The 461,373-nt window shown below is 34.2% G+C and carries 336 protein-coding genes, 4 tRNA genes and 1 riboswitch; of the genes, 193 read left to right on the plus strand and 147 right to left on the minus strand.

Features of this window, described 5'->3' with window-relative positions; all coding sequences use genetic code 11:
- Positions 1 to 124: 124 nt before the first annotated feature.
- The 6 genes from tsf to HM982_RS00790 form a co-directional block, all read right to left on the minus strand.
- Complete coding sequence (tsf, locus tag HM982_RS00765; protein ID WP_179351221.1) at positions 125 to 1,099, minus strand: translation elongation factor Ts; 975 nt, start codon at positions 1,097 to 1,099, stop codon at positions 125 to 127.
- An 84-nt stretch (positions 1,100 to 1,183) separates the two neighbouring features.
- Positions 1,184 to 1,975 (minus strand): 30S ribosomal protein S2, encoded by a 792-nt coding sequence (rpsB, locus tag HM982_RS00770; RefSeq protein WP_179351222.1) that lies wholly within the window; start codon positions 1,973 to 1,975, stop codon positions 1,184 to 1,186.
- 182 nt (positions 1,976 to 2,157) lie between these two features.
- The gene (rpsI, locus tag HM982_RS00775) at positions 2,158 to 2,544 is read right to left on the minus strand and encodes a 30S ribosomal protein S9 (RefSeq protein ID WP_157364360.1); all 387 of its coding nucleotides are present in this window, start codon (positions 2,542 to 2,544) and stop codon (positions 2,158 to 2,160) included.
- Entirely contained in the window at positions 2,544 to 2,999 is a 456-nt protein-coding gene (gene rplM, locus HM982_RS00780; protein ID WP_179351223.1) for a 50S ribosomal protein L13, read from the minus strand. Before rplM ends, rpsI begins: the two co-directional genes overlap by 1 nt.
- Before the next feature lie 225 nt (positions 3,000 to 3,224).
- Positions 3,225 to 3,659 carry a universal stress protein gene (locus HM982_RS00785; protein ID WP_179351224.1) on the minus strand — a complete coding sequence of 145 codons (435 nt, stop codon included), beginning with the start codon at positions 3,657 to 3,659 and terminating at the stop codon, positions 3,225 to 3,227.
- An 88-nt stretch (positions 3,660 to 3,747) separates the two neighbouring features.
- A complete protein-coding gene (locus HM982_RS00790; protein ID WP_179351225.1) occupies positions 3,748 to 4,722 on the minus strand; it encodes an L-threonylcarbamoyladenylate synthase in 975 nt (324 codons plus the stop codon).
- Positions 4,723 to 5,088: 366 nt separating this feature from the next.
- Here HM982_RS00790 and HM982_RS00795 point away from each other — a divergent pair, with 366 nt between their 5' ends.
- From HM982_RS00795 to HM982_RS00805, 3 genes are all read left to right on the plus strand, one after another.
- Positions 5,089 to 6,720, plus strand: a complete 1,632-nt coding sequence (locus HM982_RS00795; protein WP_179351226.1) for an ABC-F family ATP-binding cassette domain-containing protein — start codon at positions 5,089 to 5,091, stop codon at positions 6,718 to 6,720.
- 208 nt (positions 6,721 to 6,928) lie between these two features.
- Entirely contained in the window at positions 6,929 to 8,908 is a 1,980-nt protein-coding gene (locus HM982_RS00800) for a YgiQ family radical SAM protein (RefSeq protein ID WP_179351227.1), read from the plus strand.
- A gap of 222 nt (positions 8,909 to 9,130) precedes the next feature.
- Positions 9,131 to 10,060 (plus strand): T9SS type A sorting domain-containing protein, encoded by a 930-nt coding sequence (locus tag HM982_RS00805; protein ID WP_179351228.1) that lies wholly within the window; start codon positions 9,131 to 9,133, stop codon positions 10,058 to 10,060.
- A 394-nt stretch (positions 10,061 to 10,454) separates the two neighbouring features.
- Here the strand turns inward: HM982_RS00805 and HM982_RS00810 are convergent, their stop codons facing one another.
- Together HM982_RS00810 and HM982_RS00815 are read right to left on the minus strand one after the other, a co-directional pair.
- Positions 10,455 to 11,180, minus strand: coding sequence for a hypothetical protein (locus HM982_RS00810; RefSeq protein WP_179351229.1), 726 nt, complete (start codon positions 11,178 to 11,180; stop codon positions 10,455 to 10,457).
- Positions 11,180 to 11,725 carry an RNA polymerase sigma factor gene (locus HM982_RS00815; RefSeq protein WP_179351230.1) on the minus strand — a complete coding sequence of 182 codons (546 nt, stop codon included), beginning with the start codon at positions 11,723 to 11,725 and terminating at the stop codon, positions 11,180 to 11,182. The genes HM982_RS00810 and HM982_RS00815 overlap by 1 nt, the downstream gene beginning before the upstream one ends.
- Before the next feature lie 115 nt (positions 11,726 to 11,840).
- On the opposite strand from HM982_RS00815, the gene HM982_RS00820 reads away from it, so the two are divergent.
- From HM982_RS00820 to HM982_RS00845, 6 genes are all read left to right on the plus strand, one after another.
- Positions 11,841 to 13,259, plus strand: a complete 1,419-nt coding sequence (locus tag HM982_RS00820) for a DUF4412 domain-containing protein (RefSeq protein ID WP_179351231.1) — start codon at positions 11,841 to 11,843, stop codon at positions 13,257 to 13,259.
- Positions 13,260 to 13,282: 23 nt separating this feature from the next.
- The gene (locus HM982_RS00825) at positions 13,283 to 14,821 is read left to right on the plus strand and encodes a T9SS type A sorting domain-containing protein (RefSeq protein WP_179351232.1); all 1,539 of its coding nucleotides are present in this window, start codon (positions 13,283 to 13,285) and stop codon (positions 14,819 to 14,821) included.
- A 15-nt stretch (positions 14,822 to 14,836) separates the two neighbouring features.
- Positions 14,837 to 15,472 (plus strand): hypothetical protein, encoded by a 636-nt coding sequence (locus tag HM982_RS00830; RefSeq protein ID WP_179351233.1) that lies wholly within the window; start codon positions 14,837 to 14,839, stop codon positions 15,470 to 15,472.
- An 8-nt stretch (positions 15,473 to 15,480) separates the two neighbouring features.
- Positions 15,481 to 16,053 carry a hypothetical protein gene (locus HM982_RS00835; RefSeq protein WP_179351234.1) on the plus strand — a complete coding sequence of 191 codons (573 nt, stop codon included), beginning with the start codon at positions 15,481 to 15,483 and terminating at the stop codon, positions 16,051 to 16,053.
- Between the two features lie 130 nt (positions 16,054 to 16,183).
- The gene (locus tag HM982_RS00840; protein ID WP_179351235.1) at positions 16,184 to 19,003 is read left to right on the plus strand and encodes a CHAT domain-containing protein; all 2,820 of its coding nucleotides are present in this window, start codon (positions 16,184 to 16,186) and stop codon (positions 19,001 to 19,003) included.
- A 398-nt stretch (positions 19,004 to 19,401) separates the two neighbouring features.
- The gene (locus HM982_RS00845; protein WP_179351236.1) at positions 19,402 to 19,767 is read left to right on the plus strand and encodes an endonuclease domain-containing protein; all 366 of its coding nucleotides are present in this window, start codon (positions 19,402 to 19,404) and stop codon (positions 19,765 to 19,767) included.
- 173 nt (positions 19,768 to 19,940) lie between these two features.
- Here the strand turns inward: HM982_RS00845 and HM982_RS00850 are convergent, their stop codons facing one another.
- From HM982_RS00850 to HM982_RS00865, 4 genes are all read right to left on the minus strand, one after another.
- Positions 19,941 to 22,238: a DUF2357 domain-containing protein gene (locus tag HM982_RS00850; RefSeq protein WP_179351237.1), complete on the minus strand. Its 2,298-nt coding sequence runs from the start codon at positions 22,236 to 22,238 to the stop codon at positions 19,941 to 19,943.
- Between the two features lie 3 nt (positions 22,239 to 22,241).
- Positions 22,242 to 24,083 (minus strand): McrB family protein, encoded by a 1,842-nt coding sequence (locus HM982_RS00855; protein ID WP_179351238.1) that lies wholly within the window; start codon positions 24,081 to 24,083, stop codon positions 22,242 to 22,244.
- 18 nt (positions 24,084 to 24,101) lie between these two features.
- Entirely contained in the window at positions 24,102 to 26,954 is a 2,853-nt protein-coding gene (gene polA, locus HM982_RS00860) for a DNA polymerase I (protein ID WP_179351239.1), read from the minus strand.
- Between the two features lie 237 nt (positions 26,955 to 27,191).
- A complete protein-coding gene (locus HM982_RS00865) occupies positions 27,192 to 27,452 on the minus strand; it encodes a hypothetical protein (protein WP_179351240.1) in 261 nt (86 codons plus the stop codon).
- A 275-nt stretch (positions 27,453 to 27,727) separates the two neighbouring features.
- Between HM982_RS00865 and HM982_RS00870 the strand changes: the two genes are divergently transcribed.
- The 3 genes from HM982_RS00870 (at position 27,728) to HM982_RS00880 (ending at position 31,333) form a co-directional block, all read left to right on the plus strand.
- Positions 27,728 to 29,140: an aldehyde dehydrogenase family protein gene (locus HM982_RS00870; RefSeq protein WP_179351241.1), complete on the plus strand. Its 1,413-nt coding sequence runs from the start codon at positions 27,728 to 27,730 to the stop codon at positions 29,138 to 29,140.
- A gap of 414 nt (positions 29,141 to 29,554) precedes the next feature.
- Entirely contained in the window at positions 29,555 to 30,784 is a 1,230-nt protein-coding gene (locus tag HM982_RS00875; protein WP_179351242.1) for a metallophosphoesterase, read from the plus strand.
- 252 nt (positions 30,785 to 31,036) lie between these two features.
- Positions 31,037 to 31,333: a thioredoxin family protein gene (locus tag HM982_RS00880; RefSeq protein WP_179351243.1), complete on the plus strand. Its 297-nt coding sequence runs from the start codon at positions 31,037 to 31,039 to the stop codon at positions 31,331 to 31,333.
- A gap of 113 nt (positions 31,334 to 31,446) precedes the next feature.
- Here the strand turns inward: HM982_RS00880 and HM982_RS00885 are convergent, their stop codons facing one another.
- Together HM982_RS00885 and HM982_RS00890 are read right to left on the minus strand one after the other, a co-directional pair.
- Complete coding sequence (locus HM982_RS00885) at positions 31,447 to 32,115, minus strand: polysaccharide deacetylase family protein (RefSeq protein ID WP_179351244.1); 669 nt, start codon at positions 32,113 to 32,115, stop codon at positions 31,447 to 31,449.
- A 6-nt stretch (positions 32,116 to 32,121) separates the two neighbouring features.
- Positions 32,122 to 35,523, minus strand: a complete 3,402-nt coding sequence (locus HM982_RS00890; RefSeq protein ID WP_179351245.1) for a glycosyltransferase family 117 protein — start codon at positions 35,521 to 35,523, stop codon at positions 32,122 to 32,124.
- A 152-nt stretch (positions 35,524 to 35,675) separates the two neighbouring features.
- Between HM982_RS00890 and HM982_RS00895 the strand changes: the two genes are divergently transcribed.
- The 4 genes from HM982_RS00895 to HM982_RS00910 all read left to right on the plus strand — a co-directional run bounded on the left by HM982_RS00895 (position 35,676) and on the right by HM982_RS00910 (position 39,402).
- Positions 35,676 to 35,748 (plus strand) — tRNA-Gln (locus HM982_RS00895).
- 561 nt (positions 35,749 to 36,309) lie between these two features.
- The gene (locus tag HM982_RS00900; RefSeq protein ID WP_179351246.1) at positions 36,310 to 36,486 is read left to right on the plus strand and encodes a hypothetical protein; all 177 of its coding nucleotides are present in this window, start codon (positions 36,310 to 36,312) and stop codon (positions 36,484 to 36,486) included.
- 137 nt (positions 36,487 to 36,623) lie between these two features.
- On the plus strand, positions 36,624 to 38,660 hold the full coding sequence (locus HM982_RS00905) for a tetratricopeptide repeat-containing sensor histidine kinase (protein WP_179351247.1): 2,037 nt from the start codon (positions 36,624 to 36,626) through the stop codon (positions 38,658 to 38,660).
- Positions 38,661 to 38,733: 73 nt separating this feature from the next.
- The gene (locus tag HM982_RS00910; protein ID WP_179351248.1) at positions 38,734 to 39,402 is read left to right on the plus strand and encodes a response regulator; all 669 of its coding nucleotides are present in this window, start codon (positions 38,734 to 38,736) and stop codon (positions 39,400 to 39,402) included.
- Positions 39,403 to 39,662: 260 nt separating this feature from the next.
- On the opposite strand, the gene HM982_RS00915 is transcribed toward HM982_RS00910, so the two are convergent.
- A complete protein-coding gene (locus HM982_RS00915) occupies positions 39,663 to 40,160 on the minus strand; it encodes a DUF456 domain-containing protein (RefSeq protein WP_179351249.1) in 498 nt (165 codons plus the stop codon).
- A 190-nt stretch (positions 40,161 to 40,350) separates the two neighbouring features.
- On the opposite strand from HM982_RS00915, the gene HM982_RS00920 reads away from it, so the two are divergent.
- The 4 genes from HM982_RS00920 (at position 40,351) to HM982_RS00935 (ending at position 44,797) form a co-directional block, all read left to right on the plus strand.
- Complete coding sequence (locus HM982_RS00920) at positions 40,351 to 40,713, plus strand: BlaI/MecI/CopY family transcriptional regulator (protein WP_179351250.1); 363 nt, start codon at positions 40,351 to 40,353, stop codon at positions 40,711 to 40,713.
- Positions 40,714 to 40,880: 167 nt separating this feature from the next.
- A complete protein-coding gene (locus tag HM982_RS00925; RefSeq protein ID WP_246296548.1) occupies positions 40,881 to 43,058 on the plus strand; it encodes an energy transducer TonB in 2,178 nt (725 codons plus the stop codon).
- A gap of 12 nt (positions 43,059 to 43,070) precedes the next feature.
- The gene (locus tag HM982_RS00930; protein ID WP_179351252.1) at positions 43,071 to 44,201 is read left to right on the plus strand and encodes a tetratricopeptide repeat protein; all 1,131 of its coding nucleotides are present in this window, start codon (positions 43,071 to 43,073) and stop codon (positions 44,199 to 44,201) included.
- A 116-nt stretch (positions 44,202 to 44,317) separates the two neighbouring features.
- Positions 44,318 to 44,797, plus strand: a complete 480-nt coding sequence (locus tag HM982_RS00935; RefSeq protein ID WP_179351253.1) for a hypothetical protein — start codon at positions 44,318 to 44,320, stop codon at positions 44,795 to 44,797.
- 112 nt (positions 44,798 to 44,909) lie between these two features.
- Here HM982_RS00935 and HM982_RS00940 read toward each other — a convergent pair whose 3' ends face one another.
- Both HM982_RS00940 and HM982_RS00945 read right to left on the minus strand, forming a co-directional pair.
- Positions 44,910 to 46,046, minus strand: a complete 1,137-nt coding sequence (locus HM982_RS00940) for a glycosyltransferase (RefSeq protein WP_179351254.1) — start codon at positions 46,044 to 46,046, stop codon at positions 44,910 to 44,912.
- On the minus strand, positions 46,040 to 46,960 hold the full coding sequence (locus HM982_RS00945; RefSeq protein WP_246296549.1) for a lysylphosphatidylglycerol synthase domain-containing protein: 921 nt from the start codon (positions 46,958 to 46,960) through the stop codon (positions 46,040 to 46,042). Before HM982_RS00945 ends, HM982_RS00940 begins: the two co-directional genes overlap by 7 nt.
- A 114-nt stretch (positions 46,961 to 47,074) precedes the next feature.
- On the opposite strand from HM982_RS00945, the gene HM982_RS00950 reads away from it, so the two are divergent.
- The 7 genes from HM982_RS00950 to HM982_RS00980 all read left to right on the plus strand — a co-directional run bounded on the left by HM982_RS00950 (position 47,075) and on the right by HM982_RS00980 (position 52,151).
- Positions 47,075 to 47,680: a DUF481 domain-containing protein gene (locus HM982_RS00950; protein ID WP_246296550.1), complete on the plus strand. Its 606-nt coding sequence runs from the start codon at positions 47,075 to 47,077 to the stop codon at positions 47,678 to 47,680.
- Between the two features lie 12 nt (positions 47,681 to 47,692).
- Positions 47,693 to 48,247, plus strand: a complete 555-nt coding sequence (gene ruvC / locus HM982_RS00955) for a crossover junction endodeoxyribonuclease RuvC (protein WP_179351257.1) — start codon at positions 47,693 to 47,695, stop codon at positions 48,245 to 48,247.
- 109 nt (positions 48,248 to 48,356) lie between these two features.
- Complete coding sequence (gene hemW / locus HM982_RS00960; RefSeq protein WP_179351258.1) at positions 48,357 to 49,484, plus strand: radical SAM family heme chaperone HemW; 1,128 nt, start codon at positions 48,357 to 48,359, stop codon at positions 49,482 to 49,484.
- Between the two features lie 156 nt (positions 49,485 to 49,640).
- Positions 49,641 to 50,390, plus strand: a complete 750-nt coding sequence (locus HM982_RS00965; RefSeq protein ID WP_179351259.1) for a cyclase family protein — start codon at positions 49,641 to 49,643, stop codon at positions 50,388 to 50,390.
- A gap of 48 nt (positions 50,391 to 50,438) precedes the next feature.
- Positions 50,439 to 51,050 (plus strand): DUF4230 domain-containing protein, encoded by a 612-nt coding sequence (locus tag HM982_RS00970; protein WP_179351260.1) that lies wholly within the window; start codon positions 50,439 to 50,441, stop codon positions 51,048 to 51,050.
- A 120-nt stretch (positions 51,051 to 51,170) separates the two neighbouring features.
- The gene (locus HM982_RS00975) at positions 51,171 to 51,533 is read left to right on the plus strand and encodes an MmcQ/YjbR family DNA-binding protein (protein WP_179351261.1); all 363 of its coding nucleotides are present in this window, start codon (positions 51,171 to 51,173) and stop codon (positions 51,531 to 51,533) included.
- A gap of 42 nt (positions 51,534 to 51,575) precedes the next feature.
- Positions 51,576 to 52,151 carry a PhnA domain-containing protein gene (locus tag HM982_RS00980; protein ID WP_179351262.1) on the plus strand — a complete coding sequence of 192 codons (576 nt, stop codon included), beginning with the start codon at positions 51,576 to 51,578 and terminating at the stop codon, positions 52,149 to 52,151.
- Here HM982_RS00980 and HM982_RS00985 read toward each other — a convergent pair.
- A complete protein-coding gene (locus HM982_RS00985; RefSeq protein WP_179351263.1) occupies positions 52,148 to 52,288 on the minus strand; it encodes a hypothetical protein in 141 nt (46 codons plus the stop codon). The genes HM982_RS00980 and HM982_RS00985 overlap by 4 nt on opposite strands.
- 423 nt (positions 52,289 to 52,711) lie before the next feature.
- On the opposite strand from HM982_RS00985, the gene HM982_RS00990 reads away from it, so the two are divergent.
- The gene (locus HM982_RS00990; protein ID WP_179351264.1) at positions 52,712 to 53,038 is read left to right on the plus strand and encodes an STAS domain-containing protein; all 327 of its coding nucleotides are present in this window, start codon (positions 52,712 to 52,714) and stop codon (positions 53,036 to 53,038) included.
- 110 nt (positions 53,039 to 53,148) lie between these two features.
- Here HM982_RS00990 and HM982_RS00995 read toward each other — a convergent pair whose 3' ends face one another.
- The 4 genes from HM982_RS00995 to HM982_RS01010 form a co-directional block, all read right to left on the minus strand.
- Positions 53,149 to 53,619 (minus strand): YybH family protein, encoded by a 471-nt coding sequence (locus tag HM982_RS00995; RefSeq protein WP_179351265.1) that lies wholly within the window; start codon positions 53,617 to 53,619, stop codon positions 53,149 to 53,151.
- Between the two features lie 73 nt (positions 53,620 to 53,692).
- Positions 53,693 to 56,647 (minus strand): M56 family metallopeptidase, encoded by a 2,955-nt coding sequence (locus tag HM982_RS01000; RefSeq protein WP_179351266.1) that lies wholly within the window; start codon positions 56,645 to 56,647, stop codon positions 53,693 to 53,695.
- A 1-nt stretch (position 56,648) separates the two neighbouring features.
- Positions 56,649 to 57,014, minus strand: coding sequence for a BlaI/MecI/CopY family transcriptional regulator (locus tag HM982_RS01005; protein WP_179351267.1), 366 nt, complete (start codon positions 57,012 to 57,014; stop codon positions 56,649 to 56,651).
- 193 nt (positions 57,015 to 57,207) lie between these two features.
- Positions 57,208 to 58,596, minus strand: a complete 1,389-nt coding sequence (locus HM982_RS01010; protein ID WP_179351268.1) for a dipeptidase — start codon at positions 58,594 to 58,596, stop codon at positions 57,208 to 57,210.
- Positions 58,597 to 58,847: 251 nt separating this feature from the next.
- On the opposite strand from HM982_RS01010, the gene HM982_RS01015 reads away from it, so the two are divergent.
- The 3 genes from HM982_RS01015 to HM982_RS01025 all read left to right on the plus strand — a co-directional run bounded on the left by HM982_RS01015 (position 58,848) and on the right by HM982_RS01025 (position 63,811).
- Positions 58,848 to 58,929: transfer RNA gene (locus HM982_RS01015), tRNA-Leu, on the plus strand.
- Between the two features lie 299 nt (positions 58,930 to 59,228).
- Positions 59,229 to 63,386, plus strand: coding sequence for a hybrid sensor histidine kinase/response regulator transcription factor (locus tag HM982_RS01020; RefSeq protein ID WP_179351269.1), 4,158 nt, complete (start codon positions 59,229 to 59,231; stop codon positions 63,384 to 63,386).
- A gap of 74 nt (positions 63,387 to 63,460) precedes the next feature.
- The gene (locus HM982_RS01025; RefSeq protein WP_179351270.1) at positions 63,461 to 63,811 is read left to right on the plus strand and encodes a DUF4047 domain-containing protein; all 351 of its coding nucleotides are present in this window, start codon (positions 63,461 to 63,463) and stop codon (positions 63,809 to 63,811) included.
- Between the two features lie 578 nt (positions 63,812 to 64,389).
- On the opposite strand, the gene HM982_RS01030 is transcribed toward HM982_RS01025, so the two are convergent.
- Together HM982_RS01030 and HM982_RS01035 are read right to left on the minus strand one after the other, a co-directional pair.
- Complete coding sequence (locus tag HM982_RS01030) at positions 64,390 to 66,057, minus strand: hypothetical protein (protein WP_179351271.1); 1,668 nt, start codon at positions 66,055 to 66,057, stop codon at positions 64,390 to 64,392.
- Positions 66,058 to 66,112: 55 nt separating this feature from the next.
- Positions 66,113 to 68,029 carry a T9SS type A sorting domain-containing protein gene (locus tag HM982_RS01035; RefSeq protein WP_179351272.1) on the minus strand — a complete coding sequence of 639 codons (1,917 nt, stop codon included), beginning with the start codon at positions 68,027 to 68,029 and terminating at the stop codon, positions 66,113 to 66,115.
- Positions 68,030 to 68,316: 287 nt separating this feature from the next.
- On the opposite strand from HM982_RS01035, the gene HM982_RS01040 reads away from it, so the two are divergent.
- The 4 genes from HM982_RS01040 (at position 68,317) to HM982_RS01055 (ending at position 75,743) form a co-directional block, all read left to right on the plus strand.
- Positions 68,317 to 70,230 carry a sulfatase gene (locus tag HM982_RS01040; protein WP_179351273.1) on the plus strand — a complete coding sequence of 638 codons (1,914 nt, stop codon included), beginning with the start codon at positions 68,317 to 68,319 and terminating at the stop codon, positions 70,228 to 70,230.
- A 180-nt stretch (positions 70,231 to 70,410) separates the two neighbouring features.
- Positions 70,411 to 71,178, plus strand: a complete 768-nt coding sequence (locus HM982_RS01045; RefSeq protein ID WP_179351274.1) for a T9SS type A sorting domain-containing protein — start codon at positions 70,411 to 70,413, stop codon at positions 71,176 to 71,178.
- A 317-nt stretch (positions 71,179 to 71,495) separates the two neighbouring features.
- Positions 71,496 to 72,839, plus strand: coding sequence for a T9SS type A sorting domain-containing protein (locus HM982_RS01050; RefSeq protein ID WP_179351275.1), 1,344 nt, complete (start codon positions 71,496 to 71,498; stop codon positions 72,837 to 72,839).
- Positions 72,840 to 73,034: 195 nt separating this feature from the next.
- The gene (locus tag HM982_RS01055) at positions 73,035 to 75,743 is read left to right on the plus strand and encodes an outer membrane beta-barrel protein (RefSeq protein WP_179351276.1); all 2,709 of its coding nucleotides are present in this window, start codon (positions 73,035 to 73,037) and stop codon (positions 75,741 to 75,743) included.
- A 9-nt stretch (positions 75,744 to 75,752) separates the two neighbouring features.
- Here the strand turns inward: HM982_RS01055 and HM982_RS01060 are convergent, their stop codons facing one another.
- The 5 genes from HM982_RS01060 to HM982_RS01080 form a co-directional block, all read right to left on the minus strand.
- Positions 75,753 to 78,710, minus strand: coding sequence for a sulfatase-like hydrolase/transferase (locus tag HM982_RS01060; protein WP_179351277.1), 2,958 nt, complete (start codon positions 78,708 to 78,710; stop codon positions 75,753 to 75,755).
- Between the two features lie 59 nt (positions 78,711 to 78,769).
- The gene (locus tag HM982_RS01065) at positions 78,770 to 80,716 is read right to left on the minus strand and encodes a T9SS type A sorting domain-containing protein (protein WP_179351278.1); all 1,947 of its coding nucleotides are present in this window, start codon (positions 80,714 to 80,716) and stop codon (positions 78,770 to 78,772) included.
- A gap of 374 nt (positions 80,717 to 81,090) precedes the next feature.
- Entirely contained in the window at positions 81,091 to 82,929 is a 1,839-nt protein-coding gene (locus HM982_RS01070; protein WP_218849744.1) for a sulfatase, read from the minus strand.
- 24 nt (positions 82,930 to 82,953) lie between these two features.
- Entirely contained in the window at positions 82,954 to 84,477 is a 1,524-nt protein-coding gene (locus HM982_RS01075) for a sulfatase-like hydrolase/transferase (protein ID WP_179351279.1), read from the minus strand.
- A 10-nt stretch (positions 84,478 to 84,487) separates the two neighbouring features.
- On the minus strand, positions 84,488 to 86,872 hold the full coding sequence (locus HM982_RS01080) for a glycosyl hydrolase family 95 catalytic domain-containing protein (RefSeq protein ID WP_179351280.1): 2,385 nt from the start codon (positions 86,870 to 86,872) through the stop codon (positions 84,488 to 84,490).
- A gap of 317 nt (positions 86,873 to 87,189) precedes the next feature.
- On the opposite strand from HM982_RS01080, the gene HM982_RS01085 reads away from it, so the two are divergent.
- The 5 genes from HM982_RS01085 (at position 87,190) to HM982_RS01105 (ending at position 97,111) form a co-directional block, all read left to right on the plus strand.
- Positions 87,190 to 88,713: a sulfatase family protein gene (locus tag HM982_RS01085; RefSeq protein ID WP_218849745.1), complete on the plus strand. Its 1,524-nt coding sequence runs from the start codon at positions 87,190 to 87,192 to the stop codon at positions 88,711 to 88,713.
- Between the two features lie 38 nt (positions 88,714 to 88,751).
- The gene (locus HM982_RS01090) at positions 88,752 to 91,304 is read left to right on the plus strand and encodes a right-handed parallel beta-helix repeat-containing protein (RefSeq protein ID WP_179351281.1); all 2,553 of its coding nucleotides are present in this window, start codon (positions 88,752 to 88,754) and stop codon (positions 91,302 to 91,304) included.
- Complete coding sequence (locus HM982_RS01095) at positions 91,294 to 92,922, plus strand: glycoside hydrolase family protein (protein WP_218849746.1); 1,629 nt, start codon at positions 91,294 to 91,296, stop codon at positions 92,920 to 92,922. Before HM982_RS01090 ends, HM982_RS01095 begins: the two co-directional genes overlap by 11 nt.
- A gap of 30 nt (positions 92,923 to 92,952) precedes the next feature.
- Positions 92,953 to 95,769 carry a chitobiase/beta-hexosaminidase C-terminal domain-containing protein gene (locus HM982_RS01100; protein WP_179351282.1) on the plus strand — a complete coding sequence of 939 codons (2,817 nt, stop codon included), beginning with the start codon at positions 92,953 to 92,955 and terminating at the stop codon, positions 95,767 to 95,769.
- 190 nt (positions 95,770 to 95,959) lie between these two features.
- The gene (locus tag HM982_RS01105) at positions 95,960 to 97,111 is read left to right on the plus strand and encodes an adenylyltransferase/cytidyltransferase family protein (RefSeq protein ID WP_179351283.1); all 1,152 of its coding nucleotides are present in this window, start codon (positions 95,960 to 95,962) and stop codon (positions 97,109 to 97,111) included.
- A gap of 76 nt (positions 97,112 to 97,187) precedes the next feature.
- Here the strand turns inward: HM982_RS01105 and HM982_RS01110 are convergent, their stop codons facing one another.
- The 11 genes from HM982_RS01110 to HM982_RS01160 all read right to left on the minus strand — a co-directional run bounded on the left by HM982_RS01110 (position 97,188) and on the right by HM982_RS01160 (position 114,301).
- Positions 97,188 to 98,384: a putative glycoside hydrolase gene (locus HM982_RS01110; protein WP_179351284.1), complete on the minus strand. Its 1,197-nt coding sequence runs from the start codon at positions 98,382 to 98,384 to the stop codon at positions 97,188 to 97,190.
- A gap of 39 nt (positions 98,385 to 98,423) precedes the next feature.
- Positions 98,424 to 99,953 (minus strand): sulfatase family protein, encoded by a 1,530-nt coding sequence (locus tag HM982_RS01115; RefSeq protein ID WP_179351285.1) that lies wholly within the window; start codon positions 99,951 to 99,953, stop codon positions 98,424 to 98,426.
- Positions 99,954 to 100,022: 69 nt separating this feature from the next.
- The gene (locus HM982_RS01120) at positions 100,023 to 101,171 is read right to left on the minus strand and encodes an alpha/beta hydrolase (protein WP_179351286.1); all 1,149 of its coding nucleotides are present in this window, start codon (positions 101,169 to 101,171) and stop codon (positions 100,023 to 100,025) included.
- Between the two features lie 15 nt (positions 101,172 to 101,186).
- Positions 101,187 to 102,683: a sulfatase family protein gene (locus HM982_RS01125; RefSeq protein ID WP_179351287.1), complete on the minus strand. Its 1,497-nt coding sequence runs from the start codon at positions 102,681 to 102,683 to the stop codon at positions 101,187 to 101,189.
- A gap of 32 nt (positions 102,684 to 102,715) precedes the next feature.
- The gene (locus HM982_RS01130; RefSeq protein ID WP_218849747.1) at positions 102,716 to 104,323 is read right to left on the minus strand and encodes a sulfatase family protein; all 1,608 of its coding nucleotides are present in this window, start codon (positions 104,321 to 104,323) and stop codon (positions 102,716 to 102,718) included.
- Between the two features lie 8 nt (positions 104,324 to 104,331).
- Positions 104,332 to 106,107, minus strand: coding sequence for an alpha-L-fucosidase (locus HM982_RS01135; RefSeq protein ID WP_179351288.1), 1,776 nt, complete (start codon positions 106,105 to 106,107; stop codon positions 104,332 to 104,334).
- Positions 106,108 to 106,224: 117 nt separating this feature from the next.
- Positions 106,225 to 107,703 carry an arylsulfatase gene (locus tag HM982_RS01140; RefSeq protein ID WP_218849748.1) on the minus strand — a complete coding sequence of 493 codons (1,479 nt, stop codon included), beginning with the start codon at positions 107,701 to 107,703 and terminating at the stop codon, positions 106,225 to 106,227.
- Between the two features lie 28 nt (positions 107,704 to 107,731).
- Complete coding sequence (locus HM982_RS01145; RefSeq protein ID WP_179351289.1) at positions 107,732 to 109,615, minus strand: sulfatase; 1,884 nt, start codon at positions 109,613 to 109,615, stop codon at positions 107,732 to 107,734.
- 22 nt (positions 109,616 to 109,637) lie between these two features.
- Entirely contained in the window at positions 109,638 to 111,530 is a 1,893-nt protein-coding gene (locus HM982_RS01150) for a sulfatase (protein ID WP_179351290.1), read from the minus strand.
- A gap of 29 nt (positions 111,531 to 111,559) precedes the next feature.
- Complete coding sequence (locus HM982_RS01155; RefSeq protein ID WP_179351291.1) at positions 111,560 to 112,744, minus strand: putative glycoside hydrolase; 1,185 nt, start codon at positions 112,742 to 112,744, stop codon at positions 111,560 to 111,562.
- A 33-nt stretch (positions 112,745 to 112,777) separates the two neighbouring features.
- Positions 112,778 to 114,301 carry an alpha-L-fucosidase gene (locus HM982_RS01160; protein ID WP_179351292.1) on the minus strand — a complete coding sequence of 508 codons (1,524 nt, stop codon included), beginning with the start codon at positions 114,299 to 114,301 and terminating at the stop codon, positions 112,778 to 112,780.
- Positions 114,302 to 114,517: 216 nt separating this feature from the next.
- Between HM982_RS01160 and HM982_RS01165 the strand changes: the two genes are divergently transcribed.
- The 17 genes from HM982_RS01165 to HM982_RS01245 all read left to right on the plus strand — a co-directional run bounded on the left by HM982_RS01165 (position 114,518) and on the right by HM982_RS01245 (position 141,380).
- Entirely contained in the window at positions 114,518 to 117,649 is a 3,132-nt protein-coding gene (locus HM982_RS01165; RefSeq protein WP_179351293.1) for a TonB-dependent receptor, read from the plus strand.
- A gap of 177 nt (positions 117,650 to 117,826) precedes the next feature.
- Complete coding sequence (locus HM982_RS01170) at positions 117,827 to 119,563, plus strand: alpha-L-fucosidase (RefSeq protein WP_218849749.1); 1,737 nt, start codon at positions 117,827 to 117,829, stop codon at positions 119,561 to 119,563.
- Positions 119,564 to 119,573: 10 nt separating this feature from the next.
- A complete protein-coding gene (locus HM982_RS01175; protein WP_179351294.1) occupies positions 119,574 to 120,728 on the plus strand; it encodes a putative glycoside hydrolase in 1,155 nt (384 codons plus the stop codon).
- Between the two features lie 4 nt (positions 120,729 to 120,732).
- A complete protein-coding gene (locus HM982_RS01180; RefSeq protein WP_218849750.1) occupies positions 120,733 to 122,283 on the plus strand; it encodes a sulfatase family protein in 1,551 nt (516 codons plus the stop codon).
- A gap of 7 nt (positions 122,284 to 122,290) precedes the next feature.
- Complete coding sequence (locus HM982_RS01185) at positions 122,291 to 123,694, plus strand: sulfatase family protein (protein ID WP_179351295.1); 1,404 nt, start codon at positions 122,291 to 122,293, stop codon at positions 123,692 to 123,694.
- Between the two features lie 61 nt (positions 123,695 to 123,755).
- A complete protein-coding gene (locus tag HM982_RS01190) occupies positions 123,756 to 125,594 on the plus strand; it encodes an arylsulfatase (protein WP_179351296.1) in 1,839 nt (612 codons plus the stop codon).
- Between the two features lie 80 nt (positions 125,595 to 125,674).
- Positions 125,675 to 126,862, plus strand: coding sequence for a carboxypeptidase-like regulatory domain-containing protein (locus HM982_RS01195; protein WP_179351297.1), 1,188 nt, complete (start codon positions 125,675 to 125,677; stop codon positions 126,860 to 126,862).
- Positions 126,863 to 127,339: 477 nt separating this feature from the next.
- Positions 127,340 to 127,912, plus strand: coding sequence for an RNA polymerase sigma-70 factor (locus HM982_RS01200; protein WP_179351298.1), 573 nt, complete (start codon positions 127,340 to 127,342; stop codon positions 127,910 to 127,912).
- A gap of 99 nt (positions 127,913 to 128,011) precedes the next feature.
- Positions 128,012 to 128,941, plus strand: a complete 930-nt coding sequence (locus HM982_RS01205) for a FecR family protein (RefSeq protein WP_179351299.1) — start codon at positions 128,012 to 128,014, stop codon at positions 128,939 to 128,941.
- A gap of 86 nt (positions 128,942 to 129,027) precedes the next feature.
- Positions 129,028 to 132,528, plus strand: coding sequence for a SusC/RagA family TonB-linked outer membrane protein (locus HM982_RS01210; RefSeq protein ID WP_179351300.1), 3,501 nt, complete (start codon positions 129,028 to 129,030; stop codon positions 132,526 to 132,528).
- Positions 132,529 to 132,545: 17 nt separating this feature from the next.
- Positions 132,546 to 133,979 (plus strand): SusD/RagB family nutrient-binding outer membrane lipoprotein, encoded by a 1,434-nt coding sequence (locus tag HM982_RS01215; RefSeq protein ID WP_179351301.1) that lies wholly within the window; start codon positions 132,546 to 132,548, stop codon positions 133,977 to 133,979.
- A 19-nt stretch (positions 133,980 to 133,998) separates the two neighbouring features.
- The gene (locus HM982_RS01220) at positions 133,999 to 135,573 is read left to right on the plus strand and encodes a calcineurin-like phosphoesterase C-terminal domain-containing protein (protein ID WP_179351302.1); all 1,575 of its coding nucleotides are present in this window, start codon (positions 133,999 to 134,001) and stop codon (positions 135,571 to 135,573) included.
- Between the two features lie 219 nt (positions 135,574 to 135,792).
- A complete protein-coding gene (locus HM982_RS01225; protein ID WP_179351303.1) occupies positions 135,793 to 136,848 on the plus strand; it encodes a Fe(3+) ABC transporter substrate-binding protein in 1,056 nt (351 codons plus the stop codon).
- Positions 136,829 to 138,493 carry an ABC transporter permease gene (locus tag HM982_RS01230; protein WP_179352347.1) on the plus strand — a complete coding sequence of 555 codons (1,665 nt, stop codon included), beginning with the start codon at positions 136,829 to 136,831 and terminating at the stop codon, positions 138,491 to 138,493. The genes HM982_RS01225 and HM982_RS01230 overlap by 20 nt, the downstream gene beginning before the upstream one ends.
- A gap of 2 nt (positions 138,494 to 138,495) precedes the next feature.
- A complete protein-coding gene (locus HM982_RS01235) occupies positions 138,496 to 139,506 on the plus strand; it encodes an ABC transporter ATP-binding protein (protein WP_179351304.1) in 1,011 nt (336 codons plus the stop codon).
- Positions 139,507 to 139,722: 216 nt separating this feature from the next.
- Positions 139,723 to 140,907, plus strand: coding sequence for an MFS transporter (locus HM982_RS01240; RefSeq protein WP_179351305.1), 1,185 nt, complete (start codon positions 139,723 to 139,725; stop codon positions 140,905 to 140,907).
- A 323-nt stretch (positions 140,908 to 141,230) separates the two neighbouring features.
- Entirely contained in the window at positions 141,231 to 141,380 is a 150-nt protein-coding gene (locus tag HM982_RS01245; RefSeq protein ID WP_179351306.1) for a hypothetical protein, read from the plus strand.
- Positions 141,381 to 141,507: 127 nt separating this feature from the next.
- On the opposite strand, the gene HM982_RS01250 is transcribed toward HM982_RS01245, so the two are convergent.
- The 4 genes from HM982_RS01250 to HM982_RS01265 form a co-directional block, all read right to left on the minus strand.
- Positions 141,508 to 144,393, minus strand: a complete 2,886-nt coding sequence (locus HM982_RS01250) for an alpha-amylase family glycosyl hydrolase (protein WP_394354335.1) — start codon at positions 144,391 to 144,393, stop codon at positions 141,508 to 141,510.
- 64 nt (positions 144,394 to 144,457) lie between these two features.
- The gene (locus tag HM982_RS01255) at positions 144,458 to 145,768 is read right to left on the minus strand and encodes a SusE domain-containing protein (protein ID WP_179351308.1); all 1,311 of its coding nucleotides are present in this window, start codon (positions 145,766 to 145,768) and stop codon (positions 144,458 to 144,460) included.
- A gap of 18 nt (positions 145,769 to 145,786) precedes the next feature.
- Complete coding sequence (locus HM982_RS01260; RefSeq protein WP_246296551.1) at positions 145,787 to 147,427, minus strand: RagB/SusD family nutrient uptake outer membrane protein; 1,641 nt, start codon at positions 147,425 to 147,427, stop codon at positions 145,787 to 145,789.
- Between the two features lie 5 nt (positions 147,428 to 147,432).
- Complete coding sequence (locus HM982_RS01265; protein WP_179351309.1) at positions 147,433 to 150,330, minus strand: SusC/RagA family TonB-linked outer membrane protein; 2,898 nt, start codon at positions 150,328 to 150,330, stop codon at positions 147,433 to 147,435.
- A 491-nt stretch (positions 150,331 to 150,821) separates the two neighbouring features.
- On the opposite strand from HM982_RS01265, the gene HM982_RS01270 reads away from it, so the two are divergent.
- From HM982_RS01270 to HM982_RS01345, 16 genes are all read left to right on the plus strand, one after another.
- Complete coding sequence (locus tag HM982_RS01270) at positions 150,822 to 151,868, plus strand: LacI family DNA-binding transcriptional regulator (protein WP_179351310.1); 1,047 nt, start codon at positions 150,822 to 150,824, stop codon at positions 151,866 to 151,868.
- A gap of 138 nt (positions 151,869 to 152,006) precedes the next feature.
- Positions 152,007 to 153,365 carry an MFS transporter gene (locus HM982_RS01275; protein WP_179351311.1) on the plus strand — a complete coding sequence of 453 codons (1,359 nt, stop codon included), beginning with the start codon at positions 152,007 to 152,009 and terminating at the stop codon, positions 153,363 to 153,365.
- Positions 153,366 to 153,369: 4 nt separating this feature from the next.
- Positions 153,370 to 154,026, plus strand: a complete 657-nt coding sequence (gene pgmB / locus HM982_RS01280; protein ID WP_179351312.1) for a beta-phosphoglucomutase — start codon at positions 153,370 to 153,372, stop codon at positions 154,024 to 154,026.
- A gap of 45 nt (positions 154,027 to 154,071) precedes the next feature.
- Complete coding sequence (locus HM982_RS01285; protein WP_179351313.1) at positions 154,072 to 156,378, plus strand: glycoside hydrolase family 65 protein; 2,307 nt, start codon at positions 154,072 to 154,074, stop codon at positions 156,376 to 156,378.
- Positions 156,379 to 156,530: 152 nt separating this feature from the next.
- Positions 156,531 to 158,471: a glycoside hydrolase family 13 protein gene (locus tag HM982_RS01290; protein ID WP_179351314.1), complete on the plus strand. Its 1,941-nt coding sequence runs from the start codon at positions 156,531 to 156,533 to the stop codon at positions 158,469 to 158,471.
- Positions 158,472 to 158,567: 96 nt separating this feature from the next.
- On the plus strand, positions 158,568 to 160,997 hold the full coding sequence (locus HM982_RS01295; protein WP_179351315.1) for a glycoside hydrolase family 31 protein: 2,430 nt from the start codon (positions 158,568 to 158,570) through the stop codon (positions 160,995 to 160,997).
- A 4-nt stretch (positions 160,998 to 161,001) separates the two neighbouring features.
- Positions 161,002 to 162,882, plus strand: coding sequence for an alpha-amylase family glycosyl hydrolase (locus HM982_RS01300; RefSeq protein ID WP_179351316.1), 1,881 nt, complete (start codon positions 161,002 to 161,004; stop codon positions 162,880 to 162,882).
- A 163-nt stretch (positions 162,883 to 163,045) separates the two neighbouring features.
- Positions 163,046 to 164,725, plus strand: coding sequence for an alpha-amylase family glycosyl hydrolase (locus HM982_RS01305; protein WP_179351317.1), 1,680 nt, complete (start codon positions 163,046 to 163,048; stop codon positions 164,723 to 164,725).
- 296 nt (positions 164,726 to 165,021) lie between these two features.
- Positions 165,022 to 167,142, plus strand: a complete 2,121-nt coding sequence (locus HM982_RS01310) for a glycoside hydrolase family 97 protein (RefSeq protein ID WP_179351318.1) — start codon at positions 165,022 to 165,024, stop codon at positions 167,140 to 167,142.
- Positions 167,143 to 167,389: 247 nt separating this feature from the next.
- Positions 167,390 to 168,952, plus strand: a complete 1,563-nt coding sequence (locus tag HM982_RS01315; RefSeq protein ID WP_179351319.1) for a protein adenylyltransferase SelO — start codon at positions 167,390 to 167,392, stop codon at positions 168,950 to 168,952.
- Between the two features lie 24 nt (positions 168,953 to 168,976).
- Positions 168,977 to 169,702, plus strand: coding sequence for a flavodoxin family protein (locus HM982_RS01320; protein ID WP_179351320.1), 726 nt, complete (start codon positions 168,977 to 168,979; stop codon positions 169,700 to 169,702).
- A 61-nt stretch (positions 169,703 to 169,763) separates the two neighbouring features.
- The gene (locus HM982_RS01325) at positions 169,764 to 170,045 is read left to right on the plus strand and encodes a DUF427 domain-containing protein (RefSeq protein ID WP_179351321.1); all 282 of its coding nucleotides are present in this window, start codon (positions 169,764 to 169,766) and stop codon (positions 170,043 to 170,045) included.
- A 9-nt stretch (positions 170,046 to 170,054) separates the two neighbouring features.
- A complete protein-coding gene (locus HM982_RS01330) occupies positions 170,055 to 171,272 on the plus strand; it encodes a bifunctional alpha/beta hydrolase/OsmC family protein (RefSeq protein WP_179351322.1) in 1,218 nt (405 codons plus the stop codon).
- A 16-nt stretch (positions 171,273 to 171,288) separates the two neighbouring features.
- Positions 171,289 to 172,446, plus strand: coding sequence for an ergothioneine biosynthesis protein EgtB (gene egtB, locus HM982_RS01335; RefSeq protein WP_179352349.1), 1,158 nt, complete (start codon positions 171,289 to 171,291; stop codon positions 172,444 to 172,446).
- On the plus strand, positions 172,447 to 173,385 hold the full coding sequence (locus tag HM982_RS01340; RefSeq protein WP_179351323.1) for an L-histidine N(alpha)-methyltransferase: 939 nt from the start codon (positions 172,447 to 172,449) through the stop codon (positions 173,383 to 173,385). It abuts the gene before it with no gap.
- Positions 173,386 to 173,496: 111 nt separating this feature from the next.
- A complete protein-coding gene (locus tag HM982_RS01345; RefSeq protein WP_317167412.1) occupies positions 173,497 to 174,810 on the plus strand; it encodes a DUF2254 domain-containing protein in 1,314 nt (437 codons plus the stop codon).
- A gap of 1 nt (position 174,811) precedes the next feature.
- Here HM982_RS01345 and HM982_RS01350 read toward each other — a convergent pair whose 3' ends face one another.
- On the minus strand, positions 174,812 to 175,621 hold the full coding sequence (locus HM982_RS01350) for a hypothetical protein (RefSeq protein WP_179351324.1): 810 nt from the start codon (positions 175,619 to 175,621) through the stop codon (positions 174,812 to 174,814).
- 84 nt (positions 175,622 to 175,705) lie between these two features.
- Here HM982_RS01350 and HM982_RS01355 point away from each other — a divergent pair, with 84 nt between their 5' ends.
- The gene (locus HM982_RS01355) at positions 175,706 to 176,923 is read left to right on the plus strand and encodes a BaiN/RdsA family NAD(P)/FAD-dependent oxidoreductase (RefSeq protein WP_179351325.1); all 1,218 of its coding nucleotides are present in this window, start codon (positions 175,706 to 175,708) and stop codon (positions 176,921 to 176,923) included.
- Here HM982_RS01355 and HM982_RS01360 read toward each other — a convergent pair.
- Entirely contained in the window at positions 176,890 to 179,169 is a 2,280-nt protein-coding gene (locus HM982_RS01360) for a hybrid sensor histidine kinase/response regulator (protein WP_179351326.1), read from the minus strand. The genes HM982_RS01355 and HM982_RS01360 overlap by 34 nt on opposite strands.
- 188 nt (positions 179,170 to 179,357) lie before the next feature.
- On the opposite strand from HM982_RS01360, the gene HM982_RS01365 reads away from it, so the two are divergent.
- The 4 genes from HM982_RS01365 (at position 179,358) to HM982_RS01380 (ending at position 182,963) form a co-directional block, all read left to right on the plus strand.
- Positions 179,358 to 179,891, plus strand: a complete 534-nt coding sequence (locus HM982_RS01365) for a DUF1697 domain-containing protein (protein ID WP_179351327.1) — start codon at positions 179,358 to 179,360, stop codon at positions 179,889 to 179,891.
- A gap of 6 nt (positions 179,892 to 179,897) precedes the next feature.
- Positions 179,898 to 181,010: a diphosphomevalonate/mevalonate 3,5-bisphosphate decarboxylase family protein gene (locus HM982_RS01370; RefSeq protein WP_179351328.1), complete on the plus strand. Its 1,113-nt coding sequence runs from the start codon at positions 179,898 to 179,900 to the stop codon at positions 181,008 to 181,010.
- A 40-nt stretch (positions 181,011 to 181,050) separates the two neighbouring features.
- Positions 181,051 to 181,980 (plus strand): mevalonate kinase family protein, encoded by a 930-nt coding sequence (locus tag HM982_RS01375; protein WP_179351329.1) that lies wholly within the window; start codon positions 181,051 to 181,053, stop codon positions 181,978 to 181,980.
- 80 nt (positions 181,981 to 182,060) lie between these two features.
- Positions 182,061 to 182,963 (plus strand): geranylgeranylglycerol-phosphate geranylgeranyltransferase, encoded by a 903-nt coding sequence (locus HM982_RS01380; RefSeq protein ID WP_179351330.1) that lies wholly within the window; start codon positions 182,061 to 182,063, stop codon positions 182,961 to 182,963.
- 167 nt (positions 182,964 to 183,130) lie between these two features.
- On the opposite strand, the gene HM982_RS01385 is transcribed toward HM982_RS01380, so the two are convergent.
- Genes HM982_RS01385 through HM982_RS01400 form a run of 4 tightly spaced genes read right to left on the minus strand, consistent with a single transcriptional unit; the run spans position 183,131 to position 187,799 of the window.
- Positions 183,131 to 183,913 carry a hypothetical protein gene (locus tag HM982_RS01385; protein WP_179351331.1) on the minus strand — a complete coding sequence of 261 codons (783 nt, stop codon included), beginning with the start codon at positions 183,911 to 183,913 and terminating at the stop codon, positions 183,131 to 183,133.
- 27 nt (positions 183,914 to 183,940) lie between these two features.
- A complete protein-coding gene (locus tag HM982_RS01390) occupies positions 183,941 to 184,690 on the minus strand; it encodes an MIP/aquaporin family protein (protein WP_179351332.1) in 750 nt (249 codons plus the stop codon).
- 25 nt (positions 184,691 to 184,715) lie between these two features.
- Positions 184,716 to 186,212: a glycerol kinase GlpK gene (gene glpK, locus HM982_RS01395; RefSeq protein ID WP_179351333.1), complete on the minus strand. Its 1,497-nt coding sequence runs from the start codon at positions 186,210 to 186,212 to the stop codon at positions 184,716 to 184,718.
- A gap of 27 nt (positions 186,213 to 186,239) precedes the next feature.
- Positions 186,240 to 187,799 (minus strand): glycerol-3-phosphate dehydrogenase/oxidase, encoded by a 1,560-nt coding sequence (locus tag HM982_RS01400; protein ID WP_179351334.1) that lies wholly within the window; start codon positions 187,797 to 187,799, stop codon positions 186,240 to 186,242.
- A gap of 301 nt (positions 187,800 to 188,100) precedes the next feature.
- Between HM982_RS01400 and HM982_RS01405 the strand changes: the two genes are divergently transcribed.
- Entirely contained in the window at positions 188,101 to 188,868 is a 768-nt protein-coding gene (locus HM982_RS01405) for a DeoR/GlpR family DNA-binding transcription regulator (RefSeq protein WP_179351335.1), read from the plus strand.
- A gap of 243 nt (positions 188,869 to 189,111) precedes the next feature.
- Positions 189,112 to 189,954, plus strand: coding sequence for a pseudouridine synthase (locus HM982_RS01410; protein ID WP_179351336.1), 843 nt, complete (start codon positions 189,112 to 189,114; stop codon positions 189,952 to 189,954).
- A gap of 12 nt (positions 189,955 to 189,966) precedes the next feature.
- On the opposite strand, the gene HM982_RS01415 is transcribed toward HM982_RS01410, so the two are convergent.
- Positions 189,967 to 190,773 (minus strand): AraC family transcriptional regulator, encoded by an 807-nt coding sequence (locus tag HM982_RS01415; RefSeq protein ID WP_179351337.1) that lies wholly within the window; start codon positions 190,771 to 190,773, stop codon positions 189,967 to 189,969.
- Positions 190,774 to 190,973: 200 nt separating this feature from the next.
- Between HM982_RS01415 and HM982_RS01420 the strand changes: the two genes are divergently transcribed.
- Positions 190,974 to 192,479 carry a succinate CoA transferase gene (locus HM982_RS01420; RefSeq protein WP_179351338.1) on the plus strand — a complete coding sequence of 502 codons (1,506 nt, stop codon included), beginning with the start codon at positions 190,974 to 190,976 and terminating at the stop codon, positions 192,477 to 192,479.
- Between the two features lie 114 nt (positions 192,480 to 192,593).
- On the opposite strand, the gene HM982_RS01425 is transcribed toward HM982_RS01420, so the two are convergent.
- Positions 192,594 to 193,304, minus strand: coding sequence for a membrane or secreted protein (locus tag HM982_RS01425; protein WP_179351339.1), 711 nt, complete (start codon positions 193,302 to 193,304; stop codon positions 192,594 to 192,596).
- 129 nt (positions 193,305 to 193,433) lie between these two features.
- Entirely contained in the window at positions 193,434 to 194,201 is a 768-nt protein-coding gene (locus HM982_RS01430) for a T9SS type A sorting domain-containing protein (protein ID WP_179351340.1), read from the minus strand.
- Positions 194,202 to 194,743: 542 nt separating this feature from the next.
- Here HM982_RS01430 and HM982_RS01435 point away from each other — a divergent pair.
- The 5 genes from HM982_RS01435 (at position 194,744) to HM982_RS01455 (ending at position 200,327) form a co-directional block, all read left to right on the plus strand.
- Positions 194,744 to 196,177, plus strand: coding sequence for a type III PLP-dependent enzyme domain-containing protein (locus HM982_RS01435; protein WP_179351341.1), 1,434 nt, complete (start codon positions 194,744 to 194,746; stop codon positions 196,175 to 196,177).
- A 331-nt stretch (positions 196,178 to 196,508) separates the two neighbouring features.
- A complete protein-coding gene (gene speB, locus HM982_RS01440) occupies positions 196,509 to 197,456 on the plus strand; it encodes an agmatinase (protein WP_218849751.1) in 948 nt (315 codons plus the stop codon).
- Positions 197,446 to 198,423, plus strand: coding sequence for a deoxyhypusine synthase family protein (locus tag HM982_RS01445; protein WP_179351342.1), 978 nt, complete (start codon positions 197,446 to 197,448; stop codon positions 198,421 to 198,423). Before speB ends, HM982_RS01445 begins: the two co-directional genes overlap by 11 nt.
- Positions 198,423 to 199,955: a carbon-nitrogen hydrolase family protein gene (locus HM982_RS01450; protein ID WP_179351343.1), complete on the plus strand. Its 1,533-nt coding sequence runs from the start codon at positions 198,423 to 198,425 to the stop codon at positions 199,953 to 199,955. Before HM982_RS01445 ends, HM982_RS01450 begins: the two co-directional genes overlap by 1 nt.
- Positions 199,956 to 200,000: 45 nt before the next feature.
- Entirely contained in the window at positions 200,001 to 200,327 is a 327-nt protein-coding gene (locus HM982_RS01455; protein WP_179351344.1) for a hypothetical protein, read from the plus strand.
- A gap of 101 nt (positions 200,328 to 200,428) precedes the next feature.
- Here the strand turns inward: HM982_RS01455 and HM982_RS01460 are convergent, their stop codons facing one another.
- The 5 genes from HM982_RS01460 to HM982_RS01480 form a co-directional block, all read right to left on the minus strand.
- Positions 200,429 to 201,853, minus strand: a complete 1,425-nt coding sequence (locus HM982_RS01460; RefSeq protein WP_179351345.1) for a mannosyltransferase — start codon at positions 201,851 to 201,853, stop codon at positions 200,429 to 200,431.
- The gene (locus HM982_RS01465) at positions 201,850 to 203,340 is read right to left on the minus strand and encodes a cellulose synthase family protein (RefSeq protein WP_179351346.1); all 1,491 of its coding nucleotides are present in this window, start codon (positions 203,338 to 203,340) and stop codon (positions 201,850 to 201,852) included. The genes HM982_RS01460 and HM982_RS01465 overlap by 4 nt, the downstream gene beginning before the upstream one ends.
- On the minus strand, positions 203,337 to 204,029 hold the full coding sequence (locus HM982_RS01470) for a glycosyltransferase family 2 protein (RefSeq protein WP_179351347.1): 693 nt from the start codon (positions 204,027 to 204,029) through the stop codon (positions 203,337 to 203,339). The genes HM982_RS01465 and HM982_RS01470 overlap by 4 nt, the downstream gene beginning before the upstream one ends.
- Before the next feature lie 197 nt (positions 204,030 to 204,226).
- Positions 204,227 to 205,816: a 4Fe-4S binding protein gene (locus tag HM982_RS01475; RefSeq protein ID WP_179351348.1), complete on the minus strand. Its 1,590-nt coding sequence runs from the start codon at positions 205,814 to 205,816 to the stop codon at positions 204,227 to 204,229.
- Between the two features lie 5 nt (positions 205,817 to 205,821).
- Positions 205,822 to 207,126 carry an NAD(P)/FAD-dependent oxidoreductase gene (locus HM982_RS01480; protein ID WP_179351349.1) on the minus strand — a complete coding sequence of 435 codons (1,305 nt, stop codon included), beginning with the start codon at positions 207,124 to 207,126 and terminating at the stop codon, positions 205,822 to 205,824.
- A gap of 95 nt (positions 207,127 to 207,221) precedes the next feature.
- Here HM982_RS01480 and HM982_RS01485 point away from each other — a divergent pair, with 95 nt between their 5' ends.
- Together HM982_RS01485 and HM982_RS01490 are read left to right on the plus strand one after the other, a co-directional pair.
- Positions 207,222 to 208,229: a glycoside hydrolase family 113 gene (locus tag HM982_RS01485; RefSeq protein WP_179351350.1), complete on the plus strand. Its 1,008-nt coding sequence runs from the start codon at positions 207,222 to 207,224 to the stop codon at positions 208,227 to 208,229.
- Between the two features lie 2 nt (positions 208,230 to 208,231).
- A complete protein-coding gene (locus tag HM982_RS01490; protein WP_179351351.1) occupies positions 208,232 to 208,963 on the plus strand; it encodes a metallophosphoesterase family protein in 732 nt (243 codons plus the stop codon).
- A gap of 123 nt (positions 208,964 to 209,086) precedes the next feature.
- Here HM982_RS01490 and HM982_RS01495 read toward each other — a convergent pair whose 3' ends face one another.
- The 19 genes from HM982_RS01495 to HM982_RS01585 all read right to left on the minus strand — a co-directional run bounded on the left by HM982_RS01495 (position 209,087) and on the right by HM982_RS01585 (position 235,626).
- The gene (locus HM982_RS01495; protein ID WP_179351352.1) at positions 209,087 to 209,950 is read right to left on the minus strand and encodes a TIGR04283 family arsenosugar biosynthesis glycosyltransferase; all 864 of its coding nucleotides are present in this window, start codon (positions 209,948 to 209,950) and stop codon (positions 209,087 to 209,089) included.
- Positions 209,951 to 209,983: 33 nt separating this feature from the next.
- Complete coding sequence (locus HM982_RS01500) at positions 209,984 to 210,772, minus strand: DUF547 domain-containing protein (RefSeq protein WP_179351353.1); 789 nt, start codon at positions 210,770 to 210,772, stop codon at positions 209,984 to 209,986.
- Positions 210,773 to 210,784: 12 nt separating this feature from the next.
- A complete protein-coding gene (locus HM982_RS01505) occupies positions 210,785 to 211,687 on the minus strand; it encodes a sterol desaturase family protein (RefSeq protein ID WP_179351354.1) in 903 nt (300 codons plus the stop codon).
- A gap of 157 nt (positions 211,688 to 211,844) precedes the next feature.
- Positions 211,845 to 212,657: a purine-nucleoside phosphorylase gene (locus HM982_RS01510; RefSeq protein WP_179351355.1), complete on the minus strand. Its 813-nt coding sequence runs from the start codon at positions 212,655 to 212,657 to the stop codon at positions 211,845 to 211,847.
- Entirely contained in the window at positions 212,650 to 213,279 is a 630-nt protein-coding gene (locus HM982_RS01515) for a TIGR04282 family arsenosugar biosynthesis glycosyltransferase (RefSeq protein ID WP_179351356.1), read from the minus strand. The genes HM982_RS01510 and HM982_RS01515 overlap by 8 nt, the downstream gene beginning before the upstream one ends.
- Positions 213,272 to 213,766, minus strand: coding sequence for a rhodanese-like domain-containing protein (locus HM982_RS01520; RefSeq protein WP_179351357.1), 495 nt, complete (start codon positions 213,764 to 213,766; stop codon positions 213,272 to 213,274). The genes HM982_RS01515 and HM982_RS01520 overlap by 8 nt, the downstream gene beginning before the upstream one ends.
- A 30-nt stretch (positions 213,767 to 213,796) precedes the next feature.
- On the minus strand, positions 213,797 to 214,624 hold the full coding sequence (locus HM982_RS01525; protein WP_179351358.1) for a metallophosphoesterase family protein: 828 nt from the start codon (positions 214,622 to 214,624) through the stop codon (positions 213,797 to 213,799).
- A complete protein-coding gene (locus tag HM982_RS01530) occupies positions 214,609 to 215,943 on the minus strand; it encodes a sodium:solute symporter family transporter (RefSeq protein ID WP_179351359.1) in 1,335 nt (444 codons plus the stop codon). The genes HM982_RS01525 and HM982_RS01530 overlap by 16 nt, the downstream gene beginning before the upstream one ends.
- A 6-nt stretch (positions 215,944 to 215,949) precedes the next feature.
- Positions 215,950 to 217,392, minus strand: coding sequence for a SusD/RagB family nutrient-binding outer membrane lipoprotein (locus HM982_RS01535; RefSeq protein WP_179351360.1), 1,443 nt, complete (start codon positions 217,390 to 217,392; stop codon positions 215,950 to 215,952).
- Between the two features lie 82 nt (positions 217,393 to 217,474).
- Positions 217,475 to 220,669 carry a SusC/RagA family TonB-linked outer membrane protein gene (locus HM982_RS01540; RefSeq protein ID WP_179351361.1) on the minus strand — a complete coding sequence of 1,065 codons (3,195 nt, stop codon included), beginning with the start codon at positions 220,667 to 220,669 and terminating at the stop codon, positions 217,475 to 217,477.
- Between the two features lie 88 nt (positions 220,670 to 220,757).
- Positions 220,758 to 221,438: a TIGR04282 family arsenosugar biosynthesis glycosyltransferase gene (locus HM982_RS01545; RefSeq protein WP_179351362.1), complete on the minus strand. Its 681-nt coding sequence runs from the start codon at positions 221,436 to 221,438 to the stop codon at positions 220,758 to 220,760.
- Positions 221,439 to 221,517: 79 nt separating this feature from the next.
- On the minus strand, positions 221,518 to 222,579 hold the full coding sequence (gene arsS, locus HM982_RS01550; RefSeq protein WP_179351363.1) for an arsenosugar biosynthesis radical SAM (seleno)protein ArsS: 1,062 nt from the start codon (positions 222,577 to 222,579) through the stop codon (positions 221,518 to 221,520).
- A gap of 81 nt (positions 222,580 to 222,660) precedes the next feature.
- Entirely contained in the window at positions 222,661 to 222,996 is a 336-nt protein-coding gene (locus tag HM982_RS01555) for an arsenosugar biosynthesis-associated peroxidase-like protein (RefSeq protein WP_179351364.1), read from the minus strand.
- A gap of 90 nt (positions 222,997 to 223,086) precedes the next feature.
- The gene (locus HM982_RS01560) at positions 223,087 to 223,560 is read right to left on the minus strand and encodes a nucleoside deaminase (protein ID WP_179351365.1); all 474 of its coding nucleotides are present in this window, start codon (positions 223,558 to 223,560) and stop codon (positions 223,087 to 223,089) included.
- 77 nt (positions 223,561 to 223,637) lie between these two features.
- Positions 223,638 to 225,926, minus strand: a complete 2,289-nt coding sequence (tamL, locus tag HM982_RS01565) for a translocation and assembly module lipoprotein TamL (protein ID WP_179351366.1) — start codon at positions 225,924 to 225,926, stop codon at positions 223,638 to 223,640.
- Positions 225,927 to 225,928: 2 nt separating this feature from the next.
- Positions 225,929 to 230,920 (minus strand): translocation/assembly module TamB domain-containing protein, encoded by a 4,992-nt coding sequence (locus HM982_RS01570; RefSeq protein ID WP_179351367.1) that lies wholly within the window; start codon positions 230,918 to 230,920, stop codon positions 225,929 to 225,931.
- A gap of 404 nt (positions 230,921 to 231,324) precedes the next feature.
- Positions 231,325 to 232,335 (minus strand): alpha/beta fold hydrolase, encoded by a 1,011-nt coding sequence (locus tag HM982_RS01575; protein WP_179351368.1) that lies wholly within the window; start codon positions 232,333 to 232,335, stop codon positions 231,325 to 231,327.
- Between the two features lie 77 nt (positions 232,336 to 232,412).
- Positions 232,413 to 233,711: an O-acetylhomoserine aminocarboxypropyltransferase/cysteine synthase family protein gene (locus tag HM982_RS01580; protein WP_179351369.1), complete on the minus strand. Its 1,299-nt coding sequence runs from the start codon at positions 233,709 to 233,711 to the stop codon at positions 232,413 to 232,415.
- Between the two features lie 142 nt (positions 233,712 to 233,853).
- A riboswitch (SAM riboswitch) is annotated at positions 233,854 to 233,977 on the minus strand.
- Between the two features lie 104 nt (positions 233,978 to 234,081).
- Positions 234,082 to 235,626 (minus strand): hypothetical protein, encoded by a 1,545-nt coding sequence (locus tag HM982_RS01585; protein ID WP_179352352.1) that lies wholly within the window; start codon positions 235,624 to 235,626, stop codon positions 234,082 to 234,084.
- A 148-nt stretch (positions 235,627 to 235,774) separates the two neighbouring features.
- Between HM982_RS01585 and HM982_RS01590 the strand changes: the two genes are divergently transcribed.
- The 5 genes from HM982_RS01590 (at position 235,775) to HM982_RS01610 (ending at position 242,991) form a co-directional block, all read left to right on the plus strand.
- Entirely contained in the window at positions 235,775 to 236,950 is a 1,176-nt protein-coding gene (locus tag HM982_RS01590; RefSeq protein WP_179351370.1) for a 2-isopropylmalate synthase, read from the plus strand.
- A 2-nt stretch (positions 236,951 to 236,952) separates the two neighbouring features.
- Positions 236,953 to 238,335, plus strand: coding sequence for a 3-isopropylmalate dehydratase large subunit (leuC, locus tag HM982_RS01595; protein WP_179351371.1), 1,383 nt, complete (start codon positions 236,953 to 236,955; stop codon positions 238,333 to 238,335).
- A 157-nt stretch (positions 238,336 to 238,492) separates the two neighbouring features.
- Complete coding sequence (gene leuD / locus HM982_RS01600) at positions 238,493 to 239,083, plus strand: 3-isopropylmalate dehydratase small subunit (RefSeq protein ID WP_179352353.1); 591 nt, start codon at positions 238,493 to 238,495, stop codon at positions 239,081 to 239,083.
- A 201-nt stretch (positions 239,084 to 239,284) separates the two neighbouring features.
- Positions 239,285 to 240,403, plus strand: a complete 1,119-nt coding sequence (gene leuB, locus HM982_RS01605; RefSeq protein ID WP_179351372.1) for a 3-isopropylmalate dehydrogenase — start codon at positions 239,285 to 239,287, stop codon at positions 240,401 to 240,403.
- Positions 240,404 to 240,411: 8 nt separating this feature from the next.
- Positions 240,412 to 242,991 carry a phosphoenolpyruvate carboxylase gene (locus HM982_RS01610; RefSeq protein ID WP_179351373.1) on the plus strand — a complete coding sequence of 860 codons (2,580 nt, stop codon included), beginning with the start codon at positions 240,412 to 240,414 and terminating at the stop codon, positions 242,989 to 242,991.
- 171 nt (positions 242,992 to 243,162) lie between these two features.
- Here the strand turns inward: HM982_RS01610 and HM982_RS01615 are convergent, their stop codons facing one another.
- Both HM982_RS01615 and HM982_RS01620 read right to left on the minus strand, forming a co-directional pair.
- Positions 243,163 to 244,434, minus strand: coding sequence for an ammonium transporter (locus tag HM982_RS01615; RefSeq protein WP_246296552.1), 1,272 nt, complete (start codon positions 244,432 to 244,434; stop codon positions 243,163 to 243,165).
- 61 nt (positions 244,435 to 244,495) lie between these two features.
- Positions 244,496 to 245,527, minus strand: a complete 1,032-nt coding sequence (locus HM982_RS01620; RefSeq protein WP_179351375.1) for an outer membrane beta-barrel protein — start codon at positions 245,525 to 245,527, stop codon at positions 244,496 to 244,498.
- A gap of 445 nt (positions 245,528 to 245,972) precedes the next feature.
- Here HM982_RS01620 and gltB point away from each other — a divergent pair, with 445 nt between their 5' ends.
- Positions 245,973 to 250,487 carry a glutamate synthase large subunit gene (gene gltB, locus HM982_RS01625; protein ID WP_246296553.1) on the plus strand — a complete coding sequence of 1,505 codons (4,515 nt, stop codon included), beginning with the start codon at positions 245,973 to 245,975 and terminating at the stop codon, positions 250,485 to 250,487.
- Between the two features lie 165 nt (positions 250,488 to 250,652).
- Positions 250,653 to 252,116: a glutamate synthase subunit beta gene (locus HM982_RS01630; RefSeq protein ID WP_179351376.1), complete on the plus strand. Its 1,464-nt coding sequence runs from the start codon at positions 250,653 to 250,655 to the stop codon at positions 252,114 to 252,116.
- A gap of 135 nt (positions 252,117 to 252,251) precedes the next feature.
- Here the strand turns inward: HM982_RS01630 and hisIE are convergent, their stop codons facing one another.
- The 24 genes from hisIE to ilvD all read right to left on the minus strand — a co-directional run bounded on the left by hisIE (position 252,252) and on the right by ilvD (position 278,840).
- Positions 252,252 to 252,836, minus strand: coding sequence for a bifunctional phosphoribosyl-AMP cyclohydrolase/phosphoribosyl-ATP diphosphatase HisIE (gene hisIE, locus HM982_RS01635; protein ID WP_179351377.1), 585 nt, complete (start codon positions 252,834 to 252,836; stop codon positions 252,252 to 252,254).
- Positions 252,827 to 253,585, minus strand: a complete 759-nt coding sequence (gene hisF / locus HM982_RS01640) for an imidazole glycerol phosphate synthase subunit HisF (protein WP_179351378.1) — start codon at positions 253,583 to 253,585, stop codon at positions 252,827 to 252,829. The genes hisIE and hisF overlap by 10 nt, the downstream gene beginning before the upstream one ends.
- A complete protein-coding gene (gene hisA, locus HM982_RS01645; RefSeq protein ID WP_179351379.1) occupies positions 253,579 to 254,292 on the minus strand; it encodes a 1-(5-phosphoribosyl)-5-[(5-phosphoribosylamino)methylideneamino]imidazole-4-carboxamide isomerase in 714 nt (237 codons plus the stop codon). Before hisA ends, hisF begins: the two co-directional genes overlap by 7 nt.
- 321 nt (positions 254,293 to 254,613) lie before the next feature.
- Positions 254,614 to 255,192 carry an imidazole glycerol phosphate synthase subunit HisH gene (gene hisH / locus HM982_RS01650; RefSeq protein WP_179351380.1) on the minus strand — a complete coding sequence of 193 codons (579 nt, stop codon included), beginning with the start codon at positions 255,190 to 255,192 and terminating at the stop codon, positions 254,614 to 254,616.
- A 58-nt stretch (positions 255,193 to 255,250) separates the two neighbouring features.
- A complete protein-coding gene (hisB, locus tag HM982_RS01655; RefSeq protein WP_179351381.1) occupies positions 255,251 to 256,342 on the minus strand; it encodes a bifunctional histidinol-phosphatase/imidazoleglycerol-phosphate dehydratase HisB in 1,092 nt (363 codons plus the stop codon).
- 41 nt (positions 256,343 to 256,383) lie between these two features.
- Complete coding sequence (locus HM982_RS01660) at positions 256,384 to 256,671, minus strand: GIY-YIG nuclease family protein (protein WP_179351382.1); 288 nt, start codon at positions 256,669 to 256,671, stop codon at positions 256,384 to 256,386.
- Positions 256,672 to 256,703: 32 nt separating this feature from the next.
- On the minus strand, positions 256,704 to 257,738 hold the full coding sequence (hisC, locus tag HM982_RS01665; protein ID WP_179351383.1) for a histidinol-phosphate transaminase: 1,035 nt from the start codon (positions 257,736 to 257,738) through the stop codon (positions 256,704 to 256,706).
- Between the two features lie 128 nt (positions 257,739 to 257,866).
- Positions 257,867 to 259,147 carry a histidinol dehydrogenase gene (gene hisD / locus HM982_RS01670; RefSeq protein WP_179351384.1) on the minus strand — a complete coding sequence of 427 codons (1,281 nt, stop codon included), beginning with the start codon at positions 259,145 to 259,147 and terminating at the stop codon, positions 257,867 to 257,869.
- A complete protein-coding gene (gene hisG / locus HM982_RS01675; RefSeq protein WP_179351385.1) occupies positions 259,147 to 260,004 on the minus strand; it encodes an ATP phosphoribosyltransferase in 858 nt (285 codons plus the stop codon). The genes hisD and hisG overlap by 1 nt, the downstream gene beginning before the upstream one ends.
- Positions 260,005 to 260,247: 243 nt before the next feature.
- Positions 260,248 to 261,522, minus strand: coding sequence for an argininosuccinate lyase (gene argH, locus HM982_RS01680; RefSeq protein WP_179351386.1), 1,275 nt, complete (start codon positions 261,520 to 261,522; stop codon positions 260,248 to 260,250).
- Positions 261,523 to 261,734: 212 nt separating this feature from the next.
- On the minus strand, positions 261,735 to 262,796 hold the full coding sequence (locus tag HM982_RS01685; RefSeq protein ID WP_179351387.1) for a M20 family metallo-hydrolase: 1,062 nt from the start codon (positions 262,794 to 262,796) through the stop codon (positions 261,735 to 261,737).
- Positions 262,793 to 263,569, minus strand: a complete 777-nt coding sequence (gene argB / locus HM982_RS01690; protein ID WP_179351388.1) for an acetylglutamate kinase — start codon at positions 263,567 to 263,569, stop codon at positions 262,793 to 262,795. Before argB ends, HM982_RS01685 begins: the two co-directional genes overlap by 4 nt.
- A gap of 167 nt (positions 263,570 to 263,736) precedes the next feature.
- Positions 263,737 to 264,672, minus strand: coding sequence for a Rossmann-fold NAD(P)-binding domain-containing protein (locus tag HM982_RS01695; RefSeq protein WP_179351389.1), 936 nt, complete (start codon positions 264,670 to 264,672; stop codon positions 263,737 to 263,739).
- A gap of 50 nt (positions 264,673 to 264,722) precedes the next feature.
- Positions 264,723 to 265,856, minus strand: coding sequence for an aspartate aminotransferase family protein (locus HM982_RS01700; RefSeq protein WP_179351390.1), 1,134 nt, complete (start codon positions 265,854 to 265,856; stop codon positions 264,723 to 264,725).
- Entirely contained in the window at positions 265,853 to 266,653 is an 801-nt protein-coding gene (gene proC, locus HM982_RS01705) for a pyrroline-5-carboxylate reductase (protein ID WP_179351391.1), read from the minus strand. The genes HM982_RS01700 and proC (HM982_RS01705) overlap by 4 nt, the downstream gene beginning before the upstream one ends.
- A gap of 91 nt (positions 266,654 to 266,744) precedes the next feature.
- Positions 266,745 to 267,728 (minus strand): N-acetyl-gamma-glutamyl-phosphate reductase, encoded by a 984-nt coding sequence (argC, locus tag HM982_RS01710; protein ID WP_179351392.1) that lies wholly within the window; start codon positions 267,726 to 267,728, stop codon positions 266,745 to 266,747.
- A 133-nt stretch (positions 267,729 to 267,861) separates the two neighbouring features.
- Positions 267,862 to 269,040: an argininosuccinate synthase gene (locus tag HM982_RS01715; protein WP_179351393.1), complete on the minus strand. Its 1,179-nt coding sequence runs from the start codon at positions 269,038 to 269,040 to the stop codon at positions 267,862 to 267,864.
- Positions 269,041 to 269,045: 5 nt separating this feature from the next.
- Positions 269,046 to 269,675, minus strand: coding sequence for a GNAT family N-acetyltransferase (locus tag HM982_RS01720; RefSeq protein WP_179351394.1), 630 nt, complete (start codon positions 269,673 to 269,675; stop codon positions 269,046 to 269,048).
- A 433-nt stretch (positions 269,676 to 270,108) separates the two neighbouring features.
- Positions 270,109 to 271,701 carry an NADP-dependent glyceraldehyde-3-phosphate dehydrogenase gene (locus HM982_RS01725; protein WP_179351395.1) on the minus strand — a complete coding sequence of 531 codons (1,593 nt, stop codon included), beginning with the start codon at positions 271,699 to 271,701 and terminating at the stop codon, positions 270,109 to 270,111.
- A gap of 68 nt (positions 271,702 to 271,769) precedes the next feature.
- Positions 271,770 to 273,038 (minus strand): threonine ammonia-lyase IlvA, encoded by a 1,269-nt coding sequence (gene ilvA / locus HM982_RS01730; RefSeq protein WP_179351396.1) that lies wholly within the window; start codon positions 273,036 to 273,038, stop codon positions 271,770 to 271,772.
- 81 nt (positions 273,039 to 273,119) lie between these two features.
- Positions 273,120 to 274,625 (minus strand): ketol-acid reductoisomerase, encoded by a 1,506-nt coding sequence (gene ilvC / locus HM982_RS01735; RefSeq protein ID WP_179351397.1) that lies wholly within the window; start codon positions 274,623 to 274,625, stop codon positions 273,120 to 273,122.
- Positions 274,626 to 274,730: 105 nt separating this feature from the next.
- Positions 274,731 to 275,261, minus strand: coding sequence for an acetolactate synthase small subunit (ilvN, locus tag HM982_RS01740; protein WP_179351398.1), 531 nt, complete (start codon positions 275,259 to 275,261; stop codon positions 274,731 to 274,733).
- An 83-nt stretch (positions 275,262 to 275,344) separates the two neighbouring features.
- Positions 275,345 to 277,078 carry a biosynthetic-type acetolactate synthase large subunit gene (gene ilvB / locus HM982_RS01745; protein ID WP_179351399.1) on the minus strand — a complete coding sequence of 578 codons (1,734 nt, stop codon included), beginning with the start codon at positions 277,076 to 277,078 and terminating at the stop codon, positions 275,345 to 275,347.
- A gap of 82 nt (positions 277,079 to 277,160) precedes the next feature.
- Positions 277,161 to 278,840, minus strand: coding sequence for a dihydroxy-acid dehydratase (gene ilvD / locus HM982_RS01750; protein ID WP_179351400.1), 1,680 nt, complete (start codon positions 278,838 to 278,840; stop codon positions 277,161 to 277,163).
- Between the two features lie 629 nt (positions 278,841 to 279,469).
- Here ilvD and HM982_RS01755 point away from each other — a divergent pair.
- From HM982_RS01755 to HM982_RS01820, 14 genes are all read left to right on the plus strand, one after another.
- On the plus strand, positions 279,470 to 282,184 hold the full coding sequence (locus HM982_RS01755) for a helix-turn-helix and ligand-binding sensor domain-containing protein (protein WP_246296554.1): 2,715 nt from the start codon (positions 279,470 to 279,472) through the stop codon (positions 282,182 to 282,184).
- 240 nt (positions 282,185 to 282,424) lie between these two features.
- Complete coding sequence (locus HM982_RS01760; protein WP_179351402.1) at positions 282,425 to 285,457, plus strand: SusC/RagA family TonB-linked outer membrane protein; 3,033 nt, start codon at positions 282,425 to 282,427, stop codon at positions 285,455 to 285,457.
- A gap of 12 nt (positions 285,458 to 285,469) precedes the next feature.
- Positions 285,470 to 287,002: a RagB/SusD family nutrient uptake outer membrane protein gene (locus HM982_RS01765; protein WP_179351403.1), complete on the plus strand. Its 1,533-nt coding sequence runs from the start codon at positions 285,470 to 285,472 to the stop codon at positions 287,000 to 287,002.
- Between the two features lie 18 nt (positions 287,003 to 287,020).
- Positions 287,021 to 288,088, plus strand: a complete 1,068-nt coding sequence (locus tag HM982_RS01770) for a LamG domain-containing protein (RefSeq protein WP_179351404.1) — start codon at positions 287,021 to 287,023, stop codon at positions 288,086 to 288,088.
- Positions 288,089 to 288,216: 128 nt separating this feature from the next.
- Complete coding sequence (locus HM982_RS01775; protein WP_179351405.1) at positions 288,217 to 289,584, plus strand: glucoamylase family protein; 1,368 nt, start codon at positions 288,217 to 288,219, stop codon at positions 289,582 to 289,584.
- Positions 289,585 to 289,600: 16 nt separating this feature from the next.
- Positions 289,601 to 290,410, plus strand: a complete 810-nt coding sequence (locus HM982_RS01780) for a carboxylesterase family protein (protein ID WP_179351406.1) — start codon at positions 289,601 to 289,603, stop codon at positions 290,408 to 290,410.
- A gap of 38 nt (positions 290,411 to 290,448) precedes the next feature.
- A complete protein-coding gene (gene bglX / locus HM982_RS01785) occupies positions 290,449 to 292,770 on the plus strand; it encodes a beta-glucosidase BglX (protein ID WP_179351407.1) in 2,322 nt (773 codons plus the stop codon).
- Positions 292,771 to 292,779: 9 nt separating this feature from the next.
- Positions 292,780 to 295,002 (plus strand): glycoside hydrolase family 3 N-terminal domain-containing protein, encoded by a 2,223-nt coding sequence (locus HM982_RS01790; RefSeq protein WP_218849757.1) that lies wholly within the window; start codon positions 292,780 to 292,782, stop codon positions 295,000 to 295,002.
- A gap of 13 nt (positions 295,003 to 295,015) precedes the next feature.
- Positions 295,016 to 297,607 (plus strand): glycoside hydrolase family 2 protein, encoded by a 2,592-nt coding sequence (locus HM982_RS01795; protein WP_179351408.1) that lies wholly within the window; start codon positions 295,016 to 295,018, stop codon positions 297,605 to 297,607.
- Between the two features lie 48 nt (positions 297,608 to 297,655).
- Complete coding sequence (locus HM982_RS01800; protein ID WP_179351409.1) at positions 297,656 to 298,540, plus strand: alpha/beta hydrolase; 885 nt, start codon at positions 297,656 to 297,658, stop codon at positions 298,538 to 298,540.
- 2 nt (positions 298,541 to 298,542) lie between these two features.
- Positions 298,543 to 300,249 (plus strand): sulfatase family protein, encoded by a 1,707-nt coding sequence (locus HM982_RS01805; RefSeq protein ID WP_179351410.1) that lies wholly within the window; start codon positions 298,543 to 298,545, stop codon positions 300,247 to 300,249.
- A gap of 3 nt (positions 300,250 to 300,252) precedes the next feature.
- The gene (locus HM982_RS01810) at positions 300,253 to 302,100 is read left to right on the plus strand and encodes a family 43 glycosylhydrolase (RefSeq protein WP_179351411.1); all 1,848 of its coding nucleotides are present in this window, start codon (positions 300,253 to 300,255) and stop codon (positions 302,098 to 302,100) included.
- Positions 302,101 to 302,132: 32 nt separating this feature from the next.
- Positions 302,133 to 302,927, plus strand: a complete 795-nt coding sequence (locus tag HM982_RS01815; protein WP_246296555.1) for an endonuclease/exonuclease/phosphatase family protein — start codon at positions 302,133 to 302,135, stop codon at positions 302,925 to 302,927.
- Positions 302,928 to 302,988: 61 nt separating this feature from the next.
- Positions 302,989 to 304,365, plus strand: coding sequence for a sugar porter family MFS transporter (locus HM982_RS01820; RefSeq protein WP_179351413.1), 1,377 nt, complete (start codon positions 302,989 to 302,991; stop codon positions 304,363 to 304,365).
- Positions 304,366 to 304,837: 472 nt separating this feature from the next.
- Here HM982_RS01820 and HM982_RS01825 read toward each other — a convergent pair.
- Positions 304,838 to 304,913: transfer RNA gene (locus HM982_RS01825), tRNA-Phe, on the minus strand.
- 103 nt (positions 304,914 to 305,016) lie between these two features.
- Between HM982_RS01825 and HM982_RS01830 the strand changes: the two genes are divergently transcribed.
- The 7 genes from HM982_RS01830 (at position 305,017) to HM982_RS01860 (ending at position 312,817) form a co-directional block, all read left to right on the plus strand.
- Positions 305,017 to 305,745 carry a type III pantothenate kinase gene (locus HM982_RS01830; RefSeq protein WP_179351414.1) on the plus strand — a complete coding sequence of 243 codons (729 nt, stop codon included), beginning with the start codon at positions 305,017 to 305,019 and terminating at the stop codon, positions 305,743 to 305,745.
- A complete protein-coding gene (locus tag HM982_RS01835; RefSeq protein ID WP_179351415.1) occupies positions 305,745 to 307,067 on the plus strand; it encodes a hypothetical protein in 1,323 nt (440 codons plus the stop codon). Before HM982_RS01830 ends, HM982_RS01835 begins: the two co-directional genes overlap by 1 nt.
- 28 nt (positions 307,068 to 307,095) lie before the next feature.
- Positions 307,096 to 308,490, plus strand: coding sequence for a hypothetical protein (locus HM982_RS01840; RefSeq protein ID WP_179351416.1), 1,395 nt, complete (start codon positions 307,096 to 307,098; stop codon positions 308,488 to 308,490).
- Positions 308,490 to 309,056, plus strand: a complete 567-nt coding sequence (lptC, locus tag HM982_RS01845) for an LPS export ABC transporter periplasmic protein LptC (RefSeq protein WP_179351417.1) — start codon at positions 308,490 to 308,492, stop codon at positions 309,054 to 309,056. Before HM982_RS01840 ends, lptC begins: the two co-directional genes overlap by 1 nt.
- Before the next feature lie 30 nt (positions 309,057 to 309,086).
- The gene (locus HM982_RS01850; protein ID WP_317167413.1) at positions 309,087 to 309,281 is read left to right on the plus strand and encodes a hypothetical protein; all 195 of its coding nucleotides are present in this window, start codon (positions 309,087 to 309,089) and stop codon (positions 309,279 to 309,281) included.
- Positions 309,282 to 309,284: 3 nt separating this feature from the next.
- On the plus strand, positions 309,285 to 310,574 hold the full coding sequence (locus tag HM982_RS01855; protein WP_179351418.1) for a hemolysin family protein: 1,290 nt from the start codon (positions 309,285 to 309,287) through the stop codon (positions 310,572 to 310,574).
- A 95-nt stretch (positions 310,575 to 310,669) separates the two neighbouring features.
- The gene (locus HM982_RS01860) at positions 310,670 to 312,817 is read left to right on the plus strand and encodes a peptidylprolyl isomerase (protein ID WP_179351419.1); all 2,148 of its coding nucleotides are present in this window, start codon (positions 310,670 to 310,672) and stop codon (positions 312,815 to 312,817) included.
- Between the two features lie 147 nt (positions 312,818 to 312,964).
- On the opposite strand, the gene HM982_RS01865 is transcribed toward HM982_RS01860, so the two are convergent.
- Complete coding sequence (locus HM982_RS01865) at positions 312,965 to 313,897, minus strand: GYDIA family GHMP kinase (RefSeq protein ID WP_179351420.1); 933 nt, start codon at positions 313,895 to 313,897, stop codon at positions 312,965 to 312,967.
- Positions 313,898 to 313,966: 69 nt separating this feature from the next.
- On the minus strand, positions 313,967 to 315,283 hold the full coding sequence (locus tag HM982_RS01870) for a hydroxymethylglutaryl-CoA reductase, degradative (protein ID WP_179351421.1): 1,317 nt from the start codon (positions 315,281 to 315,283) through the stop codon (positions 313,967 to 313,969).
- Positions 315,284 to 315,593: 310 nt separating this feature from the next.
- Between HM982_RS01870 and HM982_RS01875 the strand changes: the two genes are divergently transcribed.
- The 4 genes from HM982_RS01875 to HM982_RS01890 all read left to right on the plus strand — a co-directional run bounded on the left by HM982_RS01875 (position 315,594) and on the right by HM982_RS01890 (position 322,544).
- A complete protein-coding gene (locus tag HM982_RS01875) occupies positions 315,594 to 317,789 on the plus strand; it encodes a S9 family peptidase (RefSeq protein ID WP_179351422.1) in 2,196 nt (731 codons plus the stop codon).
- Between the two features lie 141 nt (positions 317,790 to 317,930).
- On the plus strand, positions 317,931 to 319,760 hold the full coding sequence (locus HM982_RS01880) for a peptide MFS transporter (RefSeq protein ID WP_179351423.1): 1,830 nt from the start codon (positions 317,931 to 317,933) through the stop codon (positions 319,758 to 319,760).
- Positions 319,761 to 319,829: 69 nt separating this feature from the next.
- Complete coding sequence (locus HM982_RS01885; protein ID WP_179351424.1) at positions 319,830 to 321,911, plus strand: peptide MFS transporter; 2,082 nt, start codon at positions 319,830 to 319,832, stop codon at positions 321,909 to 321,911.
- An 84-nt stretch (positions 321,912 to 321,995) separates the two neighbouring features.
- On the plus strand, positions 321,996 to 322,544 hold the full coding sequence (locus HM982_RS01890; protein ID WP_179351425.1) for a thioredoxin family protein: 549 nt from the start codon (positions 321,996 to 321,998) through the stop codon (positions 322,542 to 322,544).
- 11 nt (positions 322,545 to 322,555) lie between these two features.
- On the opposite strand, the gene HM982_RS01895 is transcribed toward HM982_RS01890, so the two are convergent.
- The 4 genes from HM982_RS01895 to surE all read right to left on the minus strand — a co-directional run bounded on the left by HM982_RS01895 (position 322,556) and on the right by surE (position 327,269).
- Positions 322,556 to 324,583, minus strand: coding sequence for a ComEC/Rec2 family competence protein (locus tag HM982_RS01895; RefSeq protein WP_179351426.1), 2,028 nt, complete (start codon positions 324,581 to 324,583; stop codon positions 322,556 to 322,558).
- 185 nt (positions 324,584 to 324,768) lie between these two features.
- Positions 324,769 to 325,278, minus strand: coding sequence for a C40 family peptidase (locus HM982_RS01900; protein WP_179351427.1), 510 nt, complete (start codon positions 325,276 to 325,278; stop codon positions 324,769 to 324,771).
- Between the two features lie 42 nt (positions 325,279 to 325,320).
- On the minus strand, positions 325,321 to 326,457 hold the full coding sequence (gene lpxB, locus HM982_RS01905) for a lipid-A-disaccharide synthase (protein WP_179351428.1): 1,137 nt from the start codon (positions 326,455 to 326,457) through the stop codon (positions 325,321 to 325,323).
- A 38-nt stretch (positions 326,458 to 326,495) separates the two neighbouring features.
- Complete coding sequence (gene surE, locus HM982_RS01910) at positions 326,496 to 327,269, minus strand: 5'/3'-nucleotidase SurE (RefSeq protein ID WP_179351429.1); 774 nt, start codon at positions 327,267 to 327,269, stop codon at positions 326,496 to 326,498.
- 432 nt (positions 327,270 to 327,701) lie between these two features.
- Here surE and HM982_RS01915 point away from each other — a divergent pair, with 432 nt between their 5' ends.
- The gene (locus HM982_RS01915; RefSeq protein WP_179351430.1) at positions 327,702 to 329,834 is read left to right on the plus strand and encodes a carboxy terminal-processing peptidase; all 2,133 of its coding nucleotides are present in this window, start codon (positions 327,702 to 327,704) and stop codon (positions 329,832 to 329,834) included.
- Between the two features lie 113 nt (positions 329,835 to 329,947).
- On the plus strand, positions 329,948 to 331,042 hold the full coding sequence (locus HM982_RS01920; protein ID WP_179351431.1) for an ABC transporter permease: 1,095 nt from the start codon (positions 329,948 to 329,950) through the stop codon (positions 331,040 to 331,042).
- On the opposite strand, the gene yihA is transcribed toward HM982_RS01920, so the two are convergent.
- Both yihA and HM982_RS01930 read right to left on the minus strand, forming a co-directional pair.
- Positions 331,039 to 331,653, minus strand: a complete 615-nt coding sequence (gene yihA / locus HM982_RS01925; RefSeq protein ID WP_179351432.1) for a ribosome biogenesis GTP-binding protein YihA/YsxC — start codon at positions 331,651 to 331,653, stop codon at positions 331,039 to 331,041. The genes HM982_RS01920 and yihA overlap by 4 nt on opposite strands.
- 111 nt (positions 331,654 to 331,764) lie before the next feature.
- Entirely contained in the window at positions 331,765 to 332,529 is a 765-nt protein-coding gene (locus tag HM982_RS01930; RefSeq protein WP_179351433.1) for an alpha/beta fold hydrolase, read from the minus strand.
- Between the two features lie 286 nt (positions 332,530 to 332,815).
- On the opposite strand from HM982_RS01930, the gene mraZ reads away from it, so the two are divergent.
- The 15 genes from mraZ (at position 332,816) to HM982_RS02005 (ending at position 349,347) form a co-directional block, all read left to right on the plus strand.
- Entirely contained in the window at positions 332,816 to 333,286 is a 471-nt protein-coding gene (mraZ, locus tag HM982_RS01935; protein WP_179351434.1) for a division/cell wall cluster transcriptional repressor MraZ, read from the plus strand.
- Positions 333,273 to 334,169: a 16S rRNA (cytosine(1402)-N(4))-methyltransferase RsmH gene (gene rsmH / locus HM982_RS01940; RefSeq protein ID WP_179351435.1), complete on the plus strand. Its 897-nt coding sequence runs from the start codon at positions 333,273 to 333,275 to the stop codon at positions 334,167 to 334,169. The genes mraZ and rsmH overlap by 14 nt, the downstream gene beginning before the upstream one ends.
- A gap of 112 nt (positions 334,170 to 334,281) precedes the next feature.
- Entirely contained in the window at positions 334,282 to 334,608 is a 327-nt protein-coding gene (locus HM982_RS01945; protein WP_179351436.1) for an FtsL-like putative cell division protein, read from the plus strand.
- 57 nt (positions 334,609 to 334,665) lie between these two features.
- A complete protein-coding gene (locus tag HM982_RS01950) occupies positions 334,666 to 336,624 on the plus strand; it encodes a penicillin-binding protein (protein ID WP_179352357.1) in 1,959 nt (652 codons plus the stop codon).
- Positions 336,621 to 338,084: a UDP-N-acetylmuramoyl-L-alanyl-D-glutamate--2,6-diaminopimelate ligase gene (locus HM982_RS01955; protein ID WP_179351437.1), complete on the plus strand. Its 1,464-nt coding sequence runs from the start codon at positions 336,621 to 336,623 to the stop codon at positions 338,082 to 338,084. The genes HM982_RS01950 and HM982_RS01955 overlap by 4 nt, the downstream gene beginning before the upstream one ends.
- A 60-nt stretch (positions 338,085 to 338,144) precedes the next feature.
- A complete protein-coding gene (mraY, locus tag HM982_RS01960; protein ID WP_179351438.1) occupies positions 338,145 to 339,386 on the plus strand; it encodes a phospho-N-acetylmuramoyl-pentapeptide-transferase in 1,242 nt (413 codons plus the stop codon).
- A gap of 50 nt (positions 339,387 to 339,436) precedes the next feature.
- Positions 339,437 to 340,774, plus strand: coding sequence for a UDP-N-acetylmuramoyl-L-alanine--D-glutamate ligase (gene murD / locus HM982_RS01965; RefSeq protein WP_179351439.1), 1,338 nt, complete (start codon positions 339,437 to 339,439; stop codon positions 340,772 to 340,774).
- 44 nt (positions 340,775 to 340,818) lie between these two features.
- Entirely contained in the window at positions 340,819 to 342,006 is a 1,188-nt protein-coding gene (locus tag HM982_RS01970; RefSeq protein WP_179351440.1) for an FtsW/RodA/SpoVE family cell cycle protein, read from the plus strand.
- Positions 342,007 to 342,114: 108 nt separating this feature from the next.
- Positions 342,115 to 343,209, plus strand: coding sequence for an undecaprenyldiphospho-muramoylpentapeptide beta-N-acetylglucosaminyltransferase (murG, locus tag HM982_RS01975; RefSeq protein ID WP_179351441.1), 1,095 nt, complete (start codon positions 342,115 to 342,117; stop codon positions 343,207 to 343,209).
- Entirely contained in the window at positions 343,210 to 344,562 is a 1,353-nt protein-coding gene (gene murC, locus HM982_RS01980; protein WP_179351442.1) for a UDP-N-acetylmuramate--L-alanine ligase, read from the plus strand.
- The gene (locus HM982_RS01985) at positions 344,549 to 345,271 is read left to right on the plus strand and encodes a cell division protein FtsQ/DivIB (protein ID WP_179351443.1); all 723 of its coding nucleotides are present in this window, start codon (positions 344,549 to 344,551) and stop codon (positions 345,269 to 345,271) included. The genes murC and HM982_RS01985 overlap by 14 nt, the downstream gene beginning before the upstream one ends.
- A gap of 3 nt (positions 345,272 to 345,274) precedes the next feature.
- Positions 345,275 to 346,603 (plus strand): cell division protein FtsA, encoded by a 1,329-nt coding sequence (gene ftsA / locus HM982_RS01990; protein WP_179351444.1) that lies wholly within the window; start codon positions 345,275 to 345,277, stop codon positions 346,601 to 346,603.
- A 123-nt stretch (positions 346,604 to 346,726) separates the two neighbouring features.
- On the plus strand, positions 346,727 to 348,628 hold the full coding sequence (gene ftsZ / locus HM982_RS01995) for a cell division protein FtsZ (protein ID WP_179351445.1): 1,902 nt from the start codon (positions 346,727 to 346,729) through the stop codon (positions 348,626 to 348,628).
- Between the two features lie 156 nt (positions 348,629 to 348,784).
- Positions 348,785 to 349,234, plus strand: a complete 450-nt coding sequence (locus HM982_RS02000) for a GatB/YqeY domain-containing protein (RefSeq protein WP_179351446.1) — start codon at positions 348,785 to 348,787, stop codon at positions 349,232 to 349,234.
- 39 nt (positions 349,235 to 349,273) lie between these two features.
- Positions 349,274 to 349,347 (plus strand) — tRNA-Arg (locus HM982_RS02005).
- Positions 349,348 to 349,618: 271 nt separating this feature from the next.
- Here HM982_RS02005 and HM982_RS02010 read toward each other — a convergent pair.
- The 4 genes from HM982_RS02010 to HM982_RS02025 all read right to left on the minus strand — a co-directional run bounded on the left by HM982_RS02010 (position 349,619) and on the right by HM982_RS02025 (position 352,988).
- On the minus strand, positions 349,619 to 350,311 hold the full coding sequence (locus HM982_RS02010) for a TVP38/TMEM64 family protein (RefSeq protein ID WP_179351447.1): 693 nt from the start codon (positions 350,309 to 350,311) through the stop codon (positions 349,619 to 349,621).
- A gap of 176 nt (positions 350,312 to 350,487) precedes the next feature.
- Complete coding sequence (locus HM982_RS02015) at positions 350,488 to 350,949, minus strand: PepSY-like domain-containing protein (protein ID WP_179351448.1); 462 nt, start codon at positions 350,947 to 350,949, stop codon at positions 350,488 to 350,490.
- A gap of 102 nt (positions 350,950 to 351,051) precedes the next feature.
- The gene (locus HM982_RS02020) at positions 351,052 to 352,317 is read right to left on the minus strand and encodes a sensor histidine kinase (RefSeq protein ID WP_179351449.1); all 1,266 of its coding nucleotides are present in this window, start codon (positions 352,315 to 352,317) and stop codon (positions 351,052 to 351,054) included.
- A complete protein-coding gene (locus HM982_RS02025; RefSeq protein ID WP_179351450.1) occupies positions 352,314 to 352,988 on the minus strand; it encodes a response regulator transcription factor in 675 nt (224 codons plus the stop codon). The genes HM982_RS02020 and HM982_RS02025 overlap by 4 nt, the downstream gene beginning before the upstream one ends.
- Positions 352,989 to 353,154: 166 nt before the next feature.
- On the opposite strand from HM982_RS02025, the gene HM982_RS02030 reads away from it, so the two are divergent.
- The 3 genes from HM982_RS02030 (at position 353,155) to HM982_RS02040 (ending at position 354,769) form a co-directional block, all read left to right on the plus strand.
- Entirely contained in the window at positions 353,155 to 353,517 is a 363-nt protein-coding gene (locus HM982_RS02030) for a hypothetical protein (protein WP_179351451.1), read from the plus strand.
- Positions 353,518 to 353,705: 188 nt separating this feature from the next.
- Positions 353,706 to 354,242, plus strand: a complete 537-nt coding sequence (locus tag HM982_RS02035) for a hypothetical protein (RefSeq protein WP_179351452.1) — start codon at positions 353,706 to 353,708, stop codon at positions 354,240 to 354,242.
- Positions 354,243 to 354,328: 86 nt separating this feature from the next.
- On the plus strand, positions 354,329 to 354,769 hold the full coding sequence (locus tag HM982_RS02040; RefSeq protein ID WP_179351453.1) for a PepSY-like domain-containing protein: 441 nt from the start codon (positions 354,329 to 354,331) through the stop codon (positions 354,767 to 354,769).
- An 81-nt stretch (positions 354,770 to 354,850) separates the two neighbouring features.
- Here the strand turns inward: HM982_RS02040 and HM982_RS18635 are convergent, their stop codons facing one another.
- On the minus strand, positions 354,851 to 356,911 hold the full coding sequence (locus HM982_RS18635; protein WP_317167414.1) for an FUSC family protein: 2,061 nt from the start codon (positions 356,909 to 356,911) through the stop codon (positions 354,851 to 354,853).
- Positions 356,912 to 357,170: 259 nt separating this feature from the next.
- A complete protein-coding gene (locus tag HM982_RS02050) occupies positions 357,171 to 358,760 on the minus strand; it encodes an FMN-binding glutamate synthase family protein (protein ID WP_179351454.1) in 1,590 nt (529 codons plus the stop codon).
- Between the two features lie 455 nt (positions 358,761 to 359,215).
- On the opposite strand from HM982_RS02050, the gene HM982_RS02055 reads away from it, so the two are divergent.
- From HM982_RS02055 to HM982_RS02125, 15 genes are all read left to right on the plus strand, one after another.
- Positions 359,216 to 360,064: an META domain-containing protein gene (locus HM982_RS02055; RefSeq protein ID WP_179351455.1), complete on the plus strand. Its 849-nt coding sequence runs from the start codon at positions 359,216 to 359,218 to the stop codon at positions 360,062 to 360,064.
- 31 nt (positions 360,065 to 360,095) lie between these two features.
- Entirely contained in the window at positions 360,096 to 360,578 is a 483-nt protein-coding gene (locus HM982_RS02060; RefSeq protein ID WP_179351456.1) for a GNAT family N-acetyltransferase, read from the plus strand.
- A 12-nt stretch (positions 360,579 to 360,590) separates the two neighbouring features.
- A complete protein-coding gene (cls, locus tag HM982_RS02065) occupies positions 360,591 to 362,045 on the plus strand; it encodes a cardiolipin synthase (RefSeq protein ID WP_179351457.1) in 1,455 nt (484 codons plus the stop codon).
- A 272-nt stretch (positions 362,046 to 362,317) separates the two neighbouring features.
- On the plus strand, positions 362,318 to 363,649 hold the full coding sequence (nhaA, locus tag HM982_RS02070; protein ID WP_179351458.1) for a Na+/H+ antiporter NhaA: 1,332 nt from the start codon (positions 362,318 to 362,320) through the stop codon (positions 363,647 to 363,649).
- 264 nt (positions 363,650 to 363,913) lie between these two features.
- The gene (locus HM982_RS02075) at positions 363,914 to 364,405 is read left to right on the plus strand and encodes a GbsR/MarR family transcriptional regulator (protein ID WP_179351459.1); all 492 of its coding nucleotides are present in this window, start codon (positions 363,914 to 363,916) and stop codon (positions 364,403 to 364,405) included.
- An 18-nt stretch (positions 364,406 to 364,423) separates the two neighbouring features.
- A complete protein-coding gene (locus tag HM982_RS02080; RefSeq protein WP_179351460.1) occupies positions 364,424 to 365,557 on the plus strand; it encodes an efflux RND transporter periplasmic adaptor subunit in 1,134 nt (377 codons plus the stop codon).
- Between the two features lie 22 nt (positions 365,558 to 365,579).
- Positions 365,580 to 368,717 carry an efflux RND transporter permease subunit gene (locus HM982_RS02085; protein ID WP_179351461.1) on the plus strand — a complete coding sequence of 1,046 codons (3,138 nt, stop codon included), beginning with the start codon at positions 365,580 to 365,582 and terminating at the stop codon, positions 368,715 to 368,717.
- 4 nt (positions 368,718 to 368,721) lie between these two features.
- A complete protein-coding gene (locus HM982_RS02090) occupies positions 368,722 to 370,137 on the plus strand; it encodes an efflux transporter outer membrane subunit (protein WP_179351462.1) in 1,416 nt (471 codons plus the stop codon).
- A 51-nt stretch (positions 370,138 to 370,188) separates the two neighbouring features.
- Positions 370,189 to 370,773 (plus strand): TetR/AcrR family transcriptional regulator, encoded by a 585-nt coding sequence (locus HM982_RS02095; protein ID WP_179351463.1) that lies wholly within the window; start codon positions 370,189 to 370,191, stop codon positions 370,771 to 370,773.
- A 163-nt stretch (positions 370,774 to 370,936) separates the two neighbouring features.
- Positions 370,937 to 372,040 carry a mechanosensitive ion channel family protein gene (locus tag HM982_RS02100; RefSeq protein WP_179351464.1) on the plus strand — a complete coding sequence of 368 codons (1,104 nt, stop codon included), beginning with the start codon at positions 370,937 to 370,939 and terminating at the stop codon, positions 372,038 to 372,040.
- The gene (locus tag HM982_RS02105; RefSeq protein WP_179351465.1) at positions 372,037 to 373,131 is read left to right on the plus strand and encodes a sensor histidine kinase; all 1,095 of its coding nucleotides are present in this window, start codon (positions 372,037 to 372,039) and stop codon (positions 373,129 to 373,131) included. Before HM982_RS02100 ends, HM982_RS02105 begins: the two co-directional genes overlap by 4 nt.
- Positions 373,132 to 373,140: 9 nt before the next feature.
- Positions 373,141 to 374,469 (plus strand): sigma-54-dependent transcriptional regulator, encoded by a 1,329-nt coding sequence (locus HM982_RS02110; protein WP_179351466.1) that lies wholly within the window; start codon positions 373,141 to 373,143, stop codon positions 374,467 to 374,469.
- A 398-nt stretch (positions 374,470 to 374,867) separates the two neighbouring features.
- Complete coding sequence (locus tag HM982_RS02115; protein WP_179351467.1) at positions 374,868 to 376,169, plus strand: Glu/Leu/Phe/Val family dehydrogenase; 1,302 nt, start codon at positions 374,868 to 374,870, stop codon at positions 376,167 to 376,169.
- Between the two features lie 26 nt (positions 376,170 to 376,195).
- Positions 376,196 to 376,615 (plus strand): GreA/GreB family elongation factor, encoded by a 420-nt coding sequence (locus HM982_RS02120; RefSeq protein ID WP_179351468.1) that lies wholly within the window; start codon positions 376,196 to 376,198, stop codon positions 376,613 to 376,615.
- A gap of 12 nt (positions 376,616 to 376,627) precedes the next feature.
- The gene (locus HM982_RS02125) at positions 376,628 to 377,026 is read left to right on the plus strand and encodes a hypothetical protein (RefSeq protein WP_179351469.1); all 399 of its coding nucleotides are present in this window, start codon (positions 376,628 to 376,630) and stop codon (positions 377,024 to 377,026) included.
- A 126-nt stretch (positions 377,027 to 377,152) separates the two neighbouring features.
- On the opposite strand, the gene HM982_RS02130 is transcribed toward HM982_RS02125, so the two are convergent.
- Both HM982_RS02130 and HM982_RS02135 read right to left on the minus strand, forming a co-directional pair.
- Positions 377,153 to 378,124: a Gfo/Idh/MocA family protein gene (locus HM982_RS02130; RefSeq protein ID WP_179351470.1), complete on the minus strand. Its 972-nt coding sequence runs from the start codon at positions 378,122 to 378,124 to the stop codon at positions 377,153 to 377,155.
- A 21-nt stretch (positions 378,125 to 378,145) separates the two neighbouring features.
- The gene (locus tag HM982_RS02135; protein WP_179351471.1) at positions 378,146 to 379,465 is read right to left on the minus strand and encodes a sugar MFS transporter; all 1,320 of its coding nucleotides are present in this window, start codon (positions 379,463 to 379,465) and stop codon (positions 378,146 to 378,148) included.
- Positions 379,466 to 379,979: 514 nt separating this feature from the next.
- Here HM982_RS02135 and HM982_RS02140 point away from each other — a divergent pair.
- The gene (locus HM982_RS02140) at positions 379,980 to 380,837 is read left to right on the plus strand and encodes a zinc-dependent peptidase (protein ID WP_179351472.1); all 858 of its coding nucleotides are present in this window, start codon (positions 379,980 to 379,982) and stop codon (positions 380,835 to 380,837) included.
- Between the two features lie 71 nt (positions 380,838 to 380,908).
- Here the strand turns inward: HM982_RS02140 and HM982_RS02145 are convergent, their stop codons facing one another.
- The 6 genes from HM982_RS02145 to HM982_RS02170 form a co-directional block, all read right to left on the minus strand.
- Positions 380,909 to 381,484: an outer membrane beta-barrel protein gene (locus HM982_RS02145; RefSeq protein ID WP_179351473.1), complete on the minus strand. Its 576-nt coding sequence runs from the start codon at positions 381,482 to 381,484 to the stop codon at positions 380,909 to 380,911.
- 199 nt (positions 381,485 to 381,683) lie between these two features.
- Positions 381,684 to 382,727, minus strand: coding sequence for a nucleotidyltransferase family protein (locus HM982_RS02150; protein WP_179351474.1), 1,044 nt, complete (start codon positions 382,725 to 382,727; stop codon positions 381,684 to 381,686).
- Between the two features lie 46 nt (positions 382,728 to 382,773).
- Entirely contained in the window at positions 382,774 to 383,901 is a 1,128-nt protein-coding gene (locus HM982_RS02155) for a hypothetical protein (protein WP_179351475.1), read from the minus strand.
- Positions 383,902 to 383,918: 17 nt separating this feature from the next.
- Positions 383,919 to 384,080: a hypothetical protein gene (locus HM982_RS02160; protein WP_179351476.1), complete on the minus strand. Its 162-nt coding sequence runs from the start codon at positions 384,078 to 384,080 to the stop codon at positions 383,919 to 383,921.
- Between the two features lie 254 nt (positions 384,081 to 384,334).
- Positions 384,335 to 389,368: a T9SS-dependent choice-of-anchor J family protein gene (locus HM982_RS02165; protein ID WP_179351477.1), complete on the minus strand. Its 5,034-nt coding sequence runs from the start codon at positions 389,366 to 389,368 to the stop codon at positions 384,335 to 384,337.
- A gap of 425 nt (positions 389,369 to 389,793) precedes the next feature.
- Positions 389,794 to 393,249, minus strand: coding sequence for a T9SS type A sorting domain-containing protein (locus HM982_RS02170; RefSeq protein WP_179351478.1), 3,456 nt, complete (start codon positions 393,247 to 393,249; stop codon positions 389,794 to 389,796).
- A gap of 971 nt (positions 393,250 to 394,220) precedes the next feature.
- On the opposite strand from HM982_RS02170, the gene HM982_RS02175 reads away from it, so the two are divergent.
- From HM982_RS02175 to HM982_RS02315, 29 genes are all read left to right on the plus strand, one after another.
- The gene (locus HM982_RS02175) at positions 394,221 to 394,661 is read left to right on the plus strand and encodes a DUF2061 domain-containing protein (protein WP_179351479.1); all 441 of its coding nucleotides are present in this window, start codon (positions 394,221 to 394,223) and stop codon (positions 394,659 to 394,661) included.
- Positions 394,658 to 395,248, plus strand: coding sequence for an adenylyl-sulfate kinase (gene cysC / locus HM982_RS02180; protein WP_179351480.1), 591 nt, complete (start codon positions 394,658 to 394,660; stop codon positions 395,246 to 395,248). Before HM982_RS02175 ends, cysC begins: the two co-directional genes overlap by 4 nt.
- 5 nt (positions 395,249 to 395,253) lie before the next feature.
- Positions 395,254 to 396,159: a sulfate adenylyltransferase subunit CysD gene (gene cysD, locus HM982_RS02185; protein WP_179351481.1), complete on the plus strand. Its 906-nt coding sequence runs from the start codon at positions 395,254 to 395,256 to the stop codon at positions 396,157 to 396,159.
- 227 nt (positions 396,160 to 396,386) lie between these two features.
- A complete protein-coding gene (locus tag HM982_RS02190) occupies positions 396,387 to 397,643 on the plus strand; it encodes a sulfate adenylyltransferase subunit 1 (RefSeq protein WP_179351482.1) in 1,257 nt (418 codons plus the stop codon).
- Between the two features lie 156 nt (positions 397,644 to 397,799).
- Complete coding sequence (gene cysQ, locus HM982_RS02195) at positions 397,800 to 398,591, plus strand: 3'(2'),5'-bisphosphate nucleotidase CysQ (RefSeq protein WP_179351483.1); 792 nt, start codon at positions 397,800 to 397,802, stop codon at positions 398,589 to 398,591.
- Between the two features lie 127 nt (positions 398,592 to 398,718).
- Positions 398,719 to 399,783 (plus strand): dTDP-glucose 4,6-dehydratase, encoded by a 1,065-nt coding sequence (gene rfbB / locus HM982_RS02200; protein WP_179351484.1) that lies wholly within the window; start codon positions 398,719 to 398,721, stop codon positions 399,781 to 399,783.
- A 20-nt stretch (positions 399,784 to 399,803) separates the two neighbouring features.
- Complete coding sequence (gene rfbA, locus HM982_RS02205; RefSeq protein ID WP_179351485.1) at positions 399,804 to 400,676, plus strand: glucose-1-phosphate thymidylyltransferase RfbA; 873 nt, start codon at positions 399,804 to 399,806, stop codon at positions 400,674 to 400,676.
- 101 nt (positions 400,677 to 400,777) lie between these two features.
- Positions 400,778 to 401,893 (plus strand): GDP-mannose 4,6-dehydratase, encoded by a 1,116-nt coding sequence (gene gmd, locus HM982_RS02210; protein WP_179351486.1) that lies wholly within the window; start codon positions 400,778 to 400,780, stop codon positions 401,891 to 401,893.
- Positions 401,894 to 402,070: 177 nt separating this feature from the next.
- Positions 402,071 to 402,421, plus strand: a complete 351-nt coding sequence (locus HM982_RS02215) for a four helix bundle protein (protein WP_179351487.1) — start codon at positions 402,071 to 402,073, stop codon at positions 402,419 to 402,421.
- Positions 402,422 to 402,486: 65 nt separating this feature from the next.
- Positions 402,487 to 403,455, plus strand: a complete 969-nt coding sequence (locus tag HM982_RS02220; RefSeq protein ID WP_179351488.1) for a GDP-L-fucose synthase family protein — start codon at positions 402,487 to 402,489, stop codon at positions 403,453 to 403,455.
- Positions 403,456 to 403,467: 12 nt separating this feature from the next.
- The gene (wecB, locus tag HM982_RS02225) at positions 403,468 to 404,577 is read left to right on the plus strand and encodes a non-hydrolyzing UDP-N-acetylglucosamine 2-epimerase (protein ID WP_179351489.1); all 1,110 of its coding nucleotides are present in this window, start codon (positions 403,468 to 403,470) and stop codon (positions 404,575 to 404,577) included.
- A 232-nt stretch (positions 404,578 to 404,809) separates the two neighbouring features.
- Positions 404,810 to 406,282, plus strand: coding sequence for an MOP flippase family protein (locus tag HM982_RS02230; protein ID WP_179351490.1), 1,473 nt, complete (start codon positions 404,810 to 404,812; stop codon positions 406,280 to 406,282).
- On the plus strand, positions 406,275 to 407,279 hold the full coding sequence (locus HM982_RS02235) for a sulfotransferase family protein (RefSeq protein ID WP_179351491.1): 1,005 nt from the start codon (positions 406,275 to 406,277) through the stop codon (positions 407,277 to 407,279). Before HM982_RS02230 ends, HM982_RS02235 begins: the two co-directional genes overlap by 8 nt.
- Positions 407,280 to 407,291: 12 nt before the next feature.
- Positions 407,292 to 407,969: a hypothetical protein gene (locus tag HM982_RS02240; RefSeq protein ID WP_179351492.1), complete on the plus strand. Its 678-nt coding sequence runs from the start codon at positions 407,292 to 407,294 to the stop codon at positions 407,967 to 407,969.
- Complete coding sequence (locus tag HM982_RS02245; RefSeq protein WP_179351493.1) at positions 407,969 to 409,150, plus strand: glycosyltransferase; 1,182 nt, start codon at positions 407,969 to 407,971, stop codon at positions 409,148 to 409,150. The genes HM982_RS02240 and HM982_RS02245 overlap by 1 nt, the downstream gene beginning before the upstream one ends.
- Before the next feature lie 193 nt (positions 409,151 to 409,343).
- On the plus strand, positions 409,344 to 410,342 hold the full coding sequence (locus HM982_RS02250) for a glycosyltransferase family 2 protein (RefSeq protein ID WP_179351494.1): 999 nt from the start codon (positions 409,344 to 409,346) through the stop codon (positions 410,340 to 410,342).
- A gap of 11 nt (positions 410,343 to 410,353) precedes the next feature.
- On the plus strand, positions 410,354 to 411,274 hold the full coding sequence (locus HM982_RS02255; RefSeq protein WP_179351495.1) for a glycosyltransferase: 921 nt from the start codon (positions 410,354 to 410,356) through the stop codon (positions 411,272 to 411,274).
- Between the two features lie 7 nt (positions 411,275 to 411,281).
- Positions 411,282 to 412,427, plus strand: coding sequence for a glycosyltransferase family 4 protein (locus HM982_RS02260; protein ID WP_179351496.1), 1,146 nt, complete (start codon positions 411,282 to 411,284; stop codon positions 412,425 to 412,427).
- Positions 412,427 to 413,731, plus strand: coding sequence for an O-antigen ligase family protein (locus HM982_RS18640; RefSeq protein ID WP_179351497.1), 1,305 nt, complete (start codon positions 412,427 to 412,429; stop codon positions 413,729 to 413,731). Before HM982_RS02260 ends, HM982_RS18640 begins: the two co-directional genes overlap by 1 nt.
- Positions 413,728 to 414,765, plus strand: a complete 1,038-nt coding sequence (locus tag HM982_RS02270) for a glycosyltransferase (RefSeq protein ID WP_179351498.1) — start codon at positions 413,728 to 413,730, stop codon at positions 414,763 to 414,765. Before HM982_RS18640 ends, HM982_RS02270 begins: the two co-directional genes overlap by 4 nt.
- A 142-nt stretch (positions 414,766 to 414,907) precedes the next feature.
- Positions 414,908 to 415,930: an acyltransferase family protein gene (locus HM982_RS02275; protein WP_179351499.1), complete on the plus strand. Its 1,023-nt coding sequence runs from the start codon at positions 414,908 to 414,910 to the stop codon at positions 415,928 to 415,930.
- A 1-nt stretch (position 415,931) separates the two neighbouring features.
- The gene (locus tag HM982_RS02280; protein WP_179351500.1) at positions 415,932 to 417,083 is read left to right on the plus strand and encodes a glycosyltransferase; all 1,152 of its coding nucleotides are present in this window, start codon (positions 415,932 to 415,934) and stop codon (positions 417,081 to 417,083) included.
- Positions 417,084 to 417,087: 4 nt separating this feature from the next.
- The gene (locus tag HM982_RS02285) at positions 417,088 to 418,032 is read left to right on the plus strand and encodes a UDP-glucuronic acid decarboxylase family protein (RefSeq protein ID WP_179351501.1); all 945 of its coding nucleotides are present in this window, start codon (positions 417,088 to 417,090) and stop codon (positions 418,030 to 418,032) included.
- 4 nt (positions 418,033 to 418,036) lie between these two features.
- The gene (locus tag HM982_RS02290) at positions 418,037 to 418,588 is read left to right on the plus strand and encodes a WcaF family extracellular polysaccharide biosynthesis acetyltransferase (RefSeq protein ID WP_179351502.1); all 552 of its coding nucleotides are present in this window, start codon (positions 418,037 to 418,039) and stop codon (positions 418,586 to 418,588) included.
- Positions 418,589 to 419,338 (plus strand): glycosyltransferase family 2 protein, encoded by a 750-nt coding sequence (locus HM982_RS02295; RefSeq protein ID WP_179351503.1) that lies wholly within the window; start codon positions 418,589 to 418,591, stop codon positions 419,336 to 419,338.
- Between the two features lie 90 nt (positions 419,339 to 419,428).
- The gene (locus HM982_RS02300; protein WP_179351504.1) at positions 419,429 to 420,529 is read left to right on the plus strand and encodes a glycosyltransferase family 4 protein; all 1,101 of its coding nucleotides are present in this window, start codon (positions 419,429 to 419,431) and stop codon (positions 420,527 to 420,529) included.
- 87 nt (positions 420,530 to 420,616) lie between these two features.
- Complete coding sequence (locus tag HM982_RS02305; protein WP_179351505.1) at positions 420,617 to 421,378, plus strand: polysaccharide biosynthesis/export family protein; 762 nt, start codon at positions 420,617 to 420,619, stop codon at positions 421,376 to 421,378.
- 1 nt (position 421,379) lies between these two features.
- Positions 421,380 to 423,719, plus strand: coding sequence for a GumC family protein (locus HM982_RS02310; protein ID WP_179351506.1), 2,340 nt, complete (start codon positions 421,380 to 421,382; stop codon positions 423,717 to 423,719).
- A gap of 331 nt (positions 423,720 to 424,050) precedes the next feature.
- Positions 424,051 to 424,470 carry a CBS domain-containing protein gene (locus tag HM982_RS02315; RefSeq protein WP_179351507.1) on the plus strand — a complete coding sequence of 140 codons (420 nt, stop codon included), beginning with the start codon at positions 424,051 to 424,053 and terminating at the stop codon, positions 424,468 to 424,470.
- A gap of 567 nt (positions 424,471 to 425,037) precedes the next feature.
- On the opposite strand, the gene rpe is transcribed toward HM982_RS02315, so the two are convergent.
- The 9 genes from rpe to rpsO all read right to left on the minus strand — a co-directional run bounded on the left by rpe (position 425,038) and on the right by rpsO (position 435,658).
- Complete coding sequence (gene rpe / locus HM982_RS02320; RefSeq protein ID WP_179351508.1) at positions 425,038 to 425,700, minus strand: ribulose-phosphate 3-epimerase; 663 nt, start codon at positions 425,698 to 425,700, stop codon at positions 425,038 to 425,040.
- A gap of 293 nt (positions 425,701 to 425,993) precedes the next feature.
- Positions 425,994 to 426,857: a sigma-70 family RNA polymerase sigma factor gene (locus HM982_RS02325; protein ID WP_040247666.1), complete on the minus strand. Its 864-nt coding sequence runs from the start codon at positions 426,855 to 426,857 to the stop codon at positions 425,994 to 425,996.
- A gap of 94 nt (positions 426,858 to 426,951) precedes the next feature.
- Positions 426,952 to 427,326 (minus strand): hypothetical protein, encoded by a 375-nt coding sequence (locus HM982_RS02330; protein WP_179351509.1) that lies wholly within the window; start codon positions 427,324 to 427,326, stop codon positions 426,952 to 426,954.
- Between the two features lie 133 nt (positions 427,327 to 427,459).
- Positions 427,460 to 428,659 (minus strand): glutamate-5-semialdehyde dehydrogenase, encoded by a 1,200-nt coding sequence (locus HM982_RS02335; protein ID WP_179351510.1) that lies wholly within the window; start codon positions 428,657 to 428,659, stop codon positions 427,460 to 427,462.
- Positions 428,660 to 428,672: 13 nt separating this feature from the next.
- The gene (gene proB, locus HM982_RS02340) at positions 428,673 to 429,452 is read right to left on the minus strand and encodes a glutamate 5-kinase (protein WP_179351511.1); all 780 of its coding nucleotides are present in this window, start codon (positions 429,450 to 429,452) and stop codon (positions 428,673 to 428,675) included.
- Between the two features lie 124 nt (positions 429,453 to 429,576).
- Positions 429,577 to 430,383 carry a pyrroline-5-carboxylate reductase gene (gene proC, locus HM982_RS02345; protein WP_179351512.1) on the minus strand — a complete coding sequence of 269 codons (807 nt, stop codon included), beginning with the start codon at positions 430,381 to 430,383 and terminating at the stop codon, positions 429,577 to 429,579.
- Positions 430,384 to 430,663: 280 nt separating this feature from the next.
- Positions 430,664 to 432,088 carry a glycosyltransferase gene (locus tag HM982_RS02350; protein WP_179351513.1) on the minus strand — a complete coding sequence of 475 codons (1,425 nt, stop codon included), beginning with the start codon at positions 432,086 to 432,088 and terminating at the stop codon, positions 430,664 to 430,666.
- Positions 432,089 to 432,884: 796 nt separating this feature from the next.
- Positions 432,885 to 435,137 (minus strand): polyribonucleotide nucleotidyltransferase, encoded by a 2,253-nt coding sequence (locus HM982_RS02355; RefSeq protein WP_179351514.1) that lies wholly within the window; start codon positions 435,135 to 435,137, stop codon positions 432,885 to 432,887.
- A 251-nt stretch (positions 435,138 to 435,388) separates the two neighbouring features.
- On the minus strand, positions 435,389 to 435,658 hold the full coding sequence (gene rpsO, locus HM982_RS02360; protein ID WP_179351515.1) for a 30S ribosomal protein S15: 270 nt from the start codon (positions 435,656 to 435,658) through the stop codon (positions 435,389 to 435,391).
- A 200-nt stretch (positions 435,659 to 435,858) separates the two neighbouring features.
- Here rpsO and HM982_RS02365 point away from each other — a divergent pair, with 200 nt between their 5' ends.
- On the plus strand, positions 435,859 to 436,974 hold the full coding sequence (locus HM982_RS02365) for a sensor histidine kinase (RefSeq protein WP_179351516.1): 1,116 nt from the start codon (positions 435,859 to 435,861) through the stop codon (positions 436,972 to 436,974).
- 67 nt (positions 436,975 to 437,041) lie between these two features.
- On the opposite strand, the gene HM982_RS02370 is transcribed toward HM982_RS02365, so the two are convergent.
- The 4 genes from HM982_RS02370 to tamL (HM982_RS02385) form a co-directional block, all read right to left on the minus strand.
- On the minus strand, positions 437,042 to 437,578 hold the full coding sequence (locus tag HM982_RS02370) for a hypothetical protein (protein ID WP_179351517.1): 537 nt from the start codon (positions 437,576 to 437,578) through the stop codon (positions 437,042 to 437,044).
- Positions 437,579 to 437,733: 155 nt separating this feature from the next.
- Positions 437,734 to 438,591: an acetyl-CoA carboxylase, carboxyltransferase subunit beta gene (gene accD, locus HM982_RS02375; RefSeq protein WP_179351518.1), complete on the minus strand. Its 858-nt coding sequence runs from the start codon at positions 438,589 to 438,591 to the stop codon at positions 437,734 to 437,736.
- Positions 438,592 to 438,843: 252 nt separating this feature from the next.
- Positions 438,844 to 439,911, minus strand: coding sequence for a class II fructose-bisphosphate aldolase (gene fbaA, locus HM982_RS02380; protein WP_179351519.1), 1,068 nt, complete (start codon positions 439,909 to 439,911; stop codon positions 438,844 to 438,846).
- Positions 439,912 to 440,101: 190 nt separating this feature from the next.
- The gene (tamL, locus tag HM982_RS02385) at positions 440,102 to 442,684 is read right to left on the minus strand and encodes a translocation and assembly module lipoprotein TamL (protein WP_246296556.1); all 2,583 of its coding nucleotides are present in this window, start codon (positions 442,682 to 442,684) and stop codon (positions 440,102 to 440,104) included.
- A 328-nt stretch (positions 442,685 to 443,012) separates the two neighbouring features.
- Between tamL (HM982_RS02385) and HM982_RS02390 the strand changes: the two genes are divergently transcribed.
- Positions 443,013 to 443,750: a TrmH family RNA methyltransferase gene (locus HM982_RS02390; protein ID WP_179352360.1), complete on the plus strand. Its 738-nt coding sequence runs from the start codon at positions 443,013 to 443,015 to the stop codon at positions 443,748 to 443,750.
- On the opposite strand, the gene porT is transcribed toward HM982_RS02390, so the two are convergent.
- The gene (gene porT, locus HM982_RS02395) at positions 443,737 to 444,453 is read right to left on the minus strand and encodes a type IX secretion/gliding motility protein PorT/SprT (protein WP_179351520.1); all 717 of its coding nucleotides are present in this window, start codon (positions 444,451 to 444,453) and stop codon (positions 443,737 to 443,739) included. The genes HM982_RS02390 and porT overlap by 14 nt on opposite strands.
- Before the next feature lies 1 nt (position 444,454).
- Positions 444,455 to 445,186, minus strand: a complete 732-nt coding sequence (ubiE, locus tag HM982_RS02400; protein ID WP_179351521.1) for a bifunctional demethylmenaquinone methyltransferase/2-methoxy-6-polyprenyl-1,4-benzoquinol methylase UbiE — start codon at positions 445,184 to 445,186, stop codon at positions 444,455 to 444,457.
- Between the two features lie 403 nt (positions 445,187 to 445,589).
- On the opposite strand from ubiE, the gene trkA reads away from it, so the two are divergent.
- The 3 genes from trkA to HM982_RS02415 all read left to right on the plus strand — a co-directional run bounded on the left by trkA (position 445,590) and on the right by HM982_RS02415 (position 448,894).
- A complete protein-coding gene (gene trkA, locus HM982_RS02405; protein WP_179351522.1) occupies positions 445,590 to 446,939 on the plus strand; it encodes a Trk system potassium transporter TrkA in 1,350 nt (449 codons plus the stop codon).
- Positions 446,940 to 446,944: 5 nt separating this feature from the next.
- On the plus strand, positions 446,945 to 448,447 hold the full coding sequence (locus HM982_RS02410; RefSeq protein WP_179351523.1) for a TrkH family potassium uptake protein: 1,503 nt from the start codon (positions 446,945 to 446,947) through the stop codon (positions 448,445 to 448,447).
- Positions 448,448 to 448,639: 192 nt separating this feature from the next.
- Positions 448,640 to 448,894, plus strand: coding sequence for a hypothetical protein (locus HM982_RS02415; protein WP_179351524.1), 255 nt, complete (start codon positions 448,640 to 448,642; stop codon positions 448,892 to 448,894).
- Between the two features lie 126 nt (positions 448,895 to 449,020).
- Here HM982_RS02415 and HM982_RS02420 read toward each other — a convergent pair whose 3' ends face one another.
- The gene (locus HM982_RS02420; protein ID WP_179351525.1) at positions 449,021 to 450,205 is read right to left on the minus strand and encodes a pyridoxal phosphate-dependent aminotransferase; all 1,185 of its coding nucleotides are present in this window, start codon (positions 450,203 to 450,205) and stop codon (positions 449,021 to 449,023) included.
- A 17-nt stretch (positions 450,206 to 450,222) separates the two neighbouring features.
- Positions 450,223 to 451,323 (minus strand): fatty acid desaturase family protein, encoded by a 1,101-nt coding sequence (locus HM982_RS02425; protein ID WP_179351526.1) that lies wholly within the window; start codon positions 451,321 to 451,323, stop codon positions 450,223 to 450,225.
- 143 nt (positions 451,324 to 451,466) lie between these two features.
- Here HM982_RS02425 and rsmG point away from each other — a divergent pair, with 143 nt between their 5' ends.
- Complete coding sequence (gene rsmG, locus HM982_RS02430; protein WP_179352361.1) at positions 451,467 to 452,096, plus strand: 16S rRNA (guanine(527)-N(7))-methyltransferase RsmG; 630 nt, start codon at positions 451,467 to 451,469, stop codon at positions 452,094 to 452,096.
- 179 nt (positions 452,097 to 452,275) lie between these two features.
- On the plus strand, positions 452,276 to 454,846 hold the full coding sequence (locus HM982_RS02435) for a toxin-antitoxin system YwqK family antitoxin (RefSeq protein ID WP_179351527.1): 2,571 nt from the start codon (positions 452,276 to 452,278) through the stop codon (positions 454,844 to 454,846).
- A gap of 101 nt (positions 454,847 to 454,947) precedes the next feature.
- Here HM982_RS02435 and HM982_RS02440 read toward each other — a convergent pair whose 3' ends face one another.
- The 4 genes from HM982_RS02440 to HM982_RS02455 form a co-directional block, all read right to left on the minus strand.
- Positions 454,948 to 456,873 carry a T9SS-dependent choice-of-anchor J family protein gene (locus HM982_RS02440; RefSeq protein ID WP_179351528.1) on the minus strand — a complete coding sequence of 642 codons (1,926 nt, stop codon included), beginning with the start codon at positions 456,871 to 456,873 and terminating at the stop codon, positions 454,948 to 454,950.
- Positions 456,874 to 457,081: 208 nt separating this feature from the next.
- The gene (locus HM982_RS02445; protein WP_179351529.1) at positions 457,082 to 457,813 is read right to left on the minus strand and encodes a T9SS type A sorting domain-containing protein; all 732 of its coding nucleotides are present in this window, start codon (positions 457,811 to 457,813) and stop codon (positions 457,082 to 457,084) included.
- Between the two features lie 48 nt (positions 457,814 to 457,861).
- A complete protein-coding gene (locus HM982_RS02450) occupies positions 457,862 to 459,511 on the minus strand; it encodes a DUF6029 family protein (protein WP_179351530.1) in 1,650 nt (549 codons plus the stop codon).
- Between the two features lie 44 nt (positions 459,512 to 459,555).
- Positions 459,556 to 460,041 (minus strand): TlpA family protein disulfide reductase, encoded by a 486-nt coding sequence (locus HM982_RS02455; protein WP_179351531.1) that lies wholly within the window; start codon positions 460,039 to 460,041, stop codon positions 459,556 to 459,558.
- A gap of 209 nt (positions 460,042 to 460,250) precedes the next feature.
- On the opposite strand from HM982_RS02455, the gene HM982_RS02460 reads away from it, so the two are divergent.
- Positions 460,251 to 461,306, plus strand: coding sequence for an Omp28-related outer membrane protein (locus HM982_RS02460; protein ID WP_179351532.1), 1,056 nt, complete (start codon positions 460,251 to 460,253; stop codon positions 461,304 to 461,306).
- The last annotated feature ends 67 nt before the right edge of the window (positions 461,307 to 461,373 follow it).

The following is a 461,373-nucleotide window of genomic DNA, read 5'->3' on the forward strand; positions in this document are numbered from 1 at the left end:
ATCAAAAAATTGTATTTATAATTATAAAGTAACCTAATCCGTAGCTTTATAAAATGAAAAAACCACTATTCTTAGAGGAATAGTGGTTTTTAAATATAAGATTTCTGTTTTAACAGGATAAATATTATCCTACAGTAGCACGTTTAAAACCAGTAACAGCAACGTCACCATAAGTTTTAACGTATTCAGCAACAGTTTGCTTTTCGTCTTTAATAAACTTTTGATCTAATAAACATTGTTCTTGATCTAAAGTAGTGTTATCAGAAATAAAACGCTCCATTTTTCCAGGTAAAATACGGTCCCAGATTTTTTCTGGTTTACCTTCAGCTTTTAATTCTGCTTTTGCAGCTTCTTCAGCCTCAGCAAGTACTTCAGGAGTTAATTGAGCCATAGAGATGTACTGTGGTACATTCTTTAAAGTCTTTCCTAAACGTCCTAATTCAATATTATCTTTTTCAATTACAGCGATACGTGCTTCAGTTTCTGAGGCAATAAATGCTGGGTCAAAATCCTTATAAGATAAAGATGTTGCTCCCATTGAAGCTACTTGCATTGCAACGTCTTTCACTAAAGTTTCAACGTTATCAACTTTTGCAGATAAACCTACTAAAGCAGCAATTTTATTGATGTGTACATACTGACCTACGTAAGGAGCATCTAATTTTTCAAAAGCAGTGATGTCTAGTTTTTCACCAATTACACCTGTTTGCTCAGTTAATTTTTCTGCAACAGTCATACCTCCAAAATCAGCAGCTAAAAAGGCTTCTTTTGTGTCATGGTTTAAGGCGATATCAGCTAATTCATTTGCAAGTGCTACGAAGTTTTCGTTTTTACCAACAAAATCAGTTTCACAACCTAATACAATAGCAACACCAGAAGTATTATCGGCATTGATTTTTGCGATTGCAGCTCCTTCAGAAGAATCTCTATCAGCTCTTTTTTCAGCAACTTTTTGACCTTTTTTACGTAAAACTTCAATAGCTTTATCAAAATCACCACCAGCCTCAACTAAAGCTTTTTTACAATCCATCATACCAGCACCAGTTGCTTTTCTAAGCTTGTTTACTTCTGCTGCAGTAACTTTTACAGTATTTTCCATGTTTTTTTAATTTAAAAAAGTCGATTAATTATTTTTCTTGCAAGAAAAGAATTAAACGACTTTTGAATATTTTCTAAATGTTATTTATTCTTCTTCTTCAGATGCAACCGCTTTCTCAGCTTTTTTTGCTGGTTGTGCTTTCTTAGCATCTCCTTTTTGAGATTTTGCGTCTTTGTCTGCACGCTCAGCTTTTCTTTCGTTTAATCCATCTGCGACTGCAGAAGTAACGATAGATAAGATTTTATCTATAGATTTAGAAGCATCATCATTTGCAGGAATTAAATAATCTACTTCGCGTGGGTCAGAGTTAGTATCTACCATTGCAAAGATTGGGATATTTAATTTTTGAGCTTCTTTGATAGCGATATGCTCACGCATAATATCGACAACAAATAAAGCACCTGGTAAACGTGTCATATCAGAAATAGAACCTAAATTCTTTTCTAATTTTGCACGTAAACGATTGACTTGTAAACGTTCTTTTTTAGATAAAGAGTTGAATGTACCATCTTTCTTCATTCTATCAATAGCAGCCATTTTCTTTACTGCTTTTCTAATAGTTACAAAGTTAGTTAACATTCCACCAGGCCAACGTTCTGTAATATATGGTTGGTTTACTGCACCTGCTTTTTCAGCAACGATGTCTTTTGCTTGTTTCTTTGTAGCAACGAATAAGATTTTCTTTCCTGATGCTGCTATTTTAGCTAGAGCTTCAGAAGTTTCTTCAATTTTTGCTGCTGTTTTGTAAAGGTTGATAATATGGATACCATTACGTTCCATATAAATGTAAGGGGCCATGTTTGGGTTCCACTTACGTGTAAGGTGACCGAAGTGTACACCTGCTTCAAGTAATTCTTTTACTTCTACTTTTTCCATTTTGTAATCGTTTACATTCTGTTAAATTAGCAATGTTCCATTTGGCTTTTAGCGTTTTGCTATTTGCTGTTGGCTTCATTTAGATGCTAAACTGAAATCCTGAACTCGTTTCGGGATTTTTTAATAAAAAATAATAATCCAGAATCTGCCGAAACAGATTCTGAATAAAAATTGATTGGATATTAACGTTTCGAGAATTGGAATTTCTTTCGGGCTTTTTTCTGTCCGAATTTCTTTCTTTCTACCATTCTTGGGTCTCTCGTTAATAGACCTTCTGGCTTTAATACTAGTCTGTTTTCAGGATCTAGTTCGCACATAGCACGACTTAATCCTAAACGTATTGCTTCTGCCTGGCCGGTGATACCACCTCCATATACGTTAACAGTAATATCAAAGTTGCCATCATTGTTAGTCAAGGCTAAAGGTTGGTTTACTTTGTATTGCAATGTTGCAGTACTAAAATAATCCGCCATGTCTTTTTTGTTCACTGTGATTTTGCCACTCCCTTGAGCAACATACACACGAGCAACAGCCGTCTTTCTACGGCCAATTTTGTGAATTACTTCCATTAGTTAATTTCGTTTAATTTCATTGTTTTTGGTTTTTGAGCGGCATGCGCATGCTCTGTACCAGAAACAACAGTTAAATTTCTAAAAAGGGCTGCTCCTAATTTGTTTTTAGGCAACATTCCTTTCACTGACTTTTCTACTAATCTGCTTGGGTCTTTCTCAAACAATTCAGTAGCTGTCAGACTTCTTTGTCCACCTGGATAACCTGTGTGACGGATGTAACTTTTTTCCGTCCATTTGTTACCAGTTAAGTTGATTTTTTCCGCATTGATAACAACAACGTTATCACCGCAATCAACGTGTGGCGTAAAATTAGGTTTGTGCTTACCTCTTAAAAGTATTGCTACTCTTGAAGCTAAGCGACCTAAAGTTTGTCCTTCAGCATCAACTAAAACCCACTCCTTATTAACGGTAGCTTTGTTAGCTGAAACTGTTTTGTAGCTTAATGTATCCACACTAATTTGATTTATAATTGTGTCTTAAATAACACAATAGATTAAACATTCCTCTTCAAAAAAGAGTTTGCAAATTTACGATAAACAATTGATTTACCAAACCTTGATGAAGATATTTTTGCATTGAAAATCTATATATTGTCTTTCTGTTAATTTTATTGGAATTAATTAGCAGGATTTCGGATGGTTTTTAGTCGTTTTTTTTAATTTTTTTAGAATTTATTTTTAATCCATAGGAACAATTAAAACGGGAATTTTTGAAGCTTTAATTATTGCATTAGAAACACTTCCATAGAGTGCTTTGTAGAAAAACCCATGGTCTTGATAGCCTGAAATAATGAGGTCAATGTTTAATTTTTTTGCCTCTTCTAATATGGTTTCTATTGTAGCACCCTGTACTAAAAGGCCTTCTGCATCGATTCCTTTTTTTTCTAATGCTTCAGTATAACTTTCAATTCTTCGATGTTCTTCCCGAAGTTCTGATGCACGATTATCCCTTGTGCTTTGAGGACCTGCACTATAACCCACAAAATCGGGGTCTGGTGCAGCGATATGGATTACCCAAACTTTAGATGCAAATTTACGGGCTATTGTTTCGGCTTTTTCTATGAGAGGTTGTTCATTACCTTTAAGGTCTATGGCGACTAATATATTTTTCATGGTCTGGGAAATTTAGGTATAAGATACTAAATAATTGACTATTACACAATACATATAGCTCTGGAAAGTGGAGGAGTGATAATTTGTTTTAAGCGTCAACAGTGGCGCGTTGTAAGCGGTCATTAATAGATTTTCCTAAACCACTATCAGGAAAACGTTCAGCGATGATAATATCTAGTTGGTGTTGGTCTAATTGAAGAAGTGAATCATATAGTTTAGATGCTGCTTCTGCTAAATCACCTGTTTTAGATAAAACGATTTGAGTTTTTAAATTATCATCTTCAATTTCAGTCTTAAAAACTAAAACACCAATCCGCTTACTAGGATAACGTTCTATAGCTTCTAATATATTGTTAGATAAAATCGTTTTTGTACTTGGTGCGTAATGGCGCGCTAACATGCCTGGCGCATTTGGGATGTCTTTAGTCTCACCTTTAACGGTGTTTTTTATTTCAATTTTACCAACGACGGCTTCAATATCTTCTAGTGCTGTAGATCCTAATCTATAAATAATAGGGTCATCATTTTCAAATCCTATAATCGTAGATTCAATACCATTTGTACAAGGACCGCCGTCTAAGACCATTTTAATATCGTCCTTAAAATATGTTTCTACATGTGCTGCTGTGGTTGGACTAATACTACTAAAAGGGTTGGCAGATGGTGCCGCTAACGGAAAATCTAATTGCTTTAATAACTCTAAGGTAGTGGGATGATTTGGTACACGAACCGCAACCGTATCTTTACCGCCTGTAATTAAATCGGGAATTGTATTTTGTTTTTTTAAAACTAGGGTAATTGGTCCTGGCCAAAAAGCTTCAGCTAGTAATTGTGCCTTTTGAGGAATGTGAGCTACAATATTTGGTAACTGCTCTATGGAAGAAATATGAACAATAAGCGGATTAAAAAATGGACGCTTTTTGGTTTCAAAAATAGATGTGATGGCTTTTTCGCTATAAATATTACCCGCCAAACCATAAACGGTTTCTGTAGGTATTGCTACAATGTGCTCGTCATTTAAAAGTTGAACGGCTTTAGCGATGTCTTTTGAAATAATGCTCATAATCTATATAATACGCTGCAAAATTACTTCAAAATCTAATACCACTAGGATTTAAGTCGCTTATTTTTCTTCTCTTGCTTTTGTTGGTAAAGTGCGTAGCCCAATACAGCCATCTCTAGTCCTAATATAGCTATTTTGGCTTTTTTGCTTTTTGTGAATGCGCTTGTTAGTCCTAGGACTTTAGTGATAATCATAATTTTATTTTTTAAGTTAATTTAGAATTAACCTAAAATTAGTACTTAAGGTCTAGTTCGCTTAACGTAAATCCCAATAGAATTAACTGAATTACTTATATTGATTATTTTATGTAGAAAGAATAATAATGAGGCTTCATTTAGTAGTTTTGCAACTTCAAAATTTTAGCATATGATTTCAGTCGATAATTTAGCGGTAGAATTTAGTGGTCACACCCTTTTTAGTGAGGTGTCATTTACGATTAATGAAAATGATAAGATTGCCTTAATGGGTAAGAATGGCGCGGGAAAGTCGACCATGATGAAAATTATCGCTGGCGTACAAAGTGCCACACGCGGAAACGTAAGATGTCCTAAGGATGCGGTGATTGCTTATTTGCCACAGCATTTGTTAACGGAAGATGACACGACTGTTTTTGATGAGGCGTCTAAAGCATTTAAGCATGTGTATGAAATGCGTGATGAAATGGAGGCGCTCAACAAGCAATTGGAAACACGAACCGATTATGAGTCTGACGCGTACATGAAAATCATTGAGCGTGTGTCGGATTTAGGTGAGAAATATTACGCATTAGAAGATGTGAATTATGACGCTGAAGTGGAAAAAGCCTTAAAAGGTTTAGGCTTTAAACAGGAGGATTTTATAAGACAAACTAATGAGTTTTCTGGAGGTTACCGAATGCGAATTGAATTGGCTAAAATTTTATTACAAAAGCCCGATTTAATTTTGTTAGATGAGCCTACTAACCATATTGACATAGAATCGGTGATTTGGTTGGAAGACTTTTTAGTAAATAAAGCCAAAGCGGTTGTGGTAATTTCTCACGATAGGGCCTTTGTAGATAATATTACCAATAGAACCATTGAAGTGACTATGGGGCGTATTTACGATTATAAAGCCAACTATACGCATTACCTTCAGTTACGAGAAGATAGACGTACCCACCAAATTAAAGCCTACCAAGAACAACAGAAATTTATTGCTGATAATAGGGCCTTTATTGAGCGTTTTAAAGGTACCTATTCTAAAACCAATCAAGTGTCTTCTCGTGAGCGTATGCTTGAAAAGTTAGACATTATTGAAGTTGATGACATTGATACATCAGCTTTAAAGTTGCGTTTTCCTGCAACCCAACGTTCAGGGGATTACCCGGTGACGGTTAAGGAGGTCTCTAAATCTTATGATGATCATGTGGTGTTTAAAAACGCTAATATGTCTATTGCTAGAGGAGAAAAGGTTTGTTTTGTGGGTCGAAATGGAGAAGGGAAGTCGACTATGATTAAAGCCATTTTAGGTAAAATTGATGTAGAAGGGACTTGTGGTTTGGGTCATAATGTAAAGGTGGGTTATTTTGCACAGAACCAAGCGGCTTTGTTAGATGAAGATTTAACCATTTTTCAAACCGTTGATGAAGTAGCGCAAGGCGATGTACGAACTCAGATAAAAAGCATTTTGGGTGGTTTTATGTTTAGGGGCGACGATATTGAGAAAAAAGTAAGTGTACTTTCTGGTGGTGAAAAAACGAGATTAGCTATGGTGAAGTTATTATTAGAACCTGTGAATTTATTAATTCTCGATGAGCCTACCAATCACTTAGATTTAAAGTCTAAAGATGTTTTAAAGGAAGCACTTCAGAATTTTGATGGGACCTTAATATTGGTGTCTCACGATCGTGATTTCTTACAGGGCTTGTCTAAAAAAGTGTTTGAATTTAAAGAAAAACGCGTGATTGAGCATTTTGAAACCATTGATGATTTCTTAGCTAGAAACCGTGTGGAAAGTCTAAAAGGGTTAGACTTATAATTGAATTCTAATCTTACACTAAGGCTGGGACACTAGCAAATACGCCCGCGTTAGTGATTGAGGCATTTGTTGAAGCTCTTTTTGTGTTGTTGCGCCTATGCAACACAAAAAAGCGACTGCCGAAAGCACGACCCTTGGGTAACGCCCAAATTATAGACCTTAACTTTTTGTACTGCCTAAGCGGCAATATTTTAACTACTTTTGCAACGTGAAGAACGAATTACAACTTTCGGATTGGTTACCTACCACAAACAAAGAGGTGAAAATACGCGGATGGGAAGCACTCGATGTGATTCTGTTTAGCGGTGATGCCTATGTGGATCATCCAACTTTTGGCCCTGCTGTAATTGGGCGTATGTTAGAGAGTTTTGGACTGCGTGTGGCGATTGTGCCGCAACCGAATGTGAATGATAATCTTCAGGATTTTGTAAAACTGGGGAAACCAAGATTGTTTTTTGGGGTGACTGGAGGTTGTATGGATCCTATGATTAGTAACTATAATGCTAATAAGAAGAAGCGGGATAAGGATGCGTATACACCTAATGGTGATATTGGATTTAGACCCGATTACGCTTCTACAGTTTACAGTAACATCTTAAAAGAAAAGTGGCCCGATACCCCTGTATTGATTGGTGGCATAGAAGGCTCATTACGTCGTGTAACGCATTACGATTATTGGAGCGATCAACTGATGCCGTCTATTTTAGAAACCTCTAAAGCTGATATGTTGGTATACGGGATGGGGGAGCAGCCGTTGCGTGAGGTGATTCGTCTGTTAGAAAAAGGCGTACCGTTTAGTAGTATTAATACGGTAAACCAAACCGCTGTCCTTTTAAGTGAAGGGGATAAGATACCGAAGAATAGTAATTGGGAAGATATTGAGATTGCATCGCATGAGGTGTGTTTAAAAGACAAGAAGAAATACGCCTCTAATTTTAAGGTGATAGAACAAGAATCTAATAAGTTGGCCGCCCGACGAATTTTTCAGAAAATAGGTAATAAGACCTTGATGATTAATCCGCCGTACCCAACGATGACGGAAGCTGAGATTGATGCCTCTTTTGATTTGCCTTACACTCGATTACCACACCCAAAATACAATAAGCGTGGCCCGATTCCGGCGTTTGAAATGATTAAGTTTTCTATCAATATTCACCGTGGGTGTTTTGGTGGTTGTAGCTTTTGTACCATTTCTGCACACCAAGGAAAATTTATTGCCTCTCGTAGTCAAGAGTCTATTTTAAAAGAAGTAGATACGGTGGCGAATATGCCGGATTTTAAAGGCTATTTGTCTGATATTGGTGGGCCAAGTGCCAACATGTATCAAATGAAAGGGAAAGTACAATCTATTTGCGATAAGTGTGTGGCGCCGAGTTGTATTTCGCCCGTAATTTGTAGTAATTTAGATACCTCTCATAAGCCGTTAACGGAATTGTACCAGGCGGTAGATAAGCATCCTAAGGTAAAGAAATCATTTATTGGTTCGGGAATCCGTCACGATATGTTGGTGCCAGAATTTAATAAAAATGCCGATCCTAAAGAGTTAGATGATTATACGGAAGAGGTGATGACGAAGCATGTTTCTGGCCGATTGAAAGTCGCACCAGAACATACTAGTGATCCTGTATTGAAATTGATGCGTAAGCCGTCGTTTAAATACTTCCATAAATTTAAAGAACGTTTTGATAAGATTAATATTAAGAAAGGGTTGAAGTTGCAGTTGATTCCTTATTTTATATCGAATCACCCGGCCTGTGAAGTAGAAGATATGGCTAATTTGGCTGCCGAAACCAAAGATATGGGCTTTCAGTTAGAGCAAGTACAAGGGTTTACCCCTACGCCAATGACGGTGGCTACCGTTATTTATTATTCTGGTTACCATCCCTACACTTTAAAGAAAGTCAATACACCTATTACTAAAAAGGAAAAGGACGAACAACACCGTTTTTTCTTTTGGTATAAGGATGAAAATAAAGCGTGGATTAAAAAGACCTTAAACAAATTAGGTCGTCAAGATTTATTGAGTGTTTTATTGCCGGAGAAAACGGAAAAGTGGCAGAAGAATAAACCTAAAGGCGATGCAAAAAACACGTTTAATGATGCTGTACCTTTTAACCAGAGAAAGCCTGAGGATAAGGTAAGATTTAAAGGGAAGAAGCGTCGGAATAAAAAGAAACATCGTCGGTAAATTGTTGTGATAGTATCATGTGATGCTATCTAACACTTTGATTTAAGTCGCTTTACTTTATATTAAGTTTGCATTTATAGAAACGTTTTCAACTCTAGTGTTAATATAATTTTATAGTAGTCAGAAACTCAATTGTCTACTGGTTTTTGGGTGTTTCCAGATGTTAATTATTTCATGCTTTGGTTGATTTTGTAGTATTTTTAGACCTTTAAAATAATTTTAATGATGATAAAAAACTACACAATTGCCTTCATGTTGTTACTTACAGGAGGACTTTTTAGCCAAGAAACTATTTCTTTTGAAACGAGTGAATCCTACACTTTAGGAACACTGAATGCCCAAAATGGTTGGGAAGTCACAGAAGATAGCGATGGGGTTTTTCTAGAAAACCAAGTGGTGTCTGATGAGGCAGCTTCTGATGGAACATATTCGTTTAAAAATGCTTACGAATCTGGTTTTGATTTTCAATGGCTGCCAATTTTTGGAGCTGTAAAAAACTTTGAGTCTCCAGTGTCTTATGAAGATTTTACGTTTTCATACGATGTTTTGGTTACAGAAACCAATGGCGCAGATTTTGAAATGACACTTTTTGGTATTGATGCCAATGATGATTTTGTTCCTGTAGCAGGGATTGCTATGGAATATCAAGGCTTAATTTATACGATTGATAATATAGATTACGGTGCATTCTATATTGATGATGCCACTTGGACACCAAACACTTGGTTGAATGTTAAGATTGAAGTTACTGCGTCCGAATTAAAATATTACTTAAATGATGTATTAGCACATACGCGTAGCAATTTTACATCAGTAGATATTGTTGGTTTTAATATGTTGCATAACAATTATGGCGGTGATGCTTATTACGATAACTTTAGCTTTGAAAGTGGTACATTAAGTATTGCTGATGTTGCAGAGGTATCAGATTTTAGAATTTATCCAAATCCTGTAGCCGATGAGTTAAAAATTGAAGGTGTTGACTTGGAGCAGATAGCACAATTGGCAGTTTACAATGTTAATGGTCAAAAAATAGTAGAAAGTGATGCTGTTGAAACACTAGATGTTAGTCATTTAGTTACAGGAGTTTACTTTTTAAAAATAAGTACTCAAGATAATAGAATACATACCAATAAGCTATTGAAGAAATAAGGCTTTATTGTTAACTTAAATTGTAAAGAACTGCTTTGGATTGTAAAGATTTAGAGCGGTTTTTTTGTTTTGCGTTGAGGTTGCTCTCCATAAGTTTATCTTATTTAGATGATTCTGTTATTGTTGGTGAAAACACCAACAATGGCGTGAGTTTGAGGAAAAGTATGATTTGAAGGTAGAAGGTTTTATAAGAAAAAAAGAGACGTTAACTTTTAGTTTTTCTGTTTTAATTATTGATAAATTGAATTTGTTTGGCTTGGTGTTACGAGAAATTTAGTCGAAGTTCACACGCTTATGACACGCTTATGACACGCTTATGACACGCTTATGACACGCTTATGATACGGGTGAGCCCTTGATTTGATTTGCTGTTGAGTTGTTGAGTAAAGTGGTTCTAATTCTTTTTGGTGATGACTTCTAAAAGCTCTTTTCGATTTGCAACTTTGAATGTGGATTTTTTATTACCTAGTTTTTTTAAATAGGTTTTAGCGAGTGCATAATCTTCTTTTCTAATATAAATTAAGGCAGTGTACCAGATCGATTCGTCATTATAGTCAAAATCAATTTTATTTAAGATTTGAAATTGTTTTAAAGCCAACTCATATTTTGACTGGTTGAGTAAAGACGCTGCGTAATAATAACGGATATTAGGATTGTTATTTGTTTCTAATAGTGTTTCAAATTCATTTTCAGCCAATTCATAGTTTCCGTTTTCATATGCTATAAAAGCAGTATTATCCTTATCAGAATTATTTGATCGGGTTACGGGTTGATACGTATTTGGTGAAATTTCAAAATGGTCTTCAAATAAATCGTTACCAGATGTTGTGTTGAAGATGTTATAGCTTAGTCCAATAACTAATACACTTGCAATAGCCAAAGCGGCATATTTAACTGTTTTAAAATTCGATTTTTCTTTAGGAAGGGTGTTTTCTAATTGCTGAAAGTGTGATTTTAGATGTTTGGCTTCAGCGATTTTAAAAGCCACAGCCATATCTTTATGAGACTCAAATTCAGCTTTAAATTCTGAATCTGTTTCTAACAAATGCTCAACTTCAGCTCTTTGGTTCGTAGAGAGCCGATTTGCAATATAGTCTTGTATGAGTGTTTCGTTATTCATTAGTGTACTTTAAACAACGTTTTTAGATGCTTTAAGCATCGTGATTTATGACTTCTCACCGTATTTGCATCTTTATAGTGGGTAGCGTCCACAATTTCTTCAATCGTTAAATTTCTGTAATAAAATAGTTGAAGTACTGTTTTACAGGTTTCAGATAGTTCGCTAAGTCGTTTCGCTAAAGCGTGTTGGTTTGCTGTAGGTAATTCTTCTTCTATCTTAATTTCTGTATAGTTGTCGTTTTCAGCGTCTACTCTGATAACACGTTGCTGTGCTTTTAATGTTTTAAATATTTTATTTTTTCCTATGCCAAAGAGGTACGTTTTAATGGTACTGTTCTGCAGCTCTAATTGCGACGTTACAAAATTTTGGTGCATAGCAATAATGGCGTCTTGGTATATGTCTAAGACATCAGAAGTCGCTATGTCGTAGCGCTTGGCATAATTTAAAAACGCTTGCTTATAACTCAGATACACGCTTTCTAGAGCTTTTTTATCATCGGCTCTAAGTTGTCGTTGTAAATCGTTGTCGCTAAGCGTGTTTTTCATTTAGTTATCTCGAAGACTAAAACATTAACAATAAAACAAATATAATTTTTTTTAAATGGTTTGTTAATGTTTCTAAAGTTAGAGGAACTAAAAGTGTAATCAATTCATAAAAACAATGAAAACACTTTTAAAATACGCTATAATATTAATGCTATTTTCTGCTGTTCAGCCAGTAGAAGCACAACTATTTAAAAAGCTGAAAAAGAAAGTTGAAAAGAAATTAGAACAAAAAGCAGAAGCCAAAATTGATAAAACCATAGATAAAACGATTGATGATGTCACGTCTGAAAAGAAAAAGGATACCCCAAAATCTTCCGACGAACCTGAGAAATCATTAGAAATAGCAAGCTCTACTGCGGATTACGGCGATGTTATTCTTACCCATGCCAATACTTTTGGTGCGGTTCAGATTGCTGAAGTCGGAAAAATAAAAGCCACACAAACCAATTCACAATGGCGCTTTACAGGATCGTGGTGGTCTCATGATGCCGATATACATGATGGTTTTGTGCTTACCATCCCTACCGAAGCGAATTTAAGACATGATGCTGAAACCGATACCGACGGCGTAAAGCGCAGTTTTAAAATTCCTGAAGAAGCTACGCTCAAATTATCGTACGATCCTGATTTATTGCATTACGAAGATTCTGGAGACGATTTTAAAAAAGCAGTTTCCGATAATTATCAAAGTTACAATGTCTCAAAAGGACAAGTTACTATCGATGTGCTAACGGAAGGCGCTATTCAAATTTCGTTTGATGGAAAAGTAAGTTTAAAAAAAATACTAAGGCACAGTGCTAACTCTGAAGACTATTCTGAAACCTATTTTGAATCTACCGTAATAGGAGGTATTGATGCTGAAAGTCCAGAATTTTTTAACCAAACCTCAGTGGTTAAAACAGAAGACTCTAATGAAAGCGGATGGAGTGGCTCGGAACAACAAAATACCAATTCAACCGCAGTTGCTGGGGTGTATCAATTTACGTTTGAAACTAAAGTTAAGGTCACCAATATTGATGATGCTAACGAAACCTATAAGATGTCTTATTTGTTAAATCCTAATGAAAATTATATGGGCTTAATGGTTGATATGAGTGACTATTCAGATGAAGAAATGGAAGGTGAATCTGTAATCGTTATGGATGATGGCAATACACACATTTTTGTGGATACTGCTGGTATGAAAATGCAAATGTCCCAAAATATGATGGGCGGACAGCAAATGCAAAACCCTACCGACCAAATGGCGAATTACGACTATTCTAAAATTAAAAAGACAGGAAAAACTAAAACGATACTTGGTGCAACCTGTTATGAATATGTGATGTCCGACAGTGAGGTTAAAATGACACTTTGGGTGGCACCAGAAATTAATTTACCAAATTGGTTTATTCAAAATGACGCGGTTCTTAAGGGCTATATTATGGAATACACTATTCAATCTAAAGATGGTAACATGACAAGTGAAACTATTGCCATAAATGATAACATCGATAAGACAATCAATCCAAAGGATTATAAAAAAATGTTTTAACCCCAATTTTAAAACCAATGATTATGATTAAAAAAATACTACCATTTATCTTATTACTGCCTGTTCTTAGTTTTTCTCAAACCTTCACGGTGCCAGATGCCAATTTTGAACAAGCTTTAATTGACCTTGGAATTGATGCAACATCACCAACCAATGCCATTGATGGAGAAGTAAATCTCTCAGCAGCGGTTACAGGTTCTTCTGTTTTAGATCTTACAGCTAAAAACATATCAGACCTTACAGGAATTGAAAACTTTACGAGTTTAGAAGAGCTTGATTTAAAACATAATTTGCTGACAACAATTGATCTTTCTAATAATCTTCAATTAGAATGGTTGTCTGTTTTTGATAACAATCTAACCACATTAAATGTTAGCGCTCATTCAAACTTAGAACAACTTCATTGTAATTCAAATGCACTTACGGAATTGATTTTACCTGTTATGTCCTCTTTAACATGGCTTGATTGTGGTTCAAATGAATTGAGTACTGTCGATTTTTCAAATTCTAGTGTACTCGACAAATTAGAGTGTCAGTTTAATACTTTTGAAACTTTAGATTTAAATGGTTTAGTGTCATTAACCGATTTAAATGCCCATAATTGCAACATAGAGACCGTTATTTTAGGCACTGCTACTGCGCTAGAGGATATTGATTTAGCATATAATAATTTAACGTTTTTGGATGTTACCAATCAGACTAATCTATCAAAGCTCAGATTAAGATCTAATGATTTGGTCAATTTAAATGCCCAAAATGGCGCGAATACGCTTATGAATAACGGTAGTAAGTTCGATATACAATACAATCCAAATTTAACATGTGTTCAAGTCGATGATGTTGATTTTAGTACTGATACATGGACATGGTTAGATTCTCAAACTTATTTTAGTACAAGCTGCACACCTTATAACAACGATTGTGTAAATGCGGTTTCCATTGGGCTCGCATTAGACACACCAGGAACAACACAAAATGCAACGGAAGACATTAGCAACAATCCTGCTTGTCAAGAATCTGGTATCACAATTTTAGATGTGTGGTATCAATTTATAGCGCCAGATTCAGGAAGTGTAACCATGACCATTTCTGCATCATCGTTAACTGGTAAAATTGCTATTTACGATAATTGCGGCGCAACGAGCCCTTTAGATTGTGCAGCAGATGAGCTGCAAATAAATAACTTAAATGCAGGGCAAACCTATTATTTACAAGTTTGGTTAGAAGCATCAGTTTCGGGTAGATCATCTACGCTAAATCAAGACGGTAATTTTGTGCTTAATGTTCAAGATACATCGGTATTATCTTTAGACACTATAGAACATGAGTCTAATGACATAAAGCTTCATCCCAATCCAGCAAAAGATGAGGTGACTATTAGCTCTAATAAAGTCATTACCAATTATGAAATCTTTGATATGACTGGTAAAATCATCTTGGCGCAATCAGGAATTCAAAACCTTAGTCATTCTATTTCAACCACGTCACTTTCAAAAGGCATTTACTTGATAAAAATTAAAGGCGAACAGCATTCAATCACCAAAAAATTAATCATTCAATAAACGATACTTATGAAAATGAAACTGTTATTAAATTTAAGTCTATTCGCCCTATTGATGTCCTCATGTTTAGGAGATAAAAAAGTGGCGAACGTTGCTGAAATGAACGATACAAGCTTTGTGAATACCAATTTTAAGGGTAATCTCATTAACTATGCTAAGGGTATGAGTGCTTGTAAACATATATCTGCAAGCGCTATTGCCAAGCTTTACGATGTTTCTGCGGACAAGGTACATATGGAAGACCCTACAACCTCTGATAGGTACAAAAAAGATATGGAACCTATGTGCTTATTTTATATTAAAGACGGTGAAAATGATTTTCAGTGGTTAAAGGGCTCGCTGAATGTTCAACGCGAAGTTGGTAAAGAAGAAATGGCTTATGATGTGGCAAAAGCCGTAGGTCATGGTGAAGAATGGGAAGAGGCTTGGGCGCTAAATAAATCGATCTCTAAATCGTCAGAGTGGGTTAGTGGTATGGGGCTTGCATCAGTTTGGAATGATAAGAAGAGCGAACTTAAAATAAAATTTAAAGGTTACACGCTATATGTCTATCCGTTAAAAAATGGATTTAATAAAGCGGAAATTGCTAAAAATAGAGACTATAAAAAAGTGGCCATAGCTATTGCAAAAGCCGCTGGATACATCAATTAAATTTATATATGAAAACGTTTATAAAGAGTACAGTACTGCTAATGAGTTTAGTACTGATAACATCGTGTTTAGGAGAAAAGTCAACTGCTAAAACAGACGATTCAAAAGTAGAAAAAGAAGCTGTTACGGAGCCTAATAAAACCACTAATATTGCTATTAAAGATATAAAAAACAAGCTTTGTATTGACTTTCCAAAAGCACTGGTTTTAGGTTATAATTCAGATGCTAGCCATATTGAAATTGAGCCTATTGATAATGGTTCTGGTGGTATTTTGCATTGTGACGTTAAATTGTTTTATGGTAAAAAAGACTATGAGTATTGGAAAGGCCAAGTGTCTGCAGTTATTAATCAAATGAATGATCCCTTTTGGCAGTACAATCCTGAGCGCAATAGTGCATTGTATCATAAGGTGGATGGTTTTGGTGATAAGGCTGTTTATATAGCAAATGCGCACACTTTGCAAATTTTAAAAGATGGCGTTTTATACTTTATAACTCCTCCCAATAGAGGACGTCATACTAATTCAGGAAAAGAAACTAAGGCTATTGCTTTAGAGATTGCGAAGCATTACGGCCTTTAGAATATATACCTGTTTAAGCCCTTGCTACATATTATCAGCACAAGTTATAGCATAAAAACAATTTTTTTATTATTATTACTTATTCTTAATGGTTTAATTATTAGGGCTTAAACTTTAAAATACTAGGTAATTGTTTGTTCTCAAAATTAGTTGTAAGTCAATTGTAGCATGTTTAATGTTGTTGTGTTCTGGCGTGTATGCTCAAGAGGTTTCTAAATCTCAAGAACTCGATAGTATATACGCACAGCAAGCCCTACTTTATAAAGCCAAAGATTATGCTGAGATTATTGCTTTAAGTGAACAGGCAAAAGCCATCGAACTAAAAAACGCCCAAGACAGTATAACTTTTGCAAGAATTACGGCTTACATTGGTTATGCTAATAATAAATTCGCGAATTACTTTAAATCTATTGAAGGTTTTGAGGCTGCTTTAAATTACATTCCTAGTGAAAAGAGTTCAGCCGTTATCAATACAAATTATAATATTCTTTATGATTTGCTCACCAGATATTATAGTTTACGTCGCTATAAAAAAGCGTTGTCAATAGCAAACAGAGCAGAACGACTCCTTAATGATTACGATTATATAAGAGCTAGCAGACATACGTGGCTCTACCAAAGAAAATTTAGGATTTATTCCGCTTTAGGCTTTTATGATAAAGCTGCGTTAGAGGTTGAAAAAATTAAACAAAAATTAGAGCCTATAACCAATGAAACTGACGAAGCCATGCGTTATGGTTGGATGCGCTACTATAGGTCGAGTTTGCTATTAAGTTATAATGAAGCTCTAAATCTGAAGGAAAAAACAAGTGCTTATGAAAATGAAATTATTCCGTTAAGAAAAAATATAGAACTCAATTTATCTAAGCTAGATTCTGTTTTTGAGACTACAGCATCATTACAAAAGCCAACAATGCGAAGTCAGTTTTCTAACCTATCATTTTATATAGGTGCTTTATATTACGTGGCTGATTTTTATAAGGAATTTGAAGCGTATGACCGTTCTATTAATCTTATAAATAAAGCGATTCGACTTTCAGAGATAGCTAAGGAACCCGATAGAAATGTCACTGAATATCTAAGATTTAAAGCTAATGTTTTAAATGAAATTGGCCATACCCAAGACGCCCTTGTGCTAATTGATAGTATTAAAAACACCTATAAAAGCAACAGCTTCCATCTGAATGACCTTTATGAATTTAAAGGTGATACCTATGCTAAAGCAAATCAGTTAGACTCCGCTTTGCACTATTACTCTGAAACTTTAAAACTGATTCATGGTACTGATGAAGCGCTTCAAGATGATTTTCAAAATTTTTCATCGCGCCATCAATTCCCGAATGATTGTGAGCAAATAGACCGTATGAGTTATATGTTGTTTAAGTATTTTAATCAAGATTCGGTTGCCATGCACAAAGCACGAATTTTAAACGACATTGCTTATAATGAATTTGTTGAAAATCATAAAGATTTAAATTTAAGCATCGGAAATAAGTTACTGTATAATAGGATAATACAGTGTCGATTAGAGCTCAATAAAAATAATTTTAAAGATAAAAATACCTTTATTTCTAATCTTGAAAATATAAGTAACCGTTTAGCGTGGCAAGAATTTAGTCAAAGTAGAGTTGTGGTAAAATTACCGATTATTGATTCTTTAGAACATATAGAATTTCAAATTAGAAAACAAATTGTTCAGGCAAAGCAAGCGCGCAATCAAAAACAAGAAGATTCTTTAAAAGGCGTACTTCAGACTTATAAAGACCATGTTAGTACAGCATATCCAACAATTTCAGATTTTACGCAGAATACCTTTGATGTAACCTCTTTTCAAAAACTATTGGGTGACGATGACATCGTTTTAAAATATTTGTTTTTTTACGATCAGTTTGTCATTTTTCAAATTACGAAAGATGGCATTGAATGGGAATTAAAACCTTGGACAAAGGCTACAAAAGGCTTACTGAATTCCCATTTAGAGTATTTAAAAAACCCGAATAGTAAGTTTGAGTTAAACCCAGAACTTACCAAGCTATTGCTTCCGGAAAAAGCCTTAACCTATAATTCTCTAACTATTGTGCCAGATACGCCTATATATAGTTTGCCGTTTGAGACACTAAGTTATAAATCTAATTATTTAGTAAAGGAAAAAGCTATTCATTATTCGTCGCACTTAAGGTTTGCTTTTTTTGAAAGTGATGTTGACAACAATACTAAAACCAAGGCAACGATTTTTGCACCAGAATATCCTAAAGGCAATACATCTTTAGTAACTAGAAATAGTTCTGTTTTTTTAGAAGGCGCACAAAAGGAAGCTAAGGTTCTTGAAGCCCTTTTTACTTCAGAAGCTTTTATTGGTAAAACAGCCACAAAATCGAATTTTATAAATCATAAGTCTAAAGGCAACATTCTACATCTCGCCATGCATGCGTCTTTAGATGACGATGAGCCTGTATTTAGTTATTTTAATTTTTCAAATGATGAAAAACTTTTTTTAGAAGAACTTTATGGCTTAAACATTCCAGTTGATTTAGCTGTGTTGAGTGCTTGTAATACGGCGGTAGGAAAAGAAGATGGGTCTTTAAGTATGGTATCTCTACAACGTGCCTTCAATTTTTCAGGTACTAAAGCAGCAGTGGCCAGTTTATGGGAAGTGCCCGATGCTACCACAAGCCAAATCATGATATCATTTTATAACTATTTAAAAGACGGGAAAACAAAATCGGTCGCTTTGCAAATGGCCAAAAATGAGTATTTAAATACAGCAGAAACCCCAAAAATGAAACATCCTTATTATTGGGCTGGTTTTATCTTGTATGGTTCTGATACGCCTATAACCCATGTAAATTATAATTGGGTTTGGATCGCTGTAGGGGTTGTTTGTATGGTGCTATTACTGTATGTGTTGTTTAATAAGTTCTGGCAACGAGATACCACGGAAACCGCTTAATAGAGTTACACCGTCTTAGCTATGGCTTTGCTAGAAAAACTTATATTAAAGCAGTTGGAAAAGGGTTGACATAGTACGTTGGTTAAAGACAAAATTTAATCAATTATTTATTTTGAGCATTGATTTACTTCGAATAATCTCGAGGCGAACTTGAATTACACTCGACTTAGATACGGAGTACAAACGGAGGAGATACGGGTGAACCCTTGGTTTGATTTGTGTTAAATTCAGTAGTTTAGTGACACTAACCCTTTAGTAATCTGAACGCTCTTTTTTACTGAAAGTTCCTTAATATGGATTGTCCGTTTGAGGATTACTGAGCTGAAAAGTCTGCTGTCGTATAAAGTTCTTAGTATAGCTTTTTAGGGGTGTAAAAGACGCGTCATAAAGTCTGTAAAATGAAAAACAACATCATTCCATACAACCCAGAATTAAAAGCACTAGCTAGACAACTCCGGAAGCATAGCACTTTGCCTGAAGTCTTGCTATGGCAACATATAAAACAGCGTGCTTATGGTGTTCAGTTTCATAGGCAAGTACCGATGCTAAATTACATTGTAGATTTTTATTGCCATGAAATAGGTTTAGCAATTGAAATTGATGGTGATAGTCATGAGCATCGTTTTTTATATGATACCAAACGAGAAAGTGAATTAGAGGCTTATGATGTTACTTTTTTAAGGTTTTCTAATGAGGCCATTAAAAAGAATATGTTTAGTGTGTTGTTGGTTATTGAGGAGAAGGTTAGGGAATTGGTTGGTTAAGTTTGGAAAACACCCCTAAGGTCCCCTCAAGGGGACAATCCTCACCAAGAAGCATAGGTGTAAAAATTAAATTTATTTTACCATTACCCAATCGATAAACCCTATGAATATTCTATTTTCCTTTATCAAATGTCCCCTTGAGGGGACTTTAGGGGTGTGAAAGAGAATTAGTATTAAAACACTTTTGAATTAATTAACTCGGTTAAAGTTGTTGTAAAAGGTTTTGCAGAAGCATTACCTGAATTGTAGTTTTTTAGTTTTTTGAAATCCCAATTATTATTTCCAAATTCAGATAAATCTACTTTTTCTAATTCAATAACTAAATAATAATCTTGTGAAGGGTTGCTGTATCCTTTTTTTATTAAATTTTCTTTTGAATATACTTTTGGGCCTTTGCTTATAATCTTCCATAAATCACCAGATGATTTTTCTCCATGCGTATGTAATAATAAATACTTAGCAGAAACAGTTTCCTTGTCTAAAATCAGAGAACCATAACCTGAGCCCATTCTAAAATTATATAATCCTTTTTTAGAAATCCAATCATATTGCGATTGGTTGTTATAAAACCCAACTAAAACATACGTTTCATCTGGAATAATTTTTTTGCCATCAACATATTCTGGAATTGGTTCTGAAATCTCGTTAGGATTATCATTTTTGTAGATGTGAAAACTCTTGTTAGCTATATTTTCACGTTGTGACGCAGTGTTTAAGAAGTGTTTTAAAACGTCTTTGATGAAATTTTCTAAATGAATAGTTTCATTTGTATTCTCTGTAGGTTTTATTGGAAAAGCTCCTAAACCAGGAAGAACTTCGTGAAACCCTCGAATAGGTTTATTTGTTTCTCCAGGATATAAAACATAAGCACCACTTGTACGCCTAATCGCATCTTTATAAGCGTGCATTTTTAATAAATCTGCATTTTTATAAATTCCTTTTAAGTTTTGTTTTTTCTCCTCGTTTAAAGAGTTTTCTGTTTGTTCTTCTCCTAATATTTGATTGATATTGGCAACCTTATATTTCGCATCAAAATGAACATGAACAATTTGTTCGGTAGTTTCTGCTTTTGTTTCAGTCAGTTTTGTAGGCCAAATAGATAAGGTGTAATCTGGTCTTAACGTAGTTGTCCAACTTCCAGTTTTTGAAATATCTTGAGTACCTCCATTGAAACTTCTATTATAATTAAACCTTATATTTAAATGTCTATTTGCTTTGGTGTATACACCTTTCAACGCCGTTACTTTTCCTTGTTTAAGTTGTAGGCTTAATTTGTCCTTAGATGGAACAATTAATTGTTCTAGTTCTTTTGTTTCAATTTCAAAAATGTGTTTTAAAACATCTAATAATTTAAAAAACAGCCAATATTCGTATAAGGTAGCAATGTCCTTTTTTCCTCCACTATACACTTCATCACCGCCATTCCATATTAATTTTGCAGCTAAATCAAATTTTAACCACACCTTTAAGACCTCGCGATAGCCTTCCTTTTTTTGAAGCGTTGGACTGTTTAGCTTTAAAGTGGTTGGTCTTGAAACTTGCTTAAATAAGTCATATTGTAAATGTGTTTCTAATTTTTCCGAAACAATATCAGCTTCTTCTTTAAGTCTGGTTCCTGCATTTGGATGGTTAGCGATATCCATACAGAATTTTAAAAACGTTTCTAAAGCATGTTTTATAAAACGGTTCTCAGAAGTATCAACACTTTCAAACTTTCTATAAGATTCTATTTTAGTGGCAACCGACTTAATACCTTTTTTGTATAAAGGATGTGTGTCTTTAAGTTTTAATCGATTATCAGAATTTATCAGCGACCTTAATTCTGAATTTTTGAAACGTTTAATTTTTCTTGCATCAGTTAGTTCTGCTTCCTCTGTCCAGTTTGTAGTCGGACTTGTAACAATACGTTGAATAGCATCTTCAAAATCCTCAGAGTTTATTATGGAGCTCACAAAAGCAAAACGTTGGTATAAGGTTTTATTGTCTGTATTGAAGTCGGTTTCAAAAGAATGAGTTACAGGTGAGTTGGCTTGAATGATTAAATCAGTACATTTTGATGTAATATCATTAAGCATGTATTGATAATCTTTTCTGTAGTTTGTTTTTTTAGATTGTACTTCTAATTGTAAATCCCATTTCTTTCCAGGATTTTCAGTGCTCAAAATCTGTAGCGTTAATGTGCCAACAAAAATGTTTGGCGCTATGACTCCAATATATTCTTTTCTTTTTCTGTTTTTTACAATATTGCTTTGGTCACTACAAAATAGGCGATAGTCTTCTGCAATATTTTCTTTTTTGTGTGAGAATTCAAAATCATAAAAGCAACCTTCTTTTAGTTGATAGGTTGGTTCATGCTCATAAAAATTTGTGGTATCCACTTCTATATCGCCTTTTTTTTGAGCATCGATACATAAGTATAAACCATCTTCTATATAAGATAAATCTATTTCTATGGATTGTTCTTTTTCCATTTACTAAGCTTCTGCATAACTTGCAAAACCATTATCTATGGCACCTTTATACATTCTTGTGATTTTTTCTAAGGATAAAGGATATAAAACGTTTTCATTCTCTCTAAAAACTAAGGTTTCTTTATTGTTTAAAAAGTCTTTTGAAACATCTGTTTTTTCTTCAACGCACAACGATGCTAATACCTCCAGAATAGGACATAATTTACGTCTAGAACCATGCAGTTTTGGTAATAGTTTTTGCATAATCGTAATGTCTATTTTTGTGTCTTCGTGTATAGTATTATCTAAAGTGGTTAACTGATTGAATAATCTGTGTATTTCTGTTGCAGAACGATAACCGAATTCTGCTCCTGTCTTCTTAAGTTCTTCAAAAAACAATACTAAGTTTTTGTTTAACTCAGTTGTATCCGATTTTGGAAAATCTTTATTAGAGGCAATGCTTATAAAATCTTCTCCCATTGCGGCACCTTTGTTACTAAGGTTGCTAAAATCTATGTCGTTAGGTGCTTTTAAAAATTCTGCTATATCATCTCTGTTAACTCTAAACTCAATAACGTTGGCTCTGTCTAATACTTTAGGGCTGAACATATAAGTTGTTTCATCTATATTAACGGTCCCAATTATAAACAAGTTGCTTGGCCAATCTAATTGAGAAGGCACATTACTTTTGTTGTTTTCTGAACTGTGTAGTTTAAGTATGTCTTTAGATTCCATAACACTTAAAAAGTCTGCAAAGTAACGTTCTACATGACTTAGGTTCATTTCGTCTAATATAAGAAAATAGGGCTTGTTTTTGTTTTCTTCTTTGTTGGCTTCTATAAGTAATTTTAAAGCGCCATTTTCAGGTAATATGTATTCATTATCATTCAGCGCATTAACATAACCTAATAAAGGTTCTCTGTTGGTCCAATCTGCTCCAACAGGTACAATGCAGTATTGCGTTTTATCTTCTGCAATCCATTGCGCAAAAGCCTGTGCTAATTTTGTTTTTCCTGAACCTGATAAGCCACTTAATAGTACGAAGGGTTTTGTGGCTAGGGATGCAATATATCTTGTTGTTAATTGTGGGTTGTAGTTTAGACCTGATTCTTTGCAATTGGTTGAGAAACTATTTAAATTAAATAAAATTTCAGGTGTTTTATTTGGGCTAATTTTGATTGATTTTAAGTTTTTATTAAACTTATTTCTAATAAATGTAAGTAGATTTTTTTCACCCAAAAAAGATTTATAGAGCCCATTGCCGTTGTCGGGGAAACCAACGATTTTGTCTAATTCATCGTGTCTTTGAATTAAGTTCTCGTTGGTTTTATTTAAATGTGTTTTTGATGCACTCCAAATATTAAAATCATTGTATTCTCCTGATTTAATTTTATGTATATCTCTAATAAAGGTGATAGTATCTTCATAATTGTCGGAGTTGATTTCTCTTAATTTATTTTCAAAGAATATTCGGTCAATTACTTTAAGGTTTTCTTTGAAATTATGACCTGTAATTAAAGATTTGATTGAATTAGCAGCTTCAATATCACCAGACTTTAATTTAGAAATGAATTCATTTAATATACTATAATCACTCATGACATTTGATTTATTTATTATTTCAAATTTTAATCTTTTAAAAGCTTTAAAACAGGGTGTGTTTTCACCTCCAGAAAAATAATTTCCAATAGGCTTTCCTATGGCGTAATAATTTGCAATAGCCATGATTGGTTTTGGAGGGTATAGTTTATTATCAATCTTTACATCATAATATTTTGAAGTGCTAAATTCTTCAGGAATACCATTTTCGTTCAGATAATCTACTGCGGCCTTTATGTTTTCTGAGGTTACCTTTTCGAATAACATAACTTTAAATCATTTATTTTAATGCGCCTCCAACCAATTCAGCCCCGTATCCACTTCAACATCAAGCGGCACATCCAATTTAAAGGCGCCTTCCATTTCTGTTTTAATTAAGGTGGTGAGTTCTTCTAATTCTGGTTTGTAGATATCAAATACCAATTCATCATGCACTTGTAAGAGCATCTTTGATTTATAATTGCCAGCTTCTAGCTTGTTGTAAATATTAATCATGGCGATTTTAATGATATCGGCAGCGCTTCCTTGTATGGGTGCGTTAACGGCGTTGCGTTCTGCGGCCCCTCGCACCACAGCGTTACGTGAGTTGATGTCTTTTAAATACCGACGACGCCCCAAAACCGTAGAGACATAACCATGATCTCTTGCGAAATCGACTTGCTTACTCATGTAGGCTTTTAATTTTGGATAGGTTTCGTAATAGGTGTCAATAAGTTCTTTGGCTTCACCACGCGATAAATCGGTTTGGTTGCTTAACCCAAAGGCAGACACCCCATAGATGATTCCGAAGTTCACGGTTTTAGCATTGCTACGTTGTGCTCTGGTCACTTCTTCTAGTGGAACACCAAATACTTTGGATGCGGTTGAAGCATGAATATCTTCGCCATTTTTAAAGGCTTCAATCATGGTTTCTTCTTCACTTAAGGCGGCAATGATGCGTAATTCTATTTGCGAATAATCGGCAGCGAGTAAAGTGTAGTCTTCGTTTCTTGGTACAAAGGCTTTTCGTACTTGACGACCACGTTCGGTACGGATGGGGATATTCTGTAAATTAGGATTGTTACTACTTAAACGTCCGGTTGCTGCAACGGTTTGCATGTAATCGGTATGCACTCTGTCTGTAGACGGTTCTACTTGCAACGGTAAGGCATCTACATAAGTGCTCTTTAATTTTGAAAGCCCTCTAAAGTCTAAAATCTTCTGAATAATCTCATGGTCTTTTGCTAAATACGATAAGATATCTTCACCTGTTTTATACTGTCCGGTTTTGGTTTTTTTAGGTTTATCGACCAACTTCATATTTTCAAAAAGAACGATGCCTAATTGCTTTGGTGAGGCAATGTTGAATTCTTCTCCGGCAGCGGCATAGATTTCTTGTTCAAGATTTTTAATGTCATTATTTAAGGCTTCTGAAAGTGAGTTTAAGAAGTCTTTATCGAGGTTAATTCCTTCCAGTTCCATAGCAGCTAAAACACGTAGTAGTGGAATTTCAATTTCATCGAATAATTTTTGGGTATTGGCTTCACCTAGTTCTGTTGTAAAATGCTCTTTAAGTTGTAAGGTAATATCGGCATCTTCTACGGCGTATTCGGTTAGTTTTTCTAAGGGCACATCGCGCATAGACAACTGGTTCTTTCCTTTTTTACCAATGAGTTCTGTGATAGAAATTGGGGTGTAGTTGAGGTAGGTTTCAGCAAGCACATCCATATTGTGGCGCATATCGGCATTAATGAGGTAATGCGCTAACATAGTATCAAAGAGTTTGCCTTTAACCTGAATGTTATATTTGGCTAGTACTTTGATGTCATATTTTAAATTCTGACCGATTTTCTCGATGTTTTCATTTTCAAAGAAAGGTCTAAAGGTTTCTATGAGTTCTTGTGCTTCAGTTTTATCTTCTGGGAAAGGGACGTAAAAGCCTTTGCCAGTTTCCCAAGAAAATGAAATACCTACTAGTTCTGCGGTTAGGGCATCTAAACCTGTGGTTTCGGTATCAAAACATACAGATGTTTGGTTCATTAAATTCTTTACAAAAAGTGTTGTGGCCATACCAGGCGCTACACTTTGGTAAAAATGCGATGTGTTTTCTGATGTTTTACGTGTGAATTCTGTTGTCGTTTCGGTAGCAGAAGATTCGCCGCCTCCAAATAAAGAGAATTGACCGGCACCTGCTGATTTTTCTTCCGTAGGAGTGGTTTTCGGTGCTTCCTTTTTATCTGAAGTTGGAGTAGAAGTTCCGGCAGACTGCATGGCTTCAACAGCAAAGGTTTTATTAAAATTATCGATGAGACGTCTAAATTCTAATTCTTGAAAAATTTCGGTCACTTTAGGAATATCGGGCTCTGACATTTCAAAATCGGTAGCATCAAATTCTACCGGCACATCGAGCATAATGGTGGCCAGTTTTTTAGATAACAAGCCGAGTTCTTGGTTGGCTTCAATCTTTTCTTTCATTTTACCTTTTAACTCGTGTGAATTCGCAAAAAGGTTTTCCATACTCCCATAAGCCGCTATAAATTTTTTAGCGGTTTTATCTCCTACACCTGGTAATCCTGGAATATTATCAGAAGCATCGCCCATCATCCCTAAATAATCAATGACTTGAAGTGGATCCGTGATTTCGAATTTCTTTTGGACTTCTGGGATGCCCCAAGTTTCATAACCACCTCCAAAAACAGGGCGGTACATAAATATGTTTTCTGAAACGAGTTGTGCAAAATCCTTATCTGGAGTGACCATAAAAGTTTGGTAACCTTCCTTTTCTGCTTTTTTAGCAAGCGTTCCAATAACATCATCAGCTTCATAGCCTTCTTTCACCATGATGGGAATATGCATGGCTTTTAAAATCTCATAGATGTATGGTACTGCAGTTTTGATGCCTTCGGGTGTTTCGTCTCTATTGGCTTTGTAGGCTTCAAACATTTCGACACGATCGGCGCTTCCACCTTTATCAAAACACACGGCTAAATAGTTTGGACGTTCGCGTTTAATGACATCTAAAAGGGAGTTCATAAACCCCATAATAGCTGAGGTGTCTTCGCCTTTAGAATTGATTCTTGGGTTTTTTATAAAAGCGTAATAGCCACGAAAAATTAGGGCGTAGGCATCTACGAGGAATAAGCGTTTTTGGTCTGACATTGTAAATGTTTTGAAAGGAGTTCAAAACTACGAAAAAGTTAGCAGACCTATGAGGGTTTTAAGCGCTTCAGCTGTAAAAAAATAAAGCTAGTTTTTATGAGTTAAGTGGTGATATAACTATTAAAAAGGTGCGCTAATTTAAAATTAATAGTATCAGTTGAAACGTTTGGTATAGTGTTAAAAAAAAAGCCGAAACGTGAGTTTCGGCTTTTTTTACAATATATGGTTAATAGCACATTAACAAAGCTTAACAGTCTTTACTTTAATTTGAAGACTTTTTCTGTAAGCTTTAATACTGATAATTTCGTTACTTTTTTTACGATTCATTTTTAAAACCTTAGCTTTTACTTCAGCAGAAATGCTAGCGCTACTCGTTTCAGTTTTTTCAGCTTTAGAAGTTTCAACAACTTCAGTTTCATTGTTAACTATGGTGTCTTGTTGAGCGAAACCTGTAAAAGACATTGTTAAGAATAATAAGATAAATAAACCGTTTTTCATAATCGTAAGAAGCTATATTTGTTTTAACTTCGAGTCAAAGAAACACAACATCCTGAGTGTAACTTGAATTTTTAGATGAAAACAATCGATAAACGGTTAAGTGGGAAATGCTCGCTAAAAACATCGGTGAACTACACAATTTGCGCTTGCAGCCCTTTAAAAACGTTGTGTTTTATGTTGAGTGTATAGATTTTCGGGATGAAATACACTTTAAAATAAATGAGATCGACGAAATGCATAAATTCAGTTTCTAAGACGTATTAAAAAGTATTTATATGGAAGATTTTAATGACAATCCTTATTTTGAATTATTTATAAAACAACGCCAAAATCAGTTTGCTGTAGGTAATACAACTTACAAACAAAGGGTTAGAACGTTAAATAAACTTCAGCATGCGATTGAAACAACTTTTAGAGAGCAAATTCAGCAGGCACTGCAAAACGATTTGGGTAAACCAGTAGTAGAAACGGAGCTTACTGAAATCTATGCCATTGTAGGTGATATAAAACATACGAAGACGCATTTAAAACGTTGGATGAAAAATCAACGTGTAGAAACGCCTATGTCTATGCTAGGTTCTAGTTCTTATATTAAATATGAACCTAAGGGGGTTTGTTTAATTATCTCGCCTTGGAACTTTCCGTTTAATCTCACCTTTGGCCCTTTAGTATCTGCTATTGCTGCTGGAAACACAGCTATTATTAAACCTTCTGAAATGACACCTCATTCTTCAGCGTTAATGGCAAAGATTATTGCAGAGGTGTTTTCTGAAGATGAAGTAGCGCTAGTGCAAGGTGAAGTTGAGGTCTCTACCCAATTATTAAAGTTACCTTTTAATCATATCTTTTTTACGGGGTCTCCGCAGGTGGGTAAAATAGTCATGGAAGCTGCATCTAAACAATTAGCATCTGTAACATTAGAGTTAGGAGGGAAATCGCCAACTATTGTCGATAAAACAGCTAATATAGATAAGGCTGCTAAAAAGATTATGTGGGCAAAATTCTTGAACTGCGGACAAATATGTGTCTCCCCAGATTATGTTTTAATAGACGAAAGCGTAAAAGCTGAATTTATAAGCGCCTGTAAAAAATGGCTTCATTCTTATTACGACAATAATCCTAAAGCATCAGATTCTTATGGGAAAATTGTAACCGATAAACACTTTGAGCGTTTAAGTTCATATCTTGAAAATGCAAAAGCATTAGATGCAAAGTTTGACGTAGGCGGTGAAACGGATCGTACGTCAAGGTATATTGCACCCACCTTAATTTCAGATTTAAAGCCTGAAGCAACTTTGCTAGAGGAAGAAATTTTTGGCCCTATTTTGCCTATAGTTACTTATGAAAGTTTAGATGTGGCAATGGCTTATATCAACTCAAAGGAGAGACCATTAGCACTTTATATCTATAGTAGAAGTAAAGCTAATATTAAGCGAATAATGAATAACACTAGAGCAGGAGGGACTTGTATTAATAACAGTGTGTTGCATTACGCTAATCATAACTTGCCTTTTGGTGGCGTTAACAATAGTGGTATTGGTAAGAGTCATGGCTTTTATGGTTTTAAAGCGTTTAGTAATGAGCGTTCGGTTTTAAAACAACATACGTTTGGTGTAACAGAATTACTATTTCCACCGTATACTAATATGAAAGAGAAGTTGGCACGGTTGACAATTAAGTGGTTTTGATTACAAGTGATTTAGAATTTACTTTTGACCGTGAAGCGCTCTTAGATACGAATATGGTTTTTTAAAAGCTCTATATAAAACAACCATGGTGTTGCTTTGCTATAAACTCCTGATTTAATGTTTATTTATAATTAAATTAATTCTATAAAGTATAAAAATAATCTGATTAAATTTATGTAGTAACACCATCTTAAAACATCGGCATACTAACTTATAGGTGAATGGCATCGTTTTCTGTTTACCTTGTTATAATACTACAACAATCTAAAGTTTTGTTGACTCTATCTTCTGGTGCGTAGCTGTAATCTGATAAATGTTTGTGGCTTTTTATTTTTTTTAGATAAAAATCTTTAACAGTTTGATAAGATGAGTCTGCTCTGCAGATGTTTAACTTTGTAGGCTTAAAACTATTGAATGATTCGCTGGATACTTTTTGCCATTCTATTTATATTATTGACCCTTTATGGTTTTCAAGCTGTGAAAACCGTAACCAAACAAACTTGGGTGTATTATTTGTTTTTTGGTATCGCTATTATTGTTGCTGGTAACTTTATTTTTCAATTTGCATTATCTAGTGAAGGGCGTGTGTTAACACCACGAAAGAGTTATGCGTTTGGCTTCTTACTGACCTTTATGGCATTCAACTTAGTGCTAATCCCTTTTTTAATAGGTGAAGATATTATAAGAGGTGCCATAGGTCTTTATGAAAAAAGATTGTCACCAAAGGAAGTTTTTCATTTGCCATCACGACGAAAATTTATAAGTCAAATTGCCTTAGGGTTAGCAGCTATTCCGTTTTCATCACTTTTATATGGAATGTATAAAGGAAAATACGATTTTAGAGTGCTCAATTATACCTTGCATTTTGAGGATTTACCCGATGCTTTTGACGGTTATAGGATAACACAGATTAGTGATATACATTCGGGTAGTTTTGATGATAAGAATAAGATAGCATATGCCATTGACTTAATTAATGAACAGGCCTCTGATGTGTTATTGTTTACAGGAGATATGGTAAATAATAAAGCATCAGAAATGTTGCCGTGGATGGATACCTTTTCGAAATTGAAAGCTAAAGATGGTAAATTTTCTGTTTTAGGAAATCATGATTATGGTGATTATGTAGATTGGAATACCCATGCTGAAAAATCACAGAATCTTGAAGATTTAAAAACCATTCAAAAAGACATTGGTTTTGATTTGTTGTTAAATGAAAGTCGTTATCTCGAAAAAGACGGTCAGCGATTGGCATTGGTTGGTGTTGAAAATTGGGGGAAAGGTGGTTTTAAAAAAGCAGGTGATTTAGAAAAAGCAGCCTCGAAAATTCAGCCTGATGATTTTAAAATCTTGATGTCCCACGATCCAAGCCATTGGGAAGCGAAAGTGTTAAACGACCCGTATCATTATCACCTCACTTTAAGTGGTCATACCCACGGCATGCAATTTGGCATTGAAATTCCGGGATGGGTTAAATGGAGTCCTGCTAAATGGCGCTACAAACAATGGGCAGGCATCTATACAGAATCTGGTCAACACATTAATGTCAATAGAGGTTTTGGCTTTTTAGGTTTTCCTGGTCGTGTGGGTATTTGGCCAGAAATCACGGTTATTGAACTTAAAAAAGGTTCAAAAGAGGTCTAATACTACATTTAACATGTGGTGATATCTAAGGCTTGACGCTCTTTTTTAGTCGAAAGGCTTGTTGTTAATCAAATATTGATTTTTAATATATTTAAACATATTTCATTTTCTAGAGGGGGCATCTGTATTGAAATTGGTGTAATTGTAAAGAATTGCTTATTTTTATGAAATAAGTACTTACTTAAAATGGCTTAATATTCAATTTTGAGTTAGGTTTTAAAGTACTTATGTATTTGACTAAAACACTAGCGTATGTCAAAATTTGGGGAATTAATAGATGTTGAAATTCCAGTTCTTTTGGACTTCTACACAGAGGCTAATGGTCAATCCTTAGCAATGCATCCTATACTTAAGGATGTTGCGGCTGCTTTAGGCGATAAGGCTAAAGTGATTAAGATTGATGTGGCTAAAAATAAAGAGCTCGCAGAAGCCCTGCGCGTTAAGAGTTTGCCGACTTTAATTATCTATAAAAAAGGTGAAATGAAATGGCGCCATAGCGGTGAACAAGATGCTAATGCATTGATTAATATTATGCAAGAGTACGTTTAATAAAAATCTAAGAGGTTAAAATCTCATTATTAGGAAAATAGACTTATTTGTATTTCGGTGTTTTATTGAATTAAGCCTATAGAATCCTTATTTCGTTAAGATTCAAGTGCTTTTTAGATGCAATTTAAACTCTTAAAACAGAATCCACGTGCACTGAAATATTCTAAAACTTTTGGTAGTACATATTCTAAATTTCTTGATGCTTTTACACTATCATGAAATACAATAATACTGCCTTCTTTGGCCGTAGAAGTTACATTTTTAAGGCATGTTTTTTCGCTCACTCCAGTATCCCAATCATAGGATAGTATATCCCATAAGATAATTTTGTACCCTAACGTTCTAAGCTGTTTACTTTGGCTAGATTTAAATTTACCGTAAGGCGGTCTAAAAAGGTTTACGTTAGATTTGCAATTAGTGATTTCAGGAGCTTTGATATATGAATCTATGGCATTTTGGTTTTTTTCAACATCCAGAAGGTAATCCTCTGTTCTGTGTTTCCAGCCTTTTAAATGATTGTACGTGTGATTGCCTATAGTATGTCCTTCATTTATGGTATGTTGAAAAATTTCAGGGTGCTTTTTAATGTTATTTCCAATACAAAAAAACGTTGCTTTTGCGTTGTACTTTTTTAAAACTGATAACACCCACTCTGTAATTTCAGGTGTTGGGCCATCGTCAAAGGTTAAATAAAGTGCTTTTTTTGAAGTGTCCATATTCCAGGTAAAATTTGGGAACAGTGCTTTTACAAAGTCGGGCGTTTTAACTGGAATAATCTTCATGTTAATTTATGGCTCAGGAATAAATTGATCAATCGTATCTTTAATGGCGTTCTGTATATCGATATCATCAGGAACTTCTGGTAATTCGTCTTCATCACTATAACGATTCATAAGCTCATCAAAAAGACTTAGGTAGCTATTGAATTTTCGTGTTTCATTTAAAGCAAATTCCTCATCATTATAGATAACGAGAATATCAATTAGTGATCGGTAACGTTGAATATCCATATAAATATCTTCGCCTACCACCATTTCTTGGTCATCTAAAGGAAGACTACTGTAATAGGCTAAGTTTTCCTGATATTTTTCTGCAACATCCTTGTAAAGCGCCCGTCCTTTTTCTACGTTTCCTATTTCGTAATAAGCACTAACATAAGGCTCGAGTAAGGAGTAAAAGCCAAACTTATCTACAGGCATTTTTTCCATAGCGATGTCTGCAATTTCTTCAGCTTCGTCTAGTTTGTCTTCATTAATGAGTTCTTCAATTAAACGTGCTAGGTTTCCTCTATAGGTAATACCGTTTCTTCGGGTTTCAATGTCGTAATACATCTCTTCGCCACTGCCGCCCCATTTCCAGTTCTTCACCATATCGTACATCAAATCAGGGTCAACACGGCCCATATCGTAAGGATTAGCTCGGTCTACAGGTGTTTTAATTGGCACGAGTTTATAACACATACCATCGAGCTGTAAGTAATCTTTTAACCATACATAATCTTCGGCTCCAAAAGCACCACCAGTAAAATAGATAGGGCGTTCCCAATTATTGTTAGCCAAGATATCTAACATTAAAAGACGGTTTTTATAGATATAGCTCCCTTCAATTTGCATATAAAGGTTGTCAACTATTTTATCAGCGTCTTTAGGTTTTACGAGTCCTTTTTTAAGCACGACATCTTTGTTAACAGGAATGCTAATATTTCGTGTCGGGAAATAATTAGAGTTAACTAAATGTTTAGGATATAGACTAGGGTCTTCACCTTGTCTTTCTGCTACATACCTAAACTTTGTATTTGGTCGCTCACTAGAGACAAAATCCATAAAATCTTTTATCGGTAAGGTGTCCTTAGTGATTTCTCTTCTAATAATAACATCTCTTGTACCTCCTCGATATTGCTCGTGTGTTAATTGAGACGGAATAGGATCACTATCGTACGCTTTGCGTTTCATTTGGTCAATGTACCAATCGGTTTGAAATAAGCTTGTATTTACGACTCTAACATCGGTACGTACACCTTCAATTTCTTGTAAATACCAAAGAGGAAAGGTATCATTATCTCCAATGGTAAATAAAATGGCATTAGGAGCACAAGACTCTAAATATTTACGAGCCATGGAATTGGTAGTGTATTTACCAGAGCGATCGTGATCGTCCCAGTTATTAGCGGCTAAAATACCAGGTACAATAACAAGGCAAGCTAAGGTAATTGCTGGCGCTAAAAATTTTGTTTTAATACTCGCTTTTAAAAGATCATAGATGGCATAGACACCAAAACCAATCCAAATAGCAAATACATAAAAAGAACCTACAACGGAGTAGTCACGCTCTCTTGGTTCAAATGGTCTTACATTGGTGTAAAATTGAATCGCAATACCTGTAAGTAAAAAGAACACTAATAAGACCCAAAAACGCTTTAAATCATTATACATCAAGAAAAAGAAGCCTATTAAACCGAGTATTAATGGTAAAAAATAATAGGTGTTTCTAGCTTTGTTTTCTAAAACATCGGTAGGTAAATTATCTTGAGATATGCCTACGGTCCAACTGTCTATAAAGTTGATTCCAGAAATCCAATTTCCGTTTTTATGGTTGTAGCGTCCTTGGATATCGTCTTGTCTTCCTGTGAAATTCCACATAAAATAACGCCAGTACATATACCCAAATTGGTATTGAAACATGTACGTAATGTTATCCATAAATGTAGGTTTCTCAATGATTAAGTATTGTTGTCCATAGCGACTTAAAAACTGATTAAAACCTTCATAATCAATTTCACCATTGGCAACACGGGTTCTAAAATCATAAACCAATTGGTCAAATTGTTGTTTTTCTCCCAACGCATATTGTCCTGCTTGTTCTTCCGTTAAGCCCGCATTTAATGCTTCATTGTAAGCCCTTGTTTGTAGATTGGGGTCAACTTTAAAGTCAATTAAACCCGTAAAGATCATATAGTTCTCTGCATGTTCTGAACTCCACATACGAGGTAAAATTGACGCATGTTCATGGTTGTAATTTTGCTTACTTTTCTCCCAATCGTTTATAATAATATACTTCCCCGTTTCCTCATCGCGTTCGTAGTTCTTTTTGTCATCTACAAACGGTTCCTCTTTATCTTGGCCAGAGTATACTTCGGTAAACATTGGGCCATAAAAAAGGTGTGTTTCTGGGTATTGCTCTAAATTGTAATAAGCTAAAAGTTCTCTGGCATCAGAAGGGTTGTTTTCATTAATAACAACATTGGCGTTTGCACGTATAGGAAGCATCATCCAAGAAGAGAATCCGATGAAGATAAACATCAAACAAAGTACAAGTGTATTAGCGTGTTTTAAGTCTTTTTTTCGGGTGTAGTTTAAGCCAAAATAAAATAAAGCAATGACCATTAACCCTGTGATGATGGTCCCTGAGTTGAAGGGTAAACCAACAGAATTTACAAAAAACACCTCTAAGTAACCGAAGAGTTTTAGGGTTGATGGTAGTAATAATTTGAATATAAAAAGTAGAATAGCAGCAGAAGCAATATTTGCAATGATGAAATTCTTAATGGTAATTGTTTTGTAATTTTTAAAATAATAGAGTAATCCAATAGCAGGAATGGTAAGTAATCCCATAAAGTGAACTCCGAAAGATAAGCCGATAACAAAGGCAATTAAAATTAACCAACGGTTACCTCGAGGTTTGTTCATGTCTTGTTCCCAACGTAGTCCTAAGTAAAATAAGATGGCCATTATTAAGGTTGCCATGGCGTAAACTTCGGTTTCTACGGCGTTAAACCAAAACGAATCTGTAAACGTAAATGCTAAACTTCCTACTAAAGCACTTCCTAAAATTGCTAATGCTTTATTTGTGTTTTTATCTTCATTGAATCTCGTAAGTTTAACGAGAAGTAATGTGATGGTCCAAAACATAAAAAGAATGGTAAATGCACTCGCAACACCACTCATCATATTCATTATCATTCCAATTTGCGAAGGTTCTAGAGCAAATAGAGAGAAAAAGGCACCAAACATTTGAAATAAAGGCGCTCCAGGTGGGTGACCTACTTGCAATTTAGAAGAGGTTAGGATGTATTCTCCGGCATCCCAAAAACTAACAGTTGGTTCAATGGTGAGTGCATATACGACGCATGCTACGGCAAAAACAAGCCATCCGAGAATGTTGTTCCACTTTTTAAAGTTAAATTCTGTCATGAAAACCTTTCTTAATAATGAGGGCGAATTTACTAATTATTAGATTAATGCCTACTTTTTTTAAGTTAACCTTAAGTATTTTAAAATATTTTTCATTTTTAGTTTGCCTAAATGAAACTTTGTTTTAAATTTGCATCCTCAAAATGAGATATTGGCCTATGGTGTAACTGGCAACACATTGGTTTTTGGTACCAAAGAGTCTAGGTTCGATCCCTAGTGGGCCAACAAAATCCTAATTCGTTTACGAATTAGGATTTTTCTTTTTTATAGCATATTGTTAAAATTATTTGATTTTTTAGAATCCCCCTTAGCTTCTCAGACGATATAAACATAGATTATTACAATCAATCATCATGTAAAATGAGCTTCTAGCGTCTAGAGCTCATTTTTTTTGCTCTTAACTTTATATTCTGTTGAAAATCATATTTTTGAAAAATTATTTTTTATGTAAACACAAAGTTATCAATAAGTTATGAACAAAAAATGTGTTTTTGGTCGATGATAACGACCGTTTAGTCGAGGATTTTTTTGGCGCTTTCAGAAATACGTTTATATTTGTAATTCTTAATAACCCCTCAGTATATTTATTAAGACCTATTTTAATCCATTTGACTGTTAAGCTATTAGGCATACATCTTGCTTAGAAAAACATCCCTCGTTTTTAATTTCAGTATCATTTTAGGTTTCGCCTAAAAAAGTTAATAATCCATTTATAACCCTTATTGTATCGCTTTGCGCTACACTTATAATTGTTAACTAAATTTTTAACCCTAAAATTATATACTTATGAAAACCCTAAAAATTACTATTGCTTTAATTGCTGTATCATTATTAACTGTTTCAGGTGTGAAATCTGATGCTGTTGCTGCTTCTTCGGATGAGAATCCTACTGTTAAAGAACAAACTAATTATGATTTGTTAGCACATTCAAAAATTAGACTGAAAATTAAAACTCAAGCATAAAACAAATTGTTTTTTATAAAAACAAATAGCCTACTTATTTTAAGTGGGCTTTTGTGTGTTTATAGGTCTTAATCAATTAAAAAGTCTTTTTCCTAATTTAGACTATATTTGATTTTCAAAATCATTATTGGATCTAAATGCGTTACTACTTAAATTTACTATTCCTAATCTTTTTTGGTGTCACATTTTCTCAGCATCAAAATCTAACGCCATTAGATAGTATTATTAAATTACGAGAACTCTCTCAAAATGAAGAATTAGCTAAAGATGTAAGGATAAAATATGCAAAAAGAGCCGTTAGCTTATCTAACGAATTTAATAAAGATACAACTCGATTGGCAAGTGGGAGAAATTTAGGCTTGTTGTATGATAAATTGGAAAAAATAGATTTGTGGCAACAACAAAATTCGAAAAACTTATTGCTAGCAACTAAAGTTTCTGATACCTTAGCTTTAGCTGTCGCCAATTTTAATATAGGTCTCGCGAAGCATTTTTATGAAACGCAATATGATAGCGCCTATTATTATTATAAAGATGCCCTTAAGTATTACATTCATCTCGGTGATTCTGAAATTGTAGGCTCGTTATATCTTTATATTGCTGAAATTCAAAATACAGAAAAAGTATATATCAGTAGTGAAGAAAACGCCATAAATGCTTTAAAAATATTCAATAGCTTACCAGAAACTGAAGCGAGTAAAGATGACATGTGGATTGTTTATAACCTTTTAGGTGTTGTTTCACTTAATTTAGGACATTATAATAAATCTTTGGAATATCATAAAAAAGCATTAGATGTGGCTAGTGATATGGAAGACGGGATGTATAATAAAACCGTATCCTATAACAATCAGGCATACCTATATAATAAACTAGAGAATTATGAAGAGGCCATTCGACTTTATAATGAGTTAATTGATTTACGATCGGTTTACGAAGTTTATGACCCAACATTTTATCCTTTAATCATAGACAATCTTGCGTATACAAAAGTACTTGCTGGTCACACGGATTTTGATAACATTGAAGCAATGTTTTATGAGGCTTATGATATTAGTACGAATTTAAATGATGATATTACCAAACTCGCTATCACCATTGATTTAGCTAAATACTATAATCATCGTAAAATTAATGATTCTACTTTGGTTTATTCACAAAAAGCTTATAAGCTATCTAAAAGGCTTTCTTCAAATGAAATTTTATTAGAATCGATGATTCTACTATCTGAAATAAAAAGTGGCGATGAAGGAAAGAAATATTTAAAAGAGTATATAAAACTTACCGATAGTTTATTATATGTTGAGCGAAATGTGAGAAACAAATTTGCTCGAATTGAACTTGAAACAGACCAATTAGAAGCTAAAAACAAACAGATTTCTAAAGAAAACCTTTACTTGTTAATCTTATCAGCGGGGCTTTTGCTCACTGTGATATTGGTTTACGTAGTTATTTCTCAACGATCAAAAAACAGGAAGTTAAAGTTAGCGCAAGTACAGCAAAGAGCTAATGAGGACATTTACAACCTAATGCTTACTCAGCAAGAAAAAATAGATGAAGCACGCGCTAAGGAGAAAATTAGAGTGTCAAAAGAACTCCATGATGGTGTTTTAGGAAAACTTTTTGGTGTGCGATTAAGCTTAGATAGCATCAATTTTAAAGAAGGAAAAGAAGCGATTTTAGCGCGCGCAAAATATATTGACCAACTTCAGGCTATTGAGCAAGATATTCGTAAAATATCACATGAATTAAATATGGATTTTGTGTCGGGTTCTGGTTATATTGATATTTTAACCGAGTTGATTGAAAACCAGTCTCAGGCTTATAATTTAGGATGCGAATTCAACTCCTCTGATGCTATAAATTGGGATTTGGTGAGTAATAAAATCAAAATTAATATGTATCGGATTATTCAAGAGTCCATGCAAAATATCTACAAACATGCTAAAGCAAATACGATTAAAATTAGTATTTCATTAGAAAAAGACTTAATTTGCTTAGGTATTATTGATGATGGAGAAGGCTTTGATACTTCTAAAAGTAAAAAAGGGATTGGCTTAAAAAACATGACCTCCCGTGTAGCAGATATCTACGGTAATATAAGCTTCAATTCTCAATCTAACAGTGGTACAGAAATAAGTGTTAAGATTCCATATTTAAACCAACCAACATAATTTGGATACTGTATAATTTTATTTTTAAAGTTTATGATGTGTGCCAAATGTGATAAAAAAGAACTATAACCACATGAATCATATCAATATTTTAATGGTCGATGATCACCCCATTATTATCGAAGGCTATCAAAATGTGTTAATGGCGACTAAACAAGATGATCAGGTTTTACATATCGATACTGCTAATAATTGTGATGAAGCTGTTGCGATGATTGAGCGTGCTTCAAAAAAATATCCTTATCACGTTTGTTTTTTTGATATTAGCCTACCACCATCAGAGGATGGTAAGTTTGCTTCTGGTGAGGATCTTGCTCTATTAGCAAAACGCTTAATGCCAAGAGCAAAAATTGTGATTCTTACGATGTTTAATGAAACGTATAGAATTCATAATATAATTAAAGAAATCAGTCCTGATGGTTTTTTAATTAAAAGCGATTTAACATCTATGGAGTTGGCAGATGGTTTTCAGCAAATTTTAAATTCACCACCATATTACAGTACCACGGTAAATAACTATTTAAAGAAAACAATTTCAAGTGATATTTATATCGATGATATTAATCGAAAAATTCTACACTTACTATCTCAAGGAATCAAAACAAGAAGTTTAAATGCCTATATCGATATTTCTACAAGTGCAATTGAAAAACGAAAAAAACAATTGAAACTCTTGTTTTCTGTTGAAGACGGAAAAGATGAATCGTTATTACAAGAAGCGCGCGAAAAAGGGTATTTATAAGAAAAAGGAATAAAAATCAACTTTTTTATAGGTTGAATAGCGGCTCGTAGTTACCGTTAATTATGAGAAGTACGGTTTTTCCACATCAAGTCTACGGTTTTTCCGCAATATAAAATCAAATAGCTTATATATATTTACCACGTCAACAAGAATTAATTTATCCCTTATTAAGTCATTGTTGAATTAATAGCAAGAATATCAAACCTAGTTACAGCTTTGTAGCTAGGTTTTTTAATAGGTAAAAATTAAGGTTAAAAACTCTAATACCAATTTGCATTATGTTCTGCTAATTTTGCAATAAAAAAGCCTAAGTACACTACGGCAACTATAAACTTTAAAAAAGTAGAAGCTATAAAGCCTAAAAAAGACCCAAATGCTGCTTTTGTAGCTTTATTAATGTCATTTCTGTGAATCATTTCGCCTATTAGTGCACCAAAAAAAGGGCCTATAATAATTCCAAAAGGAATAGGAGCAAGCAGTCCAATAATTAAGCCTAAAGTCGTACCAATCATTCCTGCTTTACTGCCGCCAAATCGTTTAGTGCCTATCGCTGGAATGATATAATCTAACACATAGATAACCAAGGCGATTATAAAGGTTATAATTAGAAATGACGAACTTAAATCCACCCCTTCCGTAAAGTGAAGTACTAAAAGTCCTGCCCAGCTTGTCAGTGGCCCTGGAATTACAGGTAAAAAGCTGCCAAGAATCCCTAGTATCATTAATAACAATGCTATAAGTGCTAAGAATATTTCCATGTGATTATGTTTATATTAATAAGACGCATAAAAATGGCTTTAGTTACAATTTTATAACTAAATATTTAGTTTAAACTATAATTTTAGTTATATTAGCGCTATTATTTAAAGAAAATCATAACGTGTTACCTGAATTTGTTTCAGGATATCAGAATAATAGTCAATAAACTCTTAATAAAGTTCAAAATAAATGAAACAGTTAACTAAAGCTGAAGAAGAAATAATGCAAGCCTTATGGCAACTAAAAAAAGCCAACGTAAAAGCGATTATTGAAACCTTGCCTAAGCCAAAACCTGCTTATAATACCGTCTCTACAATAGTAAGAATTTTAGAGACTAAAGGTTTTGTTGACTATGAGAAAAAAGGGAAAGGGCATGTATATTTTCCTATAGTTGAAAAGGCGTCTTATAGTAATCAGTCCATAAATAAATTGGTTGATAATTATTTTCAAGGCTCTTTTAAAAGTATGGTGTCCTTTTTTGTTCAGAAAAATGATGTTGATGTAAGAGATATAGAGACTTTGCTAGACGAAATCAATAAAGACACTAAATAATGTTGTATTCCATTCTTCAAATAATAGCATTTCAGGCGCTGTTTTTACTAGTGTACGACTTGTTTCTAAAGCGTGAAACATTTTTTAATTACAATAGAGCGTATTTAGTAATAACTTCTATTTTAGCCTTGGTGCTCCCATTTATAACGTTTCCAAAACTAAAAAAAATGGCAACTCCAGATATGGTGATTCACTTACCTGAAGTCTTTATAGGTACAAAATCACCAACGGTCTATGAGATGCAGACCGCTGAAATGGCGGGTATTGTTTTAGAACAGCCGCAAACTCCAATATGGCAAATTATAGCACTTGTCGGGATTGGGATTACAACACTTATTTTTCTCATTAAAATAACCAAATTGTATTGGCTAAAATACAAAAACCCTAAGCGCTGGAAAGGAAATGTACTCATCGTTAACTTGATTCAAAGTAGTGCTGCGTTTTCATTTTTCAATACTATATTTTTAGGGGAACGGATTTCAGAAGCCCAAAAACCAACAATTTATAAGCATGAACTGGTGCATATAAAGGAATACCACACCTTAGATTTATTGTTTTTTGAACTGCTCAGAATTGTATTTTGGTTTAATCCGTTAGTCTATATCTATCAAAATAGAATTAAAGAATTACACGAATATATTGCCGATGCCCAAGCCGTTAAACAGAGTGGCAAATCGGAATACTATACCAGTTTACTCAATCAGGTTTTAGATGTTAATCAGCCATCTTTTACCAATACATTTTTTAGTAAGTCATTAATCAAAAAACGAATCGCTATGTTACAGAAATCAAAATCAAAACAGCTCAATCTCGTAAAGTATGGATTGTTGATTCCCTTAGTATTAGGGATGTTAATTTATACGTCAACTGAAGTTAGAGCACAAGAAAAAAGGACGGAACAAGAGCAGTTTGCAGACCAGGAATTAACAGATGCAGAACTTGTAAAAAAGTATCATACGGAGTTGATTGAAATGCATAAAAAAGGAGGAGCATTTGAGGATTTCATGAATTTTGCAAGTTTCGGTGAGAAAAATATAGGGAAATATGTGTTGTCAAGAGAAGAATATCTAAAATCACAGGCACTTAGAATATTTATTACGAATGATACTAGTAGAAGAAAGTCTGAAGAAGGGTCATTGATCCAAGAGGATATCGATTTTTCAGAATTGATGAAAGAAGAAAAGTATCAAAATTATGAAGACTATAGAGCTTATAAAAAAACTAAAGAAGCTAAAGAACATTGGGAATTAAACACACAATACGGAATTTTAAAACTAATTGTTGATGATTTTTCTAATTTAACAGAAGAAGAGCAAAAACGTTATAACGCTGTATTAAAGCAATTAGAAACGGATAAGTTTTTTAAAAAACTAGTGGTTGTTAGTGGCGAAACTTCAACTATAATCATAGATTCACCTCATGCTGAGAATCAAGAAAGTCATATACTTAAAGATGAAGAGGAACATGTTGAAGTCCCATTTTCGGTTGTAGAAGAAACACCTACTACGTTAGATTGCCAAGATTTAGAAAACAATAGCGAACGAAAAAAATGTATGAATAATTTTGTCAATAAACACATTGGCAAAAATTTCAACACAAGTGTAGCTGATAACCTAAGCCCAGGAAGAAAACGAATTTTTGTGCAATTTAAAATTGATACTGATGGAATGGTTAAAGACATTAAAGCAAGAGGACCGAGTCCGGATTTAGAAACAGAAGCCAAACGAGTTATTGCTACACTGCCTCAATTTGTTCCCGGAAAACAAAAAGGAAAATCAGTAGTCGTGCCTTTTTCTGTACCTATTGTGTTTCAGGTGGCGCAAAAAGCAGGGATTGACACAGCCGTCAATGAAAAAGAAAATTTAAAAACCGCTTTAAATAACTCTGCCCGTAAAAGAGATAAAAAGGAACTTGTTAAATATTTAAAAGAGGAAATCAAGCAATTAGAAAAGGATATTGAACGCTCAGAGGCAATTCCATTTAGCGAAGTTGAAGTTTCACCGCTATTTCCAGATTGTAAATCCGTTTCTGATGGCTTATCGCAAAAAAAATGTTTCACCACTGAAATTAGTAGTTCGATAAATAAAAACTTTGATTTCAGCTTAGTCAATTCTTTAGGTTTGTCCGCTGGCAAAAAGCGAATTTTTATTCAAATGATTTTAGATAAATATGGTGCTGTTAAAAATGTTATTGCCAGAGGGCCACATCCTGATTTAGAAGAGGAAGCTGTTAGAGTTGTAAAATTATTACCGCAATTTACACCAGGTCAACACCAAGGTAAAGCTGTGTCTGTAGCCTATTCTTTACCTCTAGTTATTGAAATTAGCGCGACTAATAAAGAGTAATATCACTGTGTTATGAAATTAAATTTATGGCTTTTAGCTGTTGTTTTTACGTTGAGTGTAAACGCACAAGACCAAATAGATAATGCAGATAATTTTTATGCGAATGGTAATTTTTCAAAAGCCATAGAAACTTACAAGTCGCTTGAAAATTTAGATGCCGTTTATCCTAAAATAGCAAAAGCTTATATGGCTATAGGAAATTATGGAGAAGCTTTAAACTATTTTGAAAAAGCCGTTGAGGTCGATGAAGATAATCTGTTGCTGCAATATGAATACGCTAAACTTTTATCTAGAACTAAGAAGTATAAAGAGGCGAATCAGAAGTTTTTAAACCTAATTGGATCTGATAGCTTAAATCCGAATTACCATTATGAGTTAGGTATCGTTTTAGAAAAGCAAAAAGATAGTACCGCTTTGGAGCAATTTACGACGACGTTTGGGTTAGATTTCACCCATCAAAAAGCCATTTTTAAAATCGCGAAACACCACCTTATAAAACATAATTTTGAACTAGCTCATCGGTTTATAGATAAAGGTCTAGAAAGCTATGAAAACAATGTAGAATTGATAAGTCTAAAAGCACAAACCTTTTATTATCAAGAGGAATATGCAAATGCTGTGGTTTGGTTTCAAAAATTGTTAGAGCTAGGTGAAAAGTCTGAATTTATTTACGAAAAATTAAGTTTAAGTTATGCTCAAAACGCCTATTATGAAGAGGCAATTCGCTATAGAAAACAGGCTTTAAAATATAATCCTTATGATGCGAGTGCGATGTATGTTATAGGAACATACTATGAAAGTTTAAGTGATTTTGAAAATGCAGAAAAGTACATCGCGCTGTCTTTAACCCTTCAGGATGTGTCATTATCTCATGAATATCAAAAATTAGGAATGGTATTAAATCGTCAAAAAAAATATGATGAAGCGATAAAAGCCTTTCAAAAATCGTTAAAAGAAGACCCACTTAATTTTATGTCCGAGTTCTATATTCTGAGAACCAAAGATGAATATTATGCCGATTTAGATAGTAAAATAAACATGTACGAAAAGTATGTTGAGAAAAACGAAAAAAGCCCGTTTGTTAGTTATGCTAAATCCCGATTAAAAGAATTGCGAGAAGAAAAATTCTTGGAGGAAGACTAAAACTTAGTCCAAGAAATAGAAATAGTTACATCATCTGGACCATAGCATCTAAAAGCCAACTAGTCTGTTAATTTTTTAAATAAAATATTGTACTTTTCGCTATCAGAACTGTACTAATGAATCGAATTGTTTGTCTTTTAATCTTACTTATTACAGCGACTTCTTGTAATTATTTCGATAAAAAGAAAGTCTACCCTGAAGATTTGCTTGAAGAAGAACTCCAGACGTTTAATTGGAATGAGGTGGATACCTATCCAACTTTTATGGGTTGTGATGCTATGACAACAAAAGAAGATAATAAGATTTGTTTTCAAAATACGTTAATTACTAATGTGAATCAATTTTTAAGAGCGCAAAATCTTGTCGTTGCTAATGATGTTAAAGATACCATTATCTTAAAAATTATAATTGATAAAACGGGGCTTTTAAACGTAGAATCGATTAAGGTACAACCGGAAACAATTCAAGAAATTCCTGAAATAGACAGTCTACTACGCCAAAGTTTAAAAGGGGTTCCTAAAATTTATCCTGCCATTAAAAGGAACCAACCAGTGACCACAGCATTTGAACTACCTGTAATCGTTAAGATTAATTAAGCTATTGTTGCTACTGAAATATAACACTGAGCGTGGCAGAATTACTCATGGTATAAACGAATTATTTATAAATAGGGTTGAGGAATTTTTAAACCATTAATCCGGCATAAAATCATTTCCTGAATTTTCTCCCTTTCCATTCATAAGATGTAAAAACGGCTAATAAAGCAATACTCACGTTAAAAATAGGATATAAGACACTTGCCAATAAATAAGAGCTAAGTTGTTTTTCTTGTTTAAAAAAGCGTGCTGTTTTAAACAGAAGTAAAAAATCAATACTAAATTTAATAATAAATAAAGCAAAGGCTATTTTAATTGAAAATAGATTGAAATAAACTGCCGGAATCAAGCCTAAGCACAACAAATTTCCTAATAATACCATCAGTCCAATAAGCTTAGTGAACCAATTGTTATAATGGCTAGCTTTTGAAGCCCATCGTAAGCGTTGGTGTATTAAATGTTTTAGGTCTTTAGCCGGACTTGTGGTCACCATAGCATGACTAGATTTTAAGTACTGAACTTTAGCTTGATCTAAAGCTAAAAATTTTTCGAGTAAAAACACATCATCGCCACTAGCAATAGCATCATTATCCTTAAAACCGTTAACAGCAACAAAACTTGATTTACGATATGCAAAATTAGCACCATTGCACATTATAGGGTGTTTTATTCCAAAACCACCAATGGTGGCGCCTTGTAAGCTTAGGAAATCTAAAGTTTGAAAACGATTTAAAAATGAGGTTTCACCATGGTAAGTCACAGGTGCTACAATAGAATTTGGGTGTTGTGTTTGGATAAACGCATCAAAAGCATCGAGCCAATAATTTGGTAAAATACAATCGGCATCAGTCGTTATAATCCAGTTGAATTTTGAGGTTTTTACAGCCGAGTTTATCGCATCTTTTTTAGGTGAGTTAGACTGTCTAATATTTGTAATTGTCTGAATATTAATGTTGTTGAAAGATTTTTCTGAAGTTAATTTAGAAATCACAGTAACCGAATCATCATCAGAATCGTCATCAACTAAAATAACTTCAAATAAATGTCTAGGATACTGTAGTTTAGAAATAGAGTTTAATAAATGAGGAAGACTTTTAGCTTCATTCCGAAACGGAATAATTATAGAAAATGATGTTTTAGAAGGTAAATCTTGGAGTTTAAAATCTGAAACTTGGTCAAAACCGTAGGTCAGCCAGCCTATAATTAGAAGGTAGCTAATACTAATGAAAATTACACCTACTGTTAGCATTGTTTTTCGGGTTTTGGGAATTTAAAATTCAATACAAAATAGCTTCCTACGCTACTCGGAAGTACAAAATTAAACAGCCACATTAGTGTGGTGACACTTAAAATACAGATGGTATTTACATGAATATAACCAAACAAAAATACAGCAATGCTACCTTTTATAACGACATCAAAAAAGGAAATCGTTGGCACTATTGAAGCTAGAAAGTATAGGCTTGTTATAATAGCCATAGCGTTGGTGTAATTGATATCTACACCAAAAAGCGTCAGTAAATAATAAAATTGAAATGAAAAAATAAGATATCTAATTACAGATAATACGAGTGTTAAAGCGTGAGTTTTTAAGGGGATTGATGTTATAAAATTAAGGATAGAAGCCAATGAAAACCCTTTAATTTTAAAGCGTTTTTGCTTCAAAACAAACAGGACTAAAAGACCAATAATCAAAACAGTAACACTAAGTTTAAGAAGTAGCATATGGTTAATTGTTACGCCATATTGATTGATAAAAAACATACCTCCAATACCGCCTAAAACTGTGGTGACCAGCATTTGTGTGCTATTGCTAATAAGGTTTAGCCCTACAATTTTAGTCCTAAGTGGTTTTTTGTAATACATGGCTTTTACGCCGTAATCGCCAATTCTATTTGGTGTAATTAAAGAAGCTGTAAGGGCACCTAAAGTTTGTTCTAAAGCTAATTTAAAGGAAATGGGTTTTAGAGACGCCACTAAATAGTACCATTTTAAAATTTCAAAAAACCAGTTAAACGCACTTAAAAAGACTAAAAAAATGATGGTTTTTAGTGAGAATGTGCTGTTTTCTTTTAAAAATGATAAAAATGTATTGAATTCTAAATCGTCATTACCAACAAGTTTAGTATAAATAAAGTAAAACGCAGCAAGTACAATACTCAATTTTATCAGCACAAAGCAGAATTGTTTAGTTTTGTATGGTAGATGAAAATTCACACTACAAATAAAATCAAAAACTTAGAGATGCAGTACAATTTTAAACATTACCTTTTCTTTTTGAGTCTCGTTTTTATAACGTTTAACTGTGAGGCACAATTTAAAGACACCTCCAAATGGAAAGCTCTTTTTGCTCTTGGTATAAATTATCCAACAACGGACGGTTTTGTAAAAGGCTCGTATGCGCAGCCTGTAAATTTTCCGACGGTAAATTTGGGTATTCAACATATGCTAACCTCACATTATGGGGTAAAATTAGATTTTGGTTTTAATCGGTTTAAAAATGCTGATGACACACCAGAATTTAAAATCAATTATTCAAGAATAAATGCTCAGTTTGTATATGATCCTACAGATTATTTAGGCTTTATTCCAACGCGAATGCGACTTATTGCCCACGCAGGACCTGGAGTTGCATTTGTAAAGCCATTAGGAACTTTGGGTGATAATAAACAGACTTTCTTAAATTTAAATGGAGGTTTAGAAGTCCACTATGCTATAAATGAAAAAGTTTCCGTTTTTACAGATGTCGCTTATTTGTACGGTGTAACGTCTTTAGAGGATTATAATCCGGCTTTAACTGGTTTAGGCGCTTTTAATGGTAGTGTTTTTAACCTTACCTTTGGCCTTGCTGTTTCCTTAGATGGTTGCCGTTATTGTAATTAATTGCTGTAGTAAATGAGTAAAGAAAAAATTATTTTAGGCATAGATCCTGGGACAACCATTATGGGCTTTGGACTCATAAAAGTGAAAGGGAAAACCATGGAGTTTTTGCAACTCAACGAGCTAATGCTTAAAAAGTATGATGATCATTATTTAAAACTCAAGCTTATTTTTGAGCGTACGGTAGAACTCATCGATACCTATCATCCCGACGAAATTGCAATTGAAGCCCCATTTTTTGGTAAAAACGTACAAAGTATGCTTAAGTTAGGACGCGCGCAAGGTGTTGCCATGGCGGCCGGTTTATCGCGCGAAGTTCCGATTACAGAGTATGCTCCAAAAAAAATAAAAATGGCCATTACCGGGAATGGTAATGCCAGTAAAGAACAAGTCGCTAAAATGTTACAAGGCATGTTAGGGCTTAAAACGATACCTAAAAACCTAGACTCAATGGATGGTTTGGCAGCAGCCGTTTGTCATTTTTATAACGAAGGTCGTGTTGAGGTTGGTAAGAGTTATTCGGGGTGGTCTGCTTTTGTAAAACAGAATGAAGGACGTATAAAAAAGTAAGCAGTCACAGTCAGTATTTAGTTAAAAACTGTAAATGAGGATGTGTTTAAAGAATAAATAAAAGATGAACGTAAACGACTGCAAACAGCCACCGAAAACTAAAAATTAAATGTCTGGCATCTATATCCACATACCATTTTGTAAGCAAGCGTGTCATTATTGCGATTTTCATTTTTCGACCTCTTTAAAGAAAAAAGACGAACTCATAGAGGCTTTAGTCAAAGAATTAGAATTACGTAAAGATGAATTTAAAAACACCAAAGTAGCCACAATTTACTTTGGCGGCGGTACTCCGAGTTTATTGTCTAATGAAGAATTACAAACCTTAATTGATGCCGTTTATCAATATTATAGCGTGGTAGATGCTCCTGAAATTACCTTAGAAGCCAATCCAGATGATTTATCTAAAGCCCGTATTAAAGAATTTTCTAAAAGTCGTATTAATCGTTTGTCTATAGGCATTCAATCTTTTTTTGAAAGTGATTTAAAGCTGATGAACAGAGCGCATAATGCCGAAGAAGCAAAAGCTTGCTTGGTTGAAGCGACGAAGTATTTCGATAATATTTCACTCGATTTAATCTACGGTATTCCTAAGGCTTCAAACGCACAGTGGCTTTCAAATATAGAAACAGCGTTGAGTTTTAATGTGCCTCATATTTCAAGTTATGCCCTAACCGTTGAACCCAAAACAGCATTGGCATCCTTCATAAAAAAAGGAATTATTGATAATGTAGATGATGAACAAGCACACGAGCAATTTCATATTTTAAAAGATAAATTAGAAGCTTCGGGCTATGTGCATTATGAATTGTCTAATTTTGGAAAAGAAGGTTATTTTAGTGAAAATAATTCAGCCTACTGGCAGGGGAAATCGTATTTGGGTATTGGGCCTTCAGCACATTCATTTAATGGTAAAACGCGTAGTTGGAATGTAAAAAACAATTCAAAATACATACAGGCTATCGCACAAAATGAATTACCAATGGAAACTGAAACCTTAACCCCAACAGATCAGTATAATGAATATGTAATGACGGGCTTGCGAACGATTTGGGGTGTTTCGTTCACTAAAGTAGAACAAGATTTTGGTGCTGATTTTAAGGCGTATTTAATGTCGGAATCCAAAGTTTTTATAAATCAACATTTGTTGTATATTGAAGATGCGCATTTACGCGTGACTAAAAAAGGACAGTTTTTGTGTGATGGTATAGCGTCAGAACTATTTCTCTTAAATTAGTTTAAAAATATAGCTATAGAAGTAAGCGTAAAGCATTAAAAAAATAAATTAACTTCATTGATTAACTTTCTTTTTAAGAAGATTAGATTGATGTAATTTTGAAAAGGGTATTGCACATTATAAGACGTTCAATACAGGAAAAATTTAGTATAAAAAATGATAGCCACAATACAATTAAAATCAAGAAAATTAAAAATAGACCTTACAAAACCCTTAGATATCTCAATTCCATTAAGAGGTGACGCTAGTAATGTGAGTGCTTGGTATCTTAATCCCCCTAAGATTAAACCCGAAATTATAGACGGCGATACGGTGAGTGTTGCTAATGGTGCTGTAATAAATTTTAATACTATTACTTTTAACCCGCATTCGCATGGTACACATACCGAAACTGTTGGTCATATTGTAGAAAAAGTCTATTCTATAAATAAGCATCTAAAACAGTTTTTCTTTTTAGCAGAAGTCGTAACGGTAGCCCCAGAGAAATTGGGGGATGACTACGTGATTTCAAAAAAACAGTTGAAATTTACTTTGGGCAATAAAAAACGTGACGCCATTATTATTAGAACCATGCCAAATACACGTGACAAGCTTTCGAAACAATACTCTAATACAAATCCGACTTATTTGTTAGAAGACGCTGCTGAATATCTTAAAACTAAAGGCATAAAACATTTATTAGTTGATTTGCCAAGTGTAGATAAAGAACAGGATGGTGGCGAATTATTAGCGCATAATGCCTTTTGGAATACCAAAGGAAAATTACGCTTAGATGCTACAATTACTGAGTTTATATATGTGTCTAATAAAATTGAAGATGGTAAGTATATGCTTAACCTGCAGATTGCTCCTTTTGAAAATGATGCCAGCCCAAGTAAACCCATTTTATATAAAATTATAGCGTAATAAAATGTGACAGATTCGTTTATTTAGTGTCATATATTTAAAGAAATTATGGAAACTTTTTTTATCATCATCATTAGTATTTTGGTTACGTTAGGTTTAGTGACCATCTATAAACAATGGAAAACTAAAAAAGTCACCGATGCGCAGTCAATTCTTATATTAGATAAAATAAAACGCGTCTGTAAATTTGTAACGGTAGAAGGTGACTTTGCAGAGATCTATCATTATGAGGACGTCAAATCTAAGTTTTTAAAGCTAATTTCTAGTCGAAAAAAAGCACTAGTGGTTATTAAGGCAAAAGCGCATATTGGTTTTGATTTGGGTAAAGTGCAAATGAGCGCTGATGCTGCTTCTAAAACAGTAACGTTTTCTCATTTTCCACAACCTGAAATTTTATCAATAGAAAGTGATATTAATTATTACGATAAGCGCGATGGTATGTTTAATCGGTTTGAAGCTGCAGATTTAACGGATTTACACACTAAAGCTAAGGCACATATCATGGACAAAGTGCCAGAGAGTGGGCTGTATACTATAGCGAAACAAGAAGCTTTAGAAGCCATTCACCTTATAGAAAATTTGGTAGAAACCATTGGTTGGACCTTAGATTATTCAGCATTAAAAATTGAAGGAGAAGCCGATAAAAAGATGTTAAAATAATCTGGTTTTTTTTAATTGAACTAGGTGATGAGGTTTTAAAATGTTGTCCACATTGTGAAAGATACCAACATAAGTTGTTATTGTAATATTTAAGATTTCTGTATTTACAGTAATAAGAAGATGAATATAGAAGCGTACAGAAATTATTGTCTCAACAAAAAAGGCGTTACGGAACACTTTCCGTTTAATGAGGATACCTTGGTGTTTAAGGTTTTAGGTAAAATGTTTGCGTTAACCTCTTTAAAACGTTGGGAAGAAGGAGATGCATTTATTAACTTAAAATGTGATCCTGAATATGCGCAAGAACTTCGAGCAGATTATAACAGCATTCAACCCGGTTACCATATGCACAAAAAACAATGGAATAGTGTATATATTCAAAAAGGTGAATTGACACCGAAACTAATTACAAATCTAATAGATCACTCCTATAAAATGGTCGTAAAAGGGCTGCCTAAAAAGCTTCAAGAAACGCTCAAATAACTCTATCTTTGCGCTATTACTATAATACTATACTAATTAATTATGTCATTAGAAAGAGAATTACAAAAACGAAGTGGCTCAAAGTGTGAGCTTAGCGGAAGCGAAGAAAACTTAGCGGTATATATCGTTCCAGATGTCAAAGAAAACGGACTAAAAACGGCATTATACGCCTCTAAAACCTGCATAGAACAAATGAATGATGCAGATGCTATAGATCCCAACCATTGGCGATGCCTTAATGATAGTATGTGGAGTGAACACGATGCTGTAAAAATTATGGCGTGGCGAATGTTGCATAGAATTAAGGCCGATTGGACGCAAGACTTATTGGGTATGATGTATATGGAGGATGATGTTTTAGAATTGGCTAAAGCTTCTGGTGATGACGAGGATGAGGCTGATAAACTAATTCATAGAGATGTTAATGGTGTTATTTTAGAACATGGTGACTCTGTTGTTTTAATAAAAGATTTAAAAGTAAAAGGGTCTAGTATGGTCGCTAAGCAAGGAACGGCGGTTAGAAATATTAGATTAGATCACGAAAATGAAACTTATATTGAAGGTCGAGTCGATGGCCAACAAATAGTTATTATAACAGAATACGTCAAGAAAACTTAATCAGAATCCTTTTTATTAAAAAAATCGAAGCTTAGAGGAATTAAAAATACCATAAATAAATACTGCCCTGTTACCAATCCATAAATGGTAATCGCTGCTAATAGTATCATTAATATGACTTTGTATTTATATTTCATGTATTTATAAAAGTTATATTTTATAGGTTTTTCACTACGATTTTAAGTCTTGAAAAACAGTAATGAATGATTATTATGTAAAAGTAAAAATTTTGATTTTTACGAGCAACTAAGCTTCTTTTTCATTTAAATCAATTTATTTCTTTACAGAGTTTGATGAGCGTATTTTTCTATGTGTTAAAACATTGATTTAAAGTGTTTTTAACTTCTATTTTTCTTACAAATCATTTGCTTTATAAGTCGTTGTTTGTCGAAAAAATAAACAGGCCAATACGTATTGTCTAGTCTAAATTACACTTTGTCGATTTTATAAGAAAAACATTGTTATAAGTCCGATATTGAGGTCATCCCTCTAATTAATAGCAAAATAAATTTACTGATTAATAGCCCTGATTAGTATGAACGCTTTTAACATTAATTATTATGGATTTAGAAATCACAAACTACAACAACCGTTTTCAGATTAAAGGAACGTTAAACAAGTTGAACCTTAAAACTTTCGATGCTCATTTTTCTAACATTTTTGATAAGCTAGATGACATACTTCTAGATATTGAACAAGTGAGTAGTATTGATAGAGCGGGTGTAATGGCTTTGGCAAAATTACATAACGAATCTATTAGTAAATCAAAACGATTATCTATTATTGGTTTAGGCTGTAAAGAACTGTATCAGCATTTTAAAGCTGAGGAACCTAAAATTGAAAAAGAAGAAGCTTATATCGCTTCAAATGCTATTGTCGCTGCTTAATTGAGTTACAATAATTTTAAGCAACAAAAAGTGTCTTTAAAATATTAATCATTAGATAGATTTATCTTTTTAGAGACACTTCTTTTTTACTGAATTTTTACAGGTCTATTTTAGCACGACATATCTGCTACAATTTTCCATTGGCCATTTATTTTTTTGAAAATAATTAAGAATGGACCATTGGCATCTCCAACTTCGCGGTTCAAATGATATTCACCCATCACCCAATAATTATCATCTTCAATTTTTGAAATATCATTAATTACAAATTTTAGAGTGCCGCTTTCTGCTTTTGTTGGATAGCCTTTTTTATAATTGGCTAAGGTTTGTTCCCAACCTTTGGTTAGTCCGCTGCTACCATAAAATTTAAGCGCATCACTTTTCCAATAGCCTTGCATAAAGCCTTCCATATCGTGATTGTTCCAGGCGATTTCTTGGTCTGCCATTACTAACCTAATATTAGCTTCAGCAAGTTCCGTCGTCTCTGTTTTTTCAATGGTATCTGTTGTGGTAACATCTGCTTTAATGCTAATACAGCTAAAGCATAAAAAGGCAATGGCAATAGAGAATATGTATTTCATTAGAATGTGAATTTTATTTCAATCTAAAAATAGTAAGTTATTCTTTAAAGTATTACTTTTTGTTAGTTTTATATTATTTGACAATTTCAATAGCAAGAGGTGTAATGTTTGAGTCTTTACCATCTTTAATATTAAAGACGGTGATATAATCCCCTACTTTTGCCGATTGTAGTTTTAGTATTGCTTTTTCTGAAATCGTGTTGCCTTTTATTTGTTCCGTTTTAACACCTGGAATTTTAAACTTAAAAGCTGTTACTTCTGCGCTAGGCAAGGTCAGTTTTAGCTTTTTTAAGTCGTTTAAACTCATTTTTAATTTACCCGTTTCTATTATTTTTCCATTTACTAATGGGAGAATGCTTTCTTGTGGTTTATTGACTTTTGGCGTAGATAAAAGGACCATATATTTTCCGTTCTCATCTAATTTGGTTGTCATTTCTGTGCTTTTGCCTTTGTTCGTTTTAGCGATAGTCTTGGCTTTTTCAGCGGTGATTTCTTTATCCTCTAAATAGAATGTAGCACCTTGGCTTTCCATGTCTTCCATGAACTCTAAGAAGGAAGGGTTTGTAGATTTTTTTTCTTGAGAATCTGGTATATATGTTACTTCAGTTGTTATAGCCCAAGGATTTACTTCTGAAGGATCTTTTTTATAAGCAGCTTTATTTAAACTGTCAATTTGTTTATTTAATAAGTCGTCAGGATTCCCTTTTTGTAATAACTTCATTTTTTGTTGCTTAGCTTCATCAACTGTTAATCCAGCATTATGATTGAAATGTTTAGAAGGTAAACCAGATTTTTTTTGGTTTTCTAGGTAGACAACTGAAGACGCCCAAATATCAGCATTTCTTAATTCCTTCTGTATTTTTAATGCAAAATCATAACTATCATTACGCTCCATTAAAATGGAAGCAAAAACAAAATTTCTACGTTCATTAATAGTTAGATTTTTGTTGATTTTAGAAGCTGTATTGGCTATATCTTTAAACTTAATTGGCTTATTATTTAAAATAACACTATTGTCTTTTTTAATTAATATTTCAATAGGTTTTATAGTGTGAACTTTTCTTTTGTTCTTTTTTTCAAACTCGTCAATAGCATTTTGCATTTTTTGGCGTTCTTCAGGAGTGGCGTTCTCAGGAATTGGTGGTGGAATAGGATAGTTATAAGATTCATTTGTATTTGGGCCACCTTTAGATGTTTTTTGTTTTGCAGGAGGTGGAGGTGGTGCGATTTGAGATATATTTCCTTGAATAACTTTAAAGTTATACAACCTAATTAGAGTCTTAACCTCTTTGAGAACTTTATAAGAATCTTTGGTGTCATCGTATTTAACGTAAACAGATCTAGACTTATCAAATGATTCAGATAAATTGTTTAGACGCGATTCAATACGATTTAAGGTTGTTAATTCATCATTAACTAACAGTTGTCCTTTACTATCTATAAGAATTACCATGATTGGTTTTTCTATACCATTAGAATTGGGATATTGGGCCGGCACAGGTGGAGCCATTAAAATATTATGCTTTTCTAATTCTTCTTTTGTAAAAGAGTTATAAATCTTATCGGCTTGTGCTTTTAAAATTTTAAGTTCAGAATTATCGGTCTGAGGTCCTTTTAGGTATACAGATATCGCATTTGCATAGGTCTCAGTTGCCTTATTATAACGATTTAGTTGAGAATCTTGGTAAGTAGCCTTAAATCCAGATGTAGTGTATAAATGATATTGATTGGGCTGTGGGAAGCTTTTGCTACGCGCATTTTTATGAACTATAGAACCTGAATAATGTACAAAGTCATTAGCTGCATAGTTATTTAAAATAGAATTAGGAACATGTTTACCATCAATCCAAATGGCATATTTTTTAGTGTCTTTAAATGCTTCCAATTGTTCTGAAGTGGGTTTTCTTGGCGTTGTTTTCGAAAGATTTGGTTCTGGAATTAATCGTGCTGGGTATTTTTCGACACTTAAACGTTGCTTGTCAGACATTAATTGGTCATAAATTATAATAGCACGCTCATATTTTTTTCCAATAATAACGTTCGTGTCGTTATAACTCATTATAAAATCTCGGTATTCTTGCATTAATTTTTCCGTTGCGCCTTCTGTTATTGAGCCGTTTTGGATTTTTAAAACTTTAGAAGTTTCTAGGGGTTCTTTTTCAACATATTCTTTTTCAGCAAAACTGTAAAAAAGAACGGCAATAATTGGTAGTATTAATAAGGTACTTAACCAAATTCTGGTTTTGGAGGTTTGTGTTTTCATAACTGTAAATCGTTTTTTGATTGATGAATAATTGATGGCGCTTGCTAATTGATGATTTTGTGTGCTTGATGAAAATTGTAATAATATATTTTGATAGGTTTTAGTGTTCACACCTTGCTTTAAAACGGCTTGGTCTGCTAAAAATTCATGATTAAGTTTTACATGATGCTTCAATATGTAGATTAAAGGATGAAACCAAAATGCAATTTGAAGTAACTCTAAAATAATAATATCTAAACTATGCAATTGCTTGGCATGGGTTTCTTCGTGTAGCATCACTTCTTTCGGAATGTGGTTAGATTCGTACTTCGTTTTATTAAAGAAGATATACCTAAAAAAGGAATGTGGAATGCGGTTCTCTTTTAATAAGACATAAATAAAGGACCGATTTTTTAAGCGTTCATTCTTAGAAATACGATTTCGCATTTGAAACAAGTTGACCAAAAACCGAATAGTGAATACTAATGCGCCAAAGCCATAAATACACCAAAGTGTCGTTTCTAAATCAAATAACTGTGGTTCTTCATTTTGGATTTGAACCAAAATAGGTTCTACATTGATATATGTTGCTGTTGTTTCAAAAGTAGTTACAACGGGTTCTACATATTCTATAATAGTAAGTTTAGGAATTATGAGTGCCAAAGCCAATACACCCAATAAATAAAAACGCTTAAAATGATGCCGATTTTGCCGCTCTAAAAAAGCAATATATAGCAACCAAAATACTAATAGACACGCCGAAAATTTTAAAAGGTAGATTGCCATATTACTTGTTTTTTATTTCGGTATCAATAATCTTTTTCAGTGCTTCTAACTCTTCTTTAGTTAAATCGGATTGACGTGTAAAAAAGGAAGCAAACTGTGAAGCGCTATCATTAAAAAAGTTTTTAATAAGCCCTTTAAATTGTTTAGAGAAATAATCTTCTTTTTTTACCAAAGGAAAATACTCTCTCGACTTGCCGAAGGTTTTATAATCTATAAAGCCTTTGCCGATCATGCGTTTTAGTAAGGTAGCAACGGTTGTAGTAGCGGGTTTTGGTTCTGGGTAACTTTCTAGTAAATCTTTCATAAAAGCTTTATCGAGCTTCCAGAGGTGTTGCATTAATTGTTCTTCGGTTTTTGAAAGTTGCATGCTCTACAGTTTTAGAATTAACTCTACAAATGTAGAATATAATTTTTAATTCTACAAGTGTAGAGTTGAAATTAAGTGTGTGAATAGTTTTGTTAAGTGATTAGTTTTGGGTGATTTAAAATGAAAAAGCCTTATGATTAGCACTAATCATAAGGCTTTTTTAAAATTAAATAAGTGTTTTTAAATCACTTAATTATTTTGATAATTCTGTAAAATACTTATAAAACCAAGGAATAGTTTCAATGCCTTTGAGGTAATTCCATACACCAAAATGCTCATTTGGTGAGTGAATGGCATCGCTATCTAAACCAAAGCCCATTAAAATCGTTTTACTTTTTAATTCCTCTTCAAAAAGCGAAACAATAGGAATACTTCCGCCACTACGTTGTGGAATTGGTGTTTTTCCAAAAGTAGCTTCATAAGCTTTTGAAGCGGCTTTATAGCCTAAACTGTCAATTGGCGTTACGTAACCTTGTCCACCATGATGTGGTGTCACTTTTACTTTAACACCTTTTGGTGCGATATTTTCAAAATGGGTTTTAAAGAGTTGGGTAATTTCTTCCCAGTCTTGGTGAGGCACTAAACGCATGGATATTTTGGCATAGGCTTTACTTGCAATGACTGTTTTTGCACCTTCACCAGTATAACCTCCCCAAATACCGTTAACATCTAACGTTGGTCTAATGGAGTTGCGCTCGTTAGTGGTGTATCCTTCTTCTCCGTAAACCGCATCAATATCTAATGATTTTTTATAAGCGTCAAGTGAAAAAGGCGCTTTTGCCATTTCGGCACGTTCGGTATCCGATAAGTTTTCAACTTTATCATAAAAGCCAGGAATAGTAATATGATTGTTTTCATCGTGAAGCGACGCAATCATCTTCGTTAATACATTTATTGGGTTGGCAACAGCGCCACCGTAAAGTCCTGAATGTAAATCACGATTTGGTCCTGTAACTTCAACTTCAACATAACTCAATCCTCTTAAACCCGTTGTAATTGATGGTACATCTGGTGCAATCATTCCGGTATCTGAAATTAGAATGACATCATTTTTTAGTTTTTCATGATTGTTTTTTACGAATGTCGATAAATTAACACTACCAACTTCCTCTTCACCTTCAATCATGAATTTTACATTACAAGGCAATTCATTATTAGCTGTCATGTATTCCATGGCTTTCACATGCATATACATCTGGCCTTTGTCATCACAGGCACCTCTGGCGAAAATAGCACCTTCAGGATGTAAATCTGTTTTTTGAATAATAGGATCAAAAGGAGGTGAGTTCCATAAATCTAATGGGTCTGGCGGTTGCACATCGTAGTGACCATATACCAGAACTGTTGGTAAATTTTTATCTATAATTTTTTCACCGTAAACAATAGGATAGCCTTCGGTTTCACAAATTTCAACATGGTCGCAACCCGCTTTTTCTAAACTTGCTTTAACGGCATCAGCCGTGGTTAACACATCTTGTTTGTAAGCTGAATCGGCACTAATTGATGGGATTTTTAAGAGCTCAATAAGCTCATCTAAAAAACGTTGTTTATGTTCTGTAATATAAGAATTGATGCTTTGCATAAGTATTTTTTCGTTTGTATCAAAAATAAGAATTATAAGAGGAATATGTTAACCTGTTTTCAACTTTAAGTTTTTATTTTGAAAAATCTTAATAGGTTATGAATTCTAAATTGTTTTAAGACGACTAAGTTTTTACGGATAAAAAACATTGCTTAAAAATTGATAATTATTGAAAATTTAATATTTGTATATTCAAACTATTGTTTATATTTGCATCCCAATTCCGATAACTATCGGATTATTTAAAAAATGCAGGCGTGGTGGAATTGGTAGACACGCTAGACTTAGGATCTAGTGCCGCGAGGTGTGAGAGTTCGAGTCTCTCCGCCTGTACAAAAGCTGAAGAGAAATCTTCAGCTTTTTTTGTTTAAAATTGGTCCCAAAAATCACAAGTACAACATTTTGTTATTTCTCATTACTTTATTAAGAATGATGAGTTTTAAATGAATTTGATGTTAAAAATCATTATTTTTGTTAAATCTATATGATGATTTTAGATTCAAGCACAAAAACTCAAGTTCACAGGTTAGAATCGTTTTATTGTTGAAGTCTTGATAACATAAAAAATCACTTGAATTTATTAGTCAATAAATTATAATACGTATATTCTTGTGTCAAATTAAAAATATAACATGCGTAGAATTATTTGCTTCATTAGTGTTGTAATTACACTATTTTCTCTACAAGCTTATTCTCAAAATTTTGAAAGGATTTCTAATAAAGAAGGTTTTAATCAAAATACGGTTAATGCCATAGAACAAGATAAATATGGGTTTTTATGGTACGCTACTCCTAATGGTTTAATTCGTTATGATGGTTATGAGTTTAAAACATTTAGCACTGAATTTAATAATGAAAATGCTATTTCAAGTAATAATGTCACCTATTTATTTAATGACAAAGATGGTATTCTTTGGATAGGGACTAATGTTGGTGTTAATATCTACGTCCCGTGGTTAGAGCGCTTTTTTACATTACCTCTTAAGTATAATATCGATGTCAATAAAATTGCCGCAAAAAATGATGGCTATGTTTGGATAACATCTTCTAAAAAATTAATACGCTGCCAATTAAAAGATATCAGCAATGGTGTTTTTGATAACCCTGAAACTGTTCTCGATTTTAAAGGAGAATCTATAGGGATAAACACGTTTACATTTGGACTTAATTCCTCGATTATTTTAGGAACAACTGATGGGTTGAAAAAGGTTAATTACCCTTCAGAAACTTCAACATTAAAATCAACAATTCTAGATTCAGTTGATTTTGAATTTTTTAAGAATAAAGATATTACTGAAATTATAAAAGTGGATAATATCTTTTGGGTTGGTACAACACGAGGCTTGTATAGTTCAAATTTAGAGGCGAAATCTGATTATTTGGTTAAGCAAATAATTGTTCCTAATGAAGATTCTACCTTCTATGTCAATAGCTTATTTAATGATAATGAAAATGCCATTTGGATAGGAACCACTAATAATGGACTCTATAAATTCACCCCGATTTTAAATTCTTTCAAACATTTTAATTTTAATCCAAAGAATAAAAACAGCATCAGTAGCCATCAAATTAATGCGGTCTATCAAGATAGTTTTGATGTGCTTTGGTTGGGTACTGCACAAGGAGGAATTAATAAATTAGATCTTTATCAAAAACCATTTTATTCTTATACAAACAACCCCTATGATACGTTTTCTATTGGCGATAATTTAATCACCTCAATTTTAGAGGATAGCAATGGTAAGATTTGGGTTTCTGGATATAATAGAAAATTGTTTAGAAGTTTAGATACAATTAATGATAACAATATAGATAACATTAAGTTCGAAGATTTACAGAATAGATTACCTATTGGGAATAACGATGTTATAAGGTATATCTATGAAGATTATAGAAATTATATTTGGTTTGGGACTGACAAGAAAGTCATTGTTTACAGTCCAATAAATAAAGATTTTAAAACAATTCAGTTTTTGTCAAAAGGGGAAAATATATCCATTTTTTTAACTCGAAAAATTGCACAAATCAATGATACAGATTTTGTTTTGGCTGGAAATAGAATTATTACAATAGAAAATCCTTGGGATGTAATCGAGGATTCTAGTTTACCTAAAATCACCATTAAATCATCCTTAAAAATTGCAGCTACTAAAGTGCAAAGCTTTTTACAGGATAGTAATAATCAGTTGTGGTTTGGTACAGATAATGGTTTATTGCAATGTAAATATTTGAATGGAAAAGTTGAAGTTTTAAGACAGTATAGCGATAATAAAACAGGAAGTAGTAAACTAAGTTACAATAGTATTTTTACGCTTCATGAAGATGATAAAAAGAATATTTGGATTGGCACGTTTGGTGGTGGCTTAAATAAATTGACACTAGATAGTAACAGAAATCCGTTACAAATTGACTGTTTTAGAAAAAATAATATCTTACCAGATGACGTTATTTACGGAATTTTATCGCAAGAAAACAGTGAGAATTTGTGGTTAAGTACAGATATGGGATTGGTAAGGTTTAATGAAGATTCAAACAAAGTAAATGTATTTGATGTAAGTGATGGTTTAATGCAAAATAATTTTAGACAATCAGCATATGCTCTAGGAAAATCTGGCTATATGTATTTTGGAGGTTTAAATGGCTTAACTATTTTCAATCCAAAGAAAATAGCTTTAAATACACAAGCTCCAAGTGTTTTAATCACGTCGTTATTAATTAACAATAAACCTGTAAAAATTGGAGAAAAACTAAATGACATTACGATTCTTGAAAAAGCGATTTCCGAAACCGATACTATAACAGTTTCTAGTAGTCAGCGCATCATTTCGTTTAATTTAGTTGCCGAGCATACGTCTGCACCAGCAAAGAATAAAATAGCTTATAAATTAGATGGTTTTAATAAAGATTGGGTAGAAACAGCTAAAGGAAAATCAACTATTACTTATACTAATTTATCAGCGGGGACTTACACATTAAAAGTGAAATCTGCTAATGGAGATGGTGTATGGAGTAATTCTGCTAAGACATTAACATTAATTGTTTTACCGCTTTGGTATCAGACCTGGTGGAGCTATACGCTATTGGTTATTGTATTGTTATGTATTGGTGTTGGAATTGTTTTCTATTTTGTTCAGCATGAAAAATTAAAACAAAAATTAATCTACGAACAATTAGATAAAGACAGAATCGAAGTTATTAACCAAGGAAAATTTAAATATTTTACAAACTTGTCTCACGAGTTTAGGACACCTTTAACTTTAATTTCTGGCCCCTTAGATAGAGTTATAGACAATAATACAAATCCAGAGAGTGAAAAATTCTTAGCCATTATTAAAAGGAATACACATCGACTTTTAAGTTTAATAGACCAGTTAATAACGTTTAGACAAGCAGAACAAGGGTATTTAAACTTAAATTTCACCAAATCCACTTTAGGTGAATTTCTATATCCAACAACAGAAGCTTTTGAAAATTATGCCTTAGAAAAGAATATAAATTTTCATTATAAAATAAACTCTCCAAATGAAGAGATTGTTATTGATGTAGAAAAATTAGAAAGAATTCTTTTCAATTTATTATCTAATGCTTTTAAAAACACACCCGTTCAAGGAACTATTAGCATTAATGCTTCTATTGTATTTAAAGATGATGTTAAAAATATAAAAATTGATGTTACAGACACTGGTAAAGGTATTCCGAAAGAAAGTTTAAATACCATTTTTGAACGGTTTTATCAATTAGGAAATCAGGATGGCAATGTTAGTGGTGGTGGTATTGGTTTGTCCTTTTGTAAGTCTTTAGTAGAGTTATTTAATGGTCGTATTTCTGTAAAAAGTAAACCAAATAAAGAAACACGTTTTAGGATTATTATTCCTTCTTCAAAAATTGAGGAAGTTAACATTGAAGATAATGACGTTAAAAAGACATTCATAAAAAATTGGGTGCCATTACAAGGTAAAGCTATTGAGGTAGCTAATAGTAAAGCACAAAGTGAAAAACAGCATAATGTTTTAGTTGTTGAAAATGAATCAGATATTCAAGATTTTCTAAAAAGTGCTTTGTCAGACAAATACAATATTACTATAGCAAATAATGGTGTCGAAGCACTAGATGAAATTAAGAAAACAGAGTTCAGTACCATTATCAGTGATGTTATGATGCCAGAGATGGATGGTTTTGAACTATGTAAACGCATAAAAGATAATCCAGTAACTTGCCAACTTCCTGTTTTACTATTAACAGCTTTAGGCGATAATGTAGATTTAATTAAAGGTTTAGAGTTTGGAGCCGACGAATATATTAGTAAACCATTTTCATTAAAGCATCTCGAACTTCGACTGAAAAAACTAATAGAAAATAATGTTAAAATAAAGGCGCATTTTTCAAAGAATAGTTTACCTCCAAAAGACAAAAAGGAATTAGGATTTTCTAAAAGAGATATAGAATTTTTAGATAATATTACAGAAATAATAGAAAAAAACCTATCTAATTCAAATTTTGGTGTAGAAGAATTGTCCACAGAAGCAGGTTTAAGTTCATCGCATTTTTATAGAAAATTAAAACAACTTACAGGACAAGTTCCAAATGCCTATTTACGTAATTTTAGGTTGCAAAGGGCTGCTGAGCTAATAGATAGTAATAGTGGTTTTAATGTTGCAGAAGTAATGTATCAAATAGGAATAGCCTCTAATTCTTACTTTTCTACATCTTTTAAAAAGCTGCATGGGGTATCGCCTTCTGAGTACTCAAAAAATAAAAATGATAGTTTTCAGCAACGAAATGATGAATGATAGAATGCCATTAATATAGATATAGATTAAGTTTGTTATTCAAATAAACAATTAATCTTAAAAATTTTAAAATTATGAAAAAAACAATTCTATTACTCGTATTTAGTATCGCTATATGTAGTTCAGTATTTGCTCAAAAAAATGCAGATAAAAAAATTGACCAAAAAGTTAGTGCCTATGTAGAAGCTGTAGAAAGTAAGTTAACACTAACAAGCGAAGAAAAGGAAACATTAATAGCATTAAAAGAGGCACAGGTGAAGGCTACTTTTGAAATTAATGCTAAGTATGAAAGAGGTTCTGAAGAGATAAAAGAAAAAAGAAAAGAAAGTAATAAAGAATTTTCTAAGTCTCTTAATAAAGCATTTGGAAAAGACAGAGCTAAAGAAATAAAGGCGGCATCAAGAAAGAATAAGAAGAAAAAGTAAATTCTTTTACAAGTGGTAACTCTACATACCTATTTATAAAATAGGTGCAACACTTGCAATGGATTAAAAGCATTCAAGTTTATAGAAGAGTACTCTCTTATTGAAATTGACAAGCATAATATCCTTTAAAAGTATTCATTATCTGAATACTTTTAAAGGATATTTTTTGGTAGCATAGTCTTGTTATAAAGGTTAATAACTACACTAAATATTTCTTTTAGATAAATGCGTTACAGTATTGTTTGTAGGATTAATGACATATAGAATGGTTATAAATGATAATTTAAATGTTAGATTTATAATATTTTGAATTAGTAATTACTTTTTTCTGATGTTTAATTTAATCCATTTACTATAGAAGCATCAACTAATGGTAATATATAACCCACTAAATGAAAGTATTGTAGTTATACGCTATTTTAGGCGTGAGCATTTCAAATTTTATTGGAATCACCTTAGGCTGAAAAATTAATTAAGGTGTAACCCCTATTGGCATTTTAAAATCTCTTTACGGGAGTTGATTTTAGGCATATCATTACAATCTGTTTTATAACTTAGAAAGCTACGTAAACCTATATCTACCAGGTTGCTAAAGCAGTTCTTACCCAAGTATCAGTAGCTGTACATACGTAAATATGTGTCGCAGTCACTCTTATTTCACCTTCAACTCCAGTATCAGTAGCACTAGCAGGTGCTGTATTTAATGCAGATAGTTTATATTGAGTCGCCTCAGTTGTACCTTCAACCTCAAGAGCATGTGCCGTTGCTATTTTGGCAATACCCACTCTATCATTGGTAAAATCTCCATAAATCAATGGAATAGCACTATCTTCATTTTGAATTACTAATGTATTACTAACCGAAGCAAAAGCGGCATCATGACCTGCAGAATCACCAATAAAAACGTTAGAATTTCCAGCTGTAAAACGACCAGTGTCTTTTCCGATAAACACATTATTATTTCCATCTAATTCATAGCCAGCAAACCGACCAATAAGTACATTCTCTGCTCCGGCTAATTCGCTACCAGCTCTTTGTCCAATAATAACATTACCCGCTCCTGAAGACAAAACTCCTGCAAATGAACCGATAGCAGTATTATTACCAGATGTGTTAGTACTAAGTGCTGCATGACCAAATGCAGAACTGTTATTAGAAGTAACAATATCATTAAGTGCATCGTATCCTACAGCTGTATTACGTGCACCAGTTGTATTTGTGAACAAAGCCCTATGACCGAACGCAGAATTGTTACTTCCACTAACGTTCTCATTAAGCGCCTCGTAACCAACTGCTGTATTAGATGTTCCAGCTTCATTTTTAAATAAAGCATGATAGCCAACAGCAGTCAGAGAATCTACTGTGGCTTTAGTTAAAGCTTCTGTACCAACTGCGGTATTTCCAGCTCCAGTTGTGTTATCGCGTAAAGCTAAATTACCTATCGCAACATTATCGTTACCGGTATTAGTATACAAAGCCTGCGTGCCAATTGCCGTATTATTATTTCCAGAGTCATTAGAAAACAAAGAGGATTCACCTACGGCCACATTGCTAGCTCCAGTTGTATTGGTAGTTAATGCTTGTGTTCCCATTGCAGTATTAAAAAATGCAGTCGTATTTCCTTCTAAAGCTCCCCTTCCAAAAGCAGAGTTTCTTCGTCCTGTGGAATTTGTTGTTAGTGCTTTAAATCCGAAAGCAGAGTTATTTATACCTGTACTTAATTTCAAAGCTTCATATCCAAACGCAGAATTAGCATCACCATCTACATTTGTCATTAATGCGTTAAAACCAACGCCAACATTTTGATTGTTATCAGCATCATCATTTAATCCAGCATCTATACCAATAAAAATAGAAGAACCATCATTAGTACCATCTACATCAGATTTTGCATCAGAAAGATCGTTTAGTTTTTCAATACTTGAAAACCGAATCCAACTTGTTGTTGCTTGATCCCAGTAATAAAAACCTTTAGAATTTAAACCAACCGTAGTGGTTAGGTAAACAAGCATTGCATCTTGCGCAGCAGTAGGATTTGTTGCAGGGAAGGTATCAATTCGAGGAATTAAAATGCCATCTACATTTGAAGGTGCTGCTTGATTAGATGCTGTAATATCTAAAGTGGCTTGTGGGTTTGTATTTCCAACACCGACTTGTGCGAATGAATACGATATCATAAATAATAGAATATAAAATACAATATTCTTATGATGCTTGTTTTTTTCTTTATTAGATTTATTTTTCATATTAGTAGAGTGATTTAGTGATTGTTGTTTAGTTATATATTTATGAATGTGGTTTTTATTGTTTTATAAATTTAAAAACCTGAATTTCACTAGTTGCTGTATACGCTTTTATAAAATAAACGCCTTCAACTAGTTTTGATACATCAAAAGAAGCTTGATTACTTTTAAATTTTAATATTTCCTGTCCATTAGCATTGTAAATAACTGCAGAAGAAATTTCTTTTGATAAGCTAAAATTTTGATTTACAGGATTTGGGTATAAAACAAGTTTTTCAAAATAATCATTAGAATCAACACTTAATATTTCGCCTACTAAATAAGCGCCCTCTGGTCTTACGTAGGGGATGTAGTCTGGTTTTGGTGTTTGTACTATTCTATCATTTATAGCTTCCATTATTGCCATTTCATCATCAGTAATAGAACCATCGGTAATGGTTGTGCTATAGGTGATTGCCGCTCCTACATCTGTTAACGTTCTTACAAAACGGTAAGCTTGTTCAGTTTCAAAAACCAAGTCAGCTGAAGCCACACTCCAACGATCTCTAATGGGACAAAAATAATGTTTTATAGCATCCTTATTACCATCAAAAGTACCCCAAGGCGATTCAGCAATTAAAGGAAAAATAAACTCTTCATAGGCCCAAGAATTTGGTGGCGCTCCTTGACCTAGAGGCGTTGGATGACCAGCAGTGAAATCCATATAAGGATCATTGATTACAAAATTTCTAATTCTATAATCTCTTGGGTCTTCGTCATCGGTTGCATCTGTATCTACATATAAAACATCCCCATTTTCATCCGTTAGATACGTTGAGTTACCATTAGTAGCAATGGCTATATTAGGGTCAACTTCTCTAATCATAGCGATAAAATCACTTAGTTCTCCGGGTAGATTCCCTAAATTATCTAACCAATACCCATCTACTAAGCCTTGAAACCGTTCGAGATAGCCCTTAACCAAAGTTCGCCATGCCAAAGCTTCATCGCCAGCAAATTCTGTAGTGTAATAATTTTCCCAAGCTGCTAAAATTTCAAATTCTCTGTCACTATTGCCTTGAAGATGCCCTGGGCCTGCTCCATTTAGATACAAAATAACTTTCTTTCCAGAGTTTTTGAAAACATCAATAACATCAAGAATAATTTGTTCATTTTCAAAAGTAGGCACCATATCAGGGTGAATTTCATTGGCAATATCTACATAAGGATTATCTCTTAAGGTATAATAATAACCATGTGCTGGATGGGTGAAATTTGTTATAACATGACCAACAGCTGGTAAATTATCTACAATGTTTTGTGCGCCAGCAACCCAATCATCATTGCTACTGTTATCTAACCTATAACCGCCATTTAGATTAAATCGCACCCCCCAAGAACCAGATAAAAATAAGGCATTTCTTAAGGGTTGCTCAAAACTTCCCGATATCGTATCTATATAGTAAGTGGATGTTAATCCTGAAGTATCTCCAGAGGCTAGTACAATCATAATTTGATCATAACCTCCTGCTACTAATACATCGGAAGGAATTGTTTCTTGATCAAAATTAAAGGAAAAAGACTCCCAAGTTTCACCTTCAGAAAAATTTGCTTGTATGTATAGGTTGCTCGAACCTCCAATACTTGAGTTTTTTAAAAACAATCGGATTCTACTGTTTGTGGTGTTCAAATCAGAAGTTTGTATGGATGTGTATGCTTTTAACGCTATTGTATTTGAGGTCAAATCTGTTATAGGTACTGATAAATCAAAAATAATTCTTGAATTTTCTTGCCCATCTCTAACAAACTTAGATACGGACGCATTAGTGTTGATGCCTGTTGTTTCTGGATTTGTTTCATCGGTAGTAAATAGGCCTTTTTGCGTGTTAGAAAATCGGATATTATTTGTTTGACTTGAATTTTCGTACCAAACTTGCTGTGCTGCAATAGGAGTTAAGCTAAAAAATAGAATTATTAAAATAATTTTGTTAATCATGCTTTTTATTTTTTAATAAAGATAATAGGGACACTACTATAACGTTTTCTCTAATCCACTCATTTCTTACTGTATTCCGTCTAAAGTATAGTATAACAGCAAACTAAGTGATTGTGTTGGTCCAGTATACCGCCTTAACTATGGTTCTTATATTTATTATTAGCAATAACTTTAATGAATTTTAGAAAAATCATAATTGATTGATTTAAGTAAAATTTAAGGTAATCTTAGACATAGGTTACTCATATAATTTTGTTATTTAGCATTAAAAAAATAATAAAACAGAAATGAAGTATAAGAATTATTTAACATGCCTAATCGTCGCAATTTTATGTTTTAGCTGTAATACACAAAACCCAAAAGTATCTAAACAGAAAACTCAAAGTACTGATAGACCAGAACCAAATGTTCTTCTTTTACTTACAGATGATTTAGGCTGGCAAGATGTTAAGGTGTACGATATAGATGAGCCTTCGCCATACGAAACACCAAACCTAGATACCTTGGCAGAAAAAGGTATACAGTTTTGGCAAGCGTACTCTCCAGCACCTACGTGTGCACCGAGTAGAAGTGCTATAATGAGTGGAAACCATCCCGCAAGAGCCCAAAAAACACATGTTGTTGGTGGTGCACCGCCTATGGTTTATGCAAACAAAGACACGCAACGTATTATAGATCCTTGGTATAGTGGACGAATGCCAGAAAACGAAATGACTCTAGCAAGAGTATTGCAACAAAAAGGTTACACCACAGGACATGCAGGAAAATGGCATATGGCCATTAATCACCACGCCTTTCCGCAACCAGAAGATCAAGGATTTGATGTTACTACTGCTAACCGAGGAGTAACTAGTCCACAAAAACCGCATCGATTAACAGATTTTGCTACAACTGATGCTTCCGATCCTTACCGTTTGGATAAAAATGGTTTTCCTTTTCATCAAAACAATCAAGATGCCTTAAACTTCATAAAAGAAAACAAACAAGATCCGTTTTTCCTGTACTATGCTACGTTTCTTGTGCACGCACCAATTCACACAAGAAGCAAAGCGCTTTTAGAAAAATATTGTGAAAAATTAGGGGTGCCTTTTCCAACAGACCCTGATCATTGGGAATTAGAAGGGCAGAACAATCCGTATTATGCGGCCATGGTAGAAATGTTAGATTATTATGTAGGACAAGTTTTTGATTATTTAGAAACCACTGACGATCCACGCTGGCCAGGTCATAAACTTATTGAAAACACCTATATTATTTTTACATCAGATAATGGAGGAATGGAAGGCCATCCAGGCGAAGTATTTACTGATAATTATCCATTAGACAAAGGGAAAATAAATGCTAAAGAAGGTGGGACAAGAGTACCTTTATTAATTTCAGGCCCAGGTATTAAAAAAGGCGTAGAATCTAATGTTGTTGTAAATGGTCTCGATTTTTATCCTACAATTCTATCTTTATTAGATATAGAAAAGCCTAAAGACAAACATTTAGATGGTGCAGATTTATCGACCTTATTATTAAATGACCCTACCGATTCTAAATTAGTTTTGGATGAAAATGGCAAAGAAAGAACAACGATGATGTGGCATTTTCCACATGCTTCATACCAAAGTACGTTACGTGTAGGTGATTATAAATTCATTAGAAATTATGATTATAAAAATAATCCTAGAAAATCACAATTTGAATTATACAAATTATATACGACCGATAACGGAGTCGCAGAACGTGTAGATATTGAGGAGGTAAATAATTTAGCGATGTCTAATCCTGAGAAAGCAAAGGAAATGAATGCGCAATTGACTTCTATTTTAACAGAAATGAACGCCAGTTATCCGTCTTATAATCCACTTTACAAAAGTGATATGGAGCATAAAGAAACGGTTCCTTCGGTGTTTTTTGCATCAAAAGACTATGACCAAGTTACTTTTAAATACAAAGAAAATGGAGCTGAGGTTGTAAGGGCTGATTTAATTTATACCACCAATGGAGGACACCGTTACGAAGAGTGGTTTAAAACCGATGCTAAGATAAACGCTGATGGCACTATAACGGCTAATTTACCTAAGGACACAACACATTATATTATTAATGTAATTGATGCGAATAATTTCTTAGTAAGTTATCCAGAAATGCCTACAATTAAATCTCTAAAAGAGGAGAAAAAGAAGTATTCGAACTATGCTTTAAGTAGCAAATAATTAAGTTTTATATTAAGTTGATAGCAGTTATTTTTAGCTGGAAATAAAATTATAAACTATTGTTTTTTAAGTGTTTTTAATTTATATACAAGAAATGAGCATATTTTTGGGTTAATTTAGCAAAGAAAAATAGAATAATAGATCTAATTTTGACTAACTAATTTTAAAACCATATATATTATGAAAAAACAATTACTTTTTACAGCAATGTTACTTTTTGCGACATGTATTACATTTGGGCAAGCAACAGTGCTTGATCCATTGGATCCTGAAACACAGCAGATCAGTATAGCAAGTACAGATTATTCTCAAACTGGAGGACCTTTTGCACCAAACGGAAATGGTGCTCATCTTAATGCAACTATACCAGAAGTTCTTAATGGATCTATTAGTTTTGATGTAGTTTCTTCTGGAGCAGATTTTGAAACATCAATTGTTTTTCACGTAAGAAAATTACTTGGTAATTCTGGGAGTGTAACTATGACTGTTGATGGCATAACTGACGCACCGATTAATTTAGCTGCTGACGCTAGTGCAAGCAATCTTAATGCCTATGAGACATTTGATACCTTAACATTTTCGCAAAATGTTACTATTACATCTGTTCCTAAAACGATAACATTGGATATTAATATTTTACAAGACCTTTCTAATAGCGCTAGAATTAGATTCTATTGGCTTAGATTTTCTAATGAAACTTTAGGTGTAGATGATTTTGAAACACAAGAGACAAGTGTTAAAGTTTATCCTAACCCAACAAAAAATAGCTTTCAAATAGATGCTAACAACAGTATTGAGCGTGTAGAACTTTATAATATTACTGGCCAATTATTAAAAACATATAGCGAAGAAGCTAATTATGATATTAGTGATTTAGCAACAGGTATTTATATTGCAAATATTAAGACGGAATTAGGTTCTAAAACAATGAGAATTGTAAAAGAATAAGAATTTCGTATTCAAGTATTTAATGCGACAAACGTTGTTGTTATAAATCGATTAAAAAAAGTTCCTTAGTTAAATTTAACTAAGGAACTTTTTTGTTTTCTCACTACATCACAAAATATTGATATCTCAGTTTTATCAAAAAATAAATTGTCAAATGCCTATGCTTTTAAGACTCATTATGAGAATGCCCTTCATTAGGCAATAAACCCATTATTTAAGTATAATAGTTGTGATAGAAAAGTTTTTGGTTGAAATAAGCAAAGAGAAACCACCTTGTAAAACTAACTTTGATTAACTAAATTTTGAAACTATATATTATGAAAAAACAATTACTATTTATCATGTCCTTTATATTTGCCAGCACGATGGCATTTGCACAAGCTATTATAACAGTGGATACAGCAGATCAAGATTTCACTATGATTTCCCCTTTGGTAACTTCTGTTTCTACTGGAACGGCTGCTACTATTTCAGAAGCACCTGCTACACCAAATCGCACTCAAATAGTGGCTGATGAAGCTGGTTCTAACGATGTTGCTGGTACGTTTGACCTTGTTGCTCAAACGTCATCAGGTACTATCGACGGTACTATATCTTTTGATTTTAGAAAAAAAGAAGGAAATACTTTGGCTATAAAAATTACGGTTGGGACTGAAACACCACAAACATTTACATATAGTGAAACTGATGGAGGTACTGGTACATATCAAGTATTATCTGCTACTTATGCTGGAACTGTTACATTTTCAACTACACCAACGCCTATTACATTTGAAATTACAGATTTAGATTTAGGAACTTCAGGAGGTGTTACTGCAGCAAGATTATATAAATTTAACGTTACTGATAAGAATGTGCCTGAACCACCTTTGGATGCAGAAGCTGTTTTAGCAGCTGGAAATGAGTGGTATCATAACTATAGCCCAGATACATTTAGCGTAACACTTAATGAGGTGCTAGGCGGTGAGTTTTTAGAACAAGGATCAGCAGTAGCGACACCAACTACTACAGGGAACAGCAGTCCATTAGTTGCCAAATTTACAAAAGGAGAAGAAGTACACTCACAATTAAAGTTTCAATTACCGGCTGTAATTACTTCAGCAAATCAATCAGCTGCTATTTTTAAAATAAGAGCTTATGCACCGTCAACGAATGTAGATGGCAGTTCTGGTAGAAGGTTAAGATTGTTTTTGAGAGATGGAATTGAAACAGTAGGACAAAAGAATGTAACAATTGATGTTAATGTTTATGATCAGTGGGAAGAATACACCTTTGATTTTACAGAAGTTACGCTTGTAGATGGTGTATCTTATAGTACTGTAAACCTATTATTTGATCAACCAGATGCTGATTTTCTAGCCACAGGAAATGTATATTATTTAGATGCTTTTCAAGGTCCAGCTGGAGCCACATTATCTACAAATGACTTTGAATTAAATAGTGCTTCTATTAATGTTTACCCTAATCCTGTAACTAACAGTTTTCAAATAGATTCTAATAATAGTATTGAACGTGTAGAACTCTATAATATTACGGGTCAATTATTAAAAACATTTCGCGAAGAAGCTAATTATGATATTAGTGATTTAGCAACAGGGATTTACATTGTAAATATTAAGACGCAGTTTGGTTCTAAGACAATCAGAATTGTAAAGAATTAGAGTGTTCTATTAATAGAAAATTAAATCAAAAAAGAGTTCCTAAGTTGCATTAGCTATGGGACTCTTTTATGTTTTTACAGCGTCTAAAAATAGTCACAACACTTATTTTAACGTTTAATTGGTATTACTAAGAGACTGTGTCTTTTATCATTAAAACAATGCTCTAATTTAAAATTTAAGCGATTTAATTATTTCATGAATCCATCAAGATTTATATTAATAATAGTCTTCCTTACCCTGTCTAATAGTCTATTTAGTCAGTCTGAGCCAACCATTAAAGGTATTGTTTTAGATGAAAGCAATGTACATATAGAAATGGTTTCCGTAGCGCTTCTAAAACAAAAGGATTCTACATTTATCAATTATGCGCTTACTGATGTTAAAGGTGAATTTGCAATTTATGATACTCCAAAGGACTCTTTGTTGCTACAATTTTCATATTTAGGGTATATAACGCATTTTGAGACTATTCATTATAAAAACCAACCTATAGATATTGGTAATGTCATTCTTAAAGAAGATACTTATGAATTAGATGCCGTAACGCTATCTGCAGTAATTCCTATTCAAATTAAAGAAGACACAATTGCTTTTAATGCCAATTCTTTTAAAGTGAACCCAAGTGATAATCTAGAAACGCTTTTAAAAAAATTACCAGGTATAGAGGTTGAATCTAATGGGGAAGTCGTTGCAAAAGGTGAAGAAGTGACCAAAATATTTGTCGATGGTAAAGATTTTTTTGGCGGAGATCCGGCTATTGTATTAAAAAATTTATCGGCAGATGCCATTGCAAAAGTTGAAATTATTGATAAAAAAAGTGATGAAGCAGAACTGACTGGAGTAGATGACGGTAACAAACAGGTTGTGATTAATTTTACATTGAAAAAGACGAAAAAGAATCAAGGTTTCGGAAAAGTATCTGCCGGCATAGGATTAGATAGCCGCTACTTTGGCAATGCTAACTATAATAAATTTTCTCCTAAAACACAGTTGGCAGTTATTAGTAAATACAATAACATCAATATTACAGGCTCTAATATTCAGGGATTCTTAGAAAATGCTGATGGTATTGCTGATGAGTCTGATGACGACAACAGTAATGCTGCTCAATCAAAAAGCCTAAGTGGGTATTTAAAAACAGGTGTTGCTGGTATTAATATAGGTCATGAATTTAAGGAGAAAGAGTTTTTAAATGCGGACTATTTTTATAATCTTTCGGATAATCGTGGCACATCCTTTTCTAAAAGAATTTCTTTTGCCAATACTAATAACTATGATTATGAAGCTGATAATAGGTTTAATAAAGAGTCAAATAATCACAATTTTAATTTTAATTATAAAAACAAATCGAATAGGAGTAACAGCCTTACTATTAAAGGGCGTTTAAATTCGGATGCAGCAACACAGCATTCAATAAGAGATGGGGTTTATTATACTGAAGATGGTGATTTAGTAACTACAAACAAACAAAATTACAGTAACACTACCATTAAAAAGTCACTCGATTTTGACATTAATTTCTATCAAAAATTAGCTAAAATAGGGCGTAGTTTTAGTGTTGGATTTAAAACCAAAATATACGAGCAAAGTAAGAACAATGAACAGGCCACTTTTATAACCAGGAATATTAACACTGATAATCCTTCAAATAGAGACATTTTTGCGCTTAGAGATGAAACGTTTAATAACGGCTTATACAATTTCAATTTTAAATTCACAGAGCCCATAGCTGGAAATCATTATCTAAAGTTTCAATTCTTTTTAAGAGTCTTAAATCAAAATGAAGATATCTATCAATTTAAAACCTTTGTATCAGATGACGATGAGGATGAACTCCTTAGTTATAAATACAACCATAAAGAAAGTAGTTTTCAAAATCGATTTGGCTATAGTTATAGCACTAAAAAATTGAATATATTTTCTGGTATTGAGCTTCAAGAACTCGATCGATCGTTTGGTGTCATTACAGAAGATCATTTTACTAGTAACCAATTTTACGTTAATCCGTTCTCCATACTGCAATACAAACCTAAAAAGGGTGTAAAATATCGTTTGGTCTATAATAGAAAAATACGCAGCCCACGAACTTCGGAAAGCTCAACAGTTATCAATGATTTAAATCCTTTTTATATAAGAAAAGGAAATCCTCATTTAAAAACAGAAAAAACGGACGATATTTCTTTAATTGCTAATATCTTCAACTACAAATCATCATTAAACCTTACAAGTAGAATTAAGTACCAGTTTTCGAAGAATGCTATTATTCAAAACATTGCTATAGATGACGATTTTGTTAAAACGAGAAGCTATATCAATAGTGGAGAGCGACAACGATTGTCCGCTTATTTTAATTTTAGTAAAAAAATAAAAGGCTTAGGAATTCGCTATGCTATAACCAACAGTAGTTTTTATAAAACATCCATGTCATTAATTAACTTACAACTTAACGATGTGGTATCAAAAGATATCTTAATAGGAGTATCTGTTGAAAACGCTAATAAGAATGCTATAGATTTAAAGCTAGGCACCAACTACAGTGTTAATAATACGTCATTTTCCATAGAGCAAAACCTTAATAGAACCTATAGAAAGCAACATTACTATTCCGCTATAGATTATGATTTTACGGAGAAACTAAATTTTAATACCCAATTTGATTATTTCGTTTTTTCAGATAATCAGTTTGCTACAGATTTGCAACTTCCAATATGGAATATGGCTATTTCCTATAGTATTGGAAATAGCCATAATAGTCTTAAACTGGTTTTTATAGATCTTCTTGATAAAAACGTTGATTTCGAAAGACGAAGCACGACTAACTTTTTTGAAGAAACCACCTCAGAAAGTTTAGGACGCTACATAATCTTGAGCTACACTTATAGATTAGGTAACCGAAAACAATAGAAAGCAGTCTTATTCCTTCAATAATTTTAAAGTCGATTTACTACCGTCTTCAAGTATAACTTGTAAAAAGTATAAGCCTGACTTGAGCTCTGAGATATCGATGTCTTGATACTGATTATTAAATTCGTATGCTTTAGCGCCATGTAGACTATACAATACACCTGATGCTACGGATTTTGAAAGACTAAAAGTGCCTTTAACAGGATTAGGAAATAACTTAAGTGCTTCTTTATTATCTATCACCTCATCAACTCCTAAGCTACTTAAATCTAAATGGTATGTAACAGCGTAAACTCTAAATCTTGGTATAGTACCTATAGTAGCATTGGAAAGGTTAGTTACTAAAAACTCCATAGTTTGCGCCGCTTCAGTTATTGTTGTTGGCGTATCAAATTCATAATTTAAATCAGCTGTACTGTTAGTACTCGTGTATTCAAAACTCTGGGTCTCACCACCAATGGTAACATCAAAGTTTGCTGTATCACCTGCAAGTGACCGCACTCTAAATACTATCTTTTCACATAATACAGGTTCAGTAGCTTTTACATTGATATTAAAACCATCGCCTCCGCCTTCTGTTCTCATTTGTACAAATGCACCACCAGTAGTAGTATTTCCTATCAATTCTGCATATACATCTGTACTTTCTGGTTCAAATTGTTGTTCTTCCTCCGTTGTATTAAGTGTTATTTCATTAAGTGGTTGTGTAGCCCCTGAAACATTAAAAAAGAGATCTACAAACCTCACTCTCGGTGTTAACCCATCTGAATTAGAAAGGGAGGTTGTTATAATCTGAATTTCTTTAGATGACTGTGTAAATGTCACCGGAGTATCAAATTCAAATAATTCTGGAGTATTATTATTTGTACTTGTATACGTAAAACTTTGTGTTTCTCCATCAATAATAATATCAACATTTACAGTATCTGCTGATTGAGATATAATTCCTAATGTAATTTTATCACAAGTTATAGTTTCAACATCTGCAGGAGCTTTTACATAAAATTTAGCTCCATCTCCGCCTTCTTCAGTCCTTGCTTGTAAATAAACTGTACCACCTATCGTTGTATTCCCAATTAACTCAGCATATTCATCTACTACTTTAAAAGATTGTTCTCCAACAGAATTAGCAAGTATTATCTTATGAGGGTTAAATATTGATATAGCATCCGATAAGACTACAAAATTATTTTCATCTATTAATGTAAACACAACTCCTGTAGCTACTTCTGGCACATCGGCTGTAATCACGTTACCATTTATGGTTGCAGGGAGTTCAAACCACTCTTCTTCTGGTGTGTCTACTTCTTCTATCCTATAAAGTAAATAAGCCGTTTCAATAATTGCATCTCCAGGATTAGTAGTTAACGTTGCTGTAGCTACACCTGTATTCTCATCATAAACTGTTGAAGTTATAGAAGGAACAATATCTTGATTAACTAAAGGATCACCATTATAATCTGGATTAAAATGTGGTGTTCTTGCATTGTTCTCTTCTAAAAGAGTCTCTAGTTTTAAGATCATTTCATTTTTAAGCGATACAGGCATGGTATCTATAACATCCACCATCTCTTCTATATCACTGTCAGATCCATCATCATTATATAATTGGTAAGCTTTATAATAATCTCCATTATCATAGATTTTATACAATTTATAATTTCCGCTTCTAATAGCTGAAGATGCTCTTTCATCTTGTCCATGTGGGTAATGCCAAAAAAGATCTGTTCTTTCAGTATCGTCACTATTTTTTATTTCTGTTTCAGTGCCACTTAAGAAAGGAAATAAACTTACACCATCTAAATTGTTCAGAACATTTGCATCAAGAAACTCATCTGCTCCAGTAACCTCCATAATTGTAGGATAAAAATCTAAATGTGAAACCATGTTATCATATACTTGATTTTCTACAATACCAGGTCCAGTTATAACAAATGGCGTACGCAATCCGCCTTCTTTGGTGTGTGTTTTCCCTAAATCTAAAGGAAAGTTATCTGTTATAATTTCTGACCCATGATTTTCTGCACCTCCATTATCTGACGCAAATATGATATACGTTGTATCAAATAATTTCATCCCTGGATTTCTTGGGTCATCAGTCTCTTTTAAATAATCTACTACTCTCCCTAAACTCCAATCTAAACTCGAAATCATGGCTCCATAATACGGATTTGTTTGGCCTGGAGTCGTAATATTTGCATCTGTTGTAGGCACAGGAATTCCTAATTTATTACAATAATATTCTAGTAATGCTAAATCTCTTGTTTGTATAGGTGAGTGAACTAACCAGTGAGCCATGTATAGAAAAAAGGGTTCCTCTTTGTTATCATCCATAAAATCCAATGCTAGTTCTGTTACAGCATCATAAGGTCTTCCATCTGCATCTAAACGATAAGGATCATCTTCTGCATCTGTGGCAAAGTCAACTGATCGGTCTCCCATGGATCTCGTAATTCCTCTATCGGTGTCTTGGTAATCAAATCCTTGGTCTACAGCTTCTGGATAAATATTGTGATTAGCTGCCATATGCCATTTGCCAACATGACCAGATACATATCCTAAAGGATTTAATGCTTCAGCTATAGTAACTTCATCGAGTTGTAATCTACCAGGATAATACGATTCTATAGTTTTATTTGAAAGTTTAACTTTAGGTATTTGCCCTCCAGCGACATGAGTCATTTTGGTTTTAAGAGGCATTCTACCACTCATTGTACCTCCTCTAGACGGTGCACAAGTTGGTGCAGAAGCATAGGCTTGTGAAAAATTAGCTCCATCCTCAGCCAATGCTAACATATTAGGTGTTTCCCAAGGAACAACATCTCCAACATCATTCAACTGGGTGTCTTGCCAGCCTAGATCATCTGCATAAATAAAAACAATATTTGGTTTAATTATCTCTTGACCATTTATTTGTGGTAAAAAAAGAATACTGAATAATAAAAGTAGTGTCGTGTTTCTCATCATAAAATTAGTTAATTTAAAAAAGTTTTATCAAAAATTACATTAGTTGCAAATACTTATCTTTACTTGGATACTATTATTTTTCGAGTGATGCTATAATTATTACCATTCGAAAGCTTAATAAGGTAAATTCCTGATTTTAAAGTAGACACATCTAATTGTGTGGTGGTCGTTCCATCAGCCCATGTTTTATTCAGTACTTTAGTTCCTAGTACGTTTAGGACCGTTATGTTATTTATATCTGTAGTTGTTCTAGAAATTGTTAATCGATCAGCTACTGGGTTGGGATACAACTTAACATCTGATTGATTAGTAAATTCATATGAATTTGTGCTTAATGTTTCTCCAACTAAATAAGCCCCTTCTGGTCTTACATATGGTTCAAAATCGGGCACAGGACTAGAAAGAAGTCTATCGTTAATTGCTTTCATAATAAGCATTTCATCAGCCATCATATGACCTTCATCAGCATTAGCATTAGATACCGTATTTGCAAAGGTAACACCAGCTTGAGCATCTATTAAAATTTTAGAAAACCTGTATGCATCTTCTATTCCAAATATTAAATTTGCGGAACTAACATGCCATTTATCTCTAATAGGAAACCAGGCATGCTTTAATACTTGTTTTTTTTCATACATTGACCAAGGATTACCAACCATAGCAGGTAATGTAAACTCTTCGTATCCCCAAGAATTTGGTGGAGCACCACCAGCTAACGCAGAGACATGTCCTCTTGTAAAATCTTGAGAAGTATTGTTGCCTCTAAAGTTTGATACATCATAGTCTCTATCATCTGCATCATCAATTCCATCAGAATCAACGGCAACTAATACGCCATCTATATAATGTTTATGACCAAACTCAGACACTGACATAGCAGCTCCAGGATCGGCATCTTTAAACATTTGAACAAAATCTTCTAAATTTCCATCGTCAAGAAGTGTGTTTGTTGTATCAAACCAATATCCATCAGCATACTCTGCTATCGCAGGAATAAATCCTTGAACTAAATCTCTGTAAGCTAAATATTCATCTCCATCAAAATTAGCTGTGTAATAATCTACCCACGCAGCTTCTGTTTCATCACTTGCTCTATCTAAATAGTTAGAAGATATGTACAAAATAATCTTCTTATCTGCATCTTTAAATGTTTGCAAAACGTCCAACATGATTTGTTGATTCTCTACACTAGGAACCAAACTTTCGTGTATCTCTGTAGCTACATCTACATTAGTATTATCTCTCACCGTAAAATAATGAGAGTGTGCAAAATAACTAAGGTTTGTAATAACATGTCCTGCAGCTGGAAGTTCTGCAACAATCTCTTGTGCACCTCCTAAAGGGTCGTGGCCTGTAGCAACTTCTGTATCTAACCTTTCACCACCAAAAACAGGAAATGTAACTCCCCATGAACCTTGTAACCAAGCCGCTGGATGATTTCCTACGGTAGCGGTTTGATCTGTTGATCCGTATATCTCATCAATATAGTAAGTCATGGTTGGTTCTTCTACACTACCATTAGCAAAACCTATTGTCATAAGGTCATAGCCATCAACATGTGGAACCTCAACATTTTCAAAATGAAACGTAAACGTTTCCCATTCTTGTCCAACTGTAAAGTTCAGTTGTTCAAAAACACCTTGTCCTTCATCAGAACTATCAAAAAACACTCTTAATTTTGAATTGTTTGTAGTTAGCTCATTAGTAGGTATGTCAATATAGGCTTTGAGCGTAACTGTATAATCGGTTAAATCTGTTACGTAATTGAATAAATTAAATTCTAAAAAATCTTCTGTACCTTCAGCTCTATTAAATTTAGAGACAATAGAATTTGTATTAATCCCTGAAGTATTAGGGTTCGTTACATTCTCAGTGTATTCTATATATTCTTCACTAACAAATTCAATTTTTCGTGTATTTGTTTCGTTTTGTAACCATAGAAACTGCGCATTAGAAATCTGTACAAATGATATTGAAAATAAAAAAAAATAGAAAAACTTTGACATAACGGTAATTGCTTAATTTATTTAATAGCCTCCACATGAATCATCATGTTCATATTTTGAAGACCATGTAAAATTAAGCCTAAAGACTTCACTTCATTTTCTCTCATTCACTAAATCATTGCTCTAGACTACCAATTTCACGTTATACAGTGGAATAGTGCTATTATTTCTATATAGTATTTTAATTCAACTCTTTAACCAAAGCGTGACTTAAATCGACCATTTATTTAAAGTAAGCAGATTTGCATAGTGGTTTCAATATCCTCTGAATTGCGTTTTAGTAATGATTTAGTTGAGGCAATATGTATAAATAACAAAAGAAGCACAATAGAATTTAATCCTATTGTGCTTCTTTAAATATGAAATAATTTTAATTATTTGACGGCAATTGCTTTAGTTGCAAATACTTTAGTAGTTTTTTGGTAGCCTCCATCAGGATAACCTATTAAGTAATTGTTTTCGTCAATTAAATTAAATACGTAATGCGTAGTTCCTTTTGGCAATGCTACAGAAACATTATCATTCCTAAGATTCATAGAAACAGGAAACCAAATTTCACCACGTACACCACCATTAGTTGTATAAATTAATTCTGCTTTTACCACCTTAGCTCCATTGTTTTGATATTTTAACCAAACATTTTTTCCATCTATGCCATGCTCAACAACAGTAGGTATTTTAGATTTATTAGGTAACGCAGATTTACTAGTTGGATTTAAATAAGGATATCTCGCATTTAGTTTTTCTAATCGTTCTGTTAAAAGACGATTCATCTCATTTGTTTTCTCTGGCATTTTTTCTGCTAGATTTTGAGATTCTTCAATATCGACACGTTTTGAACCATTTTCGTACAATTGATATAAGGCCAAATCGGTCTTTTTTTCTGTAGCCGTATAGTCACGTACTAGTTTAAAGTCTCCAATTCGTAATGTCGATTGCATAGCGCTGTTTGGAAAGTGCCACATCATCGTATTTCTTGGTTTTCCGGTTTCAGGATCTAAAACTAATTTAGCATCTGTTGGGTCTTTATCTAGTAATGTAGATAAGTCAGCACCATCGAATATTTGATTTGCATCTTTTGGAGTGTTTGTCCAACTTAGTATCGTAGGATAGAAATCCACACCATTTACCATAACATTAGATTCTGTATTTGCAGCAATATTTGGTCCTGTTATGATTAGTGGTACTCTTACACCACCTTCTTTTGCATTTATCTTTCCTTTGTCTAAAGGATAGTTGTCTGTAATAATTTCTTTTGTATGTTGTTCCATACCACCATTATCTGAAGTGAAAATAACATAGGTGTTTTCGATTAACATATGTCCTGGCCATCTTGGATCTTCTGTTTCTTCAAGATATGTAATCAGTTGACCAGTATAATGATCTATCATTTCTACCATGGCAGCATAATAGGCGTTTTTTTGACCTGCTTCGTCCCACATGTCATTCTTTTTAGGATATTCTAATCCTAATTTCTCATAGTATTTACGTAATAAAGCTTCACTACGTGTTTGTATAGGCGTGTGTACTAATCGAGAAGCATAAAACAGAAAAAATGGATCTTTTTTGTTTTGGTCCATAAAGTCAATACCATCTTGTGTGATGTCATCAAACGGAAAACCATCTTCGTCAAGTGTAAATGGATCTAAAGGATCCGTCGTTGCAAATCCTTTTGTACGATCTGTCATTCTTTTATGAGCGCCAAAACCATGTTTTGAAAAATCGAATCCTTGATCTTTAGGTTCAGGATAGTCTGTTACTGCAATACCAACGTGCCATTTTCCTGAGTGTCCTGTTTTATAGCCATTAGATTTAAGTGATTCGGCAATCGTTACTTTAGAAATATCTAATGCACCTCTCATCCAAGGACTAATCAAGGTAGATCCATAATTAAAAGGCAATGGTGGATGACCTCCTCTTACGCTAGTTCGTTCTAAGCGCACAGGGTGTTGGCCAGATAAGATTGCACCTCTAGACGGAGAACACGTCGTTGCAGGAGAATACGCTTGCCAGAATAAAACTCCTTCTTTAGCTAATTTGTCTATGTTTGGAGTTTCGAATGGAGAAGGCTCGTCAATATCATAGCACTTTACGTCTTGCCAACCTAAATCATCGGTTAAAATTAATACTACATTTGGCTTTTTTGGTCTTTCTTGTGCAAAACTGCTTGACATAACTAAACAAGCCATTCCTAATAGAAATACTTTTTTCATGATGATAGTTACTTAATTATAAAACTAATTTAGTTCAGATACAAGGGTTTTACATCTTTGTCTGTACACGTTTAAAATCTCTAAATAGTCTTTATTCCCAACTAAGTTATTCTGTTCTTTTGGGTCGTTTATTATATCAAATAATTCTTCGTAAATCGGTTGTTCATCCGTTTCAATAGATTGATTTGGAACATATTTATTTCGGTCATTTTCTTTACTAAAAGAACGAATATATTTAAACTGTTTACTGCGTACTCCTTCTTGTCTAGGGTAACCTTGATCTGTAAATAAGTTTTCTAAAAAGATGTCTTCTCTCCAATCTGTATTTTCACCGGCAATTAGTGGAAGCATACTTTTACCTTGATAGGATTCTGGTGTTTCTACACCACACATTTCTAAAATAGTTGCAGGAATATCTTGACCAACCACTAATTCATCAACTACTTTGCTTTTTGTTTTATCGTTGAAAAATGGAGAATACACAATCATTGGCACATGTACAGATTCATCATACAAAATGGTTTTTCCGCCTAATCCATGTTCGCCTAAAAACAAACCATTGTCGGAACAAAATATAATAATGGTATTATCCGCTTCTCCAATTTCCTTTAAAAAGGCGCGTAAATTACCTACCATCAAATCGATAGCATAATTAGCGCGATCCATTTTTAGTTTTTCATTTAATAATTTCCCTTTTTTAGAAGTGACATAATATTTCATTAAATCTGAGGTGGCATATACATTTTCAGGTAAACTAATATCTTGAGGATAGCCATCAGGTAATTCCATTTTATGCTTTACATCATCGTATTTTGTTTTATAATATTCTGGATCTGTGTCTTCCGATCCCATACCACCAATGCTAGACGCATGTGGAAGATTTAAATTAATCCATGCCGAAAAAGGCTTATTAGGATCTCTTTTCTTTAATTGATTTTTAATGGAAGGATCCGCATTTTCATAGAAGTAATCGTAATCATCGCCTTGTGACAAATAAGCTTTTGTCGCTTCTAAGAACCCTTCTATTTGTGTTTTGTTTTTAAGGTTAGCAAATTGTTTGTGTCTTTTTGCAGGATAAAACCCCAAATGACCATTACCATAATAAGCAAAGTCAGTACCTTTATTTAACGGTGTATTTCTTTTATCTCCAATTTTGGTATGGTGTTTTCCAATAAAAGCAGTTGAATATCCAGCTTGTTTTAATTGCGACTGCCAACTGTCTTGATATGACTTTTCAGAAATCACATGTTTAGAAACAGAGGTAAACCCAATTTTGTTTTTTCGTTCCCATTGCGCTGTAAAAATATTAGCTCTACTTGGACCGCAAATAGGACTTGTAATGTAGGCATTGTTAAAAAAGACACCTTCTTTTGCTAACTGATCGATATTTGGTGTTTCCGCTATTGGGTCGCCTGTCATGCTCAGAGAATTATACCGTTGGTCATCTGAAAAAATAAAAATGACATTCGGTTTCTTTTGTTGTTCTTGTGCTTTGCATGCTATAAACGAAGCGCATATAAAAATGCTGTATAGAATAGATTTTTTCATGAGTTTATATTTAATAAGAACTGTAGTATTTATGACCAGGTAATCGTTTTGTTTTTTCACCATAACCGAATAGATTTTGCTCTGCTTCCGATTTTGGTAATTCTTGAATACTTAAATCTGTTTTGTTTATTTCTTTGGAAGTAATAATAACCGATTCATTTTGCTTTAAATCAATTTTGTAAGAACCATCTTCGGATTGATTTATAGAAACGGACTTCCCATCGATATAAAATTTAGGATTTTCAAAATCTACATGAACGACACATGTATTTCCTTTTAAACTTTTTATAGATACAAATTCCGTAACTCCTTCTACTTTTTTAGCACTGACCAAAAAGGCACCTTGTGTTCTTAAATCATGAAACGCCACATCTTTCCATTTTTTCGGACTCGCAGGAAATACACGAATTTTTCCGCCCCAACTTTGCAACATCATATCGTGTAAACTTGTGGCAAAAGACAGTGGACTTTCAATAACCGGATTAATTTTTCCTTCGGAATACATCGTAGTAGAAGAAATGTTTTTATGCTTAATTAGAAAATCTAAATAATAATACGCTTTTTCAGCATCGCCTAAATTGGCATACATAGAAGAGGCTCCTGTTGCGGTATATCCTGTAACAGGCATGGCTTTAATCTTTTTGCCACTATTAAACGTCACATCTAACCAATGGTCTAACGACGTGCGCAGTAGTTTTTTATCTTCTTCTTTTTCTGGTGTGATTACCATTAACGGATAAAAGGCTAGTAGATGCGAATAGTGTCTGTGCGGATTGGCAAAAGGTCTATCTTTTCCAACCATAAGACCATTTTCATCAATTTGAAAATCAACCAAATTATCTAATAAATGTTGCCATTCTTTTTTAAGCGGGTCATTTATATGATGCTTTTCATCAATATCGATTAGGGTTTGAGTACTCCAACAAATTAAAGCTAACGTGAAATTAATATCTTGACCGCGACCTGGTTTGTATTCTGGCGACCAACTGTATTTGATATGAATTTTGCCGTCTTCGGCTTCAACAGGATTGTCTTTTATATAATTTAAATAACTATTCACTGTCTTTTTTAAGATTGGAAATAGGTTGTCTCGCATACGAATATCATCGCCTGCAAATTGGCAATGCAACCAATAATCGTTTAACATCCATGCTAACATATCTGGCACTTTTGCTCCGTTGAAAGCGATGAGGTCTTGCGGCATTAAAGCAGCAACGGCAGCACTGTTTTTCCAACTTGCAGGTACATTGTTTTCTAGGTTTTTAGCATATTTATCAATGTTGTTGGGAAGAGATTCTCCAATAGACATTCTATTGGCGGTTAAATGCGTCCAATAAATCAATTGTACATTTAAATCACCCCAAACCATTGGCCAAAACGTTCTGTTGTACCAAGGTCCCATTAAATCTAAAATGGGGCCGTTTCCTCTAGAAGCAGATCCTAGTTTATACATTTGTATCCAATAGAACGATTCTTTTTCCGCATCATTGATGGTTAAAAAACTTAATGGATAATAGTCGTGCCACCATTTTTGATGGGTGGATACAAAGCTGTTGTCTTGAATTAGAACATCAGCCTTCTCTAGATTTTTTGTTACAATTTCTAGTGAATTATGATCAGGAAAACTATGATGCACACTCGCTATTAATTGTTGTTTTCCGGAAGGATTACCTGTTATTTTATAACCTGTAGTAGTTTCTCCTCTATTATCGTATAACGGTTGGTAACAGAATTTGTAACCATTTTTCTCACTGAACGTCGGTTTAGGTGCCATTTCTAAAGTTACAGCCCTCATTTTATCCCAAGTACCACCTTTTGGTCCGCCACCACTTTTTAAAACTTCATAAACTGGTGGAATAGGATCTTCAGCATGCCATGTGATTTCTACGTCTTCATGTTTTGTCTCTGTTTCAAAATAAATGATATCAGTGGTGCTATGCGTCAACCCTTTAATGTTGTAACTTCCTTTAGTCGTTGTGATAGTACCTATTAATTCAGCATTCCATAAATCTAAACGCATATCAATACCAGTAATCTTTCCTTTAGATTTCAGTTTAAAATGACCTAATGGTAAACGGCTTCGTTTAATCCAAAGCATTTCATCAGCCTTTGTTTCGGCTTCTCTATGATCATAATAATCATGTCGACCAATATGCAGCGAAATCACATTGTCGTTTTCTTCCGGACTTTGATACAATAAAAAGCCAACATTTCCATTTCCTGAATAAGGTGCGGTTTGCCATTTATCCGGAACAATATCCCAAAGCAGGTCGTGTTTGGATAAAAAGGATTCGTAATCCACTTTAAAATCGACTTGATTATTCTGAGAAAATAAGATGCTCGAAACAAGAATAAAAAGATAAAGAATACGTATTTCTAATTTTAATCGAAACATGGACTATTATTTGTTTATATAATGAGTAACAAATATATTTTATTAACTAAAGAAAGTTGTTCTCTAATCTTGCAATTACTTTCTTTATTTCAGCATTCGGTAAATATATAGTGCGTAAACCTAATTTCAAATATGGCAACCTTTTGGTTACTAATCCGTATAGGAAAAAAATGAATTGACCGCAAGAACGTCCATGATGACGCGCGATAATTTGCTCAAGTTTAAATTGAGTAAGAAAATGGTCGATAACAGAAAACACATTGTAGCATTAATGCATAGTTTTACATTATTAATTCCAATATCCAATCCAGATCAAAATGTATAAATCTATAATTGCAATTTTTGTATTATGTTTTAGCCAACATATACGTGCACAAGAACAAGTAGATACTAGTCGTCCAAATATCATATTTATTTTTGCCGATGATATGGGAATAGGTGATGTTTCTCACACCACGGGAAAAGCGGCGACACCACACTTAGATCGTTTGGCAGAAGAAGGGATTCGTTTTACAGATGCACATACCTCATCTTCCGTTTGCACTCCGTCTCGCTATTCACTTTTAACGGGTCGTTATAATTGGAGAACAAGTTTATCTAAAGGGGTCATCCATAAACCGACAGCGAAACCGTTGCTTAAAAAAGGTGAAACAACCGTAGCAAGTTTGTTAAAGCAAGCAAATTATCATACAGCAATGATTGGTAAATGGCATTTAGGTATCGGTTGGGAACTGTTACCTAATTATAAGAAAGAAAAATGGCAAATAGGTGGAGGATGGAATATCGATTATACTAAACCTGCTATAACGCCAACAAGTAATGGCTTTGATTACTTTTATGGCATAGCAGCTTCTTTAGATATGCCTCCTTATGTTTATATTGAAAATGAAAAAGTGACAGAACTTCCTTCTGTTATGAATGACCCAAAGATACGTTCTAGAAAAGGGCCTTCTGCTCCAAGTTTTAAATCAGGTGAATGTTTACAAGTTTTTGCAGAAAAATCAGTGGATTATATAAATGAGAGAGCTGAAGAAAAAGAACCGTTCTTTTTATATTTGCCATTAACCTCACCACATACGCCTATTGTTCCTAGTGAAAAATGGAAAGGAAAGTCTGAATTAGGACCTTATGGTGATTTTTTAATGGAAACAGATTGGGTTGTAGGAGAAGTTTTAAAAGCTTTGGATAAACATGATTTATCCGAAAATACCATTGTTATATTTTCTACGGACAATGGGTGTTCGCCTGCTGCAAAAATTCCTGCTTTAAAAAAGAAAGGACACTCACCTAGTGGAAATCTAAGAGGAAATAAAGCCGATATTTACGAAGGTGGACATCGCGTACCTTTTATTGTTCGTTGGCCAGAAGTTATAACAGCAGGAACACAAACAGATAGATTAACATGTATGACTGACTTTATTGCTACTTGTTCTGATATTACAGGTATAAAATTAGATGATACATCTGGTGTAGATGCCATTTCTTTTTTACCAACGTTAAAAGATCCAAAGAAAACAAATAGAGAAGACATTATTAGCCATAGTATTAATGGTTCTTTTTCTATCAGAAAAGGAGATTGGAAACTAGCACTTTGTCCAGGGTCTGGTGGTTGGAGTGCGCCAAGAGCAGGGCAAACTCCAGAAGGATCACCTAGTGTGCAGTTATTCAACCTATCAGACGATATTGCTGAGACAACAAATCTGCAGGATAAATACCCTGAAAAAGTAGAAGAATTAACCCAACTACTTCAATCTTATGTTGACAAAGGAAGAAGTACACCTGGGGAAATTCAAAAAAATGATAGAGACGTCAATATTTATGCAGAAGATAAAGCAAAATAAATTACAGATTAAATAGGAATAAAAAAATATCTAAACGAATGAAAAACTTAATTACCTTATTATTAATCTTATCTATTGTACCAATGTATGCACTAGATATCCATGTCGCTACAAATGGTTCAGATGCTAATGAAGGAACGGCATCTAAGCCTTTGTTAACTATTGAAGCTGCTCAGAAAAAATTAAGAGCTAGTGGACGTTTAGGTAAAGAACCTTGTCAAATCATAATTCATCAAGGCACTTATAGATTAAACACGCCTCTAAGGATTACGACAGAAGATAGTGGTAGTGAGCAATTCCCTGTCATGTATGCTGCAGCTAAAAATGAAGAGGTCGTTGTTACCGGAGCCCAATTAATTTCCTCTAAATGGGAATTATTTAAGGATGGCATCTATAGAACTAACGTTGGTGATTTAAATGCTATCGATCAACTTTTTGTAGATCATACCAGACAACATATGGCTAGGTATCCAAATTTTAACGCTGGATTTATACCTACAGGTGGTGATGATTCTGTACGTGGTAAAAAAGCAGGAACAGTTCCTTTTTCAGGAGCGACGCCAGATGCTTGGGATGCTAAAAAAGCGGCAGAATGGGAAAATCCTGAAGGCGCCATCTTAAATGGAATGCACAGAGGGCTTTGGGGAAGTCAGCATTATTTTGTGACGGGTAAAAACGATAAAGGAGAATTGGTTTACGAAGGTGGTTGGCAAAACAACCGATCTGCTCCGCCTCACAAAGGGTATCGCATGATAGAAAACGTTTTTGAAGAATTAGATGTTCCGGGGGAATGGTATCATAATACTAAGGACGGTTGGTTATATTATATGCCAGAAGCCCATGTAAATCTTAACAATACAAAAATTGAAGCCGTTCTTCAAATTAAACACCTTATTGAGATTTATGGAGAGCATAAACTACCTGTTGCAGAAATGGTTATTCTCAAAAGTGGTAATGCACAAAAAGAAACCGTTGTTAAAAATTACGAAACGACTAAGCCAGTAAAACATATTCAGATTTCTGGTATTCACTTTACGGGAACAAAAAGAACCTTAAAAGAAACCATTGAGCCTTTACTCAGAAGCGATTGGTGTGTATATCGTGGAGGTGCTATTCATATTCGTGGCACGGAGAATATTATTGTTGAAAATTGTTCATTCGAAGAATTGGGAGGAAACGCTGTATTTATTGATAGTTATAATCGTCATATAGAAATTAAAAGCAACTTTTTTCAGAATAATGGTTCTACGGATGTGAACTTGGTTGGTTCCTTTGCTGCGGTTCGTGATCCTTCATTTAGTTTTCAACATCTTCCACCACCAATAGATGAAATAGACACTACAATTGGTCCAAAATCTGAAGAATATCCAGCAGATTGTATAGTTGAAAATAATTTAATGATGCGTTGTGGACGTTTTGAAAAGCAAGCCTCAGGAATTAATATTTCTATGTCATCAAGAATTACAATTGCTCACAATACTATTAGTCATACACCAAGAGCGGCCATTAATATTTGTGATGGAACTTGGGGAGGTCATATTATAGAATGGAATGATTGTTTTGAAACCGTATTAGAGACGCATGATCATGGCGCTTTTAATTCCTGGGGAAGAGATCGTTTTTGGTTTAGAGCTGGCCCATCAGGACCAGATTTAATGGATGAGAATGGAAAGCCTATGATTAGTAATTATATAGAAAAGTATCCGAATATGCCTTTATGGGATGCGTATCAAACAACTACAATTAGAAATAACAGAATGCAATGCGATCATGGTTGGGATATCGATTTAGATGATGGTTCCACTAATTATGAAATCTATAATAATATCAGTCTTTCAGGTGGTATTAAAACACGTGAAGGCTATCATCGTAATGTTACTAATAATGTAATCTTAGGTAGAGGATACACCTGTAATGTACCATACCCTAAACCAACGCACGATATTTTTGAAAGTAACATTTTATGGGGTGGAACAGTATACAAATCTAGTAATCCAACGCTTTGGGGAGGCATACGCAATAAAAATTTCATTCACAATCCAGATGCTAAAGATGTCGTTCCTGCTTATGGAGTACAGCAGCAAACATTGGATGATGCAGAAAGTCTCTATGGAAATGTTCTTTTTGAAGCGCCTCAACATGGCGATTTTACAGTTTCAAATCAATCAGCAGCATTACAACTTGGATTTAAAAACTTTCCGATGACGGGTTTTGGTGTTACTTCAGATAAATTGAAGCGTTTAGCGATGAAACCACAAATACATGCACCAAAAGAGGTAGCATCCAATGTGTATGTGGAGAAAAAGATGAAAGGATTATTTGGAGCTAAGTTTAAAACGCTTGAAACAGAAGCCGAACTTACAGCAACGGGAATGTTTGACACCTATGGTGTTTTATTGGTTTCTGTTCCTAAGGATAGTAAATTGGCTAAAATGGGATTTAAAGTGGATGATGTTGTATTTGAATTAAATTCGGAAAAAATAGCAAATGAACAAGATTTTATTAAAAACATGAAGCAATTAGCGAACCATGAACATACCGTGAAAGTATGGAGACATCAAGAATCAAAAACATTTTCTTTTGAAAAATAAATCATATAATTCATCTAAAAATATCATGAAAACAAACCATAGAACACAAGTAAATAAAGGCTTATTTCTGTCACTTACATTTTTATTATTTACAGCAAGCGGAATGCTACACGCACAAGATACTTGGACCCTTGAGTCTCAAGAAGACTGGCAAGCGAATATAGCTACAAAATCAAATTTGGAAATCACCAATGGAAAAGTAATTCCTACTGAAAAGGAAGCCGTATTCCAAAGCGCCATGAAAAAGTTTACAAAAAAAAGAGCTGCAAAATCCATTACGTTTTCTCAATCAACAGAATGGTTAAATTGGGAACAAATCCCTACTGCAGCACCAGCAAACTTAGGTGATGCTCCTGTCGCATTACAGTTAGGAGATGGAAATTACTGGATGTTTGGTAAATATGATACTCGAAAGAATAATAAACGACCGAATGATTTTAAAAGTAAGGATACCATCTTAAAAGGTTATGATGTGGTACTAAAAACCACACATCTTAAAAATCAATTTGATGCTCCATCAGGATTAAAAAAATCGCTAAAGGGCTATCATGCTTGGCATAGTATCGATATGAAAAACTGGGTGCATTATGGACCTATATCAGACATGTCTTCACGTTGGGTAACTTCTGCAGAATATATTGATGGAAAATTTTATTTTTATTACGATTTTCCAAACGATCAAGATCCGCATTTACTTATTGATGAAAACTTAACTGATGGTCTTGTTGGGAAAAAGATGGGCATGGCTTTTAAGGATCCTTCAGATGGTTCTGATTGTGCAGTCATTAGAGATTTAGATGGTAATTTTCATATTATAGCTGAAGATTGGTCGCCTATTGATGCTTCTACGCATGCTTGGGATTCGCCCTTAGCAACGCATGCTGTAAGTAAAGATGGTTTTAATGATTTTAAAATTTTAAATCCTCCTGTAGATGAACGCACCAAACCAACTGGTAAATTTGCGGAATATGCACATCCACATTGGTTTAAGGAAGATCCTGATAACTATCCTGGAAAAGCGTCACCTGTTGATATTCCGAGACAAAGAATCAAAAAAGGAGACGTCGTTGCTTTTGGTAAATACGAAATCCATGAGCCAGAACAAAATTCTTTTGGAGATTGGGCTTCTATTGCTATTGGTGGTCAATATTATTTATTTGCAGATTATGATCCAGCAGGTAAGACAGGTGGTAAACACATGAGTGTTGCTTGGTTTACGTCTGATGATATTAATAAACAATTTGAATTTTGTGGAAATATAGGTCAAGGCCATCCAGATCCAGATATCATGTTTGCAGAAGGTAAATATTACTTGCTTACGCAAACTAGAAACGATTATGTAAGTACTGGTCCTTGGGTAGAAACCGTAGAAGTGCGCATGGGAGTGGACACTACCAATGACGGACAAATTAATGAGTGGAGTGACTGGCAGGTTGTAAAAGAACAGTATGATTATATAAAAGGTTTTTCTAAGCAGGTTGAAAAAACACCAGCACAGTTGAATTTTTCTGACTTACCTAAAGGATATGGTTTTCAATTTGAGGTTAAAATGACGGATACTACAGAAAATGAATCAAAACCAATTTTAGATAAGGTAGTTGTGTCGTTTAAGAAATAAAAAATTAAAACCGAATTTAAGTTTCATAAGATGATAAAAAATATATTAATAGTTCTTGCCGTATTGTTAATAACAGGAAACACTTTTGCGAAAGATATTTATGTGTCTCCTACAGGAAAAGACACTAATTCCGGAACAAAAAACAGTCCTTTTTTAAGTTTTGAAAAAGCCTTACTAGAGGTGAAAAAATATGCAGGTAACGAAGCCGTTACGGTCTGGTTTACTTCTGGAGAATATTATCTTAATAAAACCATTGAGATAGGTAATGCTTATTCTGGAACGGAAAAATATCCCGTTGTATTTTCAGCTATACCTGGAGCAAAAGTAATTATCAAAGGCTCTCAGCGATTAGAGCATCTAGAATGGAAAACCTATAAAAATGGTATTTATCAAGCGCAAGTTCCTGAAGGCATGTCTATGGATCAATTATTTGTTAATGAAGAACGCCAAGTGAGAGCACGATTCCCTAATTATGATTATGAGAATCCACTTCGTGACGGGAAAGGATACCTTCAAGTCACAGGTGGTACAGATAAGCGTTATGATAAATGGTTTTCCTATGACCCTGAAACTTTTTCATATAAAACATGGGAGCATCCAGAAACAGGAATTGTGCATGGTTTCCAAAGTCATAATTGGGGAAATATGCAGTACAGACTTAAATCAATTAATAAAGAACAAAATAAAATTTTTCTTAACGAAGGTGGTTGGCAACTTCAAAGAACACATGGTATTGGAGGGAAAAAAAGTCATGCGTCTTACTATTTTGTTGAAAATATTTTTGAAGAACTAGATGTTCCTGGGGAATGGTTTTTAAATACAGAAACTAATACGCTTTACTATTATCCGATGCAAGGCGTAAAATTAAGTGACGTTAAAATTGAAGTTCCAGTTATAAAAGATATGATTCAGTTGAAGGGCACTAAAGAAGCTCCTGTAAAACATATTCAGTTTAAAGGATTCAATTTTACACAAACCAACTACACGTTTATGGAGTCTTATGAGCCTGTAGCTCGCGGAGATTGGGCTATTCATAGAGGTGGTGCTATTTTTATGGAAGGTACAGAAAACCTGTTAATTGCAGATTGTAATTTTGAATATGTAGGTGGTAATGGTGTATTTATGAGTGCTTACAATCGTAATAATAAAGTAAGCGGTTGTAGATTTGTACACACCGGAGAAAGTGCGGTTTGCTTTGTTGGTTCGCCGGAAGCTGTTCGGTTTTATCAAACTTGGGATGACAGATTAATGGATGGCAAGAATTGGAATGAAATGCGTGAAAATATGGACTTAGAAGCTGGTCCTAAAACCCCAGATTATCCAAAGAATTGCGTTGTAGAAAATAGTATCATGCACGACTTTGGTGACGTTGGTAAACAAGTGGCAGGCGTTTACATTTCTATGAGTCATAAAATAACAGCGTCTCACAATACCATTTACAATTGTCCACGTGCAGGCATATGTATTAATGATGGTACTTGGGGAGGACACCTTATCGAATTTAATGATATATGGGAAACGGTAAGAGAAACAGGAGAGCATGGCCCTTTTAATTCTTGGGGACGAGAAAGACAATGGAAAGGTGGTAGAGGAACCAATGAGCACTTTATAAAGGAATTAACAAGATTGGATGCTATTGACAACACAATTTTACGAAATAACAAAATAGCCAATTATAGAAAATCTATTAGTGCAGGAAATTGGACGATTGATTTAGATGATGGTTCTAGTTACTATGAGATCTATAACAATTTAAATTTAGGTTCTACCATTAAACTAAGAGATGGCATGGGACGAAAGGTTTTTAACAACATAACCGTAAGTGCGGTTCCTTTAGGTTGGCATGTATGGCCAAAAAATTCCGAAGATGAAATTTTTAACAATATTTTTGTGATTGCTGGAACTTTACCTGGAAAAACGACGCCTACAAATAACTTTATACGTGAAGTTGCTTTACCAACCGATGTTAAATGGAGTACCAATTACGATAAAAACCTGTATTGGAATGTTAATAATCCTGAAGATTTTAATATGACACAAGATATGAATATGGAGGAATGGAATAGGAGAGGGTATGACCTAAGTTCTATTGTGGCCAATCCTAATTTTGTGGATCCAATAAACGGCAATTATCAAGTGCAAGAGAACTCACCAGCGTTAAAATTAGGTTTTAAGAATTTTCCAATGGATGAATTTGGTCATCAGATGACACGTATTTTGCCTTTTGGAGGAGATTTTGAAAATGAGCTTGAAGTTAGTTTAGAAGCAGATATTAGAGCCCCAAAAGGTTCTAAGGTTTATTTTACCACAGATGGTTCAGAACCAAATTTGAATTCAGCAATATATTCATCACCATTTAAAATAAAGAACACTACGGTAATTAAGGCAAGAACTTTTAATGCAAACGGCATTGCAATAGGATTTACTGCAGAAGCCGTCTTTAATAACGTAAAAACAGTTACATATCCAAGTTGGTTAAGCACCTTAATTGCTGGTGAATTTAAGGCAGATAGTAGCAATCAGGATAAAATTACAAAATCTAGAAAAGCACTTGAAAAAGAAATACATGGCGCTTTGTTGATTAATATTGCAGACGATCCAGATTTAATAGATGCCACAGGTGGCTATAATTTTGGCTGTTATATTAAGTCTTTGGATCCTAAAAAAGGACAAATGTGGTTAGATGGTGGACTCGATAAAGATTGGGTGATTCAAAAATTAAACAAGCATAAGGTTTCAAATATTGCACATTTACAAAAGTTCCTTAAAACATATTCGGGCCAAACCGTAACGATTACTGCGGTGAGAGATTATGGTACTAAGGTATTTGAGGTAAGCATTCCTTAAGTGTATATGTATTATTACAAATAATATGTAATAAAAAGACTGCTAAAAGGTGTATCAGAATTCAATAATCAGATTTTTTAAGGATTAATCTTTATTTATCAAAAAATGTATGAAATTTGGAGACTAGTATAGTTAGGTGCTTTAAAACCTATTATTTTCTAGATTCACATCTCATAATATAGATTAAAGAATGACTAAAAAAGTATTTGTTTCAGGATGTTTTGATATGTTGCATAGTGGACATGTTGCCTTTTTTAAAGAAGCGGCAACGTATGGCGATTTATATGTAGGGATAGGTTCAGACGCGACAATAGAAAAATTGAAAGGGCGTAAAACCATTACGTCAGAACAAGAACGACTTTACATGATTGATTCTATAAAGTATGTAAAAGAGGTTTTCGTTAATAGTAGCTCTGGAATTTTAGATTTTAAAGAGGAATTGGAACAATTAAAACCAGATCTCTTTGTGGTGAATGAAGATGGTTTTTCATCTATGAAAGAAGAGCTTTGTAATACTTTAGGGATTGAATTAAAAATTTTAAAACGGGTTCCTGACGCAGATCTACCTCCCCGCTCAACCACTGCCATTAGAACGACAGGGAATTGTTCATTACCATATAGAATAGATTTAGCAGGTACATGGATAGATCAGCCATACGTTTCTAAGTATCACCCTGGATGGGCTATAACCTTATCTTTAGAGCCAATCATCGAATATAATGAACGCTGTGGTATGTCTACATCAACAAGAAATGCGGCAAAAAAAATATGGCCACATTACTTGCCTTTTGATAAACCAGAAAAATTAGCTGAAATACTTTTTAAATTTGAAAATACTCCTGGTTCAGCATTAATTTCAGGCGCGCAAGATGCTATAGGCATATGTATGCCTGGCGTAGTTAGACATCATTACGATAATGGGTATTGGCCAACAAAATTCGAATCCATTCATTCTGAATCTACGCTTTCATGGTTAGAAGATCATCTTTGTATGGTGCTGCTTTGGCCAAGAGCACAAGAGCTAGACCTGTTAAAAGAAACCGATATAAATGAAACCAATGTAAAATCGCTTTCTGATTCTGCAGATAAGGTATGGGACGCCATTAAAAGTGAAGATTTGGAAAAATTTGCTGAAGGATTTTTAGAATCATTTGAAGCACAAACTAAAATGTTTCCTGCAATGGTGGATCCGAAAATAAAGGCAGAGATTGATAAATATAAAGACAAAGCAATGGGATGGAAATTAGCTGGTGCTGGCGGAGGTGGCTATTTAATATTGGTCTCTGAAAAACCAATAGAAGGTACTATGCGCGTTAATATTCGTAGAAAAGAAGTTTTGTAAATAATTTTGACCACATTACTTTTTTATAAAAATAGATACTTACTTCTAAAATTGAAATTCTATTACTATAATTTTTTTAATGCCAAGTTATCTTAGCTTGTCTAGTTTCAGTATTAACCCAAACGGAAGCATGTTCAAACTCGCGGGTAAACTCCCAACCTGTCGTTGAGGTTCTATGGTATGCACCTTTAGGTGCGCCTAATGGTTTTTGCAATTCTGGATAATCCATTAAAGAACCATGAGCCAATTGCCACCCCCAACCATATTGAAAATATGAATATGGCTGTGCACCAATTAAGTAGCAAGCGTGATAAAACTCTAATTTCTCTTTAGAAAGTTTTGAAAAACGTTCATTTCTAAATTTTCCTTTGTAAAATGAAGGGTCTGAAACAGCTACGCTGTCATACTCTACACCAATTCTAAATATGGACATTTTTCCGGCTTTAGAAATTCTAAGCATATCTTCCCAATCCTTCAATAGTTTTTCTTTAGTTAATAAGTCATTTCCATAATGTTCAAACATATTGGCATCTATAGAAGGTAAAACATGTCGTGCCAATTTAGCATTTGCATTATTACCTAATAATATTTTATCAGGACCTAATCTTTCCTTTAAAGCTTTCATCATAGTTCCCATGGCTATTTGAACGTCTTGGGCTTTATCTTGGCGTAACCATGAAAAACCATGCATTTGGTCTATAAAAGCACCATCGGCACCAGAAAACGCAACGCCTTCTGCTACCGTATTTACCCACCATTCTTGAAAATCAGAATTTAAAACATCAAAATAAAAAACGTTTTCTCGCTCCTCTAATGCTTTGGTTTCAGGTTTTTCTATTAAAAACGCCTTAAGCTTTGGATAATTATTAATATTTTCATGCGTAAAATTCTCATTATATGATGTAAATGGCCATGCATAAGCCGAATTAAAATAGAAAAGCACTTTCATATCTGGCTTTAACTTTTTAAAAGCTGCTACCTCATGCTTTGCTCCTAATTCTGCAGCACCTAATTGTCCTTGTCCATGAGATTTTTCAATACAAATAAAATCTGTGCGTTCTGCAATATGGTTGACCTCTTCTGGGTGTAACACTCTTATTGGGTCACCAAACATATAATACATTGGGGTCGTTTTCCAATTAAATTTGGGATAAAATGGTTTTGTTTCAAAAGTACTACCATCACTTATTTTATAAGGAGTTTGAACTGTTGCACATGAACAAAACAATAAAAAGAAGGACAATACGCTGTTGATAACAAAACTGCTTTTCATTAAAAAAATATTTTGTTGTTTATGTAATAATTAAGATTATTAATTTTTTGCTTTCTTTTTATTTTTTGCTTTCTTACTACCATTAACAGCTTTTTTTTTCCATAAAATAATATCATCTATATCATTTTTAGAAAACTCCCCTTTGGTACTTCTTCCTGTTTTTATATCTAATTCCAATTGCTTTAAAAGTTGTTCCGCAATTTCAGGACGTGTTGTATATAAGTTTGTAGTCTCGGCAGGATCATTTTCCATATCATATAATTGCGCAACAGGCATAGTATCTAATGTAGAATCATCTTCTTTAGGAGTACTCCAGCCTCCTGATCCTCTAGCTAATAACAGCTTCCATTTTCCTAATCTATACCCAAAATGACCACTAATAGAATGATGAATAACACCAGCTCTAGTACTATTGATAGCTTCCCCGTATAATGCCGGTAAAAAACTCACACTATCTTCACCACTTTTGCTTGGCATAGCAACATCTGTTATTTCGGAGAACGTAGCGAAAATATCGGTTAAGCAAATTAAATCATTGTTTGTGGTGTTAGGTTCTATGTTATTGGGCCATTTTACAATAAATGGTATGCGATGGCCACCATCCCATAAATCGGATTTTGAACCACGGTAGCCTGCACTTACGAGATGTCCTTTTTTTGCAAGTCCTTTGATATTTGCAGCTTTAGAAGCACCGTTGTCACTAGTAAATATCACCAATGTATTTTCGGTAAATCCATTAGCTTCAAGAGCATCAGTTATAGCGCCTACGGTGGCATCAGTTTGCATTACAAAATCGGCATAATTACCAAGTCCACTTTTTCCTTGCCATTCTTTTGAAGGTACAATTGGTGTATGCGGGGATCCTAAAGGCACATATAAGAAAAAAGGTTTTTCGTCTTTATTTTTTGCTTGATTGTTAATATACTCTACCGATTTAGTTGTTAAACGAGGTAACATATTAATTACATCGTCATGACTAATTACTTTGTCATTTTCTATAACTGCTTTCATACTCCCCGCGTGGTGAAAACCATGATAATAATCAAATCCTCTATGAATTGGTCCATCTGGTATCGTTGCACCTACAGGTGGTAAGTTTCTCCCTTTTTTGCGAATAGTTGTTTGAGTAATAGAATCAATATATTGAAAATTTAAATGCCATTTTCCAATGATAGCTGTATGATACCCTTGGTCTTTAAGAAAGTTTCCTATTGTAGGTCGGTCTTCTTTAATTAAATTGGGTTTAAAACCAGATACAACGCCACGTTGTAATGTTGTTCTCCAACTATAGCGTCCGGTCATAATACCATATCGCGTAGGTGTACAAACAGATGCTCCAGAATGTGCATCCGTAAATGTCATCCCTTCTTGGTTTAATTGATCTATTTGAGGGGTTTTAATTTTACTAGTTTCTGGTGCTAAACTTTGTACATCACCATAGCCTAAATCATCACAGACTATCAGGACAATATTAGGTTTCTTTGCATTTTTTTGGGCATTAGAAGACCAAGTAAAGATGCTTAATAGTAAAACAATTAATCTAAGGCTATTAAGTTTTTGTTTTTTCATGGTTATATTAATTTAGTATTGTTGTGAAATAAAATTTTTTAAAGGAATTTTTATAGTATTGTATTCCGTTTATTTTAAATATGAATTAAAATAGTCTATTGTTGTTTTGATTATCGATTCTCTTGTTGGATTAATGTCAGCTCCAACTTTTCGCCAATTATGACCTGCATTTTTTACAATTAATGTGGTTACAGGTGCGCCAATTTTATTCGCTTTTTCTGCCATATAATAAGCATGCTTTACTGGGATGGTAGTGTCTTGGTTGCCTTGGATCATTAATAACGGAGCGCTGTTTTTATCTAAATAATTAATCGGACTCATTTCCTTATACAGGGCTAATTTATCTTTAGGTTTGGTATCTGGTTTTGTTATTCTAGCACCAAATCGATCTTTAAAATTTGGGCTATCATCATGATTGAATAAACTGATATCTTCAAAATCGCAAGGACCATACCACGAGACTCCAGCGACCATGTTATACCTGTAAGGAGCCAAATCAGGATCGCCTTTAAGAGTTTCTGGAGCACTTAATAATAGCATTTGGGAAATATGACCACCAGCAGAATCTCCAAAGGAGAAAAACCGATTGGCATCAATGCCTAATGTTTCACTGTGTTTAGACAAATAACGCATAGCATCTTTACTGTCTATTACGCAATCTCGCATGGTCGTAGTTCCGTCTTTTTTCCAAAGTCTGTAACTCACGGATACCACACAAAATCCTTTTTCTAAAAGTGCTGTATGCACAGTTTTAAAAGACGCATTTGCTGCGCCGTGTCGGCTACCTGCTGCCCAGCCACCTCCATGTGTGTATATCACTACGGGTAATTTCTCTCCTTCCTTTGACGATTTAGGATAATAAATATCTAAGTATAAATCCTCTTCTTCGGTAACTTTATAAAGCACATTTAACTTTCTTTTTCCTTCTGTTTTCAAGTACGGAACTTGCTTTTTAGCCGAAAATTCTTCATAGCTAATGAGGGCATCTCCGTTACTATCCAATAATTTATTTAAATTTTTCCATAGACGTTTGTTGTCATCCTCTGTAAATTCCCCGTCTTTGTTTTCATCTAATCTTTCCCAAGTTTTGTTAATGTAAACATCGCGATACGCTCCGTTGGATTGATCCTCTGATTGCGCAAATCCATGTAAAAAAGGAAATGTGATACCTAGAATTACTAATGAAACATTAAAATTAAATTTTCTAAATCTTGTCATAACTCTGATGTATTCCTATTTATTACTATACCCTTGACTTTTATAGGTCTCTAAAAGTTGTTCTAATTCTGCTACAACTTCAGGATGTTCGTTATAGAGATTATTCTTTTCTTCAGGATCATTAATCATATCATATAAAGTCCCAGGAGCTTCGTTAGGTTTTGGTTCTATAGACCTTGGCTTTGTAAAACCACCGGAACCTAATTCGGGAGTGTATTTCCATTTGCCTTTTCTAATGGAGAACACACCAAACATTGAATGATGCACAACGGCTACTCTAATTGGTGTCTCTATTTTAGATGTATAAGCAGGCCAAAGATTGTAACTGTCTTCAGCTCCTTTTTCTACGTTAGGTTGATTTAATATACCAGATAAGGTCGCAAACAAATCTGTTGTACACATGAGTTGATTCGATTCCAATCCTGCAGGAATGACACCTGGCCACTGTGCAATGTATGGCACGCGATGACCTCCTTCGTAAATATCGGCTTTTTGACCTTGGTATATATAATTGGCACGATGCGCAAATTTTTCTTTATCTCTTTCGGTCCAATTAGAGCCGTTATCAGAAGTCACAATAATTAAGGTGTTATCTAGTTGTCCAGATTTTTCTAAGGCAGTAACCACTGCACCTACAGCATCATCTACCATGGTTACAAAATCACCATAATCGCCTGCTTCAGATTTACCTACAGCATCACCTATTGGTAACCAAGGTGTATGAGGTGCTGTTAACGCAAAATAAAGGAAGAAAGGTTGGTCTGTATTTTTTTGATCATCAATAAAAGAAACCGATTTTTTTGTAAAATTGTCTAAGACTTGATCAAAAACAAAATTTGGTGCTTTTTCCCCTGGCCTCCAACTAAGACCGCGACCCTTTCTTTTTACGTTTGTATATGCTGTAGGTAATTCAACAGCTTTTCCATTTTCGATATATAAGTAAGGAGGGATGTCTAATGATGCAGGAATGATATATGAATAGTCAAAGCCTAAATAACTAGGGTCTTTTATGGGTTTACTAAAATCGACATTACTAACTCCGTCTTTTGCTTTTATAGTCTTATCTCCTTCTTTTGGTTGCATATCTAAGCCTATGTGCCATTTTCCAATACATGCTGTTGTATAGCCATTATTTTTAAGATAAGAAGCTACTGTTGGCCTGCTTTCTTCTATTAAAGCAGGTTTGTAACCGTTTAAAACCCCTTTTTTTAATGTGCTTCTCCAGGCATAACGTCCTGTAATGATACCATATCGCGTAGGAGTACAGACAGAAGAATTTGTGTGTGCATCTGTAAAATGAACGCCTTCTGATAGCATTTTATCCATGTGTGGCGTTTGAATTCCGGATTCTGGATTTAATGACGACAAGTCGCCATATCCCATATCATCGGCCAAAATATATACAATATTTGGAGTCGTATTTTTAGTCGTAACATCTTGTTTTTCAATAGTGGTTTGGGCCTTACAAGAGGTTATAAAAGCTAAGATGAAAAGGAATCGTAATATGTTCATTCGTTCTTTTAATATAATTATTGTGGCTTAAATTATTTTTTTAAAGCAAACTTTGCTTGAGGCCATTCTCCTGAAATAGCATCGTTTTTTTGAACTTTTCCAGGTGTACTTCTGCCATTTTGTATGTGTTGGATTAGAATTGCTTTTAATTCCTTAACCTTTTCAGGGAATTGATCGGCAACGTTATTTCTCTCTTTAACGTCCTTTTTTAAATTGTATAGAATTTCTTCCGCAGTAACTTCTTTATGTGTTTTTGTTTCTCCAGAGGCCATAATACCTGAGTTTGGAGATACAATTAATTTCCAATCTCCTTTTCTAATCGCAAAAACACCATACTTGTCATGATGAATAGTGGCATCTCTTAAATAATCGCCTTCATTGGTTAATAAAGGCATCATGCTAAAACTATCTTCTGCCTCATTATCCTTAAAATCATAATCGATAATGTCTGCACATGTTGCCATAAAATCTGTAGTACATATGGTGGCTTCTGAAACCGAATTTGGTTTTATTTTTCCTGGCCATTTCACTAAAAATGGGACTCTGTGACCGCCTTCTAAATAACTTCCTTTATAACCACTATAAATATAACTTGGACTGTGTTTTTCCTTTTTTAAAGTTTTTAAATCGTTAGTAGTAGCATAACCGTTATCACTTGTAAAGATGACTAATGTGTTTTCGTCAATGCCTTGTGCTTTTAGTGTTTCAAAAATACGACCCATTAAATCATCTATCATGATTACAAAATCGGCATAAGGACTTTTAATGTCGCTTTGACCTTTCCATGGTGCAATTGGTAACACGGGATTATGTGGAGAAGGCAAAGGAATGTACATAAAAAAAGGTTGGTCTTTATTGGCATTTTCCTTAATGAAAGCAATAGACTTATCTACAACATTTGGTAGTACGTCTTCATGTTTAAAATCATCAGCAATAGCGCCTTTTATCCAACTACTAAAAGGATATTCCTTTCTACTTCGCTCTGTTATTCCTGTTGGTACCATGGTGGCCTTATTATTTTCGATATAAACAAAAGGCGGCATATTTAAAGATGCTGAAATCATATATGAATAATCGAAGCCCATATCATTAGGTCCAAACTTTAAAGGTTGACTATAATCAATAGCCTTAAAATTTAAACGATCTGATGTGTCTGAAAAATGATCAAACTCTTTGCTGTTGTTTTTCATCGTCCAGTTTAAACCCAAATGCCATTTTCCAATACTTGCTGTTTTATAGCCTTTATTTTTTAGCATCTGTGCCACTGTTAATCTGTTTTTCTGAATTAAACTAGGTGAATTTCCCCAAGTCACAAATTCTTTTAAAGGCGTACGCCAATTGTATCTTCCAGTTAAGATGCCGTATCGTGTTGGTGTACATACCGAAGAAGAGGTATGTGCATCTGTAAACTGCATGCCTTCTTTACCCATTTGATCTAAATGAGGGGTTTGAATTTTACTGTTTTCGTTATAAATACTTAAATCACCAATGCCCAAATCATCGGCCAAAATGTATATGATATTTGGCTTTTGGGGTTTTGGTTCTTCTGTAGTTTCATTATTATCAAAACTGGTAAGCATAAAAAGTGATGCCAATAATAAGCTACTAATTATAAGTATTTCAGTTATTTTAGTTTTCATAATTTTATTTAATTATTTTTTAAAGTTACTTCTATAACGTAACCAAGTGCGTCTTTAGGTACTCCTGTTATTGTGGTTTGTAATCCGTTTTTATTCTGATTCCAACTAAGGATCTTATCGCTTCCTAATAGTTTTACCTGTTCAATATCTCCTTCACCTTTTTTTAGTGATTTTATTAAGATATCTCCTTCTGTTTGGGTGAGTGAAATAGCATAAACTTTATGTTCTTTAGCAGTAAACCAAAAATCTTTAGATGTAAAATCTCTTTTGAAACCTTTGGCAGCTCTATGACCTGTACCCTCTAATAATGTTTCTTCTTGTCCTTCGTTTGGTATTTTCCAACGGGTTGTTCCATAGACAGCATCTGCATTTTGATGAATCCATTTTCCCATCTCACGTAGGTTTTCTGCACTAGTTTCTGGCACGTATCCTTTTCCGTCAGGACCAATATTCAATAAATAGTTTCCACCTTTAGATAGAATATCGACAAAGTAGTAGAGTAGTTCTTTTGGACTTTTCCAGTCTTCATCATAGGATTTATAACCCCAAGAATTATTCGTAGTACCACAAGTTTCCCAATACTTTTCTAGGGTTTCTGAAGCCGAAGGAATCTTATTATCTCCTGCATCTAAATAATCACCAAATGCATACCCCACTCTTCGGTTAACTAAAACGTTTGGATTGTTATCATAAACGAGTTTATAAAACTCAAAGGCTTGTGCTTCTGTAGTAAAACCTGTGCCATCAAACCAAATTAAACGCAGTTCAGGTAACATGGTTAGTAATTCTTTTATTTGTGGATAGGCTTTGTTTTCCAGATATGATTCATGTGTGTTTTCACTTGGATCCCATAAATTTTTACCATTTGGGTGTGTATAAATCCCTAAAGAATCGTTTATTTTTTTAATGTTCTTGTAATTCCCATCGGCGCCATCCATCCAATCATTACCATGAGAATAGTAGACTCCGAAATCTATACCTTCTTCTAAACAGGCATTGTAAAGTTCTTTTACGATGTCTGCTTTGTAAGGCGTAGCGTCAACTATATCAAATTCAGAATGTTTAGAATTAAATAAGGCAAAGCCATCATGATGTTTTGAAGTAATGACGATGTATTTCATACCAACATCCTTAGCTAATTTTACTACATTTTGAGCAAAGGATTTATCTGGGTTAAAGGTTTTTGCTAATGCTCTATAGTCTTCTCTAGGAATTTGAAACGCATACATCAACCACTCCGCAACTTTTGGTCCTGGATGCGGTGCGTTGTTAATTTTAGTGCCTTTCCAAATGCCTCCAGCTTGTGAGTATAATCCCCAATGAATAAACATGCCGAGTTTGGCTTCTTTAAACCGTTTTAATGCTTCTTGTTTTTCCTTGGATTGGTGCATGGCTAACCATTCTTGATGATACTTACCAGAACCAATAGGTTTTTTAAAATGCGGAATGAATCTAAGGCTTTTAAAATCGGCATCAGTCGTTATAGAAAGTGTCTGTTTTTCTGTTTTTTTTAATGGGATTATGTTTTTGAATTCTGAAACAATTTCATTTCCATTTATAACATAGTTTTTTGATAAGGATGCTTCAAATTCTTGTCCTTCTAGTTTTACTGTTGCGGTTTTATTATCTGTAAAGGAAGTATCTTTAGTCACTACTTGTAGCACATATTCGGAAGGGTTTTTTACTTCAAAACTCCAAGAAAATGTATGTCCTTCTTTAGTTGCATTTGTTTTATTTAGAACAATCCAATTATTAGTTAGGTTGAATGGTTGTTTAGTTGACATGGTCGTCTCTACCTTTTGTTTACAGGATACGCTAATTAAAAATAGCATGCAGACAAGAGTATAGATTCTAAATTTATTACAATACGAAGGGATTATTATATTCATTTGAGGTAATTTTTAATCTATTTTAGGATTCCATTCTAAAATTCCTTGTGCTTCTAATTGCTCATAATATTTGGTGTGAAGCGGTTGTTGTTTTACGCGCTTTCTATTTTCGTTTATCATAAGTGGCATAGAGGTAGACCACCAGTTGTTATAAGGTTGTTGAAATTTGGCCATCACATCAGGATGTTCTGAAGCCACATTTTCGCGCTCTCCAGGATCCTTACTAATATCGTATAATTCTTCGTTATTGATGAACCGCCATCGCTGACTTCTAACTGCCATTTTAGTGTATTTGGCTTCGTTGACCATTCCAGTTTTCCAGCGCCCACAGTGTGTAAATAGTAAACGGTCTTCCCAAGTTGTTGCTGTATTTTCTAATAAAGGGATTAATGACAAGCCTTCTAAAGGCTGCATTGTTTCTGGTAGCTTAGCTCCAGTTAATTCCGCAAAGGTCGGGTATAAATCTAAGTGTGCTGTAAGCTGGTTTATGTCTTTGCCTTCGGTTAAAACACCTTTCCAATACAAGAAAAGTGGGACGTGATCTCCACCTTCGTAAGGTGAATTTTTTCCACCTTTTAAACCGGCATTAAAATGCCTTACGTTTTCCCCATTTAAAGTGCCTCTTAAATGTGTGGCGCCATTATCTGTGGTAAAAATGACTAGCGTATTGTCTAAGGCATCCCATTCTTTAAGTTTGCGCATCAATCTTCCAAAGTTGTCATCGATGTTTTCAATCATGCCATATCTACTCGCTGTCCCGTCATCATAGCCTAATTCCAAAAAACGTTTTTTGTAGGCTTCAGGTGCAACTAATGGTGCATGAGGTGCGTTAAGAGATAGGTAAGTGAAGTATGGTGTTTCCGTTGTAATCTGTTCTTTCGTCCAGGCTAAAGCAGCATCGAAAAACACATCCGTACAAAAGCCTTTGGTTTTTACAATAGTTTCATTGTGAAGTAAAACATTATTAAAATAAACATTGTCTTTATTCGGTGGGAAATCTCCTAAACTTACTTGGCCAATACCACCACCTCCATGCATTAAAACTTCGTTAAACCCTCTATTCTGTGGTAAATAATCATCAGCATCTCCTAAATGCCATTTCCCAAAAAGTCCGGTTTTGTAGCCTGCAGATTGCAAGGCTTGAGGCAGCGTGTACACATTCAAAGCCATGCGTTCGCGCTCTAGAATGGTATGGGTAACCCCAACTCTAAATTCATGACGCCCACTTAGTATAGCAGCGCGTGTTGGAGCGCAAGTAGGACTTACATGGTATTCTGTAAATCGTGTTGATTTTTCATAGAAAGCATCAATATTTGGCGTCTTTACAACCTCATTTCCCATGCACGACAAATCGCCCATGCCTTGGTCATCCGTCATTACAAAGATGATATTGGGCCTGCTATTTTTTAACGTATTAGTACTTTCTTGGGCATAGCCCATTTGAAAAAAAAATAGGAAACACAAACAAAAGTTGGTAACTGTATTTTTCACGATTCCTATTTTTATCTTCAACATTTAATTACTTAACTTTATGAAATTCACCTTTTACCATAAATCGATTCTCATCGATTAAAATAATACCGTATTCTTTTGCTTCCTTTGGAACTGTAAAGGTGTATTCTAAATTATTGCTTCCAACTGCAACAGGGACTTTGATATACGTAGATTTTACTTTACTTTTCTTACCTTTTTTATTAGCCTTAGCCTTGTCTGAGATTTTTACAAGCGCATAGCTTTCAATCACATTCGATTTTCCTTTTTCTAATTGAATTGCAACTTGATGAGATTTAGCATCAAAAACATCATTCACAATAACCGGAATAGCTGATACTCCATCTTCGGTTTTAAATTTAGAAGGGTCTTTATAAGGCAATTTGGCATCATAGTCTTTCAGATAGTTTTCTAATTTTGAAGCTAAGGCTTTCGTGATTTCTGGCTCTTCTTTGGCAATATCATTCTGTTCTTCTAAATCATAGCGCTTCCCATCTTTATACAAACGATGCAATACATAATTACCAGTGATAAAGTTTTTATATAATTTATAGTCGCCAGATCGTATAGCAGATTGATTTTTAGTCTCGTCGCCGTAAGGGTAATGCCACCATAAATCTTCTCGAGGTTTTCCATTATTATCTTTAACCTCACTTTCATTATTCAATAAGACACCTGAAACATCCAAACCATCTAAATCTGAACGATAGTTAGCAGGAATTTTACTATTGGTAAGGTTTAAAATGGTTGGGAAATAATCTAACTGATTGACTAATACATTTTTCGTTTCGCCTTTAGGAATATTTGGTCCCGATATAAGCATTGGGACTCTAATACCGCCTTCTTCTGAATATTTTTTTCCCTTGTCTAAAGGGGCATTATCCGACATCACTTCTGCTTTACGAGTTTCCGCTCCACCATTATCTGAAGAAAAAATGATGTAGGTGGTCTCGTATAATTTTTTACCTGGATTTCTAGGGTCATCTGTTTTCTTTAATAAATCTATCACACGACCTAAACTCCAATCTAAGGTGGTTACCATAGCCCCAAAATAAGGGTTATTCTGACCTTCTTTAGTCCATTCAGTATCTACTTCAGGAAGTTCTACGCCTAATTTATCACAATAATAGTCTAGTAATTCACGATTTTTTGTGTGAATAGGGTAGTGTACCATCCAATGTGCTAAATATAAAAAGAAAGGTTCTTCTTTATTGTTTTGTATGAATTCTAGTGCATTTTCAGTCACCGGATCTGTTGGATATGAAATGCCTTTAGGCGATTCCTTAGTGAAAGGGAAATACTTTTCTTCACTTAAGCGATAAGCATCATTTTTATCATGAGTTGCAAAAGCTGTTAAGCGAGTATTAGGTTTTTTTGGTCCTTGATGCGCTCCTCTAGACTCATGTGCAAAATCAAAACCTTGATTGGTTGATTTTTGAATTTGAAGCGCTCCGGCATGCCATTTTCCAACATGTCCTGTTTTGTAGCCATTCATTTTTAACGCTTCTGCAATGGTAAAGTTTTCAGGCATTAATCCTTCAGGAAAATAGGGATTCATATATTTTTCATTTCTCTGAGCCTTAGGAATGCCTCCGCCGCTCACATTAGTGATTCCTGTTTTAGCAGGATGTAATCCACTTAAAAGTGCAGATCGCGAAGGCGCACAAGTTGGTGCTGGTGAATACCCATTGGTAAAGTTGATGGCATCTTTTGCTAACGCTGTAATGTTTGGTGTATCCCAAGCACATGGTTCGTCTAAATCGTTTAATTGTACATCTTGCCAACCCAAATCATCAGCATAAAATATGATAACATTAGGTTTTATTAATTTGTCTTTTTCCTGACTAGTTACATCGTTCGAAGAAAAAAATGCTAGTAATACTAGGATTATGAATGTGTTGTTAGTTTTCATTATTTATTTAAAGCTTGAGTTTTTAGTTGATTTTATGAAATTCACCTTGTACCATAAATCGATTTTCATCTATTAAAATAACCCCATATTCTATGACGCCTTCAGGAACAGTAAACGTGTATTCTAAATTGTTTTTACCTGATTCTAAAGGTATTTTTATGTAGGTGGTATCATGTTTCCCATATTTGCCTGTCTTTCCGTTCTTTTTCTTTTTAAGCTTGGTTGCTATTTTTACCAAGGCATAAGGTTCAATCACCTTAGTTTTTCCTTTTTCTAAGGTTATAGATACTTTACGGGAATTCGTGTCAAAGGCATCGCTAACAATTACTGGAATCGATGCTACAGTACCATTATTTCCTTCACTTTTAAATTTTGAAGGGCTTTTGTAAGGATATTGCGCATTGTAATCTTTTAGATATTTTTCTAATTTTGAAGATAAATCTTTTACGACTTCTGGGGATTTGTCTGCAATATCATGCATTTCTTCTAAATCGGCTCGTTTTCCATTGTTATACAAACGGTATAATTCATAATTACCTTCAATATGGTTTTTATATAATTTATAATCTCCACGTCTTATGGCAGATTGCATTTGGTGATCTTGATTATGTGGGAAATGCCACCATAACGCTTCTCTAGTTTCTCCTTTGTTATTTTTCACAACACTTTCATTACTTAACAACACATTTGAGATATCTAATCCATCTAAATTTACGCTGTATTCAGCAGGTATTTTACTATTTGTAAGATTTAAAATGGTTGGAAAAAAGTCTAATTGATTAATCAGTACATCTTTTGTCTTTGCTTTTGGAATATCTGGACCAGAAATAACCATTGGTACTCTAATGCCACCTTCTTGAGCGTATTTTTTCCCTTCATCTAAAGGAAAGTTGTCTGTAACGATATCTCCATTGGCTTTTTCTACACCTCCGTTATCGGAAGAAAAAATAATATAAGTCGTTTCATATAATTTTTTACCAGGATTTCTGGGATCGTCTGTTTTCTTTAATAAATCTACCACACGTCCTAAACTCCAATCTAAAGTCGTTACCATAGAGCCATAAAACGGGTTGGTTTGTCCTTCTGTTCTAATAGGAATATCTTCTTTTGGAAAATCTACACCTAATTTATCACTGTAATATTGTAGTAATTCTTTGTTTTTGGTATGAATAGGAGCATGAACCAACCAATGTGCTAAGTATAAAAAGAAAGGGTCTTCTTTATTAGATTTAATAAACTCCAATGCTTTTTCTGTCACCATATCTTTCGGATAGGAAATGCCATTAGGTGATGCTTTTGTAAAAGGTGGATATTTTTCATCACTCAATTGATATGGATCATTTTTTTGATGCGTTGCAAATTCAGTGAGGCGGTTGTCTGGTTTTTTAGGCCCTTGGTGTGCACCTCTAGATTCGTAAGCAAAATCGAAACCCTGATTTGTTGATTCTTGAATATCAATAGTTCCTACATGCCATTTTCCAACATGCCCCGTTTTATAACCGTTCATTTTTAAAGCTTCTGCAATGGTAAAGTTTTCAGGCATTAATCCTTTCGGAAAAAAGGGAGCCATATAATCTGAACGTCCAGCTGGTGCAGGTATCGCGCCTCCGCTTACATGGGTAACTCCTGTTTTAGTTGGGTGTAAACCAGAAAGCAATGCTGCTCTCGAAGGTGCGCAAGTAGGTGCCGGAGAATATGCATTGGTAAAGGTTATTCCATCTTTTGCTAATTTGGATATGTTAGGCGTTTCCCATGGACTTGGTTCGTCCAAATTGTTTAATTCGGTATCTTGCCAACCTAAATCGTCAACATAAAAAATGATGACATTTGGTTTTATTAAATCCTTTTTTTCTTGACTAATTCCATAATTAGAAAAGAATAATAAAATTGCAAGTGCTGTTAAAAGTGATTTCATTTTTTATTTATAAAAAATTAAGGGTTAGTTTATTTCCAATCCAATTGGGCTGTTTTGTTTTGTATATCTAAGGTTACGTCTAAATATTCAAAAGATCGTGTGTAAATGTAGCCTTCACGTACGGCATAGCCTTTTGGTGCTCCTAGGTTTTTCTCATACTGCGGAAACGTTTTAAGCCAAACCGCAGATTTTTGAATATCATAACCATCATGTGGGTAAACATAACTGTGTTTTTCAGCACAGACTAGAAAAATAGCCAATAGATAATCTAAACGTTTTGTAAAATTTTCATTTATGGTTACTTTTTTTCTAGCATCATCAATACCTGCTTCAGCATTTTCTAATCCTTTACCAATACCAAGAGACATAGCTATAACACTGCCTTCTCTTGCTGATTTTTGAACAGCCTCAATACCTTTTGCTAGATAATCTTCATAAGTCATGCCAAAACTTTCATGTTCAAAGCCTTCTATGTAAGAACCATCAAAGAATTTTAAGTATTCCCTTCCTGAATCTTCAAATTCTGGTCGCACACGAAGAATATTTGCAATTAATAAGTTGTCTTTTCCTATTTGAGCGTCTAAATCTGCCATCATGGATATATAGCCCGTTTTAATTGCTTCTCGTTTTTCTTCTCCAACACGATTGTTAAAAAACATAGGCACTAAAACTTTAATATTGGCATCTAAAAACACCCCATCAATAAATGGGCTTTCGGTAACTTTTTTCACATGGTTTAGCCAATATTCACGAACATCGTCTTCAGAGATATCAAAGAAGCCTGTTCTACCGTTTGGCATCAACGCTTTTTGTCCTTTAGTGTTAACTAATAAAGCTTCGGGATGTTTATATAAAAATTCTTCATCTTCATTATAACCTCCCCAGTTCACAATAACATTTTTGTAATATAATATTTTGGCATCAGGATTTATTTTTTTTACAGCTTTGGCAGCCTTGATTGTGCCTTTTTCCGTGGATCCATACGCTTTACTTCCCGTTGTTTTTTCAAAGGTTGTAAGAGGGAATTTTGAAAGGTAGGTGAGCTCCTCTTTTGTAAATGCTTCAGATTTACGCAGATGCATATACAAGGGCATTTTGTCCCAAGAAAATTCAGGTAATTTTTGTTTTACCAAAGCTGTTTCTTGTTTTTGTACTGAACACGCACATAAAGAAACGGCTAATAAAACTAATACTATGGACGATTTAAAATGCATTGTTACCTCTCGTTAATTTAATTGTATTTTTAGCTATTCTGTAATTATTTTAAAGCAAATAGCCGATTGATTTGGAATGTTTTTAAAATCATATGCAATAGCCAAACCCTCTTTGTTTCGGTTCCAGCTGATGATTTCATCGCTACCTAACAACTGTATCTCTTTTATATTGTTTTGTAAAAGCCCATCTTGCTTTAACATCTTAATCAAAATATCTTCTGTTGGTGGTGCTAGTAGAAAAGCGTAAAGATTTCCATCTTTTGTGGTAAAACGAATGTCTTTTTCTGAGAATGGCTTTAAATTCTCACCAGCGCGTTTTGTCACAATTTCTAAAGGACCTTCCCCAAAAGTTTTCCAAGGTCTAGTATTGTAAATACCGTCTTGATTCATTTTGACAAAGGCACCAAAGTCACTAAGCATTTTTATTTGATTTTCAGGAATCGTACCATCGCCTTTTAACGCCAAATTAATCATTACAATACCATTTTTACTAATGGCATCAATAGCATTACCAATTAAAACATCTAATGACATTTTAGTGAAAGCATCTTTTCTGTAAAACCAGCTTCCAGATAAATCGGTTGCCCATATCCATGGATGCTCTTGTTGTTCCCCAAACATTCCGCGTTCTAAGTTATACGTAAATGCAGCTTTATTCTCTTTAGCATTTTTAAAGGATAAGACAGTGGTTTGTTTGCCGTTATTCTCTTTTAAATCCCTATTTAAATACTCTGAAAATAATTTAACACCCAATCCTTTTCCTGTTTTTATAGTTGGATAAGGCGAGTCGTTATTAAACATATCTGGATCGTATTTCTCTATTAAATCACAAGACCGCTTGTACCAATGTTCGTTCCAACTATCTTGACTCGCGAATTCTTTAGTGTCATAATCCATATTAAAGAATTCCCATTCTGGTGTGCCTTTTTTCTGAAATTTCCGAGCCGTTCTAAAAAAGCGAGGCGACCAATATAAGTGTGTAGATACTCCAAATTTTAAATCATGTTTAAAGGCCGCATCTTTCCATTCTCTAAGGATATCTTTCTTTGGCCCCATTTTAACCGAATTCCAAGGAAAGAAGGAATCATACATGTCAAAATTATCGTGATGTGTGGCCACAGGCATTATAAAACGAGCTCCAGATGCTTTAACGAACTGTACAATCTTATCGGCATCAAAATTTTCAGCTTTAAAGTCTGCTATAAATTTTTCGTAACCAAATTCTGAAGGAGGTCCATAGCGTTCCGTATGCCATTTGGTTAATCTTACGGTTCGCAGTCTGTCTGGTTCATTTCTAGCATCATAATCTTCATCACCATACATTCTTCTTCCGTAGTGCGATCCATCTTCAACTCTGTTTTCGTCTATTGAAGACGGAATTCCCCAGTGCATCCAAACGCCAATTTTACCATCTTGGAACCATTCTGGTACCTGATAATTCTCAGCCATAGATTTCCAATTCGCATCAATCACTTTGTCAGCCGACTTAGTTTGTCCGAAAACAAAACAAGTACTTAATGTAAAAAAGAGGTTGATTATAAGCTTTTCTATAGACATCTGAGTTCATTTATCGTATACATACAAATTAACCATTTACTTATTTAGTAAGGCTTCTCTATTCTGTCATTTTTTTGCTGTAAAAAATCAAATGTATTGACATAGCTGTGTTCTTAGTGGTTGTGGTTGAAATGAGAAAATTTTAAAAGGAACTGAGCAAGCTAATTTATCTTATTTGATACATATTTGTAATCGCACAAACTAACTCATCATGTCATGAAAAAAAATAAAACTAAAAGCTTATTGTTTTTGATTCTGCTCCAATGCTTTATTGGTTTTGCTCAAGAACAAATTATTACAGGTAAAGTTACAGATGAAAATAATATCCCTTTACCAGGAGCAAGTATTATAGAAAAAGGCACTAAAAATGGTGCGACGACTAATATGGAGGGAGAATATACTATCCTACTAAAGAATGTTGATGCTGTATTAGAGTTTTACTATTTAGGTTTTAAGTCTGTAGAATATTCTACAACAGGAAAAACTATTATCAATGTTCAGATGTTAGCTGACGCTGAGTCTTTAAATGAAGTCGTTATTAATATAGGAATACGTGCTTCGCATTTAGCTGAAGTAAGAGCTAAAAGAGATGCTGCTACTGTAATAGAAGCTATTACGCCAGAAGATATTGGGGATTTTTCAGACACCAACGCAGCAGATGCTTTGCAAAGAGTTGCAGGAGTACAAATAGAAAGAGATGTTGATGGGGTGTCTGGAGATAGAGTTTCTATTAGAGGTATAGGGCCACAATTTGTTGGTGTAACAGTGAATGGTCGTACACCTTTATCTGCAGGTAATGAAGGCAAGTCTGATTTTAGAAAGTTTAATTTAAATGTTATCCCTACCGAAATTATTTCAGGAGCAAGAATTCATAAGACAGCTCAGGCTAAAGAAGTTACAACGAATATTGGAGGTTCTGTAGATTTTCAAACTATAAGACCGTTAGACGCAAGATATAGAAAGAAGAATTATTTTGCCAGTATAAATCTAAGAGGCGCATCTAATACACCAATTGATGAACTTGATTTTGGTCAAAGGTTTTCAGGTGTTTATGGAACGAAAATAAATGATAAACTGGGTATTGCTGTATCAGTTATTTATGCTGATGAAGACAATATAAAAGATGAATCCTCATTAAGAGGAATTACACAGGGTATAAATCTTACGGATGAAAATGGGACAGAGTATTCTGATGTAATTGTGGGAAGAACCATTAATAATTCATTGTTAAGAAAAAATGAAGAGCGTTTTGCAACATCTGCAGCTATACAATGGCGACCAATAAAAGAAATAGATATGGTATTAGACTATACCCGAACAACTGTAGAAGCTAATTCGGATAGACAGCAATTTCAGATAGGTTTGGGTAATACAGGAGGTACTCAATTATTAGGAGGAAACCATATTTTTGATGAAGGAGATCTTGATTTCAATGGAAATATATTAACGTATATAAGTCCTTCTTCAGAGGACAATGCTAGGACTACCATCACAAATGCAAATCAATTTTATGATAATCACTCAACCAATAATATAGTTGGTTTAAATACAACATTAAAACCAATAAATAAATTAAAAATCATTTCAGATATTTCGTATTCAGATTTAGATTTTTTTCAAAATTTAACACAAATAACTCATAGAGTTCAAGGACGTAACGGAGGATATGATCAAACAAGTTTGGATATTGATTTGAGAGGGGAACTTCCTGATTTTGGATTACCCGCAGAGGCTTTTGATCCAGCTTCTTTCGACCTTAATAGAGTTTCACGCAGACTTATTAAAACTAAAGGGTATAATTATGCTACAAAATTTGATTTTGAATATGAGTTAGATAAAAAATCAAAAATAACTTTTGGAACTAGGTATGCGGTAACTGATTTTGAAGCTAGACAAACAACTTCCTCACATACTGATAGTGATCAATTAAGTGGTCTGTATGGAGGTATTGTTGCGGAACTAAATGAAAGTGGCGCTTACAGTGATCTTTTAGGGGAGATTACAGGCGTAGGTTTTAATGAAGGCAATGTTGCTGGTTTGGAAAACGGATGGGTTAAAGTCCCTGGGCAAGCAGTACTAGATTTATTACCAGGGTATGCTGACATCGATGGAGGAAGTATTTTTGATTTTGATATAGATTTAAAAGACGTAGAGGCAGAAGAAAATAATTTAGGTTTTGATGCTAGAAGATCTTATGGTGCGAATGAATCTAGTACCGATTTTTATACACAAATGGACGTTAAGACAGCGCTTTTTAAGCTACCTGTAAGTTTTAATTTTGGAGTTAGAGCTGTAAGAACACAAAATAAATCAAGAGGATTTAGTGGAGTAACATTTGAAGATGCAGATACTGGTGATGATATTGAGGAGTTTTCAACAGATAATTTTTACTATGAAGTAGAAACTTCAAGATGGGACGTATTACCTAGTTTTAATGCCAATTTATCATTAAAAAGAAATTTGAAGTTGAGATTAAGTGCTTATAGAGGTGTTTCAAGACCAAAGTTTGTGGATCTAATTCCAAACAATGAGATTACTTTTCTAACCAATATTGATCCTGTAGATGCAGCAGACTTAGCTAATTCGGGATTAAGAGGAACTATTGTTTCTGGTAACCCTGACTTAAAACCTTATACAGCATGGATGTATGATGCTACTTTAGAGTTTTATACTAATAACGGAGGTGCTTTTATTTTTAGTGCTTTTTATAAAGATCTTAAAAATTACATAGTAAAAGCAGTAACACCAGATCAAACATATCCAGGGGAAGAATTATTAGGAATAGCATTACCTGATGGCACAGGTGATACAGATGATTTAACTGGTTTGTTATTTGATATAACCACACCAATAAACATTACTGATGGCCAAATTTATGGTTTTGAAGTGGGTCTTAATCAACACCTTTCTTTTTTACCTGGTTTTGCAAAAGATTTTGGTATTAAAGCTAATTATTCTTACGTAGAGAGTGAATTTGATGGAGATTTAGGGGAGCAAGCTGATGGTTTTCCTGGTACAGCTAAGCATAATGCTAATGGAACTTTGTATTATGAGCGATCTGGTTTTTCTTTAAGGTTTACGGCAGCTTATAGAGGCGATTACCTGAGTAATTTAGGCGCTATCGGTGGAAATACACGTGCAGATGAACCACACTATACTGAAGGAAGCACAACCCTTGGGATTACCCTTAGAAAGAGATTATTAAATAAAAAATTACAACTTAGTGCAGGAGTATCTAACCTTACAGGTGAGGATATTCGCAGGTTTCAAGGAGGTGATACTCGAAATTTTTCAGCTTACTATGGTAGAAATCCTATTTGGAAATTTACGATGAGATATAGGTTTTAATAATAATTATTGAGAATCATTGGGTAGATTACTTCAAATGACTCTCAAGACTATAACGATGCCATAAATATTAAAAGTCTAGAAAAGACTTATAAAAGTTTTACAATTAATAATAGTACGTATATGTTTAAGAATAGATGTTTTATAGTTTCCGTTTTACTAATCTTAATTAGTGTTTTGGACATACATTCTCAAGAGAAGGATAAAAAAGGCATGGAAGAAATGTGGGGTGAAACTAGTGTTACTGGTGATGCCTTAAAAAGTGGAAAAGCAAAGTTGTTTGATGAAGGCAACTACGGGATGTTTATTCACTGGGGATTGTTTTCAAACTTAGGAGGCGTTTGGGAAGATAAAACCTATTACGGTATTGGCGAATGGTTAATGAGCAAACGTGTGGCCGATATTTCTCCAGAAGACTATATGGAAACTGCCAAAACGTTTAATCCAACAGAGTTTGATGCCAAGCAGATTGCACAATTGGCAAAAGATGCTGGTATGAAATATATTATCATTACCAGTAAACATCACGAAGGCTTTGCGATGTTCGACTCTGAAGCGAGCGATTTTAATATTGTAGATGCCACACCATTTGGTAGAGATCCAATGCACGAGTTATCGGCAGCTTGTAAAGAATTAGGGTTGGGATTCGGCTTTTATTATTCGCATAATCAAGATTGGACAGCTCCAGGAGGAACTAGAGGTCCTGAGGTTGATGAGCATGGAAACAAAATGGACTTTAAAGATTACTTCTATAATAAGTGTAAACCTCAGGTCAAAGAAATATGTACCAATTATGGTGATATAGATTTCGTATGGTTTGATACGCCTGGAGACATGCCAAAAGAATACGTCGTAGAACTAGCCGATATGGTAAGAGAATTACAGCCAAACGCGATGATGTGTAGTAGAGTTGGTTATGGTATGGGCGATTATGCGAGCATTGGTGATATGGAAGTGCCAACGAGAAATGTTGAAGGCCTTTGGGAAACTGCTGATACCAATAATGATTCTTGGTCTTACGCTTGGTATGATAACAATTTTAAAAGTCCTAAGAAAATCCTAGGTCGCGTTATTGAAACCGTCGCTAGAGGAGGTACCTATTTATTTAATGTTGGTCCGGATAGTACTGGTGCGATTCCTAGTATTGGTATAGAATTTTTACAAGAGTCTGGACGTTGGATACAAAAATATCCACAGGTTATTTATGATGCAGGGAGTTCGCCTTGGGGTTTTGCATTGCCTTGGGGAGATGTCACTACCAATGATAAATCACTTTATTTATCTGTAAGCGAATGGCCAACTAATGGGAAGTTATACTTACCTGGATTAAAATCAAAAGTAAAAAAAATCTCACTTCTAGATGGCGACAAAAGTAGTCCTCTTAACTATACAAAAGATAACGATTGGTTAGTAATCGAAGTGCCTTATAAAGCACCAGAGGAATTAATATCTGTAATTGAAGTGCAACTTAAAACATCAGAGTCAGTTGTAGAAACAAACATAGGTGTTTACCCCAATGTACCGACCCGATTATTAACCGAATTTGGAGAGGTTGAAGGCGCAGAACAAAAAAATGTGCGTTGGATGGAAAAATTTGGTGAATGGAAACATGCATACCAAGTAAACAATTGGGAAGAAAACGGCACCGTGACTTGGGAAGTAAATGTTCAAGAAGCAGGCTATTATTATTTAGATTTAGAATACAAGGGGGAAGGGCGTTTAGTTTGGAATACCACCACAGATGAAGGTGTTAAGGTACAAAACCAACAAGCTGCAACCGATAAATACGCATATCGCAGAATGGGAATTTTAGAATTTAAAACGGCCGGGAATCATACTATTAAAACGTCATTAGTAGAAGGTGATTCAAAAACATCAAGTTTAAAGTCTATTAAAATTTTGCCAATAAAGTAATTATAGTATCATGAAGTTAGCCCTTTTAAATAAAAGTTTGTTTTTAGTCAGTTTGTTTCTATTACAAGCAGCCTTCTCACAAAGCGATAAGCATTATCCAAAATTTAGTTGGGATAAAGTGCCTGTAGCGTTCCACTTCGGAAAAAAAGGCGACCTTTTAACTAAATCTGAAGCGAAATTTATAGCGTCTCATTCTAACTTCACTGTATTAGAAAAGGCACATGGTTTTCCAAAATATAAATATTCAGAAGAAGCTATTGCAGCTGATGCAAAAGTGCTAAAGGATTTAAATCCCGACATGAAAGTCGTATTCTACTGGAATGCTTTTTTAGATTATAATATGTATAAAGCGCATGAAGATTATCAAACAAAATCAGATTGGTGGCTTAAAACAACAACAGGTGAACTAGATTTAAAAGATGGTAAATTAAAACGCTATGATTTATCTCATCCCGAACTTAGAGATTGGTGGTCTGATATTGCGTTAGACAATTTAAAGAATGAAAACATTGATGGCGTTTTCTTTGATGCCTTAGTTCAGGTTACAAATCCAGGTAATAAACGCTTATGGGGAACTGAAAAATTTGATGCCATTCAGCAAGGGTTAAAAGATTTAATAAAAGAAACTAGAGCTAAAATTGGTGAAGAAAAGTTAATCGTTTATAACGGTATACGTTCAACACCTGTTAGAAATAGTGGTAATGATTTTCCGGATTCTACAGATGCCATTATGATTGAGCATTTTGGATATTTTAATAGCAAAACGAAAGAGAGTATGCTTCAAGATATTCAAGAGATGGAAAAAGCAGGTAAGAGCGGTAAAATTGTAGTGTTTAAGACTTGGCCAGAAAATGCATGGGTAAACAAAGGGTTTATGGCTAAATCTGATAAAGAAAAAGCGGAAATTTCTAAAGAACACTTAACGTTTGCCTTGGCTTCTTTTTTAGCTGGTGCACAAAAACATTCGTATATTATCTATAATTGGGGATATCGCTTAAATATGGGGTCACTTTTATGGTATCCAGAATTTGATAAACCATTAGGAAAGCCTTTAAACGAGATGCAAGTTGATGATTGGATTTTAACCAGAAATTATGAGCATGCCAGTATTTGGGTCGATTTAGAAAACAAGAAAGCTACCATTGATTGGAAAAAACAAAGCTAAAACAATGAAGATTAGCACCTACTTTTATTTTTTAATGTTGGTGTGCTTAACAGCCTGTCAACAACCAACGCAACAAACAAAACCAACGACTAAGGATAATAAACCCAACATCATTATATTCTATGCTGATGATATGGGTTATGGAGATTTGGCGATTCAAAATCCACAATCTAAAATTCCAACACCTAATTTAGACCAACTTGCTAGAGAAGGTCTACTCATGACAGATGCTCATAGTTCTTCTGGTGTTTGTACGCCAAGTCGGTACGCCTTATTATCTGGTCGATACCATTGGAGAGATTTTAATGATATCGTACATGCCATGGGAGAATCTGTGTTTAAAGAAAATCAGGTGACTTTACCTCGAATTCTTAAAAATAACGGTTATCACACAGCAGCCATTGGGAAATGGCATTTGGGTTGGAACTGGGAATCCATCAGAAAAAAAGAGATTACTGAAAAAATAAAAGCGAAACACGGAAAGAGGGACGTCGAAATTTGGCCAGCTCAGGCTTACGATTGGAATCTACCTATTCCTAATGGCCCCTTATCTATAGGCTTTGATTCTTATTTTGGCGATGGCACCATTAATTTTCCACCTTATACTTGGATTGAAAATGATAAGGTTACAGAAGCACCAACAATAACGCTAGAACACCCCAAGAAAGAATTTGCCCTAGAAGGAAACTGGGAGCTAAGACCAGGCCCAGCAGTTAAAGATTGGGATTTTTATAACGTTTTACCAACAGTCACAAGTTCTGCAGTAAACTTTATTAAAAAACAAGAAAACGTAGAAAAACCATTCTTTTTATATCTGCCTTTTCCTTCGCCACATGCACCTATAATTCCAAACGAAGCATTTAGAGGAAAAAGTAAAGCAGGCCCTTATGGCGATTTCGTATATCAAACAGATGATGCTATAGGTCAGGTTTTAGAAGCTTTAAAAGCTATTGATGCAGACGAGAATACCATTGTCATCTTTACTTCAGATAATGGCTCGGAGCGGTATGCTTACGACCGAATTAAAAATTATGATCATGATAGTTCGCGTCCATTTAGAGGCGTAAAAAGAGATATCTACGAAGGTGGACATCATGTGCCGTTTATTGTAAAATGGCCAAATAAAATAAAACCAGGGACTACAAGCTCTCAGTTATTTAGTCAAATTGATATTCTAAATACCTTAGCATCTATTACAAATAGTGATTTACCAAAAGGGTTTCAACATGATAGTTATAATTTTTCTAAGTTGTGGTTGGAAGAAAATAATAAGGTTGTAAGAGCGAATATTATTCATAATACATTTACACCCAAATATGCCGTTAGAAAAGGAGATTGGCTGTATATCAATAACAAAAATGGTTATCACGCTAGAATACCAGAATGGTTTGAAGAAGGAAAACGTTTTGCAACCGCTAAGGATACTGTACAGCTCTTTAATCTTAAAGACGATATTGGTCAAACCACAAATTTAGCAAGTCAATTTCCAGAGAAAGTCAAGGAGTTGGCAATAGAATTGCGTAATCAACAGAAAACAGAAACGTTTAAAAATTAATTCCATAATGAGCATAAATTCATTAAAATACATTGGGTTAGGTGTCGTAGTTATGACGATGCTTTCATGCAACAACACTAAAAAAGAAGTTGTAGCAGCGAAAGAAGATGCCAAAAAAGAAGATTCAAGACCAAACATCATTTTTATTTTTGCAGATGATTGGGGTTATGGCGATTTAGGAGTGTATGGAAACACGGAAGTAGTGACTCCAAACATAGATAAAATGGCAGCTGAAGGGACACGGTATACACAGTTCCATGTGACTAGTGGTGTTTGTTCTCCAAGTCGTACATCAGTTATAACAGGTCATTTTCCTGCAAGGCATCGTGTTCATGCTCATTTTGCAGGAAACGAAGTCAATGCTAAACGTGACATGCCTAATTATTTAAATGATTCCTTACCCGTTTATTTACCTCAAACCATGCAAAAAGCGGGCTATAAAACCGCACATTTTGGAAAATGGCATTTAGGAGGTGGTGGTAAACCGCATGGCGATCCTTCAGCGCCAGAACCTAAAACCTATGGTTATGATGAAGCTAGAGTTTGGAATGGAAACGGACCAACTTGGAAAGGCGATCAAAAATGGCCAACCACACGATTTATGGATACGGATACGTTATGGGTGCAAAGTTCGAGTAAGATTGCAGTTGATGAAACGATTGATTTTATCAAAGAAAATAAGGGTAAACAACCTGTGTTTGTTAACCTCTGGTTAAAAGATCCGCACACCCCATTATGGCCTTCAGATGAGCAACGCAAAGATTTTAAAGGATTATCACCAAGTAAAGAAACCTATTATGCGGTTTTAAAAGATGCAGATTTTCATGTTGGACGTTTATTAGAGTCCATTTCAGACATGGGATTAGATGATAATACTTTAATTATATTTTCAAGCGATAATGGCCCTGCGGGTTGGGGACCTTCTAAAGAAGCTGGTTCTACAGCAGGTCTAAGAGGAAGAAAAGTTGATATTCTTCAAGGTGGCGTTGTGGTGCCTTTTATTGTAAAATGGAAAAATCATGTGGAAGAAAATAAGGTAGATTCGACAAGTGTATTGTCTACAGTAGATTTATTGCCAACTTTTGCAAACTTAGCAGAAGCAGAATTACCAAAAGACTATAGTATTGATGGCGAGAATATAACATCAATCTTAGAGAATAAAAGTTTTGAACGCACCAAACCTTTATTCTGGGAATGGCGTTTTCCAAAGGTAAAAACAGATCACTGGGCACAAGGAGCTGTAAGAAAAGGTGATTGGAAACTCTTGTTTAATGAAGACATTAATAAAGCAGAACTCTACAATATTTCTTTAGATCCGTTTGAGAAAAATAATCTAGTAGAAAATAATGAGCAACTCGTAAGTGAGCTTAAAAGCTTATGGATGGGTTGGAAAAAAGAGTTGCCTAAATAGATTAAAAACGGTTATTGTATAAACGAACAGAGATCATCTACTTTTAAAAAATAGAATTAAAATGAATAGTAAAATAATTGTATTAATGGCACTTATGGGATTGGCTTTGTCATGCACATCCCAATCCCAAAAAACAGCAACAACTAAAAAAGCAAAACAACCTAATGTCATTGTAATTATTACGGACGACCAAGGTTATGGGGATTTAGGAGCTCATGGTAATACCTTAGTAAAAACGCCAACTTTAGATCAGTTTCATGACGAATCTGTACGATTAACAGATTTTCATGTGGGGCCAACCTGTGCACCTTCAAGATCAGGTTTAATGACCGGACGCTATGCGAATAGAGTTGGGGTTTGGCATACCATCGGTGGTGTGTCTATTTTAAGAGAGGATGAAGTTACTATGGCTGATGTGTTTCAAGAAAATGGATACGAAACCGCCATGTTTGGTAAATGGCATTTAGGGGATACTTATCCTTCTAGACCACAAGATAAAGGTTTTAAATACACCATTACGCATGGTGGAGGAGGCGTAGGTCAGACACCAGATTATTGGGATAATGATTATTTTGATGATACCTATTTTAAAAATGGCGTGCCTACAAAGTTTGAGGGCTATTGTACCGATGTTTGGTTTGATGAAGCTATAAAGTATATTGAAGATAAAAAGGATGAACCGTTTTTCGCCTATATTTCTGCAAATGCACCACATTTACCTTATAATGTTCCTGAAGAATATTATAATCAATATAAAGATTTAGACATACCTGAATTTCAAAAGATATTTTACGGAATGATTACCAATGTAGATGACAACATTGCAAAACTTCAAAAGAAACTGGAAGACTTAAATATTGCAGAGAATACGATTGTTATTTTTATGACGGATAACGGAACGGCTTCAGGGTATAAAACAGTAGGAGGTAAACTTTACGGTTTTAATGCAGGAATGAAGGGCACAAAAAACAGTGAATATGAAGGCGGTCACCGTGTACCGTTTTTCATTTCGTACCCTGGAAAGCAGATTGAAGGCGGTAGAGATGTTACCGATTTAACAGCACATTTAGATATTTTGCCAACTTTAGCGACCTTATGTAATTTAGAATTACCTGAAGGACAAAAAGAAATGGATGGTTCAGATATTTCTTCATTGATTTTAGGTGAAGAAGAAACCATTGGTAGAGATTATCTTATTACCGATTCTCAGCGTGTACAAAGTCCTATAAAATGGAGAAAAAGTGCTGTGATGTCAGGTAAGATGCGATTGGTTAATGGTAAAGAGTTGTATGATATTTCTAAAGATCCAGGTCAAGAAAATGACTTAGCTGCTCAGTTTCCTGAAAAAGTAGAACAAATGCGAGGCTATTATAACGAATGGTGGAGTTCTGTTTCAACAGAATTTAACCAGTTTCCTATTATTGTTTTAGGATCAGATCAACAAAATCCTATAGAATTAACCTGTCATGATACACACGTACACGATTCTAAAATTCCATGGAACCAGAATTATATTAGAGAAGCACAAAAGAACCCTGTTGGAGGCGAATTTACCGTAGCCTTTGAACAGTCTGGAACGTATACGATTGAATTAAGCAGATGGCCTTTTGAATCTAATTTAGCCATTAATGCGGCTGTAGAAGGCAAAGAAGGTACCATTTCTACAGAAGCAATTGCAGAAGGTAGAACGATGAACTTTAAATCTGGTGGTGTAAAAATTGGAGCTTGGGAACAAACTAAAGCTGTAGAAAAGGACGCAAAAGTAATAAGCTTTAAAGGTAATTTCTCCAAAGGAAAAACGGATATGAGTGCTTGGTTTACAACTGATGAAAATGAAGATTGGGGCGCTTTTTATATGAGAGTGACTCGAATATCTAAGGCGTTCTCTTTAATAGATTAATAAGCTTAGAGATTGAAAAAATACTTGATTTTATCCTTTTTTGATTTTTGAAAATTGATATGAATTAAGAAAAACATTATATGTATTTATTAAAAAAAACTATTTTATTGTTTATTATAACTTTATCTGTAACCACACTCTATTCGCAAGACATATTGAAAATAGAAGGTGTTGTTTTAGATGAAACTAGTCGTGGCGTTTCCTATGCTGCCATAGGTATTCCATCTAAATGGATTGGAACGTCAAGTAATGAAGATGGGGAGTTTTTATTAGAACTCTCAAAAAAAAACTTATTAGATACTCTAGAGGTTTCAAGCATAGGTTATATAACCTCTAAAATTTTAGTTGAAGACTTTTTGGCATTAAACGAAAAAGTAATAACCTTAAAAGAAGATATTGTATCGCTTGATGAAGTTAACATAATGAACCCATCTCATTATGTGCAGTTGGCCTTTAAAAACTTAAAAAATAATACCGTAAGCTCAACGCACGAATTAAAGGTTTTAAATCGTTTTTTTACTGTTGAAAAAGAAAAGGCTAAATTTCTTATTGAGCATTATATAAAAGTGAAAGATAAAGGTCCAAGTAGTGGTGATGTTAATCGTATAGAAATTGTAGAAGGAAGAAAATCGGTGGATTACAGGTATTTTCCTAATGTCAAATTAAAACGCACGTATCCTATTCATCTTATGACCCAAATGGACCCACTAAGAAATGGTATTCCTTATAAAAATTATAAATGGTCTAAAATAGGTGACACATCATACGATGGTGAAGATATTATTATCATTCAAGGCCAAAAGGATAGCAATAGACGACGTCCTTACCAAGACCCAATTTTATACATTGGGATGAATACTTATAAGGTATATAAAACGACCAACGAATCTGCTACACTTGTGTATCTGTATAAAAAGAACAAGGACGGAAAAATGTATTTAAGCTATCATAATTACTTTACAAGACAGTATCACGAACTAAACAAAGCACAACAGTCAATTTTAAAAACAACAGATGACAAATTTAAAATCTCTGTGAGAAATGAAGTTGTCGTTTTAGGTATAGAAACTGATAAAAAGAAAATTAAGACTAAAAGTTCTAACGTTTACCAAAAAAACATAGAAGATATTAAAGTGGAATACAACTCGATTTTTTGGAAGACCTTCAATTTTCCACCGCCAACAGAATTCTACAAACAAAAGGTTAAAGATTTGGAATCCATTGACGGTGTTCCATTGGAAACTCAATTTAATTTGGCTAATAACTAATTAAAACGACCTGAATTTTGAACATATACTATTCCCAAAATTTTCATTTATAATATAATTTTACGCAAGGGCATTTGTCGATTATTCTATATAAAAAAGCAGCAATATTTAATAAATATTGTTGCTTTTTAAGTTATTTATAGGAAATAAACTAGTTATTCATTAGAAGCTAACATTTGTGGTGTTGCAACGGTTCTAAAGCTCATATGATTGAATCTAGGATCTATTGAAACATCTATTTTGAGGTCAAGATTAAAAAGTTGTGTTTAAGCAAAATAGTAACTCTTGATCATTGTCCAAAAGTCTTTTTTACAGAAATTAGAAGCTTTCTTTATCATCTTACGTATACACATCTTTTAGTAATAGTCCAGGTTTGGGACTTGGACTAATTTAATAATAAGCTAACAAAACCTTAAAATCAAATTAACTAGATTAAGTTATATATAAGTTTTTTTTGTAAAAAGGTAAAGAAGCAAAATGAATCCTGAACTTTCAAAATTAGAGGATATACAATTACTTCAACTTTCCTCTAAAAACAATCAACAAGCTTTTGAGGAAATTTTTAATCGATATTGGAAGCGATTATATACCTACGCTTATAAAATTTATAACAATAATCATGTGTGCGAAGATATTGTGCAAGAGGTTTTTGTAAGTCTTTGGCGTAAAAATGAAACAACGATTGTTCTTAATTTAGAAGGTTATTTATTTAAATCTGTAAAATACAAAATAGCCAATCATATCAGAGACCTTAAGTTTTCTACAAAACAATTAGATTATATAGAATCTATACCTACAGATAGTGTTGAATATCTAGAATATGATGAACTCGAAAAAGAAGTACTGCTTAGTATTGAAAAACTACCCATTAAGTGCAGAGAGGTTTTTAAACTGAGTAGGCTAGAGCAAAAAAGCAATACGGAAATCGCAGAAAAACTTAATCTTTCAATCCGTACTGTAGAAACTCATATTAGCAACGCTTTAAAATCGCTACGAAAAAATGCTAAAATTTTAGAAATTGGTTTGCTTGTATCCGCTATGTTTCTTTAATGTTACCCAAACACCTTTTGCATTACCAATGTGTTAAACCTAATTTTTTACTTACGTGTATATCTAGTTTTATGAGACTTGCTATAAAATACACCTACATTGAAGAAAAAAGAGTTTATAAAATTAGTTGATAAATATGCTGATGGTAACAGTACTCCAAAAGAGACAGAACTTGTTGAATCTTTTTTTGATGAGCAGCAAGTAGAGAATGATATAACCAATATAATTGAACATAGGCAAACTGCTATTTTTGATACTATTCAAAAGCAATTACCTAAAGAAAAACAAACCTCTTCTTTTTCTTCTTCGATTTATTTAAAAGTAGCTGCCGTTGCTGCGGTAGTTGTAATTTGCTTTTTAAGTTTTCAATTCATTAGTCAGCCAACAACAATTTCTCATATAGCAGCCAAGGGAGAAAAGAAAGAAGTAATACTTCATGATGGATCAGTGGTAACCCTTAACGCTAATAGTTCCATAAGTTATTCTAGTGATTTTACTACAAATAGAAACGTAAAATTAAAAGGACAAGCTTTTTTTAAAGTTAAGAGAGATACTCTTTATCCATTTACAGTAAATACAGATCAAATAGGAGTAGAGGTTTTAGGGACTTCTTTCGATGTTAATACCAATTCTTATAGTGTGCCGACAGTAAGTGTGGTTTCAGGAGTCGTAAAAGTAAGCGATAATCAAAACAGTGCTAACAACGTAATAATTCGTAAAAACGAACAAGTTGTCTTTAATGATAACAAGCTAGTTTCTACTAAAACGGATGATGATATTGATGTCGCTTGGACAAAGAATACGATACACCTTCAAAATAGCACGTTAAGGGAGACGAGGAATATTCTTGAGAATTGGTACAACATTAAAATTGATTTTGAAGATAAAGAGCTCGAAGAATTGACAATTTCAGGAAAATATAAAAATGAAAAAATAGAAAATATCATTAAGAGTATAGCCTTACTCAAAGGCTTAGAAATAGATACATTAACTACTAAACATATCCTTATAAGAAAAAATAAAAACTAAATGAACTTAAAAAAATAGCCCACAACTGCTGCAACAGAAATGGGCCTTCACTATTAAGACTATAAAATTAATCATAGCCAATAAAGATGAATACTAAACTACAATTTTTTTTAAATTTTAACTTAAAGAAAGTCCTTTTTTTAGCGTTATTATGCGGAGCTTTTGCCGTACAAGCGACTTCTTTTAAATCCAACTCTAATAAGAGTAATATTAGCTTAAGCTTATCAGAAGTAAATATCACTAAGGTTTTTTCTACTATTGAAGAAAAGACAGATTTTACTTTTGTTTTTGATGAAAACATAACTCAAGATAAAGCGAAGTACAGTTTCCAAGTTCAAAACACAAGCATTACAGAGGTCATAACTATTTTAGAGCAAGAAACCGGGTTTCGTTATGCTTTGCTTAACAATACCATTACTGTAATTTCTAAAAGCTATCAAGAAACTAAAGTGTCTGGTAATGTTACTGATGCTCAAAACGTACCTTTACCAGGTGCGAGTATTATTAAGAAGGGCACGTCTAGCGGAACAACTTCAGATTTCGATGGAAATTTCACACTTCAATTCAATAGCTATCCTATAACTTTAGTTGTTTCTTATATGGGATTTGAAAGTAAAGAAGTTACAATAAACAAACCAGAATTTTTAAACATCAGCCTTCAGGAAAGTGACCATAAGCTAGATGAGGTTGTCATTACTGCTTTAGGTATTGAGCGCGAGGAAAAAAAATTAGGATACGCACAACAAACGGTCTCATCTAAGGAGCTTACAGATGCTAGGCCTAATAACTGGTCCGAGTCCTTACGTGGTAAAGTACCAGGTTTAAGTATTAATGGTTTAGGAGGACCAATAAGTTCGCAACAAATAGTTTTACGAGGTAATGCGTCTTTAGATCCTGGTAATAATGGTGCCTTAATAGTAATTGATGGAATCCCTGTTCAAAACGAATTTCCTGGCTCTGGTGCCTCTAATGGTTATATGGGAGGAGATGCTAATAATGATACACCTGTAGATTTCGGAAATGCCATTTCTGACTTAAATCCAGAAGATATAGAAAGTGTATCAGTTTTAAAAGGTCCTGCGGCATCAGCACTTTATGGGTATCAGGCAGCCAATGGCGCAGTGATTGTGACTACCAAGTCTGGCGATAAAAATAAAGGACTAGGGATAACGTATTCTTCTAATATGAAATTTGATAAAATAACACGCTGGCCAGATTGGCAATATGAATATGGACAAGGTAGTGGTAAAGGCAGTTATTTGAAACCAGATGTAGATGAAAATGGGAATTCAGTAGCATATAACGATCGCCTTTATTATACGTATGGCGCATCTGAAGATGGTAATAGTACAGGAGGAAGTAGTAGTGCTTTTGGGCCAAAATTTGAAGGACAATACTTTTATCAATATAATCCAGAGTTAGAAGGGCAAGGTTTAGAAAGAACATTGTGGCAACCTTATGAGGATAACCGAAAAGATTTCTGGCAAACCGGGAAAACCCTTACGCAAAACTTATCCATACAAGGTAGTAATGATAAAGGAAGTATGCGTAGCTCAATTACACATACCGAAAATGATTGGATTATGCCCAACACCGGATTTGAACAATTATCATTATCGTTCAACGGGAGTCATCAAGTTTCAGACAGAGTGCAATTAAAAGCGGTTGCCAACTATCGCCATAAGACCAGTGATAATTTACCTGGGCAAGGTTATAATAATCACTCAATCGCTTACTTCATGATTTTTCAAAACCCAAATGTAAATTTAGACTGGTACCGCCCAATTTGGAAAGAAGGCCAAGACCAATTAGATATGATTAGACCATATAGTAGTTATATAGATAATCCTTTTGCGATGGCTTATGAAATTCAAAATAAGTTAGATCAGCATGCTGTAACAGGTAATTTAAGTGCCAACATTGAGTTAAATCCTAATTTAAACTTGATGGTGAGAGGGGCTTTAAACATGTATAACAAAAACATGAGACAAGAAAGACCTTATGATATTAACCGCTATTCTAGAGGGTATTACCGTAAAACCAATGTATTTAAGAAAGAAACTAATCTCGATTTTCTTTTAACTTATGCTAATAATTTTGGAGACCTAGAGGTTACAGCTAATCTAGGTGGAAACCGAATGGATTATGGTTATTTAAGACAAGACTCTTGGGCAGATGGCTTAGAAATTCCGGGGCAATACAATTTGGTAAATGGAACAGAAACCTTTACTAGTGAATTTGACGGTTTTAATAAAGTAAATTCCTTGTACAGCTTGGTAAGCTTAGGTTGGAAAGAAATGATTTTCTTAGATATAACAGGACGTAATGACTGGAACAGTATTCTTCCTGCACATAATCAGTCTTACTTTTTCCCATCAGCAAGTGCCGGTTTTATCTTAAGCGAAATGTTCGATATGGCTAAACCCATAAGTTTTATGAAACTTAGAGCTTCACTAGCTCAGGTAGGTGGAGCAGGAAAGTATGGTAACCGATATCGCACAAGAAAATATTATGGAAGAACTGATTTTTCTGGTTCAGCAGTCGCTCCAACTTCGTTATACAATACTGATTTTAAACCAGAAATTACAACGAGTAAAGAGTTTGGTGTTGATGTGAGATTATTTAAAAGTCGCTTAAGACTAGATGCAACAGTATATGAAAACAACACTAAGAATCAAATTTTTTCTACACCATTACCTCAATCATCAGGTTATAGTAGCGTTCTAATTAATGCAGGAGAGGTAAGAAATAGAGGAGTAGAACTGTTGTTAAATGTAAAACCCATACAAGGAAATAATTTCAAGTGGAACACCACATTAACTTGGGCTAAAAATGAAGGTAAAGTGATGTCTCTTCACGAAAATGCAGAAGAAGGAACACTAGAGATGTTGAGTTCTTCGGGAGCTCGCTTAGTGGCAGAAGAAGGCGGTTTACCAGCAGCTTTATACGGGCGTGCTTATTTAAGAAGCCCAAGTGGCGAAGTGCTTTATGACAATAATGGAATACCTCAAATGACTGATGAAATCGTTAAGATAGGAGATACACAGCCCAAATGGGTTGCGGGTTTTATTAACTCTTTTAAATATAAAAACTTACGTTTAAATGTGGTTATTGATGGTAAGTATGGAGGAATGATTTACTCGCACACACATCATAAATTAACCCAACAAGGGAAATTATCCCATACCCTTAAAGGTCGAGAAGAAGGAGAGCTAATCGGTAATGGTGTTGTAGATAATGGAGATGGTACTTACTCTCCAAACACGACTCCTTTAGCAATTGCTGATTATTATAATCTACATTATCCACTGGCAAATACAGAAGCAAATTCATTTGATGCTTCTTTTATCAAATTAAGGGAAGTCACTTTAGAGTATGCTTTCTCACAGAATATTTTAAAACGTACACCTCTAAATGAATTAAGTTTTTCTATTTATGGAAGAAACTTAGCCGTGATTTCAGATTTTCCAATTTATGATCCTGAAGTTGCTGGTTTAGCTGGAGGCACAAATCTACATCCAGGAGTGGAAGTTGGTCAAATGCCAGTGGCTTCAGAATTTGGAATGAATGTTAAAATAGGTTTTTAATTTAAAATAAAGATAAAATGAAAACACTTAAATATAGCTTATTACCAATTTTGACTGTGCTTTTAATGTGGTCTTGCACTGCCGATTTTGAAAAGACAAATACAGACCCTAATAAATTAACAGAAATTACTGCAGGTAGTGCACTTAATCCAATTGTTTATGAAATGGCAAGGCGAAATGCAATACAATTTAGAAGTGTCAATGCACCGGTAACCCAAATGTTTATGCGTACAGATGATTACATCAATGTACCATTCTTATATGATTTTACCGAGAATATTGGAGCTTCTACATGGAACACCTATTATGCGCAATTAAATAACCTAAAAGAAATGGAAGCAGCCGCTTTAAGTAGTGAGCTACCTAATTATGAAGCAATAGCCTTAACCTTAAGGGCTTACGCGCTTTCTATGCTTACCGATTGTTTTGGTGACGTACCTATGGATGATGCTTTGCAAGCGGAAGAGGGAAACTGGTATCCGAAATTTACACCTCAAGAGGAGGTTTATACACAAATTCTTTCAGATTTAGAGTATGCTAATAGTATCTATGATGAAGAGGTAGCGATGCCTTATGTCGAAGATATTTTGTTTCAAAATGATGTCCTTAAATGGAAGAAATTCACCAATTCACTTCACTTAAGACTACTGCTTAGAATATCTAATAGGTCAGAGACCAATGCTTTTGCTCGAATGGTAGATATAATAAATAACCCTACTCAATACCCTGTGTTTACAGGGAGTGATGATGAAGCTGTTTTAAAGATTACTGGTGTTGCTCCATTACTTTCTCCATGGGATAGACCCCAAGATTTTGGAACCTTTAGGTATTATTCTGAGTTTTTTATAGATAAACTAAATGACTTCGAAGATCCAAGACGACCTATCTACGCGGGGACAGCCAATGGATTAAATAATGAAGATTATGGTTATATCGGAGAACCAATAGATTATATCAATGAATCCTTACCAGATAGTATAGCAACGGCCTCAAACGTGCTAAACAGTTTAGCGGAAGCTCCATTAATTATTCCTATGATTAGCTATTCTGAAGTAGAGTTTATAAAAGCAGAAATAGCACAAAGAGGCTACTCTGGTGATGCAGAACAACATTATAATAATGGCGTGCAAGCAGCTATTGAAATGTGGGGTGTAGAATTTCCTACAGATTATTTTGATAATCCGGCAACGGCTTATAATGGTACTTTAGATCGCATAATGTTACAAAAATATTTTGCACTTTTCTTTACAGACTATCAAGCTTGGTTAGAACATCGTAGAACAGATTTGCCTGTTCTGCCAACAACAGCAGCAATGTCTAATAACCAAGAAATGCCTTCTCGCTTGTATTATCCTCTAGATGCTGCAGATAGAAACTATCAAAACTATGAAGAGGCTGTAAATAATATGGGTGGTGATGAGATTAATGTGAAAGTTTGGTGGGATCAATAATTTAATAAAACGATATAAGATGAAAAAACTATTAGTAGCTTGTTGTATTTGTTTTGCTTTTACGCAAAATAGTATAGCACAAGACAGTGTTAAAGGTTATGTTTTTGAAGACATAAACAAAAATGGAACTAAAGAAAGAAAAGAAAAAGGAATTGCTCAAGTTGCAGTAACCAATGGAGAGCAAGTTGTATTAACTGATAAAAAAGGAAAGTATGAATTACCTTTAGGAACAGATCAAATTATCTCAGTTATTAAGCCGAGAGATTATCAAGTTCCTGTAGACGAAAATAATTTACCGCAGTTTTTTTATAATCATAAACCGGAAGGTTCACCTAAAACAAAGTTTGAAGGTGTAAACCCAACAGGGAAACTACCAAAGTCTGTTGATTTTGGTTTGGTGTCTCAGAAAGAAAATGATGAATTTACAGCTTTAATTTTTGGTGATCCGCAGCCGTATACACAACAAGAAGTAGATTATTTCGCACAAGGTATTGTAGCGGAATTAGAGAATACAGAAGGTGTTAATTTCGGATTGAGTTTAGGTGATTTAGTTGGTGATGATTTATCGCTTTTTAACCCTTACATACAAGCGACGAAAGCCGTTGGTATTCCTTGGTATAATTTATTAGGAAACCACGATTTAAACTTTGATGTAGAATTAGATAAATTGTCTGATGAGACTTACGAAGCTCATTTCGGTCCGGCAGATTATGCCTTTAATGTTGGTAAAGTACATTTTATCATTTTAGATAATGTAATTTATCCAGATCCTAGAGATCAAAAAGGATATTGGGGTGGGCTAAGACAAGATCAATTAAATTTTGTTGAAAATGATTTAAAATTTGTACCAAGAGATCATTTGATTGTAGTAGCATTTCATATTCCTATTTCCGAAACAGGCGGAGATACTTTTAGAGATGAAGATAGAAATAGTTTATTCGCCTTACTAAAAGATTATCCTAATACGCTTTCATTATCGGCGCATACCCATATTCAACGACAAGATTTTTTTGGAAAAGAAGAAGGTTGGTTACAAGAAAAACCTCATCATCATTATAATGTAGGGACTACTTCTGGAGATTGGTATTCAGGAAAGTTAGATAATCAAGGTGTGCCATTTGCAACAATGAGAGATGGAACGCCAAAAGGTTATGCCTATATTCATTTTAACGGTAATCAATATAATGTAAATTATAAAGTGGCAGGTAAACCTGAAGATTATCAAATGGAAGTGTTTCATCCAAAAGTTGTCGCTAAAGGTAAGCGAAGTCGTTCGGGAGTATATGTTAACTTCTTTATGGGAAGTGAAAATGATCTTGTAGAGTATCGTGTTGATGAAGGTGAATGGAAGACAATGAGATATACTAAAACACAAGATCCAAGTTATGAGTCTTCTGTTTATGAATGGGATTTAGCTCCTGAATTATTTTCGGGTAGACGAGGCAGTAATGCTGTTGAAAGCACCCATATATGGCGAGGTGGGATTCCTGCAAATTTAGGTGTAGGGCAACATACTATAGAAATTAGAGTCACGGATATGTTTGGTAATATCCATTTAAATAGTAGTAGTTATCTAATTGCTAATCCTAAGTAAAATTAACTGCCCGGCTTTTAAGTCGGGCTTTTTTTTAATGTCATTTAAAGGCAATAAAATTCTACCATGTTTTAACTTAAAATTAAGTTTTTTATTGATGCTCTAGGTTCTATTCCTAAAACCCTTAAATCTTTCTTAATTTATAATATTAGCTGCGACCTTCTTATTTGTATCCATTCTAAATTATTATATTTGTTTTTATTGAAAAACAGAAATATAATGAAGAAACAATTATTTGCTATAGCCACTTTTGCTTTATTAGTTGCTTGTGGAAACGATAATAAGAAAAAAGATGGTTCTGAATTAGATACACCACCTAAAGAACAGGTGGTCAATGTATATACACATCGTCATTATGAACCAGACCAGGATATTTTTAAAATGTTTGAAGATAAGACGGGTATCAAAGTAAAAGTGATAAACGCCAGTGCTGATGAGTTAATCCAGAAAATGAAAATGGAAGGGAAGCAATCGCCTGCCGATGTTTTAATTACGGTTGATGCTGGACGATTAAGTCGGGCGAAAAATCAAGGTTTGTTACAGAGTATTGAATCTGAAATTTTAGAAAACGCCATTCCTGCACATTTACAAGATGCCGATAACCAATGGTTCGGATTAACAAAACGCGCACGAATTATAGCTTACGCAAAAGATAGAGTATCCCCTGAAGATTTATCAACTTATGAAAATTTAGTTGAAGACAAATGGAAAGGGAAAATATTAGTGAGATCATCTTCAAATATTTATAACCAATCATTAATGGCGTCGATTATAGCTAATAATGGTGAGGAAGCTGCTAAAACTTGGGCAGAAGGTGTGGTTGCTAATATGGCACGTTCGCCAAAAGGATCGGATAGAGATCAGGTAAAAGCTGTAGTGGCTGGAGAAGGGGATTTGGCAATTGTAAACTCTTATTATATTGGTAAAATGCTAAATTCACCAGATGAAGAAGAAGTAAAAGTCGCTAACCAAATAGGCTTGTTTTTTCCAAATCAAGAGAACAGAGGAACACACATTAATGTAAGTGGTGCTGGTGTTGCTAAATATGCGCCAAATAAAGCAAATGCCATTCAATTTATTGAATTTCTAATTAGTGAAGAAGCACAACAAGTGTTCACGGAAGCTAATTACGAATATCCAGTTTTAGAAGGTGTTGAGCCTGTTAAAGATATTAAGGATTGGGGTGATTTTAAGGAAGATAATTTAGAACTCAATGCCTTAGGAGAAAATAATAAAAACGCCGTTTTGATTTTTGATGAAACTGGATGGAAATAATAGCAACCCTTTTTCCTTAAAAACAAGGTTACAAAGGTTAAAAAGAGATAGTAACAGATGGTCAGTACTTACACTGGCCATTGTTTTTTTCTTGGCATTACCCATTATATCAATTGGTGTAGAGCTGTTTTCAAGACCTGGAGAAACTTGGAGCCACATTGTGACGTATTTACTGCCAGAATATATCTGGAATTCATTATATCTCGTTCTTTTTTGTAGTATGCTCGTTTTGCTTTTAGGCGTGTCTTCTGCATGGTTGGTGTCACGTTTCGATTTTATGTTTCGCAAACAAATGGAGTGGTTATTAATTTTGCCACTTGCTATTCCTTCTTATATTGTAGGTTATGCTTATGCTGGAATTTTCGATTATGGCGGCAGTCTAGATTTACTATTTCGGCAATTAAATCTCGATTTTATACGAATCGATATTATGAATAGAGCAGGACTCGCTTTTGTATTAAGTATTTCTCTATTCCCATATGTTTATGTTAGCGCAAGAGCTTTTTTTCTTAATCAGGCGAATAACCTTTTGGAGGCGTCAAAAGTGTTGGGTGTTGGTGAACGAAAAACTTTTTTTAGATTGATGCTACCATTAGCGAGGCCAGCGATTGTAGCCGGATTGGTCTTAGTGTTAATGGAAGTGCTAAACGATTATGGTGCCGCGAGTTATTATGGTGTTAATACCTTTACCACCGGAATATTTAGGTCGTGGTTTTCTTTAGAAGAGCCAGAAACTGCCGTGTATTTATCGGCATTATTAATTGTAATTGTTTTTGCTTTAATTCTGTTTGAAAAATGGCAAGTACGAAAAATGAAGTTTACATCGTCAAAAACAAATAGTACGCAACTGCAGAGAAAAATACCAAAGCGTTCGGTACGTTGGATGATTTTTTCAATGGTGTTTTTGCCGGTTCTTCTAGGGTTTATTTTACCAGTAGCTCAGTTAATGTATTGGGCTGTTTTAACGGCATCTACCGTTTTTGATATGCAGTTCCTTATAATCTCATTACAAAGTTTCGGCATCGCCATTTCATCTGCTGTGCTTACTGTTTTCTTTGCGCTTTTGTTGATCTATTTTTCAAAATGGAGCAACATACGTTCTATTAAAAATGTCGCTAGAGTTGGAGTTTTGGGTTATGCGATTCCAGGAGCTGTGATTGCTATTGGAATCATGATTCCCACCCTAGCATTAGACAAATGGTTGATTGAGGTGTTGGGTAACTTCGGAATTGATTCGGGTCTAATTATTAATGGAACATTAATGGCGCTACTTTATGCTTATGCGGTACGCTTTTTGGCCGTAGCTTATAACCCTATTGAATCTACAGCCTTAAAAGTTGATAATTCCATTCCGGATTCATCAAAAGTTTTAGGTGTTGGAAACCTAAAAACCTTTTTTAAAATTGAATTTCCATTGATTAAAACAGGCGTGTTTAGTGCGGTTATTTTAGTGTTTATTGATGTTATGAAAGAGCTGCCATTAACCTTAATTTTAAAACCCTATCATATAGATACCCTCGCTGTAAAAGCATTTGAATATGCCAGTGACGAGATGGTTATGGAAGCTTCTATACCATCACTTTTCATTATCTTTACCGCTATGATTCCGGTGATATTTTTAAATAAATTATTAATTAAAAAATAAGAATGCTAAAGATAGATTCACTTTCTAAAAGCTTTGATAAGGGTAAGAATTACGCTTTAGACAACGTGACTTTTAATTTAAAAGTTGGAGATGTTTGCGCTATTGTTGGTGAAAGTGGTAGTGGAAAAACAACCTTGGTTCGTTTAATCGCTGGACTCGAACGTCCGGATAACGGAAGTATTTTGTTAGCAGATAAAGTGATTGCTTCGGTTAATAAATTTGTTCAACCTGAAAAAAGAAAGATAGGTTTGGTTTTTCAGGAGTATGCGCTTTTTCCGCATTTAACCATTTTGGATAATATTTTATACGGCATTTCAAAATTAAAAAATAAGAAGGTTAGAGCTCAAGAAATGTTAGATTTAGTGGGTTTAAGCGGCATGGAAAAACGTTATCCTCATCAACTTTCTGGTGGACAACAGCAACGTGTAGCTTTAGCAAGAGCCTTGGCACCAAAGCCTTCATTGCTGATTTTGGATGAACCCTTTAGTAATCTCGATGCTATGTTGCGCATGCAACTACGAAATGAGGTTTTCGATATTATAAAAAAAACAGGAGTGACGGTGTTGTTCGTTACCCACGATACCCAAGATGCCCTTTCTGTTGCTGATGAAATTTTGATATTACAAAAAGGTAAAGTGGTTCAAAAAGATGCTGCGGCAAATTTATATGTAAAGCCGAACACTTTATATGTGGCCTCCTTATTTGGAAGCACGGTTCACATTAATAAAAACATTCAGAATGCTTTTCAGTGTCCTTTAAATGAAACCTGTTGCCACGCCATCCGAAATGAAAAAATTAAAGTCAACCCGTCTTCCGAAAATTTTGATTGTGAATATATCACCACAGCCCAAGTGATTAAAAAGATTGAACTTGGCGATTCGGTTCAGTTACTTTTAAAGCTTGAATCTGGCGAGCAATTAACCGTTATGACACAAGCTAAAAATATCGAAGACAGAATTCATATTGGTTTCAATTCAAAAGATATTTTAGAATTTAATCAAGAGCAAGTCTAATCATGCCCTTAAACATCTTTAATGCATAAAATCTAAGGTAACTTGTTGGTGCTTTGTTTTTTATGTTTGTTTTATTTTCTATACTAAATTAACAGCTAAATTTTAGATAAATATTAACAAGGTTAAAAACGTATAGATATGTGATAAGTGACTAGTGGTGAGACTAAGTAATTGTATGGAAATTTGCATACTACTATTCGGAAATTTAAAATTGCTATGAAGAATGAATTTTCCAATAAAAAAGCATTATTATCCTTAGCCATTGGTGGTTTTGGGATAGGGCTTACTGAATTTGTGATTATGGGTATTTTACCTAATGTTGCCAATTCATTAGCAATTTCTATACCTCAAGCAGGTCATTTTATTTCTGCTTACGCCTTAGGAGTTGTGGTTGGTGCGCCATTACTAACAAGCTTTAGTCATAAATTATCACCAAATCGTATGCTTTTATTGCTTATGACTTGGTTTACAATTTTTAATACCCTTTCTGCATTTTCAACCAACTATAATATGCTGTTGGTAATGCGATTTTTATCTGGGCTTCCGCATGGTGCTTTTTTTGGTGTTGGTGCTGTTATAGCTGGTAAATTAGCTAGAAGAGGAAAGTCTGCACAAGCTATAGCTGTAATGTTCTCGGGTTTAACAGTGGCGAATGTTATTGGTGTACCTATAGGAACTTTTTTAGGAAATCAATACCATTGGAGTGCGTCTTTTATTATGGTTGGTGTTGTAGGTGTTTTAACTTTAGTAAGCATTTTTTATTGGATGCCGCAATTTGAAAAAGAAGAAAAACAACCTTTAAGTGATGATCAAAAAGGCCTTAAAAATCCAGAACTCTGGGCATTAATTGCACTAACAACAATTGGTACAGGAGGTTTTTTTGCATGGTATAGTTACATTGCCCCTTTACTTACTGATGTAGCACTTTTTTCTGATAATGTAGTGAGTTATGCGATGATTATTGCTGGTTTAGGAATGTTTGTGGGGAACTTTTTAGGTGCAAAAATGGCTGATGCTTTTACGCCGTTGCGCTCTGTTATGATTAGCCTTTTGGGCATGACTATTATTTTACTTATAAATTCATTTTTTGCATCACATGCTATTTTGGCCTTGGTATTAACATTTTTAATAGGGCTGATTGCGTTTAGTATATCAACACCAATACAAATGGCAATAATTAATACTGCTAAAGGTGCAGAGATGTTAGGTTCTTCAATGAATCAAAGTGCCTTTAACATGGGAAACGCCATGGGCGCTTATTTAGCAGGCTTGCCAATTGCATATGGTTATAGCGTAACTTCGTCGTCATTAGTAGGTGCTTCTTTAGCATTTTCAGGTGCTATAATTGCTATAGCAATATTACTTTACAGACAGAAAAAACTTAAGAAAAACTCTAATTAAAGGAGTTACTTTAATTCATATGGAATTATGAATTACAAAGATTTAGATGTTGCTTTAAAATGTTATAAGGTGTCTCTGTATAATCTATTACTCCTGTTTTTTTAAGTCGTTTTTTTGAAATAAACATAAAACATTAGATTTCTATAAATCGTATTATTTACGGTATTATCAGTTAACTGTTCTATATTGATTTGGTAATCAGCGTGTTGTTAATATAACATACATATTCGATAAACGCGTGATATTTTTATCGATTCTAACTTCCGAATTTTGTACCAGAGAGATTACATATGTAGTTCTAAATGATTAAAAAACAATACGCTATGAAAAATACAGCAATTAACCCAACCGTTTGGCAGCCTTTAAACTATTCGAATTTTAAAAAGGAGAAATCTATCAAGTCGATAGATGCTAATCAGAAAAAATGGAGCTTACCACTAATGATGTTTTTAAAATTAAAATCTCAGAAATAACTGGATTATCGCCAGCAAAAATGTTTGGCTATAGTAAGTCTTCTTTTATATAATTCAACTAATATATAAAAGCAAAAGGTGCCCAATTGGAGCACCTTTTTTAATTTTAAAAACTATCAGCTACTAGTTACATTTTAATCAATTTAGTAGTTAAAGTTTGGTTATTATCATTTTGTACTTTAACCATATACATTCCCGAAATTAATGAAGAAATATCAAAACTGTCTGTTTTTGAATAACTTCCATTGAAAGATCTAACCATTTTACCGCTTAAATCATAAATTTCAACATTTGTAACATTAGCATTAATACTAAATGATGCTTGTGATGGGTTAGGGTAAATACTAAAGCTTGCCCAGACTTGGTCTTCAACACCTAATACATTGGTAGGTTGATTTCCTAAAATTCTAAATTGACCTGCGGGAATTGTAATGCTGCTCGCCGTGTTACTTACTGTGGTGTTTCCTGTGGCATCCATTAAATCATACCAAGTTGAGGTGACACCACTTGGAAAATTAGTAGTAATAGACTGACTAGTAACATCAAAATTAGCAAGGATAATAACATAATTCAATTCAGAATTAGAAATTGAATTATCAAACACCTCAATTCTCGGTGTTAAATCTCCTGAACTTATGGTATAGTCACCTTCAAAAACGGGTTCTTCAATTTTTAATTTATGCAATTTAGACCAATCGTCATAGATTTGTCCTCTAAGAGCATCAGTCAACCAATTGTTGGTCCATTGTGGTTGAGGCTTAGTATCTAATTTACAATCACCACTACCATCTTCATCACCATCAAAATTTGTAGAACCATCATTGCAAGTAAATATAGAATTCTCCATACCAAGTTCGCCAAAGTGCCAAATCATTTTTGGACCAGGAACCATAGTAGATATAGCGCCTAAAGCAGACATTCTAGAAAGTGCAATATTTAAATCTTGAACATTGTGCGATGAGTTACTCGTATTTCCATAGGCTAAATTTTTGAACATTAAACGTTCTTCATCATGGCTTTCAGGATAACCAACTACTCTAGGAGCGTTGAACCCTGTATGCGCATTATGGCCAATTCTATCGATATTTTTATCGCCATCTTGTCCCATAGTAAGCTCATTATAGGGATCTGTCATTTTTCCCCACATCATAACGCCTTTGTCTTCATCGAGACGGTAATTGGCCCATTCCTTTTCTTCGTTATCTGAACCTAAATGCTCAAATATAACATAGTGTGTATCATCTAAAGACCACGAATAATCAGCATATTCCTTTAAAATATCTACACGATCTTGTTGGTAGCCATTAGTACAACTTTCATCACTAGCAGTACAATTTTGAGTAAATCCTTTGGTTAAATCCCATCGAAAGCCATCAATATTAAATGCTTCTACCCAATGTGCTATGGTTCGTTTTACATAGTCTTTTGTTCTTGCATTTGAATGATCAAAATCACTACCCACACTATAGCTATGTCTTGCTGTTTCATTAAAATATGGGTTTTCAGCATTTGGGCTTCCCCAACCATCTTGTTCGGGATCATTCATCCACATTCTAACCATTGGGTTTCTACCATAAGCATGGTTAAGTGCAACGTCTAATATAACAGCGATACCATTTTGATGGCAAACATCTACAAGTTCTCTGAGTTTATCTTCTGTACCGTAAAATTTATCTAATGCCATATGGAAAGATGTGTTATAACCCCAACTTTCATTGCCTTCAAATTCCATTACTGGCATCAGCTGAATAGCATTGATATTGAGGTTTTTGAAATAATCGATACGGTCTATAATATCTTGAAAATTACGATTAGAATCAAAATCTCTTACCAATACTTCATAAATAACTAAGTCTTCCTTTTTTGGCTTTGTAAAATTGGTCACCTGCCAATCGTAGGGTGTCTGACCAGTTTCTAAAACGGTAACTTCACGTTCTTGGCCTTCAGGATATGCTGGTAAGTTAGGGTAGCTTGTTGCCGGAATATAAGGATCGTCATAAGGCGATAAAACCAAAGTAGAGTAGGGGTCTGCTGTTTTGACCATTACAGGTGAATTAGCAGCAGGTGTTTCATCGACTACCCAATATTGATAGGTTTCTATTTGACCAGGTGTTAAGTCCGTTAATTCAATCCAAAATTTACTATTTCTAGTAGGGTCTTTTTTCATAGCATAAGAGACATCGGGTTGCCAGTTATTAAAACTTCCAGCGACATAAACAAAATCCTTACCAGACGCATACAATACTAAAACAGCAGTATTATCATCAATATAAGTAATACCATCTTCATAAGTGGTTGGCATAATACCAATGTTTGAGCCGGGGTCTATAAGGACATTAAATGTTCTTGTAATTGACGTGCCGTTTAGCTCAGCAGTAAGTTCGTAATTTTTGTTTTCAGTTATATTAGTATCTACATAACTGTAATTGCTTGTGGCATTATTGGTGTTAATTACAACCCCATTAGCGCTTAGTGTATAATTTGCATTGCCACCAATATTAGTAGCTGAAATGCTTAGGTCGTCTCCAGAATTAATAATTTCTGTCGTAGTAGAAGGTGCTGTTAAGCTAACTTGAAATGTACCAACATCAAAAATAAAGTCGTTACAACCATTAGCTTTTAATTCTTGACTACCATCAGCATTTCTAAAAACCATACCCATTGCAAGTGCATTGGCGGCCTGAGTTGCGTTTAAGCCATAATAAGTTTCAGGTACAAAAGTGATAGAATATATACCACCACCTTGGTTGGTCATCTCTCCAACACCATCATCTTCTCCCCAGTTTCCTACAACACCAAAACCAAACGCGTCAGTGCTATTTCCAATTCCGGAGTGCATATACACTTTACTCGGGTTGCTAAAGCCATTACAATCGGAAGCTGTACTCGTAATATCAAGCGTAATTGTGATGCTTTCATCTACTTCAAAAGGGTTTGGACTAATAGTAACTTGTGAGAAGGCAAATAACGAAATGCTAAAAGAGAGCATTAATAAGTAAATTTTTTTCATCATTTTATTTTTTAAAAAAAGGGCTGAAGTAAATCAGCCCTTTTAGGTTATAGGGTTTAGGTCCTATTTATTGAATTTTGTTAAGCATATAAGTGCCGTTTGCAACATCCATTTGTACACGGTATAACCCTGCAGTTACAGCAATGTTTTCACCACCAGCATCTAAAGTGCCATCTGCGCCGTTATCACCATAATCAGTATCCCAAGCACTGTTTAATCTAAATTTAATTTCACCATCTACAAATGTAGCAATGTCACCAACGTAAACGTCTGGTTGAATTTGTGTTAGTGAGAAATCTGGAGTTTCACCCCAAGCATTATAACCATCACCAACAATACCCCAAACATCAGATTCTTCAAGGGTGTAAGAATTGTCATTTAAGTTTATTGAGATAGAATAATGACCAGCAGTAACAGGAATGTTGTCTCCTCCAAATTCTACATCCCAACTATTATTAAGTCTAAACTTAACCTCACCATCTAATAATTTTACATCCACTTTAAATGTGTCCGTTGTGTAATCGTAATAAAATTTAGCATCTGGAGTTTCACCCCAATTATTATAGCCATCACCAACAACACCCCAAGAATAGTCTACCATTGTGTATGTATTCTCATTAGTGTTCATTGTAATTTTGTAAGTTCCTGCTGTTACAGGAATATTTGCTCCACCAACTTCTAAGCTGCCTTCAGCTTCACCAGCACCAAGATCACTATCCCAAGCATTGTTTTCTCTAAATTTAATTTCACCATCTATTAAGGTTACGTAAGCTACTAACACACCAGCTTCACTTGTAGTGTAGAACTGTCCATCAGGACCACCATCACCCCAAGCATTATAACCATCACCAACGACACCCCAAGTAGCAGGTTCAATTCCGCTATTACCAGATCCACTTCCTTCTAATAATTCTACATTAATAATTAAAACATTAGAGAATACATCGTCTGCACCACCAGCATCTCCTGCAAGAGCTCTTACTCTTACTGAAAAAGAGCCAGTACTTGGTTCTGGAGAATCAGGGTCATTATCTAAACCTGCTTCAGTTGCAACACTCATCATCTGACCAATAGTCATTGCGATTTCGTTATCTGTTGCTGTATTCACAATAGCAGCATCTGTAAAATCTCCTAATATAGAACTTTGTAATTCATAAGATCCGTTTGTTGGTACACCAAAATCTGCACTAGTCCATGTGAATCTCTCACCTAGGTTGCTTGAAGTACTTGATGTAAGTACATAAGAATCTAATATTGAATTTGTAAATACAAATCCTTCAGGTGCTTGTGTTGTGAAGACAATGTCATCTTCCGTTTCACAACTATTAAAACTTATTAAGGCAAAGATGAAAAGGCCTAAAATTGATAATTTTTTCATATTTATTGTTCGTGTTAATTAGTATCCTGTGTTTTGTTCTAAGTTGGTGTTGATCCCTAAATCTGTTGCTGGTATTGGCATTACATCTCTAAAAGATTCTGTAGTTGTACCTTGTTGTATACCACCTTTCCATTGCCAAATTCCGTTACTAGAAAATTGATTGAATCTGATTAAATCTGTTCTTCTATGAGCTTCCCAGTATAATTCTCTAGAGCGTTCACTAAGAATGAAATCTAAATCTAAGTCTGTAGTTGTTATATTACCACTAGTATCACCATAAGCGCGACCTCTAAGTTCGTTAATATAAGTAACAGCATTACTCATGGTACCTCCACCACCTCTAAGTACAGCTTCAGCATACATTAAATAGACATCACCTAACCTAAACATTGGAAAATCAATATCAGTATGGTCTCCAGAACTGTCTGAACCAGGATTACCGTTAATATCTACGTTTTTGTATTTTGATATAGCGAAACCTTCTGTAAAAGTACTTACGTCTGTAATATCTTTGTTTTGACCATCAGTATAGAATAACGCTCTACCATCATTAGAATTTTCTTCACCAGGAAACTGTTCTACTAATGTAGGAGTTGTTCTAAGACCAGCCCATCCTCCGTTAATTCCAAAATCTGCAGGTGTCATTGATCCACCAACAGCTGCATGTGTTATAAATGTCATTCCTCCAAAAACCTGAGTTCTAAGTCCATCATAAGGAATTGTGAATATAACTTCGTTTTGAGCTCCGTTAGAATCGTTATCTGCTAAAAATGAATAAGCATAAGGAGTGTTTGGAATTGAGTAACCTGCACCGATAATATTGTTAGTATAAGTTATAACATCTGTGTAACGAGGTGTTCCTGTGTATACTTCTGCATTAAGGTAAATTTTAGCAAGTACCATCCATGCAGCAGCTCTATCTGCTCTACCATAATATTCAACAGGATTTGCATTTGGTTCTGGTAAATCATCTAAGATGTCTAACAATTCAGATTCTACATATTCAAATAAATCTGCTCTTTGAATTTGAGGAGGTAAAAATGCACCAATAGGATCGTTTTCAGTTATAAAAGGAGGATTTGCATATAAATCCATAGCGTGCCAATAAGTAAGAGCTCTCATAAAACGAACTTCTGCTCTATAAGTTTGAATCTCTGCTTTTAGTTCGTCGCTAACACCTCTGTCATTTAATTTACCATCTGTAGTTTGACGTAAAAATTCATTTGTTAATGCTACTTGATACATTAAACGACTGTACATAGTTCTGATAAACTCATTACCAGCAGTCCATTGTTGTCCGTGTAAATCTTGAATTGTACCATCGTTCCAAGAAATAAGAGCTTCGTCTGTTGTTAGCTCTTGCATTTTCCAATACAATCTTAAGTAGTTGGAAAACCCTTCGTCTAATCCAGCTAAATCGGCTGAACCTGCAGGACCTTCTTGTCCACTTAATGAAATACCAGCGTAAATTTTCGCTAGAAATTGTTGGTAAGATTCTGGATCTTCAAAAGCTGCTTCTCCAGTAAGACGACTGTCTTCTGGTTGTAAGTCTAGTCGGTCCTCACAAGATTGCACAAAAAGTGCAAGAGTGAAGACAACTAAAATACTTTTAATTGTTCTTAACATCATAGCTTTATTGTTTATATAATTATTTTTCATTTTTTTTAGAAAGAAAAGTTTAAGCCTAGAACAATATCACGTGTTCTCGGGTAAAAATTGTTTTCAATACCACTTGAAATTTCAGGATCTAACCCGTCGTATTCAGTAATCACAAACAGGTTTGTTGCTGTTAATGATGTTCTTAATGTCATTTTTTGGAACGGAATAGTATAACCGATAGAAACATTATCTAATCTTACAAAGTCTGCGCGTTGTATATACAAGTCTGAAAATAAATTTTGACCTGTAAAACCAGTATCAAGTAAACTAGCATGAGCATTACCTTGATAACTTGGTTGATTTACAACAGCATTTAAATTACCACGATCAGAAGCACTATTGTTATAAACATAGTTTCCAAAACTACCTCTAAAAGTGAAGTTTAAATCCAGGTTCTTATATCTAAAGTTATTAGTGAAACCAATAAATGCGTCAGGAGTAGCTTTTTTATATGCTTGTCTATCTGCTTCTGTAATTTGGTTATCTCCGTTAATATCTACGTAAGCACCTTCAATAGGGTTTCCATCACTATCATAAACCTGACGGAAAACAAAAAATGTAGTTGGATCATAACCTGGTTTTAATATTTGAATTTGATTACCTACACCACCACTAATACCACCTGTTGGTATAAAATAATCAGGATCGTCATTTAAACTAAGAGATGTAATTTCTTGTTTTTGAAACGTAATGTTGAAATTAGTATCCCATCCAAAATTTTCTTTTTGGAAAATAATTCCATTGAAAGATAATTCTAAACCTTTACTTGTAACAGCACCAACGTTTGTTAATAGAATATCCGTTAAGTTAGCTCCTGCAGGTACTGGTACACTAGATAGTAAATCTTCAGTTTCTCTGTAGTAACCATCAATAGTACCTGTAAGTCTGTTGTTAAAGAATCCGAAATCTAAAGCTAAATTGTACTGAGTAGTTTCCTCCCATTTTAAGTTTTCATCAAATCCTTCAGGACGTAACGTTGATACAAATATTGGCTCACCTGTTGGTGTGGTTCCAATTTGTATGTTAGCAGCATTATTTCTAGATGGCGTATATACACCTAAGTATCCATAATTACTACCAATTTCCTGCTGACCTGTAACTCCCCAACCAGCTCTTAATTTTAAGTTTGAAAAGAATGAGTCTTCAAGAAAACTTTCATTCATCATTTTCCAACCTAAAGAAACTCCTGGGAAATATCCAATACGGTTATCTTCACTAAAACGTGAAGAACCATCTCTTCTAAAACTAGCAGAAATCAAATATTTATCTGCAATATCAAAACTTGCTCTTGCAAAATAAGATTCTAAAGCGTTTCTATTGATATCTGTTTGTGTTGTATTAGTATTTGTAGTTCTATCAAAAAAGCTTTCAATATAAAATTCTTGAAAGGCATGTCCTGCTGTAAGATCAATTTTTGTATTAATAGATTCGATTTCATTTTTATAGTTTAAATAAAAATCTAAAGATGTATTTCTATTTAAACCATTTGATACTTCCTGAGTACTAAATCCTCCTGAATTATTAGGATTTGCTGCTATAAATTTGTGACCATCATTCTCAGCGTAGTCAATACCTGCATTTAAATTAAAAGATAAACCTTCTAAAAAAGGAAGTTTATAATCGATATTAAAGTTAGCAATAACACGTTGAATAGTTTGTCTGTCTTCATAAGTATCTAATAAAAATAAAGGATTCACTGGTGCTAAGTTAGCAGTGGTACCATATTGTGTGTAATTACCATTATCATCTCTTACAGATTGTGTTGGGTCAAACTGAATTGCAGCACTAATCGCTCCAGAATCAGCATAAGCATATTCATCTTGAATTGCCTTTCCTACAAATGTTAATTTTAAATCGTTATCTAATAATCGTTGAACAAAAGAAGCATTTACACCGTTTCTTTCATAAAGATCATCAAGAGCACCTTCTTGTGATGCATGATTAAAGTTAACACGGAAATTAGAGTGCTCATAACCTTTCGATACCGTCACGTTGTGTATAGCACCTGTACCTGTAGTATAGATTTTGTCTTGCCAGTCTGTGTTTGCGTCTCCTAAAGTAGAAGAATCAAAACTTGGGTTTGAGGCCAAAGCTCTGTATTCTGAAGCTGTTAATACATCAACAGTATTTGTAACACGTCTAGTAGAAACTTGTAAACCATACTCAATTTCAAGAGGTTGATTAGCATTACCTTTTTTAGTTGTAATTAAGATGACACCGTTAGACGCTCTAGAACCATAAATGGCTGTTGCAGAAGCATCCTTTAGAACTACAAAATCTTCAATGTCTGCTGGGTTAATAGCATTCAATGCGTTTCTACTTCCTTGTGCACCACCTCTTTGATCAATAGGTAAACCATCAATTACAATAAGAGGGTCATTTGTAGCAGATAAAGAAGCACCACCACGAATTCTAATCTCTCCACCTTCACCTGCTCCACCACCACTTGATGTCACACGTACACCAGCAGCTTTACCAGAAATAAGTTGTTGAGGAGCTACAATAGCACCACGGTTAAATTCTTCGTCACCTACTTTTTCAACAGCACCTGTTGCATCTTGTTTTGTCGTAGATCCATAACCAATAAGAACAACTTCATCTAATTGAGCTGCATCTTCTTCTATGGCCACATCAATAATAGCTTGACCAACAAATTTAATCTCTTGTGCGGTATAACCAACATAAGAAAAAACAAGGACTTCACCTTCACTTAACTCTATCGAATATTTACCATCAAAATCCGTTGCGGTTCCTCTTGAAGTTCCTTTAATTATAACATTTACGCCAGGTAGAGGCATGGCGTTTGCTTTATCTGTAACTGTACCTGATGCGGTAGTCTGCGCCATCAAGGTTGCCGGTAGCATTACGAGACAGATTAGTAAAGCATTTAAAACTGTTTTCATACAATATATTTAAGTTAATTGCTTAGTTGTTTAGATTTATATTTTCACTTCTCGGGTTAAATCTAGGTAAATTTAATATGATTGGAAGGTTAATTTACATGACGAAAGTCACGAAAACGTTTTCGTGTTAAAAACTTTTCCTAAAATATTAACATTTGCAGAATATTAGCTAAAATTTGAGCATATTTCAATAAATATGTACGATAATTAATAATTCAGAAATTTTAAAGTGATTGTTGAATTGTGTTCGTTTGCTTTTTTCGTTAATTTTTTCAGTAGTTTTAGTATGCATTAGAAAAGATAAATATGACCAAATGGTACCACTGATAAATAAATTTTGATACATTAGTAAATGATAATATGGATGCTCTGTTTTACTGCTGAAAAACAGTAGATATACACTATTAATACGTCCCTAATTAAATTTCGATACCAAAGCGTGATTATATGGATGCACCCAGTGAACGCCAAAAAACAATAGAATTACCCACATGAAACGAAAAATTACCTTAAAACAAATAGCTAGAGAACTTGACGTATCTATTTCTACGGTATCCAAAGCATTACGAAATAGTGCTGAAATAAGTGATGACACCAAACAAAAAGTTCAGGCTTTTGCTAAACTCTATAATTACAAGCCTAATAATATTGCCTTGAGTCTTAAGAATAGACGTACTAATACTATTGGGATTATTATACCAGAAATTGTACATCATTTCTTTTCAAAAGTCATTAGCGGTGTAGAGCTTATTGCGAATCAAAGAGGTTATAATGTAATTATAGGACTGTCGAATGAGTCATTTTCAAAAGAAGTCATAAACATGGAAATGTTAGCCAATGGCAGTATAGATGGGTTTGTATTGTCTATGTCTAAAGAAACTTTAAAGTTGCAAGATTACCATCATTTTAATGAAACCATGACGCAGGGTATGCCTATTGTAATGTTTGATCGTGTGGTTTCAGAAATAAAATGTGATAAAGTTATCGTTGATGATTTTAATGGTGCTAAAACAGCCGTTGAAAAATTAATAGATAACGGATGTAAATCTATTGCCTTAATTACTACCAACGATTATGTAAGTGTGGGTAAATTGAGGACTCAAGGCTATCTTGAAGCTTTAGTGGAACATCAAATGACACCCAAAGCGGAGTTAATTCTTAAAATAGATGATTCATTAGATTATGAAAAACACCTAAACGAGTTAGAAAATGAAATTGAACAACTATTTATAGCTAACAAATCTTTAGATGGTGTATTTGCGGTAAACGAAATTTATGCTTTATTAGCCATGAAAGTGGCTAGAAAACTAGGATTTAGTGTGCCTAATGATGTTCAAGTCATTGGTTTTACTGATGGTGTGCTCTCAAAACATGCAACGCCAAGTCTAACAACTGTAAGCCAACATGCACAACTTATGGGCGAAAAAGCAGCGCATTTGCTGATAAATAAGCTAGAAAGTGAGTTTAATAGTGCTGACGAGGAGTTTCAAACCGTTGTAATTACAACCGATTTAATAGAGCGAGAATCAACCAAATAGAAATTTAACATTGCCGTTTTAAAATCTTTTATATCTTTGTGGCATAAATCAAAACTTATATTTTCACTTCTCACAAGAAAAAGAAAGTTTTGATAAGCTAAGCTTGTCAGAATAGTATTAATATTAATATACTATTTAATGGAAAAGCGTAGATTAAGTTTCTGGCAAATCTGGAACATGAGTTTTGGGTTTCTAGGAATTCAGATGGGTTTCGCCCTTCAAAATGCCAACGCAAGTAGAATACTACAAATTTTTGGAGCAGATGTTCACGAACTCTCATGGTTCTGGATTATTGCACCCCTTATGGGATTAATCGTTCAGCCTATTGTAGGTTATTACAGCGATAGAACCTGGGGAAAACTAGGCCGAAGAAAACCTTATTTTTTAGTTGGTGCTATTTTAGCATCTGTAGGCTTGGTGTTAATGCCACAGGCAGATATGTTTATTGCATTCTTACCAGCTTTATGGGTTGGCGCAGGAATGTTAATGATTATGGATGCCTCTTTTAATATAGCCATGGAACCTTTCAGGGCTTTAGTTGGTGATAATTTAAGAACTGATCAACGTACCGCAGGATTTAGTATTCAAACCGCACTTATAGGTTTTGGAGCTGTTGTTGGTTCTTGGTTACCTTATGCTTTGGCAAACTGGTTTGGTGTTTCAAACGAAACGGTGGCCGGTGTTGTACCGTCAAATTTAATTTGGTCATTTATTATTGGAGCCGTGATTTTAATTGCGTCTATTTTAGTGACTGTCTTTACCACCAAAGAATATTCTCCTGAAGAATTGCACGCGTTTGAAAACGAACATCATAATACTGATAGTGTTGAAATTCTTGAAGAAGAAAAATCAAGCCTGTTAGATATTTTTGAAGACTTTGCCAAAATGCCAGCCACCATGCGCCAATTAAGTTGGGTGCAATTCTTTTCTTGGTTTGGGCTTTTTGGAATGTGGGTATTTGCTACACCAGCAATTGCACAACATATTTATGGTTTACCAATAACAGATAGTAGTAGTTCTACTTATCAAGATGCTGGCGATTGGGTTGGGATTCTCTTTGGTATTTACAACCTTGTCTCTGCGTTCTATGCTTTTGCACTGCCTTATATCGCTAAAAGAATAGGCCGAAAACGCACACATTCTATTTCATTAATTATTGGAGGCCTCGGAATGCTTTCCATTTATATTATGCCAAATGAAGATTGGCTTATTGTTTCTATGATTGGTGTTGGGGTTGCTTGGGCAAGTATTCTAGCTATGCCTTATGCTATTTTAGCAGGATCTATATCACCTAAAAAGATGGGAGTTTATATGGGGATTTTTAATTTCTTCATCGTAATTCCTCAAATCATTAATGCACTCATCGGTGGCCCACTTATAAAGTATGTTTATGGTGATCAAGCCATATTTGCTTTAGTGATGAGTGGGGTTAGTTTTTTAATCGCTGCAGCATTAGTATCAAAAGTAAAAGACGTTGATGACGTCATTCAAAATTAAAAAAATGAGCAAAAAAGGATTCATATTCGATTTAGACGGTGTCATTGTTGATACTGCAAAATATCACTTTTTAGCATGGCAACAGCTCGCTAAAAATTTAGATATCAATTTTACTGAGGAAGAAAACGAACAACTAAAAGGGGTTAGTAGAGTACGTTCTTTAGAAAAAATACTAGCCTGGGGAAATAAAACCATTTCCCAAGACCTGTTTGATAAACTCATGGGCGAAAAAAATGAAGAGTACTTAAGTTATATCGCTGAAATGGATGAAAGCGAAATCTTACCAGATGTACCTAAGGTTTTAAGCTTCTTAAAAGACAACAAACAACCTATTAGTTTAGGTTCGGCCAGTAAAAATGCCAGAACTATTTTAGAACGGGTGAATCTAAAATCAAGTTTCAATGCAATAGTTGATGGCAACGATGTTACTAAAGCAAAACCAGACCCGGAAGTATTCTTAATCGCAGCAAAGCAGATTGATATGAAGCCCGAAGACTGTATTGTTTTTGAAGATTCTGTAGCAGGTGTTGAAGCTGCAAATACAGCGAATATGATTTCGATAGGTATTGGTAGCAAATCGGTTTTAGGTCATGCGGATTATGTATTTAATGATTTTACAGAGATATCAGAAGATTTTATTAAATCTCTAATTGAAAAATAAATTAAGAAAAGTATCTCGTAAAGAGGTTTTAAAAATATTATCACAATGAATCTAGATTATATCATACCAAACAATTGGTCAATCTTAGAAGAAGGATTCGATCCTCAACAAGTAAAAGCATCAGAAAGTTTGTTCAGTATCGGAAATGGTGCTATGGGACAACGTGCCAATTTCGAAGAAAAATACTCAGGCCCCACCTTTCAAGGAAGCTATATTGCAGGCGTTTATTACCCTGATAAAACCAGAGTAGGTTGGTGGAAAAATGGCTATCCAGAGTATTTTGCAAAAGTATTAAATGCACCTAATTGGATTGGAATTAATGTTTCTATTAACGGTGAGGCTTTAGATTTATACACCTGTAAAAACGTAAAAAACTTTCGTCGAGAACTGAACATGAAAGAAGGTTGGCTTTCGCGTAGTTTTGTAGCAACGCTTCAAAATGACATTGAGGTTGAGATTAATGTGAAGCGCTTTTTAAGTTTAGATAAAGACGAATTAGGAGCTATTGATTATTCCGTGAAGCCATTAAATGCTGATGCGACAATCACTTACCAACCTTACTTAGATGGTGGTATTACTAATGAGGATACCAACTGGGATGATAAATTTTGGGATTTATTAAAAGTATCTCAAGATGGTGAAAAAGCCTTTATAGAATCTAAAACCATGAAGACTGAGTTTTACACTTGTACATTTATGGAATCTCAATTGTTTCATAATGGCACCCAAGTTCAAATTCCTTCAGAAAAAGAAGCAACCGAAACAACAATTGTATTTTCTTATTCGCAAAAGGTGGTTAAAGGCGAAACGTTTTCTATTCATAAGTTTGCTGGGTATACCGTAGATCGTAATCACGACAAAAACGAATTAGTTGTTGCTGCAAAATCAGTTTTAGAGCAAGCCACAACTGCAGGTTTTTCAAAATTATTAGACGACCAAAAACAAGCTTGGGCTAATATTTGGGATATGGCAGATATCACCATTGAAGGTGATGTGAAAGCACAACAAGGGATTCGTTTTAATATTTTCCATCTAAACCAAACGTATTTAGGTACTGATGCAACGTTAAATATTGGTCCCAAAGGATTTACAGGCGAAAAATATGGCGGTAGTACTTATTGGGATACGGAAGCTTATTGTATTCCATTTTACATGGCTACTAAAGATCAAGAAGTAGCTAGAAACCTCTTGACTTACCGTTATAATCATCTTGATAAAGCTATTGAAAACGCTGAAAAATTAGGCTTTACTAATGGTGCGGCGTTATATCCTATGGTGACTATGAATGGTGAAGAAAGTCACAACGAATGGGAAATTACCTTCGAAGAAATCCATAGAAATGGGGCTATTGCTTATGCGATTTTTAACTATTACAGGTATACAGGCGACTTTAGTTACATTCCAGAAATGGGACTCGAAGTATTAATTGGTATTGCACGTTTTTGGCATCAAAGAGCAAATTTCTCTACTGATAAAAATAAATATGTCATTCTTGGTGTAACCGGGCCAAATGAATACGAAAACAACATCAATAATAATTGGTACACAAATTATATAGCGAAATGGTGTATTGATTATGCGCTTGAAATGATAGAAAAAGTTAAAGAGGGTTATAATGATGATTACGCTAGAGTTTCAGGTAAAACAAAAATTACACATGAAGAATTAGCACTCTGGAAAAATGTCGCAGATGAGATGTATTTTCCATATTCTGAAGAGCATCAAATTTACCTTCAGCAAGATGGTTTCTTAGATAAAGAATTGATTACAGTTGAAGATTTAGATAAAACCCAACGCCCAATTAACCAAAAATGGTCTTGGGATAGAATTTTACGTTCGCCTTACATTAAACAAGCCGATACGCTTCAAGGATTTTATTTCTTTGAAGATCATTTTTCAACTGAAGAATTAGAACGTCATTTTGATTTTTACGAGCCATTTACCGTTCATGAAAGTTCATTATCGCCCTGTGTACACAGTATACAAGCTGCTAAGTTAGACCGTATGGAACAGGCTTATACCTTCTATTTACGAACATCGCGTTTAGATTTAGATGATTATAATCACGAAGTGCATGAAGGTCTACACATCACCTCAATGGCAGGTACTTGGATGAGTATCGTTGAAGGTTTTGGTGGTATGCGTGTTACAAATGACACCTTATCGTTTGAACCTAAAATCCCAGAACAATGGGAAGGTTATTCTTTTAAAGTGAATTTTAGACACCAAATAATTAAAGTCAGTGTTAACCAAAATGAAACACAATTTAAGCTTGAAGGCGATAAAGATTTACAGATTTTGGTGAATGGAAAACCGGTTACTATTAGTACAAATAATGTTGTAACGGTTTAATTTAAATAAGATCTAGCAGGTTTTTAAAACCTAGCAGGTCTATAATAAAAAATATCCTACAAGGCATGTGCTGAACTTGATTCAGTATCTAACTTGTAGGTATTTGTTTAAGGTTGCAATAACGACTTGTTTCATTTTTAAAATCAATTACAATGAAAACGCTAAAACTAACTCTATTAACGCTACTAGTTGCAATCGTGTTTTCGTGTCAAGAAACCACATCTGAGAAAAAAGTGGTTTCAGAACCTGTAACTAAAATCCAAAACGATATTGAAAAAGTGGAGCCACCTCATTGGTGGATTGGTTTCAAAAATAAAAACGTACAATTATTGGTAAAGCATCCTAATATTGGGAAAGCGACAGCAACAATTAATTATACTGGTGTTAGCTTAGTGGAAACACATAAAGCAGATAGTCCTAATTATCTATTCTTAGATTTAGAGATTTCTGGAACGGCAAAAGCAGGGCAATTCAATATTATATTTCAACTTGGAGACCAATCCGAATTAATTCAAACCTATGAGTTAAAATCAAGAGAAAAAGCAGCAGAAGACTATGTTGGTTTTAATAGTTCCGATGCTACTTACCTTATTACACCAGACCGTTTTGCAAATGCGAATCCTAATAATGATTTCGTGAAGGGTTTATTAGAACAAGGTATAGATAGAACTGAAGATTATGCTCGGCATGGTGGCGATTTACAAGGGATAACTAATCATTTAGATTATATAGAAGACTTAGGATTTACAGCCGTTTGGCCTTGTCCTGTATTAATAAATGATATGCCAAGTGGTTCGTATCATGGTTATGCTATGACCGATTTTTATAAAGTAGACCCAAGATTTGGAACTTTAGAAGACTATAAAAAATTGGCTTCAGATTTAGATTCTAGAGAGATGAAACTCATTATGGACCAAGTAGCGAATCATTGTGGGTTAGAACATTGGTGGATGAAAGATTTACCATTCAAAGATTGGGTGAATTATCAAGGAAATTACGAGAAAAACAGAGATAATTGGAGCAATGAAAAAACTCTAACGTCTAATCACAGACGTACTACTAATCAAGATTTGTACGCTTCAAAAAAAGATAATCAAGGCATGACAGATGGTTGGTTTGTTTCTGGTATGCCAGATTTAAATCAACGGAATCCGTTTATGGCTAACTATATTATTCAGAATAGTATTTGGTGGGTAGAAACTTTAGGTTTAGGAGGCATACGGCAAGATACCTATCCTTATCCAGATAAAGAGTTTATGAGCAATTGGGCAGGTTCAATAATGGAAGAATATCCTAATTTTTCTATTGTAGGCGAAGAGTGGAGTTACAACCCTTTGCTAATTGCTTATTGGCAAGATGGTCATAAAAATGCAGATGGTTACGATTCTAATTTAAAATCAACCATGGATTTTGCCATGCAGAAACATATTGTCGATGCCTTAAACGAAGAGGAGTCATGGGACCTAGGCCTCATAAAAATGTATGAAGGCTTAGCCAACGACTTTGCTTATACGTCACCAAAAGATATTATGGCATTTTTAGATAACCATGATAAAAGTCGTGTGTATACAGAATTTAATGGTGATATCAGAAACACTAAAATGGCTTTAAGTTACCTATTAACAATACCAAGAATTCCTCAAATTTATTACGGAACCGAAATTTTAATGGACGATTTTGATAACCCTGGTGACCACGGATTAATTCGTACCGATTTTCCAGGAGGATGGGCAGGTGATACCGTTAATGCATTTACTGGCGAAGGGCTATCTGATGCGCAAAAAGGCATGCAGGCTTATCTTAAAAAATTGTTGAACTATAGAAAATCAAGTGAAGCAATCCATGATGGAAAAACCATACATTTTGGACCACAAGATGGTGTTTATGTTTTAGCAAGAATGACAGAGAACGAAACCGTAGTGCACATCATTAATAAAAATGAAGACACTCAAGATTTAGATTTATCTCGGTTTGAAGAGTTGGGACTCAATGGTAAAATCTTGAAAAATATAATCACAGAAGAACAGGTTAAATGGAATAATAGTTTGGTGCTAAATCAAAAAGGCAGTTTAATATTGACCACTAAATTTTAAAAAGACCTAGCAGATTTTTAAAATCTAGCAGGTCTTAACATCTAAACAGATACATGTCCTGCAGGTGGAAAAACTGTGTAGGTATAAAAGCTAAATATGAAAAAAATAATTTACTTCGTTATAAGTCTATTTTTTACGATTTCAATTACGGCTCAAAATGTAAAGCGTAAGTTTATAGAGGCTGAAAATATTCACGATGGCGGACAAGTGTCGATTAAAGTGAGTGATGGTTATTATTTAATTAAACCATTGTCTTCTCATAGTGTAGAAACCACCTTTGTTCCAATTGATGAGGAGATAAACCCTATTTCTCATGCGGTTATTGCAAGCCCCAATATTTCAAACTTTGAAGTTTCCGAAAATGAAAAAACCATAGCAATCCGTACAGACGGTATTCATATTGCAATCACTAAAAGTCCGTTTCAAATAGCCTACTATTATAAAGACCAACTTATCACATCCGAAAAACGAGGCTATTTCAAAAGTGAACACCAACCTATGGAAATGGTACAAGGTAACATTGTAGCAAATGCCACCGAAAAAATAGAATTCAACCTTACTAAAGATGAAGTGCTTTACGGAGGAGGAGCTAGAGCTTTGGGTATGAATCGTCGTGGCAACCGTTTGCCGTTGTATAATAGAGCACATTATGGCTACGAAACACATAGTGAGTTAATGAACTATACGATGCCAATAGTCTTGTCGTCTAATAAATACATGATTCACTTCGATAATGCACCAGTTGGCTACCTAGATTTAGACAGTAAAGGCGATAATACTTTAACCTATGAAACCGTATCAGGAAGAAAAACCTATCAACTCATCGTAGGTGATTCTTGGATGGATATGATGGATAATTACACTAATTTAACAGGAAAACAACCCATGTTACCGCGTTGGGCTTTAGGTAATTTTTCAAGTCGTTTTGGCTATCACTCACAAGAAGAAGTAGAAATGACCATCGCTAAATTTAAAGACGAAGAAATTCCTGTGGATGCCATTATTCTCGATTTATATTGGTTCGGAAAAGAGTTAAAAGGCACTATGGGGAATTTGGAAGTCTTCCGTGATTCCTTTCCCGATTTTGAAGGCATGGTAAAACGGCTAAATGATAAAGGTGTAAAAACCATCACCATCACAGAACCGTTTGTTTTAACTACGTCTAAAAAATGGGACGAAGCTGTAGAAAAAGACGTATTAGCTAAGGACTCTATTGGAAATCCAGCCAAATACGATTTCTATTTTGGAAACACGGGACTCATAGATATTTATAAACCTGAAGGCGAACAGTGGTTTTGGAATATTTACAAAGATATCGCCAATATGGGTGTTGCAGGTATGTGGGGCGATTTGGGCGAGCCCGAAGTGCATCCCAATTGGGTACAACATCATACCGGTTCTGCAGATGAAGTCCATAATATCTACGGACACGATTGGGCACGGCTCATCCACGAAGGTTATCAGCGCGATTTTCCAAACACAAGACCCTTCATTTTAATGCGCGCTGGCTATTCGGGTTCGCAACGTTACGGTATGGTTCCATGGTCTGGCGATGTCAATAGAACTTGGGGAGGTTTACAATCTCAACCAGAAATTGCCCTACAAATGGGCATGCAAGGTTTGGCTTATATGCATAGTGATTTAGGCGGATTTGCAGGCGATAATTTAGATGATGAGTTGTATGTGCGTTGGTTGCAATACGGCGTGTTTAATCCTATTTTTAGACCACATGCACAAGAAGATGTGCCTAGTGAACCTGTTTTTAGAAGCGAGAAAGCAAAAGCTTTAGCCAAAGAAGCGATTGAATTACGCTATAAATTATTGCCCTACAATTACAACTTGGTGTATGAAAATAACCAATCTGGTAAACCGTTGATGCGACCGCTATTTTTTGAAGAAGCAGATAATCTTCAGTTATACGATTACTCAAAAACTTATTTATGGGGGAATAATATTTTAGTATCACCAGTTTTGGAAGCTAGCATAACAGAACAAGAGGTTTATTTTCCAAAAGGAAATGCGTGGTGCGATTTTTATACTGATGAAAAGATTGAAGGTGGACAAACAAAAATAGTTCAACTAAACGAAAATACGATTCCAACTTTTGTAAGGGCAGGTGCTATTATTCCGATGGCAAAATCAATACAATCAACAACGGATTATAATAGTGATAATCTTGAATTACACTATTATTTTGATTCCAACACACCAAAAACGACGTACCATTTATATGATGATAATGGTGTTGAAGCTCATGTGCAAAATTATCAATTAATGACTTTTAAAGCCGAATTAAAAGCAACTAATCTGCAATTCAAATTTGAAGTGCGTGCGGATTCAAGTCATGTTTCAAAAGCGAAAGCCATAGACTTGATTATTCATAATATTCAAAAGAAACCAAAACAGGTTAAGGTTGCAGGTAAGAAAGTCGCTGTTAAATATAATGCGGAATTTAATATAATGACGGTTCCTGTAACTTGGGATACTTCAGAAGTAAAAGAAATCAAAATCAAACTAAAAAAATAATAGAATGCACTTAAAAAATATTATCTTAATTGCTTTAGTTTTTACAGTGTTTGTTGGATGTAAAAAAGAAGTAAAAGTAGCGCCAAAATCAAAGGAAATTCAAGCGGAAATGAAGAAAAAAGAAGTCGTTTATCAAGTTTTTACACGTTTGTTCGGGAATACCAGTACTAACAATACACCTTGGGGAACACTCGAAGAAAACGGGGTAGGAAAATTCAATGATTTTACGGATAAGGCATTAGCAGAAATTAAAAACTTAGGTGTTACGCATATTTGGTATACAGGTGTTCCGCATCACGATGTGATTACCGATTATACCGAATTTGGTATTTCTAACGATGACCCTGATATCGTAAAAGGGCGTGCAGGTTCACCATATGCGGTTAAGGATTATTATAATGTAAATCCAGATTTGGCGGTTAACGTAGACAATCGATTAGAAGAGTTTGAAGCCTTAATTGAACGTTCGCATAAAGCAGGGTTAAAAGTGATTATCGATATCGTTCCTAATCACGTTGCTCGTAATTACCATAGTATCACTAATCCGGAAGGAACTACCGATTTTGGTGCCGAAGACGATAAAACAAAAACCTATGACGTTAATAACAATTTTTATTATAATCCAGGTGAAGCTTTTGTAGTGCCGGAATGGAAAAATGGCTACCAACCTTTAGGTGGAGAACAGCATCCTAAGGCCGATAGTAAGTTTGAAGAAATTCCTGCAAAATGGACAGGGAATGGTTCTAGAGCATCGCAACCAGACATGAACGATTGGTACGAAACGGTAAAAGTAAACTACGGGATTTCTCCAGAAGGCAGAAAAGATTTTGACGAATTACCAGATGGTTTCGATAATGAAGATTATAAAAAGCACTTTGAATTCTGGAGAGGTAAAACGGTTCCAAGTTCTTGGATAAAATTCAAGGATATCGCGTTGTACTGGACCGAAAAAGGTGTCGATGGTTTCCGTTATGATATGGCAGAAATGGTACCTGTAGAGTTTTGGAGTTATATGAATTCAGCTATAAAAATGGAAAATCCAGATGCTTTTTTATTAGCAGAGGTTTACAATCCAAGTTTATATAGAGATTACATTCGAAAAGGGAAAATGGACTATTTATATGACAAAGTACAGTTATACGACACCTTAAAACACGTGATGCAAGGGCATGGTAGCACCAATAATGTACCACCAATTTTAGATGATTTACGGGATATTGAGCACAACATGCTTCATTTCTTAGAAAACCACGATGAACAACGTATTGCCAGTCCAGATTTTGCAGGTAATGCAGCAAAAGGGAAACCAGCGATGGTGGTCTCTGCAACCTCGTCAACAGCACCAACCATGATTTATTTCGGTCAGGAATTTGGAGAAGCAGGCGCTGAAGATTTAGGTTTTGGCGACCCAACACGAACCTCAATTTTTGATTATGGCTCAGTACCTAGTCAGGTGCGTTGGGTTAACGATAAAAAGTTCGATGGCGGACAATCTACTAAAGAAGAAAAGGAGCTTCGTGGCTTTTACAAACGTTTATTGAATTTTACGATTAATAGTTCCGCTTTAATGGGAGAGTATCAAGATATTCAGCATTACAATCATCAACATACGGAATGGTATAATGATAAAGTATTATCGTTTGTGCGTTGGAGTGAAGACGAGAAGTTGATTATTATTTCAAATTTTAATGCTGATAACACCTATGGATTTGAGTTGCAACTTCCTGAAGATTTGGTAGAAAAACTAAAACTTGAAGATGGTGAATACAACGTAAAAGATCAATTGTATAATAAGTACACTTCGACGTTAAAAGTTGAAAATGGTAAAGCCGAAGTTAGAATTGATATCCAACCCTTAGAGTCGTTTATTTTAAAAATTAATTAGGAATACGCTTTCCTGCAAGGTTTCAAAAACCTTGTAGGTATTAAAAGTTGATTTAACCAGGTTTCAAAAACCTAGCAGGTCTAAAAAATAATTAATAACCGTCACTTCGAGTGAATTTGTGAAGCATGAACAAATTTGTATCGAGAAGTAATAATAAAAACACATGAAAAAACTAATTCTATTCACCATAATTCTTATCACTTTGAGTTGCAAAAATAAAGACACCCAAAAAGAGACTGCTGTCGTAGAAACAACAGCAGAGGTTATATCAGCACCATTTGTTTGGGAAGGTGCTAACCTTTATTTTTTATTAACAGACCGCTTTAATAACGGAGATACGTCTAATGATGTTAATTTCGATAGAACCAAAGCAACCGCAAAATTAAGAGGTTTTAAAGGAGGCGATATTAAGGGCATCACACAAAAAGTTAAAGAAGGCTATTTTACCGACTTAGGAATTAATGCCATTTGGATGACACCAATTGTAGAGCAAATCCATGGGGGAACAGATGAAGGCACAGGTCTTACCTATGGTTATCATGGGTATTGGACTAAAGACTGGACAAATATGGATCCTAATTTTGGAACCAAAGCAGATTTACATGCATTGGTAAAAGAAGCCCATGCTAAAGGGATAAGAATAGTGTTAGATGCTGTTATTAATCACACTGGTCCGGTGACTGAAAAAGACCCTGTGTGGCCAGAGGATTGGGTACGTACCGATAAACAATGTTCTTATGATAATTTTGAAAATACCGTCAGTTGTACACTTGTGGCTAACTTGCCAGATATTAGAACGGAAAGCAACGAAAATGTAGAACTACCACCGCAATTGGTTGAAAAATGGAAAGCAGAGGGCCGTTATGAGCAAGAGGTAAAAGAGCTCGATGCTTTTTTTGAACGTACCGGTCACCCAAGAGCACCTCGTTTTTATATTATGAAGTGGCTTACAGATTATATTACTGAGTTTGGTATTGATGGCTATAGAGTAGATACTGTAAAACATGTTGAAGAGTATGTTTGGCAAGAATTTAAAGTAGAATGTGATTATGCGTTTGCGGAATTCAAGAAAAATAATCCCGAAAAAGTTATAGATGATAACAACTTTTACCTTGTAGGAGAAGTCTATAATTATGGGGTTAGTACTGGTCAGGAATTTGATTTTGGGGACCGAAAAGTCAATTATTTTAATCCGCCTAGTTTCCAAAGTTTAATAAATTTTGAATTTAAATACAATTCAAAAGACAAAGGATACGAAAACTTATTTAAGCATTACGATGCCATTTTACATGATGAATTAAAAGGTTTCGGAACGCTTAATTATTTAACCTCGCATGATGACGGGATTCCGTTTGATGCATCTAGAGAGAAACCTTTTGAAACGGCCAATAAACTCTTGTTATCACCAGGTACGTCACAAGTTTATTACGGTGATGAATCGTCACGATCACTTATTATTGCAGAAACAGAGGGCGATGCTACTTTGCGTTCATTTATGAATTGGGATTCCATAGCGAACAATCCAAACACGCAAAAAGTCTTAGCACATTGGCAAAAATTAGGACAATTTAGAGCAAAACATCCTGCTGTTGGAGCAGGTAAACATCAAATGATTATAGAAGCACCTTATTATTTTTATAGAACTTACCAAGTTGGGGATTTTAAAGATAAAGTAGTGATTGGTTTAGATCTTAAAAAAGGAGAAAAAGTAATTGATGTTTCTAAAGTTTTTCAAGAAAGAGTAATGCTTCGTGATGCGTATTCAGGGGAAACAGCAACCGTAGAAAATGGAACTGTAACTATAAATACCGATTTTGAAGTTGTTTTATTAGAGAAGCAATAAATTAATTACAGACACTGACCTAGCAGGTTTTGTAAACCAGCAGGTCTTGAAAGTAGAAAAGAATACCCGTAAAGTCCCCTTAAGGGGGCAATGCACTCAGATGAATAGGGGGACTGTCCCCTTGAGGGGACTTTAGGGGTGTAAACTAAACATAAATTGAAGAAATTAAGACCTAGCAGGTTTTTCAAACCTAGCAGGCCTCATAGAAAAGCAAAACAAATAAACTAAAATTAACCTATTCGACTTTGACTACAACTAGTCATCGAAAAATCAAATAGGACTAAAAATATATATACATGAAAATCTACATTTCAATTTTAGCAATGGCATTAACATTAGTCTCATGCAATTCCGAAGAAAATCAAATCACACAAATTGCATCACCAAATGAAAAAGTGATAGTCGATTTTAATGTTAATATTGAAGGACAACCTTATTATCTCGTGAAATTCAATAATAAAACGGTTATAGATACGTCTTATTTAGGTTTTGAATTTAAAGATATACCTGATTTTGGTGCGAATTTTAATATTAAAAATTCCAGTACTTATAGTTTAAATGAGACTTGGCAAATGCCTTGGGGAGAACAATTAGATGTGGTAAATAATTATCACGAATTAAAAGTCGAGCTTCAAGAAAAAGCGAGTCCAGAACGTTTGTTAAATATCGTGTTTAAAGTGTACGATGATGGTCTCGGGTTTCGATACGAATTTCCTGAGCAACCTAACTTAACGGGAGACGTTTTTATAACAGAAGAGCATACCGAATTCAACCTCACAGAAGATTATAAAACCTTTTGGATTCCTGGAGATTGGGATATCTACGAGCATTTATACAACACCACGAAGTTATCTGAAATTGATGCTTTAAAATTAGCAAACCATAAAAACTTGGCTCAAACTTACATTCCTGATAATGCTGTAAATACACCGGTTACTATGGTGGGAAGTGATGGAACACATTTAAGTTTTCATGAAGCGGCCTTAGTAGATTATTCAGGAATGACTTTAAAGGTTGACACCGAAAATTTAAACTTGAAAAGTAATTTAGTCGGTTCAGAAAACACAGATTATAAGGTGAAGAAAACCATGCCGTTTAATACGCCTTGGCGAACCCTTCAGATTACAGATAACGCTCCCGATTTAATTGAATCTAATCTTATTGTTAATCTAAACGAGCCGAATAAACTAGGTGACGTGTCTTGGTTTAAACCGATGAAATATACTGGTGTTTGGTGGGAAATGCACTTAGGGAAATCGTCTTGGGATTACGGAATGACTCAAGATATGAGTACATGGACAGATGGTGGAACATCTAATGGAACTCATGGCGCCAATACCGAAAACGTAAAGCGATTTATAGATTTCTCTGCCAAAAATAATATGGGAGGCGTTTTAGTTGAAGGTTGGAATACTGGTTGGGAACATTGGATTGGTTTTGAAGATAGAGAAGGTGTTTTCGATTTTGTAACACCATATCCAGATTATGATATAGACGAAGTTGTGCGTTACGGCAATAAAAAAGGAGTTCAAATTATAATGCATCATGAAACCTCTGCAGCAACCGAAACCTACGAAAAACAACAAGATACAGCCTATGCTTTAATGCAGAAATACGGCATGCATGCCGTAAAATCTGGTTATGTTGGTAAAATTTTACCAAAAGGTGAATATCACCATGGGCAATACATGGTAAATCAATATAACAATGCAGCCATTAAAGCGGCAAAATATGAAGTTGCTGTGAATGCTCACGAGCCAATAAAAGCGACAGGTTTGCGTAGAACATATCCGAATATAATTTCTAGAGAAGGTCTTCGCGGACAAGAATTTAATGCGTGGGCAACAGATGGCGGAAATCCACCAGAACATTTACCAATTGTAGCCTTTACAAGAATGTTATCAGGACCAATAGATTTTACACCAGGTATTTTTAATATAAAATTTGATGAGTATAAAAAAGACAATCAAGTTAACACCACTATTGCTCAACAATTAGCCTTGTATGTAGTGATTTATAGTCCGGTACAAATGGCTGCCGATTTAGTAGAGCATTACGAAGCCAACCCAGAACCTTTACAATTTATCAAAGATGTTGGTGTCGATTGGGAAACCACTAAAGTTTTAAATGGTGAAGTTGGTGATTATGTGACCATTGCCCGAAAAGAACGTGGTACCGGAAATTGGTTTGTGGGTGGTATTACCGATGAAAACACTAGAACCTTAGAGGTAAACTTTGACTTTTTAGATGACAATCAAGATTATGAAGTGATTATCTATAAAGATGGAGATAAGGCGCATTGGGATAATAATCCGTTAGATATTTCTATTGAAAAAATTGAAGTTAAAAAGGGTTCGACATTAAGCGTACAACTAGCCGAAGGTGGTGGATTTGCAATTAGTCTGAAGAAGAAGTAGTTTATAATCGAAGCTATACTGTTATTCAATCTTTAATCGTTTTGTAGTGTAACTAACGCTCTCATTAGAGGCTTTTTTGCTTCATAATTTTAGAATTTTAACTAAAATATACAGTGCTCAATCCGTTGAAATAGCATATGAGTTAATATGAAATCGTATTTTTATAAATAATTGTAATATTAAATGGTTTATTGCAATGCTAAAATCACGTACCATATTTAAGTCACTCAAATGCTAAATTAGATAGATGAAGTTACACATAAAAGACACCTTTAATAAAGAGTTACCTTCAGATTCTAATACGGATAATAGCAGACGCCAAGTCTCTGAGGCTACACATTCGTTTGTTAACCCTAGAATTCCATCGCAGCCTAAATTAATTCATGCGTCAAAAGAGATGGCAAATGCCATTGGTTTAGAGGAAGAAGATATCAATTCAAAAGACTTTTTAGAGGTTTTTTCGGGCTCTAAAGTTTATCCAAAAACAAAACCTTATGCTATGGCCTATGCTGGTCATCAGTTTGGTAATTGGGCAGGGCAATTGGGAGATGGTAGAGCAATTAATTTGTTTGAAGTAGAACAAGAGAATAAACGTTGGGCTATTCAGCTAAAAGGTTCTGGTGAAACACCCTATTCAAGGCAAGGTGATGGTTTGGCGGTTTTACGTTCTTCCATTCGTGAGTATTTATGCAGCGAAGCCATGTATCATTTGGGTGTGCCCACTACAAGAGCGTTAAGTTTAATGTTGTCTGGAGATGACGTTTTACGCGATATGCTCTATAACGGTAATGTCGATTTCGAAAAAGGCGCTATCGTCGCTAGAGTAGCACCGAGTTTTATTCGCTATGGTAATTTTGAACTATTTGCAGCACGAAATGATATTAAAAACCTCAAAAAACTAACGGACTATACCCTAAAATACTTTTATCCAGAATTGGGTAAACCTTCAAAAGAAACATACATTAAACTTTTTGAAGCCGTGACACAACGCACTTTAGATATGATTATCCATTGGCAACGTGTTGGTTTTGTGCATGGTGTGATGAATACCGATAACATGTCTATTTTGGGCTTAACCATAGACTATGGCCCTTATGGATGGCTCGAAGATTTTGATTTTGGATGGACGCCCAACACTACAGACAAACAGAATAAACGCTACCGTTTTGGTAACCAACCTAATATTGGACTTTGGAATTTGCTGCAACTCGCCAATGCCTTATATCCGTTAATTGAAGAAGCCGAACCGATTGAAGCTATTTTAAATCAGTATCAAGTTGATTTTGAAAAGCAATCCCTTCAAATGATGCGATTTAAATTAGGGTTGCAAGTAGAACTTGAGGACGATGCCAAATTGATACAAGATTTTGAAGATTGTTTATTGTTGTCTGAAACCGATATGACTATAGCATTCCGATTATTAGCGAACTACAAGAAAGATAATCCGGACAATGGCATAGAAATCATAGAAAACGCATTCTATAAACCTGAAGCATTAACCGAAGATAATTTAATGCAATGGAAAGTTTGGTTCAAAGCTTACGACCAACGCTTACAGAAGGAGACAATTACAGATTCAGAACGTCAACAAAACATGAATGCTGTAAACCCAAAATATGTGCTTAGAAATTATATGGCACAATTAGCTATCGATAAAGCGGATGAGGGTGATTATGGTTTGGTAGATGAATTATTTCAACTATTAAAAAGACCATATGATGAGCAACCACAGCACGAAAAATGGTTTGCTAAACGCCCAGAGTGGGCACGACATAAAGTAGGTTGCTCTATGCTGAGTTGCAGCTCTTAATTTTTAATTTAAAAAAACAGAACTATGGATTTTTCACAACTCAAAGTATTATACATCAATTGCACATTAAAGAAATCACCTGCTGAAAGTCATACAGAAACACTGATGGAAGTCTCTCAAAATATTTTAAAAAAGGAGAACGTATCTTTTGAAACGATTCGACTTATAGATTTAGATGTCCCTGCTGGTGTGTATCCAGATATGACAGAACACGGTTGGGAAAAAGACGACTGGCCAAGTATTTACGAAAAAGTGAGTGAAGCCGATGTTTTAATCGTAGGAACACCAATTTGGTTAGGTGAAAAATCTTCTGAAGCGCAAAAGTTAATTGAACGTTTGTATGCTATGAGCGGAGAAACCAACGATAAAGGCCAATATGTGTTTTACGGTAAAGTAGGAGGATGTATGGTAACGGGTAATGAAGATGGCGTAAAACACTGTGCTATGGGAATATTGTATTCGCTGCAGCATGTCGGTTATTCTATTCCACCGCAAGCCGATTGTGGATGGATTGGGGAAGTAGGACCAGGACCAAGTTATGGCGATACCAAATGGAAAGATAAAAGCATTAATCCACCAGTAGGTTTTGATTCTGAATTCACCAATAGAAACACCACATTTATGACTTATAATCTTTTACACTTGGCAAAACTATTGAAAGAAAATAAAGGGTATAGTAATTACGGTAATTCTCGAGAGGCATGGGACAGTGGTACACATTGGTCTTTTGAAAATCCGGAATATAGATAGAAATTAAGTGGCCCTAAATATAGCAAGATTAAAGTTTCTATCTGATATAAAAACAATTAAGATGAAAGCAATTTGGAATAATAAAGTGATAGCAGAAAGTAATGACACGATAGTCATAGAAAGAAATCATTATTTTCCTCACGATAGTATAAAAAAGGAATTTTTTAAACCAAGTGACTTAAACTCTGTATGCCCATGGAAAGGCACAGCGTCGTACTATACGATAGAGGTTGATGGTAAGGAAAACAAAGATGCTGCTTGGTTTTATCCAGAAGTGTCAGAATTGGCAAAGGGGATTAAAAACCATGTCGCTTTTTGGAGAGGTGTAACAATTGAAGATTAAAATTAGGTTATGAAAAGCACAAAACTCAAGATAAAAAATCGAAAAGGAATTACTCTCAATGCTAATTTAGAATTGCCAGCCAATCAAAAACCAAATTACTATGCCATTTTCGCACATTGTTTTACCTGCAGCAGCAGTCTAAGTGCTGTAAGAAATGTGAGTAGAGCATTAACTCAAAACGGATTTGCGGTGTTGCGTTTCGATTTTACAGGTTTAGGTCGAAGTGAAGGCGAATTTGCGGACAGTCATTTTTCTGCAAATGTAGATGACTTATTAGATGTTCATGAATATATGGAACAACACTATCAAGCGCCAAGTTTACTTGTTGGACATTCTTTAGGCGGAGCAGCCGTATTAGTGGCGGCTTCAAAGCTTGAAACAGTAAAAGCAGTTGCTACTGTAGGTGCGCCATCAACAGTAAATCATGTAAAGCATTTATTTTCGCATCAGGTTGAGGACTCTGCAGAAAAAGGAGATGTAGAAGTAAATATTGGTGGTCGTCCATTTGTTATCAACCAAGATTTTGTTGAAGAATTTGATAAAACGGACTTGCCTACCGTAGTTAAAGATTTGCGTAAACCTTTATTGATTATGCATGCGCCTTTCGATAAAATAGTGGGTATTGAAAACGCTGAGCAATTATACAAAAAGGCACACCATCCAAAGAGTTTTGTAACTTTAGATAATGCGGATCATTTATTAACTAAAGAAGAAGATAGCCAATATGTTGGTGAACTTATAGGCACGTGGGCAAAGCGTTATTTTCCTAAGGCTAAAAATAAAATGTTAAGTACCGAAGGTGAGCAACTCGTTGGACACTTAAACATTGTTGAAAATAACTTTACTACCGAAATTCAGACTAAAAATCATGCGTTTATTGCCGATGAACCTGCAAGTGTTGGAGGAAGTGATTTTGGACCTTCACCATATGAATATCTCAATGCCGCATTAGCAGCGTGTACAGTAATGACCTTAAAAATGTATGCCGAACGAAAAAAATGGGATTTAAGAGAGGTCTATGTTTATATATCACACTCTAGAAAACATAGTGATGATTTAAATCTTGTTACAGAGCAGCCAAAATACCTAGACCACATTAGCAAAAAATTAAAATTTGTTGGTGATTTAACAACAGAACAAAAAGACCGTTTAAAAGAAATTTCCTCGCGTTGCCCTGTGCACAAAACCATAGCAAGTGAAGTCATTTTTGAAACTGAAATACTATAGATTAAACGTGGAAACAATAACAAACCATACCATAACTAAAGAACGCTTTTTAGACGTTAGGCATCAAACAGAACTGATTTGTATATCGCTTCAGGCGGAAGATGTATCCATCCAACCCGCAGAATTTGTGTCACCACCCAAATGGCATTTGGCACATACCACTTGGTTTTTTGAGCAATTTATACTTTCTGAATATAAAGCAGATTATATAGTGTTTAACGATGATTTTGCCTATTACTTTAATAGTTATTACAATAACGTTGGTAAACGGGTCATGAGAGCTGAACGTGGCTTAATGACACGGCCAACATTACAGGAAGTTCTCGATTATAGAGCTTATGTAAATGCACAACTTTCAGAATTTATTTCTAATGGAACTTCTGAAGCCGTTTCAAATATTATAGAGATTGGTTTACAGCACGAGCAGCAGCATCAAGAGTTATTAATTTACGATATCAAATATATTTTCGGGAATCAACCTTCATTTCCAGTTTTAGATTATAAAATCCAGTTACAAGCTGACAATGAACCACAAGAATTTCTTCAAATTAAAGAAGGTGTTTATGAAATTGGTCATAAAGGTGAAGGCTTTTGTTTTGATAATGAATTAGGAAGGCACAAAGCGTATCTTCATGATTTTGAAGTCTCAAATCAACTCGTCACCAATTCAGAGTATATTGAATTTATAGCTGCAGGTGGTTATAAAGATTTTAATCATTGGCATGCTGAGGGTTGGGATTATGTTCAAAATAACAATTTAGAAGCACCTTTATATTGGCATCGCGTCGATGGAACATGGATGCAGTACACACTCAATGGTTTTGCTGAGGTTGATGGTGATTTGCCGGTAACTCATATCACATTTTACGAAGCATATGCCTTTGCACAATGGAAAGGCATGCGTTTGCCAACCGAGTTTGAATGGGAAGTGGCATCGCATAAATTTAATTATGGTCAGCTTTGGGAATGGACTAACAGTGCCTATTTGCCGTATCCTAATTATACTAAAGTAGATGGTGCGCTTGGTGAGTATAATGGTAAATTTATGGTGAATCAAATGGTGTTGCGAGGTGGTTCAGTAGCGACTTCAAAAAACCATTGCAGACCAACTTATAGAAACTTTTTTCAGCCAGACATGCGTTGGCTATTTTCAGGAATTAGATTAGCAAGATAAATGACAGATAACTTCGCAAATGATGTGCTTAAGGGCTTAACTGCCAAAAATAAACACTTGCCATCTAAGTATTTTTACGACGATAACGGGAGTCGCATATTTCAAGAAATAATGAATATGCCAGAATATTATCCCACCAATGCTGAGTTTGAGATTTTGTCTATGCAATCCAAACAAATTTTTGAAGCCTTAAAGTTTTCAGGGCCTTTTAATATTGTAGAATTGGGTGCTGGTGATGGTTTTAAAACATTTAAACTTTTAGAATATTTGGTGCAAAATGACGTGGATTTCCATTATGTGCCAATAGATATTTCTCAAGAAGCCATAGATATCCTCACACAGCGGCTCAAAGAAAAATTACCAAGCTTAAAAATACATCCTAAAGTCGGTGATTACTTTGAAATTTTAAAGGAGAATAAGCAAAGTGATTATCCTAGTTTATTATTGTTCTTGGGTGGGAATATTGGAAATTATTTAGAAGAAAGAGCCAAAGAATTGCTGCAGCTTTTTAACGAAAACATGAAAACAGGTGACAAGCTGTTAATTGGTTTTGACTTGAAGAAAAATCCAATTATTATTCATAATGCGTATTATGATAAACATGGTATAACTAAACGGTTTAATCTGAATTTATTAATCAGAATTAACAGAGAATTAGATGCTGATTTTAAAATTGATGATTTTGATTTTTACTGCTATTACAATCCAACCACCGGAAATGTAAAAAGCTACATCGTTAGTCTTAGAAAACAAACGGTGCATCTTAAGGCTATAAACGAGGTTATTCATTTGGATTATGACGAATTAATCTGGACCGAACTGTCTAAAAAATATGCCTTAGAAGAGATTAGCGAGTTAGCAAACCATGCCGAGTTTACTGTAGAAAACAACTTTTTAGATTGTAAACATTACTTCACAGATAGTTTGTGGACAAAATGATACCGATTAAAACCTAATGCGTTTGGGTTAAGTGATTCACTTATAAAGGTGTTTCTTGAGGCTGAATTGAAAAATTTTTTTCAATGATGATTAGTGTTAGAACTCTTAAGCGTGAAGAAGTACATCTACAAAATCCTAAAATCATTAGATAAGTTAGAAAGTAATATTGCTTTTTATCCCTCAATTATTAGTCTTTTTGGGATGCTTTTTGCATTCTTCATGATTTATTTAGAAAGTAAAGGTATCTCTAAATACCTCGTTGAACATGCACCAATTTTAGTGGTTAATAATACGGAAACCGCTAGAAGTTTACTCACCACATTTATTGCAGGCCTAATTTCAATCATGGTGTTTAGTTTTTCAATGGTAATGATTTTATTGAATCAGGCGTCAAGTAACTTTTCACCGCGATTGCTTCCGGGATTAATTTCCAATAGACGGCATCAAATTATTTTAGGGATTTATAATTCCACATTATTGTATTGCATCTTTACCTTGGTGTCCATAACACCTCAAGGTGACAAATACCAATTGCCTGGTTTTTCTGTGTTGCTAAGCATTGTATTTATGACTTTGAGTTTGGGGTCTTTCATTTATTTTATTCACTCTATTTCACAAGAAATTCAAGTAAATACCATAATGGATAAAATCTTTAAGAAAGCTAAGGTTCGATTAGACAAATTGATTGAAGACGAAAAACATAATGACACAGCGTTTGAAGATACTTCAAATTGGAACCATGTTATGGCAGATTCAACGGGTTATATGCAAGATGTAAATTTAAATTCTTTAGCCGATTTAGCAGAAGAGCATCAGTTAAAAATTGAGATTGTGCCTATTAAAGGCGCTTATGTTTTAAAAGGCATCCCGATTCTGAAATATAAAGGTCATAGCGATGATGACTTAGAAAAACAATTAACTAAAACTATAACATTTTCTAATAGTGAACTTATAGAAGATAACTACGTGCTTGCTTTTAAACAAATCACTGAAATTGCTCTAAAAGCCATGTCGCCTGGTATTAACGATCCAGGAACCTGTATTAATTGTATCGATTATCTCACTGAATTATTCGCATTGCGGATGACTAAGAAAGATAAAAGTTATTATTTTAATGAGGATGATACCGCGCTTATATCTATAAAAACGGTAAGTTTTGAGCAGTTGCTTTATAACGTAATGGCATCGCTTAGAACCTATTGTAAGCACGATATTATTATTGTACAGAAGCTTTTTTTAATGCTACAATATTTACTACAAAACAATGATGTGTTAATTGGAAACTACAATGAAATCATTGTTAAGGAAATACAGAATCTCGAAAAAGATGCCTTAGACAATCATAAAAATGAAGCAGATATTGAAGTTATAAATGCTTTTGTTTCAAAGTTACGACAAGTGAATACTTCGGGAAATGAAATATAGGTTAATTCAAATTGAAAGAATAGATATAACCTCCTTCTGAATGTTTTCTTTCATCTGTGATGATAACAGTTGCGTCCGTTTTAAAACAAATGCCTTCTTTTTGAGAGTCGTGGTCAAAGTCTACTTCAGTGATATCTCCAGAGAAAAACGCATCATTTTCAAAATTAGTGATTTTCCACAATTTATCGTGATTGAGAAGAATAACGGTTTCACCATCTTCGCTAATATCAGCTGAGGTAATTTTATTGTTTTTGCCTTTCAATTTATATTCAGAATGTACTTCAGCGACCTGTGTTTCTACGTTATTTTTAACTTTTAAAACAACAAACTTTTTATTCTCTTTACTAAAAATGTAGAAGCAGTTATTGTAAATGAAAAAGGACTCGAAATCTTCAGATTTTTGATTTTTAGGAAGAGAGAATTCAATGACTTCAGCGACAGCAGAACCTGTATTTAAATCGTTGTCATTAACCTTATAGATTTTAAATGTTTTGCGTTTTTTGTTGTTGTTTCCAAAATCACCTATGTAAATATGACCTTGGTTGTCTGACGTTAAATCTTCCCAGTCTTTGTTTTTGGCATTGCTGATATAGATGTTCCTAACGATCTGTCCGTTGTTATCTAATCCTATGAGGTTATTGTCGTTTCCTGCATCTTGAATCACCCAAATGATGTCGGAATCTTTAGCAATTTCAGCAGCAGATACTTCTTTTAATTCCTTAGCAATGCGGTTCTCAATTTTTAGCTGTCCTGTAGATTGACAGGAGCTCACAATAAATAAAAGAAATATTAGTCTTTTGATGTATATCATTGTAATTTTATACTTTCAGTCAAAGTAGTATTTGGTGTTAAATAACACAAATAAATAATCACAAAATCTTCTTAAGATAATAGTTTGAATACACAAAAAGATATTATAATTATTGGTGGTGGAGCTGCCGGTTTTTTTGCTGCCATTAACATCGCAGAACAGCATCCTGAATTATCGGTTGCGATTTTAGAACGCGGCAAAGAAGGATTACAAAAAGTGAAAATTTCTGGTGGTGGACGCTGTAATGTGACACATGCTGAATTTATACCATCAGAGTTAGTATTAAATTATCCAAGAGGAGAAAAAGAACTCTTAGGGCCTTTTCATACGTTTATGACAGGTGATACTATTACGTGGTTTGAAGAACGTGGAGTGGAATTAAAAATAGAAGAGGATGGGAGAATGTTTCCGGTTTCAAATTCATCGCAAACGATTATTGATTGTTTTTTGAATGAAGCAGAAAAACACAAAGTTGAGGTGCTTTATAATCATTCCGTAAAGTCAATTCAGGCCTTAGAAAATAGCTTTACTATTGAAACTTCTCAAGGTGATTTTCAATCCAAAAAATTATTAGTTGCTACAGGTAGTAATCCTAAAATCTGGAATTTATTAGAAGATTTAGGCCATACTATTATTCAACCCGTTCCGTCATTATTTACATTTGATATTAAAGACAAGCGTATTAAAGATATTCCAGGAGTCGTCGCAAAACATGTCGACATAAAAGTTATTGGAACTGATTTAGAATCTAATGGTCCAGTGTTAATTACACACGTGGGCATGAGTGCGCCAGCGATTTTAAAACTATCGGCATTCGGAGCTGTAGAATTGGCGAAATTGAATTATAATTTTAAAATTGAAATTAATTTTATTCAATTAGATTTTGAAACATGTCTAGATCAACTCAAAAATTTCAAACAAGAATTTGCTAAAAAGACGGTGTTTAATTCGGCGCAGTTCGACTTGCCAAAACGCCTTTGGAAATCACTAGTTTCTGCTTCAACTATTAAAGAAACCGAACGTTGGGCAGATATCAATAAACAACAATTAGAAGCCTTAGCAGGTCAACTGACAACAGCTGTTTTTCAAGTCACAGGGAAAAGTACCTTTAAAGATGAGTTTGTTACTGCAGGTGGCGTCGATTTAAAAGAGGTTAACTTTAAAACGTTTGAAAGTAAACGTATTCCTAATCTTTATTTTGCAGGAGAAGTTATGAATGTCGATGCGATTACAGGGGGGTTTAATTTTCAGAATGCTTGGACAGGTGCCTATATTGCTTCTGCATCAATAATGTTAAATTGATTTGGATTAGTGCTATATGAGGTTACAATGGCCTTGAAATCTTCAAAAAGATAAGGTTTTGTAATGATTTGATTAATGCCAGCCGTGTCAGCTTTTGTAGAGATTTCAGAAGAATTTAAGGCTGTGAGGGCTAAGATAGGTATGTTTGGGTTAAACATTCTGATGTGTTTGGTAACTTCATAACCGTCCATATCTGGCATGTTAATATCCATTAAAATCATATCAAAGTCCTTTTCTTTGACAATAGATATTGCTTCTTTGCCATTTGAAATGGTCTGACAACTATACCCTTCTATTTTTTCAATATTTTTTTTAGTAATTAATAAGTTAATTTTGTTGTCGTCCACGACTAAAACATGATGGTCTCTTTGTGGTAAAATTGCGGGTTTTATTTGGTTTTCTGTGGAGATTGAAAGTTGAAATGTAATTTCAAAGAAAAAACAAGTCCCTTTATTAGGTGTAGAAACAAAATCAATATCCGAATTATGACTTTTTAATAGGGTCTTTACAATATATAATCCAAGACCAGAGCCACTACTATTTTTATTTAAAAAAGCTTTGTTTTCAAAGGCACTAAAAACAATAGGTCGATGCTCTTCCTTAATACCAATACCAGTGTCTTTAACTTCAAAACGTAATGTAATCTCATTGCCATTTCTGCTTTTTTCAAATACATTAATCGTAATATGGCCTTCTTTAGTGTATCTAATAGCGTTATAGGCTAAGTTGATTAGGATTTGACTAAATGCAACCTTATCAACTAAGATGCATTCGTTTTCGTCAGAATCATCTATGTGAACATTAACATCCAGGCCTTTATCTCTAGCAGCTATTGTTACTGTATTTATAACATAGTTAACAATTTTCTTAATTTTATCAGGCTTTAATCGTAAGTTTTTGTTTTCAAACTTTAGTCGGTTTGCTTGCAGAATGTTATCTATTAAAATAGATAAATAGTTGCTAGAAGATATTAATGAGTCTAAATAGGATTGTTTTTTATTAGGGTCATTTTCCTGATCAATTAACGTCGCTAAACCACTGATGCCATATATAGGTGTTCGTAATTCATGACTCAGTATAGAGAAGAACTCTAATCGATCTTTATCAATAGAAATAAGTTTAGCGTTAGAGGCTGTTAAAGCATTATTTATTACAGCAACATTTCGCTTTGCTTTAAAATAAAAATAACAAAAACTCAATGTTATTAATAATAAACCGGTCGTAATAATTGTGCTAATCAAGAAAACCTGAGAGCTTTTTGCATCTTTAATCTGTAGTTCTTTTGCAAGTTCTAACTTTTGTTCTGCATTAATAATTTTAAAGACTAAATCACCATTCCTAATGTTTTTATTTTCGATTTGATTTAAAGCATAGTACTTATACTTGTCGGATTTTAAAATATATTTGTTTGCAGAATCTAGATCTTTCTTTGCATCTGTATAATATAAAAACTTGTAATAGTTGAAGGTGGCTAGCTTTCGAGAAGAGTTTATGTTGGTCTGGAATGAAGCTTTTAATTCGTCTTCATTTATAGCAAATAAAAGTTTATAATTATCAGGGTTCGTTTGATTCTGTTTTACATGTGCTATAGCGTTGTAATACTTAAATGATTGTATAAGGTTCTGCTTTAAATTTTTAGGATGATAATCTATAGAATTAGTTAAGCTCTCAAAGTCGGTAGCTTCTATAGCTTTTAATCCATCAGTAGAAATCTCTAATAAACTTTCATTTTTAAAATCGTAATAATCCCTTTTGAGTTTGTTTTCAAGATTAATAAAATAAATTTCACTGTTTAATGCCTTTGATAATTTTTGTGCTTTGGGGTAAATACTATCAAATTTATTGAAATTTTTGTCTTCTGTATAGGTGTGTATTAATCCAGAAAGTGCACGGTCACGTCCTTTGTTATCGTCTAAGGAATCATATATTTTATAAGCTCTAAAATGATAGTTTTCTGCTTGTTTAAAATTGGACATTTTAGCAAAAACATCAGCTAAACCGTTATATGATTTGGCCTCAGCAGATTTTAAATTGTGCTTTTTAGAAAAACTGATAGTTTCATTAAGTAGAATTGTAGCTTGATAAAGGCTATCCTTACTAACTAGTAAATCTAGTTTAGAACTATCAAAGTTAAAAGACGTATTGTTTTCCTTTGTTAGAAGTAATTCCTGGGCGTTTAAATTAAGCCCTGTGATAATTAAACATGCTAACAAAATAATAACAGCGTTCGATTTGGGTAGACACATGAAATTAGAATATTAAAGGGTAAAACTACACTTTTTTCAAAAACAAATGTTGTTTTAACGTATTTATTTGCTTTTTGTAGATGTTTTATTTGCTTTTATGGATTTTCTACGGCTTTTTTTGTGAATAAAGGATTTTCAATCTATCATTGAATTTGAAAATATTAGATTTAAATTTTAAAGTTTTTTTCATGCATATATACATCGCGCTTTTAAGAGGTATTAATGTTGGTGGGCGTAATAAGGTTCCTATGGTGGAGCTAAGGGCCTTATTAACTGAGGCAGGCTTAGATAATGTAACAACCTATATACAAAGCGGAAATGTTTTTTTTCAATCTTTAAATAAAGATACTAAAGCTTTAGAGGAGTTAATTCATAATTCTATTTTAAGTCATTTTGGTCTTAATCTCCCTATTTTAGTTAAAACTAGAAATCAATTATCTAAAATTTTTAATGATTCGCCTTTTGAAGACTATAAGAAGGTAGAAAGTTATTTTGTAATACTTAATAAAGTACCTTGTAAAAAATTAGTTTTAGAAGCGGTTAAAAAAACATACCCTGAGGATGAGTACCATATTATTAATGACTGCATTTATTTATACTGTAAGAAGGGTTATGGCCGTTCAAAATTTAATCTTAGTTATTTTGAAACAAAATTGAAGGTTAATGCAACGGCTAGAAACTATAAAACTATGGTAAAACTATTATCTTTGTCAGATATTTAATAGGCAATGATAGTACAAGACTTTATTCTTAAATCTTATAATTCTAATATACAAAGTGGATCTGTAAAGTGGGAGTCACCAAGCAATATCGCTTTAGTGAAATATTGGGGGAAAAAGGAACATCAAATTCCTGAAAATCCATCCATTAGTTTTACACTTTCAGATTGTAAAACGATTACAGAAATATCATTTATTAAAAAAGACCTTTCCACTGCGCTCAATGAGACACCAGATTTTAGTTTTGATATATATTTTGAAGGTGAAAAAAATGAAGCTTTCAAGCCAAAGATTCAGACTTTTTTTAAGCGCATAGATATCTATATGCCATTTTTAAAAGATTACCATTTTAAAATTGAAACCTCAAATACTTTTCCGCATAGCTCAGGTATTGCGTCTTCTGCATCAGGAATGAGCGCCATTGCGCTGTGTTTAATGAGTATAGAGCAAAAACTCAGAGACGAGCAGAATGATAGTGATGCATTTCAAACATATTTTAGGCAAAAAGCATCTTTTCTAGCAAGATTAGGCTCCGGAAGTGCTTGTAGAAGTGTAGAAGGCGAACTTGTTGTGTGGGGAGAAAATGAAAGTATTTCTGAAAGTTCAGATTTATATGGTGTGAAATTTGAAGGCGAAGTACATTCAAATTTTAAAAATTACCAAGACACTATATTGTTAGTCGATAAAGGTGAAAAACAGGTGAGTAGTACCGTTGGTCATCAATTAATGTATGGTCATCCATTTGCGAAAGAGCGTTTTGTTCAAGCACATGATAATTTAGCAAAATTGAAAGTGATTTTGGCCTCTGGCAATTTAAATGAGTTTATAAAAATTGTTGAAAGTGAAGCTTTAACGCTTCACGCCATGATGATGACGAGCATGCCTTATTTTATTTTGATGAAACCTAATACATTAGAAATTATTAATAAGATTTGGGCATACAGATTAAAAACCAATTCTAAAGTTTGTTTTACCTTAGATGCCGGAGCAAATGTTCATGTCTTGTATCCTGAAAGTGAAAAGGAATCGATTATCGAATTTATTAAGCGTGAATTGGTTAGCTATTGTCAAAACGGGCATTATATTTGTGATCAAATTGGACTCGGTGCCAACCAAATATAATTTTAATACGTATATTTGTTAAAGAAATTGCTTTAATTACATGAAAGGACCATTATTTTATTCTAAGATTCTATTATTTGGGGAGTATGGAATTATTAAAGATTCTAAAGGCTTGTCTATTCCATATAATTTTTATAATGGTGCACTTAAAGTAGATGAAAATCCTGACCAACTGGCTCAAGAATCTAATGCAAGTTTAAAGCGATATGTTACGTATTTAAAAGGTTTAGATAAAGCATTAGTCACTTTTAATATTGATGCTCTACAAAAAAATGTAGATGCAGGCATGTATTTTGACTCTTCTATTCCGCAAGGCTATGGCGTAGGAAGTAGTGGTGCTTTAGTAGCTGCTATTTACGATAAATATGCGATTGATAAAATTACGGTTTTAGAGAATTTAACCCGAGAAAAATTATTAAAGTTAAAAGCAATTTTCTCTGAAATGGAATCGTTTTTCCATGGAAAATCTTCTGGCTTAGACCCTTTAAATAGTTATTTAAGTCTTCCAATTTTAATAAACTCCAAAGATAATATTGAAGCAACAGGTATTCCGTCTCAAAAAACAGAAGGTAAAGGTGCTGTGTTTTTATTAGATAGTGGTATTGTTGGCGAAACGGCACCAATGGTGAGTATTTTTATGGAAAACATGAAAAACGAAGGGTTTCGCAGTATGCTTAAAGACCAATTTATTAAACATACTGATGCTTGTGTTGATGACTTTTTAAAAGGTGATATAAAATCCCTGTTTAAAAACACCAAACAATTATCTAAGATTGTGCTTAATAATTTTAAGCCAATGATTCCTGCTCAATTCCATGACTTATGGAAAAATGGCTTGGAGACTAACGATTACTATCTTAAGCTTTGCGGCTCTGGTGGTGGTGGTTATATTTTAGGTTTTACCGAAAATATTGATCGCGCTAAAGAAGCCTTAAAAGGTCAGAAGTTAGAGGTGGTTTACAGCTTCTAGTTCGTATTACTTAGCTATTTTTTATCCTTATCCTTTTGTTTAACTGGTAATATTTTAGAATTTCACCAAAGTTTAAGCTTATGTTATCAAGACGGCAGAAACACATTCTTCTTAAATTTTTCAGCTTGTTTTCTGTGGTGCGAGGTTATAATATTCTGGTCGTTGTTATTGCGCAATATTTAGCTTCGGTTTATATTTTTGCTCACCACATGCCTGTTAAATCTGTATTGTTAGATCTTAATCTTTTAATGCTTGTATTGGCTTCTTCTGCGACAATTGCATCAGGTTATATTATTAATAACTTCTATGATTCTGAAAAAGATTTAATCAACAAGCCAAGAAAAACAATGTTGGATCGTTTAGTGAGTCAGAATACAAAGCTGTCATTTTATTTTGTACTCAATTTTGTAGCTGTTGTATTTGCTAGCTATGTGTCTTTTAAAGCCGTTATCTTTTTTGCGATTTATATTTTTGCCATTTGGATTTATTCCCATCGTTTAAAGAAGTTACCATTAGTTGGTAATGTAGTTTCAGCGATATTAACGGTTACTCCATTTTTTGTCATTTTTATTTATTATCAAAATTTTGAGAAAGTAGTTTTTGCGCATGGTATATTTTTGTTTTTATTGATTTCTATGCGCGAATTGACAAAGGATTTAGAGAATATAAAAGGCGATTTAGCATTAAACTATAGAACAATTCCTGTGGTTTATGGCGAAAAAATGTCTAAACTAATGTTAGCTATTGTTGTTGTGCTTACGGTGATTTCAGCGCTTGTACTTATCTTCTTTTTTAAGATTGGTCATATGTATTACTTCTTTTATCTCAGTATTTTTCTGCTATTAATTTACCTGATTATCTTATTAAAATCAAATAAGAAAACACATTACCTCATACTTCATAATATTTTAAAATTTATCATTGTTACAGGAGTATTTTCTATTTTGCTAATTGATGTTTCAATAGTTTTAAATAGAATTTAGATCTATGAATTGGGGGTTGATTAAAATGGAATAAGCACCACTAAAAGGTGTTTTTTATTTTGAAGTTAATTTCTAAACGCTTTAAGGTGGATTCAAATAAAATACCCTATGGTTTCAGGAAGCCCGAAACATAGGGTATTATAATCACAAATTATACTGCAATAAGCTTAAAACAAGCTAACCGCTAGTTGTATTCTTGCTATTCTTTGTGAAGGATTCCACATTGTCGTAGCAGCTACAGGGATGCTTAAATCAGAAAATTTAAGCGTTTTTGTAGCGGTTAAACCGACATTTACAAAATCGAAATTTTGTTCACCATCACCATACAAGTGCGTGTCTCCGTTTAATGAAAAAGCAGCACCTGCAAAAGCATTTAAATTAACTTTTGACTCTCTAATAATAGGATAAGATGCTTCCACATAAGTAGAGTAACGTTGTTCTCTATCGCCATCATCATTTAATTGCGAATCGCCACTTCCAAACAATAGTACATCAGCTTCTAATCTTAAAGGGAATTTTTCTGAAAACGTATAAGACGTTCTCAAATCTAGTAAGTGTGTGCTGGTGTTTTTGTCATAATCCCATATATCAGGATTTTCTACGCTTCTAGTATTAAATAAATCCCAAAGTGCAATTGAAAAGCCGTTATCAGCATATTGTACATAGTAATTTATTTCTTTGTAAGAGGTGCCATCGCTATCATTAGAAAACGCCATTCCTCCCCAGAACCCTGTAGTAAAACTGCCTTTTTCATTTAAGTTTAATTTTGAAAAAACAGCTGCCATTGGTTTGTCTGTGATAACCAAACCTCTCCAAAGGTGGTTTGTTTTTAAGTCTAAATTAAAATCAATAGGACTGTCTTTCAATTCAGTTTTTTCTAATTCAGTGTCTTGGGCTTGGCCCATTTGCACTGTAATTAGTGCTACGAATACTATTAATAATTTTTTCATTTTTATTGTTGTTATATGAAGGGAATATTACTTTATAGCCATATATAAAAAGGATGCAATTAAAGCTCCAATGATAGGCCCTACAATTGGAATCCAAGAGTAGCTCCAATCACTTTTACCTTTTACCGGTAGTATGGCATGCATAAGTCTTGGTCCTAAATCCCTTGCAGGATTAATAGCATAACCAGTTGTACCACCTAATGCTAAACCAATAACCCATACCGTAAATGCTACAGGAATTGCACCAATTGAACCTAGACCCATTACAGCTTCAGGATTTGTTTCTACGCCTAAGTCAAGTCCTAAGTCTAAACTAGGTCCAGTGATATAAAATATTACGAATATCAAAACAAAGGTTCCTATAATCTCACTTGTTAAATTTGAGAGCGTATTTCTAATCGCTGGTCCTGTACAGAAGCAAGCTAATTTACCTTCTTCATCATCTGTGATTTTAAAGTGGTCTTTATAAACTAACCATACAAAAAATGCACCTAACATAGCGCCAATCATTTCACCGGCAAGGTATTCAGGGACTACAGCCCATGAAAGGTCGCCTGTTGTAGCTAATGCTACAGTTACGGCCGGATTTAAGTGGGCACCACTATATGGACCTGCTATAATTACGCCGAGAAATACACCTAAGGCCCAACTCGTGGTGATTTCAATCCATCCCGACCCATGACCTTTTGTGCCTTTTAATACGGCATTTGCAACAACACCATTACCACATATAATGAGGATCATGGTGCCTAATATTTCTGCTAATAATATTGACATGATTTTTGGTTTTTATGGTTGTTAGTTATTCTTCAATCCAGTTTTGAGCACACTTAACTGCTTTATGCCAGTAATGCAGCAGGTTGTCTACTTTTTCCTGAGGGGCTTCAGGATAAAACTCTTTGTCAATTACCCATTGTGATTGGATGTCGTCTATACTATCCCAATAACCAACCGCTAAACCGGCTAAATACGCAGCACCCATAACTGTTGTTTCTAAGGTTTTAGGTCTTATGATTTTAAATCCGAATAAATCAGACTGAATCTGCATCAACAAGTCACTTGCTGCTGCACCACCATCAACTCTAAGTTCAACACTTTCATTTCCAGCATCCGCTTCCATAGCTTTAACGATATCGTAAACTTGAAAAGCAATACCTTCTAGTGTTGCACGTGCTATATGTGCATCGGTTGTTCCACGAGTAATTCCTAACATAGCACCACGAGCATATTGGTCCCAATAAGGAGCGCCTAAGCCTGTTAATGCAGGTACAAAGTACACGCCTCCATTATCTTCAGCCATTTCTGCTAAGTGATTAATTCCTGGGGCAGTTCTTACCATTCTCGCACCATCACGTAACCACTGTATTGCAGCTCCTCCAACAAAGACACTACCTTCTAGTGCGTAAGTGGTTTTTCCGTTTATTTTCCAAGCTACAGTAGTTAATAAATTGTTTTTAGAATAAACAGCTTCTTCTCCTGTGTTCATTAATAAGAAACATCCTGTGCCATAAGTATTTTTAACCATTCCTGGTTTTGTACACATCTGCCCAAATAATGCAGCTTGTTGATCACCTGCAATACCTGCAATTGGTATTTTTGTTGAGAATAATGTTGTGGCTGTAGTTCCGTATACTTCACTACTTTCTTTAACCTCAGGAAGCATTGATTTAGGAATATTGAAAAGTTCTAGTAATTCGTCATCCCAGGCCATATCGTGAATGTTATACAGCATAGTTCTGCTGGCATTTGATACGTCTGTAATAAACATTTTTCCTCTAGTAAGTTTCCAGATAAGCCAAGAATCTACTGTACCGAAACATAATTTTCCTGCTTCAGCTTTTTCTCTTGCGCCTTCTACATTGTCTAGAATCCATTTTAATTTAGTTGCTGAGAAATAAGCGTCAATAATTAAACCTGTTTTCTTTTTAATTAAATCAATATGACCTGCGTCTTTTAATTCGTCACAGTATCTTGCTGTTCTTCTATCTTGCCATACGATAGCATTGTGAATAGGTTCGCTAGTTTCACGATCCCATACCACTACGGTTTCTCTTTGGTTTGTAATACCAATAGCAGCAATTGATTCGCCATTGATGCCGTGCTGCGCTATAACTTCGGCAGCTACTGAAATTTGAGATGACCAAATTGCATTTGGGTCATGTTCTACCCATCCTGGTTTAGGGAAAATTTGTTCAAAAGGTTTTTGAGAAACTTTTACGATTTCTCCACTGTGATTAAACAAGATAGCTCGAGATGATGTAGTACCTTGATCTAATGCTAAAATTAGTTTGTCTTTCATTGCAGTCTAGTTATTTAAAGTTGTTGTTTATAATATATAATTAGAGGTAACCTCTTTATATTCTTTTACTTGTTGAGCTTGCCAAGCGTCATCTTTACCTAATTCTTTTGCCATTATTTTAGCAACCTCAGGCGCCATTTCAATACTCTCCTTTGCATTTAATAATTGGCAACGTACTCTTCTGGCTAGGAAATCTTCAATGTTTAGTGCCATTTCATTTCTTACGGCCCACACAACTTGTGCTTGTATAACTCCCATAGAGTCGCTTAGAGATTTGTCCCATCCGTTTTCTTTAGATAATTTTAATACCTTTTCTTCATCGCTACCATAGAAATACAAGGGGTCATTATGGTTAATGTTTTCTTTATAACCGTGTATTTTTAAATGCTTTGTTTTGGTAGCAATATGTTTCCAATCTTGGTTTTTCTCGGCGGTATCTACTAGGTCTTCGCCCATTTTTCTGAAGGTCGTCCATTTGCCACCAACTATTGTTAATAACCCAGAGTCAGCAGTGTAAATTTTGTGGCTTCTTGATATTTCTTTAGTTTTGTTTCCTTTCGCTTTAGGTGCAGCTAAAGGACGTAAACCTGCAAATACACTTAATACATCGCTTCTTTTAGGTTGTTTTGTTAAATAACGGCTTGCCGTACTTAAAATAAATCCAATCTCTTCTTCAAGTGCTACAGGTTCTAAAGATTCTTTTTCTAAAGGTGTGTCAGTTGTTCCTACAATAACGCGGTTGTGCCATGGCACTAAGAATAATACACGTCCATCATCTGTTTTAGGTATGGTAATAGCATCATCTCCAGGTAAAAAGGATTTGTCTAGCATTAAGTGAACACCTTGACTTGGTGCTATTGTTTTGTCGGCTCCAGGTTTGTCCATTCGTAATACATCGTCAGCAAATACACCTGTAGCATTAACTACTTGTTTTCCTTTTATTTCGAAAGTGCTTCCATCTGTTTCGTCAAGAACTTTTACGCCTGTAACTTTTCCTTTTTCGTCTTTAGTTAGGTCTTCAACAGAACAGTAATTAGCAACTAAAGCACCGAGTTCAACAGCGCTCTGAAGTACGTTTATAGCCATACGAGAGTCATCAAATTGACCATCGTAATAAACAACACCAGCAGAAATTTTATCTGGATTAATAAGTGAAATGCGTTTTAAGGTTTTGGATTTAGAAATACGTTTTGAGCGCCCTAAGCTTAGTTTTCCAGCTAATAAATCGTAAAAAGTTAAGCCTACGGTGTAGAGTATTTCGTCGTATAAACCATGTGTGGGTATTATAAAGGATTGTGTTTTAGTAATGTGTGGTGCGTTTTTAAGCATTAAGCCTCGTTCAACCACGGCTTCTCTTACTAGGCCAACATCACCTTGTGCTAGGTACCTAACCCCTCCGTGTAATAATTTTGTTGCTTTACTTGATGTGGACTTTGTAAAATCAGATTTTTCAAGTAGTGCTACTGAGTATCCTCTTGCGGACGCTTCGAGCGCAATGCCAATTCCAGTTGCGCCTCCTCCTATAATTACGAAATCATAAGTTTTTGAATCACTTCTTAACTTATTGATCATTTTGTTTCTGTCCATGATTGTTTGGGTTAATTTGTAGTTATTTTTTTGTTATTTTTCTTTTCGAATATAAAACTACAACAAAACGAAACCAAAAAAAAAGTTTTTTATTGTTATTTTTAGTTTTTTTTGAATTTAAGGTGTCATTTTCGTAATATTCGCTTGATTTAATTCAGTGATTAGGATTTTTTTACGGTTTATTTTTTTAAATAGATAATATTAGGTTTCGTTTTGTTTTTTAAAACGAAGAAATATTTGCTGTTTCAGTGTAAGAATAATGGCTATAATCTTTATTTTTGTGTGAACGGAATATTATAAGATGAATATTGTAGATCGCCATAAACGTATTATTAGGAAATTAAATGCAGATGGATTTGTGACAGTCAGTAATTTAAGTGAAGAATTTAATGTCTCTTTAGTTACAATTAGAAAAGACCTTAAACTTCTTGAAGAAAAAAAGCTATTGTTTCGTTCTCACGGTAAAGCAATTCCTGTAAATCCATATATTACAGAGAACCCTGTAAAAATAAAAGAGAAGATAAATGCGCCCGAAAAGAATAAAATAGCAATAGCAGCTGCTAAAACTTTAGAACCGCATGATAGTATCATAATTGCATCTGGAACATCAGTGATTGAGTTTGCTAGGTGTATAAAACCTGTACAAGGATTGACCGTGTTAACAGCTTCTTTAAATACAGCTATAATTTTAGCTAAAAATAAAGAGATTGATGTAATGCAGTTAGGTGGTATGGTCAGACGAAGTTCGGCCTCTGTTGTTGGGCCAATTGGAGAAAAAATGTTAGCCGAGTTTACGTTTACTAAATTATTTTTAGGCGTCGATGGTATTGATTTAGATTATGGGCTTACAACAACTAATTTAATGGAGGCATCTTTAAATAAAGAGATGATTAATTCTTCGCAAAAGATTATTGTTTTGGCGGATTCTTCAAAATTCAATAAAAAAGGCTTTGGTAGAATTTGCGAGCTAGATAAAGTAGATCAAATTATAACCGATTCTGGTATCGATGAAAAAACGAAAAGTAGATTGTTTGAATTGGGTGTTGAGTTGACGATTGTTGACCTGTAAAATTCAATCATCATTTGGGTTTTATTGGTGTCTTTTGTTTTATTAACTCGTTTACGTCTAAGACGTTCAGTATTCTTTTATACGCATGAAACCATTATAATAGTCAAACAACTTATCTAATTAAGTAAAAGATGCTAAGGATTGTTATACCTTTGTAGCATTATTTATTAAAATAGCTTATATTTTATAAATTAGTGATTATAATAACAATTAAAACGACTCCCTTATTCTCGGGAATATATTATGAGCAGAAATCAAGATAGCAAAGGAAAAGGAAAAACTTCAGGAAGAGGAAATGCTAATAGTAAGACTAAGAGTTTTGCTAGAGGAAACGCTCCTTTTAAAAAGAAAACACAATCAGACAAAAAAGCATCTAAACCAGATGAAATTCGCTTAAATAAATACATCGGGAATTCCGGTGTTTGTTCACGTCGCGAGGCAGATGAAAATATTGCTATAGGTTTGGTTACGGTTAATGGAAAAGTGGTTACCGAAATGGGGTACAAAGTTAAACGTACAGATGAAGTTAAGTTTGATGGTAGACGTATTGCACCAGAGCCTAGTGTTTATGTATTATTAAATAAGCCTAAAGGATTTGCAACAACAACAGCTGAGGGCAAAGGCAGAACGGTTATGGATTTGGTAGCCAATGCCACAAATGCGAGTATAAAACCAATAGGTCGCTTAGGGAGAAATTCTCTAGGTTTATTGTTGTTTACTAATGACGATAAAGTGAGGCAAAAGTTCACCAATTCTAAAAGTGGAGTATCACGATTGTTTCAAGTAGAACTCGATAAGAATCTAAAATTTGAAGATTTAAAAAAGATACAAGACGGATTTAAAGTCGAAGGAAAATTAATTACCGTTGAAGAGATTAGCTATATTCAAGGCGAATCTAAAAATCAAGTTGGAATTAAGATTAAAAATACTGGAAACACGATTCTACGTACCATTTTTGATGAACTTAATTATGATCTTGTAAAAATAGATTGTGTTGCTATTGGGCATTTAACTAAAAAAGATATTCCTCGTGGTCACTGGAAGCATTTAACAGAACAAGAATTGAATACTTTAAAAATGCTTTAGTATTTGTTTGATTTAAGATTTTAAATAAACCCCTTTAGCTTTTCTATAAGCTGAGGGTCGTTTTCCCATAATTTTTCTAAAAGTATCACTAAAGGTTGGTAAACTATTATAGCCCACCCGATTTGCTATTTCCGAAATGTTATAGTCGGAATTCATTAGGTATTCCAAAGATTTAAATATTCTCAATTTAGTGTAATACTTAATAAATGACATACCTACGTCTTTCTTAAATAAACGGTACAATGATTTATCGGTCATACTAAATTTTGATGCTAGTTGCGGTAATAAATGTTCTTGATGAATTTTATTATTAAGATAGTTGATGATAATAATTAGTCGGTTATCCGTAGGATGCGGCAATTCAAAATGTAAAGACTTAGATACGGCTTGTTCTAAAAGCGCCTTAAACGCAAATGCGATAGCGTAATTGTTTGTTTGTAATTTTGTAATATCTCCATTCCAGTTTTTTGTAAATAATAATAATTCCATTAGTAAGTTGTTGATAGGATAAATACCTTCTTTTAGAAAAAAAATTGAAGCATTAGATGGCATAGGGAAGTACAGATTTCTCATTATCACTTTTGGTGAGTTAGGATAAATAGCATGCCTTGTTTTGGGAGGAATCCACATATAATGCCGTGCTGGTAGATAGTAAGTGTTGTTTTTAGTTTTAATATGTACTACGCCGCCTTCAGTATACAAAAACTGACCTTTGTTATGGCTATGTGATTCAATGAATTTTTCACCCATTAAATTGTGGTAACAAAAGATGCTATCTGGAATTTTATCAACCTCCGTTAAATAGTATTTTGTGTCCATAATATTTGCAATTTTAACTCCAATAGTTGCTATTTTATCTTTTGTGTCCTAAATTAATAAATTAATGTCTTATTTAAATAAAAAGACATTAAATAACTTATATAAATTGCTTTTCGCTTTTATTGGAAAATACATTAGAAACTAAACCAGTAATTTAATAGTGATTTTTTTCACTTATAATTTATAAAATAATAAGGACTATGCAGAGAGTTAAGTATTCAGCTTATTTAGATAAAATTCAGAGCCCAGAAAAGGCTGCTTTATTAATTAAAAATCATGATATATTAGGCGTTAGTGGTTTTACTAAAGCGGGAGATAGTAAGGCGGTTTTACCACAAGTAGCCAAACGTGCACTCTTTGAAGATTTAAAAGTTACTGTAATGAGTGGTGCTTCTTTAGGGTATAATACCGATGCTGATTTAGCAAAAAATGGCGCCTTATATAAAAGAATGCCGTTTCAAGCAGACCCGACTTTAAGAAAAAGTATTAATAATCACGAGGTACTCTATGTGGATCAACATTTAGGGCAAACGGCAGATATGTTTCAGAAAATTGATCAATTTAAAATTGATATTGCCATTATTGAAGCGGTATCTATAACGGAAGAAGGCTATATTGTGCCGACAACCTCTATTGGTAATTCGCCTATTTTTGCTGAAAATGCAGATAAAATTATTATCGAAATCAATACGACTTTCCCTGAGAGTCTTAAAGGAATTCACGATGTCAAATTGCTTAAAAAACAACCGAATCGTGAGGTTATTCCGGTGTTAGAGTCAGATACTAGAATTGGTGATCCTTTTATTAAAATTAATCCAGATAAAGTAGCCGCAATTGTTTATACAGAATTGCCTGATAGTCCTGCTGTAATTGCAGCTCCAGACGAAAAAACTAAAGCAATTTCTGAACATATTCTTAAGTTTTTAGAAAAAGAAGTTGAAGAAGGGCGTTTAACAGAATCACTTTTACCTTTACAAGCAGGTATCGGAAAAACAGCGAATGCTATTTTATCTGGTTTTACGAATAGTAAGTTTAAAAATTTAACGATGTACTCAGAGGTACTTCAAGATAGCACTTTTGAGCTCTTTGATTCTGGAAAATTATTATTTGCCTCAGCATCGTCAATGACTGTAACAGAAGGCTGTTCTAAAAAAGTGTTTAGTAATTTTGAAGCCTATAAAGACAAGCTGCTATTAAGACCTCAGAATATTAGTAATGCGGCTGAAGTAATTAGTCGTTTGGGGGTTATAGGAATTAACACTGCCATTGAAGTTGATATTTATGGAAATGTAAACTCCACACATATTGCAGGGACTAAGATGATGAACGGTATTGGTGGTTCTGGTGATTTTGCTAGAAACGGTTACCTGAGTATTTTTGCTTGTCCTTCCATGTCTAAAGAAGGTCGTATTTCGCATGTTGTTCCTATGGTGTCTCATACGGATCACAGTGAACACGATGTAGATATTTTGGTTACGGAACAAGGTTTGGCTGACCTTAGAGGTTTAGCACCTGTAGAAAGGGCTAAGGTTGTTATTGAAAACTGTGCACATCCAGAATATAAAGCGCAACTTTTAGACTATTTTGAAGAGGCTTATAAGTTGGGTGGCCATACACCTCATATTCTCGCAAAAGCCTTTGCTTGGCACATGAAGCTTAAGTCAGATGGTACTATGAAAGAACAGGCACTTGTCTGCAATGAGTAATAATTTGCTTAAATGTTTACTGCAAAATTAGAGTTAGGTGCAACCGAATGATTTTGTTACGCTTTTCCATTTAAGTTAAAGCATAAAATCTAATAGATTGAGGTCTAGTAGACTTTATTTACGAATTTGCCATATTTCATAAATAGGGTCTCCTTTACTAGACAAGCCAGAGTGATGCCACTCGTCATCCATACGCTCATAATTAAAATCTAAGCTTGCTCCGACTCTAGAATCATCTTTTGAAAAGAATTCAATATGCTCTATGTATTCACCATTTAAAGTAGTGTAGGTTCCGCCACCAGTAGCCATAAATTGTTTGGTTTCGGTATTGTAAGCAATCCATTGAAAGCGCGTTCCAGATAAAATTTTCATGGTTTTTCGTGGTCGGTTTGTATCTCGCGATTGAATTTTACCATCACGTTTTCTGCCAGACATTAACCAAGCACCTTGTAGTTCTCCAGGTGTGCCATCATCAATTTTAGTCATTTTTAAATTAGAGTTGGTGATATCAAGTGTTTTTTCAGTCGCAATAATTTGAGAACGTTCTTCAGTGCCTACACGTTCCGAATTCTCAGTGTCAAATTCTACGGTTTGTGTTAATGTGTCCGCTTGTAGTTTCCAAGAACCGCCTTCTGTACTAATAAATTTTCCAGTAGTTGTATTATAAATGCTTACAACTTGGTAACCCTCGGTAAATATAAAGACAGTTCTATGTTTGTCACCAGTTTTAGTAGTCGTATAAGCTTCCCAAGCACCTAAAATACTTTGTGCTTCGGCATCAAAGAACAGGCAGGTAATGATAAATAATGCAAATATCTTTTTCATAATTTTATAAACTTAATGCAGTATTCAATTTCGAGGTCAAAGTAACAATGACCCAAATGACCCAAAAGAGTAAAACATTAAAGTTAGTAAATAAATCACAGATATAAGCTTAACCAACATTTCTGAAACCTATTTTTTAATGAATTTCAAAGTTTGGGTATCCGTTTGAATAAAGTATAATCCTTTAGTAAGGGATTCAATATTAATTAAATTATTTTTTGAAGTTCTGCCGGTCGCTACCTTTTTTCCAACCATATTAAAAATCTCGTAACTTAAATCCTTTGTCAGCCCTAAAATTTGAATGTTGCGCTCTGCAGGATTAGGAAATAGGGTAAATTTATCTTTTGCAAACTGTTCGGTATTCAAGCCATCACTTTCTGTTAATTCTATATTATCAATATAGCCATCGTTATTGCTACCTTGGTTACGCTCAGAGATTAAAGTGATTTTGATTGTCCTAGTGCCTACAGGAGCTAACCGTGTATCAGAAAATAAGACCCATTCATCAGTAGTGGTATTTACGCCAGTGTCATAAGTCTCTAATACGAAACCCTCTGTATCTATATAATCGACTATAACTCTACCTTCATCTGCGGGTGTTTGTGGCCATGAATGCAAATAACAACTAAATGTGTAATATTGATTTCCACCATCGATTGTCGTGCTATTGTAAGAGACATCGATATCCTGAAATAATTCAGCACTACTATTAGCGCCAGCAAAAAAATAGGCTAGCCCATCTTGCGGTAAAGGTGATTCCGTTCGTTGTTGCCAATCACCTGTGATTTGAGTCCATCCGTTTTCAGTAAATGGACTAATTTCTGCATTTCCATTTTCTATCAAATTTTGACTAAAACCAAAAGTAGGAACTAATAAGAAATATAAATAATAAGTCATTTTTTTCATAGTCTGTAATATTGTAAAATATGTAATAAGCTCTAATATATAGTTGTTAGGCTTGCTTTTAATAAAAGGTGTATTGTTGGTGTGTAAATATGTGTAATTGGAATTAAATTCGTGTGCGTTTAATATAATAAATACAGTTTTTATACTTCGTTTTAAGACCTTGGTGAGTTTTATGTTTATGGAAATCAATATATTAAAAATAGCAAAAAAATATTTTTCGTATTAAAAAAAAAGATATATTTACCGCGAAATTGGTGCCTATCTAACAAGATAATAAAACCAATTTTAGCTGAACAATTGAAACATGTTTATATGTTCGGGCGCTTGAAAATTAGGAAGTCATATTCAAGAGCAGCTTATAGATTAAGTAACCGAATTTTAGAGCTAACTTCCGCTTCTGCGATAGCTGCTAGTCAGCACATTTATGGTTTTGTACCTACAACACAAAACCAGATTCAGGTATGATATAACGTAACCTTAACAAAGTTTGCACTTATATTTTTTATTTTATACTTGAATTTTTAATACACAACATGAACAATAAATACATTGATCTCATCGATCAATCCTTTCACTTTCCTCAAAACGAATTTAAACTTGAGGATAAAGCGTTGCATTTTCACGATATCGACTTAATGAAGTTGGTGGAAACCTATGGCGCACCTTTAAAATTTACCTACTTGCCACAAATTTCTAATAATATACAGCGTGCTAAAACGTGGTTTGCTGATGCGTTTAAAAAACACGATTATAAAGGAAAATACAACTATTGCTATTGCACTAAGAGTTCGCATTTTAAGCATGTTTTAGATGAAGCCTTAACGAATGATATTCATATTGAAACCTCTTCAGCTTTCGATATCGATATTGTAAGAGCACTTAAAAAAGAAGGCAAAATAACAAATGACACTTATGTATTAAGTAACGGTTTTAAACGCGAACAATACATTTCTAATATCGCTGATTTAATTAACGATGGTCATAAAAATGCCATTCCAATTATCGATAACTATGAAGAAATCGACTTATTGTCTCAAGAGATAAACGGCAAGTTCCAAGTGGGGATAAGAATTGCTTCTGAAGAAGAACCAAAGTTTGAATTTTATACCTCACGTTTAGGTATAGGGTACAAAAATATTGTACCATTTTATAAAGCTCAAATTCAGGAAAACAAGAATGTTGAACTTAAAATGTTACACTTTTTTATCAATACAGGGATTAGAGATAATGCCTATTATTGGAATGAATTACATAAGTGCTTAAAGGTTTATACAGCTTTAAAGAAAATATGTCCAAGTTTAGATAGTTTAAATATTGGCGGTGGGTTTCCTATAAAGAACTCATTGGCTTTCGATTTTGATTATGCCTATATGGTCGATGAAATTGTAAATCAGATAAAGTTAGTTTGTGAGGAAGAAGCGGTAGATACACCAAATATTTTTACAGAATTCGGAAGTTTTACAGTAGGCGAAAGTGGTGGAGCTATTTACAAGATTCTCTATCAAAAACAACAAAACGATCGTGAAAAATGGAACATGATTAATTCATCATTCATTACAACTTTACCAGATACCTGGGCAATTAATAAGCGTTTTATAATGTTGCCAATTAACCGTTGGCACGATAGCTATGAGCGTGTATTGTTAGGAGGTCTAACTTGTGATAGTGACGATTATTATAACAGCGAGCAACACACTAATGCCATTTATTTGCCAAAATACAACAAGGATAAAGATTTGTACATTGGCTTTTTTAACACGGGCGCTTATCAAGAAACCATAGGTGGTTTTGGTGGCTTGCAACACTGTTTAATTCCAACGCCTAAACACCTTTTAATCCAAAAAGATGCGGATGGAAACCTAAATACTAGAGTTTTTGCAGAGCAACAGAAGAGTGAAAACTTGTTGGGTATTTTAGGGTATGGTTCTAGAGATAAGAAAGAAGAATTAAAAGTTAAAAATGAATAACGATTGTCGGGTTGAGCGCAGTCGAAACCTAGTTAGTAAAGAATTAAATCCTTAAACTGCGCACAAGAAGACAATTAAAAATATTAATGTTTAAAAATTTATAAAAAATTCCCTTACATAGATTCTCCCCTTGAGGATCATTGAAATGAAAATATATTTTCATTGACGATACTGAGCGAAGCTCATTAGGGGTGTTTTAAAACAAAACAAAGTATAACCATTAACAAGATTCCTGCCTTCGCAGGAAGTAAAGATGAAACATCAAACAACAAATTTCAAATTAAAAAAACTGCTTTAAAGATGTTCTATGTGACCTAAACATAAAATAAAAATGACACACATAAAAACAAAAACATACGCTGGAATCCCAGAAGATTTAGCAAAATTAGAAACGGCTAAAATTGTATTAATTCCTGTACCTTATGATGGTACAAGCACTTGGCAAAAAGGCGCTGATAAAGGCCCTGATGCATTTTTAGATGCTTCAGAAAATATGGAGCTTTATGATATTGAAACAGATTCTGAAGTGTACCAACAAGGTGTATTCCTGGCCAATGCTGTAACCGAAAATGCCTCACCAGAAGCGATGGTGGAAGCGGTGCACCAAGCCACTAAAAAATATATAAAAAAGAACAAATTCGTAACCATTTTTGGCGGTGAACATTCGGTATCAATCGGAACCATTAGAGCGTTCAATGAAATGTTTGAAGATTTAACCGTGCTTCACATAGATGCGCATGCCGATTTACGCGAAAGCTACGAAGGATCTACGTGCAACCATGCTTGTGCTGTATATGAAGCGAGTCAAACCACCAACTTAATTCAAGTTGGAATTCGTTCCATGGATAGTATTGAAAAAACCGTTATGGACGAAGATAAAACCTACTTTGCTCACCAAATGGCTATGGATGATAGTTGGATGGATGCAGCAATTGACCAGATGACGGAGAATGTATTTATCACTTTCGATTTAGATGCCTTCGACCCTTCAATTATGCCAAGCACCGGAACACCAGAACCAGGAGGCTTGCTATATTATGAAACTTTGGAATTCTTAAAACAAGTATTCGAAGAAAAGAATGTGGTTGGTTTTGATATTGTAGAATTATGTCCGAATGAAAACGATAAGTCTTCTGATTTCTTAGCAGCCAAATTATATTACAAAATGTTGAGCTATAAATTTCTAAATCAAAATAGTGATGATGATTTTGAAAGTAATTTCTACGACAACACAAAAGGATTAAATAAATTTTCAAAAAATAACGATGATGAGTACTAGTAAAGGAGAAATTTCAAAATTTATAGAAAAATATTATTTACACTTTAATTCCGCAGCTTTAGTAGATGCCGCAAAGGGTTATGAAGCGCAACTTAATTCGGGCGCAAAGATGTTAGTGTCCTTAGCAGGAGCCATGAGTACGGCAGAATTGGGTAAGATTTTTGCTGAAATGATCCGTCAAGATAAGGTGCAAATTGTGTCTTGTACTGGTGCTAATTTAGAAGAAGATATCATGAATTTGGTCGCACATTCGCATTACAAACGTGTACCAAATTATAGAGATTTAACGCCTCAAGACGAATGGGATTTGTTAGAGAAAGGACTTAATCGTGTCACAGATACCTGTATTCCAGAAGAGGAAGCGTTTAGAAGAATCCAAGAACATATCGTTAAAATTTGGAAAGACGCTGAAGCAAAAGGAGAACGCTATTTACCACATGAATACATGTACAAATTATTATTGTCTGGTGTTTTAGAAGCGCATTATGAAATAGATTTAAAGGATTCTTGGATGTATGCGGCGGCCGAAAAAAACCTACCAATTGTTTGCCCAGGTTGGGAAGACAGTACTATGGGGAACATCTTTGCAAGTTACGTGCTTAAAGGGGAGTTAAAAGCAAGTACCATGAAATCTGGGATTGAATACATGACCTTTTTAGCCGATTGGTACACAGATAATTCTGAAAATGGGATTGGATTCTTTCAAATTGGTGGTGGTATTGCTGGTGATTTTCCAATTTGTGTAGTGCCAATGCTATACCAAGATATGGAGCGTCCCGAAACACCATTTTGGAGTTATTTCTGCCAAATTAGTGATAGTACTACAAGTTATGGATCGTACTCAGGCGCAGTGCCAAATGAGAAAATTACTTGGGGAAAGCTTGATATTGACACACCTAAATTCATCATTGAAAGTGATGCGACTATTGTGGCGCCTTTAATATTTGCTTATCTTTTAGATATGTAATGGAAGAGCATAAAATTGAAAATATAGAATTAAGTTATCTAACGGTTGGTGATTTTGAAGAATTAAAATCAGCAACCTTAGAAGCTTATGGTGGTGTTTTAAATTCTTACTGGAAGAAAGACCACATTGCACGTTTAACCTCTATTTTTTCGGAAGGTCAGGTGGTAATTCGTATCGATGGTCAATTGGCGGGTTGTGCGTTATCTTTAATCGTGGATTACGATAAAATTGATGATAACCATACATACGCTGACATTATTGAAGGCGATAAATTTAAAAATCACGATCCAGAAGGCGATGTGTTATATGGTATTGATGTGTTTATTAAACCAGAATTTAGAGGGTTGAGATTAGGGCGTCGTCTATATGATTACCGAAAGGAATTATGTGAAAACCTAAACTTAAAAGGTATTGTTTTTGGTGGTAGAATGCCCAATTATCATAAGTATAAGGATCACTATTCACCAAAAGAATATATTCAGAAAGTAAAGCATAAGGAAATTCATGATCCGGTGTTAAATTTTCAAACCTCGAATGATTTTCATCCGATAAGAATTATCAAAGGTTATTTAGAAGGTGACACAGCCTCTAGTGAATATGCGGTGTTGATGGAGTGGGATAATATTTATTATACCAAACCTAGTAAAAAAGCGAGCAGTGTTAAAACGGTTGTGCGTTTAGGGTTGATTCAGTGGCAAATGCGTCCTTATAACGGTTTAGATGATTTGATGCAGCAGGTAGAATATTTTGTAGATAGCGTCTCAGCTTACCGTTCCGATTTTGCGGTGTTTCCAGAGTTTTTTAACGCCCCATTAATGGCAAAGTACAATCACATGCACGAGCCTCAAGCGATTCGGGAATTGGCTAGTTATACGCAAACCATTGTTGAGAAAATGCAGCAGTTATCTATTTCATACAATATCAATATTATTACTGGAAGCATGCCTGAAGTGGTCGATGATATCTTATATAATGTAGGCTATTTATGCCGAAGAGATGGGAGTTTAGAACGCTACGAGAAAATTCATGTCACCCCAGATGAAGCCAAAGTTTGGGGAATGCAACGTGGTCATCAACTGAAAACTTTTGAAACAGATGCTGGTAAAATAGGAATTTTAATCTGTTACGATTCTGAGTTTCCTGAATTGTCAAGGTTGTTAGCCGATGAAGGCATGGACATATTATTTGTCCCATTTTTAACCGATACGCAGAATGGTTATTCGCGCGTAAGGTTGTGTGCACAGGCGCGTGCCATTGAAAACGAATGTTATGTGGCTATAGCTGGAAGTGTAGGGAATTTACCTAATGTGAATAACATGGACATCCAATATGCGCAGTCAGCAGTCTTTACACCTTGTGATTTTGCCTTTCCAAGTAATGGTATAAAAGCAGAAACCACAGCAAATACAGAAATGATATTAGTGGCCGATGTAGATTTAGGACTGTTGAGAGAACTACATTCCTTTGGTGCGGTAAAAAATTTAAAAGATCGAAGAAAAGATGTTTATGATGTTATTCGAGTAATTAAATAAGCCTTATATTTAAAAAAAATTTAGCTCCAGAAATAATATTAAAGCATGAAACCAAAAGACGCACATTTAAAACGAGTTATAGTTGATTTCAAAAAATTGACACCAGAAATTTTAGCACTTTTAGTAGAAAAATACCCAGATGGCTATGATGACGGCCAAATTGTATCGTTTAAGAATGCTAAAAATGAAATTGTAGAAGCTGTAGAAGTAACGACAGAAGATACCAAGTATTTGGTGAAAGTGAGTACGAAACTAGAGCAAACTATGGAAAATTATGACGAAGAGGATTATGAAGATTTTGAAGATGATGATCCAGATGCAGTTGTTGATCCAGAGTTAGAGCCTGGTGCTGAAGATGAAGATTTCTCTTAAGAACACATCTTCTTAAGGTGTTTTATTGTTACTATTTAGCTATGCTTACCTAATTAATTAGAAAGCTAAATAAAGATAATTTTTATAGAATATATAGACTGCTAGGAAACTGGCAGTCTTTTTTTTAGGATCACTTCCCAAATAAACACAGAAAATACAATAAGGTATTCTACTCCAATAATCCATAGGTTTTCTGAATTAGCCGCGTTAGAATAAGCTAAATAACTCAGAATAATTGCCAATGACCAAATTAGTGGGAATTTGTAATTAGTAAACACGCAAAAAATAACAAGTGTTGCAATGTACCAAGGATGAACTGTTGTGCTTAGAAACAAATAACATGTGAATGCTAATAGCATGGAACCAATTAATTGCGGTAACGTGTTGTTATTTCTAAATAATGAGAAGCTTAGAATGATGATTACGGAAATTAAAGGTAGTATTTTACCAATAATTGCAATTTCATTATAGCCTGTTATACTATAGCCAATAGCTCTTAAGAGATAATAAATACTGGCATTAAACTCAAAATTTCCAAACCAAAGTCCCACCGTTTTTGAATAATTAGTTACAAATTCCATAGAAAAGAACGGGAGGAAGAGTAGGGTAGTTGTTATACCAATTATAGTATAAAACCTAATTAATTTTAATAGGTCAATGCGAGGAACATGTGATGTGGTAATCTTTTCGTTATTAACAGATGCCTTCACTTTGTTTGTAAGGAGGTTTCTATTTTTTCTAAACCAACCAAAAAACAAAGGCAACAACATTAATGGAATTAATTTTACAGAAATAGAACAAGCTAAAACAAGAGCTGCCGATTTCCACTTACCTGAATGTAGTAAATACAAGGACCAGACAAGAAAGAAAATCATGACCCCTTCAAAGTGAAGATTTCCTGTTAATTCTATAATGATAAACGGATTTAGAATGTACCAAAAAATTCTTTTTGAATCTAGGTTTAAACGTTCTAAAAGTTTTTCTCCAAAGTATACAGTACCAAGGTCGGCAGCAATAATGAGTAATCGCATTACAATAACAGAACCTAAAATACTGTGGCGAGAAAATAAAGCGGCAATACTAAATAAAAACTGATTGATTGGAGGGTAATTGGTAAAATGTGAAGCGCTTAAGGGGCCCATACCATCATATAGTTCTTGTGCTTGTGGAACAGGAAATCTGCCACTTTCAATAAAAGAATCTGGAGTGTATAGATAAGGATTAAAACCTTCTAGAATCATACGACCATCCCAAATAAACCGGTAAAAATCTTGCGATAGGTTGGGGGTTGCAAAAAGAAATAATAGTCTAAAAATAATAGAAAAAACCACTAAAAGTTTAAAGCCTGAAGTGTTATTACCAGAAGCATTAATGATTTTATAGACTAAAGCAAATAATAAAATGTAAGATAAAAGGAGTTGGTAGGTATCGGTTCTTTCAATAGCGTAGGCAAACCATACATATAAAACACAGCTAACAATAAAAAATAGAAATGGAACTTTGTGATATTTCCAAAGCGTAATCACACCTTAGAACTTAAAGACTTAAAGAATACATAACCAAAGCCAATAAAAAGCATTAAGTGAAATGGAAATAATCCAAAATCACCACCTTGATCGCCCACTACAAATGCACTGTACATTCCAAATGCAAAATAAAGCATCAATATACCTTCAATAACCACGTGTGGTGATAATTTTTTTCTGAGGTATTTATTGCCTTTCCAAGAATCTCTAATGGTGCTAATATTAAATTTAGGTGTTCTTACAAATTCACTTCGTTTACCAATATGACCTTCAATTACAGCAATAGAATTATGAAGTGAAAAGCCCATAGCTATGGAGAAAAAGGTAAAGAACATACCAATGTAGCCAAAGAATTTTTTAAAACCACTACCGTAAATACTACGGTACATAAACCAATAACAGATAAAGAAAATAATAGTACTCATTACAAAGAAACTCATCACGTAGAAGTAGTTTCTTAGGTGGGCGTATTCGTTCTTTATATACAACATCGGAATACTTAAAATAGCGACAGTAAATATGCTTAAAAACATAGTACTATTCAGTAGGTGAAGTAAACCGTGTACTTTTGTTTTAGTAGAAATGTTATCCGATTTTACAACGCGCCAAAGCATTTTTCGGAAGTTCTCAGCACCACCTTTATTCCAACGGAATTGTTGAGAGCGTGCAGCACTAATAACAACAGGTAATTCAGCAGGAGTTTCAACATCCTCCAAATACTTAAATTCCCAATTTTTTAATTGTGCTCTATAACTTAAATCTAAATCTTCGGTAAGGGTGTCGCCTTCCCAATTTCCAGCATCTAGAATACAGGCTTTTCTCCAAACCCCTGCAGTGCCGTTAAAATTGATAAAGTGCCCTTTGCTATTTCTTCCAACTTGCTCTAAAGTAAAATGTGCATCTAAAGCAAATGCTTGTATTTTGGTAAGTAATGAATAATTTCTGTTGATATGGCCCCAACGTGTTTGAACTACACCAATTTTTTCATTTTTAAAATAAGGGATTGTACGTTTTAACCAATTAGGTTGTGGTAAAAAATCAGCATCAAAAATGACAATAAATTCACCTTTAGCAACTTTTAAGCCTTCTTTAAGTGCACCTGCTTTAAATCCGCTTCGGTCAACTCTAGTGATGTGTTTAATATCTAATCCTGTTTTGTGAAGCTGGTCGATATGTGCTTTAGTTGTAGCAATAGTTTCATCTGTAGAATCATCTAAAACCTGAATTTCTAACTTGCCTTTAGGATACTCTAAAAGCGCAATGTTATCCAACAAGCGCTCCATAACGTACATTTCGTTATAAACTGGTAATTGAATGGTAACTATTGGTATTTCTTCAGGATTTGTGAAATCAAATTTCTCACAATTTTGCCTTTTCTTTTTGGAAGACAAATAGTTGTAAAGAAGATTTAGTTGTGCCAATGCGTACATAAAAATAAGTACGATGGCAATGGTGTAAATGACAATAATTATTGATTCGAGAATCATTTCTTAAAACTATATTTAAAAATCCAACCTAAGATTTTTATGCCTGCAAATATAGCACCTTTTATGGTTCCTGAAACTTTTGAGACACCTATTCTGTTTCTATAATTAACATCTATTTCTCTATAGCTTAACCGCTGTCTCAAAACTTTTAGTTGCATCTCTACAGTCCAACCATAAGTTTTGTCTTCCATGTTTAAGCCCAAAAGTTTATCGTATTTAATGGCTCTAAAAGGCCCTAAATCTGTAAATGTGGATTTAAACAGTAGTCGCATTAGGCTTGTAGCTAGCCAATTACCAAATATTTGAGGGCTTGTCATAGAACCGTCTTCACGTAGTTCTTTAGTCCGTGCGCCAACTACAAAATCAATGTTATCTTCAATAATAGGTTGCACGATTTTAGTTAACTCTTCAGGATAATCACTGTAATCCCCGTCTAAAAAAACAATAATATCCGTTTTGTTTTTTTGTTTAGAAATATAATTCATGCCTTTTAAACAAGCATAACCATACCCTTTTTGCTTTTCAACTAGAACGGTGGCGCCTGCATTTTTAGCATTGATTTCAGTTTGATCGGTTGAATTGTTACTAACAACAATAATTTCATCAACGATTGAAGGAATAGCTTTTATAACCAAGGGAATAGATGCTTCTTCGTTATAAGCAGGAATAATAACTTTTATATTGGGCATTTAGTGCTTTTGAAAGTGCGAAAATACGATTTTGAAAGCGTAAATGTTTACTATTTACGGCAACTTTTTAAGTGCGCTCTATCTGAAAGTACATAACGAAATTCATGCTTTTCTATAATATTCAACTAATTGCTGAAATGATAACCGTTTTTATACTTTTTAGAGTCTGAAACTGAAACTGAAACTGAGACCAATCCCTATTTCTGATTCACGAAATCCATTAAATCCACATCATTTCCTAATAGCACATCATTAGAATTAATACGTCCTTTCATACCATCATTTTCTAATTTTAATACTCCTCTAGGACAAACTGCTGAACATATACCACAGCCCACACAACTAGAACGTACTATGTTTTCGCCTTTTTGGGCATAAGCTCTTACATCAATACCCATTTCGCAATAGGTAGAACAATTACCACAGGAAATACATTGTCCGCCGTTGGTCGTAATTCTGAATTTTGAGAACAAACGTTGCTGAAATCCTAGGATAGCAGCCATAGGACAACCAAAACGACACCAAGAACGGTTTCCTAAAATGGGATAAAATCCTGTGCCTATAACTCCAGAAAAAATGGAGCCAATATAAATACCATATGCAGCTCTTAATGCTCCGGCTTTAATATAAAAAAGGTGATCGGTAGTACTTGTAAAATGCATTATTAATAAAAATGCAATTACAGTAAAGAAGCTAATGGCACCATACTTTGCATCTTTTGCTAATTCTTTGCGTTTAAAAATCATTGTAGCAGCAAATACTAAGGATAATAAACCAATAACCAAACTGATAAAAACACCGCGAGTGAGCCAAAAATCATTTTTATCGTAACCTAAATAGGTATATACAACGGCTGTTGTCATAACTACAGAAAACACAAGTACCACATGGATTAACCAACGTTCTATTTTCCAGGCGTACATTTTTTTAGATGATAATTGTCTAAAAGAGTCGCCAGCTGTTTCTGCTAAGCCTCCACATCCACAAACCCAAGAGCAATACCAACGTTTACCGTATTTGTACGTTAATATAGGTGTAATAACAAAAATAGAAAGTATTCCAAAGATGAGTAGGGCCAAGCCTATATTTCCACTAGATAAAAACCCTTTTACAGACCATTCATCAAAAATGTAGTAGTTAAGCGGCCATATACTTTTTAAATCATAGTATGGTAAATCGTTATTCATCACATACATAAATTCAGGAATCAAAAAGGCAAAACCTAGTTGAAAAAACATAACAGAAACCGTACGTAGTTGTTGGTAGCGATTATGTCTATATTTTAAAATGAACTTATATCCAAAGGCTAAAATCGCTACAGTATATAAGGTGCCGTAAACAAACCATTGACTCGCATTTCTCCCGCTTAATAGTTGACTTAGAGGGTCAAACAAACTAATTAATCCAGTGTTTGCTTCACCATCAGTACCTAGGCCTAAATATTTAGGAAAGAAGTAAAGTACAATGTAAAATGTTGTTAGAATAACACCAACAATCCAACCCCAAACTCCACGTGATGAAATGGATTTAAACCATACACCATCATTTTTTATGCCTTCTAATTTGTTTAAGTAAAACGCTCGAGAATACACAACGATACCACCAATGATTAGGCCTATGGAAAGTGTTAAAAAAGCAGCTTTATTAGGAAAATTGGTGTTGAAAAGCGCTAGGACTAGTATAAATAATCCGATAACACCTACGGCAAGCGCTACTTTTTGTTTATTTGAAATATCTAAGGCATCGGGTTTAGCCAATGACATACTGTGGTTTAATTTATTGCTCATTTTTGTTATGCCGTTTGTAATTGATTAGTGTAGGTTTGTAAAATATCGTTTTCAAATTTTGAATAAAACTCAGGGTCAAAATTAGCTTCAGAGAGATGATGCATAACGTAATCCACATCGCGTTTTTCGGTGAGCCATCGGTCAAAAACTTTGTGACGCATTCTAATTCCAAACGTATTAATGCCTAAGAATTCGTTTGTGTCTTTATGATAGGCAACCGTAATACATTTAGTGTCATCCTTATGTTTCCAATGAAAATGAGTTTCATAATCTGGTCGTCCGCGTTCGCCAAATACCCAACCATAAGTTTGATATTCAATATCTAAAAATTTAGCCGAATTAAACCAATGCCCTGGGTTGTATGCCATCTTGTTTCCACAAATTGTCTGAGCTAAAACTTCGCCCATCATACGGCCTGTGTACCACACGGCTTCAATAGGTCGTCGGTTTCCTATGGCTTCATGTTGTTCGGCACAGTCACCAATAGCATAAACATCTGGAATGTTAGTTTCTAAAAAACGATTTACTTTAACACCACGACCTAATTCAATTTTAGAAGTTTTTAAAAAGTCGATATTCGGAGTTACTCCTGCGGTTAAGCCAACCACATTACAATCAAGTTCTTCGCCAGTTTCTTCAATGATTACAGATTTTACATTACCATTTTCATCCGACTTTATTTCTTTTAGGTTAGTAGACAGTCGTAAATCGATATGATGACTTTTAATATGTCTGTTAATCATTTCACTTTCACCTTCAGGCAACACACCATTCCAAAAGCTCGATTCTCTCACTAAAAATGTCACCGGAATGTTTCGGCTGTTTAGCATTTCAGCAAACTCAATACCTATTAAACCTCCACCAACAATAACAGCACGTTTGCAAACGGTATTATTTGGTGCATGTTTTTCAAGGTTGTCTAAATCTTGTTTATGGTACATGCCCATAACGCCGTTTAAATCTTGTCCTGGCCAACCAAATTTATTAGGTTTACTGCCTGTGGCAATTACTAATTTATCATATTTTAAGCTATCTCCTTCAGCAAAATGAAGAGTTTTCGTTTCTGTTTCAACTTGTTTTACGTAGCCTTTTTTAAGTTCAATTCTGTTTTTTTTCCAAAACCAATTTTCGTAAGGTTGCGTATGTTCAAACTTCATATGTCCCATGTAGATGTACATTAATGCGGTACGAGAGAAGAAATAATCGGTTTCGGCAGAGACGATAGTTATTTTTTTGTCGGATAACTTTCTGATGTGTCTCGCGAGTGTAACTCCAGAAATACCGTTGCCAATAATTACAATATGTTCCATTTAGTAAGGGTTGTTAGTGCGCTATAAGTCGAAGCTTTTGTTAAAACCTTAAACACTTAGGCGATTTTCTTTAAATTTAGGCATAATTTTAAAGTATGCGCTACATTATTTACGGTCTTTTGGTTTTTATATTTGCGGGTTGTGCGGCGATTCCGCATCAATATTCTAAAATTAACGGCGTTAGTTTTGTTGCTTCTAGAGGTGTTGTAGATGCCTCACATGTTAAACCTGTCGTTGCGGTAAATGCCAATGCTGCTGCGGTAATGCCATTTGGTTTTATAAGAGATGTAAGTCATCCTGAAATTAGTTACAACACCAAACGACAATGGTTTGGGGAAACCCGGTCTGGAGCAGGGCAATATATTGAGGCCCTTCATAGGGAAGGTATAAATGTAATGGTAAAACCGCAATTATGGATTTCTCATGGTGAATTTACCGGGTTTTTAAAAGCAACCTCAGAAGCCGATTGGCAATTATTAGAAACGTCATATACCGATTTTATTATTGAGTATGCAGAAATGGCCGAAACGTATAATGTTGAAGTATTTTGTATAGGCACGGAGCTAGAAGCCTTTATAAAAAACAGACCCAACTACTGGCATCAACTCATTAAGGATATAAGAATGGTCTATACTGGTAAATTAACCTACGCTGCGAATTGGGATGAATTTTGGACGACGCCCTTTTGGGAGGAACTAGATTATGTGGGCATTGATGCTTATTTTCCAGTGAGTGCTATGCAAACACCAACCATTGAAGATTGTATAAAGGGTTGGGAAAAGCACAAAATAGGTTTACGTGATTTTTCTAAAAAATTAAATAAACCAATTTTATTCACCGAGTTTGGTTACAGAAGTGTCGATTATACCGGGAAAGAACCTTGGCGTTACGATCGTTCTATGACTTCAGTTAATCTTGAAGCACAAAATAATGCTACACAGGCTTTGTTTGATGCCGTTTGGAAAGAGGAGTGGTTTGCTGGTGGTTATTTATGGAAATGGTTTATCAATCATGATGAAGTTGGTGGTTTAGAGGATAATCAGTTTACACCACAAAATAAGCCTGTGGAAAATATAATTAAAAACTTTTATAAATTAAACTAACTATGCGAACTCTGGTAATTGGCGATATTCATGGCGGCTTAAAAGGCTTAATTGAACTATTAGAAATAGCTAAAGTAAATTCTGATGATCATTTGGTTTTTCTTGGCGATTATGTGGATGGCTGGAGCGAATCGGCTCAGGTAATTCAATATTTAATAGAACTTTCAAAAACAAACGCTTGTGTATTTATTAAAGGAAATCACGATGTTTGGTGCGAACAATGGTTAGCATCTGGAGTCGATAACGATGTGTGGTTAGATCATGGCGGCGCTGGTACTATTGAAAGTTATTCTGGATTTTCTAAAGATGAAAAAGCAGCACATCTCGATTTTTTTGAGGCGATGCCTTTATTTCATATTGATGATAACAAGCGTTTGTTTGTACATGCGGGTTTTACATCGATGCATGGTGCTGAAAAAGAAATTGATGTTAGAAATTTTTATTTTGACCGAACCCTTTGGGAAATGGCCTTAACTATGGATAAACGGATTAAAAAAGATTCTGAAATTTATCCCAATCGTTTAAAGCATTATTCTGAAATTTATATTGGTCATACCCCAACCATTAATTATCATAAAACGAAACCTATGCAAGCCATGAATGTTTGGAATATAGATACAGGCGCAGCATTTACAGGTCCGGTATCTGCGGTAGATATTGATACAAAAGACGTGTATCAAAGTGATAAGCTTATGGATTTATATCCTAATGAAAAAGGTAGAAATAAGAAATAGTTAAATGTAAAAGGTGTTTCAGTTAAACGAGTGCTCTTTGTTGATTTTCCTGATTTGTGTGAAATAATTAAGTTCTTAAAAGTACCTCTATACCTGCAAGGCTTCAAAACCTTACAAGATAATTTAACAGACATTCTTGTTGTAATAAGCCAATAAATCATCTGCAGAAGCACCAAACCATTTTTTTAAATGAATTGTAAAAAAGTAATATTGCACCTTCCAGACACCGTGTTTCCTATACATGCGAGCTGAGGTTTTTAGTTTTTTATTGATAACAACAAATTCTTTACGAGTATAGAGTTCGTTAATTAAAATATTGTCTTCATAGATGGTGTAATTTTCATTATAACCACCAATAGTATCAAAAAGCGTTCGGGTAATAAACTGACTTTGGTCACCGCCTCTAGAAACGCGCCACGAAAATTGCGTAAACCAACTCGCCAGTTGTAACCACCAATGGTTGCTATCAAACTGCAATCTAAAACAACCTGCTTGGTTGCCTTTGTTGACTTCATTTATAATTAGTTGGTCAAAATGTTTTGGTGGAAAAGAATCGGCATGAAGAAAATATAAAATAGCGCCCTTGGCATGCATTGCGCCTCGATTCATTTGTTTTGCTCTGCCTTTTGACGAATTAATCAAAATAATTTTTGGTTGATTCACTGATTCTATTGCGAAAGCTTTCGGAGTTGTTTCAGAATCTTTTACGGCGTTATCTAGTTCGTCAGTTTGAGTAAAATTCCGTTTTTGGAATTTTGTATCGAGAACATCTTTATTAGCTTCTCGATACAATTCTTCAAGTTGTTCAGAATCACTCGAAGTGACGAAATTGCTAACAATGTCCATAGTACCATCCGTACTGCCGCCATCAACCAAAATAATTTCAGTAACAGTAATATTATTCGCATCAGAATGCTCAAGAAGATGCGTTAATAAAGCTTCAATACCATCAGCTTCGTTTAAAACAGGAATGATTATACTTATCATATTATGATATACGGAAATAATAAGAAAAGAGTTTTAATCATTCAAATCCCAATTATAATCCGAGTAACTTTTCTTAGCCGATTCTGAAATGGTAACATCTGAATATTGATTTAGAAAATCAATTAAACTTCCATTTTGCTCAAAATCTTTTTTAAACCATTTAAATATTTTTGAAATTTTTATGCCGTCTTTTGAAAGTTCGTTTTTAGTTGAATCCGCTAAAAATTCTTTTGTGGCTTTGGTTAATTGTGCGTCTAATTTTGAAGCTATAAAAGCTTCATTTTGCAATTTCGGACACGATACAGACGCACAAACAATAGCGAAATGTATTCTAGGTTCATCCATGTTTCTGAGAATTTTATGCTCAATATCGTTAAGATTTTGCCAAGTATCACCCAATTTCCAAAGCCGTTGATTCCAAGGATCTTTGATGTCTTTAATGCTTTTTGTTGGGTAATTTCTAAGGATTAAATCTACGGTAAGCGCGTTATAAGCATTTATCCAATAGGCTAGTTTTTCATTTTTAGACCATGTGTCGTCAGGTTGTGTATCACTTAAATAGTCAATATAAATATCAAATTCAGTCTTGTCATTTTTAATGGCTTTATAATCTACATTCCCATCATCTGATACATGGTTTTGTAAAATCGTATGCCATCGCTTGTGCATTAATTCTTTAAAATTTGCAGACTTTTTCGGTGGTTTTGGTGGAAGCGGAATTTTAGCTTCAATCTCATGGTCTTGATTTGTAATGGGCTTTTGGAAACCGAAACACGACGATATAAATAGTAGCGTAATAATTAGTACTGATATATTTTTCATCTTAAATTGTTCTTATTGGTGAGATTTCCGTTTGCGTTGAAATGCAGGATATGCAGACTGACTCATAAAATCTTTAGGGAAGTTTTCATCATCTTCAAAACCGATTTCAATATCTCTGCCATCGTGTGGAATGTAATCGGTTTTAAATAAATAATCCCAAAGGCTTAAGGTGATTCCGAAATTCACACCAAAACGTTCGCCTTTCGGTAATTCTTTTACGTGATGCCAAATGTGCATTTTCGGATTGTTGAAAACGTATTTTAAAATGCCGTAATCCCAACCCAAATTGGCGTGGTTTAAATGGCCAATAGCAATATTGAAGAAATAGACGATGGCTACATCTTGCGCATCAAATCCACCAATTACAGCAAGCGGAACGTATAAAATAGTTTTATAAACAATAGGTTCCATCCAGTGATAGCGCAAGTGACCTGCAAACCCCATTTCTTTGATGCTGTGATGTACTTTGTGGAAATTCCACAGCCATTCAAAACGGTGTAAAAGCCGATGTGTATTCCATTGTACAAAATCCGACACGATAAAAAGGATAAATAAGCCTAACCATTTAGGTAATGTTTTCACATCAAAAAGTTGAAAACTTGAAAGTGATAAGCCAACAACTCCCAAAATATCATTGAATACTTCCGAAACCGTATTAGACAGCGCAATAAGTATAATGAGATTTAAAAGAAAGAAATTGAAGAACATATAAAAGGTATCTAACCAAAAATCTTTTCTAAAAAGCGCTTGCTCTTTTCGCCATGGAAAGGCAATTTCTAAAATCCAGACTAAAACAGATATTAGAATAAGACCATAGAAGAAATTGTCCCAATGGTTAAGGTCAATGAGCTCATATTTTAAATAATTCCAGTAACTGGAATAGGATTTTGTGAATATGTCTAGGTATTTTTCCATGTAACTTCCTGCGAAAGCAGGAATCTCATTTTTAATCCTGCAAGGTTTCAAAAACCTTGTAGGTATTGATTCTTTATTTTATTAGACCTACAAGGTTTTTGAAACCTTGCAGGTCTTCCTCAAAGGCCTTGTAGGATTATCCGTGTTAAGCCAACTTTTAAAGCGTCTTTATCAACTCCTTAAACAACGTAATCATATGTGGCTCCGCCTTACCTGCCATAGCAATAATTTCAGAAATATCAACAGGTTTTAAGTCATCAGGATTACATTCATCCGTTAAAACAGAAACGGCAGCAGCTTTTAAATTTAAATGATTAGCCACAATAATTTCGGGTACTGTACTCATACCAACGGCATCTGCACCAATCGTTTTTAGCATGCGGTATTCTGCTCGTGTTTCAAGCTGAGGACCAACAACAGACGCATAAACACCCTTATGTAATGTGATGTTATGGTCTTTAGCAATATTCTCAAATTTCGAATTGATGTCTGCATCATAAGGTGCGCTCATATCTGCAAAGCGCTCGCCTAATTCTGAAACGCCTTTAAATGCTAATGGCGAACCACCTTGAAGATTAATATGGTCGTCAATAAGCATTAATTCGCCTTTTTTATAATCGAGATTAATAGCTCCAGAAGCATTAGAAACCAATAAGGTTTTGATGCCTAACTTCTCCATAATCCGCACAGGAAATGTGACGTCTTGAAGTGTATAACCTTCGTAAATGTGAAAACGACCTTGCATTACAACCACCTTTTTACCTTCAAGCATTCCATAAATCAGTTTGCCCTTATGAAATTCTACTGTAGCCGTTGGGAAGTTAGGAATGTGATTGTAACTGGCTTCTGCAATGATGTCTAATTCATCAATCAACTGGCCTAATCCTGTTCCTAAAATGATGCCGATTTCAGGGGTTTCAAAACCTTTGCTTTGTAAATATTCGGTACTTTCTGTTATCTGATTAATCATTGAGTTGCTGTATTTTTTCTTGTAATTTTAAATTCGATTTATAAAAGTCTGAAGCAATTAAATCTTCATATGTATCAATATCATTCAACGTGTCTAAGATACCAACTGAAATTTGATTATTGTGTAACTCTTGTAACGTTTCTGTTAACAAATGGGGTTGACTCCAGGGTTTGTTTGTGAAAATTGAAGTTTCAAGTTGCGACATGCCAACCAAATAATAACCACCATCTTCTGCAGGTCCAAAAACAACTTCATTTTGATCTAAAGCTTTTAATCCATTCAGAATGTGTGAAGCATCAATATCTGGTAAATCAGAACCAATCAAAACAATTTTTTTGTAACCCGCTTCAAAACCGTCTTTAAAAGCAATGGACATACGTTCGCCTAAATCGGCGCCTTCTTGAACAGTTTTAAAATCATGTTCCCATTGTGAATCCACTATAGTATTAGAAAAATAAATGCGTTTGTCTATGTCTAAAGCTTCAGTGGCGTTCTCTGTAATCTTAACCAATTCGGTATATACTTCAAAGGCACCAAAGTCGCCAATAGTTTTAGCGAGACGTGTTTTTACGGTTCCTAATTTTATATTTTTTACAAATACAATTACAAGTGTATCAGTCATATATTTTGTTTCCTTTTAAAAGCCATTGGCTCCATTCTTTTGAAAATGCATGTACATTTTCAGTGGGTTTATTTTCAATATCGTAAACCGTGAAATCTTTGTTCTTCCATTCAAAAATACCACCAAATAAATTATAGACATTGGTGTAGCCTACTTTTTCGAGTTGTTCTGCGATATCTTCAGAGCGAATTCCTAAGGAACAATAAACGACTATTGTAGTCGATTTATCAGTTATGCTCGTGGTAATGTTTTCAATATTAAACTTATCATAACCAACATGAATAGCGTCTTTGAGATGACTCGTTTCATATTCAATGAGCTCTCTTGAATCTAACAAAATAGCGTCTGTTTTTGGCATGGCTAATTCTTGCACAGAGATATACGGAATGCTTTCTTTATTATATGTTTTTAGCAAATTTTCAATCGTTTCTTGGCCATTTAACAAAAAGCTAAAGAGTAAAAATGATAATGTAAAGATTTTATGCATGCCTTTTTAGTGCTATTAATTAAGGTAACCTTACAATTCTATAGGTTGTCCTTGCTGTTTTTTTTCAGTCTCAGGTAAAATTTCCATATTGTCCCAAAGACCAGAAACGATTGTTTTGGCATAAGATTCTGGAAGTAATCCATTTAACATAAGTTGATTTGCTAGTGTATGATTGTAGTCTAACTTACGAAAATTCACCTGTAAGGGTTTTACTGAATCATCTAAAATAGCATACCAAACATTCGGTTTTCCGTCGTTGGCAGGCATGCCAATCACACCAGGATTTACCCAGAGTTTAGCATCGTTCTTATCTTCAAAAGGCAAGCCACAATGTCCAGCAATAATGATGTTGCTTTCTGTAGCTTCAAAATTAGATTGTTTAGTAGCCCAAGCTGTCGATTTAAAAACAAATTCTGAAATATTAAAATAAGAACCATGAACGACAGTCACCTTCTGATTCCCAATGGTGAATTTAATATGGTCTGGAATCGTTTCAAGATAGTTAAGTGAATCTTTAGAGAGTTTACTCTTCGCATAAGGATACCATTGTTGTGAAAAACCATCGCATCGCGACCCTTCTCTAAAATCACAACCGCAATCGTCTTCATCATCACGTAATTGTATTTCAACATTACCAACAATGCTTCTGGTATTCCAGTTTTTGAAGGTCTGAATGGTTTCTTCGGGTTGCGCGCAATAACCAATAATATCGCCAGTGCAGATACAGTTTTCAGGCGGAATGCCTTCAGATTCTGCCACAGCAATTAGTGCTTCAAGGGCTTGAAGGTTGCTGTAAACACCACCAAAGAGTAGTACTTTACCTGATAATTTTCCTATGTCAATTATGTTTTTATCCATTTCGGTATGAAATATAAAATATTACAACTTAAAATTCCCCAAATATTAACCCAAAGTAAATCGGCATACTTGCCTTCTGTAAAAATTAGGGCTTCTGGGAATACCTCAAAAACGAGTAAAAATCCAAATACGAGTCCTGTAATCACACTAAGATAAAAACTCAATTTTGGAACTTTAATATTCCAGAATAAAAAAACCGGTGTTAAACCAATAACCATCGTTCCTGATATGGTGGTTGCTGATAAAATTTCGGCTTCGAGAAAAACAGGTAGTGTGCCCAAAATCGCTATGGCAGCCATAGATGCTCTTCCAAAAGTTAAATCGTTAACCATGCCTAAATCAATCGCTAATAATTTTGAAAAGGACGAAAATGTTGAGTCTAGTGTGGATGCTGCCGAGGTTATCATAATAAAATTAATGACTAATAAAATAACCACACCAAAGGCTTTGCCAACTTCTACGGCGGCTTGACCTTTAAAACCTTGGGTTTGCGCATAGACACCAATGACGCTAAATAGTATAATGCAAATAGCACCTAATAAACTCGCCCATAAAAAACTTTTTCGGGTGACTTTAGGTGAACTGATAAAGGCTCTATCGGTTAAAACCGGATCGTGAAATGGATAACTAAAGGATTGGATAATGGCTGCAAAAAACAAATTTAAGCCCAATTCAAAACTCCAAGTTCCAGAAGTGACGACATCAGTAACGCTAAAAGTGTCTATTGAAAAGATATTCCATAGAATTACCATCAGTAGAATACTAAATAAAACCATCTGAATCACATCAGTAAAAATAGAACTACTCAAACCGCCTTTTATCGCATAAGCTAATGTCAATATGGTGAAAATTATTATGGCTTTGTAGTAGTTAGAACTTCCTGTTTCGCCAAAATAACTACCAATAACCATGGTATTACTCCAGACTTCATTAAACAATCGGATGGCAATTAATATAGAAAATAAAGCCATGGCTCCTTTTCCGAATTTGGTGGTTAAAAATTGATGAATACTTTTAAATCCGCCAACAACGCGCATTTTGTAAATTAGTAAACCAGCGATAGCAAACGATACATAATATCCAGCATAAGCAACGCCTCCAACAATACCAAAGCTTAAACCTAAATTGGCTGCATTGGTAATGCTCTTGGCAAAAATCCAAGAAATGATAAGGCTTCCGGTAAGCACTAAAGCGTTTGGTGCTTTCTTTTTATGAACCGCCTTAAAAAATTCGTCTGTAGTTTTTGCTAATGGCGATAATATAAAGAGTAGTAAACTCGATGCAATTATCAATGTCCATTGCCAGTTAATTATATCCATATGCATTTATTCGTTCCACCAAACTGGCACGTTTATACTATTGTTGTCGGTTGCGTTGGCTGCAACACTGTAATTTTCAAAATTTAAAGCGGCTTCTTCTGCAGGATAAGGCATTCTTATCGGAATTAAATCGTTGTTTAAACTTGCGGAAATAGTTTGTAATTCAGGGAAGCCTGTTCTTCTGTATTCTATCCAGCCTTCGTAACCATTAATAACATTGGCTATCCATTTTTGCGTTAAGATTTGTTCTATTGGGTTTGACCCAAAAGCATTATAAGCTGCAGGACCAGAAAGGTAATCTGTAGGTAGTTCCGTGTGCCAATACTCAAACGCTAACGTAACTCCAGCGGTGTATAGCGTTTGTGCATCTGCATTGATAAAACCTTTGGCAGCCGCTTCGGCTAAGGCGAATTGTACTTCCCAAGCTGTGATAAAATTAGCATCTAAAGTTGAAGTATCTTCTCTGAAAGCTGTGCTTGCTAAAGAATAATCTGCTAAAGCAATAGAGGTAGAGGATGCATCAATACCGTTTAGCAAACCATTAAATTCATTAGTATTTGAATTTGAAAACGGACGAAATAAACTTGAAAGTCTCGTGTCATTCAAGCCAATCAAAATATCTTCCATTGTTTCGGATAAGACAAAATTGTTGAAATCACCAATGCGTAATTGTGCCAATCTAAAACTGTTTGGGTCTGTATTTGTAAAATTGAAAATGGCATTCTCACTGTTGGAAGTGATATAGTTGCCTTCATCAAAAAGCGTTTGTAAATCACTAGAAACATCTACTTTATCTGAAATACGAACCAAATGTTTAATTTTTAAAGCATTCGCAAATTTTATCCAAGCGTTTAAATTGCCATCAAATAAAATATCGCCTTCCAATGGAATCACATCAGTATAGGCTTCAATAGCCGCAATACCTTTATCTAAATTATCTAATATACCGTTTTCATTAAGATAGATATCTTCTTGTGAATCGTATGATGGTGTTACGGTGCCTTCGACACCATTGAACGCTTCAAAATAGGGAACGTCTCCAAATAAATCAGTTAAACCAGCAGCCATATAGGCTTTTAAAATTAATGCAGGACCTTCGTAAACAGAAAAGGTTTCTGTTGTTCTAGCTTGATTTAGGATAATTTCATTATCTCTCAAATTGGTATAAAAAATAGGCCAAGGATTACCTCCTAATTGTGGTGATTTTAAAGCATGTCTATCAAATAAATTGAAATCTAAAGCGGTTCTATGTTGTGCTAATAAATCACCAGCAACAAAGCCTTCGTAACTCATGTTTTCTCCAAAATCGTAAATAACCTGTCTTAGCAACAAACTCGGTTGGACTGAACTTGGTTGGTTTGGATTGGTATTGATGTCTTCAAAATCTTTGGTACAACTCATTGTTGTTGCAATAAATAGAACCGAAAGTATATATGTGAAATTTTTCATTTAAAATTTTATTTTCATTCCCTTGTAAAAGGGAACTTTATTCTTTTATTTTCTCTTCTTGAGATTCTCACTTTCGTGAGAACTAGAAGTTAAATCCGGCTTTAAAACCAATACTTCGTGTTGTAGCATAACTCATGTCTTCAACACCACTTACAAATCCATTGCCTTGAACGGCTAATTGTTCTGGGTCGAAATGCGGATTTTCGGTTATGGCAAATAAGTTGTTTCCAACTAAGGAAAGACTAATGTCAGCACCTTCTTTCAAACCTAAAAATCCATCTTTTATATCAAAAGTATAGCCAATAGCGAATTGGCGTAGCTTCAAAAAGGAAGCGTCATAAACATTATTTTCTTCGTGATTTCTATCATAAAATTGTCGGTAATAACTTTCTGAAGTAATCGCAACGGTATTTGCTTGTCCAGTATTTACATTGACACCTTGTGCAACAATTCCGGCATCTGGTCGGTAACTCGTTTCTGCTAGTTGACCACCAACATTTCCTAAGGCACGTGTTCTAGAAACGATTTCGCCTCCTTGTCGCCAATCGAATAAAAAGCTCATATTCCAATTTTTATAATTGAAATTGTTACTCCATCCTAATGTGAAATCTGGATTATAATTTCCTAATTTCTTTAAGTTGTCATCGGCAATGTAGTTACCATTATCATCAATTAAAAATTTACCATTTTCATTTTTTAGATAACCAGTTCCATAGAAATCTCCAACACGTCCACCTTCTTCCACCTGAAACCAAACCGTTTGGTTGGCGCTATCATAAATCCTGCTGTAAGCAAGTGTTAACCTTCCGTCCGACTGTGGTAAGTTTTTAATAACAGAGCGATTAGTGGCGAAGTTAAACGTGCTATTCCAATTGAAGTTATCCGTTTGAATTGGTGTAATTCCTAAAACTATTTCCACACCTTGTGTATTTACGTTGCCACCATTAACGACTTGTTGACTGTAGCCCGAAGAAATGGCAACTGGTAATGAAATAATCTGGTCTTTTGTATTGGCATTGTAATACGTAAAATCGAATCGTAGTCTATTATCTAAAAATCGTAAATCTGTACCAAACTCATAAGAGGTAGTACTTTCTGGTTTTAAATTGGCATTGGGAATAAAATCTTGGTCGCTAAACGTAGGTTCGCTATTGTATGGTGTTTGTGATACAAAAGCACCAGAAGTTTGGTAAGCACTTGTGTCGTTTCCAACTTGTGCCACACTCGCTCTCAGTTTTGCAAACGATACAGCATTTGGTAATTCTACAACATTAGATAAAATAAAACTTGAAGAGATAGAAGGGTAGAAAAACGAAGTGCCATCTACCGAAAAACGTGTGGCTAATGCACTAGACCAATCATTCCGTCCTGTAATATCTAAGAATAAAAAGTCTTTATAACCCAGTTTTGTAATACCGTAAAATGAGTTGATACGCTTTTCACTTTCAAATTGAAAGACTTCAATAGGTGAAGCTGCATTGTTTAAATTGTAAATTCCAGGTTGTGCCAAACTAACCGTTTGCGATTGTTTAGTGGTTGCGATTTGGTTCAATCTATTCCCACCTAAAAAAACATCCACAGAAATATTATTAAACTGATTTTTATAGTTGATTAAAAAATCGGTATTCACTTCTCTAAACATTACGTCGTGCTCTGCATAAGCACCATTACTAAAACGATTACTGCTGTAGGCTCTTCGTAATTGTCGAGTTTCGGTGCTGTAATCCATTCCTGTTCTAAGAGAAACACTTAAATTTTTAGTTAGGTCTTGAGTAATAGAAATGTTACCAAAAATTCGGTCGCGATTAAAGGAATTGGTGTTCTCATTTAAAATGAAATATGGATTATCAAAAAAGGTATAGTTAAAAGAATATTGTTGTGTACCTTCTAAACCTGGTTGCCAATAAGTTTTTAGATTTTGAATATTTAAAGAACGTGGTCCCCAAGCTACCAAAGAATAATTGGCATTTTCACTTCCATAACCATTAGCAGGTCTATTGTCACTATTCGAATTTATATAACTGAAAGATGAATTGATTTCGGTATTGTCACTTGGTTGAAAGTTTAATTTAGCAGAAATAGTTTGGCGGTCTAAATTAACACCAGGAATAATAGATTCACTTCTCAAATCGGTGAACGATAATCGGTAATTTCCAGAATCGAACCCATTAGAAATTGAAATATTATTAATAGTTGTAACGCCAGTTTCATAAAAATCTTTCAAGTTATTTGGATTCGATTTAAAAGGTGTTGCCGTAATTGCTAAACCGTCATACAAAGAAGTATCGCCTCCACGAACAATAGAACCATTTGGTAATTGCACAGGACTATCAAATTGCGCAATCAACAAACCAGTATCTAAACGAGGCCCCCAAGAATAGGTGATATTATCATTGATGCCGCCTCCAAGACCATCACCATATTCAAACTGACCAGAATTACCTTGACCGTACGAATTTTGAAAATCGGGCAACCTAAAAGCAGTGTCCACAAAAAGCGAGGAATTAAAACTAATACCTAAACCTCTTTTGTTTTTTCCGTTTTTGGTTTCAATAACAATAACACCATTAGATGCTCTTGTGCCATATAATGCAGCAGCACTTGGTCCTTTTAAAACGGTTACAGAGCCAATATCATCAGCATTCACTTCCATACCACCATTTCCAAAATCAATTTCTTGAAATCCGGCTGCAGCTTCATTGGTGAAATTAAAAACCGTTTCGTTGTTAATCGGCACACCATCAACCACAAATAAAGGGTTGTTATTAGAAAAAGACGCTTCGCCTCTAATCGTAATTTTAGAAGAAGATCCAACGCCTGTGGCACCTTGTGTAACCGTTACTCCAGCTAATTTACCTTGTAAGTTGTCTAGGAAGTTTACTGTTTTTACTTCCGTTAATTTTTTAGAGGAAATGGCTTGCACAGCATAACCCAATTCTTTGGTGTCGCGTTCTAAACCTAATGCTGTAATTACGACTTCATCTAAAGCAGCAGAATCTTCTTGTAATTCAATATTGATAATTGTTTGATTTCCAACTTCAATAGTTTGTGATTTATAGCCCAAAGATGAGTAGGTGAGTTTATCTGTAGTTGAATTAACGACTATTGTGTAGGTGCCATCATCACTTGAGGTCGTTCCATTGCCGTTGCTAGATGAAATGTTTACAAAGGGCAAAGGTGTTTTAGAACTGGCTTCCGTAACTGTTCCGGTAATTGTAATTTGGGCATTACTGAAAAAGCAAAAGCATAACAGTAAGCATAGGTAAATGTGCTTCATATGTAGACCACAAGCATGGCTATTTTTTAAAATGTGAGATTATTTAGCTGAAAAAATCTTTAGGTATTAATGACATTAAAACCCAATTTTAAATATGAAGTAAGGCAGGTGAGCCTTTATTGTAGTGTTTGTTGAAAACGGTTCTACCTTGAAAAACAGAAGCGACTGTTGCAATTGTTTTTACTTTTTTTAGAATTTTTAAAAGCAATTTTCTAATATTGAAATCTAAAGATTTAAAACTCTTTAAGACCAATTCTATATCTGAAGTGTCATCAATATCAGTTAGCGTTTCTAAATAAGAAACACTTTCATTTTGCTGTTGTAATTCTTGATGTAAACAACGTCTTAATTTAGATGTTTGCCAAGGTAAATTTTGGATGTCTGTTTTACTGAAATGTGCTTTTTTAAAACCCATTAAATAGAAACCTCCATCGGTTGAAGGTCCTAAAACATAATCTAAATGTTCTAATTTATCTTTAGCTTTTAAAATAAGATGAGCCGTAAGGTTGGGAATGTCATTACCAAGTGTAATCACATTTTGAAACCCTTTATTAAAAACGGTTTCAATAGCGTTGGTAAAACGCTCGCCAAATGAATGTCCTTTTTGTGCTTTCTCAGAAATATGAAAATAAGGTAAACCGGCTTTTTTTACTGTTTTTACAGTATCAGAATCAAGCAAATTAAAAAAGTCCGCAGAAGCAACTGATTTTGACGTCAATTGTTTTTCTGCAGAATTTGCAAAGATTAATATGGCGGTTTTGTTATTCATATGTCATTCCTGCGAAGTCAGGAATCTTATAATTTTAGATTCTCTTATTTTCTAGATTCCTGCTTTCGCAGGAATTTATTTATGCAACAACCCCTTGACAACTACTTCCTGCGCCGGCAGTGCAACCATAGCAGTGTTGAGAAATAACGATGTTACGTCCTTCTAATAACTCTTCGTTAAAATCAGAAACATGTCTCGATTTACTATTTACAGGTAATTCTAGCATTTGGTTAAAATCACAATCAAATAAATAGCCGTCCCAACTAATAGAAATCGTGTTGGTACACATCACATTTTCTACAGCAGCCGGATTATAAGCTTCTACTAAAGAATACATGTAATCTTCGTAATTTTCTGAAGCGATTAAATAATCTAAGAATCGTGCGATAGGTAAATTCGTAATGGCAAATAGGTTATGAAATTCAATACCAAAATCTTCCATTAAGGCCTTTTTGAAATCCTTTTCCATAGCAGCTTGGTCACCTGGTAAAAAAGCGCCTGACGGATTGTACACTAAATCTAATTTTAAATCACTCCCTGGCATGCCGTAACCAACAGCATTCAATTCTTGCAACGCTTTAATCGATTTATCAAAAACACCATCACCACGTTGTTTATCCGTTTTTCCACGTGTCCAGTGTGGCATAGAACTTACCACATGTACATTGTGTTTTTTAAAGAATTCTGGCAAGTCATAATATTTTTTGTTGGCTCTAATAATGGTCAAGTTAGAACGCACAATGAAATCTTTAATGCCAGCTTTAGCAGCTTCTTCTACAAACCATCTAAAATCAGGATTCATTTCAGGTGCGCCACCAGTTAAATCTAGCGTGTGTGCGCCTGAGTTTTTTATCACCTCAAGACATTGTCTCATGGTATCTCTGGTCATTATTTCTTTTCGGTCCGGACCAGCATCTACGTGGCAATGGTCGCAAACTTGGTTACACATGTAGCCCACATTGATTTGTAGGATTTCTAATTTTTTAGCCTTAAGTGGAAATTGACTTGTTTCAGAAATTTTATCCTTGAAAGTTGGTAATTCACCACTTTTAAAGATACCATTTGAAAGTATTTCGAGTTGTCTATTACTTTGCGCTAAGTCGTTGCCTTGTTTTTTTAGTGATTTTGTTGCTGTCGCCATTAATCTATTTCGGGTTTTGAATGCTTGCTCATTAATTGAGTGCTGATTTTTCCCCTATGGGGAAATTAAAAGGGGCTTTTTTTACCCATCTAATTTGTTGACTTTATTCATCATTTGTACACCATGTACTAAAGTGGCACCGCTTTTTATGGCTGCACCAACATGTATGGCTTCCATCATTTGTTCTTTGGTAATCCCACGTTGAAGCGTATCTTTTGTGTAAGCGTCGATACAATAAGGACATTGTTCTGTATGTGCTACTGCTAAGGCGATTAGTGATTTTTCACGAGCAGTAAGGGCGCCTTCTTCAAAAACTTTTCCGTAATAGTCAAAGAATTTGTTTCCTAGTTCTTCACTCCATTCGGTTATTTTTCCAAATTTGCGTAAATCCGCAGCGTCGTAATATGGTTTTGACATAAAATTGTGTTTTGATTAAAAAAATCAATATACAATCTTATGTCGAAGTTGAATTGTAAAGATTACAGAATTTATAAAATTTGGGATAAATTAATATTCTGTTTTATCTACTTTTTTAGACCATTCCTGAAATGGTTCTAATGCAATTTCACGAGCGAGTTGCTCAAAGGGAATACTTCTTTTTTCGTAAGGTAATGGGATTTCTTTGTATATAAATTCATCATCAAAACCAATATTTGCGGCGTCTACTTGGTTACTTCCGTAGAAAACTTTATCTGGTCGCGCCCAATAAATAGCACCTAAACACATAGGGCAAGGTTCGCAAGAGGTATAAATTTCACAACCTTCTAATTGAAAAGAGTCGAGGTTTTTGCAAGCATCTCTGATTGCTGTGACTTCGGCATGGGCAGTAGGATCGTTGGTTGAGGTCACTTTGTTATTACCGCGACCTACAATTTTTCCGTCTTTTACGATAACGCAACCAAATGGACCGCCTTCGTTGTTATTCATGCCTTTTAAAGCAGCATTTACTGCTTCTTTCATGAATTGTTGTTTATCTGTCATATGATATGAAATGTCTTTTTTATTAAAATAAAGGTATTAAATTTTAAAGCGTTGAATGGCTAAATTGAAACATCAACTTAAAATGAATATCCAATCGCAAAGTTAAACACTGGTTCATCAACTTTAAAATCCAAACGTTGGCCTTCTTCTTCGGCTGGATCGTGAAATGGTGCTGCCAAATCAAAGCGTATTACGAATCCTTGTACGTCTACATGCAGGCCGATACCGGCACCCATTCCGAGCTCGTTAATAAAGTTGGAGGTAAACTTGTCTTCTTCATCAGTAAATGTGGGATTAGATTCCGAGTTCCAAACATTTCCTGCGTCAGCAAAAATAGCGCCTTTAAAAAATGAAAATAAAGGAAATCTATATTCTGCATTGGCTTCTAATCTAATATTCCCAGTTTGGTCAAAATAAGTGCCATCGCTATCTGGGTCGTCTTCCGAATTATAGGTTCCTGGACCTAATGAACGAATTCTGAAAGCTCTTACGCTATAAGGGCCACCAGAAAAATATTGTTTTACATATGGAATGACATCAGAATTACCGTAAGGCAATCCATAACCTGCAAATAATCGGGTTGCTAAAGTTTGTGCTTTGTCTTTACCGAAGTTGAGATGAAACCTTAAATCTAAATCTGCTTTAGCGTATTGTGCATATTGCAAACCTAAAAATGTTTTGGGTTCACCAGGCTCACTATCTTTACCTAATAAACTAATAGAATTTCCTGCGACATCTAAAGTGGTATTTAAGTAAAATTGATGCGGATCGTTAGCATCTACCATTTCATTATATGTAAAAGAAAAGGTCAGTCCTGAAATAAATTGTTGGTCAAAACTTTGTTCTAAAAAGGGGTTTTCGTCTAAAATTTCTTGAAATTCAGTTGAGGTTTGCGTCAATTGAGTATAGTTAACCGAAATAGGATTAAACTCATAAGTGATATACCTATTGGCATTCCAAGAATATCCAAAAAGGGCACTTCCTGAGAGTAAGGCGTATAAGCTACTTCGGTTGAGGTAATTGACGCCTAAGCTAGTTTTTGTTTTTGGGATAGAATATTCAAAAAAATCTTCGTTAAAAGTTATAGGGAAAATGACTCGTGGGAAAATAATTTCACCTTTTAACCCAAGTTCTAAACTGCTAAGACCAGAGTTATCGCCACTTAAAAGCTGTGTTTCATAACCCACATTAGTACTAATGTTTAAAGTTTCGCCTCCTTTAAAAAGGTTTCTATTACTATAAGTTAAGGCTAAGTTAGGACCTGTAAAATTATTAGATTTTGTAACCGCTTGTAATTCGGCACGAAGCGCGCGCTTGGTTAATGGTGATAAAAATATATTAGCTTCTAAGATGCCTAAGCTGTCCGATTCTAAACTGTCAATTTCTTCATATTGAATATTGACATACTTGTAAGCGCCAATAGTAGAAAGGCGTCTGGCTGTATTTTTTGATGTAGTTGGGTTGTAATTATCACCTTCTTTAATTGTAATATACTTATCGAGATGTTTGGGCTTTATGAAAAGTGAATCTTGAAAATAATTCTTCTCATTAAACCGTTCCATTTTATTGGTTATAGAATCTTGTAAGTCGTAATTAGGAAAGATGTTAATTTTACTTATTTGGTAAGGGATTGTTGCTTTTTTAGGAACTTCGGCCTTGAGTTTTAAAAATAAATTGAAACGTTTATTATCGTATTGATTGGTGTCTGCTTGAAAAATGAAAAAATCTGGATTAAGATTATAGTACCCTTTTTCTTTTAATTTTGAATCGATACGTTGACGTTCAAGTTTCATGTGTGATAAATCAAAATTAGACCCTTTTTGAAATGGTGATTTTTTAATTTCTTGCTTTATAGCGTCATGAATAGGTGAGGGCATGGAATCGAGTTGGTAGGTTTCCATTTTGTAAGGCTCTGCAATACTTAACTCGTAATTGACAGTAGCTTCAGTTTCTTTTTCTTCAAAAGTTGATGCTGCTGTACTATAAAAAAAGCCTTTGTTTTCTAATCGGTTTCTTAGAATGTCTTCAACTTCAAAAGTTTCAACATCAGATTGGTAAACGGGTTTTTCTCCTATTTTTTTATTTAGCCAGCGGTTAATAAATCCTGGGTTTTCTTTTTGTGCTTTAAAATGGTAGTAAAGCCCCAAATACATGCCTAGAAATTTTGAATTAGGTTTTGGTCTTAAGGTGGCTTCGAGTTCTGTTTTTAAAGCCTCAATATTATCAATTGGTGTTTCTGTCTCAATTTCAATTTCAGCACCACGGTATAATTTTTCATCTTCTGGCAAGTACTTTTTTACACTACAGGAGTGTATAAATAACCCGAAGAGGATGAGGTAAATATTAAATGTTATACTTTTTTTCAAGTCTAATTCTTTTTCTGTTCTATACTTTGATTGGTTTCTTGTTCTTGCTGTTCGTTTTCTTTTTCAGCTTCGGCTTTGGCTTTTTCTCTTTTAGCTTGGCGTTCTTTTTTCTTACGTAAGATAGCATCCCAAAGCTCGTTAAATTGATTAAACTCTTGTGTAAAGATTAAGCCAATGCCACTGACTATGGTTTGTCCGTCAATTACATTTTCAAATTCACTTTTTCTAAAGCCTTTTAAACGGTATCTGCCGTCTTCTGTTACGGTATATTCCAAGCTAACATTACCAATAATTGGTGTTTCTTCGCCTGTGCTACTACTACCTTGTATATCAACTTCGCTACCAACTCTAACGGTTAATCTATCGTTAAATAGTTTTTTTTGTGCGGCAATATCTAGTTGAGTTCGGTCTGTTGGTGCATCACCTTGATAATCGGTGTAACTGTTAAGTCCAAAATCGAGCTCAATACCAGAACCGCCTAAGAGTTTATCTGAAAATGCATTCAGTTGATTTGAAACCGCATCATTTAAATTATCTCTAGCAATAGTTGCAAAACCACCAGAACTACCGTCGCTACCAGCGTCTGGGTAAAAACGATTGAGTACTAATAATGAGAATACTTGGCGGTTAAGTTCGCCTTCTTGTTGGTTAACTTGTTGCACTCTACTATATACTTGCCCTCCAATAGCTCCTTGGTCTTCTTCTGGCATATCTAGAGCAAATGAAATTTTTGGCTGTAATAACTCGCCATCTATGTTAAGATACACATTAAATGGTAAAACTTGCTTGTATTGATTTTGTACCGAGGGTTCTGCGCCAGAAATCTGAGCTGCCATAAGCGCTGAAGCTGAGGTTTCAATATTGTAAATAGCACGGACATCCAATTCAGCATCAAATGGATCTCCAGACCATGTTACACTACTGCCTTCGTCAATTAAAAATCTTCTATTCACCAAATTGTATAGATTAAGCTCGTAGTGGCCATCTATAATTTCATAGCTTCCTGTTAATGTTATACGACCATTTGGTGTCATGTTAAAAATAAAATCGCCTTCGCCAGAAACTTTAAAGTTATCGCCTGTTTCTTCATCTATAATAATGGTAAAGGCTGCATTTTCGTTTATTTTGAGTGCGGTTGAAATGTCAAAGCCTCTAATTGTTGCGGTTTGTTCTTCGGTTTGAGTAAGGATGGCATCAGGATTTTCACGATTAACAAAAACAACAACACCATCTCGTTCTTCAATATTGGCAACTGAAGCCGGCATTACATAGGTGAAATCTGTATCTGAACCTAGGGTTAGTTTGGCATCTAATTTAGGAATTTGTAAATCTCCTGTTAGTTTGGCATCAGCAGTAAAACTAGCCTTTCCATAGAAGGATTCATTATCTTCGTTCGTGGCATTGAGTACTTGAAAATCAGTTGTTTTTACACTTAAGTCAAATGTAGGGTTAACAAAACTTTCTGTACCAACATTTCCAGAGAGTACTAAAGCATTGTCATTCTCATCTCGAATGGTAAAATTGCGCATAGAAAGTCCGGCGTTATTGATATTTAGCGTTTCATTGGCCATACTAAATGGCGCATTGAGTTTAGTAATGTTAAAATTGGCGTTGTTGAATGTTACAGCACCATCATACTGAAGGTCTGCAGTGGTTCCTGTGACTTTAAAAGCACCAGAAAAACTCCCATCAGTATCTTTAATTTCACCTAAAGATAATGTGTTGAGGGCTTTCATTTTAAATTCGTTGATGTCTAAGTCTAAATCTAAATTGGCAATGTTGTTAGTCACCGTGTAATCTCCAGCTAAATCAAAATCAATATCACCACCTTTTAATCCGGCATTAAAGGCATAACTGTTGGTGTTTAGGGAGTTGCCATTAATACTTAAGGTGCCTAGATCGGTTTGAAGTGCGTTAAAATCTTCAATGGTTAAATCGGCAATAATACCAGCATTTACAAAAGGATCTTCGAGAACAAAATTACCATTTAATAGACCTGTTGCTAATTCTGCTTTTGGGCTTAAATAATTAAAAACTTCATTGATGTCAAAATTTTCAAATTCTATAGCAATATGTTGTTTAGGTATGTTATCCAATTTGTCTGTGAGTGCTATAGATTGGTTGTTTTTGGTGATTTTAAAGTCATTAAACTCAAGTTTTTTGTCGGTTATAATCACTTCATTTTCTTGTGGGATACGCCATTTTTCTTTATTCAATATTAAACAGTCCGAGTCTACTGTAAAAGTCAAACGCTCACGATTGCCTGTAATTTTAGTATTAACATTCACCAGCTTTTTATCATTATAATAGCCTAAAAAATCGAGAGCCATTTCATGATCAGACTGCTTTCCTCTTATAATTGTTTTAGGAACATCTAAAGGGCCAGCATTTATATTATTAAAACCTAAATTAAATTTAAAATCATCTTGGTCAGTCGTCATAGAAAAGGCTAGACTATCTAATGTGTTGCCACTATAATTAAGATGAGGTATTGTGACGTTAGCGTCTAATTTTCGGTATTTTTCATTAAAATCTAGGGCAATATCTATAGTGTCTAAATCTTGAACATTGACTAAAAAGACATCGTTAAGCAAAGGAGATTCAGATATTTTACCTTTAAGCTTCAGGTTTACAAAATCTGTTATAGAATCTGCGACGTTTTCATCTCTGTAAAAATAACTTAAAACATGTCTGTTTATCGCAGTGCTAAAGGTTTGTGGGTTGGTGTTAGACTCTAAATTAAGATTTACCATTTTATTTTTTAAGGTCACCGAAGTAGTGTCTTTTTCAACGTGTGCAGATGCATTTATTTCACCAATTAAATAACTTCTATTATCGTAAACTATTACTCCTTTGTCTACTTTTGCATTAGCGTCAAAATTATCACCGTTACCTTTAAAACGGGCATTTATGTCCATGGCTGTTCTAACGTTACGGTCCATTAATCCTAGGGCTTGCAGATTAGCACCAATAACATTTAATTCTATTTCGGCTTCAGGAGCTACGGAATCTAAAACCACAAATGTGTTGAGCTTCGCTTCTAGATTATCGTCTTTATATTGTGATTGAATATTACCAGAACCATCTGTGATTTCGCCATTGATGGTTAAGTCTTTAATTGCATAATTATTGAGTTGAAAGGCTGTAATAGTTGCCTTCAAATCCGCATTAAGTGTATTTATATTACTTCCGCTTCCTTTAGATTTTAGCGAAAGGTTTAAAGCACCAAATTGCGGATTGTTCAGCAATTCATTGATGTTGTAATCGTCAATAGTAATTTCGGCATCGTAAGCAATAGTATTTGTGTTTTTAAAATTACCTTTTACCGTAGCAATACCTTGTGTTGTGGTTAGTTTTGCATCAGCAGAAATGTCGTCTAGATTTCCGGTTAGTTGCGTAGTAAATAAAATATCTTTTGGTAAACTAACACCTAAATCAGCTTCGTTTATAAATTGAACTAAATCGCTTCGTTTTGTTTTTGCCGTAAACTTTGGAATATCAAACTGAAGTGTTTCAGTATTAGTTACATTTTGAAGTGTTCCACGGGTTACAATTTGTGTGAATTCACCCCAATTAACTTCAGCTTTAGTTAAATTGATATTTGCTAAAGTCCCTTGAGCATTTAAAGTTCCTTTTAGTGGTTTTTTACTTAATGCGTCTAAGTAAGTGTTGTTTTTTAAATTGGGTTGAAACTTAAAAACTTCAGCTAATGAAAGCTGAAAAGAGGGGAGGTTTACATTAACTTTTGTAGCTTCAGGCGTGTCTATTAACTCTGAAAGGGAAAGGTAATCTAGATGTGCATAACCTGAAATAGAATTATTATTTAATTTAAAATTTAATCCTTCTAGATTTAGGTTTTGGTCGGTAACTTTCAAATTTACCGCTAATTGATTAAGGTTTAATCCTGAAGCTTCATTAAAATTAAATGTCTCTAAGTTTAAAGTGGCTTCTTTGTCTTTTAGGCTAATATCCTTGGCTTTAAGATTGAATTTTGAAAGCGCAATGGCATTAGGATTAAACACATTTTGTTCAGGTTTTGCATTGCCAACTTGGTAATTAATTTCATTATTTTCAAAGTCAATAGCTGCAATAGAGGCCTTGATTTGTGGCCATTCAAAGGGTGTGTTTTTACTTGTGGTTTCGTCTGTAGTGTTTATAACTTGTTTTGGTAAGCCTTCAATTTCGGCTTCGGTAGTTAAGTTGATTTTAGAGTTTTTAAGCGTGATTTTTTTAAGATTAAAATCATTTGTAGCTAAATTGATATTAGGGACTCCTGTTGCAAATTCAGTAATAGCAACATCCGTTATAAGGCGGTCGGGTTGCGATTCGTAATAAGCAACCACATTATTCAAAGCGATATTGTCAAAAGCTAATTTTGGTAAAGGCGCATCTGATGTCGTTGTATCTGTCCTTACGGGTTTTTGAATAAATTTAATATTTGAATTATTAAGCTCAATTTCTGAAGCTTCAAAAATCATGGCTTCAATATTGGTTGTTTCAAGATTAGCTTTTAATTGACCAATTTTAAATCTAGAATCAATTCCTGTAACGGCATCATTATATATAATATCAAAATTGTTAAAATTCAGATTGCCTATAATTAGGTTGAGTGGTGTAGTAGTGGTGTTTGTTTCAACCGTTGTTGTATCGGCAGAAGCAAAAGCATCAATTAAAAATTGAAAATTATAACCTTCAATACTATCTTTTCTGATTACATTGGCTCGTAGGCCGTCCCAGTCTAAAGCATCAACACCAACACCATTGCCTTTTATCATTTTAAAAAGGGGAATGTTAGCTTCTAAGGATTTTGAATAGACTAAAGTATCTCCTTTTACATCTTCGAGATAAAGACCATCGAGTTGTAAGTCCCCATCAAATGTTATAAAAAGATTTTCTATGGCAACCTTAGTTCCTGTTTTATCAGAAACGTAATTAACTGCTTTGTTTACTATAATATCCTGCCCCCAAGGGCTGCGGACAAAAATGATAATCAAAAATAAGAACACAAGAATACCTAGCAGTACTCTTAAGGTTCTGCGTAGCCAACGAAATTTCCTTTTTTTTGTTGGGGCTTGGGCTGATGTGTTTTCGGAATTATTCAACAGTCAAATATATACGCTCAAAAGTATTACAATTGTCGTAATTGCTATTAATATTAACGCTCTCGAGATAAAAATTAACTAAATATGACTTTTTTGAAGTGCTCTTTTCGTGCTCCTTATGTGAGAATGTACTATAGATTTTTGGTTTTAAATAACAATGAAAAAAATAAATGATTATCCTACGGCTACGGTCGTATGCTTTTGAGTTTAAGTTAAATTTCTTTAAATACAAAAAAGCTGAACTAGTCGTTCAGCTTTAACATGTTGTTACCTTACAGTTTGATGGTCTAATTAGCTTAAGCGACTAGCGCCTCTAGTTTTTTTTTGTGCGATGACACTTTTGTTTTAAAAATAGGACGTAAAAAACGGGCTAATTGGTCAAATTCTATTAAAAATGCATCATGGCCATGAATAGATTTTATTTCATGAATATTCACGTTGTCTTTTACACCTTTAAGCTCTACAAACGTGTGCCAATTCTCATCAGATTTAAAAAATAAATCCGAATTAATAGTAATTATATGAATATCGCTTTCAATGTTTGAAGCTACGTCTAAAAAATCACTTCTATCTCTAGTGATATCTATGGTTCTCAAAATCTGATTCATCAATTTATAGGCCGACACCTGAAACCTATTTTCTAAAGTTTTACCATGATAACTTAACCAAGATTCTATGTTAAAAAGTGTGTTGTCTTTTTTAGAACGTTCGAATTTTTGAGTTAGAGATTCTGGTGTGCGATATAGGGTCATAGCATGCATTCTGGCATCTGCCAAAGGTTGCGATGAGTTGTTTAATATAGCATCTTGAATATGACAGTTTGCAATAATCCAATCTGTAGCTCTCCAATCTGTTGCAATCGGAATTAAATGCTTTATAAGTTGTGGTTTTAAAGCGGCTAATTCCCAAGCAATACCACCACCAACAGAACCACCAATTACAGCGAATAAGTGTTGAATATTTAATAGGTCTATCGCTAAAGCAAAAAGTTTAGCAATATCTCTAGCCGTAAAATCTTTATAGTTTTTAATTAAATTTTTAGCATTATTATCATAGCCATTCCCTAGAATGTTAAATGCTAAAATAGTGTACTCATCCGTATTTATACTTTTGTTTTTTCCTATGATGTCATTCCACCAACCGTTTTCTCCAACAACGTTTGAGTTGCCTGTTAGTGCGTGGTTTACTAAAACAATTGGTGCAGTGTATAAGGGTTTGCCAAAAGTTTGATAAGATAACTTTACAGAAATCTTCTTTCCACTTTCAGTAGTATAATCGTTGAGAGTTATAAAATGTAGCTTTTCCATTTTAATTAGTATTAAGTAAACAGATGCCTCCTTTAATAAAGACATCTGTTTTATATCAACAAAACATGAAATAGATATTAATTCTGAAGGGTTTTTTCCTGTTTAATAGCAGCAAAAGCTTCTTTTAAATCGGCTTTTAAATCTTCAATAGCTTCAATACCTACAGACAAACGAATGAGGTCTTTTGTGACTCCAGTCGTTTCCTGAGCTTCATCACTTAATTGCTGGTGTGTTGTACTCGCAGGATGAATAATTAGTGATTTTGTATCGCCAATATTAGCGAGTAATGAGAAAAGTTTAGTTGTATCCGCTATAGTTTTAGCAGCTTCATAACCACCATCGACACCAAAAGTAACCACACCACTTTGCCCTTTTGGTAAGTATTTGTCAGCTAATGCTTTGTATTTGCTTGTTTCTAATCCAGGATAGTTGACCCAGTTTACTTCAGGTTGTTCTTGTAGCCATTTTGCTAAATTGAGTGCATTTTCGCTATGCTTTTTAATACGAAGTTCTAAAGTTTCTAAACCTTGAATAATTTGAAAAGCATTAAACGGACTTAAAGCACCACCGTAATCTCTGAGTCCTTCAACTCTTATTTTAGCAATAAATGCAGCGGCTCCAATAGCGTCGCTATATACTAAACCGTGATAGCCCGCTGACGGTTCTGTGAACTCAGGGAATTTTCCGTTGGTCCAGTCAAATGTACCAGCATCTATAATAACGCCTCCTAGTGAAGTGCCATTACCAGTAATATACTTGGTTAATGAGTGGATAACGATGTTAGCACCGTATTCTATAGGTTTTAATAAATAAGGTGTCGCTACAGTATTATCTACAATTAATGGAACTTTGTGCGCTTTTGCTGCTCCCGAAATAGCTTCGAGGTCTAAAACATCTAATTTTGGATTTCCTAAAGATTCTACAAAAAATGCTCGTGTGTTTTCTTGTGCTGCTTTTTCAAATTCTTCTGGATTAGAAGCATCAACAAAAGTGGTTGTAATGCCATGTCTTGGTAGGGTAACGCTTAATAAATTGTACGTGCCACCATACAAACTGCTTGAAGCTACAATGTGATCACCAGCACGTAAAAGTGTTAGCAATGTTGTAGAAATGGCAGAGGTTCCAGATGCCGTTGCAACAGCAGCAATACCACCTTCTAAGGCCGCTAAACGCTGTTCTAAAATGTCGTTTGTTGGGTTGTTAAGACGCGTGTAAATGTAACCCGGAACGGAAAGGTTGAATCGTCCTGCGGCTTCATCAGAATCTTTAAAAACATAAGATGATGTTTGGTAAATAGGAACAGCCCTAGTTCCTGAAGTTTCTGTTGTGTCGTGTCCTGCGTGCAACGCCTGGGTTGCGAATTTTTGTGTACTCATTTTTCTAAGTTTTTGAGTTAATAAAAGATTAAACCAAAAGCCAAATAAGCCTCGTTTTCCTTGAGTCTAATCGAAGGATGAAGCGTACTTAATAGAAAAATATTATAAAGAAAATGCTAATTACAGATGAGTAATTAGGCTTGAGTTATCTATCCAAATATGCAAAAAATGACTTGCGCATTTAAGTAGAATTTAGCACCTTCTTAGTAAATCTAAGGGTTGCTAAGGTTTCATAGGGTCATTCCCTCCACCTTTCTTGATAACATTTCAGTAAGTGTTTGAACTTTGTGAGTACAAATATTGCAATACAAAAGTTAGAATTCCAAATAAATGACCATTTTTATTTAGTTTTTAACATAATTTATAATGCTTAAGTGTTCTTCGTTAAGTATTTAGTGCGAATAATTTCGCCTACGGGTTTGTTTTCAATCTTACTTTCTAGCCAAGATATAATATCTAAATATAAAAAGGCGCGCCGTTCATAAGGGTGTTCTTCAAAAGTTTTTAGAGTTTTATATAAGTCTCTAAAGGCATTTTTTAAATCATGAGGATAAATATCTTGAAGCCCTCTAATAAATTTAATCATTTCTTTTTGAACTTCGTGAAGATCATTCATCTTAATTAAAAACTTATACGTGCTTCTAAGCAGTGTTTCTAAGTGGTAATCTAGGCCAGCTTCATAATGTGCCACGAGATTTAAGACTCTTGAAAAACAGAGTAAATCTTCGCGCATAGATAACGATTTATTGGAGATGATTTTATCTAAATATTTTATACATGCTTTGTTATTTCCAGCACCAAATTCTAAACTCGCAAATTTGTAGTAAAAAATCATTTTATGGTGTGGATCAATTTTATCTCTAAAAGGAATCAAGTCTTTTTCTATAATTGGAATTAAACTTAGGCCTTCTTCAAAACTCCCATCAATAAAGTGTTTGTTGATGCTGTGGAAATTCTTGTAAAGAAAAACGAGGGTTGCTACATTTTCGTCTTTTGGGAAGTCTGAACCTGATACTGTAGTTTGGAATTCTAAAAATTTCTCTTCAAATTTTGGTTTATTATTTATAAAAAATAAAGCCTCTAGTAAATAGTTGTTCCCCTTTAGAAAAAAAACAGGATTGACACTGATCATGCTTGGGTTTTGATAAAATAAATCAACCCATTTTAAAGCGTACTTATAGCAATTTAAAAAATCTTGAAGTAAAAAACTTTGCCATAATTGTGCTTTATAAAGCCATAATTTTTCTCTAAATCCAAGTTTTTCTATGTTTAGTTTAGGAAGTCGTTGGTTAAAATAATTAGTAATCATTTCTGCTTCCTCTTCATTTTTTACATAGCCTGTTTTTAAAATCGTACTATAAAGTTGAAGTGATAAATTGGAGAGTTTACTAGCAATAACATTAAGTGCACTAAGTTCTTTAGCTTGTATGGCGAGTTCATCGGCTCGTGTGCTAATGCTTCGAGTAATGTACTGGGATTCGATTACTTTTTCTAGTTCTACAATTTCAAAAGCGGCATTTTTTTCTTCGTTTATAATGGCTAATTCTTTGGCTTTGTCTAGTATTTTTAGGCTCTGTTTATATAAACCCTTGTGGTATAAAATAGAGGCGAAATCGAGTTGCTCTCTAATTTGTAAACGCACATCTTGATGCGATGGGTTAAGTTTTAGACTAATTAAAATCTGTTTATATAAATGCGCTTTGACGTTGGCTAACTGTTGTTTTTTTACAATTCCACTTTTTAAGATTGCGGCTTCATTATACGTTTTGGCTTTGTCTAATACGTTAAAAAGATTCAAGAATTTTGAATCTGAATTCACGCCAAGCCGACCCACGTAAAGCTTAAATTGTCGCTTTTCGGATTTAGTTAGTGATTTTACTAATGAGAATAAATTATCTTTTTGGTCTTTAGTTATCAATTTATAATAGATTTATATAATTGTAAATCAGTTATTTAAGTTTTGTTTTTGCGATTGAACATCGTAAAGTTACAGATCTCAGCCCGATTAAAGCGAATTCTACTTATATATTCGTAAGACAATACTATAAAATATATTTTGATATATGTCTAATAACAATATACAAATCTTTGATACAACGCTACGTGATGGTGAGCAAGTGCCTGGATGTAAGCTAAATTCAGAACAGAAAGTAATTATTGCTGCTCAGCTAGATAAACTAGGTGTTGATGTTATAGAAGCTGGTTTTCCAGTGTCTAGCCCTGGTGACTTTGAGTCTGTTGAAGCGATTTCAAAAATTGTTAAAAACGCCACTGTTTGCGGTTTAACACGATCAGTAGAAAACGATATTAAAGTAGCGGCAGAGTCGTTGCGCTATGCTAAAAAACCAAGAATCCATACAGGTATTGGAACTTCTGACTCTCACATTATTCATAAATTTAAATCTAATAAAGAAGCTATTCTAGAGCGTGCATTTGCCGCTGTGAAATATGCAAAATCATTTGTTGAAGATGTAGAGTTTTATGCTGAAGATGCTGGTAGAACAGATAATGAATATTTAGCTAGAGTTTGTGAGGCAGCAATTAAAGCTGGAGCAACGGTTTTAAATATTCCAGATACAACAGGTTATTGTTTGCCAAGTGAATATGGCGCAAAAATAAAATACCTAAAAGAAAACGTCAAAGGCATTGAAAAAGCGATTTTATCTTGTCACTGTCACAATGATTTAGGGTTGGCAACTGCTAATTCTATTGAAGGTGTTATTAATGGTGCGCGACAAATAGAATGTACGATTAATGGTATTGGTGAACGTGCCGGAAATACCGCCTTAGAAGAAGTGGTGATGGTTTTAAAACAGCATCCTTACCTTAATTTAGATACGAATATAAATACCTCAATGCTATACGGAACAAGCCAGTTGGTAAGTGAGAGTATGGGGATTTATACCCAGCCAAATAAAGCTATTGTTGGTGCTAACGCTTTTGCGCATAGCTCAGGGATACATCAAGATGGTGTGATTAAAAATAGAGAAACTTACGAAATTATAGATCCAAAGGATGTTGGTGTTACCGAATCTGCTATTGTGTTAACCGCAAGAAGTGGACGTGCAGCTTTAGCTTACAGAGCTAAAAATGTAGGTTACGAACTAACAAAGCTTCAGTTAGATGATGTTTATGCTAACTTTTTGAGTTTTGCTGATCGTAAAAAAGAAGTTGACGATAACGATATTCATCAAATCATTGAAACAAGTAGAGTGTATCAACAAATAATTTCTGCATAAAAATGGGAAAAACATTATTTGACAAAGTTTGGGATGCGCATGTGGTCGATACGATTGAAAATGGTCCTCAAATTCTTTATATAGATAAACATTTAATACATGAGGTAACAAGTCCGCAGGCTTTCAATGAATTGGAGGAACGCGGAATTTCGGTATTTAGACCAAATCAAATTGTCGCTACTGCCGATCATAATACACCAACCTTAAATCAGAATCAACCGGTAAAAGATGCACTTTCGAGACAGCAATTAGAACAATTGTCCAAAAACTGTAAAAAAAATGACATCACCTTATACGAGTTGGGTCATAAATACAATGGTATTGTACACGTTATGGCACCTGAATTAGGGGTGACACAGCCAGGTTTAACTATGGTTTGTGGTGATAGTCATACGTCAACACATGGCGCATTTGGAGCCATTGCTTTTGGTATTGGTACAAGTCAAGTGGCGCAAGTTTTTGCAAGCCAATGTTTATTGCTTACCAAGCCAAAAAGTCTTAGGGTTTCGGTTAATGGTAAATTGAAAAAAGGCGTGCTTCCTAAAGATGTGATTTTATATATTATTTCAAAATTAGGTACCAATTCAGGGACAGGTTATTTTTGTGAATATGCAGGAAATGTGTTTGAAGAGATGAGTATGGAAGGTCGAATGACCGTCTGTAATATGAGTATTGAAATGGGCGCAAGAGGCGGTATGATTGCACCAGATGAAACTACTTTTAATTATGTTGAAGGTCGTGAATTTGCACCAAAAGGCAAAGATTTTGATGCTAAAGTGGCTTATTGGAAAACCTTACCAACCGACGACGATGCGGTATTTGATAAGGAATATACTTTTGATGCCGAGGATATAGAACCAATGGTGACCTATGGAACAAATCCTGGAATGGGAATTAAAATTTCAGAAACGATTCCTAAAGACGATAATCCATCGTTTAAAAAATCATTGGCTTATATGGATTTTGAAGCTGGTGAAAGTTTAATTAACAAACCTATTAATTATGTGTTTATAGGGAGTTGTACCAATTCTAGAATTGAAGATTTTAGGGTGGCAGCAGAATTTATTAAAGGAAAACAAAAAGCTAAAAATGTTACGGCTTGGCTAGTGCCAGGTAGTAAGCAAGTTGAAGCGCAGATTGTAGATGAAGGTTTAAAAACTATTTTTGATGCGGCAGGATTTGAGTTGCGTCAGCCAGGGTGTTCAGCATGCCTAGCGATGAACGATGATAAGATTCCGCAAAACGAATATTGTGTATCTACTTCTAACAGGAATTTTGAAGGCCGACAAGGGCAAGGTTCAAGGACTATTTTGGCGAGCCCTTTAGTAGCAGCAGCTACAGCTGTTGAAGGAAAGATTGTTGATATCACAAAACATTTGAATTAAATATAAAGACCTCAACGGTTTTTAATAAGTATAAAAAATAAAAATATAAATTGAACCATTGCCTTCCTTTTGGGAAGGTGTCTGTTATAACAGAAAGATGGGAAAAGAGCATCCTGCCTTAGTAGGAATAATAGCCACTTTTGTGGACATTTATAATATGGAAAAATTTACAACATTAAAATCAAAAGCCATCCCTTTAGATATTGAGAATGTGGATACGGATCAAATTATACCAGCACGTTTTTTAAAAGCAACGGATAGAAAAGGGTTTGGTGATAATTTATTTAGAGATTGGCGCTATAACAAAGACGGTTCGGTAAATCCAGACTTTGTGCTTAACGATGCGAGATATTCGGGTAAAATATTGGTGGCAGGTGATAATTTTGGGTGCGGATCCAGTAGAGAGCACGCGGCTTGGGCAATTACAGATTTTGGATTTAAAGTCGTTGTGTCTAGTTTCTTTGCTGATATTTTTAAAGGTAATGCTTTAAATAATGGCTTGTTACCAGTTCAGGTATCTAAGGCTTTTTTAAGTGACTTGCAAAGTTGTATTGTGTCTCATCCAGAGACGGAACTTATTGTGGATCTTGAAAATCAAACGATTTCAGTAAAGGACGCTGATTTGTCAGAAGATTTTGAAATTGATGCTTATAAAAAAACATGTATGATTAATGGTTATGATGATATTGACTATTTATTAAGCAAAAAAGAAAAGATTGAGGCGTTTGAAAATGCCGCTAGCAATTGAGTGCGTTAAGGATGGAAACGGCATCCTTTTTTGCTTTTTTTTAGCAAAAAAGATATAGTGTACAGCCTGACTTTTTGTATTCTTGTACGCTTGTTATAGAGCTGAAAAGTTGATAACAAAAAGTAACGCCATAAAAATTAAATAATAATGAACACCTGTCTGTAATGAGGTAGGAGAACCACAATAGAAATACATTTTTCGATGAAATTAAATATCGCAGTTTTACCAGGAGATGGTATCGGACCAGAAGTAACAAAGCAGGCAGAAAAGGCTTTAAAAGCGATTGCTTCAGAATATAATCATGATTTTACATTTACCACTGCAGATGTTGGTGCTATTGCCATTGATAAACATGGTTCGGCTTTACCAGATGCTACTTTAGACTTATGTAAAACAACGGATGCGATTTTATTTGGTGCTATTGGCGATCCTAAATATGATAACAATCCAGCGGCAAAAGTAAGACCAGAACAAGGGCTGCTTAAGTTGCGTAAGGAATTAGGATTGTTTGCAAATATTAGACCTGTAAAGGCTTATAAAACTTTATTAGAGAAGTCGCCTTTAAAGAAGCATATTATTGAGGGGACTGATATTTCTATATACAGAGAATTAACAGGTGGTATTTATTTTGGAGAAAAACAAATCTCTGAGGATGGAGACTATGCTTCAGATTTATGTGGCTACTCACGTGAAGAAATTGAGCGCGTTGCGCATTTAGCATTTGTCGCTGCGGAACAAAGAAATCATAAAGTGACATTGGTAGATAAGGCTAATGTTTTAGAAACGTCTCGACTATGGCGAAAAGTAGTGAAAGAGGTTGCTGAACAATATCCAGATGTCACTCTCGATTTTCTATTTGTAGATAATGCAGCAATGCAAATGATATTAAACCCCAAACAGTTTGATGTGATATTAACCGAAAATATGTTTGGTGATATTATTAGTGATGAAGCTAGTGTTATTGGTGGTTCAATTGGCTTGTTAGCTTCTGCTTCTGTTGGCGATAAGTATGCGATGTTTGAGCCGATTCATGGATCTTACCCTCAAGCGGCAAACAAAGGAATTGCGAATCCTATTGCTTCTATTTTGTCGGCTGCTATGTTACTGGATCATTATGAATTACATAATGAAGCCGAATTAATTAGGTTAGCTGTAGAAAAATCATTAAAATTAAACATTACAACTCCGGATATAAATTCGGTAGTTAACACAGTAACGACGTCTAATGTTGGTGATTTTATTGAAGATTTTATCTTTAATCCAAAAGATACAAATCTTAATTTTAAGAATATCCATCTCGGACAGTCTACAATAATATAATAAACACAATGCCTACACAGCCAAAATTAACACGTTTTAATCAAAACGTACTATCAAAATATCAGATATACAACAGTATATTTATGACACTTCCTTTTGATGCAGTTACAAAAACAGGAGCACTTTTGCCCTTGTTTCATGAAACTTGTAATAAAGGATTTAAAAATCAAGAAGACCCAACAACCATTGTTAATACCTTTTTTGAAAAATACCAAGCCAGACGCTCCTCTGAGAGTCAGGTAAATTTATTATTTCGATTTATTCAATATATTGAAAGACAAGTGGTGTTATTTGATGCTATTGAAGACGCCGCATTTCCGGTGGTGAATAACATGGATGGGATTGGAACTTTAAGAAGTTTAAAAGAAACGGTCATTGCAGATGATAAGCTAGAAACGCTTCAGAAATACTTGGAAGAATTTAAAGTTAGAATCGTTTTAACAGCCCACCCTACGCAATTTTATCCGGGTTCTGTATTAGGAATTATTACCGATCTTACAGAAGCTATTCGCGAAAATGACTTGTTAAGAATTAACGATTTATTGGCGCAATTGGGAAAAACGCCATTCTTTAAGCATGAAAAACCAACGCCTTTTGATGAAGCCGTAAGTTTAATATGGTATTTAGAAAATGTATTTTATAAGTCTTTTGGAGATGTTTACGATTATATTCAGCAGAATATCTTTGATGGAAAACAAATAGATAATAATATTATAAATATTGGTTTTTGGCCAGGTGGTGACCGTGATGGTAATCCATTTGTAACACCGGAAATAACGTTGAAGGTGGCGGATAGATTACGACTTTCAATTATAAAAAATTACTACAAAAACGTAAGACAATTAAAACGAAAGTTAACGTTTCAGGGGGTAGATGAAGTTATGTCTAATTTAGAGGATGAATTGTATACTATTGGTATAGGAGGTGAGTCTAAATTAACGTTAGATTACTTGGTTTCAGAATTAAAAGCTGTGAAAAAGACAGTTGTAGAGAAGCATCAGTCATTATATGTTGATGAAATTAATAGTCTTCTTAATAAAATACATTTATTCGGTTTTCATTTTGCAAATTTAGATATCAGGCAAGATAGTCGTAAGCATGAGCAATTTTTCAATGATATGGTTAATGCGTTGATAGAGAGCGGTAGTACTGTTTTTCCTAAGAATTATCATGATTTATCAGAACCTGAACAGATTGAGATATTATCTAAGGTGGAGGGTTCGGTTGATTTGTCTTTAATTAAAGATGATGAAACTCTAAAAGCTTTAGAAACAATTAAAGCGATAAAGACCATTCAGCAAAATAATGGAGAACAAGCTGCGAATCGCTATATCATTAGTAATAATCAAACCACTTTACATGTTATGCAATTATTTGCGATGTTAAAGCTGGTAGCGTTTCAGGATGAATTAACTGTAGACATTGGGCCTTTATTTGAGACCATTACAGATTTAGAAAATGCGCCTAAAGTTATGGAAGAATTATATACCAATCCTGAATATGCGGCACATTTAAAATCTCGTGGTAACAAGCAGACTATAATGCTAGGCTTTAGTGATGGTACTAAAGATGGTGGTTATTTAATGGCTAATTGGGCGATTTTTGAAGCTAAAGAGAACTTAACAAAAGTTTCTAGAGATCACGGTGTTAAAGTGATTTTCTTTGATGGACGAGGCGGCCCACCAGCTAGAGGTGGCGGAAAAACACATGATTTTTACGCATCGTTAGGACCGACAATTGAAGATGAAGAGGTACAGTTAACAATACAAGGGCAAACGATAAGCTCTAATTTTGGTACTTTAGAGTCTTCTCAGTATAATCTTGAGCAGCTAATAAGTTCAGGAATAGATAATAGTTTAAGTGAAGTAGATCTAAGTATGGATCCTGAGAATAGAACGGTGATGACCGATTTAGCTGCACGTAGTTATGAGGCTTATGCAGCTTTTAAGGCGCACCCTAAATTCATTTCGTATTTAGAGCATATGAGTACTTTAAAGTATTATGCGAAAACAAATATTGGTAGTCGTCCTTCTAAGCGTGGTAAATCTGAAGGTTTAATTTTTGAGGATCTAAGAGCAATTCCTTTTGTGGGATCTTGGAGTCAGCTTAAGCAGAACGTTCCTGGTTTCTTTGGTGTTGGTACAGCTTTAAAACATTATGAAGATATTGGAGAATTTGATAAAGCCCAGCAGTTGTTTAAAACATCTAACTTTTTCAGGACTTTAATTGAAAATAGCATGATGTCTTTATCTAAGTCTTTTTTCGATTTAACACGATATATGGTTAATGACCCTGAGTATGGTGAGTTTTGGAGTCTTATACATGAAGAATACGAAACTTCAAAGCGTCTTATTTTAAAGCTAACAGGTTATAAAGAGCTAATGGAGGAAGAGCCTTCGGGAAAAGCATCTATTGCAGTAAGGGAGTCAATTGTATTACCTTTGCTGACGATTCAACAATACGCTTTAAAGAAAATTCAAGAGCTTGAAAAGGCTGAGGTCAGAGATGAAGCGCAAATTAAAATCTTTGAAAAGATGGTAACGCGTTCATTATTTGGAAATATTAATGCAAGTCGTAATTCGGCATAAATCAATATTTTATTTTAGTATAAAAAAAATCCATAGTGTTATTCACTGTGGATTTTTTATTTGTCAAATAATGGGTATAAGAAAAAACCTCTGAAGAATTAACTTCAAAGGTTTTTTAACAACTAATAAATATTTAATCAATAATTATTTAATATCTATATCATTTTAATATTAATGACCTCTATTACGTTTACCTGGATAAGCAATTTCTCCATGTTCAGAAAGGTCTAGGCCTACTAGTTCTTCTTCTTCTGTAACTCTAAGTCCCATAGTAGTTTTTAATATTTTTAGGATTATAAATGACAATCCAACAGACCATACAGCATAGGCAAGTGCACCCAAAGCTTGAACGCCTAATTGACCAGCGCCTCCGCCATTAAGTAAGCCGATACCAGCTTCGCCATCAACACCCCAGAGACCTATAACTAAAGTTCCCCATACACCAGCAACACCGTGAACAGAAGCGGCACCGATAGCGTCATCAATTTTAAGTTTTTTCTCAATAAATTCAATTGAAAATACAACAATAACACCGCCGATAAGACCTGCAACGACGCCTCCAATTGGTGTCATGTTTCCACAGCCAGCTGTAATACTTACTAAACCAGCTAATGCACCATTTAAAGTTTGTGGTAAATTTGGTTTTTTGTACCATACCCAAGTGGTGATTAATGCGCCTAATCCACCTGCAGCAGCAGCTAAATTAGTAACTAAAACAACATTTGAAGCTGCAATAGAATCAGCGCCTCCCCAAGCTAATTGAGAACCACCATTAAAACCAAACCAACCTAGCCATAAAATAAATACACCTAAAGTAGCTAGTACTTGGTTGTGTCCTGGGATTGACATTACTTTTCCGTCAACAAATTTTCCAATTCTTGGTCCTACCATAAAAGCAGCAACTAAAGCAGCCCATCCGCCAACAGAGTGAACAATAGAAGAACCTGCGAAGTCAATAAATCCTAGTTCGGTTAACCAACCAGAACCTTGCCATTGCCATCCACCAGATATAGGGTAGATAACAGCAGTCATTACAATAGAGAATATAGCGTAAGTTGAGTATTTAGTACGTCCGGCAATAGCTCCAGAAACAATAGTGGCAGCTGTAGCAGCAAACATCGTTTGGAACAATAAATCAGCACCTTCACCTTGCATTATTCCACTCCAGAAAAACCATCCGTTAGACGTGTCTCCATACATTAAAGAGTATCCTACAAACCAATATGTAAGTGAACCTACACATATATCAAGTAGGTTTTTCATAGCGATATTGGCTGCGTTCTTAGAGCGGGTCATACCGGTTTCAACAAGTGTAAATCCAGCTTGCATAAAAAATACTAGGATGGCAGAAATTAACATCCAAAGCATTCCCATGTCGCCATTAATGGCGGCAACGGCGGCTTCAACTTCAGATGGTTCGGCAGCATCCTGGACTGCCATCATATTTGGTAGGAATGTTAAAAGATTATTTATCATAATTATTTGTGTTAGTTAGTTTGTTTTTTTAGAACGAGTAAATAGCGGCTAAAGTAAAAGCGCTTAGGCTGCTAGCTGCTAAGCCATCATTGTCAATAACGTTACCATATAAACCGCCATCAGCATCAGTTAGTGAATCTAATCTAAATTCTGGCTTAATGATTAAGTTGTCCTCAACGGTATAGCTCCCTGTTAATGTAACGCCTAATACACTTGGGTAGTCAAAGTTGTCAAGGTCACCATGCAGTGCAAAATACTCACCTCTTAATCCAATACTGAAATCATCAGATGTCGCGTATTGTGGATATAAAGCGGCACCATAAAAACCACTACCATCATTATCGTTGTATGCTGCGTTGATTCCTAAGAAAAATGCATCAGAAAGATCAAAACCACCAGTATAATCAACTTCAAATCCTAATCCACCGTTGTTTCCGCTATCATAGTAAAGGTTTAAGAATTGACCAGAGTAGCCTAATTGTGCACCGAAAGAATATTCTCCCGTCATTGACGTATCGTTAGTATCCCAAGGATTCATCACAGCTAACATTAAGCTGAAATCATCAGATAAAGCAAAATCTGCTTTTAAGCCCATATGTGAGAAAGGGCCACTAGAGAATAAATAAGATGTGCTGTAGTTAAAGTTTGCTGCAGGAGCAATAACCTCATAACCTAAAAAGGTGTTAAAACGTCCCATGGTTAACGTAGTCGTTTCAGACACATTCCAGTAAACGTAAGCTTGATTTACAATACCGTCAACAATATCATTACTGAACGTTGCCGCACCACCTCTTGGTCCTGTTACTAAATCAAGAACGGCACCTACTTTTCCACTTTCGTAGCTAGCAATAATGTTACCCATTCCTAGTGCAAAACCTGTTTTGTCTGCAAAAGCAGTTCCGAACGTTGCTCCAGCATCGTCAGGTGCAGATATGTAGGTTTGGTAATAGGCGTCAATGCTGCCGCTTAGGGTAAATGATTTTGTGCTTTCTGTTTCTTCATCTTGAGCAGATAAACCAAATGCTACTAAGAGCATAGAAATTGTCATTAGTTTTTTCATAAAAAAAATAAATTTAAATAGTTAGTGTGCTTCAAATCTATGCAATCTTTAAATACACCCCTTATAAAAATGGGGTAAATCAGTAATTTTTATGAATTTACAATTATACACCCCATAAATTTGGGGGTTGAAATTTATTTTTAACTTTTTTTTGTGATATCAATAATTTTGATTTTCGATTATTTGATAAAATAGAGGTGTTATTTAGGTGATATATAATTTTTAAGCTTAAAATCAATCATTTTAGCAATAGGTGATGTTTTTTATTGTGTATTTAGTATTGACTATTTCTTAGTATATATTGTATTTAGTTATTAAATTTTCATTAAATAAGGTCTTTACTATTGATTTAGGAAAAGTGTTTCAACTTTTTTTGTAATTAAATTATAGCTATTATATTAGAGTCATTATAAGGTGTAAAAACCTATAAAATCTCTTAAAATATATGCTGAAGAAACAAGGACTCTATTTGCCGGAATTTGAACATGAAAATTGCGGTGCAGGATTTATATGCAATCTAAAAGGTGAAAAGACAAATCAAATTATACATGACGCTCTAGAAATTTTAGTGAAACTAGAACATCGAGGCGGTGTAAGTGCTGATGGTAAAACAGGTGATGGGGCAGGTTTATTAATTGATATTCCACACGCCTATTTTAAACGCGTATGTGGATTTAAAATTCCAGTTAAAGGGAAGTATGCCGTCGGTATGGTATTTTTGCCAAAAAATAGAAATCAGTATAAATTTTGTAAAAACACCTTTGAAAAAGAAGTGGTTGCTCAAGGACTTTCCGTCATTGGTTGGCGAGAAGTTCCTGTGGATTCTACACAACTTGGAGAAATAGCTTTAGCTTCAGAACCTAATATAGAACAACTTTTTGTAGGGAAATCCAATGAGGTTTCCGAAGCTGATTTTAAAGCTAAACTCTATGCTGCGCGTAAAATAACAGAGCATACAGTTCGAAAATCTAAAATGTCGCAAAGTTCATATTTTTATGTGTCTAGTCTCTCTATGAATACACTGATTTATAAAGGGATTATAATGCCTGAAGATATCGGTTCTTATTATAAAGATTTATTAGAAGATGATTTAGTAACGCGTTTAGCATTAGTACACCAACGTTTTTCTACGAATACCATGCCAACCTGGGAATTGGCACAGCCTTTCCGATTTATGTGTCAGAATGGAGAAATAAATACGCTTAGAGGAAATGTCAGTCGAATGCGGGTCCGAGAAGAAATTATGAAAAGTGATGTTTTTGGAGCTCAAATAGATAAATTATTTCCTATTATATTGCCGGGTAAATCAGATTCTGCTTCTATGGATATGGTAGTTGAATTGTTGACGCATACCGGACGTTCTTTGCCCGAAGTAATGATGATGATGATTCCTGAAGCATGGGAAAAACACCAGACGATGTCTCCAGAACGCAAAGCTTTTTACGATTACAATGCTTGTATTATGGAGCCTTGGGATGGGCCTGCTTCTGTGCCTTTTACAGATGGTAATTATATCGGAGCACTTTTAGATAGAAACGGTTTAAGACCATCTCGATATACCGTTACAAAGAGTGGAAAACTTATAATGTCGTCTGAAATAGGCGTCGTCGATATTCCACCTGAAGATGTAGAAAGTCATGGGCGTTTAGAGCCGGGTAAAATGTTCTTGGTAGACATGAATCAAGGTCGTATTATAAATGACCAAGAAATAAAAAGTGAAATTGTAAAAGAAAGACCTTATCAAGAATGGTTAGATAAAACAAGATTACATCTAAAAGATATCCCTTATACAGGTCAAACCTGCCCTATAGAACCTTTAGATATCAAAACAAGACAGCGTTTATTTAATTACACGTTCGAAGATATACAAGAAGTCATCACGCCAATGGCTCAAAATTCTAAGGAAGCTCTAGGGTCTATGGGAATTGATACCCCATTAGCCGTTTTATCTAATAGACCCCAGTTAATTTCAAGTTATTTTAAGCAATTATTTGCTCAAGTTACCAACCCACCTTTAGATGGTATTAGAGAGGAAATTGTAACGGATATTAGTCTGTCTTTAGGAAAAGATAGAAATATTTTTAGCATTACTGAGCGGCAATGTAGAAAATTGAAAATTCAAAATCCTGTAATTTCAAATGACGATTTAGATAAAATAAGAAACCTCGATATTGACGGTTTTAATGCCGAAACCGTTGAGTTGTTATATCAAAAGGATAAAGGACTAAATGGTTTAGAAGATGCTTTAGATAATATTATTATTCAAATTGAAAAAGCATTAGCAAGAAAGACAAGCATTATTATATTATCTGATAGAGGTGTTAGTAAAGAATTTGCACCCATTCCTGCTTTATTAGCATGTTCTTATGTTAATCATCAATTAAACCGATTGCGCAAGCGTTCTTATTTTGATATTATTATTGAATCAGCAGAGCCACGGGAACCACATCATTTTGCAACTTTATTTGGTTATGGCGCAAGTGCTATAAATCCTTATATGGTAAACGAAATCATCCGAGCACAAGTAAAAGAAGGTTTTATTACGGATATGGATGAGCAAAAAGCTGTTGATAATTTCAATAAAGCTATTGGAAAAGGCATCTTAAAAGTGATGAATAAAATAGGGATTTCAACATTACATTCTTACCGAGGTTCTCAGATATTTGAAATCGTTGGTTTTAATTCGCAATTTGTTGAAAAATATTTTCCATATACAGCTTCAAGAATTGAAGGTATTGGTTTGTATGAAATAGAAAAAGAAATTGATAAACGTTATAAATATGCTTACCCTAATATTGAAGTAGATAAACGATTAGGTTTAAACATCGGCGGAAATTATAGATGGCGACGTAACGGAGAACAACATTTGTTTAACCCTACTACAGTAGCTAAGCTTCAACAAGCTGTGAGATTAAGTGATCAAGCAAGCTACAATGTATATTCTAAAGCTATTAATGAGCAGTCTGAAAATTTAATGACTATTCGTGGGTTATTTGAATTTAATAATATTGACCCTATTCCAATTGAAGAAGTAGAGCCTTGGACAGAAATTGTAAAACGATTCAAAACAGGAGCCATGTCTTATGGGTCAATTTCTCGTGAAGCACATGAAAATTTAGCGATAGCGATGAATCGTATTGGAGGGAAATCTAATTCTGGTGAAGGCGGAGAGGATAGAAATAGATTTCAGCCAGATGTCAATGGAGATAGTCGAAATTCAGCCATAAAGCAAGTCGCTTCAGGTCGTTTTGGTGTTACATCTCACTATTTAACCAATGCTAAGGAGATTCAAATTAAAATGGCTCAAGGGGCTAAACCAGGAGAAGGCGGACAGTTACCTGGCGAAAAAGTATTACCATGGATTGCAGCAGCGCGTAACTCTACACCATTTGTAGGGTTAATTTCGCCACCACCACACCATGATATTTATTCTATTGAAGATTTAGCACAATTAATTTACGATTTAAAAAATGCCAATCGCGATGCTAGAATTAATGTAAAATTAGTTTCAGAAGTTGGTGTGGGTACTATTGCTGCAGGTGTTGCTAAAGCAAAAGCAGATGTGGTACTCATTGCAGGGTATGATGGCGGTACAGGAGCTTCACCATTAACATCTTTAAAGCACGCTGGTTTGCCTTGGGAACTCGGTTTAGCAGAAGCACAACAAACCTTGGTACTTAATAATTTAAGAAGTAGAATAGTTGTTGAGTGTGATGGCCAATTAAAAACCGGACGAGATGTTGCTATTGCGACGTTATTAGGTGCTGAAGAATTTGGATTTGCAACGGCACCTTTAGTAGCTTCAGGTTGTATCATGATGCGAAAATGTCATTTAAATACCTGTCCTGTAGGGATTGCAACTCAAGATAAAGAACTACGTAAAAACTTTAAAGGCACACCAGAACACGTTATTAATTTCTTCTATTATATTGCTGAAGAGTTAAGAGCTATCATGGCTGAATTAGGGTTTAGGTCTATGGCCGAAATGATTGGTCAAACGCATAAAATTAACGCAAATAAAGCCATTAAACATTATAAAGCTAAGGGTTTAGATTTATCTTCAATTTTACACAGGCCTGAGGTTTATAGTCAAATGAAGGTGAAGAATACTGAAAAACAAGATCATAATTTAGATAATGTTTTAGATTTTAAAATATTAAAAGATTCACATCGCGCTTTATACCGTAAAGAGCAGATGACTTTAGCGTATCCAATTAAAAATACCAACCGAACTGTTGGTGCGATTGTGAGTAATGAGATTTCAAAAATATATGGTCATTTAGGATTGCCTGAAGACACCCTGAATATCAATTTTACAGGCTCTGCAGGTCAGAGTTTCGGTGCTTTTGGCGCTCATGGATTAACCTTTAAATTAGAAGGAAACACCAATGATTATTTAGGTAAAGGCTTATCTGGAGCTAAACTGATTGTTAAGAAACCAGCGAAAGCAGATTTTGTAGCAGAAGATAATATTATTGTTGGTAATGTCTGTTTGTTTGGAGCAGTTGAAGGTCAGGCTTACATTAATGGTATTGCAGGAGAACGATTTGCGGTTAGAAATTCAGGTGCCATTACTGTTGTAGAAGGCGTTGGTGATCATTGTTGTGAGTACATGACAGGCGGAAAAGTTATAGTTCTTGGTAAAACAGGACGAAACTTTGCAGCAGGAATGAGTGGTGGTATCGCTTATGTTTATGATCCAGAAAATCAATTTAAAAATGGCTTATGTAATACCGAAACCATAGAATTTGAAAAGATTCTTAAAAAAGATGCTAATGAGTTAAAAGCCATAATCGAAAAGCATGTTAAACATACTGATAGTAAAAAAGGCGCGTCGTTATTAGCGGATTGGGACACTAGTTTAAAGAATTTTGTACGCGTTATGCCAACAGAATACAAACGTGCTTTAAAACGTTTAGCGACTGAAGAGCAAATGGTTGAGGAATTAGAAACTGTATAACAATTTAAAATCCTGCAAGGTCTTGGAGACCTTGTAGGTATGAATTATAAAATGATATCTCCAAGATTTTTGGTTTCGACTTCGGTAAGTCTCCAATAAATCTCATAGGATTAACACAATAAAATTTAGAAAGTAGGATGAGATTTCTGCTTTCGCAGGAATAAAATGGGAAAAGTAACAGGTTTTAAAGAATTCGAAAGAAAAGATGAATCATATAAGCCGGTAAAGGATCGTTTAAAACATTACAATGAGTTTACGGTACCTTTGAAGGAAGAGGATATGAAGGAGCAAGGCTCACGGTGTATGGATTGTGGAATTCCATTTTGTCATAGTGGTTGTCCGCTTGGTAATTTAATTCCAGATTTTAACCATATGGTCCATCGCGGTGAATGGCAAAAAGCATCATGGATATTACATTCGACAAACAATTTTCCGGAATTTACAGGACGTTTATGTCCAGCGCCATGTGAACAATCTTGCGTTTTAGGTATTATTGAAGATCCTGTTTCTATAGAAAATATAGAAAAGATTATTGTAGAACGTGCCTTTAAAGAAGGTTGGATTAAGCCCGAGCCACCAAAAACAAGAACGGGTAAAACAATTGCTATCGTAGGTTCTGGTCCTGCAGGTTTAGCTGCGGCTCAGCAATTAAATAGAGCAGGTCATACAGTGACAGTTTTTGAACGCGATGATGCTATTGGAGGATTGTTACGCTATGGCATTCCTAATTTTAAAATGGAGAAAGGCATCATTGATCGTCGCTTGGCCATTTTAGAAGCTGAAGGTATTGTTTTTAAAACCAATGTTAATGTTGGTGTAAATTATGATGTTGAAGACTTAAAAAAGTTTGATGCGGTTGTACTTTGTGGAGGCGCTACTGAACGAAGAAGTTTGCCTACGCCAGGTATTGATGCCGATGGTGTTGTACAAGCGATGGACTTCCTAACCCAGCAAACTAAAGTTGTTTTTGGACAAAAAATAAAAGATCAAATTTTAGCTACAGGAAAAAATGTGATTGTAATTGGTGGAGGAGATACAGGTTCCGATTGTATTGGGACATCGAATCGTCAAGGCGCTAAATCAGTCGTTAATTTTGAAATTATGCCAAAACCACCAGGGCATCGTTCACCATCAACACCTTGGCCATATTGGCCGTTAAAACTAAAAACTTCGACATCTCATCAAGAAGGTGTAGAGCGTAATTGGTTAATTAACACCAAAGAATTCGTCACCAATGCAAAAGGTAAATTAACGGCTTTAAAAACCGTAAATGTAGAATGGGAAATGGTACCGGGAGAGCGTCCTAAGTTAATTGAGATTGCAGGTACTGAAAAAACTTGGAAATGTGATTTAGCTTTATTAGCTTTAGGTTTTACAGGTCCGGAAGCTACAATAGCAGAGCAATTAGGACTGGAACGAGACGTACGCTCTAATTACAAAGCAAGTTATGGCAAATACCAAACCAATAAGCCAAAAATATTTACAGCAGGCGATATGCGACGTGGACAATCCTTAATTGTATGGGCGATTTCTGAAGGCCGTGAAGCGGCGCGACAAGTTGATATTTTTCTTATGGGGAAATCGGATTTAGCAACCAAAAATGAAGCAGGTGATTTGGTAGGACTATAATTTGAAAAAACATTTCTACTGCTATAAATTATAAGGGTATTACTATTTGTTAGAGTAGAATAAAAGCATCTGGATACAGATGCTTTTTTTGATATTATGTAAGATTTTACTAATCTTTATTGAATGGTACGTTTACTAATGTCTACTTTTTAATATTGCTTCAATATCTTCAAGTGTAAAACCTTTAGCCTTCAGTAAAATTAAATAATGATACATTAAATCAGCGGCTTCATTTTTAAATAAATTAGCATCATCATCCTTGGCTTCAATAACTAATTCTACAGCTTCTTCTCCCACTTTCTGAGCGACTTTATTAATGCCTCTTTTGTATAAAGTATTGGTGTATGAGTTTTCATCGTTAGTGTCAATTCTTTGGCTAATGATATTTTGTAACTCATAAACAAAGCCTTTAACGGTTTCTTCTTTAAAACAAGATGTGCTTCCGGTGTGGCAGGTTGGCCCTTTAGGGTCTGCTTTTATTAAAATAGTGTCGTTGTCACAATCAATCTGGATGTCTTTAACTGTTAAAAAGTTTCCAGATTCTTCGCCTTTGGTCCAGAGCCTATTTTTACTTCTGCTAAAAAAAGTGACTTTGTTTTCGTTTTTTGTTTTTTGAAAAGCTTCTGCATTCATATAACCTAGCATTAAAACTTGTAGCGTGCTATTATTTTGAATGATTACAGGAACTAATCCGTCTCCTTTTGAAAAATCTATGTCCATCGTATTGCTATATTTTCGTTTTTTAAATAGTCTTTTAATTCGGGGATTGGTATTTCGCCATAATGAAAAATACTGGCCGCTAAGCCGGCACTTGCATGTGTGGTTTCAAATAAGGTTTTAAAATGTGCTTTGGTTCCTGCACCACCAGAAGCAATCACAGGAATATTAATAGACTTACTAACTTCCTCAGTAATATCTAAAGCAAAACCAGCTTTTGTACCATCATTATTCATAGAAGTTAATAATATTTCACCCGCTCCTAAGGCTTCCACTTTTTTTACCCAATCTAATGTTTTTATAGGAGTTGCTGTCCGTCCGCCATGTACAAATACAAACCATTCGCCATCCATAAATTTAGTGTCAATGGCCACTACGCAGCATTGACTGCCAAACCGTTTGGCTATTTGTGTAATGAGTTCAGGATTTTTTACAGCAGAAGAGTTTACACTCACTTTATCTGCACCAGCTTTGATAACGCTGGAAACATCTTCAATGGTGTTAATTCCGCCACCGACGGTAAATGGAATATTAATTTCTTCTGCAATATGTGTTACTAATTCGACTAATGTTTTTCGTTTTTCAACGGTTGCGGTAATGTCTAAAAATACCAACTCATCGGCACCGTGGGCCACATATTGTTTGGCAAGTTCAATAGGGTCACCTGCATCTCTGATGCCAACAAAGTTAATCCCTTTTACAGTACGCCCATTTTTGATATCTAAACACGGTATAATTCGTTTTTTTAGCATAATTTCTGAAGTTCTTTTAATGTGATGTTTCCTTCGTATATGGCTTTTCCCAATATAGCACCTTCGCAACCCAAGGCTTTTACTAGTTCTAAATCTTGAATAGAGGCAACGCCACCACTGGCAATTAATTTCACCTTTGATTCTGAAATAATTTCTTGGTATAAATCGTTAGAGGTGCCTTGAAGCATACCATCTTTGGCAATGTCTGTACAAATTACATAATCAATGCCTTTGGATTCGTAATCTTTAATAAAATCAACAACATCTAATTCTGAAGCTTCTAACCAACCATTGGTGGCTATTTTTCGGTTTTTGCAGTCCGCACCTAAAATGATTTTTTCAGCACCATACTTCTCCAACCATTTTAAAAACACCTCGGGATTATTCGCGGCAATACTTCCTCCTGTGATTTGATTTGCTCCCGACTCGAAAGCAATTCTTAAATCGTCATCGGATTTTAGTCCACCTCCAAAATCAACTTTCAAATTGGTTTTAGTTGCAATGTTTTCTAATATTTTATGATTGACAATGTGCTTGGATTTTGCGCCATCTAAATCTACTAAATGCAAATATTGAATACCATTAGCTTCAAATTCTTTAGCGACTTCTAAAGGGTTTTCGTTATATACTTTCTTGGTGTTATAATCGCCTTTGGTGAGTCTAACACATTTTCCGTCGATGATGTCTATTGCTGGTATGATTCTCATTTTATTCCTGCGAAAGCAGGAATCTCATCCGGCTTTCTTTTTAATTTATTGGTTTTAATTGTGCTATATCTACAAAGTTTCAAAAACCTTGAAGGATAATTTATTTAAAATCGATGTTTTAAACATGCTTCGATTGCGCTCAACATGACATTCGATATATACACCCCTAAAGTCCCCTCAAGGGGACAATCTAATTTAGAAGCATCAGAGTAACTATAAAACACTTTTACGTTTTTATTCTTTTTAATAGTATTTTTATTCTTTCTGTTATTTGTCTAGACCTGCAAGATTTTTAAAACCTGTGAGGTCAGCATAAGCTTTTTACAGTTCTAAAAAATTTTTCAATAACTGCGTCCCAACATCCGCTGATTTTTCTGGATGAAATTGCGTCGCATAAAAATTATCGTGTTGCATGGCCGTGGCAAATGGTAAAATATAATCGCAAGTAGCAATACTTTGTGGGTTGTTTTCGGCATAATAACTATGTACATAATACATGTCGTCGGTAACTTTAATGTCTTTAAATAAGGCACTTTTAACTTCTGTAAAATTATTCCAGCCGATATGTGGTACTTTTTCTTTTGGTGGAAACTTTTTCACTTGTGTATTAAAAATACCGAGGCACTGGGTGTTTCCTTCTTCAGAATATTCACACATTAACTGTAAGCCTAAACAAATACCAAGCATCGGTTTCTTTATGGACCGAATGACATCATCTAATCCTTTTTCTTCTAAGTATTGCATCGCAGAACTCGCTTCGCCTACACCAGGAAAAATAACTTTGCTTGCGTTTAATATTTCGGTTTTATCGTCTGTAATAATGCTTTCGTAACCCAAACGGTTGAGTGCATTTTGCACAGAACGAATATTACCAGCATTGTATTTTATAATTGCAATCATGTTTATTTATAGGTTTTCTACAGACCTGTCAGGTTTTAAAAACCTGACAGGTCTAGCATCATAAAGTTCCTTTGGTACTTGGAATTGAAAAATTATTGGTTTTTGAAACGGCCATTTTAATTGCTTTGGCAAAGGCTTTAAAAATAGATTCTATTTTGTGGTGTTCATTAGCGCCTTCTGATTTAATATTCAAATTACATTTGGCAGCGTCACTAAAGGATTTAAAGAAATGCATAAACATTTCGGTTGGCATTTCGCCAATCATTTCACGTTTAAACTCGGTTTCCCATACCAACCAAGGTCTTCCTCCAAAGTCAATGGCCACTTGTGTTAGGCAGTCATCCATAGGCAATAAAAAACCGTAGCGTTCAATAGCTTTTTTACTTCCTAAGGCTTTAATAAATGTTTCGCCTAAGGTAATTGCAACATCTTCTATGGTGTGATGTTCATCAATTTCTAAGTCGCCATCAACTTGTATGTTTAAATCAATGTTGCCGTGTTTCGAAATTTGTTCTAGCATATGGTCAAAGAAACCTAAGCCTGTAGTGATGTTACTTTTTCCAGAACCATCTAAATTAACTTCTACTTCGATATTCGTTTCTTTCGTTTTTCTAACCACAGAAGCTTTTCTTGGTATTGCTTTTAGATAGTTATAAATTTCCTCCCAAGAGGTTGTGGTTAATGTCGCATAAGCATTGTTGTCTTCAGAAATAAATATGCCTTTACTGCCGAGATTTTCAGCGAGTTTAATATCTGTAACGCGGTCTCCAATGACATAAGAATTCTCTAAATCGTAATTGCCGTGAATGTATTTTCCTAACAAACCTGTTCTCGGTTTTCTGGTTGGGGCATTATCTTCAGGAAAGCTTTTGTCAATCAAAATTTCAGAGAATTCGATATTTTCATTTTTAAAAGCTTGAATAATTTTATTTTGAGCCGGCCAAAAAGTGTCTTCTGGAAATGCGTCCGTTCCTAACCCATCTTGATTGGTTACCATGACCAACTCGTAATCCATTTCGCGCGCAATTCTGGATAACCATTGAAAAACGCCAGGGTAATATTCTAATTTTTCAAGACTGTCTAGTTGATAATCTATGGGTGGTTCTATAGCTAATGTGCCGTCTCTGTCTATGAATAGTACTTTTTTCATCTAACTTTAGTTAAATGTCCTGAATTTATTTCAGGACCTTATTAATTTATTTCTAATGTTTTTAGAAGTGGATTTTTTGATTTTATTTGATTCCACTTCCATTCTTTATGCCAATTTTTTAATTGTTTTTCTCTTTTTTTTGCTTGGTTTTTGTCCTCAAATTTTTCAAAATAAATGAGATAGGTTACATTGTATCGCTTTGTAAATACTGCACCTGTTCCATTTTTATGTTGTTTTAATCTTGATTCCAAATTTTCAGTATAACCGATATATAGTACAGTTCTATTTTTGTTTGTTAAAATATAGCAATAATAAAATTTAGTTGTCATGATATTATCGTGTTAAAGTTCCTGAGACAAGTTCAGGATTTCGAAATTGATAAAAGGGATTTTATCAATTTCTCATTCTCCTCAGGCGTCCCAACCGTAATTCGAATACTGTTTTTTACCAAGCTATTTCGGTTTCTAGTAATGACTTTTTGCTCTACTAAATTGTCATATAAGCGATTGGCATTTTCAGCTTCAATCAACCAAAAATTAGCATCTGAAGGGTATATTTTTTTTACAATATCGAGACCTTCTAATACGGACTTCAATTTTGCTTTCTGCTCTAAAATAACTTGTTTATTGGTCTCAAAAGTTTTGATGTCTTCTAATGCGTTAACAGCTGCCTCTTGATTTAATTGACTCATATTATAAGGCATTTTTACATTATTTAGTAACTGAATAATGGCTTCACTAGCAAAAGCAATTCCTATTCGTGCAGCTGCTAAAGCCCAAGCTTTACTTAGGGTTTGAATAACAATTAAGTTGGGATACTTTTCTAGGTATTTGGCAAAAGAAGCTTTAGTGCTAAAATCGATATAAGCTTCGTCAATAACTACAATACCATTAAAAGTTTCTAAAATTAGTTTTAAATCGTCTTCTTTAAAACAATTTCCTGTTGGGTTATTTGGTGAACAGACAAAGATAAGTTTGAGATTCTCGGTGCATAAAAAAGGCAGTAATACTTCTGTGTTAATTTGAAAATCGTCTTGTAAAGGTAGTTTTACGAGCTCAATATCATTAATATCCGCGGCTACTTGGTACATGCCAAAAGTAGGTGTAAACGTTAGTGCTTTATCCTTACCAGGATTACAAAAAATACGGTATAATAAATCAATAATTTCATCGCTACCATTTCCTGTAAATATATTTTTAACGGGCATATTTTTATATGCAGATAACGCTTCTTTTAGATTTTTTTGATACGAATCTGGATAACGGTTTAAAGTGCCAAAAGGATTTTCATTAGCGTCTAAAAACACACCATCGTTACCTTTAAATTCATCGCGTGCACTCGAATAAGGCTGAAGCGCTAGGATATTTGGTCGGACTAAAGTTTTTAAATCAAACATATTTTTATTTTTTCCTGCAAGGTTTCAAGAACCTTGTAGGTATTAAACTGTGCTTTTTTTTATGTCTACTACATTTTTGAAACCTTGTAGAATTGTATGAGGTGCTGAAACGAGTTCAGCGCTGGTTTCTATAAGTTTTTTAACCTTAAAGAAACCGCATTTTTGTGGGCATCCAATCCTTCGGCTTCAGCCATTAGTTCAATAGCTGGACCAATGGTTTTTATACCTTCTTTATTTAAGTTTTGAAAGGTTATTTTCTTTACAAAGCTATCTAATGAAACACCACTGTAATTTTTAGCATAACCATTTGTAGGTAAAGTGTGATTGGTGCCACTGGCATAATCACCAGCACTTTCGCAACTGTATTGTCCTAAGAATACGGATCCTGCATTGGTGATTTGTTCAATAGAATCGGAAGCATTATTTGTAGCAATAATTAAATGTTCTGGTGCATATAAATTACTGAATTCAATGCATTCGTTAATTGAATTTAATTGAATAGCACGACTTACTTTTAAGGCTTTTGATGCCATCTCTTTTCTTGATAATAGATTGAGTTGTTTGTTTAACTCTGCAATGGTTTGATTGATAATCTCTTCATCATCTGATAATAATATCACCTGACTATCTGCCCCATGTTCTGCCTGCGATAGTAAATCTGCAGCTACAAATGTAGGATTACTTGTTTGGTCTGCGATTACTAAAACTTCACTAGGTCCTGCAGGCATATCTATAGCTACACCTTCTTGCTGAATTAACTCTTTGGCCTTAGTTACAAATTGGTTGCCTGGGCCAAAAATTTTATATACTTGTGGTATTGTTTCTGTACCAAAGGCCATGGCAGCAATGGCTTGAGCACCACCAACTTTAAATACTTTAGTTATGCCTACTAATTGAGCGGTGTATAAAATTGCCGGATTAATAGCGCCTTCTTTGTTGGGTGGTGTACATAAAATAATCTCTTGGCAACCCGCTAATTTTGCTGGTATACCTAACATTAAGATTGTAGAAAATAAAGGTGCAGAACCGCCGGGAATATATAAGCCAACCTTATCTATAGCAACCGATTTTCGCCAGCATTTTACGCCTTTGGTGGTTTCTATAATTTGTTCTTTTTCTTTTTGTGCTGTGTGAAAAGCTTCAATATTTCCCTTGGCTAACTGAATGGCTCCTTTTAAATCTTTACTTACTTCGTTAGAGGCTTGTTCAATTTCAGAAGTTGAAACTTCAATAGTTTCTAATTGGACGCTATCAAATTTTTCAGCATATTTAAATAAAGCTTTGTCTTTGTTGGTTTGCACGTCATTTAAAATGCTAACCACCACATCATCTAAGTTTTGTCGCTCTAAAATTGGACGTTTGCTTAAAGCAATCCATTCCTTTTTTTCTGGAAATTTATATCGTTTCATTATAACACCATTTTATCAATAGGAACTACTAATATACCTTCTGCACCTGCATTTTTTAGGGCGTCAATATTATTCCAGAATTTTTCTTCATCAATTACAGAGTGTAATGAACTCCAGCCTTCTTGGGCTAATGGCAAAATGGTAGGACTTTTAAGCACAGGAAGAATCGCGGTGACTTCGTCAATTTTGTCATTAGGAACATTCATTAAAACGTATCTTGTATTTTGTGCTCTTAAAACGGCTTGAATTCGAAATTGAAGCTGACTTAAAATGGCTTCTTTTTTGGCATCTAGATTAATGTTTTTTGCTAAAACTGCTTCCGATTTTAAAATGACTTGGGTTTCTCTTAATCCGTTTTTAAATAGTGTACTTCCTGAACTTACTATATCACAAACACCATCTGCTAATCCAATATTGGGTGCGATTTCTACAGAACCAGAAATAACGTGAATATCAGCTTTAATATTGTTCTCGTCTAAGTAGGATTGAAGTGTATTAGGGTAGGAGGTAGCAATTTTTTTTCCATTAAAATAAGAGGCCTCATCGGTTTCTATTTTTTTTGGAACGGCTAAGGATACACGACATTTTGCAAACCCTAGATTTTCTACTATTTCGGATTGTTTTTCCTTTTCGATTAGGATGTTTTCTCCAATTATAGCAATGTCTACCACACCATCTTCAATATACTGTGGAATATCGGAATTTCGTAAATACAAAACTTCTAATGGGAAGTTGCGGGCTGAAACTTTTAACTGGTCTTTGCCGTTGTCGATTTTAATACCACAATCTTTTAATAACTGCAGGGAATCCTCATTTAATCTTCCGCTTTTCTGAATGGCAATTTTTAATTTACTCATTTTTAATTGTTTTATTCTGAATAAACCAAACGTGTAGAAATAAAAAACCCGTCTGATGTATTCAGACGGGTTTTGAAATATTTTTAGATTACATATATCAATTCCTGCTCGCCTGAATGCAAGTATGAAAATGATGATGATGTAATTGACTTAATGTCATTTGTTTCTTATTTGAAAAACAAAGATAGAATATATTTTTGTTTTAACACTAAAGAAAATTAAAAATCATTTTCATTTAAAATATTATTGTGGATACTTAGCTCTAATATCTTCCAAACATAGATTATGAATACTTCCAATATGTGAGTGTTCTTTTCCTAAGTCGGGTTGGTAAGTTCCGGCTTGCACTTGTCCGCCAATTTTTTGATAAGCTTCTCTAAAACTCATACCGTCAACCACTAGGTTGTTGATACTATCTACCGTGAATAAGTATTGGTATTTTTCATCATTTAAATCAATATCCTTTACAATGATTTGTTGAATCGCATAATTAAAGATGTCTAAAATATCTTTGACATCCTCAAAAGCATTGATGATATTTTCTTTTAATAACTGAAAATCTCTATGGTAACCACTCGGTAAATTATTGGTGATAAGTAACATTTCGGCATGTAAAGCCTGAATTTTATTACACTTTCCTCTAATCAATTCAAACACATCAGGATTTTTTTTGTGTGGCATTATACTGCTTCCGGTAGTTAATTCGTCTGGAAAGCTTACAAATCCAAAATTCTGACTCATATATAAGCAAATGTCCATAGCAAATCTGGCCATGGTATTACAGAGACCACCTAATGCGTTGGCAATAGCACGTTCACTTTTTCCTCGGCTTAATTGGGCTGCAACAACATTGTATTTTAAGGTTGCAAAGCCTAATTCTTCCGTGGTAATATTTCGGTCTATAGGAAAGGAACTTCCGTAACCAGCAGCAGAACCTAATGGATTCTGGTCCGCTATTTTTGATACGGCATTTAAAACGTAAACATCATCAATTAATAATTCGGCATAAGCAGAAAACCATAAGCCAAAAGAAGAAGGCATAGCGACTTGTAAATGCGTATAACCAGGAATTAATTTGGTTTTATGTGCCTCGGCTAAACTTAAAAGCGTGTCAAAAAATGTTTTTGTTTTGCTGTTAATGATGTCCAGATTCTCTTTGTAGTACAATTGAAGGGCCACTAAAACTTGGTCGTTTCTAGAGCGCGCGGTATGGATTTTTTTTCCGACTTCACCTAATGTTTTGGTGAGTTCGTGTTCAATTTTAGAATGCACATCTTCAAACGATTCTTCAATGGTAAATGTACCATCGTCTATAGAGGCTGCTAAAACTTTTAATCCTGATTTTAATTGCGTTAATTCTTCCGAAGTTATTATTCCGATAGATTCTAGCATAATAGCATGAGCTAAAGACGCTTGTACATCATATTTAGCAATGTGCATATCTATCTCGCGGTCATTACCTACGGTAAATAATTCTATTTTTTTATCGATTGAATAGCCTTTGTCCCAAAGTTTCATAATATTCTTGCGAAAGCAGGATGCCCTACTTTATTTTTTAGTTAAACTTTTGTCTTATTGTGAGTCCTGCTAATTCAGGAATCTATTTTTAGTTGAGACCTGCAAGGTTTATAAAATATTGCTAGGTCTAGGTAATTATATTATTGTCTCCTCGAGCGCAGTCGAGAGGTCTTCAATTTTAATAGGTCTCGACTGCGCTCGACCAGACAGATTTATAAAACTTTCTCTAACAATTTAATATAAATATCAATACCTTCTTCAATTTCAGCTAGATAAATAAATTCATCAGCCGTATGTGAACGTGTACTATCGCCAGGTCCTAATTTTAAGGAAGGACAACTTAATACGGCTTGGTCAGAGAGGGTTGGTGAGCCATATGTTTCGCGCTCGAGTTCTATTCCAGCTTCTACTAAATCGTGATTCATTGGTATGGAAGACGAATTTAAACGTAGACTTCGTGGCGTAATGCTTGTACAAGGTGATTTTCTTTGTAAAATTTCGGTAATCTGTTCGTTGGTGTATTTATCGTTTACACGTACATCAATGACCAAGTCGACTTCCGATGGAATAGCATTATGTTGCTTACCGGCATTGATTTGTGTTACCGTCATTTTTACATCGCCTAAAGTCGGTGAGTTTCTTGCAAATTGATAATCTTTAAACCATTGTAAAACTTCTATGGTCTTATAAATTGCGTTATCGTCGTTAGGGTGCGCAGCATGACCAGCGGTTCCTTTTACTTTAGCATCAAAAACCACTAAGCCTTTTTCTGCAATGGCTAAGTTCATTAATGTTGGTTCGCCTACAATAGCGACGTCAATTTCAGGAATAATAGCTAACATACTATTAAGTCCGTTTGGTCCACTGTTTTCTTCTTCCGCAGAAGCAACAATAACCAAATTGTAATTGAGGTTTTTCTTGTCGTAAAAATAAGTGAATGTAGCGATTAAAGCGACTAAACAACCGCCAGCATCATTACTACCTAAACCGTATAATTTACCATCTTCTACAATGGCCTTTAAAGGGTCTTTTGTATAGCCATTATTTGGTTTTACGGTGTCGTGATGTGAGTTTAATAATAGGGTTGGTTTTGTTTCGTCAAAATATTTATTGCTAGCCCAAATGTTATTTTGATTTCTATTAAAAGGAATGTTGTGTGTGTTAAACCAAGCTTCAATACGTAAAGCAGTTTGGTCTTCTTCTGTTGAAAATGATTGCGTTTCTATAAGTTGTTTTAGTAACGCGATGGCTTCTGTGGTAAGTCTTTCTATCATTTTTTTATGGTTGTATGTTTAATGTTATTATGGAAAAGCATATCTGACTTTCCGATACAAACTTTTTGAACGTTATGGTTTAGTGCATGAAAGCAATTGTTTAGTTTGGGTAACATGCCTTCGTAAATTACGGCTTTTTCTATAAGTGTTTTATAGGTTGCTGTAGTAATGTTTTCTATCACGGAATCATCATTGTCAACATCCTCTAAAACCCCGTTTTTTTCAAAACAAAAATACAATTCTGTATTAAAAATTGAGGATAAGCCTATCGCTAATTCGGAAGCAATGGTATCTGCATTGGTATTTAGTAATTGCCCCTTTTCGTTGTGCGTTATGGCGCAAAATACAGGTGTGATATTATTGTTTAGAAGTAGTTCTAAAGTTTTAGTTTTTACTTGTTTTACATCGCCGGCAAAACCGTAGTCGATAGGTTCTGTAGGACGTTTAGTCGCAATAATAGTGTTTCCATCTGCACCAGAAAAACCTATCGCATTACATTGGTGAGATTGTAATTGTGCTACAATAGTTTTATTAATTTTACCAGCATAAACCATGGTTATAATATCTAAAGTGTCACTATCTGTAACACGTCTACCTTCAAGCATAGTAACCGGAACATTCATTTGTTTGGCTAGTTTAGTCGCTAATTTTCCGCCGCCATGAACCAAGACTTTAGGACCTTCTAAGGTTGAAAATTCTTTAAGGAAAGACGAAAGTGCAACATCATTATCAATGATATTTCCACCTATTTTTATGACTTTTAGTGTTTTCATTTTATGCTCGCGAAAGCGGGTGTTTTTTTGTTATAGACCTGTTAGGTTTTTAAAACCTGACAGGTCTTCTTATAGTATTTTCATCGGGTTATTTTTTGTCATTTTGAATGAAACGAAGCATCTTGCGTTAGGTGCTTCACTAGGTTCATAATGACATTAGCTTACTTTTATAAATCCTCCAAAATCTGCTTTAAGACTACTTGGGCAGCATAAGTTCTGTTATTAGCTTGTTTTATTACCACCGATTGCTCACTGTCTAAAATAGCATCTTCAACCACTACATTTCGTCTTACCGGTAGGCAATGCATAAATTTAGCATTTCCTAATTTCGCTTTGGTCATCATCCAGTTGTCATCTTGGCTGAGGACTTTACCGTAATCTTTATAACTGCTCCAATTTTTTACATATACAAAATCGGCTTCTTTTAAGGCTTCTTCTTGATCGTAGTTTATGGGGGTGTCTTTGGTGATTTCTTCATTTAATTCGTACCCTTCGGGATGCGTAATGGTTAAGTTAATATCCATGTCTTGCATCATTTCTATAAATGAATTTGAAACAGCTTGTGGTAATGCTTTTGGGTGTGGTGCCCAAGATAATACCACTTTTGGATTTGCCTTTTCTGTAAGTTCGGTAATGGTTATTGCATCGGCCAACGCTTGTAAGGGATGGGCTGTGGCACTTTCCATATTTACAACAGGAACCGTGGCGTGTTTTTTAAAACTATTCAGAATTAATTCAGATTCATCTTTTGCTTTGTCTGTTAGGCTAGGGAATGCTCTTACAGCAATAATATCTGCATACTGAGAAATAACTTGTGCGGCATCTTTAACATGTTCCGATTTATCCAAATTCATTATAGCACCATCTTCAAATTCTAGTTTCCAAGCATCGTTAACGTTAAGAATCGTAACGTTCATACCTAAGTTTTTTGCTGCTTTTTCAGTGCTTAATCGTGTTCTTAAGCTCGAATTGAAGAATAACATGACTAGAGTTTTATGTTTTCCTAATTCTGAAAATTCAAAAGGATTCATTTTTAATAAAATGGCTTCTTTTATGGTTTCAGAAAGGTTTTGTATGTCTTTTATTTGTGTGTAATTTTTCATGCTCATTTCCCGAGAAAGTGGGAATCTCTTTTAATTAAACGTAATTTAACCTACAAGGTTTTTAAAACCTCGCAGATTGCTTCAAAAAACAAATCAATATGTTGTTCTTGAATGGTTAATGGTGGAAGTATTCTAATTAAATTAGGGTTTTTGGCACTTCCTGTAAAAATGTGATGATTAAAGATTAACTTTTTTCGTAAATCGGCAATTGGAAAATCGAACTCTAATCCCAACATTAAACCACGTCCTTTTATAGCTTTTAAATTTGGAAGTGCTTTTGCTTTGTGTAAGAAATAGGCTTCCATGTCTTTTACATTTTGCATTAGCTGTTGTTCTTCAATAACTTCTAAAACAGAAAGTGATGCAGCGCAAGCCAAATGATTTCCTCCAAAAGTGGTTCCTAATAAGCCAAAAGAAGCTTTGATGTTAGGGTGAATTAAAATGCTTCCTATAGGGAATCCGTTGCCCATGCCTTTAGCTAAGGAAATGATATCTGGTGTGATAGTATGTTTTTGAAAGGCGAAAAAATCACCAGTTCTACCAAAACCAGATTGTACTTCATCTGCAATTAAAGTGGTATTATACGTTTTACAGAGTTTTTCTAATCCTTGATAGAATTCAGTAGTGCTTTGGTCTAAACCGCCAACACCCTGAATAAACTCTACAATAACAGCGCAAGTTTTCTCTAGTTTTAAAATGTTTTCTACAGCTTCTAAATCGCCTAATTCAACAAAATCGACTTCTTGTTGTGCATTTATAGGGGCAACAATTTTAGGGTTATCTGTGGCTGCAACAGCCGCTGAGGTTCTACCGTGAAATGAATTTTTAAAGGCTAAAACTTTATGTTTACCATTGTGAAAAGAAGCTAGTTTTAATGCGTTTTCGTTGGCCTCTGCACCTGAGTTACATAAGAATAATTGGTAATTGTTACACTTAGAAAGGGTTTCAAGTTTATGTGCTAGTTTTTTTTGTAATGGATTTTGAATGGCATTACTGTAGAAGCCTAATTTTTCGACTTGATTTGAAATTGCAGAAACATATTTAGGATGCGAATGTCCAATAGAAATTACGGCATGGCCGCCGTAAAGGTCTAAATATTTAACATTATTTTCATCATAAACATACATGTCTTTTGCGCTTACTGGGGTAATGTCGAATAGTGGGTAAACATTGAATAGACTCATATCTGTTCTTTCTTAATATTATTAATTTTATTAAAAGAGGCAATCATACCCTGTATTAAAGACGAACTTAAACCTTTGTGTTCCATTTCATTTAAACCTTCAATAGTACAACCTTTTGGTGTAGTTACACGGTCTATTTCTTCTTCAGGATGATGCCCATTGGTAATTAATAAACTCGCTGCGCCTTCGCTTGTATACATGGCGAGTTCTTGTGCTTCTTTGGCATCAAAACCAAGTTGAATAGCCGCTTGTGTTGTCGCTCTAATTAGTCGCATCCAAAAAGCCACGCCACTTGCGCAAACCACAGTTGCGGCTTGCATTTGTGATTCGGGAATTGCTAATGTGTGTCCTAATCGATTAAAAATAGCTTCAGCAATTGGTATGCGCTTTTGTCCTTTTTCATTACTACATAAACAGGTCATCGATTTTCCAACTGCAATAGCAGTATTTGGCATAGCTCGTATTATAAATTGTTCTTCTCCAACAATAGCTTCAATTTTTGGAATTAAAAAGCCAGTAATTGTTGAAATTAAAATGTGCTTTTCTGTTAAATAAGGTTTTATAGCCCTAAGAATCGTTTCAAAATGTGCAGGTTGAATAGCAAATATTAATATGTCCGAATTTTTTACGGCTTCAATATTGTCTGTTGTTAAGGTGACGTTTTTATAACCTTCTAAATCTTGAATGTCTTCTAGATTTCGTTTGGTTAAATACAATGTGGTTATGGCATTGTTAGTGATTAATCCTTTGGCTATGGATTTTCCTAAATTCCCTGTTCCTATGATTGCTATTTTCATATTTTATCCTATTTTGTCATTCCTGCGAAGGCAGGCATCTAAGTTTATAAGACCTGTCAGGTTTTCAAAACCTGACAGGTCTATGTGTTTGTTAAAAATAACTTGCCTTTAATTTTAATCCTTCAGTTTCATCAAAACCAAACATTAAATTCATATTTTGAATGGCTTGTCCGGAAGCACCTTTTAATAAATTGTCTATAATACTAGTGACTAATAATTTGTTGTCGTGTTTGTGTAAATGAATAATACATTTATTGGTATTGACCACTTGTTTTAGATGTATGTCCTCATCTGAAATAAACGTGTATGCCGCATCCTTATAGAATTCTTTATATAAGGTTTTCGCCTCGTCTAGTGTGCCTTCAAATTTAGTGTACAGTGTAGCAAAAATTCCTCTTGAAAAATCACCACGATTAGGCATGAAGATGATTTCTGAATTAAAATTAGATTGTAAGCTGTTTACCGTTTGATTAATCTCACCTAAATGTTGATGCGTGAAGGCTTTATAATGTGAAAAATTATTAGCTCGCCACGTAAAATGTGTTGTTGCGGATAATGAAGTTCCTGCACCTGTGGCTCCTGTTACCGCATTAATGTGAATATCGTTGGTAATTACTTCTGCTTTAGCAATCGGTAATAATGCTAGCTGAATTGCTGTAGCAAAACAACCTGGATTTGCAATAAAATTTGCTTTTTTAATAGCCGTTTTATTGAGTTCTGGCAATCCGTAAATAAAAGCTTTGCCTTTAAAATGAGCATCTGCTTCTAATCTAAAATCATTACTTAAATCTATGATTTTGGTCGCTTCAGAAAAGCTGTTTTTTTCTAAAAAGGCGGTTGAGTTTCCATGACCTAAACATAGAAATAAGACATCGACTTCAGCGTTTATAGTGTCTGAGAATACTAAATCTGTAGTGCCCAATAAATCTTGATGTACTTTACTTACTTTATTTCCAGCATTGGAAGTACTGAATATAAAATCGATGTCTACATGAGCATGATGAATTAATAAACGTATTAATTCTCCGGCTGTATAACCGGCACCTCCAATGATTCCTGCTTTTAGTTTTTTCATATGCATTACCCACGAAAGAGGGAATTTTTTTATTCAACCTGACTTTAAGTTTTATACCTACAAGGGTTTTGAAACCTTGCAGGATAATGATTTATAAAGACCTGTCAGGTTTTTAAAACCTGACAGGTTTAGACTATTTATTCACCTGTTGATAAATCTTATTCTGATTTCCAAAAATTTTGATAAACCCTTTAGCTTCATCCGCTGTCCAACCTTTATTTTCTTCACCATAGCTTCCAAATTTTGCACTCATTAAGTCGTGTTTTGATGCTATGCCATCTAATGAAAAATGGTAAGGTTTTAGCGTTACAAACACATCACCAGATACGTTTTCTTGACTACTTTGTAAGAAGGCTTCCATGTTTCGCATAACAGGGTCTAAATATTGGCCTTCATGTAAGTGCATGCCGTAAAAGTTAGATAAGTAATCTTTGTGTTGTAATTGCCATTTGGTTAGGGTGTGTTTTTCTAATAAATGGTGTGCTTTTATGATAATTAATGCGGCCGCCGCTTCAAAACCAACACGTCCTTTGATGCCTACAATAGTGTCACCAACATGGATATCTCTTCCAATGGCGTAACTCGATGCGAGTGTGTTTAGCACTTCAATATTTACTTCTGGGTTGTTTTTGATACCATTGACAGCGACTAATTCACCTTCAGAAAATGTTAGGGTTACTTTTTCTGGTTCGGTATGTTTTAATTGAGACGGGTAAGCGCTTTCGGGTAAAGGTTTTTCAGAAGTTAAGGTTTCTTCTCCACCAACACTAGTTCCCCAAAGGCCTTTGTTGACCGAATATTTTGCTTTGTTCCAAGACATATCGATACCGTTTTCAACCAAATAATCAATTTCTTGTTGTCGGGTTAGTTTTTGGTCTCTAATAGGTGTGATAATTTCTATTTCTGGTGCTATAGTTTGAAAAATCATATCAAATCGAACCTGGTCGTTTCCAGCGCCTGTACTTCCATGAGCAATATATTCAGCTCCAATACTTTTGGCGTACTCCACAATTTCAATAGCTTGTATAATACGTTCTGCACTTACCGATAATGGATAGGTGTTGTTTTTAAGAACATTCCCAAAGATTAAAAACTTAATGACTTTGTCGTAATAGGAGGCAATAGCATCGATATTTTTATAGGTAGAAACACCCATTTTGTAGGCATTACTTTCAATATTTTTAATTTCTTCTTTGGTAAAACCACCAGTATTGACGCTAACGGCATGAACATCATATCCTGCTTTACTTAAACTAACGGCACAGTAAGAGGTATCTAATCCGCCACTATAGGCTATAACTAATTTTTTCATAATGCTTAATTTTCTTTTTTGTCCTTTTTTAAGAACATGTTTTGTTTCATGAGTTTTAATCGTGTCCAAACTTTCTTATCGTAATTACGTTCTGTAGTTTTTGGAGCTTCAGTTTTTGCTGGGTCGTATAGCATGCCTGTGCATAGGCACATTTTTTGCTCGGTTCGGGTTAAAACGTCAAAGTTTTTACAAGTTTGGCAACCTTTCCAAAAGGATTGGTCATCGGTTAATTCTGAAAATGTAACCGGTTTATAACCCAGTTCGCTATTCATTTTTAAAACGGCTAATCCCGTAGTGATACTAAATATCTTTGCGTCTGGAAATTTAGCTCTAGAATGGTCAAAGACCACTTTCTTAATTTGTTTAGCGAGACCTAGATTTCTAAAATCTGGATGAACAATTAAGCCAGAATTCGCTACAAAATTGCCATGTCCCCATTGTTCAATATAGCAGAAGCCAGCAAATTTGTCGCCATCTAAGGCGATAACAGCATTCCCATTTTCTAATTTTTTAATAATGTATTCTGGCTCACGCTTTGCAATACCAGTACCTCTAACCTTAGCAGCTTCGGCAATAGTATTACATATGATTTCTGCGTAAATGCTATGGGATTTATCAGCAATAACAATTTTCATTGTAATTGATTTTTTAATTATAATATGTTTTGATTTTTTGTTTTTGAAAGTAGAACCGGACTCACCTAAGTTCTATAAATAGAAGTCATACCCTTACGGGCGACGAGGGAAAAAGCGGCGTACTAAACTATGATTATCAGAAATGATAATTAGAGATTTAGAAATGTATTTTAAAGTTGAGTTGTACACAGGTATAAAGAATAAAATGACTATAGAATTTGTTGCTAATTAGAAGAATTAACAGCGGCGTTTTGCCTGGTCTAGACCTACTGGTCTGGGTGTTCTATATTTGTGTCGTTGTGTAAACATACATCTAAATTACATATTATATTTTAGATGGCCATTAATTTGATAGTAAATTATTTAAAAAATATGAAATTCTAAATAATTTACCATCAAATTGTAAATATCATATTGATTGAGCGTTTTTTGTTTAAAGAATATAGTCTGTACTCACAAAATTAGAGGCTCTAGAATCCATTAAGTCTTTCAGTATCGCATTGTTATAGTCGTTGTCTTTAGAAGCTACAAAAGTTCTAATTGAAAAAGAACGCAACGCATCGTGAACACTTAAGGTTGCAACTGCTGAATCTTTTCGACCTGTAAAAGGATAGACATCCGGTCCACGTTGACAAGAACTATTAAGGTTTACACGACAAACTAAATTTACCAAAGTATCTATTAAAGGTGCTAAGGTTTTTACGTCTTTGCCAAATAAACTTACTTGCTGTCCATAATTAGATTCAGCCATATCATCTAAGGGTTCTTCAATATCAGAAAAAGGAACAATAGGAATTACCGGTCCAAATTGTTCTTCTTGAAACACACGCATGTCTTTGGTCACAGGATATAAAACAGCTGGAAAAATATAGTTCTCGGTAGTTTCACCCCCTTTAGTATTAATCACTTTTGCACCATTTTCGGTGGCATCGTCAATTAACTTTTGGATGTATAAGGGCTTATCTGGTTCTGGTAATGGTGTTAATTTGGCGCCATCTTCCCACGGATTACCAAATTTTAGGGCATCAACCTTTTCAGAAAAACGTTTGTTGAATTCTTCTACAATGTTTTCATGTACATATAATATTTTTAGAGCTGTACAACGTTGTCCATTAAAAGAAGTTGCACCAGCAATACATTCGTCTATGGCTAAATCTAAATCAGCATCTGGTAAAACAATTGCTGGATTTTTAGCTTCGAGACCAAGTACTAATCGTAATCGGTTACTTTTTGGATGTTGATTTTGTAAAGCATTGGCAGATTTACTATTTCCAATTAAAGCCAATACATCTATTTTTCCTGTTTGCATAATTGGTGCAGCGACGGCTCTTCCTCTTCCGTAAATAATATTAACCGCACCTTTAGGAAAGCTATTCTGGAAAGCTTCAAGTAAAGGAGAAATTAATAAAACTCCGTGTTTAGCAGGTTTAAAAATCACTGTGTTTCCCATTATTAAAGCAGGAATCAGTAATGCAAATGTTTCGTTTAAAGGATAGTTATAAGGTCCTAAACACAGAACAACGCCCAATGGACCTCTTCTTATATGAGCATTAACACCAGAGTTTTTTTCAAACTTAGCGCTATCGCGGTCCATTTGTTTATAGTCTTCAATGGTATCGTAAATATACTCTACAGTTCTGTCGAATTCCTTTTCAGAGTCTGGAAGATTTTTGCCGATTTCCCACATCAGAAGTTTTACAACTTCTTCACGTTTAGTCTTCATTTGCTCAACAAACTTTTCCATACAAGCAATTCGGTCAACCACTTTCATAGTAGGCCACAAGCCTTGTCCTTTATTGTAAGCAGAAACAGCAGCGTCTAAAGCATTGATAGCTTCTTTTTTACCTAAAGTAGGGATTGTTCCAAGAAGGGTAGGTTTGTAATCCTTCGTTGAAGAAATTGTAGAATAAACTTCTGAGGTTTTTCCTCGCCATGGGATTAAAGCACCTCCCACTAAATAGGTGTTTTGGTTGACTAACTCTTTGATTTGAAATTGGTCTGGAATAGCTATAGATGTAGACGTCATAATTACTTGTTTTGTACAATTAAAATAAGTAATAAAGATACAAAAAAAGCACGGTTGAATTATGAGTTCTAGACTAAGAATTGAAATAAATCAGGCTTGTCATTTAGATAATCTCCAAAGAAATTGTGAGTTTTCATTTTAGAGATTAAAGGTTCTAAATCTGATGGAGATTTTAATTGTAATCCTACGACAGCAACATCATTTTCTCTGTTTACTTTTTTAGTGTATTCAAAATGGGTGATATCGTCCGTTGGTCCTAGAATATCAACTACAAAATCGCGTAAAGCACCTGCACGTTGCGGGAATTTTATAATAAAATAATGCTTTAGATTGGCATAGATTAAGGCACGTTCTTTTATTTCGGCCATTCTAGTGATATCATTATTGCTTCCACTAATAACACAAACAACATTTTTACCTTTGATTTCGTCGGCATATTGTTCTAAAGCCGATATGCTTAAAGCACCAGCAGGTTCTACAACAATAGCTTCTTTATTATAAAGGTCTAGTATGGTTTGGCATATTTGTCCTTCATCAACAGTAATAACATTTGATAAGTTTTCTTTACAGATTTCAAAATTTAAATCACCAACACGTTTTACAGCAGCACCATCTACAAAATTTTGTATAGATTCTAATTTTGTGTTTTTGTTATTTTTTATGGATGTAAGCATCGAAGGTGCGCCTTTTGGCTCTACACCAATTATCTTAGTTTGTGGTGATAGAATTTTAAACACTGAGGATAGTCCGGAGGATAATCCGCCACCTCCAATAGGTACAAATACATAATGTATAGGATGTATTTTAGATTGGTCTATAATTTCTAAACCTACCGTGGCTTGTCCTTCTATAACTTTTTCGTCATTAAACGGATGGATGAAGGTTTTGTTTAAACGTTCGCACTCTTCCATGGCAGCCTGATTAGCGTCATCAAATGTGTCGCCGACTAATACGACTTTGATATAATCCTCACCAAACATTTTTACCTGTTCAATTTTTTGATTCGGTGTTGGTGAAGGCATAAAAATAGTGCCCTTTATTTTTAGAAGTTTGCAAGAGATAGCAACGCCTTGTGCATGATTTCCGGCACTAGCACATACAATTTCATTTTCAGTCTGAGTGGTACTTAAAGTTGAAATTTTATTATAAGCGCCACGAATTTTATAAGAGCGAACTTCTTGTAAATCTTCTCTTTTAAAATACACATTGGCATCAAACAGTTTTGAGTATTGTGCATTTTTAATCAGTGGTGTAACGTGAGCGATACCTCTAAGTCTTTCGGCAGCAGCTTCAACGGCTTTAAGTGTAGGTTTGTATGTGGTTGTGGTGTCTTCCATGCTAATTTTCTGCAAAGGCAGAACTCTCTTTAAATTAAAAAAATACCTGTCAGATTTTTAAGCCTGACAGGATGATAATAGTTAAGCTAAGACAGATTCCTCAGCTTTTACGTCTTCAGATTTGATGACTTTCATGGCTGTCATTGCCGCACGTAAACGTTGGCCAACAGACTCAATAGGGTGATTTCTAATAGCGTCGTTCACTGCAATTAATTCTTTGTTATCAACACCTGTAGTTTCAGAGAATGATTTTCCTATAATAGACGTGTCTACTGTTTTCATAAAATCAGTTAATAATGGTTTACAAGCATGGTCAAATAAATAACAACCATATTCAGCCGTATCAGAAATGACACGATTCATTTCAAACAATTTCTTTCTAGCAATAGTGTTTGCAATTAAAGGTAATTCATGTAAAGATTCATAGTAAGCAGAATCTTCAATAATACCTGCGCTTACCATGGTTTCAAAGGCTAATTCTACACCAGATTTTACAAAAGCGACTAATAATACACCGTGATCAAAATACTCTTGTTCGCTGATGTGGTCTGAGGTTAATGCTGTTTTTTCAAACGCCGTTTCTCCAGTTTCAGCTCTCCAAGTTAATAAGTTAACGTCATCATTTGCCCAGTCTTCCATCATGGTTTGAGAGAAGTGACCAGAAATGATATCATCCATGTGTTTTTCAAATAACGGACGCATAATGTCTTTTAATTCTTCTGATAGTTCAAAGGCTTTTATTTTAGCTGGGTTTGAAAGACGATCCATCATATTGGTAATACCACCATGTTTTAAGGCTTCTGTAATGGTTTCCCATCCATACTGAATTAGTTTTGCAGCATAACCAGGTTCGATTCCTTCTTCCACCATTTTATCGAAAGATAAAATAGCTCCTGTTTGTAATAAGCCACAAAGTATCGTTTGCTCGCCCATTAGATCTGATTTTACTTCTGCAATAAAAGACGACTCTAAAACACCCGCTTTATGACCACCGGTTGCAGCAGCATATGCTTTTGCTTGAGCCCAACCTTTGCCTTCTGGGTCATTTTCAGGGTGTACCGCTGTTAACGTTGGAACACCAAAGCCACGCTTGTATTCTTCTCTTACTTCTGTACCTGGACATTTTGGAGCTACCATAATAACAGTTAAATCCTCACGGATTTTAGTGCCTTCTTCAACAATATTAAAACCATGTGAATAGCTCAATGTTGCGCCTTTTTTCATCAACGGCATTACGGCTTTTACAACATTTGTATGTTGTTTATCTGGCGTTAAGTTTAATACAACATCAGCAGTAGGAATTAATTCTTCGTAGGTGCCAACTATAAACCCATTATCTGTTGCGTTTTTGTACGATGTACGTTTTTCTTCAATAGCTTGTGGTCTTAAGGCATACGAAATATCTAAGCCAGAATCACGCATATTTAAGCCTTGATTAAGACCTTGCGCGCCACAACCAACAATTACGATTTTCTTTCCCTTTAATGCATTTACGCCATCTTCAAATTCTGAAGCATCCATAAATCGGCATTTTCCTAATTGCTCTAATTGTTCTCTTAATGGTAATGTGTTGAAATAATTTGACATTGTTTTTGTTTTTTGAGAAAATAGAAGTGTGGAAAAGACAAAGGACACAATTAAAATGCATCATTATGGTTTCTGTTTTCTATTCTCTTATTTTTTTTCTTTTTTTTAGTGTTGAAATGCTTGAAGCATTGTTGATATTTTCATTTCTTCTTTTGAAACTGATACACGTCCGGAACGTGTAAATTGCATAATGCCAAAGACACTTAGTTCTCGGTGTAATAATTCTATTTCTTCCTTTTTGCCAGATTTTTCAAGAACAAAAAACTCTTTGTTAACCGTGACAATTCTTGCGTGACTTTCTTTTATTATATTCTGAATTTGACGTTCTTCAAATAATAATTCGGACTTAATCTTAAATAAACAAGATTCTTGATAAATGATTTCTTCTTCGGTATGATAATAAGCCTTAATCACTTCGACTTGCTTTTCAATCTGACCAATGATTTTTTTCATTTGGGGTTCTGTAATGTTGACCACAATGGTAAATCTAGAGACGCCTTCAATTTCTGAAACTGACGTATTTAGACTTTCAATATTCATATGTCTTCGTTGGAATATGGCTGAAATTCTATTCAGTAATCCAATGTTGTTTTCCGTATAAATAGAAACGGTATATTGTATTATTTCAGTACTCATTATCTTGATACTTTAGCTATCTGTTTTAATTTTTAGTTTCAAAAAACCTATTAGATAGGTTTTATGCTTTGAGCAGGCCTAGTTTACTCTAACCTTACATCAGAGACACTTGCTCCTGTTGGAATCATTGGGAAAACATTATCTTCTTTTTCAACTCTAACCTCTAGGAAGTAAGGACCTTCACAGTCAATCATTTCTTTTACAGCCGCTTTTAAATCTTTTCGATCAGTTACTTTTTTAGCATCAATATGATAGCCTTTAGCAATCGCAACAAAATCTGGATTTGTCATTTCGGTAGATGCATAACGCTTATCAAAAAACAACTGTTGCCATTGACGAACCATGCCAAGAAACTCATTGTTTAAAACCACAATTTTAACTGGCACACGTTGTTGGAAAATAGTCCCTAACTCTTGTATGGTCATTTGATAACCACCATCGCCTGCAATCATTACGACTTCTCGGTCTGGAGCTGCCATTTTTGCGCCAATTGCTGCTGGTAAGGCAAATCCCATAGTACCTAAACCGCCAGAGGTAATATTACTTTTTGAAACATTAAAGTCGGCATAGCGACAAGCAATCATTTGGTGTTGACCAACGTCACTTACTACAGCAGCTTCACCTTTGGTTTGAAGGTTGATTTCGTTCAACACTTCTCCCATGGTTAAGCCTTCTTTTGTTGGGTGTAAATCGTTTTTTATGACTTTTTCATATTCAATTTTATATAAGTCTTTAAATTTTTGATGCCAATCATTATGAGCGTTGGCATTAATTAAAGGTAAAAGCGATGCTAAACTTTCTTTAGCATTTCCTAAAACAGCCACATCAGTTTTTACGTTTTTATCAATTTCAGCAGGGTCTATATCAAAGTGAATAACTTTGGCTTGTTTAGCGTATGTTGCTAAATTCCCCGTTACACGATCATCGAAACGCATACCTATGGCAATTAAAACATCGCACTCGTTGGTGAGTACATTAGGCGCATAATTACCATGCATCCCTACCATACCAACATTTAAAGGGTGTGACGTTGGAATAGCAGAAGCACCTAAAATAGTCCAAGCAGAAGGAATTCCTGCCTTTTCAATTAGGGCTTTAAATTCTTCTTCAGCTTTACCTAAGATGACACCTTGACCCCAAACAATTAGAGGTTTTTTAGCATTGTTTATAAGTTCTGCTGCCGCAGTTAAGGTGTTTGCATCAGTTGCAGGAATAGGCTTATAGCTTCTAATGCCTGTGCATTTTTTATATTTGAAATCAAATTCTTCAAATTGAGCATCTTTAGTAATATCTACCAATACCGGACCTGGTCTTCCGCTTTTGGCAATATAAAAGGCTTTAGCTAGAACTTCAGGAATTTGTGAAGCCTTTGTTATTTGGCAATTCCATTTGGTTACTGGCGTAGAGATACCCACAATATCAGTTTCTTGAAAAGCATCACTTCCTAACAAATGTGAGCCCACTTGGCCTGTAATACAAACCATAGGTGTGCTGTCTATTTGTGCATCTGCAATACCTGTGACTAAATTGGTGGCTCCAGGGCCTGAAGTAGCCATACAAACCCCAACTTTTCCAGAAATGCGTGCATAACCTTGAGCAGCATGTGTAGCGCCTTGCTCGTGGCGTGTTAACACATGGTGAATTTTGTCTTGATACTTGTATAATTCATCGTAAACAGGCATAATGGCCCCCCCTGGATAACCATAAAGGATGTCTACACCTTCAGCCAATAAACATTTTATAATGGCTTCACTACCAGAAATACGTTCTGTAGTTTGTGTTTTTTGCGTTTCTTTTTTTGCTGTTTTTACTTCCATACTTTTAATGGATTTTAGAGCTAATGATAAATTGGCTCTTGCGTTTATTCAATCACTTTAAGCTCTTAGAGGCTTTTTTTTACTAAAATTCGTCTGTCACACAGCCTTTACTAGCTGATGAGACTGTTTTGGCATATTTATAGAGTACACCGCGCTCAAACTTTAATTCTGGTGCTTTCCATTTTTCGCGTCTTTTTTGAAGCACTGCTTCAGAGACTTCTAATGATATAGAATTGGTTTCAGCATCAATAGTAATAATATCACCATCTTCTACTACAGCAATTGTGCCGCCTTCTTGTGCTTCAGGTGTTATATGACCGACAACAAAGCCATGGGTTCCGCCTGAAAATCGTCCATCGGTAATTAAAGCCACATCTTTACCTAAGCCTGCGCCCATAATCGCTGCGGTAGGTTTTAGCATTTCTGGCATACCAGGGCCACCTTTAGGACCTTCGTATCTAATGACGACGACATCTCCTTTTTTAACTTTTCCATCTCTAATACCATCATTAGCGGCATATTCGCCTTCAAAAACTTTAGCTTTTCCTCTAAAACATAGCCCTTCTTTTCCTGTGATTTTGGCCACACTACCTTCAGTAGCTAAGTTTCCATAAAGCATTCTAAGATGGCCTGAAATTTTAATTGGCTCTTCAATTGGTTTAATAACGTCTTGGCCTTCTTTTAAATCAGGGACATCTAATAAGTTTTCAGCAATCGTTTTTCCGGTTACAGTTAAACAATCACCATGAATTAATCCTTTTTTGAGTAAATATTTTAATACTGCTGGTATACCTCCAACCGTATGAACATCTTCCATTAAGTATTTTCCACTTGGTTTTAAGTCGGCTAAAAATGGTGTGTTATCACTGATATCTTGAAAATCCTTTAGTGTAAAATCAATTTGAGCAGCTCTAGCAATAGCTAAAAAGTGTAATACGGCATTGGTTGAACCACCTAAAATGGTTACTAATCGCACCGCATTTTCGAGCGATTTTCTAGTGATTATATCTGATGGCTTTATATCTTTTTCTAATAAAACTCGTAACGCTTCACCCGCTTTTATAGATTCTTCTTTTTTAGCATCACTTAATGCAGGGTTAGACGAATTAAAAGGTAAGGTCATCCCTAAGGCTTCAATAGCAGAAGCCATTGTGTTTGCGGTGTACATTCCGCCACATGCACCAGCACCTGGACAAGCTTTTTCTACAATGTTTTGATATTCTGTTTCGTCCATGGTCCCCGCAACTTTGCTTCCCCATGCTTCAAAAGCAGAAACAACATCTAATTTTTTTCCGTTATGACAGCCAGAATCAATGGTGCCTCCATAAACTAAAATTGAAGGTCGGTTTAATCGAATCATAGCCATTAACGCACCAGGCATATTTTTATCACAGCCGACTACTGTTACTAAACCGTCATAACTCATTGCTTGGACAACGGTTTCCATAGAGTCTGCAATAATATCTCGAGACGGTAATGAGTAACGCATTCCAGGTGTTCCCATAGAAATGCCATCACTTACTCCAATGGTATTGAATATTAAACCTACGATATCTTCGTTTTTAGTACCTTCTTTGACTAATTTAGCCAAGTCATTAAGGTGCATATTACAAGGGTTTCCCTCGTAACCTGTACTTGCAATACCAACAATAGGTTTAAAGAAATCTTCTTTTGTTAATCCAATTGCGTGTAACATGGCTTGAGCAGCAGGTTGTGTTGCGTCTTGAGTTACGGTTTTACTGTATTTATTTAATTCGCTCATAATTTTATTAAAGGCAAAATTGATTTAATGAATCTAAATTACTTTATATGAGTTGTTTTAGTAAAAGCATTCTTATAATTCATCTAAATTCAATTGTTGTAAGGTTGTGTTAAGTTATTGTTTTATAGTTGTTTAGGTCTATGTAATTATGATGTTCAGATATTTGATTTTTTTATACAAAAAAAGCTTTCCCAATTAAAGGAAAGCTTAAATAAGTGATGTTTTATTTTATTATAGCATTCCTAAGCTTCGAGAAATAATTTCGATGCGAATAATAGAAATGATATTGACAATGTGTTTTTTCATAGGTCTTATCAAAGATTAAAATTTATTTTATGTTGAAGAAATTTTTTAAACTTAATTTTTTAATGAGTTTTATTTTATACCCTACCATTTGATAAATTATAGTGATTCTAATATTTTATATTTGCGTGTTTAGCACGAGGTAGATTTTTATCTACATTAGTCAGTAAGCCTTTTCTTTTTGTAGGCTATTACTGCTTTTAGTTTTTATCTTAAATTTTAGATGTTTTAATGTCATGAACAAGCTGTTTCCTTTTGTTATTTTCTTTATAGTTTTCACTACACAGAGCTACAGTCAATTTTCGCCTAGCCTACAAAACTACACTTTGGCAGAATATAAAGCGGGCAATCAAAATTGGGATATAACAAGAGCAGATGACGGTAAGGTGTATGTGGCTAATAATAGTGGTTTATTAGCGTATGATGCTTTGGTATGGAAATTTTATCAATTGCCAAATAAAACAATTGTACGTTCGGTATTAGCGGTTGATGAGGTTGTGTATACAGGATCTTATGAGGAATTTGGCTATTGGAAAAGCGATGAATATGGAGTACTGAATTATTATTCTTTAAGTGAAACGGTTCAAGAATTAATTTCTTCTAATGAGGAGATATGGGAAATTGTAAAATTTAAAGACAAAATAATCTTTAGATCTTTTTCAAATATTTATATCTACGATTTTAAACAAGTAACACAGTTAAAATCTAATTCTGTTATAATTTCTTGTAGTGTTGTAGATGGGCAATTATATGTTAGTACTTTAAATCATGGTGTGTTTTTATTAAAAGAAAACACCTTGGTTCCTTTTTATTTTGATAAGACGTTATTAGATACTAAAATTATTTCTATAAGTAATTATAAAGGGAAGCTTTTGCTGATGACTTCTTTAAAAGGGAGTTTTTTCTTAGCTGATAATAAATTAAGGCCAACTAATTTTAAAATTAATAAAGACATAAAGTTGCATCAACTTAATGATTTTTCTGTTTTAAGTAATGGCGATATGGTGTTTGGAACAATAAAAGATGGTGTTTTTTTAAGCGATGAAAACGGTGATTTAAAGTTTCATATTAGTAAAGAGAATGGCTTGCTCAATAATACAGTGCTAGCTCAGTCTGTTGATGCTACAGATAATCTATGGTTAGGTTTAGATAATGGAATAGCACACATTGAACTTAGTAGCAGTAATTATCTTTTTAATGATGTTTCGGGAAAGTTAGGTGCTGTTTATGATATTGTTGAGTTTAAAGGGACTATTTATATTGGTACCAACACAGGACTGTTTTGGTTAGATAAGTTTGATAAATTACAATTTGTAGAAGGGTCTCAAGGTCAGGTTTGGGATTTAAAAATTATTGATGATGACCTTTTTTGTGGTCATAATGAAGGGACGTTCTTAGTTGAAAGAAAAGATGAAATTAATTTTATCTCAAGATATACAGGTGGGTACACTATAAGAAAAGTGCCTGAAAGAGCTGATACCTATATACAAGGCACTTATTCTGGGTTGGTTAAATTTGAAAAATTTGACGGTAAATGGGATGTGAAACATTTGGGAAAAACGACCATTCCTTCTAAATCATTAGTTTTTGAGAATGCGAATACTGCTTGGATTGCTCATGCTACAAAAGGAATTTATAGAGTGACATTTGATGAAAATTATGACTCTCTAACTACAGTGACCGATTACCGTGATAAAGGCATACATTCAGATTATAATGTGAGATTGTACAACATAAAAAATGATATTTGTTTTAAAACTAATGAAGGGTGGCAAAAATATGAGCCTATTATAGACTCTATAACGTCCTATGATTTGCTTAATGATAAGTTAGGAAAAGGGAGTTATATTATTTCGGGAGTAAGTACAGATCTTTTTGCTTTAAAAGATAAAAGTGGTTATATTAAATTTAAGTCTTTTTCGAATACTGAGGATCGGTTATTTTTAAATGATAAGTTTTTAAAGAATAGATATATTATAGGGTATGAAAATATGTCTACTATTAACGATTCTGTGTACGCTTTAAATCTAGATAACGGATTTATGATTGTTAATAACACGACTGCTAATGCCACAACGTTAAACAAGCCTACTATAGAAACTGTAACAATAGACGGTCTTCCAATTAATCTTTCTGGCATTGATAAAACAGGTATTAGTTTTGACTTTAGTGAGAGTATTGCAATTGAATTATCGTCTTCTAAATCTTCAAATCATTTTTTTGAATATAATATTCCAGAAACTGATAGCTTATGGTATAAAGTAGAGGGTAACACTATAGAGTTTTCTACTCTATTAGATGGTACCTATACATTTGCTTTCAGAACAAATGATAACTCAGGTAAAGTCTCACCAATTACAAGTGTTAAAATAGATGTATTACCACCATGGTATAGAGATACTATTGGTTTTATAGTTTATATTCTTCTTGCAACTTTAATTGTTGTGGTATTTTATACAATGCATAATAGGAAAATAGCTAAAGAGCAGCGGCTTATTAAAATCAAATACCAAAAAGAACAGGAGGAATTACTGAGAGCACAAACCTTAGAGAATGAAAAGCAATTGGTTCAGCTTAAAAATGAATCCTTACAAAACGAAATTAAACTCAAAAGTAAACAGTTGGCTAATAATGCGATGGCTCTCGTTAAGAAAAATGAGACATTGCAAGATATTAAGAATGAATTACAAGTTAACAAAGATGGCTTCAGTAATTATTATTCTTATAAAAAGTTGGTGAAAAAACTTGATAATTCAATTGTTTTAAAAGATGAATGGGAAGTTTTTGAAAATAACTTTAGTCAAGTTCATGATGAGTTTTTCGAAATATTAAAAGCTAAACATGCCATACTTACTCCCAAAGATTTAAAGATTTGTGCCTACATCAAAATGAATTTGTCTTCCAAAGAAATTGCTCCGCTTATGAATATCTCAGTAAGAGGGGTGGAGACGCATAGATATCGATTAAAAAAGAAGTTAGATTTAGAAAATGATATTTCTTTAGTTGATTATTTGTTAAATATTAAAAATAAGACGTTATAATTTGCTTTATCGTAGTTTTATAATACGTCATTACTACGTCATTTGCTTCTTACCCTTTCTACTACAACGTTTTTTTTATAGCTTTATAGTACGTCATAGTTAGTTTTATTAACAGTTATTAACCTTCTTAACCATGTATGGCGTATTTAAAATGTAAATAGATTTTAAAAGCTTTTAATAATAGGTTATAACTTCGTGTTTAGATAAACTAACTCTATCTTTTAATATTAAACAATCTATATGAAAACAAAAATTAGTCTATTGTTGATGCTATTTTTTTCATTCTGTGCTTTTGCTCAGCAAATGGAAGTTAGTGGTGTTATTACAAGTACAAATGATGGTATGCCTTTACCTGGAGTAAGTATAGTTATAAAAGGAACAACTAAAGGAACAACCTCCGATTTTGATGGTAATTATTCAATAACCGTTAATAATGGAGATGAATTAGAATTCAGCTACATCGGTTTTAAAACAGTTACAATGACTGTGACTAACCAAAACGTAATTAATGTATCCTTAGAGGATGATGTAGAATCGCTAAGTGAGGTAGTGGTTGTTGGGTACGGTACTCAGAAAAAAGCAGATTTAACGGGAGCTATTTCTACGGTGAAATCTGAAGATGTAGCCAAAACACCTAGTGGCAACGTTATGCAGTCTATACAAGGAAAAGTTGCAGGTGTTCAAGTAGTAAGTAGTGGTACGCCTGGAGGTTCTCCAACCGTGAGAATTAGAGGTGTGAACTCTTATCAGGGTGGTGCTACACCTTTATACGTTGTAGATGGAATGTTTTACGACACTATTGATTTCTTAGATAATAATCAAATTGAAACTATTTCAGTTTTAAAAGATGCCTCTTCCATATCTATTTTTGGACAAGCAGGTGTTAATGGTGTTATTATCATTGAAACTAAAAATGGTAGAACAGAACAAAAACCTGTATTTACCTATAATGGGTATTCAGGATATCAAAATGCTCAAAATGTCCTAAAAATGGCTAATGCAGAGCAATTTGTAACCATGGCATATGAGTCTAACTCACAGCCGGATATTGATTTTGTAAATAATGCGATGCAACGTTTTGGGCGTAGTAGAGTCAACCCTAATGTTCCAGATGTTAATACAGATTGGTACGATGAGATTCTTCGTGTAGCTCCAATTTCTAGTCATGCCATTGGTGTAACAGGAGGTTCAGAACGAACGACCTATAGTCTTAATGCCAACTATTTTTCACAAGAAGGTATTCTAGATATGGAAAATGAGTACGAACGTTTTAATATTCAATCTAATATTAACATTGAATTGTCAGAACGTTTAACAATGGGTACTAATGCTATTTTTAGTAATGCCACTCAGTATAATCCTGAAAATGGCGCATGGTTTCAAGCCTATTCTGCAGTGCCAATTTTACCGGTTTACGATTATTCAAATACAGCAGCAACTACAACACCATTTTCAGATGCGACTTTGTTAGGGTATAGAGGATCTCAAAACCCATTTCCAGCTATGACCTATAATAACAATCAGCTTAAAGTCAGAAAAGTGTTAACAAGTATGTTTTTAGAATACAGCTTAGTCCCAGATAAGTTGAAATTTAAAACATCTTATAGTCATGATTATTCAACAATTTCAGAACGAAATGTTTATACGCCTTACTTTATCTCAGCACAATCGCAACGAGCGCAATCAGGTATTAGAAGAGCGGAGCTAAAATATTCAAAACAAATTTGGGATAACACCTTAACTTATACTGATACTTTTGGTGATCATAATTTAACTGTTTTAGCAGGTTCATCTTATAGAGATTATCAAGATAATTCTTTTTCGGCAACCGGAAATGATATTCAAGGTATTGGTTTAGAAAGTTCTTGGTATTTAAACTTTGCAGATCCAACAACGTTTAATGAACAAGTTTTTGAATCAGGTGATCGTCAGTATTCTATTGCGTATTTCGGTAGATTAGAATACAGTTATAAAAACAAATATTTATTTAATGCTACAGTAAGACATGAAGGTGACGGTAGGTTTCCTAGAGAAATATGGGTTACGACACCAGCAGTAGGTTTAGGTTGGGTTTTGTCTGAAGAAAACTTTTTAAAAGATCACAGTACAATAAACTTCTTAAAGTTACGTGGAAGTTGGGGACAATTGGCTAACGGATTTTTAGGCGGAAGTGCAGGAACACGAACGGTATCTCAAACTACAGCAAATATTGGAGATACACAAATGAATGGAATCTTAACGACCAATACCTTTCGTAATTTAAAACGTGAAATTTTAGAGGAAACTAACTTTGGTATTAGTTCACGCTTTTTCGATAGTAAATTAAGCTTAGAGGTAGATTATTATATCCGAGACACTAAAGATTTAGTTTTACCAAAAGATACACCTATTACAGCAGAAGTTGTAGACACTAATATTGGTGAAATGCGAAACCAAGGTTTAGAAGTTGCTGTTAATTGGAATCAACAAATCAACGATGATTGGAGTTTCTCAGTAGGAGGTAATATCGCAACCCTTAAAAATGAAATCACTAAAATAGATAGCGAACAAGGGTATTTTGACACCGGAAGCGCAGAGTTTCGTCAAAGACTTATTGTAGGAGAACCTGTAAATGCGTTTTACGGATGGGAAGTTGCAGGTGTATATCAAAATGACGATCAAGTTGCAGCAGATCCAACAGCACAGTATGAAGCTGCCAACAATAATAATGAGTTAATACCAGGAGATTTTATCTATAAAGATCAAAACAATGATGGTGTTATTGATGCGGATGACCGTGTAGTATTAGGGTCGTATTTACCAACGTTTACATATGGAGGTAATTTTAATGTGGCTTATAAGAATTTTGAAGTTTCTGTAGCTGTTTCTGGTCAAACTGGAAATAAAATTTTAAACCGTAAAAGAGGAGAGGTAATTTTCACTAATGATACCAACATAGATGCAGACTTTGCAATAAATAGATGGCATGGTGAAGGTACCACAAATTCTTACCCTTCATCAGAAGGAAGAAGAAAAGCATGGAACCAAAAGATGAGTAGTTTCTTTGTAGAAGATGGCTCATACTTTAGAGTTCAAAACATTCAGTTGGCATACACTATACCAGCTAAAACACTCGGCGAAAACATGCCAGAAGTAAGATTTACTTGTACAGCAGAACGTCCTATTACTGTTTTTAGTTATAACGGATTTGATCCAGAAGTAAGTGACGGGATTGATCGTCAAACTTACCCAGTATCTGCGGTGTATACTTTTGGTGTAAATATTAAAATTTAAAAAATGCTAAATATGAAAAATATAAATCAAGTAATAAAACAGCTGGCTTTATTGTTAGCATTATGTATGGTCACTTTTGCCTGTACAGATAAGTTAGAAGAAAATGATGGTCAACTCGCAGCAGATGATCTCGATTTCACCATTTCTGAGGATATGATTTTACCACTTATTGGATCGTATTCTGCGGTATATTCTAGAGGATGGGAAGACCCTTTACTTATAGGAGTAAGAGGTGATGATGTTAATGCTGGTGGTTTGGGAGATCAGCCTCAATTTGCAGATACTGATGTTTATAATTATGACAATGGGTTTTGGATGTACAACCAAATTTGGGAGAATTTTTATGGTGATATCGTAAGAATTGTAAGTTCACGAGAAACCATTCAGTCTTATAAAGATTTCGCTGTTGAGGAAGAGGATTTAGATAGAGCCGATCAGTACATGGCAGAATGTAAAGTTTTAAGTGGTTTTACACACTTTCAGATGTCAAGACTTTGGGGAGATATTTTTATAATCGAAACTTCCGATATTTCATCAGATTTAGAAAATGGAGTAAAAACCAAAGCAGAGGTTATGCAGTATATCTCCGATTTAATGGATGAAGCTATTCCTTTTTTACCAGATGCTAGACCTAACGAAAGACAAGATGTTTCAGGTGGTGTAACAAAATACACAGCTTTAGCAATAAAAGCCTTAGCCCAATTAGAATTAGAAGATTACCAAGCTGTAGCTGATGTTACTGGCGAAATTATTAACGCCAATAAATTTAACCTTTATCCAGATTATTACCACTTATTTAAGAAAGAAGGAGAACGTAGTAATGAAAACTTATTCGAATTACAGTTTTCAGATTACGGTACAGAATCAGGAACAGAAAACGCACATGAATATGGCCCTTTCGGACCTTCAAGTTGGACACCAGTTGTTGAAGGTGCTTCAGGAGGTTGGGGCTTTTATGAGCCAAGTGTGAAGTTTATCAAATTTATGATTGATAGAGGGGAAACAACAAGGTTAACAACCAGTGTTAATTTTACACCTCGTGGTATCGATGAAATTACATCAGATCCAGCCTATGCTACCTTGCCTAGCTTTATTTCTAATGTTACACCAGATGGTGATATTTTTAATGATTACTCAAGAGCAATGTTTGCAAGTGGTAAGCACTATTTACCGTCAATAGATTTAACACCTGGAAGAACCAGATATGGCTCAGGAAAAAATCTTTTAGTTATTAGATATGCCGAAGTTTTATTAATGTACGCCGAAGCTTTAACACAAGGTGCGAGTGGTACAGCAGGCTCTGCTGATGATGCCGTTAACGAAGTAAGAGCTAGAGTTGGTATGCCAGCACTTTCAGGTGTAACAACAGAACAAGTAATGGATGAGAAATTTGCAGAACTAGCAATGGAATGGGGCGTGCGCTATTTTGATATGATTCGATTAAATCAATACGATGAGTTGAGTTATGATGGTCGTACGTTTACAGCAGCAGACGAATATTTACCTTACCCACAAGCACAATTGGATTTATTACCACTTGAATAACAATTAAAACTTTAGAACATGAAAAACATTAATAAATATATAATAGCAACTACAGCATTGCTAATGCTAGTGTCTTGTTACGATGGTATTGATTCAATAACAGAAGTAGATCCTGGGCCAGATTTAGAAGATCCTACGGTTGAAATTATGTCTCCAAACGGTGATATTATAATTCCATTTACAGATACAGAAACGGATTTAGATATCGAAATTTTTGTGCAGGATGATATCGAAATTCAAACGATAACGGTGGCTTTTAATGGAGACACCTTTAGAACTTTCGATAGCTTTTTAGATTACCGAATTTTTATGGAATCTTTCGCGTATGAAAATTTACAATTAGGAACACATACTATTTTAGTTACAGCCGTTGATACTAGTGGAAAAACAACGTCAGAGAGTATCACATTTGATTTAGATAATACCTATACACCTGTTTTTGAAAGTGAAACGTTTTATATGCCTTTCTTTGAAGGGCTTTACACGGAGTTAATTAGCGAATCAGACCCTTCAGTTGTAGGTACTCCAGAGATTGTTACTGGTGGTTATTCTGGCAGAACTTATCAAGGTGCTACAGATTCATACCTTACATTTCCTATCGATGGTTTATTCAGTGAAGATGCCTTTAGTGCCACATTTTGGTACAAAGTGAATAGTGCGCCTGATCGTGCCGGAATATTAGTTGTAGGAAATGATGTTCCTGAAAACAGAAACCAAGGTTTTAGATTATTTAGAGAGGGTAATGCAACAGAACAACGAATTAAAGCAAACATTGGTATGGGTGATGGCGAAAGTTGGAATGATGGTGGAGTAATAGATGTGGCTGCCGGAGATTGGGTACATGTCGCTTTAACCGTTTCTGCTACCGAAAGTAAAATTTATTTAAATGGAGTTGAGCAAACTTCGGTAACGCTAGATTCCAGCATTGACTGGACTGGTTGTACGGATTTAACTATTGGCGCTGGTGGTGAAACATTTAGTTACTGGGGGCATACTTCAGATTTGAGCCAAATAGATGAGCTTAAGTTGTTCAACACTGCTTTATCGCAAGCAGATATTGACGCGATGCAACCTGAAGATGAATAATAATTAAAGAAGTTTAGTCTAATATATATAATACCCTTAGTTTTTTAGCGGCATTTTTAATTATTTGAAATGCCGCTTATTCTTACCTTAATTTTAGTCTAAAGAAATGATTTAATAGAAGATAAAAAATGAAGTATATAAGCGTTTTTAAAATAGTAATAGTCACGTTGTGGTGTTTTGGTTGTGGTTCAGATAATGGGCCTGGCTACCAAGAGCCTTATGACCCTAGCGACGATGACCCTGTTGTTGAAACGTTAACCGATATTGAGTTAATGGATCTAACCCAAGAAGAAACCTTTAAATATTTCTGGGATTTTGCAGAGTCTAATTCGGGTGCGGCAAGAGAACGCTATCATGCAGATGATCCGTCAAACAGTGAAAATGTAGTAACTACAGGAGGAAGTGGTTTTGGATTAATGGCAATTCTTGTGGGTATAGAACGTGGTTACATTTCAAGAGCAGAAGGGGGTAACCGGTTAGGTCAGATTTTAGACTTCTTTGAAAGTGCTGATCGTTTTCATGGGGCTTGGCCACATTGGATCAATGGCGAAAACGGTAGTGTTATTCCATTTAGTGACCAAGATAATGGCGGCGATTTAGTTGAAACAGCGCTTTTTGCTCAAGGTTTAATTTGTGTGAAAGAATATTTTAAAAATGGTTCAACTGACGAAGTTTCATTAGCCGCTCAAGCTGATGACTTATGGAAAGGTGTAGAATGGGATTGGTACACACAAAATCAAAATGCCTTATACTGGCATTGGAGCCCTAACAATGGTTTTTCTATGAACCTCGAGCTGAAAGGGTATAACGAAACCTTAATTGCTTTTGTTTTAGGCGCAGCGTCTCCAGATTTTCCTATTTCAGCTGCTGTTTACCACGAAGGTTGGGCTAGTAATGGTGCTATTGTAACTTCGGCTACTCAATATAATATTCCATTATTATTAGATCATGCCGGTTCAGGATCAGGGCCTTTGTTTTGGGCACACTATTCATTTTTAGGTTTAAATCCAACCAACTTAAGCGATCAATATGCAAACTATTGGGAGCTGAATGTTAACCATACCAATATCAATTACCAGCATTGCGTTGCTAACCCAAATAATTATGATGAATATGGCGAAGATTGTTGGGGTTTAACAGCTAGTTATAGTAGGAATGAAGATGGAACCATAGGTTATTTTGCTCATGAGCCAAACAATGATTTAGGCGTTATTTCGCCAACGGCAGCGATTAGTTCAATACCATATACCCCAGAAAAATCATTGGCAGCAATGCATTATTTCTATAGTAAAAATGATATTCTTTTAGGTTCTGCTGGGTTCTATGATGCGTTTAGTCCCCATTATAATGATTGGGTAGCAGAACGCTATTTGGCTATTGATCAAGGACCAGAGATTATAATGATAGAAAATTATAGAACAGGATTATTATGGAATCTCTTTATGCAAAATGAAGATGTCCAAAATGGCTTAAATACCTTAGAGTTTACTTATTAACAATAAAAAAATAGATATGAAAAACGTGTTTTTAACCTTAGTGTTCAGTCTAACTATTTTTGGCTTAGGGGGAGCAAATGCGCAACAAAAAACGTTAAATGAAGCTTCAATAGATTTGTTCTCAAATGAAAAACATATTGTAAATCAAGATACATTACTGTACAGAATGCTCTTGCCTAAGGATTTTGATGCTTCTAAAACTTATCCTTTAGTGTTAATGCTTCACGGCGCAGGTGAACGTGGGGATGATAATAAAAAACAATTAACGCATGGTAGTCGTTTATTTTTAAACGAAAAAAATAGAGATTCATTTCCTGCTATTGTCATTTTTCCACAATGTCCTCAAAATGATTACTGGTCTAAATTAGAAGCTGACCGCTCTACAAAACCCATCACGTTTAATTACAAATATAAAGAGGCACCAACTACAGCAATGACACTAGTAATGGATTTAATGGATGAGATGCTAGCACAGCCGTATGTTAAAACAGAACAGGTTTATGCTATGGGGTTATCTATGGGTGGCATGGGAACTTTTGAAATTATTTATCGAAAACCCGAAATGTTTGCGGCAGCGATGCCAATCTGTGGTGGTGGAAATCCAGAATCAGTAACAGCATACGCAACAACAATTCCCTTGTGGATTTTTCATGGTGCAAAAGATGATGTGGTCGATCCCAAATTATCCTTAGGCATGGCATCAGCAATATTAAGTGCAGGTGGATTTCCTAAATTAACTTTATACGATTTTGCCAATCATAACAGTTGGGACCCCGCTTTTGCAGAACCAGAATTATTAACATGGCTTTTTTCTAAATCAAAATAAATATAATGATCAAACAATTTTCCCTACAAATAACCGCAATGTCACTCTTAGCTTTTACGATTTTAGGCTGTGATACAACAACAACAACAACAACAACAACTAATTCGTCAAAATCAGCAGTAGTTGATAATCCTTTTGAAGCACAAGTAGATTCTATTCTAGGTCTTATGACTTTAGATGAAAAAATAGGACAGCTTAATCTTCCTGTTTCAGGAGATATTACAACAGGTCAGGGTAAAAGTTCTGATGTGGGTAAAAAAATACAAGAAGGTTTAGTCGGTGGTATGTTCAATATAAAATCGGTTGAAAAAATTAAAGCAGTTCAAAAAATTGCTGTTGAAGAAAGCCGTTTAAAAATCCCTTTGCTTTTTGGAATGGATGTCATACATGGTTATGAAACAACCTTTCCAATTCCATTAGGTTTATCAGCGTCTTGGGATATGGAATTGATTGAAAAAACAGCACGTATGGCAGCAACCGAAGCTAGTGCAGATGGTATCAACTGGACGTTTTCGCCAATGGTAGATATTTCTCGTGATGCCCGTTGGGGACGCGTTTCAGAAGGTAACGGTGAAGACCCTTTCTTAGGGAGTAGAATTGCCGAAGCGATGGTGAGAGGTTACCAACAAGATGATTTAAGTGATAACAACACCTTAATGGCTTGTGTTAAACATTTCGCATTATATGGCGCTTCTGAAGCGGGACGTGATTATAATACGGTGGACATGAGTAAAATTAGAATGTATAACGAATATCTAGAGCCGTATAAAGCAGCTATTGATGCTGGCGTGGGGTCAGTGATGGCTTCATTTAATGAAATTGATGGTATTCCGGCCACAGGTAATAAATGGTTAATGACCGATTTATTACGTGAGGATTGGGGGTTCAACGGGTTTGTAGTTACGGATTACACTGGGATTTATGAAATGATGGCTCATGGTGTAGGTAATGAAGAACAAGTTGTAGCACAAGCGCTAAATGCTGGAATTGATATGGATATGGCAGGCGATTCGCCAATCGCAACAGCGGCTTTTATCAAATCTTTAAAAGGAGCTTTAGATAAAGGCATGGTTAGCATTGATGATATAGATACTGCTGTAAAGCGTATGTTAACCGCTAAATATGAATTAGGTTTATTTGAAGATCCTTACAAATATTTAGATAGTGATAGAGCTAAAAATGAAGTATTTACTGATGAAAACAGAGCCTTTGCTAGAAAAGTGGGTGCTGAATCAACCGTATTACTTAAAAATGAAGACAACCTATTGCCACTTAAGAAAGAAGGAACAATTGCATTAATCGGTCCTTTAGCAAATAATGCGGTAAACATGGCTGGGACTTGGAGTGTAGCTACAAGACAAGAAAAATCAAACCCGTTTTTAGCAGGATTAAAAACAGTAGTAGGTGATAACGCAAATGTACTTTATGCCAAAGGTAGTAATATTGATTACGATTTAGAGCTTGAAAAAAGAGCGACCATGTTTGGTAAAGATATCCCAAGAGATGGTAGAACGGACAAGCAATTATTAGATGAAGCATTGAGCATTGCGAATAAGGCAGATGTCATTGTAGCTGCTATAGGTGAGTCTGCAGAATTTAGTGGTGAAAGTAGTAGTAGAACAGAAATCGGAATTCCTCAAGTTCAAAAAGATTTATTGAATGCTTTACTTAAAACAGGAAAGCCTGTTGTTTTAGTATTGTTTACAGGAAGACCTTTAGAATTAGTAGAAGAGAATGAAAATGTACCGGCCATACTTAATGTTTGGTTTCCAGGAAGTGAAGCTGGTTTAGCCATTTCAGATGTGTTATTTGGAGATGTAAATCCTTCAGGTAAATTAACAGCGACCTTTCCAAGAAGTGTTGGGCAAATTCCAATTTTCTATAATCATAAAAACACCGGAAGACCTTTAATGAATGAGGAAGGTAAATTTGAAAAATTCAGAAGTAATTATATCGACGAACGTAACGAGCCTTTATACCCATTTGGTTATGGTCTAAGTTATACCACATTCAAGTATTCTAACTTTAATCTTAATACCACCACCATCGGAATGGATGGTACAGTTGAGGTCACTGTAGATGTTACCAATTCTGGTGATTATGATGGCAAAGAAGTTGTGCAACTTTATATAAGAGATGTTGTCGGTTCGGTAACGCGACCTGTTAAAGAATTAAAAGGCTTTCAGAAAGTTGAAATCAAAAAAGGAGAAACTAAAACGGTGACTTTTGATATCTCGGTTGAAGACTTAAAATTCTATAATTCAGATTTAGATTTTGTAGCAGAACCAGGACAATTCCATGTGTTTGTTGGTACAGATTCTAATACTAAAATGATGAAGGAATTTGAATTAACGAAGTAAAAACGAACAATGAGATTACGATTCCTATATATTGCCTTTATATGCTTTTTCAGCCAAAGCTTTTCTCAGAATTATGAAGCTAAAGTAGATTCATTAATGCGTCTTATGACGCTTCAAGAAAAGATAGGACAAACCGTTATGTATAGTGGTCATTGGGATCAAACAGGACCATTTGTTAGTACAGATAATGGGAAATACATTCGCGAAGGTAACATGGGAGCAATGCTAAACGCCATGTCTGTAAAGGGCACTCGCGATTTACAGAAAATTGCCGTAGAAGAAACCCGTTTAGGCATTCCGTTATTGTTTGGTTATGATGTTATTCATGGGCATCGTACTATTTTTCCAATTAACTTAGGGTTATCTGCAAGTTGGGACTTACAAATGATTGAGAAAAGTTCAAGAATTGCAGCGGAGGAAGCTTCTGCAGAAGGAATCCATTGGACGTTTGCACCTATGATTGATGTGTCCAGAGATCCACGTTGGGGACGAATTTCCGAAGGAGCAGGAGAAGATGTCTTTCTTAATAATGAAATAGCCAAAGCTTATGTAAAAGGATTTCAAGGAGACGATTTGTCTCAACCTAATACTGTTTTAGCTTGTGCTAAACACTATGTAGCCTATGGAGCTGCTCAAGCCGGAAGAGATTATCATACCACTAATATGGGAGAAGGGGAGTTGCGAAACGTTTATCTACCGCCTTTTAAAGCGGCCATTGATGCTGGTGTTGAAACGTTTATGTCAGCCTTTAATGAGTTGAATGGTGTGCCAACTTCTGGTAATAAATTCACCTTAAGAGATATTCTTAAAGATGAATGGAATTTTAAAGGTTTGGTTGTTTCCGATTATACTTCTATTAATGAAATGATTCAACATGGCTTTGCTGCCGATAGTATTGATGCTGCAAGGATAGGTATGAATGCAGGAGTAGATATGGATATGATGGGACATGTGTACCGTCTTCATCTCAAAAAATTAGTGGAAGAGAATAAGGTATCTGAAGCTTTTATTAATGATGCCTGCAAACGAATTTTAATGGCAAAATTTAAATTGGGATTATTTGATGACCCATACCGTTATAGTGATGAAGAGCGTGAAATAAAGACCGCATATCAATCAGAATTTTTAACTGAAGCTAGAGAAATTGCAGCTGCCTCATCGGTTTTATTACAAAATAAAAATGACGCTCTACCGCTTTCTAAAACCTCAAAAACAATCGCTTTTATTGGGCCTTTGGTAAAAGATGAATATAATATTATTGGGAACTGGGCCGCTAAAGGTGATAGAGATGGAAAGGCTGTAAGTGTTTTTGAAGGTGTTTCAGAATATTTAAAGCCTAAACAAATTTTATATGCTAAAGGTTGCGATATTTTAAAAGCTGACACTTCTGGTTTTGAAGAGGCAATTAGGGTGTCTAAACAGGCTACAGAAATTGTTTTAGTTATGGGTGAAGATTACCATATGAGTGGTGAAGCAGCTTCGCGAACTGATTTGAAAATTCCAGGTGTTCAACCAGAATTGATTAAAAAAATACGTGAAGCAAACCCGAATAAAAAAATCACCTTAGTTATAATGAATGGAAGACCTTTAAATTTATCTGAAGAGGTAAATTTGGTAGATGCCATTTTAGAAGTTTGGTTTCCTGGAACTATGGGAGGTGCAGCAACAGCAGATTTACTCTTTGGTGAAGTAAATCCTTCAGGGAAACTAACCGTTACATTTCCTCGAAATGTTGGTCAGGTGCCTATCTATTATAACATGAAAAATACCGGACGACCAATTCCTGAAAGCAACCCTAAGGAAGATTATAAAAGTAATTATATCGATATAGAGAATACACCTCTGTTTGCTTTTGGGCATGGTTTAAGTTATACCAAATTCAACTATTCAGATTTAAAACTGTCTTCAAATAAATTGACATTTTCAAATACAATTGACGCACAAGTTGAGGTGTCAAATACAGGGTCTAAAGATGGTTATGAAATCGTTCAACTCTATATTCATGATAAAGTAGGAAGTGTTACTAGGCCAGTTAAAGAGCTAAAAGGTTTTCAAAAAATATATCTCAAAAAAGGAGAAACTAAAACAGTAACGTTTACGGTTTCAGTAGAAGACCTAAAATTTTACAATAGTGATATGGTTTATGGTGTAGAAACTGGCGAATTTGAGATTGCTATTGCTCCAAGTTCTGAATTCAAATTTGAATCTTCTTTTACGCTAATTGATCAATAATTAAATAAAAAAAATGAGTCATAAATTTCAGCCTTTTATGCTTCTGCTATTCATGGTTTTTTTAGGGGCAACCAATGCGCAGACTAAAATCATAAATTCAGGCTGGCAGTTTTCAGAAGATAAATCAGTATGGGAAACTGTTAATATTCCGCATACATGGAATAAAGATGATGCCTTTGATGATACACCTGGTTACCGGAGAGGTTTAGGGTATTATCAAAAACAACTGTATATAGGCTCAGAACAAAAAGAACAGAATCAATATTTAAAGTTTAATGCCGTAAACCAAGAAGCAACAATCTTTGTTAATGGAAAAAAAGTTGGAAATCATAGAGGTGGTTACGCGGCTTTCAATTTTAATATTTCTGAATTTATAACTTATGAGGCTTATAATTTAATTGAAGTTACGGTTGATAATTCTCATAATGAAGATATTCCGCCTTTAGATGCTGATTTTACGTTTTATGGAGGCATTTACCGCGATGTAGAATTAATAACCTTGCCAAAACAGCATTTTAGTTTAGAGGATTATGCCTCAGATGGATTCTATATCAATTACCCTCAAGTATCAGAAGAAAGTGCCCGAATAGAAGTTACTGCCTTGTTAAATAATACAGCATCGCGTAAAGAAAAAACAACGTTAAAATTGGTGCTTTCAGATGCAGAAGGCAAAATTATAACAACATATTCTGAAACATTTAAATTAAAATCTAAGACGTCAGAAGCATTTAAAGTGCCGTTACCTGAGGTTAAAAACCCCAAATTATGGTCACCAGAACATCCGTATTTGTATCAATTGCAACTCGTTTTAACTGATGATAAAGGAGAGACTTTAGACTTGAAAACGGCTAATGTAGGATTTCGTTGGGTGTCTGTAGATGCTGATAAAGGATTTTATTTAAATGGAAAACCCATCAAATTAATCGGAGTTAATCGCCATCAAGATTATGAAGGTTATGGTAATGCTGTACCCATGGCACTTCAGAAAAAAGATATTGAGTTAATAAAAGAAATGGGGTCTAATGTTATTCGTTTTGCGCATTATCCACATGCGCGAGAGCTTTATAAACGTTGTGATGAACTTGGTATTTTAGTTTGGACAGAAACTCCTATTGTAAATAAAGTAACCAATACGGAGGCGTTTTTTAAGACAGCAACCAATATGCAAAAGGAGCATATTAAACAATATTATAATTATCCTTCTGTTGTTATGTTTGGTTATATGAATGAGATTTTTTTGCGTCTTGCATTTGATCAGAAAGAATCTGAAGCAGAAAAAGAAAACCGAAAAAAATACACTTATCAACTCGCAAAACAGTTAGAAGAGTTAACCAGAAAAGAAGCCCCAAACCATATTACTGTAATGGCGCTTCATTTTAATGAGCTTTACAACGAAACAAACATTGCAGATTTACCAATGCTTGTCGGTTGGAATCTATATTTCGGATGGTATCATGACACCATTAAAGATTTAGGTGTTTTTCTAGACAACCAACACCAGCGTTTTCCAAAGCGTGCTATTATGGTTTCAGAATATGGACCAGGAGCAGATGTACGGATTTCAACAATAAAACCTTCACGATACGATTATTCCCAAGAATACCAATTACAATTGCATTCAGGATATTATAATCAAGTCATAGAGCGCAATTTTGTTACAGGAATGACAGCATGGAATTTTGCTGATTTCGGTTCTGAGTTTAGAGGAGAATCTGTGCCGCATGTTAATCAAAAAGGCTTAGTTCAATACAATAGACAGCCTAAGGAAGTGTATTACTGGTATCAAACTGTTTTAAACTCAAAGACGCCATTGGTTCATATTGCCAATTATCAAGATGATGTCACCTTAATAGATCAAGATTCGTTTGATATCACCATATTTTCTAACCAAGAAAAAGCGAAGCTATATGTGAATCATACATTTGTTCAAGATTTAATTTTTAAATTAGGTATTGCAACAGTCTCAGTGCCTTTTAATCAAGGAGAAAATACGCTTAGAGTAGAATCAAAAACCGTATCTGATGAATTAGATATGAAGGTAAATATTTTGAAGACTCTAAAGACAAACCAAAATACTAAACTGGCAATTAACGTAGGGACGCATGTTAATTTTAGAGATAATGTTGCAGGGGTTACGTTTTTAAGTGACCGTCCTTATTCAGAAAATTTGTATGGCTATCTTCCAAATTCAGGAAAATGCGAACGAAAATTAGTGCCATTTAATATTGGTAATTCCATAAATGAAGGCGTTTATCAAACCATGCTTGTAGATTGTGAGGCTTATAAAGTCGATGTGCCTGATGGTAAATACAAAGTCAGCTTATATTTTGTAGAGCCTCAGTTAAAAAACAAAGCCCATGTAATTTTTAATTTATCGGCTACAAATGGTGAATCTGAAGCAGATACTATGCATCGTATGTTCGCTATTAAATTAAATGAAAAGACCATCGCAAATCAATTTAATATGGCTAAAGAATATGACAATAAATATGGGATTAAACAGAGCGCTATAATTTCAATTGAAAACAATTCAGGACTAACAATTAGGCTCAACCCCATAGAAGGCGAAACTGTATTGAGTGGTATTTTAATAGAAAAAATATAATACTACACGCTGTATATAATTGAAGCACCCATTAGGAAAGTTAATAAAATGAAAGTAATACTTATTTCAATACTCACACTGGTTACAACTAATCTTTTTGCTCAAGATTTAGAAACGTATACGTATGCCATAAAAGGTACAGATACCTTGCGTTTAGATGTGTATACGCCCAAAAACATCAAAAAGGATGAGAAATTACCCGTGCTTTTATGGATGCATGGTGGTGGATTTTCGGGGAGTCATCGCGCTTATCCAGACGATAATAAATTAGTAAAGTATGTCGCTAAAGAACAGCATTATATAGGTGTTTCTATTGATTACCGTTTGCTAAGAAAAAATAAAACGACAGGTTTTGGATGCGATTGCACTAAAGATGAAAAACTAGAAACATTTAGTGAGGCAGCTATAGATTATTTAGATGCTGCAAAATTTTTAGTAGAGCGTGCTGAAGCACTTCAAATAGATACGACCAAAATTATTGCTGGAGGTAGTAGTGCAGGTGCCGAAGGTAGTTTGAATGCTGTATTTATGAAAGATTACTTTGTAAGCCATAAAACAGCCTATAATAAGGTGAAATTTGCAGGTGTATTTGCTTGTGCAGGTGCTATTGTAGATGCCAATTATATTACAGAAAATAATGCAATTCCTGCAGTGTTATATCATGGTACTAACGACCGATTAGTTCCTTTTGGAAATGCTTCACATCATTTTTGTGACCCAAAAAAAGACGGCTACTTTAGGTTAGATGGTTCGGGGATTATTGCAGAACAACTCGAAGATTACGATACAGCATACTATTTCAATATCGTTAAAGATGGTGGCCATGAAGTAGCCCGAATTCCTTTTGAAGATTTAGAGAAGGTGTTCAATTTCTTTGAGAAAACAGTATTGCAGAATGAAATCATTCAAACTAAAGTTTTAAAAACCTATTAAGCATGAGATATCTCTCTATTTTATTTGTAATGTTGTTGGGGTTTCAATCTTGTAAAAACGAAACACCTACTGTAGAACCGGCTTTAACTGTAGAACCGGCTTTAAATAAGCGTCCAAATATCGTTTATATTATGGCAGATGATCATGCCGAACAAGCAATCAGCGCATACGGTCATCCAATAAGTCAATTGGCACCAACTCCAAATATAGATCGCATCGCTACAGAAGGCGCCCTATTTCAAAATAACTTTTGTACCAATTCTATTTGCGGACCAAGTAGAGCGGTTGTTTTAACAGGAAAATTTAGTCATGCTAATGGGTTTAGAATGAATGGCGATCAGTTTGATGGCAGCCAACAAACCTTTCCTAAGCTATTACAAAAGGCAGGATATAACACCGCAGTCATTGGTAAATGGCATTTGCATGGTTTACCCCAAGGCTTTGATTATTGGAATATATTAACTGATCAGGGGAATTATTACAATCCAGATTTTATAGCGATTAATACATCAACTAAAGTTGCAGATACTACAAGAGTTGAAGGCTATGCTACAGATATTATAACTCAAGATGGTATTGCTTATCTCAATTCGGTGAAAGATGATGACAAACCATTTATGCTGATGTTACAGCATAAGGCACCACACCGCAATTGGATGCCAGCATTACGGCATGCTAATAAATATGATACGGTTGAATTCCCTTTGCCTGATAGTTATTTTACCGCTCATGAAGGTTCTCAGGCTTCAAAAGAACAATTGCAGACCATCTATAAAGATATGTATGAAGGTCACGATTTGAAACTCACTAAATCTAAAGATAGTCCAGAATTAGCTTGGAATCCTTGGAAGTCAGATTTTGAGCGCATGACCACAGCACAACGTAGAGCTTGGGATAGTGCTTATCAGGCTAAGAATGATGCCTTTCACGATGCTAATTTATCGGGAAAAGATCTAGCAAACTACAAAGGACAACGGTATTTACAAGACTATTTAGCTACCATTGCATCTATGGATGAGGGGGTTGGTGAGGTTTTAGATTATTTAAAAGAAACTGGTTTAGCTGAAAATACGATTGTAATTTATACCACCGATCAAGGCTTTTATTTAGGTGAAAAAGGATGGTTCGATAAGCGTTATATGTATGAGGAATCATTGGCTATGCCTTTACTCGTAAAATATCCAGGGACTATAAAACCGGGAACTGTTATTGAAGATTTAACACAGAATCTCGACTTTGCTGAAACATTTTTAGATTATGCAGGCGCTGAAATTCCAGAAGATATGCAAGGTAAATCCTTACGTCCACTATTAGAAAATAGAAATAATGATGAAGATTTCAGAGATGCGGTGTACTATCATTATTATGATTATCCAGCATTTCATATGGTAAAGAAACATTATGGCGTAAGAACAAAACGCTATAAGCTGATGCATTTTTATGATGATATTGATACTTGGGAATTATATGATTTACAAGAAGATCCTAATGAAATTAATAATCAAATCGATAATCCAGATTATGATACAATTGAAGCAGAATTAAGAACACGACTTATAGCGCTTCAAGAAGAATATAACGTTAAAGCACAAGAATTTAAACAAGCACCAAAAGAAAACGTAGAACGTGCTTATAAGCAATTTAAAAGATTAAGAGGTGAAACAGGGACTTCTTACAACCCACAAACAGATAAAGACACTAAATTATAAATCATGAAAAAAATATTTGTTTTCTTCATTATAACATCGCTTTTTTCTTGTAATACAGACAAGAATGAAAAAGGAAGTCAGCAGCTTAATTCAAAGGAAAAAGCAGAAATAAAAACAGGGTTTCAAACCTATATCAACCCATTAGATATCGATTATACCTATATGGTTTACAATTCAAGCCAGAATAAATCCTATCGTTCGGGTGCAGATCCGGCGGTTATAGAATTTAAAGGCGAATACTATATGTTTGTAACGCGTTCCTTTGGGTATTGGCATTCTACCGATTTAATGAACTGGGATTTTATTAAACCACAACAATGGTTTTTTGAAGGGAGTAATGCACCAACAGCATTTAATTATAAAGACTCTTTAGTGTATTTTGCAGGTGACCCTGCAGGCTACGGAAGTATTCTGTACTCCGATAACCCAAAAGAAGGGAAATGGACACCTACAGCTTCGATATCTACTAATATTCAAGATTCTGAATTATTTATAGATGATGATGGTAAAACATATTTGTATTGGGGCTCTTCAAATGTGCATCCCCTTCATGTAAAAATGTTGAATAAAGATGACCGCTTTTTAGAAACAGGAGTCAAAGAAACCTTAATTAATCTAGATGAGGACGCTCATGGATGGGAGCGTTTTGGAGAAAATAATTTTCACCCAACCTTAAAGGAAGGTTATATGGAAGGGGCTTCCATGACCAAACACAACGGAAAATATTATTTGCAATATGCTGCGCCAGGGACACAATTTAATGTCTATGCCGATGGGGCTTATGTTAGCGATTCGCCACTAGGGCCTTTCGAATACATGAAAAATAACCCAATGAGCTTTAAACCAGGCGGATTTACAAATGGAGCAGGTCATGGCATTACGGTAAAGCAAACCAACGACCAATACTGGCATGTGGCAACAATGGCATTAGCTTCAAATTCTCAGTGGGAACGTCGGTTATGTATGTTTCCAACCTATTTTGATGATGAAGGTTTAATGTATACAAATACCGCTTATGGGGATTATCCGCGTTTTGGAACTGATCACCCCACAAAAGCTGGACATCACAATGGATGGATGTTATTGTCTTATAAAGGGGATGTTACGGTATCATCTTCGTTAATGCAGATTATGAAGTTTACTTCAAATGATGATGATATCCAGGTTGTGGAATTGCCCGAAGAGAAGAATAAAGATGGTGAGATATTGTCTGAAGTATTAACAGATGAAAACCCTAAAACATTCTGGGTTGCTGAAGCTAATGACAATAAACAATGGCTGACTATCGAGATGAAAAACCCAGGGACGATTAAAGCTTTGCAATTGAATTTTCACGATCACCAATCTAAAATCTATACACGTGTTGAAGGTTTAAAGCATCAGTTTACTATTGAGGTGTCAGAAGATAGTAAAAACTGGACAACTGTAGTTGATAGAAGTAAAAGTGAAGCAGATACACCAAATGCCTACATTGTATTAGACGAACCTGTACTTGCAAAATATGTGCGCTATAATAATATAAAAGTCCCAGGCGCAAATTTTGCAATGTCAGAATTAAGAGTATTCGGGTTAGGGTTAGGAGATAAGCCGGCAAAGGTTACAGGATTCACTGTAAACCGCGAAGAAGACCGTAGAGATGCGGCCTTTTCTTGGAATGCTGTAGAAGGCGCTCAGGGTTATAATATACGTTGGGGAATTGCCGAAGATAAGCTTTACCATTCGTGGCAAGTTTACGATACTAATACCCATTTTATGCGTAATCTAGACCGTGATACACCTTATTATTTTACGATTGAGGCCTATAATGAAAATGGAATTTCTAATCAGAGTGAAGTGATTTTTGTAGAGTAATGATGAAGTATTTTTTTAATTTATTTTTAGTAATGATATTGTTTTCTGCTCAAGGACAAGAGCTGAAAATAATGAGCTATAATATTAAGTTAGATTATCCTAAAGAAGGTGAAAATAGCTGGACGAATAGAAAGCCATTCCTTGTTAATCAACTTAAATATAACGAACCAGATGTGATAGGTGTACAAGAAGCTATGCCTAATCAGATGAAAGACATGGATAGCCTTTTAGTTGATTATAGTTATTTAGGTGTGGGGCGCGACGATGGTAAAAATCAGGGTGAATATTCGGCATTATTTTATAAAACAGATAAGTTTAAGGTTATAAAATCGGGGACTTTTTGGCTGTCTGAAACACCAGAAAAAGTATCGATGGGCTGGGATGCTGTATGTAATAGAATATGCACTTATGCCTTGTTTAAAGATAAAGTGTCAGGTAATCTATTTTGGACTTTTAACACGCATTTTGATCATGTAGGTAAAGTGGCTAGAAAAAATAGCGCGACCTTAATTATTGAAAAAATACAGGCATTAAACACTGAAAATTATCCTGTAGTTTTAACAGGCGATTTTAACATGGAGCCTACTCACGATAGTATAAAACACATAAAAAGTGCATTAAAAGATTCTAAAGAAATAGCAAAACTTACCTTTGGTCCACACGGCACTTTTAATGGATTTTATTTTAATGAGCCAGTAATCAGACGTATAGATTTTGTGTTTGTAAGTGCGGAGGTTATGGTAAGTAAATATGCGGTGTTGAGTGATAATTGGGATTTACATTATCCATCAGATCATTTACCTATTTTAATTCTTTTAGAGTTGTAAAAGTCATTAACTTTATAGGCTCTAACTATTAAATAATAGAACTAAACTAAATATATATAAAATGAAAAAAGGTGTCTTTTTATTGTTGATTGCAGCAGTTTCTGCTTTAGGTGGGTTGCTTTTTGGATACGATACAGGTGTTATAAATGGGGCGCAATTCTACCTCACTGAATATTTCGATTTAAGTGATGCGTTAAAAGGTTGGGTTGTAGGAAGTGCACTCTTAGGGTGTTTTGTCGGAGCTATTATTGCAGGCCCTCTAAGTATTAAAATAGGACGTAAATGGTCGTTAATAATTTCAGCTATATTCTTCACGCTTTCAGCTTATGGCTCGGGTTTACCAGAAGTGTTTCCGCAGACGGTAAGTATGTTGGTGGTTTTTAGAATTATAGGAGGCTTAGGTATTGGTGTGGCATCCATGAATGCACCAATGTATATCGCAGAAATTGCACCTTCTAACATTAGAGGCCGTATGGTGTCTTATTATCAATTGGCTATTGTTATTGGCTTTTTTGTGGTGTTCTTAGCCACGTATTTTATAGGTAATGATTTAACTGAAGCCGAAAATATTCAGTTTGGATGGCGTCGTATGTTTTGGTCAGAATTGATTCCGAGTTTACTATTCTTGGCGCTCTTATTTATCGTTCCTAAAAGTCCGAGATGGTTAGCGTTAAAAGGAAAAGAAGAAGAGGCCTTGGTTGTCTTACAACGTATTAATGGTGATGAGGATGCAGCTAAAGAAATGGTTCAGATTAAGAAATCATTAAATGAAACGAATGATACTGTCAAGGTCAGTTACTTTTCTAAAGCCGTGTTAGTGATTATTGCTATAGGAACGGTACTTTCCATGCTGCAGCAATTCACAGGAATCAATGCCGTTTTATACTATGGTGCAGATATTTTTGAAAAAGCCTTAGGCTTTGGTAAGGAAGATGTGCTTGCACAACAAATATTATTAGCCTTTGTGAATTTGATATTCACATTTGTAGCGATGTTTACGGTCGATAGATTAGGTAGAAAACCATTGCTTTATATCGGTTCTGCAGGTATGATTATCGGGTTTTTATTATTGAGCGTAACATTACAACAAGGCAGTGTTGGTGTGGTATCTTTAATCGGTGTATTACTATTTATAGCTTCTTTTGCACTATCTATGGGGCCAGTGGTATGGGTGTTGTTAGCTGAGATGTTTCCAAATAAAATTCGAAGTGTAGCGATGTCTGTTGCAGTAGCTGCACAATGGGCTTCAAATTATATTGTATCGCAGTCGTTTCCAATGGTCATGGGAAGCGATATGAATAATAGTGAGCCATGGAATGGGTCTTTACCGTACTATATTTTTATCGTTTTTATACTCATTATAGTTTTTGTAACCTATAAATTTATACCAGAAACTAAAGGGAAATCTTTAGAAGAGATTGAAGAGTTTTGGAAGTAAATTGTAATTGTTTTTAATAGAAAAAGTCAAGGTATGTGTGTCTTGACTTTTTTGTTTAAACACATCTTATTTAGTGTTAAATGAGCTTATTAAAATAAACGCACGCTTATTCTTTTGTAACTACAGGTGCAACATTTGGTTCTGCTTAATCATTCCATAGATGAGGTTCACCCGTAGTAACCCCGTATCATAAGCGTGTCATAAGCGTGTCATAAGCGTGTCATAAGCGTGTGATATCCGTGTTATAACCGTCCGTGGTTGTAATGTGACTAAAAAGGCAAAATACTTACGTGTAATAATTGACAAGCTTTAAATAAATTTGATATTAAAGTATAATAAAATCTTACCATATAGGTTGAAAGCTACTTTTACATAGCAGCAAAATCCCTTTACTTTTTGAAGTAATCCCATGAATAGGATTGTTTTAAATATAAAAACCAAAAAACCCGATTCAGATGAATCGGGTTTTTGATGGTGGTGCCTCCAGGAATCGAACCAGGGACACAAGGATTTTCAGTCCTTTGCTCTACCAACTGAGCTAAGGCACCAATTGCTTTGTTAAGCGGGTGCAAATATAAGCGCATTTTTATTATTACCAAAAGGAAATTAATAAAATTTGATTTTATAAATTTGCAACTTATCAATTTTACTATGAATCTTGTTGTAGATGTGGGGAATACGTATGTTAAGTTTGCTGTTTTTAATAATGCAGATTTAATTTATAAAACAGCTTTTAAGCTAAAAGCGTTCAAATTCCAGTACAAAAAACTAAAAAAAGAGTTTCCAAAACTCCAAAAAGCACTCATTGCTTCTGTAGGTCATTTAACCAAAGAAGATGTAGCGCTTATTAAAAATGATATAACAGTTGTTGAATTAACCTCACAATTAAATTTTCCATTCATAAACTTATACCAAACGCCAAAAACATTAGGGGTTGACCGTATAGCTTTAGTGGTGGCGGCTGTTAATCAGTTCCCGAATCAAAATGTTTTAATAATTGATGCAGGGACTTGTATTACCTACGATTTTATAACGAAAGAAAATGAGTATCTTGGTGGTGCTATTTCGCCTGGTTTAAGGTTACGTTATGTATCTTTGAATAATTTAACAGCAAATCTTCCGTTATTAGAAACTGAAAACCCTAAAAATATCATTGGTAATTCTACTGAAACATCAATTCACTCCGGAGTGGTTAATGGTGTTGTAAAAGAAATAGATGGAATTATAGATCAATATATTGAGCGTTATTCAGATTTAACAATTATTTTAACAGGAGGAGATGCCATTTTTTTGTCAAACCAATTAAAAAATAGCATATTTGCGAATTCAAATTTTCTATTGGACGGTTTGAATTTCATTCTAGAATATAATTCAAAATAATGATAAAAAAATTCATTGTAATTTGCATTACAATTATAAGTTCCACGGCTTTTGCACAACAAGGAACAGGTTCTCCCTATTCATTTTATGGTATCGGTAGCCTTAAATTTAAAGGTACGGTAGAAAACCGAAGTATGGGTGGTATGGGCGTTTACTTAGACAGTATTCACGTTAATCTAAGAAATCCGGCGGCCTATGCGGGGAAAAATATAGAAAATTACCCTTTTGATGGCGAAAGCAGACCTGTTAAATTTTCTGTAGCAGGTACTATGTCTGATGTCTCTTTAGAAAGTAATTCGGGCGAAGGAAGCTATAATAGCACCATGTTCGATTATATCGCCATGTCTGTACCTCTAGGTAAATTTGGGTTTGGTTTTGGGTTATTACCATACACTTCAGTTGGTCATAAACTCTATGATGTTAATGACGATGATGTTATTGTTAATCGCTACAGTGGTCAAGGTGGAATAAACAGAGTGTTTGCAGGCTTAGGCTATCAAATAAACGACCAATTGAGTGTCGGAGTAGATTTTAATTATAACTTCGGTAATATTCAGAATACGGCAATTGAAATCGCCTACACTTCAGATGGCGAAGTTGTACAGTACCAAACAAGAGAATTCAATAGGTCTGATTTAAGCGGTCTAGATTTAAATTTTGGAATTGCATATAAAACGATGGTAAACGACAAGTTAGAACTGTCTGCAACAGCAACCTATACGCCAGGAAGTACGCTTAATTCTGATAATACGAGAAGCTTATCTACAGTAACATTAGATGGCTCTTCACTAGAGGTAACCTCTATTACCAATACAATAATTACAGATTTAGCGTCTCAAAATCTTGAGGAAACGGAGTTATCTATGCCGTCTAAATTTTCTTTTGGTGCTGGTTTGGGACAGCCTAAATCGTGGTTTGTAGGCGCGGAATACACCTATCAAAACACAAGTGATTTTTCTAATCCTGTTTTTTCTAATCAAATTTCATCTTTTGAAAATGCGTCTAAAGTATCTGTTGGAGGGTTTTATATTCCAGACTATAAAGCATTTACAGGGTATTTTAAACGTGTGGTTTATAGAGCCGGATTTAACTTTTCAAATTCAGGTTTAGTTGTGAAAGATGAGTCTATAAAAGAGTTTGGCATGTCTTTTGGTGTAGGTTTACCAGTTGGAAGCCGAAGTTTATTTTCTAATGCCAATCTAGGCTTAGAATTTGGAAAACGAGGAACAACAAACCAAAATTTAGTTCAAGAAAATTTTATAAACTTAAATGTAAGTTTATCTTTAAGCTCTAGATGGTTTAAGAAAAGAAAATATGATTAATATAAAACTGTAATACAATTAATAAAAGATGAAGACGAGATTAACTATACTGCTAGTCGCACTTTTTATGAGTGCTAACATAGGATTTGCTCAACAAGATGAAGAATGTGTAAATAACCTATCTATTTTTGATAGTTATGTTAAGAGCAAAAAATACGATGAAGCTTATGGCCCTTGGAAAATAGTACGCGAAAAGTGTCCTGATTATAACAGAGCTATTTATGCACACGGAGAAAAAATTCTTAAGCATAAGATAGAAAACACTACAGGCGAAGAACAATTAGCACATATTGAAGATTTAATGTTGTTATACGATCAAAGTAGAGAGCATTTTGAATCTAATTATGACTTAGCCGAAGTTCTTGTAGATAAAGCTAACTTAGCTTACAAGTATAGAAAAGAGTTAAATATGCCAGAGCAAGACATTTATAATATGTTTGATGAGGCTTATAAAAAAGACGCTAAAAACTTTACTAGTGCCGTAGGACTTTATACTTATTTTTCTTTAGCAGTAGGGTTATATGATGCGAGTCCTCAGTCTTCAGATGATGCTCAAAAAATGTTTAACAAATACGATGATGTCAAAGAAATTATTGATAATCGTATCGCAACCATGACGACCCAGTTAAACAAATATGCTGAAAAAGAAGAGGCAGGAGAAAAATTATCTTCTAAAGAGGAAAGATATCGTTCTAGTTATGAGTCTAATATTGAAGCGTTCGAAAACCAGATTCTTGGAAGTATGGATAAGACGCTTGGAGATAGAGCTAATTGTGAGGTGTTAATTCCTTTATATAAAAAGGATTTTGAGGAAAATAAAAATGATACAGTTTGGTTACAACGTTCAATGAATAAAATGGGTGAAAAAGACTGTACTGATGATCCTTTCTTTGAAAAATTAGTGGTTCAAAAAAATACTGTTGAGCCAGATGCTAAAACAGCTTATTATTTAGGCGTGTTAAAAGAAAAGCAAGGTAAAATGGCGGAAGCCAATCGTTACTACGATCAATCGTTACAGTTAGAAACAGACCCACTTAAAAAGTGGAACCTTGTAATAAGAGTTGCTGAGAAAAACTTTAAAAGAGGTAGTTTCAGTAAAGCAAGACAACAATATATGGATGCCTTAAAATTAAATCCATCTAATGGTACACCACATTTAAGAATAGCAGCAATGTATGCTAAAAGTGCTAACAACTGTGGCGATACTAACTTTAACAAAAGAGCAGTATTCTGGTTAGCTGCAGATGAAGCTGAAAAAGCAGGTAAAGTAGATGGTCGTTTAAGAAGCGCAGCAGCACAAACTGCAAAAAGTTATAGAGCTAATGCACCTGCTAAAGCAGATATATTTCAATGTAGTTGTTCAGGAGAAGTTATTAAAATTGGATGTTGGATAGGACGTTCAGTGACTGTGCCAAGCATTTAATGAAAAAACATAATTTACATACGATTAAAAACCTAGTCACAGCAATTGTTGTGACTTTGTTTTTTTCGTGTAATAATAACATCAGTGATGTACAAAAGGTTGGTGTATTACAAAATCAACCTATTGGTGAAGCTGAAGATATCGATTTAAAATACACCGAATTTAAAGACGATACGCTAAGATTACTTGCCAATCTTCTCAGTCCTAAAATGCTTGATTACTCTAATAGAGATTTTCCGTTTAATGAATTTCCAGATGGTATAGAGCTCTATATTTACGACAGTAATAATAACAAAACCACCATAACATCAAATTATGCTATCGTGTATTCAGAAACTGATATTATAGATTTGCGAGGTGATGTACAAATTGCAACCCATCAAAATGATACGTTGTTTACAGAGCAATTGTATTATAATCAGAAATTAGAGTGGGCATTCACAAACAAAGCATTTACGTATAAAGGCATAACCAATAATACCTATGGTGTAGGTTTTGATTCCGATAAAGAATTTAAGAACTTTCAAATGTTAGAAATGGGTGGTGATTTTGAACTTGATAATTAGTTATCTTTGCCTAATAATTAGAAGATAAAAATGATGAAAATACAGAAGATTTTTCAATACGCTTATTTTGTTTTTGCCATACTGTTTATATACGATGGTATTACTAAATGGACAGATAATCGAACTGGTGCTTACACATCTTTAGGGCTTGCTGCCTTAGCAATCTTTATGTTTTTCTTCAGAAAACGCTTCAGCAAAAAGTTTGAAGACCGTAACAACAAGTAATTTATGACTGCCGATATAGTCATTATTATCAGTACACTTATACTTTCAGCTTTTTTTTCGGGTATGGAGATTGCCTTTGTGTCGTCTAATAAAATTCATATAGAATTAGAAAAAAAACAAGGTGATTTTTTAGGGAATATATTAGGGAAGCTAACCGCTAGGCCTTCTAAGTATATTGCTACAATGCTTATTGGTAACAACATTGCGTTGGTGCTTTATGGTTTTAAAATGGGTGAGGTTTTGGTAGGTTGGTTTCAAACCATGTTGCCTTCAAATAACGCTGCTTTAAACTACTTATTAACGGATTTGCAATTGCTAAGTCAAACTGTAATTTCCACTTTAGTCATTTTAATTACAGCCGAATTTTTACCTAAAGTATTTTTTCAAATTTATGCCAATACATTACTTAAGGTATTAGCATTGCCAACCTATATCTTCTACATCTTATTTTCTTGGGTTTCAGATTTTGTACTTTGGATTTCAGATGCCGTTTTAAAATATATTTTTAGAGTTGATGATGAAGACGTTGTTTTAGCAATGACAAAGGTAGAATTGGGGAATTATATTACGGAGCAAATGGAATCCGTAGAAGATCAAGACAGTGTAGATAGTGAAATTCAAATTTTTCAGAATGCCTTAGAATTTTCAGAAGTAAAAGCACGAGAGGTTATGGTGCCTCGAACAGAAATTACTGCGGTTGATATTTCTGAATCACTAGATAATTTACGTCAGCTTTTTATCGACTCTGGACGTACAAAAATTATTGTTTATAAAGAGAATATAGACGATATTTTAGGCTATGTACATTCTTTTGAACTCTTTAAAAAACCAAAAAATATTAATTCTATACTAATGCCAGTCGGTTTTGTACCCGAAACAATTCTGGTAAAAGATGTGCTTAATATTTTAATCAAAAAACGCCGAAGTATGGCTGTCGTTATAGATGAATATGGTGGAACTTCCGGACTGATGACTGTTGAAGATATCATTGAAGAGTTAGTAGGCGAAATTGAAGACGAACATGATACAGTTGAAATGATTGAAGAGCAAGTAGACGAAAATACCTATAGGTTTTCAGCCAGATTAGAAGTAGACTACATTAATGAAACCTATAAATTAAACCTACCTGAAAGTGAAAATTATGAAACTTTAGGAGGCTTAATTGTAAATGCAACAGAAGGTATTCCTCAAGAAAAAGATGATGTTTTAATCGATAATTTTAAGTTTACCATAACCGAAGTCTCTTCAACTAAAATTGATGAAATCTTATTGAAAATCCTCGAAGAAGATTAACCATATAAAAACTTCAGTTCTCCTTTTATTATTTACTAGAATACATTATTTTCGCAGACTTATTTACACGAAATACATACTATACAAAAAAGACTATGGCAGTTTTAAATAAAATTAGACAACGTTCACTGGTATTAATATTAGTTATCGCATTAGCGTTATTCTCATTCGTAATCGGCGATTTGTTCAAAAACTCAGATGCCCTAACAGGAGGTTCACAAGATGTCGTTGCAACAGTTAACGGTAAGGATATTAATCGTTTAGAGTTTCAACAAAAAGTTAAAAATTACCAAGATAGAGTTGGTGGAAGTCAAACTTCTACGCAATCTATGAATACGATTTACAACCAAGAGCTTCGTAAACTTGTTTTAGAAACAGAAATTGAAGAATTAGGCTTGTCTGTTGAAAAAGATGAAATGAGAGATCTATTGAAAAATAGCTTTTCTTCTTATCCAGAATTTCAAGATGCTAACGGAAATTTTGATGTCAACCGTTTAAATGCTTTTATCGCAAACTTAAAAGACCTTAATGGCGATACAGCACCATTAGGTGATTTTTTAGTTAATTACGATAGTTGGACCAATAATGAGCAAACTATTGCTACAAGTGCCATTCAACAAACCTATTTTAACATGATTAAAGCAGGTGTTGGGACTTCTATTATTGAAGCTGAACAAGAATATTTGGGAGATGCTCAAACTGTAGATATTCGTTACGTGCAAATTCCTTACACAACAATCTCAGATAGTTTAGTTACTGTTTCTAATAGTGATGTTAAAGATTACATAAAGAAACACAAAGATACTTATGAAGTTGATGCAAGTAGAGAAGTGGTCTATGTAGAGTTTAAAGAAGAAGCTTCTAAGGCAGATGAAGATAAAATTAAGGCCGATTTGTTAGCCTTAAAATCTGATAAGACAGAATACAATGAAAATAGCAAAAATAATGAAACTATTAAAGGTTTTGATTCTGCTACAGACATTGAAGAATTTGTTAACTTCAACTCAGATATCAACTATAATGATTCATTTTTAAGACCTGCACAATTACCTGCGGTAGCTAAAGATACTTTATTGAAATTGAATGTAGGGGATTACTACGGGCCTTACAAAGATGGTGGATATTACAAGTTGTCTAAAGTTGTTGAGACAAAGCAAATGCCAGACTCAGTAAAAGTACGTCACATCTTAATTCCTCATGTAGGCGGACAACGAGCAGATGCGTCAATAACTAAAACTCCAGAAGAAGCTAAGAAAACAGCAGATAGTATTTTTGCTGAAATTCAAGGAGGTACTAAGTTTATGGATTTATTAGAATTATCTTCTGATAAAGTAAGTAACGAAAAAGATGGTGAAATAGAATTCGATTATAGAGCAGGAATGGCTCCAGAATTCAAAGCCTATGCTTTTGATAACAATGAAGGTGATATGGCTGTGGTACAAACCACTTTCGGATATCATATTATTGAAATATTAGAACAAAAGAGTTTTAACAAAGCTATTAAACTAGCGACTTTAGCAGATAAAATTGAGCCTTCTGATCAAACACTTCAAGATATATTTAATAAAATGTCTAAGTTTGAAATTGCAGCAAAAGATGGAGACTTTAATGCTTTAGCTAGTGAAAACGGCCTAACTGTAAAACCAATTACATTTAAAGAATTAGACGAAAATATTCCAGGTATCGGAAGCCAGAGAGAAGTTGTACGTTGGTCTTTTGAAGATGAAACTGAAGAAGGTGACCTAAAGAATTTTCCAATCTCTAATTTTGGTTACATTATCGCTCAAGTTGTAGAGAAGAAAGAAAAAGGATTAATGAGCGTGGAAGACGCTTCAATTACAGCATTGCCAGAAATAAGAAAAGAAAAGAAGGCTAAAATGATTACTGAAAAAATAACAGCAACTACTGTAGCTGATATCGCCAAGAATCAAGGTCAGAGTCCTAGATCAGCAGCTGCTATTACAATTAACAATACAACCTTATCAGGAGCAGGTGTAGAACCTAAAGTTGTAGGTGCAGCATTTGGTTTAGCTGAAGGCGGAACATCTAAGCCTATTCAAGGAGAAAAAGGAGTTTATGTTGTAGAAGTAACTAAAATTAACGAAGCAACTAAATTAGATAACTATACAGCGATTATCAATCGATTAAATTCAGAGCGTAAGGCGGCAGTTCAATCTAAAGTATTTCCTGCTTTAGAGGATGCAGCTGAAATAGAAGATAACAGAGCAAAAACGGTTTACTAATCGTTTAGAAATATAATTTATAAAATGGCTTTGCAGTAATGTGAAGCCATTTTTTTGTTTGCATATCCTGCAAGGTTTTCAAAACCTTGTAGCTATTGAAACTTGAATTAAAAACAACATGAGTTAAGTTTTAGTCAAGTTAGGTACTCACAACACCATAGCTTCATACGGAATTACAGTCTCATAGCCTTTTGCATTAAAGTAATCGGTTGGATTGTCTTCTGAAGCTACTAAAACAAAGTCACCACCCCAAGCGCCTAAACTTTTTACAGCACCATTAAAATCAGCGAATATTCGGGTTTTAATAGGTGATTGCTGAATAAGTTTTGAGATGATATTTTCATGAGTATCAACTAGATTTTGAAATTCTGAAAGTGATTGACAAACAATCATGCTTTTAGTAATACTGTTAATTTGTTTGATAACGTCTAAATTAACCTTTCCTAGTTTCTTGTAAGCAGAAATACCATCGCGACTATTTTGTTTCTGATTGAGGTACACAAAATAGAGTTGTTGCTTAAAGCTAGGTTGAAAATCGACTAATTCAATCAATGGGGTTTGATGCTGTTGAAGTTGAAATGTAATTGGGTAATTGTGTTGAGCACATGCAATATCATAACCACTACCACCAAAAGTTTTTTCTAAAAGCTGAAAAGCATCAACATTAGCCCAATCGGCTAAGTTATTAATTAATGTAGAAGAGGTTCCTAAGCCCCAGAGGCGATTAAAATCTTGATGTGTTGTAATGGTATAACCTTGATTTGAATCTAAGAACTCAGAATTCAATTCTCTAATCGCTTTTAGAATTTCAATAAGGCGTTCTGTAATTTGATTGTCTGACTTTGCGGTTACATGAAGCCCAGACAAAGTACTTTTAATGACTAATTGTTCTTCATACCAAATCTCACCCAATTCATTATAACTCTTCCAATGAATGCTATTAGAACCATTGGCATTAACCTCTAAACTCTGTCCGTATTTTGTGGGAATCGCTAAAGCTTTTGCACCATCTAAAACGGCATACTCTGCGGTGAGCAATAATTTGCCGTTACTTCGGTATGTTTTGGATGTTTTGTTCAAGGTGTTTTATTTAGTGGAGTGTGCTTTGTTTCTTAAGGCGCTGAACCATCTATAATACTAACAATTCATTTAGTTTCTTAATTTACTTATCGCTTCAACAACAGCACTATGTGTTACCACATTTGTTTTAAAATGTTCAACAAGTTTCACTTTTTCTGCCTCAGTCGCTTCAAATTGATTTAAAATATTCATCAAATGCATTTTCATATGTCCCTCTTGAATTCCAGTAGTTGTTAAAGATTTTACGGCACCAAAATTCTGTGCTAACCCAGCGACTGCTACAATTTTCATTAGGTCTTTAGCGCTAGGCTTCTGAAGCATTTCCATAGAAAAATTTACTAAAGGATGTAAGCTAGTTAAGCCACCAACGGTTCCTAAAGCCAATGGAATTTTAATCCAGAATTTAAAAATACCATTTTCAACCGAACAATGTGTTAAGCTTGAGTATTTACCGTGTCGAGCTGCGTAGGCATGCACACCAGCTTCAACCGCTCTAAAGTCGTTACCTGTGGCTAATACAACGGCATCAATACCATTCATTATTCCTTTGTTGTGGGTTACTGCTCTGTAAGGTTCAACTTCGGCAATACTAACGGCTTGTTTAAATTTTTGTGCAAAGACTTCGGGGTTAGGAATATCTTTACTTTTTAAATCTTCAATCTTACAAGATACCTCTGCGCGTACCAAACACTCTGGTACATAATTTGAGAGTATACTCATTACAATTGAAATATTCTTTTCTGTATTGTTAAAACCTTTAAATTGAAAGGATTCAGTTTTAAAGGTATTTGCAAATTGTTCTAAACACGAATTGATGAAATTCGCACCCATGGCATCCAGAGTTTCAAACGTTGCATGTAGCTGATAGTAGTTGGGTAAATCTTCCGTTTTATTTCGTAATTCTATATCTAAAATACCACCACCTCTGCGTTCCATGTTTTTGGTGATATGAGCTGTAGCACTGATTAATTTTGGCTTTACTTCTGTGAAAAAAGCATTAAGCTTATCAAAATCACCTTCGTATATAAAATGAACCTGTCCTATTTTTTCTGTTGCTAAGACTTCCGCCTTAAAACCCCCACGATCTAACCAAAATTTAGCAGCTTTACTTGCTGCTGCAATTACAGAGCTTTCTTCAATGGCCATCGGAATGGCATAAGTTGTGTCGTTAATTAAAAAATTAGGCGCAACACCTAACGGTAAATAGTAGTTAGTGATGGTGTTTTCTATAAACTCATCGTGTAATTTTTGAAGTTTTTTATCGGAATTCCAATAGCGTTGCACAAGAGTTCTAGCGCTATCTTTATCGGTGAAATAGGTGTTTAAAAGCCAGTCAATCTTTTCGGATTTTGAAAGCTTAGAAAAGCCAGAAATGGTGTTAGGCATGTTGATTTTAATTTTTTAAAAAAACAAAGATACTCGGATTGGTATATAATGAGAGTAAAAACGATTTTAAATGCCGATTTACGTTAAAAATAACGGTTTTTTGCATAATTTTTAGTAAACTTGGCATTGTTTTTTTGTGAAGCTTTGTTGGGAGAAATTGAACACCAAAATGACACAAAACAGTTAGTTGAACTGCCTCTACTTTTTTAAGCGGGAATTCGATTTTTATACTTTTAACAATAAAAGTAAATTTCTTTGAATATCTTTCAAATCTAATACGATAGTATTCATTAAAAAAAATGTGATTTTTATGAGTTTGCGAAACTTTGTGGCCATCTTCGGCTTTGTAATAACTTCATTAGTTTTTAGTCAAGAAAAACAAATAACACTTCAAGATATTTGGACGGGCCAGTTTAGAACCGAAGGCATGCAAGCCTTACATTCTATGAAAAATGGCCAACAATATTCGGTTTTAAACTTTGATAGAGAAACCAGAACAACCAGTATTGATATTTACGATTATAAAACCTCAGAAAAGGTTAAGACGTTAGTGTCCTCTGCAGCTATTGATGAGCTTCAATATTTTTCGGATTACACCTTTAATTCCGATGAGTCAAAATTGATTCTTACAACTAAATCGCTGCCTGTTTTTAGACACTCTACTTTAGGTGAATATTATATTTATGATGTGGCATCAAAGAAAGTTACTAAGGTGTCAGATGACTTGGTGCAAGAACCAACATTATCTCCCGATGGAACTAAAGTAGCTTACGGTTTTGAAAATAATTTATACGTTAAGCATATTGCGTCTGGTGCGGTAGAACAAATCACTTTAGATGGTGAAAAGAATAAAATTATAAACGGTATTACGGATTGGGTTTACGAAGAAGAATTCGCTTTTGTAAGAGCTTTTGATTGGAATGCCGATAGCAACCAAATCGCCTTTATTAAATTTGATGAATCTGAAGTGCCCGAATTTTCAATGGATGTTTATGGAGCAGATTTATACCAAACACAACACGTGTTTAAATATCCAAAAGCGGGTGAAGCCAACTCTAAAGTGTCTTTACATTTATATGATTTAGATTCAAAAAAACAGATAGAGTTAAGTGAAGATAAACCTGAAGATTTTTACATTCCGAGAATAAAATGGACTAATGACGCTAACGTTTTGAGTGTTCAGTTTATGAATCGTCATCAAAATGAACTGGATTTAATCTTGTTTGATACGAAGAACAAGTCAATGTCAAAGGTATTAGCTGAAAAAGACAAGGCTTATATAGACATAACAAATAATTTAACGTTTTTGGAAGACAACAGTTTTATTTGGACAAGTGAAAAGGATGGTTTCAATCATATTTATCACTATTCAAAAGACGGGACGTTGATTAACCAAGTTACCAAAGGAAATTGGGAAGTAACCAAGTATTACGGTTTCAATGAAAAAGAAAAGACCATTTATTACCAATCTACCGAAAATGGTTCTATAAATAGAGATGTATATTCTATAAAAATAACTGGCAAAAGTAAAAAACGATTGACTCAAAACGTCGGAACTAATAGCGCTTCGTTTAGTGCTGATTTCAGCTATTTTATCAATACGTTTTCTAGTGCAACAACACCTCAAAAATATACCTTGCATAATTCAAAATCAGGTAAGGTTATTAAGGAGATTAAAAATAATGATGCATTAGTTAAGAAATTGGAGGCTTATGTCATGTCCGAAAAAGAATTCAGTACGATTTCTGTAAATGGTAACGATTTAAATATGTGGACGATTAAACCTAAGGATTTTGATGCCACTAAATCTTATCCGCTATTTATGTACCAATATTCTGGTCCAGGTTCTCAGCAAGTGGCTAACCGTTGGAATGGTACTAATGATTACTGGTATCAAATGTTGGCACAAGAAGGTTATATTGTAGTTTGTGTCGATGGAAGAGGTACAGGATTTAAAGGTGCCGATTTTAAAAAAGTAACTCAAAATGAATTGGGTAAATATGAATTAGAGGATCAAATTGATGCCGCTAAACAACTCGGTAAATTAGATTACATTGACGCTTCAAGAATTGGAATTTGGGGTTGGAGTTACGGTGGTTTTATGAGTAGTAATGCCCTTTTTAAAGGTAATGATGTGTTTAAAATGGCTATAGCGGTAGCACCTGTAACGAGCTGGAGGTTTTATGATACCATTTACACCGAACGTTACATGACAACACCTCAAGAGAATTCAAGTGGTTACGATGAAAACTCCCCAATTAACCACGTTGATAAATTAAAAGGGGATTTCTTATTAATTCACGGGACAGGTGATGATAACGTGCATGTACAAAACACCATGCGTATGGTCGAAGCCTTAATTCAAGCTGATAAGCAATTTGAATGGATGATTTATCCAGATAAGAATCACGGTATTTACGGAGGTAACACAAGACTTCATTTATATAAAAAAATGACCAATTTTATCCACAAAACATTGGGTGATAAATTGGAAAAGAATAATTAACAGTGTGATAGTTATTGAACTTTTTCAAAATCTAAGATGGGATTAAAACGCTATGATGAATTAATATAGAAGTGAATAATTCAATAGAGGTATTGGATATTCAATTACAGCATAATTAAAAACTAACTAACTAATAAGAATATGTCAACAACAACCAAACAACCGCATCAACAGGAACTATTAGGTCATCCTGTAGGATTATTTATTTTGTTTTTTACAGAAATGTGGGAGCGTTTTTCCTATTATGGTATGCGTGGAATTTTAGTGCTTTATATGGCAACATCTGCCACAGCTATAGATCCAGGTTTAGGTTGGAGTAGTAAAGATGCTATTTGGTTGTACGGATGGTATACTATGTTAGTATATGTCGCTTCTATACCTGGAGGTTGGATTGCAGATAAATTTTTAGGACAGAAAAAAACAGTAATGCTAGGAGGTGTATTGCTTTGTCTTGGTCACGGTGTGTTGGCTATTCCACAAAGTTGGGCGTTTTTCACAGGATTACTTTTAATTGTTTTAGGTGTTGGTGGACTTAAGCCAAACATTTCTACAATGGTTGGTGGTTTATATAAAGAAGGTGATATTAGAAGAGATAGTGGTTTTACTATTTTCTATATCGGTATTAATATTGGTGCATTTATAGCCAGTATTACAGTTGGTCTTGTGGCGTATTATTACGGTTGGCATTATGGATTTGGATTAGCTGGAATTGGAATGCTTTTAGGTCAGGCTGTATTTATTTGGGGTCAAAAATTTCTTAAAGGTGTTGGTGAATTTACAGGAGGAAGTCAAGCAACTGAAGCCGAAAGAATCGCATCTAAACGTCCACTGAGTAAAATTGAAAAAGATAGAGTTGTTGTATTATTGATTTCATTCTTAATTGTAGTGGTGTTCTGGGGGGCTTTTGAGCAAGCTGGTGGTTTAATGAATCTTTATACAGATGCAAAAGTTGATCGTTATATTGGATTGAGTTGGTTAGAAGAAATTCCTGCGGCTGTATTTCAATCTTTAAATGCAGGTTATATAATTATTTTCGGAACAGCTATTGGTAGTTTCTGGATTTGGTGGAAGAAAAAAGGAAAAGAATCATCGTCATTATTTAAAATGGCTATTGGTACCATTATTATGGGACTAGGGTATGTGTTTATGATGTTTGCTTCTCAAGAAGCAAGTGCGGAGACTTTTGGTAAAGCAGCAATGTTCTGGATTTTCTTAGCATACTTATTTCACACCATTGGTGAGTTATGTACATCGCCAGTATCACTATCATTTATTACAAAATTAGCGCCATTAAAATATGCGTCTATTATGATGGGGGTTTACTTTGCAGCTACAGGATTTGGAAATAAATTAGCTGGAGCTATTGGTGAATCGTCACAATTAGAGTCTTATACAGGAGAAATGGTGGTGAATAAGCAAGATGTATTGCCTTATATATCTAAAGAAACGTTTAAGATTAAAAACGAAAACAATAAGGTTGTAGAAATTACAGAATACCCAATTAATGAAGATAAAAACTTTAGTATAAAATCTAAAGTCTATCCAGAAAATGGAGAGGTTGTATTTAAAGATTTTGAAACGGGTAAAAATTTGAATCCATTATTTATGCTTTCTCAAGACGAGGATTCAAATACAAAAGAATTATTAGCAACATTAATAGAAAACAATGTTTCAGAAGCGGACCCTTATCATGCAAAGTTAGTCTTCGAAAAAGATAAAGATAAAGCTCAGATTCTTGAAAATAAAGGTGACGGAAATGATTACGGTGTATCTTTTGTTTTAGAAGAAGAGCAGAGTGAACAAGAGTACTCAACCTTTATGTGGTTAACGATATTTACAGTAGCCTTTGGTTTATTACTTTTATTATTCTTGAAGAAATTGAAGAAACTAACTCATGGTGCTGAAGATAACGAACATGAAATGCTAGAAGCTGAAAAGTTTGAGTTAGCAAATCCAGATTTAAACGAATAAATATCATTTATCAAACCCTTGTAGATTTATAATTACAAGGGTTACGTCTTGCAATTAAATATAATTTTTATGGATACAGTAGATAGAGCAGAGCATGATGAGTTTTTTAAGAGTCAAGTATTAGGACATCCCGCAGGCTTGTTTGTGCTTTTCTTTACTGAAATGTGGGAACGCTTTTCCTTTTATGGAATGCGCGTACTATTAATTAACTTTTTAACCATGGCCGTTATTGGGAGTAATCCTGGTTGGGAGTGGACAGCTGAAAATGCAGGGGCACTTTTTGGTACTTATGCAGGTTTACTTTACTTAACACCAATTTTAGGAGGTGTGATAGCAGATAAACTAACAGGGTATCGCTGGGCTGTATTAATCGGTTGTGTGATTATGACGCTAGGTCATGCCTCAATGGCCATAGAAACTGAATTCTCATTATATCTAGGGCTAGCCTTATTAGTTATTGGAACCGGTTTTTTTAAGCCGAATATAACCTCTATAATCTCAGAGATGTATACCTATCTTCCTGAAAAGAAAGATGGTGCTTATACCATATTTTATATGGGTGTAAATGCAGGCGCTTTTTTTGGAATGATGCTGTGTGGTTATTTAGCTGAACGTGTTGGATGGTCTTGGGGATTTGGGTTAGCTGGAGTGTTTATGTTATTTGGAACGGTACAGTTTTTATTAGCGAAGCCACTTTTTGGGAAAATTGGTGCGCCTCCAAAACGTCAAACTAAAGAAGAAAAGGCTGCTGTTGTTAAAGATTATAAAGAAAATAAGTTTACTGTTTTAGATAAAGTTCTGATTGCTGTAACAGCTGTAATTGGCTTACTTTACTTAATTAATGATCCTGTATCTAAAATTGGGGGGCTTCATCTATTACCAGAAGAGTTTCTTTTATCTAAGGACACACTATCAGGTCCTTTGGTAATCACTTTAATCGGTATGGCTCTTTTTCTATTTCTTGTTATTGGACGTATTGTACGCTATGAAAAAGTGGTTAGAGATCGAATGATTGCGGTTATCATATTTGCATTCTTTACGGTATTGTTCTTTATTCCATTTGAGCAAGCTGCAACATCAATGGTAATTTTTGCGAGAGATTATACAGATAGAGTTTTAACGGGTAATTCAGCATTGATTTTCAATATTGTAAATACTTTGTTAACTGTCGTACCATTGCTAATTATAACATGGGTATTGTATTTGTTAAATAAAAAATCATTTGCAAAAATACCCGGTAGTAATATCGTACTAGCTTTATGTTTTACGCTGGTATGGGGTATAGTTATTTGGATGCTTGTTCAAGATTTTTCAACAAAATCTTATAATGTGCAATATGAAGCCGTCGCTGTAGAAAGTGTTGTTGATGGGAAAACCATCATTAGCTATGAGCCAATAACAGAAGCACGCCCTTTAAAGGCCGGTGAAACTACTGAAATGCAGATACTAAATATTTCTTCTAATGAAGATTTACAAGTAGGTGAAGCTGTAGGAGCACACCTCGAACTTGGTAAATACCGTTATTTAGATGAAGTAAAACAAAAACAATTGGCATTAGATTATTCCGATAGAGGCTTACAATCTATGATTGTTACTGGTGAGATTACTGAAGTAAAAGAGAATGAAGTAGAAATAACCGTATCTTGGTTTAGTATTCTTAACTCCTTTTTCATTATTGCTTTTGCCTCTTTCTTTTCAAAATGGTGGGAAAGTAAATACAACCCTTCAGCGGCTCAAAAATACGGATTAGGTCTTGTGGTTATGGGACTTGGATTTGCGGTATTAGCATATGGTTCTAGTTTAATTCCTGCAGGTGCTGAAGCTGGTGTGGTACGTGTGAGTATGGTTTGGCTAATACTAGCTTATCTTTTTCATACCCTTGGAGAGCTTTGTTTATCTCCTGTGGGCCTCTCTTACGTGAGTAAACTAGTGCCACCAAGAATGATAGCATTAATGTTCGGAATGTGGTATTTAGCCATTGCAATTGGTAACAAAATCGCTGCCTCTCTAGGAGGAATGGTAGATGAAATTCAAGTCGAATATAGTTTGTCTGTTTTCTTCTTAATTTTTACGATTATACCAGTAGCTGCCGGATTATTAGTTACAGCACTTAACCCATTGCTTAAGAAATTAATGCATGGTGTTAAATAAGGATAAGACGTTAAAAATATCTAAAATGTTCTACTTTAGTAGCATTTTTTGTAAGTTCGGCTTATTATTTGCAACAAATTGAGTATGAGAAAAAAAATAACTTTAGGACTAATCGCTGTTTTTGCTTTTTCAATAACAGCAATTGCACAAGAAATTAATTGGGTAACTATGGATGAAGCTTTAGAGCTTCAAAAAAAAGAACCCAAAAAGATTTTTATGGATGTTTACACCAATTGGTGTGGGCCTTGTAAGATGTTAGATAAAAATACGTTTCAGAATGCAGATGTGGCTGCTTATGTTAATAAACATTTTTATGCCGTAAAGTTTAATGCTGAAGGTGATGAAAAAGTAACTTACAAGGATAATACTTTTGGTAACCCTAATTACGATGCATCAAAAGCAAACAGACGAAATAGTGCGCATGAGTTTTCAAGATATTTACAAGTAAGAGCCTACCCAACTATGGTGTTTTTTGATGAGGAAGGAAACGTAATTTCTCCAATTCAAGGCTATTTAAAACCACAACAGTTAGAGTTGTATTTAAAAGTTTTTCAAACGGATGCCTATAAAGAAATGACTACTCAAGAACAATTTAATGAGTATGTTGAAGCGTTCGAGCCTTCTTTTAAATAAAAAGTATACACTTATTTAATTATATAAGCTCCCTTTTCATTGGTTTGATGGAAAGGGATTTTTTTATGTTCACAAGTCGCTTTCCAACGCTTTAAATACGATTTATAATTACTAGCATCTGCAATGATTTGTTTAGGTTTTAAACTGTCAATAACTCTATTGAGATTTAATCTAGGAGAGTTGCGTAATAAGATATAATGTGGCTGAAACGAAATACCTTTATACACTGCTAAGCTATCAATAGCCAGAATTATCTTATCATTATAATGATAAACAGACTGGAGAGTATCACTAGTTATAGATTTAATAGAGGCTCCAATTTTGTAATTAGTTATGGCGTATTCAGATGTTATTTCAGAAGTATCTATATTATGAGATACTGTCAGTTTTTGATTCTCTTTAAGCCCAATCATCGTATAACGACTTTTATTAAATATAATAAATGCAGTATGTTGTGTTTTGTATTTTTTGTAGAAGTAAATGCCTTGAAGTCCCATTATTGCAATAAGACAAATGACAGTCCATTTAAAACTTCGCCATTTATATACTTGAATTAATGCAACTAATATTACAAAAGAAAATATCATCTGTAGTAAAGTGAACGTAATATCTTTAAATAGAAAGTTTTCAAATTGTGCTACCAAAGCGATAAAAGCATTTAAGCTATCAATGATAAAACTATAAATAGTAACAATTGGTTTAGGAAGAAACCCAATTAAGGCTAAGGCAATAATAAGCAGTCCTAAACCAAGAATCAAACCTAAAAAAGGAATCACAACAAGATTCGAAATAAAAAACAAACCAGGAAACTGGTGAAAATAAAACAAGCTAATAGGAGCAACCCCTGCTTGTGCAGCTAGGGTCACAGTAAAAATCTGCCAAGGTTTATCAATCAGCCAATATTTGGGCTTCCAAAGTTTATAAATAATAGGTTGAATACTTACAATACCTAAAACGGCGATATAGCTCATTTGAAAACCTACAGCAAACAAAAAAGTTGGTTTAACCAATAGAATTATAAATGCAGAAATCACTAAAGTATTGTAAATATTAGTGCGACGCTTAAGATGCATGGCAATGCTAATAATGCTAAACATGGTTACGGCTCGGGTTACTGATGGCGATAAACCTGCAATAACAGCAAAACTCCATAAAATTGAGACCAAAATTAAAGGTCTTATAAAATGACCGTATTTTAAGTAAAGTAATGGGCTAAAAATCAAATTTAGAATCCATAATATAATCCCAACATGAAGCCCTGAAACAGCCAAAATATGGATTGTTCCTGAGTTCACATAATTGCTGTAGGTGGCTTTGTTAATGGTTTGTCGTTGGCCAAGTAATAAAGCGTTCATGATACTGAGCGCTTCGTCTTTAAAACCCGCGTCAATGAGTTTTGAATTGATTTTTAACCGTAAAGCATCTGCATAACCATAAATCGTCGATTTTGAATCCGATAGTTTTAAAACGTTACTAGAACTCAGGTATAATTGATGATGCACTTGTTGTAATTCTAAATACTGACTATAGTCAAACTGATACGGATTTAAAGGTTTCTGGATGGGGTGTAAAGTGGTTGAGGTAAATAATATATCATCAATATTAAATGCTTTTGAGATACTATCATGTCTAACATTAATCAGAAGATCACCAACGGCTTTTTGGTCGTTAAAAGATTTTACCGTTGCTATATATTTATCATTATAAGCGTTAGGTTTTAAACGTTCTTTAATTTGAACGACGATGGTGTTAGCATTAATGGTGTTTTGATGCGTATAATGTAATGCTCTTAGTTTTTCCTGTTGAATGTTATAGGCTGTCATTCCGATGCCAACCATACAACAGTAAGCAAGAATTCCAAAAAGAGGAGACCGGTTAATTTTAGATTTTAAGACCAGCCAATATATGCCAAGTAGACTAACAGTACCAATGGTTACATGCAAAACGACATGGAAATTTACCTTTAGGTAATGTGATAAAAGGATGCCGATGACCAAACAAATAGTCAATTTTATAATGGTGAAATTCAGTAACTTCATTAGTGTAAGTTACTAAAAATATTGTATCTATTTGTTTGTTAGTTGGTTATGGTGTTTGTAAGCTTTGGTTTAGCATCAAATAATAACATAACAACCAACACATTTTATCATGTGATTTTATGCCGTGTTTTTGCGACTTAAAAAGATTAATTGTGTCTTTAGCACTATTGGGTTAACTGTATAATTTACAGAACACGTCTAGCCTGAACAAAGGCAAAATACCAATATCTTTCTGCTAAAGAAGAGGTCATAACACCTCTGCTGGTTGAAGCATGAATAAATTCTACATTCCCCGTTCTTACACTAGATACAATACCAACATGGTTGACTTTACGACTGTTTTTTCGCGTCGCAAAAAAGACTAAATCACCAACATTAACTTCTTTTACATCAATCCAATCACCAGTGCCCTGAAGTCCGGATGTGGTTCTTGGTAAACTGACATTATGTTTTTTAAAACTGGTATAGATTAATCCCGAACAATCCATACCTTTTTTTGTGGTGCCACCATATTTATAGCGTGTGCCATCAAAAGTTTGTGCATATTTTACAATAGATGAGGCTTCTTTAGTCGGTTTTGCAGTCGTGTTTACTTTAACAGTATGTGTTTGGTTGCTTTTGCTAGTATATGTTTTTTTAGATTTACAGCTGCTTACTACTATAAGTAGGATTATAAATGGTAAAAATTGTTTCATTTGAGTTTTTTGTTTGTAGTCTTTAGTGTTCGATTTTGGGTTTTAATTTGATGCCTTATCCTTTACTTCATTTGAAATTTTTGAGACAATTAGCTTAGCAGCATTTTCACTAGCACCTCGTCCGCCTAAAATTTTCTCTAATTCATAATACTCTAAAAACAATTGTTTCCGTTTTTTAGTATCTAAAATAGCTGTTAATTCCTTTCTTAGTCGTTTTTTATTTAAATCACCTTGTATTAATTCGGTTACTACTTCACGGTCCATAATTAAATTGACCAATGAAATATATTTCAAAGTTATAATACGTTTTGCAATTTGATAAGAAATGGCATTAGCTTTATAACAAACTACTTGTGGTACTTTAAACAAAGCGGTTTCTAAGGTCGCAGTGCCAGAAGTCACTAAGGCAGCTGTTGAAATACTTAATAAATCGTAAGTTTTGTTTGAAATAAATTTAATATTTTTCTTTTTTATAAAGCGTTTGTAAAACTCATAATCTTGACTAGGCGCACCAGCGATAACAAATTCATAATCGTTAAAATCATCAACTAAACTCAACATTACGCCAAGCATTTTTGTGATTTCTTGTTTTCGGCTTCCAGGTAACAAAGCAATAATGGGTAGGTCGCTAAGTTGGTGTGTTTCTCTAAAATCGCTTTCATTTACAAGTTCTCTATCAGCGATAGCATCAATTAGCGGATGACCAACAAAATTTACATCATAATCGTACTTTTTATAGAAGGCTTTTTCAAAAGGAAGAATGCAATACATGGCATCAATATCGCGTTTTATTTTTTCTACTCTACTGGCTCTTGAAGCCCAAACTTGTGGTGAAATATAATAATGTGTTCTATAATTTAGTGCCTTTGCCCATTTGGCTACTCTTAGATTAAAACCAGAATTGTCAATAAAAATAATCACATCAGGTTGAAATGCTTCAATATCAGATTTACAAAATTTTATCTGACCTAATACTTTTCGGAGGTTGAGGATAACTTCAGCAAACCCCATAAATTGACGTTCCTTATAATGCAAAACCAATGTACCACCAACTTGCTGCATAAGGTCGCCACCCCAAAACCTTATATCCGCTTGTTCATCTTGTTTAAACAAGGCTTTCATAAGATTAGAACCATGCAAATCGCCAGAAGCTTCGCCTGCAATGATGTAGTATTTCATGTGATGTTAAAGTGTTTTTGTTAACCTATATGATGTTATTAATCATTCAATTTCCAAGAATTCAATTTCTGAATCGTATGATGAGCTGTTAAGTCAAAATGTACAGGGACAACAGAAACATAACCGTGCTCTAAAGCCCACTCGTCTGTATCTTCACCCTTATCCATGTTTACAAATTTACCTGATAGCCAATAATAATCGCGTCCAGATGGATTGGTACGTTTATCAAATTTTTCTTTCCAATTTGCACGTGCTTGTCGGCAAACCTTAATGCCTTTAATAGCACCTTTTTCAAGATTAGGAAGATTAACGTTTAGCACAACACCTTCTGGTAAACCGTTTTCTAATACTTGTCTTGTAATTGTTTCAACATAGGTTTTACAGTGTTCAAAATTAGCATTCCAATTATAGTCTAATAAGGAAAATCCAATAGCCGGAATACTTTCTATACCAGCTTCAAGAGCAGCACTCATAGTCCCAGAATAAATGACATTAATAGAGGAATTAGAGCCATGGTTAATACCAGAGACACAGATATCTGGTCGTTTTCCTAAAATTTCATTAACAGCGAGTTTTACACAATCTACAGGCGTACCAGAACAACTATATTCAGGTTGTTTACCATCAATAATTATTTTTTCTAAATACAAAGTAGAATTGATGGTGATGGCGTGTCCCATAGCACTTTGTGGACTGTCTGGTGCAACCACTACAACATCTCCTATGTTGTTCATAACCGAAATTAAGGCTCTAAGACCAGGAGCGGTAATACCATCATCGTTGGTAACTAAAATTAAGGGGCGTTCAGACATTCTGTACAAGGATTTAATGAAATGTAAAAATAGTAAAAAAGCTAGGGTTTTGGGTGTCTTTATAATTCTTGTTTAGAATTACTGTGATCTAAAAAGTTGAATTTTATTTTGTTATTCGTTATTTATTGGAAAGATATAATAATGTCTTTAACAAAAAATTAGTGCCTCTATTTTTTATGGCATGGTTTTTTCTTCTATTTTAGTAAAAAATTGATAGCCTACTTATGATTGCAATTCAAGGAAAATTAGGATATGAGCCTTAATGCTGTTTTGAATTGCATATATTAAAAGGTTGGTGAGTTTGTTTTTACCAAATTAATAAAAGAAAAAAGAAAAAAGAAAAAATGAACCGAGCCATTTTGTATTAGAGTTGAATTAAAGATTTAATCTGATTGGCGAACACATTTTACAATTAAAATTAAAAAAGAAAAAATGAAAGGGAATTATAAGTTCTTACTACTGGCGTTAATGATTGCATTTGCCTCATGTAGTTTTACCAGTAAAAAATTTGAAGATCCAGATAAAGATAAGTTACTAATTCAACTGATAACTTACCTTTTGGATCAGGGCCATTTTGAGCCTAAAGATATCAATGATGAATTTTCAGCAAATGTATTTGAAGATTATTTGAATAATATAGATCCTTTTAAAAGGTATTTGTATGCTTCAGATATTAAGGAGTTTGAAGCTTATCAAGATAAAATAGATGACCAAATAAAAGCTTATGATGTATCATTTTTTAATCTTACGCATCAGCGTTTGCTAAAACGTATTGCTGAGTCTAAAGAAATTTATGCTGAAATTTTAGAAGAGCCATTCGATTTCTCTAAAGAAGAAGCCTATAATGCAGATTACAAAAAGCTTACTTATGTAAATAATAAGCGTGAGATGAAAGAGCGTTGGAGACAACAACTTAAGTTTTCTACCATTGCTAATTACGATGACGCTATTGCAAGTCAAGATTTAGATGAGGAATCAGACGAGCCAAAAGAAGAAAAATCAATTGAAGACTTAGAAGCAGAAGCAAGATTGACTACAAAAAAATCTTTAGATGAGCTTTATGATTATATTGATGATAGAGTCCGTAACGATTGGTTTTCAGTTTACATTAACGCCATTGTAGAAGAGTTTGATCCACACACTTTTTATTTTGCACCAGATGATAAAGAACGTTTTGATCGTGATATTTCTGGTAAATTTGAAGGTATTGGCGCACGTTTACAAAAGAAGGTTGACGGAATTATGGTCAATGAAATTATAAGTGGAGGTCCGGCATGGAGAGCTGACGAGTTAGAAGTTGGTGATCAAATTCTTAAAGTAAGACAGGAAGATGAAAAGGAAGCTGTTAATGTGGTTGGTATGCGTTTAGATGATGCCATTAAATTTATAAAAGGGCCTAAAGGAACGGTGGTTGTTTTAACCTTAAAAAAAGTAGATGGAACTATTCAAGATATTTCTATAACTAGAGATGTTGTAGAAATGGAAGAAACTTATGCAAAATCTTCAGTCGTTGAAAAGGATGGTGAGACTTTTGGAATTATTAATTTGCCAAAGTTTTATATCAGTTTTGATGATTACAATGAACGAAACGCAGCATCTGATATAAAAAAGGAAATTCTAAGATTAAAAGAAGAAGGTGTTGATGGACTTGTAATGGATTTAAGAAATAATGGTGGTGGTTCGCTACAGACTGTTGTTGATATTGCAGGTTTATTTATTGAAGAGGGGCCTGTTGTACAAGTAAAAACTACAGGAGAAGCTAAAGAAGTACTTAAAGACAAAGATAAATCTATTGTTTGGGATGGACCCCTGGTGATTCTAGTTAATGAATTATCGGCTTCAGCTTCAGAAATCTTAGCTGCTGCAATGCAAGATTATAAACGAGGCATTGTGATAGGAAGTAAGCAGACTTACGGTAAAGGAACGGTTCAAACCGTGATGGACTTAAACCGAATGGTGAAAAACAATACTCAAGGAGATTTGGGCGCTTTAAAGTTTACCACTCAGAAGTTTTATAGAATTAATGGCGGTTCAACTCAGTTAGAAGGTGTTAAGAGTGATGTGGTGGTTCCAGACCGTTACAGTTATATTGATATCGGAGAGAAAGATCAAGAAAATCCATTACCGTGGGATAAAATTGATGCTGCTGATTATAACGTTTGGGATAGTTATTTTGATTACGATACAACGATAAGCAAGAGTAAAGCGCGTATGGCAGCTAATGAGCAATTAAAACTTATTGATGCTAATGCACGTTGGGTAAAAGAAATAAGAGACCGTGAGAGTTATTCATTAAATTACGATACCTATAAAAAAGATATGCAAATTAATGAAGAGGAAGCGAAACGTTTTTCTAAGCTTTCAGAATATCAATCTAATCTGACTTTTACGTCTTTACCTTACGAAGTGAAGTTAATGGAAAAAGATTCTATTTTATTAGAAAAGCGAGATCGTTGGCATACAGCTTTATCAAAAGATGTTTATGTTGAAGAAGCTATAAATGTGCTTCATGATTTAAATAAAGCACAGATTGTTCAAGGTGTAGCGGATTCTGTGAAGAATTAATTACCGAAAACAAATGGTTATACTTTAATTAGTACAGTTTTTTTCTGAAACTAAAAGAAAGTATAAGGATAATAGAAATCCTGTGATAACGATTTGTAAATTATTATAAATGAATGTCTAATAAAAATAGTTCATTATCAAAATTAGCGCTTCAAAAGTTTAAAAAGAACTTTTGGGGCGTTTTTAGTTTGAGTATTATTACTTGTATTGGCTTGGTTTCAATATTTGCATACGTGTTTGCGCCAGATGCTTCTAAAAACGCCAACCAGATGCATTTGTCTATACATTCTAAATCCCCTGGTTTTGAAGTACAAATATTAACGATTCCTTCAGGTATTCTATTAGAACAAAATCTTTTTTCAAAAATATTCTTCGGGCATAATAATTCAGATACAGAAATTCCTATTGAATCTTATAAGGTAAAAAATGGTCTACTTTATTATACGGAATATGCTTCTGATGGACTACAAGGGCAAGAAAAGCAAATTGATATTTCAAGATTCGAGAATTCAAACTACAAAAACTATATAGAAAATAGACGCTTTGTTTTTGGAACTGATAAATATGGAAGAGATTATCTAAGTCGGATTTTAAGTGGTTCCCGAATTTCCTTTTTTATAGGATTTGTAGCTGTTTTTATTTCGCTAATTGTAGGGCTTCTAATGGGCAGTTTAGCGGGATACTATGGTGGGAAAGTAGATGCCTTTATCATGTGGATTATAAATATTACCTGGTCTATACCGACGTTATTACTGGTCATTGCCATTACATTAGCGCTAGGAAAAGGCTTTTGGCAAGTATTTATTGCCGTTGGTTTAACCATGTGGGTAGAGGTGGCAAGAGTAGTGCGAGGACAAATTATTAGTGCCAAGGAAATGCAGTACGTAACGGCAGCAAGAGCTTTAGGGTATGATGACTATAGGATTATAACAAAACACATTTTACCTAACGTATTCGGGCCTTTAATTGTGATTTCGGCAGCTAACTTTGCAGCCGCTATTTTAATAGAAAGTGGATTGAGTTTTTTAGGTATTGGAGCGCAGCCACCAATGGCAAGTTGGGGGGCGATGATAAAGGACCATTATAATTATATAATTTTGGGTAAACCCTATTTGGCTTTAATACCAGGAGTTTGTATTATGTTATTAGTAATGGCTTTTATGTTAGTAGGAAATGCGTTGCGTGATGCTTTAGACGTAAAGACTTAATTAGATTTAAGTTCTTCGATCTCATCATTGGTAGCGCCAATAAATCCTAAAACGTCTTCTTGTCCTATACTTTTAGATGATGACGTTACAAAATAAGGGGGTAATTCTTCCCATGTTTTAAGTAGAACTTCACTATATGCTTCAACGTGGCGTTCTATAGCCTTTGGTTTCAATTTATCGGCTTTGGTAAAAATAATGGCAAACGGAATACTACTTTCGCCCAAATATTGCATAAACTCCAAATCGATAGGCTGTGGTTTGTGTCTGATATCTACAAGAACAAATGCCGAAAGTAATTGTTGGCGCTGTTCAAAATAGTTGGTGATAAATTGTTGGAATTTCTTTTTAGATGATTTTGAAACACGAGCGTAGCCGTAACCTGGCAAATCCACCAAATACCAACTGTTGTTAATAATAAAGTGATTGATTAATTGTGTTTTTCCTGGTCGCCCAGAAGTTTTTGCTAAACTCTTTCTGTCAGTTAGCATATTAATCAATGACGACTTTCCTACATTACTACGCCCAATAAAAGCATATTCGGGTAAGTTGTCTTTAGGGCATTTTGCCACTTCAGAATTACTAACTACAAATTCAGCTGATTTTATTTTCATCTTTAGTTCTCGTGAAAACGAGAATCTTATTTTAATTAAACTTTTTTGGTAATTTACCTTTACGTCTTTGCGAGTAATTTTACCGCTTATAACTTAGAGCGTCTTGTTTTTTTAAAACCCACGTTTCTTTAGCCAAGCACTCAATACTTCATTGAACTCTTCAGGGTGCTCCATCATAGCTGCATGTCCGCATTTGTCTATCCAGAATAATTCAGAATCAGGTAATAATTCGTGAAACTCTTCAGCAACTTCAGGAGGTGTAACGTTATCATTTTTACCCCAAATGATACAGATAGGTGTGGTCATATTAGGTAAATCCTTTGCCATATTGTGCCTAATTGCACTTTTAGCAATCGCTAGGGTTTTTATAAGTTTGTTACGGTTGTTTACGGTTTCATAAACTTCATCAACAATCTCTTTGGTTGCTACTGCAGGATCATAAAATACTTCTTGAGCTTTCTTTTTCATCACTTCGTAATCACTACGTTTTGTGTAGCCACCTCCCATGGCACTTTCATAAAGTCCTGAGCTTCCTGTGATAATAAGTGCTTTTATTTTTTCTGGATATAACTTGGTGTGATATAAACCAATATGTCCACCAAGAGAATTTCCTAATAATATAACATCCTCTAAGCCCTTAAATTCAATAAAATCCTTAAGGTAATTAGCGAAGCTTTTTACATTAGTTTTTAATAAGGCCATGGTGTAAATAGGTAGTTCAGGTATGATCACCTTGTAGCCTATAGAACTAAAATGTTTAGTCACGCCGTCAAAGTTACTGAGCCCTCCCATTAAGCCGTGCAACACTATAATTGGTGTGCCTTCGCCTACTTCAATATACCTAAAATCCTTTTCTTTTTTTAAAAGGTGTGTCATTTACAAGATAGTGCTTATGTATTAGAAACAAATATAACTAAATCCTTTAGAATATAAATAATATGGGGAAAATATCGAGTTATTTTATCACATGGGTACTGAGTTTTAAGTGCTTAATATTTCCCACTTTTATAATGATATGTTAGCGCATGAATTCATTGACTTTGAAATAGTTTGATAGGGATTTAAATGAAAACTTATCAACAAATGTGGTAAGTTGTGGTAAAAAGTGGTGAATTTTTCAATATCTTTGAATCTTAATCGTTAAAGTAGTCAACGAAACCTTTTGAATTCATTTATAGGAACATACGAATGTAAAGCAGACGCCAAAGGAAGGCTAATGATACCTGCTGTGCTTAAAAAGCAGCTGTCGTCGGCTTTGCAAGATGGCTTTGTGCTGAAAAGAGCAGTGTTTCAGCCCTGTTTAGAATTGTATCCAATGTCTGAATGGAATAAAATGATGGAGAAGGTTAATAAGTTGAACCGCTTTAAGAAAAAGAATAATGATTTTATAAGACGTTTTACAGCTGGAGTTAAGATTGTGGAAGTAGATAGCGCTGGTCGTTTACTAATTCCGAAAGATTTAATCAGTTTTTCTGGTATTTCTAAACAAGTGGTTTTAGCCTCTGCAGTAAATATTCTTGAAATCTGGGATAAAGATAAATACGAACAAGCCATTGATGATGCGGCTTCAGATTTTGCAGATTTGGCCGAGGAAGTCATGGGGCAAGACGATGACGACAATGGAATATCATAATGCAGTATTACTAAAGGAAACCGTAGATGGTTTAGCGATTAAGCCAGATGGTGTCTATGTAGATGTCACTTTTGGTGGTGGTGGTCATAGTCGTGAGATTTTATCAAGATTGGGGCCTAATGGAAAACTATATGCTTTTGATCAAGATAAAGATGCGTTAGAGAACGCTATCGAAGATGAGCGATTTGTGCTAATTAATGAGAATTTCAGATTCGTAAAACGCTTCCTGAGATTTTATGGCGTAAAAGAAGTTGATGGTGTTTTGGCTGATTTTGGCGTGTCTTCGCATCAATTTGATGTTGCTGAGCGTGGTTTTTCAACGCGTTTTGAAGCAGATTTAGATATGCGAATGAATCAAGAGAGTAAGTTATCTGCCTTTGAAGTGGTTAATGAATATACCGAAGAGCAGTTGCGAGCGGTTCTGTTTCAATATGGTGAGTTGCGTCAAGCGCCAGCCATGGCAAGAGTAATTGTTAGCGCACGTAAAGATGGGGAGATTAAAACAAGCGAACAATTAAAAACGGTCTTAAAACAATTTTTAAATCATCAGAAAGAGAATAAAGTTTTAGCGCAAATATATCAAGCAATACGAATTGAAGTTAATCAAGAAATTGAAGTATTAAAAGAGTTACTGCTTCAAATGCCCGAAATTTTAAAAGAGGATGGGCGCTTAAGTTTTATATCCTATCATTCTTTAGAAGATAGATTGGTAAAACGATTTATTAGAAATGGCTTGTTTGAGGGGGAGCCTGTTAGAGATGTGTTTGGGAATTTTGAAGTGCCTTTGAAAAAAGTGGGTGGTTTGATAATTCCTTCAAAAGAAGAGATAAAAGTAAATAATAGAGCGCGGAGTGCGAAACTTCGGGTCGCAACAAAAGCTTAGGTTTTAAAAACCTCAAGAGTTTTAATTAAGATATAGTAAAGCGGGAACATAGAAAATCAATTCTGTTGTCGTGCCAAAATAAAAAGAGGTTCCTGCTTTAGCGGGAAGAAACATGAAAAAAAACATATACAGCATATTAAGGGGTAAGTTTTTGATTAGTGATGATTCGTTTAAAAATTGGCGTTTCATCATTCTCATTTCATTTTTGGCCATTATAATGATTGCGAGTTCGCACAGTGCGGACCAAAAGGTTTATGAAATTGCAAAGTTGACCAATGAAGTAAAAGAGTTGCGGTCAGCTTTTGTAGATAAACGGGGTCAGCTAATGCAGCTCAAAAAAGAGTCTTTTGTAGAGGCAGAAATGAAAGAGAAAGGTATTGGGATTTCCTTAAACCCACCAACAAAAATAATAGTAAAATCGCAACGGCAAGAACAATAGACTTTGGCAATAACAGAAAAAAACATATTAAACAGATTGTACTTCGTCGCAGGCTGCATGTTTGTGTTTGCCTTGGCTGTGGTGTTCAAGTTGGTGAGCATTCAGTTTGTTCAAGGTGATAAATACAGGGCGCTTGCAGATAAGCGTACGGTGAAGGATTTTGATATTCCTGCGAATCGTGGAAATGTATATTCTGCTGATGGTAGTTTATTGGCGACGTCTATTCCTAAATACGATATCAGAATCGATGCGATTCAGGCCAAAGATGCTACATTCGAAAAGTACATCAATGACTTAGCGGATTCGCTTCATGTTTATAAAGGAAAGCCAGCATCTTACTATAAGAATGTAATTCGCAGAGCGAGAAAAAATAAAAACAGATACTTTTTGCTTGCTCGAAATATTAGCTATTCCGATTATATCAGAATGCGAAATTTTCCTTTGCTTAATCTTGGTGCTATTAAAGGCGGTTTAATTGTAGAGCAAACTACGAGGCGCGAACATCCAATGGGTGGAATTGCTGAGCGTACCATCGGTTACGAAAGGCAAGATGAAGATGGTAATTTTACAAGACCAGGAATTGATGGTGCTTTCGGTGTAAAATATTTGCAAGGAACCAACGGTAAACGTCGTAAACAACGCATAGGTAATGGGCAGTGGAAACCAATTACGGATTTTGACCAAGTAGAGCCTAAAGACGGTTATGATGTGTACACTACAATCGATGTTAACATACAAGATATAGCACATCATTCTTTGTTGAAACAGTTAGAGATTTACCAAGCGGATCATGGCTGTGTTGTAGTGATGGATGTGAAAACAGGGGAAATCAAAGCGATTTCAAACCTAGGGAGAAATAAAAAAGGCCATTATTATGAGCGTTTAAATTATGCTGTCGGCGAAAGTCATGAGCCAGGTTCTACGTTCAAGGTCATGGCGTTAATGGCAGCTTTAGAAGATAAAGTAATAGATACATCAACTGTGGTTGATACTAAAAAAGGACGTAAACGTTTTTACGGTCGTGATATCACAGATTCAGGTAATGGGTTTGGTGAGATATCAGCAGCAAGAGCTTTGGAGGTGTCTTCTAATATTGGTTTAGCGACAATTATTGATGAACATTATTCAAAACAACCAGAGAAATTTTTAACTCGATTACAGGCCTGGGGGCTCAATAAAACTTTAGGTGTTGCTATAATTGGAGAAGGAAAACCAGATATCCCAAAACCAGGAGCAGTTAACTGGAGTAGAAATGCGTTGCCATCTATGGCTTACGGCTATAACCTTAGAATGACGCCCTTGCAAACCTTGGCATTTTATAATGCGATTGCTAATGATGGTGAATTGATAAAGCCTCGTTTTTTAAAATCGGTAAAGTCGTTTGATAAAGATATTGAGGTTTTTGAGAAAGAGGTGTTGGTAGAAAAAATTTGTTCTAATCAAACTTTAAATGAGATTCAAGATATCCTAAAGAATGTGGTTATTCGTGGTACAGGTCAGCGTATGTATTCCGAAACATTTTCTATGGCTGGGAAAACAGGAACCGCTAGAACGGATTATGCTAATGCTGAAGAATGGAGAAAAGATAGAAAATATGTGTCTTCATTCGCAGGGTATTTCCCTGCGGATAATCCAAAATATTCGTGTATTGTGGTGATTCATAAACCAAGTACAAAAGTAGGTTATTATGGTGCTGATGTTACTGGGCCAGTGTTTAAGCGCATTGCTCAAAAAATTTATACGGATACACCAATTATTGATGAGATTGAGGAATTAGATTTCAATACCAAATTAGTAAATGAAGATTTTGAAAGTTATTTCGTTAATGCTCAAAAATATAAAACCTTAATGCCAAGTGTTGTGGGAATGCCTGCAATGGATGCCATTGCCTTGTTAGAGAACTTACAAATCGATATAAAAGTAAGATTGACAGGTAGTGGTGTTGTAAAAAAACAATCGATAGCGAAGCATCAAAAATTACAAACAAATCAAACGATAATTTTAGAAGCCTCATGATGGTATTAAAAGACATATTATATAAGGTTACCATTAATGCTGTAGTTGGAAGTACAAGTATAACGGTTGGGAAAATTGAGTTTGATTCGCGTCAAATTCAAACCAATGATGTATTTGTAGCTATTGCGGGAACAATTACAGATGGTCATCAATATATTGAAAAAGCAATTAAGGATGGAGCAACTGCTATTATTTGTGAGGTGCTTCCAGAATCTTTAGAGGATGGTGTTACTTATGTTAAGGTGGCAAATTCTAATCAGGCTTTGGCTTTTATGGCTAATAATTTTTACGGACAGCCTTCAGAAAACTTAAAGTTGGTTGGTGTTACGGGAACCAACGGGAAAACAACCGTAACCAGTTTGCTGTATCAATTGTTTAAGAAGGCAGGTTTTAAAGTTGGACTGATTTCTACTGTAAATATTATGGTAGATAATACGATGTATAAGACCATGCATACTACGCCAGATTCGTTGACTATCAATAAGTATTTGCAAATGATGAGTGATGAAGGTGTAGAGTTTTGCTTTATGGAAGTGAGTTCGCATGGTATTCATCAAAGTAGGACGGAAGGTCTAAAGTTTGCGGGTGGTATTTTTACAAACCTCTCACACGACCATTTAGATTATCATAAAACGTTTGCAGAATATAGAGATGTTAAGAAAACGTTTTTTGACCAATTGCCAAAAGATGCCTTTGCACTGTCTAATATAGATGATAAAAATGGTTTGGTGATGTTTCAGAATACTGCGGCTAAGAAATATACCTACGCGTTAAAAAACTATGCGGATTATAGAGCGCAAATTCTAGAAAATGAATTAAATGGTTTGTTGTTGAAGTTAAATGACAATGAATTATGGACGCGTTTGATAGGGAGCTTTAATGCTTACAATATTTTGGCAATCTACGGAACGGCGAAACTATTAGGTTTAGATAAAGTTGAAGTTTTAAGGTTAATAAGTGAGCTTGAAACTGTAGCGGGACGCTTTCAGCATTTTATTTCAGAAGGAAAAATTACAGCGATTGTAGATTACGCACACACCCCAGATGCTTTGAAAAATGTATTAGAAACCATCAATGATATTAGAACCAAAAATGAAGCGCTGATAACCGTTGTTGGTTGTGGCGGTAATAGAGATAAAACGAAGCGGCCAAAAATGGCACATATTGCTTCGGCATTGAGTACAAAGGTGATTATAACAAGTGATAATCCTAGAAACGAAGTGCCTGAAACAATTATTGAAGAGATGGAAAAAGGGGTTGAACCTCAAAATTTCAAAAAAACGTTATCCATTACAGATAGGAAACAAGCCATAAAAACGGCCTGTCAAATGGCAGGGCCAAATGATATTATTCTGATAGCAGGAAAAGGTCATGAAACATACCAAGAAATTAAAGGGGAACGCTTTGATTTTGATGATTATAAAATCGTTCAAGACTATTTAAAACAATTGCAGAAATAAATAAAATTTTCCTGTGTGGTTTTCTAAACCTACAGGTATGAAATAAAGTATAACAAGAAGATGCTGTATTACCTATTTGAATATTTAGAGCAAGAGTTCCAATTCCCTGGAGCCTCACTTTTTGGGTTTATAACCTTTAGAGCTGCTGTGGCTATTATATTGTCATTGTTGATTTCTACGATTTTCGGGAAGCGTATTATCAAATTTTTGCAAAAACAACAGGTTGGTGAAACCATTCGTGATTTAGGTTTAGACGGGCAAGTTGAAAAAGCTGGAACACCTACAATGGGTGGTGTTATTATTATTCTAGCGACACTTATTCCGGTATTGTTATTGGCAAAACTCGAAAATATTTACATCATTCTTTTAATTGTAACCACGCTGTGGATGGGAACCATTGGGTTTATTGATGATTATATCAAGAAATTCAAAAATGATAAAGAAGGTTTAAAAGGAAAGTTTAAAGTGCTAGGGCAAGTTGGTTTGGGTATTATCGTTGGGGCAACATTGTTCTTTCATAACGATGTTACCATAAAAGAAAAACTGCCAATAGCACAGCAAAATGAATTACGAGCTGAAAATCCAGATGTACAAGCAACAAAACTCTTTAAAGCTGAAGAAAAATCAACTAAAACCACCATTCCATTTGTAAAGGATAATGAGTTTGATTATTCAGATTTAATCACTTGGATAAGTCCTGATTTAGAAAAATACGCTTGGTTAGTTTTTATCCTCATCACCATTTTTATTATCACGGCAGTGTCCAATGGTGCAAATTTAACCGATGGTATTGATGGGCTCGCCGCAGGGACATCTGCTATAATTGTATTGACCTTAGGGATTTTTGCTTGGGTGTCTAGTAATATTGTTTTTTCAGAATACTTAGATATCATGTATATCCCAAGAGCGGAAGAAATCACAATTTATATCGCAGCTTTTGTTGGTGCTTTAGTTGGTTTTCTGTGGTATAACACATTTCCAGCGCAAGTATTTATGGGGGATACAGGCAGTTTAACTATTGGTGGAATTATAGCAGTTATAGCTATTGCTGTGAGAAAAGAGTGGCTAATTCCTGTGTTGTGCGGAATTTTCCTTGCAGAGAATTTGTCAGTGGTATTACAGGTGAGCTACTTTAAATACACAAGAAAGAAGTTTGGTGTAGGAAAACGGATTTTTAAAATGTCGCCGCTGCATCACCATTATCAAAAATCAGGATATCATGAAAGTAAGATTGTAACTCGTTTCTGGATTGTGGGGATTATGCTAGCGATACTAACTATTGTAACTCTGAAAATACGATAGCGTTATAATCCTTGCAAGGTTTCAAGAATCTTGTAGGTCTATAAAATAAAATGAAAAAAGAAAGACTAGTCATATTGGGAGGTGGAGAAAGCGGTGTAGGAACAGCGCTTTTAGGGAAAGCAAAAGGGTATGAGGTTTTTGTATCAGATAAAGGAAAGATTAAACAGAAATATAAAGACGTTCTTTTAAATAATGAGATTGAATTTGAAGATGAAAAACATACGGAATCAAAAATTCTGAATGCAGACATCGTCATGAAAAGTCCTGGTATTCCAGATAAAGTGGCTTTGGTTCAGCAAATCCGTGAGGCTGGAATCCAAGTAGTTTCTGAGATTGAATTTGCCTCCAAATTTACAGATGCAACTATTGTTGCGATTACCGGAAGTAATGGTAAAACAACAACAGCGACACTAGCACACCATATTTTAAAACAAGAATTAGATGTTGGATTAGCTGGAAATATTGGAGATAGTTTTGCGAAGCAAATTTTAGAGCAAAACCATGATAATTATGTGTTGGAAATTAGCAGTTTTCAATTAGATGATATCATCGATTTTAAACCAAAAATTGCGGTGCTTACTAATATTACACCAGACCATTTAGACCGATACGATTATAAGTTTGAAAACTATATCGCTTCAAAATTTAGAGTGGTAGAAAACCAAAATGAAGACGATTATTTCATTTATGATGCAGACGATGAGGTTATTGCTGATTATATGAAAACACACCAAATTCAATCCAAAAAATTGCCTTTTTCTTTAACCAAAGTGGTTGAGCAAGGGGCTTATTTAGATAATAATAAGATAATAATAACAATAGATAACAACCAAATAACTATGTCAGCAAATAATTTAGCATTAGAAGGAAAGCACAATGTGAAGAATGCTATGGCGGCTTCAACTGTGTCTCAGTTACTCAAAATAAGAAAGCAAACGATTCGTGAGAGTTTAGAGAATTTTCAAGGTGTAGAACATCGTTTAGAAAATGTATTGAAAATCAATAAAGTTCAGTACATCAATGATTCTAAGGCGACCAATGTAAATGCAACTTACTTCGCATTAGAAAGTATGGATGCACCAACCGTTTGGATTGTTGGTGGTGTAGATAAAGGGAATGAATACCGCGAGCTATTTCCATTTGTAAACGAAAAAGTAAAAGCAATCATTTGTTTAGGTGTAGATAACGCTAAGCTCATGGAGTCATTTGGAAAAATGGTCGACGTAATTGTTGAAACCCAATATATGGCAGAAGCTGTTAAAATAGCTTACAAATTAGCTGATGCTGGCGACAATGTATTGTTGTCACCTGCTTGTGCGAGTTTCGATTTATTCGAAAACTATGAAGAGAGAGGGCGCCAGTTTAAGAATGCCGTAAGAAATTTATAAAAACGATTAAAGATGAATTAGGGACTCATCTATAAAGGTTAAGCATGCATAATATATTCAAACAAATAAAAGGAGATAAAGCCATTTGGGCAATAGTTGCGCTATTGGCTCTGTTTTCGTTTATGCCTGTTTATAGTGCTGCAAGTAATCTAGCAAATAGTGCTAATACCAACACGTTTTCCTTCTTTATAAAGCATTTTATGCATCTTTTTTTGGGCTTTGTTATTATGTTTGGTGTCCATAAAATGCCTTATAAATATTTTCGTGGTTTGTCCATGATTATGATTCCTATTGTTTTTGTCTTGTTGTTGGTAACTATGCTTCAAGGAACAACGATAGATGGTGCAAACGCGAGTCGTTGGATTCAGATACCTATTGTTAATATGTCCTTTCAAACGTCAACCTTAGCTTCTGTGGTTTTAATGGTGTATGTAGCGCGTTATTTGTCTAAAATAAAAGATAAAACGGTAAAGTTTAAAGAGACAATTTTGCCACTTTGGATACCGGTTTTTTTAATTCTAATCCTTATTCTTCCAGCAAATTTCTCAACTACAGCAATCATTTTTACTATGATCATGATGTTGGCATTTATAGGAGGTTATCCGCTAAAATATCTTAGTTTAATGATATTAAGTGGTATTGCAGCCTTAGCGATTTTTGTTTTGGTGGCAAAAGCATTTCCAGAAGCAATGCCAAATAGGGTAGATACGTGGATGAGTCGTATAGAGAATTTTGCCAATGGTGAAGATACCGAAGCCGATTATCAAATCGAAAAAGCTAAAATTGCTATTGCTACCGGACTCACACCATTGGGGCCTGGTAAAAGTATTCAGAAGAACTTTTTGCCACAGTCGTCATCAGATTTTATTTTTGCAATTATTATAGAAGAGTACGGTTTGTATGGTGGTATATTTTTATTGGTGCTATACATGTGGTTGTTGTTTAGAATTGTTATTGTGAGTCATAAATCAGATACCATATTCGGAAAATTATTGGTCTTGGGTGTTGGTTTGCCAATCGTATTTCAGGCACTTATAAATATGGCAGTTGCCGTTGAGCTGTTTCCTGTCACTGGTCAAACGCTGCCACTTATTAGTAGTGGAGGAACCTCTATTTGGATGACCTGTTTAGCGATAGGAATTATACTCAGTGTAAGTGCCAAGCGCGAAGAATTAAAGGAAAAAGAAGATGCAGAAGATAATCCGTTATCGGTTTTGAGTGAAGCGATTTAAGTTATAAGTGCCTGAAGTTTTTCAGTACTTAAAGTTGAAAAAAATAATAAAAATATCACATTGAGCGCGATTGAAGTGTTGGTGAAATAAAATAGAAAGTTTAAAAATTTGAAGCCATATAAATTCATATTATCAGGAGGAGGTACAGGAGGACATATTTATCCTGCTGTTGCGATTGCCGACGAATTAAAGTCGCGCTATCCAGATGCCGAATTCTTGTTTGTAGGTGCCTCTGACCGTATGGAAATGGAAAAGGTGCCGCAAGCGGGTTATAAAATTGAAGGCTTATGGATTTCTGGAATCCAACGTAAATTAACCTTAAAAAATCTTGCATTTCCATTTAAGTTAATCAGTAGTTTATGGCGTGCTAGGAAAATAATAAAAACTTTTAGACCCGATGCTGTGGTTGGCACTGGTGGATTTGCAAGCGGGCCACTATTGCAAATGGCTGCATCAAAAGGGATTCCGAGTTTAATACAAGAGCAAAACTCCTTTCCTGGAATTACCAATAAATTACTAGCAAAAAAAGTAAATACCATTTGTGTCGCTTATGAAGGTTTGGAGAAGTTTTTTCCGAAAGAGAAAATTAAATTAACCGGAAACCCAATCCGTAAGGATTTGTTGCAAGTAAAGCAAAAACAAGTTGAAGGTCAAAAGGCTTTTAAGTTGGATGATAGCAAACAATCTCTTTTAGTTTTAGGGGGGAGTTTAGGAGCGAGACGAATTAATCAATTAATTGAAGCTAACATCGCGTTTTTTGAAGCTCAAGATATTCAGGTGATTTGGCAATGTGGAAAATTGTATTACGACCAGTATAAACAATATAACGCCTCTAAAAATGTGCAAGTTTATGCTTTTCTTAACGAAATGGATTTGGCTTATGCCGCTTCAAATGTTATTATTTCCCGAGCTGGAGCAATTTCAGTTTCAGAATTATGTATTGTAGGAAAACCTGTGGTTTTTATTCCGTCTCCAAATGTGGCAGAAGACCATCAGACTAAAAACGCAAAATCTGTTGCCGATAAAAATGCAGCGATTTTAATAAGAGAAAAAGACTTAGAAGCTGATTTTCAAAACGAATTTTCAGAATTGGTTTCTAATAAAAATAAGCAAAACGAATTAAGTAAAAATATTGAAGCTTTAGCCTTATTTAATGCAACCAACGCGATTGTTGATGAGGTTGAAAAATTATTAAAAAAGTAAATGAATTTCGATAAGTTACATAACGTTTATTTCATCGGCATCGGAGGCATCGGAATGAGTGCAATTGCGCGCTATTTTGTTGCTAATGGTAAGCAGGTGGCTGGTTATGATAAAACGCCAACTGAAATCACTAGTTCGCTTGAAGATTTAGGGATTGATATTCATTTTGAAGATAATATTAAAGCTGTTTCTAATGCGTTTCTAAATCCTGAGAATACGCTTGTTGTATATACCCCTGCGATTCCTAAGCGCCATTCGGAATACGACTATTTTAAAGCTCATAATTTTAAAGTTTTAAAACGTTCTGAAGCTTTAGGTGAAATCACAAAACAGAGCGTTTGCCTAGCGGTTGCCGGGACACACGGAAAAACGACAACAACGAGTATTTTAGGACACTTATTGAAGGCGTGTAATGTGCCTGTAACGGCATTTTTAGGCGGAATTAGCGAGAATTATAATTCAAATTTAATTTTAAACGGCACCGAAGTTACCGTTGTAGAGGCCGATGAATTTGACCGTTCGTTTTTAACGTTATCGCCAGATTTAGCTTGTATAACATCAATGGATGCAGATCATTTAGATATTTATGGTAATGCAGAAGAACTCATTAAAACTTTTAGAGACTTTACAGAATGTATAGAGCCAAATGGAACATTATTCGTTAAGAATGGATTGCCCTTAAAAGGGATTACCTATGGTATTGAAGATGATTCAGATTACTGTGCTCAAAATATCGCTATAGAAGACGGCTGTTATGTTTTTGATATAAAAACGCCAACGGGTACTTATAAAAATTTCAAGTTTAGTTTGCCAGGACGACACAATTTATCAAATGCGGTTATTGCATTAGCAATGGCAGCTGAGCATGGTTGTGCTTATAATGAACTCGCTAAAGCATTAGCATCATACAAGGGGGTAAAACGTAGATTTACATATCAGATTAAAACCGAAGATTTTGTGTTTATAGATGATTATGCACATCATCCTGAAGAAATCAAAGCCGTTTATCAGGCGGTTAGAGAAATGTATCCTGATAAAAAAGTATTGGCTGTTTTTCAACCACACTTGTTCAGTAGAACACAAGATTTTGCAGATGAATTTGCAGAAAGTTTGTCTAAATTCGACGAATTATTGCTTTTAGATATTTATCCCGCTAGAGAATTACCAATTGAAGGCGTAACGTCAAAATGGTTATTGGACAAGGTGAAAAACCCAAATAAAAAATTAATTAAAAAGTCACATTTAATTGATGAAATAAAAACATCTAATGCTCAAATTGTATTAACGATTGGAGCAGGCGATATTGGAGCAGAAGTAAAACACATTAAAGAAGCGTTTTATGTCGAAAATTAATTATAACTACATAAAAGTGATTGGGTTAATTATTTTGGTGGGCTTCTTATTTGCGTTTTCCAATGAAAGAAATAAGCATCGAATTGTAGGTGAGCCTGACATCAAATTTTTAGGTGAAAACAAATTATTTATCACAGATGCTAATGTTAGTAAATTGTTAATACAAAACCTAGAGCCTGTTTCGGAGCAACCCAAAGATATTATAGATTTGAATAAATTAGAATCTGCCCTAAATTCTAATCCAATGATAAAGCAAGCGGAAGTGTTTATGTCAGTAAACGGAAGGCTTTCGGCTGAAATTGAACAAAAAAGACCTATTGCAAGAGTTAACACAAATGCCTCGTATTATGTAGATGATGAAGGTGGGTTTATGCCTTTGTCCTATAATTACGCAGCAAGAGTTCCGCTCATTACAGGAAATATAGATAAAAATAAGCTTCAAACAGTTTTTGAATTTGCAAAAATTGTAGATGAAGATGATTTTTTAAAAAAGCATATCATTGAGATTCATCAGAACGATGACAATACCATTGATTTTAGAATTCGAAAAAGTGATTTTACGGTTCATTTAGGAACCTTAAATCAACTCGAAAAAAAGATAAACAATTTTAAGGCTTTTTATCAAAAAGCCTATAAAGACCAAATATTAGACCACTATACTATGGTGAATCTAAAATTTGATAAACAAGTTATTTGCACCAAAAAGTAAGCTATGGACAAACAAAACATTTCAGTAGGTCTAGATATAGGAACCACAAAAATTGTGGCCATGATTGGTCGTAAAAACGACTATGGTAAAGTTGAAATCTTAGGCTTAGGTAAGGCTAAGAGTATGGGGGTGCATCGTGGTGTAGTTAATAATATTACACAAACAATTCAGTCTATTCAACAAGCTGTTCAAGAAGCTGAAGCTGCGGCATCAGAAAAGATTGAAGATGTTACTGTTGGTATTGCTGGTCAGCATATTCGTAGTTTACAACATAGCGATTATATTACACGACCAAATTCTGAGATTGTTATTGATGAAGAGGATATAGACCGCTTAATTAATCAAGTGCATAAGTTAGTAATGCTTCCTGGAGAAGAAATTATTCATGTACTGCCACAAGAATTTAAAATTGATGGTCAGGCTGAAATTAAAGAACCTATCGGCATGTATGGCGGACGACTCGAAGCCAATTTTCATGTGGTTGTCGGTCAGGTGTCTTCAATTAGAAATGTGGGACGCTGTATTCAAAGTGCAGGTTTAAATTTAGAAGGCATTACTTTAGAACCATTGGCTTCCGCAAATGCGGTTTTAAGTACTGAAGAAAAAGAAGCTGGTGTTGCACTTATTGATATAGGTGGTGGAACCACAGATTTAGCGGTTTTTAAAGATGGAATTATTCGTCATACCGCAGTTATTCCTTTTGGAGGTGGTGTCATTACTGAAGATATAAAAGAAGGTTGTTCAATTATTGAAAAACAAGCCGAACTGTTAAAAGTAAAGTTTGGTTCGGCATGGCCAGGTGAAAACAAGGATAATGAAATTGTGTCTATTCCAGGATTAAGAGGACGAGAACCAAAGGAAATTACCTTAAAGAATTTGTCTAAAATCATTCACGCTAGAGTGGTGGAAATTATAGAACAAGTTTATGTTGAGATAAAAAATTACGGTCACGAAGAGCAAAAGAAAAAGCTGATAGGAGGTATTGTATTAACCGGAGGTGGTGCACAATTAAAGCATTTAAAGCAGTTAGTAGAATATATCACAGGTATGGATACCAGAATAGGCTATCCTAATGAGCATTTAGCAGGAGATAGCGATGATGATATTGCTAGTCCATTATTTGCAACAGCAGTTGGTCTGGTAATGGATGGTTTAAAACGTCAAGAACGTAAAAAGGCCGAAGCGATTGAAGAGGAATTGATAGAAGAAGTTGAAGAAGAAGTTTTGCCAGAAGAAGAAATAGAAGCTAAAACAGAACCGGTAAAAGAGCGCCGTTCGTTTTTAGATAAATTAACGGAGCGTGTAAAAGAGTTTTTGGATAATGCAGAATAATTTTGGTAACGGTAATGTAAAACTTATCGTTAGATATAAATTCAAATTATCTAAAGTATAAATTAAATAGAATAATAGTAGGGGCAACGTAAGGGTTGTCCAAAACCCATAATTATAATTAATATGAGTAACAGCAACGAATTTGGAAATATTTCATTTGATTTGCCAAAGCATCAATCAAACGTCATCAAGGTAATTGGTGTAGGGGGAGGTGGTAGCAATGCCATTAATCACATGTTTCACCAAGGTATAAAAGGAGTCGATTTTGTAATATGTAATACCGATTCTCAAGCCCTTCAAAACAGTGGTGTTCCTAACAAAATACAGTTAGGCGTTAATTTAACTGAAGGTTTAGGTGCAGGAGCAAATCCAGATGTTGGAGAAGAAGCAGCCGTAGAAAGCTTAGAAGATATTCGCAGAATGTTAGATACCAATACTAAAATGGTATTTATCACTGCAGGTATGGGTGGAGGAACAGGAACAGGAGCTGCACCAGTCATTGCTAAAATGGCAAAGGAGCTCGATATTCTTACCGTGGGAATTGTAACGATGCCATTTCAGTTTGAAGGTAAAATGCGTAATGCACAAGCCCAAACTGGTATTGAGAAATTGCGTTCTCATGTGGATTCATTAGTGGTGATTAACAATAATAAACTTCGTGAAGTTTATGGAAACCTTGGATTTAAAGCTGGGTTCTCTAAAGCTGATGAGGTATTATCAACAGCTTCGCGAGGTATTGCAGAAGTCATCACACATCACTATACACAGAATATTGATTTACGTGATGCTAAAACAGTATTGAGTAATAGTGGAACTGCAATTATGGGATCTGCAACTGCTTCAGGTCAAACTAGAGCGCAAGAAGCTATTATGAGCGCTTTAGATTCGCCACTACTTAACGATAATAAAATTACAGGAGCTAAAAACGTATTGTTGCTAATCGTTTCAGGTTCTCAAGAAATTACTATTGATGAGATTGGTGAAATTAATGATCATATTCAAACTGAAGCCGGATTCGGAGCCAATATTATTATGGGTGTTGGTGAAGATGAAGAATTACAAGAGTCTATTTCTGTAACGATTATTGCTACGGGTTTTGATTTGGATCAGCAGAATGAAATTTCAAATACAGAAACGAAAAAAGTAGTTCATTCTCTTGAAGATACCAGTACTCAAGAGAAAGAACCAGCGATAATAACACCAGATATTGTTTTAGAAAAGGAAAAAGAAACTCCTGTGGTTCGTCATACTTTGGTCGATGAAGATTTAGAGGAGAATAACGATACGGATTTAATTCCAACTACTGATTTTTTAAAGAAAATGAATGTGGTTTATGATGAAGTATTAGATTCTAAGTCAGATGAAGCAGTTGAGCCAGATGATTTTGTTATTACACCAATAGTGAATAAAGCGGAAAAAATAGAAGAAGCTCCAGAGGAGCAAATTACTTTTTCTTTCGATTTACCATTGGAGACTAAAACGCCTGAGCCGGTTGAAGAACCAAAAGCCGAAGAGCCAAAAATGTTTTTTAGTTTAGAGGAGGATGTTAAGGATATTGATGTGAATGAACCTGTAGAGATTATTTCAAAAACTGAAATCAACGAACAAGGTGAAAAGCGTTATGTATTAGATGATTTTGAGACATTTCAATCTTCAATAAATACTAAAAAGGAAAAAACAGAGGTAAAAGAAGAGGTTGTTTTTGAAAAGAAAACAATTGAAAAAGAAGAAACAAAGAAAGTTCCTGAAGATGAGATTGACCCAATGAACAGTCCAATTTCAGATTTATTAGTGGCTCGTGCCGATGAGCGTAGAAGAAAAATGAAAGATTTCAATTATAAATTTAATACCAAAAAAGTTGACGAAATCGAAAAAGAACCTGCTTACAAAAGACAAGGTGTTAATTTAGAGGATGCACAACATTCTTCAGAAACTAAGGCGTCTAGAATGTCTGTGGGTACTGATGAAAATGATGATATTCAGTTGAGAAGTAATAATTCATTTCTTCACGACAACGTCGATTAAATTTAATTTACGATAATTAAACTGTAAAATTTAGCCCAAAAAGTAGCATTACTTTTTGGGCTTTTTGTTTAAAAAAAGCTTGTGCTTTATAACAAAATCTTATGTAGCATAAGCGAAACTTTTACTATCTTCGCACTCCTATAAAAGTACTAGATTATGAGTTTACAAGTGGATGTAATGACTGCAATGAAAGCAGCAATGAAAGAAAAAAACCAAACAGCTTTAGCTGCTTTGAGAGCTGTAAAATCAGAAATATTATTAGCACAAACGGCATCGGGTTCTAAGGAAGAGATTTCAGAGGATGAAGAAATAAAAATCTTATCTAAAATGGTTAAACAGCGCAAGGATAGTGCTGCGATATTTTTAGAGCAAGACCGAAAGGATTTAGCTGAACCAGAAATTGAGCAAGCAGAAATAATAAGTCAGTTTTTGCCAGCACAACTATCTGAAGAAGAAATAACTGTAGAAGTCATGAAAACTATTGCTGCTACTGGTGCAGAAGGTATGAAAGATATGGGTAAAGTAATGGGAATGGTGAGTAAAAGTCTTGCAGGGCAAGCAGACGGAAAAACCATTTCTAATATTGTTAAGGCAAAATTGTCATAAGGCAATATAAAAGGAGATTCCTGCTTTCTCAGGAATTATGGCTGCGTAGTTCAACTGGATAGAATATCAGATTTCGGCTCTGAGGGTTGGGGGTTCGAATCCCTTCGCGGTCACGAATAAATAGTTTCAAAAGAAAAAACGCCAAGCTCGCTTGAGCGTTTTTTTGTTGAAACTATTTTCAAAGCGGAGCTTCAAGGGATGCGCAGCAATCCATTGAGGCTTCGGTTTGTTTTAAAAGATTGTATACTCTAAGCTCGCTTGAGCGTTTTTTTGTTGACACTATTTTCAAAGCGGAGCTTCAAGGGATGCGCAGCAATCCATTGAGGCTTCGATTTGTTTAAAAAGAGTACTACTTTATATAAAATACAGCAATATAGGTTTTGTTTATTTTCTGCGTTTATCCCAGTACACGTAAATACCAAAGGCTATAAGACATGTCATTGAACCCCAAAGTAATCCGGACTTTAGACTGTCAGTACTTTTGCCAATGATAGCAATAAACAGAGTTAATGGTAAAATTCCGATGAGTGTTGCACCAATAAATTTCCAATAGCCCATTTTAAGCATGCCGCCTACAAAACTGATGGCATCGTTTGATAAAAAGGGATTCAAACGGGTGATGATTACAGCCCAAAAACCATATTTTTCAATAAAAGATTCAACTTTATCATTGGTTTTGCTACCTAGCAGTTTAATAATAACAGAGTTGCTGAGATATCTTCCTATAAAATAACCAACACTAGAAGCGCTAAACACAGCTATAAGTACAATAAGACTTCCCCAAATAGGACCATAAGCTAATATCGAAACAACCATAAGCAATACTGATGGAATAATGATTAAAAACATCTGTATGACCATGGCTAAAATTAGAGCTATGGGCCCAAACCATCCAAAATTATCTACCCAGTTTTTTATGCGTTGTTCATCATTACTCGTTAAAACAACCCAGGTATTATTTAAAAATTGCTGCACATCAGATAAAATAAAATAGCTAGCAACAATAACGACGATTAAACCTATTGAAAGGTAAAGCGGCCATTTGTGTTTTGATTTATGAGGTTTGGTTTTTGTCATTGTATTATTTTAATTCTAATATCTGATAGTGAACTTACTATTTTGAGGTATTAGTTACAGTATAATCTTAAAAGTTGATTTTTTTGAGTCGTTCCCATTATAAACAAAAAACATCCCAATCTTTACCGTAAAAGGTAAAAATTAGGATGTGATTTAAAATTTTTTAGAACAGAAGTTTAGTCCCAATAAATAACTGTGGTATTTATTGTGCCATCTTCATTAAAAACGAGCTTATCATCTGCAGGTGTATTATCAATTTCTATTAAGTAATAATTGATAGTGTCAATGACTAATATCTCGGCATCATCTATTGGGCGGTTATCATAATCATTAGAAATAGTAGTAGAAATAGCTTCTGGTACTTCTGAATTAAGGATGTCATATTTGTACTTTATGAGGTTGCCTTCACTATCGTACAGCGCTTCATAGTCTACAAAATCAATTTCAAAATCAACAATGTATTCGTTGTTAAATAATTCGTATTCAACATCTGCAGCATTAGGGAATTGTGCTTCAAATGCTGTTGAAACTTCAGTTGGTACTTGTGACGCGTTAAGGTCATCATCATTGTCATCGTCACTACAAGAGCTAAAACTAAATGCAAAAATGGATAGGGTTAAGAATACTAACTTTTTCATTGTTTTTATTTTTTTTAATTAATGTAATGCAAATGTAATGTTCAATTCTGAAAACAATTGGTAATGCTCGTTTAGTATTTAAAGTTTAAGATATTTTAACGTTTAAGGAAAGTGAATAAAAAATGTGTGCGTGTCGTTAAAATTATAGCTTAGCTTAAGGTTGTATTTTGTAGCGATAGCTTTATTAATGGCAAGACCTAACCCTGAAGATTTTTTATTGTTTCCTACTTTTTTAAACCGTGTAAATAATGTGTTTTCATTTAAGGCTTTAGAAGGCCCAAAATTAGAAATAGCCCATGAATTTGTTTTAAGTTGTATGGTGATTTCTGAATTTGAATGACCGTGAATAATTGCGTTTTTGATAAAATTTGTCAACAAGATGATAGCGAGATCTCTATTTATAATCGTTTTAGGTGTGGCATCGTTTTCGAAATTAATAGTTATATTTTTATGTGCTAATAGGTCTTTAAAATCTTCAAGAATATCTGCGGTTAACAAAGAAAAATCAATCGTTTCTTCATTTAAAAACTGTTTGTTTTCAATTTTAGAAAGTAAAAGTAGTGACTTGTTTAAGCGGGTTAAGCGATTCAAATTGTCTAAAACAGCAGCCAAAGCTTTGGTTTGATTTTCATCTAATGGATTGTTTTCTAAAAATAATTCTAATTTATTAATGCTAATTGCTAAAGGGGTTTGCAGTTCGTGCGATGCATTTTCAATAAAGTGCTTTTGTTCGGTATAACTATCGCTAGACTTCTTAATCAGTTTAGTGATGGTTTTATTTAATAATTCAAACTCATCTATTGTGCTTGGTTTGGTAGTAATTTTATTTTCTTTTTCAATCTTAAAGTTTTTAAGTTGTGCTATAGAATGGTAAAAGGGTTTCCATATTTTTTTTAAGAGAATATTATTCAGTAATAAAATTGAAATGACAAGTAAAATATAGAGTCCTATGAGGTATTGTACTAAATCACCAATAAGGTCGTCCTCTTCAACCATAGAGGTGATAATTTTAATTTTGTAATAGATGTTGTCGTGTTTTAAGGTGCTTTCATAGATTCTGACAGGCTCATAATCATCTTCGTTATACATGTACATTAAGGTGTCGCGATAACTTTCTTTAAAATGTTTATAATCATTTTTAGAGATAGGTTTAAACGCATATACATGTTTATTAAAATCGGTATTTTGTAATATAGACGGATCTTCTTTAGTCCGCTGCATTAATAAGATTTTCTGATTTTCTAAACCATCATCCAAACTGTCATATATTTCGTCTAGCATCGCATAATAAAAAGCAATTGCCCAAAGGGTGATTAAGGGTAATAGCAGTAGCGACAAATATTTTGTGGTATGGTTAAGAAGTTTCATTGAGCGATGTTCAATTTATAGCCAACACCATAAACGGCTTCTACATTTATAGTTGCTTTCTCTAATTTTTTGCGCAGGTTTTTAATTTGTGAGTAAATAAAATCAAAACTATCGGTTTGGTCTATGTGGTCGCCCCAAACGTGTTCTGCTAGTGCAGATTTGGTAACTAAGCGGTTTTTGTTGGTTATTAAATACATTAAAATGGCATACTCTTTTCGGTTGAGCTCCAAAATTTCATTAGCGACTTCTACAACTCTATTTTCAGGATTTATTTTAACGTTACCAATTTCAATTTGGTTGTTACCTTCAAAGTGCAAACGTCGCAGTACTGCTTTTACACGAGCATTTAATTCAGCATTATGAAATGGTTTTGGTAAATAATCGTCAGCGCCTAAGTTAAGCCCTTTTAAGCGGTCGTCTAAAGAATCTTTTGCCGAAACTACAATTACACCATCTGCTTTTCCTTGTGCTTTTATTTGTTTTAAAAGATCTAGTCCGTTGCCATCGGGTAGGGTGATGTCTAGTAAAATGCAATCGTAATCATAAACCCCTAATTTTTCACTAGCTGTTTTAAAGTCGACAGCAGTTTCTATTTGGTAGTGCTCTCGCTCTAGGGTTAGACGCATGTTATCTAGCATTTGAGGTTCGTCTTCTATAATTAAAATTTTCATAATTGTAATTTTCGTTATACAATGATAACTACGGAATCTATAAAGAATTGGGAATCAGTAAAAGGTTGGTCGTTTTATGATTGTAAAATTAACAATCATTTGGTAGATGATTCTTAGTTTAATTCAAAATTATAAATTTACTTTGCATAATACTTACAAAATGTAAATGTTTAAAATACTTATTAATATTGCTTTAATTTTTATTGGCTTAGGCACTTCTGCTTATGCTAATGACTTTGAGTTGTTATCTGGTGATTTTGAACAAACCATTAGCATTGAGACTTCTGGTGATGTTAGTGAGTTATCTGCTTCGCACCATAACTTTTTTGATCTGCAAACTGAAGATTACAGTGTTGTTTCAAATGCAGATAAGGAGCCAGCTCCAGAAAATGAAAACTCGGGGCAACTTTTTAATTGTAACGGTTCTTTTTCTGTCTTAGAAACCAATCAGTATGTTGGTGCAGTACTTATTGCTTGTAGGTATTCTTATTTAAGGAAACTACTTTTTCCGTTCCATTCCTTTTGGTAAAAAATTAGTAAGAAATACATCTAATATTGATGTCTATTAGGGCGATATACGCCTACTAATTTTAACTTTTATTAATTATAGAATTGTTTGCTGTAACTATTATTTGTGGTTTTTTTATAAAAAAATGAAAATAAAAGGACTACTTATAGCATAGAGCAATCAGTTCACCATAAAAAAAATCAAATATCATGGGAACCGGATTATTTATTATTGACGCCATTATTATTGCTATCGTTATTTTACCTTTTGCATTATTTATTAACGGAAGCAAAAAAAGAGAGCGTCAATTACGTAAAGCGCTTCAGTCTGAAGCAACAAAACATAATTGTAACTTATCTAAACTTGAAGTTCATAGCAACTTTGCTATTGGTTTAGATCCAAACGAAAAGAAACTAGTATTCTATAAAAAAGCTGAAAAGGGAGCTTATACAACACTTGTAGATTTAAAAACTGTTGCTGCTTGCAAAGCTTTAAAAATCAATAAACAAGTAAAAAATAAAACAAAACATTACGAGGTAATCGATAAACTGAAATTATCTTTTATTCACCACAATAAAAATAAGGTAACCGATTTAGAACTTTATAATAATGATGATACCATGACGTTAAACAATGAAATTTTGCTGTCCCAAAAGTGGGAAGATGAGGTTAATACGCTTTTAAAAACAATGCGTGAGATTCAGCCAGCTGAGAAACAGGAGCAGTTACGAGTTGCAATTAGCTGATTTTGAATAGTCAAAAAAACAGCCTTTCCTAATTCTTTACAGTTTTTGTATGTTATTTTGGATCAAATCATTAAAACAATAACAATATGAAAATTTTAAAAATAACAGCATTGGCCATTTTTGCAACAGCAATGATGAATGCTCAAGATTTAAGAATGAATGAAGTGCCAACTAACTTGCTAACCAAATTTCAAAACACCTATAAAACCGCTTCAGATGTTGAGTGGGAAATGGAAGGTGTGCGTTATAATGTTGAATTTGAAGTTAACCGAATGGATCATGAAATATGGTACACTAAAGACGGCACAATTGTAAGGTATGAAGCTGAAATTACTAAAAAAGATTTGCCAACAGCGATTTCTTCAGCAATTAAAAGTAATTATGAGGGCTACCAAATTGATAGTATAGAAGTTACTGAAGTGGATCAGAAGAAAACCTATGAAGTAGAACTAGAGAAAGGTTGGACAAAAGAGATGAAAGTTGTCTTTGATGTTAACGGAAAAATTTTAAGTTCTGTAGAAGATTAGATTTTAAAGCGCAAGCCTTAATTTAAAACTAACCTGCAATGTTTTTGGTAACATTGCAGGTTTTTTAGTTTGAAAAAGCGATTAACTGTGTTTAAATTTATGCGTTATTTTCAATATTTTTTCACTTAAACTATAGAGCCAATACAACTGTTCCCAAACTAAATGTTCTTCTCTGTGGATAGCTTCATTATCCTTTTGAATAATTTTAGTGTCACTAGTGATGCGGTTAACCGGAAAATCAAATGGTTCGGGCTTATAAGTTGAGGTTGTCAGCATAGAGCTTTCAAAATTAATAGCTTCTAATTGCAAGCAGACTTTATCTAAGTTCTCATTGATTTTTTTAGAAATAAGTTTAAAATCGTCTGAAGCTTCAGTGGCACCATGGGTTTGAATATAAGTGTTCAATGACGATAATGACGATAAAAAACTATGGTTAATAACAACCAGTTCGTATATATCATCAATATGGTGCTGTTTTGATGTCGGTTCTTGAGCCATACGCTGAAATGCAGAGCTTAAATTAGACATCTGTAAAAAAGCTTCTTTTCGGTTTACTTTTAAGCTTGTAGGTATAGGTCCTTTGTTTTGATAATAGAGACTAATAGATCTAAAAAAAGCAGTATTAGCTTTTAGCCCTTCTTTAATATGATTACCAATTTCCATAATAGACCAAGCGGGCCATAGCCAACGCATCAGTATAAAAGAAAGTGCAGCTCCAATTACCGTATCTATAACCCTAAATTGAATGACTTTTAAAACATTAGGTTCTAATATACTATATATAAAAATCACACTCAGCGTAATAAAGGTCGCAGAAGCTCTGTAATTTTTCTGTACCATGGAGAAGGCAATTACAATAGAGAGTACGCCAAGAGCACCATAAACATAAGGGTCTTTTATTAAAAACACCAAACCAGTTGCTAAAACAGAACCGATAAGAGTTCCTATAATACGATCCTTAGAGCGGGTTTTGGTAAGACCGTAACTAGGGCGCATTATTACAATAATGGTAAGGATAATCCAATACGGATTCTGAAAATCAAAAAATAATCCAATACCATATCCTAACATTACTGCTACAGCTAATCGGAGTGAATGTTTAAAAATTGTAGATCTAAAGTTGAGGTTAACAAGTAGTAATTTCGGATTGTAATCTTGGGTATCAATAAACCGTTTCATTTTATCCTTTCTCATAAAGTCATCCGAATTCAATTCCGGATTCCCTAATAACCATTTTATTTTTTTTAATTTTTCAAATTGTTTTATCTGATAATCTAATAAATTTTGAAGCATTAAATAACGCTCATAATCGTCTGTATGATTTTCTTTTTTGAATTTTAAGATGTCATTTTCAAGTGTTTTTAAAGCACTTGATAGCATTTGGTTAGGAGGAAATTTTGTTGATTTGCGGAGGTTTTGTGCAATAACCTTTAATTGATGAGATAATTCTGAAATAAATTTCTGAAAATCAGTTTTAAACTCAGGGTGAATTTCAAATAAAGCATCCATCTTTTCGTAGTTCACCGGGTTTGCAACAGCAGTCTCTAAAATTTCTACCAGTTGAATAAAGACCAATAAGCGTCTGCTTTGGTAGTTCGATTTTCCAGAAGTTTTTCGTGATAAGATTAAAATTTCACGTAGGGTTTCGTGGTGTTCTGTGAGCTCACTTTGCAACGTCATTAATTGAGTTTGTAAGGTATCTCTATCGGGTTGGTCACCAATAAGTAGTCGTCTAGTATCTAGAAATTCTGCAGTAAGTAAAAAGGTTTGATTTAAGATTTCTTCGGTTTGTGCTTTAGGATTAATATAAAACCATAAGGTTGATACTAATAAATACCATATACCACCCAAACCAATTAATAAAGCATATTGATAAACCTCTAAACTTTCTGATGTATGAGCAAAGCTTAATACCAAAGCTAACAAGCCTGAAAAACTAATTAAAGAGGCTCTGAAACCATAAATAGAAAAAAAGGCAATACTAAACGTTAGTAGTCCTAAAATAGGGAAGAGTAAGAGGTTTGAAATATTGAGATAACCTCCAATAAAACTAATCACAACGACAAGAGCAGAAGAAAATAAAATGCCAATTTGCTTGTGTTCTAAACGGCCACTAATATCACTTGGTGAGCACCATAACACACCAAAACAAAGCGCTAATCCAATCTCAAAATTATTAGTAAAAATACCTAAAAGTATGGGCGTTGTAGTTGCAAAACCAACTAAAACGGCTTTTGAGAAACTGGTGCTTTTAAAGAATTCTTGTAATTCTCTGGCGTGTTTGGATACTAAATTTATGATAGGATTTAGTTATTTTATAGTTAAGTACAAAGATACAATTAGTATCATACAGCTGACTTAAATCCAAACTTTAAATCACATACATAACAAAGCGTTTCGTTTATTTCATAATACGAGTTAATTGAAAGAACTTTTTGTATTCTTCAGGAATGGTGTCAATGTTTAGTAAAGACCCTTCCTCAATAGGTGGATAAATATCGTGGTAAGTTTTTACATCGTATAAGCCAACCCGTTTACTAATATGGTCTCTTGTAAGTTCGCTAGGCGTGTTTAAACCTGCTGCGGCAACAAGCTCTAAGAAACTATGTATAGTGGCTTCGTGATAACGATTGGCTCTTGGAGCTTTATCATCTACAACTAATCCTTTAACTAAAGATGCATTTTGAGTGGCTACACCAACAGGGCAAGTATTGGTATTACATTGTAAAGCTTGAATACAGCCTATGGCTAACATCATGGCACGGGCACTATTACAACCATCAGCTCCTAAAGCAAGTGCTCTAGCCATGTGAAATCCAGTGATTATTTTTCCGGCAACAATCACTTTGATGTCTTTTCTTAGTCCAAAACCAATTAAAGTATCATGGACAAAAATTAAACCTTCGCGTAATGGCATTCCCATAGAGTTAGAGAATTCTACAGGTGCAGCACCAGTGCCACCTTCGCCTCCGTCAACGGTTATAAAGTCGGGTTGGATACCTGTGAAAATCATGGCCTCACAGAAATCCATAAATTCTTGTTTTCTACCTAAACACAGTTTAAAACCAATAGGTTTACCTTCCGACAGTTCTCTGAGTTTTTTGATAAAGTGCATAAACTGAATCGGGTCAGAAAAAGCAGAATGCGAAGGCGGAGAATGCACAGCAACACCAGGTTTTATATGTCTTATTTTAGCAATCTCTTCCGTGTTTTTAGAGGCTGGTAAAATTCCGCCATGACCAGGTTTGGCACCTTGAGATAACTTAATCTCAATCATTTTAACTTCTGGTCGTAAGGCATTTTTTTTAAAAGTAACATCGTTAAAAGTACCATCCTCATGTCGGCAACCAAAATAACCGGTTCCAATTTGCCATATTAAATCACCACCGTGTTTTAAATGGTAGTCACTAATAGCGCCTTCTCCTGTATTATGAGCAAAATTCCCCATTTTAGCGCCTTTATTTAGGGCGAGAATGGCATTATTACTCAATGAGCCAAAACTCATTGCCGAAATATTTAATAAGCTAGAAGAATAAGGTTGTTTACAATCTTTACCACCAATTAACAACCGTGGAAATTCACCAATATCTTTAGGATTGTTTTTAGCATACATGGAGTGCTCTAGCCATTCGTAACCCGAATGATAGATGTCCATTTGGGTACCAAAAGGTTCCGTATCATTGATGCCTTTTGCTCTGCGATAGATTAAAGATCGTAGAATACGATTTAGCGGTCTGCCTTCTGTATCCGTTTCAACAAAATATTGCATTATCTCTGGTCGAATAGATTCGAGAATATATCTAAATCTACCGAGTAGAGGGAAGTTACGTCTAATGGTGTGGTGTTTTTGAAAAATATCGAAAAGGCCTAATATAATAAGCGGACCAACTAAAAGAAATAGCCATAAAATTGGTTGCCAAAAAAACGCAACGCCTAAAATAGCCAATACGAGGCATATAGAAATAATAACAAAATACTCGCGAACTTTCATAATGCAAATTTTTATAAAGCGGCAAATATAGGATTACGCAATCAAATAATAAATTAAAATTATATAGTTTGTTTTTTATTGCCTGTTTTTTTTAGAAATCGTCAATTGCAAAGTGTTTTTATGGTGATTTTATTGAATTAAACGTAAAATAAAAGCCTATCTTAGAAGAATACGCTGATATAAGCCCAGTGGAAAATTGCTAAGTTGATTTATCATTTGGTTTCAAGCTTCAAAAAAGACGTAAAATACTATAATTGAGGAAGTGTTTATGCTAATACAAAAGAATCCATTTCCTAAAAGTTACCATGTATACGTTACAGAAGAGCAGTCCGTAGACACTCATCTAATTATGGTGGAGTTATTTCGAACTTTAACAACATTTTAAATGTTTCTGACTAGGAAGCTGGTAAACTACAATTAGGTTTGTGGCATAATTGATACTAAAATTTAAAACTATGAAAACTAAACTAACAACGCTCGTTATTATTGCTTTAACCATGGTGAGTTGTAATAACCAAAAGAAATCGACTTCAGAAACTGAAAATCAAAATGTAGAAGTCGCTACTGAAAAATCAAATCTATATACTTATACGTCTATTGAAAATACCCGTTGGGTAATCACCAAATTAAGAGGTACAGACATGGTAGGCCCCGAAGCAAACGGACAAGCTATTTATTTTGTTTTAGATGCTGAAACTAATCGTGTAAATGGAAATTCAGGTTGTAACACTTTTATGGGGACGTATACCATAGTGGAAGGAAATCAAATTTCATTCTCTAAATTGGGTTCTACTCAAATGTTATGTCCGGATTCAAAAATTAATGAATCTCAAATTTTGAATGTGTTTGAAAATGCGGATAATTTTTCTTTGTCTGGAGATAAATTGACTCTAAATAAAGCAAAAATGGCACCATTAGCAGAGTTTAAAAAAGTAGAAATGGAAAGTACACCAATCGTAGACACGCGTTGGAATTTAAAATCCATAGAAGGTCAAGAGGTACCAAAAGCAGAAAATGAAGACGGTGCTCTTTACTTTACATTAAACTCAGCAGATAATAGAATTACTGGGTTTGCAGGTTGTAACTCTTTTGGAGGTAATTATACATTAGAAGCTGACAATAATATTAATTTCTCAGGTATGCTTTCTACATTAAAAGCCTGTCCGAATGTTGATTTTAATGAAGCAAAATTTTTAAAAGCTTTCGAACTTGCTAAGCAATACACTATAACTGATAATGAATTGCTGCTAAGCACAAGTGAAAATAAAACATTAGCAGTTTTTGAAATGATTGATATGAAGTAATTCATGATATAAAATTTTAAAATCAATAACAATGGTTGTTATAAGACAAGCAAGCTTAGAAGATTTAAAAGCGGTACATACTATTGAAGAATTAAGTTTTAAGGATGGCAGTTATCCACTTTTTGTGCTGCGGCAATTTTTTGATATAGCTGAAAATTATTTTTTAGTTGCTGAAGACGCTGGTGTAATTTTAGGCTATGCTTTAGGGAATATTTCAATAAAAAATAATCAAGGTTGGTTACTATCTTTAGGTGTACATCCAAAAGCAAGGGGTAAACAGATTGGTAAACAATTAGTAGAAAAAATAGTCACCTTATTAGAACAGGGCCATTGCAACGAGATTTGTTTAACTGTTCATCCCTACAATAGGGCTGCAATTAATATTTATAAACATCTTAATTTCAAAATAGTGTCAGAATCTAACAATTATTATCTTGATAATGAAAAGCGATTGCTCATGGTTAAGCAGGTGAGGTCACTTCCATTAAATTATCTTAATTTAACAGAGCGTTAGATGTTTTAGATTATGAATTGGATTTTACTCGTAGAAATTATTTACTTGTTTGTGGTCATTTTGGTCATATTTAGAGTTGTAAATGATACCCGAAGTAGTACCAAAGCATTAGCTTATATTTTATTTATTCTCTTTGTTCCTTTAATTGGAATGATTTTTTATTTTTCATTTGGAATTAATTATAGAAACCGAAAACTTTACAGTAAAAAACTAGGCTTAGATGAACCGTTGCGAGCTCAGATTAAAAGCAAATTAGATGCTTATTTTGAAGCCATACAACGTTCGGGATTGGTAGGCGAAAAATACCAGAATTTAATCGAATTTACACGGCGTTCCGGAAGCAGTCCTCTAACGACAAACAATGACGTTAAATTATTAATCAATGGAGAAGATAAATTTCCTGAATTATTAAAAGCATTAGATAATGCCCAACGTCACATTCATCTTGAGTATTATATTTTTGAAAATGACACCACCGGAAATTCAGTTGCCGAGGTTTTAATCAGAAAAGCTAAGGCTGGTGTTAAGGTGCGATTTATGTATGATGATTTTGGAAGCCATCGCTTAGGAAAGCCCTTTATAAAACGACTTCATGATGCAGGTGTAGAAACAGCGCCTTTTTACAAAATTAAGTGGTATGCACTCGCTAACCGACTTAACTATAGAAACCATAGAAAATTGGTCATCATTGATGGTTCTACTAGTTTTATTGGGGGGATTAATATGAGTGATAAATACCGAAACGATTTAAATAATAAAAATGATTTATTTTGGCGTGATACCCATTTAATGATAAAAGGACAAGTTACCGTTTATTTACAATACTTATTTCTTTGTGATTGGAATTTTAGTAGCGCTTCTAATTTAGAATATTCCGAATCGTATTTTCCAGATGATACTAAACAGCAAACCATTGAGAAAGAAGTAGTACAAATTGCAGCATCAGGTCCAGATAGTACACAGCCGGTTATTTTTTACACCTTATTAGAAGCGATAAGTTCAGCTAAAAAAAGTATTTATATTACAAGCCCGTATTTTATTCCAGGTGAAAGTTTAATGGATGCACTTATCATTGCCATACAAAGCGGATTAGATGTAAAAATCCTTATTCCTGGCGTGTCAGATTCCAAAATGGTAAACGCGGCAGCAAGTGCTTATTATACCGAACTACTTCGCTACGGCGCAAAAATTTATAAGTACAATAAGGGGTTTGTGCATGCAAAAACAATGGTTGTTGATGGTAGCTTAGCTGTTGTTGGTTCTGCTAATATGGACTATCGAAGTTTTGATCTTAATTTTGAAGTTAATGCGATGGTTTATAGTGAAAATATAGCCAGACAGCTTACTGAAATCTTTGACAATGATTTAAAAGATTCGCTGCAAATTGATGCTGAAACGTGGCTAAATAGACCAAAATATATTCAGCTATGGGATAAAATGGTGCGATTACTATCTCCTTTTTTATAATTGAATTAACGACTAGTAATTATTTTTAATTTTTTTTTGAAGTTTAAGCCTCGGTATATATTGAGAAGTTTATTGTTGACATTGTTTAAAGTCGGAGAATTATTAATTTAGTTATTCACTCGTGTGGGTTTTCGCAGTCAACAAATACCAGACCAAATTATTTTGAAAGTAGGATTCTCTGTAAAAGCTCTTAAAATCATTATAATTTTTAATTTTTTTAACGCCTATACCTTATCTTTGAATCTAATCTTTCTCACAACAAAGCACATTTTATGTTCAGAAGAATATTTCTTACCCCTTTTCAGAAATTCTTAAAATTCCAAAGTTCTAGTGGAATTTTGCTATTATTAACCACTATCATTGCTTTAATTTGGGCCAATTCACCCTATTTTGAAAGCTATCTAAATTTATGGGAATACAACGTTGGTATTACCACAGATTCTTTCGAATTCAAAAAACCTTTAATCCTTTGGGTTAATGATGGATTGATGGCTATTTTCTTCTTTTTAATAGGTTTAGAAATTAAACGTGAGTTAGTTATAGGTGAGCTCAATTCTCCTATGAAAATTGCCTTTCCATTAGTAGGCGCTATTGGAGGGATGTTAGTGCCTGTAGCTTTCTTTTTATTATTGAATGAAAATCCAGCCACGACTAAAGGTTGGGGAATACCAATGGCTACTGATATCGCCTTTTCATTAGCGATTCTAAATGCCTTAGGAAATCGAGTGCCTTTAAGTCTTAAAGTGTTTTTAACAGCCTTTGCAATTGTAGATGATATTGGAGCAGTTTTAGTTATCGCCATATTTTATAGTGGTTCAATTAATATGATTTTACTATTAATAGCAGGTCTGTTATTGGCATTTTTATATTTCATGTCTTATAAAGGGAAATATTCTAGGTTTATGCTTATTTTCTTAGGTATAATTGTTTGGGTTTTATTTCTTAAAGCTGGTATTCATCCAACGGTTGCAGGGATTTTATTAGCCTTTTCAGTGCCTATAAAACAAACCATTAATACATCTACATTTTTAGACCAATTAAAAAAGGTCTATGAAGATATAAAAGGGTCCACTATACTGCAAAAGCCAATTCTTTCTAATCAACAGATACATCGTGTAGAAGATTTAGAAGATATGACTGAGCAGTTTCAATCCCCCTTACAACATTTAGAGCATAAACTTCATAGTTGGGTGGCTTTTCTAGTCCTTCCAATATTTGCATTAGCCAATGCTGGTGTTGTAATTGGTGATGTTAGTGATATGGATACAGCATTGGTCATTAATATTATTTTAAGTTTAGTCTTAGGTAAAGGCATAGGGATATCATTAATAGTTATGATATGTAAAAAACTAAAACTGATTGAAGTGCCTTCTGATATTACTTTTATGCATATAATTGGAGTCGCTTTCTTAGCTGGTATAGGTTTTACTATGGCTATATTTATTGCTAGTTTAGCTTTTGCTGATTCGCCAGAGTTTGTAGATTCGGCTAAAATAGGTATTTTAATTGCATCCTTTATTTCTGCAATTATTGGTTATGTTATTTTATATATGAATACAAAAAAGAAGGTAGTCACGGTAGAACCTGAGCTTGAGGAATCGTAAACGCATCTCTAATTCTAACTTCTTAAGTGGGATTATTTAAGCTATAACTGTAATTTTTTTACAGTATAATATTCAAATTACTATATAACCTTAATGAGGATTTTTAGAATCTTTGTTAAGGTTATATGTTTTATGTAGCTCACCCTTATAATTTTTTTAACAATGATTTAACTTCGAATGGTTCGGTTTGTTCCGAACCAATTGTATATATTTGCCAAATTATTACTTGGAATATAGATTTCGGTAGTATAAAAAAGTCTAACAATGAAAGAAAATGTTTGTAAAGAAAAAATGGCTTTGGTTGAAAAACTAGGTGTGCATTTAGAGAAAAGAGAGCAGTTAGCACCAGTAGCAGCCCGTATATTGTCTTATATAATATTAACAGGTAAGCAAGGTACCACCTTTGAAAGTATGGTAACGATTTTATGTGCTAGTAAAAGTACTATATCTACACATCTTAATCACTTACAAGATTTAAAAAAGATAGTGTATTTTACAAAAACTGGTGATCGAAAAAAATACTTTATCATAAATAAAGATATGATAGTTCAGCACATTGATACGATGATTAATGAGTGGCAAGAAGTAAGAGCCTTGCATATAGAAATAAAAAATTATAAAGAAGCTTTCAACACTCAAAAAATTGAAGATGAACAAGAAAAATTCGAATTGAATTTTCATAATGATTACATCCAATTTTTAGATGAAGCAAGTACTTCAATAGAAGCATTACGAAATAAATTGACCATACACTAACCTAATTAATTAAATAAAATGAAAAAGAATAATTTATATACTTTACTAGGACTCAGTTTTATCTTAGTCATTGTTGGCTGTGGAAACAGTGAACAAAATCAATCAGCGGCAGCCGCACCACCGCCACCAGCTATACCAGTAACTCAATTAGAGCAAAAAACGGTAACGGGTTACCAAGAGTACCCAACCAATATTGAAGGTATAGTAAATAGTGATGTGCGTGCTAAAACATCGGGATATATTCAGGATGTTCTTGTAGATGAAGGCCAAAAAGTACGTAAAGGTCAAGTGTTATTTAGATTAGAAACACAGTCTCTTAGTCAAGATGCGGGCGCAGCAAAAGCACGTATTAATGTAGCGCAAGTTGAGGTTGATAAATTAATTCCACTAGTAGAAAAAAATATTATTAGTGCTGTACAATTAGAAACGGCTAAGGCTAATTTAGCACAAGCAAAAGCGAATTACAGTAGTGTGTCTGCTAATATTGGTTATGCAACCATTAAAAGTCCTGTAGATGGTTTTGTGGGGCAAATCAATTTTAGAGAAGGGGCTTTAATTAGTCCAAGTGATGCTCAACCATTAACTACGGTTAGTGATATAAGCAAGGTTTATGCTTTTTTTAGCTTAAATGAAACAGAATACTTAGACTTTTTACAGAATGCTGAAGGCAAAAATGTAAAAGAAAAAATTGCCAATTTTCCACCGGTTAATTTAATATTGGCTAATGGAAACACTTATGAAGAGCAAGGGAAAATAGAAACTAGTTCTGGTCAAATTAACCAAAATACAGGTACAGTAAGCTTTAGAGCGGTTTTTAACAATCCTAATCAATTGGTGACCAACGGTAACAGTGGTAAAATTCAAGTGCCAACAATTTACGAAGATGCTTTGGTAGTTCCACAAGAGGCTACTTATGAGCAACAGGGAAATGTCACGGTATTTAAACTAGGCGAAGATAACAAAGTAACGACGTCGATTATAAAAGTAAAAGCGACAATACACAATTTATACGTAGTAGAATCTGGTGTAGATGTTGAAGAGAAAATCATTGTTTCTGGCGTAGGTAAACTAAGACCCGGAATGGTTATAAATCCTCAAGACAAGCCCTTTGAAGAGGCTATTAAACCGATAGAACCTCTATTTAGAAATTAAATAATTAACAAAGATTTTTATTATGTTAAAAACATTTATTGAAAGACCTGTGCTTTCAACAGTAATCTCTATAATTATAGTATTACTTGGGCTAATTAGTATAGGAACTTTACCTGTAGAAGAATACCCTGATATTGCGCCACCTACAATAAAAGTTACCGCAAGTTATACAGGTGCAAATGCAGAAACAGTTTTAGAGAGTGTTATCATTCCTATAGAAGAGCAAATTAATGGCGTTGAAGGTATGACATACATTACCTCTACGGCATCTAATACTGGAACCGCTGAAATCACCGTTTATTTTGATCAGGATATGGATGCGGATATCGCTGCTGTAAACGTTCAAAACCGTGTGGCAAGAGCAACTCCATTATTACCACAAGAAGTTACGCAAACTGGGGTCACCACTCAGAAGCAAGAAACAAGTGCGTTAATGTTTGTGTCTATGTATTCTGAAAGTGAGGATTACGATGCAACATTTATTCAAAATTACTTAAAAATTAATGTTATACCAGCGATGCAACGTATTAGCGGTGTTGGTGATGTTAGTGTATTTTCACAACAAGATTATGCCATGCGCGTGTGGTTAAAACCAGAAAAACTAGCCGCATATAATTTAATGCCTTCGGATATTTCGGCGGCTTTAGCAGAGCAAAATTTAGAAGCTGCTGCAGGATCATTGGGTCAAAATAATGGAGAGTCATTTACCTATACCTTAACCTATAGTGGGCGATTTAAAGATGAAGGACAATATAGCGACATTGTAATTAAGGCTTTAGGAAATGGCGAATTTTTAAGATTAAAAGATGTTGCAACTATAGAGTTAGATGCACAATCTTATGCTGCAAATGCGATGAGTAAAGGGCATCCTGCGATATTTATGGGGATTTTTCAAACCAAAGGCTCTAATGCACAAGAGATTATTGAAAACATAAAAACAACGCTAGATGATGTTGAAGCAGATTTACCTGAAGGCTTAGGTATTTTTATTCCATACGATACCAGTTTATTCTTAAATGCTTCTATCGATAAGGTTGTTGTTACCTTATTTGAAGCCTTTTTACTCGTATTCTTAGTAGTGTTTATTTTCTTACAAGATTTTCGTTCGACTTTAATTCCTGCAATTGCAGTCCCTGTATCTATTATAGGAACATTTTTCTTCTTGAATATGTTTGGGTATTCTATTAATTTATTAACCCTTTTTGCACTAGTGCTCGCTATTGGTATTGTGGTCGATGATGCTATTGTGGTTGTGGAGGCTGTCCATGCTAAAATGGATGAGGGTGAACACAACCCGAAAAAAGCAACATTAACGGCCATGAATGAAATTTCAGGGGCAATTATTTCAATTACATTAGTGATGTCTGCGGTATTTATTCCTGTAACTTTTATATCTGGACCAACAGGCGTATTCTACGAACAATTTGGTGTCACCTTGATTATTGCTATTTTAATTTCAGCAGTAAACGCCTTAACTTTAAGTCCGGCCTTATGTGCTTTATTATTAAAATCTCATAAAGACGATGATGACGTAAAAGGTAAGAGTCCTTTAAAACGTTTCTACACTTTATTTAACCGTGGATTCAATGCAACCATTGAGCGTTACGGAAAATCACTTCATTTTTTATACAAAAATAAATTTATATCTGTTTTGTTATTAATCATTGCAGGTGTCGGAATTTATTGGGCTGCAAATACCACTCCAACAGGTTTTGTACCTAATGAAGATAGAGGTATTATTTTTGCAAATATTGAGTTGCCAGCAGGTGCATCTTTAGATAGAACCGATGCTGTAGCGCAGAATTTATATGCTCAGATAAGCGATTTAGAAGGTATTGTTGATGTTAACGTAATTAAAGGACGTAGTTTAATTAGTGGTGCCGGATCTAATTACGGTATGGGTATTATTAAATTGCAAGATTGGAGTGAGCGTGAAGATGCGTCACTTTCTTCGCAAGCCATCACCGGAAAATTATTTGGTATCGCCGCAGGAATTCCAGAAGCTAATATTATTTTCTTCTCGCCACCGAGTATTCGTGGATTTGGAAACTCTGCCGGATTTGAAGTTAATTTGTTAGATAAATATGGTGGTGAATTTGCCGATTTAGACAAAGCTAATAAAGATTTCTCAATGGCTTTAATGAGTCACCCAGAAATTAAGTATGCACAGTCGTCTTTTAACACCAACTATCCACAGTACGAAATGGAAGTTAATGTGCCATTGGCAAAAGAAAAAGGTGTCTCTGTAACGAGTATCTTTTCAACGTTACAAGGGTATATTGGTGGGATTTATGCGTCAGATTTTTCTAAATTCGGAAAGCAGTTTAGGGTGTATATTCAAGCATTACCTGAAGATAGAGCTGATGAAAGTGCTTTGAATAGTATGTATGTGAGAACCGATACGGGAGAAATGACACCTATAACACAGTTTGTAAGCTTAAAAAGAGTGTATGGGCCACAATCGGTAACGCGTTTTAATTTATTAAACTCCACAAGTATAACAGGAGCTACAAATGCAGGTTTTAGTACTGGTGATGCCATTAGAATTATTGAAGAAGAAGTTGCTAAATTACCGAGTAACTATACGGTTTCTTATTCTGGTTTAACTCGTGAGGAGGTCAACGCAGGAAACCAAACGACCTTTATATTTATCTTAAGTATTTTGTTTGTGTATTTCTTATTAAGTGCGCAATACGAAAGTTATTTATTGCCTTTTGCTGTAGTATTATCACTGCCATTTGGGGTCTTTGGAGCTTATATTAGTACAAAGTTCTTAGGTTTAGAAAACAACATCTATTTCCAGATTGCTTTAATTATGCTGATTGGTCTATTGGCTAAAAATGCCATCCTTATTGTAGAGTTTGCTTTACAAAGACGAAAGAATGGTGAGAGTATTGTAAGTTCGGCTGTACAGGGTGCAAAAGCACGTTTACGTCCAATTTTGATGACTTCTTTTGCTTTTATTTTAGGCTTGATGCCCTTAGTTCTAGCTAAAGGTGTTGGTGCAGAAGGGAACAACTCCATTGGTACAGGTGCAGCCGGAGGAATGCTTATAGGAACCATTTTAGGGATCTTTGTAATTCCTATCTTATTTATATTATTTCAGTGGTTACAAGAAAAAATTTCGAGTAAACCAGCAATACAAACTATTGAAGAATAAAACGATGAAATCAATTTTAATAAATAGAAATTTTAATAAAGGTGCTTTATTACTGATTGTTGGACTAACATTACAAAGTTGTTTTGTAGCCCAAGATTATACAAGGTCAGAATTGCCAGAAACAGAAGCACTCTATAGAACCGATAATTTGCCAACCGATAGTATTTCTATGGCTGATGTATCTTGGGAAAATTTATTTACAGATCAATACCTTCAAAACTATATCAATGAAGGACTGCAAAATAATATGGATGTCCGTATAGCGCTTCAGCAAATTATAGCAGCTGAAGCTTATGCCAAGCAAGGTAAGGCAGGGTATTTGCCGTCGGCAAGTATTGGAGCTAATGCTACACACCAAGAACTATCAGAAAACAGTCAGTTTGGCGCCTTATTTAGTGGGGGTATAGATACTTATGATATAACTGCAAATTTATCTTGGGAAGCTGATATCTGGGGCAAAATACGCAGTAATAATAGAGCAACTCAAGCCGCATACTTGCAAAGTGTAGCGGGGCATCAAGTGGTAAAAACACAGTTGGTTTCGAGTATTGCTAACACCTATTATAACTTACTCGCTTTAGATGCGCAATTAGAAATTACTAAAGAAACTATAGCCACTAGAGAAAGTGGTGTAGAGACTATCAAGGCATTGAAAGAAGCCGGCCAAGTAACACAAGTTGCAGTAGATCAAAATATAGCACAATACAACAGTGCAAAAGCTCTGCAGATAGATATTGAAACAGCTATTTTTAAAACAGAAAACACGCTTAGTATTTTATTGGGTAAATCGGCACAACATTTTGAAAGAAGTAGTTTAGATATCCAAAAAATTGAGCAAGATATTGTATTAGGCGTTCCTGCTACTTTACTAAGTAACAGGCCAGATATAATGGCTGCAGAATATGGTTTAATTCAATCTTTTGAATTGACTAATGTCGCTAAGAGTAACTTTTATCCGTCACTAACATTAACAGCTTCTGGTGGTTTTCAAAGTTTAGAATTAGATAAATTATTAAATGCAAATTCGTTATTTGCAACTGTAATTGGAGGTTTAACACAACCACTTTTTAATCAAAGAAAACTAAAAACACAAAAAGAAGTCGCTATGGCTCAACAAGAGCAAGCGTTGCTTCAATTTAAAAAGACTTTGCTAGTCGCAGGAAACGAAGTATCTAACGCCTTGTTTTCTTACGAATCTGAAACTAAGAAATTCGAGTTTAGAAAAAATGAAGTCGAAGCTTTAAGAACCGCAGAAGCAAATTCAGAAGAGTTACTGAAAAATGGATATGCCAACTACTTAGATTTATTAACCGCAAGACAAAGTGCTTTAAGTGCTGAGCTTAATATTATAGATAGCAAACTACAGCAATTAGTGTCTATTGTAGATTTATATGAAGCGCTTGGAGGTGGTTGGAAATAATCTTAGCTAAAGACTAGCTTTGGGTTTAAAAATTAAGTAAACTCTAATCTTATGGCAGGTGTTGATATTATAGAAAGTGTGATTCCTATCTTTAAAGTTTATGGTGTTAAAAGTATCACGATGGATGATATTAGCCATAAACTTGGGATTTCAAAAAAAACCTTGTATGTTTATTATAAAGGCAAAGAGGATTTAGTGGAGCAAAGTGTTAAAGCAACTTTTGTAAAACACCATGTAGTTTTTCAAAGAATATTAAGACGCGATATCTTAGCTCTTAAAAAAATTATTTTGTTGTATCGTTACGGAATTCGCCAATTAACATCCTATTCTACAACATTCTATTTAGAGTTGAAAAAGTATTATCCTAATGCATATCTTTATTATCAAAACGAACGCAGTTATATTACATTTACAATTATTTTAGATTTATTAAAAGAAGCGCAACAAGCGGGTGAAATTTTAGAAGAAGTGAATCTAGAATTGTACTGTAAATTAAATATGGATAAAATAGATACCTTATTGTTGGATGTGAAATTACATAATGACTACAGTATTTCTGAAATCGTAGATCACCTAGTGATTTATAGTTTAAGAGGCATTTTAGCAGAAAAAAATACGATAAAACCGTTACGATGAAATTATTTAAATCGGTTGGTTGCGACTTGATTATTGCTAAAATTTCATCTAAAGAGGTAAACTATTAGTTCTTTAATAGCAATCTAACTGCCTTTAAACAAAATATATTTTGTTTTTTATCACGACTTAAAATGGAGAATAAGATTAATATATAGGCCTAATAATGATTGAGTTTTTAGAAACATACAAACACCATCTCATCTATATTGTAACTGTTATTGCTATTGTAATAGCATTACATTTTCTAACCAATATTATTAATAAGTGGTTGCTTAAAAGGGAAGCCATACGGCTTTCTGATGTTCCGGTAAAGTCAATGCGTTTAATTAAACGCGTGCTAAATATTTTATGGCTGGTGCTAGGACTTATTGCCTTAAGTTTTGTTTTTGTAGATAGCGATAAAAATCAGGTCCTTAAAGATTATTTTAAACTAGCAAGTTACTTAGGTGTAATTACGGTTTTTACAATTCTCTCTGCCACCATATGTAACCTTTGGTTTAAACATAAGATAGAAGAAAAGGTAACTCAAAATTTTGATCCTACAACCTATAAGTTTTTAAGGTACGTTGTTGTTTTCTGTATTTGTTTTTTAGGATTACTTTTTGGTTTAATGGCATTTCCTTCTTTGCGAGGTGTTGCTCAGACGGCTTTAGGTGGGGCAGGAGTAATAGCAATAATCGCAGGTGTAGCATCACAAGAAGCCTTGTCTAATTTAGTAGGTGGTATTTTTATTATTTCTTTTAAACCTTTTAAAATTGGTGATGTTGTTAAAATAAGCGATACCATGGTTGGCACTGTAACCGATATCACTTTAAGACATACAGTGATAAGAAATTTTGAAAACAAAATGATTGTCATTCCTAATGCTGTTATCAATAAAGAAAAATTGATTAATTACGACTTAGGAGAACTAAAATGTTGTGAGCATATTGAAATGGGTATTACATATGATAGTAATATCGATTTGGCAAAGAAAATTCTTCGAGAAGAATGTGAAAATCATCCTTTAATTCATGATAATAGAACGGAACTCGATTTAAAAGAAGGAAAACCGATGGTTAAAACAGCGTTGACAAAATTTAACGATTCATCAATAACCATCAGAGCTTGGGCGTGGTCGTCTAGTTTTGGCAATTCATTTACTTTAAAATGCGATGTGTATGAAAGCACAAAAAAACGTTTTGATAAAGAAGGTATTGGTTTAGCTTTTCCAACCAGAACGCTATATATGGCAAATGAAGTCAACGTGCAAAATCATAAAGAATGAGTGCCGCTGAAACAGCTTTAAAAGAGCGTATTAAAGAATTGACATGTTTGTATGAGGTCTCGTCAATCATAGGTAATACGGATGCGGATTTGTTAGAGGATACCTTAAAAGCGATTACCCTTAGTTTAAATAAAGCATTTAAAAATCCTCAAAAAACAACGGTTAGCATCACAACGGAAAACGTGTCGGTTTTTTCTAATAACCGAACTATTGATAGCAGTTTTTCAATACAATCTGATATAAAAACCTTTAATGACCATAGAGGACAACTAACGGCATATCTTGAAGTGTCAGATGAGACACATAATACATTTTTACCAGAAGAGCAATTACTTCTAAATAATATCGCTTTAAAAATAGGGTCACTATTAGAACATATAGAAATTAAAAAAAATGAAACCTCTTTAAGGCGGCAGATGCAACATGTGGGACGTTTAGAGATTTTAGGCGAAATTACTGCAGGAATTGCCCATGAAATTAACACGCCTTTAGCTAATATTTTAGGCTTTGCTGAATTGATAAAAAGCGACTTAAAAGCTAATAAGCAATCGTTAGAAGATGTTGATAAAATAATTCAAAATGCTATTTTTTCAAGAGAAGTGGTTAAAAAATTGATGTTTTTTTCTTGTGAAATGCCTCAGGAAATGAAGCAAATCAATTGTGTTCCAACCATTAAAAATGCCATTAAATTATTAGATGCAACGTTTAGAAAAGAACAAGTAAAATATAAGGTTAACATTCATGATGACGAAATATGGTTACGTGCCGATCCCATCCAATTGCAACAAATTATTTTTAATTTATTAATCAATGCCATTTATTTTTCACCCAAAAATGGATTGGTGACTATTGAAGCCAAAACCACTAAAAAAGAAATTATTTTAAAGATTTCCGATGAAGGTAAAGGGTTTAGTACTGATGATTTGTCGAAGATTTTTCAACCTTTTTTTACCACAAAACCTATAGGTGAAGGCTCTGGATTAGGATTGAGTGTAGTACACGGAATTGTGGCCTCTCATAAAGGGAGTATTGTGGCTAAAAACAATAAAAATAAAGGTGCTATCTTTACCATAACACTTCCAAAAGATTGATTTTATAATATGCAGTTACGCAAAGAAAACATATTAATTGTTGATGATGATGTAAATATTTTAGAGCTACTTCAGCGTCATTTACAATCATGGAATTACCATACGTTTAAAGCGGTTTCGGTTAAGGAAGCAGTAACGATATTACGAGACACCTCCATCGATTTATTAATTACCGACTTAAAAATGCCAGAAATTGATGGCTTTGAACTCATAAAATTTGTGTCGGAACATTATCCTAAATTACCAAAATTAGTCATTACAGGTTATCCATCCGTTCAAGATTCTTTAACAGCGATTAAATCTGGAGTGGTAGATTATTTAACCAAACCATTTACAAAAGCCGAATTAAAAACGGCCCTTTCAAAATCTTTAAAAATTTCTGAATCTCAAGCCGAACAGAAAAAAAAGCCTTTAGGTAATTCAACTAATGTTTATGGGGATATTATTGGGCATTCCGAAAAAATCAACAGCATTATACAAATTATAGAGCGCGTTAAAGATAATAAGGCTACTGTTTTTATTAAAGGTGAAAGTGGAACCGGAAAAGAATTAGTAGCGCGAGCTATTCATTATCAAGGCAAATTTTCTAGAGCGCCATTTATAGCTGTTAATTGCGGTGCCATACCAGAAAATCTCTTAGAAGCCGAGTTGTTTGGTTATACAAAAGGGGCTTTTACAGGAGCAGAATCTAATCGGAATGGTTTTTTTCAAGCGGCCCATGGTGGTACAATATTTTTAGATGAAATTGGTAATGCTTCTTTAGCTGTGCAATCGCGTTTATTACGAGTATTGCAGGAGAAAGAAGTGCTTAAAGTGGGGTCTAATCAACCCGAAAAAATTGATGTTAGAATTATAGCAGCAACCAATAACGACTTGCGAGAAATGATTGTCAACAAGACGTTTAGAGACGATTTGTTTTATCGATTAACTGTGGTCGAGATTGCCATTGCACCATTACGAGAACGCAAAGAGGATATTACACCTCTAATTGATAAATTTCTCTTTAAATATGGAATTGAGTACAAAGATCGTTTTGTGAAAGCTAGTCCCGAAGCCTTAGCAGTTTTAAAACGTTATGATTGGCCAGGAAATATTAGAGAATTAGAAAACAGCATTCAGCGTGCTGTTATTATGTGCGATACGATCATTGAAGTAGAACATTTACCGGCACATTTAAAATATACTTTAGATTTTTCTTCAGATGAACTTCAACCACTAAAGGTGATTGAAAGACAGCATATCGAAAAAGTAATGCGAGCAACAGGAAATAATAAAACCAAGGCCGCAGAAATTCTTCAAATAGACCGAAAAACGATTCGGCAAAAACTTTCAGAATAACACCTTATTACTGGTACATTTTTACCCAGCTGAGTAATTTGGTCCCAGCTGAGACTTTGTGATATTTCTTTCCAAATTACAGAAACGCTTTATACATCGGCTATCTAAGCTTTTAAAATTATATAAGTTTTTTTTCGGCATGCACTTTGCCATTGTAATTAGACGCATTTTGATAACAATTCAAATGTAATTCATGAGTAGTGTACGCTTTAATATTTGTCCGACCTGTGTGTATCGTAATCACTGTGTTTTAACTACACAGAAAGACAAAGTATGGGCTTGCAGTGAGTATGAAGAGGATCCCTAAATTAAAAATCTATTTAAAACCGTTGGTCTACAATAGATATTAGAATTTATTGGTCTTCAAAAAAAATTAAAAAAACAACAAAATTAAACCCATGGGGAAAGTAAAAACAATTAAAAAAACAGCGGAAAAGAAGGTGCCTTTAACAGGGATGATGGAAAATGTAATGAAGCAGTTTGATAAGGCTGCCGATCGTATTAACCTACATCCTAATATTAAAAAAATCTTAAGCATCACCAATAATGAGATCTTAGTCAATTTTCCAGTAAAAATGGATAATGGTGATGTTGAAATTTTTACAGGGTACCGCGTTCAGCACAATGGTGCTTTAGGGCCTTATAAAGGCGGTTTGCGTTACCATCCAACTGTAGATTTAGATGCGGCAAGAGCTCTAGCGATGTGGATGACCTGGAAATCGTCACTGGCAGGTTTACCGTATGGTGGCGGAAAAGGGGGCATTAAAATTGATCCAACTAAATATTCGCAATCAGAATTAGAGCGTATCACAAGGCGTTTCACGTTTGCTTTGGCTGATAATATTGGTCCTGAACACGATATACCAGCACCAGATGTTAATACCAACAGTCAAACAATGGCCTGGATTGCAGATACCTATATGAGTACCCGACCACCTGCTCAACGTTCTGCAAATCAGCATGTCGTTACAGGTAAACCTGATGGAAGCGGCGGTTTAGAAGGAAGAGATCGTGCTACAGGATTTGGTGTTTATCTTACCATAAAATTTTGGGCCGAAAAGAAAGGTATAGATTTAAATGGTAAAAAATACATTGTTCAAGGGTTTGGTAATGTAGGGTATTGGGCGTCTCATTTTTTAGAAAAAGATGGGGCTAAATTAGTAGGGGTTCAGGATGCCTTTGGAAGTATTCAAAATCAAAAAGGGATAAGTGTAGAAGACCTTTTTAATTATAGTTCAGCCACTAAAAGTATTGTAGGATTTGCAAATTCTAATGCGGTAGAAGCAGATGAGTTTTTTGCTATAGATTGTGATATCTGTATTCCAGCTGCTTTAGGAAATCAAATAACAAAAGAAAATGCACCAAAAATTAAAGCGAAACTGATTGCTGAAGGTGCTAATGGTCCAACAAATGTTGAAGGAGAAAACATATTGTTAGAGCGCGATATCACCATTATTCCAGATATTTTATGTAATTCAGGAGGTGTCATTGGAAGTTACTTTGAATGGTTACAAAACAGAAGTGGAGAAGTTTGGCATCTAGAGGAAGTGATGGATAAATTAGAGAATAAACTAAAAGGCTCATTCAATAAGGTTTTTGATTATGCCGTACGAGAAGATATCGATATGAGAACTGCAGCGTTTTGTATTGCTATAGAACGAATTGAAAGAGCTTACGTACAACGTGGAATTTTTCCATAGGATTTGTAATTTAAAATAAATATGAAATGAAATATGGAAGTATAATATTAGAAAAGAAGGAATATGTTTATTTAAAACGTTTATTAAATATATCAGGATACGCAGCAAATCAAGGCATGCAAAAATGTTTAATAACCTTAGCAGAAGAGTTAAAAACAGCACAAATTCTAGATGATAGTCAAATGCCAGATGATGTAATAAGGTTTAATAGTTTAGTTAGCTTAGTTTTTGAAAATGGTATAGAAAAACAATTGCGTTTAGTCATCCCTTCAGAGCGAGATATAAAACAAAATAAAATTTCTATACTTACCCCAATGGGGTCTGGGTTAATAGGGTATTCAACAGGTGATACTATTGTTTGGGATTTTCCTGCGGGAAAACAAAATCTTAAAATTATAGCTGTAGAACGTGAAGACGCTTTTAGCGATACCGATTTAGTCATCTAAAACTTAAACGTAATGGGAACTCTTAAAACAAAAATATTTGATCATGATACAGATGTCGATGTTACACATAAAATTAATTCAGTAGAACTTAACAATTGGATTGCTCATTTAAATTATGTAGAAGCAGAATTGGTTAATTTTATAAGACTTTGTACTAAGGAATTCAGGCAAAAGTTAAAAGACGAGAGTATTAAAGAACGTTTTAAAACCTTAAAAGTTAAAAACGAAACCATGCTGACGCTACTTAATACTTATGCCAATTCTAGAACTCATATTGTAGAATGTGAAGATTCCCATTGTGATATGACCTATATTTCAGAGCATGAGAGTTTTCGTAAAAGTTACTTAAATCATATCGAACAATACAGAGGACTTAAAAATAATTTTTTTAATAACGTGTTGGGTGACTGAAACAAGTGACAGACCAAAATTAAAAGATTGACTCAGTAAATTTATAGCTGATAAAAAGTCAAAAAAATGGTATATAAAAACCGTGGAAACTAATTTTCACGGTTTTTTTGTGATTTATTATTCAAGCTATGATGGTTGTCTAATCTGATCCATAACCCAAGCAGTATGTACAGCAGTTGTTCCCGTTGAAGGATGTTGAGATTGTTGTAATAAGTGCTTTTTTATATTTTCAACATGATACATTTGAATATGTTTTGGATTGGGAATAGTTATGCTTTCTGATTGACCGTTTTGTTCAATTATAATTGGCTTTTCGTCAAATACAGAAAATTGAATTTTTCCATTATTTCCATAAATTTGCACATGGTCTTCCCGTGTTTCCGTTCCAAAATTCCAACTTCCAGAACCTGTCACTCCCGATTTATGTAACCAGTTTGCCGTTACTGCATCTTGTGCAGAATACAAACCTTGCTGATTGGTAGCAATCCCATTGGCTACAGAATAATCGCCCAATAAATAAGCAAATAAATCTAATCCGTGCGAAGCTAAATCGTCAAAATAACCAGCAGGAGCAATGTTGGCATCTGTACGCCAATTGTAAGTTTTAGATACATCAATAGCATTGGTAGGTTTACTTAAGTGCCAATTAATATGCCTAATTGTTCCAATTTTATTCGCGTCAATCCAAGATCTTACTTGTGTAAACCGTGGTAAGGAACGTCTATAGTAGGCGACAAATAATGGTATGTTTTTAGCTAAAAACGCATTGTTGATTGTTATACAAGCGTCATGCGATGGAGCCATAGGTTTTTCGATACAACAAATTTTTCCAGCTTTAGCAACTTTTAAAGCATAATAGGCATGTGAGTCTGGCGGTGTCGCGATGTAAATAGCGTCAATTTTAGGGTCATTAATAAGAGCATCAGCATCTGTATAATACTTTGGTACATTATGTCTTTTGGCATAGTCTTCTGCTTTAGTTGCTGTTCTTCGCATGACGGCACTGAGCTTAAAACCTTCTGTGTTCTGATAGGCTGGACCACTCTTGAGTTCCGTTACGTTTCCGCAGCCAATAATTCCCCAATGGTAAGTGCGCATGGTTATAGGTAATTTAGAAGTTTATTTTTTAGGGCTAAATTTTAGTTTATGGCCCCAAATGGCAAAAAATAAGATTATAGCATAACACGGAATCAGAATCCAATAGCTCTCCGTAGATGCATTAGCTAAAGCTTCAGTTTCATTAATGCCAGAGGTGATAAGTTTTTGCTTATTACTATCCACAATTCTTCCGTATAATGGCGGAATTACAGCACCTCCAGAAATGGACATAATTAATAATGCCGAGGCCGTTTTGGTGTGCTTGCCTAAACCATCTAAAGTTAATGGCCAAATAGCAGGCCAAACCAAAGCGTTTGCAATCCCTAATGCAGCGACAAATAATATGGACACTATTCCCGTTGTAGATATAATAAGAACACTAAATACAATTCCTAATACCGCACTGGCAATTAATGCCGTTTTCTGTTTGAGGTACGTGGGGATTAAAAAGACACCTAAGGCATAAGTAGCCACCATAGCCATTAAAGTGTAGGTCGTAAAATACTTAGCTTCTTCACCTGTAAAACCGATGGATATTCCATAAGCTATAATGGTGTCACCAGCAATTACTTCAGCACCAACATAAACAAACAAAGCTATAACGCCTAACCATAAGTGCGGGAATTGAAATATAGTTTTATTAGCGGAATCGCCTACATGTGTGGTTTCATCCTCAGTTGGCTCTACATGTGGCAAAGGAGCTTTCCGAATTAAAATACCTAAAACGACTAAAACTACAGCCATAATTACATAAGGTGTAACTACGCTATCTGCCATTGTATCTAAGAGTAGTGCTTTTTCAGTTTCTGTAGCGGTTGCTACTTGTGCTTTTACAGCATCGATACCAGAAAGCAAAATAGCGCCAAAGATAAAAGCACCTATAGCCCCAGCTGTTTTATTAGCAATACCCATAATGGCAATACGTTTGGCACCACTTTCAATTGGTCCCAAAATAGTAATATAAGGATTTACTGCTGTTTGTAAAATGGTCATTCCTGTACCTTGAATAAAAATACCAGTTAAAAATACCCAATAGGTTCGGGCTTCAGCAGCTGGTATAAACACCAATGCGCCAATTGCCATAATGAATAAGCCTAAAGACATCCCTTTTCTGTAACCTATTTTGTTTAAAATGTACGAAGCAGGTAAAGCCATAACGACAAACGAAATATAAGAAGCAGAAGCCACGAAATAGGACTGCGCTTCTGTGAGCTCATTAATAGTTCTCATAAAAGGTATTAGGGCGCCATTAATCCAGGTCACAAAACCGAAAATAAAGAAGAGTCCTGCAATAATTAGCATTGGAATAAGGTTGTTTTGCTGTTTTACATTTGTACCCATAAGCGCTGAAATTAATTAATAATAATGCTGAGTTAAAGCCAGATTTTTTTAATGATTGTTAGAGTAAGTTCTAATTTTTAAAGTTATCATAAAATTTTACATTGTATTTATCATCCTCTTATTTTTTTATTGTTTGAAAAATGATTCTGAAAAAATGAGATGGTAAATCGCATTTCATCTTTAAGCTTAAATGTTACTTAGTTGTCAAATTGAGCATTATTTATGAATGTTGTAAAGTAAAACTATCTATGTGCACGAATAGTTCTCATTTCGGTTAAAAGAGACAGTAAAATGTATGGTGAAGTATATTATTTGTAGTTAATCGTTATTCTTTTTTAAAAGTCAGAGCAGTCTTGCAGTGACTTTAGCTGTGTTTGTAATGTATTTTCCATATATTCGATTTAAAATTCTAACTTTTGAATCAATTAAAACGAACCTTTAAGGTTTTTAAACCTTTAAATTGCTGCGCAGACTTTGATATGTTTAATTCTTATAAGCATCAAACGGCTTAAGAATGATAGTACAGTCGGCCAAAGCGATTACCGAAAGCGAACCGGTAAGCATTAATATTGTTTCTGTTGTAATTGTCTTATTAACATTCTTTATCTTATACAGGTTGTTTAAATTGCTGCAATTGTATTATGCTTCAACGTTTAATAAACCACTATATAATCATTTTTATTTCAGGCTTTATAAATTACCATCAAATTATCTTGAAATTTTAAAAAAAGAGCATGCTTATTTTGAAGCTCTCTCTCCAAAGCATAAACGTTATTTTGAACATAGAATGGCTGTGTTTATAAAAGAGAACAAGTTTATCGGTAAACAAGGTTTAGTTATTACAGCACAGATGAAAGTAGCCGTTGCAGCTACGGTAACCATGCTCACTTTTGGTTTTAAAAAATTTAAACTCGATTTAATCAACACCGTAATAATTTATCCTGAAACCTATTACTCGACAATTAATGAAGTGTATCATAAAGGGGAAACGAATCCGCAATTAAAAGCCATTGTGTTTTCTTGGAAAGACTTTCTAGCAGGTTATAAGATAGGTGATGATAATCTAAATTTGGGAATTCACGAGTTTGGTCACGCCATACATTTAAATGCCAGTATTAATGATGATGTGAGTAGTATTATTTTTAATCGTGGGTTTAAAGCCTTGATGGATTATTTACAGAGTCATGTAGAAGTTAGGAAAAAATTAATTGCCTCTCGGTATTTTAGAAGCTATGCTTACACCAATCATTATGAGTTTTTTGCAGTCTTACTCGAAAATTTTATTGAAACTCCAGAGGTATTTAAAGCGAAATTTCCAATGGTTTATAAGTATATGAAGCAAATGCTTAATTTTAAATTTGCTTCATATTAATTTGTATGGGAACAAAAAAAGGCGTTCTTTTTATAGAACGCCTTTTTTTATATGATTTATATGTTTCAATATTATAACTTAAATACGGCTTGTAAATGATATTGGTAATGATTATTGTCATAACCACTTTCAGGATGGTTAAAAGCAAATTTAGCGATGGTTTGCGCTTTCAAACCAAAAGTTCTATTACGGTTTAACCAAAATAAAACACCTCCTCCTAAATTAGCAGAAACATTAGTTTCATCTATATGGAAGAAACCAATACCTGCGTTTGCGTAGATATCAAACCAATCTGTATTTCGACCTCGACCAAAAATAAGCTCGCCAAAGTAATATTTTAGATGTGTATCTAAAGATAAATAATTATACTCTTTATCTGTAGGTTCGAAATCAATACGTGCATCTTGTGAAAATCCATTAAACGTTATTGACTGTTCTATAGAAAAGTCATCAGCCCAATTAAGTTCTATTGCAGCAGCAATAGGAGTTTGGAAAGTCCAATCATCAGGACTATTAATCGGAGACCGAGTTCCTAAGGAATTAATAGCATTAACGCCTACACTCAAAAACCACTCATTATTATACCTTTGTGCGTAAGATGAAATACTAAATGATGCTAATAATACTATTAAAATTAATTTTTTCATTTTAAAACAATTTTGGTCAAAGTTAAACTTTATGTATTATAAAACAAATTAATGGATTATAAAACCTAATTTAAATGTAATAATAATTAAAAAAAACTAAAAGAGAATTAATTTATGTTGAAAATTAATAAGTTACAACCAATTTTAATATTATTTGATGATTAATTTTAGGTTAAGAGGGCTTATATATTATTAGAAATTAGAATAATTTGGACTTTTTAAAAAGTTTATTTTTTATGATGTGTTTAACGTAACTAGTATTGGTAATCACTAAATATAAACGGTTGAATGTAAATTTAGTAAATTGTTTAGTAAAGGAGACAAGGTAGTTTAGGGGTTTGTAATAAAGCATTGCTTTGTAGAATAATTTTCTGTAAGTCATGTAATAATTAGACGGTACTTTTGAAAACTCAGGAAAATAATACTTCACCAACTCTAAATAGGACTTGCCATATTTCAATTTTAATAATGTTGTTATAAAATCATCATCGATATAAGCATCGAGTGCAATAAAATCATAATGCGACTTAAAACTAATTCTATTGTAATAATGACCAAAATCATTCAGTTGCCAACTGAGAACTATATGTTTTCTAAAGTGATTGATGTGCGGAATCGCAACACCATTAACAATGGTTTTCGAATTAATAACATTTTCCATATCCATTAATGACCAATACGATTTATTGAGTAATTCAGAATGTAACTCTATGGCCGCTAATTTATCCGTTGCTATTAAGCGGTCTAAATGTCTAAAATCTTTTTTGTCATAAGCAAACCCTGAAGTTTTGTCATAACCCGATACTTTTAGAAGGTTAAAAGCCTTGTGTAGTTGCGGTTTTGCCACTAAAATATCAATATCACCCACCATACGCTCTCCATTATCTTTAAAATAACCAGAAGCTAGTAAGGCGGTACCTTTTAAAAATACATGGTCTATAGAATTATCATTTAAAATCTTGGAGATGTTATGTACCTGATTTAATATAGATTGGTTTCTAGAACGATTGATATTGGTAATCTGTTCTAAATAATCCACTAATTCCTTAGGTAGTATATGTAGTAATTGTTTAGCTTTTAATCTACAGTAAAGTGCTGGTAATACCAAATGTTTGCTGCCTTCAATGACAATAGTATCCCAATCAAAATTTGCGGCGCTTATTGTTTTTGCTAGCTGTGAATTAGGATAGCTAAAACTTAACATATGGGCCATATGTTGATTTATAGTCGCTAATTTAGACATAGATGTTTAACTATTATTAAATGCTAATCAATAATAAGTAATTCCTTTAACTTAATTGTTTAAATAAGGTAGAAATTTCTGAAGTCACACTTTTAGTATCGCTATAAGTTAATTGATACAATTTTTGAGTTGAAAGCCAATCTAAAAATTGTTGGGCATGTTTAGGGTCTGGAGATAACCATGAATCTGGTATTAAAGTTTCTAAAATGGTTTTTATAGAAACGGTTTCTAGTTTCGTGTTACTACCAGGTGTATAATTTACCAAAATTATAGCGCGGCATGGGTAGTGGTCTTGTTCTGGTTTTTGAGAAGGAATGTATTTTAACTGCCCTTTAGATTTGTTAAAAGTAACCAGTGGTAAAGTTTCAAAATTAGGAACTAGAGGTTTCAGTAAATCAAAAGCGCCAGCTTTAGTAGAAATGGCAGAAGGATTATAATAAATATGTTTGTTTTCTGACAGTAGTGGTGATACATCATCAGCTAATAAATAGAAACCATTTAAAGCTAGTAACGTACACAACGTACTTTTACCTTTTCCTGATTGACCCACAAAAAGCATTGAAGCATTTCCATCGGTAATAGTCGAACCATGTATTGTTCCTATCCAATCTTGTTCCTCTTTATCATGTAAAGCACAGAGTAAGTGCATTATAAATTTACCTTGAATTTTATGGTAATTATATTTTGAAGCACTAATTAGTGGTTGTTGGTCTTTAAACAAATATAAGTTATCGTTATCTAAGTAAATATCAAATGTGGTGCCAGCGGATATAGGTGTCTTAGTAAAATAGTGTGCTATAGCCGGGTGAATAACTTTTGCAACAGCTTCGGAGCTATAATAAATTTGTATAGTTCTGTCTCCAAAAGTATACTGCTTTAATATATTTCTATTTGAAGGGTTTAATGTAACCGAAGAAATTTGAGGTGTAATATAAGGAATGTTAGAGTCCTTTAAATAACTATATAAGGTTTCAGCTATTGTTCTGCTTTCTGAAACGTTAATGTGATTTGATAATGTAGCTGTAAATTGATTAGGCGTCTTAGATTCTAAATAGGTTTCTAAAAGAAGATTAAAGTCAGGTTGAACTACACTATAACTATTAGAGGTTTTAAACCAAAATACCCAATAATCACCATTAAAATGTTTTAACGTAGGTGCTAAATTAGTATTCAAATTTAATAAGAAAATTATTAATTAAATGGATTTCCACCTGCATCTGGTGCCGAGGTATCTTGAGCTTTTAAAGGGTTTAAAATCACAAAAGTACCTACGGCAGTTAATGCCGCATATTTCCCCATTTTTTTAATAGCGTCTTTACGGGTGATTTTATCTGTATTGTTATCTTTTTTCATGGGTTATGCCCTAGGTTTTGAGTTCAAAAATAAGAAAATATTTTATTTATAAAAGATAAATCTTAAAAGGTTTATCTAAAAAAAATGTTTTCAGCTAATGTTAAAAAATCAAAATTAATAAATTCTATTTTAAAATGCTGTAGTTTAGTAACTTAATTTTTTTTAAAAAAAATAATACACTGTTAATATAATTATTAATTAAGTAATTAACAGTGTATTATATAATAAATAAGTGATTTTATTTATTCTTTTCTTTAGTGTATAATTACTTTTTGAGTTTTATTTTGTATACTATTAGTTAATTGTATTATATATATGCCTGCATTTAAGTTGCTTACATCTATAGTTTGTAGGCTGTTATTGTTTTGTAATTGTGTACTACTAATTCTTCGTCCTTGTACATCGTAAATGGTAGCTTTAGTCGTGGTTGCTAGTTCACCTGCAACAACAATAGTTTTATCTGCTTTATTAGCGTATATATTTAAATAATCTAATGTGTTATCTATTGTAGATAGTGCGCTATTTGATACCTGCAAGTAGAATCTACCCATACCACTTAGCGCTGTACTTGGCGTTAGTACATAATCACCAGTATTTAATAATGTAGATGTATTAGTAACATTGTCTTCTAGGTATACATTAACCGTGCTTGGTAGTGAAAATTCACTGATACTAAACGTTAATTGTTCGCCTTGGTTGGCATTTACACCAAGTGGAATCGTTACATGAGATAAGTCAGTTAAATTTAAAGCTTGAAGCGCTATAGGTACTCCGTTGTTATCTTCCACTAAGTGTGAGAATAATGAGAAATTCGGAGCCGTTCCTCCCCAAATTTTAGCATCGTAGCCTGCATCTAACCCTTGACTAGCATGAGTGTTAAAATAAAATTGAGTTGTATAATTAGTAGTTGTAGTACTGGCCTTGAGTTTAAAAAAGGTTAATGTATTGGCATCACGACCAGCAATAAAATCATCACCGTTACCTGTGGTTCTCATTGAGGTTTTAAATTCTAGATTGTACGAATCAACATGGTCAGCATCAGCAGCAACTAAGAATCCTTGTCCTGGTGCCATAAGTTGTCCTGAAGCATTAGTAAGGTTAATGATATTCCAACCGTCGGAGGTATCTCCATCATAACCATAAATACCAGACGTGTCACTTAATAAATCTATATTCATGATACCTGTAGCTACTTCATGTGTTAAAAAGGCTTCAATATCTAGGTACGAAGGGTAAGGGTTGCCTATTAAATTCCAGTCTTCGTAACTAGAACCAGAATATTCAATATTAATATCAATATCTTCCTTATTAGCAGTACCTGTAAATATAAGTGTAGACGTGTCGTTTGTTGTTGCTCTATAACCTGTTCCTGCTTCTAATATTGTAGTAGCATTAGCTGTGGTGTTATAGTTTTCATAGTCACCTGTCGTTTTATTAAATATGGCAAATGCTTTCTCAGTAGCATCAGAAGGATTGGTAAGTAAGTTGCTGTTTGCAGTTGCGAATGCTCCAAAAGTCTGACCAGATAGTGGTGGTGTTATTAAATCATTATTTCCATTAGCATTTGTGTCACCTAAACCTAAGTTGCCATTAACGTGGCGCTCATAGTTAATAGTGCCTTCAATAGTCCCATCTAATATTAAGCTAGAATAATTATCTGATACCGATTCTAAAGTTATAGCCTCTGTTACGGTTAACGTCGCTTCGGAACTCACAGTTAAAGCAGCACCAGGATTAACCGTTACTGAGTTAATAGATGAGTCAGATGAAATGGTAGCATTACCAGAATTAATAACAATAGCATCATTAGCAGTAGCTGTACCATTTGGATTGCTTGGTGACCATGTGCCGTTGAAGGTATAGGTGGTTGCTGTTGCACCGCACTCAGCAGTATGAGACCCTAAATTACTAATCGTGTCTTGAGGGTAACCCGTCCACTCACTATCTAAAGTAGGGAATGTACAACTTGCAGGATCAACAGTAATGCCTCCACATATATCAATGTTTCTTATTAGAGTTTGGTCTTCAGTATTATTTTCTCCATCACTCCATTCACTTCCTGGATCACAACCTATGTTTCCAATAATATCTATAATTACACCATCTTTTTTTAATACTAAAGCATCATCTCCATTAAAATTACATACACTAGAACTGTATGCGGTACCTTCATATATTGAAGCACTAGAGTTTTCTAAAACGATGACCTCACCATTAGCAAGTGTTGCAGGGAATCCTGAACTAAAATCTTCTGTGTTGTTCGGGCTAGAACCACCATTGGCGTATAATTCAATAGAATAATCTGTAAGGGTTACATCTGCACCTGTACCATTATATATTTCTAAATATTTATTATTGCTTGAGCCTTCAATGTACTCTGAGAAAAATAAATCTGTCGCTCCAACTATAGGTTCAGTAATATCAAAAGAACTGCTGTCTACTGTTGCAAATACTCCGTCATCTGCAGTTAATACCAAGCCTGTACTAGCTACAGTGTGTGTGAGTGTTGCAAATGTAGCAATACCATTTACTGCGGTTGCTGTTACTGGTGTTCCGGTCAATGTTCCTGTAGACGTAATGTCTACATCTAAATTATAATCTGTATCTAAGTTACCATTGGCATCTACACCAGAAACCGTTACAGCGGGTGACATTGCAATATTAAGTTCAGTATCGGAAGGTTGTTGAGAGAAAATAAGTTCCGTAGCATCAACCTCAATAGTCATGTTATTTCCAACGATATCTCCTAAGAGGAACGGATCAGCAAGACCAGAACCCATGATATCCGTTGCAAATCCATTAGCGCTTTCGTCTATTTGTAATTGTATTACACTACCATCTATTATAGATGTTGTGTTTAAGTATAATCCTAATAAAAACTCTAAAGATGAGTTGTCCGCTACTACAATTGGACTTCCAAAAGTTAATACAATTTCAGTATCAGTAATAGATGTTGTCGGTGTGTAAGATACAACGTTTCCGTCTAATAGCGTAACCCCTTGTATGTGGTCTGTCCAATCGGCCGTATTATTTGGTCCTGGAACAAAACGCATCGTAGTAATGTTTGTTGGTTCCGCATCGGTAGTTCCTTGATCTTCTACTTCAAATCCAAAAGCATCAAATGAGGTTACACTTGTAGTGTTGCTAGCTGCAGTAATTGTTGCAGTAGCGACTTGAGATGTTGGTTCATACACTTCAGTGTCTGAATCATTTGGTGCTACGCCAGCAGCAACTTCTATATCATCTAAGAACCAATTATCACCATTATCTTGTGTCATTACAAAAGCGATATAAATAGTTTGACCATCATAAGAACTTAAATCAACTATTTCTTTAAGGTAAGTAGTTCCATACGAAGTTTTGGTTGTAATTGTGTTAAAGGATTCACGGTCAGTTTGTGAAGAAGTTGATACTCTAATTGAATAATCACTCTCATCTCCATAACCAGAATCTCTTGTGTAGAACGATAATTCAGTATTAGTAATTGATGATAAATCTAAAGCAGGAGTTACTAACCAGTCTTCGGCAAAACCGCCAGAAACATTTTCGTAGCGTACATAAGCAGCAACAGAACCTGAATATGCTGTTGTGCTAGTAGTCCAATCTTGTCCAGTTCCAGAATTATTTGTGCCTCTATAAGAAGTCCAGCATGTCGGTGGTACACCGCTTTCAAATCCTTCTGTAAATGGAAATGAAGTTATAGCTGCACATGGTGTTGTAAAAATTCCTATAAGTTCTGTAAGATTATAACATGTGTTTATGTCATTATATTCATAGACAGCAAGGTGGTATGTTGTGCCTTGAGATAATCCATTAACGTTAAAATCAATAAGGTCGCCACCGATTCCTGGGTTAGAGCTTTCATTGCCATTATACACAGCAAAGTTACCATTACCTAGTTCATCTGCGCTTAAATCTCCAAAATTACTATTTGCAGTATAGCTCGTTCCACTAGTAGGGTCTTCATCTACAGCAGAGCCTTCTTTCATTAAAACTAGAACTTTATCTCCACCACCTCTTGTGAATTCAATAGAAACATCTGTTGCTGTAAGTGATAGCGTTGTAAAAGTAGAAGCTTGTATTGCTGGAGCAGTACAAGCTAATGTCGCATCATCCGCAACTGCTGCACTCCAAGATGTAGCTTTTCTTGTAAATACTGAAAAATGGTAAGTGTTTCCGTTGGTTAAGCCTGTTACCGTTGCGGAAGTTCCAGTACCTTTATAAACAGCATATTCGCTACTTCCTACATCTGAACCAGATCCAAACTCTGTATTTGCGGTATAAGCAGAACCATTACCTGTTGGTGTAAACGTTACTGCAGATATTTCTTTGGCTATGACTAAAATTTCATCAAAACAACTACCATTAGACCATGTTAAATCTACTTCTTCGTTACCTTCACTTGCCGTAAATGCAGTAACATCTGAAGGTGTAGAACATTCTGTTGTAAAACTACCAGTTAAGGCAGGTGTTAAATAACAGTTGTCAGTAGTATTATATTCATAAACAGCAACATGATAAGTTGTTGCTTCAGTTAAGCTAGTAATGCTTACTGAGCTCGTAGCAGATTCAGAGTGTACCACATAATTCCCAGTCCCTATTGGGTCTCCAGAAGTAAAAGTTGTATTACCTGTGTAAGTAGTTCCAACCTCAGGATCTGTATCAACAGCTGAGCCTTCTTTTACAACGACCAATACTTCATCACCAGTTCCATCAGCCCAGTTTAAGGTTGCAGATGTCGTACCTAAAGCTGTTGTGCTGTAAGCTGAAGCTTGGGTTATTGGGGCAGTACATGCTGGGGCACCAGCCGTCCATGTAATGTTGTCTACTGCAACTCGGTCTGCACCACCTCCATTAGATCCTCCAATATTATTGTCTATTCTAATATCAAAGTCACCAGAGACGTTTATTCCGTAAATTGTAGTTGCTTGAACTGATCCGCTATAAGGAACAGTTCCCAAGCTTGAACCATTAATTAAAACATCTAAATTTCCAGATCCTCCACCATACTTTCTTTGAGTTGTAATTGTAATGTCTCCAATACCACCACTAATAGTTCCAGATTGAATGTAAGTGTTAGCTTTGTCATCATTCATAGTAATGGCTCTACTATCAATTGTTTCGTCTGTGCGGGAGTTTGTTGCTGTCCATGTAGAGCCATCATCTCCTGTCCATGATCTACTTAAGTAAGATCCATTTGAGGATAGATCACTAAAGGTTTCAGTACCTTGGGCAAACCCCAAAATAGTCATCATTAAGGCTATTAAAAATAAGTAAACATGTTTCATGCGTAATAGAGGGGTTTTTTTTAATAAAGCCTAGGTAATGCACCTGCATCTAATGGATTTAGGTGTATTCTTTTTAATAGACAATTATTAAAATAGATTATTAATTAATAACATATATATTAATAGTGCTCTATTGAGCGCTAATTATTAGGGATAGCAAATATAGAATTAGTTGCTATGGTGAAGTGTTATATATATTAACAAATTATTACGGTTTTGTTAGGGATATTACGAGGAATTTATAAGGGTGTGATTAAGTAGTTGGAGATTAGTTTTTTAGCTGTTTGGTGTTACTTGGAGCTGCTTTTCTAAGTGTTTGCCTATGTTAATAAGTTCTTAATATTAGGTTTGTATTTTAAGTTTTTTTGTAAAAAAAAAAGCGCATCGGTTAAGATGCGCTTTTTTATTTTTTATAAGATTTTCAATCATCTTAAAATCACTTTCTGTGTTTTTTGTTGTGAACCATCTGTTAAGGTTACTACATAAACGCCATCTTGCAAATCAGAAGCATCAATTTCATTTATTAAGTTGCGGCTTTCTAAAGTTGTATTAGAAACCAAACGCCCTTGGATGTCATAGATTTTAGCTGTAGCGCCTTCATTAATGATACCTTGTATAATAACTGTTTTAGGTGATTGCTGTGTGTGAATTTTAATACTGTTAAAATCTTCATCACCAACCGATAAGGTACTGTTTTCAGAAACACGCAAGTAGAAACGACCTGTACCACTTAAATTGTTGCTTGGTGTAATTACATAATCACTTGCAGATATTAAGGTGGTGGTGTTTGTTAAGTTATCATCTAAATAAACCTCTACAGAACTCGGCAACTCCATTTCTGTAATAGAAAAAGTTAATTGTTCGCCAGCGTTAGCATTGACGCCCAATGGAATGACAACATCCATCATATCTGTAATACTTAGCGACTGTAATGCTAATGGTAAACCAAAACCGTTTTCATCTTCAACTAATTCTGAGTAAAGAGCAAAACTAGGAGCTGCATCACCTAATATTTTACCGTCATAACCGTGGTCTAAGTCTTCACTAGACTGTTCGTTAAAATAAAACTGAGTACTATAGTTTTTAGTTGCCGTATTAGCGCTAAGCTTAAAGAACGTTAATGAGTTGGCATTACGTCCCGGAATAAAATCATCTGAGTTTCCGGTTGTCGTCATAGAATTATTGAACCTAATGTCATATGGTGGTAGTGCATTAATAGTAAGGGGTGGAAAAGTTAATACTTTAGTAAGAGACTCCTCAATAGCAATTAAAAATCCTTGACCTGGAGCCATAAGTCTATCTGTGCCTTCTAAATTTGCAAGTGTAATCATATCCCAACCATTTGAAGAATCCCCGTCATACCCATAAATACCTGACCCTGAATCAAGCAATTCCATGTTTGAGAAGCCTATTGTTCCAGATTCTCCATTTAGAAAATCAGAAATACTTATATAAGAGGGGTATGGATTACCAATGAGGTTCCAGTCTCTGTGAGGTGTTGTTAAGTCTTCGTAGCTAACAGTCACATCAACTGTTTCTGCTGGCATAGTTCCAGTAAACGTCAGTGTAGTGCCACTATCTGTCGCGGCTCTATAACCTGTACCACTTGTTAAGGTTGGATTATCAGCATCAGTGTAGTTTACATATTCTCCCGTAGCTTTGTCAAAAGGAGCAAAAGCATAGGTTGTTGGGCTTGTTGCACCATTATCCAATAAATCGCCTATATTTGTGTCTGAGCTTAAAAAGTCAGACCAAGTTTCTCCAGCCAATGGTGCTGAGATAAGGTCATTACCGTTGGTATTAGAATTTACGTAACGCTTGTATTTAATATCGCCGCCTGTTATGGTAGCACCATCACCGTTATATATTAAGCTTGAATAACTATTAGAGGCAGATTCTAAAGTCACGCCTCCATCTACAGTTAAAATAGCACCACTATTAATAATTAAACCTGCACCCGGACTTACCGTAACCGTATTAATAGACGTACTAACTGTTATGGTAGCATCACCAGAAGTCACCTCAATTGCATCACTGATGGTGGACAGGCCATTTGGGTCACTTGGAGACCATGTACCGTTAAAAGTATATATAGTTGTTAATGTAGTTGCGCTAGCTTCAGGTATAGTAATATCTGTTTTGTAATCTATAAAACTCCCTGGTGCGTTTGTATATGGATAAATTTTAAAATTATATTCTGTACCACTTGTTAACCCTGTAACATTATAGGTTTGAATTCCTGAAGCAGAAGCAGTCAAGTATATTCTTGCATTAGGAAAATTCCAAGACGCAAAATTTAAAGGGTCTCCCACTGTTCCATCTACTGGTGAGTAAAAAGTATTTAGATTTTTTTTGCCGACAATTAAAAATCCATCTGCAGGTTGCGCACCATGATTAACATTCCAAGTTAAATCAATCTCTGAATCTGAAACTACAGTAGCAGTAAAATCTATAACATGATTTGTTGGTTCTTGTTTTGGGTTTACGGTTAATACACCAGCTTTATAGGTGCTACCATCCCAAAAATTACCATCGGAACCATCAGTTGTAATACCGCCATAAGCAAAATCACCACCTTCAACCGAAAAACGACTTACATAATAATAAGTGCCTGGTGTTTCAATTGTGGTTCCAATTTCTGTTTCATAGGTATATGTACCAACACCTGTAGCTGTATAGCTTTGGTAAGTTGCTTCTTTCCATGTCCACAATGCTGCATCTGCAAAATCAGAAGTAGTTGTTGGGATTGTTGTACTGTAGCCAATCCATGCGCCAATATCCGAATTCGGACCTGCCGTGTCGGTTATATTTGTTTGACTAATTTCAGAAGAAACGTTGAATGTAGCACCTTGGTATATATTGCCATTATCAGGAGATTCTATGTTACAATAATCAACTAAAATTGGAGTGCTTGCATTAATTTTTAAAGACCCTGTGGCAGTAGTGTTAGCAGAGGTTACGCCAAAATGAGTTTCGTTAACAGGATTTTCCCAAATCATGTCTCTTGCTCCAGCAGCAACATAATAAGTTCCTGCAGCGAGACCTGATAACCAATCTTCTCGGTCAATAGCGCCTAAAGACCCTGTTCCTCCATCATCATCATATTGAAGTAAGTTGCCATAGGCGTCATAAATACCAATTTCTGTATCAAATCCACTAGGTGAAGACCCTTCAGTGTCTACTATTAATCTTGAGCAAAGACCATCGTAAATTACTTCTACCCATATGATAGGGTCTTCAGATGCATCGTAATCACTTACAGTATGAGTGTCAACATCGCCACAGCCTTCAATAGTTAATGTTGCTACGGTTGTTGGAATTGAAGTTGTACTAGTGTCTAAATTCACCTCCAATTCACCAGACTCATTAGTTGTACCATCCCAAATACCACCAACTCCACCATAGAAATATGGAAGTGCATCTACTCTAAAACGACTTACATAATAATAATTCCCTGGATTTAAACCGATATCTGTACCTATGTCAGCAGTATATTCGTCGTTATTTCCAGTTGCTAGAGGATTAAATGTAGCTGTAACCCATGTCCATTCATTGAAATCACCAACATTAATATCATTAATTTTTATATAACCGATTTCTGCTTCCAATAGTGGTACTTCTGTTGGCGAAATATCTGTTGCACCTGCGATGTATACTTCTGCAGAAACATTGAAAGCACTTCCTTCTGTAATTGTGCCGTTGGAGATAGTTATGTCACAATAAGTAATTTGATCACTAAATGTGTTATTAGCTGAATTCTCATTAGAAACCAAATAGTCTTCTGTCCCATCATATGGTGCAGTATTAGGGGTTTCTGTAGTAAACCCAAAACCAGAGTATCCTATTAGTAGAGATACCAAAAATGCGTAAAAGTTTTTCATAATGTAAAATTAACTTAGTTAAAGCTTAGCTTTTGTATTAAAATTAAGATATGCCTTAATATAAGAAATACCCTAGGTTTGTCAACTCTTTATCTGTTTAAAGAACATACCTTATGCTGCTAATTTGTTGAAATTAGGCTAAGTGTGTCATATTGAGTGCGGTCAAATATAGTAAAAGTTCGTATTTAACCTACTATTTTCTTTTAACAAATCTTTGAAATTGTTTTTTTTACCGATGTAAATAGGTGACGATTATAATTTTTAAGCTCTTATTTTATAGTGTATAATGTTGATTGTAGTTTTGTTGTTTAGTGTTTGCAGTTTTTTAAGCGAACGAAAGGATTACATGTGATTAGCTTAGATGTGAGAAGGGGGGTATTTAAAAGGTGTATTTGTTGTGCTTTTAATTAGTGGTTTCATGTAAATCATGTTATGGTGTTGAAAGTTGTTGCTGTGTTTATAGTGTAATAGCTCTATTAAATTACTTGAAAATATTTTAAAAATTAGGTGAGGGTTCGGCTTTATCTTGTCAAGATATAATTAAATGTTTGAAGTTCTGTAATATCTAGCGGTTATTAATTAATAGGGGACAATTCATTAAAAAAAAACAAATATTCTAATAGTGATAGGTTCAATATAGATGATTCACGGCTAAGTTAAAGGAGGAGGTGTAAATAGTCATTATAATGACGTATTAAGTGCAGTTAAAAAATCTAATATCCTAAATTTGAGGTCATTTCGATGATGTGCCTTTAGCTATTATATTTTTAGACAGCTTATTTAAATTTGAGGTTGAAAGTCGTAATTTAGTGTAGAGTTTTAATTGCTTAGTGTTAAGAATTAAGTATTTTTGCTCACTTAGCAAATAAATGAACAAACCATTTAAGTTATAATATAAATTTAATTGTGGTGTCGTTTGTTCAGTGGTCTAAAAATAAAGGTAAAGGAGAATGTTTTAATGGACTTAAGATTTGAAATTTAGTAAACGTCACTTAGCTAAAACCATCACGTGGCGCCTTATAGGAACATTAGACACCTTCCTGTTGTCTTGGTTGATATCAGGTGATATGGCTGTAGGTGCTCAGATTGGTGTTTATGAATTAATTACTAAGATGGTTTTATACTACGTTCATGAAAGAGCTTGGTTTAAGTCCGCCATTAAATCGTCTAATAAGCGACATGTCTTAAAAACATTTTCATGGCGTGCTGTGGGCACTATAGATACCATAGTTTTAGGGTGGTTAGTTTCGGGTAACCCATTAACAGGTTTAAAAATTGGAAGTGCAGAGATTGTTACCAAAATGTTATTGTATTTTGGGCACGAAAAATTATGGTACCGTATCGATTTTGGTTTGGATCAAAGAAACCGAAGAAAACGCTTAGAGAAGCTTAAAAAATCTAAAAAACAATGAGTTTAAATACCGTTAGGCATAATTATAAAATCACAAAGTTAGACCGTGAAAAAAAACATGGTCACAAAGCTTTTTTATTGTGGTTTACAGGGTTGTCTGGCTCTGGAAAATCTACATTGGCTAATTTAGTTGAGGTAGAGCTTCATAAAAAAGGCATCTCCACTTTTAGCTTAGATGGGGATAATATTAGGCAAGGTATTAATAAGGATTTAAGTTTTGCACCTGAAGATCGCACCGAAAATATTAGACGTATTGCAGAAATTGGCCATCTAATGGTCGATGCTGGCGTGGTTACAATGGCTGCTTTTGTGTCGCCTTATATTAAAGATAGAGAAAATATAAAAACCATTGTTGGTGATGACAATTTTATAGAAATCTACATCAATACCTCATTAGAAGAGTGTGAACGTCGCGATGTTAAAGGCTTGTATAAGAAAGCACGTGCTGGTGAGATTAAAAATATGACGGGTATTTCAGCACCTTATGAAGCCCCTTTGAATCCCGATTTAGAAATTATAACCGATAATCAGACTATTGAAACATCAGTTCAAACCATTTTAGACTTTATTATTCAAAAATTAAAATAAAACACATGAGTAATTACGTAATCAATCATTTAAAAGAATTAGAATCGGAAGCGATTTTTGTCATTCGTGAAATAGCCGCACAATTTGAGAATCCTGTATTGCTATTTTCAGGAGGGAAAGATTCTATTTTGTTAACCCATTTGGCCAAAAAAGCATTTTATCCGGCAAAAATTCCATTTCCTTTAATTCATATTGATACCGGGCATAATTTTCCTGAAACAATCGCTTTTAGAGATGAATTGGTTGAAAAACTCGGTGTTAAATTAATTGTGGGTTCTGTACAAGAGGCGATTGACAAAGGTCGAGCTAAAGAAGAAACAGGCGCTGATGCATCTCGTAATTCACTTCAAATAGTGTCTTTATTAGATACCCTTGAAGCTTATAAAGTAGATGCAGCCATGGGTGGCGCAAGACGTGATGAAGAAAAAGCACGAGCCAAAGAACGTTTCTTTTCGCACCGTGATGAATTTGGACAATGGGATCCAAAAAATCAAAGACCAGAATTGTGGAATCTATTTAACGGCCGTAAGAATTATGGGGAGCACTTTAGAGTTTTTCCTATTTCTAACTGGACTGAAATGGATGTTTGGGAATATATTAAATTAGAAAACATTGATTTACCATCACTTTATTTTTCACATCAACGCGATTGTGTAGTTAGGGATGGTGTAATTTTAGCAAATTCTGAATTTATTAAATTGAAAGAAGGCGAAGAAGTTGTAAATATGACCATTCGTTATAGAACATGTGGCGATATGCCTATTACTGGTGCGGTAGAGTCTGAAGCAGATGATTTGGTTAAAATTATTGAAGAAATTGCAACGACAAGAACTACAGAGCGTGGTGGACGTGCCGATGATAAACGTGCCGAAACAGCAATGGAAGATCGTAAGAAGCAAGGATACTTTTAGAAGAAGCATTAATAATGAGGGATTAGATGTGAGTTGAGAGATGAAAGATGAGTCATGAATAAACAGCATTTTCCTTTTGTGTCTTTAGCGCCTTTGCGAGCTAAAAGAAGTTAAAGAACAAAGCTGATTAAGTTACAGTATTCACTTTTTGCAACTTCGCGAATGGTGAAAGAATTAAACAAGAAATAAAGAATAAAGCTAAAAGCGAACAATAAAAAATTAAATAAATGGATTATCAAGACATAGAATTATTGCGTTTTACAACCGCCGGAAGTGTAGATGATGGAAAAAGTACATTAATAGGACGTTTGTTATACGATAGTAAATCAATTTTTCAAGATCAATTAGATGCCGTTGAGGAGTCTAGTAAGTCTAAAGGGTTTGACTATGTAGATTTGTCATTGCTAACGGATGGATTAAAATCAGAACGTGAACAAGGTATTACCATCGATGTAGCCTACCGTTATTTTGCGACGCCAAGACGTAAATTTATAATTGCAGATACACCAGGTCATATTCAGTATACCCGAAATATGGTAACAGGTGCATCAACAGCTAATTTAGCGATTATACTAATTGACGCCCGTAAGGGGATGTTAGAGCAAACCCATCGTCATGCATTTATTGCGTCACTATTACGAATTCCTCATGCTATTGTTTGTGTTAATAAAATGGATTTAGTGGATTACAGTGAGGAAGTTTACGACACTATTGTTTCCGACTTTAAAGCGTTTTCTTCAAAATTAGGGATTAAGGATATTCAGTTTATTCCTATTTCAGCTTTAAACGGCGATAATGTGGTTAACCGTTCAGAAAAGATGGATTGGTATCAGGGCAGTACGTTAATGTATCATTTGGAAACAGTTCATATTTCTAGTGATCATAATTTAGTGGATTGTCGTTTTCCTATTCAGTCTGTTATTCGTCCACATACATTAGAAAATCAAGATTACCGAGGGTTTGCTGGTCGAGTTGATGGTGGTGTATTTAAACCAGGTGATAAGGTAAAATCATTGCCTTCAGGATTTGTGTCTACGATTAAAACCATAGAGTTAAACGGCGAGCAAATTACAGAAGCTTTTGCACCAATGTCGGTAACCATGACTTTAGAAGATGAAATAGATAACAGTCGTGGTGATATGATTGTTCGTGAGAATAATGTACCAGAAGTGAGTCAAGATTTAGAGGTGTTGGTGACTTGGATGAGTGCAAGTCCTATTCAGGCACGCACTAAAGTGGTGGTTAAACATACCACAAATGAAACCGTTGGTATGGTAAAAGAATTAAAATACAAAATAGATATTAATACTTTACACCGTATTGAAGCTATTGATAAAGTAGAAATGAACGATATCGCACGTTTGTCTATTAGAACAGCCAAGCCATTATTTTTTGATGCTTATAAGAAGAATCGCCAAACAGGAAGTGTAATTATTATCGATGAGCAAACCAATGAAACTATTGGTGCGGGAATGATTATTTAAGTTTAAAAACGTGATGCGTGATTAAAGAAGCGTTTTGGGGTTGGTGAAGCGTTAAGTGTAACGTGTGTAGTTTAAAGAAACAAGAGCGTATTAAGTATTGTAAGCCCCCCATCACAAACCACGAATCACAAACCACGAATCACCAATCACAAAAAAATGACTAAAAATTTAAAAATAGCAATTACCGCAGCCTTAGAAGCCGGAAAGGCCATTTTAGAAATCTATCATTCTAATGATTTTGAAATAGAGTTAAAAGGTGATAATTCACCGTTGACTAAAGCTGATTTGGCTTCACATCATGTGATTATGTCGCACTTAAAAACGACTGAAATCCCTGTGCTTTCAGAAGAAGGCAAGTCGATTCCTTACGATGAAAGAAAAGACTGGAGTCAATTATGGATTGTAGATCCTATTGATGGTACTAAAGAGTTTATTAAACGCAATGGTGAATTTACGGTTAATATTGCCTTAATTGAAAACCAGAAAACAACCATAGGTGTTATTTATGTCCCTGTTTTAGGCGATTTGTATTTTTCATCTAAAACTTTGGGGGCTTTTAAAGTCAAAGTAGATTTAGACGATTATAGTATAGAGAATTTAATTCGTAGTGCAAGTCAATTACCGTTAGAACGCGAAGATAAAACCTTTACGGTGGTAGCGAGTCGTTCGCATATGTCGCCAGAAACAGAAACTTACGTTGGTGATATGCGCCAAAAGCACGGTGAGGTAAATTTAATATCTAAAGGCAGTTCATTAAAATTGTGTATGGTAGCAGAAGGCACCGCTGATTGTTACCCAAGATTTGCACCAACCATGGAGTGGGATACAGCTGCAGGTCAGGCCATTTGTGAACATGCAGGTTTTGAAGTCATCGATTGGAATACTAAAAAGCCGATGCTTTATAATAGAGCAGAATTATTGAATGCTTGGTTTTTGGTGAGAAAATAGTTTATTAGACTTGAAGTCTTCTTTATATTTATAGCTCAAATTAGAGTAATTACTTATTTAGGAGCTCAAATTTAAAAACTGTACACTTTCGAGTTTGAGGTTAAAAAGTAACATTGTCTTATAAAATATGACCAATCAAAAAAACATACTTATCACTGGTGGTGCAGGATTTATTGGGTCTCATGTTGTGCGCTTATTTGTACAAAATTATCCAGAGTTTAAAATCTATAATTTAGATAGTTTAACTTATGCTGGTAATCTTGAAAATTTAAAAGATGTTGAAGATTACAAAAATTATCATTTTCTAAAAATAGATATTACGGATGCTGAAGCTGTTAATCAGGCGTTTGAACAGTATAAATTTAATAAGGTGATTCATTTGGCGGCCGAATCTCATGTGGATCGTTCTATAACCGATCCCTTAGCTTTTGCTAGAACCAATATTATGGGAACCTTGAATCTTTTACAAGCTGCTTTAAATCTTTGGAAAGGTGACTTTAAAGATAAATTATTCTATCATATCAGTACTGATGAGGTGTATGGGGCGCTAGGTGAAACAGGCTTGTTTACAGAAACGACAGCCTACGACCCTAATTCACCTTATTCGGCTTCAAAAGCAAGTAGTGATCACTTTGTTAGAGCTTATGGTGAAACCTATGGCTTGCCATTTATAATTTCAAACTGTTCTAATAATTATGGCCCTAATCAGTTTCCTGAAAAATTAATTCCGCTGTTTATTAATAACATTATTTCAGGAAAAGCACTTCCAGTATACGGGGATGGTAATTATACCAGAGATTGGTTATTTGTGATTGATCATGCAAAGGCCATTGATTTGATTTTTAGAGAAGGTGAACTTAAAGCAACCTACAATATCGGTGGTTTTAACGAATGGAAGAATATCGATTTGGTAAAATTGCTTTGTCAACAGATGGATGAAAAGCTCAATAAACCTTCAGGAACCAGTGAACAATTAATCACTTATGTTAAAGATCGTCCGGGTCACGATTTAAGATATGCAATTGATGCTACTAAAATTAATAAAGAACTTAACTGGAGCCCTTCGGTAACGTTTGAAGAAGGTTTAAGTATAACCATCGATTGGTATTTAGATAACACCGAATGGATGGAGAAAGTAACCAGTGGTGATTATTTAAAGTATTATCAAGAGCAATATAGTAGTGCCGAATAATTAAGATAAATTAAAAAGCAATGAAAGGAATTATTTTAGCAGGCGGCTCGGGTACAAGACTACACCCCTTAACTTTAGCGGTAAGCAAACAGTTATTGCCTATTTATGATAAACCGATGATTTATTATCCGCTGTCGGTTTTATTGCTAGCAGGTATAAAGGACATTCTAATTATATCTACACCACACGATTTGCCTAATTTTAAACAACTTTTAGGTGATGGAAGTCAACTGGGTATTCAATTGAGTTATATAGAACAGCCGAGTCCCGATGGTTTAGCACAAGCGTTTATTTTAGGAGAAGATTTTATTGGTGACGACGATGTGTGTTTGGTTTTAGGTGATAATATTTTCCATGGCGCAGGACTTCAAAACATCTTATTAGATGCCGTAAAAACTGTAGAAAAAGAGCAAAAAGCTGTAATTTTCGGGAACTATGTTAAAGACCCCGAGCGCTACGGTGTAGCAGAGTTTGATGATCAAAAAAATGTCATTAGTATTGTTGAAAAGCCTAAAGTACCAAAATCTAATTATGCTGTTGTTGGTTTGTATTTTTATCCGAATTCAGTGGTGAAAATTGCTAAAAATGTAAAACCATCCAATCGAGGGGAATTAGAAATAACCTCAGTAAATCAAACCTATCTCAATCAGCAGCAATTAAAATTACAAGTGTTAAGTCGTGGGTTTGCCTGGTTAGACACCGGAACACACGAAGCATTGACAGAAGCTACAGAATTTGTGAAAGCTGTTGAAAAACGAACGGGACTTAAAATTGCCTGTTTAGAAGAAATTGCGTTAGCCAGTTCTTGGGTATCAAAAGCAAGTGTAGCAGAACGTATTCAAAATCTTAAAGGTGATTATTACGATTATTTAAAGCAAATTGTCTCTAAGTAATTTTTATTTTAAAACTTTAAAAAGAAAGCAAAGTCTGATATTTTTTTAGCTTTGCAAGCGCATAAATATTTAATTTAAAAAGGTTTATTTTCTAAAATATTATGAATAAAGTTGCATTTATAACAGGGGTTACAGGGCAAGATGGTGCTTACTTAAGTGAGTTTTTACTGAAAAAAGGTTACGAAGTACATGGCTTAAAACGCCGCTCGTCATTATTTAACACTGACCGTATAGATCATTTATATCAGGATCCGCACGTCGATCATAAGAATTTTTTCTTGCATTATGGCGATATGACGGATAGTACCAATCTTATCCGTTTAATTAAAGAAATCCAACCCGATGAAATTTACAACTTAGCGGCTATGAGTCATGTAGCAGTTTCGTTTGAAATCCCAGAATATACAGGGAATGCCGATGGATTAGGAACACTACGTATTTTAGATGCGGTTCGTTTATTAGGTTTAGAAAAAAAGACACGTATTTACCAAGCGTCAACGTCCGAACTATATGGAAAGGTTCAAGAAGTGCCTCAGTCAGAAACCACACCATTTTATCCACGGTCACCTTATGCTGTTGCTAAAATGTATGCCTATTGGATTACCGTGAATTACCGTGAAGCTTATAATATGTATGCCTGTAATGGTATTTTGTTTAATCACGAATCGCCTATTAGAGGGGAAACCTTTGTAACTCGAAAAATCACGAGAGCGGTATCTAGAATTGCATTAGGATTACAAGATAAATTTTATTTAGGAAATTTAGACGCACAACGCGATTGGGGACACGCCAAAGATTATGTGCGTATGATGTGGATGATTCTTCAAGCTGAAGAAGCTGAAGATTGGGTGATTGCCACCGGAAAAACGACAAGAATTCGTGACTTTGTTAAAATGAGTTTTGACGAAGTAGGTATTGAATTAGAATTCAAAGGCGAAGGTGAAGATGAAAAGGCTTATGTTACTAAATGTAATGACCCTGAATACCAATTAGAAATCGGAAAAGAAGTCTTAGCTGTAGATCCTCGTTATTTTAGGCCAACAGAAGTGGAGTTGCTAATCGGTGATGCCTCTAAAGCAAAACAGAAATTAGGTTGGGAATGTCAATATGATTTAAACGACCTTGTTAAGGATATGATGCAAAGTGATATTAAATTGATGCAACAACAACAGTACCTTGAAGCTGGGGGCTATAAAACCATGAATTATTTTGAGTAATTAGGGGACGTGATTGGTGATTGGTGAATAGTGATTGGAGATTGGAGATTGGTGATGGGTGCTTGGTGATTGGTGAAGTGTATATTCTGTATTACGAACCCCGAATAACGAATCACAAATAGCGAACAACGAGTAACGAATAACGAATAACGAATCACAAACAACAAACAACGAACAGTGAAAACCCACAAAGATTTAGACGCTTGGAAAAAAGCAATGGATTTGGTCGAAGACATTTACAAATGTTCTCAATCGTTTCCATCTAATGAAGTTTATGGTTTGACGTCTCAAGTAAGAAGAGCAGCGGTTTCCATTCCGAGTAATATAGCAGAAGGTGCGGGGAGAAAAGGGGATAAAGAATTTATTCAGTTTTTATATATAGCTTTAGGGTCATTAGCAGAGGTGGAAACACAAGTGCTTATCGCAAAACGGTTAAATTATATAGATGATACCCAGAAGATGACACACGCTATAGAACGATTAACAAAGTTAATTTATGGACTCATACGCTACATAAAAACAAAATAGGCCAAAACAACAACGAACCACAAGTAACGCAACACAAATCACGAATCACGAACAACGAACAACAAATGACGTATCCCGAATCACGAATCACCAATCACCAATCACGAATCTACATCGCTGGTCATCGTGGAATGGTAGGCTCCGCAATTTGGAGAGCACTAACTGCTAAAGGTTATACCAATTTAATAGGAAAAACCAGCAAGGAACTCGACTTAAGAAACCAGCAAGCGGTTAACTATTTCATAGCTAAAGAGCAACCAGACGTTATCATCGATGCTGCGGCTAAGGTAGGCGGAATACTTGCTAATAACAGTTATCCTTATCCATTTTTAATGGAGAATTTACAGATTCAGAATAACCTTATTGATGCCGCGCACAAGTTAAACGTTAGTAAATTTATTTTTTTAGGCAGTTCTTGCATTTATCCTAAGTTTGCACCACAGCCACTTAAAGAAGCGTATTTATTAACCGATAGTTTAGAGCCAACTAACGAATGGTATGCTATTGCAAAAATTGCCGGTGTTAAAGCTTGTGAAGCCATCAGGAAACAATTTGGTAAAGATTTTGTAAGCCTTATGCCTACTAATTTATATGGTCCTCACGATAATTTCGATTTAGAAAGTTCGCACGTGATGCCAGCGATGATTCGGAAATTTCATGAAGCCAAAGAAAATAATCATGCCACAGTCACCTTATGGGGAAGTGGCACACCAATGCGTGAGTTTTTATACGTTGAAGATTTAGCCGAAGCCACTATATTTGCAGTCGAAAATGTGTTGCCAGAACACTTATATAATGTAGGCACCGGAACCGATGTCACTATTAAAGCTTTAGCCGAAACCATTCAAAATAGTGTAGGTCATAAAGGCGACATCATTTGGGACCGTACAAAACCCGATGGCACACCACGTAAATTAATGGACAGTTCTAAATTGCGAAGCTTAAACTGGGCGCCTAAAGTAGCTTTAGAAGACGGTATTAAACTAGCTTATCAGTGGTATTTAGAAAATAGCAATACGGCTAGAACGAATTAAAGAGATTTGAATATGAAACGATTGCTACTTGTGGTTGGTACAAGACCAAACTATATAAAGGTTACACAATTTAAAAAAGTAGCGGCACAAAAATTCAGTGGTAAATTTGAAATTAAAATTGTGCATACGGGGCAGCATTTTGATAAAGCCATGGCCGATGACTTTTTTAGACAATTAGACATCTATCCCGATTTTGCGTTAAACATTCCAAGAAGCACGGCAAACAAACAAATTGGAGAAATAATGATTCGTTTAGAAGACGTTATCAATCAATTTAAACCCCATATGCTATTGGTGCCTGGCGATGTTAATTCTACGCTTGCAGCGGCAATTACGGCTAATAAAATGAATATTCCTCTAGGGCATTTAGAAAGTGGCTTACGAAGTCTTGATCGTTCCATGCCAGAAGAAATTAACCGCCTCCTAGTAGATGAAATAACTGACCATTATTTTGTAACCGAACAAAGTGGTATCGATAACTTAATTAAAGAAGGCAAACCAAAGGAACAGATTCATTTTGTGGGCAATACCATGATTGATACTTTGGTGGCTTTTGAAGCAGATATTAAAGCCCAGACGGTTTTAGAAGACTATCAACTTACACCTAAGGCATTTATTTTAATGACGATTCATCGGCCAGCCACCGTAGATCATAAAGCAGGTTTAGAGCAATTATTAAGGTTGCTTAGTAAGTTGACTAAAGATCATCAGATGGTATTTCCAATGCACCCAAGAACATTAAATCATATAGAAAAGTTTGGTTTGCAAGCTGACTTTGAGAACTTAAAGCAGTTAACTATTACAGGACCATTAGATTATTTTAGCTTTCAAAACCTTATTCATAACTGCAAAATGGTATTAACGGATAGTGGCGGCATACAAGAGGAAACCACCTTTAAGCTAAAGCCTTGTTTAACACTGCGCCCCAATACAGAGCGGCCTAGTACTATTACAGAAGGTTCAAATACCTTATTAGATTTTGATATTCTAAAAATTATGGAACAGGTGGACGCTATTGCAACTGGAAACTATAAAAAAGGAAAAATTCCAGAATATTGGGATGGGAAAGCTACAGAGCGTATTTTAGAAGTGATAGAAGGCATACAGAACAGCAATAACTAATAGAATTTCAACCAGATTCGCCATATTATGCTTCTAATAAGAATAGGCTTTAAATTTGCTTTTAGTAGAATAAAAATGTAAAGTTGCAAATTCTGTATAAATTGCTTTTATAGAAAGAATTAGACCTTAGTTAAAGTTAAATGAAGCTTAGTATTGACTTTTAATATAGACCTGAAATATTAATTTTAAAAATGACCTACAGTTTTTTTAATAATAAAAACAAATACATATAATGCTTGTAACCAAATCCTTAATTTCTGGTGCTAAATGGACCACATTTGACTCTGCGTTTAGTGCCGTAATTCAGATTATCAGAGTATTTGTTTTAACCAAACTATTAACGGCAACTGATTTTGGTCTCATGGCTTTGGTGCTTATCGTTACTGGATTTAGTCAGTTATTTGTGGATTTTGGGATTAGTAGTGCTATCATTTATAAGGCTAAAAATACAGATAGAGAGCTGTCTACATTATATTGGCTCAATGTTATATTAGGGGCTTCGACGTGTTTGATTCTTCTGGTCTTTAGTCAACCTATAGCGATATATATATTTAGCGACGAGAAGTTAAATATGATTCTGAAGATTATCTCTTTTACTTTTTTGTTTAATGGGTTCGCTATTCAATACAAAGCGTTGTTAACAAAAAAATTAATGTTTAAAAACCTAGCTAAAATAAATATAATAACACCATTTGTAGGTTTTGTAGTCACAATAATACTTGCTTTTCAGGGTTTTGGCGTGTATTCGTTGGTGTTTGGGTATATGGTAGAGAATTTTTCTCGTGGTAGTATGTTTATTTTAAGAGGTGTAAAATTCCACAAACCTAATTGGTACTTTAATTTAAATGAGGTAAAAGCCTATCTTAATTTTGGAGGGTATCAAATGTCAGAACGAATTATTACTTATTTTAGACAACAAGGCGATAACTTATTAATAGGTGCTTTTCTAAGTACAGAAACATTAGGATTTTATAATTTAGCCAAGATTCTAGTAATGAAACCAGTTCAGTTAATTAGGAGTGTATTTAATAAAATGGCATTTCCGGTCTATAGTACTATACAAAACGATGATCAGCTAAAAACAATGGCATTGACTATTAATAAAGTAGTGTATTTAGCTATTATCCCTGTAATGTTATTGCTTATTGTGTTTCCAGATGCTGTTATATTTTATTTTTATGGCGAAAAATGGATGTCAAGCGTACCTTATTTAAGCTTAACGGCTATTCTCTTTTCTGTCCGTATATTACGAGCCACTTTTGGGCCTTTATTATTGGCAAGAGGTAAGGCTAAACAATCCTTTTATTTTAACCTTTGGTTTTCAGTTATTGTATTAATTGCGCTTTCAATAACGTTACAGTTTAATATTATCTACGCTTTGTATGCCTTAATTTTTATTGAATTATTTGTGCTTCAGGCTATGAATTTGGTATATGTGTTAAAACCGATACTGGGATTTACTATTAAGGATTATATTATTCTTGCAATGGAGAGTTTTATCCCACTAATGTGTTCTTGTTTATTGGCCTTTATACTGTATGCTAACTATAGCAATAAGGCAGATGTATTTAATAATATTTGTATTTATACCATAAGTTTAAGTTTAGGTTTAATAGTATACTATTTATTTAACAAAGAGAGTATTAAATTTGTTATGGGAAAGTTTAAAGGTTTAAAAGGTGATAAAAAAAATAATAATGAATAAAATATCGAAAATAAAATATAATTTTTCAATATCACCGTTAGGTGTAAAGACTCTATTCTATTTGTATCGTTTAAAAGTGATTTTGTTTAAAATAGTAAATTTTGGTAATAGTAAAGTAATTCCAATTAGATCAAAAGATCAAACTAATATTCCTATAATATTTTTTATAGTTGGCTCTGGAAGATCAGGAAATACGTTATTACGTGCCATTTTAAATTCTAATAACAATATTGTTATTCCTCCTGAACTATATTCGTTCCGACAAATCATAGTTACGACCTTAAAAAATAGACATTTGTCATGGGAACAATTGTGCATGTTAGTCGTTGATTTATTTTTTAGTACACCTGATATAGATGTTTGGAAAATTAACAAATCGGAATTACTCCAAGACTTACATCTTTATGATAAAGACTCACAAACAGCATCAAATTTAATACTAGCATTTCATGAATATTATGTTAAGAAGCATGCAAATAATAACAATATCATTATTGGAGATAAAACACCACTAAACGCTTATAGTGTGTGGTGGATAACAGAACTTTTTCCACAAGCAAAATTTATACATATGCATAGAGACGGAAGGGATGTGGCATTATCATATGTTAAATCTGGTCTTTATAATTCATATGTTAAAGCGGCTTATAGATGGAATAGAAGTGTATCACACGTTTTGAAATTTGAGAGAAAATTGGGTTCAACCTCAAAAATAGTTAAGTGTAGTTATGAGAACTTAGTGCTTCAACCTAAACTTATGGTTCAGAAACTATGTGTTTTTTTACAAGTTGAATTTTCTGAAGAAATGCTTACTTCTCATCAAAAGCAATATGCATCCATGGGGGATACGACAAAATTTTCTCATCATGATAATGTGCAGAAGTCTGTTTTTACCTCATCTATTGGTAAGTGGAATAAAATGGAAGAAGATGATATAAAATTGATTACTCCTATTTTAAATGAAAATTTGAAGGCATTAAAATATATAAATTATTAAGTTTTAATTAAGATGAGTAATTCGTTAGAAACAAATGAGTCGATTATAATTGAAAGGCATAGCAATAGTGAAGTTATTATTGTAGCTTTTGGTGGTATCCAAAATAATATTGGAATGCCCATTTTTGAATTCTTTAATATAATGAAGGACAAGCCTTATACGAAGGTGTTTGTCAAAGATAATCAACAATCTTGGTATCATAAAGGTATTGAAGGTTCTGACGATATAAATACTACCGTGATTTTATTAAAAAAAATTTTAACATCATTAGATTATTTAAATAAAAAAGTAGTTTTTGTTGGAAATTCAGCAGGTGGTTATGCTGCTATTGTTTTTGGAGTTTTACTTGAAGCTGATAAGGTGCTTGCATTTGCGCCTCAAACATTCCTTGGGAAGTGGAAACGTTTTGTTAATAGAGAAAAACGATGGAAGAATGAATCAAATTATATGTTAAAAGGTAATACAAACCCTAATTATTTTTTGGATTTAGCATCTTTTTTTAAAAACAACTCTTTAGAAGTTGTGGATATTGAAGTCTATTATGCAATGGATAGTGTGTCGGATATGAAGCATTATAAAAATATTAAAGATTTATCAATGACTTTTCATTTGTACCCAAAAGGTGGGCATTCCCTAATAAAAGAACTAAAACTTAAAGGTATTTTGAATAATTCTTTAAATTATATATAATGCACATCCTAATAATCCCTTCGTGGTACAAAACACCTAATAATCCTATTGTAGGTACTTTTTTTGAAGAACAAGCACGCATGTTTCTAAAACGTGGACACCAGGTTGGTATTCTATTTCCGAAGCATAATTTACGTTTTAAGGATGCTATAAGGTTAGAAAAAATTAAAACCCCTGATAGTTATTTAGATGAAGGTATTCCAACGGTATATGCATTCTCTCAATCTTTTATTCCTAAAGTAGTGGCACCCACAAAGATAGATGTTTTTCAGTGTTGTGCTGTGGCTTACAAGAAGTATAAAATTTATGTAGAGCGATATGGTAAACCAGACGTTATTCATGCACATTCGATGCTATGGGGGGGGGTAGTTGGAAGTTATATTTCAAAAAAGGAAAGTATTCCTCTATATTTTACAAAACATGCTACAGGATGGATACTCGATAAAAAAAGATTGACTTCAAATACTTATAAGGATCTTCTAGCTAAAACAATAAATCAAAGTAAAAAAACCTTTGTGGTTAGCTCGTTTTATAAAAATGAATTACTCGAACACTATGAGGTTGATAAGCATAAAATGAGTGTTATTCATAATATAGTGAGTTCACTTTTTTTTGCAACGCCTCAAACTATACAGAAATCAAAACCGATTAAGTTAATAGTTATCGCTTATTTGATTGAGCGTAAAAATCATCTAACTCTTTTTAAGGCAATTAAGCTTTTGAAAAACGAAGGAGTGTCAATAGTTTTAACAGTCATTGGTAGTGGGCCATATATGGGGGTGTTAAAAGATTTTGTTAAAGAGGAGGAGTTGGTGGATAACATACAATTTTTAGGTTTGCTTGATAGACATAATATAGTAGATGAAATTAAAAAATCACATATTGTAGTTTCTTCCAGTATTTTTGAAACTTTTGGTGTTAATATTATTGAAGGTTTGGCTTGTGGACGTCCATGTGTTGTCTTAGATTCAGGGGGCCCGAGAGATATTGTGAGGAAAAATGACGGCATACTATTTAAGGATAATACTCCTATAGCGTTTGCTAAGGCGATAAAAACAGTAATTGATAATTACAATAGTTATGATCAAATGGAGATAATTAATTCATGTAGAAAACGTTTTGGAGAAGATCAAATCTACCAAGAGTTATTGACAAAATATGAGATGAATGCTACAATTTAGAATAATTTCGTTGGAATTATATGAAAACTTTCCTTTCAGTGTATATTCATTCGTATTTGAAAGGATTTTAATATTAATTGAGAACTTGTTAATGTCTTTATGTTGAACGTAAATACTTATATTTAGCAATTTAAATCTTGATATTATAAGAGATGGTAGCCGTACATTATTGTTATAAAAAAAAATAAATAATGTGAAAAATTTTAATAAAAAAGATATGATGGATTTCTCCATAATTATTCCAAGTTTTAATAAGGCTGATTTTATTTCAGAAACTATAACCTCTGTTCTTAATCAAAGTTATCCTCATTGGGAATTAGTTATTGTAGATGATGGTTCAACAGATAATTCTATTCAAATCATTGAGGATTACTGTAATATAGATCAGAGAATACACTTATATCAAAGGGGAAAATTACCTAAAGGAGGTTCTGTCTGTAGAAACTTAGGGCTAAAAAAAGCTAAAGGAAAGTTTGTGTTGTTTTTAGATGCTGACGATTTGTTAGAAGTAACCTGCCTAGAACATCGGTTATTGAAAATTCAAGAAAATAATACGAGTAACCTTTGGGTATTCCCTATCGGTACATTTTACAAAAGTATTGGAGATAGTAAATCTGTTTGGAGTCCTAAAGGAACTAACTTTTTAATTCGATTTTTAAAACATGATTTACCATGGCACACCATGTCGGTGATATGGCACATAGATTTTATTAAAAATTTAAAAGGTTTTGATATTGATTACCCTAGGTTACAAGATGTAGAATTACATACAAGAGCCTTACTACATCCTAGTGTAAAACTAAAAACATTCCCAGAAGTTAAAAGTGATGCGTTTTATAGGATTGATGATAAGAGAACCAATCAAAATGTAGTGCAGCAGTTAGATAGGCAGAAATTAGGTGTTTTTATGTATATGGAACGAATTTCAATATTACTAAAAAGCAAAAAAAATCAGTGTGCCATAAAGAAAACGTTGTTTTCTTTTATGACCATGGTTAATTATAGATGCTTAGTAGAGAATAAATTGAAGGAATTTCATATAGATTTAAATACCAAAATTATTGATTTTATGAAGAACCATAGTAGATTCAATACTGTTGACATTATATATATACGAGCATATACTTTTTTTTACAAGTTAGGCTTTTGGAAAATAAAAGGTTATAATTTTTTAATGAAACTATTTTTTTAATAATCACTAGAATGAAAATAAATGCAATTTATCAAATTTCTGAGTATCCGTTAATTTGGGCGAGTACTGGATCAAAAAATTGGGAAACTTTAATTAATAATACGGATAAAGAAGCTTATCTGTTAGTTCACCCAATGTGGGAGTTTAGTTGGACTAGTTTAAAATTATATTATAGTGAGAAAATTTCTTTGAAAAAAAGAAACATAACTTTAATTCTTTTACATAATTCTAAAAGTGAATTTCGTTTTGCTAGATTTTTTCAATTTAAATCTTATTTAATAAATCAAAATATTCATTGCTGTGAACATTTTTTTAAGATTGATAACTCTGTTCCTAAAAAATATGATGCAATATATACAGCAGCAGCTAAAAAGTATAAACGTCTTGAATTAGCTTCAAGAATAAGTAATCTCTTTGTATTGACTTATTTTTGGCCAGATATTAGAAATGAGAAAGGCGAGTGGGACTTACACTCTTATGAACCAAAGCTTAGACATGCTGATTTTAATAAGTTTAGAATAGGTAGTGAGGAGATATGTAAAAAAATTAATGAAAGTAGATGTGGTCTAGCCTTATCAAAAAAAGAGGGTGCGATGTGGGCCACGATGGAATATCTTTTTTGTGGGATTCCTATTGTTTCAACACAATCTACAGGTGGTCGTGATTTTTTCTTTAGAGATAATAATAGTATTATTACTTCAGATCGAGCTACTGAAGTTGCTAAAGGTGTTCAGGAAATTATTCAAAGAAATATCGACCCCAATGAGATTAGAGAAAACACATTACAGTTGATAGAACCTTATAGATTAAAATATTTGAATCTTGTTTTAGAATTAATTAAAGGTCAAGGGGGAGAAGTTCCAAATAAAGAGGATATGTATTTTCGAATTTGGGGGAATGAAAAAGGTATTCTAAACCTTAGAATTCTATAGCAAAGTTATGGGGGTAACTAAAATAGCATTATTAACGTCTGGTATTTTTCCATTTCAAATAGGAGGTATTCAAAAGCACTCCTATTATTTGGCGAAACATTATGCTAGACATAAAATAACGGTAGATATTTATACTTGTGCTATTAGCAACAAAGCTATACTAAAAGAGTTTTTTAGTGCTGATGAATTAGCGTATTTAAATTTTATTGAAATAGAATTTCCGCTGACAAAAAAAATACCAGGGCATTATATTTACGCCTCTTATTTATTCTCTAAAGCCTTTTATAAAGCGGTTTCAAAAAACAACTATGATGTAATTTATGCTCAGGGTTTTACATCATGGTATTTTCTTAGAAAAGAGGCGTTTCAATCAAATTTGGTTTCTAATTTACATGGTTTAGAGATGTTTCAAACCTCAATAAATTTAAAAAATAAATTAGAGCAATTTTTATTGAAAATTCCAGCTAAAGAAATCATAAAAAAATCGAGATATAATATATCTTTAGGGGGGAAGCTTACGTCAATTTTATATACGCATGGTGCTTCTAAAAATTCGGTTATAGAACTGCCAAATGCAATAGATAAATCTTGGCTTATAGAGGAAAGTGAAATTTTACAATCAGAAAATAAAGCGTTACATCTATTATTTGTGGGTAGATATGAACGTAGAAAAGGTATTGAAGAATTTACAGATGTTATAAAACGAACAATTGATAAAGTTAATTATAAGGTTACTTTTATTGGGCCAATACCAGAGCATCAGCAAATTAGTCATCCAAGAGTGACCTATAGAGGACTAGTTAAGGAGACCGATCTTATAAAACAAGAGTTTTTAAATGCGGATATTTTAGTCTGTCCTAGTTATTCTGAAGGTATGCCAACCGTTATTTTAGAGGCGATGGCTTCTGGTTGTGCCATTATAGCTACAGATGTGGGCGCAGTTAATACGATGGTAAATAATCAAAATGGTTGGTTAATTAAAGGAGATATTGTATCAGGTTTAGAAAAGGCTATCAATGGAGCACTTCAAATGGATATAGCTACCTTGAATCATAAAAAGCGAGAATCTTTAAATCGTGTAAAATTAAATTTCACCTGGGAACATGTGGTGAATAATACCCTTTCAGCTATCATTAAAATTAAAAACAACTAGTGCTTCAATTAATAGCCAGTATAAAAACTTATAAATTTACCTTGCTTTGGCTTTTTATTGTCATTTTAGGAGGTATAGGTGGGGGCTTTATCGGCGCAGCAGTACTTATCCTTCCATTATTATTTCTTGGTAATAAGGTTTTAAAAGTAGAAACCCTATTTACATTATTTATCTTTACTTTTTTTTTAGGCGATAACTTTAAAGGGCTTTTAAGTTTTGCTCCCAATTTACGTTTTGTAATTTTAGGTATAGGGCTTGTCATTCTTATTAAGTTTCAACTGCTTAAAGCAAATGAAGCTAAATATATTTTACCGTTTAGTATTGTAGCTACATTGATAACTTTCGCTTTATCTCCTATGGGAGTCGAAGCTGTATTGCGTGGTGTTAGCTATTTTTTAGTAGCCTTAGTTGTTTTTAAATTGGTACAGTTATTAGTAGAACATAATGCACAGCGTTTTTATAATCTAATTATAACCGTTTTGTCCGTGTATTTTTTCTTAACAGTAGTGGTCTTTTTTGTTCCCTTTTTAGGCGAAACCTATATTAAAGGGCGTTTTATGGGGTTAATGGCAAATCCTAATGGCTTGGCAATGATTTCTTTATTTTCTTATGCTATTATATATGTCATAAAGCGATTAAATCAATCGTCCTTTAGTCCGCTTTTTTTTAGAGGCTTTAAAATTCTATTGATTGGATTAATTATTTTAACAGGGTCACGCTCAGCCTTATTTAGTTTGTTAGCTTTTGAATTAATTATTCGACTTTTAAAATATAAATTTTTGTTGGCGGTGGTACTTTTGTTGGTGACTTATGTGTACGGTGTAAGTGCCACTTTAAGTCCACAGTCTGTAGTTGAATCTTTGGGTCTGTCTTCGTATTTAAGAGTAGAATCCTTAGAGGATGCTAGTGGGAGAACCGAAGTTTGGGTTGTCGCCGTGGAAGAAATAAAAAAACAACCTTGGTTAGGTAAAGGGATGTTGTATGATAATTATTTTATTAACTATTATGGCGAACGTTTTATTGGAGAAAATAGAGCACGCCATTGGGGAGGGATTTGGAATTCCTATTTAAGTTTGTTGCTCAATGTTGGGATTATTGGTATGTTAGCCTTTGCCTTTTTTTGGTATAAAATGTTTGTGCATAGCCAGATGAAAGTGATACGTTTAGCGTTTTTAATATTGTGTTTGTTTTCTGCGATTTCTGAATCTTGGATGGCAGCGTCCATGAATGCCTTTATGCCCTTAGTGCTTTTATGCTGGGGCTTACAAATCTATACCCCTAAACCTAATACGGAAGTTTTATGAATATATTAGTACTCTATACCCGTTTAACAGGCTATTGGATAGCTTGTATGCGAAAAGATGTGGCGCTAAACAACAATACGTATTTGGTGTACCGTACAGCGCCAAGCCCAGATGCACCATTTCAACTTAAAAGTGAACCAGGTATTACACTTTGCGATTATACTGAGGCAACATTTACGACGATGCAAGCTGAAATAAATACTTTTCAACCTAACTTAATTTATTGTGCAGGTTGGGTGAATAAAAACTATTTAAAAATTGCTAAAACGTATAAAGCTAAAGGTATTCCGGTAATTACAGGGATGGATAATCAATGGCTAGGAACGCTGAAACAACATATAGCTAGTATTTTTAGTCAGTTTTTAGTGCGTCAGTATTTTACACATATATGGGTGGCAGGTAAACCACAGTATTATTATGCCCGTAAATTAGGTTTTCAACCCCAGCAAATTTTAACAGGTTTATATTGCGCCGATGAAGCTATTTTTAACAGCGTAAAGCAAACAGAACACCAGGCTCAATTAGTTTTTGTGGGACGTATTGTAGCGCATAAAGGGGTTCAGGTGTTGTTTGAAGTGGTAGATGCCTTATTAAAGTCTAAAACCTTTGATTTCAAATTACATGTGGTAGGCAGTGGTCCTTTAGAACATTTAATTCCTAACCATCCTAATGTACAACATACGCCTTTTGTAGACCCAGAAGAAATTCCGAATTTGTTAACCAATGCAGGGACGTTTATACTACCCAGTTATTATGAAGCTTGGGGCGTAGTCGTACATGAAGCTGCTTTAGCAGGGTTACCAATTATAGCGACGCAACAATGTGGTGCTGCCACAGAATTGTTAATTGATGGGTTTAACGGTTATAAATATGAAGCTAATGATAAGGAAGCACTTTCCAAAATCATAAAAAAGATGATGACACAAAATAAAGAGGACTACTTTAAAATGGCTGAAAATAGTAAAAGTTTAGCATCGACTATTAATTTAACCCGTTGGACTGCTCTTATTAATTCAGTCTCTTTGAATAAATAAATTTGTTGCTATGCAACAAGTGTTTAAAAGAATAAATACTTAAAAGAAAAGTATTAATACATTGTTTGGTTTCTTTTTGCTTTTAAAATAATAGATTCTATACAATCTAATTATTAATTGAATTATATGAAATTTTATAAATATGACTGATAAAAAAATAGCTTTCATACCAGTGATAACATTGCTAAGAGGTTTGGCTGCGTTAATGGTATGTTTATATCATTTTGTTTGTAAAACTACGGGGTACGTGGATGATGAATTTATTTTAAGTATCTTTCATTTTGGAGGATTAGGTGTGCCTATGTTTTTTGTAATTTCAGGAATAGTATTGCCTTTGGCTATGATAAATGGTAATTATAAAACATCATCATGGAAGAGTTTTTTGTTAAAAAGAATTATTAGAATTGAACCCCCCTATATATTCGCAGTTGTGTTAGCTATTGTATATATGTATTTACGTTCATTTATACCAAATACAGTAAGTGTTAATATGATACCTAGTTTACAAAATATCTTATTGCATATTGGGTATTTGATTCCTTTTTTTGAAAATGAAGAATGGTTGAATGGTGCTTTTTGGACATTAGCAATTGAATTTCAATATTATTTATTGTTAATTGTTATTTTTCCTTTGATGGTGCATAAAAAATATTTTTATCGAATATTATTCTATGTAATATTATTGTTACCTGGTTTTTTTATAGATAAAGTAAATTTTTTCACACATTATGCAAGTCTTTTTTTAATTGGTATTTTGTTTATTTTGAGAAAAGCAAACAAAATACCTAAGGTTGAATATGTAATAATGTCAATTATTTCAATGGCTGTTATTTATTACCTATTGGGGTTTGAAATTTTATTAGTAGTGTTTTTTACACTATTAATAATAAAATATTTCCCTAATTTTAAACAAAAACAATTTCTTTTTTTAGGAACAATTTCTTATTCTCTTTATTTAATTCATGGACTTACAGGTTCGGCTCTAATCAATATTCTTTCTCATCATTTTAAAGAGCCTTATCAAAAATTTATAGTAATTCTTCTAGGGTTTATTTTCAGTGTTATAATGGCTTATTTCATGTATTTATTAGTTGAAAAGCCTTCGCAAAAAAAAGCATCATTAATTAATTACAATGAGAAGTTAAAAAAGCAATTAGATAACTAATATGAAAAAGAAAGTATTAATTTGTATCGATTGGTTTTTGCCGGCTTATAAAGCTGGTGGGCCAATACAATCTATTGCTAATTTAGTAAATCATACTAAAAATGATTTTGATTACCACATCGCTACTTCTAATGCCGATTTGTATGAATCTTTAGATTTACCAGAGACGTCGTTAAATATCTGGATGACTAAAGCAGACTATAAAATTATTTATCTCAATCCAGAACATCAAAATCGTAGTTTTTATAAGAAAATATTCTTAGCCGAAAATTTTGAAGTGGTGTATTTTAACTCACTATTCTCTAAAAACTTCACCTTATTGCCGCTTTTAGTCTTTAGAAATATGCCCATACGGAAAGTATTAGCACCTAGAGGGATGTTAGGACAAGGGGCTTTAGCGATAAAACCTCTAAAGAAAAAATTGTTTTTAAAGGTGTTTAATATGTTTAATTTTCATAAAAAAGTAATTTGGCATGCCACAGCTGAGAGTGAGGCTCTTGAGGTACATAAACATTTTGGTAAGCAAGTTAAGGTATTGTTAGCACCCAATTTGTCTGCAAAAACAAAAGAAAAAACATTTTCAAAGCCTAAAGCTATAAATTCGGTCAATTTATTCTTTTTATCACGTATTGCAGTTAAAAAGAATTTGTTGACAGCCCTCAGTTATTTAGCTGAGGTAGATAAGAAGTACCATGTTAATTTTACGATTATAGGCCCTATAGATGAACCCGATTACTGGGCTAATTGTCAATCTAAAATAGCACAATTACCAAAGCATATTAAGGTGAGCTATGTAGGTGCTATTCCTCATTTTAAATTAGATGAAATTTTGAATACGAAACACGTATTATTATTACCGACGCAACATGAGAATTTCGGACATGTGATTATGGAGGCTTGGCAGAGCGCTTGCCCTGTAATTATATCCGATCAAACACCATGGCGTTCACTTTTAAATCAATATTTAGGATTTGATATTCCACTATCAAAAAAGGACGAATTTATTAAAGCCATTGAGAAATTTGCAGCAATGGATACTAATGAATTTCAATCGTGGTCAGAAGCGACCGTTAAATTTGCGAAAGCATTTACTGAAAATCCAAAGCTCATAGAACAAAATAAAGCCTTATTTTTGAACACAATAAATAATTAGTAAAATGAAAAGAATTTTAATCACCGGTGGTGCTGGTTTTGTAGGATCACACTTATGTGAACGCTTATTAAATGAAGGAAATGAAATTATTTGCTTAGATAACTATTTTACAGGTAGTAAAAAGAATATAGAGCATTTAATGGATCATCATTATTTTGAATTGGTACGTCATGATGTTACACAACCGTTTATGATTGAAGTCGATGAAATCTATAATATGGCTTGTCCGGCATCTCCTGTTCATTACCAATATAATCCTATAAAAACGATTAAAACATCGGTTATGGGCGCTATAAATATGTTAGGATTAGCAAAACGCGTAAAAGCAAAAATTTTACAAGCCTCTACAAGTGAGGTTTATGGAGATCCTGCAGTACATCCACAACCAGAATCGTATTGGGGAAATGTAAACCCTATTGGTTTGCGCTCATGTTATGATGAAGGGAAACGTTGTGCAGAAACCTTGTTTATGGACTACCATTTACAGAATGAAGTGGATGTTAAAATCATTAGAATTTTTAATACCTACGGTCCTAATATGAACCCTAATGATGGGCGTGTCGTTTCTAATTTTATTGTACAAGCCTTAAAAGGCGAAGATATTACCATGTTCGGCGATGGAAGTCAAACCCGTTCGTTTCAGTATGTTGATGATTTAGTGGAAGGTACTATTCGTATGATGGGGAGTCGTGATGGTTTTACAGGGCCTGTAAATATTGGTAACCCTGTAGAATTTACCATGATGGAGTTAGCGAGTAAGGTGATAGAATTAACCAATTCTACATCTAAAATAATTCATATGCCATTGCCTCAAGATGATCCTTTACAACGTAAGCCTGTCATTGACTTAGCTAAAAAGGAATTAAAGGGATGGGAACCTAAAATTCATTTAGAAGAAGGTTTGGTGAAAACCATTGGCTATTTCGATAATTTACTTAAAGAAAAATAAGCCATTGAAAACGGATTTAGCAACGTATAATAATAATTGGTACCAGCCTGGTAGTCGTATTAAACTTTTATGCTGGTACGTTGTTAATATTTTATTTTTTATAAATCCATTAAACCCTTCGTCTAGCTTAAAAATCCATTTATTACGATTGTTTGGTGCTAAAATAGGAGCAGGAGTGGTTATAAAACCTGGCGTAAATATTAAGTATCCTTGGTTTCTAACGATAGGAAATAATTGCTGGATTGGAGAATCGGTGTGGATCGATAATTTAGATAAGGTGAGCTTAGAGGATAACGTTTGTATTTCGCAAGGTGCTTTATTATTATGCGGCAATCACAATTATAAAAAACCAAGTTTCGATTTAATGGTGGCGCCAATCTGTCTTAAAGAAGGCAGTTGGGTGGGGGCAAAGTCGAGTGTGGCTCCAGGGGTTACACTTCAAAGCCATGCCGTCTTAAGTATGGGGTCTGTAGCAACATCAAGTTTAGAAGCTTATGGTATCTATAGCGGGAATCCTGCAGTAAAAGTTAAAGAAAGAATATTTAAAATGTCTTAAATGAAAGTGTCTATAATAACAGCCGTTTACAATAGCTCAAAAACTATTGAGGCTTGTATGGATTCTGTGCTGAATCAAACTTATGAGGATATAGAGTATATCATTGTCGATGGAGGTTCTAATACGGAGACTTTAGATTTGTTGAATGCTGCGGCTAAAAAACATCAGAATATTACGTTAAGCTCAGAACCCGATAAAGGGATTTATGATGCTTTAAATAAAGGGGTGGCAAAAGCAACAGGTGCTATTGTTGGGTTTGTACACTCAGATGATTTCTTAGCTGATCATACTATAATAGCAGCTGTTGTTGAAGCGTTCAAGACCCAAAATGCTGATGGTGTATATGGAGATTTGCATTATGTAGCTTTAGAAAACACCGATAAAATCATCCGTAATTGGGTGAGTAACCCTTTCAGTTCTAAGTTGCTTAAACAAGGTTGGATGCCTGCTCACCCTACTTTATATTTAAAAAAAGAGGTGTATAATACCTATGGAGGGTTTGATTTAAGTTTTAAAATTGCTGCCGATTACGATTTTATTTTACGAATTTTTAAACAGAAAGATTTAAACTTTTACTATTTGCCAAAAACTATTGTTAAAATGCGTGTGGGTGGTGCAAGTAATAAAAGTTTAAAAAACATACTTCAAAAGTCTAAAGAAGATTACCGTGCCATAAAAAATAATAAAACAGGGAATTGGTTAACGATTTTGCAAAAAAATGTAAGTAAACTCAAACAGTTTAAAGCCTAGTTATAAATGCTTGTATTTCATGTGAATTAAAATGCAAGAGTTTGAATTATTTAACAGATATTTGCCTTCAATTAAGTAGAACTATCAATAATGGTAAAAGAATTACTAGAAAATTTTAATCCGCAAGACTATGTCGTTTGGCTTTTTATTTTGGCTGTATGTATCTCATTTTTAGTGTCAAGCCTCAGTTATCCTGCGATTATTAATGTCGCAAAATCTAAAAATTTAATGGATACACCAGGTGGTAGAAGTAGCCACTCGGTGAGTGTACCTAATCTCGGCGGAATAGGAATGTTTCTCAGTATTGTAGTGACTATTACTTTAATAGGAGCGGTATTAGATACCAAGATTTTATTGTTGATTTTAGGTGGTATTACCTTTTTGTTTTTTTTAGGTTTAAAAGATGATATCCTTATTTTATCACCGCGTAAAAAGTTCACAGGCCAACTACTAGCGGTATTATTACTCATAGTATTTACAGATACACGAATTATAGGCTTTTCAGATATTTTAGGAATTACCTTAATGCCCTATTGGTTATCTGTAATTTTTACACTTTTTGTATATGTACTCATCATAAATGCTTTTAATTTAATCGATGGTATTGATGGTCTGGCAGGAAGCTTAGCCTTAATGGCGATAGTGGCTTTTGCCTTTGTGTTTTTTAGATATCAAGATATTTCAATGGTGGTCTTAGCTGCTGCAGTTATAGGGGCATTGTTACCATTTTTATATTTGAATTTTTCGAGGAGTAAAAAGATGTTTATGGGCGATACGGGTTCTATGATTTTAGGGTTTTTAATTGCGGTGTTTGCCATACGCTTTATCAATAATTCTGAATTAACACCAAATGCCATCTATCATAATTCGTCACCTGTTTTGGTACTAGCATTTTTATTCTTCCCCTTATTAGATACCTTACGTATTTTCTTTATTCGATTATTTATTTTAAAAACAAGTCCATTCGCTGCAGATAAAAATCACTTGCACCATCGCTTTTTAAGTTTAGGGTTTTCACACTGGCAAACCACAGCAATTATTGTTATTATAAATAGTGTACTAGTGGTCATCACATTTTTAATCAGACATCTAGATATTAATTTACAAATGATTATATTATTGGTTGCGGGGACGATATTATACTCTTTATATTTTATTTATAATTGGATAAAAAAATTAAATAAAAATTAAATTTTGCCGTTTCGTATAGGCTGGTAGTAACGCCATTACTTTGTGTATTCTTTAATAGCACTTATATTTGGCTTTTTATAAAAAATTATGATGTTCCGAAATCTATTGTTTGTTTGCTTATTAATTGTGGTCTGTTCTTGTGCTTCCAAAAAAGATATTTTATATATGCAAGATGCGGAGCAGTATGATAACAAAGAGATTACTTATGCTAACGCGCCTATTTTACCCAATGATGTATTACGTATTAATGTGAATGCTTTAATTCCTGAATCAACGATTCCTTATAATAAAGTGTCGAGCAACACAGGAAATGCTAACATAGATGTCATGCAATTAGACGGGTATTTAGTTTCCGAAAACTTAACCATTAACTTCCCTGTGCTAGGACTGTTGTCGGTAGCAGAAATGACCACTCAAGAATTTGCAATGTTTCTTAAAAATAAATTAGAGTCCGAAGGGCATTTAAAGAACCCGTCTGTTGATGTGCGTCTTGTTAATGCTAAGATTACAGTTTTAGGAGAAGTAAATCAACCCGGGACGTTTAATTTTACAGAACAAAATATTACACTGTTACAAGCCCTAGGTTATGCGGGTGATTTAACCATAAACGGTAAACGTGAAGATGTACTAATCATGAGAGATGATAACGGTATTCGTAAAATCACTCATATCGATTTAACGGCGTCCGACTGGTTAGAAGGTGATTTTTATTATCTAAAACCTAATGACATGATTGTGGTGAACCAAAATGGGCCTAAAGTAAAAAGTGCTGGTTTTGTAGGTAATGTTGGGACCTTTTTATCCGTGTTTTCTATTATATTAACGACAGTGGTTTTAATTACGAAATAATATGAGTCAATTACAAGACAGCTTTTACCAAAAACCAAGTGACCAAGGCGAAGCTATAAAAGTGGAGATTCGTAAGTACTTAAGTTATTGGTATTGGTTTGCATTAGGTTTAATTTTGGCAATGATTGGTGCTTTTATTTATTTAAGATATACCCCTAAAGTCTATAAGTCTAATGCTAAGATTAAAATTTTAAATAAAACAAAAGGTTTAGAACTACCTTCTGCGGCATTTGTGTTTAACCGGTCTAATATCAACCTTGAAAATGAGATAGAGATTATTAAATCCTATCGCATTATGGAGGATGTGGTGGATAAACTCGATTTAACGACACGATTTTATGAAGAAGGCAATGTAGTGACAACTGAAATAGGGGAACTCCCCTTTAACCTGCTTAAAACGGTTAGTAATGATAGTATTTATAGCAATTCATCGTATAGAATAGTGGTTAAGCCGAAGGCTTTTGAAATCACGCCTTCAAATTCAAATGAAGTTCTAGTAGTTCCTAATTTTGACACGACTAAAATAAACCACAACCTGCCATTTGAGTTAAGTAAGTCTGAACATATAGACATGAATAAAAATGTAGATAAGGTTTATATCGTACAATTAACCCCTTTAACAGCTATAGCTAGAGGACTAAAAAGTGCTGTTGAAGTTAATATTTTAGGACAGACGAGTGATTTGTTAGAGTTGAATTATACCAGCCAAAGTAAATTAAAAAATGAACGTATACTTAATACCTTAATCGAAGTTTTTAATCAAGATGGTATTAATGACCGCCAAGACATATCGAGCCGTACTATCGATTTTATTGATGAACGTTTTGACTTGTTAGCTAATGAATTAGATTCTATTGAATCGGGAATAAAAGATTACAAGCAAAAAAATGATATCATTACTATTGAGACAGATGCAGAACTAGGGATCACTCAACGAACCCTCTCCGAACAGGAATTATTTGAATTAGAAAAGCAGACTATGCTTTCGGATTTGCTAAATGAAACATTACGAGAAACCAATACAACTTCAGATTTATTACCTGCCAATATCGGGCTCTCTAGTACCAGTATCAATGGTTTAGTAGATAATTTTAATACTTTGGTATTACAACGTGATAATTTAATTACTAGTGCCGGTGAAAATAATCCTAATGTAGTCCTGCTAAATGCACAATTAGAGGATCTAAAAGCTAATATATTTGCGTCTATTGAATCATACACAAAGCAGTTGGAAGCGTCCAAAGCTCAATTAGTACGTAAGAACCAAAAATTTGCATCAAAAGTGTATAGCTTACCAGCCAAAGAGAAAGTGATCACCGATATTACAAGACAGCGGGAAATTAAACAAAGTTTATATTTGTTCTTGCTTCAAAAAAGAGAAGAAGCAGCTATAAATTTAGCGATTACAGAGCCATCTATAAAAGTCGTAGAGTTTGCAATCTCTCAAGGAAGTCCAATTTTTCCTAATACTAAAAGTACGTATTTAGTAGCTATGTTAGGCGGTTTAATTATACCTTTTGGTATACTATACCTTTTATTTCTTTTAGACACTAAAATCAAAGGAAGAGAAGATTTAACACTTGTAAATCCTAAGACGCCTATTGTAGGCGAAATTCCTAGAATTAAATCAGGGAAACATATTTTTAATGATCCAGATGATCGATCCGTACAAGCCGAAGCATTCCGAATTCTAAGTTCTAATGTAAATTATATCATCCCAGTAAAAGAAGGGGATGCCGCAAAAATTATCTATAGTACATCCACCATTAAAGGCGAAGGTAAAACCTATGTGAGTCTCAACTTATCTTTAGCGCTTTCTAGTATTAATAAAAAGGTATTATTAATTGGTGCCGATTTAAGAAATCCACAGATTCACACCCATATTAATGCTGATAAAAATGCACCAGGTTTAACAACTTATTTACATGATGCTAACTTTAACTGGGAAGATGCCATAATAAAAGGCTTTGAAAAACACCCTAATCACGATACTATTTTATCAGGAAGTATACCGCCTAATCCAGCACATTTATTAACCAATGGGCGTTTTAAAAAGTTAATTGAAGAAGCAAAACTTAAATACGATTACATTATTGTAGATACAGCGCCAACTATTTTAGTCACCGATACCATGCTTATTTCTCAGTTAGCCGATGTTACTATTTATTTGGCACGTGCTAACTATACAGAAAAGAAACTATTAAATTATTCTAAGGATTTATTTGAGTCAGGTAAGCTCAATAATGTAGCCTATGTACTTAATGATGTCGATACTAAGAAATCCTATGGATATGGTTATAACTACGGATACAACTATGGCTATGGAGACGATAAAGGCTAATTAACAGAATAATAGTTAGTGATTCGTTAGTAAAACTATTAGTTTTTCTAACGTTAATAAATAACAATAACAACTAATTAGCAGTTAGAAAATAACCACACAGTTTAGATATAAACGATAAAATCACCTTTTTAAACACACTTAAAAGGAGCTAATAAATTTTTGTTTTAATCTGATTTGCTTCTCAGTTAATAATATTAGTTTTCTAACTTCTAACTTCTAACTTCTAACTTCTAACTTCTAACTTTCTATTTTTCGTAACGTGATAATTGTCATGCTTTTTATAAGTTAATTACGGTATTTTTAGTTACGAATTATAAAATTAGGTGTCATGGAAAAAGGGGTATCAATATCAACAGTAATGTCAACTAATATCATAGCACTTAATAGGGCTGATGATTTAGAACGAGCAGAATTATTATTTAAAAGACATAAAATAAGACATATTCCTGTAGTCAATGAAGGGGTTGTTATCGGGATGTTGAGTTATACGGATTTGTTGCGAATTAGCTTTGCAGATGCTGTAGATGAAACCGAAACGGAAATTGAATCTTTGGTTTATAATATGTTTACTATTGATCAAGTGATGGTTAAAAATGTAGTAACTATCACTTCAAATAGTACCATAAAAGAGGTTGCTGAAATCTTAGCTAAAAATGAATTTCATGCCTTACCTGTAGTAGATAATGGCCGTTTGGTGGGCATTGTAACCACTACCGATTTAATCAACTATTTGTTGAAGCAATTGTAAAACTAAGATGCTTTAAAAAGTTAAGAAAAGAGTCAGTTTGTGAGCAGTCTAAAACCTTTTGTAAAGTGATTTTTTAATGCTATCTATGTCAATAATATGATAACCTTACATAATACCTATAGAGTAGAGAATGGCTATTAGCGTTAATTAGACCCCCTATTCAAAATAGCATATGGATTGTGGCAGTGTATAGATTATGTATTGATGGTGTATGGATAGTGTATGAATAAAGTATGAAAGCTGTAGGCGTTAAAGTTAAGACAATGCTAACTGCTGATGCCTAAGGTGTCAAACGCTAATAACAACACCTGACCTTAACAGTCGCAGCGTGATACAAATATACTCAAGTGCTTAAAGTACGATAGCTATGGTGTGAAAACTCTCTCTTTTCAACCGCTTTTATAGTGGGAAAAAACCTTTTAGATTAAAAAGAAATTAAGTTTTAAGTAATTTGTAAGTGGTAATATAAAACCACTGCATAGCTTTCACTAGACACTAGACACTAGACACTAGACACTAGACACTAGACACTAGACACTAGACACTAGACACTAGACACTAGCCCCCTTAGTTATTAGCCAAATCCTTCAAAGTTTTGATAGTCGCTGTTGGGTCGTCACTTTTAAACACGTGACTTCCAGCAACAAAAGTATCTGCGCCAGCTTCAACTAATTTTTTAATGTTTTTATCAGTAACACCACCATCTATTTCAATACGTGTCTCTAAGCCTTGCTCATCAATCATTTTGCGAAGATTTTTGACACGCTTATAGGTGATATCCTCAAACTTTTGACCTCCAAAGCCAGGGTTAATGGACATTAATAAAATCATATAGCATTCAGGAAGAATGTCTTCTAAAACGGTGAGTGGTGTAGTGATATTAAGAACAATACCAGCTTTACAGCCTGCATCTTTAATTTGTCTTAAGGTTCTATGTAAATGCACAGTAGACTCATAATGCACAGTAATGATATCAGCGCCAACCTTTGCAAATTCTTCAATATACCGTTCTGGCTGTTCAATCATTAAATGAACATCTAATGGCTTAGTAGCATGTTTTTTAATTGCTGCTATTACTGGCATACCATAAGATATATTAGGTACAAAGTGTCCGTCCATAACATCTATATGAAACCAGTCCGCATCACTATTGTTAACTAGTTCTGTGTCGCGTTGAAGATTGCCAAAATCGGCAGCAAGCATTGAAGGGGCAATTAATTTAGAAGCCATTGATAGGGTTGTGTTTTATTTTTTGTAAAGGTAATTAAATTAAGAAATTTTTTAGTCAAAGTCATGTAAAGGTTTTTTACTCTTTAATCACAATGCAGAGTTTTACTAGATAACCTTACTTTAGTATGACTATAATGGATTAAAAAAAGTGAACCCACGGTAATCAGCCGTGGGTTCTTTCATCAATCAAAAAACGAACAGTTATGTTTGTAACTGTTGTTACCTTAATTTGGTTAGTCGATAAGACGACTCAGTACTTACATTTTAAATAGATAAGCTGAGCGTAGTCAAAATTAACCCAAATAAGTTTTTAATATTTTACTTCTAGACGTGTGTTTTAAACGTCTAATGGCTTTTTCTTTAATTTGTCTTACACGTTCACGAGTTAAATCGAAAGTCTCACCAATTTCTTCAAGTGTCATTGGATGTTGGTTTCCTAATCCAAAATACAAACGAATAACATCTGCTTCACGAGGTGTTAAGGTTTCTAGCGCACGTTCAATCTCCGTACGTAAAGATTCATGTAATAAATCTTTATCTGGATTTGGAGATTCTCCACTTCGTAATACATCGTATAAGTTAGAATCTTCACCTTCAACTAGAGGAGCATCCATACTAACGTGACGCCCCGAATTTTTCATAGACTCCTTAACATCGTTAATCGTCATGTCTAATTCTTTCGCGATTTCTTCCGCAGAAGGTGGACGCTCATGGCTTTGCTCTAAAAATGCAAAAGTCTTGTTGATTTTATTAATTGAGCCAATCTTATTTAACGGTAAACGTACAATACGAGATTGTTCTGCTAAGGCTTGTAAGATAGACTGTCTAATCCACCATACGGCATAGGAAATAAATTTAAAACCACGTGTTTCATCAAAACGTTGTGCAGCTTTAATTAAACCTAAATTACCTTCATTAATTAAATCTGGTAATGTTAAACCCTGATTTTGGTATTGCTTAGCTACAGAAACAACAAAACGTAAATTAGCTTTTGTTAACTTCTCTAAAGCGACTTGGTCACCAGCTTTAATACGTTGAGCTAATTCTACCTCCTCGTCAGCGGTAATAAGATCTACCTTACCAATTTCTTGTAAATATTTGTCTAACGACGCAGTTTCCCTGTTGGTTACCTGCTTGGTAATTTTAAGTTGTCTCATTTAATTTTAAGATTTGTGCAATTAATTACAACAACGTGTTGCTTTTATTATACGTACAAAAGCCACAAAATGTTACACAATAATAATAAAATTTTTAAATTTTCAGTAGTTTAACGGTATCTAGATTAATTGCGTCAATGGTTTCATTAGTAAATTTGTAATGACCACGTGTGGTAATTAACCGAAAACGATAGGATTTTATTTGGCTTAAAGTGTTTAAAAAAAGCCATTTAGATTTTAGTAATCTAGGTTTTTGTGACTTCAAACTTAAATCAAAAATATGTTTTCGGCCTTCCTTCTCCGCTACAATGTCGGGGGTAACATCAATATCACTCCCTTTCTTATGATACGATTTTGGAGAATCGTATCCTTCAATATCTGCCTTGATATTTGAATATCCTAAATTTTCGAGATACGAAATGGACAGATTTAGCTCTACTACGTATTTCTCTTTGTCTTGTGTTATCATAACCAATATTATAGCGATTTTTATTGTAAAATCCAAATTTTATTAATGTAAACTAATTAAATAGAGTCTATTAGTAATAATTTAATGTGATTTTAACACTATATATTAGTGGGGCATTATTAACTGAAACGACTTAGACACGCACCTGTCCATCACCATAAACATAATATTTATTGGTTACCAACTGATTTAGGCCTAAAGGCCCACGATGGTGTAATTTGTCTGTACTAATAGCTAACTCTGCTCCAACACCCATTTGACCACCGTCAGTGAATCGGGTAGAGGCATTATGATAAACCGCAGCACAATCTACATTATGCATAAAAGTCATAGCTTCATCATTAGTTTCTGTAATAATAGCTGCCGAATGTTTACCTGAATAGGTGTTAATAATCTCTATGGCTTCATTTAAAGAATCAACTTCTGCGATTAAGAGTTTTAAGGCTAAAAATTCTTCATACCATATATCTGTATTCGAAATTGTTTCTTTATTTGGTAAGATATTAGCCATTTTTTTATCGACGAGGATTTCAACCTTATGCTGTTCGAGTTTTTCCTGAAGCATTTTCACCTTGGTTTCATACTCTGGAAGATTTTTGTTGATTAATACTTTATCTAAAGCATTACATCCTGAAATCTTATGCGTTTTAGCATTGATGATAACATTTACGGCTTTACTCCAGTCCGCATGTTCTGAAACATACAAAAAGTTATTACCTCGTCCACTGATTAAAACAGCACAAGTAGCGTGTGTTTTTACAAAATTAATTAAGCGCTCGCCACCACGAGGAACGATTAAATCTAATGGTTCAGTTGGATTTTTAAGAAATTCTTGAGTCTCTTCGCGCTTTAAATGAAGGAGTCTAATCCAATCTTTTGAAAGGCCATTTTCTTCTAATGCTTGATGCCAACATTGTTCTAAAACAAGGTTGCTATTTAGAGCTTCTTTTCCACCTTTTAATAAGATTTTATTGTTGGCTTTAAATGCTAACACAGCAGCTTCAATTGTAACATCTGGTCGAGATTCATAGATGATAAGAATAGTGCCAAATGGGGCTGTAGTATTAACGATGTTCAAACCATTTTGTAATGTTCTATTCGAGATTTCTTTACCTACAGGGTCGTTTTGTTGCATTACGGCATCAACAGCAGCAATCATTTCATCTACTTTTTTGTCGTTTACAATTAAACGGTCATATAGTGCTTGGTCTTCTCTATTAAAGGCTTCCAAATCTTTTTTGTTCGCCTCAATAATAGTTTGTCTTTCATCGCCTAAAATCTTTATCATAGATTTTAGAACGTTGTTTTTTATAGCTGTATTTAATAATTTCATTTGTTGTGTTTTTTTAAGCACTAATAAATTTCGTGCCTATTTTTTTGTTGTTGATAATATCCACTATTACATTTTTACGCTTACCGTTAGCAATGTAAGTTGGGATATCTTTATTCGCTGTGCCTTTGGCTATCTTTAATTTTGAAGCCATGCCACCACGTCCTTCACCTTCTTTTTTATCGGAAGCTTGGACGTATTTTTCAACATTTTGATTCGTAATTACGGTATTTAAAATTTTTGAATCATCATCGTCGGGATGACCATCGTAGAGGCCATCGGTATCTGAAAGTATAATTAAACGGTCTGCATCAATAAGCTCGGCAATTAAGCTCGCCAACTCGTCATTGTCAGAAAACATAGACATTGTAAGTGATACGGCATCATCTTCATTAGCAATAGGAATAACGCCTTCCTCAAGTAAACCTTCGTAACAATTGATCATGTTTTCGCGGTGTTTCCCAATGTCAAAATCACGTTTAGTGGCTAGTACTTGCGCACATCGCATACCGTAGTCATTAAAGAAACTATAATAATGTCTCATCATTCTCGGTTGTCCTACGGCGGAGTACACTTGTCGTCTTATAGATTTGTCTTTAATTTTTGTTTGTCCTAAAATCTCCATTCCAGCCATTGCTGAACCAGATGATACTAGGATGACCATAATATCTTCCTCATATAATACAGCAATTTGCCGAACAAGTTCTCGTAATACGGGTCCTAAAATTCTATTGTCTTTGTTTGTTAATACGTTGGTTCCTACTTTTACGACCACACGTTTTATATTATTATCCATATGTTTAATTGTAAGTTGTAGTTGAAATCTTAAAATTTTAGTACTACAACTTTAGTTTTAATTTGAATTATTGTTTTGAATTGCATTCTTCAACACAAATTCATCAGACTTAAAAAAATAATGATTAATCCTCTTCTCCTAATTCTACAGCACGATCAAAAGCAGCATAAGCAGCATCTTGAATCAATTGCTTAACATTATTATCTTCCATAGAATCTATGGCAGCTTGAGTTGTTCCACCTTTAGAAGCCACTTTATCTATCCAAGATTTTGGAGAAATGTTATTTTGATTAAAGAGCTCAATAGCACCTTCAAACGTACTGCTAACTAAAATTTTAGAATCGTATTCTGAAAAGCCCATTTTTAAAGCGGCTTCAAGCATAGATTGCATAAAGTAAAATACATATGCCGGACCACTACCAGAAATTCCTGTTGAGGCATCGATAAAGTTTTCAGTATTAACATGTATCGAAGTTCCTGTAGTGTCTAATAGGTTTCTAACCATAATAAGTTCTACTTTAGAAACGGTTTTAGATTCGGTGTAAGAGGTAACGCCTTTACCAACCTGTGCTGGTAAGTTAGGCATGGTTCTTATAACTTTGTTGGCACCAAGCTTTTGTTGAATGGTGTCAATAGTAACGCCAGCCATTAACGATACAAATATCTGGCTGTCGTTTAGCATTGGTTTCATTTTTTCAAACAAATCATCACTATGATAAGGTTTTACAGCAATAAAAACAATGTCTGCTTTTGGTAGACAATCGTCTAAATTGTCAAAAACATTAAATCGTGAGTCTTCTCTTAGAGTCTTAATTTTTTTTGGATCGGTATCATATATTCTGAGTTTGTGTTTACTGAGTAGTGGCGATGCTGCCATACCTTCAGAATAAGTTAAACCCATGTTGCCTGCTCCAATTACTAATACTTTCATTTTTATATTGAATTATTTTCAACTTAATACCCACAAGGACTGTACGGAAGTGCCAAAAAGAAATATTGATTTTAAGAATTGTGATATTCTGAAGTATTCTTGTTTAATTTTGGGATATTGTGAAGTTTTGTAATGTAAAACTAAAGAAATGTAAAGTTTGAAAATTTAATTTTATGGCTAAACTGACAGTATGTCGGTGACAAATGATGTAAAATGAATAAAAAAAGACCTCAAAGGATTGAAATACCTTTGAGGTCTGAGTCTTAAATTATCAATTAATTTAGGCTTGTTTTACTGCTAAATCTCGAGTTAACCATCCTCTTCGACTTGCTGTAGCAATAGCGTAAGGGGTTATCCAGAAGAGTGCAAACGTATAGACAATACTATAGGTATAGGCCCAAATAGATTCTTTTATTTCGTAACGATAGCCAAAGAATAATGCTGAAAATGTTGAAAGTACTAAGATACTCAATAATGTCGATCCAATAAATAATAGTGGATGCGCTAATACAAAAAATAACATGAATAATACAAATGGATAACTCATTAATATTCTAGAAGCTTGACTAATAAAAAGTACTCGACTACCAAATTTACTCCCCTTTTTAAAGTTTGTAAAAACATATTGAGACATGGCGATGTTTTCTCTTACGTTACTTCGACCCCATCTAATAAACATTTTATATAAACCTAAATATTGATCAGGTACGTTAGTATAAGCAACAGCATTTTTTTGAAATAATACATGTTGCCCTTGTTTTAAAATCATATTGGTCATGGCACGATCTTCACCAATATCAGACGGTTGTCCCATGAAAGTTTGGTTAATCCACTCATCTAAACAGTTAAAAACTGCGGATCTTCGGTAAGCAGCTAAAGCACCAGGTGTACATAGCACAGAATTAAGATTGCTTTCTGCAGAACGCACAAATTCAAAACTCATTACAAAACTAACATCCAACATTTTCGGAAGCATTTCTTTTTTGTTGTTTAATACTCTGATGTTTCCTGCAACAGCACCACATTTTTCATCTTTTGTAAATGGGCTTACTAAATTTCTAAGCGTATCTTCAGTAACAATTGAATCACTATCTACTGTTACAAATACATCACCAGTACCAAGATTAAAACCTCTATAAAGTGCATGACGTTTACCTTGATTTTCGGGTTGTTGAAAAATATCTAAACGCGACCCTAATTTTTCTTTGGCATCTTGCATCCATGTCCAAGTGTCATCTACACTACCATCATCAATAGATAATATTTGTATTTTTTCTTTAGGATAATTGCTTTCTGCTAGACTCATTAAAGTATCCCATACTTGTTTACCCTCATTATAGGCGGGTACAATAACAGTAACCGTAGGTAATTCTTTATCTGACACAGAAGCAACAGGCTTGTATCTAAAATAATTATAAGCCGTATATAAAAAAAATAAAGCTTTGTATACAAACAGTACTAATGCGATAGCCATAAAAGTAAATCCTAATGTTGTACTTCTACGGTCAGCGTTAAATTGTTCGAAATCACTATGAAAAACATAGAAGAAATATAAGCCCATACTAATTAATAAAAATGTACTAAATAGCACGACTCTGTTATGGAAGTGTTGCGTTTTTGGTTTACTGCTGAAAAGCAAACTTAAACTATTACGTAATTTTTTAGCTTTCGATATCTTAGGTGAAGGTAATTCTTTTGTTTTCATAAATCTTTGTATAGTTGGATTAACTGATATAGGATTTACGTTGATTTTTAGCTTTTAGATGGAATTTGAGTTTTATTTAACATTTTTAAATAGGATTTTAACTCCACGTTATGATGTAAAGAGGTGTTTAATAATTTGATATATAATGTGTTATTTTTGCTTTTTAACAAAAATTTTAAACCTAGCTTATTATCTAGTTTTAACACTAGAGATGTAGTGATTATCTTTTACAACTTAATTTTTTTTTAATTAATACGTTTCTCTATTAGCGGATAATACTTGTAAATTATTTATGAAACAGATATTATTTGGGAAATAACGAACTACGTTTTGGCCTTTCTTAATAAAGTTTTATTATAACTATTTATTTAAGCTTTAGTTCTTGTTGTTATATGTTTTAAGGGTTTATTTGTTAAAAATGAATCTTGTCTCTATTATATTTTTAAAATTATGTACATAGAAAACCTGCTGTTCTATATATTTTAAAGCTATGGCCATTATTAATAGTCACGTCCAAATTAATGACACTTGTTTATTAAAAGAATGTGTTCCTGTGTTTTTGATGTTTGAATTTATCGTAGTATGTTATACAGTATTTGTTTTGTTAAATAAAGAGCTTATATCAAGCGTATAAATATGTCTATAACTAGAAGTGTTATGTTGAATGCGTTTACGAAATTTTGAAAGGGATAACAGTAGGAGGCTTATGAAGTTAGTAAAAGGATTTTAAGGCATAAAAAAAGTCCATTGAATTAACTCAATGGACTTTTTATTTCTTGATATTATATACGAAGAATTAATCTTCTTTCTTATCATGTCTAGGTTTGCGATCATCACGTCTGTTATCACGTCCACGATTATCTCTTCCTCTGTTGTCTCTTCCTCCACGACTGTTGTTGTCTCTTGGGGGTCTTTCTTTAAATCCTTCAGGTTTTGGTAAAATAGCCTTACGAGATACTTTTTCTTTACGCGTTCTAGAATCGACTCCGAAATATTTGACATCAAATACATCACCCATGTTTACCACATCAGATACGTTTTCTGTACGTTCCCAAGCTAATTCAGATACGTGTAATAACACTTCGTTTCCAGGGGCTTCTGTATATTCTACAACGGCTCCAAAATCTAACATTTTAATAACCTTTACTTCGTAAATACTACCAACTTGAGGTTTAAATAATATAGCATCGATTTTTGCCATAACAGCATCAATACCTGTATTACCAACACCTAAAATTTCAACAATACCTTCTTCAGTAACAGGATCCTCATTAATAACGATAGTTGTATCGGTTTCTTTTTGCATTTCTTGAATCACTTTTCCTCCAGGACCAATTAAGGCACCAATGAATTCGTTAGGGATTCTACGCGAAATCATTTTTGGAGAATGTTCTTTAACGTCTGCATTAGGCGTTTCAATAGTTTCTGTGATTTTACCTAAGATATGTAAACGCCCTTCACGTGCTTGTTTAAGCGCGTTAACAAGAATTTCATAAGACAAGCCTTTTACTTTAATGTCCATTTGGCAAGCAGTAATTCCGTCGGCAGTACCAGTAACTTTAAAGTCCATATCACCTAAGTGATCTTCATCACCTAAAATATCAGAAAGTACAGCATATTTTCCAGAATCTGCATCAGAAATTAATCCCATTGCAATACCAGAAACTGGCTTCTTTAATTGTACACCAGCATCCATCATTGCCATAGTACCAGCACAAACAGTAGCCATAGAAGACGAACCGTTAGATTCTAAAATCTCAGAGACTACACGTACCGTATAAGGGCAATCTTCAGGAACCATACCTTTTAAAGCACGCTGGGCTAAGTTTCCATGGCCTACCTCACGACGTGATGTTCCACGGATTGGTCTTGCTTCACCTGTTGAAAAAGGCGGGAAATTATAGTGTAAGTAAAAACGTTCTTCACCTTCGTAAGACGGCATATCAATTTGATTAGCTTCTCTACTTGTACCTAAAGTTACAGTTGCTAAAGCTTGAGTTTCCCCACGTGTAAAAATTGATGATCCGTGTGTAGATGGTAAATAATCTACCTCACACCAGATAGGTCTAATTTCGTCAGTTTTACGACCATCTAATCGTAAACCTTCATTTAAAGTTAAATCTCTAACCGCTGCTTTTTCAGCTTTAGAGTAATATTTTGAAATTAAACCACCAAAATCAGCTAATTCTTCTTCCGAAAAAGTCGCTTTAATGTCTTCTTTTATTTCTGCAAACGAAGCACTTCTTTCATGTTTAGCAGATGCAGATTTTGCTACAGCATAGACTTTATCGTATGCCATATCATAAACTTTTTTCTCTAAATCTTCATCGGTTCTTTCTGGTTCATACTCGCGGACTTCTTTTTTACCGAATGCTTCAGCTAATTTTACTTGAGCAGCACATTGTACTTTAATGGCATCGTGAGCAAATTTGATAGCTTCAGTCATTTCTTCTTCAGAAATCTCATCCATTTCACCTTCTACCATCATTACTGAATCAGCAGAAGCACCAATCATCATATCAATGTCAGACTCTTCTAACTGTGCACGTGTTGGGTTAATAATGAATTCACCATTAACACGACCAACTCTAGCTTCAGAAATTGGACACTCAAATGGGAAATCTGATAATTGAATGGCAGCAGATGCTGCTAAACCTGCCATAGCATCAGGCATAACATCTTCGTCATGAGACATTAACTGAATCATCACTTGAGTTTCTGAGTGGTAATCTTTTGGGAACAATGGACGTAAAACACGATCCACTAAACGCATTGTTAATACTTCGCCATCACTAGGTCTTGCTTCTCTCTTGAAGAAACCACCAGGGTAACGCCCTGCGGCAGCAAACTTTTCACGGTAATCTACCGTTAATGGTAAAAAGTCTACATCGGCTTGTTTGTAGTTAGAAACAACTGTACATAATAACATACATTTTCCTGACTGTACAACAACAGAACCATGGGCCTGTTTTGCTAATTTTCCGGTTTCAATAGAGATTTCTCTACCGTCCCCTAGGTCAATGACCTCTTTAAAAACTTGTGGAATCATAAATTTTTTAATTCTAATACTGACGCGTTATTGCTCGCCAGAATAATGTTAAACAATGGTCGTTGTGTTGTTGTGTGCTGAAACAATTTCAGCGTAAATAGTTGTTGTTTGCGTGACCAATGAAAAACCGCGAACTCCAAAATAACTTTAGAGTTTTTATGCTATTTTTTTTACGATTGTTATACTCTTACGTTTGAGTTATATAGTAAACAAAAAACCACGCTAAAAAGCGTGGTCTCGGTATGTTTAGATTATTTTCTTAAACCTAATTCCTTAATGATAGCACGATATCTTAAGATATCTTTCTTCGTTAAGTAGTCTAGTAAAGCACGACGCTTACCGACTAACTTTACTAGCGAACGCTCAGTGTTAAAATCTTTGCGATTATTTTTTAAGTGTGCTGTTAAGTGATTAATTCTTGCTGTGAATAAAGCAATTTGTCCTTCTGCAGAACCAGTGTCTTTTGCACTTTTACCGTGCTTAGCGAAAAGTTCTTCTTTTCCTTTTTGATCTAAATACATGCTAATATTATTGTAAATGATTTTTATGTACACGAAAGCCTCTCTTTCGAGCGGCAAATATACTACTTTTTTGTGATTTGAGTTTTTTTTCGTAACTTTTATGAGGTCTAATATCTATTTTAACGCCATACACCCTAACTACTCAACCCTTTTTTAATTGATAATAGCTTTCAGTCAATAATATTTATTAAACGATAATTATGAAAGTTTCAAATAATCGACAGAGCTTCTCTGCTGCTAATGATGTCTTAGAGCGCACATTTAATAATACATATAACGGTATTGCTATAGTGAACTTAGAAGGCAACTGGTTAAAAGTTAACCAAAGTGTATGTGATCTTATTGGGTATTCTCGATCGGAACTCTTTAATATGGACATTGATAGTATTGTTTATGCTGAAGACCTTGGTGTTCATGAAAAAAAGTTTGATAATCTCATTAATGGTAAAATTGATAAATACCGTGTAAAACAGCGTTATTTTCATAAGGATGGTACTATTGTTTGGCTTCACATTTCTGTGTCTTTAGTTTATTTTAAGCAGGGAAGACCTCATTTAATTTGGCAATTTACAGATATTACCAAGCGTCAAAAGAATCATGGGAAATTAAAAGCGATGCTTAATGTTGCTGAAGAACAAAATGAGCGTTTAACTTCATTTGCTTCTATTGTAACTCATAATTTGCGGTCGCACTCTGCAAATTTAATGTCGTTAACTAATTTTTTGGAGGATGATTTTTCTAAATTAAATCAAAATGAAAACTTTCAACTTTTAAAACAGGCTGTTGAAAACTTAGAAGACACGGTGTCTCACTTAACCCAAGTTGCTAAAATCAGAGAAATTGAGGATTCTAAAATGAAAGCTCTTAATTTATATGATTTTGTTAAAAAAGGGATTTATAATATTGTTGCCTTAGCTCAAAATGCCAATGCAACTATACTTAACCATATAGGTGAAGATGTTTCTGTTAAAGGTATAGCGGCCTATCTCGATAGTATTATTCTCAATTTTCTTACCAATGCCATCAAATATAGATCTGATGAAAGAGCTCTTATTATAGAATTAAATTCTGAAATACTAGGTGATTTTATAGTATTAAAAGTTAAAGACAATGGTCAGGGTATTAATTTAGAAAAGTTTGGTGATTCACTTTTTCAGATGTATAAAACTTTTCATTACAATGAAGATGCTATTGGGATAGGGCTTTTCATTACTAAAAATCATATTGAGTCTTTAGGCGGAAAGGTAACTGTTGAAAGTGAGGTGGGAGTGGGTACCGAATTTTCTATTTATTTAAAGCGTGTGCCCAATATATAATAAAAGCGTTTCTCAAATTAGTTATGAAAAACGCTTTTTTTAGTTGATGTTTATCAATGAGGAAGAATTAGATAATATCTATCGTTACTGTTACATCTAAATTAATCAAAACATCGAATGTTACAGGTGTCGCATTAACGGTTCCTGAGATAGAGGCATTAATCGTTGTATCAGTTTCTAAATCATTTGCAATAGCATTAATAACATCTATTTCATTTATTGTATATACAGTATTGTTACTATCAGATTGTTGAAGATTGATATTAGGTAGTGTAATACTAGTAGTGTTAAAAGTTAATGTGCCCTCTGTTAATGTTGCATCTTCAACACCTGAAAAATCACTAATTTCGTAAGTCAGTGAATTTAATGTGACATCTTGAATTAAATCTAAGTTGTTTTGTATGTCTTCATTAGAGGAAATATCTAAGGTGGTAGACTGAGAAATTTCTTGAGGTTCGCCTTCTGAATCTTCAGGAGCAGAAATGATAACGGAGGTTGTGAAATTTTCGGTAACGTCGAATTCAGTTAGCTCATCGAGTTCATCACATGAGTAAGCTGTAATCACCATAAGTAATAAGAGGGTGATTTTTGTTTTAATTGTCATAATAGATTAGTTTTTTAGTGTCATGTTTTGGTGTGTTTAGACACACTAAAATAAAACAGGTTTGAAACGCAATATATGATTTTTCAATATAAAACACTAAAAAAGAGGTTTTTAAACCTCTTTTTTTTGATGTATGTAAAATAGCTATGTCTTAATTATTCTCTTACGGGTTGATTCTTGATTAAATCAATATATAGGTTGACTTGTTTTTTTAAATCTCTACGATGCGTAATAAAATCTAGAAAACCATGTTCTAATAAAAATTCTGAAGTTTGAAAACCTTCTGGTAGTTCTTTTCCTGTAGTATCTCTTACAATTCTTGGTCCAGCAAAACCAATTAAAGCACCTGGTTCTGCAATATTAATATCGCCTAGCATCGCAAAAGAAGCTGTTGTACCTCCTGTTGTTGGATCGGTACATAATGAAATATAAGGAATACCTGCATCTGCTAATTGCGCTAATTTTACAGAAGTTTTAGCTAATTGCATTAATGATAAGGCTGCTTCCATCATACGTGCACCACCAGATTTACTAATAATCATTAATGGTTTTTTCTTTTTTATGGCGTAATCTGCTGCTCTAGCTATTTTTTCGCCAACTACAGAACCCATTGAGCCTCCAATAAAACTAAAGTCCATACAGGCAATCACTAAATCTTCGCCATTAGATTTACCAACGGCAGTACGTACTGCATCTTTAAGTTGGGTTTTTTCTTGTGCAGCTTTTAAACGGTCTGGGTATTTTTTTGTGTCTTCAAACTTAAGTGGATCTTTTGATGTTAAACCAGGATCTAATTCTTTGTATTTGTTATCATCAAACAAAATTTGAAAATACTCATTACTACCAATTCTTACATGATACCCATCTTCTGGACTCACATAAAAGTTTTGTTCTAGCTCTTTAGTATCTATAATTTTACCCGTTGGAGATTTGTACCAAAGCCCTTTAGGGGTGTCTTTTTTTTCTTGTGTTGAGGTGTGAATACCTTTATCTTTTCTTTTAAACCAAGCCATATTTAGGTTACGATTTTGAATCCTTAGACTGTGCTTAGGACAGGTTTACGATTTACGATTATAAAAATCTTTAATCGGTATTTTAATTTAGTTGTTAGTTGCTAAACTAAGTGTGCAAAATTACTATTTTATTAAATATAACTCAAAAATAGCTAAAGTTATCTCTAATAAAGGGAAATCTATATAGATAAAAACCCATTAAAACTCTGGTTTTGAGTTCTAATGGGCTCTAGTAAGTTTGAAAAAAAAATGTTACAAGGTGTCTACATTGTTTAAATCTTCGAATGCTTTTTTCAATCTGGCAACAAAAGCATCTTCACCTTTACGCAACCAAACACGTGGGTCGTAGTATTTTTTGTTAGGAACATCAGAACCTTCAGGGTTACCAATTTGAGTTTGTAAATATTCCTTATTATCTTGTACATAATCTCTAACACCTGTTAAAAAGGCATACTGCATATCGGTATCAATATTCATTTTTATAACACCGTAACCAATTGCTTCCTTAATTTCTTCAACAGTAGAACCTGAACCACCATGGAATACAAAATCGATATGATTTTCTGGTAAATTGTGTTTTTTAGATAAATACTCTTGAGAGTTTTTTAAGATTTTTGGAGTTAATTTTACATTACCAGGTTTGTAAACCCCGTGCACATTACCAAAGGCAGCAGCAATAGTAAATTGGTCACTTACTTTGCTTAATTCTTCATAAGCATAAGCAACTTCTTCTGGTTGTGTGTAAAGTTTAGAATCATCAACATCTGTATTGTCAACACCATCTTCTTCACCTCCTGTAATACCTAATTCAATTTCTAAAGTCATTCCTATTTTGCTCATGCGCTCAAGGTATGTTTTACAAATAGCAATGTTTTCTTCAATTGGCTCTTCAGAAAGGTCAATCATATGAGAGCTATACAAAGATTTTCCTGTTTCTTTAAAATGTTGTTCACTCGCATCTAATAAACCATCAATCCAAGGTAATAGTTTTTTAGCACAGTGATCCGTGTGTAAGATTACAGGTACACCATAAGCTTCAGCCATAAGGTGAATGTGTTTTGCACCTGCAATAGAACCAGCGATAGCCGCTTTTTGATCTTCGTTACTTAAGCTTTTACCAGCATTAAATTGTGCACCTCCATTTGAAAATTGAATAATAACAGGAGCATTTAATGATTTTGCTGTTTCTAATACCGCATTAATAGTATTTGAACCGATGACATTTACCGCTGGTAAAGCATAGCCTTTTTCTTTTGCGTGATTGAAAATATTCTGAACTTCTTTTCCTGTAGCAACGCCAGGTTTAATATTATGACTCATAATTTGTGAATTGAAAATTTCTATTCTCAAAAGTACATAAATTTTAAGAATTTATGGAGGTTGAACGACTATAATATAACGAAAACGATGTAGGTTTGAGTGTGTTAAAAGTTTAAATTTATATTCTATAATCTAATTGCTGTGTGGTTTTTAAAATAAAATTTAAAAAAATGAAAAGGAATTTGAAAAGTTAAAATGGATAGTTGATACCAATATTATAAGCGGCATTTTTAAAGTTGTAATCTCTAAACCAGCGTTTACTTTCATTTTGTGCCGGATCATAGGTTTTGAAACCAATATCGAAACGAAGTACAAAGAAATCAAAATCGTAACGTAAACCAAATCCAGAACCTATTGCAATATCTTTTAAAGATTTAAAATTGGTTAGTGTTGCGGAATCATCAGTAACGTTATCGAGAACATTCCAAATATTACCGGCATCTACAAAAACAGCGCCTTGAAAGGATCCAAATAAGCTAAAACGTTGTTCCGCACTTAGGTGAAGTTTAAAATTAGCTTCATTAAATTCATTGGTGCTTTTTGAACTTCCTGGGCCTAAATTATAAGCGGTCCAAGCTCTATTGTCATTAGGTCCGCCAGCAAAAAAACTTTCAGTAAAAGGAATACTATTAGAGTTTCCGTAGGGAATAGCAATCCCAGCATAACTCCGAAAGGCCAATACGTTTTTTCTTCCTAAATCAACATATTTTACATAATCGACTTCTGTTTTGACATATTGAGAAAACGTCACCCCAAAAACTTCGTAATTACCAGCATCGTTTTTAGATAAGCCTATAATGCTAGATAGGTTAGAGAGTAGGTTGCCACCCAATTCTATACGCCATTTAAAAACGGAGAAGTCATTGTCAAAGATATTATTACGTTTATCTTTTTTATAGTCGAAACTTGTTGAAATAATGAGGTTGTTTTCGGTGAGGCGTTCTTTACGTTCTTCTATGTTGTTTACGGTTACAAAATCTGCATCACTAGGGTTTAAGCTTGTTTCTCCATTTAAAACAGTATCTATAAACACGTCAGCAGGTCCATATTGTGGCGATTCTGTACTTTCTAAGTTTTCGTCAGCAGCAATATAGCCGATGCTACGAGCAATAGCGTTAAGGCTAGAAAACGAATTGGTATATACACCAAAATAGTTACTCGTATTTAAGTTTTTTACATAGTTAACGTTAAATAGTTCTAAGGTGTTGGTAACAGTCTCTGAAGGATACCAATTGAAACTAAAGACACCGGAAAGTGCTTGTTTATCTAGTCCAATATTCTGTTGGCTTGTTGCCGACAGGTTTATTATGGTACTAGGCGACATATATTTTGGAATAATTCTATCGGTATTAAAAGGTGAAAATAACCTAGGGATCGTTAAGCGAATATTACCACCAAACTCATTAATATCAAAGAAATCTGTTTCTTGACTACTTCTACTCTTTGAGGCGCCAATAGCTGCAACACCAGATATTTCAAGGGATTCTGCACCTCTAAAAATATTTCTAATTTTTAAACCCGTACCAAATGAAAATCCGATGGTCTGTATATTACTCGTATTAATTTCTGGGTCAAAATTAAGGCTGTATTTTTTTTTAGGTTCTAAAAATATATTGGCAGTTAGTGTGGTGTCTTCTGGGTTTTCAACAAAATCAATATTAGGATATCTAAACATTTGTAAATCGTTTAGGTAGCGTGATGTTCTGCTTCTGGCCAAATCTGTATAATTATCACCTTCAGAAATAAAAACAGCATCAGTTAGCGCTTTCGGTCTAAACCTTAATTTTTCTTTGCTGTAGAGGGTCACATTTTTGTATGTGGTTGTATCAGTGATTGGGGCATTTCGATTTTCAAAATTATCGTCTGTAAAGATATTAACCGCCTTTATTTTATAGATTTTAAAAGGTGTGGTGGTTGTAGAGTCGTCGCCCCTTATGGTTCTGTTGGCTATAATTATATCGGTATTTACTTTGTTGTTGGTGTTAATGGTATCCATTTCGAACCGAATATAATCTTGCGCAAAATAGTAAAAGCCAGCGTTTCTCAAGTAACTATTAATACGTTCACGTTCGCGCTCATAGTTTTGTTCGTCGTATTGTTCTCCTTTTCTTAATAAGGTGTTTTTGCTGAACTTAGGATATAACGAATCAATTGCAGGACTGCTGATATGGGGATTTAAAGAATCTAAAATATAAGGTTTGTTTTTCTGAACGTTATAAGTGACTTCGGCTAATTTATTGCTGTCTTTTTTTACGTCGAAAGTAATGTCATTATTAAACCAACCTTTACTATAATAGTATTTTCTTAAATTACTGATTGTTTTGATGCTTTTGCTCTCATCGTAAATTACAGGAGCTTCCCCCGTACGCTTTAACCAAGCATTAAAATTGCGTCGCGATTCTGTAAGCTTATCAAATTGCTTTTTAGAAAGTAGAGCTGTTCTGCGTTTTACTTTTGAGGAATCACTTAAAACATTAGCGTTTAAGATGGAATCTATATTGGGTCTTGCAAGATTATATATGTATAGTTTTAACGGAAAACCTAAAAATTTGCGCATTCCTGAATTGGTGCGTTGAACAATTATATTGTTTATTTGTTCATCAGTAACTTTATTTCCGTTTTCAAGGATGGTATTATTGGTAATAAGATGCTCATTAGATTTTACTCGTTTAGCAACGTTACAAGAGCTTAATATCAATACAGACGAAAGCAGAAGTATGTAACGATACAGCGATTTTGTATTGGTAAATGATATTAACGTGGCGTGTTGCAAATTTAAAAGAGGTATCTTATTTTAATACTGTTTATATGAAACAAAAATAATACCATTTCTACTTAAGAAATAGTATCGTGATTTTAATTTTAAAGCAGTTTTAAACCAAAAAAGGTTTACTTTGTAGCTTTAGGTCTATTATGTAACAAATGTAAAGACATTTTAATGAACCCTTCTCAACTTTTTTTTATTTAAGTAAAAAATGAAGTTTTTAAATTCAGGTAAATCCTTTTTTAGTCAAAACGTTATTTCAAAGTCATAATAGAGTTGATGTAAAAGGGTGAAATAATTATGTTGCAGTAAACCAATAAACAATTTAATGAATTCGATGTTATCTAAGAATCAAATTAAGCTAATTAAAAGTTTAGAACAAAAAAAAGGCAGAGTGCAAAATGCTCTGTTTATTGTAGAGGGAATAAAAGGGGTTTCAGAATTTCTAAAATCTAATTATAAGCTGAGACATGTATATACAACCCAATTGATTTTTAATGTCCCAATTGATTTAGTTTCTGAGATCTCTGAGGCAGAATTAAAAAAAATATCAGCGCTTAAAAATCCCAATACAGCTTTAGCTATTTTTGAAATACCCGAAGAGAAAACTTCTGAAGAAGAAGGTTTAATTGTCGCTCTAGATGCTATTAGAGATCCAGGTAATTTAGGGACAATTATTAGACTTTGCGATTGGTATGGTATTAAGACTTTGGTTTGCGGAAACAATACGGTAGATTGTTATAATACCAAAGTAGTACAAGCTACTATGGGGTCTCTAACACGAGTTAATGTGCAGTATTTAGATTTAGAAGCTTATTTAGATTCTAAAAAAACGGAAGTTTTTGGGACGTTTTTAGCCGGTGAAAATATTTATCATACCGATTTACCGACGAATGGTGTTATTGTGTTAGGTAATGAGGCTAATGGAATTTCTGAAGCTATTGCGACTAAAGTAAACAGAAAGCTTACTATTCCTCAATTTGGTGAAATAAAAGCCACAGAAAGTCTAAATGTAGCTAATGCTACAGCAATTGTGTTAAGCGAATTTAAAAGGCGTACTATTATTGAAAAGTAAAATTGATAAAAAGCCCTCTGGTTTGCATTTTTGAAACATTACCAGTCCATGGGCTATTAGGATCTACATCTTTTATGATCTCATCGTTTAAAGCAAAAATACCCCGAATAGAAGGTGTGAATTTGAAATAAAGGAGGTAAATATCAATTCCGAATCCAAGTTCGTAGAAATAAGTGTTTTTAGTCATTCTAAATTCACCTGAACTATTGTCATTAGGATTATCTTGATTACTAGAAAGGTTTAAAGCTGCCGAAAAGCCACCAACAATAAAGGGTTTAATATTATTAATACGTTTAGTAGAGGCTTTTAATAATAAAGGAACATGCACATAAGTTGACTTTACTTCTCTCAACAAATCGGCGTCATTAAATTCCATACCTTGAAAATGGCTTTCATCATAGCGTAAATTTCTTGTAGTGAAGAACACGCCTGGTTCTAATCTTAAATTTAAGAAATTATTAATACGCATATCTCCAACAAGCCCCAAATGAAATCCAAATGATTTGTCTACTTGGATGTCTTCTAAATCTTCATAGTAATCAAAATTAAAATCATATTGGTTAAATCCTAAAAAGTAACCCCACGATAAAAATTTCTCATCAATGTTATCTGGATTATTAGCGACTTTTTCTTTAGTAAAAAGCTGAGCAGAGCCATTCTGAAATGCTAATAAAAATACTAAAAGGACTAAGATTTGCTTCATATTATGCTTTAGATGCGGAGTATATTGTTGCTACTCCCATGGTTTGTGGATTATGTTCCACTTTTATAAACCCAATTTTTCTTAAAATATTGTTTAACGCTTCACCATAAGGAAAAACAGAAGCCGATTCGCTGAGGTAATTATAGGCGACTTTATCTTTAGAGAAAATCTTTCCTATGGTTGGCATAATTAATTTTGTATGAAAATTATAACCTGCTTTATAGATTGGGTTTGTAGGTACAGATGTTTCAAGAATTACAAAGATACCATTAGGTTTTAGGACTCTTAAAATTTCGGCAAGTCCTTTTTCTAAATGTTCAAAATTACGAACACCAAAGGCTACTGTTATGGCATCGAAGGTATTGTCCTCAAAAGGTAAATCTTCAGAATCACCAATAACCATTGAGATAATCCCATTTAAATTTTTAGAACTAATTTTTTTACGACCAACCTCTAGCATGCCATCACTAATATCTAAACCAATAATCTCCTTGGCATTGGTTGAAGCCAAACTAATGGCTAAATCACCAGTTCCTGTAGCGATATCTAAAATGTTTTCAGGCTGCTTTTCGGCAACCATTTTTACAACTTTATTTCGCCACTTTACGTCAATTCCGAAAGAAATGACACGGTTTAAACCATCGTATTCATTAGAAATGGTATCGAACATCTTAGTAACCTGAACCTTTTTTGATTGGTCACTATCCTTATATGGGTTTACTTTTTCAGCCATAAAAATTTTTGGCAAATATACTAAAGAAGTTATTAAGTACTTGAAGTTATACCTATTTAAAGTTACGGATATTTGAAGTTCTAAGTATTCAAAGTTGTAAGTTCTAAAAGTGAATTGTACAAATAAGTATAAGTCAATAAAGACAATATTCAATAAGTGAAAACCTAAAGAAATAGAGGAAGTCATGCGTATTCTAACCGTAAAAAAATATAAAATAGCTAATAAACCGCAACTTTTAGTTGTAATTAGAAGTTCTTAGTATATTTGTTTGTCTATTTCAGAGAAACATGATGAAGCGTACCTGTTCAAAATTTTATCAGTCAAATAACTGATAAATTTCGAACAGCTTGCTATATTAAGTAAAGTCATCATAAGACTTTTGAAATAGCATAAATGAAAATACATGAAAATAATAATTGCTGGTGCAGGTGAAGTAGGGTTTCATTTAGCAAAACTGTTATCTTACGAATCGCAAGAGATTACTTTAATAGATACAAAGAAAGATAGTTTAGCGTATGCCGGTGAACACTTAGATATTAGGACGATACGAGGTGACGCCACTTCTATAGCAATTTTAAAAGATGCTCGTATAGATACTGCGGCACTATTTATCGCCGTAACGTCATCAGAAACGACTAATATTACGGCTTGTGTTTTAGCAAAACAACTCGGTGCCAAACGAACCATTGCACGTATTTCTAACACTGAATTTATTGAGCACAAAGAAACTGTAGGATTCTCGCAATTTGGGATTGATGAGTTAATTTCACCAGAATCACTAGCGGCTTCTGAAATAGAATTGCTTTTAAATCAGTACGGATTTAATGATACTTATGAGTTTGAAGGTGGTGAGTTAACGATGTTGGGTTTACGCTTATCTAGGACGGCTACCTTTGTTGATAAATCGGTTAAGGAAGCAGCGGCCATTTATCCAGAATTAAATTTTATTCCTATTGCAATTCAGCGTTTAGGAACACAATATACTATAATTCCACGCGGTGATACCATTTTTAAGGAGGGTGATAAAGTGGTGTTTATGACCTCTAAAGGTGGTGATGATGAGTTGTTTAAACTATCAGGGAAAGTAAAGGTTTTTATTAAGAATGTGATGGTGCTTGGTGGCAGTCAAATTGGTTATAAGACGGCTAAGGATTTGTGTTCTAGTAAATTTAATGTAAAATTGGTAGAGAGTAAAAGAGGGAAGGCAGAAGAATTAGCAGAAGATATTCCTAATGCTTTGGTTATTTGTGGTGATGGTAGAAACGTAGATATATTAGATGAAGAGAATATCTCTGATATGGATGCTTTTATTGCTGTCACAGGTAATTCTGAAACTAATATTATGTCCTGTCTTTTAGCGAAATCTAAAGGAGTGAAAAAAACCATTGCGTTAGTTGAAAATATGGATTATTACCAATTATCACAATCTATTGGGATCGATACTCTAATTAATAAAAAACTATTAGCTGCCAATAATATCTTTAGGTATATTAGGAAAGGCGAAGTCGTGGCCATGACGAAGTTAACGAATATGAATGCTGAACTTTTGGAGTTTGTGGTTAAGCCAAAAACCAAAATAACAAACAAGCTCATTAAAGATATCAAATTTCCAAAATCAGCTATTATAGGGGGTGTCATTAGAGACGGAAAGGGATCTATTCCACTAGGTAGTTTTAATATTGAAGCAGGAGATCGCGTTGTGGTTTGTTGTTTACCACGTTCTATATCTGAAGTAGAACGGTTTTTCTCATAATAATTATGTCGCGTATAAAACTCAATTATAAAATAATCTTTCATTTTTTGGGCTTGCTGCTATTGTTTAATGGTGGCTTTATGCTTACAGCAACTTTAATTAGTTTAATCTATAAAGATGGTGTTACCTTAAGATTGTTTTTAGCTGGTGTTGTAACCCTTTTAATAGGGGTTATGGTGATGTATAGAACAAAAGACCATCGCAAGGAAATGAACAAGCGCGAAGGGTATATAGTGGTTGCTTTTGGTTGGATAGTGATGTCGCTCTCCGGAGCACTACCTTATGTAGCAACAGAAGCTATTCCTTCTTTCACCGATGCGTTTTTTGAAACCATGTCTGGTTATACGACTACAGGGGCGAGTATTTTAAATGATATCGAGGTGATTCCTGAAGGGGTTTTGTTCTGGCGAAGTATGACGCATTGGATAGGTGGGATGGGAATTATTGTTCTAGCTATTGCTATATTGCCTTTACTTGGAGTAGGAGGTATGCAGTTATTTGCAGCTGAAGCTCCTGGCCCAAGTGGCGATAAATTACACCCTAGAATTACTGATACCGCTAAACGCTTGTGGTTAATTTATGTCGGTTATACAGCTGCAGAAACGATACTTTTACAAGTTGCGGGCATGTCTTTTTTCGACGCCATAAACCATGCATTAAGCACTTTATCAACAGGAGGATTCTCTACCAAAAACGCGAGTGTAGCGTATTGGAATGATAATCCAGCGATACAATACATTATTATATTCTTTATGTTTTTAGCAGGGACTAACTTTGTCTTAAGTTACTACCTCTTTAAAGGTAAGGTTTCAAAGATTCTGCATGACGAAGAGTTTAGACTCTACTTTAAATTTATAGTTGGCTTTACACTTGTTGCAGCACTTTTAATCTACTTTAAAGCTGATATGTCGCTTTCCTCTATAGATCACCCAATGGTGTTAGGTAAAGCAGAAAGTGCGCTAAGACATAGTTTGTTTCAGGTGTTAACTGTGGTTACAACAACAGGTTTTGTTTCTGCAGATTATACGATGTGGACCCCTTTTTTAACTGTTTTCTTTTTTGGAATGATGTTTCTGGGCGGTTCAGCTGGGAGTACTTCTGGAGGTGTAAAGGTAATACGTCAATTGATTTTAGTTAAGAATAGCTTTTTAGAATTTAAGCGCGCCTTACATCCTAATGCTATTATTCCTGTGCGTTACAATGGAAAATCGGTATCTAAAGATATTGTGTTTAATGTGTTAGGGTTCTTTATCCTTTACATGTTATCGTTTATTGTTGGTGCTCTAGTGTTCTCTATGTTTAATATGGATTTTGCTTCTGCTATTGGATTATCGGCATCGAGCCTAGGTAATGTGGGGCCTGCTTTAGGAGATTTTGGTCCTGTAAATAATTATGCTGCCTTACCAGCTTTAGGAAAGTGGTGGGCCTCTTTTTTAATGCTTATTGGTCGATTAGAATTGTTTACCGTTCTGATTTTATTAACCCCTTTCTTTTGGAGAAATCGTTAATTGCTTATAAGTTGTTTCAGTACTTAAGTATGACTTTTTTTTAGTACTGATTACTTATTCGTCTAATGATAATTGCTTAGTTTTTCTGTTGTAATTCAGGGTTATATTTAAAATTCAGGGATATAATTTAGTATTTGTTAATTATTATCCGTATTTTTTCAAAAAGAATAATCCCTCATAATATTATAAATCATGAAATCAATAATAGCACAACGTTTAAAAAACAGGGCTCTAAGTTCTAAAAGATTTCATTTTACAACAAAAGGTTTATTAAATTCAAACTACAAACGTATTGTAAAATACAGTTTTAAAAAGGCACGTAAAAAATCAATATTCGGAATTAGACAACGTATTAAATCACGACAATTGAGCAAGGAAAGCCTTAGAGCTTCTTTGGTATTGAAATTGTCTGTTTTTGTGGGTGTTGCTATTATAATTTTGTTTTAATAATTACAGCCCCTAAGAATTCTATTTAGACGATTTTGTCAATCTTAAAATTACAATCAATTCATAAAAAAAAGTTGCAACATTAACTGCTGCAACTTTTTTTATATGGAGTATAAAAATTATATTTTAACTTAAAGCCGTTTTAATACGTTTGATTGCTTCTTTAATTTCATCTTGTGATGCCGCATAAGAAATACGGATACAATCTTTATTTCCAAAAGCTTCACCTGTAACAGTTGCTACTAAGGCTTCTTCTAATAAGAATAAAGAAAAATCAGTGGCGTTATTAATCGTTTTTCCTTTAATGGTTTTTCCAAAATAAGCGGATACATTAGGGAATACATAAAACGCTCCTTCTGGTTCATTCGTTTTAAACCCTTCAATTTCACCTAGTAAGTTTAAAATAAGTTGACGTCTTTCCTTAAACTCATCTACCATGTACTTTATGCTTGATGGATCAGCTTCTAAAGCTGTAATTACAGCACGTTGTGCAATACAATTAGCACCACTAGTAATTTGCCCTTGTATTTTATTACATGCTCTAGCAATCCAATCAGGTGCACCTATATAACCAATTCTCCAACCGGTCATAGCAAAGGCTTTAGAAACCCCGTTTACAGTAATGGTTCTATCGTACATGTCTTCAAATTCAGCCATACTGAAATGCCCCCCTTTAAAATTGATATGCTCATAAATTTCATCAGAAACAACATAGATATTTGGGTGTTTCTGTAACACATCTGCTAAAGCTCTTAATTCTTCTTTACTATAAACAGAGCCACTTGGATTACAAGGCGAACTGTACCAAATCATTTTTGTTTTTGGTGTAATTGCAGCTTCCAATTGCTCAGCGGTCATTTTAAAATCCGTGTCAATAGAAGTTTGAACCTCTACTGGTACACCTTCACTTAACTGAACAATATCACTGTAACTTACCCAATAAGGACAAGGTAAAATAACTTCATCTCCAGGGTTTAGCATCACAGAAGCAATGTTCGCTAAAGCTTGTTTTGCTCCAGTAGATACCACAACCTGTGGTAAGGTGTAACTAAGATTATTGTCGCGCTTAAATTTTGTAATTACAGCTTGTTTCAAATCTACATAACCATCAACAGGTGTATAACTGTTGTAGTCTTGGTTTATAGCTTCAATTGCAGCTTCTTTAATAAAATCTGGCGTGTTAAAATCGGGTTCCCCTAAACTTAAGCCAATAATATCTTTTCCTTCTGCGCGTAGTTCTCTTGCTTTTGCTGCCATTGCCAGCGTAGCTGATGTGGATAGGTTATTAATTCTATCTGAAAGTTGGTTCATAAAATGTAAATATTGAATTAGGCTTGCATTGCAGGACGCATTCCCATTTCTTTTAAAAATTTGAAATGTGCTGCAATTGCTTTTCGTGTTGTTTTGTATTCTTTGTATGGTAAATTAAATTCTTTTGCTGTAGACTTTACTATTTCTGCAATTTTACCATAATGAATATGGCTAATGTGTGGAAATATATGGTGCTCTACTTGGTGATTTAAACCGCCAGTGTACCAATTGATAATTTTACTCTTAGCACCAAAATTTACCGTGGTCTTAAGTTGATGAATTGCCCAGGTGTTTTTCATTGTGCCATCTTTTTCTGGTAAAGGCATTTCCGCTTCTTCCATAACATGGGCTAGTTGAAATACGACACTTAAAATTAAGCCAGCAACATAATGCATAAGCACAAAGCCAATTAAAATTTTATACCATGCAATATCTGTTAGTAATAATGGTAATACAATCCACATAGAAATGTAGATTAATTTAGAAATCACTAATTTACTCCAATTTACCACAGGATTTGGAAATTGACCATAAGATAATTTACGCTTCATGTAGCGTTTCATCTGTTGAAAATCGGTCGTAATTGCCCAGTTAATGGTTAATAGGCCATATAATAAAATTGAGTAATAATGTTGAAACCTATGATGCTTTCGCCATTTTGTATGTTCAGAAAAACGTAAAATTCTACCAGCTTCTAAATCTTCATCATGGCCGTGTATATTTGTATAGGTATGGTGTAGGACGTTGTGTTGTACTTTCCAGTTATATACATTTCCGGCTAATATATAGATACTACTTCCCATTAAACGGTTGACCCATTCTTTGTTAGAAAAAGCACCATGATTACCATCGTGCATGACGTTCATACCTACACCTGCCATACCAACTCCCATAACAATAGTTAAGAGTAATTGTGCCCAAGTTGGGATGTCTAAGGTTAGTAATAAGAAATAAGGGGTTAAAAATAAGGCAAACATAATAATGGTTTTAACCCATAATTGCCAATTGCCTGTACGTTTAATGTTGTTTTCTTTAAAGTAACTGTTAACGCGCTTATTTAGAGTTCTAAAGAACTTAGCTGAATCTGTTCTAGAGAATGATAATGTTTGTTGTGCCATTTGCTATTAATTTATATTATAACGTAAGGGATTGAAATTCATTATAACATAGCAAAGATAGTTAATAAATAAAAAGCAATCATAATCGTTTAACTTAAAATTATACAGATTAAAATTAAGTATTTTTGCAGAAAGAAAATTTTATGGAGCTAATTTTAAAGTATTTTCCCAATTTAACAAATCATCAAATCCAACAATTTGAAGCCTTAGAAGGGTTGTATAAAGATTGGAATAGCAAAATAAATGTGATTTCTCGTAAAGACATTGATGAGCTATATCTAAGACACGTTTTACATTCAATGGGAATTGCTAAAATAATAGATTTTGCACCAAACTCTTCCATTTTAGACGTTGGTACAGGCGGTGGATTTCCTGGCGTGCCATTAGCAATATTGTTTCCTGAATGTCAATTTCACTTGGTAGATAGCATCAATAAAAAACTAAAAGTGATTAATGCGGTATGCGAGGCTATTGAGTTAACTAATGTAAAAACCACACACAGTAGAGTAGAAGCTATTGATGAAACATTCGATTTTATAGTAAGTAGAGCGGTAACCACCATGCCAGAGTTCACGTCTTGGATAAAAGGAAAAATTGCTAAAACTCAAAAAAACGATTTAAAAAACGGTATTCTCTATTTAAAAGGTGGCGATTTAACTGAAGAATTAAAACAATACAAAACGGTTAAAGCATTCTTATTATCAGATTATTTTGAAGAGTCATTTTTTGAAACTAAAAAAGTAATCTACCTTCCTTTAAAATTTAAAAACTAATTTTTTACTGACCTGTAATCTCTTAAACTTTTTTCAGCCGGAGTAAAATCACTGAAAACAGGGAGGCATTAAATTGCCTTATTTCAGAATTTTACACTATATAATAAAAGTTATTATTCGTTTTCTAAAACAGTAGTCTGTTTTAGAAAATAAATTTCACATTATAAATCATATTCTAAATGAATTTATTCTCTAAAAAAATTATTCAAACCACACTTGTATTAACAATTGGTATCTTTTTTTTGTCAACAGAAGTAGAAGCTCAGCAAGACACCATTTATTATAATATTAACTGGAAGGAAACCGTAAAAGATAGTGCTGCTTTTTTTAGACCACCAGTTAAAAAAGAAGGTGATTTATTTCGTATTGAAGATTATTTTGTCTCTGGTCAGCTTCAAATGAGTGGGTTGTCTAAAACAGCAGATAATACCATTTGGCAGGGGAAAGTAAGTTGGTATACTAATGAGGGGAAGGTCTATCAAATTGGTCATTATGATAACAATAGATTAGAGGGCGAATTTATCTCCTATCTTAATAATAAGAAATTGGTCGCTACTTATGAAAATGGATTTTTTCGTGGAGGTGCTATTAATAGAGCGCAGGGAAGTAATAGCTATTATACAGAAGTAAAGAACGATACTATTAAAGAGATTATTTATGGTGATGATATTAATGGCATCCGTTACGAAAATTACAGCAAACTAAAAGGCGGGCGATTTTTAGCTAAATACTATGGTGAAAATGGTGAGTTAATAGGTGAGCTTGTAACTCTAGATAATGGCTATGTTAAAGGTGTTGAGGTTTTTTATTACTTTGAGCCGTTAAGTGTTAAACAAATAAGATACTATCCTTATGAGCGATTGCTTGGTGAAACTTTTTTTTATGAGAATGGACAAGTAAGAACCAAATTTGAATTAAAGCCAGAATATAAAAGTACGTTTTATACCCAAGAAGGGGTAGAGCTCGGTAGTTTAACCTACACCATAAATGATGGATACTTACAACCTGAGAATGGTACAGAAATTAAATTTTCGTATAGTTCTATAACGACTCAGTCAAATGTGATTAATTCTATAAATACCTATAAAGAAGGTAAGCTACAAAGAACAGAACTGCGTTATCAAGATGGAACTACTAAGTCTATAACGAACTATATCAATGGTGTTAGAGAATTACAAATTAGTTATGACGAAGATGGTGAAGAAATAGCACGGATGACTTATGAAAATTATTATCCGTTGACGGGAACTGAAATATCTGGCAATAAGCAAACCACTTATCTTGAAGGTGAGCTTGTTAAAGAAATTGATTTTTACAAAGAAAGCAAACTTGTATTTAGCGAAAAAACACAAGACAAAGAAATCTATTATGATAAAAAAGGAAATGTTCTTGGAACTCTAGAATTAGAATATGCTAATAAATATGCAAAAGCTTTAAATGGAAAACGCTTTTATGCAGGTTACAATATTGATATTGCTAGTATTGAAACCTATAAAGATGGCTATGTTATAGAGCGCACTACTTTTACATCAAAATTATCAGGTAAAAATGAATATACAGATTTTAAGCGTACCACCTATTTTGAAGATCAAGGCTATAAAAAATTAAGAGAGGTTACTTATTATAGTAATGGATCTAAACAAAGTGATTTTGAATATAAAGGTTATGATAAAAAGCTAGGAAAATTCTATAATAAAAACGGCGACCTTATAGGAACCTATGATTACGAAAAAAAGGATGGTGTACTTTACGAGTTTTTTCATGAGTCTGACGTCATTCGTTTAATAAAGGAAGAAGTTGAAGGTCGAGTTATTAAACTAAAGCAATATGATTATGGTGTTAATCGCGACTATGGTGAAATAGATGCTGTTTTAGTAGAAGAATTAGATGTTACCTGTTGTTCTAAATCGTACAAAAAAGATGGAGAGGTCTTTGCTGAGTTAACCTACAAAGATGGTGAGCCTTGGGAAGGTACTGTTTATGATGCTGTGGGACGCGTTAAATACACCATAGCGAAAGGGATGCGTAATGGGGTCTATACAAAATACGGTTATGGTCAAAACACCATTTTAGAAGAAGGCCAATTTGTAGACGATAAAAAAGAAGGGGTTTTAAAAATCTATAATTATAATGGGCAATTACAATCTAGTGAAACCTATTTAAATGATAAGTTAGAAGGGAAAGCCAATTATTATGATGATAAGGGAGCGCTTACTCATAGTTTAATTTATAAAGATGACAAGCCTTTTGAAGGTACTAAGGTTATAGCAGGAGGTTATGATATTAAACCCACAGAAGAAACTTATAAAAATGGCTTGGTTACAAAACGTATTTCATATAATAAAAAAGGAAAACAAGTTACTCAGTATAAGGATGGGAAAGCTGTGCAAACCATAGCTTATCACAAAGACTCAGACAAAAAACGATTAAGTTATACCGTAGACGATTATTTTTTAAATGGTGAAGTGATTCGCTATGATAAAAGTGGGAAAGAGCAACATAGAGCATTATTTGAAAATAACAAGTTAGCATCAGGAACTGTTTTTGTAACAAGTCGTGATACCTATGATAAAAGAGCAGCCTATATTATCTTAAATAAAAACGAAAAGTCCATGAGTGTAACAGTTAAAGGTTACGACGATGAAGTACTATTTTTTGCTGAAGAGAATTTGGCTGCAGGCAATTGGGTTAAATATATAAATAAACTCAATATTTATTCAACCAATTTAATACCCGAAAACTTATATTAACGTTAAGTTATAGAATATAAAAAACCGTTTAAATAATTATTTAAACGGTTTTATTTGAAAACAAATGAAAGGGTATTACTTATAATGTATGTAATACATCTTTATTTTTTTGTGAATTTGAGTGTGTTTCCATTATCAAATTTTAAAAAGTAGATGCCATTGCTGTAATCTTCAATATTGATGCTTTGATTGTTCACTACCGTTCCTTGGCTAACTTTAGCACCTAAAACATTATAGATTGAGTAATTTTCAACAGTGGTTAACCCAGAAATCTGAATAAAATCTGAAGAAGGGTTAGGGTGTAATTTAATAGAATTTAATCGAGCAACATCATCAACAGAAAGTGTAGAATTCATACTAATATTGTCAATAAACATATTATTACCGTATGCAGAAGTTGCTTTGAAACGTATCAGAACATCATCCATATTGTTATAGGCAGATAAATCAATAGAATTATTTAACCAACCATTTACTCCAGAAGGAAGGTATTGCGAGGTTAAAGGTGTTAATGTGGCTAATTCAGAACCAGCTTTATTAAATACATTTGTCCAAGTAGATCCACAATCTGTAGAAACTAAGATTTCTAAGCGGTCGTTTTCATTTATATATTGACGATAAGTATGGTCAAAGGTAAGGGTGGAGTTAGATCCTAATTCTACTTTTTGAAAGATAAGGTTCATTTCGCCACTAGGAATAGCATAAAACTGGAAAACAACACTACGGTTAGAGTTTCCAAATCCTCCAATTGCACCTAAGCCAATAATTGGTCCATCAAGTATTGTAAACTGACTTTCAGAAATTGAAGCGTCTGCATCAAATATCGCAGTTTCTAAATCACGAGAGTAGCCTACATTTGATGCTATCACACCATCTTCAAAACCTTCTAAGATAGGCGCAGGTATGCTCTCAGAATTAAGCCTTCTATAGGTGTCATTTGGTATGCTTACAGAAGCAGTACTAGCCCAATATTGATTTCCATTAACAGATATAATTTCACTGTAGAGAATATTTGTGCCAGCACTTAGTGTTGATTCTGGAAATGTAATTGTTGTAGATTGGCCATTGGTTAAACTTCCAGTAAATGTTTGTTGTTCTGTTGTGCCGTCGTTAATAGTGTATTCGGCAACAACTTCAGTGACAGTTGTATTAGGGTCATTATTAGTAAACTCTATACCAGGTGTGATTGCATAATCACAGTAACCGCTACCAGCAGTAGTGGCAGAAGCTGCACTTACAAAAATTATCTCAGGAATATCTTCAGTAGGATAAGTTTTCTCTGCTTGAAGGATTTCTTTTGTTGCGTTATTTTGAATATAAATAGCGAAACTCACTTGTGTTTTATCTCTCAAATAAGAAGGTAAATCTGTTATTGTAAAGTTGAAATTTGTAGAAGACATAGCGTCAATAGTTCCTAATACAGCACCTGTAGTAGCACTTGGTTCACCTGTAGAGGCATTGTACATTTGTCGCATTACATACTCAAATGAAGTTTCACCGTTGGCTCCAGGAGCACTTGGATATACGACTTCATCTTCAACCATGGTTACATATATTCTATCAGCACTTGAGATTGCAGTTCCTGTAACGTTTTCAACATCTATATTTACGGTTAGTTCATTAGGGTTTGCCCAAGTTTGTGTTGCAGTTATACTATACGGTGTCATAACAGTTGCTGCAGAGGCTAGTGAAGAACTTGTTACAATACTGTTAGGAAATCCTGTAGTACCTCCATTTAAACTAGTGTCAGGTACACCTTCAACACCGTAATAAATTACACGATCTAGAGGCCCTTCAGGGAATGCAGCATTCATTGGGTCAGAACCTGGCCAAGAAGTTTGATGAGAAATACGCACATAATTAGTTTCTCCATAAGCATCAAGAGTTGTTTTTAACATTGGGTTTTGTGTGGCACACGGTACACATGAAGCTTGCGTAAAATGCTCAATTAATGGTTTTTTTTGAACTTGAGCTTGCAATGCAATAAAGCCAGCTAAAGTAAAAATTGAGAGTAGAATGTTTTTCATAAAAAAGGATTTTTAGACAAAGAATTTTTCTTTGGAGGGTTAATATTACTAGATTAATAACGGAAAATGATAAACTAATTTTATTTAGAAATTTTGATATCGCTATCCAAGATATCGTTTCTCTAAAGAAATCAATATCTTGGTATAGAAATTATATAAAGCGGTATTTTGTGGTTCTATTTTATTGATTAGTACAATCGTCAATGTTTTACTTTTTTGCTATTTTAACAACTGTTTTTAGGCCAGCCTCATTTTTAAAATGAACAAAATAAATCTGTGAAGATAAATCTGAAGTCATGATTTTTTGATTGCCAGATAAAACTTGTACTTCCTTAACTTTTTTACCTGTTATATCATAAAATACGGCAGATATATTTTCATCAACAGAAACGTTAAGTTCGTCTTTTACTTCAGTAGGAAATACTTTTAAATTTGAAATTTCAGAGTCTTCTATACTAAGTGTAGGTTGATAATTATAAGTGACGCTTATTGGGGTTCCAATTTCATTGTCAGCTGCATCATAAGCTTGAAATCTTAGCGTCCAACTCATATTGGTTGTAGTATCAGGATCATTTAAATTCCAAAGACTATTGCCTTGGTCATTAGTAGCTCCAGGAGTAATTAAAGCCGCTGTACTAGGATAAGCACTACCAAGACTGATGTTATAAAGGCAAACGCTAGCAAAGCAAACTTGAAAATTTGAACCGTCATTGTTAACGAGTTCATCTACAATTACTTTCATGTAAATGTCTTCAGTTGAGGTGTTCGTCACTTTAAATGTCCAATTACATGGGTCAGTGTATTCGCATTGTGCATCCGTAAATGTGTAAGTCTGCCCATCTGTAACTATAGAATTGTTTCTTTTGTAGATCACATCAAATTGCGCTTGGCAGATAAAAGAAGTTAATATTAAACTTAAGCAAAGTAGTTTTTTTGTCATGGTGAATTGATTTTGAGATTAATAGATAAAATTACGTTTTTTTATTATTTAGAATGCGACCGTTAAATTAGCGCTTAGGCCTGTGTTTTCTGGAACAAATCTACAAACACCTCCAATACAGATTAGACCGCCTCGTTGTCTTCCGTAGTTTAGCCCTAATCTTGTGTTGCCTTTACTGTAACTTCCACCAACACTGTAGTAGTGCGTATTATTAGGACCTCCATAATTCCAGTTATCAGCAGCATAAATTGCTAATCTGGTAGAAAAATTATATTCAATAACTCCAGCTGCCCAATTTTTGCGATCATCTTCACTCCATAAATGTTGGGCTACAAAACGTGCTGCTTTTCCGTCCTCAAATCGTCTTGTGGCTTCAATGACACCGATGTTGGCAAGAATAGACTTGTCTCCTAATGGGCCACCTTCAACAACACCTTTGTCTACAATTACATTTTGATAAGTTACCACTGAACTCCATTTTTTAGACCATTTCTTTTTAATTTCAAGATTAATATCTCTAAAAAGTTGATGACCTTTACCAATAAATTTGGCTTCGTACCATTTGTTTTCAATGTTATATTCTGCATCTAATCCACCCCAATATGAGAAATTCATAGCCAGTTTAGTACCATATTTTCCACCCAAGCTAGTTCCTTTTTTAAAGGAGTAGAACAAATCAAATTGTGTTCCCACTTCTCCAGCTCTTTGGTCAAATGATTCAATAATTAATCGTGGTTGTGGATTGTAAACGTAAATGTTTGTCAGTAAATAATCTTGTTGCTTGGTAAGACCTGGCACATAATTTATAACTTGTTGGTTAAAGATATTTCCTTCTGCTAAACGATCGGAATAAAAGCTAAAATTTTCTAAACGTCTAAATGTTGCATTTATACCTAATCCTTTTTGGGCATAACCAGCGTTTACTTGTAAGGCTGTACCGTCATATAATTTATTTGAAGAAATCTGTCCTTCATTTGCAATAACATCAGGGTCTTTCACAATAGCTTCAACACCAGCGTAAAAGTTGTCAATTATAAAATCTAATCGACCTCCATAAGCGCCAACGGTAGTTGGTAAAGCTTCAACACCATTAGTGTCTTGGTTTCTACCTACGTAACTCGCTCCCATTTGTATGTCTACAGCTTCAATATTTAAAGCACCACTTAAACTCAAATCAGCATCTATACCTTGAATGGTTCCGTCAGATTCTTCAAAACCTACACGTTGTTTTCCAAAAACAGCTTTAAGTCTTAAATCTTTAGTGACATCAAATTTTACATTCAGTCCTTTTAACGCATTGTTGAGTCCAAGTTGTCGATCTTCCCATGAGCGCAGTATTAAACCACTTCCAAATTGCTCATAGAAATAGCCACCTGTAATATCTAACGTTTCGTCTTTATAATTAAAATAGTAAGTTGCTACATCATTTTGGTTGTCATAAACAGAGTCATAGCCTAATAAAGCAGACGGCAGGTAGGATTCGTATTGAACACCAGCGGTAAATTTTCCAAGGTTATAATTCAGTAGGATATAATTATTAGCTCTAAATTGATCTTCTGGAGCTAAGAAATTTATGCCTTCATCGGTTTGAAGCCATTGGGAATTAGACTCTAAACCGCCGTAAAAATAGCCAGTCTCTTGAGCGTTTATAATGTATAGGTTTGAAAATAGCGTAATTAGAATGACTAATTTTTTCATTATGAGGGAAGTTGTTAGCGGTAAGCTATTAAGTGTTAGTAATGTTATTTAGAGAATTCTTTAATTTTTTCGTACAATTCTAATTCTGCACCAGGACTGTAACCCGAATGTTCATACACAATTTTATTGTCTTTTACTAAAATTGTAAGTGGAATACTAGAGGCGTTTAGTGCGCGTTTTAAATCATTATTAGTGTCTAATAAAACGGTGTATTCCCAGCCTTTACCATTGACCATAGATTTTACACGTTTTACAGTTCTACTATCATCTACTGATATTGCTAAAAGTTCTACGTTGGTTTCTTCTTGCCATTCATCATAAATATCATTAATAGCATCTAGCTCTTTTAAGCAAGGGACACACCAAGTCGCCCAAAGCGAAACAATGGTAATACCATCTTTATTGGTTGCCTCTTTTATTGCTACAGTTTTTCCATCTATAGTTGTCACATCTAGATTAGGAAGGTCATTTTGAGCTATAGAAGTTAGACTAAATAGACCTAGGCAAAAAATAAAAATTAGTTTTTTCATGTGTTTGTGTTAGTTGATTTTTATTCCAATAGCAATCAGAGCTGCATGTTAAATTATATAAATCATTATTTTAGATGATTATAACCTTTAGCGTACATGTTGTGTAATGAAATTTTTAATGTTTTGATTCACAATATTAGTTAAATTTTTTTCAATTGTAGTGATGTATTAAAAATTAATTATTTTAGCAAAAAAACTATAGAATTGATATGAATTCAAGAAAAAGATCCAAGTTATATTTATTATTTATTGTTTTAATAAGTGTAGCTTGTAGTAAAGTAGAAGATAATGAACCACTGGTGAGTTCGGTTACAGTGTTAAATGAGAATAAATTTGTTAGAAAAGCTTCGTTGATTAATCAAGACATACCTTTTAGAGTTGTAACCGAAGACGGCGAAGATGTTACAAGCATTACTACATTTTATGTTAACGGTGAGCCTATATTTGGGTCTACTTTTTCATCTGATACTACAGGTGATTTTGAGGTCTATGGTGTTTATATTCAAAATGGATTTGAAGTCACTACAGAAACAGAATCTTTTAGTGTAATAATACCTAAGCGAAAAATTGTGATTGAAGATTATACAGGGACATGGTGTGGTTTTTGCCCTAGAGTTGCTGGCGCAATACATTCTTTAAGTGAAGCAACAGATTTTATAACCGTTGTGGCTATTCATGAAACAAATAATAATTATCCTGAACCTATGCATTTTGATCAAGTGCAATTATTAAAAGACGCCTTTGGTATTGAAGGGTTTCCTGCAGCTAAAATTAATAGGTCTGAAAATTGGGACATGCCGCATGCTAATAGCGATGTAACGAGTATTGCTGGTTTAGATACAAATTTAGCATTGGCTATTGATTCTGAATTGATCGGAGATGCGTTAACAGTTCAAGTAAATGTGGTTTATGAAGAAGGTTCTATGGAAGGTGATAAGTTAGTGGTTTATTTATTGGAAGATGGCATAGTTAGTGATCAAGTTAATTATTACAATGGAGACAGTACGAGTTCTTATTATAACGCTGGAAATCCGATTGAAGATTTTGTACATAACGAAACATTAAGAAATTCGATGTCTAGTGTTTTAGGAGATGCTATTCCTGCTACTGCTGCACTGACTGAATATACAGCCTCTTTTACACTTACCGTACCTTCTAATTATGTAACTGAAAATTTAAGTATTGCAGCTATGGTAGTTGATTCTAATAATACCGCTAAAAATTCTCAGCATGCCCATATTAATGAAGATAAGCCTTACGAATAGGGTATTTTTATCCCTCTTTTTTAAATTGAGCTTGCCTAAAAAGTATTTTATAATGTCTTTTTGAGCG

This window comes from Winogradskyella vidalii, from assembly GCF_013403955.1.
In the GTDB taxonomy this organism is placed as follows: domain Bacteria; phylum Bacteroidota; class Bacteroidia; order Flavobacteriales; family Flavobacteriaceae; genus Winogradskyella; species Winogradskyella vidalii.

Coding starts and splice junctions, on each gene's coding strand:
- HM982_RS00970 (WP_179351260.1), top strand. CDS start 50,439: ATGGAAACTTTTTTTATCATCATCATTAGTATTTTGGTTACGTTAGGT.
- HM982_RS01110 (WP_179351284.1), bottom strand. CDS start 98,384: ATGAAAAGCAGTTTTGTTATCAACAGCGTATTGTCCTTCTTTTTATTG.
- HM982_RS01985 (WP_179351443.1), top strand. CDS start 344,549: ATGTCGAAAATTAATTATAACTACATAAAAGTGATTGGGTTAATTATT.
- rpe (WP_179351508.1), bottom strand. CDS start 425,700: ATGGCTTCTAAATTAATTGCCCCTTCAATGCTTGCTGCCGATTTTGGC.
- accD (WP_179351518.1), bottom strand. CDS start 438,591: ATGGCTTGGTTTAAAAGAAAAGATAAAGGTATTCACACCTCAACACAA.
- rsmG (WP_179352361.1), top strand. CDS start 451,467: ATGGAGCTAATTTTAAAGTATTTTCCCAATTTAACAAATCATCAAATC.
- leuB (WP_179351372.1), top strand. CDS start 239,285: ATGAAATTAAATATCGCAGTTTTACCAGGAGATGGTATCGGACCAGAA.
- HM982_RS01945 (WP_179351436.1), top strand. CDS start 334,282: ATGAAAAAAAACATATACAGCATATTAAGGGGTAAGTTTTTGATTAGT.
- HM982_RS01430 (WP_179351340.1), bottom strand. CDS start 194,201: ATGACTTATTATTTATATTTCTTATTAGTTCCTACTTTTGGTTTTAGT.
- hisD (WP_179351384.1), bottom strand. CDS start 259,147: ATGAAACGATATAAATTTCCAGAAAAAAAGGAATGGATTGCTTTAAGC.
- HM982_RS02190 (WP_179351482.1), top strand. CDS start 396,387: ATGGATTATCAAGACATAGAATTATTGCGTTTTACAACCGCCGGAAGT.
- HM982_RS01410 (WP_179351336.1), top strand. CDS start 189,112: ATGAGCAGAAATCAAGATAGCAAAGGAAAAGGAAAAACTTCAGGAAGA.
- HM982_RS01265 (WP_179351309.1), bottom strand. CDS start 150,330: ATGAAAACAGTTTTAAATGCTTTACTAATCTGTCTCGTAATGCTACCG.
- HM982_RS02410 (WP_179351523.1), top strand. CDS start 446,945: ATGTCGCGTATAAAACTCAATTATAAAATAATCTTTCATTTTTTGGGC.
- lptC (WP_179351417.1), top strand. CDS start 308,490: ATGAAAAAACATAATTTACATACGATTAAAAACCTAGTCACAGCAATT.
- HM982_RS01070 (WP_218849744.1), bottom strand. CDS start 82,929: ATGAAAAAAGTATTTCTATTAGGAATGGCTTGTTTAGTTATGTCAAGC.
- HM982_RS01790 (WP_218849757.1), top strand. CDS start 292,780: ATGAGATTACGATTCCTATATATTGCCTTTATATGCTTTTTCAGCCAA.
- hisC (WP_179351383.1), bottom strand. CDS start 257,738: ATGTTTGATTTAAAAACTTTAGTCCGACCAAATATCCTAGCGCTTCAG.
- HM982_RS02120 (WP_179351468.1), top strand. CDS start 376,196: ATGAAATATGGAAGTATAATATTAGAAAAGAAGGAATATGTTTATTTA.
- HM982_RS01405 (WP_179351335.1), top strand. CDS start 188,101: ATGAATATTGTAGATCGCCATAAACGTATTATTAGGAAATTAAATGCA.
- HM982_RS01515 (WP_179351356.1), bottom strand. CDS start 213,279: ATGACTGATACACTTGTAATTGTATTTGTAAAAAATATAAAATTAGGA.
- HM982_RS01180 (WP_218849750.1), top strand. CDS start 120,733: ATGAAGATTAGCACCTACTTTTATTTTTTAATGTTGGTGTGCTTAACA.
- ubiE (WP_179351521.1), bottom strand. CDS start 445,186: ATGGCTGAAAAAGTAAACCCATATAAGGATAGTGACCAATCAAAAAAG.
- HM982_RS01765 (WP_179351403.1), top strand. CDS start 285,470: ATGAAAAATATAAATCAAGTAATAAAACAGCTGGCTTTATTGTTAGCA.
- HM982_RS01500 (WP_179351353.1), bottom strand. CDS start 210,772: ATGAAAAATATATCAGTACTAATTATTACGCTACTATTTATATCGTCG.
- HM982_RS01950 (WP_179352357.1), top strand. CDS start 334,666: ATGTTTGTGTTTGCCTTGGCTGTGGTGTTCAAGTTGGTGAGCATTCAG.
- hisIE (WP_179351377.1), bottom strand. CDS start 252,836: ATGGACATAGATTTTTCAAAAGGAGACGGATTAGTTCCTGTAATCATT.
- ilvC (WP_179351397.1), bottom strand. CDS start 274,625: ATGTCAAATTATTTCAACACATTACCATTAAGAGAACAATTAGAGCAA.
- HM982_RS00905 (WP_179351247.1), top strand. CDS start 36,624: ATGCGTTACTACTTAAATTTACTATTCCTAATCTTTTTTGGTGTCACA.
- HM982_RS01615 (WP_246296552.1), bottom strand. CDS start 244,434: ATGATGGCAGTCCAGGATGCTGCCGAACCATCTGAAGTTGAAGCCGCC.
- HM982_RS02055 (WP_179351455.1), top strand. CDS start 359,216: ATGAAAACTAAACTAACAACGCTCGTTATTATTGCTTTAACCATGGTG.
- HM982_RS00805 (WP_179351228.1), top strand. CDS start 9,131: ATGATGATAAAAAACTACACAATTGCCTTCATGTTGTTACTTACAGGA.
- HM982_RS02050 (WP_179351454.1), bottom strand. CDS start 358,760: ATGAAAGTTCGCGAGTATTTTGTTATTATTTCTATATGCCTCGTATTG.
- HM982_RS01695 (WP_179351389.1), bottom strand. CDS start 264,672: ATGAAAAATTACACACAAATAAAAGACATACAAAACCTTTCTGAAACC.
- HM982_RS01380 (WP_179351330.1), top strand. CDS start 182,061: ATGTTATCAAGACGGCAGAAACACATTCTTCTTAAATTTTTCAGCTTG.
- HM982_RS01420 (WP_179351338.1), top strand. CDS start 190,974: ATGCAGAGAGTTAAGTATTCAGCTTATTTAGATAAAATTCAGAGCCCA.
- HM982_RS01875 (WP_179351422.1), top strand. CDS start 315,594: ATGAGTTTGCGAAACTTTGTGGCCATCTTCGGCTTTGTAATAACTTCA.
- HM982_RS01245 (WP_179351306.1), top strand. CDS start 141,231: ATGAAAAATACAGCAATTAACCCAACCGTTTGGCAGCCTTTAAACTAT.
- HM982_RS01885 (WP_179351424.1), top strand. CDS start 319,830: ATGGATACAGTAGATAGAGCAGAGCATGATGAGTTTTTTAAGAGTCAA.
- HM982_RS02085 (WP_179351461.1), top strand. CDS start 365,580: ATGTTAAAAACATTTATTGAAAGACCTGTGCTTTCAACAGTAATCTCT.
- HM982_RS02095 (WP_179351463.1), top strand. CDS start 370,189: ATGGCAGGTGTTGATATTATAGAAAGTGTGATTCCTATCTTTAAAGTT.
- HM982_RS00865 (WP_179351240.1), bottom strand. CDS start 27,452: ATGAAAAACGGTTTATTTATCTTATTATTCTTAACAATGTCTTTTACA.
- HM982_RS01855 (WP_179351418.1), top strand. CDS start 309,285: ATGACTGCCGATATAGTCATTATTATCAGTACACTTATACTTTCAGCT.
- HM982_RS01055 (WP_179351276.1), top strand. CDS start 73,035: ATGAATCCATCAAGATTTATATTAATAATAGTCTTCCTTACCCTGTCT.
- HM982_RS01045 (WP_179351274.1), top strand. CDS start 70,411: ATGAAAAAACAATTACTTTTTACAGCAATGTTACTTTTTGCGACATGT.
- HM982_RS00990 (WP_179351264.1), top strand. CDS start 52,712: ATGGATTTAGAAATCACAAACTACAACAACCGTTTTCAGATTAAAGGA.
- HM982_RS02000 (WP_179351446.1), top strand. CDS start 348,785: ATGAGTTTACAAGTGGATGTAATGACTGCAATGAAAGCAGCAATGAAA.
- HM982_RS00850 (WP_179351237.1), bottom strand. CDS start 22,238: ATGGAAAAAGAACAATCCATAGAAATAGATTTATCTTATATAGAAGAT.
- HM982_RS01560 (WP_179351365.1), bottom strand. CDS start 223,560: ATGACAGATAAACAACAATTCATGAAAGAAGCAGTAAATGCTGCTTTA.
- tsf (WP_179351221.1), bottom strand. CDS start 1,099: ATGGAAAATACTGTAAAAGTTACTGCAGCAGAAGTAAACAAGCTTAGA.
- HM982_RS02275 (WP_179351499.1), top strand. CDS start 414,908: ATGACTGATAAAAAAATAGCTTTCATACCAGTGATAACATTGCTAAGA.
- HM982_RS02115 (WP_179351467.1), top strand. CDS start 374,868: ATGGGGAAAGTAAAAACAATTAAAAAAACAGCGGAAAAGAAGGTGCCT.
- HM982_RS01150 (WP_179351290.1), bottom strand. CDS start 111,530: ATGAAATCACTTTTAACAGCACTTGCAATTTTATTATTCTTTTCTAAT.
- HM982_RS01610 (WP_179351373.1), top strand. CDS start 240,412: ATGCCTACACAGCCAAAATTAACACGTTTTAATCAAAACGTACTATCA.
- HM982_RS01830 (WP_179351414.1), top strand. CDS start 305,017: ATGAATCTTGTTGTAGATGTGGGGAATACGTATGTTAAGTTTGCTGTT.
- HM982_RS02285 (WP_179351501.1), top strand. CDS start 417,088: ATGAAAAGAATTTTAATCACCGGTGGTGCTGGTTTTGTAGGATCACAC.
- HM982_RS01815 (WP_246296555.1), top strand. CDS start 302,133: ATGATATTGTTTTCTGCTCAAGGACAAGAGCTGAAAATAATGAGCTAT.
- HM982_RS02435 (WP_179351527.1), top strand. CDS start 452,276: ATGAATTTATTCTCTAAAAAAATTATTCAAACCACACTTGTATTAACA.
- HM982_RS01510 (WP_179351355.1), bottom strand. CDS start 212,657: ATGATTAATCAGATAACAGAAAGTACCGAATATTTACAAAGCAAAGGT.
- HM982_RS01250 (WP_394354335.1), bottom strand. CDS start 144,393: ATGATGAAAAAAATTTACTTATTAATGCTCTCTTTTAGCATTTCGTTA.
- HM982_RS02100 (WP_179351464.1), top strand. CDS start 370,937: ATGATTGAGTTTTTAGAAACATACAAACACCATCTCATCTATATTGTA.
- HM982_RS00930 (WP_179351252.1), top strand. CDS start 43,071: ATGAAATTAAATTTATGGCTTTTAGCTGTTGTTTTTACGTTGAGTGTA.
- HM982_RS01415 (WP_179351337.1), bottom strand. CDS start 190,773: ATGGACACAAAATACTATTTAACGGAGGTTGATAAAATTCCAGATAGC.
- HM982_RS02305 (WP_179351505.1), top strand. CDS start 420,617: ATGATGTTCCGAAATCTATTGTTTGTTTGCTTATTAATTGTGGTCTGT.
- HM982_RS01185 (WP_179351295.1), top strand. CDS start 122,291: ATGAGCATAAATTCATTAAAATACATTGGGTTAGGTGTCGTAGTTATG.
- argH (WP_179351386.1), bottom strand. CDS start 261,522: ATGAAACTTTGGGACAAAGGCTATTCAATCGATAAAAAAATAGAATTA.
- HM982_RS00855 (WP_179351238.1), bottom strand. CDS start 24,083: ATGTTATTCGAAAAGGTAACCTCAGAAAACATAAAGGCCGCAGTAGAT.
- HM982_RS01520 (WP_179351357.1), bottom strand. CDS start 213,766: ATGCATAAAATCTTTACATTATCATTTTTACTCTTTAGCTTTTTGTTA.
- HM982_RS02245 (WP_179351493.1), top strand. CDS start 407,969: ATGCACATCCTAATAATCCCTTCGTGGTACAAAACACCTAATAATCCT.
- wecB (WP_179351489.1), top strand. CDS start 403,468: ATGAAACGATTGCTACTTGTGGTTGGTACAAGACCAAACTATATAAAG.
- HM982_RS01630 (WP_179351376.1), top strand. CDS start 250,653: ATGGGAAAAGTAACAGGTTTTAAAGAATTCGAAAGAAAAGATGAATCA.
- HM982_RS02160 (WP_179351476.1), bottom strand. CDS start 384,080: ATGAAAAAAGATAACAATACAGATAAAATCACCCGTAAAGACGCTATT.
- HM982_RS01020 (WP_179351269.1), top strand. CDS start 59,229: ATGCGTAGAATTATTTGCTTCATTAGTGTTGTAATTACACTATTTTCT.
- HM982_RS02330 (WP_179351509.1), bottom strand. CDS start 427,326: ATGATAACACAAGACAAAGAGAAATACGTAGTAGAGCTAAATCTGTCC.
- pgmB (WP_179351312.1), top strand. CDS start 153,370: ATGAGCAAAAAAGGATTCATATTCGATTTAGACGGTGTCATTGTTGAT.
- yihA (WP_179351432.1), bottom strand. CDS start 331,653: ATGAAAATAAAATCAGCTGAATTTGTAGTTAGTAATTCTGAAGTGGCA.
- gltB (WP_246296553.1), top strand. CDS start 245,973: ATGCTGAAGAAACAAGGACTCTATTTGCCGGAATTTGAACATGAAAAT.
- hisG (WP_179351385.1), bottom strand. CDS start 260,004: ATGAGTAAATTAAAAATTGCCATTCAGAAAAGCGGAAGATTAAATGAG.
- HM982_RS00965 (WP_179351259.1), top strand. CDS start 49,641: ATGATAGCCACAATACAATTAAAATCAAGAAAATTAAAAATAGACCTT.
- HM982_RS01085 (WP_218849745.1), top strand. CDS start 87,190: ATGTATAAATCTATAATTGCAATTTTTGTATTATGTTTTAGCCAACAT.
- HM982_RS02150 (WP_179351474.1), bottom strand. CDS start 382,727: ATGTCTAAATTAGCGACTATAAATCAACATATGGCCCATATGTTAAGT.
- HM982_RS01860 (WP_179351419.1), top strand. CDS start 310,670: ATGGCAGTTTTAAATAAAATTAGACAACGTTCACTGGTATTAATATTA.
- HM982_RS01200 (WP_179351298.1), top strand. CDS start 127,340: ATGAATCCTGAACTTTCAAAATTAGAGGATATACAATTACTTCAACTT.
- HM982_RS02335 (WP_179351510.1), bottom strand. CDS start 428,659: ATGAAATTATTAAATACAGCTATAAAAAACAACGTTCTAAAATCTATG.
- cls (WP_179351457.1), top strand. CDS start 360,591: ATGAATTGGATTTTACTCGTAGAAATTATTTACTTGTTTGTGGTCATT.
- HM982_RS01685 (WP_179351387.1), bottom strand. CDS start 262,796: ATGATAGAAAGACTTACCACAGAAGCCATCGCGTTACTAAAACAACTT.
- HM982_RS02235 (WP_179351491.1), top strand. CDS start 406,275: ATGAATAAAATATCGAAAATAAAATATAATTTTTCAATATCACCGTTA.
- HM982_RS02025 (WP_179351450.1), bottom strand. CDS start 352,988: ATGAAAATTTTAATTATAGAAGACGAACCTCAAATGCTAGATAACATG.
- HM982_RS01490 (WP_179351351.1), top strand. CDS start 208,232: ATGCGAACTCTGGTAATTGGCGATATTCATGGCGGCTTAAAAGGCTTA.
- HM982_RS01760 (WP_179351402.1), top strand. CDS start 282,425: ATGAAAACAAAAATTAGTCTATTGTTGATGCTATTTTTTTCATTCTGT.
- HM982_RS01915 (WP_179351430.1), top strand. CDS start 327,702: ATGAAAGGGAATTATAAGTTCTTACTACTGGCGTTAATGATTGCATTT.
- HM982_RS01115 (WP_179351285.1), bottom strand. CDS start 99,953: ATGAAAAAACAAAAACTTAATAGCCTTAGATTAATTGTTTTACTATTA.
- HM982_RS01620 (WP_179351375.1), bottom strand. CDS start 245,527: ATGAAAAAACTAATGACAATTTCTATGCTCTTAGTAGCATTTGGTTTA.
- HM982_RS01505 (WP_179351354.1), bottom strand. CDS start 211,687: ATGGAAAAATACCTAGACATATTCACAAAATCCTATTCCAGTTACTGG.
- HM982_RS01155 (WP_179351291.1), bottom strand. CDS start 112,744: ATGCATTTTAAATCGTCCATAGTATTAGTTTTATTAGCCGTTTCTTTA.
- HM982_RS01035 (WP_179351272.1), bottom strand. CDS start 68,029: ATGATTAACAAAATTATTTTAATAATTCTATTTTTTAGCTTAACTCCT.
- ftsZ (WP_179351445.1), top strand. CDS start 346,727: ATGAGTAACAGCAACGAATTTGGAAATATTTCATTTGATTTGCCAAAG.
- HM982_RS01455 (WP_179351344.1), top strand. CDS start 200,001: ATGAAACCAAAAGACGCACATTTAAAACGAGTTATAGTTGATTTCAAA.
- HM982_RS02255 (WP_179351495.1), top strand. CDS start 410,354: ATGAAAATAAATGCAATTTATCAAATTTCTGAGTATCCGTTAATTTGG.
- HM982_RS02415 (WP_179351524.1), top strand. CDS start 448,640: ATGAAATCAATAATAGCACAACGTTTAAAAAACAGGGCTCTAAGTTCT.
- HM982_RS02280 (WP_179351500.1), top strand. CDS start 415,932: ATGAAAAAGAAAGTATTAATTTGTATCGATTGGTTTTTGCCGGCTTAT.
- HM982_RS01260 (WP_246296551.1), bottom strand. CDS start 147,427: ATGAAAAATAATTATATAAACAATAAAGCTATGATGTTAAGAACAATT.
- HM982_RS00820 (WP_179351231.1), top strand. CDS start 11,841: ATGAAAACACTTTTAAAATACGCTATAATATTAATGCTATTTTCTGCT.
- HM982_RS01400 (WP_179351334.1), bottom strand. CDS start 187,799: ATGGACAGAAACAAAATGATCAATAAGTTAAGAAGTGATTCAAAAACT.
- HM982_RS00925 (WP_246296548.1), top strand. CDS start 40,881: ATGGCAACTCCAGATATGGTGATTCACTTACCTGAAGTCTTTATAGGT.
- HM982_RS01660 (WP_179351382.1), bottom strand. CDS start 256,671: ATGACAACTAAATTTTATTATTGCTATATTTTAACAAACAAAAATAGA.
- HM982_RS01230 (WP_179352347.1), top strand. CDS start 136,829: ATGAAACTGGATGGAAATAATAGCAACCCTTTTTCCTTAAAAACAAGG.
- proB (WP_179351511.1), bottom strand. CDS start 429,452: ATGGATAATAATATAAAACGTGTGGTCGTAAAAGTAGGAACCAACGTA.
- HM982_RS01160 (WP_179351292.1), bottom strand. CDS start 114,301: ATGTCTATAGAAAAGCTTATAATCAACCTCTTTTTTACATTAAGTACT.
- HM982_RS01720 (WP_179351394.1), bottom strand. CDS start 269,675: ATGAAAATTGTTATTGCTGATAAATCCCATAGCATTTACGCAGAAATC.
- HM982_RS02420 (WP_179351525.1), bottom strand. CDS start 450,205: ATGAACCAACTTTCAGATAGAATTAATAACCTATCCACATCAGCTACG.
- HM982_RS01390 (WP_179351332.1), bottom strand. CDS start 184,690: ATGTCAATATTATTAGCAGAAATATTAGGCACCATGATCCTCATTATA.
- HM982_RS02240 (WP_179351492.1), top strand. CDS start 407,292: ATGAGTAATTCGTTAGAAACAAATGAGTCGATTATAATTGAAAGGCAT.
- HM982_RS00830 (WP_179351233.1), top strand. CDS start 14,837: ATGAAACTGTTATTAAATTTAAGTCTATTCGCCCTATTGATGTCCTCA.
- HM982_RS00815 (WP_179351230.1), bottom strand. CDS start 11,725: ATGAAAAACACGCTTAGCGACAACGATTTACAACGACAACTTAGAGCC.
- HM982_RS01325 (WP_179351321.1), top strand. CDS start 169,764: ATGAAAGCAATTTGGAATAATAAAGTGATAGCAGAAAGTAATGACACG.
- HM982_RS00980 (WP_179351262.1), top strand. CDS start 51,576: ATGTCATTAGAAAGAGAATTACAAAAACGAAGTGGCTCAAAGTGTGAG.
- HM982_RS01270 (WP_179351310.1), top strand. CDS start 150,822: ATGAAACGAAAAATTACCTTAAAACAAATAGCTAGAGAACTTGACGTA.
- HM982_RS01770 (WP_179351404.1), top strand. CDS start 287,021: ATGAAAAACATTAATAAATATATAATAGCAACTACAGCATTGCTAATG.
- HM982_RS01225 (WP_179351303.1), top strand. CDS start 135,793: ATGAAGAAACAATTATTTGCTATAGCCACTTTTGCTTTATTAGTTGCT.
- HM982_RS02135 (WP_179351471.1), bottom strand. CDS start 379,465: ATGGGTACAAATGTAAAACAGCAAAACAACCTTATTCCAATGCTAATT.
- HM982_RS00885 (WP_179351244.1), bottom strand. CDS start 32,115: ATGAAGATTATTCCAGTTAAAACGCCCGACTTTGTAAAAGCACTGTTC.
- bglX (WP_179351407.1), top strand. CDS start 290,449: ATGTCACTCTTAGCTTTTACGATTTTAGGCTGTGATACAACAACAACA.
- argB (WP_179351388.1), bottom strand. CDS start 263,569: ATGAAAACACTAAAAGTCATAAAAATAGGTGGAAATATCATTGATAAT.
- HM982_RS01525 (WP_179351358.1), bottom strand. CDS start 214,624: ATGGATAAAAACATAATTGACATAGGAAAATTATCAGGTAAAGTACTA.
- gmd (WP_179351486.1), top strand. CDS start 400,778: ATGAATAAAGTTGCATTTATAACAGGGGTTACAGGGCAAGATGGTGCT.
- HM982_RS01370 (WP_179351328.1), top strand. CDS start 179,898: ATGATAGTACAAGACTTTATTCTTAAATCTTATAATTCTAATATACAA.
- nhaA (WP_179351458.1), top strand. CDS start 362,318: ATGTTCAGAAGAATATTTCTTACCCCTTTTCAGAAATTCTTAAAATTC.
- HM982_RS01190 (WP_179351296.1), top strand. CDS start 123,756: ATGAATAGTAAAATAATTGTATTAATGGCACTTATGGGATTGGCTTTG.
- HM982_RS00870 (WP_179351241.1), top strand. CDS start 27,728: ATGGAAGATTTTAATGACAATCCTTATTTTGAATTATTTATAAAACAA.
- HM982_RS01485 (WP_179351350.1), top strand. CDS start 207,222: ATGCGCTACATTATTTACGGTCTTTTGGTTTTTATATTTGCGGGTTGT.
- HM982_RS02010 (WP_179351447.1), bottom strand. CDS start 350,311: ATGACAAAAACCAAACCTCATAAATCAAAACACAAATGGCCGCTTTAC.
- HM982_RS00975 (WP_179351261.1), top strand. CDS start 51,171: ATGAATATAGAAGCGTACAGAAATTATTGTCTCAACAAAAAAGGCGTT.
- HM982_RS01970 (WP_179351440.1), top strand. CDS start 340,819: ATGCATAATATATTCAAACAAATAAAAGGAGATAAAGCCATTTGGGCA.
- HM982_RS01275 (WP_179351311.1), top strand. CDS start 152,007: ATGGAAAAGCGTAGATTAAGTTTCTGGCAAATCTGGAACATGAGTTTT.
- HM982_RS01530 (WP_179351359.1), bottom strand. CDS start 215,943: ATGGATATAATTAACTGGCAATGGACATTGATAATTGCATCGAGTTTA.
- HM982_RS01480 (WP_179351349.1), bottom strand. CDS start 207,126: ATGGAACATATTGTAATTATTGGCAACGGTATTTCTGGAGTTACACTC.
- HM982_RS02110 (WP_179351466.1), top strand. CDS start 373,141: ATGCAGTTACGCAAAGAAAACATATTAATTGTTGATGATGATGTAAAT.
- HM982_RS01850 (WP_317167413.1), top strand. CDS start 309,087: ATGATGAAAATACAGAAGATTTTTCAATACGCTTATTTTGTTTTTGCC.
- ilvA (WP_179351396.1), bottom strand. CDS start 273,038: ATGGAAGACACCACAACCACATACAAACCTACACTTAAAGCCGTTGAA.
- HM982_RS01475 (WP_179351348.1), bottom strand. CDS start 205,816: ATGAGCAATAAATTAAACCACAGTATGTCATTGGCTAAACCCGATGCC.
- HM982_RS01005 (WP_179351267.1), bottom strand. CDS start 57,014: ATGCAACTTTCAAAAACCGAAGAACAATTAATGCAACACCTCTGGAAG.
- HM982_RS02315 (WP_179351507.1), top strand. CDS start 424,051: ATGGAAAAAGGGGTATCAATATCAACAGTAATGTCAACTAATATCATA.
- hisB (WP_179351381.1), bottom strand. CDS start 256,342: ATGAAAAAAGTACTATTCATAGACAGAGACGGCACATTAGCTATAGAA.
- HM982_RS01340 (WP_179351323.1), top strand. CDS start 172,447: ATGACAGATAACTTCGCAAATGATGTGCTTAAGGGCTTAACTGCCAAA.
- HM982_RS01840 (WP_179351416.1), top strand. CDS start 307,096: ATGAAGACGAGATTAACTATACTGCTAGTCGCACTTTTTATGAGTGCT.
- mraY (WP_179351438.1), top strand. CDS start 338,145: ATGCTGTATTACCTATTTGAATATTTAGAGCAAGAGTTCCAATTCCCT.
- HM982_RS02270 (WP_179351498.1), top strand. CDS start 413,728: ATGAATATATTAGTACTCTATACCCGTTTAACAGGCTATTGGATAGCT.
- HM982_RS02445 (WP_179351529.1), bottom strand. CDS start 457,813: ATGACAAAAAAACTACTTTGCTTAAGTTTAATATTAACTTCTTTTATC.
- polA (WP_179351239.1), bottom strand. CDS start 26,954: ATGTCAGACCAAAAACGCTTATTCCTCGTAGATGCCTACGCCCTAATT.
- HM982_RS01075 (WP_179351279.1), bottom strand. CDS start 84,477: ATGAAAAAATCTATTCTATACAGCATTTTTATATGCGCTTCGTTTATA.
- HM982_RS01555 (WP_179351364.1), bottom strand. CDS start 222,996: ATGTCAAAACCATATTACGACGCTGCGGATTTACGCAAATTTGGAAAA.
- hemW (WP_179351258.1), top strand. CDS start 48,357: ATGTCTGGCATCTATATCCACATACCATTTTGTAAGCAAGCGTGTCAT.
- HM982_RS01305 (WP_179351317.1), top strand. CDS start 163,046: ATGAAAAAACTAATTCTATTCACCATAATTCTTATCACTTTGAGTTGC.
- HM982_RS00810 (WP_179351229.1), bottom strand. CDS start 11,180: ATGAATAACGAAACACTCATACAAGACTATATTGCAAATCGGCTCTCT.
- porT (WP_179351520.1), bottom strand. CDS start 444,453: ATGAAGCAAATCTTAGTCCTTTTAGTATTTTTATTAGCATTTCAGAAT.
- HM982_RS02020 (WP_179351449.1), bottom strand. CDS start 352,317: ATGAAACTTCTTAACCATACCACAAAATATTTGTCGCTACTGCTATTA.
- HM982_RS00795 (WP_179351226.1), top strand. CDS start 5,089: ATGATTTCAGTCGATAATTTAGCGGTAGAATTTAGTGGTCACACCCTT.
- HM982_RS01360 (WP_179351326.1), bottom strand. CDS start 179,169: ATGTGTCTACCCAAATCGAACGCTGTTATTATTTTGTTAGCATGTTTA.
- HM982_RS02040 (WP_179351453.1), top strand. CDS start 354,329: ATGAAAATTTTAAAAATAACAGCATTGGCCATTTTTGCAACAGCAATG.
- hisH (WP_179351380.1), bottom strand. CDS start 255,192: ATGATTGCAATTATAAAATACAATGCTGGTAATATTCGTTCTGTGCAA.
- HM982_RS00995 (WP_179351265.1), bottom strand. CDS start 53,619: ATGAAATACATATTCTCTATTGCCATTGCCTTTTTATGCTTTAGCTGT.
- HM982_RS01725 (WP_179351395.1), bottom strand. CDS start 271,701: ATGACGTCTACATCTATAGCTATTCCAGACCAATTTCAAATCAAAGAG.
- leuD (WP_179352353.1), top strand. CDS start 238,493: ATGGAAAAATTTACAACATTAAAATCAAAAGCCATCCCTTTAGATATT.
- HM982_RS01470 (WP_179351347.1), bottom strand. CDS start 204,029: ATGCCCAATATAAAAGTTATTATTCCTGCTTATAACGAAGAAGCATCT.
- HM982_RS00910 (WP_179351248.1), top strand. CDS start 38,734: ATGAATCATATCAATATTTTAATGGTCGATGATCACCCCATTATTATC.
- HM982_RS01290 (WP_179351314.1), top strand. CDS start 156,531: ATGAAAACGCTAAAACTAACTCTATTAACGCTACTAGTTGCAATCGTG.
- HM982_RS01890 (WP_179351425.1), top strand. CDS start 321,996: ATGAGAAAAAAAATAACTTTAGGACTAATCGCTGTTTTTGCTTTTTCA.
- HM982_RS02260 (WP_179351496.1), top strand. CDS start 411,282: ATGGGGGTAACTAAAATAGCATTATTAACGTCTGGTATTTTTCCATTT.
- ruvC (WP_179351257.1), top strand. CDS start 47,693: ATGAGTAAAGAAAAAATTATTTTAGGCATAGATCCTGGGACAACCATT.
- HM982_RS02440 (WP_179351528.1), bottom strand. CDS start 456,873: ATGAAAAACATTCTACTCTCAATTTTTACTTTAGCTGGCTTTATTGCA.
- HM982_RS01255 (WP_179351308.1), bottom strand. CDS start 145,768: ATGAAAAAATTATCAATTTTAGGCCTTTTCATCTTTGCCTTAATAAGT.
- HM982_RS00845 (WP_179351236.1), top strand. CDS start 19,402: ATGAAAAACAACATCATTCCATACAACCCAGAATTAAAAGCACTAGCT.
- HM982_RS02145 (WP_179351473.1), bottom strand. CDS start 381,484: ATGAAAAAATTAATTTTAATAGTATTATTAGCATCATTTAGTATTTCA.
- HM982_RS02295 (WP_179351503.1), top strand. CDS start 418,589: ATGAAAGTGTCTATAATAACAGCCGTTTACAATAGCTCAAAAACTATT.
- HM982_RS01175 (WP_179351294.1), top strand. CDS start 119,574: ATGAAGTTAGCCCTTTTAAATAAAAGTTTGTTTTTAGTCAGTTTGTTT.
- cysD (WP_179351481.1), top strand. CDS start 395,254: ATGAGTAATTACGTAATCAATCATTTAAAAGAATTAGAATCGGAAGCG.
- HM982_RS00935 (WP_179351253.1), top strand. CDS start 44,318: ATGAATCGAATTGTTTGTCTTTTAATCTTACTTATTACAGCGACTTCT.
- HM982_RS02325 (WP_040247666.1), bottom strand. CDS start 426,857: ATGAGACAACTTAAAATTACCAAGCAGGTAACCAACAGGGAAACTGCG.
- ilvN (WP_179351398.1), bottom strand. CDS start 275,261: ATGAGTACTGAAATAATACAATATACCGTTTCTATTTATACGGAAAAC.
- HM982_RS02355 (WP_179351514.1), bottom strand. CDS start 435,137: ATGATTCCACAAGTTTTTAAAGAGGTCATTGACCTAGGGGACGGTAGA.
- HM982_RS02460 (WP_179351532.1), top strand. CDS start 460,251: ATGAATTCAAGAAAAAGATCCAAGTTATATTTATTATTTATTGTTTTA.
- HM982_RS01105 (WP_179351283.1), top strand. CDS start 95,960: ATGACTAAAAAAGTATTTGTTTCAGGATGTTTTGATATGTTGCATAGT.
- HM982_RS02015 (WP_179351448.1), bottom strand. CDS start 350,949: ATGAAAAAGTTAGTATTCTTAACCCTATCCATTTTTGCATTTAGTTTT.
- HM982_RS01145 (WP_179351289.1), bottom strand. CDS start 109,615: ATGAAAACTAACAACACATTCATAATCCTAGTATTACTAGCATTTTTT.
- proC (WP_179351391.1), bottom strand. CDS start 266,653: ATGAAAATAGCAATCATAGGAACAGGGAATTTAGGAAAATCCATAGCC.
- HM982_RS00915 (WP_179351249.1), bottom strand. CDS start 40,160: ATGGAAATATTCTTAGCACTTATAGCATTGTTATTAATGATACTAGGG.
- HM982_RS00920 (WP_179351250.1), top strand. CDS start 40,351: ATGAAACAGTTAACTAAAGCTGAAGAAGAAATAATGCAAGCCTTATGG.
- HM982_RS01135 (WP_179351288.1), bottom strand. CDS start 106,107: ATGTCAACTAAACAACCATTCAACCTAACTAATAATTGGATTGTTCTA.
- HM982_RS01700 (WP_179351390.1), bottom strand. CDS start 265,856: ATGAGTCTATTCAATGTTTACCCACTATTCGACATTACCCCAGTAAGC.
- HM982_RS01350 (WP_179351324.1), bottom strand. CDS start 175,621: ATGATATACATCAAAAGACTAATATTTCTTTTATTTATTGTGAGCTCC.
- HM982_RS01240 (WP_179351305.1), top strand. CDS start 139,723: ATGAAGAATGAATTTTCCAATAAAAAAGCATTATTATCCTTAGCCATT.
- HM982_RS01810 (WP_179351411.1), top strand. CDS start 300,253: ATGAAAAAAATATTTGTTTTCTTCATTATAACATCGCTTTTTTCTTGT.
- rpsB (WP_179351222.1), bottom strand. CDS start 1,975: ATGGAAAAAGTAGAAGTAAAAGAATTACTTGAAGCAGGTGTACACTTC.
- HM982_RS02090 (WP_179351462.1), top strand. CDS start 368,722: ATGAAATCAATTTTAATAAATAGAAATTTTAATAAAGGTGCTTTATTA.
- HM982_RS02030 (WP_179351451.1), top strand. CDS start 353,155: ATGTTTAAAATACTTATTAATATTGCTTTAATTTTTATTGGCTTAGGC.
- HM982_RS01715 (WP_179351393.1), bottom strand. CDS start 269,040: ATGAAAAAATTAGTTATAGCCTATAGTGGCGGATTAGATACCTCTTAC.
- HM982_RS01090 (WP_179351281.1), top strand. CDS start 88,752: ATGAAAAACTTAATTACCTTATTATTAATCTTATCTATTGTACCAATG.
- HM982_RS01580 (WP_179351369.1), bottom strand. CDS start 233,711: ATGAGTACACAAAAATTCGCAACCCAGGCGTTGCACGCAGGACACGAC.
- HM982_RS01330 (WP_179351322.1), top strand. CDS start 170,055: ATGAAAAGCACAAAACTCAAGATAAAAAATCGAAAAGGAATTACTCTC.
- HM982_RS01375 (WP_179351329.1), top strand. CDS start 181,051: ATGAAAGGACCATTATTTTATTCTAAGATTCTATTATTTGGGGAGTAT.
- HM982_RS01465 (WP_179351346.1), bottom strand. CDS start 203,340: ATGATTCTCGAATCAATAATTATTGTCATTTACACCATTGCCATCGTA.
- HM982_RS01195 (WP_179351297.1), top strand. CDS start 125,675: ATGTATTTATTAAAAAAAACTATTTTATTGTTTATTATAACTTTATCT.
- rfbB (WP_179351484.1), top strand. CDS start 398,719: ATGACCAATCAAAAAAACATACTTATCACTGGTGGTGCAGGATTTATT.
- HM982_RS02300 (WP_179351504.1), top strand. CDS start 419,429: ATGGTAAAAGAATTACTAGAAAATTTTAATCCGCAAGACTATGTCGTT.
- HM982_RS02080 (WP_179351460.1), top strand. CDS start 364,424: ATGAAAAAGAATAATTTATATACTTTACTAGGACTCAGTTTTATCTTA.
- HM982_RS02350 (WP_179351513.1), bottom strand. CDS start 432,088: ATGAAAACAAAAGAATTACCTTCACCTAAGATATCGAAAGCTAAAAAA.
- HM982_RS01540 (WP_179351361.1), bottom strand. CDS start 220,669: ATGAAGCACATTTACCTATGCTTACTGTTATGCTTTTGCTTTTTCAGT.
- HM982_RS01040 (WP_179351273.1), top strand. CDS start 68,317: ATGAAGTATAAGAATTATTTAACATGCCTAATCGTCGCAATTTTATGT.
- arsS (WP_179351363.1), bottom strand. CDS start 222,579: ATGGCGACAGCAACAAAATCACTAAAAAAACAAGGCAACGACTTAGCG.
- HM982_RS02455 (WP_179351531.1), bottom strand. CDS start 460,041: ATGAAAAAACTAATTTTTATTTTTTGCCTAGGTCTATTTAGTCTAACT.
- HM982_RS01050 (WP_179351275.1), top strand. CDS start 71,496: ATGAAAAAACAATTACTATTTATCATGTCCTTTATATTTGCCAGCACG.
- HM982_RS00880 (WP_179351243.1), top strand. CDS start 31,037: ATGTCAAAATTTGGGGAATTAATAGATGTTGAAATTCCAGTTCTTTTG.
- HM982_RS01835 (WP_179351415.1), top strand. CDS start 305,745: ATGATAAAAAAATTCATTGTAATTTGCATTACAATTATAAGTTCCACG.
- murD (WP_179351439.1), top strand. CDS start 339,437: ATGAAAAAAGAAAGACTAGTCATATTGGGAGGTGGAGAAAGCGGTGTA.
- HM982_RS01215 (WP_179351301.1), top strand. CDS start 132,546: ATGAAAACACTTAAATATAGCTTATTACCAATTTTGACTGTGCTTTTA.
- HM982_RS01210 (WP_179351300.1), top strand. CDS start 129,028: ATGAATACTAAACTACAATTTTTTTTAAATTTTAACTTAAAGAAAGTC.
- HM982_RS01880 (WP_179351423.1), top strand. CDS start 317,931: ATGTCAACAACAACCAAACAACCGCATCAACAGGAACTATTAGGTCAT.
- HM982_RS01425 (WP_179351339.1), bottom strand. CDS start 193,304: ATGAAAAAGATATTTGCATTATTTATCATTACCTGCCTGTTCTTTGAT.
- HM982_RS01780 (WP_179351406.1), top strand. CDS start 289,601: ATGAAAAACGTGTTTTTAACCTTAGTGTTCAGTCTAACTATTTTTGGC.
- murC (WP_179351442.1), top strand. CDS start 343,210: ATGAATTTCGATAAGTTACATAACGTTTATTTCATCGGCATCGGAGGC.
- glpK (WP_179351333.1), bottom strand. CDS start 186,212: ATGAAAGACAAACTAATTTTAGCATTAGATCAAGGTACTACATCATCT.
- HM982_RS02310 (WP_179351506.1), top strand. CDS start 421,380: ATGAGTCAATTACAAGACAGCTTTTACCAAAAACCAAGTGACCAAGGC.
- HM982_RS02060 (WP_179351456.1), top strand. CDS start 360,096: ATGGTTGTTATAAGACAAGCAAGCTTAGAAGATTTAAAAGCGGTACAT.
- speB (WP_218849751.1), top strand. CDS start 196,509: ATGACACACATAAAAACAAAAACATACGCTGGAATCCCAGAAGATTTA.
- HM982_RS02365 (WP_179351516.1), top strand. CDS start 435,859: ATGAAAGTTTCAAATAATCGACAGAGCTTCTCTGCTGCTAATGATGTC.
- rpsO (WP_179351515.1), bottom strand. CDS start 435,658: ATGTATTTAGATCAAAAAGGAAAAGAAGAACTTTTCGCTAAGCACGGT.
- HM982_RS01010 (WP_179351268.1), bottom strand. CDS start 58,596: ATGCAAAGCATCAATTCTTATATTACAGAACATAAACAACGTTTTTTA.
- HM982_RS00785 (WP_179351224.1), bottom strand. CDS start 3,659: ATGAAAAATATATTAGTCGCCATAGACCTTAAAGGTAATGAACAACCT.
- HM982_RS01900 (WP_179351427.1), bottom strand. CDS start 325,278: ATGAAACAATTTTTACCATTTATAATCCTACTTATAGTAGTAAGCAGC.
- HM982_RS00985 (WP_179351263.1), bottom strand. CDS start 52,288: ATGAAATATAAATACAAAGTCATATTAATGATACTATTAGCAGCGATT.
- HM982_RS02075 (WP_179351459.1), top strand. CDS start 363,914: ATGAAAGAAAATGTTTGTAAAGAAAAAATGGCTTTGGTTGAAAAACTA.
- hisA (WP_179351379.1), bottom strand. CDS start 254,292: ATGAGAATCATACCAGCAATAGACATCATCGACGGAAAATGTGTTAGA.
- HM982_RS01000 (WP_179351266.1), bottom strand. CDS start 56,647: ATGGCAATCTACCTTTTAAAATTTTCGGCGTGTCTATTAGTATTTTGG.
- HM982_RS01125 (WP_179351287.1), bottom strand. CDS start 102,683: ATGAACATATTACGATTCCTTTTCATCTTAGCTTTTATAACCTCTTGT.
- rfbA (WP_179351485.1), top strand. CDS start 399,804: ATGAAAGGAATTATTTTAGCAGGCGGCTCGGGTACAAGACTACACCCC.
- HM982_RS01545 (WP_179351362.1), bottom strand. CDS start 221,438: ATGAATAACAAAACCGCCATATTAATCTTTGCAAATTCTGCAGAAAAA.
- ilvD (WP_179351400.1), bottom strand. CDS start 278,840: ATGAGCGAATTAAATAAATACAGTAAAACCGTAACTCAAGACGCAACA.
- HM982_RS01220 (WP_179351302.1), top strand. CDS start 133,999: ATGAAAAAACTATTAGTAGCTTGTTGTATTTGTTTTGCTTTTACGCAA.
- HM982_RS02125 (WP_179351469.1), top strand. CDS start 376,628: ATGGGAACTCTTAAAACAAAAATATTTGATCATGATACAGATGTCGAT.
- HM982_RS01165 (WP_179351293.1), top strand. CDS start 114,518: ATGAAAAAAAATAAAACTAAAAGCTTATTGTTTTTGATTCTGCTCCAA.
- HM982_RS01385 (WP_179351331.1), bottom strand. CDS start 183,913: ATGAAAAAATTATTAATAGTATTCGTAGCACTAATTACAGTGCAAATG.
- HM982_RS02425 (WP_179351526.1), bottom strand. CDS start 451,323: ATGGCACAACAAACATTATCATTCTCTAGAACAGATTCAGCTAAGTTC.
- HM982_RS01300 (WP_179351316.1), top strand. CDS start 161,002: ATGCACTTAAAAAATATTATCTTAATTGCTTTAGTTTTTACAGTGTTT.
- HM982_RS01320 (WP_179351320.1), top strand. CDS start 168,977: ATGGATTTTTCACAACTCAAAGTATTATACATCAATTGCACATTAAAG.
- HM982_RS01895 (WP_179351426.1), bottom strand. CDS start 324,583: ATGAAGTTACTGAATTTCACCATTATAAAATTGACTATTTGTTTGGTC.
- cysC (WP_179351480.1), top strand. CDS start 394,658: ATGAGTTTAAATACCGTTAGGCATAATTATAAAATCACAAAGTTAGAC.
- HM982_RS01065 (WP_179351278.1), bottom strand. CDS start 80,716: ATGTCAAAGTTTTTCTATTTTTTTTTATTTTCAATATCATTTGTACAG.
- surE (WP_179351429.1), bottom strand. CDS start 327,269: ATGTCTGAACGCCCCTTAATTTTAGTTACCAACGATGATGGTATTACC.
- HM982_RS01030 (WP_179351271.1), bottom strand. CDS start 66,057: ATGAAAAATAAATCTAATAAAGAAAAAAACAAGCATCATAAGAATATT.
- rsmH (WP_179351435.1), top strand. CDS start 333,273: ATGGAATATCATAATGCAGTATTACTAAAGGAAACCGTAGATGGTTTA.
- HM982_RS01120 (WP_179351286.1), bottom strand. CDS start 101,171: ATGACAAGATTTAGAAAATTTAATTTTAATGTTTCATTAGTAATTCTA.
- hisF (WP_179351378.1), bottom strand. CDS start 253,585: ATGCTAAAAAAACGAATTATACCGTGTTTAGATATCAAAAATGGGCGT.
- HM982_RS00790 (WP_179351225.1), bottom strand. CDS start 4,722: ATGAGCATTATTTCAAAAGACATCGCTAAAGCCGTTCAACTTTTAAAT.
- HM982_RS02035 (WP_179351452.1), top strand. CDS start 353,706: ATGGGAACCGGATTATTTATTATTGACGCCATTATTATTGCTATCGTT.
- HM982_RS01100 (WP_179351282.1), top strand. CDS start 92,953: ATGATAAAAAATATATTAATAGTTCTTGCCGTATTGTTAATAACAGGA.
- HM982_RS01495 (WP_179351352.1), bottom strand. CDS start 209,950: ATGATAAGTATAATCATTCCTGTTTTAAACGAAGCTGATGGTATTGAA.
- HM982_RS02390 (WP_179352360.1), top strand. CDS start 443,013: ATGTTATCTAAGAATCAAATTAAGCTAATTAAAAGTTTAGAACAAAAA.
- HM982_RS01590 (WP_179351370.1), top strand. CDS start 235,775: ATGTCTAATAACAATATACAAATCTTTGATACAACGCTACGTGATGGT.
- HM982_RS00875 (WP_179351242.1), top strand. CDS start 29,555: ATGATTCGCTGGATACTTTTTGCCATTCTATTTATATTATTGACCCTT.
- HM982_RS01365 (WP_179351327.1), top strand. CDS start 179,358: ATGCATATATACATCGCGCTTTTAAGAGGTATTAATGTTGGTGGGCGT.
- HM982_RS02130 (WP_179351470.1), bottom strand. CDS start 378,124: ATGCGCACTTACCATTGGGGAATTATTGGCTGCGGAAACGTAACGGAA.
- HM982_RS01450 (WP_179351343.1), top strand. CDS start 198,423: ATGGAAGAGCATAAAATTGAAAATATAGAATTAAGTTATCTAACGGTT.
- HM982_RS01870 (WP_179351421.1), bottom strand. CDS start 315,283: ATGCCTAACACCATTTCTGGCTTTTCTAAGCTTTCAAAATCCGAAAAG.
- HM982_RS01795 (WP_179351408.1), top strand. CDS start 295,016: ATGAGTCATAAATTTCAGCCTTTTATGCTTCTGCTATTCATGGTTTTT.
- trkA (WP_179351522.1), top strand. CDS start 445,590: ATGAAAATAATAATTGCTGGTGCAGGTGAAGTAGGGTTTCATTTAGCA.
- HM982_RS01575 (WP_179351368.1), bottom strand. CDS start 232,335: ATGGAAAAGCTACATTTTATAACTCTCAACGATTATACTACTGAAAGT.
- HM982_RS01025 (WP_179351270.1), top strand. CDS start 63,461: ATGAAAAAAACAATTCTATTACTCGTATTTAGTATCGCTATATGTAGT.
- HM982_RS00900 (WP_179351246.1), top strand. CDS start 36,310: ATGAAAACCCTAAAAATTACTATTGCTTTAATTGCTGTATCATTATTA.
- HM982_RS01310 (WP_179351318.1), top strand. CDS start 165,022: ATGAAAATCTACATTTCAATTTTAGCAATGGCATTAACATTAGTCTCA.
- HM982_RS01295 (WP_179351315.1), top strand. CDS start 158,568: ATGAAAAAAATAATTTACTTCGTTATAAGTCTATTTTTTACGATTTCA.
- HM982_RS01805 (WP_179351410.1), top strand. CDS start 298,543: ATGAGATATCTCTCTATTTTATTTGTAATGTTGTTGGGGTTTCAATCT.
- HM982_RS02165 (WP_179351477.1), bottom strand. CDS start 389,368: ATGAAACATGTTTACTTATTTTTAATAGCCTTAATGATGACTATTTTG.
- HM982_RS01235 (WP_179351304.1), top strand. CDS start 138,496: ATGCTAAAGATAGATTCACTTTCTAAAAGCTTTGATAAGGGTAAGAAT.
- HM982_RS00890 (WP_179351245.1), bottom strand. CDS start 35,523: ATGACAGAATTTAACTTTAAAAAGTGGAACAACATTCTCGGATGGCTT.
- HM982_RS02230 (WP_179351490.1), top strand. CDS start 404,810: ATGCTTGTAACCAAATCCTTAATTTCTGGTGCTAAATGGACCACATTT.
- proC (WP_179351512.1), bottom strand. CDS start 430,383: ATGAAAGTATTAGTAATTGGAGCAGGCAACATGGGTTTAACTTATTCT.
- HM982_RS02220 (WP_179351488.1), top strand. CDS start 402,487: ATGACGTATCCCGAATCACGAATCACCAATCACCAATCACGAATCTAC.
- rpsI (WP_157364360.1), bottom strand. CDS start 2,544: ATGGAAGTAATTCACAAAATTGGCCGTAGAAAGACGGCTGTTGCTCGT.
- HM982_RS01080 (WP_179351280.1), bottom strand. CDS start 86,872: ATGTTTCGATTAAAATTAGAAATACGTATTCTTTATCTTTTTATTCTT.
- HM982_RS00835 (WP_179351234.1), top strand. CDS start 15,481: ATGAAAACGTTTATAAAGAGTACAGTACTGCTAATGAGTTTAGTACTG.
- HM982_RS01820 (WP_179351413.1), top strand. CDS start 302,989: ATGAAAAAAGGTGTCTTTTTATTGTTGATTGCAGCAGTTTCTGCTTTA.
- HM982_RS01535 (WP_179351360.1), bottom strand. CDS start 217,392: ATGAAAAATTTCACATATATACTTTCGGTTCTATTTATTGCAACAACA.
- HM982_RS00825 (WP_179351232.1), top strand. CDS start 13,283: ATGATTAAAAAAATACTACCATTTATCTTATTACTGCCTGTTCTTAGT.
- ftsA (WP_179351444.1), top strand. CDS start 345,275: ATGGACAAACAAAACATTTCAGTAGGTCTAGATATAGGAACCACAAAA.
- HM982_RS01930 (WP_179351433.1), bottom strand. CDS start 332,529: ATGACACACCTTTTAAAAAAAGAAAAGGATTTTAGGTATATTGAAGTA.
- HM982_RS01315 (WP_179351319.1), top strand. CDS start 167,390: ATGAAGTTACACATAAAAGACACCTTTAATAAAGAGTTACCTTCAGAT.
- HM982_RS00940 (WP_179351254.1), bottom strand. CDS start 46,046: ATGCTAACAGTAGGTGTAATTTTCATTAGTATTAGCTACCTTCTAATT.
- ilvB (WP_179351399.1), bottom strand. CDS start 277,078: ATGGAAGTAAAAACAGCAAAAAAAGAAACGCAAAAAACACAAACTACA.
- HM982_RS01285 (WP_179351313.1), top strand. CDS start 154,072: ATGAATCTAGATTATATCATACCAAACAATTGGTCAATCTTAGAAGAA.
- cysQ (WP_179351483.1), top strand. CDS start 397,800: ATGACTAAAAATTTAAAAATAGCAATTACCGCAGCCTTAGAAGCCGGA.
- HM982_RS02370 (WP_179351517.1), bottom strand. CDS start 437,578: ATGACAATTAAAACAAAAATCACCCTCTTATTACTTATGGTGATTACA.
- HM982_RS01955 (WP_179351437.1), top strand. CDS start 336,621: ATGATGGTATTAAAAGACATATTATATAAGGTTACCATTAATGCTGTA.
- HM982_RS02170 (WP_179351478.1), bottom strand. CDS start 393,249: ATGAAAAACTTTTACGCATTTTTGGTATCTCTACTAATAGGATACTCT.
- argC (WP_179351392.1), bottom strand. CDS start 267,728: ATGAAAAAACTAAAAGCAGGAATCATTGGAGGTGCCGGTTATACAGCC.
- HM982_RS01130 (WP_218849747.1), bottom strand. CDS start 104,323: ATGAAAACTAAAATAACTGAAATACTTATAATTAGTAGCTTATTATTG.
- HM982_RS02105 (WP_179351465.1), top strand. CDS start 372,037: ATGAGTGCCGCTGAAACAGCTTTAAAAGAGCGTATTAAAGAATTGACA.
- HM982_RS01435 (WP_179351341.1), top strand. CDS start 194,744: ATGAACAATAAATACATTGATCTCATCGATCAATCCTTTCACTTTCCT.
- HM982_RS01920 (WP_179351431.1), top strand. CDS start 329,948: ATGTCTAATAAAAATAGTTCATTATCAAAATTAGCGCTTCAAAAGTTT.
- lpxB (WP_179351428.1), bottom strand. CDS start 326,457: ATGAAATACTACATCATTGCAGGCGAAGCTTCTGGCGATTTGCATGGT.
- HM982_RS02140 (WP_179351472.1), top strand. CDS start 379,980: ATGATAGTACAGTCGGCCAAAGCGATTACCGAAAGCGAACCGGTAAGC.
- leuC (WP_179351371.1), top strand. CDS start 236,953: ATGGGAAAAACATTATTTGACAAAGTTTGGGATGCGCATGTGGTCGAT.
- HM982_RS01800 (WP_179351409.1), top strand. CDS start 297,656: ATGAAAGTAATACTTATTTCAATACTCACACTGGTTACAACTAATCTT.
- fbaA (WP_179351519.1), bottom strand. CDS start 439,911: ATGAGTCATAATATTAAACCTGGCGTTGCTACAGGAAAAGAAGTTCAG.
- HM982_RS01775 (WP_179351405.1), top strand. CDS start 288,217: ATGAAGTATATAAGCGTTTTTAAAATAGTAATAGTCACGTTGTGGTGT.
- HM982_RS01445 (WP_179351342.1), top strand. CDS start 197,446: ATGAGTACTAGTAAAGGAGAAATTTCAAAATTTATAGAAAAATATTAT.
- HM982_RS01060 (WP_179351277.1), bottom strand. CDS start 78,710: ATGATGAGAAACACGACACTACTTTTATTATTCAGTATTCTTTTTTTA.
- HM982_RS02450 (WP_179351530.1), bottom strand. CDS start 459,511: ATGAAAAAATTAGTCATTCTAATTACGCTATTTTCAAACCTATACATT.